Genomic DNA, 442,397 nt, shown 5'->3' with positions numbered 1-442,397 from the left:
CCCCAAAACCCGCAGCGGCAAAATCATGCGCCGCCTCCTGCGCGACGTCGCCGAAGGACGCGAACTCGGCGACACCTCCACCCTCGTCGACCCGAGCGTCTTCGAGGCGATCCGGGCGGGCAAGGGCTGACCCGCAGCGCCGGACGCGGCCGGTGACGGGCTCCGTCATCGGCCGCACCCGTTAAGATTGCGTGAGGTGTGCCGGGAAGTCTGGTCGGCGCGCGGCCGTGTACCCGTTGAGCCGGCTCCGGTGGGTGTGCCGCCGCAGTGCCCGCACGCCGCCCGAAAGGTTTCCCGTGATCACGCAAGTGCGCTCGGAACTGTCCCGCTACCTCCGCACGGAAACCGTCGGCGGCGCATTGCTTCTGATCGCGGCGGCGATCGCGTTGCTCTGGGTGAACTCGCCGTGGGGCGCGAGCTATCTGACGATGACCGAGACGGTCGTCGCCATCCCGCCGCTGCACCTGGAACTGACCCTGGCGGACTGGACCGCGGACGGTCTGCTCGCGGTGTTCTTCTTCGTCGCCGGTCTGGAACTCAAACGCGAGCTGGTGGTCGGCGAACTCGCCGATCGCAGACGCGCCACGTTGCCGGTCATCGCTGCGATCGGTGGCGTGGTAACCCCCGCGCTGATCGCGGCGATCGTCGGCTTCGGCCTGCCCGGCATGGAGCGCGGCTGGGCCATCCCCGTCGCCACCGACATCGCGTTCGCGCTCGCCGTGCTCGCCATGACCGGTTCGCGCATCCCCACGGGCGCGCGCGTCTTCCTGCTCAGTCTCGCCGTGGTCGACGACCTCATGGCGATCGTCCTGATCGCGGTGTTGTTCACGGCGGGGGTGTCGCTGCTGTGGTTGCTCGTAGCCGCGGCGTGCTTCGCCGGGTGGGCGCTGGGGCAACGCGCGCGCATCGGCACGCCGTTGCTGTACGTCCCGCTGGCGTTGCTGTCCTGGTACGCGCTGCACGAAGCAGGCATCCATCCCACCCTGGCCGGCGTCGCGCTCGGCCTGCTCACCCGGGTGCGCCCGGATCCCGGTGAGCGAGACGCGCCCGCCACCCGGCTCGAGCACCTTTTCCAGCCGGTCTCCGCCGGATTGTGCGTCCCGCTGTTCGCCCTGTTCGCCGCCGGAGTTCCGTTGAATCTCACAGTGTTCGGCGAGTTGGCCACCGACCGGCTCGCGCTCGCCGTGATTCTCGGCCTCCTGGTGGGCAAACCTCTCGGCATTTTCGGGATGAGCTGGGTGGCAATCCGGTTGGGCGTGGCGACGCGCCCGAGCGAACTCGGCTGGCGGGACATGTTCGCCCTGTCGGTGCTCGGCGCGATCGGCTTCACGGTTAGCCTTCTCGTGGCGGAACTCGCGCTCGCCGATGTCGCGGACGGGTCGGCCGTCGAGTTGGCGAAGGCCGCCGTGTTGGTCACATCAATGGCGGCGTCGCTCGCCGGTTCGGCGCTACTGTTGCGGCGTGGGCGTGTCCACCAGGCTCGGCGGGACGCCCGTGCGCTAGAACGTGAACAACATGGCGGCGCGAGCGATCCGCCCGGAGGCGGTAGCCTGCGTGACCACGGAGGGCACCGGGAGCGCCGCCGATCGAACGGGAGTTGAAGCAGTGCCGGGACAGGGAGAAGGGTCGACCAAGTGAGTTTCAACCACGGCGGTAACGGGAGCGACGCGGAGCGCGGTCGTACGGTCACCTCCATTCCCCTCACGGACGCCGATCCGCTCGGCTCGGCGAGCTTCGGGACCCTGGTCCGCGACGCCGCCGAGCAGATGTCCACCCTGGTCCGCGCCGAGGTCGAACTGGCCAAGGCCGAGGTCACCGGGGAGATCAAGAAGGGCCTGCAGGGCAGCGTCTACTTCATCCTCGCGCTCACCGTGCTGCTGTTCAGCACCTTCTTCTTTTTCTTCTTCCTCGGCGAACTGCTCGACGTGTGGCTGGCCCGCTGGGCCGCCTTCCTGATCGTCTTCCTGCTGATGGTCGTGGCCACCGCGGTGCTGGCGTTCCTCGGCTACCGGCGAGTGAAGAAACTGCGCGCGCCGGAGAAGACGATCGACTCGCTCAAGCAGGCGCGCACGGTACTGCCGCACGGCTTGGGCCCGGCCGCGCACGAGGACCGTCCCGCGCTGCAGAAGCCGGCTTCCTAGGCGCGCCTGCGCGCGCCGGTACGGCGGCTACTAGGCTCGATCGGCGTGTCGGCGAACTTGCTTCCGGATCCGTCCAGCGTCCGTTACGACGGACCGTGGACACATCGGGACGTGCACGCCAACGGCATTCGATTCCACGTCGTGGACGCGGCGCCGGAGCGGTCCGATGCGCCGCTGGTCGTGCTGCTGCACGGCTTCGCGGACTTCTGGTGGTCCTGGCGGCACCAACTGACCGGCCTGGCCGAACTCGGCTACCGCGCCGTGGCTGTCGACCTGCGCGGCTACGGCGACAGCGACAAGCCGCCGCGCGGTTACGACGGCTGGACGCTCGCCGGTGACGTCGCCGGGCTCATCCGGGCGCTCGGCTACACCGAGGCGACGCTGGCGGGGCACGCCGAAGGCGGACTGGTCTGCTGGACCACCGCGGTGCTGCATCCACGACTGGTTCGTTCCATCGCCCTGGTCGGCTCGCCGCATCCGTCGGCGCTGAAGAGTTCCGTGCTGCGCAACCGCCGCCAGCGCGCGGCCTGGCTGCCGAACTTCCTCCGCTACCAGCCCCCCTGGTACGGCGAGCACTTGCTGACTACCGCCGACGGCTTCGAAGTCGAACGGCTGTTGCGCCGGCGGGTGAGCGCGGGATGGGCGGGCACCGCCGAATTCGTCGACACCGCACAGCGGATGCGTTCGGCGATCCGGATCCCCGGCGCCGCGCATTGTGCGCTGGAGTACCAGCGCTGGGCCTTCCGCAGTCAGTGGCGCCCGGACGGTCGCCGGTTCATGGCGACCATGCGCGAACCCGTGCACATCCCGGTACTGGCCATGCGCGGCGAACTGGACCCCTACGTGCTGCCGGGGACCTTTCGCCGCGACCCGCATCTGTCGCCGGAACGGCGGCTGGCCGGCATCCCGGCGGCCGGGCACTTCGCACACCAGGAGAACCCGGACGCCGTGACGAAGGAACTGTCCAAGCTGCTCGCCTGAGTGCCCCGGCCACGCAGTCGCGTGACCGGGGCGTCGCGCTGTTCCCGACAAGCACGCGCCGGATCAGCTGAGTACGCACGCTCCTGTGGCCACCGGAGCGTCGGAACGCTGCGAGGCGGCGAGTTCGGAACGGACTTCGTTGAGCGTGAGGACATAACCGGTGTCGTTGTCGGTCACCGCCGCACCGAAGACCACTCCGAGTACCTGCCCCTGGGTATCCACCAGTGGCCCACCGGAATTGCCCGCTTGGACGAGCCCGCGCACCGTGTACACCTCACGCTTCACCGTGCCGTCACGATAGATGTTGGGTCCGGTCAGATCCAGGGTCTCGCGTATGCGAGCCGCGCTCGCGGTGTACCGGCCGCCCCCCGGGTAGCCGAGCACGATGGCGCTCTCACCGGTACGGGCAGGCGCCGGCGCCTGCGGAACGACCGGAGCGGTGAGTCCGGGCACCGCGAGCACCGCGACATCCGTGAACGGGTCGAAGAGCACCACCGAGGCAGGCAGCGAACCGCTGGCCGTGTCCACATCGACGCTCGTTGTGCCCGCTACGACGTGGGCGTTGGTCATCACGCGCTCCGGCGCGATCACGAAACCCGAGCCCTCCAGCGCACGCTGGCAACTCGGCGCGACACCGCGGATGCGCAGCACACTCTGTTGCAACGAGGCGGCGACCGGGCTGGCCAGCACGCTCGCATCCGGAGGCTCCACGGCCGCGATCGGCGCCCGCCCGAACGGCCCGATCACGTCCGGCAGGCCGGAGGTGTTCAGCAGTTTGGAGAACTCGTTGGGCAGCTTGCGTAGCCAGTTCGGCGCGACGTCGTTGACGTCGGCGAGCACCCGTGAGCCGTTGATCGCGGTCGCGATGGCCGGCTGCGAGGAGGTGGCCAGCGGCAGCGCCAGCAGCCACGCGGTGACCAGCACGGCGACCGCCTGCAACACCGCGCCCACCGCACTGTCCACACTCCGCGTGAACGGATGACGCATGCCGCTGCGGGCGGCGCGCCCCAGCACCATGCCCGCGACTTCGCCGACGATCACCAGCATCACGATGAGCAGCACGCCGGTGAGCACCCGGGTGCGGCCCTCGTCGACGTGCACCAGGATGTGCGGCGCGATCAGGATGCCCGCGACCGCGCCGAGCACCACGCCGAGGAAGGCCAGCGCGGAGGCCACCGCGCCCTGCCGCCACCCGGAGGAGGCGGCCAGCAGCGCCAGTAGCACGACGGCGATGTCGAGCCAGGCCGACGAGCTCATAACGTCATCCCCACGGCGGCGAGCGCGGTCTCCAGGTCACGGACGTCTTCGTGATCCCACTCGCGATCCCAGCCGGAGGCCTTGCTGATCCCGGCGAGAATGCCTGCGGTGAGGCCCCAGACCAACATCCCGTCCACTTGGAACGCCGGGCTCTGATACCCCAGGTGACTGCGGACCACGAAGCGGTTGGCCGGATCCAGCAGCTGCGCGAGCGGTACGCGCACGACCCGCTCGGTCTCGCTCTCGTCGACTACCCGCACCGCGCCGGGCGTGCGCCAGTACGCGAGAACCGGCGTCACGTCGAAACGGGACACCGGCACGAACATTTCCGGCAGCACCGCGAACGGTTCCACGCCGGAACGATCGAGGCCGGTCTCTTCGCACGCCTCCCGCAGCGCGGTATCGATCGGACCGGCGTCGCCCGGATCCATCGCGCCGCCGGGGAAAGCCACTTGGCCACGATGCTGGCGCATGGTGGAGGCACGCTGGGTCAGCAGCACCTCCGCGTCGGCGGGCAGTCCGCCGGGCGCAGCCGGATCCGGCTGAGGTGAGCCGCCGAACAGCACGAGCACCGCCGCTTGCCGCGGCTTGGAGGTCACGGTCATGGCGCGCCGCAACGCACGCGCCCTGGTCAGGGTGTCGGCGCTGTCGGTGGCCGGTTCGGCCGAGCGGGTCAGCCAACCCGGGATGTCGGGCGGCATCTCGATGGTCATCGCGCACCTCCCCCGCGCATTCGCCCACCGACCCGCGTGCACGCCCGCACCGTCACCTCCACCATCGAATCATCCACCCGCATTGTCACTCGGCCACTCCGAGCTTGCCCGCGACGGTATCCGCGATGTCATCCACCCCGTCGAATGCTCGCACCACGACATCGGCGATCGAGCCGTCGGCGCGCACCAGCACCGAGATCGGCAGCACCGCCGGGGCGCCGACCGCCGCGCGCACTCGCGCGTCGGCGTCGAGCACGCCGGGCAACCGCACATCCAGTCCACGCAGCCGGGACAGTGCTTTGGCTTCATCAGGGTCGCTGTGCACGGTCAGCACGGTAATCGCGTTCCCGGCGCGTTGGGCGTATTGCTGCAAATACGGCAACTCCTGGGCGCACGGTGCGCACCAGTAGGCCCACAGGTTCAGCAGGGCGGGTTTGCCCGCCAGCGCGGCGGCCAGATCCACCGAACGGCCGTTCGCCAGGCATTCCACGGTTATCCCGGCCAGCGGGCCGTTCCCGTTCGCGGCGCCGGCCGGGCAATCCGGCAAACGTGCGGCAGCGCGCAGGTCATCGGAAACACCGGAGGCGATGGGAGAAGACCGCGGCGCCTGCGGCTCGTCCTCCCCGCGCGGCCACACCGCGACGGCCAGCGCCACCACCACGATCAGACCGGCAAGCGCCCAGCGCCACGCATTTCCCGCACTCCTTCGGCCCGAGGGCTCCGAACTCACCGGCCCACCAGCTCGAGCAGGTGGTCCCGCTCCGGCCCCTTCACCAGCTTGGCCGCCGCCTCCGGATCGGTGGGCCCGATCCCGAACGACGGGCAGTCTTTGACCAGGACGCACGCGCCGCACGCGGGCTTGCGGGAATGGCAGACGCGCCGTCCGTGGAAGATCACCCGGTGCGAGAGCATCGTCCATTCCTTGCGCTCGATCAGCGCGCCGACGATGTGCTCGACCTTGACCGGGTCTTCCTCGTCGGTCCAGCCCCAGCGGCGCACCAGACGGCCGAAATGGGTGTCGACCGTGATGCCGGGCACGCCGAACGCGTTGCCGAGGATGACGTTGGCGGTCTTGCGCCCGATGCCGGGCAATTGCACGAGTTCGGTCAGGGTGTGAGGCAACTCACCGTCGTGACGTTCCAGCAACGCCTGGCCGAGCCCGATCAGCGAGGATGCTTTGTTCCGGAAGAAGCCGGTCGGCCGGATGTATTCCTCCAGCTCCGCGCGGTTTGCCTCGGCATAGGCGCGGGCGTCCGGGTACCGGGCGAACAGAGCAGGCGTGGTGAGATTCACCCGCTCGTCGGTGCACTGCGCCGAAAGTATTGTCGCCACCGCCAATTCGAGCGGTGTGGTGAAATCCAGCTCACAGTGCGCGTCGGGGAAGGCGGTCGCCAGTTCCCGGTTCATCCGGCGCGCACGGCGGACCAGCCCGAGCCGGGTTTCCGCCTGTCGCGCCCTGGTTTTCCGTTGCGGAGCCGCGGCGGCGGTCTGCGGCGTTTCAGAGGGCTCGGAGCCGGGCGGAAGCCCGTTCCCGGAGGCGGTGGAGGGGGAGACGCGCACGCGTCCACCATACGGAACCGGCAGACAACGTTGCCCTTCCAGTTCAGTTGCCGTGTTCCATCTGAGACCTCGACGGTGTTTACTGCTCGTCATGCAAGGACTCGCTGTGGTGCTCTTCCCAGTGGTGCTGATGCTGTTCGCACTGGGCATGGAGCGGGTCGAGAATCGGCTCCGCAAGCTTCTCGAACCCGACGAAGAGGTTCAGCAGTACCTGGACAAGGCAAGTAACGCCGAGGTGAAAGAGCTGACGAAGCTCGGTCTGCCCGCTGCCGTGGCCCGGATGCGCAGGCGCCGCTCTCGCGGCGAGGAGATGGACGTGGCCCGCGCGAGCTGACCCGGCGCGAGCGCCGCGCAATCCACCCGTTACGTGGTGTCCGTCACTACGCTGTAGTGACGCCGCGTAGACTGCGCTGTTGGCCGAGTCGCTTCGGTCCGGTACAGAGCCATTTCCCATAAGGAGCACATTCGTGGACGAGGCCCTCGCCAGAGCAGGCATCTTCCAGGGCGTCGAGCCCACTGCGGTGGCCGCCCTCGCCAAACAACTTCAGCCGGTGGATTTCCCGCGCGGTCACGTCATCTTCAACGAGGGTGAGCCGGGCGACCGGCTGTACATCATCACGTCCGGCAAGGTGAAGATCGGACGCCGCTCGCCCGACGGCCGCGAGAATCTGCTGACCATCATGGGCCCGTCCGACATGTTCGGCGAGCTGTCGATCTTCGACCCGGGTCCGCGCACCTCCACCGCTACCACGGTGACCGAGGTGCGTGCGGTGACGATGGACCGCGACGCCCTCAAGACCTGGATCGACCAGCGGCCGGAGATCGCCGAGCAGTTGCTGCGCGTTCTCGCCCGCCGCTTGCGCCGGACCAACAACAACCTGGCCGACCTGATCTTCACCGACGTCCCCGGCCGGGTCGCCAAGGCGCTGCTGCAACTCGCCCAGCGCTTCGGCACCCAGGAGGCGGGCGCGCTGCGGGTCACCCACGACCTGACCCAGGAGGAGATCGCCCAGCTGGTCGGCGCCTCCCGCGAGACCGTGAACAAGGCCCTCGCCGACTTCGCGCATCGCGGCTGGCTGCGGCTGGAGGGCAAGAGCGTGCTCATCTCCGACTCCGAGCGCCTGGCCCGCCGCGCCCGGTAACCTCTCATACGGCAGAACGCCGGGTTCAGCGCTCCACTGAACCCGGCGTTCCGGCTAACCGTGCACGCGCAGATAGTCCAGCTGCGCCTGCACCGAACTGCGCGCCGCGGGCCACAGCCGCTTGTCCACATCGGCGTACACGCGGCGCACGACCGACATCGCGCCCGCGTCCGGGCCGAGCGCCCGCAACGCCTCGCGCACCTGATCGAGGCGCTCGTGCCGATGCGCGATGTAGTAACGGGCGACCGGCTCCAGATCCGGGTGATCCGGGCCGTGCGCGGGCAGCAGCGCCTTTCCCTTGCCGACCTCCACCAGCCGGTCCAGCGAGGAGAGGTAGTCGGCCAGCGTGCCGTCGCTGGAATCCAGCACAGTGGTGCCCGCACCGAGGATGGTGTCGCCGGTCAGCACCGCGTCGTCGAGGACGAAACTCAGCGAGTCACCGGTATGACCCGGCGTGTCCAGCACGGTGATCCGCAGGCCCGCAGCCTCGATCACCTCGCCGTCGGCCAGCGGGGCGTCCGCACCGCGCAGGAAGCCGGCCTCCTTGGCGCGCACCGGCGTCCCGGTCTGCTCGACCAGCCGATCGATGCCCCCGGTGTGATCGTGATGGCGGTGGGTGATCAAGGTGAGAGCGATCCGGCCGCCGGTGGCCTCGGCGATCGCGGCCGTATGCGCCTTGTCCTTCGGCCCCGGGTCCACCACCACACAGTCCGCTGCTCCCGGCGCGCGCAGGATCCAAGTGTTGGTTCCCTCCAAGGTCATCTGTCCCGGATTGTCGGCGAGCAGCACCGCCGCCGTCTCGGTGACCTGCCGGAGCTGCCCGTAGGCGGGGTGTGTCAACGTCATCGCAAACCTCGGATAGAAACGGAGCCGACAGTTCCGGTCTAGCGCACCTCGGCGATCAGTTCGACTTCGACGGGCGTATTCCGGGGAAGTTCGGAGACGCCGACAGCCGAGCGCGCGTGCTTGCCCGCGTCACCGAAGACCCGGCCGAGGAACTCCGACGCGCCGTTGATCACCACCGGCTGATCACCGAATCCCGGTGCCGAGGCGACGAACCCGACCACCTTCACGATCCGCACCACCGCGTCGAGCCCGACCAGATCGTGCACCGCGGCCAGCGCGTTCAGCGCACACAGCCGGGCAGCCTCCTTGGCCTCCTCGACGGAGACCTCCGCGCCGACCTTGCCGACCGCGGACAACTCACCGTCCACGAACGGCAGCTGACCGGAGGTGTAGACGAACGACCCGGTGCGGATCGCGGGAACGTAGGCCGCGACCGGGGGCACGACCGGGGGCAGTGTGATTCCGAGCTCGGCGAGGTTCTTCTCCCACTGGGTCACTACGTCGCCCTCCTTCTACTTGCGCCGCTTGAGATAGGCGACGTGCTGCTCGCCGGTCGGGCCGGGCAGCACGGAGACCAGCTCCCAGCCGTCGGCTCCCCACTGGTCGAGAATCTGCTTCGTCGCGTGCGTCAGCAGCGGCACGGTGGCGTACTCCCACACGGTCGTATCACTCGTCTCACTCATGTGCGAGAGCGTAGCTGTGTTTAATTGCCGCGACTTCGTCGCGGCGTGTTCGCGGCTGTGTTGGTTTTCCAGCGCCTGCGGCGCTGGGTGTTCGCGGCCCCCTTGTGGCTCGGGCCGCGAACGGCGGATGCTCGGTCTCGCTTCGCTCGAAACTGGGGGTCGAGGTGCGCTGGGCGCGTGAGGTGCGTAGTCGCATCGGACGGGGTGCGCCGTTGTTGCGGGCACGGCCGGAAAGGGCGCTCGCCTCGAACGCGACAGCCCGCACATTCGAACCACGTCGCCAACGGCGCAAGACAGCCTCCTCCCTCCAAAACCCGAGTTCAGATGCGCTCAGCACGCCGAGGGCGCAACCGCATCGGGTGGGGTGCGCCGTGGTTTCGCGCGGTGTGACGCGCATCCGTCTGGTACGGCCGGTGCCCCGGGATCGCGGACCAGTTATAGGCTCGCGAGCGTGGGAGTACCAACAGCAGTGCCGCTTTCGGCGGAGCCGGGATCGGACACAAGGTGGCCGAAGCGCGCTGAACAGGCCCGCTTGCACTATGTCTCCGGCAAGGGAGGCACCGGCAAGTCGACGGTCGCCGCGGCGCTGGCCCTCGCGCTCGCCGCGGGCGGGCGCCGGGTGCTGCTGGTCGAGGTGGAGAGCAGGCAATCGATCGCGCAGCTGTTCGACCTGCCGCCGCTGCCGCCGACCGAGACACGGATCGCCACGGCCGACGGCGGCGGCGAGGTGGTCGCGCTGGCGTTGGACATCGAGCACGCCTTCCTCGAATACCTCGACATGTTCTACAACCTCGGCTTCGCCGGCCGCGCGATGCGCAGGATGGGCGCCATCGAGTTCGTCACCACGATCGCGCCCGGTCTGCGCGACGTCATCCTCACCGGCAAGATCAAGGAATGCGCGGTTCGCGTGGACAAGTCCGGCAAGCGGGTCTATGACGAGATCGTGGTCGACGCACCGCCCACCGGCCGGATCGCCGGCTTCCTCGACGTCACCAAAGCGATGGCGGAGGTGGCCAAGGGCGGGCCGATCGCCTCGCAGGCCGAGGGTGTATCCCAGCTGCTGCACTCGGACCAGACCATGATCCATCTGGTCACGCTGCTGGAGGCGCTGCCGGTGCAGGAAACCGCCGACGCCGTCGCCGAGCTCACCGCCGCGGACCTGCGCATCGGCACCGTGATCGTGAACCGGGCGGCCGAAGGCCAGCTCCCGCCCGAACTGCGCGCCCGGGCCGCCACCGGTGATCTGGACGCCGACGCCATCCGCGCGGGCCTGGACTCCGCCGGGATCACGCTCCCCGACAGCGACTTCCAGGGCCTGCTCACCGAAACGATCGAACACTCGGCCACGCTGCAAGCACAGGACGACAGCGCCGAGGAATTGGCCAAGGTCGATATCTCGCGGCTCTACCTGCCCGCCCTCGCCGACGGAATGGACCTGGGCGGACTGTACGAACTAGCCGAACACCTCACCGCCCAGGGAGTCCGATGAGCACGCCGACCCACCCCGCGGCTGCCCCGCTGGACATATCGCGGATCATCGCCGACCAGTCCGCCCGCGTAGTGGTCTGCTGCGGCTCCGGCGGCGTCGGCAAGACGACCACCGCCGCCGCCATCGCGCTGCGCGCCGCCGAGCAGGGCCGCAAGGTCGTGGTGCTGACCATCGACCCCGCGCGCAGGCTGGCTCAGTCACTCGGCGTCGCCGACCTCGGCAACAATCCGCAGCGGGTGGCGCTGGGTCCCGAGGCCAAGGGCGAGCTGTACGCGATGATGCTCAATATGCGTCGCACGTTCGACGACATGGTGCTCGAGCACACCAGCGCGGAGAAAGCGCAGCAGATCTTCGCCAACCCCTTCTATCAGACGGTCGCCTCTTCCTTCGGCGGGACGCAGGAGTACATGGCGATGGAGAAGCTGGGCCAGCTGGCCCACCGGGGCGAGTGGGACCTCATCGTGGTCGATACCCCGCCTTCGCGCAATGCCCTCGACTTCCTCGACGCACCCAAGCGGCTGGGCAACTTCCTCAACGGCCGCATGATCCGCGTCATCATGGCGCCCGGCCGCGGCGTGACCCGGCTCGTGACCGGCGCGATGAGCCTGGCGGTACGCGGGGTGTCCACCGTCGTCGGAGGGCAGATGCTCAAGGACGCGTCGAATTTCCTGCAGTCCTTGGAGTCGCTGTTCGGCGGCTTCCAGGAGCGCGCCGAGCGAACCTTCGCGATGCTGTCCAAGCCGGGCACACACTTCCTGGTGGTGGCGGCGCCGGAACCGGACGCGCTGCGGGAAGCCTCGTTCTTCGTCGACCGCCTCTCCACCGAGCGCATGCCGCTGGCGGGGCTGGTGCTCAACCGCACCCATCCGGTGCTGAGCTCGCTGTCGGCCGATCACGCCCTCACCGCCGCCGACCAGGTGGCGGACTCCGATCCGCTGACCGCGGCGGTGTTGCGGGTGCACGCCCGCCGAGTCGCCACCGACAAACGGGAACAGCACCTGCTGCATCGGTTCACGGGCGCGCATCCGCGAGTGCCGATCGTCTCGGTCACCGCGCTGCCGTTCGAGGTGTCCGACCTCGACGCGCTGCGTGTCGTCGGCGATCAGCTCGCGGGCACGGTGCGCGCCACCGCCTGATACTTAGGCGTATCCGCTATCGCTCCGGACGGAAATATCCGTCCTGAAACGAAACTGAGCCCGCTTGCGCGGGCTCCGTTTCGATTTGGCGGGACTACATAGCCACTTGATGCTGACGCTGGGCCTGGAAGAAATCGGCCCACGAGGTCACTTCCGGATGCTGCTTCAACAAGGCGCGGCGCTGCCGTTCGGTCATGCCGCCCCACACACCGAACTCCACCCGGTTGTCGAGCGCGTCGGCGCCGCACTGCATGAGCACGGGACAGTGCCTGCAGATCGTCGCGGCTTTGCGCTGGGCCGCGCCGCGCACGAACAACTGATCGGGGTCCACTTCCTTGCATCGGGCCTGGGCTACCCAGGCGATCCTTGCTTCGGCCTGCTCCACGTCCAATCGAGCGATGGGGGTTGTCATGTGCATTTGGTGTGCCCCTTTGCAGTCCGAACACCGGTCAACGGCGCTCCAGAATCGCGTTGTCACCACGCAGCACCCAAACCCCGCTGCGAAGTGCACCACATTCCACTTTGAGTGTTAGCTCTATCACACTGGGTTCTCAATCTAGGTAAAGGTATGGCGCTTGCGCAAGACCACCTCGAGATTTTTTGGTACGTCCGTCCCTGCAAGTCCGGGCGCGCACTGGACGGGCAGGCAGATTGCGTGCGCGCCCTCCGGCGACACGCCGGGTGCGATCGCGCGACACGCCCATTCCGGTTCGCGAACAACCAGTTCCGGGCTCCGGACAAATGCCGCCAAGAAGGCTCGGATGGCACCCCGTAGTCTTGATTCGTGCCGATCACACATACGCTCGCGCGGCTGGCCGGCAGCTGCGTGCTGGCCTCCGTGCTCGTCGCCGGGTTGTTGTTCCCGCTCGCCGGCGGCTTCGGGTTCGTCTCCAACCGTGCCGCCGACGCCGTCGACAACGTCTCCGCGGAGCTGGTCGAGGGAACGGTCCCCGCGGTCTCGACCATGGTCGACGCGGCGGGCAATCCGATCGCCTGGCTGTACGAGCAGCGCCGATTCGAGGTGCCCAGCGACCGGATCTCCAACGACATGAAACTGGCGATCGTGTCCATCGAGGACCGTCGCTTCGCCGAGCACGAGGGCGTCGACTGGCAGGGCACGCTACGCGCGTTCCTCACCAACAGCGCCAGCGGCGAGGTCCAGCAGGGCGCGTCGACGCTGGATCAGCAGTACGTGAAGAACTTCCAGCTGCTGGTGGTCGCCAAGACCGACGCCGAGCGCCGCGCCGCCATCGAGACCACTCCCGCCCGCAAGATCCGGGAGATCCGGATGGCGCTGACGCTGGACCGGGAGCTCACCAAGGACGAGATCCTCACCAGATACCTCAACCTCGTCCCGTTCGGTAACTCCTCCTACGGCATCCAGGACGCCGCGAAGACCTACTTCGGCGTCGACGCGGCCGAACTGAACGTCTCGCAGGCCGCGATGCTCGCGGGCATGGTGCAGAGCTCGTCCAAGCTGAACCCCTACACCAACCCCGACGGCGTGCTGGCCAGGCGCAACACGGTGCTGGACACCATGATCCAGAACATCCCCAGCCGCGCCGAGGAGTTCCGGGAGGCGAAGACCAAGCCGCTGGGCGTGCTGCCGGAACCCAAGGGCCTGCCGCGCGGCTGCATCGCCGCCAACGACCGCGGCTTCTTCTGCGACTACGCGCTGCAGTACCTGGCCAACGCGGGCATCAGCCGCGAACAGATCGAGAAGGGCGGCTACCTGATCCGGACCACCCTGGATCCGGCCGTGCAGGACTCGGTGAAACGCGCGGTGACCGAAGCGGCGAACCCGAACCTGGACAACATCGCGGAGGTCATGTCCGTCGTCGCGCCGGGGCAGGACACGCATCCGGTGCTCGCGATGGCCAGCAGCCGCACCTACGGCCTGAACCGGGACGCGAGCGAGACCGTGCAGCCGCAGCCGTACTCGATGGTCGGCGACGGCGCGGGCTCCATCTTCAAGGTCTTCACCACGGCCGCGGCCATGGAGAAAGGTCTCGGCATCAACGCCCAGCTCGACGTGCCAGGGCGGTTCGAGGCCAAAGGCATGGGTAACGGTGGCGCCCGCGGGTGCCCGGCCGCCACCTATTGCGTCGAGAACGCGGGCCGGTACAAATCACCCATGTCGGTGACGGAGGCGCTGGCCACCTCCCCGAACACCGCGTTCGTGAAGCTGATCCAGGCCGTCGGGGTCACCCCGACCGTCGACATGGCGGTTCGGCTCGGCATGCGCTCGTTCACCGAAGCGGGCACTTCGGGCCACGGCAACCAGAGCCTGGCCGACATGATCAAGGGGCAGAACCTCGGCTCGTTCACGCTGGGACCGGTGGCGATCAACCCGTTGGAGCTGTCCAACGTCGCGGCGACGCTGGCTTCGGGCGGCCGGTGGTGCCCGCCGAACCCGATCAAAGAGGTCATCGACCGCCAGGGCAAGCAGGTCCCGCTGACCCAGCAGGCTTGCGAGCAGGTCGTCGAGCCGGGCCTGGCCAACACCTTGGCCAACGCGATGAGCAAGGACGACACGGCGGGCACGGCGGCGGGCGCGGCCCAGTCGGCGGGCTGGAACCTCCCGATGTCGGGCAAGACCGGCACCACCGAGAGTCACCGCTCCTCGGCCTTCCTCGGCTTCACCAATGCGCTGGCCGCCGCGGTCTACGTCTACGGCGACAGCCCGACGCCCGGCGAGATCTGCTCGTTCCCGCTCCGCAACTGCGGCGACGGCAATCTGTTCGGTGGTAACGAGCCCGCGCGGACCTGGTTCAACGCGATCAAACCCGTGATACCGCTGTTCCCGCCGCCGGGCCTGCCCCCGCTGGACGACAAGTATGTGCGCGGCGCGAACAACGCCCAGGTACCCGACGTGGTCGGCATGCCCCAGGGCGAGGCGACCGCCAAGCTGGTAGCGGCGGGCTTCCAGGTGTCGCCGGTCACGGGCGCGGGCGATCGCCCCAAAGGCACCGTGATGGGCACAGCGCCGAACGGGTCGGCCATCCCCGGCTCAGTGATCACGCTGTACATCAGCGACGGCACCGTCCGGGCTGCGCCGCCGCCCGGCCCGGCCGCGCCGCCGCCGGGCATCCCGGGACTGCCGCCACCGCCGCTGCTGCCACCGATCCCTATCCCGATCCCGATCCCGCGCTGACAAGAGAAAGGGGCCGCGAACCATATGGTTCGCGGCCCCTTTCTCGTCGCTGCCCTACAACCGCGCCTTCACGGCCGCCGAGATGCGCGAGCCGTCGGCCTTGCCCGCGGCGAGTCCGGTGGCGATCTTCATGACCTGTCCCATCTGGCGCATCCCGGGACGCTCGCCGATGTCCTCGGCGACCTGCGCGATGGCGGTGTCGGCGAGATCGGCGACCTCGGCGTCGGTCAGCTGGGTCGGCAGGTACTCCTCGATGATGCGCGCCTCGGCGTGCTCGTTCGCCGCCAGTTCGCCGCGCCCGGCCTGCGTGTAGACCTCGGCGGATTCGTTGCGCTTCTTCGCTTCCTTCTGCAACACGGAGACGACCTCGGCGTCGGTGAGCTCACGGGCCTCCGAGCCGGCGACCTCCGCGGTCTGGATCGCCGACAGCAGCATCCGCACTGTGGAAAGGCGCAGCGTGTCCTTGGCTTTCATCGCGGCGGTGAGATCCGCGCGCAGCTGCGATTTGAGTTCCGACATGCCGCTCACGGTAGCCGCTGCGGCGCGGCGGTCCCACTACATTTGCCGCGCGGCCCGATTTCCCGCCGGAAAAACGGGCGCTTGTGCGGAAACACACTCGGCGCTCCTGCGCGAGGTCACCTATGCTGGGCAAATGCCCGTGATCTCGACCTCTGCTGTACGCACGACCGCGCTGGGAGCCGCCGGGGCCGCGGTGGCCGGAATCGGCTACGCCTCGCTGGTCGAACGCAACGCCTTCGTCCTACGGGAGGCGACCATGCCCGTGCTGGCGCCGGGGTCGTCGTCGCTGCGGGTGCTCCACCTCAGTGACCTGCACATGACGCCGGGGCAGAAGCTCAAGCAGCAGTGGCTGCGGGAACTGGACCGGCTGGAGCCCGACCTGGTGATCAACACCGGCGACAACCTCTCGCACCAGAAGTCGGTGCCCGCGGTGGTTCAGGCCCTCGGCGGATTGCTCTCCCGCCCGGGCCTTTTCGTTTTCGGCAGCAACGATTACTTCGCGCCGGTGGCGAAGAACCCGCTGAAGTACTTCAAGAAGGACCACCGCCGCACCTTCGGCGCTCCGCTGCCGTGGAAGGACCTGCGCGCGGCCTTCACCGAGCGCGGCTGGCTCGACCTGACGCACGTGCGCCGTGACCTCGAGGTCGCCGGGATCCGCATCGCCACCGCCGGTGTCGACGATCCGCACCTGCAACGCGACCGGTACGACACGGTCGCCGGCGCCCCGAACCCGCTGGCCGACCTGCGGCTCGGCCTCACCCACTCCCCCGAGCCCCGCGTGCTGGACCGCTTCGCCGAGGACGGGTACGACCTGGTGCTCGCCGGGCACACCCACGGCGGCCAGTTGTGCCTGCCCGGCTACGGCGCCCTGGTCACCAACTGCGGGATCGACCGGTCCCGGGTCAAGGGTCCGTCGAAGTGGGGTGAGCACACCCGCTTGCACGTCTCCGCGGGGGTCGGCACCTCTCCGTGGGCGCCGTACCGATTCTGCTGCCGTCCGGAGGCGACGCTGTTGACGCTGGTCGCCGCGCCGCCGAAGCGGCCCGCAGCCGACACGGGCCACGGAGTGTCGGCATCGGAGGCGATCGCCCGCTAAGGTCCCCTGCCGAGACGTGTGTCAGGTAGGGGACAACTGTGAGTGGATTCGACGACCGGCGCGACGACCCGACGATTCTGGGACGGCCCGCCGGGCCGCCGGTTCCTCGGCAACAGCCCACCCCCGCACCGCGTTCCGCGTTCCCTCCGGCAAGAGACGACTTCGCCGCTCGCCCGCCGGACGACGGAGCGCATCCGCCGCAATCCGGCGCACCGCAACAGCCGTCGCAGGGGCAGTCCGGCGGGTACGACCAACCAGTCCAGCCCGGTATCACGCCATGGCAGCGCGGCCGAGAACAATCCTCGGGTCATCCGGAGCAGTGGCAACCCAGCTCACAAGAACACGCCCCCACGTCTCCGTGGCAACCGGGAGCCGCACCGACCGACGGTGGCGGACCGCCGCACCCGTGGCCGGCCGACCCCGCCACCCATTGGCAGCCGGGTCAAGAGCCCGCACCCACACTCCAGTGGCAACCCGCCTGGCCGGGCGATCCCGCCTTGTCATGGGCGCCGGACACACCCGCGCAGGCCGATCCGACCATGCCCGCCCAGTCGCCGGGTGGCCCGCAGCCAGGAGGACAGGACCGAAACGATCCGACGATCCTGGCTCGACCCGCCGGGCAATGGCCGCCGCAGTCCGACCCGGATCCCGCCCACGGGCGCAACGATCCAACCATGCTCGGGCAACCACTCGGGGCGCTCGACCAGTCCGGCCCGGTCCGCAACCGAAGGCTCGCCGCCGTGCCCGACCTTGCCGACTCGACGCCGACCCAGCTCGGCTATCCGGTCGAGGTCGGCCACCCGGCACAAGGTGGGCATTGGCAACCCGCGGGCGGCCCCAGACCATACGGCACAACGCCCGATGGCCCGTATCAACCCGGCTACGGTCCGCAGGGCGGCTTCGGGGGACCGCCACCGAACGGTCCGAATGCCCGCGACCGGGGAATGCTCGTCCTGACGATCGGCTTGGCGGTGCTGCTCGTGGGCGGTCTGGTAGCCGGGGCAGTGGCCCTGACGAAGACCGACAAGGACGACGCCGCGCAGGATGCGACGCCGTCGATGGTGGACGCGCTCACCACGACCACCGAGCCCGCGCCCGCGCGGACCACCGCCACATCCGCCCCCACGACAACCGCCCGGGGTTCCGGCGACAAGAACCCCGTCATCCCCGGGTTCCAAGTCGTCAGAGCGCCCGACAGCGGCGCGGCCTACGACGTACCCGCCGACTGGACGATCGCGCCGCAAGGCACCATCGGCGGCTTCGGCGAGCCACCGAACGCCGTCGCGGGTAAAGGCTTGGCCAGCGAGGGCAAGGGCTACTGCCCCGGTTCCACCCGGACCGTCGCTTTCCTCACCGGCTCGAACACCTCCGATCCGGGAAAGGCGGCCACCGAACTCGGCACGAGAACCGCCACGCTCGCCTACAAGGCGACGCCCGGCGGCACGCCCGGACTGCCCATGCCGTTGGCGTCGCTCGACGGTTCCCAGCACGGCATGTTCGTGGAGACCAAAGGCACCGTCGCCGACGCCAAGCCCGGCTGCGCGAAGGCGTACTCCGTCTACACCGCCGCGTTCCCCAACGACGAGGGAAACTTCGTCATGGTGATCGCCGCCGACACGGGCGTCCCGCACGCCCTCGACGCCGAGACCGCCAAGCGCATCTTCACCAGCATCCGCCCCCTCGCAGGGTGACTGACCTGCCGGTTTAACGTCTCGCGCCACCCTGTTGTAAGCTACTCCAGGTTCGCTTCACGGGGTGTGGCGCAGCTTGGTAGCGCGCTTCGTTCGGGACGAAGAGGTCGCAGGTTCAAATCCTGTCACCCCGACTCGTGGTTGAGACGACGGGAAGGCCCCTGACCGGTATACGGTCAGGGGCCTTCTCCGTTGCCCGGGACAGCCGGAGCGACGCCGATGCCGGTAAGCAGCATCAGCCCGGAATCAGCTCCCAATCCCCACCCGCCGGGAACAGCGGCAACGAATGCAGCCGCGCCGCTCCAGGCAGGATCAATGACGATCTCGTACTCAGTGCTGTCGAACGCGTCCAGCTGTACCACGGTGGTACCGCTCTCGTCGGTCGCGACGATCCGGCCGTCGATCATCTGATCCACACCGTCGGCGAACTGTTGGATTCCGTTCCAATCGAATGCCACTGCCCCAGTGGCCACCCTCTCCCGGAACTGGGCCCAGGTGATGCCAGTGGGTGATCGTCCGAAAACCCCGTCGAAGTCCTCCACCGTCCACCGCCAGTTGTTCGGCGGGAACAACTGAAGCACATCGCGTAGGGACACCAGCGTTCGCTGGGAGGTCCACATGGGAATCATTTCGGTGATCATTCGAGGTGTCCTCAGCGGTAAGTGCTGGTAGGCCTGTCGCATGGTGTCGGATCGGGCTGTGGCCGTGTGTCAGATCTCGATCCGCCGTTTCCACCATGGGAGATCGGGCGGGGCGAACGGATCGTTGACCGTCCGGGCGATGATGCGATCGTCGAGCGGTCCGAGCTCTCTCCGCAGTTCTCGTCGGGCCCGGGGCCGGAGAGACCAGGCGGTCCGCTCCAGCAGCGTCCTGACGTGGTAATCGCCGCTGCGCAGGTCCGAGTCGTCAGGTCCGTAGACGGGTGACGGGTCTCGAGGTGAACGTCGGCCCGTATAGGCCCATCGCCGGAAGGCGTGGGCGACGGACCCGGGGCGCAGGCCGTGGGCGCGTTCGAAATCAGCGATCTGGCGATTCGCACCGGCCGAGAGCCGTCGTATGACAGGAGGTCGCCGGTAGATAGCTGGAGGTCTGGCGCGTGCGGTGCGTAGCGGTAGCCGTGACCTGATCTCGCCCGGTGATCGACGAGGCATGGGAACTTCCAGGGGACAGGTACTGATGGGTTCCCCGCTGAACCTAGCAGCACGTAGCTGCTGGCCTCAATGGCACGCGGTCGCCGGATGAATGCCCCGTTTGGAGGGGTGGCAGCCCGTTCGAGCCGGGCCGAGTCCGAGGGGAGTCCACTCGATGTGGGCTCCCTTATGCCTCAGGGTTTACGACCATCTCGCCCGCTACGACAGGGAAGCCGCAGTGATGCGATGGGTAGCGACAAGGTAGCGACCGGAAGCGGGCGCGAATCCTCGCGGCGGTGGCGCCCGAACCGCCCCCGGTTCCACCGAACGCCGGTTAGCCTCGGAACAAGATCGACCGAATCCGAAGGGCAGCACCGGCTATGCACGGACCCACTTCCCCATCCGCGCCGAACGAGGGTCTGCTCGCGGGCAAGACCGCGGTGATCACCGGAGCCAGCCGTGGCATCGGCCTGGCGATCGCGATCAGGTTCGCGGCGGAGGGCGCGAACGTCGCCATGATCGCCCGCACCCAGGAGCCGCATCCCAAACTGCCCGGCACCATCCACACCGCGGCCGCTCGCGCCGAAGCCGCGGGCGGGGCGGTGCTGCCGCTGGTGGCGGACGTCCGCGACGACAGGGCGCTGGCCGACGCCGTCGAGCGGATCGTCGAGCGTTTCGGCGGCATCGACATCCTGGTCAACAATGCCGGATCGGTCGATCTCACCGGCGCGGAGCAGATCGGCATGCAGCGCTACGACCACATGCAGGCGGTCAACCTCCGCGCCCCGTTCCTGCTGTCCAAGCTGACGCTCCCGTACCTGCGCACCTCGGCCCGAGCCGGGCGCAATCCGCACATCCTCACGCTCTCCCCACCCCTCAACATGAACCCCGGGCAGGTCGGCAACGGCGTCGCCTACACCGTCTCCAAATACGGTGTCAGCATCGCCACGGTCGGTCTGGCGCACGAATTCCGGTCCTACGGCATCGCCGTGAATTCGCTGTGGCCGCGGACGAAGATCGACACCGCCGCGGTCCGCAACCTGCTCGGCGGTGCGGAAGCCGTCGCCGCGTCCCGCACCGCCGACATCTGCGCCGACGCCGCCCTGCTCGTGGTGACCAGCCCTGCCGCGACAAACACCGGTCGGCTGCTGCTCGACGAAGAAGTGCTCGCCGCCAACGGAATCACCGACCTGGACCGCTATCGCGTCGTTCCCGGTGACGGCGCGCTGGCCAACGACCTGTTCATCGACGCGTAATGAGACCGCTCGCGCACCGCGCGAATTCGCGGGTCTCCCAGGCCCTTTCACGACCCAGGCCGATCATGGTACGTGGCCTCGGCATGTGCTTGCCCGTTACAGTGTGGCGATCGGGGTCGTCACCGGCTCGACGCGAGAGACCGCTTCTACGCGTGCGCGCGACCGGACTCGGGCATTTGTTCCACGCTGCCGGTTCCGCGGCCGCTGCGAACACTCGCCATCGCCGGTACACCCGACACGGGGCGGACGGCCGATTCTTCGTAGGTTGTTCCGGCCGGATGCGGGAATATCATCGCTGGAACCTTATTTCCGCAATCGACGAAAGGTCGGCAGATGAGCAAGCCCGTCGATAGCGTGCCCGCGGACAAACCGCTGTCCGGGAAGACCGCGCTGGTCACGGCGGCCTACACCGGGATCGGCAGGTCGATCGCGAAAACGCTTGGCACGCATGGTGCACGGGTCGTGGTGCACCATCCGCACTTCCCCGAGCCCGCCGCCGACGTGGTAAAGGAGATCACCGAGGCCGGCGGCGCCGCGCTGGCGCTCGCGGCCGATATCGCCGATCGCGGCGAGTACGAGGAGCTGGTGCAGGCGCTGCTGGAGGAATGCGGCGGGTGGCATCTGCTGGTCAACACCGCGGCGGTGCCGGAATCCGAGCCGTTCCCGAAGCTCAGCTCCGAGGCGTTCGACAGCGCGTTCGCGGCGACGGTGAAGGGCGTCTTCCACGGCCTGCAACTGGCTTTGCAGCACTTGGCCGACGAGGGCCGGATCATCTCCGTCTGCGATCCCGCCGCCCCGGGCAGCGCGGTGCACGACGCGACGCGCGGCGCGGTCGAGCAGCTCGGCCAGGCCGTGGCGCCGGATTTCGTAGCGCGGCGGATCACGGTCAACACGGTCAGCTATGGCGTCGGCACGACGGACAACGCGGAACTCGAGACCGCCCTCGCCGCGATGCGGCCGACCGAGCCGAGCGCGGTGGTCGCCTATCTCGCCGGTGACGCCGCGAGCACGGTCAACGCACAGGTCATCCGGCTCAACGGCACAAGCGGCCGGTAACGGTGCGATTCCCGACCGGCGCGCCCGTCCCGCAACGGGCGCGCCGCCGGACGATCACGCGACGACCGTGCCGCCGTAGGAAGTGAATCCCCGGCCCAGCGCCTGACAGGTGAAGCTGCCGTGGAAGCCGACCTGGCACGACGCGCCCGCGTGCTCGACGATGGGACCCCACTGCCCCGAACCGGTCCGCACGTCGTAGATGCTGGGATTGCCGCCCGGCAGGGTGTAGGGCGTGGCCGGGTCGAAGGTGGGATGCGCGGGCAACCACGGCTGGTCGATCGCGATCTCGTCGACCGGCACCGGCACCGGGACGTAGGTGTCGCCGACGTAGTAGCTCAACCGCAGTGGAGCGGCGAAATCACATCCGAGCGAGCCGTCCGCGAAGATGGCGCAGTTCATGCTGCCCACCGAGAAGTAGACCGTGCCCGGGTCGGCCTGGGCGGAACCAGCCGCTAGGATCGGCGCCACCGCTACGGCGGCGACTGCTCCGGCGAACTTCGTGCTGCGCTTCATACCGTCTCCTTGATGCTCACTGATGGACAACCGACTCGATGAGTCTGTCGGCCCGGCGCGGGATTCCGTTTCGTCCCCGCTGTCGGACCGGTCGGCGGGGCACAGCGTCGCGACCGGCGCGGTGAGCAGACGCTAACGCGGCGATAACTTACGGACACTCCACCGAAATGGGAGGTCAATAGCGTATACAGGCATGTCGACACGGATAGCGACCCTGGCGGACGCGGCGGGCAAACCGCTGCGCGACGTGGTGTACGCGGCGCTGCGCAGCGAGCTCATGAACGGAGACATCAAGTTCGGCGAACGGCTGACCGAACCGAAACTCTCCGCGCGCTTCGGCATCTCGCGCACGCCGATCCGCGAAGCGCTGACCGTCCTGTGCTCGGATGGATTGCTGCAACGCGAAGAATACGGCTTCAGCCCGGTACGGCCGAGCATCCCACTGATCCGTGACCTGTACGAGCTGCGAATCACGCTGGAGCTGGGCGGTTTACAGCGCGCGATGACCAATCCCGCCGTCACGCACGACCGGGAACTCCTCGAATGCGAGCGCGCCGCCTGGCTGGAGCTGCGCGCCGACCCGCCGGAACAAGAACCCGGTTTCGTGGTGCGCGACGAGGAATTCCACGTCACCCTGCTCACCGCGGCGGGCAACACGGAGATGGTGCGGGCACTGAAGGCGGTGAATTCTCGCATCCGCCACGTACGGATGTACGACTTCATGGTCAACAACCGGATCGAGACCACCATCGCCGAGCATCTCGGAATTCTCGACGCCGTGCTGGCCGACGACCTCCCGCTCGCGTATCGGCTGCTGCACACGCACATCGGTGAATCGCTGGACGTGGTGCTCGAACGAGTCACCCGCGCGATCGCGGCGATGTCGCTGGCTACGGATTAGCAGGGAGCGGTAGTGAGTCTGGAATTCGATACGGTGCTCGTCGCCAATCGCGGCGAGATCGCCTGCCGCATCGTGCGGACGGCCCGGGCACTGGGGCTGAAGACGGTCGCCGTGTACTCCGATGCCGATGTGAGCGCCGCGCACGTCGAGATGGCGGACGTCGCCGTGCGGCTGGGACCGGGCCCGGCGGCGGAGTCGTATCTGCGGGCCGACCTGGTGGTCGAGGCGGCGCTGACCGCCGGAGCCGGAGCCATTCATCCCGGCTACGGCTTTCTCTCGGAGAACGCCGATTTCGCCACCGCGGTCGAGCAGGCGGGCATCGCGTTCGTCGGGCCGACCCCCGAGCAGCTGCGCGTCTTCGGGGACAAGCACACCGCGCGCACAGCGGCGCGCGCGGTGGGCGTACCGCTCATCCCGGGCAGCGACCTGCTCGAATCGGCCGATCACGCGGTCGCGGAGGCGGAGCGGATCGGTTTTCCCGTGATGCTGAAGGCGGTCGGCGGCGGTGGCGGCATCGGCATGCAGGCCTGCTTCGGCCCGGACAAGGTGCGCGCGGCCTACGAGCGTGTGCAGCGCATCGCGGCGGCGAACTTCGGGTCGGCGGGCGTCTTCCTGGAACGTTTCGTCGCGCGCGCCAGGCACGTCGAGGTGCAACTGTTCGGCGACGGCCACGGCCGCGTGGTCAGCCTCGGCACCAGAGACTGCTCGCTGCAACGCCGCAATCAGAAGGTGATCGAGGAGGCGCCCGCCCCGGGTCTCGGCGCGGAGCTGTCGGAGCGTCTGCTCGCCGCGTCCCGGGAACTCGCCCGTTCGGTCGGATACCGCTCGGCCGGGACGGTGGAGTTCGTCTACGACGCCGACAGCGGCGCCGCGTCATTCCTGGAGATGAACACCCGGCTGCAGGTCGAGCATCCGGTCACCGAGGCGGTCACCGGCGTCGACCTGGTGGAATGGATGCTGCGCCTCGCCGGCGGCGACACCTCGATGGTCGATGAGCAGCCCGAGCGGGGGCCGGCGATCACCGGTCACGCGGTGGAGGCGCGGGTCTACGCGGAAGATCCCGGCCACGACTACCGCCCGAGCGCGGGTCTGATCACGGCCGCGCACTTCCCGGACGACGTCCGGGTGGACACGTGGGTCGCCACCGGCTCGGAGGTCAGCCCGTATTACGACCCGCTGCTGGCCAAGGTGATCAGCACCGGGGAGAGCCGAACGGACGCCTTCGCCGCACTGCGCACCGCACTCGCCGAGACCCGGATCTACGGCGTCCAGACGAATCTGCCGCAAGTGCGCCGAGCCGCGGCGGACGGCCGGGTGCTGCGCACCGAGCACACCACCACCACGCTGGCCGAGATCCGCCCGGTCGGCCGCCGCATCGACGTGCTGCGCGGCGGCACCATGACCACCGTGCAGGACTACCCCGGCCGGATCGGCCTGTGGGAGGTCGGCATTCCGCCGTCCGGCCCGATGGACGACCTCTCCTTCACCCTGGCCAACACCGCGGTCGGCAACCCGGTCGGCGTCCCCGCGCTCGAATGCACCTTGCAGGGCCCGCAATTGCGCTTCTCCGACACCACCGTCGTGTGCGTGACCGGTGCGCCCGCGCCGGTGACGGTGGACGGCCGCCCGGTGGCGATGTGGGAGCCGGTCACCGTGGCCGCGGGCGCGTTGCTGGACATCGGCGCACCCGCCGACACCGGCCTGCGCACCTATCTGGCGGTGCGCGGCGGCATCGATGCGCCGCTCTACCACGGCAGCGCGGCCACCTTCACCCTCGGCGGATTCGGCGGTGTGACCGGAAAGGCGGTGGCGACCGGCGACGTGCTCGGCATCGCCTCGGTGGACGCAGGCGCACTCGGCGCACCCGCCGCGGTGCCGGCGGGAGACCGGCCGACGTTCACCCACGACTGGCAGCTCGCGGTCGGCGTCGGTCCGCAGACCGCGCCCGCGTACTTCACCGACGCCGACATGACCCAGTTCTGCACACACCCGTGGCGGGTCGGCAGCCACGCCAACCGCACCGGCATCCGGCTGGAGGGCCCGAAACCGGCTTGGTCGCGCAGCGACGGCGGCGAGGCCGGGCTGCACCCGTCCAACCTGCACGACAACCCCTACAGCGTGGGCGCGTTGAACGTCTCCGGTGACACGCCCATCCTGCTCGGGCCCGACGGCCCCAGCCTCGGCGGCTTCGCCTGCCCGCTCACCGTGGTGTCCGCGCATCGCTGGCGGATGGGTCAGTTGCGTCCCGGCGACACCGTGCGGTTCGTGCCGGTCGACGACGACAAGGCGGCCGCGCTGCGCGCGTCCAACGGCAGCCGCGTGCCGGATCTGCCCACCGGTTCTCCCGCCGCGCTGCGGGATCGCGGCGTCCTCGGCGGAATCGAGGCGTCACCGGACCGGCCGCGGGTGCGATACCTGCGCGGCGGCGACGACAACGTCCTGGTCGAGTACGGCGAGATGGTGCTGGACCTCGGGCTGCGCATGCGGGTGCACGCGCTGTCCGAAGCCCTCGCGGGCGTCCGGCTGCCCGGCATCCTCGACGTCACCCCTGGCGTCCGCTCCCTGCACATCCACTTCGATCCCGAAGTGCTGCCGCACTATCGACTGCTCGGCACGTTGGCCGAACTCGAAGCCGAGCTGCCCGCCACGACCGATCTGGTGGTGCCGAGCCGCACCATCCGGTTGCCGCTGTCGTTCGACGACCCGTCCATCGCCGAAGCGATCGACCGTTACCGCAGCGGTGTGCGCGACACCGCGCCGTGGCTGCCGTCGAACACCGAGTTCATCCGCCGCATCAACGGGCTCGACAGCGTCGACGACGTGCGCGCCACGGTCTTCGACGCCGAGTATCTGGTACTGGGGCTCGGTGACGTGTATCTCGGTGCGCCGCTGGCGGTTCCGCTCGATCCGCGGCACCGCCTGGTCACCACCAAATACAACCCGGCGCGTACCTGGACCCCGTCGGATGCCGTCGGCATCGGAGGCAAGTACCTGTGCGTCTACGGGATGGCCTCGCCAGGCGGTTACCAGCTGATCGGCCGAACGGTGCCGATCTGGTCCAGCTATCGGCAGTCCGCGCCGTTCGAGGCGGGCACGCCCTGGCTGTTCCGGTTCTTCGATCGCATCGTCTGGGAACCGGTCGGCGCGGAGCAGTTGCTCGAATACCGCGCCGCGGCCGCTGCGGGCAGGTTCGACGCGGAGGTGAGCGAGGGCAGTTTCGCGCTCGCCGACCATCTGCGGTTGCTGCGCACCGAGGCAGGCGCGATCGCCGAGTTCGAGGCCAGGCAGGCCGCCGCGTTCGAGGCGGAGAAGGACGCGTGGCGGGCGGCGGGCGAGTTCGAACGCGGCGCCGTCGCGCCCGCCGCCGCACCCATCCACGACCCGCTGGCAGGGCTGCCCGCCGACGCGACCGTCGTCACCGCGCCGATGATCGGCAATGTCTGGCGGGTGGAAGTCGAGCCCGGGCAGCGGGTCACGGCGGGTGCGGCGGTGGCCGTCCTGGAGGCGATGAAGCTCGAACTACCTGTGCACAGCCCGGCCGCGGGCACCGTGCTGAAGGTCCTGACCACGTCCGGCGCCAAGGTGGAGCCGGGAACGCCCCTAGTAGTGATCGGAGCCGACTGAATGCCCCCAGGCGTCCTAGGCAACACCGCAGTCGACCCCATCGCACGCGTCGCGGCCGCCTATCGGCGAATCGCCGAAGTCGATCGGCCGGAGGTGTGGATCACCCTGCGACCCGAATCCGAGGTCGCCGCTGAAGCGGCCGCGCTCGCACGGCGGCTCGCCGCCGGAGAGGCCCTGCCGCTGGCCGGAGTGCTGGTGGCGGTGAAGGACAACATCGACGTGGCGGGCCTGCCGACCACCGCGGCCTGCCCGGAATTCGCCTATCAACCGGAGGCGACCGCGGCGGCGGTCGAGCGATTGCTCGCGGCGGGCGCGCTGGTGCTGGGCAAGACGAACCTCGACCAGTTCGCCACCGGGCTGGTCGGGACGCGCAGCCCGTACGGCGCGGTGCGCAACGCCCTCGATCCGGAGTTGGTGTCGGGCGGGTCGAGTTCCGGTTCCGCCGCGGCGGTGGCGCTCGGCATCGCGGATATCGGAATCGGCACCGACACAGCGGGTTCCGGCCGCGTGCCCGCGGCATTGCACGGGATCGTCGGCCTCAAAGCCACCTTGGGTGTGATCCCGGCGCACGGAACCGTGCCCGCCTGTGTGGATTACGACGCCGTGACGGTCTTCGCCGCCGACCTCGACTCGGCGGTCGCCGCGGCCGCGGTGATGGCGGGCCCGGAGCCGCGCGACCCGCGTAGCCGGACTTGGCCCGCCGACGTCCGGCTGGCCGCAGCGCTCACGCCGCGCATCGCCGTGCCGCGTTCCGAGGATCTGGCCCCGCTCAGCGAGCCATATCGAGAGTCGTTCGCGCGCACCGTCGCCGCTGTCGCCGACACCGGCGCGAAAACCGAGGAAATCGACGTCTCCGTCCTCCTCGACGCCGCACTGCTGCTCTACGACGGCGCGATCGTCGCCGAACGCTATGCCGCGGTGGGCGCGTTCCTGGACACCGCTCCAGCGGGCGCCGACCCGACGGTCGCCGCCATCATCGGGGCGGCGCGGGAGAAGTCCGGCCCGGCGTTCGCCGCCGATCTCGACACGCTGACCCGCGCGAAGGCAGCGGCCGCCGACCTGCTGCGCGGTTTCGACGCACTGCTGCTGCCGACCACCACCGAACATCCGAGCATCGCCGCCGTACAAGCCGATCCGATCGGCATCAACCGGCGGATGGGCACCTACACCAACTTCTGCAACCTGCTGGACATGGCCGCCGTCGCCGTCCCGGGCGCACCCACCACCGATGGCGCTCCGTTCGGGGTCATGCTGGTCACCCCCGCCTTCGCCGATCAGGTGGCCGTCGACATCGCCGCCCGCCTGCTCGGCCTGGCGAGTGCGCCGCTGCTCGTCGACCAGGGTGTCGACCTGGCGGTCTTCGGAGCGCATCTGCGCGGGCAGCCGTTGCACTGGCAGCTGGAAAACCTCGGCGCCCGCTTCCTGGGCCCGGTGCGGACCACCGACGCCTACCGCTTGACCGCGCTCGACACCACTCCGCCCAAGCCGGGACTGGTGCGGCACGGACCGGGCCGCGGCGCTCCGATCGAGGGTGAGCTGTTCCGGGTCTCCGCGGCCGGATTGGGCGCCTTCCTCGCCGAGCTTCCCGCTCCTATGGCCCTGACCAGCATCGAACTCGCCGACGGGCGCGATGTCGTCGGATTCACCTGCACCCACGATGCCGCGGCGGCCGCCACCGACATCACCCATCACGCCAGCTGGCGGACGTACCTGCGGCATCGTTCCTAGCTCCTGCTTCGCACCGGTGGCCCATGGCCGCGAGTGTTCCTCGCCGCCATGGGCCATTTCTCATGCCAGCGCATTAGACATTTGTGCTAGACATCCGTGCCAGACTCGTGTTAGACATATGTCTAAGACATTTGGTCAACCCAGCGGGAGTCGAGGAAAGTCATGAACCCCAAGTCCGCAAGCAGCCAGCTCCGCGTGCTCGTCGCCGGCGGCGGCATCGGCGGCAATGCCGTTGCGCTGCAACTGCTCCGGTCCGGCATCCGGGCCACCGTGGTGGAGCGCGCGGCGGCGCCGCGACCCGGCGGGCAGGCCGTCGACCTGCGCGGACCCAGCCGCGAGGTGGCCGAGCGGATGGGCATGATGCCGGGTATCCGGCAATACCAGCTCGACGAGCGCGGCATGAAGTACGTCGACGACGCGGGCCGCGAAATCCTCCGCATGCCCGCCGAGCTCTTCGACGGCAAGGGCGCGGTCGCCGAAATCGAGATCACCCGGGGCGATCTCAACCAGGTGCTACTCGACCTGCTCGCCGCCGAGGGCGGCGTCGATTACCGGTACGGGGAATGGATCACCGACATTCGTCAGGACGACGCCGGCGTCGAGGTCACCTTCGCCTCCGGCGCGGCAGAGCGATTCGACCTGGTGATCGGCGCGGATGGTCTGCATTCCGCCACGCGCCGGATGGCGTTCGGCCCGGAGGAGCAGTTCGCGACGTATCTGGGCGGCTACATGTCGTTCTTCACGCTGGAGCGACCGGAAGACCTGGAGCCGCACTGGTTCACGATGCACTCGCTGGTCGGAGCGACCGGGCTGGGCATGCGTCCGGACGCGGACCCGGCCACCTGCAAGGCGCTCGTGGTGATCCGCGCGGCGGCGGATCCCGCGCTGCGCCGGGATGTCTCGGCGCAGCAGCAGTTCATCCGCGACCGGCTGGCCGGCGGCGGCTGGGAATCCGCCCGCATCGCGGCGGCGATGTCCGAGGCGCCGGACTTCTATTTCGACGAGCTGGCCCGGATCGACATGCCGAGCTGGGTCCAGGGCCGGGTGGTCCTGCTCGGCGACGCGGGGTACTGCGGTTCACCGCTCACCGGGCAGGGAACCGCGATGGCACTGGTGGGCGCGTACGTCCTCGCCGGTGAACTCGCCGCGCACGCCGACAACCCCGCAGCGGCCCTGGCTCGTTACGAAGAGGTGCTGCGCCCCTTCGTGAAGACGGCCCAGCAGTTGCAGCCCGGCGGCCTGAGCGCCATGACGCCGAAGTCCCGCTTCGGCATTCGCGCGGGCCACGCCGTCAGCAAGGTGATGATGTCGAAGGCGATGCGACCGGTGATGATGCGGATGTTGAGCAAGACCGAGACCTATGACCTGCCCGACTACTCGACGGCGACCGTCTGAGCCGTGCGCCGTCGGCTCGCGCCTCGACCGGAGTTCCGCGCGGCTCCGGTCGACGGCGTGCCGTTGTCAGCCGATCACGGTTCGGTCGTCGAGCAGGAACGGAAGCACGAAGTCTCGCAGCATCGCTCGTTCCTCGTCTTCGCCGGCGCCGGGCAACGTCAGCAACGACACCATCGCCCGCACCACCCACCGACCGACGCGCTCGGCCGCGCGGGCGGGCAGTCCGGGGCGGAACCCGGCGACGAAGTCCGTGGCGAGCGCATCGACCACACCCGCCGAATTCGCCAGTTCGGCGACGATGCCCGCGTTGGACGGTTCGAACCAGACCGCCAGATGCGGCGTTTTCCGCACTTCCGCCAGCAGCGCGGTCAGCGTGTCGAGCAGCTGCTCCCCCGGCTCCGCGCTCGCGGGCGCCCCCCGATCCCGCCAGACGCGCTCGACCAGCTGCCTCGCCTCCCGTCCCGCGAAGGCCACGTAGAGCGCCTGCCGATTCTCGAAGTAGCGATACAGCGTCGCCCTGGAACAGCCCGCGGCGTCGGCGACTTCGGCCATGCCGACTCCGATGACGCCCTTGTCGATGAACAGCGCGCGCACCGCGTCGAGGATGCGCTCACCGGCCAGCTCGGCGCGACCGTCGGCCAGCCAATCGCCACTCATGCCCTGTCCTTTCCTACCGTGCCCCGCACCGCCCGACCCGGCCGCTCAGCCCCTGCACCGGAACGGCACAGTAGTCGGCCTGCGAACATACGGCCCGTTCGCGTACTCGACCGCGTCGATGTCGACCACATACTCGGGAAACCGATCGAGCAACTCCTCGAGCGCGACCCGGGCCTGCATCCGCGCGGCCGCCGCACCGAGACAGTGGTGCGGCCCGTGCCCGAAGGTCAGGATCCGCTGCGGATTTCGATCGATGTCCAGCTCGGCGGCGTCGGCGCCGAAAACCCGTTCGTCCCGATTGGCGGATCCGAACACCAGCAGCACCTTCCGCCCGGCGGGCACGGTCTTCCCGGCCAGTTCGACGTCGCGCGTCGCGGTCCGCGCCAATCCCTGCACCGGCGAGGTGAGGCGGGCGAACTCCTCCACCGCGACGCGGATCCGGTCCGGTTCCGCGGCGAGCGCGGCGCGCTGGTCCGGGTGCTGTTGCAGTAGTTGCACCGCGCCGCCCAGCAAGCCCGTCGTGGTGTCGTTGCCACCGGCGACCATGGTCCAGGTGTAGGCGAGAATCTGGATCAGCCCGCGCACGTCCGTGTCGTCGGCCGCCATGCCGGCCTGGACCAGCAGGGACACCGTGTCGTCGCCGGGATCGACGCGCCTGCGTTTGATCAAGTCCGCGAAGTACCCCATCATCTCCGCCGACGCCGCGTGCGCCTTGGCGTTCGTCCGATCGATGCTGCCCGCGACGACGGCGTCGGTCCAGCCGTCGAACCGAGCCCGGTCCTGCTCCGGAACCCCGAGGTAGTACGCCACCACCATGCTCGGCAGTGGTTTGAACAGCTGCTCGACGATGTCACCGCCGCCCTGGGCGGCGATGCCGTCGAGCCGGTCGCGCACGAACCGGCGGACCACCGGCTCCACGTCCTCGACTTGGCGCGGGGTGAACCCGCGCGCGACCAGCCTGCGAAAGTCGGTGTGCTGCGGGGGATCCTGCATCACCAGCGGGGGATTGTCGGTCAAGCCGAGTTCGTCGAGTTCGCCGTATTCCACCGTCAGCCCGTCGCGCGAGGAATACGTTTCACTGTCCCGCGCCGCGGCGTAGACGTGCTCGTGCCGGGTGAGCACCCAGTAGTCGTTCTCCGGACGGGCGTCCGGCACGACGTGCGCCACCGGATCGTGCTCGCGCAACGCCGCGTACATCTGCCACGGCGACGCCCAGGTGGGGCCGGAACGGAGTTGGAACACCGGAGCCGCCCGATACGCAACGTTCACCATGTATCGACGGTAAGACAAAACCATCCAACTGTCTAGAACACGTTTCAGATAGATAGGTGGGCCGATCACCCACACGACCGGCCCAGCCGCACCCATCCTCTCGAACCCGGAGCCGCACCTGTCGGTTACCTTCGGCAGCGGCAACAACAACTGGTTGCCGGTCAGCGCCAGGAAGAGCCTGCGCGAGCGACCGCTCCGCGTTCCGCGTCCGCCGGGCCGGCCACCCCTCGTAGACCGGCCCGGCGGACACCACCCCCGAGGTCCGACCTGTCACCCCTCGAGACAGGTCGGTCCCCGGTTCGCACCTTCGGTGCTGGGCTTGTCCCTCCCTTGCGACAAACAATGCAGGCCCGGGCTTGGCGCGGACTTAAGAACACCTTGCAAGATCAAAAACGCAGGTGAGCGCGGCGTTACCGAGTGGTGCCCGGCGAGCTCCTACCGCCCGGCCGCGGATCGCGGGATGATGGTGGTGAGTGCGCCAACGAGATCGGGAGCGACGATGGAAACCGTGGTGGTCTGGATTCTGGCCAGCCTGCTCTATTGGTGGGGCCTGCTGTAGGTGTCCGAACCTGGCCGACCAACCGGCCAGGTCTACTACAGTTCGTCGTTCAGCCTTCGCGATCCCACGTATACGAACTGCGAACGGACCGCGCAACCATGAGCGCACGAGAATTCGCACGTGCCGATGGGCGCGTCCGGCTGCACTCAACTCGCCCCCTACGCGGTGCGCACCCGACTATCGCGGTGACGGAATCCGTCGTATCCACCGCATCGCGTGTCGGATCCCGGCGTATCCCCCGGCAGCGCGGGCCATGCCCCGCCACGACGCTCGATACTCGATCCCGGTTGGTTCCGAGAAGGAGTGCAGATGCTTACTGTCCTGCCCATCAGGTACGTCGCCGATGTGGAAGCGTGCCGGACGTTCTATGCCGGGCTCGGGCTGGCGCTCGATCCGAACGCGAGTCTCGATGTGTGGGCGCAACTTTCGGCAGACGCGGGCGCGGTCGGGTTGCACGATTTCCGGGTGTCGAAGGGGCGCCCGGCCGGAGCGGTCGAACTCGGGTTCGCGACCGACGAGAAGCTGGAAGTGGTCGCGGACCGGCTGCGCAAGCGCGGCTACGACTACGAGATCCATGACGAGGACTTCGGTCGCAGCTTGCGGGTCGTCGATCCGGACGGCGTGACACTCCAGATCCAGGAGATCGACATGACTATCGCCAAGGCGTCCGAGTCCGCCTTGGGGTCACCGTAGACCGTTTACCGCCACCTTCGTCACTTCCGCCAGCAGGTCGTTGTTCGCCTCGGCGTCCGCGTCGGACTTGCGGGTCAGGATCGCGATCACCACCGGCGCCCGGCCGCCCTCCGGCCAGACGATCGCGACGTCGTTGGCGCAACCGTAGGAGCCGGTGCCCGTCTTGTCGCCGGTGACCCACTTCGCGGGCAATCCCGCGCGAATGCGTTTGTCACCGGTGGTATTGGCCTTCAGCCAGGCGACCAGCTGGTCGCGCTCGCGTGCGCCGAGCGCGTCGCCCAGCGCCGCGGCACGGTAGTCCGCGGCCAGCGCGGCCGCGGTGGTGGTGTCCCGTTCGTCACCGGGAATCGCGGTGTTGAGTTCCGTTTCCCAGCGGTCGAGCCTGCTGGTCGGATCGCCGAGCGTGCGCAGGAACGCCGTGAGTCCCTCGGGGCCGCCGATCTCGCGCAGCAACAGGTTGCCCGCGGTGTTGTCGCTTCGGGTGATCGCGGCCTCGGCCACTTGCGCCAGCGTCATCCCCTCGGCCACCGCGGCGCTGGTCACCGGGGAGTTCGCCACCAGATCCGCCTCGTGGAAGCGAACCACCCGATCGAAGTATCCCGTGTCGAGCGGACGCGAACGCAGCAGCGCGGCCGCCGCCAGGGTCTTGAAGGTGGACAGGAACGGGAAACGCTCGTCGGCGCGATGGGTGACCGTCCGGCCGGTGCCGGTATCCACGGCGAACAACCCGACCTGGGCACCGTAGCGGACCTCCAGATCCACCACGCCCGCGGTCGCGGCGGGGCCCGCCTGCACGCTCGATGTGATCGAACCCGGCTGGGCCACCTCGGTTTCGGCACCGCAACCGGCCAGCAGCGCCAAGGCGGCGGCCAGCGCCACCCGATAGTCACGTGTCAGCCGAGGCATGCCAACACTCTGACACCCCCGGCACCTACCGGGCAAACAGGATCGGCCGGACACGCCGGAGGCAGCCGCGCGTCCTCGAACGCGCAGTTGCCTCCGGCGTGGATGTCAGCTCCGCGCGCCGCCGTCCAGCCCGGCGCGCACGCCCTCCTCGACCCGCTTGCCGAGGTCGGCGTCCACGTTCTTCCAGTACTCGAAGACCCTGCTCAGCACCGGTTCCCGCACACCGCCGAGCACGTGGCCGACGATGTTGCGCACCAAACGCTCGCGCTGCGCGTCGTCGAGCACCTCGCGCACCAGCGTGCCCGCCTGGGTGAAGTCACCGTCCTCGGCGTGCTGGATGTAGCCGGCCCGCACGATGGTCGGGTCGAAATCCCAGATGCCGCCGTCGGGGGCCTGCCGGGGGTCGGCGTGCGGGCCGCCGAACGAATTCGGCGCGTACACCGGCACATTCGGCTCGTTGTAGTGGTACCGCATGGCGCCCTCCTTGGAGTAGGAGTTCACCTCCGCGGCCCTCGCCTGGTTCGGCGGCAGCTGCGCGTAGTTGGTGCCGATGCGATAGCGGTGCGCGTCCGCGTAGGCGAAGACGCGGCCGAGCAGCATCTTGTCCGGCGAGAAACCGATGCCTGGAACGACATTCGACGGCTCGAACGCGGCCTGCTCGATGTCGACGAAGTAGTTGCGCGGGTTGCGGTTCAGCGTCCACTTGCCGACCTCGATCAGCGGGTAGTCCTTGTGCGACCACACTTTGGTCAGGTCGAACGGGTTGAATCGGTAACCCTCGGCCTCCGCGACCGGCATCACCTGCACATAGACCGTCCAGCTCGGGAACTCGCCGCGCTCGATCGCCTCCCACAGGTCCTTGCGGTGGTAGTCGGCGTCCTCGCCCGCGATCCGGTCGGCGTCGGCCTGGGTCAGGTATTCGATGCCCTGGTCGGTCTTGAAGTGGTACTTGACCCAGAAGCGCTCGCCCGCGGCGTTGATCCACTGGTAGGTGTGCGAACCGTAGCCGTTCATGTGCCGGTAGGTCTTCGGGATACCGCGATCGCCCATCAGCCAGGTCACCTGGTGCGCGGTCTCCGGACGCAGCGTCCAGAAATCCCACTGCATGTTGTGGTCGCGAAGACCGTTGCCGGGCAGGCGCTTCTGCGACCGGATGAAGTCCGGGAACTTGATCGGGTCCTTGATGAAGAAGATCGGCGTGTTGTTGCCGACCAGGTCGTAGTTGCCGTCCTCGGTGTAGAACTTCACCGCGAATCCGCGCGGGTCACGCCAGGTGTCCGGGCTGCCCTGCTCGCCGGCCACGGTGGAGAACCGCGCCAGCGACTCCGTGCGCGCACCGGGCTGGAACAGCTTCGCCTTGGTGTACTTGCTGACGTCGTGGGTCACGACCAGCTCACCGTAAGCGCCCGCGCCCTTGGCGTGCACGATGCGTTCCGGCACCCGTTCGCGGTTGAACTGGGCCAGCTTCTCGATGAGGTAGTGATCGTGCAGCAGGATCGGGCCCTGCGTGCCCGCGGTGAGCGATTCGTTGTCGCTTTCGACCGGGATACCGGTGTTCGTCGTTGTCGGCTTGGTCATAGGTGACTCCTCGGCTGGTGAACATCAGTCCCGGGAGGGGCTGCCCCGGGCGGCAAGGTGTGGACCGCTACTCGGAACGGCAGGACGAGCACATTCCCCAGAAGACGACCTCGGCTTCATCGACCACGAATCCGTGCGCATCCGAAGGGTCCAGACAGGGGGCATGGCCCACGGCGCAGTCGACGTCCGCGACCGCACCGCAGCTTCGGCACACCAGATGGTGGTGGTTGTCACCGATCCGGGTCTCGTACCGCGCGGACGAGCCGGCGGGCTCGATCCGCCGCAGGATCCCGGCGCGCACGCAGGCGTGCAGCACGTCGTAGACGGCCTGGGTGGACACCGAGCCCAGCGTTTCGCGGACCGCGGCGGCCACCGCGTCGGCATCCGAGTGCGGCCGCGCGGACACCGCGTCGAGCACCGCGAGCCGCGGGGCGGTGATCCGCAAACCCGCTGCTCGTAGCCACTCTCGTGGGGTGGTGCCGTTGGTGTGCATGCTTCGATTCTGACCGTTTTCTGGAATAAGTCAAGAAAATGATCTGGAATCAGTCAAGAAAACATGCGCGGCTGGCGCGTGCCGACCAGTCGCGACGCAAGGTTCTCGACCACCGGAGGGGGCCTGCGATAGACGTGGCGAGCGTCACGAATTCGTGGCGGAATAGCTTCCGAGGACACGTGGTTGAAACCCCTGTCGGCGTCCGGACAGCCCCGGGCCGCACCCTTCGTCGCTACGAGCGACCACCCGCCGAGAGGCGCTTGTGGGACGTCGACACCCACCGTCGGCGTCCGGACAGCCCCGGGCCGCACCCTTCGTCGCTACGAGCGACCACCCGCCGAGAGGCGCTTGTGGGACGTCGACCACGGTCGGGACACCGCATGGTGTCCGAGCTCGCGGCGCCGCCGGGTTCCCCTCGAACCCGGCGGCGCTGTCGTTTGATATCGGACGTCCAGTTTCTCGCCACACGCCCGGTCTGTTGGGGCTCTGAACCGGCAGGGGGACGCTAGCCTTTTGCGTATGGGGCGTTTCGGTGGTTTTCTGGCGGGAATCGCGGCACTTTCCCTGGTGGCGGGCCATCTCTTCGCCGGGAGCGCGGCCGCCGCGCCAGGCGATCAGATGCGGTGCGCGGTCACCTCGGGGCGCGATCTGGAACGGGCGGCACCGGAACAGGTCGGATTGGACTCCGCGAAGCTGCGCGAAGCGCTGGCCTTCGCGGCCGGTCGGAACCGATTCAACGTGCAGGTGTTCCGGCACAACTGCCTCATCGGCGAGGGCCCGACGAACGAGCAGACCGGCAACGTGGCGTGGAACATCTGGAGCTCCACCAAGAGCGTCGTCTCCTTGCTCGCCGGAATCGCATGGGACCAGGGGAAATTGGACCTCGACGCGCCGATCGACCGCTACCTGCCCGCAGGGCTCGGTGATGCGGCGCACCGATCGATCACCGTGGAGAATCTGCTCACCGAGACCTCGGGCATGCGGGTGGGTGTGCTGACCGAGGGCGTCACCGGGGTGATCCCGGTCGATCCGGACAGCGCGGTGCAGGCGCTGGGTGTGCCGCTGGACAACCCGCCGGGCACCGTCTTCACCTACAGCCAGCGCAATGTCGACCTGCTGGCCTACGTGCTGGAGCTGGCCGTCGGCGAACCTCTGCAACGGTTCGCCCAGCGCGAGTTGTTCGATCCGCTCGGGATCCTGCGCAGCGACTACTACTGGGCTCGGGACCGCTCCGGGCACACGTACGGCTACGCGCACCTGATGATCCCGCCGAACGACTTCGCGAAGCTCGGACTGCTGGTGAGCAATGACGGGCGCTGGGGCGAACAGCAGCTGGTCTCCCTCGGCTACCTGCGCAAGGCGCGCACGCCCTCGCCGACGAACGCCTGCTACGGCTACTTGTTCTGGCTCGGGAGCGGGTGCGCCGAGATCGCCGACTTCCTGCCCGACGACGTGTACGCGATGGCGGGACTCGGGTTGCAGAACGTCTTCGTCATCCCGAGCCTCGACCTCACGGTGGTGTGGACCGGCGTCTTCGGCAACGTGAGCAGCCAGGGTGTGTCCGGGGTCGTGCAGAACACCCAGGAGTTGCCCTACGAGTTCTTCCGCAGAGTGTTCGATGCGTTCGACACCCGGCCGGTGCCCGACCCGGGCCCATACGTCGAGCCGCCGCTGCGACTGGACCCCCGCCGCTTCGTCGACACGGACATCCTGATCGCGGTGTTCGGGCTCGGCCCGGCCGCCTATCCGGGGTGCAACGTCTTCGCCTGCTTGAACCGCCCGCTGGACCCGCCGTTCGCGGACACCGCGCCGGGTTGCGCCATCCTGGCCTGCCTCGGACCCGACCCGCGCACCCCGGGCATCCGCTGAACGACCTCGCGACGCTATCCGGCCGCGGACAGATCCGTGACCCAGCCGTGCACCTCATCGGTGCGCAAGGCCGCGTGGTGACGTTTGCGCAGGGCATGGGAGATCGGGCCGGGAACGCCGTCGGCGACCAGGCGGCCGTCGACCTCCACGACCGGCGCTGCCCCGGACGACGTTCCGGTGACGAACACTTCGTCGGCGATGTACAGCTCGGTGAGATCGACGGTGCGTTCCACCACCGGGATGCCGTCTTCGGCCGCCAAGGTCAGCACGGTCCTGCGGTTGATGCCGTCGAGGATGTCGCAGGAGACGTCGGGCGTGATCAGGGTGCCGTTGCGGACCAGGAAGACATTCGCCGCGCTGAGTTCGCAGACGTGTCCGTTGCCGTCGAGGAAGACGCAGTCGTCGTACCCGCTGTCGATGGCGTCCTGCTTGGCCAGCACCGAATTCACATAGGCTCCGTTGACTTTCGCGCGAGACGGAATCGCGTTGTCCGGAATGCGCCGCCACGGGCTGGACTTCAGGCGCATGCCGTCCTGCGGGACGATCGGCACCGCGTCGTAGACGAACATGCTGACCTGAATCGCGCAGCCGCGCACCCTGGTGCCCGGAATCGACTCGACCACGTGCACTGTCGCGCGGACGAAAACATCTTCGCGCGGAGCGTTCGCGGCGATCAATTCCACGACGGTCGCCCGGAAACGCGCGAAATCCCATTCCGCCGCGAATCGATCGATGCCGATGATCTTGCAGGATTCCTCGAGCCGGCGGAAATGGTCGTCCAACCGGAATGCCGTCCGCGCTGCCCCATCCACGTGCACCGGGAACACGGTGTAGACGCTGAGTCCGTACAACACCGCCGACGACGCGACGCCCACCGTGGCAGCGTCAGCCGCAACGATCCGGTCGCCGAGATACACATGAGGATGAGGATTCGCCATCGGCGCAGGCTAACAGCCGCGCCCGGCGACGAGCGAGACCTTTTCGGCACTCAGCCCGCGGCCAGGCGGGCGAAGCGGGCGGTGTCCATATAGTCGCGGAACAGCACCACTCGGCCGTCGCGCACGTGGACGACGTTGACGGAAGTGCGCACTCGGGCGCGGCCGGATCCGGGGACGGTCATGTCGACTTCGTTCTCCACGAGCAGCACTTCGGGATCATCGGTTTCGTAGACCTGGGGATGAATCGCGTGCACTTCGATTCCGGAAAGTCCCGACCAGCGCTGTGCCAGATGCTCACGGATGGCCTCCCGGCCTTCCAAGCGGGTCGGGAACCCGGGAACCGTGAAAGGGATTTCGAAGATCGCGTCAGGGGCGAGCAGCGCGACGAACGCGTCGGCGTCGCGCGCGGGCAAGCCGCCGAACAACCGCTCGACCAATTCGCGCGGATCTCGCACGGACGAACCAGCAGCCATCACATACCTCCCATTAAGCGGAACGCAAGACCCGCTTATGATCCGGAACGTACGCCCCGCTTGTCAACAGTAGACTCGGTCCCCGTGACCGAAGCCGAGCGCCGACCGCTGCGCGCCGACGCCCGCCGCAACCGCGAGCGGGTCCTGGCAGCCGCGCAGGAAGCGTTCGCCGCGGAAGGGCTCGCGGTGCCGCTGGACGAGATCGCCCGGCGGGCCGGTGTCGGCGCGGGTACCGTCTACCGGCACTTTCCCACCAAAGAAGCGCTGTTCGAGGCGGCGATCGTGGATCGGGTGGACCGCATCATCGCGCTGGCGAGGGAACTGGCCGACGCCGCGCAACCGGTGACCGCGTTCTTCGATTTCCTGGCCCGGCTCGTGGCGGAGGGCAGCGTCAAGCGCGATCTCGCCGACGCCGTGGGCGGCCCGGACGCGCCGGAGTATCTTCGGCCGGTGCACGAGCTCAACGCGGCCATCGGCACGCTGCTCACCCGCGCGCAGCAGGCGGGTGGCGTGCGCACCGACATCGAGGTCGAGGACCTGATGCGTGTCATCAAGGGCGCCTTCCTGGCCACCCACGGCACCGCCGCCACTCCCGAACAGCGCGAGCGCACCTTCGCCATCGTCTTCGACGGACTGCGTGCCCGCTGATCCGTTCCAAAGTGCCCGCCATCAGCGGCGGCCCGGTCGGCAACCAGGGCAACACAGTAACGCGGATGCGGGAAACGACGAACGGGCCGCGGAAAACCCCACGGCCCGTTCGATCGAGAAACGACTCAGCGGTGGCCGATCAGCACCTCGGCGATCTGGATGGTGTTGAGTGCGGCGCCTTTTCGCAGATTGTCGCCGGAGATGAACAGCGCGAGCCCGCGCCCGTCCGGCACACCCGGGTCCTGGCGGATGCGGCCGACGAGCGAATCGTCGATGCCCGCCGCGGCGAGCGGAGTGGGCACGTCGACCAGCTTCACGCCGGGGGCCTTGGCCAGGATCTCCTTGGCGTGCTCCACCGAGAGCGGCTCGGCGAACTCGGCGTTCACCGAGAGCGAGTGACCGGTGAAGACCGGCACGCGCACACAGGTGCCGCTCACGGCCAGATCCGGGATGCCGAGGATCTTGCGGCTCTCGTTGCGCAGCTTCTGGTCCTCGTCCGTCTCGCCGGAGCCGTCGTCGACCAGCGAACCGGCCAGGGGAAGCACGTTGAACGCGATCGGCGCGACGTACTTGTTCGGCGCGGGGAAGTCGACGGCGCGGCCGTCGTGCGTGAGCTGCTCGGCTTCGCCGATCACCGCGCGGGCCTGGCTCGCCAGCTCTTCCACGCCGGCCAGGCCGCTACCGGAGACCGCCTGGTAGCTGGACACGATCAGGCGGCGCAGACCGGCGATGTCGTGCAGCGGCTTGAGCACCGGCATGGCCGCCATCGTGGTGCAGTTCGGGTTGGCGATGATGCCCTTGACCAGGTTGCGGGTCTGCTCCGGGTTGACCTCGCTGACCACCAGCGGGACTTCGGGGTCCTTGCGCCACGCCGAGGAATTGTCGATCACCGTGACACCCGCCGCGGCGAAGCGCGGCGCCTGCACCCGCGACATGGTGGCGCCCGCCGAGAACAACGCGATGTCCAAGCCGGACGGATCCGCGGTCTCGGTGTCCTCGACGACGATCTCGCGACCGCGCCAGGGCAGTGTCTTGCCCGCCGACCGGGCGGAGGCGAAGAATCGCACCTCGTCGGCCGGGAAGTTGCGCTCGTCCAGCAGCTTGCGCATGACGGCGCCGACCTGCCCGGTCGCGCCGACGACTCCTACGCGTACTCCCATGATCTATCGCCCCGTTCCCGCGTGAACCACCGCGACCTCGTCGCCACCCAGGTCGAACGCCTTGTGCAGCACCTTGACCGCCTCGTCCAGCTCGGTGTCCTTGACCAGCACGGAGATCCGGATCTCGGAGGTGGAGATGAGATCGATGTTCACGCCCGCCTTGGCCAGCGCCTCACAGAAGGTGGCGGTGACGCCCGGGTGGCTCTTCATGCCCGCGCCCACGAGCGAGACCTTGCCGATGTGGTCGTCGTAGAGCACCTGCGAGAAGCCGATGTCGGACTGGCGCTTGGTGAGCATCTCGACCGCGCGGGCGCCCTCGGACTTCGGCAGCGTGAAGGTGATGTCGGTCTTGCCGGTCTCGATCTTCGAGATGTTCTGCAGGACCATGTCGATGTTGATCTCGGCGTCGGCGACGGCACGGAACACCTTGGCGGCGTAGCCCGGCTCGTCCGGCAGCCCGACCACGGTCACCTTGGCCTCGCTGCGGTCGTGCGCGACGCCGGTGAGGATTGCTTGCTCCAAGGGGATGTCCTCCATCGATCCGTAAACGTAGGTGCCCTGCTTGTCGGTGTAGGACGAGCGCACATGCACGGGCACGTTGTAGCGGCGGGCGTATTCGACGCAGCGCAGCATCAGCACCTTGGCCCCGCAGGCCGCCAGCTCTAGCATCTCCTCGTAGGAGACCTGCTCGAGCCGCTGCGCGTCGGGCACGATCCGCGGGTCGGCGGTGAAGACGCCGTCCACGTCGGTGTAGATCTCGCAGACGTCGGCCTGTAGCGCGGCCGCCAGCGCGACGGCGGTGGTGTCCGAGCCGCCGCGGCCCAGCGTGGTGACGTCCCTGCTGTCCTGGCTCACGCCCTGGAAACCGGCGACCAGCACGACGAGGCCCTCGTCGAGCGCGTCGCGGACGCGACCGGGGGTCACGTCGATGATCTTCGCGTTGCCGTGCGCGCCGGTGGTGATCACACCCGCCTGCGAGCCGGTGAACGAGCGGGCCTCCGCGCCGAGGGAGTGGATGGCCATGGCGACCAGCGCGTTGGAGATGCGCTCCCCCGAGGTGAGCAGCATGTCCATCTCGCGGGCGGGCGGCGACGGGGCCACCTGCTGCGCGAGGTCCAGCAGCTCGTCGGTGGTGTCACCCATGGCGGAGCAGACGACCACCACATCGTGGCCCTGCTTCTTGGTCTCCACGATCCGTTCAGCGACGCGCCGGATACGCTCGGCGGTCGCTACCGAGGATCCTCCGTACTTCTGAACCACGAGAGCCACGACAGGGTCCTCCAAGATCGACAACAAACTGGTAACAGTCATTCAGGGTACCGGCCGGGGCCAGCGGTTTTGCCGCTACCTACCCGGCTTGTGGAAAAACCCACAACAGCATCACATCCCGATCACCCGGCGCGGCCCCGCGCGCATGAGGGACGATGTGCGCATGAAGAGCACGCTGCTCGAGGTGCAGACCGGCCACACCGAGGTGGTACAGGACATCACGCCGCAGTGCGCGGCCTTCGTGCGCTCGGCGGGCGGCGACGGGCTGCTGCACGTCTTCGTGCCGCACGCCACCGCGGGCATCGCGATCATGGAACTCGGTGCGCGCAGCGACGACGATCTGCTGGCCGCGCTGCGCGATCTGCTCCCCGCCGACGACCGGTGGCGGCACGCGCACGGCTCGCGCGGGCACGGGCGCTCGCACGTCATGCCCGCCCTGATCGCGCCGTACGCGACCGTCCCGGTGCTCGGCGGGGAGCTCGCCCTGGGCACCTGGCAGTCGATCGCGCTGGTCGATCTCAATGTCGACAACCCGGACCGCCAGGTGCGGCTGTCCTTCCTCACCGACGCGGGCTGAGCCGGGCCGTGCCGGGGTGACCTTCCCCCGAAGACCGGCCGTGCCGGTCAGGCCCGGGTGAACCAGCTGACCTGTACGCCGTTGCCGAAGGCCAGGCGCTCGGTCGGCTGGAACAACGTCGGGCGGAAGTCACCCGTGAAGCTCGCCACCCCGGCTCCCGCCACGACCGGATAGCTCTTGATCACGAGTTCATCGATCTCCTCCAGCAGCGCGGCCGCGAACTTGCCGCCGCCCGCGAGCCAGATGTCCAAGCCGTCCCGCCGCTTCAGTTCGCGGACCAGTTCCACCGGATCGTGTTCGACCAATTCGACCGTGGGGTCATCGATATGACCGAGCGTGCGGGATGCCACGTACTGCTTCATGTGGGCGTACGGGCTGGTCACACCGATGGCCAGGGCCGGTTCGTAGGTGCCGCGGCCCATGATCAGCGTGTCGAACTTCTGATTGGGCGCGTCCACAGCGAGGCCGAAGTGCGGCCGTGCGTGCGTGGGCAGCGTCTCGGGGTACTCCGAGCGCAGCCAATCCGCCATGTCCTCGGCCACGGGATAGAAGTCGATCTCCCCATTCGGCCCGGCGATATAGCCGTCGAGGGAAACGCCGACGAAATAGACAAGCTTCCGCATACCGCCCCAATCAATTCACTCCAACTGTAGCGGTTTGAACGTAGTACTACATTCGGAGTGGTGTCAAGGCGCGCGAATCGGAACGGCAACAGGATCGTGCCGATGCCGGAGCGGGAGTCCGACCAGCGCGGATGGGCGACACGGATGCCGCACACGTTCCGAAGCGGTTGTGACGCGCACCACTGACGTTCGATAATGGGGCGATGATCGCACATGTAGGAGATCGACTCTGCGTGCACGGACACGTGGTGGGAGAAGTGGATCACCTGGCCGAGATCATCGAGGTCCGCGGACCGGACGGGACGCCGCCCTACGTGGTGCGCTTCTCCGACGGTCACGAGTCGCTGGTGTATCCAGGGCCCGACGCGATCGTCGAGCCCGCTACGTCGGAATGAACGTCGCGCCGGGCCGGGCGCTGGACGGCCTCGCCTCCGCTCGGCCCGGCGCGCGCCGATGAAGAACTCCGTCCACCGCGCCGGTCAGGCGCGTCGCTCGATGCAGCGGGTCAGCGCGAAGGCCAGGATTCCCGCGATCAGCACCTTGCCCGCCGTCTCGATGATCGCGTTGACGTCCACGGCCGGGTGCCAGGTCAGCCGACCGTCGCGAAGCACGTAAGCGCCGACCGGCTTGGCGCCTACGCCGAACGCCACGCCTTCACCGGAGCCCTCCCCGTCGGCGCCGTTCCCGGCACCACCACCTCCGCCACCGCCGCCCCCGACCGAGGCGGCGGGAATGACAATCGCTCCCCCGGATTCGTACGGGTCGCCGTACACCCGGCGCACCGTGATCGCGTCCCGCGCCTGCGCCAGCAGTTCAGCGTATTTCATGACATCCTCCCGCCCGTACCGACGGCGCCGGATACCGGCGCCCATTCGGATCCGATGGTAGGCGCGCGGACCGCGGCCGAGCCCATCCTTCCGGACGGAAGTTGTTCCCGCGGTTGCCGATCGCCGATCTCGAGCAGATAACGGCACGTTGTCCGGGTAACCGAGATATGGTCTGGCACAGTCAGGTTGACGAATCGGACAAAACGCGGAGACAATCGGCCGACTTGTCCATCCGGGGGTCGGAGGTATGCCATGCGCACCAAAACGGATATCCGATTCTTCGTCGATACCGATCCCGATCAGGTCATGGACGCTCTGACGGACGTCGAATCGCTTCCGGAATGGTCGTCCTCCTACAGCGACGTCCGGGTCGCGACCCGCGACGCACGGCGCAGGCCGCGACGGGTGTTCCTCAAGGCGGAGCTGCTCGGCAGTTCGGATTTGCAAGTGCTGGAATACGATTGGACCGACGACCGATCTTCCTGGACCGTCGCCGACAGCACCAGGGGCGTGCGGGGCGGCGGGTTCTTCGAGGTGTCCGACAGCGTCGACGGCACGCACGTCTGGTACCACGTCGAGCTCTATCTGCCCCTCCCGGTTCCCGGATTTCTGCTCAAACGCACTTTCCGCAAGGCCAACGAGGTGGTCGTGGAGTGCTTCATAGATTTCGCCGAGCGGTTCCCCGAAACGGAGACCTATCAACCCGTATAGCCGGACGGCTGCGCTCTGCGCGAAATCGGCCGCCGGGCGAAGCAGCGAACCGGCGCGGTATCGATCGGGGTGCGACGATGGGCGCATGATCGGTTCCAAACGGGTGCGGTTCCAGCCGATGGCCGAGGGCGCGTCGGTGACCCAGCTCGAGCTGTTCTTCGACCTGGTGCTCGTCTTCGCGTTCACCATGGTCGCCGGCTTGGCGGCAGGGGAAACCAGCGCCAAGAACATGCTGCGCGCGCTGCTGGTGCTCGCGGTGATGTGGTGGTTGTGGATCGCCTATTCGTGGCTGGGCAACGTGGTCCGCGCCGACGAAGGCATCGCGCGGGTGGGGATGTTCGCCGCCATGGGCGGCGCTTTCCTCGCCGCGCTGACCATCCCGGAGGCATTCGAGGACGGACCGGGCGGATGGTTCGGCCCGCTGGTGTTCGCCATCGCCTACCTGATCGTGCGATTGGTGCACCTGGGGATGTTCTGGCTGGCCAGTTCCGAGGATCCGCAATTGCGCGGCCAGCTGCTGCGCTGGGCGCTCGGTTCGATCACCCTCGGCACCTCGCTGCTGGTGGTCGCCGCGCTGACCACCGGTCGGGTGCAGATCGCGCTGTGGATCGCGGCGATCGCGGGCGACTATCTCTGGACGCTGTTCGCGGGCACGGATTGGCGATTGAACTCGGCCACCCATTTCGTCGAGCGATACGGGCTGATCATCATCGTCGCGCTCGGTGAGTCGATCGTCTCGATCGGGATCGGGGTGGCCGGCCTGCCGATCTCCTGGCCGATCGCGCTCGGCTCGCTGCTCGGCCTCGCCATTTCCGGCCTGCTGTGGTGGGCGTATTTCGACGTCGCCGCCCTGGCGGTGGAGCACGAACTCGTCCACGCCGAGGGCAAGCGGCAGATCAAGATCGCGCAGGCTTGCTACACGTTCTGGCATTTCCCGATGATCGTCGGGATCATCGCGCTGTCGCTGGGGCTGAAGAAGGTGCTCTACTACGTCGGGGACTCCTCCCACCACACCCTGAAGGACGCGTTGTACGGGATTCCGCTCTACGCCCTCTACGGCGGCGTCGTGCTGTATCTGATCGCCCTGGTGGGGTTCAAGCACTACGCCACGCGCACCGTCACGGTGCCCCGCGTGGTCGCCGTGGCGGTGCTGCTGGCGCTGATCCCGGTGGCCTGCGCCCTGCCCGCACTCGCCTCGCTGGCCCTGCTGTGCGGCGTCTTGATCGCGCTGATCGCTTGGGAGACCGTGCGTTTGGCGCAGCCGCGGGACGCCATCAGGCACGCGGTTCCCGAGTGATGCGATGCCGCACGCAGTCCTCGTCGGCGGTGGGCCCGTACGCCGACGGCGGCACCCGGACGCCGTCGCGGACCGCGTCGCGGATCTGATCGATGTTCTCCCGCAGCACGTCGGCGACGAGCTCGTCGGTGCGCGGATCCTCCAGCACCTGGAACACGATGCGGAACGTGGTGTCGGCGATCAGCCGGATGATCTCGTCGTGGAACGGGATGTAGCGCACCCGGCCCGCCTGCGGGTCCTTCTTGATCAGCTCCAGGATCATCTCGTCCAGCTCGGCGCGGTTCTCCTCCAGGGCGGCCGCGATGTTGCGGGTGTAGTGCCCGGTGCGCAGCACCTCCGCCACCTCGTCCATCACCGCGATGGTCATCGGGCGGCGGATGGTGTCCACGATGGTCGCCACGAACCGGTTCACCACCGCGGCCGTCACCCGGTCGCCGAATACGCGATCGGCCACCCGGGCGAGCCGGACGCCGATCACCACGATCCGCAGTAACCGGAAACCGCGGAAGAACGGGCTGGTCACCGGGATCATGCCGAGGACCTCGTACCAGTAGACGAACGGGAACGTCCACGGCCAGCCCGCGCGGCGCCAGCGCCACAGGAACTCGACCGCGAACACTCCGCACAACGTCCAGTCGACGACCACGACCACGTGATAGGTGTGCCCGGACACCGGGAAGAAGGTGATCCACGCGACCAGCGCAACAGAGACGACGGCCAGCGCCAGCATCACGAAATCGGTCCACAGCATCGGCGGCTTGCGCGGATAATCCTGTTGCTCCGGCGTTTCCCGCAGGCCGTAGCGCTCGACGGCGGAATTCTCGATGCCCGAGTGGGGAGTGGGAGCGGACACTGCGGATCCCTTCGACGCCGAACGGTGCCGCCGACATTAGTACGCGGAAAGCACGCTCGGCACAGTTGGCGATACCCCCGGAACCGCACCGGACGGACGAACGCTCCGTCCGGCGCGGGCGTGCTCAGCGACCGCCGCGAACGATCGCCTCGATATTGCGTTCGGCCAGCGCGGCGATGGTCAGCGAGGGATTCACCGTTCCGGTGCTGCCCGGTATCGCCGCGCCGTCCATCACGTAGAGGCCGGGGTGACCGTGCACCCGGCCGTAGCCGTCGGTCGCCCGCCCCAGCACCGCTCCACCCAGCGGATGCGCGGTGAACAGCGCGTTCGCGTCGTAGCCGAGGGCGCCGTACTCGACCAGCGCGTCCGCTCGTTCGGCGATCCGGTGGTCGACCGCGCGGGCCGCCGCCACCGTGTCATCCCGGTTCTTGACCGACCAGGTAAGCCCGACCTGGTTGGTCGCCCGGTCGTAGCCGAACCGGGTGCGGGTCGGGTCGAGCACCATGCCGAGCGAGGCGAGCGCGCCGGTCTCGAACGGGATGCCCGGGATGTACCAGCTCTCCAGGGTCAGCGGCACGTCGGACTCGTGGAAGATCCGGCTCGCGCTCGGCACGCCTTGGCCGTGACCGGCCAGCGCGCTGGCGCCGCGGGCGAGCACCACGTCGCCGTTGGTGCCCCAGCCGTCGCCGACGTGTTCGTTCAGGTTCGGCAGCGCACCGGTGGCCTGCGCCCGGACCAGCAGTTCAGAGGTGCCGATCGACCCCGCGCCGAGGAAGAGCCGATCACAGGTGAGGGTGCGGGTGGCCAGCGCGTCACCGGTCGGCGAAAGCTTCGTCACGGCGACCGCGTAGCGGCCGCCGGATTCCTGCGCGATGGCCTCGACCCGGTGACCGGGGAAGATCCCGCACCGGCCGGTGCCCTGCGCGTACGCCAGGTAATTCTGGTTCAGGTCGAACTTGGCGCCGTTCGAGTTGCCCAGATTGCTGCGGGCCGCCGTGGCGGAAGCCCTGCTGGCGCCCGCGAGTTCGGCGCGCAGGATGTCCCAGTTGAAGATCGAGTCGTTCGCCTGGGGCTCGTAGCCGGCTTTGCGCACCTGATCGTCCCAGGCGCGCGAGTGCGCGAACGGCGAGGAGTTGTAGATGTCCGCGGGCATCGGGCTCAACCGCAGCATCTCCCGCACGCGCGGGTAGTAGACGCGCTCCATCTCGCCGTAGTCGACGGTGCCGCCGAAGACGTGATCGAAGAAGCGGCGCTGCGGGGCGATCATGGTTCCGCTGAAGATCACCGAGCCGCCGCCGACCGCGGCCGCGCGCCAGACGTCGATGCCCGGATATTCGGTGCAGTCCAGCACGCCGCCGAAACTGGCGAAACGCATGGGCACCTTGGTGACGCCGGTGAAATGCGTGCGGTGCCAGAAGCCGCGGCCGTCGGGCAGGTCGTCGCCGGTGAAGATCTCCCGCCACGGGTCGTTCGGCCAGCGGGAGCCGCGTTCCAGCACGGTGGTGGGGATTCCGGCTTCCGCCAAGCGCAATGCGGACACCGCGGCGCCGAAGCCGGAGCCGACGACGATCGCGGGCGAATGCTCCGGCGGGTCGGGAATGGGGGCGAAGATCTCCGGCACCCAAGCGCGGAACAGGGCCTCCCACATCGGGTCGGCGGACGCCACACTCGTCCCCGCCATCGTCCCCGCAGCACCGAGCAGGGCGGCCGTGCCCGCCGCCTTGAACAAGGCACGTCTACGCACCGGTCACCTTCCATCATCAGGCTTAGCGTGCGCAGATTACCGGTATTCCCGATTTGTGAACAGATATCCGTTTTCGCTATCGACCGAACGGCAGCTCGTCGAGGCGGCACGTCGCCCCGGGGGCCGGTAGCTGCAGGTCGACGAGATAACGCTCGCGCAGCTTCCGGGTGCATTCACCGAGCGGGGTGTGCCCGTACCCGTCCTCGACGACGACCAGCCGGGCGTTCACCAGTTCCTGCTGCGCCCGGCGCGCGGCGCCGAGCGGGGTGACCGGGTCGAATCGGTTGTTCACCAACAGAGCCGGGGTATCCGACCGCAGGATCCACGGCCCGGTGTACCGCTGCGCATACCCCTCGGGCGGTGCGGGCCAGAAGGCGCACGGTTGGTGCAGCGCCAACCAGAACGCGCCGTAAGTGGGGCTGATGCCCGCGAGATCCTTTGCCATGGCGGCCCATTGACCGGGATCGCGTGGAAAGGCGTTGTCGGCACAGGAGATCGCTGTATAGGAGTCGAGAAAGTCGTCCGGTTGCGCGGTGGCCGAGAAGATCTCACCCACCGCGTCAGGGTTGCCCGCCGGTCCGCGCTCCAGTTCGGCCAGCAGTTGGGCCAGGGCGGGCCAGCCCCGTTCGGGGTCGTACAGCAACAGCGCATGCGACGACAGCACCTCGGCGTAGGTGGCCGTCCGCGTCCGGTCCCCGGACCCCACCACCAGGGGCGCCTCGCGAAGACGTTGCAGCACAGCGTCATTGCGCGCGCGGAGATCGGCGGGGCGGGCGGGTTCGCCCGCGCCTGCGCCCAGGACGGCGTCGCTCCGCGCCGCGAAGGCGCAGCGTTCCGGGCCGGCGTCCGCGCACAGCCGCAGGAATTCACCGAGTACCTCCTCGGTGCCCGCCGCGGTGTCCGCGACGGCGCTTCGCGTGTCGTTGGTGTACGCGTCCGGGTCGATCATCGACGCCAAATGCAACGCGCGCACCCGGTCGCCGAACAGCGCGCCGTACACCTGACCCAGGTAGCTCGCGTAGGAACCGCCTTCGTAGGTGAGCTGCGCATCGCCGACAGCTCGGCGCAGCAGGTCCAGGTCGCGCGCCGCGTCGACGGTAGTCAGGTGTCCGAGCAGCGCGCCGCCGTGCGCCGCGCAACCCGCGGCGAGCTCGCGACTCGCCGCGTCGGCCGCGCGCTCCTGTTCAGGATTCGCCGGTGCCAGCCACGTGCCGGACCAGAACCGGCGCTGCTGCTCGGTGTCCGCGAAGCACCGCACCTGCCCGCTGCGGCCGACGCCGCGCTGGTCGAAGGTGATCACGTCGAAGCGGCGTGCCAGTTCGCCGCCGAGCAGTTCTCCCTCCGCCGCCCAGCGCAGTCCCGACCCGCCGGGACCACCGACGGCGGAGAAGAGGGTGCCGATTCTCCGTTGCGCGTCGGTGGCCTGCTGACGCACCACCGCCAGCCCGAGGGTCGGCCCGTCGGGGCGCGCGTAGTCCACGGGGACCTGCGCGGTGGCGCACTGGAATCGGCTCAGCCCCGGGTCCGCGCACGGGGCCCAGTCCAGCCGCGGTGTCGGCGCGGCGTCGGCCTGTGCGACCAGCTCCGCGACCGCGGACTCGTGTCGGCTCGGCGGTCCGCCGCAGCCGCTCAGCACGGGCAGCAACGCAACGGCGATGACGATCTTCCAGCTGGGCACGGCACTCATCCTGCGGCCCGCGCGGGGCCGCCGTCGTCACCCTGAGGATTGACATCCGACCCTGAGATCGCCCGCAGCACTACCCCGGCACCCGGTGCGGGCGCGCCGTCGATTCCCCGCCGCGGTTCGGGCAGACGCCGCGCGACTCGGCGTCGCACCGAGCGCGGAAGGCGCACTCGTGGCCGCGGATCCGAGCCGGGCCGTCGGCGGCGCCACAGCGCTCGCGCCTCATGCGCATCTCCAGGGCCACTCGCCGGCTATCTAGGACGTCACCAAGCGGATCACCGCGATCAGGCCGACAACGACGATGACCGCGCGCAACAGGGTGGGCGGCATCCGCCTGCCCAACCGTGCGCCGAGCTGCCCGCCGATGATCGAGCCGAGCGCGATCAGCACGACGGCGCGCCAGTCCACGTCCGCCACGACGATGAAGATCACCGCGGACACCGCGTTCACGATCAGGGCGAGCGCGTTCTTCGCCCCATTGAGGCGCTGGATGTCGTCGTGCACGAAAACGCCGAGCAACCCGATCAGCAGCACGCCTTGCGCGGCGCCGAAGTACCCGCCGTAGACGCCGGCGGCGTACACCGCGGCGAACAGGATGGGTCCGCCGTGCGCGGGCGCCGGGGCGCCGTCGTTCTCCCGGCGGCGTTTGACCCAGCTCGCCAGCCTCGGCTGCACGACGACCAGCACCAAGGCCACGAGAATCAACACCGGCACGATCGCCTTGAACGCACCGGCGGGCAACACGAGCAGCAGCACCGCCCCGGTGATGCCGCCGAGCAGCGACGCCGTGCCCAGGCGGAGCAGCCGGTCGCGCTGGCCCGCGAGTTCGCGGCGATACCCGTGCACGCCGCTGATCGAGCCCGGGACCAGGCCGATGGTGTTGGACACATTCGCCGTCACCGGCGGGAGGCCGAACGCGAGGAGAACGGGGAAGGTGATGAGCGTGCCGGAGCCGACGATCGTGTTGATGCCGCCCGCCGCGATGCCCGCACCGAAGACGGCCAGTTGCTCCAGCCAGGTCATAGCGAATCCTTCGACGTGTCCACTGCCGGACCGAACGGTAGCGTTGTCGTCGGATGACCCGACGAAGGGACCTCCCTTTCCGGCCTACTCGCGGCACGGTAAACTCGCGGACATCATGCAGCGGGCACTTCTTCTCGACCGCCGCGACGGGGTCTGATCGGACCGGCTCCCGTCGCGGGGTATTGCCGCGCCGGTCGACCCAGCCCATTGGGAAAAACGACATCCTCGGGAGAACCGCCCATGTCCCCTGCTGACGCATTCGTATCCGGCGCGCGCACGATCACCGCGCCGAGCAAACCCGCCCCCGCCGACCAGCCCGGCTGGAACAGGCAGAAGAACTCCTCGATGCCGACCTTCCGTTACCGGCCGTTCGCCGAGGAGGTCGAGCCGATCACGCTGCCCGACCGCACCTGGCCGGACAAAGTCATCGACCGGGCCCCCGGCTGGTGCGCGGTGGACCTGCGCGACGGCAACCAAGCGCTGATCGATCCGATGAGCCCGGCTCGCAAGCGCCGCATGTTCGACCTGCTGGTGCGGATGGGTTACAAGGAGATCGAGGTCGGCTTCCCGTCCGCGAGCCAGACCGATTACGACTTCGTCCGCGAGATCATCGAGGACGGCGCGATCCCCGACGACGTGACCATCCAGGTGCTGACCCAGTGCCGCCCGGAGTTGATCGAACGCACATTCGAAGCTTGTGCCGGCGCGCAGAACGTCATCGTGCACTTCTACAACTCGACCTCCATCCTGCAGCGGAAGGTGGTGTTCCGCGCCGACCGCGAAGCGGTGAAGAAGATCGCCACCGACGCCGCCGCGCTGTGCCTGGAGATCGAGCAGCGTTACCCGGACACCAACTGGCGTTACGAGTACAGCCCGGAGTCCTACACCGGCACCGAGCTGGAATACGCCAAGGACGTGTGCGACGCGGTGTCGGCGATCATCGCCCCGACGCCGGAGAAGCCGCTGATCATCAACTTGCCCGCCACCGTGGAGATGGCCACCCCGAACGTCTACGCCGATTCGATCGAGTGGATGAGCCGCAACCTGGCTCGCCGGGAGTCGATCGTGCTGTCATTGCACCCGCACAACGACCGCGGCACCGCCGTGGCCGCCGCGGAGCTGGGCTACCAGGCCGGCGCCGACCGCATCGAGGGCTGTCTGTTCGGCAACGGCGAGCGCACCGGCAACGTCTGCCTGGTGACGCTGGGGATGAACCTGTTCTCCCGCGGCATCGATCCGCAGATCAACTTCTCCGACATCGATGAGGTCCGCCGCACCGTCGAGTACTGCAACCAGTTGCCGGTGCACGAGCGGCACCCGTACGGCGGCGACCTGGTCTACACCGCGTTCTCCGGCAGCCACCAGGACGCCATCAACAAGGGCCTGGACGCGATGAAGACCGCGGCCGACGCCGCCGGGGCGGACGTCGACGACATCGTCTGGGAGGTGCCCTACCTGCCGATCGATCCGAAGGACGTCGGTCGCACCTACGAGGCGGTCATCCGGGTCAACTCGCAGTCCGGCAAGGGCGGCGTCGCCTACATCATGAAGACCGACCACGGACTGGCGTTGCCGCGGCGGTTGCAGATCGAGTTCTCCCAGGCGATCCAGAAGATCACCGACGGCGAGGGCGGCGAGGTGACGCCCAAGGAGATGTGGGACGTCTTCCACGAGGAGTACCTGAGCCCGATCCGTCCGCTGGAGCGGATGCGCCAGAAGGTCACCGCGTCGGAGACCGACGGCGGAGTCGACTCCATCGTGGCGGTGGTGAAGGTCGACGGCGTGGAGCAGGAGATCACCGGCAAGGGCAACGGCCCGCTCGCGGCGTTCGTCGACGCGATCGCCGCGGTCGGCTTCGACGTCGAGGTGCTGGACTACTCCGAGCACGCCATGTCCGCGGGCGACGACGCGCAGGCCGCCGCCTACGTGGAGTGCGCGATCGGCGACCGAGTGGTGTGGGGCGTCGGCATCGCCACCTCGATCACGACCGCGTCGCTGCGCGCGGTGGTGTCGGCGGTGAACCGGGCGCACTGACCGGGCATTCCGGCAGGATTCGATCGGGCGTCGCGACGGTTCCACCGCGCGGCGCCCGATCTCGCTGGGGCAGACGGGTTGTGGCGGCGTACCGCTCCCAGGTGCGGCATGCCTACCGCGACACGGCGTAGCGAACCCCGTGCTAGCGTGGGATTCGCACTCCAAGCGCCGAGCTCTCTGCTCGAACTCCCGAGCAGATGGGGGAACCGTGACAACTAACGACCACAATCCGACCTCTCCGCCCTGGCTGCAGAGTCATTCCGTGGATACGGCCGAAGTCAGCGACGCGGAGTCAGCGGCCATCGACCCGTCGGCCGAGCCGATCGGCGGCGCGGAAGCGAAGGAAACCGACGTGACGGATGGGCCTGCCCAGCCCGACGCACAGCCCGAACAGCCGGAGCCGCAAGGTTCGTCGGAGCAGACCACGGCCTACCCCCAAGCCGCCGCACCGGCACAGGCTTGGGCGCCCCCGCAGGCCGGACCGGCCGAGCCCTACGGCTCGTACGCCCCGCCGAGTCCGGGTGCGTATCCCCCGCCCTCGCCTTTTCCGGGTGAGCCGTTCCCTACCGGCGCATTTCAGCCGCCGTCGAGTCACAGCGGTAGCCATCCCATAGCCACACCGCCGGACGGACCCCATCCCGGTTACGGGGAGTACCGCCAGGAGATCGGCGGCGACGGCTTGGTCCGGCGAGTGCCCGTGGATTCCGCGCAGTCCGAAGCCGCTGCGCCGCAACCTGATCAGCCCAGCGGACCCATCTACAGCTGGGCGCCGCCACCCCCGCCGGTGACCCATCAGCCTCCGCCTCCCCCTTACCAACCGCCGCCTCCGCCGCCGATCGGGCAACCGCAGGTGCCGAGCTGGCAGGGCGGTCCGCCGCATCAGTCCGCGCCGCCGTTCCAACCGCAGCATGTGCCGCAGCCCGGCCAGCCGGGGCATTCGGTCAACGACCTGAATCTGCTCCGGCGGGCTCGCAGGGCGCCGCGCAGCGGTTGGCGCCGTGCGGTGCACAAGGCGTCCGGCGGCATGATCAACCCGGGCGAGTCGGCGGCCGACATCGTCTACCAGGACCTCGTCGACCGGGTGAACCAGCCGGTGCGCGGGGATTACCGGATCGCGATCCTCTCGCTCAAGGGCGGCGTCGGGAAGACCACCACCACGGTCGGTCTCGGCTCCACCTTCGCCTCGCAGCGCGGCGACCGGGTCATCGCGATCGATGCCAATCCCGACCTCGGCACGCTCGCCCACCGGGTGCCGCGGCAGACCCGCTCCACGGTGCGCAACCTGCTCGAGGATCAGCACATCACCAGGTACTCCGACGTGCGGGCGCACACCTCGCAGGCGCCGAGCCGCTTGGAAGTGCTTGCCAGTGAGCAGGACCCGGCGGTCTCCGAGGCGTTCAGCGAAGCGGACTACCGCAAGGCGATCGGCATCCTGCAGTCGTTCTACAACATCATCCTGACCGACTGCGGCACCGGCCTGATGCACTCCGCGATGGCGGGCGTGCTGGATATGGCCAGCTCACTGGTGCTGGTCACCTCGCCCGCGATCGACGGCGCACGCAGCGCCTCGGCCACGCTGGACTGGCTCGACCACCACGGCTACGGCAAGCTCGTGGAGCGAACGGTCGTGGTGGTGAACGCTTCCCGGCGCGGCGCGTCCACCGTCGACCTCGACCAGCTGCGCAAACTGTTTCTCGATCGCACCCGCGCGGTGCAGGTGGTGCCGTTCGACGACCACCTCGCCGAGGGCGCGGAGATCGATCTGGAACTGGTGAGCAAGCCGACGCGGCGGGCGCTGCTCGAACTGGCGGCCATGGTCGCCGACGACTTCGGCTACGTCAGCTCGCAGGCTCAGCATCCCTACCGGCATCAGCCGCCGCCGGGATTCTGATCGGTCCTCGATTCGGTACCGCCGTCCGGAGTTATGCCCGTGCGGCGGTGCCCTTTCCGTGCGCCGTCCCGGAATCGGCTGCCACCAGCGCCGCGGCGGATTCGAACGCCGTGAGCACGGCCGCTATCGCCGGACGGGCATCGGGGCGGGGCCGGGTGGCCAGCTCGTACATCCGGGCGGCCCGCACGCCGGACAACCGCAGCACCGCCAGGTCTGGGTGGGCCACCGCGTAACGCGGCATGAGCGCGACGCCGTAGCCGGTGGCGACCAACGTCTCGATGACGCGGAAATCGTTGAGGCGCTGGGCTATCCGCGGCTGCACGCCGGTCACGGTGGCGATCGAGCGCAGCACGTCGTCGACGGGAAAACCGCCCCGCACGCTCAGCCAGGTCTCGTCGGCCAATTCCTCCGGGGCGACGGCCGAGCGGCCGGCCAGCCGGTGCGTCGGCGCCGCGACGACGTCGATAGGCTCCCGCATGAGCACCCGGGTGGCGACGCGCGGGTCGGTGATCGGCGCGGCGCGCTCGTCGCGATGAGTGAGGACCACATCGTAATCGGCGAGTAGTCGCGCCACTTCCGACGGAGGCACGTCCTCGTCCCGTGCGACCACGTCGACTCCGCTGTCCACCATGCCCGGCAGCACATGCGGCAGCAATAGCGCGCCGCCCGAGGGGAACACCGCGACGCGGACCCGCCCGCGCGGCGAGCCGCGATAGTGCGCCATCTCGGCGACCGCGCGATCCATGGCGGCGAGCACTTCGTCGGCGCGCACCACCAAGGCGCGTCCCGCGTCGGTGAGCCGGACCCGCCTGCCGTCCGGTTCCAGCAGGGCCACGCCCGCCTCCCTGGCCAACACCTTGAGCTGCTGGGAGACGGCGGAAGGCGTCATCGACAGCGCCGCGGCGACGGCGGCCACAGTGCCGCGATCGGCCAGTTCACGCAGCACGCGCAGCCGCTCCAACGCCATCGGGGAGCCGGGGGCGACGGGGACGAAATCCATTAAGCAAATCTACATTGTTGATCCACAATTATTCGATTGTTCTGATGGTTAGCAAGCCGCACGATGAATGACGTGACCAACCGCGACCGCCTGCTCGGCCTCACCGTCGTCCTGCTCTGGGGCTTGAACTTCCTTGCCATCCGGATCGGGCTCGACCACTTCCCCCCGTTCTTCTTCGCGGCGCTGCGATTCGCGGTGCTCGCGGTGCCCGCGCTGCTGTTCGTCCCGCGTCCTGCGGTACGGATGCGCTGGATCCTGCTGTACGGCACCGGTTTCGGCATCTTGCAGTTCGCGTTCCTGTTCACCGCGATGCGGGTGGGCATGCCGACCGGGCTCGCCTCGCTGGTGTTGCAGTCCTCCGCGCCGTTCACCGTGCTGCTCGGCACGCTGCTGCTGGGTGAGCGGATGCGTCCGGTCCAGGTCGGGGGCCTTGCCGTCGCGGTGGCGGGCATGGCGGTGATCGGATGGGACCGGCTGGCCCACGCCGCCCTGTTGCCGGTGCTGCTGACCCTGGCGGGCGGCCTCGGCTGGGCGTTCGGCAACATCGGCGCGCGGCTGGCCGGCACCGAGACTCCCGGCGTCAATCCGCTGCACCTGATGCTGTGGACCACCGCTATTCCGCCGGTGCCGCTGTTCGCGTTGTCCGTGGTCGCCGAGGGGCCGACGACGGGCGCTCGCGCCTTGGCCGAGTCGTTCACAACCGAGGGTTTGCCCGCACTGCTGGCCCTCGCCTATATCGCCGTCCTTGCCACCGTGGTCGGCACGGGACTGTGGACCTATCTGCTCGGACGCTATCCCGCGGGATCGGTCGCCCCGTTCTCGTTGCTCGTTCCGGTCGTCGGAATCGCCGCCGCCTGGGCCGTCCTCGACGAGACACCGACCCCGATGTCCCTGGTCGGTGGCCTCGTGGTGCTGGCGGGCGCGTTCGCCGCCACGTCGAGCAGGCCACGTGCGGTGACGGCGGACATTCGCACCGGGACACCGAGCGCCCCCGCACTGGCCGACGCCGGCCGCCCGGCCTGACCAGGCGGTCATGCCCGGATCCGGCCACCGCCGACGGCGAGGATGCCGCTCTGCGCAACCAGATGGGGCCGACCGACCGGACGCCGAAGCGCTCGCCCGCGCGTGTGCTCGCCCGCACGGATTCCGCACGACGCCCCGATGGCTTTGCGGGGTGGGTGCGAGATCCCCGAATTGCCGCCTTACAGTAGTGCCCGGCGTGGAAGTTGGTCCCGGTTCTAGGCGGCAGAGCGGCGCATGGCAGAAAATCGATGGACCGTATCGCGAAGAGCACTGCTTCGTAACACGGTCGCGGCGGGGGTGGCAGCGGGGGCGCTGACGGCAGGTGCGTTGCGACCGACGCGGGCCGCGGCGAATCCCGGCGGAAGACGGGTCGCGGTACTGGGCGGCGGTGTCGCCGGTCTCACCGCCGCGCACGAGCTCGCGGAACGCGGATTCCAGGTCACCGTCTACGAAAAGCGCGCGTGGGGCGGCAAAGCGCGCAGCGTCGGCGTGCCCGGCACCGGAACGGGAGGACGACCGGACCTGCCCGGCGAACACGGCTTCCGCTTCTTCCCCGGCTTCTACCAGCACGTGCCGGACACCATGCGCCGAATCCCGTTCCCCGGCAATGCGAACGGCGTATGGGACAACCTGGTCGCGGTGCCGGAAGCGCGCTTCGCCCGGCGCGGCGGCGACGACTTCCGCGTTCCGCTCGGTCCGCGCTCCCGCGCCGAATTCTCCGCAGCCAGTTTCCGCGAGACGCTCGGCGCGGCGCTGTCCACCGCGCTGAAGATGCCCCCGAACGAGGGGATCTACTTCGCCGAGCGCCTGCTGGTCTTCAACACCAGCTGCGACGCCCGCCGCCTCGGCCAGTGGGAGCGCACCTCCTGGCACGAGTTCGTCGGCGGTCACGCGCGCTCGCATGAGTTCCGCGCCCTGCTCTCGCGCACGCTGACCAGCATCATGGTCGCCGCGAAGGAGAACGTGGCGAGCGTGCGCACCATCGGCACGATGGGCGAGCAGTTCCTCGGCAACCCGATGGGGATCGGCAACGACGGCGGCCTGGACCGCGTGCTGAACGGCCCCACCAACGCGGTCTGGATCGAGCCGTGGTTGCGGCGGATCCGCGAACTCGGGGCGGACTTCGTGCTGGGCGCCGAAGTGCGCGAACTGGAGGTGCGCGACCGCAGGATCGTCGCGGCGCGCGTGGTGGACGAGACCGGCGCGCAGCGCACCGTCGAGGCGGACTATTTCGTCGTCGCGCTGCCCGCCGAACGGGCGCGTGCCCTGTGGTCGCCGCAGGTGCTCGACGTCCAGCCCGAATTGGCGGGGATGGACCACCTCGTCACCGACTGGATGAACGGCATTCAGTTCTATCTGCGCAGGCAGGCCGACATCTCACGCGGCCATACCGCCTATATCGACGCGCCGTGGTCGCTCACTTCGATCAGCCAGAACCAGTTGTGGCGGCGCAAGCTGCCCGAGTTCGGCGACGGCGGTGTGCAGGACTGCCTGTCGGTGGACATCTCCGACTGGAACACCCCGGGCATCCTGTTCGGCAAGCCGGCCAAGGAGTGCACCCACGAGGAGATCGCACGCGAAGCGTGGGCGCAGATCCGGGCGCACCTGGACGATCGCGGCGAGGTGCTGGGTGACGCCGACCTGCACTCCTGGTTCCTCGACCCGGGCATCACCTGGCAGGAGGGCCGGCGGCGCAACGCCAACGCCGACCCGCTGCTGATCAACACCGCGGGGTCGTGGGACTACCGCCCGCAGGCGCACGGCGCGCTGGAGAACCTCTTCCTGGCGGGCGATTACGTGCGCACGAACGTCGATCTGGCCACCATGGAGGGCGCCAACGAGTCCGCGCGCGCCGCGGTGAACGCACTGCTGGACGTAGCCGGCTCGAACGCGGAGCGCTGCCGGATGTACACCCTGTACCGCGCGCCCGAGCTGGAACCGCTGCGCCAGGCCGACGCCGACCGCTACGCGGCCGGGCAGCCGAATATGTTCGACGTCCCGGCCTGAATCGCGATCAGTAGACGCCGACCGGTGAGAGGTCTATCGACACGGGGCTCCGATATTTGTTGCGCCGCCATCATCGAGGCGATAGTCTCTGCCTATGCGCGGGGAAGAGGGGGAATTGATAACGCGGGGGAAAATCTGGCGATGGAACAGCAAACGCGCGACAGGGATCGTCGAGTCGGCCACTGGAGATCACATCTGGTTCGGGTTGGACTCGTTACGCGGGCGGGATTTCGACGCCATCTCGATAGGCGACAACGTCGAGGTCGAGTATGAATTCGCCCAACAAGACACCCATACTCTACGCGCGGTAAGAATAGACTGGTTGTAAATTACGCCATTCCTGGGGGGGATAATGAAATATCTGCTCGCGGCCACATTCGTCGCTATTGCAGTTCTATGCATGCCGAACTCAGCCGCTGCGGAACCCAATCCAGCCGACCTAGAGTTCACAGCGAGTTCCGCATATCGCGAATACCAGAACAACATCGCAAAATTCACGGGCCAGGTGAGCTACAGTTCGAACATGTTCGCATGGTCGTTGAAGCTACTGCCTGCGACTCAGAGCGTTGTGTACGGCGACATGAATTGCCGTACAACCATAGGCGGTATAGCTGGCTACTCCGACGATCATCCGAACATTCCGCGCGACTACCTCCTCCATTCGAGCGTCAAGATCGATCGAGGAAGATGGTACAAGCTGCGTAGTCGATGTGATTTCAAAGTGCTGACCGATGCTGGAATGCAGCCGGGAAATGTGGAAACGGCCGTGGACTTCATCGCGAGGTAACCGAAACTCCTGCCATCATCGGAGGTCTGCAACGGAGCGACGAACAGGACCACCTGTTCGACGCCCCTGTCTGAACGCATGTGACCGATCTCCCATCGCCAGAACAGAATTCGATCGCTATCCCCGGCGAACGGTGCTTGAATCGAACTATGCGCGAGAGCACCGCCTCCGATGAGATCACCGACCCGGCGGATCTGCGAGCGTTGCTCGGCGAGGTGGCGCCCCGCGTCGCCACCAAGGAGCGCCCCGCGCTGCACGCCCGGGACCGGGAGTGGATCGCGACCTCACCGTTCCTGGTGATGAGCACCAGCGACGCGCACGGCAACTGCGACGCCTCCCCGAAGGGTGATCCGGCGGGTTTCGTGCGGGTGCTCGACGACACCACCCTCGCCATCCCGGAGCGCCCCGGTAACCGGCGCGCCGACGGCTACCTCAACATCCTGGCCAATCCGCACGTCGGCCTGTTGTTCGTGATCCCGGGCCGCCGCGAGACACTGCGGATCAACGGCCGCGCCCGGCTGGTGCGCGACGCGCCGTACTTCGACGACATGGTGGTGCGCGGGCATCGCCCGATCCTCGCCGTCGAGGTGGACATCGACCAGATCTTCTTCCACTGCGCCAAGGCGTTCATGCGCAGTCACCTCTGGGAGCCCGACCAGTGGCCGGAGGACACCTTGCCGAGCGCTGCCCGCCTGGTCAAAGAGGTGCAGACGAACGTCACCGAGACGGTGGAGGAACTCGAGCGCTACTACGCGCCGGAGAACTACGCGGCCAAGCTCTACCAGGGGTGAGCCGCGTGGCCCACGCCACCCGACCGCGACGCGCCGCCATCGCGGCGCGAACATAGACTCGCGACGTGGCAGACATATCGGTGCGCGGACGGCTCGCGCTGGCGGCGGCGGCCGCGGCGTCCTGGGCCTCGCAGAAGGCGGGCCGCGGCAAGGGCTCGATGATCGGCGGCCTGATCGCGTTGAAGATCGATCCGACCGTCATGGATCAGCTGGGACGGCAGCGGCGCACCGTGCTGGTGACCGGTACGAACGGCAAGTCCACCACCACGCGGATGACCACCGCGGCGCTCAGCACACTGGGCACGGTCGCGACCCAGGCCGACGGCGCGAACATGGACGCGGGCATCGTCGCCGCGCTCAACGCGCACCGGCGCGCGCCGCTGGCCGCGATCGAGGTCGACGAATTGCACCTGCCGCACGTCACCGATTCGCTGAACCCCTCGGCGGTGGTGCTGCTGAACCTCAGCCGCGACCAGCTCGACCGGGTCGGCGAGATCAACATGATCGAGCGCAAGCTGCGCGCGGGCCTGGCGAAGCACCCGGCCACCGTCGTGGTCGCCAACTGCGACGACGTACTGGTCACCTCGATCGCCTACGACCACCCCAACGTGGTGTGGGTGGCCGCGGGCAGCGGCTGGGCGATGGACGCGACCAGCTGCCCGCGCAGCGGTGAGCCGATCGTCTGGGAGGGCGCGCACTGGCGCAGCACCGGTGCGGACTTCCAGCGTCCGGAACCGGACTGGTGGCTCGACGGCGACGATCTGGTCGGCCCGGAGGGCAAGCGTTTCCCGCTGCGGCTCGCGCTGCCGGGCCGGGCCAATCGCGGCAATGCCGCACAAGCGGTGGCCGCCGCCGTCGCGCTCGGCGCCGACGCGCAGCAGGCCGTCGCGGCCGCGGGGACGGTCCGCGAGATCGCGGGTCGCTACCGCACCGTGCAGGTCGGGGAGCACGACGCGCGGCTGCTGCTGGCGAAGAATCCGGCCGGATGGCAGGAGGCGCTGTCGATGATCGAGCCGACCTCCGCGGGGCTGGTGATCGCCGTGAACGGCCAAGTGCCCGACGGCGAGGACCTGTCCTGGCTGTGGGACGTGCGGTTCGAGCACTTCGAAGGCGTGCAGGTGGTGGCCGCGGGTGAGCGCGCCACCGACCTGGCCGTGCGGCTGACCTACGCGGGCGTGGAACACACATTGGTGCCCGATCCGGTGCGCGCCATCGCGTCGTGCCCCGCGGGCCACGTGGAAGTGCTGGCGAACTACACCGCGTTCCGTGATCTCAACCGTGACCTGGAGGAACGGGCATCATGAGCGAGTCGACCTTCCGCATCGGCCTGGTGCTGCCGGACGTGATGGGCACCTACGGCGACGGCGGCAACGCCCTCGTGCTGCGCCAGCGGCTGCGCATGCGCGGTTACGACGCCGAGATCGTCGAGATCACCCTGTCCGAGCCGGTGCCGGACTCCCTGGACGTCTACACCCTCGGCGGCGCCGAGGACTCCGCCCAGCGTCTGGCCACCCGGCACCTGCAGCGCTACCCCGGCTTGCAACGCGCCGCGGGCAGAGGCGCCCCGGTGCTGGCGATCTGCGCGGCCATCCAGGTGCTCGGCCAGTGGTACGAGACCTCGGCGGGCGAGCGGGTCGACGGCGTCGGCCTGCTCGACGTCACCACGTCGCCGCAGCAGAAACGCGCCATCGGCGAGGTGACCACCACACCCCTGCTCGACGGGCTCACCGCGGCGCTCACCGGCTTCGAAAATCACCGGGGCGGAACGAAACTCGGTGGCGAGGCACACGGCCTTGCCCGCGTCACCCGTGGCGTCGGCAACGGCGTCGGCGACGGATTGGAAGGCGTCGTCCAGGGTTCGGTGATCGGCACCTACATGCACGGCCCGGCGCTGGCCCGCAACCCCGAACTCGCCGACTTGCTGCTGATGCGCGCCCTCGGCGTCACCGAGCTGGCCCCTCTCGACCTTCCCGAGGTCGACCAACTCCGACGGGAGCGGCTGCGCGCCTGATCCCGGCCGAGCGCATCTCCTCCGAGCCCGGCTGTGCGCACGCGGTGGGCGCGCGCGACGGCGACGATCTACGTCGCGGCGCCCTCCTTCGTCCGCACGCGCGAAAACGACTGCTCCGGCAGGTCTTTGATCTGCTTCCAGCCCCCGCACTCCCGGAGAGCCTCCACCTGCATGCCATCCAACGGTTCGCACCCCCATGACATCCGAGCGGTCGTCTTCGATTGGCGCGGCACACTCGTCTCGGAACTCTCCCCGCAGCAGTGGGCTCGGGAAGCGCTGCGGCGGACAGGCCGCAGACATGACGACGATTCCGCCCGCGCGCTCCTGTGGAAGATCCGGACAGCCGCCGGCGAACCGAACCGGCTGCAATCACCGCAGGGCAACACCAGCGCCGCCCGGCACAGGGAAACGTTCTACGCGGTGTTCGCGGATGCCGGACTCGACACCGACCTCGCCGACGAACTTTTCGCAGTGGATTCCGATCCGGCCTACAACCATTTCGCCGCCGATGCGGCGGCCACTCTCACCGCCCTGCGCGAAAGCGGTTACCAGATCGGCGTTCTCAGCAACATTCACTTCGACATCCGCCCCTGTTTCGCCGAAGCGCGGCTGTTGCCTCTGATCGACGCCTTCGTCCTGTCCAACGAGCACGGCATCCAGAAACCCGACCCCGCCATATTCCGACTGGCGCTCGCGGAACTCGGCACCCGCGCTGAGCAAACCCTCATGGTCGGAGACCGGCCCGCACGCGACGGGGCGGCCGTAGCGGTCGGAATGCCGACCCTGCTCGTTCCTTCGCTGACCGATCCCCGGCACTGCCAACTGCACCTCGTCACGAACGCCGTCGGCGCGGGTTCGCGACCGCCGGCCCGAAAGCGGAGCGCTGCGGTATCGGGCTTCGTCGAATCGGTTATACCTCGGTGACGTCGACCGAGACGGTGATCGTGCTGTCCTTGGCGTCGGTGTAGATGATGCCGCGCAGCGGGGGGACGTCGGCGTAGTCCCGGCCCCAGGCGGCGGTGATGTATCGCTCGTCGCCGAGCTGGTCGTTGGTGGGGTCGAGGTCGATCCACCGGCCGGTGCGGTCGTGTCCGTCCGCGCCGGGCACCCACACGGCCGCCCAGGCATGGGTGGCGTCGGCGCCGACCATCCGCTCCTTGCCCGGCGGCGGATCGGTGGCCAGGTAACCGGACACGTACCTGGCCGCCAGGCCGTGCGACCGCAGGCAGGCGACGGCCAGGCGGGCGAAATCCTGACAGACGCCCGCGCGAGCCGCGAACACGTCGGCCACCCGGGTGGACACCGTCGTGGCTCCGGACCGGTAGGCGAAATCGTTGTGGACGCGCGTGTTCAGCTCACCCACCGCATCCAGCAGCGGTCGGCCCGGCAGGAGGGATTCGGCCGTGTAGGCGACGATCGCCGGCGTGATCTCCGGTGGATGCAGGTCGAGGGCGAACTCCCCGGCCAACGGTCCGTTCGCGCTGGTCGGGCGCGCTTTCTCCCACGGCTCGGCGGCCGCTGCGCAGCGGCCGCGATTCGGAGCGTCGACCTCGACCAGCGATTCGCCGACGACGGTCAGCGCGCGGTGCTCGGTGGTGACGTGGAAATAGGAGGTGATGTTGCCGTACACGTCCGCGCCGACCGATCGATCCGACGGCGCTGGGTCGATCCGGATGTCGTGGGCGAGCAGTCGCTGGCCGGGTAAGTCGCGCGGCGTCAAATAGGCGCGCCCGTAGGAATTGGTGACCTCGCTCGAGTACGAGTACGTGGTGCGGTGCGCTACCCGATAGCGCCGCACCGCGGGGCCGGTCATCCGACGACCTGCGCGCTACCCCACAGCGGTTGGATGCCGACCGGCACCGACAGCGTGGTGTTCTCGAAGGATTCGGACATCTTGCGCAGGCGCGCGTGCACACCCTCCAGCAACTCCGCCAGTTCGGTGCGCCGGTCGTCCGCGTCGGTGACCGCCAAGTCGTCGGGATCCAGGCGACGCAGCATGCGGCGCGCGTCGGCGAGCAACCGCTGCGGACGCGAGGATCCGGACGCGCCGGGCAGCGCGTGGAAAGCGGTGTGCAACCGGTCCAGCTGATAGGCCAGCGAGCGCGGATTGGCGGTGTCGAACAGGAGGAGTTCGGCGACGTCCGCTATCCGGACCGATTCCTGATGCCGCCGCCGGTAACTCACCGAGGACTCGGTGGCGCGCAGCACCCATCCGGTGACCTCCCGCTCGGTCTGCTCCGGATACCGCTGGGTCAGCGCGGCCGACAGCAACGCGGTCAGAGCGAGACCGCGCTCGATCCGCTTGCCGATGTCCCTGACGTGCCACCCGGTGTCCCGGATCAGCGACTCCCCGTCGATGCCGGACAGCGCGAGCAGCCCGGCCAGACTGCGCGCGTGCACCTCCGAGAGCTCCGCCTCCTGGTTGTCCGCCGCCTCCGGATAGCTCGCCAGCGCACGGTCGACCGCGCCCAGGATCATCCAGGTGTCCACCGACAACTGGTCACGCACGGCGCGCGCGGCGTTGCCGTAGCGGTCGATCGCGAAGGCCAGCGAACCGGGCAACTCGCGGTCGATCGTCAGCGCGACGAGATAGTCGTGGCCCGAACGGGAACCGCCGGGCACCCGGTACGCCTCGGAGGTGGTGATCGGTGCCGCTGCCGTGTCGGCGCCGTCCGGTGGTTCCGCGACGGCCTCCACACCGGCCGTGATCGGTTGTTCCGCACCGGCGTGGGCCACGGCTTCGTTCCGGGACCCTGCGGTGGAGTGCTCCGACTGCCGCGAATCGTGCCCTCGCCATGAAGATTTCGGGAAGCGCGGCCCGGACGACTCGGCGGAAGGCACGTGTGTGGCGGTACCCCTGCCGGATTGCCGCCGCAGGTCCGGCGCTGGAGTCTCGGGCACAGACTCGCCCGGCCCCGGCCGCGCCGCACTCGGCCCGTCATCGGATTCCGCGATCGTTCCGGCCGGGGAGTGCGCTCGCTCGTCGCTGGACTGCGTGACGCCCCCGTCGACCTCGACGCCGTCCGGCGGCGCGAGCAGGCCGCGATCGGCCGCACTCTGTTGTGGTGCGAGGGCGCGCGCTTCGACACCCGACAGCCCCTCGGTCGGAGCGGCGGTGGCGGTGGTCCGGCCGAGAGCGGCCAGCAGGATCGGCAGCGCCTCGGCGCCTTCCAGCCAAGGGCGATAGCGGAACTCCTGGTAACGCTCGTGGGTGGCGATCAGGAGACGGGCCGTGTCCTCCGCGCGCTCCCCGTAGCGACCCATCCAGAACAGGTCGTTGAGCACACGGGGGGAGCTGATCGGCTCCACGATCGGCGCGGTGCGCCGTTCGCGGGACGGCTCGGTGCTGATCGCGGCGGCGGTCGTCGGCGCGGCCCGCACCCAGACGTCTTTGGCGGCCACTGTGCGCGCGGCGCGGTCGGCAGTGCGCTGACGCAGTTGACCGAGGCCGCCGGACAGCACGGTATAGCCGCCCCGGTGGGCGAGGGAGAACAAGCGCATGCCGACCGGAGCCGCGCCGAGGTTCTCGTGATCGCGGATCGCGGGCGCCACGGAGAATTGGGCCGGTTCCCGGCCCACCCACTGCCACCCATGCGCCTCGATCCTCGCCTTCGTCTCCGCGCGCTGCTCCCGGCTCAGCTCGGGGCCGACCAGCGTGGTGCCGTCGATCGCGGAGCGCAGGATCAGCTTGTCCAAGTGCGCGATCAGATGCTTGCGCTCCCGCTCGCGACCGCCCCAGTACGACGGCGCGTTCTCCAGCAGCAGATCCTCGCCCAGCAGCGCGCGTGCGAGAGCGGGCAGGAAACCGGCCAGCGCGGGATTCTCCAGCAGACCGCTGCCCAACGTGTTCACCACCGTCACCGCGCCGCGCCGGAGCACCTCGACCAGGCCGGCCACACCCAGGCGCGAATCCGGCCGCAGGTCGAGTGGATCGGACAACTCGGCGTCCACCCGGCGCAGCACCACGTCGACCCGTTTCAGCGTGCCGAGCGACCGCATCCACAGCGCGCCGTCGCGCACCACCAGATCCGCGCTCTCCACCAACGGAAAGCCGAGCGTGGAGGCGAGATAGGCCTGATCGAACGCGGTCTCGGAATGCACGCCTGGGCTGAGCACCACGACGACCGGCTCGTCGTCGTCGGTCGGCGCCGATTCGATCAGCATCAGGCGCATCGCCCTGGCGAAGGGCGTCAGCGGACGTGGATTGGCATGCTCGAACGACTCCGGGATCGCGGTCGCCACGACCCTGCGATCGGCCAGCGCGTATCCCGCGCCGGAAGGCGCTTGCGTCCAGTCCGCGAGCACCCGGAACCGCCCGTCGGCCCAACGGCTCAGATCGCAGGCGTGCAGGAAGAGCTGATGCCGCCCCGGCACGGTGATGCCGTGCGCTGCCCGGACGTAGCCACGGTTACCGAAGACGACTTCGGGCGCCAGCAGCCCCGAGACGATCGTCCTGCGCGGCCCGTAGACATCGGTGAGCACCTCGTCGAATACCCGGGAGCGCTGTTCCAACCCGGCCTCCAGCCGGGTCCAGTCGTCCGCGGCGACCAGCAAAGGAATCGGATCGAGGCGCCAGGGCGCCGTGGCGTCGGCCGAGGCGCCGACCTCGTGGTAGGCGATCCCGTCGTCATCGATCAGCCTGCGCACCCGGCTGTCCAGCCTGCGCAGCCCGTCCCCGCCGAGTCGGCCGAAGTCGGCCGACAGCTCCGACCAGGTCCGGCGCACCGTGCCGTCCACGTCGGCCAGTTCGTCGTAGTAGCCCGCCACGGGCGCGCCACATTCGTCGTAGGCGGCCGTTTCGGCGCCCTCCGCGCGGTAGCGCGTGAACTGTTCGCGCACAACGACGCCGGTGACGGTCTCCCGCCGCTCCTCACGCAACGTCACCGCGCCGACCTCACTTCCGCCGCCATCCTCGACCAATGGTCGCCGAACGTTCTCTGAACGGTCACGACCCGAACCGTTCTACCGTGTCGAACACAACGCACCGTTCGGATTCGTGGCCATTTTCGCATGTCGCAGCGTCGATATCGGACGAACCAACAGGATGCCCCGCAGTCGTCATGCTCAGTTGCCACGCAGTTGCCTTCACATCGAACAGGCGACACGCGGGCCAGGTCCCACCGCGACGGCCGGGCCGGTGGTATCACCGAACCACGACAACGATCTCGCCAGGAGGTCATATGCGTACAACCGATTGCTCATCGTGCGAGTCCGCGTTCGACCACTGCCACGGAACCCTGATCGTGCACGCGAGCCGGATCGCCGAATGCACCGACGAGCACTGCCTGGAACTCAGCCACGCCCGGCACGCCTTCGTCCTCGATTGCCGAGACCTCGCGGGCGGCTGCCGGTGCACCGACGAAGACACGGTTCGCCGCCGCGCCTGAACGGTTCCGTACCCTGGCCCGGGTGAGCTATGACCACGTGTTGCTGCCGTCCGGTGTCGCGTCGTCGATCCCGGAGGTCGACGCCTACCTGAGCACCCAGCAGGGCGTCCCCGAGGCCGGGGCGGTCGCGCAGATCGCGGCCGAACTGAACAGACGCAACGCGGAACTGCCCGAGGAGGACAGCTTTCTCAGTACCGCCCCGGTCGGCGGGGCCGCCACCGGCGCGGTGCTGCACGTGCCGTGTCCCTACGACGCGATCGGCTTCGTCCGCCACTTGCTGTTCGAACTGGCCACACCACTGAACTACGCCATTTACGACCCGCAGCTGGCCTGGCTGATCGATCCCGCCGGGCGCGTCGAGGCCATCGTCACCCACGGCGGCGCGGGCGAGTTCCCCTACCTGACCGAAACGCTCGTCCATCAGTGGGTTCCGGAGCTGAGTGCGCCGAACCCGTATCTCGTCGTCGAACGCGGCGAGGAGTTCTACATCCAGACCTATCGCGGGAACACCGGCGCGTACACCGTCGAATACCGGGACGGCTCATCCGACAAGCATTTCGGCACCACCGTCTCCGACCCCGCCACGGTGGCCGCTCTCATCTGGGGCTGGGCCAACGACGACCGCAGCCGCTTTCCCGGCCTCCCCTGGACCCGCGTCGACCTCTGAACCCGGTCACTGGTTCTGGGCGGCCAACCGGCCGGCCAGCGCCAGGAACGAGGCGCCGAAGACCCGGCGCGTCCAGGTCACCACGGCGGGCCGGGACACGACCTGGTCGCGCACAGCGGCGGCGCACGCGCCGTACACCGCGAACACCACCAAGGTGGCGAGCATGAAGATGCCGCTCAATGCGAGCATGCGCGTCAGCGCATTCGGCGCCGCGCTGGGGACGAACTGCGGCAGGAACGCGAAGAAGAAGATGGTCAGCTTGGGGTTGAGGAGGTTGAGCAGCACCGCCGAGGTGATCACTTTCCGCGCCGAGGGCGCGCTGTGCCCGATGTGCTCCGGCACGGCGAGCGCGCCTTTGTCCCGGAACGTGGTCCAGGCCATGTACACCAGATAGGCGACGCCCAGGTACTTCAGCGTCTGGAACGCGACCGCGCTGGCATTCAGCAGCGCGGCCAGACCAGTGATCGCCGCGATCAGGTGCGGGACGGTGCCGAGCGTACAGCCGAAGGCCGCGATCACCGCGGCTCGCGCTCCCCGGGACAGTCCGGCCGCCAGCGTGAACAGCACCCCGGTGCCGGGGGTGGCGACGATGACGAGCGTCGTCAGCACGAATTCGATGCTCATCCCCGACACGGTAACCCACGCGCGGCGGGCGCGATCGTGCTCGTGGAAAACGATTTCGCCGCTTACAGCGCGCGCCGCCCCGACAGCGCGCGGCCGAGGGTCAGCTCGTCGGCGAACTCCAGGTCGCCACCCATCGGCAGGCCCGAGGCCAGCCTGGTCACGCTCAGGCCGGGGAAGTCGCGCAGCATCCGGACCAGGTAGGTGGCGGTGGCCTCGCCCTCGGTGTTCGGGTCGGTCGCGATGATCACCTCGCTGACGTCGACGCCGTCCTCCTGATTCCCGATGCGCGCCAGCAGTTCCCGGATCCGCAGCTGATCGGGACCGATCCCGCTGAGCGGGTCCAGCGCGCCGCCGAGCACGTGGTAGCGACCGCGGAACTCCCGGGTGCGCTCGATCGCCTGCACGTCCTTGGGTTCCTCGACCACGCAGATCATGGTCCGGTCCCGGCGCGGATCGGCGCAGATGCGGCACATCTCGCCGTCGGAGACCGTCCCGCACGTGACGCAGAACTGCACACCGTCGCGCACCTTCTGCAGCGCGGCCTGCAACCGATCGATCTCCGGCGGCTCCACCTGCAACAAGTGGAAGGCGATGCGCTGCGCGCTCTTCGGACCGACGCCGGGCAGCTTGCCCAACTCGTCGATCAGATCCTGGACCGGACCCTCGTACACCCGCTGCCTCGGCTCAGAAACCGGGCAGCGAACCGCCGCCGAGGCCGCCGGACAGCGGTCCGAGCCGTTCGGCGGCGACGCGCTGCGCGTTGGCCATCGCGTCGTTGACCGCGCCGATGACCAGGTCCTGCAAGGTCTCGACGTCGTCGGGATCCACGGCCTTGGGATCGATGGTCAGCGACAGCACCTCACCGCTGGCCTTGATGGTGACCTTGACCAGGCCACCGCCCGCCGCGCCCTCCACCTCGGTCGCCGCGATCTCGGCCTGGGCTTCCATCACCGCCTGCTGCATCTGCTGCGCCTGGGCGAGCAACTGTTGCATGTCGAACTGGCCACCTGGCTGCACGGGAGGGTCCTCTCTGGAGAAGGTGTCACCGGCCAGCCTAGTCCTGCCGCACCATGTCGCTGGCGCGGCCCGACGGTCGGCGATCACCGCGGCGCATGGTGGATAACAGGTTGGGTAGTTCCGGTGGAGACCGACCGAGCTCCCCTTACCATCGACACCGGGTCGGCGACCGGTGTGCAAATCTGGAGACAAAGATGATCGCAGTTCGTGCACGTTTTCTGAGCAGTCTGGTGCTCACGATTGGTGTTCCCAGCATCTTTCTCGGCGCGGCGGGTCCCGCGGCGTCGGCGGACACGGAGATCATCGATGCGTCCCAGGTGATCGATGTCCAAGAGGGCATCGAGGTCGAACCCACCCCGGCGGTAGCCGACTACGGCGGCGGCTGCGTCCTCTACCCCGGCGACAAGGCCGCGACGCTCGATTCGCTGCGCTTCCGGTGTTCGGCGGAACAACAGGACGCCATCTTCCGCGCCGCGCCGCTCGGCGCCGTTCCGACCGGTGTGACGTCGGGCTGGGTCACTCGCCCGCCGGTCATGCAGGCCGTCGCGCCTCCGCTGTGGATCGGCAAGACCTTCTACACCGGCCCGGACGGCGGCTACCTGATGAACCGCCTCACCGGCGCGGGCGTCGAGGGCTGGCGCGCCGACGTCTACGCGGCGCCTGCCCTGACCGACGGGCAGCCGGCCTGGGCGCTCGATTACGCGCCTTCGCCGACGCCGCCGGTCTACGACGAGATCCGAGAGGTCACTCCCGGCGTGTGGTTCGGCTACTCCTGGTGGCGCGGCGCCTTCCAGACCACCCTGCTGTTGACCTTCGCACTCGCCTGACCGACGAGTGTCGTTTGACCCTCCCGTCACTGGAGGGTGTTGGCTGATGCCATGACGGCAACCGTCCCCATCGGGGAATTCTCCAGGCTGAGCAATCTCAGCGTGAAGACGTTGCGCTACTACCACGAGATCGGCCTGCTCGCTCCGGTCGGCATAGACGCGAGTTCGGGCTATCGGCGGTACGCGACGGCGCAGGTCTCGCAGGCGCAGTTGATCCGCCGGTTGCGCGAGCTGGACATGCCGGTCCCGGAGATCCGCGCGGTGCTCGCCGCGCCGGACGAGAACGCCCGCGACGCCACGCTGCGTGCGCATCTGGAGCGCATGGAGGCCGAGTTGGCCCGTACCCGCGCGGTTGTGGCCTCGTTACGCGCGCTGCTGACGCCCTCGGCTCCGATCACCGTGGAGTACCGCACTGTCGCGGCGTTCCCGGCGGCGGCGATCGGCGCGACGGTGGCGCGCGAACGCATCGGCGAGTGGTGCGCTTCGACGTTCCAGGCGTTGTACGAGGCGCTGGCCGCCGCGGACATCACGCCCGCGGGCGTCGGCGGCGCCACCTACGGCACCGATTTCTTCGAACAGGACGAGGGCGCGGTCGTCGCGTTCGTCCCGCTCACCGACGCCGATGTCGCACTGCCCGCGGGGCTTTCGGCGATCGAGCTACCTCCACGCCGTTTCGCCGTCGCCGTGCACGAGGGCCCGTTCGAGGATTTCGACCGAACCTACGGCGCGCTGGGCAGTCATGTCGCCGAACACGACGTCGCGCTATCGGAGCCGATCCGCGAGATGTACCTGGTCGGACCGGACGTGTCCGACGATCCCACCACTTACCGGACCGAAGTGTGCTGGCCCATCGCCCAGCCTTGAAAAGGAGATATCCATGACGCTCTCGATCGCCCACGTCACCATCGATTGCGAGAATGCGGGCGCCCTGGCCGAATTCTGGTCACGGTTGCTGGAGACGCCCGTCGATCCCGACCCCACCCCGGAATTCGCCACCGTCGGCCGGACCGCGGGTGCGGCGACCGTGCTGATGTTCACTCGGGTGCCCGACAAGAACCCTGGCAAGAACGTGATCCACCTGGACCTGCAAGCATCGGACCGGGACGAGGTCGCACGCGCGATCGATCTCGGCGCGAAGCACGTCGGCGACTTCGACGAGTGGGGCCTGAAGTGGACGACACTGGCCGATCCGGAGGGGAACCTCTTCGACATCGCGCCCGAGTAGACCCCGCGTAGACGCGACGGCGGCCCGAACGGACCGTCGTCGCGTCCGCTGGATCAGGCCAGCTCGCGCTGCAGATTCCCGAGCACCTCGGCCTGGATCTTCTTCAGGCCCAGCGGTGCGAAGATGCCCTCGAAGATGCCCGCGATGCCGCCCGCGCCCTTCCAGGTGGTGCGCAGCGTGACCCGCGCGCCCGCGCCCTCGGGAGTGACGGTCCAGGTGTTCACCAGCGTCGAATTCGAGTCGCGCTCGGTGACAATCGAATCGGACACCGAGACGACCGCGTGCACGTTCCGCGAGCGCTTCTCGGTGGCCTGCAACGTCCATTCCGCGACGGTGCCCGCGCCTTTGCCGCCTTCGACCACCTTGTAGTCGCGGTAGTGCGACGAGAGAATGCGCGGACGTACCGTGTCGTAGTCGGCGATGGCCTCCAGCGCGCGCTGCGGATCCGCCGCCACGTCGATCGAACTACTGGCGCTGACCTGTCCCACAATGAGCTCCTTGTCCGGATGCGGTGTCTCGACCGGTCTCCATCCTGCCCTGCCTGCGCCGGAGCGGAGCGCCGGGGTTCGGCGAACCACTCCAGACAATTCGGTATTCCACTTCGCAACATGTGCGTGACATTTCTCCGCCACCGTGGCCGTGCGGTAGCCGAGCCGTGGGGTCCGTACTAGCGTCGAGGGGTGGCAGTGAGTCTGTTGGGGAAGGCCGGACACGCACCGGCCGCACGCGAATCAGGATTTGCCGCGCATCGAGCGGGCGTGGAGCGCCTATTGGCGAGCTACCGCGCGATACCCGAGCACGCCAACGTCCGGTTGGCGAAGAAGACCTCGAACCTTTTCCGAGCCAGGGCCAAGAACACCGCACCCGGACTCGACGTCTCCGGGCTGACCCGGGTCATCGCGGTGGACCCGGCCGCCAAGACCGCCGACGTCGCCGGCATGACCACCTACGAGGAGCTGGTCGCCGCCACCCTCCCGTACGGCCTCGCGCCGCTGGTCGTGCCGCAGCTCAAGACGATCACGCTGGGCGGCGCGGTCACCGGCCTCGGCATCGAGTCCACGTCCTTCCGCAACGGTCTGCCGCACGAGTCGGTGCTGGAGATGGACGTGCTGACCGGTGCGGGCGAGATCCTCACCGCCACGCCGGACAACGAACACGCCGATCTGTTCCGCGGCTTCCCGAACTCCTACGGCACGCTGGGCTATACGGTCCGGCTGAAGATCGAGCTGGAGGAAGTGCAGCCGTACGTGGCGCTGCGGCACGTGCGTTTCCGTGACGTGCGCGAGCTGGAGACCACCCTCGCCGCGATCGTCACCGACCGGGTCTATCAGGGCGAAACCGTCGACTACCTCGACGGCGTCGTGTTCTCCGCCGAGGAGAGCTACCTGACGCTGGGCCGGCGGACCGGCGAGCCGGGCCCGGTGAGCGACTACACCGGCATGGATGTCTACTACCGGTCCCTGCAGCACGAGGGCGCCACGCCCAAGCGCGACCGCCTGACCATCCACGACTACCTGTGGCGCTGGGACACCGACTGGTTCTGGTGCTCGCGCGCGTTCGGCACGCAGAACCCGAGGATCCGCCGCTTCTGGCCGAAACGCTACCGGCGCAGCAGCTTCTACTGGAAGCTCGTCGCGCTGGACCACAAGTACGCCATCGGCGACAAGCTGGAGGCCCGCAAGGGCAATCCCCCGCGCGAGCGGGTCGTGCAGGACATCGAGGTGCCTGTGGAACGCACCGCCGACTTCGTGGAATGGTTCCTGCGCGAGATCCCGATCGAGCCGATCTGGCTGTGCCCGCTGCGCTTGCGCGAGACCGGCGGCCAGGATCGGCCGGGCGAACGCGCCTGGCCGCTGTATCCCCTGGAGCCGGACCGGACCTACGTCAATGTCGGGTTCTGGTCGGCCGTGCCCACCACCCCTGGGCAGCAAGAGGGCGCGGCCAACCGCGCCATCGAGCGCACGGTGACCGAGTTCGACGGTCATAAGTCGCTGTACTCGGATTCCTTCTACGACAAGGATGAATTCGCCGCGCTCTACGGCGGAAACACTTATACCGAACTCAAGAAACGCTACGACCCGGACCAGCGCCTGCTGGATCTGTATTCGAAGGCGGTGCAACGTAAGTGACGACATTCAAGGACCGTTCCGATGTCTTCAACGATCTCGGAACCAAACTCAGCATTGCCGAAATCTTCGAGACCCTCGTCGAGGGGGAAGTCCCGATCCGGCTGACGGCCTACGACGGCAGCGCGACCGGACCGCAGGATTCGGAGTTCGCGCTGGACATCCGGACCCCGCGCGGCATCAATTATCTGGCGACGGCCCCCGGGGACCTGGGCATGGCCCGCGCCTACATCGCCGGCGACATGACCGCCAGCGGCGTGCACCCCGGTGATCCGTACGCGATCCTGAAGGCGATGGACCGGTTGAAGTTCCGCCGCCCGTCCGCGCTGGCCCTGGTGACCATCGCGCGCTCACTGGGCTGGGAGCGGCTCAAGCCGGTCGCCCCGCCGCCGCAGGAGACCTTGCCGCGCTGGCGGCGGATCGCCTTCGAGGGCCTGCGCCACTCCAAGACCCGCGACGCCGAAGCCATCCACCACCACTACGACGTCTCGAACACGTTCTACGAGTACGTGCTCGGCCCGTCGATGACCTACACCTGCGCGGCCTACGGCGACGAGAGCTGGACGCTGGAGCAGGCGCAGGAGAACAAATATCGCCTGGTATTCGAGAAGCTGCGGTTGAAGGAGGGCGACCGGCTGCTCGACATCGGCTGCGGATGGGGCGGCATGGTGCGCTACGCGGCCAAGCGCGGCGTCAAGGTGATCGGCGCGACGCTCTCGGCCGAGCAGGCGGACTGGGCGCAGCAGAAGATCGCCGAGGAAGGCCTCTCCGATCTCGCCGAAGTGCGCCATTCCGACTACCGCGACGTGCCGGAGGGCGAGTTCGACGCGGTCTCCTCGATCGGGCTCACCGAGCACATCGGGGTGCACAACTACCCGTTCTACTTCGAGTACATCAAGAACAAGCTGCGCGACGGCGGCCTGTTCCTGAATCACTGCATCACCCGCCCGGACAACACCCGCACCACCAAGGCGGGCGATTTCATCGACCGCTACGTGTTCCCCGACGGTGAGCTGATCGGCTCCGGCCGGATCATCTCCGAGATCCAGAACATCGGCCTCGAAGTGCTGCACGAGGAGAACCTGCGCGAGCACTACGCGCTGACCTTGCACGAGTGGTGCAAGAACCTGGTCGCCAACTGGGACGCCTGCGTCGCGGAGGTCGGCGAGGGCACCGCGAAGGTGTGGGGCCTCTACATGGCGGGCTGTCGGCTGGGCTTCCAGCGCAACGTGGTTCAGCTGCACCAGGTGCTCGGGGTCAAGCTGCCCCCGGACGGCGCCTGGACCGTGCCGCTGCGCCCGTGGTGGCAGCCCTGACCCGGTTCGTCAGTAGGCCCTGCTGCCCGCCCCGTTCAGAAGTTCGTCGAGGAACAGGGCGGGCAGTTCGATGTCGCCGACCTGCGCCGAGGCGGGCAGGTCGGTCCGCAGGACGCGGAGGATCCCGACCACGCCGGGACCCGCGTCCAGCAGCGGCCTGGTCCAGCCCAGACCGGCGCAGGTCGCGACGGCGGGCAGCAGCAGATTGGTGGCCTCGCCCACCCAGCCCGACGCGGCCAGGCATTCCGCGAGCAGTACCGCGGCGTCCAATTGGGCGCGCGGACGGTGCTTCTGCAGGGTGTGGTCGTACAGCGCGCGGGCGCGGCGCACCGCTCGGTCATCGGAGCCGGGCCGGTGTTCGGCCAGCAGCGCGCGGATCGCGGCGAGTTCCTCGGCCTCGGCGGTGAGCAAGGCGCCGCCGGTCAGCCGATGCGCCGCCTGCAACGGCGTGGATTCGCTGAGATCGGTGTACCGGCGTTCCCCCGGCTCCAGCGGCAGGCCCAGGCGGAGCCGTTCGGCTCGGATGTGCGCGGCCAACCGGGCCAGGCGGTTGTCGGCGGCGATGCGCGCGCCCTCGTCCAGCCGCGTGGCCGCGGTGAGCAGGTCTCCGCCGACCGCCTTGACCCGGGCGCCGACGACGAAAGTGGAGATCAGGAAGTCCACCGGCCCGACCCTGGTGACCAGCTCGTGACTCTCGTCGAGCAGCCGGTCGGCGGTTTCCAGATCGCCCCGGCGATAGCTCATCTCGCCGAGCAGCGCGGCGGCGACGCGCACCGCGTGCGAGCGTGGTCCGGAGCGCTCGCGCGCGGAGTCCCACGCCTGCTGGAAGCAACGCGTGGCGGTGGCGACGTCGAGTTGCTCGTAGGCGGCCGCGCCCTGGCCGCAGCGGCCGAACACCAGGCCGAGCGGATCCTTCGAGCGCTGGTGGTACTCCTCGGCCCACTCCTGCATATTCCTCGCGCCCTCGAAGTCGAACCCGCACAGGCGCACGAAGGTGGTCAGGTTCGCCGCGGTCGAGACGGTCCACGCCGGGAGGTCATCCGGCTCCCGCAGGCAGTCGGCGACCCGGTCCAGCACGCCTTCGGTGCGGTCGCGCGCGATCTGGTCCGAAGCGGCCAGCACCGCCGCCTGGCAGCGCTGCACGCGCACGTCGGCGTCGCTCGTGGAACCGCGGGCGAGGATGTTGGACAGCCTGCCGAGGGCGTTGCGCGCCGCGCCGGACTGCTGCAGGTTGACGTTCGCCCTGGCCACCGCCATCAGCAATTTGGAGCGCGACGCCACCTGCTGCATCGGCAGTTTCGACACGCTGCCCAGCAGGGTGGCCAGCCGGGAACCGTCGATGAGGTCCATGCCGCCGCCCTCGAGCAGGTCCAGCGCCATCTTCAGGTCGGTCGCGGCCAGTGCGTGGTCGACCGATTTGCGCAGCAGCTGGTGTTCGGCGTACCAGCGCGAAGCCTTGCGGTGCAGCGACTTCACCTTGCCCGGGTGGACGCGCTCGAGCCGGGTCCGCAGATGTTCGGCGAACAGCGGCTGCATCCGGAACCACTCCGGGTCGTGCTCGATGCGCCGCAGGAACAACTCGCGCTGCTCGGCCTGTTCGAGCAGCTGTTCGGCGTCCGACTCCTCGGACAGTGCAGCGGCGAGCGAGCCGCACACCCGCTCGGTCACCGCGATCGACATCAGGAACTCGAGCATCCTCGGTTCCAAGGTGTCGAGCACGTTCTCGGCGAGGTATTCGCGGATACCGTGGTTGCCCTCGGAGAGGGTGGCGATCAGCTGGGCCGGGTCGGCATTGCCACGCAGCGACAGTCCGACCAGCTGGATGGCCGCGGGCCAGCCGTCGGTGGCGGTGTGGATTTCGGTGACCTGCTCGGGAGTGAGGTCGAATCCGTTGCGCTCCACCAGGATCTGCCTGGTCTCCGCTTCGGTGAGGCGCAACGCGGCCGAGCCGATCTCGACCAGCTCGTCGTACACGCGCATGCGGCTGGTCGGCAGACCGGACTGCTCTCGGCTGGTCACGACGAAACGCAGGTGGTGGCAGCCGTTGTCGAGCAGGGCTTCCATCGCCCGATGCGCCCCCGCGTCGGTGATCCGCTGCCAGTCCTCGACGATCACCACGACCGTCTTGCCCGCCGTGTGGATCTCATCGATGAGGGTGGGGATCACGAACGCGGCGGCGTCGGCCGGCCGCTCCTCCAGCACCTGTTCCAGGCCCGCGCCGACGTCCGGGTGCACCCGGCGAATGGCCTGGATGAGGTGGGCCAGCAGCCAGATCTCGTTGTCGTCGTCGCGGTCGATCCCGATCCAGGCGACGGCGGCATCGCCTTCGGTGAGTGCGGCGCGCCACTGCGCGGCCAGCGTGCTCTTGCCGAATCCGGCGGGCGCGTGGATCACCGCGAGCCTGCGCCGACCGCCCCCGCGCAGGATGTCCAGCAGACGCGGCCGGGGTATCGGGTCCCGGGTGGGCGTGGGGGGACGGAATTTGGTCACGGCGGTCGGCGGTGTCGTCGTCGCGGACGCGGGATGCTGCGAGACGGCGGGGCGCAGCGTCAACGGCCAGCTGCGCCGGGCGGTGACCGCGGGACGCGAGCCGGTCCAGGCGACGGTCGGTTCGCCGATCGCGGTCGGCGCCGCCGCTTCCACCTCCGGCGTGGTGTCCAGCAGCGCCATCTCGTCCGGCAGCTGGTCATGGCTGCGCTGCACCGCGCGCAGCATCTCGCCGAACTCGTAGGCACTGGCCGGGCGATCCCGCGGACTGGGCGCCATCGCGTGTTCGATGACGGTGGCCACGTCCGGTGGAATGTCCTGTTCCCGTAGGTCGGGTATCGGCTGGGTGGTGATCCGCAGGAACTGCGCGACCACCCGCTCGCCCGCCTGCCGCTCGAAGGCCGCGTGCCCGGTGAGCAGGGCGAACAGCGTCGAGCCGAGGCCGTAGACGTCGGAGCGGATGGTCGGCTCGTCGCCTTTGAGCACCTCCGGCGCGGTGAACGCGGGCGAACCGGTGATCATGCTGCTCGAGGTGCGGAACCCGCCGGGAATGCGGGCGATGCCGAAATCCGTCAGCTGCGGCTCGCCGTAGCCGCTGAGCAGGACGTTGGCCGGTTTCACGTCGCGGTGCAGGATGCGGGCGCGGTGCGCGCTCTCGATGGCGCCCGCCAGCTTGACACCGGCGCGCAGCGAGTCCGCCCAAGTCAACGGGCCTTGATCGCGGATCAGCTTCTCCAGCGACCCATGGGTGCAGTACGGCATGACGATCAGCGGCATGCCGGTCGCCGTCACGTCCACCTGGAGGATGTCGACGATGTTCGGGTGACCGGACAGCCTGCCCATCGCCTGTTCCTCGCGTAGGAACCGCTCTCGGCTCTCCTCATCGATCTCCGAGGGCAGCACCTTCACCGCGACCACGCGATCCAAGGCGGTCTGGACGCAGCGGTAGACCACGCCGAACCCGCCGCGACCGATCTCCACCGCTCCGGACAGGCCCATCGCCTCCAGTTCGTCGGCGATGTCGATGGGCGTCTGCCGTTGCGTCTTCGTCTCGGCCGCAGTCGATTCGGGGCGCACCCGGCCCGAACGCGTCTGTGGATTCATGTGATCACCTCGAACTCACATCGAATCGGCGACATCGGCGACCAACTCCGCGCCGACACCCGGACGCCGTGTCCGATATGTCTGCGCATATTCCAACGTAGCGCGGTGCGGTATCACGCGGGTGACGTTTCCGGACAGGACAGGTGTGTCTCCAATCCGCGTGTTTCGCGCCGCGCAGCAGTGGGGATCGAGGGTCTGCACAGACGTCGCCTCGGCTCATGACCACACCGCCACATCGGGTCCACCACAACGGTTACCCCACGAGAATCGGGTCAAGCAGGCGTCGTGATAAGTTGCTTCTGCACGGAGTTTTCTTCTTTCGAGAAGCCTGTTTACATCGGCAGAAGTTGGACGTGGAGGAATTCGGTGTCAACGCCTGATCCCGACGAGGATTCCGCGGCACGCGGCCTACGACCGGACGCGGGTTCGGTCTATCGGCGCTACCTGAGCGCGGTCATGCTGCACGGACAAGCCGGCGCGCGGGCGGTCGACCTGGGCGCCACCGACCTCTACGCGCTCAACATCCTCGAACTGGCCGGACCGATGACGCCGGGCGAGCTCGGCGCACGCAGCGGACTGACGACCGGCCCGACCACGCGGCTGATCGATCGTCTGGAGGACGCCGGTTACGTCCGCCGCGCGCCGGTCCCGGGCGACCGGCGCAAGGTGATCGTCGAATTGATCGGCAAACCCGCCGATCTCGACGAGGTCCTCGCCCCCGCGCGGCAGCGCATCGGCGAGATCATCCGCGGCTACCCACCCGAACAGCGCGAGGTGCTGTTCGACTACTTCACCAGGGCGGCCGCCGCGTACCAGGCGGCCGCCGAGGAGTTGCGTCCCGCGGACTAGGCGATGGCCAGGGCGATGACCTGGGTGACCTGACGGCTGTCGAAATTGTCGTCGCTGACCAGGACGAGGGTCCGTTCGCCGGAAGGCAGGCGAGGACCCCAGGTCATGCCCTCCACGTTGTCGACGGCCGAGAGCACGACGTCGTCGAGGTCGATCAGCAGCCGCTTGCTCGCGGGGCGCGCGGCGCCGATCGGGGCGTCGAGGATGTTGGTCGCCGCACTCAGGTCCGCCTCGTAGACGCGGATCTTGTTGGGCGTGCCCGGCGAGTAGGACCGTTCCAGCACAAGGAGTTTCGTGGGATCCAGCGGATCGGCGGCGAGGATGGACGCGATCCCGGTCTCACCGCGGCCGGGCTCGGGCCGCGATTCGGCGAAGACCGGTTCCACCGGATACGCGTACTGGGCCAGCAGCGGACCCGATCGAGCCTGGATGGTGATGCGCGTGAGCGCTCCGCTGGTCGTGGTCGCCGCGGGGCCGTCGGGCAGGAGCGGCCCCTCCATCGAGGTCGCGAACAACGCGCCGGCGGCGAGGAAGGTCGCCCCCTCCAGCGTCGCGTTCCGCCGGGGGCCGGTGTCGGGGCGCATCCGTTCGTTGTCCGGGATCGGCAGCTCGCCGGCGTAGGAGCCGTCCGGGTGCGTGATCCGCACGGACGGGTCGTCCAGCACCATGCCGGTCCGCTCACCTTCTTGCGTCCAGTAGTAGTCGCCGGTCCACGGGTCCACCCGGATCTCTTCCGGGTCCACCGACATCGGTGGGTAGACAGCGCCCGTCGCGGTCGGCAACGGTCGCGTCCCGGTGAGCGTCACCGGTCCGACACCGCCTTCGCCGACCTCGATGCGCGCGGTGTAGTACCGCGCCGGGTTCTTGCTCGACCGGTCGTCGCTGATCAGCACGTATTCACCGGTGCGCGGCGAGTAGTCGATTCCGGAGAGGCCACCGACGACGGTGCCCTCGAAATCCGAGTTCGACGCGATCGTCTGCTCGCCGAGCAAGCGCACCGAGGGCACCGTCACCGGGTCGGCGGCCGCGACCGGGCCCGAAGCGAGCGCGAGGGCGCAACCGGCGATCAGAACATGGCGACTATGTCTCGGCACGGCTGCCAACCTATCCGGCCGAACGGACGCGAAGGTGAACGGGCCGGAAAACGGCGGAAGCCCGCCACCACGAAACGTGGTGGCGGGCTTCGCCGTTGCCTTCCGGCGCGAGACTACTTACGCAGCGAGGCCGGGACCTCGAAGCGCTCGCCGTAGGTCTTGGCGAGGTAGTCGGCACGCTCCACGAAAGCCTCCTGGCCACCCGGGTAACCGACGATGAACTGGTGCACACCACCGGTCCACGCCGGGAAGCCGATGCCGAAGATCGAGCCGATGTTGGCGTCGGCGGTGGAGGTGAGCACGCCCTCGTCGAAGCACTTCTGGGTCTCGATCGCCTCCGCGAACAGCATGCGGTCGATCAGATCCTGCAGCGGCACACCGAAGTCCGCCGTGGTCTTGAAGTGCTCACGCAGGCCCGGCCACAGACCGGTGCGCTTGCCGTTCTCGTCGTACTCGTAGAAGCCCGCCTTCTCCAGGCGGCCCGGACGACCCTCCGACACCATGTAGTCGATGACGTCCTGCGCCGGGTGCCGCTTGACGCCCAGGGTGGTGTCGCCCGCCTCGGCGGCTTCCAGGGTTTCCTTGGCGATCTTCTGCATGAGCTTCATGTTCAGCTCGTCCGACAGCTGCAGCGGCGCGGCCGGGTAGCCCGCCTGCAGACCGGCCTGCTCGATGGTGGCGGGCTCGATGCCCTCCTTGAGCATGGCGATCGCCTCGTTGACGAAGGTGCCGATCACGCGGGAGGTGAAGAAGCCGCGGCTGTCGTTGACGACGATCGGGGTCTTCTTGATCGCGAGGGTGTAGTCGAACACCCGGGCCAGCGCCTCGTCCGAGGTCTTCTCACCCTTGATGATCTCCACCAGCGGCATCTTGTCGACCGGCGAGAAGAAGTGGATGCCGATGAAGTCCTCCTGGCGCTTCACGCCGGTCGCCAGACCGGTGATCGGCAGCGTGGAGGTGTTCGAGCCGAGCAGCGCGTCGGGGGTGACGATGTCCTCGATCTCCTGGAACACCTTGTGCTTCAGCTCGGTGTTCTCGAAGACGGCCTCGATGACGAAGTCGACGCCGGCGAAGTCGGCCGCGTCCGCGGTCGGCTTGATCCGGTCCAGCAGCGCCTTGGACTTCTCCTCGGTGGTCTTGCCCCGGGACAGTGCCTTGGCCTCGATCTTCTCGGAGTAGTTCTTGCCGCGCTCGGCCGCCTCGATGGAGACGTCCTTCAGCACGACCTCGTAGCCCGCCTTGGCCGAGACGTAGGCGATGCCCGCGCCCATCATGCCCGCGCCGAGCACGCCGACCTTCTTGATCTCCTTCTTCGGCACGTCCTTCGGACGCGAACCGCCGTTGTTGATCGTCTGCAGGTCGAAGAAGAACGCCTGGATCATGTTCTTCGCGACCGGGCCGGTGAGCAGGTGCACGAAGTAGCGGGACTCGATCAGCGACGCGTTGTCGATGTCGACCTGCGACCCCTCGACCGCGGCGGACATGATCGCGCGCGGCGCGGGCATGTTCGCACCCTTGATCTGCTTGCGCAGGTTCGCCGGGAACGCGGGCAGGTTCGCCGCGAAGGCGGGCGAGGACGGGGTGCCGCCGGGGATCTTGAAGCCCTTCTTGTCCCAGGGCTGCACACCGGCTTCGGGGTTGGCCTTGATCCACGCCTTGGCGGCGGGGACCAGTTCCTCGATCGAACCGACGAGCTCGTCGATCAGGCCGATCTCCTTGGCCTTGGCCGGCTTGTTGCGCTGGCCCTGCAGCAGCACCTGCATCAGGGCGTTCTGCAGGCCCAGCATGCGCACGGTGCGGATGATGCCGCCGCCCGCAGGCAGCAGGCCGAGGGTGGCCTCCGGCAGACCGATCTGCGAACCCGGCACGTCCGCGGCGATGCGGTGGTGGGTGGCCAGCGCGATCTCCAGGCCGCCGCCGAGCGCGGCGCCGTTGATGGCCGCGACGACCGGCTTGCCCAGCTGCTCCAGGCGACGCAGGGCGCTCTTGATCTCGGTGAGCTCCTCCATCAGCGCCTGGGCGTCGTCCGGGCCGACCTTCATCATGTTCTTCAGGTCGCCGCCCGCGAAGAAGGTCTTCTTCGCGGAGGTCAGCACGACACCGGTGATGGTGTCCTTCTCCGCCTCGAGCCGGTCGACGGTGGCGGTCATCGACTTCTTGTACAGCTCGTTCATCGTGTTGGCGCCCTGGTTCGGGTCGTCCATCGTCAGCACGACGATGCCGTCCGAATCCTGCTCCCAACCGATCATGTTGGTTTCGCTCACAGCTCTGTGTCTCCTAAGTGAATTGGCGGCGTTCGCGGCCCTACGTGGTTACGCAGGCTGCCGCCTCCGGGCCTGACGCTCACGCCGCGTGAATTCTCAGCTGTCGGTTGGGGCTCAGACCCGCTCGATGATGGTGGCCACGCCCATGCCGCCGCCGATGCACAGCGTGATCAGCGCGTAGCGGCCGTTGCGACGCTCCAGCTCGTCGACCATGGTGCCGGTGATCATCGCGCCGGTCGCGCCCAGCGGGTGGCCCATCGCGATCGCGCCGCCGTTGACGTTCAGCTTCTCGTCCGGGACGTTCAGGTCCTTCTGGAACTTCAGCACCACGGAGGCGAACGCCTCGTTGATCTCGACCAGGTCGATGTCGTCGAGGGTCAGCCCCGCCTTGGCCAGCACCTTCTTGGCGGCCGGGGTGGGACCGGTGAGCATGATGGTGGAGTCGGCACCGCTGGTGGCGGTCGCGACGACGCGCGCACGCGGGGTCAGGCCGGAAGCCTTGCCCGCCTCTTCCGAGCCCACGAGCACGAGCGCCGCGCCGTCGACGATGCCCGAGCTGTTGCCGCCGTGGTGCACGTGGTTGATCTTCTCCACGAAGTGGAACTTCTGCAGCGCCACCGCGTCGAAGCCACCCATCTCACCGATCACGGCGAAGGACGGCTGCAGCTTGGCCAGGTCCTCGGCGGTGGTGCCGGGGCGCATGTGCTCGTCCTTGTCCAGCACGACGATGCCGTTCTGGTCCTTGACCGGGACGATCGACTTGGCGAAGTACCCGCCGGTGGTGGCCTTGGCGGCCAGCTCCTGCGAGCGCACCGCGTAGGCGTCGACATCGTCGCGGCTGAAGCCCTCGATGGTGGCGATCAGGTCGGCGGAGACGCCCTGCGGGACGAAGTAGGTGTCGTAGTTGGTGGCCGGGTCGAGCGCCCAAGCGCCGCCGTCGGAGCCCATTGGCACGCGCGACATGGACTCGACGCCACCGGCGATGACCAGGTCGTCGAAGCCGGAACGGACCTTCTGGGCCGCGAGGTTGACCGCCTCGAGGCCGGAGGCGCAGAAGCGGTTGAGCTGGAAGCCGCCGACGGTGTCGGGCAGGCCGGCCACGGTGACCGCGGTACGGGCGATATCCGCGCCCTGGTCGCCGACCGGCGCGACCACGCCGAGGATCAGGTCGGAGATCCGGTCCTCGTCGAGGTTCGGGAAGCGGCCGCGCAGCTCCTGGATCAGACCAACAGTCAGGTCGATCGGCTTGACCGAGTGCAGCGAGCCGTTCTTCTTGCCACGGCCGCGCGGAGTGCGGATGGCCTCGTAAATGTAGGCCTCTGTGGTCATGGAGTGTTCCTTCCTCAATGTGCTGCGGCCGGACGTATGTCCGTCCGAGCGCGGGTGTGCGGCGACACCGCGGGTGCGGCGTGGCTGCGGCTGACCTCGCCGACCGGCCTTGCGGCCGACCGTTCCTAACGCTGTACAAAACCAGGCAGGCGACAGCGGACGCACGACCCGGTCGCCCGTACGCCTGGGCATACCATAGAACGTCGGCGTACCGAAGCTCCCGGCTACCCGTCCATACTACCGTGGAGTGCGAACTCCGGTTAACTTAACGTCGTGAGAACGGTGGTTGTCAACCATCCAACCGTGTGGCACCCAGCTCACTCTTCAGCAATTCGATGGCGACCTCGTCCGGGTCGCGCCGGTCGCCGGGAGCCACCGGATCGGCAGCGGCGGCCATCATCTCCTGCTCCTCCTCCGGTGTCGAGGCCGGGACGACCCCGTCCCGGTCCCAGCCGCGCTCGGCCGGGGCGTCGTTCGCGCTCGGCCCGGCGTCGTGCGAGGGATAGTCCGCGGGGCCCGGGTCGTCGGGCAGGTCCGGGTAGTCGGGCGGCGGGATGTCGTCGTCCGCGGGATACGGACGCGGGTCCGCGCCGCCCGCGCGTGGACGTCCCGCGCTGCCCGCCTTGTCGGCGCTCGCGTTCCTCGCCTGGCTCGGGCGGGAGAACCGCGGCGGGGCAGTGGCGCCCGAAGCGCGTCCTGCCGCGTTGCCGGATTCACGTCCCGGCTGATTGCCCGCCTGCCCGCGGGTGCGGTTGCCCGCTCCGCCCGCCCGTGGCGCCGCCGCGGGCCGTGGCGCCGCGCCGCCGGCTTCCCAGCGCACCTCGTGGTCGCGTCCGAGCACCGCCCGCACCGCCGACCGCACCGCTTCCAGATTCCGCGGATCGGACAGGCGCTGGGCCAACGGCGCGTGCTGATGCGCGAAGACGATGACCTCGCCCTCCACCCGGGCGACCGACGCGCCGGCGAGCATCGCCTGCACGGCCGCGCCGAACTCCCGCACCTTGGCACGAATGTCCGTCCAAGCGGCTTCCACTTCGCGCAGCAGATCGTCGTTCGATACCGAGGAAGAACCGGCGGCGGGCTCCGGCGAGGATGTCTGCGCGTCCCGCGCCTCCTGACCGACGGCAGGACGTCGCGCGGCAGCAGAATCGGCGGCGCCCCGATCCTGGCCGACGGCGGATTCCCGCGCGGCACTCGATTCCCCGACCCCGCGCTCACGTCCGACAGCAGAATCTCGCGCGGCACCCGAGTCCGCAGCCGCGCGGCCGACAGCAGAGTCCCGGTTATCGCCCGAGTCCCCGACCCGGCGCTCACGTCCGACAGCAGAATCTCGCGCGGCACCCGAGTCCGCAGCCGCGCGGCCGACAGCAGAGTCCCGGTTATCGCCCGAGTCCCCGGCCCCGCGATCGGGCTCGACAGCAGAACCCCGCGCGACAGCCGACTCCGCAGCCCCGGGAGCGGGTCCGACAGCAGGACCCCGAGCAACAGCCGAAGTCGCAGCCCCGCGATCCTGGCCCGCAGCCGAGTCCCGCGCATCGCTCGAACCCCCGGCCCCACGCTCACGGCCGACAGCAGACTCCCGCGCAGTAGCCGGGTCCGTACCCCCCTGCTCGGGTCCCACAGCAGATTGCCGCGCGCCACTCGAGTCCGCGACTCCACGACCGCGATCGACGGCCGGATCGGCGCCGGGCAACACCGCGTGCGCGCCCGAAGGCCGAGAATTCGCCGCCTGCTCGGCCGGAACACGCCCGGGCGCTGACGCGACATCGTAAATACTTTGTGCGGCAGCGGGTTCGGAAGAAACGCGTCCCGCTCCGACGCCTCCACCCCGCACGGCGTCGCCAGCCGACCCGGATACGCCGGGCGTGGACCCGGACGCGTCGTCCGTCCCGATGTTCGGAGCACTCGTCGCTACGCTCGCGCTCGGCCCTCCCCCCGGCATCGTCCCCACAGAGCGACTGCCGGGCACAGCGGCGGAATCCGGTTCGGCTACCGGCGCAGACGGATCCGTGCCGCGTCCCGCAGGCGAAGCCATCGAGTCCCGGGACGACGCACCACCGGCGGGCCACGGCCGACGCTCCCCACTCGCGGATTCCCCACCGCCACGCGGCCCAGCGGTGGAGCCTGCCGCACCGGAAGACGGATCCGCTCCCGCACCGCTGCCTGCCTGCGGGCGCTCAACGATTCCGGCGTCATCGGACGCGCCTCGGGCGGGCGCCGCCCCCTCCCCGCCACCGGTCTGCGCCGAATCTCCTGCGGAAGCACCACCACCTGCGTCGGCAGCCGAGCGACCACCTCCGCGATTCTCCCGCATCGCGGCCAGCGCCTCGGCACCTCGGCGACGGGGCGGCCCGGCCGCGGCCGCGGGGGTGGAAGCAGGCGGCGCGGACGCGGCGGGAGCGGAACCGAGGGACCCACCGGCCAGGCCGCGCTCCAGCCGTTCCAACCGCTGCAACGTGGCGGATTCCGCGTCGGACACCGAAGGCAGCAGCATGCGCGCGCAGACCACTTCGAGCAGCAGCCGCGGCGCCGTGGCGCCGCGCATCTCCCCCAGCCCCTCGTGCAGCAGCTCGGCGTAACGGGTGAGGGTGGCCGAGCCCAAACGCGCCGCCTGGTCGCGCATCCGATCGAGCACGTCACCGGGGCCGGTGACCAGACCGCGTTCGGTGGCGTCGGGCACCGCCCGCAAAAGGATCAGGTCGCGGAAACGATCGAGCAGGTCGACGGCGAAACGCCGTGGGTCGTGGCCCGCCTCCATCACCCGGTCGACGGTGCCGAACAGCGCGGCGCCGTCGTCGGCGGCCAGCGCCTCGACCGCGTCATCGATCAGCGCCACGTCGGTGACGCCGAGCAGCGAGACCGCGCGGGCGTAGGTGACGCCCTCGGGGCCCGCGCCCGCCAGCAGCTGGTCGAGCACGCTGAGGCTGTCGCGCGGCGAACCGCCGCCCGCGCGAATCACCAAGGGGTACACCGCTTCTTCGACCTGCACATGCTCCTGCTCGCAGATCCGCCCGAGCAGTCCGCGCATCGTGGCGGGAGGCAGCAGCCGGAAGGGGTAGTGATGCGTACGCGACCGGATGGTGGGCAGCACCTTGTCCGGCTCCGTGGTCGCGAAGATGAAGATCAGGTGCGCGGGCGGCTCCTCGACGATCTTGAGCAGCGCGTTGAACCCGGCGGTGGTCACCATGTGCGCCTCGTCGACGATGAAGACCCGGTACCTGGACTCGGCGGGCGCGTAGAAGGCGCGGTCACGCAGTTCCCTGGTGTCGTCGACGCCGCCGTGGCTCGCGGCGTCGAGTTCGATGACGTCCAGATTGCCCGGACCGCCGGGCCCCAGCGCCACACAGGACGGGCAGGTGCCGCAGGGCGTCGAGGTGGGCCCCTCCACGCAGTTCAGCGAGCGGGCGAGGATGCGCGCGGACGACGTCTTCCCGCAGCCGCGCGGACCGGAGAACAGATAGGCATGACTGATCCGCCCCGTGTCGAGCGCGGTACTCAGCGGGTCGGTGACGTGCTCCTGACCCACCACCTCAGCGAACGTTGCCGGTCGGTACTTCCGGTACAGAGCCACGGCCAGAGGTTACCGGCGACCGCCGACAAAGGACATTCCCGCCTGCGGCCCCGGGAGGTGACCCAGACGAGCAGAATGATGTGATTCACATCACAACATGCGTACCGCCTTCTTCGGAGGCCGACCGGTACGTACGCGATAGCAACCTCAGAGCTATCGCTCATGCTGCACGAGCGAAGTCCGACTTGCCCACCGAAGCGTCCCGTCCGCGCCCGGAAAATATGGACTCCCACCCCGATTTACCACGACTTTTTGGAAATAACGAAACCGTCACCATGGGTGACAGCGACGCAATCCGCTGGCTAACGTGGCACTCGGCAACTTCGGTAGCCAAACCTTCATCAGGTTGGTGACCCCGGCCGGTCCCTCATCCCGACCGGGGCACAACCTACCGAACTGAGCCCACGGGTGACCAGCGCCAATCCCCACTTCCACCGGAGGACCGTCCACCGTGTCGTGTGACGACATCGCCGCCGCCTGGCTGTCCAGCACCGATTTCGCAGGCGACCGCTCCGCCGTCGCCCTCTTGAGCCGCGCCATCAGCCCCCAGGAGTTCGCGATCAAGCGCGACTCGCTGCCGGTGACCGCGGCCGCCGATCCGACCACCGCGGCGGCCATCCTCGAACTCCTCGAACGCGGCCAGGTGCCCACCATGGCCGCGATCCGCACCCTCACCGCGCAGAACGAGATGCGCCGCGAGGCCGAGCGCATCGAACGGCTCGGCCGCCGCGCCCAGCGCAGCATCGACGACTTCGGCCGGGTGCTCGCCAAACTGGCGGACGCGCACTGGACCGCGCACGGCTACGGCCCCACCCGCCGCGACGTGCTGTGCACCGAGCAGATCATGACGTTGATCCGCACTCGCGTCGGCAATATCGCGCCGTCGGCGGTCAAACACCTCTGGCTGATCGAGCGGGCCCAGCGCGCGGGGTGGATCGCCTCCAACGCCAATCCCCGTTCCTTGTGCGCCGCCCGGCGTTTCTACGCCGCCCAGTACGGCAACCGGGTCTCGTTGCGCCCCGTGAACACCATCGGCACCGCGATCGCGACCTATCTGGCGGATTACCAGGCCGAGCACGGCCGCCCGCCGCGCTGGTCGGTGGTCGCGCAAGAACTGCGCGACGACCGCGGGCGCAGGATCTTCCACAACACCGCCGATGCCCGCGCCCAGCAGCTCTGGTTGACCACCGCGGAGTGGGTGGAGATGCGCGACGACCTCCCCGTGCCCGGGCGACGCGGGTTGCGCGCCATGCGTAGATCTCGCGGCTGAAACGGAGTGGACCGTGCGGGCTCGACACCATAGGTTAACAGCGTTACTCTAACGCCGTTAACCAAGCGAGCGGAGCCGCGATGCTGACCCGGATAGCCCGATTCATCACCCGATCTCCGCGCGCGGTGCTGGCCGCGGCCCTGGTCATCGCCATTTTGTGCGGCGTTTTCGGCGCCACCGCGCCCGCGCACCTGAAGTCCGGCGGGTTCACGTCGAACGAGGCCGAGTCCGCCCGCGTCGCCGAGCTGATCGCCGACAACTTCGCCGGCGCAGCGCCCAATTTTGTCCTGCTGGTCGGCTCGGCCGCGGGGGCGGACGACCCGGCCACCAAGGCGGCGGGCATCGAGCTGGCCGATGCGCTGAAGAATCGCGGTGACGTGCAGGGCGTCCAGTCCTACTGGACCACCCCGCAGCCGCTGGCGAACGCGTTGCGCAGCACCGATGGCAAGAGCGCCCTTGTCGTCGCCTACATCGACGGCGACGAGACGCAGGTCCAGAAGACCGCGAGCGAATTGGAGCGGCAGTTCGCGGGCGTCTCCAACGGCATCACGGTCCGCCAAGGCGGCATCGCCGCGATCTACCACGACGTCACCGAGCAGACCACCCGCGACCTCACCCTGGCCGAGGGCGTCGCGGTGCCGTTGTCGATGATCGTGCTGGTTCTGGTGTTCGGCAGCCTGGTGGCCGCGGCCCTCCCGCTGACCATCGGCGTGTTCGCCATCCTGGCGACGCTGGCGCTGCTGCGCCTGTGCACGCTGTTCACCGACGTCTCGATCTACGCGCTGAACATGACGACGGCGATGGGTCTGGCGCTGGCCATCGACTCCAGTTTGTTCATCGTCAGCCGCTTCCGGGAGGAACTGGCGCGCGGCCTGGATCCGGCCGCCGCCACCATCCGGTCCGTGCAGACCGCGGGGCGCACCGTGTTGTTCTCCGCGCTCACCGTCGCGCTGTCGCTGGCCGTGCTCAGCGTGTTCGACCTGTACTTCCTGAAAAGTTTCGCCTACGCGGGTGTCGCGGTCGTCGCCGCTGCGGCGGCCGCGTCGATCGTGGTGCTGCCCGCCGCGCTGGTCCTGCTCGGGCACCGGGTGAACTCCCTCGACCTGCGAGCTCCGTTGCGCCGCCTGTTCCGGCGCGACGCGCCCGCACCGGGCCCGCACGCGCCCGAGGACAGCGGTTGGTACCGGTTGGCCGGCGTGGTGATGCGGCACGCGGCTCCGGTCGCGATCGTGATCATCGCGCTGCTGCTGGCGCTCGGCGCACCGTTCCTGTCGGTGAAATTCGGTTATCCCGACGACCGGGTGCTGCCCGAGACCGCGTCCAGCCGCCAGGTAGGCGACGCCATGCGCACCCAGTTCCCCCAGGCCGACCCGGTCGCCAGCACCACCATCGTGCTGGACGGCTATCACGGCGACACCGCGGCGCTCGGCGGATACGCCGCCGAACTGTCCAAGGTGGAGGGCGTGCCCGCCGTCCTCTCCGCCGCCGGGATCTACGTGACGGGCGCGCGAGTCGCACCGGCGCCGCCCGGGATGAGCAACGACACCGGCACCTACCTGAGTGTCGCGACGAAGCTCGATCCGTTCTCACCCGCCGGTGACCGTCAGCTGAACGCGATCCGGGCGATCCCGGCGCCGGGCGAGGCGCTCTTCGGTGGCGCGGCGGCGGCCAACGCCGACTCGCTGCACGCGCTGGCCGCCCGGCTTCCGCTCGCGGCCGCCCTGATCGCCCTCACCACGTTCATCGTGTTGTTCCTGTTCACCGGCAGCGTCGTACTGCCGATCAAAGCGCTCGTGCTGAACACGCTGTCGCTGGCCGCCGCCTTCGGCGCGATGGTCTGGGTGTTCCAGGAAGGTCACCTGTCCGGGCTGCTCGGTTTCACCCCGGTCGGCTACTTGGTGCCGACCATGCCGATCCTGATGTTCTGCCTGGCCTTCGGCCTGTCCATGGACTACGAGGTGTTCTTGCTGTCGCGGGTGCGCGAGGAGTGGCTGGCCACCCACGACAACACCCGCGCGGTGGCGGTCGGCCTGGCACGCACGGGCCGGATCTTCACCGCGGCCGCCGTGCTGATGGCCATCGTGCTCGGCGCGCTGGTGACCGCGAAGGTGTCGTTCATGCAGCTGCTCGGGCTCGGCCTCACGCTGACCGTGCTCGCCGACGCCACGATCATCCGCGGCCTGCTCGCGCCCGCGCTCATGCGCCTGCTCGGTCCGCTCAACTGGTGGGCGCCCGCGCCGCTGGCCCGCCTGCACGCCAAGATCGGGCTGACCGAGGGCGAGGAGGACGCCGCCGCCCGCCCGCTGGAAACCGCAGGGCGGGCATGATCGGTGGCAGACGCCCTCGCTCGCCGCGCGGCTCGGGAGCTCAGCTGCGCGAGGAGATCCTGCGGGCCACGGCCGACCTGCTCACCAGGACCGGGCACGCGGACGCCGTCTCGATCCGGGCGGTGAGCAAGCTGGTGGGCGTGAGCGCGCCGTCGATCTACCGGCACTTCGCCGACAAGGACGAACTCATCGAGGCCGTGGTCGCCCAGGTCTTCGAAGACCTGGCCGACGCGATGCGGGCGGCCACCGACCCCGCGGCCTCCCCGGTGACGCAGTTGCACGAGCAAGGCATGGCCTACGTCCGCTTCGCCCTCGCGCATCCCGAGCAGTACCGGCTGGCGACCGCGCCCACCGAGACCGAAGGCGCGGTGGACCAGGTCCTCACCAGCGGGGCCTTCCAGCATTTCGCGGCCACGGTGCGCAAGTGCATGGACGACGGGACGATGGCACCGCGCGACCCGCGGCCGATCGTGCTGGAACTGTGGTCGGTCGCCCACGGCATCGCCTCCTTGCTGCTGGCCAAACCCTTCCTGCCCTGGGGCGACGCGGAAGCCGTCGCCTCGCGCGTGATGGGCGCGGCGTGCCTCGGCTACAGCGTGCTCGACCTGGTCGGCGCGGACCCGCCGACGCCGGACACGGTCACCACGTGGCTGCGCCGGGTCAGGAAGGGCTCGTCCCCGGCCTGACCGCGCTCGAGCCGATCGGCTGTCGACCCGCTAGCGACCGTTCGGTAACTTCCTTCCAGCGCACGCGCGCGGAAGGAGTGCACCGTGTCCCCAACCATCGATCCCGCGGCCACCGCCTGGCTGCTCGTCAGCACGGCCCTCGTCCTGCTCATGACCCCGGGCCTGGCCATTTTCTACGGCGGGATGGTGCGCTCGACCGGCGTGCTCAACATGTTGATGATGAACTTCATCGCGATCCCACTGGTAACCGTCACCTGGCTACTTCTCGGCTACAGTCTGGCGTTCGGCGCCGACGCGGGCGGCGGCCTGATCGGCGGCCTCGGTCACCTCGGCATGGCGGGCATCGACCCCGGCTCGGTGCGCGGCTCGGTACCCGAGTTGTTGTACGCGACGTTCCAGCTCACCTTCGCCGTCCTGACCGCCGCGCTGGTCAGCGGCGCCATCGCCGACCGCGCCAAGTTCTCCGCGTGGATGATCTTCGTGCCGCTGTGGGCGCTGGCGGTGTACGCGCCGATCGCCCACTGGGTGTGGGGCCCGGACGGTTGGCTCGCCTCGTTCGGCGCGCTGGATTACGCCGGCGGCCTGGTGGTGGAGATCGCCTCCGGCGCGTCCGCCCTGGCCCTCGCGCTGGTGCTCGGCCCGCGCATCGGGTTCCGCACCGACGCGATGCGACCGCACAATCTGCCCTTCGTGCTGCTCGGCGCGGGCCTGCTGTGGTTCGGCTGGTTCGGCTTCAACGCCGGTTCGGCGCTGGCGGCCAACGGCCTCGCCGCGGCCGTCTTCCTGAACACCCTGGTGGCAGGCTGCCTCGGCATGCTCGGCTGGCTCGCGGTGGAGCAGATCCGCGACGGCAGGCCCACCACCTTCGGCGCGGCGTCCGGCGTGGTGGCCGGACTGGTCGCCATCACTCCTTCCTGCGGGTCGGTCAACACCTTGGGCGCGCTGCTGGTCGGGCTCGCGGCGGGCGTGCTGTGCTCGTTCGCGGTGGGCTGGAAGTTCAAGGCGGGCTACGACGACTCCCTCGACGTGGTCGGCGTGCACTTCGTCGGCGGCATCGTCGGCACCGTGCTGATCGGTCTGCTCGCCACCGAGGTGATGACCGGCGGGGTCGAGGGCCTGCTGTTCGGCGGTGGGTTCACTCAGCTCGGCAAACAGCTGGTGGCGGTGCTCGTCGTCGCCGCCTACGCGTTCGGCGTCTCGTTCGCGCTCGGCAAGGGCATCGACCGGCTCATCGGATTCCGGGTCAGCAAGGAGGACGAGACCGCGGGTATCGACTTCGCCTTGCACGCCGAGACGGCGTACGCCGAAGGGGTGCACGGCCATACGCCGCGCCGCCTAGGCGAGGGTCACCTCGGGCGTCCGCACACCGATCGCCTGCTCGATGAGGATCGGGGCTGATCACCGCGACGGCGTCGGGGACAGTGCGCAAGCCGATTCCGGTCGCTGTGACCAGCCAGGGGCGAGCTCAGCGAGACAAATCCGTCCTGCGGCGGCGTTTCAGCTCACCGAGCTCGCCGACGCGGTGAACGTATTGCATTGGGCCGCACGATTGTTGTCCAAACCCGTCTCGAACCACTGCCCGCCGTTCTCCGCCGAGCCGTGGTCGCGCATGTCCCCGGCCTGGTCGCCGCGCCCGTAGGCGTCCTTGCGGGCCAGAGTGAGCTGCGGATCGGTCAGCGAACCGCCCCTCGACGACGAGGACAGGTACATGCCGTCGAAGCAGTTGGCCTGCAACTCGACTCGCCGCGACAGTTCCAGTCCCTTGGAGCTGCGCGGTCCCACGTCGGCGCGCTCGCTGTTGGCCTTGCGCAGGATGCCGGACATGGCCTGCACGTGGTGGCCGTACTCATGCGCGAAGACCGACAGATAGACGACCCAGTTGTCCTTGAAGTAGTCGGTCTGCAACTGGCTGATCGGCATGTAGATGGTCTTGTTCGCCGGGCAGTAGAACGCGGCGAAATTGCTGGTCGAGCCGGTACACGGGGTGGTGATACCCGTCGTGGTCGCGCTGACGTTCAGCGACGGCGGCTGAAACGGCAGATTCGCCTTGCGCAGCACGGGTTTCCACGCCGTCTCCAGGCACGACGCGGCGCTCTCGAAGAACTTGCGGGCGGCGTCCACCTGAGTGCCCCACGGCGAGTAATCGCACCGCGCCGGAATCAGCGTCGCGCTCGGATCCGTGAGCAGCGGGTTGTTGGCGGTTTCCGACGGCCCGGACGCACCGTCGGGCTGGGCGTCGAACGTGAAGCTCGGCTGCGGACCGGACGCGTCGTTGTCGCCACGCCCGACCGAGATCGCGTTGCGCACCAGCCCCGCCGCGACCACGAACACGACGACGACCAGCAGCACCACCCATCCGCCGCCACCCCGTTTGCGGGGCGGCGGGTACGGCGGCCGCCCGGGCGGACCATAGGGCATGGGCGGTGGCACCGGCGGGCCGTAACCCGGTGGCGGGCCGTAGGCAGGCGGGGCATATCCCGGCGCGGGCCGGTACCCCGGAGGGGGACCATAACCGGGGGGCGGGCCATAACCCGGTCGCGGGCCGTAGGGCGCACCGTAGCCGGGCGGCGGGATTGGACGCCCTCCATGCGGGACCGGTCCGTGTCCGTACGGTGGTTGTGTCACGCCCCCGTACCCCCTCGTCTCAGTGATCGCCGACAGCCGCTGACGCAGAATAGCAAGCTGTCTAGAGTAGGCGACCATGCTGACTTTTCGGGGGGCCGCCCTAGGCGCGCTGCTTCTCGCCATCGCGGGAATGTTCGCGACGGCCCCGGTCACCCAGGCCCAGCCCGAGCCGGGCGGCGTGGCCATCACCGCCGATCTGAAGCTGAACCGCGAGGGCATCCTCGAAGTGGTCGAGCAGGTTTCGGTGCCGCCGGAGGGCTCCTTCCGGATGGTGCTTCCGCTGCGGCTGAAGGTGAGCGACGACGCCGAACGCGTCTTCCGGGTCTCCGATGTGGACACCGAGGGCGCGGGCACCGCGACGGTCGCCAACGACCAGTTCACCATCGAGGCCCGACCCGGCGTCTCCACCTTCCGGTACTCGGTGCAGAACACCGTGAGCGACGCGCCGGGCACCCAGGTGTTCCATTGGCTCGGGGTGCTCAACACCGACATCGCGTCCATCAGCGCCTCGCTGATCAGTCCGAGTTTCGAAATGGGCATCGTCGACTGCAAACTCGGTCCGCCCGGCAACACCCGGCCCTGCGCCGACGTCAAGATCGAAAGCGACGGCGTCCTGTTCCTGGAGCAGACCGACCTGCACAAGGGAGACGCGATCGACCTGACGCTGCAGTTGCCGCCCGGCACCGTGCCGAGCAACGCCGACGTGCGCGGCAGCGGTGACGCGGGCCCCTTCGCGATCACCGCCCCGGTGCTCGTCGCGTTCGGCGTCCTGCTGCTCGCACTGGCGGCGCTGGTCGCCTTCGTGCTGCGCGCCCGCCGCCAGGACGCGGCGGTGGGCGGCGGTTCGGAGACGATCGACCCGCTGCTGCGCGAGGGGGACCGCGTGCAGTTCACCTCACCCGACGGCGCACTGCCCGGCGAGGCCGGGCTGCTGCTGGACGGGCATGTCGATCCGGTCGACGTCGCCGCCACGGTGGTGGACCTCGCGGTGCGCCGGTATCTCCGGATCACGCCGCTCAGCGACAGCGACTGGCGGATCAGCCGGGTGAACACGCCGGACGATCAGCTGCGCGCCTACGAGACGGCCGTCTACGAGGCGCTGCTGCCGGACGGCGCCGACGCGGTGACACTGGGCGAGTTGCGCAGGCCGGGGCGCGTGGCCTCCGGTCCGGTGCGCGCCGCCATGGTGGCCGATGCCGTCGCGCGGGGGAACTTCCTCGATCGCCGTCGCCCCGGCCTGGCGATGTGGCTCGGCGGGGCGCTGGTGCTCGCGGGCATCGTGGCGACCGTAGCCCTCGCGCTCACTTCCGGGCATGCCTTGGTCGGTGTCGCCATCGCGCTCGGTGGCGTGGCCTGCCTGCTCGCGCCACAGTATCTGCCGGCCCGGACGTCGCGCGGGCTGGAACTCGCCCGGCAGATCCGCGCGCTCCAGCGCGGCCTGGAAAACACTCGGCGCGAACAGATCCCGCCGATCGATCAGGAGACCGTGTTCTCCCGCGCGCTGCCGTTCATGGTGCTCGGCGCACGCGCCGACAACTGGATCCGCGCCTTCCGCGACCTCGATCCGTCGGCCGACGCGCAACCCGGCCTCTATTGGTTCGGCGGCTTCGAACGCGACCGCAACCTGCAGCGCTTCGCCGGGCACTTCCCGTTCTTCATCACCGCGCTGGAAGGGCTTTTCGCCGTCGCAGGAGATCCGCATCGCTAGCGTCACAGACGAAAGGACGACCGGCCAGTGCGGCCGGTCGTCCTTTTCGTCGTAGTGCTCAGTCGATCGACGCGGTTCGCCGGACCGCCGCCAGCGGGTCGGCGTAGAGGACGCTCAGCGAGGTCACCACCGCGGCGTATTCCTGGACCTTGCCGCCGAATCCGCTGATCCGGATATCGGTGGGCGGCAGCGTCGAACCCTGGTTGAACGCGCGCGCCACATGCGCGACCGCGGGCCGGTAGCCGGTGAATGCCTGCCCCCCGAGGATCACCCGATCGGGGTTGAGCATGTCGCGCACCATCGCCACGGTGTGGCCGAGGATGGTGGCCCGTTCGGCGAGCAGCTCCCGCGCGGACTCCGAACCGGCTTCCGCGGCCCGGTGCAGGTCGGCGATGGTCGACCCCGCGGTGCCGTTGTGCGCCGGGATGATGCCGCGGCCGACGGCCCTGGAGTGCAGCGACCGATCGCCGACGGTCACCTCCAAGCAGCCACGCCGTCCGCAGGGGCATTCGACGTCCGAGCCGGTGGGTAGATGCGCGATCGATCCGGGGCCGTTGCTCGGCGTGTGCACCCGTCCGTCCAGAGTCACTGCCACACCGGCGGTTTCACGCACGTAGAAGTACAGGCTGCTGCCCCGCTCGACGCGGGCTTGGTCCTTGGGCTCGCCCGTGGGCAGCAACAGCTCGGAACCGGCCATCGCCTCCACGTGCGGCGCGACCGAGACGGGCAGCTCCAGCACCTCGGCGAGAACCGAACCCACCTGCGCGCCACGCCATTCCAACTTCGGGTGGTCGACGACGCCGGTGAGCGGGTCGACCCGGCCGCCGATCGCGACACCGGCCCACAGCGCCTTGCGCCGGTGCCACCGCTGCAGGAACGCCTTCGCGCTGCGGGCCACGGTGGTGGTGGCGAATTCCTGGCCGGTCTGCGGGGTGGCGATGGCCAAACCGCCGAGGATGCGGCCGCGCAGGTCGGCGGCGACGATCTTGGTGACCGCGGCGCCGATGTGGATGCCGATGGTCAGGTAGGCCTCGTGATCGATCTCGAACGGGACCCGGGGGCGTCCGACCGCACCCGAGGCCGTCAGGTCGGGGCGCTCCCGCAGCAGGCCGGCCGCGAGCAGAGCGGAGACCTGGCGATTGACCGTGGCGATGCTCAAACCCGTTGTGCGCGCGGCATTGTCACGGGAAACGGGACCACCGGTGGCGGCCCGCAGGACCGCGGCCGCCGGGTTGTCGGCGATGCGCAGTTCGGGAGCGACAACCGGACGCTGGACGCGGGCACGGCCGGTAACCCTGGAGACGGAACGTTCAAGGGTGGGAAGGGACATTGTGCAGATCCTTGCTGAAGTCCCGCAAATCAACGGGACGTGCCTACATGGGCGGCGAGGCAGCAAACGAGCCGGAAAACCGGCTCAGCTGCAGCAAGAGAGGCGACACAGTTCGCGCGTCAACGGCAGCCGAAGACCCAGCGCGGCGGTCACGTAAGTGACGCGCAGGAGGTTCGATCGGCCGGCAGACATGTCATTTAAATTAACACCGATATCCATGACACACCAACCCTCGACGCGCCGTTGTGCGCACCCGCACATTGTTTCCCCAGGTCGCAAGCACACGAAAAGACCCCGTCCCGGCGGAGGTCCGCAGGGGCGGGGTCTTTTCACGCGGAAGCATTACTTCGGCGCGGCGAACGGCTGATTGACCGTCGTGAAGTACTGGATCGCCGCGCCGATCGCGACCGGAGCGGTGATCAGGATCTGCCCCGCGACAGTGCCGAGCGCGCCGACCGCCGCGATGCCGACGAGGCAGCCGACACCCGCCGCCGGGATGAACGGACCGAACAGGCCCGCGATGGTCCCCGCGGCGATGGTCGCGCCCGCGATGCCACCGAGCACGCAGCCGACCGCCGCGCCGCCGATGCCGCCGACGAGGGTGCCGATCGCGGCGCCCATGGTGATGGTGCTGGTCAGGCGCGTCCAGGCGGCGACTTCACGGTCGTATTCGCTCTTCCACGGCGCCTTGTCCTCGAACGGGAGCGCGACCGGCTTGTAGACCGCGTGCTCGCGGTCGAGCAGCGGCGTCAGCGTCGCGCTGCGGCCGGAGATCTGTGCGGCGATCGGGAATTCGAAGTCGTCCAGCTGAAACCGCAGCGGATGACCCGCGAGCACGGTACCGTTGGACGCCTTCACCTTGAACACGCCGTCCTCGACGACCAGCGATCCCGCGTCGGTTTCGATGATCGACTGGGTATCGGTCGCGTACGCGGTGAAATTGACCGCGTTTTCCACGCTTTCTTCCGCCGGTGCGGCGCCGGACGTACCCGCGGCCACTCCGGTCGCAATGGTGACCAGCGCCGCCACCACGGCGAGCTTCCTCATCCTCATGTCCTGCAATCCCTCATCTCAGGTGGAGCCTTCGAGGCAAAGCATCCGGGAGGAACTCCGGTGAAACGAGGAAAAAAAGCATGCAGATTTCAAATAGGCAACCGGCGAGTTACAGCTGCTGGACTACTTCGCTTTGGCCGCCGCTTTCGCCTGCTTCTTGAATTCCCTTACCTGCGCGAGGGATTCGGCGTCGGTGACGTCCGCGACCGAGCGGCGCGAGCCCTCGTCGCCGTAGGCGCCCGCCGCGGCCCGCCAGCCTTCCGGCCGGACGCCCCGCTGCTTGCCGAGCAGGGCCAGGAAGATCTTCGCCTTCTGCTCGCCATAGCCGGGCAGGTCCTTCAGGCGCCGCAGCACTTCGTTGCCGTCCGGGTCCCCCATGGTCCAGATGTTCTCCGCCTTGCCGTCGTAGTGCTCGATGACGTAGCGCGCCAGTTCCTGGGCACGCCGGGCCATGGACCGGCCGTAGCGGTGGATCGCGGGCGGCGTCGCGGCGAGTTCCTCGAACTCCTGCGGATCGGCCTCGGCGATGCGCTGGATGTCGAACCCGCCCATCCGGTCGGCGATCTTCTTCGGGCCGCGGAAGGCGTGCTCCATCGGGTACTGCTGGTCCAGGAGCATGCCGAGCAGCGTGGCGAAGTGGTCCTCGGTCAGTAGCCTGTCCGCCTCGGCGTCCTGCGCCAGGCACAGCGTGCGCGTCACTGTCCCGCCTCTCCGTAGATTCAGGCCGTACTGGTAGGTGCCGTGAGATCCGCGCTCCGGTCCTGCGTCGGTGCCACTTCTGTTCGAGCGTGCCCGACGAGTTACCCATGTACTCACGACAGCGCCCCGTTCATCAACCATAGTGACCCGCCTCACAGTGCCTACGCGCGGGTAGATGACCTGCCGCGTAGGCTCCAGGCCATGCCTCAGATGACGGCGACACCGACCAAGACGACGGCAACGGCCAGGGATGGACACGGGCCCATGAACACCTACGCATTGCGCCCCGATCGGTTCGACCGAGCAGGTCAAGACCAGCTGGTGGACGTGCGCGACCTCCAGGCCGCGCTGCCCGGCATCCGCCGCTTGCGCACCTGGGCGCACGAAGCGCTCGCGGTGCGGCCCGGTGAACACGCCGTGGACATCGGCTCCGGCACCGGCTCGGAGGTCATCACCTTCGCCGAGGCGGTGGGCCCGGACGGCAGCGCGTTCGGCGTCGAGCCGGACCCGCACCTGCTCGCCTCCGCCGAGCGCCGCGCCGCCCAGGCCGGCTCGACCGCCAAATTCCACTCCGGCGACGCCTACGGCGTGCCGTTCGGCGCGGACAGCTTCGACGCCGTCCTGTGCGAGCGCGTCTTCCAGCATCTGACCGCCCCCGCCCGCGCGGCCAACGAGATCGCGCGCGTGCTCCGCCCGGGCGGACGAGTCGTCGTGGTGGACAGCGATTGGGGCACCGCGATCATGCACCCCGGTGACCGGCAGGTCGTCCGCGAGGTGATCGACACCCTCGTGTCGGCGACCACCAATCCGCTGTCGGGTCGCAGGCTCCCCGGTCTGCTCACCAAGGCGGGGCTGGTGGTCGACGACATCGGCTCGCAGGCCCTGGTGCAGGATCGCAGCGTGGGCGCGGGCTCGCTGGTGACCAGGATCTCGGCGATGGCGGTAGCACGCGGCGCGATCACCGAGGCGCAACGTGAGCGACTGCTCGACGATCTGGAGCGGGCCGCGGCCACCGGCGACATCCATCTGTCGGTGACCATGTTCGCCGTCCTCGCGCACAAGCCGCACTGACCCGGCCGATGGCCGTCGACGTGCTGACCGACATCACGATCGACCGCTCCCGCGAGCTGGTCGCGGCGTACGCGGCCGATCCGGCGCACGCCCCGGCCTGGTACGCGCGCATCCACAGCGTCACCTGGGAGACCGAGCCGCCACTGCGCGCCGGTTCGCGGATGACCTTCGTCGCCCATTTCCTCGGCAACCGGCTGACCTACACCTACGAGGTGGTCGACTACGAGCCCGCCAGACGGTTGGTGATGCGCACCGCGCAGGGGCCGTTTCCGATGGAGACGACCTATACCTGGGCGGACACGCCGGAGGGCGGCACCCGCATGACGCTGCGCAACCGCGGCGAGCCGAGCGGCTTCGGGAAATTCGCCGCACCGCTGCTGGAGGCGGCGATCCGGCGGGCCAACCGCGGGGACCTGGCGCGGCTGAAGGAGCTGTTGGAAACCGGGTAGAGCCCGCCTTTCCCGGCCGGGCCCACTGCCCAGTACAGAGCTGATCGCCCGGCACGAGATTCGTGCCGGGCGATCATTCGTTTCCGGGTCCGCGTCTACTTGCCGAGCAGCTTCTCGGTGGCCGCCAGCAGCACGCAAGTGGCCAGGCCGTCCATCGCCTTCTCCAGCTCGGGCAGCTTGGGGAAGCTCGGCGCGATGCGAATGTTCTTGTCTTCCGGGTCGTTCCGGTAGGGGAAGGCCGAACCGGCCGCGGTGAGCGCGATGCCCGCTTCCTTCGCCAGCGCGATCACCCGCGCCGCGGTGCCTTCCAGCACGTCCAGGCTGATGAAGTAGCCGCCCTTGGGCTCGGTCCAGGACGCCACCTTGGACGCCCCGAGACGGTCCTCCAGGATCTTCAGCACCAGAGCGAACTTCGGCTCCAGGATCGCGCGATGCTTCTGCATGTGCGCACGCACGCCGTCGGCATCGCGGAAGAAACGCAAGTGGCGCAGCTGGTTGATCTTGTCCGGGCCGATGCTCTTCTTCGAGGCGTGGCTCAGGTACCACTCCAGGTTCGCGGTCGAACCGCCGATGAAGCTGACGCCCGCGCCCGCGAAGGTGATCTTCGAGGTCGAGGCGAATACCAACGGGCGGTTCGGGTTCCCGGCTGCCGCGGCGAGGCCGAGCACATCGATCACCGGGGCGGCGGTGTCGGTGAGCGGGTGCACCGCGTACGCGTTGTCCCAGAACAGCCGGAAGTCGGGCGCCGCGGCCGGCATCGAGACCAACTCCCGGACAACGTCTTCGGAGAAGACGACACCGGTCGGGTTGGAGTAGTTCGGCACGGCCCACAGACCCTTGATCTGCGGATCGTTCGCCAGCAGCTCGGCGATGGCGTGGGTGTCCGGGCCGTCGTGGCGCATCGGGATCGGGATCATCTCGAAGCCGAGCGCCTCGGTGATCGCGAAGTGCCGGTCGTAACCGGGCGCCGGACACAGGAACTCGAGGGTGTCCTCGGCGGCCCAGCGCCGCTCGGAATCATTGGTGCCGTACAGCATCGCGTAGCTGATCACGTCGTGCATCAGTTCCAGGCTGGCGTTGTTGCCCGCGAGCAGGTTGTCCACCGGGATGCCGAGCAGTTCGCCGAAGATCGCGCGCAGTTCCGGGAGACCGTGCAGGCCACCGTAGTTACGGCAGTCGGTGCCGGTGCCGTCGCGGAAATCGCCGTCGCCGGGCAGGTGCAGCAGCGCGGCGGACAGGTCGAGTTGCTCCGGCGAAGGTTTCCCCCGGGTCAGGTCCAGCGTGAGCTTCTCGGTCTTGAGCGTCGCGTAATTCGCGGACTGGGTCTCGTGCTCGAGCACGAGCTCCTCATGGCTCATCAAACCGATCTGCGTTTGCCGGGGCATCCTGGGCAGCCTTTCAAGCAGCGAGGGGACGGTGGTCTGGCCGGACCGATGGGCGGCGGCCGAACAGTTGTCCGTACAGACGCACGTGCATCCGCGGACGGTGTTCACGTTACCCGTGCGGTGGCCGGAATTGGAGGCGTTATCCGAGGGCGGGATGGGTGCCGACCGGACCCAGCCCATCCGCACCCCGCACCGGCCCGGCGGAGACGAGGCACCCGCGCGAGACCTTGAAAAAAGGGGACCCCGCGCACCCGGCAGAGCCCGTTGACCCTTGCTGCCTTCCGGCCCTGGGGGAGTTCACAGGATGCGCGCCGCGCGGGATCCGTCGGCCAGTGTAGCGTCTCCCGCCCGCAATCCCATCCTCCGGGGTCCATAAGAGTCCTCGACCAGGCACTTCATCCCTCCGGACGGCCCTATTTGGCGACGGGCCGGGGACTACCGGTATGCTGCTCCACGGAGGATTCGCCTAGTGGCCTATGGCGCTCGCCTGGAACGCGGGTTGGGTTAACGCCCTCAGGGGTTCAAATCCCCTATCCTCCGCCAGGGCAAACGCCTCTGACCGGACATTCGTGGCTGGTCAGAGGCGTTTGCTTCAAGTCCCCCCGGCCACACTCCTGGATCAAGTTCACCCCTTCAGCCCATCCAGGATGATGCGCAGGCCGGTGCGGAATTCTTCTTCGGGGTCGCTATCTGCTGCGGCGCGTGCGATCTCGATCAATTTGGCGAAGCGGTCGGGCGGCAGAGCCGCGACCCGGTCGGTGATCGCCGCGGGATCCGGGTCGCGGGCTACGGAGAGCGGTCCGGCGAGTTCAGCTTGCGCGAAGCCGGTGATGAATCCGGTGACCACACGGAAAGCGATCAGCAGGTCGGCCCCCGATCTACCGCTACGCGCAAGCGCCCGCAGCAGCGCTTCGGCGGTCACGAGAGTCGGCAAGTCGAGCGTGCGGCGGGTGAGGAGCAGGGGAATGGCGTGCGGATGGGAGCGGATGGCGCGCCACATGCCCTCGGCCACTGCGCGAGTTTCATCGGCCCAGTCGCCGGACGGTTCGACCGCCCACCGCGCCTCGGCCAGGACAGCTCCGGTGACAAGCCGCTCGAGCCCCTCTTTCCCGTCGACGTAGTTGTAGATCGTCATCGCCCCGGTGCCCAGCGCGGCCGCGAGATTGCGCATCGTCAACCCGGCCAGGCCCTGCTCGTCGACCAAGGCCAACGCTGCGATCTGGAGTTGATCGGTAGTGAATTTCTTCGGCGCGGGCATGAACCTCCCTTGTTTAAGTACGGCGTACGTGTTTAACTGACGGCGTTCACGTACAACGTACCTAAACGGAGGTGTCATGACTATTCGAACAAGTTTTCCGTCCGGTGACGACGAGTGCGCCGCATGGCTCACCCTGCCGGCCGGCCCGGCGCCGCATCCGGTCGTGGTGCTGGTGCACGGCGGCGGCGCGACCCACGAGATGATGCTGGGCCAGTACGAGAAGTGGTTCTCGGACGCGGGCTTCGCCGTGCTGGCTTTCGACTTCCGCCACCTCGGAGAATCCGGCGGCCAACCGCGCCAACTGGTGAGCCGGCGCCGTTACGCCGCCGATGTCGACGCCGCCCTGGCATTCGTCCACTCGCGTCCAGAACTCGACTCCGAACGGGTGGCGTTGTGGGGAACCTCGTTCGGAGCCAGCCACGTAGTCGCGGCGGCGGCTCGCCACCCGGAGATCAGCGCGGCGATCGTGCAGTGTCCGGTACTGAGCGGACGGGCGGTTGTCGCCCGGGCCGGGTTCCGGCATCTGCTGCGGTTCACCGGGCCGATCATCTCCGATCTGGTGCGCGCGACGTTGGGCTTGCCTCGCCGGTATGTCCAACTCGTCGGCCGCCCGGGTGAACTCGCCTTCGTCAATCAGCCCGGCGCGCTCGAAGGCTGGCTTTCGGTCTGCCCGGACGGGTATGAATTCGACAACCGCATCACCGCGGCCTCGGGTCTGGGCATGCTGTTCTACAACGCTGCGGCGCGCGCGTCACGGGTGCGGTGCCCGTTGCTGATCTGCGCCTGCGACTTCGAAAATCTCATCGCTCCCACCATCGTGGAGAAGGTCGAGGCCGATGCGCCGCGCGCCATCGTGGAGCACTACGACGCCGACCATTTCACGGTCTACCATCCGCCGATCGTGGAACGAGTCGTCGCCGATCAGATCGACTTCCTGACCGAACACCTCGCACCGACCGCGGCTCGAGGGAGAACTCGGTGACTCGCATCCACGACTGCCTGCGGAGGGCGGCTCAAGACGCGGGGCACCGAGTCGGCTGGACCAGCGACGGCGACGACATCGGTTTCGCCGCGATGGACGAACGTTCGGATCGGATAGCGGGAGGACTGCTGCGTGGCATGGCAAGATCGTCATGCGCGCCACCGGGACACCGGGACGAGCGAGGGCCGCAAGGAAACCGTGCCCGCCATCCTCCAATTGCTAAGTTCGCTTCGATGAAGCTGCTCGTTGTAAGTAGCGGCCCTACCACATGGTCGAGGCGCTGGTTCTTGTTGCGCTGCCACGTGTACTCCTGGTTCCGGTGTGTCTCCCGCGAGCCCGGCTATACCGGTGAGGGCCAGTGGCGTCCTCACCGTGAATACGGCGGTTGGGTCATCCGTCCGGCCAGCGGGTGGCGCCAGTTCCGCTGGATAACCCCGCCCCTGCACTACACGCGCGCCATCCCTGCCGACGACATGTACGCCCTCGGCACTTGGATGCTGGCGAAGCTGGAGATATAGACCAGAACACCGGATTACAGCGAATCTCGCCCCACCTCCGAACCAACGGAGGCGAGGCGCGTTACTCATAAGACAGGCTGAGCGACGCAGGTCACGACGTCGGCGTAACCCCGAGGCGGCGATGGCGATCACGGAAAACGCTCTCGCTTCCGCCGAAAAGGTAGCGTCAGTCCGGCCGCTGGCTCGCGTACAGCAGGTGGCACAACGTGTCGCCGGGATACCTGGCGGCGCCGAGCTCTGGTCACGCGCTCGAGCAGCCAGGGTGCCTATTCCGACGCGTTTGTAGAGCGGGCCACCCAGCGCCCGTATTCTTCTGGGTACCACTCGATCGGTTGGCCCACCAACTCCGGGTTGTCCCATGGATGCAGTTCTTTGATTCGTTCCGCGAGTTTGTCTCGCGTAGCGTCAGAGGTACGGAGTTCGACACGCCACTCATGTCCGTCGCCGAGTTCGCCGAGATGCCAGAACACCGACTTGATCGGGCCAGTGATGAACGCCCCTGCCGCCAACCGCTCGGACACCGTGGCGCGGGCGATCTCTTGGGCTGCTTCCTCGGTCGGGGTGGTCGTTGTCACGGACCACACACTCGGGATTGCCATCAAGCCAGCCTAGCGAGGGGCACGCGATGGGGCTTCATTATTCGATGCAAGTTCGACGCAGAGGACGAAATGGCAGGTACCAGCGCCGAGCCTCTACGCGGCTCGGCATCTGCGCCGGACCGTGTAACGAAGAAATCGGCGAAGGTGTACAACCGCACCGTAGGTTCGGCGCGGTCGTCGAATTGCGGGAGCGGATGCGGCCGCTGGTTGCCGCGACAGCATAGGAGCACATCTGCATGGTGCGGATCGGCGTCACCGGGCACATGAACATCACCGAGGCCACCGCGCCGTTGGTGTACGACGCGGTGCGTGCGCTGCTGGGCGAGCACGATCCGAGCGAATTGGTCGGAGTGAGTTGTATTGCGCGCGGTTCCGATTCGGTGTTCGCGCGGGCGGTGCTCGATGCGGGTGGGCGGCTCGAGGTGGTGTTGCCGTCCCGGAACTACCGCGAGCGGAAGGTGAAACCGGATCACGCCGAGCTGTTCGACGAGCTCGTGAAGAACGCGGCGGAGGTGCGGGTGATGGATTTCGACGACGCGGGCCGTGCAGCGTACGAAGCAGCCAACGATGCCGTGGTGGAGTCGGTCGATCGACTGATCGCCGTGTGGGATGGCGATGCCGGGCAGAAGGCGGGCACCGGGACGGTGGTCGAACTCGCGCGTGCACGTGGTGTGCCGGTCGATGTCGTGTGGCCGGAAGGCGCCGCACGGGACTGACCCCGGTCCGCCGTTCGGATTTCCTCCCGAGTAGCCGGACGAGCCGGATTCGCCCGATCTAGGCTGTGCGACTTCCCATTCCGATGGAATGATCGTCCCCGTGACTCAGTGGCTCCCGCTTTTCGGTTCTCTCGTCGTCGGCATTGCGGTCTTGGTCGGCGTGCTGGTCAACAACCGCGCCAACCGGGCGGCGGTCACCGCAGCGGACGAGCGGAACCGGGCCACCTTGGACGCGGCGCAGCGCAACGTGGAGCTGACGAACGCGGCGGCCGAGCGGCGCGAGCTCGACAAGTGGCGGCGGGAGTCGGTGCTGGCGGCGGTCTCGTCCGTGCTGGCCATCTCGAGCGACGTCCGCCAGCAGTTGTTGCACTGCGATCGCTGGGATGCGGAGGAACTGGATGAGCTCGACGCGGAGGTCCGGCAGGTGATCACCGGCTCGCGGGATTTCATCAGCACCTTGCGCGTGGTGGCGCACCGCAAGATCCCCAATCGCTGCGAGGACCTGATGCGGACGCTCACCGCGGCGCTGAACATCAGCTTGCAACGCCGCCGGATCGAGCTCGACGGCGAGGCCACCGCCGAAGAGATCACCGAGATCCAGGCGCTGTGGTCGCGGGCGATCGAGAACACCGTCGAGGAGGAGCGCTCGGTCATCAACGTCACCCGGCTGGAACTGGAGATCAAGATCTCCGCCGAGGTCCACCAGGCCACGCCCCAGCCCGCCCTCGCCCGTTCCTGATCGGCGGGCGAACGAGTGTCACGCCGGAGCGGAGCCGACCAGGGCGCGGTGCGCTTCCAGCAGCGCGGCGCGGAGGTGAGCGGCGTAGGCGTCGAGATCCGGTAGGACCTTCGGGTCGGCGTGCAGGGAGATGGTGACGGTGTCGCCGAGTCCGTGCACGCCGTGGGTGAGGTGCATGACGGAGCCGAGCGCCGGGAATCCGGCCGTGAACCGCACCCGCCCGCCACCGAAGGACAGATCGGCCGGCCCGCGGTCGACACTGGAGACGACAGTGTGTCCAGCTATCGAACCGGGAACGGTATCGAGGGGATAGCGGTCGACGTCCCGCCGCAACATGGGGGCGGGAATCGTCGCGGTGACCCGGTCCTGCGCCGACAGCAGCGGGTGCCGGGCGCGGGCGCGCCGGTCGGCGAGCGCCGCGGCGATCTTGTCGGCGCGCAGACTCGGATCGGGTTCATCGACGAAGAGGTCGACGCCGAGACTGCGATAGTTGTTGCGTGGACCGGTGTCCTCGGCCAGGGCCATCGGGACCTGCGCACCGAGCCGCTCCACCGGCTCACCCCGGTCGGCCAGGTAGCGGGCGAGCGCCAGCGACACCGCGGTCAGGACGACGACCGTGACCGTACGACCGGGCACCCGCAACTCTCCGGCCGGAAACACCAGCATCCGAGCTTCGTGTCGCGAGATCCCCTCCGCCGACGCATGGTTCAGCACAGTCGGCGGGAAACCCGGCCCCGGCGGCGGCAATTCGCCCGCCTCGGTCGACGCCGCGAGCCGCTGCTGAGCTCGGAACGCCTGGTAGCCGCGCACCGCGGTCGCGGCCAGCCGGGCCGGAACGCGCAGCAGACCGACAGCCGAAGCGACCAGCACTCTTGCCGGGAGCGCGCTCCCCCACATCGCATCCGCGAGGGTCCGCACACGCACTACCGTCGAGCCGACCCGCACTCGCACCGACGACCCGCTCGCCGACACCGAGTGCACCGCGGTCCGCTCACGGGCAACCGCGGTCCAGCCAACCGCGCATTCCTCTGGTACGGACAGTCCCGGAACCGATCGATCCGCGACCGGAGTCCTGTCACCCCAACTCTCGGTACCTGCGGCATCAGTGGCACTGTCGCCGGCCGGTCCCCCACCGGGGCCGGACGCTCCAGTACGGCTTTCGGGCTCGCCGGAATGGTTCCCCGCACCGCCGAACAGCGCACGCGCGATCGCCGACGCCCGCCGGCCGTCGGCCAGCGCGTGGGACATCTGGAGCACCACCACCAGCGCGGGCTCGCCCGTTTGCCCTGGCGCGTCGGCGATCGCACGGAACAGATGCAGCCGCCACGGGTGCACCGCGGCGTCGACACCGGTACCCAGCAACTCGCCGAGGGCCTCCAGCAGGCACGACCAATTACGTTCCCGCAGTTCGTGTTCCACGATTTGCTCGGCGGCGAATTCAGATCGTGTCCAGAACGGATAATCGATGTCCCCGGGCAGTTCGCGCAACCGGACCCGCAGGTCCGCGATCCGCGCACTGCGTTCGGCGACGGCGGCGCGCAGTTCCTCGGTGGGCAGTCCGCGATCGGCGAAGCAATACAGCAGAAAAAGGTCGTTGCGCGTGCGTTTGGACAGCCAATACATCGTCGCGTCCTGCGGTGCCATCGCGCTCACAGTAAAACGATATCGACTCGGATTCGATGGCGTCCGACGAGCCCGGGGCAATGTGAATGATCTTGTTCCACATATCGCCCGGAAAACGCCATCGATTCCGGCACCCAGCTCTGCTACCGTCTGTAGTAGAACGGATACCACTCACCCAGGCGGGGTGTCGGCCATGGCTATAGATCTAGCTCGCACAATTGCCAACCAAGCCGATGAGGCGGACGAACGGTACAAGGCCGCGGCGTTCGTGAAGCGGTCGATCAACAAGGTCTTCCCGACGCACTGGTCGTTCCTGCTCGGCGAGATCGCGCTCTACAGCTTCATCATCCTGCTGCTGTCGGGCGTGTACCTGACCCTTTTCTTCGACCCCTCCATGACGGAGGTCGTCTACAACGGCGCCTACCAGCCGCTGCGCGGCGTGACCATGTCACGGGCGTACGAGACGGCGCTGGATCTCTCCTTCGAAGTGCGCGGCGGCCTGTTCGTGCGGCAGGTGCACCACTGGGCGGCGCTGCTGTTCGCGGCGTCGATCATCGTGCACTTGTTCCGGATCTTCTTCACCGGTGCGTTCCGCAAGCCGCGGGAGGCGAACTGGGTGATCGGTTCGCTGCTGCTGATCCTGGCGATGTTCGAAGGGTTCTTCGGGTACTCGCTGCCCGACGACCTGCTCTCCGGCACCGGCCTGCGGGCGGCGTTCTCGGGTATCACGATCTCCATCCCGATCATCGGCACCTGGCTGCACTGGCTGATGTTCGGCGGCGACTTCCCGGGCGAGATCATCATTCCCCGCTTGTACGTGGCTCACGTCCTGCTGTTCCCCGGCATCATCCTGGCGCTGATCGCCGCGCACGTGGCCCTGGTGTGGTACCAGAAGCACACCCAGTTCCCCGGTCCGGGCCGCACGGAAAACAACGTGGTGGGCGCGCGGATCGTGCCGGTGTTCGCCGCCGATCAGGGCGCGTTCTTCGCCTTCACCCTCGGCATCGTGGGCATCATGGGCGGTCTCTTCCAGATCAACCCGATCTGGAACCTCGGTCCGTACAACCCCTCGCAGGTGTCGGCCGGTTCGCAGCCCGACATGTACATGATGTGGACCGACGGCATGGCCCGCCTGATGCCGCCGTGGGAGCTGTACCTGGGCCGCTACACCGTCCCCGCCGTATTCTGGGTCGCCATGCTGATGGGGCTGGTCTTCGTCGTCCTCATCGCCTACCCCTGGATCGAGAAGCGGCTGACCGGCGACCGAAGCGCGCACCACAACCTGCTGCAACGCCCCCGCGACGTGCCCGTTCGCACCGCGATCGGCGCGATGGCGATCGCGTTCTACGTCGTGCTGACGCTGTCGTGCGTCAACGACATCATCGCGTACAAGTTCGACATCTCACTGAACGCGACCACCTGGGCGGGCCGCATCGGCATCCTGCTCGCGCCCCCGCTCGCGTACTTCCTGGCCTACCGCATCTGCCTCGGACTGCAGCGCAGCGATCGCGCGGTGCTCGAGCACGGCGTGGAGACCGGCGTGATCAAGCGTCTGCCACACGGCGAGTACATCGAGGTGCACCAGCCGCTCGGCCCGGTGGACGCGCACGGTCACCCGCTTCCGCTGGAATACCAAGGCGCACCCGTGCCGAAGAAGATGAGCAAGCTGGGTGCGGCGGGCAAGCCGGGCACCGGCAGCTTCCTGCGCGCGGATCCGCGCGAGGAGAGTGTGCGGCACTTCGAGCTCGAGCACGAAGAAGAACGCAGGCAACTCACCGTGTTGCGCAGAATCCAGGAACGAGCGAACGGCCGCGGAAACGGCTCCGCCCATTGAGGATTCGCCGGCACACCCGTCCGGAGAACCGCGAAGGCCCCGAGTCCATACGACCCGGGGCCCGCTTTGCCTTGTTCAGGCCATTCCGGAGCGGTTCAGCCGCGCCGGAACTCTCCCGTCGAGACCCCCACTAGGAATGCATCCCACTCGCCCGGCGCAAACCCCAAGACCGGGCCACTTCCACTGTCCTTGGTGTCACGAACCGCGACATTGCCGTCGACGAGGAAAGCGACTTCCACGCAGTTCCCATCCGGACCGCTGTATGTGCTCTTGCGCCACACAGCGCCCGCCCAATCAACCTCCACGGCACTAGCTCCTTTGCTGCGTCGAGAGCGAGATTTCTCCTGACATCGTTCCAGCTAGCATCGGTACCCGACTGGAAAGCCGAATCCCGTGGTGCACCCCGCGCCGGAGCGCACTTTCCCGGTGCGTCGATATCGCACATCGAGAGTTCGAGAGGAAATTAACCTCGCGCGGGGCCTCTCCCCGCGCGGTAACCCTAGCAGGTCCTTCGAAAGTTTGCCCGGCTCTTGCCTATTCAATCATCGCAACCACACACGTTTGCGAAGCATGGAAGTTGCGGGAACATTGCCAGCTCCTGGCATTCATTCCACACACCGATGATCCACAATGTTTTTAACGGATGTGATTGCTCTGTTATCGGCCGACAATTCGCGCGCCCCCACGGCCCGCGTCGACGCGCGCGCAGGGACCGTGCATGATGGATCCTATGGTCGAACGCGCTCGCGACGACGCAGGTCGCGCCCGTAATGCCCGTCCGCGCGACCGCCTCGGGCGACCGCTGCCGCCCGGCAGCACCGGAGTTGCCCGAATTCCGGACGATCTCGAACTTCCACCCCAGCAAACCTTGACCTTCGCCCAGCAACTGCTGGACGATGGACTTGCATTCAATGCACACGAGGTTTTAGAGGCCGCGTGGAAGAACGGACCGTTCGCCGAGCGGATGCTGTGGCAGGCGCTGGCGCAGTTCGCTGTCGGACTAACCCACATACAACGAGGAAATCCCAAGGGGGCGCGTACACTGCTCGCCCGCGCGGTGTCGCGGTTGACGGCATACCGGCCGGAGGGCGGCCGGGCGCCCTACGGTATCGACCTCCCCGGATTGGTCGCCCATGCCGAAGCACTGCTCGCCACGCTGGAGGTCGGCGCCGAGCCGGCGGACGCCGACCTGCGGCCACGTCTGCGCGGCTGAGCGCGCCGCTCCTACCATGGCCGACGTGCGCACCTCATCGTCTACCAGCAGAGCCCGTGACTGAGCCGGGCGCGGGCCGGTACGCGCCGAGCCCGTCCGGGGACCTGCACTTGGGCAATCTCCGCACGGCACTGCTGGCGTGGGCGTTCGCTCGTTCCACCGGTCGGCGCTTCCTGCTGCGGATCGATGACCTGGACAGAGTGCGTCCCGGTGCGGAGCAGCGGCAAGTGGACGACCTCGCCGCGATCGGCGTGAACTGGGACGGGCCGGTGGTACGCCAGTCGGAACGGTTGCCGCAGTACGCAGCGGCCATCGAACGCCTCACCGCCGCCGGGCTGACCTATGAATGCTTCTGCACCCGAAGGGAAATACAGAAAGCCGCGACAGCACCGCACGGACCGATGGGCGCCTACCCCGGCACCTGCCGCGCGCTGAGCGCCGCCCAGCGCGACCGGCTGCGCGCCGAGGGGCGCCCGGCCGCCTTGCGCCTGCGCGCCATGGCCACCGAATTCGAGGTGCGCGACGAGCTGCACGGTCGCTACCGGGGCCCGGTCGATGACGTGGTGCTGCGACGCGGCGACGGCATCCCCGCCTACAACCTGGCCGTCGTGGTGGACGACGCGGACCAGGGCGTCGACCAAGTGGTGCGCGGCGACGACCTGCTGCCGTCGACGCCGCGGCAGGCATACCTGGCGACGCTGCTCGATCTGCCGGTGCCGCACTACGCCCACGTGCCGCTGGTGCTCAACACGCAGCGACGCCGACTGGCGAAACGGGATGGGGCGGTGACACTCCGCGAACGATTGGCGCTCGGCAACACGCCGGAGGACGTAGTCTCGGCACTGGCCGCTTCGCTCGGCTTCACCGCGACATCGTCGTCCGAGCTACTCGCGCGTTTCGACATCCGGCGGCTGCCCCGCGAACCGTGGATACTCGACGTTCATGGGTTGTTGCGAAGCAGCCCATGTCCGTAACGTACGCATCGTCCAACTACTGATCAATCGACGAGGACAAATAACTATGACAAGCGGTGGGTACGACCCCAACCAGTATCCGCAGGGCGGGCAGCCGTACGGGCAGCAGCCGTACCCGCAGGGGGGTGACCAGTACGGGCAGCAGCCTCAGTACGGCCAGCAGCAGCCCCAATACGGGCAGCAGCCGCAATACGGCCAGCAGCCCCAGTACGGGCAGCAGCCGCAATACGGCCAGCAGCAGCCCCAGTACGGGCAGGATCCCTACGGTCAGTACCCGCAGCAGCCCGGGTTCAACAACTACGGCGGCCAGCCGGGTGACCTCGGCACCCGCATCGGCGCCCGCGTCATCGACGCGATCATCCTGTACATCCCGTACTTCATCCTGTACGTCCTGGTCGACAACTCGCTGGGCCTGACCATCGGTCTCGGCCTGGTGTGGACCTTGGTCCAGCTCGGCTACTTCGTCGGCATGGAGACCTCGCAGGGCACCACGCTCGGCAAGAAGATCCTCGGCCTGAAGGTGCTCGCCCCGGGCGGCGCCGCCAAGATCGACCCGGTCACCTCGCTGAAGCGCAACATCTTCATCGCGGCGAGCATCATCCCCTGCGTCGGTGGCCTCATCTCGCTGATCCTGGCGATCTACATCATGGTCACCATCTCGCAGGACCCGAACAAGCAGGGCTGGCACGACAAGTTCGCCGGCGGCACCCAGGTCGTCAAGGCCTGATCGCCACCGCGGCACAAAACGCACAGGGGGCGCACCCGATTCGGGTGCGCCCCCTGTTGGTTCCCGGCCGTGCCGCTACGCGCTGGTCGCCCCCGCGATGATCACGACGACGAACCACAGGATGCCGAGCACGATCGCGCCGACACCGATCCAGATGCCCGCGAGCGCCATACCGCGCCCTTCCTGGCCACTCTGCTTGATCTGGTTGAGGGCGACCACGCCGAGGATGATGCCGACGATCGAGCCGAGCCCGCAGGTGACGAACCCGACCAGCGACGAGATCAGCGCACCGATCGCCATGCCGTTGGTGCCCTGCGCCGGGACTCCGTAGGGCTGGTAGGGAGTCTGATAGCCGTAGCTCGGCTGGGGATACGGCTGCTGTTGATAGGACGGGTACTGCGGCTGCGGAGGCGGCGTCATCGGCTGCGAGGGCGGCTGGACCGGGTATTGCGGCGCCGACGGGTAGCCCGACGGCTGCTGCTCCGGGCTCGGATACTGCGGAACCGAACTCTGGCCACCGGACTCCGGCGACACGCCTTGGCCGCCGTACTGCTTCCACCACTCGTCGGAATCGCCGGGATTCGTCATTGCTACAGCGTATTCCACAACCTGGTTGGATGATGCGGGTGAGTGAGTCGAAAACCACGCAAGAGCACGGCGGGCCTGGACGCCCCGCGGACCATGCGGCATTCGCCCAGGTCGCGCGGGGGTACTACGCACCGATCGTGGCCCTGTTCACTGCGACACTGATCATTTCCAACATCTGCGCCACCAAGGGGGTGGAGTTCTTCGGCGACCGGTCGGTGTCGCTGGGACCACTGCAAATCCTGCCGATCGCCACCGATGGCGCCTTCTTCCTGTTCCCGCTGGCCTACATCCTCGGCGACGTACTGAGCGAGGTGTACGGCTTCCGCGCCACCCGCCGCGCCATCTACTACGGCTTCGCCGCACTGCTGCTGACGGTGGTGTGCTTCGCCATCGCGATCCGGCTGCCCGCCGCGAGCTTCTACGAGAACCAGGAGGCGTTCCGCACCGTCCTCGGGACGACGCCGCGGCTCGTCATCGCGGGCCTGGCCGGCTACTTCGTCGGCCAGCTGCTGAATTCCGCGACGCTGGTGCTGATCAAGGAGCGGACGAAGGAAAAGTACCTGTGGGCCAGGCTCATCGGATCGACCATCGTCGGCGAGTTCGCCGACACGCTGATCTTCTGCTCGATCGCCGCGGGCGCCATCGGCATCGACACCTGGCAGCAGTTCGTCAACTACGTGATCGTCGGTTTCCTCTGGAAGACCCTCTGCGAGGTGATCGTGCTCCCGATCACCTACCGGGTGATCGCGTTGCTCAAGAAGCACGAACCCAGCTACGCGCCGACCGGAGCGGATCCGCTGCGCACCTGACGAATCCCAGCCGGCACCCCTGGAGGGCGCGAGCCACGCGAGACGACCGCGGAAGCAGTACAGCCACCGGTCATCCGCCCGGCCCGCGCCTTCCGTTGTGTCAGGCACCACTCCAGCGGCCCAATGTCTCGGCCTTGTGCTCGTCGAAGTAGCCGCCTTCGATGCTGTCCCGGATGCGATCGACCAGGCGGACCGTGAACCGCTCGTTGTGAATCGTGCACAGCGTGGCGGCGAGCATCTCCTTGGCCTTGAACAGGTGATGCAGGTAGGCGCGCGTGTAGTTGGCGCAGGTGTAGCAGTCGCAGTTCTCGTCGATCGGGGTGAAGTCGCGACGGAAGCGGCTGGTGTTGATGTTGAACCGGCCGGTGTCGACGTAGATGGCGGCGTTGCGCGCGACCCGGGACGGGTTCACGCAGTCGAAGGTGTCCGCGCCGTTCTCGATGGCGTTGAAGACGTCCTCCGGTTCGCTGATGCCGAGCATGTGCCGCGGCTTGTCCTCGGGCAGCTCGTCACAGCACCAGCCGACGATGGCGCCCAGGTTGTGCTTCTCCAGCGCGCCGCCGATGCCGTAGCCGTCGAATCCCGTTCCCGCGCTACCGCGAATCGATTCGAGCCCGCGACATGCCTTTCGGCGCAGGTCCTCGTACTGCGCGCCCTGGATGACGGCGAACAGCGCCTGGTACGGACGGTGCGTGCGGGCGGTGGTCAGCCGCTCGTGCTCGTCGATGCAGCGCTGCGCCCACTCATGCGTGCGCTGGACCGATCGCTCCTGGTAGGCGCGGGTATTGAGGAGCGTGGTGAGCTCGTCGAAGGCGAACATGATGTCGGCGCCGAGCTGGTGCTGGATGCCCATCGACACCTCGGGCGTGAACCGGTGCGTGGACCCGTCGAGGTGGGAGCGGAACGTGACGCCGTCGTCGTCCACGGTGGCCAGCCGCTCCTTACCGGGCGCGATCACGTCGTCGCTGCGCACGTCGACCGCCTCCATCGCCAGCACCTTCTTGAAGCCGACACCCAGTGACATCACCTGGAATCCGCCGCTGTCGGTGAAGGTCGGCCCGCGCCAGTTCATGAACGCGCCGAGCCCGCCAGCCTCGTCCACGATGTCCGCGCCGGGCTGCAGGTAGAGGTGGTAGGCGTTGGCCAGCAGCGCCTGGGCGCCGAGTTCCCGCATGGTCTCCGGCAGCACCGCCTTGACCGTCGCCTTGGTGCCCACCGGGATGAACGCGGGCGTGGCGATCGGCCCGTGCGGCGTGGCGATCACACCGGACCGGCCGTGCCGCCCGTCCAGGCGAGTACCGACGGTGAAGGAGAACGATTCGGGACCGGACACCCCGCTATCCTCGCAGTTCGGCAGCCACCGCCCGAACCAGGCCACCGCCTGCCGGCCCGTCAGCGCGGTCAGCCGGGTTTCCCGGCGCGCGACACCCGCTCGGTTTCCGCTTGGTGCACCGCCAGCGCGGTGCGCAAGAAGTCGAGCGCGATGCGCAGTTCGCCGGTATCGAAACGCAGGAGAGCCTGGGCCCCGGCCACCCCCACCGGCTCGAAGATCTCTCGCGCGACCTCCCTGGCCCGCGTAGTGCCTTCGATCAGTATCCGCCGCCGATTGCCGGGATCTTGCGCCCGGGTGACGAAACCGGCCCGCACCAGCCGGTCGACGACGGTGGTGGTGGCGGCGGGACTCAGTCGCAACGCGGCGCTGAGCTCCCCCGCCGCCAGCGGCCCACGCGCCAGCACGATGTCCAGGCATCGCAGGTCGGTGCGATTCAACCCCAAGCGCACGGCGGCGGCCTCGTCGAACGCGTCGAAACTTCGCTGCAGCAGCCGCAACTCCTGCGCGATCTCGGCGATCAATTCATCTTTCGACATTCGAAACTTTCTGATATCGTACATTTCGACGATCGAATCTTAGCATCGGAAGGTACCCGTCCATGAACGTGACACTCGATCAGCACCGCACCGACGAGAGCGCCCTGCGCAGCCTGTTCGACGACTTCATGCGGACCTGGACCGCCAACGACGCCACCGCCTACGCGGCCCTGTTCACCGAGGACTCCGACTACGTCTCCTACGACGGCACCCGGGCCACCGGGCGCGCCGAGCATCAGGACAACCACGACAAGCTCTTCCGCGGCGTCCTGGCCGGTTCCGCGCTGGTCGGCGAGCTCGAGTCGATCCGCTTCGTCGCCCCGGACGTCGCGCTCCTGCACGGCACCGCCTCGGTCCTGATGCCGTGGCGTTCCCACCTGCCCGAGCGCCGCCGATCCCGCCAGACCCTGGTGACCGTTCGCACCGACCAGGGCTGGAAGATCACCGCACTGCACAACGGCCGCGTCCGGCCGGTGCGAATCCCCGAGCCGGACTCCTTCCCTTCGAGGATGTCCCAGCTCATGGCCCGCCTGGCCCGCCGCCTCGGCTTCGGCCGCAGACGGGCCTGAGCGCTGCCGGGCTTCGTTTGGGAAGTCACTCCCGGCCGCGCACCGACAGTTCGCGGATGAAGCGAGCTATCTCTTCGGGTTTCTCCTCTGCCATGAAGTGACCGGCGTCGATCGGCTCGTAGGTCAGGTCGGGCGCCCATACTCGCCAGAGCGCCGCGGCGTCGAAGCCCAGCCGCGCACCCCAGTCCTGCGAGATCACGCCCACCGGCATCCGCAATTGCCGTCCGGCGTCTCGATCTTCGCGGTCCATGCTCAGGTCGATGCCCGCGGTGGCGCGGTAATCGGCGACGATGGAGTGCACGGCCCCGACCGAGCTATCGATGTAGTGCCGTCGCACTTCCGGGGTGAAGGTCGCGCCGTCGGTGTCCCACGCGTCGAGGAACGAGGCGAAGAACTCGTCCGCCACCGCTGCGATCATCTTCTCCGGCAGCCCGACCGGCTGGGCCATCAGAAAGAGGTGCCAGGCGACTTTCGCCTCCACGCCGCGCAATACGCCCCATGTGTCGAGGGTGGGCAGCACGTCGAGGATTCCGAGGTACCGCACCACGCCCGGGTGGTCGAGACCGGCGCGGACACCGACGAGAGCGCCCCGATCGTGGCCCACCAGACCGAACCTGTGATGACCGAGAGCACCGGCTATCTGCACGATGTCGTTGGCCATGGTCCGCTTGGAGTACGTATGCGAACTGTTCTCCGGCGGCTTCCCGCTTTCGCCATAGCCGCGCAGGTCCGGAACGATGACCGTGCACTCCTCGACAAGCCGCTGAGCTACTTCGCGCCACATGTAATGCGTCTGCGGAAAGCCGTGGAGCAGGACGACTGCCGGGCCAGTCCCTCCCACTGCGACGTTCAGCTCGACGCCTTGCTCGCCAGGTAGCGTCCGATAGTCGAATCCATCGATCATGGGCATGGTCGCGGTTTCCTTCGCTGGTCAGAGGTTCGATTCGGGGGTCGGCCTGCCGGAGAAGATGCCGGCGGGGAGCGAGCGTGGCCGGGCGGAGGTCGCCCGCAGGGCGGGGATGAGGACGGCGTCGACGAGCGACCCGAGGTAGTCGTCGCCGGTGTCGAGCCCATTCAGCCGCCGCAGCAGGAGCACCGCCCCGGCCACCTCCTCGAACGGAAAGGGATCGACATCGGCGGGCAGCTCGTCGCGGAGGACGGCGGACTCGATCACAGAGGCGGGCAATCGCGCGCCGGTCGGACCGACGGCCTCCTCGATCGCGTCGCAGAGCTCGGGGTCCTCGAGGCCCGATTGCAGCAGCAACAGCGCGGTCCGGCCGTCCGTCGAGCGCATCGTCGTGATCAGTCGTCGGCACAGCGCGATCAGGTCACCGCGCAGACTCCCCGTGTCGATGTCATCGGGGCCCTCGCGCCGAGCCGGGCCCGCCTTCAAAGCGGCGACCACCATCTCCCGCTTCGATTTCCATCGCCGGTAGAGAGTGGCCTTCGACGCGCTCGCCCGACGGGCGACCTCTTCGAAGGTGACGCCTTCATAGCCCCGCTCGACCAGGAGCGCGTTCACCACCTGGAGGATCTCGCCTTCGCGTGCGTCATCGCGAGGGCGACCTCCGCGATGCGCCCCTCGGTCCGAGTTAAGATACGGCACGTTTCGTATCCTAACTCGTCGCTGCGGCTGATGTGACTCCAGCCCGAGCAGGGTTCGGGCGCTGCCCCTGGCGACGACGAAACCCTCCGCAGTGCCGCGGTCACAACTCGACGCGCCCCGGCCGACGCCGGCATCCTTCGAACGAAGCGCGCCGTCGGCGCTGCGAGACCTACACAGCGCCGGCGAACTGCGCGTTGTACAGGCGGTAGTACGCGCCCCGCTCCTCGAGCAGGCGTTCGTGCGAGCCGTGTTCCACGATCCGCCCCGCCTCCATGACGACGATCAGGTCGGCGTCGCGGATGGTGGACAGGCGGTGGGCGATGACGAAACTGGTCCGGTCACGGCGCAGGGCGGCGGTGGCGTGCTGCACCAGCAGTTCGGTGCGAGTGTCCACCGAACTGGTGGCCTCGTCCAGGATGAGGATGGACGGCTTGGCGAGGAACGCGCGCGCGATGGTGATCAGCTGTTTCTCGCCGGCGCTGACACCGGAGCCCTCCTCGTCGATGACCGTGTCGTAGCCGTCGGGCAGCGCGTGCACGAAACGGTCCACGTAGGCGGCGCGCGCTGCGGCGAGGATCTCCTCTTCGCTCGCGTTCGGGTTGCCGTAGGCGATGTTCTCCCGGATCGAGCCGCGGAACAGCCAGGTGTCCTGCAAGACCATACCGATGCGCGAACGCAGGTGGTCGCGGGTGATCTCGGTGATGTCGACCCCGTCGATGGTGATCGTGCCCGCGTCCAGTTCGTAGAACCGCATGAGCAGGTTCACCAGCGTGGTCTTGCCCGCGCCGGTGGGGCCGACGATGGCGACCACGTGCCCCGGCTCGGCGACCAGGGACAGCCGCTCGATCACCGGCTTGTCCGGTTCGTAGCGGAACGAGACGGCCTCGAACTCCACCCGGCCGCGGTCGACCGGGCGCGCGTCGGCCATCACCGGGTCCGGGCTCTGCTCGTCGGCGTCGAGGATCTCGAAGATCCGCTCGGCCGAAGCGACACCGGACTGCAACAGGTTGGCCATCGCGCCGAGCTGCGTCAGCGGCTGGCTGAACTGACGGGAGTACTGGATGAACGCCTGCACCTCGCCGAGCGAGAGACTGCCGGTGGCCACTTTGAGGCCGCCGACGAGCGCGACCAGCACGAAGTTCACGTTCCCGAGGAACATGATCGCGGGCATGATCAGGCCGGAGATGAACTGCGCTTTGAAGCTGGCCTGGTAGAGCTCCTCGTTGCGCTGGTCGAACTCCTTGCCGACCTCGCGGTTGCGCCCGAACGCGGTGACCACCTCGTGGCCGGTGTAGGCCTCCTCGACCTGGGCGTTCACCAGGCCGGTGTACTTCCACTGGTTGACGAAGTGCGGCTTGGACCTTTTGGCGATCTGCGCGGTGACCACGATGGCGGCCGGCACGGTGAGCAACGCGATCACCGCCAGCTGCCAGGAGATCCAGAACATCATGACCAGGATGCCGAGCACCGAGAACACCGAGATGAGCAGCTGGCTCATGGTCTGCTGCAGGCTCTGGGAAACGTTGTCGACGTCGTTGGTCACCCGGCTGAGCACGTCGCCGCGCGGAGCGGAATCGAAGTAGCGCAACGGAAGCCGATGGATCTTGTCCTCGACCTCACTGCGCAGCCGCTTGACCGTCCGGTTGATCACGACGTTGAGCAGGTAGCCCTGCAACCAGCCGAAGACGGCCGCGCCGATGTACAGCAGCAGCACCAAGGTGAGCACCCGGCCGACCGCGCCGAAGTCCACCCCGACGCCGGGCACCACGTCCATGGCGCTGAGCATGTCGGCGAATGTGTTGTCGCCCTTGGCCCGCAGCGCTTCGATCGCCTGGTCCTTGGACACGCCGGGCGGCAGCTGTTTGCCGACCACACCGTCGAAGACCAGATTGGTCGCCTTGCCGAGGATGTACGGGCCGATGGTGTTCAGCACCACCGAGACGATCACCAGCGCGACGATCAGCCCGACCTGGACCCGCTCCGGCGCGAGCCTGCGCAGCAGCCGTTTCAGCGAGGGTCCGAACGATTTCGCCTTGGTGCCCGGCGCACCGGGAGTGGGCATTCCGGGCCTCATCGCGCCTCCTCGGCACTCAGTTGCGACTCGACGATCTCCCGGTACTCCGAGCAATCCCGCAGCAGCTGCTCGTGGGTGCCGATGCCCGCCACCGCGCCGTCTTCGAGCACCACGATCTGGTCCGCGTCCCGAATGGTGGCGATGCGCTGCGCGACGATGAGCACCGACGCGTCCGCGGTCTCCGGCTTCAGCGCCGCGCGCAGCCGGGCGTCGGTCGCGACGTCGAGCGCGGAGAACGAATCGTCGAACAGGTACACCCTCGGTCTTTTCACCAGCGCTCGCGCGATGGCCAACCGCTGGCGCTGCCCGCCGGAGACGGTGGTGCCACCCTGGGCTACGGGTGTTTGCAGCCCCTCCGGCATCTCCCGGACGAAATCGGCGGCCTGCGCGATCTCCAGTGCGCGCCAGAGTTCCTCGTCGGTGGCGTGCGGATTGCCGTAGCGCAGATTGCTGGCGATCGTGCCGGAGAAGAGGTACGCCTTCTGCGGGACGAGGCCGATCTGCGAACGTAAGATCTCCAGGTCGATGTGGCGAACGTCGGTGCCGCCGACGTAGACCGCGCCGTCGGTGACGTCCATCAGCCGGGGGATGAGATTGATCAGCGTGGTCTTCCCCGCGCCGGTGGAGCCGACGATCGCGGTGGTGGTGCCGGGCCGCACTTGGAACCGGATCGCTTTCAGCACCGGCTTCTCGGCGCCGGGAAAGGCGAACTCGGCGAACTGGATGTCCACGACGGCCGGGTCGTCGGTGAACGGCTGTGGCAGGCGCGGAGGGTGGACCGAGGACTCGGTGTCGAGCACCTCGCCGACCCGGTCGGCGGAGACCGCGGCGCGCGGCGCCATCATGGCCAGGAACGAGGCCATCATCACGGCCATCAGGATCTGCATGATGTAGGACAGCATCGCGGTGAGCGAACCGATCTGCATGTGCCCCGCGTCGATCGCGTGTCCGCCGAACCAGATCACCGCCACGGCGGTGACATTGCTGATCAGCATGACCGTGGGGAACATCAGCGCCATCAACCGGCCGACCCGCAGCGCGGTGTCGGTGAGTTCGGTATTGGCCAGGCCGAACCGCCAGGTCTCCTGCCGCTCCCGCACGAAAGCGCGCACCACGCGGATACCGGTGATCTGCTCGCGCAGTACCCGATTCACCTCGTCGATCCTGGCCTGCATGTCGCGGAAGCCGGGCACCATCTTGGAGATCAGCACGCCCATCGACAGCCCCAGCGCGGGGACCGCGATCAGCAGCAGCCAGGACAGGCCGAGATCCTCGCGCAACGCCATGATGATGCCGCCCACGCACATGATCGGCGCCATCACCAGGATGGTCGCCGACATCACGATGAGCAGCTGCACCTGCTGAATGTCGTTGGTGTTGCGGGTGATCAGCGACGGTGCGCCGAACATGCCCACTTCGCGCGCGGAGAACGTGCCGACCTTGTGCAGCAGCGCGCCGCGCAGGTCGCGGCCCGCGCCCATGGCCGCCTGCGCGCCGAGATAGACCGAAGCGGCCGAGGCGCCGATCTGCACGCCCGTGACGGCGAGCATCCACAAGCCGGTGGTCCAGATATAACCGAGGTCACCTTTGGTGACGCCGTCGTCGATCAGGTCCGCGTTCAGGCTCGGCAGATACAGCATCGCGATGACGGAAATCAGCTGAAGCACAACAACCCCCGCCAGCTGGGCGCGGTAAGGGTACAGATGCGTGCGGAGGAGTCTGATCAGCATGATGAATCGCAGGCTACCGGCTGTCGGCGCGACGCGTCGTGGACATTTCTGACCTGCATGGATGGGCTCCCGTGGGGGTCGACGGTGTCAGCGGCGCGCCCACGCGCCCGGGTCTTCGGTGAGCGCCTCGACGAATCCGGGCAACCGATCGCTCGCGATGTCGGCGATGGTGACGTTCTCCAGCACCGCGCGGATGTTGACCCGCAGTGCGATCCACACCCGCTGCAACGGCTCCGCCACGCCGGAGTAGCGGACGTCCTCCGGGCGCGCACCGCGCACGGACGCGAGGGGACCCTCGATCGCGCGGATCACATCGGCGATGGAGATGTCGGCGGCGGGCCTGGCCAGCCGATAGCCACCGTCCGGTCCTCGCCTGCTGATCACCAGTTCGGCCCGGCGCAGCTCGCCGAGCACGGATTCGAGCACCTTGGGCGGGATCCGCTGGGCGGTGGCGATCGCTTCGGCCTTGACCACCGGCGCGGCCTGCACGAGAGGTGCGCCGAGCCCGGCCACGGACTGTTCCAGCCGCGGCGCGCCTGCTATCTCGAGCAGCGTCCGCACCGCGTAATCGACCTTCGCGGTGATGTGCACAGCGGCGACTCCTGGCGTCGAGGGGATACGTCGAATCTACGCGCCGCCACCTGCCAGCACGCAGGTCGCGGCATCCAACAGTGACGATTCCACCAGCGAATCGTCCGCGCCAGGCACGAGTTCCTTGGACACCAGCGCCACACCGATCACCTCGAGCGCGGCGCAGGCGCGCAACTGCGCCTCCTCGGTGGCGTCCGGCCCGGCCAGCCACTCACGCAGCGCCTGGCTGGCGTCCATCAGATCCGGGTAACGGTCGGCCATGGCGTTGATGATCGCGACGGTATCGCGCACGACCAGGGCTCCGGCGTCACGATGATGGATAAGGCCGCGTAGATACGTCCGCAGGACCTGGCGGATGCTTTCGGCATCGTGCGGCACCTGGTCGAGATCGTCCACGACCGAACGCATGTGATCGACGATCGGGTCGATGATCGCCAATAGCAGATCGAGCTTCGACGCGTAGTGATAGTAGAGCGACGCCTTTGTGATTCCTACCGCATCCGCGACCTCGCGCAGGCTGGTCTGCTCGAATCCTTTGGCTCCGAAGAGCTTCACCGCAGCGTCCCGAATCGCGCTTTTAGTGCCTCCACCTGCGGCGACAGCGCCGGGTGTGTCACGCACAGCCATTCGATGATCCTCTCATCACCTTCGCATCGAGCGAATGTCGCCCGCAGAATAGAGGTTGTACCTCCGCTTAGCTCCTGGGTAGTCTACCTACCGCACGGTAGGCAGAAAGCGTCAGTGGAGGCGGAGGCAGGCAGGGCACCTCCGCGAGTGCTGTCTACACGCAGACCCAGCACGATCCCAGTCATCGCTAGGAGTAAGCACTCGTGTCCGTTTATCTGTACAGATGGGGGAAGTTCGCTTTCCGCCGGAAATGGATAGTCCTTCCCGTCTGGCTCGTCTTGTTCGTGCTCCTCGGTGGTTTGGGAGCACAGCTCAGCAAGCCGATGAGCAACGACTTCAGCATGCCGGACCTGCCTTCCGAACGCGCCAACGAAATCCTCGACAAGCACTTCCCCGGCGCCTCGGCCGCGTTCAAGTTCGACGCGGTCACCGGCACCTACGTCGCCGCCGCGCCGGAGGGACAGAAGCTGACCGATCCGGCCAACCGTGCGGCGCTGGAAGCGTTCATCGCCAAGCTCGGCCAGCTCGACATCGTCGATCACAGCAAGCCCATCACCAATCCGGTCGACGCGACCGAGAAGATGGGTTGCCTGACCGCCCCCGACCCCGCGCAGTGCAGTGGCGCCCCGCTGAACGTGCTCAGCAAGACCGCGCCCGCGACCGTGGCGGTGATCAACGTCCCGTTCACGATCGCGAAGTTCACCGACGTCACCGACGCGCACCGGGAAGCGGCGTACGACGTCGCCGCCGACGCGCGCAACGCCGGGCTCACGGTCGAGATGAGCGGTTCGATCGCGCAGAAGCAGGAAGCGCCCAGCGGTAAGTCCGAGATGATCGGCATGGCCGTCGCACTGGTCGTGATGATCGTCGCGTTCGGCGCCATCGTCGCCGCGTTCGTGCCGATCGTCACCGCGATCGTCGGCCTCGGCGCGGCCACCTCGCTGATCATGCTCGGCACGTCGGTGATCGAGGTCCCCAGCTTCACCACCTTCCTCGCCTCGATGATCGGCATCGCGCTGTCCATCGACTACGCGCTGTTCATCGTGTCCAGATACAAGCACGAACTCGCGGTCCAGGACGCGCCGGAAGAGGCGGCGGGCACCGCGCTCGGCACGGCCGGTTCCGCCGTCGTGTTCGCCGGCCTGACCGTCATCATCGCGCTGGCGGGCCTGAGCATCGTCGGCGTCGAGTTCATGACCTTCATGGGCCTCGGTGGCGCGATCGCCGCCGGTTTCGCGGTGCTCACCGCGATCACGCTGATGCCCGCGCTGCTCGGCGCGTTCGGCCGCTTCCTGTTCAAGCCGAAGCTGCCCGTCGTCGCCCAGCACGATCCCGAGGACGACAGCTCGGTGACCAACGGCATGCGCTTCGGCCGGCTGATCGGCCGTATGCCGTGGGTCGCACTGGTGCTGAGCGTCGTAGTGCTCGGCGCGCTCGCCGCTCCCGCGGCCGGTCTGAACCTGGGCCTGCCGGGTGACGACAGCATGCCGAAGACCTCCACCATCCGGAAGGCCTACGAGCTGCGTACCGAGGGCTTCGGCGAGGGCAGCAACGGCGTGCTGAACGTGGCCGTCGACCTGAGCGCCGTGCCCGCCGAGAACCGGGATGCCGCGGTCAAGGCGCTGCGCGACAAGCTCGCGTCCTACCCGGGCATGGACTACGTGACCGAGCCGCAGTGGAGCCAGGACCAGCAGGGCGCGCTGCTGGACGGCGTGCCGAAGTCCGGGCCGAACAACCAGGCCACCAAGGACCTGGTGCAGGACGCCAGGGAGGCCGAAGGCCAGCTGAAGGCCGAGTACGGCATCGAGTACGGCATCACCGGTACCACGGCGATCTACGCCGACGTGGACCACGTGCTGCTCAGCAAGATCGTGCCCTACCTGGCGATCGTGGCGGGCGCGGCGTTCGTGCTGCTGATCCTGGTGTTCCGGTCGATCCTGGTGCCGCTCACCGCCGCCCTCGGATTCCTGCTGTCGATGGCCGCGACCTTCGGCGCGACCGTGCTGATCTTCCAGGAGGGCAAGCTGGGCCTGATCGAGGATCCGCATCCGCTGGTCAGCTTCATGCCGATCATGCTGATCGGCCTGGTGTTCGGCCTCGCGATGGACTACCAGGTCTTCCTGGTGACCCGGATGCGCGAGGAGTTCGTGCACGGCAAGTCGGCCAAGGAGGCGGTGGTCGCCGGTTACCACCACGGCGCGCGCGTGGTGACCTCGGCGGCGATCATCATGATCTCGGTGTTCGGTTCGTTCCTGCTGGAGACCGACGTGACGGCGAAGTCGTTCGGCTTCGCCCTGGCGGCGGGCGTGCTGCTGGACGCGTTCGTGGTCCGCATGGTGCTGATCCCGTCGCTGCTGGTGCTGATGGGCAAGTGGTCGTGGTGGATGCCGAAGTGGCTCGACCGCATCCTGCCCGACATCGACGTCGAGGGCTCGAAGCTGCGTGAGCTGCAGCAGCGTTCGGCCGAGACGGCGAAGGTGCCGGTCGGCGTCAACTGATCCGGCGGCCTCGGCCCCGCATCCGGAGTCCGGATGCGGGGCCGAGTGCGTTTCACCGGCTGGGTTGCGGGAGTTCGCAGTCGCCGACCCGCGGATTCACCCCGATGTAGTTGAGTGGGCCGGCGAGGGCGGTGAGACCGATCGTGCCCCAACCGGCACAGTTCAGCGGGGGGCCGCTGTCGAAATAGTGCCGCTGACCGGCCGCGAGCAACCCGACCGCCAGCCAGGCCAGCAGCAGGAACCCGAGCAGCCGGGAGCCTACGCCGGGGCCACGCCCGGCACGCGCACGACGTTCGTAATCACGCCCACGACGTTCGTAATCGCGCATCTCATCGGTTCCTTCCGTGGCCCCCGTCGAGGGGGAATACCCGGCCATACCGACAGTTACCCAACGAACCCGAGGTAGCAGCGATTGCATCGCGGAGTAGCAAACACTTGGTTCACATTCCGGCAGACGAAAAGCGACGGCCGGGTGGCCTGCCACCCGGCCGTCCTCGTTCACTCGATCGGACTACGGACTCGGTTGCGGGACATTGCAATCCGCGATCTTCGGATTCACGCCCATGTAGTTGAGCGGTCCCGCGATGACAGTGACGGCGATAGTGCCGAAACCGGCGCAGTTGACCGGTCCACTGTCGAAATAGTGGCGTTGTGCCGCGGCGATCACGCCGATCAGCAACCAGATCAAGACGATTACACTTCCGATTCTCATGTTTCTCTCGCGCATCGTTCCCGCGCGGATTGTCCGACGGCGCATCTGGCATCGCGTCCTTCCCGCACTTCCGTATCGGGCGTATACCCGCGATCGCGCCGATTACCCGTCGCGGAACGGGCCAGTTTTCGTGCCGTTCGGCGGGGGCGGCGGGGGCCGTCGGCTGGTAGCTTCGGCAGGTATGGCGGCGGTGTTGCAGTGGTGGATTCCCGGGTGGGTCATCCTGCTCGTGCTGGTGGCGGTCTTCGAGCTCACCGTGAACAAACGCCGCCGACGCCGCCGCACACCGATCTCCGGCACCTTCACCGACGAGTTCACCGCGCTGTTGTACGCCACCAAGCGCATGGAGCTGGATCATCGCGAATCGGTGTCGATGCTGCGCGACGAGCAGGACGAGGGCGCGCCGCCGTTGGTCGGTGTCGACCTCGACGGACACAAGGTGGTGCTGCGCCGGGAAGCGGGAGAGTGAACCGCTGCGCCCCTGAGATTTCCAGCGAAGGCGGCGGTCGTCGGCCAGAATGAGGCCATGCGCGCCTCGATGGATGAGAAATGGCGGCGGTTCGGCGAGCACCTCGCGTCCGCGCCGGGACAGCTGCCCAGCGAGGTCCGCCGCGTCCTGCGCGACGGGGCTGCCGGGACCGCCGACTCCGGCCAGGACGTCGCGCCGGAACTCGCCGCCTTCGGCGACCTGGTGGCCGAGCGGTCCTACCGGGTCACCGAGCAGGAGATCGCGGCACTGAAAGCGGCCGGGCACACCGACGACGAGATCTTCGAGGCGACCGCGGTGGCCGCCTACGGTGCGGCCGACCGGCGCCTGCGCGCGGCTCGCCTGGCGTGGGAGGGGTACTGAGATGTGGCTGGAAGCGGTGCGATCCGGCCACGACCGGCCGACCCGGCTCGTGTTGTGGACCATGCGGCGGTTCAGCCGCGTGGAAGTCCCCGCGGTGCTGAAGGTGCTGTTCTACCGGCACAGATTCTTCGGATCCCCGCTGTCGGAGCTGATTCAGGACGTCATGCGCGGCCCCTCCTACTGGACCGTCGCCGAACGCGAGATCTTCGCGACGCACACCTCCCAGGCCAACGAGTGCCCGTTCTGCGCCACCTCGCACGAAGCGATCGCGGGCGCGTACGCCGACGCCGACGTGGTGACCCGCGCCTTGGCCGGCGGCAAGGACTCCCCGCTGCGCCCCGACGCCCGGGTCATGCTCGATTTCCTCGCGAAGATGGCTCGTGACCCCGACGCGTTGACCGCCGAGGACGCCGCGCTGGTCCGGCTGGCGGGCGTTTCCCGCGAAGCGTTCGACGAGGCCGTCTGGGTGGGCACCTGCTTCAACGTGATCAACCGCATGATGAACACCGTCGGAGCGGGACCATTGGAGGACAGGCAGCGCGGCGTGAGCGCGCGATTCATCAAACTCGCCGGCTACCGTATGCCGCCACCGGTGACATTGTTCTCGCGCGGCGTCTGATCTCATTTCACGCGATCCGCTCGCGTCCCGGATCGATGTGTGTTCTCCTCGAATGGTGAGCCAAGTCCACTTGGGGCACATTTTTCACATCGCCGGAAGTCCCGCTGCCGGCGCTGTGTCCGACGCGCTGGTCGACGTCCCGGACGGCGCGCTGATAATCGACGACAGTGGCCGTGTCGCATTCTGCGGACCGCGCTCCGATATTCCGGCCGAGTACCGCGCCGAAAAGGTGTTCGATCATCGCCCCGGATTCCTGCTTCCCGGATTCGTCGACACCCACATTCATTTCCCGCAGACCTTCGCGGGGGACGCCTACGGCGGCGGGCAGCTGCTGGAGTGGCTCGAATTGTGCATCTATCCGGCGGAATCCCGGTACGCCGACCCCGAATTCGCCCGGCGCGCGGCCGCCGAATTCTGCGCGCGCCGCATCGCCGCGGGCACCACGGCGGCGATGGTCTTCGGCTCGGCCTTCCCGCACGCGCAAGACGCCCTGTTCGCCGAAACCCGGCGGCGCGGGCTCCGGATGGTCGGTGGCCGCGGCATCCAGACGACGGGAGAACCCGCGGCGGCGCCCTTGATCACCTCCGAAGACGATGCCATTCGCCTGACCGGCGAGGAGATCGGCAAGTGGCACGCGGCCGACACCGGTGAGGTGGGCACCGCGCTACTGCACGTGGCGATCGTCCCGCGGTTCTCCTTGGCGGTCACTCGGACGACGTTGAAGAACCTGGGCGAACTCTACGATTCGGTGCGCGGGCGCGGCGTCTACTTCCACACCCACCTCAACGAGAACAACCGCCCGGGCACCGGTGAAGTCGACAGCACCAAGCAGGCATACGGCGTGACGACCTACCTGGACACCTACGACGGGAAGTTCCTGCCCGGATCGGCCACGGGGGGCAAAAGCCTGCTCGGCAGGCGCAGCATCCTCGCCCATTGCGTGCACTGTCAGGACGCCGAGCTGCGGAGGATGGCCGAGACCGGCACGTCGGTCGCGCACTGCCCGGTATCGCAGCAGTTCCTCGGCTCCGGCACCATGCCGTGGAAGCGGACGCTCGCCTCGGGCGTCACGGTGGCCGCGGGCACCGATTACGGCGGCGGCGACGAATGGCTGATCCCGCAGGTGCTGTCGGCCGCGTTCAAGGTGCACATCTCCGAGCCGGGCGAGCTCGGCGTGTCGATGCATCCGGCGGAAATGCTGTTCACCGGCACGCTGGCCGGCGCACGCGCCTTGGATATGGAAGACCGGTTCGGGAACTTCGACATCGGCAAGGAGGCCGATTTCCTCGTGATCGAACCGGGGCGCGTTCCGGCGCTGGAAAGCAGCCTGGCATTCGGCATTCGTTCCGACGACCCTGCATTGGCGCGGGATCAGACGCTGTTCGCGCTGCTGATGGGTATTCGCGAGCCCGCGATCACCGAGGTCTACGTGCGGGGCCGTCGGGTCGACGCCGCATAGTTCCCGATGGACGCCGCCGCCACCGCCGTAACGGTCTTCCACCGACCAGCGCACGACGCGGCTTTCCGGGAATGGCTGGCGCGGATGACCGAATTAGCCCGCGAGAAGGACGGATTCGTGAATGCGTCCGTGGCGGTGACCGAAAATCCGCTGCTGGATCCGGGATGCAGCGTCACATTCCGATCCGAACCGGCGCTGCACGCATTCCTCGACTCGGCCGAACGGGCGGGCGCATTGTCCGACGGCGCAGCGCTCGGCTTCCATCGCAAGAGTTCGGATCTGGTCTTCGTGGAAGGCGAGTCGCCGCCGCCGGGCATCGGCGTTTTCCGGCACAGCGTCGCACGCGAGAAGGAAGCCGAATTCGAGGCGACCGAGGCGCGACTGGTCGCCGTGAGCTCGAAGTTCCCCGGATTCGAAGGCGCTGCCCTGTTCCCGTCGGACGGCGGGCGCTGGTTCTCGGTGCTTCGATTCCGCACGGAACGGCAATTGTCGGAATGGCTGCGCTCCGACGAACGCGCCGCCGCCTTACCGGAACTGCGGGAGAAACTGACCGAGGACTTCACCGTGGACGCGCACACCACGCCGTTCGGCTCGACCGTGCGAACGGTCGGCGGTGAGACCAGGATGACGCCGACCTGGAAGACCGCCATGATGGTGCTGCTGGTGTTGTATCCGACGGTAATGGTGCTGTCGCGCTTCCTCGGGCCGGTGCTCGACCGGCTCGCCGCGCCACCGTGGCTGGCCCTGTGGCTCAGCCAGATCATCAGCGTGGGCCTGATGAGCTACTTCCTCTCGCCCGCGGTCGCGAGCTGGTTCCGCCGCTGGCTCGATCCGATCGACGGCGCGAGCCCGCGCGTCAGCGTCATGGGCGCGGCGGTGGTCGTCGCGCTCTACGCGCTGACGCTGCTGCTGTTCGCGTCGGTGCGCTGGTTGCAGTACTGGGATTACGACTGAGCCCGCTCAGGACAGATCGAGGTGCCGGTTCATCGACATCGCGGCCTCGGCCAGGTCGGGAAGCTCCACCACCGTCACACCCGCCTGCCGCAACCTCTCCACGCCCACGCAATTCACCACGAACGTCGACGGCTCCCGCCACGCGATGACCACCATCGGGATACCGGCCCGCAGCACCCGATCCGTGCACGGCAGCCGGTCCTTCGTCCCGCGTTCCGAGCACGGTTCCAGCGTGCTGTACAGCGTGGCCCGCGCCAGCCGCGGATCCGCCGGGTCCAGCTTGCCCAGCGCGGCTTCCTCGGCGTGCTCCTTCGGGTCCGACTCGCGGGAGTAGCCGGTCGCGATCTCCACGCCGTCGGCGACGATCACCGCCCCCACCGAGAACGCGCCCGCCGCCACCGGGCACAGGCGCGCGAGCTCGATGGCCCGGTTCATCCAGTAGCGGTGGTCGGGCTCGGTCACCGTATCGCCCTCCTTCGGCTGCTGACGCACTCGTCCTTCGACCGATCGAAAAAGCCCCTCACCTGCGCGAACAGATGAGGGGCTGGAGCGGTGGCGGAGGGATTTGAACCCTCGGAGGGGGGTTACCCCTCACACGCTTTCGAGGCGTGCTCCTTAGGCCGCTCGGACACGCCACCGCCGACAACCATACCGGACCGTCGCCGGATCACTAAATCGCCTGCTGACCTGCGGGCTCAGCGCTGGGCGCGGAAGAAATCGTCGAGCAGCGCCGCGCACTCGTCCTCGAGCACGCCGCCACGCACCTGGGGCCGGTGGTTGAGACGACGGTCGCGCACCACGTCCCACAGCGACCCGACGGCGCCCGTCTTCGGCTCCCAGGCGCCGAAGACCAGGCGGCCGACCCGCGCGAGCACCAGCGCGCCCGCGCACATGGTGCACGGCTCCAGCGTGACGGCGAGGGTGGCGCCCTCCAGTCGCCAGCCGTCGCCGTGGACCGCGGCGGCCCGGCGCAGCGCCAGGATCTCCGCGTGCGCGGTCGGATCGCCGAGCGCCTCCCTGGCGTTCGCGGCTCGCGCGAGTTCTCTTCCGGCGGCGTCGAATACCACCGCACCGACCGGCACGTCACGAGCCCCGGCGGCCGCCGCGGCTGCGATGGCGGCGCGCACCATGTCGGCGTCCGACGGGATCGGGTCGTCCGAGGGAACGCCCACGTCAGCGCGGCAGCTTGTCCAGTACCGCGGCGAATTCTCCGGCGAAGCCGAGGCGCTGGGCGATCATGCCGAGTTGCTCGTCCGGATAGAGATCGGTCTCGGCGAGGATGACGCTCAGCACCGGTTCGGGCAGGCCCAGATCGGCGAGCACCCCCAGGTCGCCCTCCTCCCACGGCTCCACGTCGTCCAGTTCGTCCGGATCGATATCGGGGATTTCCACGTTCAGGGCTTCCAGGACATCCGCGGCGATGTCGTAATCGATCGCGGCCGTGGCGTCCGAGACGAGCATCCGGGTTCCGCTCGGCGCGGGCCGGAGCACGATGAAGAACTCGTCGTCGATGTCGAGCAACCCGAACACCGCTCCGGAGCTGCGCAAAGCCTTCAGTTCGCTCTCCGCGGCGGACAAATCGGTGAGGGCGTCCCGGCTCAGCGGACTGCACCGCCATTTGCCTTCTTCGCGGACAACCGCCACTGCGAACCCTTCCACGTCGTCGTAATCGTCCGACGCCGCCCTGTTCGTGCCCGAGCGCTGTGCTGCCATGGCCGCAACGGTAGTCGGCTCGAGGGGAAATGTTGAAGTCGTATGCGAATCTGTTCCGGTGACTTCGGCGAAGAAAGCTCCCGTATGCGTCCTCGGGACCGGTTTGATCGGTGGGTCGCTATTGCGCGCGGCCGTCGCCGCGGACTACGACGGCTGGGGCTACAACCGGTCGGCGGCGGGCGCGCGGGCCGCGCGCGCGGACGGATTCGACGTCACCGAAGACCTGCCCGCCGCGTTGCGCCGCGCGGACGCGGCCGATGCGCTGATCGTCGTCGCGGTGCCGATGCCCGCGGTCGACCACATGCTCTCCGCCATCGCGACCTACGCGCCGCAGTGCGCGCTCACCGACGTGGTGAGCGTGAAGGCGCCGGTCGCGGCGGCCGTGCGCGCCCACGGACTCGCCGAACGGTACGTGGGCGGTCACCCGATGGCGGGCACGTCCGAATCGGGCTGGGCGGCCACCGATGCCAAGTTGTTCGGCGACGCGGTATGGGCGGTCGGCGTGGACGAAGGCACCAGGGCCGACCCGTGGACCCGCGTGGTGCGGCTCGCGCTGGACTGCGGCTCGGTGGTGGTTCCGGTGGTGGCCGCCGAGCACGATCGCGCCGTCGCGCGCATCTCCCATCTCCCGCACGTACTTGCCGAGGCGCTGGCGCTGGCGGGCGCCGGTGGCGGTGATCTGGCGCTGGGACTCGCGGCCGGGTCGTTCCGGGACGGTACGCGGGTCGCGGGCACGGCGCCCGACCTGGTTCGCGCCATCTGCGAACCGAATTCGACCGCGCTGCTGGAGGTTCTGGACGAAACGCTCACGGTGCTGGCCACGGCCCGCGACAGCCTGCGCGACGCGACGTCCCTCGCGGATCTGGTCGAGGCCGGGCACGACGCGCGGCGACGCTACGAATCCGCGCGGCGCTGGGAGATCACGGATATCCGCGCGGGTGACCGCGATTGGCTGGAGCACCTGCGCGCGGCAGGCGAGCGCGGCGGGGTCATCACCCGGCTGGACTGACCGTGCGAGAGCCGTCCACTCCCCCGACCTGCCGGAGTCGGCCCGGCCGCTGCTGATCGTGAGTGAATACCTCGCGACTGCCACGTTTCCCTTCGGCCGCAGGTCCGTAGGCGTCGAACTGTGCGAGGACGAGCCGGGCAGCTCCGGCGACACTCCCTCGTCGAGTAGCTGCCGAACAACGAGTTCGTCCGGGGTGTCGGCTCGGCGCTGCCGTCGGCGGCCCCGGCTGAGCGTCGGCGAGATTACTCGAACCTCGGGACTCGATGGCCCTCCTCGGCGCAAAAGCTCGACTCGCGTACCGCGGTGTCGCCTCAGATGCGTTCGGCCAGGCCCGGGTAGTCCAGCACGAATCCGTCGGCGTCCACCGTGACGGTCGCGCTGGACACCGGCGACAGCACGCTGATGCCGTCGGCGGCGCTGCTGTAGATCAGCGTGGCCTCTTGGACGAGCAGGTCGGGCAGGCGGACGTAGACCACCGGGACCTGCCGGTCCTCGACCGCGTGCTGCAGGTCGTAGCGGCGGATCGGCAGGGTGTTGAAGAACGGGCTGAGCACCACGTCCACGTCGAGCGCCCCGGCGAAGGTCGAGCGCACATGGTTGCCGCCGGCGTCGACGAGCCAGTAGTCCTCCTCGTCGCGGGCGATCGAGGCGTGCCGCTCACCGGCGGCCGTCGTGGTGCGCACCGACAGCCGCTTCGTCACCCCGTTCTCGTCGGTGACCAGGTCGTACGACGCGCTGAACGCGGGGTGGTCCGCGCTCGCGCCGCCGATCATGCGCCCGGCGGCGCGGATGCGGTTGCCGTTGAGTTGCACCCGCACCGACTCCATGCGCGTCGCGTCGTGGGCGCGCCAGGTGAGGATCGCCGGCCACCGGGATTCCTGCGGGCTCGCGGCGGCGCTCTCGGGGTCGGAGGCTGGGGTCGTCACGTATCTACCGTAAGCGACACCCGGCCCCGGCCCGTACAACCGCCGCTCATCACACCAGCGACTCCCGCCACGCCGCGTGCAGGCCGGCGAACCGGCCGGTCCCCGCGATCAGGGCCTCCGGCGTGCCGTCCTCGACGATCCGGCCGGACTCCAGCACCAGCACCCGGTCCGCGATCGCCACCGTGGACAGCCGGTGCGCGATGATCACCGCCGTACGCCCGCGCAGCACGGTCTCCAGCGCCCGCTGCACCAGCCGTTCGCTCGGAATGTCCAGGCTCGACGTGGCCTCGTCCAGCACGATCACGGCGGGATCGGCCAGGAACACCCGAGCGAACGCGACCAGCTGCCGCTGCCCCGCCGAGAGCCTGCCGCCGCGCTTGCGCACGTCGGTGGCGAAGCCCTCCGGCAGCGCCCGCACGAAGTCGTACAGACCAACGGCGCGCGCCGCCGCGAACACCTCGGCGTCGGTGGCCTCGGGCCTGCCCAACCGGATGTTGTCGGCCACCGACCCGGAGAACAGGTACGACTCCTGCGTGACCATCACCACGTTGCGGCGCAGGTCGACGTCGGCGAGGTCGCGCAGGTCGATGCCGTCCAGGGTGACGGTGCCGCCGGACGGGTCGTAGAACCGCGTCAGCAGCTTCGCCAGCGTCGACTTGCCCGCGCCGGTCGCACCCACCAGCGCGATCACCTGCCCCGCCGGGATGTCCAGGGTGAACTCCGGCAGCACCGGCCGCGTCCGCCGATCGGGCTTGCCCGGCTCGGTGGACGACCCTGTCGAGGCATCGGCTCTCGGCGAGTGGCCGGCGTCCGCCGCAGGTGCGCTCGAATAGCCGAACCACACCTTCTCCATCCGCACCGCGCCGGACGCCTTGTCCAGCGCCACCGGACGCGCAGGCTCGGGCACCGACGGCTCCTCCTCCAGCACGCCCGAGATCTTCTCCAGCGCGGCCGCCGCGGACTGGTAGGCGTTGAACACCTGCGCCAGCTCGTCCAGCGGCCCGTAGAACTCGTTGAGGTACAGCAGGTAGGCCGCGAGCACGCCGACCGCGAGATCACCCTCGATCACCCGCCGGGCGCCGACCACGATGATGATCACGGTGGTCAGATTGCCGAGCAGTTTGGTCAGGCCGGCGTAGTCACCCATGCCGCGCATGGCCGCGGTGGTCGCCCGGCGGTATTCGGAGTCCTCGATCGCAAGCACCGACTCGTTGCGCTGCTCCCGGCGAAACGCCTGCACCGCCCGCATGCCGCCCATCGACTCGACGAACTGCACGACCACCTTGGCGATCGCGGCGCGCGTGCGCCGGTAGCCCGCGCGCTGCCTGCGCTGCGCCCAGCGGGTGACCAGCACCAGCGGGACGAATCCGGTCAGCACGATCGCGGCGAGCGTCTGATCCAGGTAGATCAGCAGCGCCGCGATGGTGACCACCGACAGGATCGCGCTCAGCGCCTGGTTGAGCGCGCTCTCCAGCAGTTCCTGCAGCGTCTCGATGTCGCCGGTGAGCCGCGCCACCACCTTGCCCGAGGTGTACTTCTCGTGGAAGGCGACGCTGAGCCGCTGTGTGTGCGCGAACGCGCGGACGCGCAGGTCGAACAGCACGCTCTGGCTCAGCCTGCCGGACACCCGCAGGAAGGAGTACGTACTGATCACGCTGATCAGGACCGAGCCGAGGTAACCGGCCACGGTCCACGCCAGCGGCGTCCAGTTCCCCTCGACACCGCGCGCGATGCCGGTGTCCAGGCCGTGCGCGACGAACAGCGGCGCCGACACCTTGGCGACGTTGTCCAGCACGATGAGCACCAGCGCGAGCGCGGTGAGTTTGCGGTAGGGCTTGACCAGGTCGAGCAGTAGCCGCCGGGAGCGTCCGGCCAGCACCAGATTCCCGGTCTCGGTGACCTCCTTGTCCTCGCCCGCGATGCCGCGCCAGTCGGCCGCCCGCTCCTCGGGTTCCGGAAGCTCCTCCGGCGCCTCGTCTTTCGATTCGGTGGTCGTGATGCTCACAGCTGCTCACCTCCCATCAGTTCGCGGTAGCTTCTGCTGGTACGCAGCAATTGGTCGTGGGTTCCCTCCGCGACGATCCGGCCGTCGGCGAGCACCGCCACCCGGTCGGCCAGCGCCGCCGTGGACGGACGGTGCGCGACGAGCAGCGTCGTCGCGTCGGCCAGCACGGTGCGCAGACGGGCCTGCACCCGCTCCTCGGTCTCCACGTCGAGCGCGGACAGCGGGTCGTCGAGCACCATGATCCGGCTGCCCTCGCCCCCGCCCGCGCCGGTGAGCACCGCACGGGCCAGCGCGAGTCGCTGCCGCTGGCCACCGGACAGGCTCAGGCCCTGTTCGCCGATCCTGGTGTCCAAGCCCCAGGGCAGGTCGTCGACGAACTCGGTGGCCTGCGCGACCTCCAGCGCCCGGCGCACATCGGCGTCCGTGGCGGCCGGGTCGCCGAGCGCGACGTTCTCCCGCACACTCGCGGAGAACAACACCGGGTCCTCGAACGCCACCGAGACCAGCGACCGCAGGTCGGCGACGCGCATCGTCGCGATATCGATGCCGTCGATGGTGATCGCGCCGCCGGACACGTCGTACAAGCGCGGAATCAAGTTCAGCAGTGCTGTCTTACCGCTTCCCGTCGCGCCGACCAGCGCCACCGTCTCGCCTGGTCGAACTCGCAGCGACACCTCCCGCAGCACGTCTTTCTCGGCGTCGGGGAAGGCGAATCGCACCGCGTCCAACCGCAGTTCGCCGCGGATGCGCTCGGGCAGGTCCACCGGATCGGCCGGGTCGGTGATGTCGACGGGGGTGTCGATGATCTCCCAGTACCGGTCGGCCGCGGTGCGCGCGTCGTTCAGCTCGGCGAGCAGGAAGCCGGTCCAGATGATCGGCCACTGCAGGAAAGTCGCCAGCGTGATGCCCGCGATCAAGGTGCCGAGCGTCATCGTGCCGTGCGCCACCGCGTACCCGCCGTAGCCGAGCGCGAACGCGATGGCCAGCTGCGGCAGGCTCACCATGCTCGACCACAATGTCGCGTCCAGGCGCGCCTTCAGCAACTCGGTCTGCCGCAGCTCCTGCGCCTGGGCGGTGAAACGGCGTCCGAAGAAAACGCCCCGTCCGAACGCCTTGAGCACCCGTACGCCCTGCGCGGACTCCTCGGCGGTGGTGGCCAGGTCACCGGACTGGTCCTGGGACCGCCGCGAGGCCACCGCGTACCGGCGCTCGAAACGGATGCAGCCGATGACCAGCGGGATCGAGATCACCGCGAAGATGGCGCCGATCTGCGGGCTCAGCGCGATCAGCACGAGCAGGCCGACCGGAATGATCACACCGTGGATGAGCAGGAACGGTCCCGCGAAGGAGACGAACCGGCGCATGGTGGCCAGGTCGTCGATCGCCCGCGAGAGCAGCTGACCCGACTCCCACGCGTCGTGCCTGCCGATCGACAGCGCTTGCAGTTTCCGGAATATCTTGGCGCGCAACGTGATCTCGAACCGGGTCGCGGGCGCGGCGATCAGCCAGCGGCGTCCCCACACGCCACCGGCTTCCAGCAGGCCGAGCGCCAGCACCGCGGCCACCGGCCACAGCGCGCCCCCGAGATCGCGGTGGGCGACCGGGCCATCGATGATCCGGGCGATCATCAGCGGAATGACGACGGCCGTCAGGCCGGACAGCAGCGCGAGGCCGCTGGCGGCGAGCAGCATCCCGATGTGCGGACGCAGGTACGGCCAGAATCGGCGCAGCGAATGCAGCCGGCCCGTGGCGGCGGGCCGCTCCGTTCTGTCGGCCTCCGGTTCGGCCGGCGAAACGTCCAGTGCGACAGACAAGACTCCCCCTCGAGGTATGCGACTGGCGGCGGAGAACGGGACCCACGGTGATGTTCGCAGCGGGGTCCGACATTCCAGGGTCGCACCGGAACGTGCGTCGACCAACCGATTTTCCGGCCGCCGCCGGACATCCGCGCTCGTCGCGGCGACGGGTTCCACGCTCATTCGCCAAGTCGACAACCTCGAGCGAACTCGAGGTCAAGCCGCGCGGATCTAAGATTCCCCCATGCTGATCGTCGCCGGATGTCTACGGGTCACCGATCGCGAGCGCTACCTCGACAGCTGCCGGGAAGTCGTCGCCCTCGCCCGCGCCGCCGAAGGCTGCCTCGACTTCAGCCTCGGCGCGGACCTGATCGAATCCGATCGGGTGAACGTCTACGAGCGCTGGGCGACCCGTGCCGCGGTGGAACGCTTCCGCGGCACGGGCACCTCGGGCGACCTCGACGCCCAGATCGTGAGCGCCGACGTCCGGGAATTCGAGTACGAGACCGAGACCCGGCTCTAGCCGACGACCGCGGTCTCGGACTCCCACTCCTGCGGCGCGTCCGGGAAAGCCTGCTGCTGGTGGCCGCCGCGCAGCGTGCCCTCCAGATAGGCCGCCCGGCAGGCGCGGCGGGCGATCTTGCCGCTGGACGTGCGCGGAATCGAACCCGCGGGCACCAGCAGCACGTCACGGACCATGACGCCGTGCCGCTGCGCGATCGCGGCGCGCACCGTGTCGGCCACCGACTCCGACTCGACCTTGCCTCCGCCGGTATTGCGCTCGGCGACGATGACCAGCTGCTCCGAGACGTCCTCGGCGTCGCGGGTCAGGCCGGAGCGGCTGCCCCCTTCCAAGACCAGCGCGGGCAATTCGTTGGCGGGCACCGAGAACGCCGCGACGAATCCGGGACGCAGGGCCGTACTGGATTCCTGGGCCGAGAACTCCAGGTCTTGCGGATAGTGGTTACGGCCGTCGACGATGACCAAGTCCTTGACGCGGCCGGTGATGTACAGCTCGCCGTCGAGGTAGGCCCCGAAATCGCCGGTGCGCATCCAGTTGGCGTCCGGCGGGGCGCCCTCCGCGTGACTGCCCTCGGGCAGCCGCTCGGCCAACTGGGCGCGGAAGGTGGCCTCGGTCTCCTCCGGGCGGCCCCAGTATCCGATGCCCATGTTCTCGCCGTGCAGCCAGATTTCCCCGACCTCGCCGTCACATCGCTCGGTGCCGTGTTCCGGATCGACGATCACCGCCCACTGCGACCGCGCGACGTATCCGCAGGACACCTGCGCGATGGCGTTGTCGGCATCCGCGGCGACCTCGACCATCCGCCCGGCGTTCAACTCGGTCCGGTCGACATGGACGACCTTCGCCTTGTCCTTCGCCCGGGTAGCGGAGACGAACACCGTCGCCTCGGCCATGCCGTAGCAGGGCTTGATCGCCGTCTCCGGCAACCCGTACGGCACGAACGCCTCGTTGAACTTCTTCATCGACGACACCGACACCGGCTCGCTGCCGTTGATCAACCCGATCACATTGGACAGGTCCAATTCCTCGCCCGGCTTCGGCTTGCCACGCGCCGCGGCGTGCTCGAACGCGAAATTGGGCGCGGCGGCGAAAGTCCCGGCGCCGTCGGAAGCGGCGGCCAGTTCCTTTATCCAGCGGTACGGGCGGCGTACGAACGCGCTCGGCGACATGATGGTGATGAACCCGCCGCCGACCGTCGGCAGGATCACGGCCAGTAGACCCATGTCGTGGAACAGCGGCAGCCAGGTGACCCCCCGCGAATTCTCGGTGACGCCGATGGCGTCGATCATCTGCAGCAGGTTGGTGCCCACCGCGCGGTGGGTGATCTCCACGCCCGCGGGCGTCCGGGTGGAGCCCGAGGTGTACTGCAGATAGGCCACGCTGTCGATGTTGATGTCCGGGCGCACCCAGGAGGCGCCGACAGTGTCCGGGATCGCCTCCACCGCGATGATGCGCGGACGCTGCGGCGGCGGCAGGTGCCGGAAGAATTTCCGAACGCCGCTCGCCGCGGAACCCACCGTGAGGATCGCGGCGGGCGTGCAGTCACCGAGCACCGCGTGCAGGCGGTCGGTGTGCCCCTGTTCCTCCGGATCGAACAGCGGAACGGCGATATTGCCCGCGTACACGGCGGCGAACAGCGCGACGACGTAGTCGAGCCCTTGCGGGGCGAGGATCGCCACTCGGTCGCCCGGCTGCGTGACCTGTTGCAGCCGCGCCGCCACCGCGCGCAGGCGCACACCGAACTGCCGCCAGGTGAGCTCCAGGTATTCGCCGTCCCTTTCCCGCGAGTAGTCGATAAAGCGGTAGGCGAGGTCGTCGCCGTTCTCCCTGCTGTGCTTGTCGACGAAGTCGATCAGAGTCTTGTCCCCCCGAATTCTGATATTGCCCTGATCGTCCAAATAGTCGTCGAAGGTTTCGTCGATCATCGCCTTATCCTTTTCCAGCGCACAGACACTCGGGCCGTGCAATGACACCGAACACAGGTCGATAACGAAGCGTCGGGAAGGCTAGCAGGTGTCCCGGCCACCTGGCGGTCAGTACCGGCCGAAGGCGAGCGCGACGTTGTGGCCGCCGAATCCGAACGAGTTGTTCAGGGCGTAATCGATCCGGCCGGGCCGGGAGCTGCCGTGCACCACGTCGAGATCGATTTCCGGGTCCTGATTGTCCAAATTCAACGTGGGCGGGACTATTTCGTCGCGCACGGTGAGCACGGTCAGCACGGATTCGAGCGCGCCAACCGCGCCGATGGAATGGCCGAGGGCCGATTTGGGCGCGTAGACCGACGCGTGGCTGCCCACCGCCTGGCCGATCGCGCGCGCCTCCGCCGTGTCCCCGATCGGAGTGGCGGTCGCGTGCGCGTTGACGTGCGTGACGTCGGCCTTGGCCAAACCGGCCGTCCGCATCGCCCGCGTCATCGCGCGCGCCGCGCCGGTGCCCTCGGGGTCCGGCGCCACCAGGTGGAAGCCGTCCGAAGTGATGCCCGCGCCCATCAGCCGGGCGTGGATGGTCGCGCCGCGCGCTTTCGCGTGCTCCTCGGTCTCCAGCACCAGCAGCGCGCCCGCCTCACCGAAGACGAAACCGTCGCGGTCGGCGTCGAACGGGCGCGAGGCGCTCTTCGGCGCGTCGTTGCGGGTGCTCATCGCGCGCATCATGGAGAACGCCGCGATCGCGAGTGCCTGGATCGAGCCCTCCACCCCGCCGGTGACCACCATGTCGGCATCGCCCATGACGATCGTCCGCCACGCGTTGGCGATCGCCTCCGCGCCGGAGGAGCAGGCCGACACCGGTGTCGTCACCCCGGCCCGGGCGCCGAGTTCCACTGCGACGCAGGCCGCTGCGCCGTTCGGCATCACCGCCTGGACGGTGTACGGCGACACCTTGCGGTAGCCCCCGTTGTGCAGTTTGTCCCGAGCGTGGATCATCGCCTCCGCGCCACCGAGCCCGGTTCCGATGGACACCGCCAGACGGTGCTTGTCCACCTCCGGGCTGCCCGCGTTGCGCCAGACCTCGCGCCCGAGCACGACGGCCAGCTGCTCGACGTAGGCGAGCCTGCGGGACTCCGCCGCGTCCAGATACGCCGTGGGCGGAACTTTCAGATGCCCGCCGATGCGGACCGGCAGCTCGAAATCGTCGATGAAATCGTCTTCCAGGACGTCGATACCGCTGTCGCCGTTGAGCAAGCCCTTCCACGTGGAATCCACGTCACCCGCGAGGGACGTGGTGGCCGCGAGGCTTGTGACCACAACGGAGGGAAATCGTCCGTTTTTCGTGGAAGGCATCTGCATGTTTCGCTCACTTTCCCTAGCGTCGCTCTGGAACTTCGTCGAGCAAAAGCAGTGCGCGAGCACGCCACCAGAATCGTGGGCGGCCCGCACGGATGGCACTGGAGCGCAGGCGGAACGGCCGGTCATCACGTCCGTGTGCGACCACCCTTGTGCATTATTGGAAATGCGCACCGATCGCACGGCGTGACACGCGGACCGTACCAGGTGCAGGTGGCGATGGTCGCGTGTTGGGGGATCGCCCCCGACGACTCGAGTAACCTGCTCCCCGGGCGCGCGGGCGGCGTCCGGTGTGGACGCGAGAAAGGGAAGGTCGTTGACGGGCGCGCGGATGGTCGGGCTGTTCGCCGGGATCGGCGGGCTCGAGCTCGGCCTCGGCAGGCACGGCTGGCATACCGAACTGCTGTGCGAAATCGAGCCCGGGGCCCAAGGCGTGCTCGCCGCTCGTTTCCCGGACGTGCCGCTGCATTCCGACATCACCCGGCTGCGGGCAATCCCGGCGGGAACGGAACTGGTCGCGGCGGGATTTCCGTGCCAGGACCTCTCTCAGGCAGGCCGCACCGCGGGCATCACCGGCACCCGTTCCGGTCTGGTCGACGAAGTGTTCCGGCTGGTGCGTCGCAAACGCGGCCCGCGCTGGCTGGTGATCGAGAACGTGCCGTTCATGCTGCAACTGGGCCGTGGCGCGGCCATGCGGCACATCACCGGCGCGCTCGACGAACTCGGCTACACCTGGGCCTACCGCGTGGTGGACGCCCGCGCCTTCGGGCTGCCGCAACGCAGGCAGCGGGTGGTGATGCTGGCCTCGCGCACCGAGGACCCGCGCGGGGTGCTGTTCGGCGAGGACGCCGGTCCCCGCACGATCGGCGATCCCGCGATCGATCCGTGCGGCTTCTACTGGACCGAGGGGGTGCGCGGCCTCGGCTGGGCGGTGAACGCGGTGCCGACGCTGAAGGGCGGCTCCGCGCTCGGCATCGCGAGCCCGCCCGCGGTGCGGCTGCCGTCCGGGGAGATCGTCACGCCCGGCATCGCCGACGCCGAACGCCTCCAGGGCTTCGACGCCGGCTGGACAGCGCCCGCGACCGAACTGCCGGGCATCAGGAAGGGCCACCGCTGGAAGCTGGTCGGCAACGCGGTGAGCGTGCGGATGGCGTCCTGGGTGGGGTCGCGGCTGGCCGCTCCGCTCGAGCCGATCTCCGGAGATCAACCGCTGGCGCCGGGCACGCCGTGGCCGGTCGCCGCGTGGGGGCACGCCGGTGTGGCCTATCGCGTGCCGGTCTCGACGTGGCCGGTGCACGAGCCGTACGAGGATCTGGCCGGCTTCCTCACCGACGCGCAGCTGCTCTCCGCGCGCGCGACGGCCGGGTTCCTCCGCCGCACCACCATGGGCAGTCTGCGTTTCCCGCCCGGCTTCCTGGCCGATGTGGAAAGTCATCTGGACCGGATGGGCGGTTGGGCGGCATGAACCGGCCGACTACCGACGCGGCCACCAGCGCGCGGATGGCGCGCCAACGTCGCACCGGAACCGACCCCGAACTCGCGCTGCGCCGGGAACTACATCGCCGCGGGCTGCGCTACTTCGTCGACCGCGCACCCATCCGCGGCCAGCGCAGGCGCGCCGACCTGGTCTTCCCGCGCCGCCGCGTCGCGGTCTACGTCGACGGCTGTTTCTGGCACCGGTGCCCGCAGCACGCCACCGATCCGAAGAACAACGCCGAATGGTGGGCGGCCAAACTGGCGGGCAACGTGGCCCGCGACCGCGCCACCGACGCGGCGCTCGCCGCGGCGGGATGGCGCGTGGTCCGCGTCTGGGAGCACGAGGATCCCGTCAGCGCGGCCGACCGAGTCCAGTCGACGTTGTCAGCGGTGCCGGACCCGCACCAGTGAACGCGGAGCGTGTGCGGCCAGATAACCGGACATCACCATCACGGTGATGACCGCGATTCCGGCGGCGGCAGTCGCGAAACCGAGCATGGGAACCTCCTCGAGTTGCAGCTGTCGTCCAGCGTGCCGGGCGTAGCTGACAAGACCCTGTGTGCCGGATGGTAGTGACGTGTGCGGCCTGCCGCTGTCCGGCGCGCTCTAGCAAACAGCACAATGGGGACGTGACGGGTGGCTCGGAGAACGCCGTTCGGCGCGTACGACCGGTATCGGTGCTGGTCGCCGCGGCGATCGCCATCGCGGGGCTGTGCTATTCGTCCTGGCTGCTGCAGTTCGTGCTGCCCATCGATCTCGACCCGGTCGACACCTTCCTCAGCGAACTGGACGCCGAGGGCAAGCCGTACCGTGAAGTTTTCGCGACCGCGGACCTGATCGTCGGGGCCGTGCTCATGCCCGCGGCGATCGCGGGGCTGCTGTCGTTCCCGCGCCGCCGACCGACCGACGTCGGCTGGATCGCGCTGTTCTGCTTCGGCGCGGCGACCATCGCCGACGTCCTGCTGCCGCTGCGTGACTGCACGCCGGGGGAGAGCGGATGCGGCGGCCCGAGCGAGCTGTTCCCGCAGCTGCACCAGCCGCACGCGCTGACGAGCACGCTGGCGGTCACCGCGATCGCGGTCGCCGCCTTCGCCTTCAGCCTCGCCGCGTTCCGCTATCGACGCTGGCGGGTACTACGTGAATTCGGCTCGGTCGTGCTGGTGGCCGGTGCGCTGGCAACGGTGTGGATGCTGGTGGCCGACAATCTGCCGGGGAATTACGCCCTCGGCATCGCCCAGCGAATCCAGGTGGGCGCGATGTCGCTGTGGTTGATCGCGCTGGCCGCCGCGGTGATCGTGGAGGGACGGGAGCCCGGCTGACGCGCCTCCGCGCTGTCGGGGGCTCCGGCCGGATGGTCGTCCTGACGATCGGCGGCGCGAAGTTCCGCTCGCTGACAGCGCACACACGTCGTGCCGCGGCTACCGGGCCGGGTGCCGTCGGCGCTGCGCTGTCCGCCGAACGACCGCGCCCGAGTGCCGTGCGATGCTGTCGCGCATGAGTGATCGCGTGAACATCGCCTCGGGTTCGGAGTTCGAAGACATCGTCGGCTACTCGCGGGCGGTCCGGCTCGGCGATGTCATCGCGGTCAGCGGCACCACAGCGTCGGCTCCCGGCGGCACGGCGGTCGGCGGCGACGATATCGGCGAGCAGACGAGGGAAACCCTGCGACGCATCGCCTCCGCGCTGGAGGAGGCGGGCGCGAGCCTGGCCGACGTGGTGCGCACCCGTATCTTCGTCACCGACATCGCCCGCTGGCCGGAGGTCGCCAAGGCGCACGCCGAGGTCTTCGGCGACATCCGTCCCGCGACGGCGATGTACGAGATCAAGGCGCTGATCACCCCGGCTCTGCTGGTCGAGATCGAAGCCGACGCGATCGTCGGGGGGTAGGAATTCCGGCTGCCGTGGGTTCGTCCAGATTCAGCTCGACCGGGAAGCCGGTAGTGCCGCCGAACCGGACGGATCGTCGCGCGAACGGAGCGGTGCTGGCCCGGCTCAGGTCCCCGAGCTTGCGGTTTGTCGCCCTCGAAGGGCACGCCGGATGGTTCGCCGGAACGCCTGTGCGGCGATTCCCTGCCGCCGAGTAGGGCTAAGGGAGTTGCGGCCGGAATCCCGCCTGATGCCGGTATGACAGCCCTCGCCGGAACCACGGCTCGTCGCCCTCGACAGACCCACCGGACGGTTCGCCGCACCGCGCCGGACCGCCTCTGCGGCGAAATCCCACCGCCGCGTGGAAGCACGGTATTGCTGCCGGAATCCGCCTTGTGTCCCTGCGGCACGAAGCCCTTCCGAGGCGATGCCATCACGCGGCCGGAGCCCGAACCCATATCCAGCGGCGGCCAGACCGGGTGAACGACTGATGGCACGCCCTCGCGGGCCCACAACAGTTCCATCGGCCTTCGAAGCGGCCGAGCGCGCGGCCCGTCGTTCGCGGCGGACCGGGCCTTGGCTCGCTAGGGTCGGAACCGTGACCACCGCCTCGCAGACCTCCGTGCAACTCGACACCGTCGCCGAGGCGACCGCCCGCCTGCTCGACACCATCCGCGGCCTCGACGAGCACGCCGTCACCGAACCCTCCCTGCTGCCCGGCTGGACTCGCGGCCACGTCTTGGCCCACCTCGCCCGCAACGCAGACAGCTTGGTGAATCTCCTGCTGTGGGCCCATACCGGCGTCGAAATCCCGCAATACGCCAGCGCTTTCCTGCGCGACGCCGACATCGAGGCGGGCGCGCCCCGACCGCTCGCCGAGCAACTCGCCGACAACGAGGCCGCCGCGACCCGTTTCCTCGGCCTGGCCCGCTCACTCACCGACGACGCTTGGCGAGCACAGGTCCGCACCCGCCAGGGCCGCCCCATCCCCGCGACCGAAGTCCTGTGGATGCGCTTGCAAGAGGTCGAGATTCACCACGTAGACCTGAACGCGGGCTACACCCCCACCAACTGGCCCGCCGCATTCGTCTCCCGCATCCTCCCCCAAGCCACCGCCGACCTCACCCGCCTCACAGCCGAATCGCCTCTCCCCTTCACCCTCCAGGCCACCGACACCGACTTCACCACCCCCCTCGGCCCCTCCCCGACCCAAACCATCTCCGGCCCAGCCCCCTCCCTAGCCGCCTGGCTCCTCGGCCGCAGCCCCGGCACCGACCTCACCGGCCCCCTCCCCACCCTCCCCGCCTGGAAATAACCACGAGTGGCACACCACTGCGGCATCGGCCGAGAAGCCCTCTCGCCGGTGTGCCACTCGCGAGCGCCGGTGCGCGGTACGTTGGGCTGGTGGGTCTTGGAAAGTTGGAGACACTCGCAAGCGCGCTGTACGAGTCCTGGGCTGAAGATACGAGCAGTGCCCGAGACTGGACGGAAGGCGACCGTGCGAAGGGACAATGCGCCGTCACAGCGTGCGTCGTCCAAGACTATCTCGGTGGCGATATTTTGAACACCGTTGCGTTATTGCCCAATAATAAGACGGTGTCGCACTATTTCAATATCGTGGATGGTCGGGCAATCGACCTCACACGCGGGCAGTTTCCCGAGGGGACGACATTTACCAAACCGACGGCAAAGCCAGGTCGATACGACTCCACGCGTGCGTATTGCCTCTCGTACGAATGTACCCGATTTCGATACGAAAAATTACGCAGCCGGGTTGCCGAATATATTTCTGTAAACGAAAAGCCCACACGTTGGGGGGTGTAGCCGAGCGGCGGCAGCAGCGCTGTCGCAGCATCAGTGCGCCATCCACTTTTCCAGGAATGTTCGTGCCTCCGGAACCGACGAGTACGACCGCAACTTGTCGACGATCTCGCCCAGGGCGGTTTGAAGCCGGGTTGATGCGACGGCTCGAAGGCCATCGAAGTTGGCGGTCAACGTGTCGCAGCCCTCGGCGATGGCTCCGGATCGAATCGAGTTCTGCGCTTGGCGAATCTGCCAGGCAGCCCGTTCGCGCGGATAACCCGCAGTGCCGTTGACGGCGCATTGCAAGTAGGTGCCGGCTGTCTGGTGATCGCCCAGGCGCATAAATGCCAGTCCGGTCAAGCCACTGAGCTGAGCTTCAGGCAAGTGGGCGAGGTAGTCCGGGTCGTGTCCCCGTGTCGACTCATAGGCTCGATGCGAGCGACTCACAGCTGCCACCATGGCGGTCCGGTCACCGATCACGCTGCGCGCTTCCGCTTCACGAATCGCCGCCAGCGCTCGCAGCATCGGCCCTCCATTGCGCCGCGCGGCGAGTTGGGCGGCTTCGGCCAGCGGACACCTTCCTTCGGCCGCGAACCCTCGCGGTGCGACAGCAAGCAAGCGTTGACCCAGGCATGGGCAGCGGCGATGCCATCACTTGCCGCCGTGGCCGCCTGCGCGGCATCGGCATAGTAGCGACGCGCTTCGGCCCAACGACCCGCGTCATAGTGGACCCACCCTGCGACAGTCATCATCTCAGCACCAGCGCTGGTCAGCGCCTTGCCGATTTGGTCGGTGTAGCTACCGGAGTCCAACAACTGCTCGGCATGCCGCACCCCGTTGGCAGCGATGGAGCACAACCAGATGTCGAGCGAATCGTATCAACTGCAACTCATGAATCTGATTGACACTGTCATGATGCGCCCGCTTCCAACCGCACCACGAGTCAGCCCTCGGCCTGCTGCCATCGCTCCATCAGCACCTACCGCCCCCGTCTTGAAGAACTGACGTCGATTCACGTCCGCCTCCTGGTCGGACTCCACCGCAAGTATGGAAAGTGGAACCTGCAGCGCTTTTGCCACGCGGCGGAGAACACGGACATCGTAAACGGCCGGGCCGTCGTGCTCTAGGTTGGAGACGGCTGGCTGTGTGAAGTGAATGAGCGCACCGAGTTCCGCCTGTGTCATACCGGCGGATTTGCGTATTCGGCGAATGGTCTCGCCGGTCGTCATGAACACCATCACGTACCCCCTGTTGCCCGCGATGCTTATACCGGACAGAACTCTGTCTACCAGTGAGCGCCCGAAGATCGGCACAATATGCCAATTTCCATATATTTCAGCTGAATGGAAGACACCACTGTCCTAGGCGGACCACACGGACCTATGCGGGTTGTCGAACCTCCACGCCCGCAGCGCCGTTTGAAGTGAACCAATCCAGCAATTCCGGTCCATCCAGGAGGATCGGGGTGTCGGTACCGATGTCGACGGGCCCGATCACCAATCCGCTGGCCCCCTCGACGGTGCAGCCTGCCACCCGCGCCCCCGAGAGTCTGGTTCGGCCGAATACGCAGTCTCGAAGGTCGGCGTCACGCAGGTCCGATCCCGAGAACGAGGCTCGTTGCAGTCGTGCTCCGCGAAGATTCGCGCCGAGAAAATCGGACTGGCTGAAGTCCGCTCCCTGCAAGTCAGCGCCGCACAGCTTCGCGTGGCGAGCTTGGCAGCCACGGCCCTGAACCTTCCGAAGATCAGCGTCACTGAAGTCGGCTTCCGAGAGCTGAGCCCCCACAAGCCAAGCGGTATACAGATCGGCTCCAACGAGCAGCGCGCGACTCATCGTTGATTCACTGAACTCTGCTCCGAGCAGGTCCAGACCGGAAAGGTCCGACCCTGCGAAATCGAGCCCGTGGCCGTTGAGAAGTGATGACGTCGTCTGCTCCGCCGATGGACTGGCGGGAAGACCCTCCAGATAGTCCGCCAACGCTCGGTGAGCCGCCGGGTCATCGGGCCAGCGACGAACGCTATTCAATGAACGACCGTGCGCAGTGGTCATCGTTACCAGAGCACCTTTCCTTGCCATTGCGGATTATTCTCCACCAGCTCCTTCAGATGAGCTCTACGAGCGGGTGTCATCCCACTTTCATCGATCATGACACCCTCACCGTCGGCCAGCGAGTCCTCGATCATGTCAATGAATTCCTGATCGGTTTGCGGGTTGGGTATCGGCTTTCCCGCGACTTCCGCCGGTCGGTAGTCCGGAATAACATCCGGCGAACTTTTCACATCCCAACGGGTATTCGTCGTCCTGTCTATGAACTCTCCCTGATCTTCCCCATTCGGACCCAGCGGAGCTCGCTCTAGAGGTCCGACCTTCCCTGCGTTCTCGTTGGCCAGCCCGACCTCGGCCTCTCGTCTCGATTGTGGACTGACCTTTCCATTCTTCGCCGGATCGCGGGCCAGCTCCTCCACACGCTTTTGATACTCAGCGGATCCGGGTGTATTACTCGGATTGGAAGGGCCAGCGGGCGCATCCTCGTCACCGATAATTTTGACGGTCATCGCCGCAATGCTTGCCAGGGCGGCGTTGATGCCGTTTTGGGTGAGGTCAGGGATAGCGGTGAAGACGCCGGTAGCGGTCCCGGTGGCAACTACTGCGCCGAAGATGACCAGGACACGACTGATGGAGACCGTGTTGCGGATGATTCCGGCGGTGGTGGTAATGATTTCCGCGGTAACAGCGGCGCCACCTGCAGCCGCGGGAGCGGCCGCGGTACCCGCTGATAGGACCGCAAGTACTCCGACGATCGCCACTGTGATGACAATCGCGCCAGCGATTTCTTTGGCAGCGTCCGCAACGGCCGCTTCGACATCGTGGCGCATCGTACTAAGGGCCTCGTGATGGTCCTTGACAGGCCCGGCCAGCGCTGTGGCTGCCTGTGACAGCAGTTCTGCCGCGCGCTGCAGAGTGCCGAGCTTCTCTTCGATGTCTCGTATGTTGGGGTCCGTGCTGCCAGCAAATTTGGCGTTGACACCCCTGATACGGTCGGCAGCCCCGGTAACGGTGGTGTGATCAGCAAAGGTTCTCCAAGCATCCTTTGCGATACCGAGCTTGGTCAGGTCTCCGTTGGGGATTTTTCCAACTTGTTCCAATAGCCCGGTGATCGAACTTTCGATTCCGGAGCCGTTGTCGCCCTTGGCTGTAGCGGGCAGAGCCATGCCCGAGTCGTAGAATGGTTCGGATTCGGTAGGGCGAGCAGGTTCAGGGCCGCTGGCGATAGATCGGTTCGACTGCCACCAGTTGTAGCCGTTGGCAGCCAACACATCGCCGAAACGTTGCAGCGCATTGCACAGGGTCGCGGCGAGCGTGACGATGTCATGAGCGTGCTGGTCATAGCTGCTGGTCCATGCCTCGGACTTCTCGTGATCACCGGCCATACCGCCACACTCGTTGACGAGTGCACGATGCAAGGGCCCCAGCGCGAGCGAGATGTCACCGGCCAGTAGTTGGCATTTCTTCGACGCGTCGAAGTACATGCCGGAGTCGATGACCCACGTGTCGCCCACGTCTCACCCGCCTTGGAGCATCTGCTTATTGATGTCGGCGGCGGTGCTGTACCGGGTGTGCGCTTTGCGTGCAGCGTCGCTCATTTCGCGGACACCGTCGGCGAACTCGCGTGCTCCGATCATCCATTGCCGATGGGCGTCGGAATATGCCCTAGCGGCGACACTTTCCCAACCAGTTCCGACCAGTGTGGTGACCTTGTCATCGATGTCGTCCAGATGTTCGTTGATGAACCCGGCGAGCCCGGACAACCGGGTCACGATCTGATCGATATCATCAAGGTTGACGGAGAACTCGCTCATGGCAAGGTAAGACTCGAGGTACTCAGCGCCGAGGCGTTGTTCTCATCGCGGACACGATAGGTTTCGGCCGTGACGCCAAGTTTCTGCGCCATCTCGACAAGGGCAGTGATGATCTGACCACCGCCATCACGAACGTCGGTCCAGCCGCTCGCGAACTCCGTCGCCAAGCCTCCGGTCCAGCTGCTGTTGACCACCGCATCCACATCTCTCGCGGCGGAATCCAGCGCCGCGCGTAGCGCGTCAGCCAATTCGTAGACATGCCGCCCGACATCACGAACCTGCTCGGGCACCACCGAGATGTCCTGGCCGGAGGCCGGCGTCCCCCCATCGCTCACGCCGACGATGCTACGGATCCCAGCGGCCGGGCCGCAAGATTCCGACGCCACTCTGCGTCCTTCTACACCCGTCAGTCGTTATACGTAGCCCCGGTCCCGACCGCTACTCGGATGTCTCACTGCCCCACAGCCGTGGCGCGCCCGAACCCAGATCACCCGCTCTACTGAAAGCCTTGGCCTCGAGTGTCATCGGACACCGCAAAAGGCCTGGCCGCCGATACCAGAAGCCCATCATCCACTTGTGCGCCCGCGAGCCTTGAAGTCCAGACACTCTGATCCGTAGGCACAGGCTGCCACCGAGACTTGGCGGGCCGCAGATGGATTCCTCTGTTGACGATGTGGTTCTAGGCCGTGGCTGTCGTCGTCGTCAGCCCTGTCGTCAGCAGCGGTGTCGGCGACCTCTTCGTCCCGAACGTTGCTCCTGTGTGTCGAGGGGAGCCGGACAGTGCCGCTGAGCTGCTGGTTGGTGACGATCCGTGTCACTGCGGGACCTCTGGTAGCAAGCCTGTCGCTGCCTTTCTGCTTCCTACTGAGGCCAGATGCGAAGTGGATTAGTGGCCGGTATCGTAGTTGTCCGCGAAGGCCAGCACACGCGGCGCAAGAGTCATGTAGGGAGGAATCCACAACCGGCGCGTGAAGCCTGGGCCGGTCTGCAACGCGTACAACCCTTGCCTGCCGTTGAACCGGCTGATCAGTTCCTTCACTGTGGCCGCATCATCGGCCATGTTCGGGTACAGGATCGCATCGAGCTTCTCTTGCAGCTCGCTCATTAGTGGCTGGATGGCGTTGATCATATCCAGCACGCTGGGATCGGAAGTCAGCTGTTCCAGCTCGCTACGCTTAAGCCACGGCTTGTTCCGAGCCTCCCTAGTGAAGTGGAGCATGTAGTCCCGGTCCATGTACACGTTCACCGCTGGCTCCCCGCGCAGACGTGCCGTGAAGTCGTACTTGAATGCGTTGATATCGCCGTGCAGCAACGCATCGCGCATCTCCACCAACCATCGATACTCGAACGACCTGGTCAGCAAGTCGTTGAACAGGTCCAGGACTGCTTGTTCTTGGGGGTTCTTGCGACCGAAGACGTCACGTACGGCACGGATCGACTGATCCTTGTGGCTGTGTAGTGCACTCGTGAACGAGATCAGCGCCGAACGCAACCTCCGCCGGCGCTCGTCGATGGCATCCTCATCCACCAAAGAGATTCGGCGCTCTCGTAAATCGGTGAGCACCCCAATCAGCACATCGCAGAATCTGTCGCTTTCATCTGAGATGTGCCTCAACAGCTCACTGTCCAACATCCGCCGAAGCCTGTCGTACGCATCGCGGTAGCGCTTATTCTCATCTTCTGTGAAGGAACACACCTTTGTGAAGATGATTGCGGCATCCACATCGGGATCGCGGTAGCCCAGTATCGCACCGTATGGGTCAGTGGCGGCAGCTGCGTCGGCGGCGGAGTCCTCATCCATTTGCTGTTGAGCAGCCTCTTGAGCTGCTCGGATGCCAGCGCCAGCAGATGCGATGCGCTGCTGAATCTCATCATTTGGAGGCAGTCCCTCCGACAGCCAGCGGTGACTGTCACGCACGATGCCGTCCAGCGCGTCTTGAAGAGAATTCTGTGCAGCGGCGCGTGTCATCCGGTCCCTGGCATCAGAGGTGTTCGCGTAATCCATCATCACGGCAGTCGTCACCTGGACCAATGCCCGGAGGGTCTCGGCAATGACGACCATCGCCGGACTGGTCGGAGGTGGTGCGGTGTCCGGCGAAACCCAGTCCTTCCACACGTCCATAGCGCTCTCGCAGAAGTCGACCGGCGTGTCTCCCTCAAGGCCGCCAAGGCTGGCGACAAACTGATCCAGCTGTCCGACCCAATTCCGTACCTGCGCTACGTCTTCCTGCGCCTCTTCCACGTACTTTCCTTTCTAGGACTGTCACGTTTGTGTGGGCCCCTCTATGTGGGCAGCCGAACAGCTTCGCACGGAGGTCTGACAAAGCGCACGGCAATTCGCCGCCGTACCTTTCATCCACCCTGACTGCTCCACCCCCCTCTTCCTCATACCTGCCGCCCTCAGCGGAAGGCGGTCGTGTCAAGGATGCGCAGCACCGCAGTGCGGACACCGAAGGTGGTCCTTGACTCGGCTGGCTGGAGCGAGACGATTGCGGCTTGAGGAGGTAGCCTCCCAAGCCCCTTCGGTCGCCCGGACCACCACCGGGCCGATCGCTGGTACCGCTAGATTCGCGCGAAAGCCGCCGAGCTTGGTCGTTTCTGGAGCTTCAAGGACGGGACCACAGCCGGTGGACCGGGCACAGTGCCGGGCCGATTCGTGGACAGCTGCGGGAGGTGAGTCGGGTACGGCTCCCGGCGTGCCTAGCACTGCTCGGTTATTGAAGAAGTGAGCAAAGGTGTCCTGGAGCGACATTCCGGAGCGCAAGCGTGCTGCCGACGCGCTCGACGCACCGGTGTTCGAGGAGCCTGCGACGAGAACGCCGCAGTGCGGCGTAGCGCGGCGGCGGCGAGCATGCGCCGCCGCAGGCGCTCCTTGATCCTGTATGGCGAGATTCGGCAACAATTCGCACAAGCATAGGCAAAGCTGGCTAGAGGGGGAACCGCAGCGACCTGAAGCGTCGCGTCGGAACTCCGTTCCTCTGCCCGAAAAGCTGGTGAGGATACTTCGGCAACCGCCGGACCAGCTTCACGATCACCGGATGTAGACAAGCTCGGCTTGGTGTTCACCTCGACCCGCCGCACCCCGCACGAGCCGCGGAACGTGAATCGGGCTTTCGCTCAGCTGGTAAAGAAGGCCGGCGTCCGGCCGATCCGGTTGCACGATCTGCGGCACTCGTGCGCGACGTTGTTGTTCACGATGGGCGTGGAGGCAGCGACCGCGCAGCGCATCCTGCGTCACAGCTCGATCACCATGACGACGGGCATTTACATGGACGTGATCGACGCCGTACAGCGCGACGCGGTGACCGGGATGGACGCGCTGTTCGAGTGACATTGTCGTCAAACGGTGTCGTCAGAGATGAGAGAAGGCCCCTCCGCTGCTACCGGAGGGGCCTTCTACCTGCGTGCGCCCGAAGGGATTCGAACCCCTAACCTTCTGATCCGTAGTCAGATGCTCTATCCGTTGAGCTACGGGCGCATGTGTTCTTCAGTTGTACCCGGTTTCCCGGGTGTGGCGGAGGCGAGAGGATTTGAACCTCCGGTCCCCGTGAAGGGACAACTCATTAGCAGTGAGTCCCATTCGGCCGCTCTGGCACGCCTCCTGGAGCCTTCTCTTCGAGGGCACCGGTCCTTTCGAACCGCCGAGCAGAAAGGTTACAGGAGCTACCGTCCAGATCACAAAACGGCTGGTCAGCGCAGGTTACTGTCGAACCAATCGAAGATTCTGGTCTGCGAATCGACCGCGTCCCCGTCGTCGGCCTCGGAGGTGTCGGCACGGTGGTGCAGGCCGGGGTAGGTGACCACCAGGCTGGCGACCGCGGCGCGGGCGGTCGCGTCACGTAGCTCGTCGACCTGGGCAGGCGGGGTGGCCGGGTCGTCCGCGCCGAACAGGCCGAGCCACGGCGCCTGCAGGTGGGGAGCGGCGCGCACGAGGGCGTCGGCCTGATCGGTCAGCGGCTCGGTGATGCCGTGCGCCGCGACGCTCACCGCGGCGCCGATCGGACGATTGGTCGCGACCAGGAACGCGGCGGTGCCCGCGGAATCGAAGCCGAGCACGCCGATGGTGTCGGGGAACACCCCGCGCCGGGTGAGCCAGTCGAAGCAGGCGTCGAAGTCTTCGAACAGCTCGTCACCGAAGACCCCGACACCGGGGTCCTCGTCCTCCCGATGGAAGAGTTTGGGCGCGATGACGGTCCACCCTTCGCCGGCCAGCGCGTTCATCAGGTCGCGTAACGCGCCGGTGAACTCGCGCGACTCGTGCAGCACCACGATCCCGCCGCGGGCGTTTCCTTCCGGCTCCACCACTGTGATGGGCACCTGCCCACCGCTGGCCGGCCGCCCGTCTTCCTGGTCGCTACCCCGCAGCGGGGCCATATCGTCGTAGGTGCCCGACATGAAACCAGCGTAGGGCGAGTTGCTGATCTGCGGTAGAAATTGCACGTGAGGGCCTATAACCCAGAGAATTTCCGGTACGCCGATCGGGTCCGCGACGGCGCGGATTAGGGTTGGAGTGTGACAGCGCAGATCCGGCCGGACCTCGAATCGATCCCGGCGTACACCCCCGGCCGCAGCAATCCAGGCGCGGTCAAACTGGCCAGCAACGAGACGACCGTCGGGCCGCTGCCCGCCGCCGCCAAGGCCATCGCCGAGGCGGCCGAACTGGCGAACCGGTATCCGGACAACCAGGTCACCGAGCTGCGGACGGCGCTGGCCGAGTTCCTCGGCGTCGGCTACGACAATGTCGCGGTGGGCTGCGGCAGCGTCGCGCTCTGCCAGGAACTGGTGCAGATCACCTGCTCGTCCCCGTCCGACGAGGTGCTGTTCGCGTGGCGCTCGTTCGAGGCCTACCCGATCGTCACCAGGGTGGGCAACGCCACCGCCGTGCAGGTCCCGCTCACGCCCGGGCAGGTGCACGATCTGGACGCGCTGGCCGCCGCCGTCACGGAGCGGACCAAGTTGGTCTTCGTCTGCAACCCGAACAACCCGACCGGGACCGCCGTCGGCAAAACCGAGCTGGTCCGGTTCCTGGACGCGGTGCCGTCGCACGTGCTGGTGGTGCTGGACGAGGCGTACTACGAGTACGTGCGGCTGGCCGACCATCCCGACGGCGTCGAGATCGGCCGCACCAGGCCCAATGTGGTTGTGTTGCGCACCTTCTCCAAGGCATACGGCCTGGCCGGCCTGCGGGTGGGCTACGCGGTGGGCGCCCCGGCCGTGATCACGGCGCTGCTGAAGGTGCACATCCCGTTCAGCGTGAACCGGCTCGCGCAGGCGGCGGCGATCGCGTCGCTGGAGTCGCGCCACGAATTGCTGGATCGCACCGACTTTCTGGTCACCGAACGCGAACGGGTGCGCGACGCGCTGGTAGCGCTGGGGTACCCGGTGCCCCCGAGTGAGGCGAACTTCGTCTGGCTGCCGCTGGGTGCGCGCAGCGCCGAGTTCGGCGAGGCCAGCGCCGCCGCCGGGGTGCTGGTGCGCCCGTACGGAACCGACGGGGTGCGCGTCACCATCGGCGACCCGCACGAGAACGATCTTTTCCTGAGCTTCGCCGGTGCGCCGGAGGTGCTCGCCCGGTTCCTGCCTTAGCGGACCCCGATCGCGGGCGCGATCGTCGGCCAGGAGAGGGCGAGTTCGTCTTCCCAGTACGGCCAGGAGTGCGTGCCGGTGGCCCGGAAGTGAGCGGTGATCGGAATGCCGAGCGACCGCAGCCGGTCGGTGAGCCGCCGGGTGCAGGCGTTGGTGGCGGCCTCCAGCGGCCCGCCGAACGTGATGGCGCTGGGCAGGTCGACGTTCGGCGTTCCGGGCACGTCGTGCACGCCGGGCAGGCCGCTGCCCACCGACAGATAGATGGTCTTGCCGCGCAACGCGTCCGCGTGCAGGGTGACGTCGTGCGCCAGCCAGGCCGGGTCGTCCTGCTTGCCGAACATGTTGTCCGGCTCGCCCATGTAGGTGGCCACCACGGCGCGCGCCTGCGCCTGGCCGATGTCGGTGCCCATCGAGAAGCAGCCACTGTGCGCCGCGATCGCCTTGTAGAGCGTCGGCTGCCGGAACGCGAGCATCATCGCGGCCTCCGCGCCCATGGAGACGCCCATGACCGCGTTGGTGCCGTTGCCGTCGAACTTCGCGTCGATCAGCGGGGGCAGCTCCTTGGTCAGGAACGTCTCCCACTTGTTGGTCCCGAGCACCGGGTCGGGCTGCTGCCAGTCGGTGTAGAAGCTGGCCGGACCGCCGACGGTGAGCACGACGTTGACGTCCTTGTCCGCGTAGAAGCGGTCGGCGTGCCCGAGTTCGGTCCAGTTATTGCTGTCGGGGCTCGCGCTGCGGCCGTCGAGCATGTACACGGTGGGCCGGGGCCGCGACTGATCGCGCGGCAGCAGCACCTGCACCTCGACCACCCGGCTCATCGCGGGCGAGGCGACGTACACGCGCAGCCACCGATCGTTGATCGGTTCGATGCGCTCTATCCGTGGAGTGGAAGGTTGCTTGCTGGTCGGCTCGGCCGGGCCGGGGCCGTCGGCCGATCCGGTATTCACCGGCGGCGTTTTGCCGGGCGCCGCCGTGACCTGCGGGGCACCGAAGGACACCGCACCGGAGACGAGTGCGGCACTGATCAAGGCGCTGGAAAGCCAACGCCGCACCCCGCGGCGACACAGCATGCGAACCATCCTGCCAGAGACGTCGAGGGTGGACCGAAGCCCGTTGTCTTGTCGAGGAGTACGACCGCGCTCACCGTACGGCCAGACCGTCCTGCCAGCGCCGCTCCATACCGGCGAAACGCCACACCGCGATGGCGACCGCCCAGGTGAGCACGAACAGCCCGACGATGATGAAGCCGAGATCGCCCAAATCGAGATTCCCGATCCAGGCGAGGACGCCCGATTCCACCTCGAGCCGCTCGGCGAAGATCGAGATGATCTCCTGCCCGCCGATCAGCAGGGCCACCGCGACCGACAGTCCCGTGATCACCAGGTTGTAGTAGATCTTGCGCACCGGCCTGGCGAAGGCCCAGTCGTAGGCGAAGCTCATGAAGGAGCCGTCCAGCGAGTCGAACAGCGCCATGCCCGCCGAGAACAGCACGGGCAGCACGAGGATGGAATACCAGGGCAGCCCGGTGGCCGCCGCGCCGCCCGCGATCACCAGCAGCCCGACCTCGGTGACGGTGTCGAAGCCGAGGCCGAACAGCACGCCCACCGGATACATGTGCACGGGCCTGCGAACGAGGCCGATCACCGGCCGCAGCACCCGGTTGAGCAGGCCCCGGCTGTCCAGCTGCCTTTCCAGCTGCGCCTCGTCGTACTCGCCGCGGCGCATCTGCCGGAACACCCGCCAGATCCCCGCCAAGGACGCCAGATTGAGCAGGCCGATCAGGATCAGGAACGCGCCGGAGACGCTGGTGCCCCACAGGCCGGTCCAGCGTTGCAGAGCCGAATCCTCGTCTTCCAAGCCGGCCGCCAGGGCTCGGACGCCGAACGCGAGCGACGCCACGAGCACGAACACCACCGTGGAGTGGCCCAGCGCGAACCAGAAGCCGACCGTCTGAACCCTCTTCTTCCCGCTCTCCGCCACCAGTTTCCGCGTGGTGTTGTCGATCGCGGCGATATGGTCGGCGTCGAACGCGTGCCGCATACCGAGCGTGTACGCCGTCACTCCGAGGCCCACGCCGAACACCGAACCCTCGATCACATAGTGATTCGGCGCGACGAACAGCAGGAGCGTCCCCCAGCCGAGGACGTGCAGGGCGACGACGGTGACGGCCATACCGATGACACTGCGCACGAGCGAACCCCTCACCCCCCGAAAAGCAGACGCGTCAACGATACTCGACACCACTTGTCCCGGTTCGCGTCTCCGGCCGATCCAGCAAATCCAGCAAATCGTGGCACACCATCAGCACACCGGTCGTACGCTGAGCGCCGGGCCTTTTCCGGGTATCGAACTAGGACGGGCATGATCGGGCATTCGCACCGCTGGCGTCGAGGTCACCGCGTTGCGCTGCGGCGCGCGATGCGGACCGGCCGCCCGGTTCGCAGCCGCGACAGCCCTTCCGTCATCCCGGCGAGGCGTGCGGGGAGGCTATTTCGTGGCATCGGCCTCGTGCGCCTTCGCGAACCCCGCGACGCCGGCGGTACCGGCGCGAATTCGCTGCTTGATTCTTCTGTTCCGTCGCAGGATCCATGCCCGACCGGAGAAAACCGTGAATCCAGTGCCACCCGCCTACTCGCTCGAGCACGAATCGAACACAACCGCTTGCCTTCCCGATCTGGAACGCCGAATGCGGGAGTGCGACGAGTTCTTCCGGCTGCCGGAACTGGCGCACCTGAGCCGCCAGCGCAGGCGCAGCGCGCTGGAGCAGCTCGAAATGACCGGCACCTATCTCCAGACCGCCGAGGAGATCCTGATCGGAGCCAAACTCGCGTGGCGTAATCACGCCCGCTGCGTGGGCCGTAAGCACTGGCGCTCGCTGAGATTGCTCGACGCCCGGCGGGTTCGCACGGCGCGTGATCTCGCCGAGGTCTGCTGGCAGCACCTGCACATGGCCACCAATGGCGGCGCGATCCAGTCGATGATCACCGTGGGACCGCCGCGGCAGCCGGACGGGCGCGAGTTCCGCATTGTCAGCCCGCAGATCATCCGCTACGCGGGCTATCGCAACGGAGACGGCACGGTCACCGGCGACGCCGCCAACGTCGAGCTCACCGAATTCGCCATGAAACTCGGGTGGCGCGGCGCCGGAACGCCTTTCGACATCCTTCCGCTGCTGATCAGCACACCGGACGAGCCGATCCGCTGGTTCGACATCCCGCCCGAGCTCGCGCGCGAGGTGGAACTCGAGCACCCGGAGTTCGAGTGGTTCGCCGGTCTGGGCCTGCGCTGGCACGCACTGCCCGCCGTGTCCGACATGAATCTCGAGGTCGGCGGCATGACCTACCCGTTCGCGCCGTTCAACGGCTGGTACCTGGGCGCGGAAATCGGCGCGCGCAATCTCAGCGACGCCAACCGCTACAACATCCTTCCGCTGATCGCGGAGATGATGTGCCTGGACACCAGGGCCGAACGCAACCTCTGGCGTGATCAGGCGCTGGTGGAACTCAACCGCGCGGTGCTCTACAGCTTCCGCAAGTCCGGCGTGTACATCGTCGACCACCACACGGTGGCCAAACAGTTCTGCGATCACGTCAAGCGGGAGGAAGCCGCGGGCCGCGCCTGCCCCACCGACTGGTCCTGGATCAACCCACCGATCTCCTCCGGGCTGACTCCCACCTTCCACCGCTACTACGACCCGCCCGACATGGACATCCGCCCGAACTTCGTCCGCAGGGACTTCGCGGCGGACCTGGGGTTGTAACAATTGCGGAACGAGCCGCCGCGAATGCTCTCCATGAGCATGGGTCGCCCAGCGAGTGGAGCGGAGACGGAGGGATTTGAACCCCCGGTCGCTCTCGCGACGCTCGCTTTCAAGGCGAGTGCATTCGGCCGCTCTGCCACGTCTCCAGGGACCCGATCGTAGCGGACGGATCAGCCGGAGTGCTTGCCGATTTCCTCGTCGACGCGTTCGAAGACTTCGCCGATCACCTCGAGCTGGGCCGGGGCGAGCAGATCGATGAAGTGACGGCGGACGGCTTCCACGTGGCCGGGCGCGGCGGCTTGCAGGCGGCGCAAGCCCTCGTCGGTGAGTTCGGCCAGCACGCCGCGGCCGTCCTCCAGGCAGGTGTTGCGGCGCACCATCTGCTGCGCCTCCAGCCGCCGGATCTGATGGGTCAGCTTGCTGCGCGAGGACAGCACGCCGTCGGCCAGCTCGCTCATCCGCAGCGAGCGATCGGGCGCCTCGGAGAGCAGGACCAGGATGCGGTATTCGGCGACGGTCAGGTCGCTGTCCCGTTGCAATTGACGATTCAGCGCCGTCATCAAACGCTGGTGGCCGTCCATGTAGGCGCGCCACGCGCGCTGCTGTGCCGGGGTGAGCCAGCGTGGCTCGGCCAGGACGCGACCGCTCGGTTCGGGATGCACGGTGGCCATTCTATGCGTGGCGAACTGGGGAAATGGGCAACTCTCGCAGGTCAGCGCACCGTGGACAGCAGTGCGCGGTTCACCTCGGCCGGACTGGTGCACCCGGAGAGGCCGAGCGCGGACTCGAAGTCGGCCAGCAGCGCCCGCAGCGCGTGCCGGACGCCCGCGGCTCCCGCCAAGCCGAGGCCGTACGCCCACGGCCGCCCGTACAGCACCGCCTTCGCGCCCAAGGCCAGCGCGACGAGCACGTCCGAACCGGTGCGCAGCCCGGAGTCGAACAGCACGTCGGCGCGGTCGCCGACGGTGGCGACCACCGCCGGGAGCGCGTCCAGCGCCGCGATCGAGCCGTCCACCTGGCGGCCGCCGTGATTGCTCACCACCACCGCGTCCGCGCCTGCGTCCACCACCTGGCGCGCGTCGTCGGGATGCAGGATGCCCTTCACCGCGATCGGGAGGTCGGTCCATTCGCGCAGCCGGGCGAGATCGGCAGGCCGCAACGTGTGATTGCCGAACAGCCCCACCCAGGTGAGGATCGCCGTCCGCATCGCTTCCTCGCTCTCCTCCGGCGCGGCGGGCAGCTTGGCCCGGAACACCGGGTCGGACAGATAGTTGGCGATGCCCTTGCCGTGCAGGAACGGCAGGTGGGCCTGTTCCAGGTCGCGCGGCCGCCAGCCGAGGGTGGGGGTGTCCACGGTGACCACGATCGCCGAGGCCCCGGCCCGCTCGGCACGCCGGACGAAGGAGCAGGCCAGTTCGTCGTCGGCGGGCCAGTACAGCTGGTACCACCACGCACCGGCCGCCGCGCCGACGTCTTCTATGGTCGAGGAGGCCGCGGTGGACAGCACGGTGCCGATGCCGAGTTCCGCGGTCACTTCGGCCGCGATCACCTCGCCGCCCTCGTGCAGCAGTTCGAGGACGCCGATCGGCGCGGTGAGCACGGGCGCGGCCAGTTTCGTGCCGAGCACTTCGACGGACAGATCGCGGGCGCCGGGCCCGGTGGAGCCGCGCAGCATCCGCGGCAGGATGCGGTATCGGTCGAAGGCGGACCGGTTGGCCGCGGCGGTGCGCTCGGCGGACGCGCTACCCGCGACATACGCGAAAGCGGCCGGATCCAGCCTCTGCTGTGCGAGCGACTCCAAACCCGCGGCGGTCATGGGCAACTCGGGCGTGGAACCACCCAGCCCAGCCAAGTAGATCTCGTTCTGGAAATCGATGAAGCCGCCACTCACCACCGGAACGGTAGTCCGTGACGCCGGTCACCGCAGGCCGCTTGCCGGATTGCGTTTGCGCAGAGTGTTTCCGTCCGGGCTCCGGGTGCGGCGCGCCGACGCGGGGGGCAGCGCGCAGCCGTCGGTGCGCGCGGAGCAGTATGGCACGGTGCGCGCTATAGATCTGAAAGGTTCCGGCGGCCCCGAAGTCATGTCTCTTGCCGAGGTGCCGGATCCGACGCCCGGCCACGGCGAAGTGCTGATCGAGGTGGCCGCGGCGGGCGTCAACCGGGCCGATCTGTTGCAGCGTCAGGGCTACTACCCGCCCCCGCCGGGAGCCAGCCCGCTCCTGGGTCTCGAATGCTCCGGTGTGATCGCCGAGATCGGCGACGGAGTGCGCGAGTGGGCGGTCGGCGATCGTGTCTGCGCGTTGCTGTCCGGCGGCGGTTACGCCGAGCGTGTCGTCGTGCCCGCGACCCAGGTGCTTCCCGTCCCGGACGACCTCGATCTCGGCGCGGCGGCGGGGCTGCCCGAGGCGGCGGCGACCGTGTGGTCGAACCTGGTGATGACCGCCCAGCTGCGGTCCGGCCAGCTGCTGTTGATCCACGGCGGCGGCAGCGGCATCGGCACGCACGCCATCCAGGTCGCCAAGGCGCTCGGCGCGCGCGTCGCGGTGACCGCCGGGTCGGCGGAGAAGCTGGCGCGCTGCGCGGAGCTCGGCGCGGACGTGCTGATCAACTACAAGGAGGACGACTTCGTCGCCGCCGTGCGCGCCGAGCGATCGGGCGCGGGCGGCCCCGGCGCGGACGTCATCCTCGACAATATGGGCGCGGTCTACCTGGGACGCAACGTCGACGCGCTGGCCGAGCACGGCCGCCTCGTGGTGATCGGCATGCAGGGTGGCGTGACCGCCGAACTGAATCTGGGTGTGCTGTTGCGCAAGTGGGGCACCGTCCACGCCACCAACGTGCGCGCGCGGCCCGCGACCGGGGTCGGCAGCAAAGCGGAAATCGTGGCGGAGGTGCACCGGCAGCTGTGGCCGCTGATCGCCGACGGCACGGTCGCGTCCGTCATCGCGGCCGAAGTGCCGATCGAGGAGGCCGCCGAAGCGCACCGGCTGCTGGACTCCGGCGAGGTGTTCGGCAAGGTGGTGCTGCGGGTGGCGGGGCTGTGAGCGCCGCTCACTCCAGCGCGAGCAGTGCCCTGCCGAGCTGATCGATCTCGAACTTGGTGGTGTAGGGCGCGAGACCGATGGTCACCGCGCCGCCCTCGTCGTTGACGCCGAGCGCGTCCAGCAGCCTGCTGCCGCCGTGCACGCCGCTCACCGTGCCGATCCGGTTGTCCGCGAGCTTGGCCGCGACCTTCTCCGCCTGCATGCCCGCGAGCGTGAAGCTGACCGTGGGGATGCGGGTGGAGGCGCGGCCGATCACGGTGAGCCCGGGAATCGAGTCCAGCACGCTCATCAAGTGCTCGAACAGCTGGTCGTGGTAGTCCTGCAGCGAGGTGATCGACATCTCCAGGCGCTCGCGCCGGGTGCCGTGCGCCCGCTCGTCCAGTCCGGCCAGGAAGTCGATGGAGGTGGTCAAACCCGCGAGCAGCGCGTATTGGTGCCCACCGACCTCCAGCCGTTCGGCGCCCTTCGCATAGGGGTTCAACGACATGGACGGGATCCGGTCCAGGAACGCCGGGTCACGGAAGACCAGCGCGCCGATCTGCGGACCGCCCCATGCCGGCGCGCTCAGCGCGACGACGTCGGCGTTCAGTTCGTCGATGTCGATCAGCGCGTAGGGCGCGGCGCCGAACGCGTCGGCCACCAGCAGGCCACCCACCTCGTGCACCCGGTCCGCGGCCACCCGCACGGCGGGCGCCGAACCGACGATCGGCGAAGCCGCGGTCAGCGCGACCAGTCGCGCGGTGGGGCCGATAAGCTCCTCGAACTGCCAGGACGGCATCTCGCAGGTCTCGATCTCCACCTCGGCCCAGCGCACGTGCGCGCCGTAGCGGTTGGCGATGCGCAGCCACGGCGCGACGTTCGCTTCGTCGTCCAGCCGGGAGAGCACGATGCCGGTGCCGAGGCCCAGCCGCGAACTCAGCGATTCGGCGAGCCAGGCCAGCAGGACCGCGCGGTCGGGGCCGAGGACGACGCCCGCCGGGTCACCGCCGACGAGGTCGGCGACGGCCTCGCGCGCCGCGTCCAGAATCGCCGCGCTGCGCACCGCCGCGCCGTTGCGGCCGATATGCGAGAAGGAGGAAGTCCGGAAACCCGTCGAAACAGCGCGGGACACCGCGTCCGGAACCAACATGCCCGATTGCGGGTCCAGATGGATCCAGCCGTCGCCCAGGGACGGTATCAGGCCCCGAACCCTCGCGACGTCGTAAGTCATGCTGGCCACTCTAAGGGCAGCGGGCGAGCCTGTGTAACCGCGTTCCCCTCCACATCGTGGCGGGAGCACAGCGACCTGCGACTCAGCATGGCGACCGACTTTCGAGAAATCCGAACCACACGACCCGAACAGAATAGAACGCCAGGCCCGAGCGGCGGAGCGGACCGGCGGCGCGCGCCGGAGCGTGCCGCGACGCCCGGCCTCGGAGCACCGGCTTAGCGCGTTCGGGCCGGACACGACATGATAGGGACCATGACGCACTCGGACGAGGCACCGGACCACATCGTCGTTGTCGGACCCGACGGCAGGCCGTTGGCCATCCCCGCGGCGGCCGGATCGGAGGCGCCCTTCACCGCGCAGGTGGTGACCGACGATGACAAGGACAAGTCGGACGACCGGGACGACTCCGGCGAATCGCTCGCCGACATGGTCGAGCAGCCCGCGAAGGTCATGCGGATCGGCACGATGATCAAGCAGCTGCTCGAGGAGGTGCGCGCGGCTCCGCTGGACGAGGCCAGCCGCAATCGCCTCAAGGAGATCCACACGTCCTCGGTGCGGGAGCTGGAGCAAGGGCTCGCCCCCGAACTGCGGGAGGAACTCGAACGGCTCACCCTCCCGTTCACCGACGAAGGCGTGCCGTCCGACGCCGAGCTGCGGATCGCGCAGGCGCAGCTGGTCGGCTGGCTGGAGGGCCTGTTCCACGGCATCCAGACCGCGCTGTTCGCCCAGCAGATGGCCGCGCGCGCCCAGCTCGAACAGATGCGCCAGGGCGCGTTGCCGCCCGGCATCCACGCCGCCGACCCGCGCGGCGGCCAGCCGAGTCACGTCACCGGCGGTTCCGGCCAATACCTGTGAGCGTGTGCCACGCGGTGGCGCGAAGCCGCAAGGGTAGTCTCGTGCACCGTGCCCGCCGCTGCCGCTCGCTCCGACTCGGTCAACGACCCGAGTGCGGTGCGTCCTGAAGAGAGCTCAGTTGGTTCCGATGACCAAGCGCGTTCAGATGACAGCTCGCCGTCCGAATCGGCCGAGCACACGGCGCCGTCCGGCGACGACTCCCAGGAGCGTCCGGTGAGCGCGACCACGCCCGAGGCGCAGACTCTGCACGCCGGGGCCACCGTCGCGAAGATCGTGCCGGACTCCCAGACGTTCCGCCGTGCGTTCCAGGACTTCGCCGGTGGCTTCGCGCAGCGTGAACTGTGGCTGTCGCTGGGCTGGCAGGACATCAAGCAGCGCTACCGCCGCTCGGTGCTCGGCCCGTTCTGGATCACCATCGCCACCGGCTTGCAGGCCGTGGCGATGGGCGTGCTGTACGCGGCGCTGCTCGGCCAGCCGCTGCGCGAGTATCTGCCCTACGTCACGGTGGGGCTGATCATCTGGAACGTGATCAGCGCAAGCATCCTGGAGGGCTCGGAGGTCTTCATCGCCAACGAGGGCCTGATCAAGCAGCTTCCCTCGGCGCTGAGCGTGCACGTCTACCGGCTGGTGTGGCGGCAGCTGCTGTTCTTCGCCCACAACATGGTGATCTACCTGGTGATGCTCGCCGCGTTCGGCGTGTGGCGCCATCTCGGGGTGGCCAGCCTGATGGCGATCCCGGCCATCGCGCTGATCTTCCTCAACTCCATGTGGGTATCGATCGTGTTCGGCATCTTCAGCACGCGCTACCGCGATATCGCGCCGATTCTCGGCAGCACCACGCTGATGCTGTTCGTGCTGACGCCGGTCATGTGGACGACGAAGACCCTGCAATCGCAGATCACCGGCGACCGCGCGAAACTGGCCGAACTCGTGCCGACATTCCACTATCTCGAAATCGTCCGGGCGCCGTTGCTCGGCGAACCGCAGGAGCTGCGGCACTGGCTGGTCGTCGGCGCGATCACCCTGGTGGGTTGGATCGTCGCGATCCTGGCCATGAAGCAGTACCGTTCGCGCGTACCGTACTGGGTATAGGAGCGCCCCCGATGAGTCGTGTGAGTATCGAGACCCAGGAAGCCTGGGTCGAATTCCCGATCTTCGACGCCAAATCGCGGTCGCTGAAGAAGGCGTTCCTCGGCAAGGCGGGCGGCGCGATCGGACGCAATCAGTCCGACGTCGTGGTGGTCGAGGCCCTGCGGGACATCAACCTGTCGCTGAAAGAGGGCGACCGGGTCGGCCTGGTCGGGCACAACGGCGCGGGCAAATCGACGCTGCTGCGCCTGCTTTCGGGCATCTACGAGCCCTCGCGGGGCAGTGCGCGCATCCGTGGGCGGGTGGCGCCGGTGTTCGATCTCGGCGTCGGCATGGATCCGGAGATCTCCGGCTACGAGAACATCATCATTCGCGGCCTGTTCCTCGGGCAGACGCGCAAACAGATGCTGTCGAAGATCGATGAGATCGCGGATTTCACCGAACTCGGCGAATACCTGTCCATGCCGCTGCGCACTTATTCCACCGGTATGCGCGTGCGCCTGGCGATGGGCGTGGTCACCTCGATCGATCCCGAAATCCTGCTGCTCGACGAGGGGATCGGCGCCGTCGACGCGGAATTCATGAAGAAGGCCCGGCTGCGGTTGCAGTCCTTGGTCGCACGGTCCGGCATCCTGGTTTTCGCCAGCCATTCCAACGAATTCCTCGCGCAGCTGTGCGATACCGCCCTGTGGATCGACCACGGCCAGATCCGGTTGCGCGGGGGCATCGAAGAAGTGGTGCGAGCCTACGAGGGGCCGGAGGCGGGGAATCACGTCGCGACCGTGCTGCGCGAAATGGAAGCCGAACGGGCCGGGACAGACCAGCGAGAATTGGAGCGGAATCAAGCATGAGCGGTCAGGCCCGGAGGCGGCGGCGAAGCGTGACCACGGAGGGTCCCGCTCGTGCAGGAAAGGCCGCAGCATGAGTGAGCCGACCGGGACCGAATCCGCTGGAACGAACTCCGGTGCGCAGCAGCGGATCGTGGCCGTCGTCGTCACGCACAAGCGCCGCGAGCTGCTCGCGGAGTCGCTGAAGGTCGTCACGTCCCAGTCCCGGCCGGTGGATCACCTGATCGTGGTCGACAACGGCAACGAGCCGGAGGTCGCCGATCTGGTGCGCGATCAGCCGGTGGAGTCCACCTACCTGGGTTCGGCGCACAACCTCGGCGGCGCGGGCGGGTTCGCGCTCGGCATGCTGCACGCGTTGAGCATCGGCGCGGATTGGGTGTGGCTCGCCGACGACGACGGCAGGCCCGAGGGCCCCGACGTGCTGTCCACGCTGCTGGACTGCGCGAACCGGCACGGCTTGGTCGAGGTATCGCCCGTGGTCTGCGACATCGATGAACCCGACCGCCTCGCCTTCCCCCTGCGCCGCGGCGTGGTCTGGCGCCGGCTGCGCTCGGAACTCGGCGACGACGACTTCCTGCCCGGCATCGCCTCACTGTTCAACGGCGCGCTGATCTCCGCGCGCGCGGTCGACGTGATCGGGGTGCCGGACCTGCGCCTGTTCGTGCGCGGCGACGAGGTCGAGGTGCATCGCAGGCTGGTGCGCTCCGGGCTGCCGTTCGGCACCTGCCTGCAGACGGCGTACCTGCATCCCAACGGGGCGGCCGAGTTCAAGCCGATCCTCGGCGGCCGGATGCACACGCAGTACCCGGACGATCCGGTGAAGCGCTACTTCACCTACCGCAACCGCGGCTACCTGATGTCCCAGCCGGGCATGCGGAAACTGCTTCCCCAGGAATGGGTCCGCTTCTCCTGGTTCTTCCTCGTCACCCGCCGCGATCCGGCCGGCCTGCGCGAATGGTTCCACCTACGCTCCCTCGGCCGCCACGAGCAGTTCGGCAAACCCGACTGAGTCCGGCGGGCCGGCGTGTCGAGTCGGGGATGCGCGAGGCGCTTTCCGATCGAATCGGAAATTCGGTTGCGCGGAGCAGGGACCGGGTGCGAAGGTGAGCGGAGCTGCGAGAGAGGTAAGGAGGTGTGGACCGTGACGAGGAACGTTCGGGTTGTCGTGTCTTGGCGAGCTGACCTCCGTCGTGCCGCCACACGAAATTCCCCCTCAATCTCCGCTCGCTGAACCCCTTCTCGGGTTCGGCGCCCGACGAAGGACTCCTTCCACAATGGTCGACTACGACCTTCTCGTCCCTTACGGCTGGACCGAAGCCGTTTCCACCAGCTACGCCGCGCTGATCGAGGAAGACTGCGTGCCCGCGCGCGTGATTCGCATGGATCGCAGTGAATGCGACGCGATTACGCCGAACGGGCTCGCCCGCGTCCGCTGCCCGCGCCCGGATTCCGAGGTCAGCGGGTTGTGCACCGGCGACTGGGTGACCGTCGACGCCACCTCGGCCGTGCGGCGGCTGCTTCCCCGCCGGTCCGCGATCGTGCGCTCGTCGGTATCCGGCCGGTCGCAGGGCCAGGTGCTCGCCGCCAATGTCGACACCGTATTGATCTGCACCGCCGCCGACGGCGATGTGGATCTCGGCCGCATCGAACGCATGCTCGCGCTGGCCTGGGAGAGCAACGCCCAGCCGATCGTGCTGCTCACCAAGGCCGACGCGGCCGACGACGTCCCGCTCGACGAGGTGCGCGCCGTCGCGCCGGGCGCTGCCGTGCTCGAGGTGAGCGCGAATACCGGCCTGGGGCTGGACGTGCTCACGGCGATGCTCGACGGCACCGTCGCGCTGCTCGGACCCTCCGGTGCTGGGAAGTCGACCCTCGCCAACGCACTGCTCGGCGCGGAGGTCTTCGCCACCAACTCCGTGCGCGACACGGACAAGAAAGGCAGGCACACCACGGTGCACCGGGAACTGCGCCCGTTGCCCGGCGGCGGCACCCTGATCGATACGCCGGGGCTGCGCGGCGTCGGATTGTGGGATGCGGGCGAAGGAATCGAGAAGACCTTCAGCGACATCGAATCCCTTGCCGCGCAGTGCCGTTTCGGCGATTGCGCGCACCACGGCGAGCCGGGGTGCGCGGTGCGGGAGGCGATCGACAGCGGCGAGCTGACCCAGCGCAGGCTCGACAGCTACAACAAGCTGGCCCGGGAGAACGAATGGATGCGGGCGCGCACCGACAAACGATTGCAGGCCGAGCGCCAGCGGGCGTGGCGGGGCATCGTCAAACAGCAGCGCCGGATGTACCAGGAGCGGAACTCGGGACGCTGATCGAGCGAGGGGCACGGTAGGGTGCCCCTCGCATCGTTCGCTATCTGGGAGGGATAGATGAGTCAACCCGGCGGGTACCCGCCACCCGGTCAGCAGCCCGGCCCCTGGCCCGGGCAGCCGACGTTCGGTCAGCAGCCGCCGGTCGGCCAGTACCCGCCTCCGCAGGCGCCCGCGCAGTACGCGCCGCCCGCGGGGCAGCATCCGAGCCAACCGCACCTCGCCCAACCGCAGGCGGGCCAGCCGCCGTACGGGCAGCCTGCGCCGCAATTCGCCCAGCCCGCACCGCAATACGGTCAGCCGCAGCCGTACGGCCAGCCACAGCAGTTCGGGCAGCCGCAACCGTATGGGCAACCGCAGCAATTCGGTCAGCCCGGCTACGGTCAGCCTGCCGATCCGCCGGGCATCACCATCGATGCCTCGTACTCGCTGTGGACGTTCATGCTCGCGCTGACCAAGCCGAAGATCCTGGTCAACGGCCAGCGGGTGCCCAACACCCGCTGGGGCGCGAACCACATCCCGGTCGGACCCGGCCAGTACCACGTCCGGGTCACCACCCCGTGGTTGTTCGACATGGGTCAGGCGAACGTCACCGTGCCGATCGCCGAGGGACAGGCGACCCGGTTCTACTACAAGCCGCCGGTGGTGATCTTCCTCAACGGCGCGATCGGACCTGTTCCGCAGAAGGCGCCGGGCATGGTGTTCCTGTACATCGTCTGGGCCCTGGTCGCAGTGATGTTCCTGCTGAACATCGTCCTGATCGCCTCGGTCTGAATCGAGAGGGCACCGGCGACCGGTGCCCTCTCTTCGCCCCTCCTATGCAACTAGTTGCATAGCACGCGGGTTTACGCTTAGTCTGCAAGCGCGCGTACAGCTGCGGGCCGCTGCCTGCGGCGGAAACGAAGGAGCAGGTCAGATGACGGAACCCGGATCCAAGCCGCTAGCGGGACGAACGATGATCATGTCCGGTGGCAGCCGCGGCATCGGGCTGGAAATCGCCAAGCGGGCCGCGGCCGACGGCGCCAACATCACGCTGATCGCGAAGACCGACCAGCCGCATCCCAAGCTGCCGGGCACCATCCACACCGCCGCCGCGGAGCTCGAGCAGGCGGGCGGGCAGGTGCTGCCGTTCGTGGGCGACGTCCGCATCGACGAGTCGGTGGCCGAGGCGGTGCGTCAGACGGTCGAGCGCTTCGGCGGCATCGACATCGTGGTGAACAACGCCTCCGCGATCGACCTGTCCCCCACGGACGCACTGCCGATGAAGAAGTACGACCTGATGCAGGACATCAACTGCCGGGGCAGCTTCTTGTTGTCCAAGCTGAGCATCCCGCATCTGCGCGAATCGGCGAGGGCCGGGCGCAACCCGCACATCCTCACCCTGTCCCCGCCGCTGAATCTGGACCCGAAGTGGGCGGGCATGGCGCTGGGCTACACCATCGCCAAGTACGGCATGTCGCTGACCACGCTCGGGCTGGCCGAGGAACTCGAGAGCGACGGCATCGGCGTCAACTCGCTGTGGCCGCGCACCACCATCGCCACGGCGGCGGTGAAGAACCTGCTCGGCGGCGAGGAGATGGTCTCCACCTCGCGCACCCCCGACATCTACGCCGACGCCGCCTACCTGGTGCTCACCTCGCCCGGTAAGGAGACCAGCGGCAACTTCTTCATCGATGACGAGGTCCTCGCTGCCCACGGCATCACCGACCTCGACAAGTACCGCGTCACCCCGGGCGACGGCGAACTCACCACCGACCTGTTCTTGTGACGCTCACTTCTGCGCGGAGATGTCCTAGAACACTTTTCGCGTAAGACACCAGCGCCCCCGAACCAGGGTCGGGTGTCCGACCCTGGTTCGGGGGCGCTTCGGCCACGGTTCAGGAGCGCGGAGCGGCGGACCCTTCGATCCCGTACAACCGCTCCCAGTTCTCGCGGCTGGTCAGCTCCGGCATGGCGGCGCGGTACTGCGCCTGCACCGCGGGCAGTTCCCGGCGCAAGCGCCGCAGCACGCGCACCATCCGGCGCAGCAGTTGCAGCGCGCGAGCCTTGTCGCGCCTGCGCACCCGGACGCCGGACTGCGAGGCATCGGTGACCACCACGTGGTCGAACAGCGAAACATGCCACCAGTAGGCGTCTTCCCTGGTGATGCCGATGATGCCGTGCTGGGTGCGGCCCAGCCACTGATTGATCGCGCGCTTGATCAGCACCAGCTTCGCGCGGCTGGGTTCGCCACCGGCACGGCGCAAGGTGATGTCCGCGGAACGGACCGGCGGCGTCGCGGCCGGGTGCTTGATCGTCTCGGGGTAGTCGGCGCGGCTGGTGCGCGCGGCGGCCAATGCTTCGATACCGCCGTCCCGCAGCACCTTCGGGCCCTTCAGGAAGTCCTCGATGCCCTGCAGGGTGGTGTGCACCAGGCCGTACTGCATCGCGACCAGCTGCTCGGACATCTCCCGGAACAGCCTGCCCGCGATCTCCTTACCGTTCAGCTCCGTGTGCAGCGAGCCGACGATCAGCGAGTTGCGGGTGCTGAAGTAGCGCGCCCAGTCGTCGTAGTCCTTCCAGTAGAAGTCCGCGTGCCAGACCGCGGCGTTGGGCAGCGTGACGGTGACGAACCCGTGCTCACGCGCCCGGATGCCGTATTCGACGTCGTCCCACTGGAAGAAGATCGGGATCGGCAGGCCGATCTTCGCGACCACCTCGGCCGGGATCAGGCAGGTCCACCAGGCGTTGTAGCCGGCATCCACGCGGCGCTCCTGGTTCTTCTTCAGCATGCTGGTGTTGCGCAGCGCCTTCGCCACCTTCTGGCCGTGCCGCAGCCGGTTCAGATGCACTTCCTCGGCGCCGACGTTGAGGTAGTCGGGGTTGAGCAGGAACAGCATCTGGGCGCCGACCAGGGTCGGCTCGACCGTCAGGTTGGCGAATGCGTTGAGCCGCAATACCGTCTCCGGTTCGCACAGGATGTCGTCGTCCATCAGGATGACGTCGGCGTGCTCGTTCACCGCGGACACCTCGTAGAGCCCCCGGGTGAAGCCGCCCGCGCCGCCGAGGTTCGGCTGGCGCAGGTAGCGCAGCTTCTCGCCGAAGACCGGCGCGACCTCCTGGTAGCGCGGCCGGTTCTCCACCAGATCGGTGCCCTGGTCGACGACGTACACCGCGTCGATCGCGGCGAGTACGGTGGGATCGGAGGACAGTGCGGCGACCGTCTCGGCGCAGTCCTCGGCACGGTTGAAGGTGCAGATCGCGATGGCGACCGGACGAACGCGTTCCGGCGCGACGGCGGTCCAGCTCAGTTCCGCGATGCCCAGCGCGCCGCCGATGGCGTCGAACTCCAGCCACAGCGCGCCGCCGTCGACGTACTGGTCGAGCGGGGCGCTCAGCGTGACCGAACCGCTCGCGTCGACCCGCGCGGTGTCGATGATCCTGCGGTGACCCGCGATGTCCGAGGCCACCAGCCGGATCCTCGCCTTGGCGACCACCTCCAGCACCATGGTGGCGCGTACCTCGGTGACCGTGGTCCAGCGCTGCCAGTAGCTGGCGGCGAACCGGCCGAAGTAGGTGTTGGTGTGCGCGGTCGCGCCCTTGTCCAGGCGCAGGGTCTGGCGTTCCCGGTGCGCGCCGCCTTTCACGACGGCGTACAGCTCGTCGCTCACCTTGGCCGACGGACCGGTGAAGATACCGCGCTGGAGCACTAACCGGTCCGGCGCCCGATGGTCGGCGCGCAGCGCGGCAGGCGCCTCAGCGGCCGTCGAGCGATCGTTTGTTTCGGTAACGGCCTCGATAGCCGACTGATCCATGAAATCCTCGAAATTCTCATTGTGCCGGACGGGACAGACACGCCCCTCGATGCCTGAACGGCGGGGGTGAGGATATCAACCGCCGTGTGCGGTTGCCCGCCGTACAGCCATGCCGACGTGTGCCCGAACCATTGCTAAACGTTCGCCGATTCGTTGTCGGTAGCACTGTCCTTGCCCGCTCGCGCCCCGGTGAAGACGAATTTGTCGTAAGCCCAGTACCGGAACACCACGGCCACGATCTGCCCGATCAACGTACCGGAGAGGTTGTCCGAGAGGGGGCTGGACAGCTCGAGCACGTAGCGGGAAAAGCCGAGACAGCCCAGTTGCAGGCCGATCGCCACCACATTGAACACGGCGTACAGGAGGTACTCGCGGCCGGGATTGTCGGTCCGCTTGTGCGCGAATGTCCACCATTTGTTGCCGAAATAGGTCACCACCGTCGCCACCGCGATCGCGATGATCTTGGCCGGTAATGGGTAGTGATACAGCACGCCCTCGCCACCCCAGAAGACCAGGAGGTTGTACGTGCCCGCGTCGACCAGGAAGCCGATCGCGCCGACCACCAGGAAAGCCCCGCCTCTGCGCAGGGCGGTGAGCACCTTGCTGACGACCGTTCCGGTCTCCTGCGTCACTGGCTCGCCCGCGGGCGCGGTGGACTCACTGGATGGCACGGCCCGACGGTACCGCAGGCTCGCGGAACCGTCCGCGACGGGAAATTCCACTCCCGCAGGCGGTGAGGTCGGCCACGCACCAGCTGTGAGTTCCCTGTACCCTCCCCGTGTTCCCACATTCACCGATCGCGAGGATTGACCCGGGTGGACTCCACCGAGCTCCGTATTGCCGCCGTCGTTCCGTGTCACAACGAAGAGGCTTCGGTCGCCAAGGTCGTGGCCGACCTGCAGGCCGCCGTGCCGGGAATCGTCGTCTACGTCTACGACAATCTGAGCACGGACAAGACCGCCGAGCGCGCCCGCGAAGCCGGAGCGATCGTCCGGCACGAGCACACCAAGGGCAAGGGCAACGTGGTGCGCCGCGCCTTCGCCGACATCGAGGCCGACGTGTATCTGATGATCGACGGCGACGACACCTACGAGGCGTCGGCCGCGCCGCTGATGATCAAGACCCTGCTGGACGGCCCCTACGACCACGTGCTCGGCGTGCGCAAGCAGGACGAGGGCGCCTCGGCCTACCGCGCGGGACACGAGACCGGCAACAAGGTGCTCAACGGCGTGGTCGGGAAGGTCTTCGGCGAGAACGTCGAGGACATGCTCTCCGGTTTCCGGGTGTTCTCCCGCCGCTTCGTGAAGAGCTTCCCCGCGGTGTCGCGTGAGTTCGAGATCGAGACCGAGCTCACCGTGCATTCCCTGCACCTGCGGGTGCCGCAGACCGCGGTGCCGGTCGGCTTCCGCGACCGTCCGGCGGGCAGCGAGAGCAAGCTGCGCACCTACCACGACGGATTCAAGATCCTCGCCCTGATCGTCGGCTTGGCCCGGCACGAACGGCCGGTCGCGTTCTACGGCCTGTTCGGCACGCTGGCCTGGCTGGTCTCGATCATCCTGACGATTCCGATCGTCGTCGAGTTCTACAACACCCACGCGGTGCCGCGGTTCCCGACGCTGTTCCTCGGCTTCACCTTGCTGCTGCTCGGCAGCCTCGCGTGGACCGCGGGCCTGATCCTCGACGGCATCCGGCGCTCTCGGCACGAAGCCTCGCGTCTGGTCTACCTGCGGTACACCGCGGTGGGCGCGGACGACCGGCGGACCGCGGGCAACGGCGGAGCCCCGCGTTGACGACCTCGACGGATCCGACCGCCACGCCCGACAAGGATGTGGCAGAGCGCGCGGACACCGCCCCCCTGCCCGCGACCGACACCGCGCCGCTACCGGCGGTGGACGCCGAGGTGACCACCGGCGCGGACCGGTCAGCGAAAGGCTTCGCGGGCCGACTGGCGACCCGGCTGGGCGGGGCGACCATCGCCTTCACCCTGCTGGCCACGATCTTCGGCGCGCTGTTCACCGTCCTCACCCCGCCGTTCTGGGGTCATGACGAGATCACCCAGTTCGGTCGCGCCTACCAGGTCGCACACGGGGGCTTCCTGCCGCAGAAGATCCACGACGATCGCGGCATCGCCTACGGCGGCGACGTCCCGTCCAGCATCACCGAGCTGATGGGCTACGCGCTGCGGGACTACACCACCAACCCGGACGAGCCCGACCCCATGGTGGCCGATCCGGGCCGCTACGACCAGCTGACGAGCACCGCGGTCTCGGACGCCACCGAACCGGTCTGGTTCACCAACACCGCCGCGTACTCGCCGGTCCCGTACATCCCGGCCGCGATCGGCATCCGGCTCGGGGAACTCTTCGGGCTCGACGTGGGTGGCCTGCTGCTGCTCACCCGGCTCACCGGGCTGGTGGCCTACCTCGCGGTGGTCGGGTTCGGCCTGTACGCCTTGCGCGCGCACCGGGTGCAGTGGCTGGCGTTCACCGTCGCCGTGCTGCCGATCGCGGTGTTCCAGGCGGGCACGGTCACCGCCGACACGATGACCAACGCGCTGGCCATCCTGGTCTCCGCGCTGCTGGTGAAGGCCGTGTTCCTCGGCGAGCGCCTGGGCCGGGCGGAGATCTCCGCTCTGCTGGCCGCGACGATCCTGCTCCCGGTGAGCAAGCCCACCTATGTGCTGCTCGCACTCCTGGTGGCCCTGGTGCCCGCGGACCGGTTCGGGTTCAGCGGCTGGCGGCGCGCAATCCCATGGGCCTTCGCCGCTGCCGGTGGGCTCGCCTTCGCGGTGTGGATGAAGATCGCCGCGCCGACCGGCGACGGGATGGGCTTGATGCGGCCGCCGCACCAGTGGCACTCGGTGCGTCCCGGCGATCAGCTCAGCGGCATCCTGCGCGATCCGCCGGAGTTCGCGCACGTGTTCGGCGAGAGCATCGCGCTGCGCGACCAGCGCTGGTTCAGCCAGTTCTTCGGCGAGCTCGGCTTCGCCTACGTCGATGTGCCCGCGCTGTCGATGCTGGCCTGTCTGCTGGCGTTCGCCGTGAGCCTCGGCGTGGCCGAACGGATGACCGCCCCGGCCTTCCGCCGCACCCTGATCATCGCGCTCACCATGGCCGCCAGCGTCGCCATGATCTACGTGACGCTCTACATGTCGTTCACGCCGGTCGGCTACTACATCATCGACGGCGTGCAGGGCCGCTACTTCGTGCCGCTGGCGATCGTGACGCTCGCGGTGCTGCTGCGCTGGATGCCGCTGCGGCTCACCGACTCCGCCGGGAAGACCCCGACGGTCGGCCCGGCCGTCACCGTGCTGGTGGCGGCGAGTGTGGCCCTGATCGCGGCGGCGGCGAAGTACTACACCATCGTCTGGGGCTGAGCGGCAGAGGATTCCGTCGCGGCGCTCCGGGGCTGTCCCCGGGGCGCCGTTGCCGTTTCAGTCGCCCGCCGCGCTGAGCGTCCGCTCCCCGGCCGCGAGGTAGGCGCGCTCGGTGACGTCTTTGTAGGGACGCCACCAGGATTCGTTGTCCCGGTACCACTGGATGGTGGCGGCCAGTCCGGCGCGGAAGTCCGCGTAGCGGGGCCGCCAGCCGAGTTCGGAACGCAGCAACGTCGCGTCGATCGCGTACCGCTGGTCGTGACCGGGGCGGTCGGTCACGTGGTCGAAATCGTCGGGATCGCGGCCGAACTCCGCGAGGATCATCCGCACCACGGACTTGTTGTCGAGCTGGCCGTCGGCGCCGATCAGATAGGTCTGCCCGATCCGGCCGCGGCGCAGGATCTCCCACACGGCGCGATTGTGATCGTCGACGTGGATCCAGTCGCGCACCTGATGCCCCGCCCCGTACAGCCGGGGACGCACGCCATCGATCAGGTTGGTGATCTGGCGCGGGATGAATTTCTCCACGTGCTGGTACGGGCCGTAATTGTTACTGCAATTGGAGATGGTGGCGCGCACGCCGAACGAGCGGGTCCAAGCCCGCACCAGCAGGTCGCTAGAGGCTTTGGTGGCCGAGTACGGGCTGGACGGGTTGTACGGCGTGGCTTCGGTGAACGCCGGATCGTCCGGGGACAGATCGCCGTAGACCTCGTCGGTCGACACGTGGTGGTAGCGCACGTCGTGCCTGCGCACGGCCTGCAACAGGGAATAGGTGCCGACGATATTGGTCTGCACGAACGGCCACGGCTCGGCGAGGGAGTTGTCGTTGTGCGACTCGGCGGCGAAGTGCACCACCGCGTCCACGCCGCTGACCAGTTGGTCGACCAGATCGAGGTCGGCGATGTCGCCGTGCACGAAGTCGATGCGGTCGGCCACCGGGTCGAGCGAGGCCCGGTTCCCGGCATAGGTCAGGGCATCGAGAACGACGACGGTCGCATCCGGATGGTCGGACACGGTCTGCAGGACGAAGTTCGCGCCGATGAACCCGGCGCCGCCGGTGACGAGCAATCGCACCCCCTGACTGTACGTGGGGCCGCGGCGCACCGGCGACGGACTCGAATCCGGTGCGGCTGAGGGCCACTCCGTGATTTCGATCTGTGACCTTCGTCTCATTGACTTCTCAGTGCAAAGAACTTCCGGATTGGTTTCTCTCGGAAAAGCCCGGTCAGCGCCCACATTTCCGCGACCCCACCGAGCCGTGGGTCGCAGCGGTGAACAAAATTTGAATAAACAGTCACAACGGGTTCACCACGCGTTAGCTGGTCTAGATTTTGCTCGTCTAGTCCCCTCCGAACGTTCCAATCGAGGTTCGAAACAAAATGCTGATGAGGAAATTCGCCGCGACGTCGGCACTGCTGATCGCCGCTCTCGGCGTCACCGCCGGCACCGTGAACGCGGCTCCGGCCTCCGAGGCCGATGGCGCGGTGAACTTCACCGCCCACGCGACCGACACCCAGTCCATCATCACGACCGATGCCGGTTCCATGGTCGTCGAGGATGGCACGTTCAAGGTCAAGGCCGCCAACGGTGACGTGCTCACCGGCATGCCGCTGACCTTCCGGGTGGACGACTTCGAGTTCCCGATCGCTGCCGAGATCGCGGACCGCACCGCCACCCTGACCCCGCAGTTCGACATGGCGCACGCGACCTACAAGCCGGTCGCCCTCCCCTTCGAGGACAAGGCGCCGTGGAAGAGCGAGTACGACCGTGAGCAGGCCGCCTTCAACCGCATGAAGGACACCATCTCGACCGGCGCCACCATCGGCACCCTGGTCGGCGGCATCGGCGGCGGCGCCGTCGGCTGCGTGCTCGGCGGCATCGCCGGCGCCACCGTCGCCTCGGCGGCCATCATCGGCCTGTTCGGCGGGTTCATCCCGGCCGCCGCCATCGGCTGCCTCGGCGGCATCATCGCCGTCGGCGCGCTGGGCACCCTCGCGGGCCAGCTGCTGATCACCGCCCCGGTCGCGATCGGTGCCGCGATCCAGTACTTCACCACCATCAACCAGCCGTTCAACGCCCCGAAGTAATCCGCGGCCGAACGCATAATCGAACAACACAGAAGCCCCGCCCGCGCGGACAGCCCGGGCGGGGCTTCAGTTGTTCCGGCAGCAAACGGAAAGGTGAACCATTATTGAACAATATGCAAAAAATCAAAATCGCGGACTTGTGACCTGGGCTATCAAGGACAGATAACTTCGAATCGGAAATAGTCCGCGGCGGGCGCAGGGTACCGCCGAGGTGCGAACTTGCCCCACGCAGACGCGAGCCCCGTCCCGTCCGGTGCGGGGCGGGGCTCGCCTGGGCAGGGCCCGACCGGTTACGCCGTCCGAGCCCGCTGGTCCTCTTCGATGCATGCCCGCACGAACCGCGAGACCCGCGCCAGCGCCGCCCTGCTCTCCGGCAGGTTCGGCGCGATGCTCATGAAGGCGTGGACCTGGCCGCGCCACAGCTCCAGCGCGTTCGGCACGCCCGCCGCCGTGAGCCGCTGCGCCATCAGTTCGGAGTCGAAGCGCAGCACCTCGTCCTCGGCGGCGATCAACAGCACGGGCGGCAGCGCGGACAGCACCGCGTTGACCGGCGACAGCGCCGGATCGAGCACTCCGTCGACCTCCGCGCCGATGCGCACCACCGCTTCCAGCGCCGACAATGGGATATACGGATCCCGCGCGACGTTCACGTAGTCCCGCTTCGCCCCGTAGTCCAGGTCCAGCAGCGGGCTCAAGCCGACCAACCCGGCCGGCACCGGCAACCCCGACTCCACGGCCAGCAGCGCGGTCGCGAAAGTCAGATAGCCGCCCGCCGAGTCACCCGCGAAGATGATCCGCGCCGGATCGGCACCGTGGCGCAACAGCCAGCGGTAGGCGGCCAGGCAGTCCCGCACCGAGTCGGCGATCCGCGTGCCGGGCAATTGGCGGTACTCGACGTTGATCACGGGCAGGCCGGTGCGGCGAGCCAGGCTCGCCGCGATCGGACGATGACTGCGGGTGCTGCAGATCGCGAAGCCGCCGCCGTGCATGTAGAGCACCGCGCCGTGGCGCAGCGCACGCGCCGCACCGGCCGGGCGGATGATCTCCAGGCGGAGACGATGCAACGACACCTGCTCCCGATCGATGCCGTACGGGCGGGGACGCAATCGCGCCAGCCCGTCCACGGTGGCGGCGCCGACCGGGATGGTCGCCTTGGTCACGGGGAAGGTTCGCAGCACCGGCCGGACCACGCCCATACAGGTGGCAAGCAGCAGGCGCGATTGCGCGCTGGGGCCCTTCGGATTCATCACCACGCCGGGCTCGCCGTCTCTGGTCGCCATCGCGCACCTACCTCACAACTGGTGCGCCGAATCACGACCGGACCGAGGTCGCCCAGGCGAGCTGTCGGCGCTGACATCTCACGCAGTGTCTTTTCAGAAGACCATGCGCATCGTGACCTACGCAACAGAATCGCTCCAACCCCGCCGCGGCGAAACGGCCGTGACCGAATCGAGGACTACTCGGAACCTCATCGAATCCCGGAGCCGTGAGACTGGCAGACTCCAGGCATGCGCGGAATCATTCTGGCGGGCGGCACCGGCTCCCGGTTGCACCCGATCACGCGCGGGGTGAGCAAGCAGCTGGTCCCGGTCTACGACAAACCCATGGTCTACTACCCCCTTTCCACGCTGATGCTCGCGGGGATCAGGGACATCCTGGTGATCACGACGCCCGAGGACGCCGCGGCGTTCCGGCGGCTGCTCGGCGACGGCACGCAGTTCGGGCTGTCCCTCGACTACGTGGTCCAGCCCGAGCCGGACGGCCTGGCCAGGGCCTTCGTCCTGGGCGCCGATCACATCGGCGGCGATTGCGCCGCACTGGTGCTCGGCGACAACATCTTTCACGGCCCCGGTCTCGGCACCAGCCTCAATCGCTTCCACGGGATCGACGGTGGTGCGGTGTTCGCGTACTGGGTCTCCGACCCGACCGCCTACGGCGTGGTGGAGTTCACCGAAGGACGCGCGGTGTCCATCGAGGAGAAACCCAAGGTCCCCCGGTCGAACTACGCCATTCCGGGGCTGTACTTCTACGACAACGACGTGGTGGAGATCGCCCGGTCGCTGCGACCGTCCGCACGTGGCGAATACGAGATCACCGACATCAATCGCGCCTACCTGGAACAGGATCGCCTGAGCGTGGACGTGCTCGCCCGCGGCACCGCGTGGCTGGACACCGGTACCTTCGATTCCCTGCTCGACGCGGCCAATTACGTCCGCACCATCGAGGAGCGGCAGGGCCTCAAGATCGGCGTCCCCGAAGAGGTGGCCTGGCGGATGGGCTTCATCGACGACGAGCAGCTGCGCCGGCTCGCCGAACCGATGGTCCGCTCCGGGTACGGCCGCTATCTGCTCGATCTGCTCGACCGCGGACGGGACTGGTGAGCATGGAGTTCCGGGAACTCGCGGTGCCGGGCGCGTGGGTGATCACGCCGCGCCAGCACGGAGACGATCGCGGCATGTTCCTCGAGGGGTTCAAGGCCTCGGAGTTCGAGAAGGCGACCGGGCGGCCGTTCGACCTGCGGCAGGTCAACTGCTCGGTGTCGGCCGCCGGGGTGCTGCGCGGCATCCACTACACCGAGGACCCGCCGGGCCAGGCCAAATACGTGACCTGTGTGCGCGGAGCGTTCCTCGACGTGGTGGTCGACCTGCGTCCCGGCTCACCGACCTACGGGCGCTGGGACAGTGTGCTGCTCGACGACGTCGACCGGCGCTCGGTGTTTCTGTCCGAAGGTCTCGGCCACGCGATCCTCTCCCTGGAGGACGGATCGACGGTCACCTACCTGTGCTCCCTGGAGTACCAGCCGGAGTTCGACCACGACATCGATGCGTTCGATCCCACGCTGGGCATCGAGTGGCCGCGGGTCGGTCGCGACGGCAGGGAACTCACTTTCATCCGCTCCGCGAAAGATTCCGTGGCCCCGCCGTTTTCGTGACCCGGACGTGGTGTCGTTTCGAAGAGGGGCCGCGCGAACACCGGCCCGGCGCATCCGTCCGAAAACCTGAGTCCCACCGAAAGCAGCCGCGTACGCCGAGCGCCACCAACCAGTGCTTGGTGGCGGCGCTCGGCGTCGGCTACTTCGATCAGCCGACGAGTTGCAGTTCCTTCTCTTCCTCCGCTGCCCGCTCCTGACCACGGAAGCGCGGCACGAAGGCGAGCAGGGCGACCAGCGCGCCGACGATGGACACGCCCGCGGCGAATTCCAGACCCGGACGGTAGGTGTCGAGCATCCCGGCGGCCGAGATGTCGGCATGCGCGCCGGAGGAGATGATCGCCGTGGTCACCGCGAGCACGATGGCCGCGCCGACCTGCATGGACGTTTGCAGGACTCCGGCGGCGAGACCCTGTTCCTCGTCATCGATGCCGTTGGTGGCCTGGATGTTGATGGCCGGGAAGCCGACCCATCCGATGCCGATGAGCAGCACTGCTGGCAGCAGCATCGTCAGGTAGGAGGGCGCGGTGTCCAGCCGCAGGAAAAGCAGGTAGCCGACGGCCATCACGGTCATGGTCACGCCGATCACCGGCCCCGTACCGAAGCGATCGACGAGCTTGTCGGAGAAGAAGGCCGACAGCACGACCAGCAGACCGACCGGCAGCAGCGCCATGGCCAGCTTCAGCGGCGACCAGCCGAGCGTGTCCTGCAAGTACAGCGTCACGATGAACTGCCAGCTGAAGTAGGAACCGGCCACCGCGACGATCGCGAGACTGGCCCGGACCAGCGAGGACTTGCGCAGGATCCCGAGGCGCACCAGCGGGTAGCGCACCCGCTTCTCCACCGCGACGAACCCGGCGAACAACGCGGCGACCGCGACGAACGAGCCGATGGTGCGCACCGAGGCCCAGCCGGCTTCCGGCGCGGCGACCACGGTGTAGACCAGCAGCAACATGGCCGAGGTCGACAGCAGCGCGCCCAGCAGGTCGTGTCCGCCCTCCTCGGCGGGCTTGTCCTTGGGCACCAGCACGAAGGCCGCGGCCAGCGCGGCGAGCGCGATCGGCACCGGGAGCAGGAACGTCCAACGCCAGCCGACACCGGTCATCAGGCCGCCGAACAGCAGGCCCATGGAATAGCCGCCCGCGCCGAACACCGTGTAGATGGACAGCGCCTTGTTCCTGGCCGGGCCCTCGGCGAAGTTGGTGGTGATGATGGACAGGCCGGTCGGCGCGGTGAACGCGGCGGCGAGGCCCTTCACGAAGCGGGTGAGGATCAACAGCGGGCCCGAGCTGACCAGGCCACCGGCCAGCGAGGCGACCGCGAAGACCGCGAGCGCGATCAGGAAGACCTTGCGCCGCCCGAGCAGGTCGGCGGTGCGGCCGCCGAGCAGCAGCAGACCGCCGTAGCCGAGCACGTAGCCGCTGACCAGCCATTGCAGGGTGGAGGTGGACAGGTCGAGTTCCGCGCCGATGGACGGCAACGCGACACCGATCATCGAAACGTCGAGACCGTCGAGGAACAACACGATGCAGAGCGTGATCAGCATGCCCCAAAGCCGGGCTGACCATCTGGCCGGATCGGTCGCCTGAGCGGCCGAGAGCGTTGCTGGTGAAGTCATGCGGGGAACATTACATGCGTGTGCATTAAATGCCAACACATTTAATGCTGTTGCATGGATTCGGCGGGGCCACTAAGATGGGGCCATGTCGAAGCCGACCACCGTCAGCACACCGCGGCGCGCCCTCGCGCCGACCGGGCTGGTCGGCGAGTGGCGCGAGCTGCTCGACCGGCATGCGGCGGTGAGTTGCGCACTCGAGAAGGCGCTACAGAACGGTCACCGGATCGGGCTCAGCGAATTCGAGACGCTGGACCGGCTGGTCGACGCGAACTGCGGCGACTACCGCATGAGCGACCTGGCCAACGACATCTACCTCAGCCAGAGCGCGCTCTCGCGAGCCGTGGCCCGGCTGGAGCGCGACGGCCTGGTCCAGCGCACCATGTGCGCGGAAGACCGCCGCGCCGTGTTCGTCTGCCTCACCGAGAAGGGCCGTTCGGTCTACGAGCAGGCCCTGCCCACCCACCGCGCGGTTTTGAGCGACACCTGGGACCTGCCCGGGCCGCCGAGGTGCTGATCAGCGCCGGATAGGCGTGCGCGTCAAAGCGATTTCCGGACTTCCTCGATGCGTGCGCGCGGATCGACCGCCGCCGCATCGATGCTCGCGAATGCCGATCGGAAGCGCGCGATCTCGTGTTCCTTGTCCACGTAGACCGGTCCGGTGAAGGCCTCCAGATAGACCACCGGCGGTTCGGGCGGCTCACCGGAATCGGGGAACTCCAGCAGCACGAACCGGCCCGAGGCCATGCCGTCGTGATAGCCGCAATCCCCGGGCACCAGCCGGATCCGGACGTTGGGCAACTCGGCCATCCGCAGCAGGTGATCGAGTTGCCCGGCGGTCACCTCCGGACCACCGATGCGCCGGCGCAGCACCGCCTCGTCGATCAGCGCGTCCAACTCCAGCGGCGCGTCCGGGCGGGTGACCAGCGCCTGCCTGGCCTGACGCAGGCGCACCCTGCGGTCGATCTCGTCGGCGGACAGCTCCGGGTGCGCCGCCGTACACACCGCCCGGGTGTAGCCCTCGGTTTGCAGCAGCCCCGGGACCAGCTCGTTCTCGTAGGTGAACAGCCGGCCGGCCGCCTCTTCCAGCCCGATGTAGACGTCGAAGCCCTCCGGGATCACGTCGCCGTAGGCGGTCCACCAGCCTTTGGCCTTCGTGTCGCGCGCCAACGCGCGCAGCGGTTCGAGCAGGTCGGGCGGCGCGCCGTAGACCTTGCACATCGCTTCGACATCGAGACCGCGCAGCGAGGTCTGACCGGTCTCGATCCGCCAGATCTTCGCTTCCGACCACTCCAGCTGCTGCGCGGCCACCCGGGTGGTCATCCCGGCCCGGTTGCGCAGGTCACGCAAGTGTCTGCCGAGCTGCCGCCGCGGCATGGTCGATCCGGTCGTTCCTTGCGGTAAAGCCATGCTTCCCCCCTGTTTCACCGTGCGCCGCCCCGCGAATCATGTCCGTCAGCGGTCCGGGGCGCCCTTCCCGGACACCCGAGGTGGATGTGCCGGGTATCCGAACAGCATTGTTCACAGCGAAACTCGCAGCGGTCACGGCGCGTGTCTCAGCCAGGCCGATGGCTACCGCGAGTCAAACCACTTCCGCACGGTGCGATTTCGCCCCTACCTGCGTGGGCTGCGCTTGCGGAAACGCCAGAACTGGACCGCGCGAACGTCTTCGGACAGCTGGTTGACCGGCTCCGCCACGTCCGACAACGCCTGGAACAGGTCGTCGGCCAGCTCGCTGATGTGTTCCACCCTGGTCGCCAGACGCGAGGCGTTGACCAGGAACTCGAGCATGAGGCGCACGGCGGCCGCGATGGTCAGGCCGAGCGGGACGCCCAGCATCGCGGCGAGCACCCCGAGCACCGCGGACACCCGCCATGCCGAGACCGTCAGCGTGATGGGCACGGCGACGGCGAACACCAACCCCAGGATGTAGGCGAGCGGCAAGAGCGTGCGGGTGGCCGGGCGGTGGAACTGCACGTCGACCAGGGCGCGCGCGGCCGCGGCGCTCCACTGCGCGAAGGCACGCGGACTGCGGAACGGCTCGGCGGGCTGTTCTTCGTCGGAGGCGGCTCCGGCGAAGCGCTTGGCCGCCGACTCCGTCCACGCGAGCCGGCGCTCGGCCTCGGACTCCTCGGAGTCCGCGACCGGGCGGTCCGCGGGCGCGCCGGTGTCGTGGGATTCGTCACTCATGCCAGGTCCTCCTCCACATGCGCGGGCCCTCTGTGGTCACGCCGACCGCCGCCGCGCCCGACGCTCATGCTGTGTGCGTGGTCACGCTGCGCTGCCGCCTCCGGGCCTGACCGCTCATGCTGTGTCTGTTGTCGGCATGAGCGGGGCCCTGCGTGGTTACGCTGCGCTGCCGCCTCCGGGCCTGACCGCTCATGCCGAGAATCCTTCCTGCTCGCGGCGAGCGGATCCAGCCGGAAACGCACGCCACCGGTATGTTTTCGCACCCGCGACCCCTTAGGGGCCATCCACAGCGACCTCACAGCTCCGGCGCAGCGAGTGGCCAGGTCCAGGGCCGAAAGTGGCTGCGTGGCAACCACCGCGAGCCACCTCGGGATGCCCGGCGATACGCGAACGAACCTCTCGGAAATGAGACGTAGGCGACACTCCGGAAATTTTCTCGGATAACGCGTAACACCCAAGGCGGCCCCCGCCGATACGACCCATGAATGCAGGACCCAGAGATCTACCGGGGAATGGAGAAGACAGTGCGCACCACGTTTCCGACTTCCGTCCAGGCGGCCGAGCTGACCGCCGCTGCGCAGGACTACGACCAGCGCGGGTGGACGGTCGCCGAAACGGCCAATGGTCTGAGCCTGATCACCGACGACAACGTGTCCGGCATCGAGGTCACCGGCGAACTGGCCGGCGAGGTCCGCCGCTTCCTGCGCGCGAACAACCTGTCCGGTGCGGTGATCGAGATTCCCGGCCCGGAGCGTCGCGAGATCCACCTGGTCACCGGCGTCCGCAAGGCCGCGATGGCGCTGGAGGCGCTGCGCGAGGCCGGGGCCACCGTGTACACCGACGGAGCGGGCATCCCGCTGCCGCCCACCCAGCTCTCGGCCGGTTCGGCCTGCTGGGGTGTCGCTCCCGCCGAGGCCCGCTGGGTGCCGCCGGTCGTCGCGATCGCCGCGGCCGTGCGCGCCGCCACCTCGTCGCGCCGCGCCAAGCTGACCATCGCCTGCTGAACACCCTGATCCAGTTCACCTGCTGATCGCGGGCCGGGGCCGCGCTACCCGGCCTGTTTGCGACCGGTATCCGTCCCGGCGCTCCGGATCCCCACCCCGGAGCGCCACCGGGTACCGGTCGTTTGGCATCGCGGATATCGAGCGCACGGATGTCGAGCGTTCTCTTTTCAGTTTCACGACCGGACGCCAAGATGGGGTATGGCCCCGATCACGCAATCGCGCAATCTGCTGCGGACCTGCCCGCTCTGTGAGGCGGTCTGCGGCCTGGACATCACCCTGGATCCCGACGACCACGTGACCTCGGTCCGCGGCGACCGCAGCGACCCCTTCAGCAAGGGCTTCATCTGCCCTAAAGGAGCCAGCTTCGGCCACCTCGACGAGGATCCGGACCGGGTGACCGAACCGCTGATCCGCGATCGCGCGACCGGCACTTGGCGCACCGTGAGCTGGGACGAAGCCTTCGATTACATCGCCGAACGGTTTCCCGCCGTCGTGGCCGAGCATGGGAATCAATCGGCCGCCGCCTATTTGGGCAACCCCAACGCGCACACCGTGGCGGGCACCTTGTACGTGCCGATGCTGCTGCGGGCGCTGGGCACCAAGAACATCTACTCGGCCAGCACCGCGGATCAGATGCCCAAGCAGGTGGCCAGTGGGCTGATGTTCGGTGATCCGCTGACCGTGCCGGTGCCCGACCTGGACCGCACCGATTATCTGCTGATGCTGGGGGCCAATCCGCTGGAATCGAACGGCTCGCTGTGCACCGCACCGGATTTCCCGGGCAGGCTGAAGGCGCTGCGCGGCAGGGGCGGTCGCTTCGTGGTGGTCGATCCGCGGGTGACCCGCACCGCGAAACTCGCCGACGAGCACTTGTTCATCCGGCCGGGCAGCGACGCGTATCTGCTGTTCGGCATCGTGCACACGCTCTTCGCCGAGCAATTGACCGACCTGCGCGTCGAGGTCACCGGGCTGGAGGAATTGCGTTCCGCCGCCGCCCCGTTCGATCCGGACACGGTCGCGGCACGCACTGGAGTACCCGCATCGACGATCGTGCGGCTCGCCCGTGAGCTCGCGGGGGCGCCGACCGCCGCGGTGTACGCCCGCATCGGCACCTGCACCGCGGAATTCGGCACGATCACCCAGTGGCTGGTCGAGGCGATCAACGCGCTGACCGGCAACCTCGACTCCCCCGGCGGCGCGATGTTCGCCACCGCCGCGGCCGGCGGCATCCCCCGGACCAGGCCGTTCCGCGCCGGACGCTGGACCAGCCGGGTCCGCGAATTGCCCGAGGCGATGGGCGAGCTGCCCGTCGCGACGCTCGCCGACGAGATCACCACGCCGGGCGAGGGACAGATCCGCGCCCTGGTGACGGTCGCGGGCAACCCGGTGCTGTCCGCGCCGAGCGGCGCCCGCCTGGACGAGGCGTTCGCCGAGCTCGACTTCATGGTGAGCGTGGACCGCTACGTGAACGAGACCACCAAGCACGCCGATGTGATCCTGCCTCCCCCGCGCCCCACCCAGTCCCCGCACTACGATTTCGCGCTCCTGCAGTTCGCCGTGCGCAACTACACCCGCTACTCGCGTCCGCTGGTGCCGCTGGGTGACCGGCCCTCCGAGCCCGCTGTCCTGGCTCGTCTCGCGGCCGCGCTGAACGGCAGGCCGCACGACGGCTCCGACGGGGTCGACCCGCTCACCGCCATGGACGAACTCGTCATCGCGGGTCTGCTGCACAAGGCCGGGCTGGCGGAGCGGCGGGGTGATCTGATCGGGGAGAACAGCACCGAGCAGCGCATCGACCTGATGTTGCGCCTCGGGCCGTACGGCGAATGGAACGGCGGCACGCTCAATCTGCAGGTGCTGCTGGACAATCCGCACGGCATCGACCTCGGCCCGTTGCGGCCGCGGCTGCCCGGCGTGCTGCGCACGGCGAGCGGGCGGGTGGATCTGGCCCCGCAGCCGCTGCTGGACGATGTGGCGCGCATGCGGGCGCGGCTGTCCGACGCCGCACCGGAGATCGTGCTGATCGGGCGGCGGCAGCTGCGGTCCAACAACAGCTGGATGCATAACATCGCGCCGTTGGTGAGCGGATCGAATCGCTGCACCTTGCATATCAATCCGGCCGATGTGGAGCGGCTCGGGCTCGGCGATCAGGCGGTGGTGAAATCGGCCGCCGGGACGCTGACCGTCCCGCTGGAGCCGACCGAGGCCATCATGCCCGGCGTGGTGAGCCTGCCGCATGGCTGGGGCCACGGCGACAGCGGGCAGACCGTGGCCCGCGCGCACGCGGGCGTCAATGCCAATGTGCTCACCGACGATTCGGTGGTCGACGCGCCGTCCGGAAACGCCGTGTTCAATGGGGTTCCGGTCACGCTGACCCCGGCCTGACATCCCTCGAATCGCTCCCGCAAATCCCGACCGGCCGGAAACAGTTCCGGCCGGTCGGCTTTTAGCTAATCGTCCGAAATGCTTGGTACGCACGAAAATCGGAGATATTCCAGGCCGGGATTCCGACGTTTAACCGTGCCGTTATCATCTAAAATAGATGCATCTCGGTACGACCGCGGTTCAACGTCGAGCCTGGTGGACCCCGGATTCCGGCGACCAGAGGGGCGGCGATGCCCGGCACACACAACGGCAGCCACGGTGAGCGTGAGCTGCAGGAACGGTACGGCACAGAGGATCGGGCACAGCGGTTCTACGACGACCAGGTGCTCGACCGGCTCAATCCGACGATGATCGAATTCATCGGACGGATGGATATGGCGTTCATCGCCACAGCCGACAAACGCGGCGAATGCGACGCGAGTTTCCGTGCCGGACTGCCCGGTTTCCTGCACGTGATAGACGACCGTACGATCGCCTATCCGGAATATCGTGGCAACGGCGTCATGGCCAGCCTCGGCAATATCCTGGAGAACCCGCACGTCGGGATATTGCTCATCGATTTCGTGCGCGACCTCATCGGACTGCACATCAACGGTTCGGCCCGCATCGTCGACGACCCCGCTCTCCGCGCCACCGTCACCGACCTGCCCGTCAACCACAAGGGCCGCGCCGCCCAGCAGTGGGTGGTGGTCGACGTGGAGGAAGCCTACATCCACTGCCGCAAGCACATCCCGCATCTCGTCCCCGCCCCGCGCGAACTTCGCGAGTGGGGCACCGACAACGTCCGCGCCAAGGGCGGCGACTATTTCGGGGCCAAGGCGGAAAAGAGCGAGCTCGCCGACACACCCGAGTGGCTCGGCCTCTTCGCCAGCGAATCCTCCACAACCTGAGCACCGGCCCGCCGCACGAGCGGCACACCATGGGACCTCTTCTCGGCAAATGCCGCAACCATGTACCACTCGCGGTCAGGTACGGCTGCGTACGCGACCGAATGACGCACGGCGAATTCAACCGTCACTGACCGCATCGGCCGGCACGGCCCGGCTCACCGACTCGTACGTCCGGGGAGCCGGGCTGTCTCGTCTCGCGGCGGCTACCATCCACCCATTCACGACAGCTGATCGAACTGTCGATCGCCGCGTTCCGCTACCTCGGCGAACTCGCCGTCACCGGATGAGATCGGTCAATGCCACCGATGCACGGCTGCCAGTCGCCTGACCTCGGCTTCGATCGAGTCCCTGGACATGACGTCGTGCAACCAGCGATCAACGAGCCTCGGCAACTGGCGCATCGTTGCGGCAGCGGGCGAGTCCTCGTCGTACTCCGCCATCGGGGTGGGCCAGCGTTCGGCTCCCACAATCGGGTGCACGAGATCCTCTGATATGCGGCTGGCGAAGATTGCGGCACGAACCGTGAGAGCAGCCTCTCTCGGGATCGGATTGTCGGCGATACGGACCATGAATTCGGTCGCCTGCGCGGGAAGAACCGACTGGTCTGGAGCCAACGATGAGGCCAGCCGCTCCAATTCACCGCTTACCGATTTCGGGAGAAATCGTTCTCCCGCCCAGCAGCCCTCCCGAATGAATCGGCTGTAGAGCATGACAGGAACAGTAAAGCTGTCGAACGTTCCGTCATCGAGATGGGCTCCGCTCAACCGAAGCAGCAACCCATCCACGAAGTCGCGTTCGATCGGCGACTGTCTGCGAAAATCATCCACGGCGGTGAGCGGTATATGGCCCGCCATCGCCCACCGCCACACGATCTCTCGATCGGTACCGATCACCGCCCACAGCCGATCGATGACCGCCGCTCATCCTTGACCAAGTGCACAACCTCCCCAGTCGTTCCCACGATTACCGACATCCACTCCGGCCCAGCCCTATCTCGTCGTCACCGCCTGCCACGACTCGCCCCCTCCTGCCCACGAGTGGCACACCGTGGAGATCTCTTCTCGGGCAGATGCCGCAACCATGCGCCACTCGCGGTCAGTCTTGGGTGGTGGAGGTTGCGATTTCTGGCGGGGTGGAGTGGGAGCCCGCTGGGTGGAGGAGCAGTCCGGCTATCAGTCCGGCGAGCACGACAACCGGCACCGCGACGACCTTCCAGGACCACCTGCGCTCTCGGCCGACCAGATACAGCGTTTTGATCGCCCACACCGGCAGGGACACACTCAGCAGAATCCCGCCGATCACCAGGCCGACGAGCTGATCGGGGACGGTCGCATCACCGACGAACGGCGACCATTCGAGATGAACACACAAGAGCACCGCAACACCGAGGACAGTCCCCGTCAGCGCCGCGCCACCCGGCGCGGTGGCGGTGTGCCGGGATGTATCGATCGGAACCTTCCTCCTATCCAGGACAATGGGCGTGAGCGATGACCTTATCCGGAGCCAGGTGGTTCGAGAGCGGTCGCAGCGGTACCCGACAGGATTCGCGTCGACGTCGCGTTCCTCGATTCGGCCACACCAGCGGCGTGATTCGACCGCTGATCAGCAGGAAGCGGGCCATGGCGCGGGGATGGACCTCTCTCGGAATCGGATTGTCGATGAGGCAGGGTCGCGCGCGGCCGCACGGGCTCGGGCGATCGTCAGCAGGTCTGGAAGATCGCCGAGCGCCGAACGGCGTCAGCGCCGTCGTGCTTCCTGCGGAGTCACCCCGAACCGGGCTTTGAACGCGGAGCCGAAGGCGCTGAGGGAACGGAAGCCGCTGGCGTAGGCGATGTCGGCGACGGTGCGGGCGGGCGGGGCTTCGCGGAGGCGGCGGTGCGCGCGGTCGAGGCGCTCGGCGCGGATCAACTCCGACGGTGTGGTGCCGGTGTGGTGCAAGGCCAATTGGATCTGCCGCAGGGACCAGCCCAGGCTTCGAGCGATTGCGGCCGGTGTCAGGTTCGGGTTGTCGGCGTGCCTGCGGACGTGATCCCGAACCGCGGTGTCCACCGTCGCCAGCACGGTGGGCATCGCGTTGCGGCGGCGTAGGCAAAGGGCGAGCAGATCGACGATCGTGTCACAGGCGGAGGCGAACTCGGGACCGTCGACATTCGCGCGCTGCCTGCCGAGTTCGCCGACCATGCCGGCGACGACCGAGCCCAAGCCCGATCGAAGGTCGATCAACGCAGGTCCCGCACCGACCTGGAGCGGTAGCGTGCCCGCGGGGATGTTCATCACCCACCCACGCGCAGTCAGCGGCTGGTCGAAATCCACCGGGCGTGTCTTGGTGACCACCGCGCCGTGCCCCGGTGACACCTCGGCGGTGGCGTCGTCTTGTCGAAGACGCAATATTCCGTCGGCCGGGATCATCACCCGCAGACTCTCGTCGCCGTCACGCCGGATATCCGCCCGGGTTCTGGAGTAGACGATGCTGTCCGACCAGAAGTCGATCAGCTGATAGCCCGCGTATCGCTGCACGGCCGTCGCTCCGCGGAACGAGGCCGGACTGGCGAAACGGCACTGCAAGGTGCCCTGGTTACGGCAGACGTGCTCAGCCCAGAAGTCGGCCGACTCGTGGGGCAGCACCGCGCCGGTATCGACCCGCTCCACGAGATACGGCTCGGCGATCGTCACGAGCAACCTCCCAGACCGATGTGCGCGTTTCCGTCAGAGCCGTGCACGGATCAGGTCGAGCGCGCAACGGTCCACGCCTAACGTGAGTCCGATCGTACCGATCACCGCCCCGGACGCCGGTGCGTCGTAGCCGGGCGGAACCCGTCACCGTGTGCGGGAACCTACGGCGCGAACTCGCGCGGACCCGCCGCTCACCGCAAGGAATGCTCATGGACCGCAGGCATATTCACATACCCACCCGGCTGGGGCTGCTGCACGTCGTCCTGACCGGCAGCGGGCATCCGATCGTGATGTGGCCGAGCCTTCTCATGGACGCTGCCCTTTGGGATGCCCAAGTCGACTATTTCGCAGGGGATTTCCTGACCATCGCGGTCGACCCGCCCGGACACGGGCGGTCCAGCCGCCTCGGACGGCCCTTCACGTTCGACGAGTGCGCCGCGTGCGTCGTCGACATCCTCGATCAGCTGGGACTACCGCGGACCCATTTCCTCGGGAACTCCTGGGGCGCCATGATCGGCGGCACCTTCGCCGCCGAATTCCCCGACCGCATCGAATCCGCGATCCTGATGAACGGCACGGCGTCATCGGCCCCGCTCGCGCAGCGGACGCAGTATCGGATGCTCTTGATGACGATCCGCATTCTCGGCGGGATTCGGCCGCCGCTCACCGGATCGGTGGTCCGGGCATTCCTCGGTCCGACGACCGAACGAACGCGCCCGCAGGTCATCCGGCAGGTCCTCGACGTCGCCCGCCGCAATGATCCGGCGTCGCTCGTGCACGCTGTCCGATCCGTGGTGATCGACCGCCCGGACCAGCGCGACCTCTTCTCCTCGATTACCTGTCCCACGCTGGTCGTCGGAGGTCGCGAGGACCGTACCTTTCCCGTACCCGAACTCCAGGTGATGGCGGACGCCATCCCCGGCTCGCAGCTCCTGGTCCTCGACGGAGCCGCACACCTCGCGGCCGCCGAGGTCCCCGACGAAGTGAATCGCCTGGTCGGAGCCTTCCTGGCCGACCGAGCCGCGACGAGCGGATAGCTCAGCGGATCTTGAAGATCACCAAGCGCTGGACGACGAAGTTGATGACGGTGGCGGTGCCCTGGGCGATGACGAAGGCCAGGGGCTGGCGCCACCACTCGCCGGGGAGGGTGAAGTAGAGCAGGTTGTTGATGCCGACCTGCACCGCGAAGGTCACCGCGTAGAGCGCGACGACCGCCAGGAAGCGGATGCGGCTGGGCGCGGCCTGGAAGGTCCAGCGGCGATTGATCAGATAGGCGGTCGTGGTGCCCGCCACGAAGCCGATGGACTTGGCGACGCCGACCGGGAGACCGACCAGGTTGAGCAGCAGGCTGTAGAGCCCGTAGTCGACGACGGCAGAGAACCCGCCGGTGAGGGTGAACCGGACGATCTGCGTCTTGAGGTCGACATCACTGCCGGCAGGCTCGTCGACCAGCGGCAACTCCGCCGGAAGCGGCAGGTGGGGTTCGGCTTGCACGCCGACGAGCGTAGCGTCGAACCGGCGAAGGCAGTGATTCGGTTCTAAACCGATGAGTTCGTCACTACCCATGGGTAGAGCGACCCCGCTCCCATCTGCCGTCATACCTGTAGCCTCTATGCCGATGTCCACGAAAGCTCCGACCGCCACCAAGACAACCGGGAACGACAAAGGCGCCGGCGTCGCGAACGACGGCCCGGCCGCGGGCACCGCGTTCACTCTTCCGACGCGCACCCGTACGTTGACCGGGTGGGGTCGCACCGCACCCACCTCTTCCGAAGTGCTCTCGACCAGCGATCCCGAACTGATCGCCAAGGCAGTCGCCATGGTCGCCGAGGACAACGACGGCAAGCCCGCCCACCTGCGGCGCGGCGTGATCGCCCGCGGCCTCGGCCGCTCCTACGGCGACCACGCGCAGAACGCGGGCGGCCTGGTCGTCGACATGACCGCGCTGAACAACATCCACCGCATCGACCGCGACACCCGCATCGTGGACGTGGACGGCGGCGTCAGCCTGGACCAGCTCATGAAGGCCGCGCTGCCGTTCGGGCTCTGGGTTCCGGTGCTGCCCGGCACCCGCCAGGTGACCATCGGCGGCGCGATCGCCTCCGACATCCACGGCAAGAACCATCACAGCGAGGGCAGCTTCGGCAACCACGTGCGCTCGATCGATCTGCTCACCGCCGACGGGCAGGTGCAGCACATCACCCCCAAGCGCAACGCCAAGCTGTTCTGGGCGACCGTCGGCGGCAACGGGCTCACCGGCATCATCCTGCGCGCCACCATCGAGATGGTGCCCACGGAGACCGCCTACTTCCTCAACGACGGCGTGAAGACCACGACGCTCGACGAGACCATCGCCGCGCACAGCGACGGCAGCGAGGCGAACTACACCTACTCGAGCGCCTGGTTCGACGTGATCAGCCCGCTGCCCAAGCTGGGCCGGGCCACGATCACCCGGGGCAGGCTGGCCAAGCTCGACGAGCTGCCCAAGCGGCTGCGCAGCAAACCGCTGAAGTTCGACGCGCCGCAGCTGATGACCGTCCCGGACATCTTCCCGAACTGGACGATGAACAAGCTCACGCTGATGTCCATCGGCGAGGCGTACTACCGGATGGGCGGCAACTACACCGGCAAGGTGCAGAACCTGACGCAGTTCTATCACCCGCTGGACATGATCGCGGAGTGGAACCGCGGCTACGGCTCCAACGGCTTCCTCCAGTACCAGTTCGTGGTGCCCACCGAGGCCGTCGAGGAGTTCAAGCGGATCATCGTCGACATCCAGGCCTCGGGGCACTACTCGGCGCTGAACGTGTTCAAGCTGTTCGGCCCGGGCAACCAGGCCCCGCTGAGCTTCCCCATGCCGGGCTGGAACATCTGCGTCGACTTCCCGATCAAGCCGGGCCTCAACGAGCTGGTCGGCGAGCTGGACCGGCGGGTGCTCGAGTTCGGCGGGCGGCTGTACACCGCGAAGGACTCGCGGACCACCGCCGAGACCTTCCACAAGATGTATCCCCGGATCGACGAGTGGATCAAGGTCCGTCGTAGCGTCGACCCCACAGGCGTATTCATGTCCGATATGGCGAGAAGGCTGGAGCTGCAGTGATCAATGCCGTTGGCAACCCCCAGTCGATTCTGCTGCTGGGTGGCACCTCGGAGATCGGCTTGGCGATCTGCGCGGAGTACCTGAAGAAGGGCCCCGCGCGCGTCACCCTCGCGGCACTGCCCGGTGACCCGCTGCGCGAGGACGCGGTCGCCCAGATGAAGGCGGCGGGCGCGAGCCAGGTCGACGTCATCGACTTCGACGCGCTCGACACCGAAAGCCACCCGAAGGTGATCGACGCCGCCTGGGACGCGGGCGACGTGGACGTCGCGATCGTCGCCTTCGCCCTCGACGGCGATCCCGAGGAGCTGTGGCAGAACCAGGGCAAGGCGGTGCGGGTCGCCCAGATCAACTACACCGCGGCGGTCTCCGTCGGCGTGCTGGTGGGCGAGAAGATGAAGGCGCAGGGCTTCGGGCGGATCATCGCGATGTCCTCGGTCGCCGGTGAGCGGGTGCGGCGCTCGAACTTCGTCTACGGGTCGACCAAGGCCGGTCTGGACGGGTTCTACCTCGGGCTCGGCGAAGCGCTGCGGCCGCACGGCCCGCGCGTGCTGGTGATCCGGCCCGGCATGGTGCGCACCAAGTTCTCGGCGCACGTCAAAGAGGCTCCGCTCACCGTCGACAAGGAAGACGTCGCCGCGCTGGCGGTCGCGGCCTCGCAGCGGGGTAAGGAGCTGGTCTGGGCGCCGGGAGCCTTCCGCTACGTGATGATGGTGCTGCGGCACGTCCCGCGCGCGATCTTCCGCAGACTGCCGATCTGACTTCGGCGAACGAGCTCGGTGCCCGCGTGATCGGTGATCGCGCGGGCACCTATCGTCTGACGGAGTGGACCCTGTGAACCCCGGAGGCGCCATGCGAGTAATCCAGTGCGACGAGCGCGGAGCGGTCCGTTGAGCACGGCGACGGCGACGGACGAAGCGCCGCCGCGGCCCGCCGATCCGGCCCCGGCGCCGGGGCGGAAGTCGCTGGCGGTGCGGCAGATCGTCGCGGGCGCCGGCGAGGCCGCGCTCGCGGCGCTCGTCGCCGCGCTGGTGGCCGCCGTCGGGCTCGTCGCGTTCTCGCTGGTGCAGTGGCCCGCCTTCAACTCCTCGAACGTGACGCGCGCGCTCACCACCGTGGGGCAGGTGGGCGCGGCGGTCCTGCTCGCCGTCGCCATCGCGCTGCTGCGGCTGCACAAGTGGCCCTGGGTCGCGAAACTACTGTCCTGGGTCGGTCTTTCGACGTTCGTCACGTTCACGCTCGGCATGCCGCTGGCGGCGACGAAGCTGTATCTGTTCGGCGTCTCGGTGGATCAGGAGTTCCGCACCGAGTTCCTCACCCGGCTCACCGATTCCGCCGCGCTGCGCGATATGACGTACGCGGATCTGCCGTCGTTCTATCCCGCCGGCTGGTTCTGGATCGGCGGGCGAGTGGGGAATCTGCTCGGGCTGGACGGCTGGGAAGTGTTCAAGCCGTACGCTATCGGCTTCCTCGCGGTGGCCGCGGTCGTCGCGCTGGTGCTGTGGTCGCAGCTGATCCGCGCGGACTGGGCGGTGGGCGTCGCGGCGGCGAGCACGGCGGTCACCCTGGCCTACGCCGCGCCCGAGGCGTACAGCGCCGTCATCGTGCTGCTGCTACCGCCCGCGCTGGTGCTCGCCTGGGGGGCGCTCTACCGGCCCCTGGAGGACGTGCGGCAGGCCGCGGGCACCGAGCAGCGCACCGCTGGTGGGTGGGGCGCGGTCGTCGGGGCCGGACTGTTCCTCGGCTGGGCGGCCACGTTCTACACCCTCTACTTCCTCGTGGCTGCCTTCGCGGTCGCCTTGATGGGTCTGCTGGCGGCCTTCCTGGCGGTGCGTGCGCAGCGCGCCGCCGATCATCCGCGGCGCGCTCGCACGACAACGAACGCGAGCCGCCCGGCCTGGCGCGCGGCGGTGGCGCCGCTGGTCCGGCTCATGGTGATCGCGGTGATCGCCGGGCTGGTCGCGCTCGTCGTGTGGGCGCCATACCTGGCGAAGGCGCTGCGCGGCGCGACCGCGAGCTCCGGAACCGCCTTGCACTACCTGCCGGAGTCAGGAGCGGAACTGCCCCTGCCGATGTTCCAGTTCTCCCTGCTCGGTGCCTTGTGCCTGCTCGGCACGATCTGGCTGGTACTGCGTGGCGCGTCGTCGCGGCGGGCGCAGGCGCTGGGCATCGGGGTGGCGGCGATCTACCTGTGGACGCTGCTGTCCATGGTGGCGACCGCCGCGGGCACCACGCTGCTGTCGTTCCGGCTGGAGCCGGTGCTGCTGGTGCTGTTGTCGGTCGCGGGAGCGTTCGGGTTCGTCGAGGGGGCGCGCGCGATCTACCAGGCGTTGAACGAGCCCGCCCGGTTCCGGCTCGTGGCGATCGTCGTCGCGACAGTCGGCGCGCTGGCGTTCGCGCAGGACATCCCGCATGTCCTGACTCCGGAGATCACCACCGCGTACACAGACACCGACGGTGACGGAAATCGGGCCGACAAACGGGCCGCCTCGGCGGTGTCGCACTACCGCGAGGTGGACGAGGCGCTCATCGCGCAGACCGGGCGGCCGCGCTCGGAGACGGTGGTGCTCACCGCCGACACCAGCTTCCTTTCCTTCTACCCCTACTTCGGCTTCCAGGCGCTCACCTCGCACTACGCCAACCCGCTCGCCGATTTCGCGGGCCGCGCGGAGACCATCAAGAGCTGGAGCGACCTGAAGACGTCGCAGGAGTTGCTCGACGCGCTGGCGGCGAGCCCGTGGCGCGCGCCGGACGCGTTCCTGTTCCGGCGCAACGGCGACGCCTACACCTTGCGGCTGGCCGAGGACGTCTATCCGAACGATCCGAATGTCCGGCGTTATTCGGTGAGCTTTCCCAAGGAACTGTTCGCCGACCCGCGTTTCACCACCACGAACATCGGTCCGTTCACGCTGGTCACCCTCCACCGCTGACATCACGGCGGTTGAACTCGCGCGGAGTGGATACCCCTCTCGTTTGTCGGTCCACGCACAGCGTGGTGGGTACGCCAGGACGCTGTGGAGGAGTGATGCGCGGGTGACACGGGCACAGGACGTCGAGACCGGCTCGGTGACGGAATCGACGTCGGTCGCGGTCGCGACGGAAGAAGCGACGGCGGCCGGGGTGCTCACCGGTCCCGCGCGTACCCGGTGGCTCCCCCGGTTTCGGGACCGTGGCGCCGATCTGCTCGTCGGCGTCGGTTACCTGACGCTGGCCGCGGTGGTGCTGTCGGGTCAGTGGCGCGACACCGACAGCGGCTACCTGGTCAAGAGCGGTCAGGACCAGACGATGTGGGAATGGTTCTTCGCCGTCACCGCGCACTCGGTGGAGACGATGCGCAACCCGCTCGGCACCGACCTGCAGAACTTCCCCGCCGGCGTGAACATGATGGCCAACACGGCCATGTTCGGCGTCGGCGTGCCGCTGACGCCGGTCACCTTGCTGTTCGGGCCCACCGTCACGTTCGTGCTCGTGCTCACCGCAGGTCTGGGCGGGACGGCGTTCGCCTGGTACCGGTTGTTCGCCCGCGAGCTCGTCCGGTCCCGGGTCGCGGCGGTGCTCGGCGGGCTGTTCTGCGGTTTCGCGCCCGGGATGATCTCGCACGCCAACGCGCACCCGAACTTCGTCGTGCTGCTGTTGCTTCCGATCATCGCGGGACGGCTGATCCGGATGGCGCGGCGAGCGGGCGGGGCGGAACCGGAACGGCCGCGCGGGCGGGTGCGCGACGCGGTCGTCCTCGGCCTGCTGGTCGCCATGCAGATCGCGCTCGGCGAGGAACCGCTGTTGATCTTCGCCCTCGCGTTCGGGCTGTTCGCCTTCGTCTACTACCTGCACACTCCGCGCGTCGCGCTGCACGTGACGCGTGCGCTCGCCCCTACCCTCGTGCTGGCCGCGGTGATCACGCTGGCGCTGGCGGAGATCCCGCTGTGGTGGCAGTTCTTCGGTCCGCAGAGCTACCGGTCGATCGACCACGGGCCGATGGGCAACGATCTGGAAGCGCTGGTGCAATTCCCGTCCGAATCGCTGGGCGGCGTGTTCGCTCCCGGGCAGAACGTGGCGATCAACCCGACCGAGCAGAACGCGTACTTCGGCTGGCCGCTGCTGCTCCTGGCGGTATTCACCGTGGGACTGCTGTGGCGCGAGCGGGTGGTGCGGGCCGCTAGCGCGGTGATCGCGGTCTTCGGGGTGCTGTCCCTGGGCGCGGTCGCCACGATCGGCAAGCGGCCGACCGGCGTCGAACTGCCGTGGCGCTGGGCCGAGCACGTTCCGCTGCTGAACACGGTGCTGGAGAGCAGACTCAGCATGGCCGCGATCCCGGCCATCGCGGTCGTGCTCGCTTCGGCCACCGAACGCGCGGTGACGACCTGGACGCAGTCGGCGGTGGACTGGAAGCCGCTCGCGTGGTTCGGCGCGGTCACGTGTGCCCTGCTGCCGTTGATCCCGACCATCCTGCCGGTGGTCGAGCGGACGCCCACACCGGATTTCTTCGCCGACGGCGCCGTCCGCCGCTACGTCGGCGACGGCTCGGTGGTGCTGGTGCCGCCACCCCGGCCGCCCGACGCACGGGCGCTGCGCTGGCAGGCCGACGCCGAGTTCTCCTTCCCGCTGGCGGGTGGCTACTTCGTCGGGCCGACCGGTACGACGAAGAAAGGGATCTACGGCCCCGAGGCCCGCCCGACCGCCACGCTGCTGGTGCAAGCGCAGGACACGGGAGTGGTTCCGCCGATCGACGCGGGCGCGCGCGCTCGGGCGCTGGACGACCTGCGATTCTGGCGCGCCGACGTCCTGGTGCTGCCCGCGACGAAGAACGGCGAGGTGCTGCGGGAGACCGTCACGCAGCTGTTCGGATTCACGCCGACGCGGGTGTCGGACGTCTGGTTGTGGGACGTCCATACGCTGCGCTCGTCGGGGGCAGTCGGGATCACACCGGACGGTAGCTAGCATCAACCACCGTGCGACCGGACCGATCTTCTCGAGCGTTCACCCGTATCCGCTTGATCGCCCTCCTCTCCGGGCTTCTCGGATTCCTGCTGGCATTGCTGACCCCGATCCTGCCGGTGCGGCAAGACCGAGCGAGTCTGGACTGGCCCGAGTCCGGCGCCGCGAGTGTGGCCGCGCCGCTGGTGTCCTACGAGCCGCTACGGTTGCGCGCGACGCTGCCCTGCTCGCTGGCCGGCGAACTCGGCACCGGGGGCACGATGCTGTCCACCGTCCCGGTCGCGTCGGGCCAGGCGGCGACCAAGGGACTGGTGGTCTCGGTCGCCGACGGCGCACTCTCGGTGGTACTGCGCGACATTCCGCTGCTGTCCGCGCCACTGGCCGAGGTCGGGTCCTGCGCGACGATCGGCATCGAGTCCGACGCCGCCGCGACGACCGTGGAACTCACCGGCGTGAACCGCCAGGACGGCACGCCGTTCCGGACCACGATCGGCCGGGACATCCGGCCGCAGTTGGTCGGTGTGTTCACCGACCTGGCCGCCGATCGGCTCGCCGGAGCGCGGGTGCACGCGGATATCGACTCGCGTTTCTCCTCCTCGCCCACGCCGCTGAAGCTGGCCGCCATGATCGCCGCCGCCGTGTTCACGCTGATCGCACTCGTCGCACTGCATCTGCTGGACACCGCAGACGGGCGCAAAGCGCGGCGGTTCCTGCCCGCGCACTGGTGGCGGGTCACCCCCGCGGACGGCGTCGTGCTCGGCACGCTGGCGCTGTGGCATGTCATCGGGGCGAACACCTCCGACGACGGCTACATCCTGAACATGGCGCGCGCCTCCGAGCACGCGGGCTACATGGCGAACTACTACCGCTGGTTCGCGGTCCCGGAGGCTCCGTTCGGGTGGTCCTACGAGGTGCTGGCGTGGATGGCCAGGATCTCCGACGCCAGCCTGTGGATGCGCCTGCCCACACTGCTGGCCGGGGTCGTCTGCTGGCTGGTGATCAGCCGGGAGGTGTTGCCGCGCCTCGGCGCACGGGTGCGGCGCAACAAGGTGGCGCTGTGGACGGCGGGGCTGGTGTTCCTCGCGTTCTGGCTGCCCTACGACAACGGTCTGCGGCCCGAGCCGCTGATCGCGGCGGGCGCGCTGCTCACCTGGTGCTCGATCGAACGCGCCATCGCGACCGGACGGCTGCTGCCCGCCGCGGCGGCCGTGCTCATCGCCGCCTTCTCGCTCGCGGCGGGCCCCACCGGCCTGATCTGCATCGCGGCGCTGATCGCCGGGTCCCGGCCGGTGCTGCTGATCATCGTCAAACGGGCGCGCGGGGCGGTCCCGGTCCGGACCGGGCCCGACGCGGACGCGGCCGCCGCCGGTTCCGCCGAAGCCGCGGCCGCGGTGAACGCTCCCGCGAAGGTGCGCGAGCCGTCCCGGGCGGGCGCGGTGTTCCGGTTCGCCGCGCTGCTGGCCCCCGGCCTGGCCGCGGGCACGCTGGTGCTCGTGGTGATCTTCGCCGACCAGACCCTCGCGACGGTGCTGGAAGCGACCCGGGTCCGCACGATCGTGGGCCCGAACGTCGCGTGGTTCGACGAGCGCACCCGCTGGGACTCGCTGCTCATGCTCTCGCCGGACGGATCGCTGGCGCGGCGGTTCGGCGTCCTGGTGATGCTGCTGTGCCTGCTGGTCTGCGTGCTGCAGGTGCTGCGTAAAGGCCGGATTCCCGGCACCTCGCGCGGACCGTCGGTGCGCATTCTCGGCATCGTGTTCGCGTCGCTGTTCCTGATGATGTTCACCCCCACCAAGTGGACGCACCACTTCGGCGTGTACGCCGGACTGGCCGGATCGCTGGCCGCGCTCGCGGCGGTCGCGGTGGGCACCACCGGCATCCGCTCGCCACGCAATCGCGCGCTGTTCGCCGCCGCCGTGCTGTTCCTGCTCGCCGTGACCTTCACCGGCTCCAACGGGTGGTGGTACGTGTCCAGTTACGGTGTCCCGTGGTGGGACAAGGCGCCGCTGATCGCGGGCAAGGGACTGTCCACGCTGTTCCTCGGGCTCAGCGGCGTGGCGCTGCTGGTGGCCATCTGGCAGCACTACCGGGAACCGTACCGGCGCGAAAGCGTTGCCGCGCCGCGCCGTTTCGATCGGTGGGCGTCGGCGCCGCTGACCGTGGCGGCCGCCCTGCTGGTGATCTTCGAGGTCGCCTCGCTCGCCAAGGCCGCGGCCACGCAGTACCCCGCGTACTCGATCACCAAGTCGAACGTGGAATCCGTCGGCGGGGACGCCTGCGCGCTGGCGAACGAGGTGCTGGTGGAGACCGACACCGCCGATTCGCTGCTGCGACCCTTCACCGGGTCGCCCGCGGACGGATTGGCCGCGCAGAACAAGGGATTCACGCCGAACGGCGTGGCGCGCGACCTGACCGCCGACGCCGAGGAGACGGTCACCGGCGGCGCGAACTCGGTCGACAAGGACTCCGAGAACAAGACCACCAAGACGACCGGCGCGGGCACCGGAGGCGGCACCACCGAACAGGCGGGCGTCAACGGCAGCACCGTCGCGCTGCCGTTCGGCCTCGACCCGGCGAAGACCCCGGTGCTGGGCAGCTACCAGGAGGGCGAGCAGCAGCAGGCCGAGCTCACCACCCAGTGGTACCGGCTGGACCTGACCGACAGCATGCGCCACGATCCCTCCTACCAGGTGCTCGCGATCACCGCGGCGGGCCGGATCCGGTCGGTGGACGACGACGGGGTGCTCACCTACGGACAGGAACTGCACCTGGAGTACGGCGTCCGCGGCCCGGACGGCGAGGTACGCACCCTCGGCTCGATCGATCCGCTGGACATCGGCCCCGCGCCGTCCTGGCGCAACCTGCGGGTGCCGCTGGACCGGCTGCCCGGGGAAGTGAACGCCGTGCGACTGGTCGCGGTGGACAACGACATCACGCCCAAGCAGTGGCTGGCCGTCACCCCACCCCGGCTGCCGAAGCTCGCCACGCTGAATTCCGTGGTCGGTTCCACGGATCCGGTGCTGCTCGACTGGCACGTCGGCCTGGCTTTCCCGTGCCAGCGGCCGTTCGACCACAAGGACGGCGTCGGCGAGATCCCGCGCTGGCGCATCCTGCCCGACCGGGTCGGCTCCGACGCCTCCAACGCCTGGCAGGACGACATCGGCGGTGGTCCCCTCGGCTGGACCGGCCTGCTGCTGAAGTCCCAGACCGTCCCCGCCTACCTCGACCACGACTGGTCCCGCGACTGGGGCTCCCTCGAGCGCTTCACCCCCTACGACCCGAAGGCCACTCCTGCCACCATCCACGTCACTCCTCAAAACCGCACCGGCCTGGACACCGACGATCCCATCCGTGTCCGTTGACCGCGCCGTGGGACGCACCCATGCCGCGCCCCACGCGAGAATGGGTGCGCAGACACCCGGAACAAACCTGTCCGCGACTGCAACGCGTCTTGGCTTACGTTCCTGGCGGGCGAACCGCAGTCGCGGACGTCGGAACGTTCCACCACTCGATGTCCACGAGCGGCAGACGGTGAAGAGGGCCGCTCGCGCTTCTCGGCAGCGGTGTGTCCCTCGCGGGCTACGGGGTGAGGACGAGGCGGCCGCGTAGGCCACCTGCGGCCAGGCGTTTGTGGGCGGCTTCGACGGAGGTGAGGGGGAGGGTTTCGGCCACGCGGAGGGTGAGTTCACCCGCGTCGACGTGGGCCACCAGCCGGTCGAGTTGTCGCCGGTCGGCGCGGACCAGGACCGTGTGTACGGTGGTGCCGCGCAATGGGATCGGCGTGTTCGGGACGCTGATCGACACGAACCGCCCGCCGCCGCGCACCGCCGCCAGCGTCGCGGGGCCGAGCGCGGCCGCGTCCAAGGCGGCGTCGACTCCGCCGGGGACGAGGGCGCGGACGGCATCCGGCAGGGACGCCTGCCGCGGAACGAAATCGGTGGCGCCCAAAGCGCGGACCGTGTCCTCGTCAGCGGGCGAGGCCGACGCGATCACCCGGATACCGCGCGCCGCAGCGAGTTCGACGGCGAAGCCGCCGACCGCGCCCGCCGCGCCGGTCACCAGCAGGGTGTCGGTGGACGCTAGGTCCAGCGCGTCGAGGGCCTGTATCGCGGTGAGGCCGTTGAGCGGGATGGTGGCCGCTCGCACCGGGGACACCGAAAGCGGAGCGGGCGCGACATTTCCGGTTTCCAGGACCACGTAATCGGCCTGCGCGCCGAAGGACACGTCGAGCCGGTCGCTGATGCCGATCACCGCCTGCCCCACCGTGAACTCCGTGACGCCCGCGCCGAGCGCGTCCACCGTGCCGGCGACGTCCCAGCCGACGCCCCACTGGTCGCGCGGCGCGGCGAACGGCGTGCCGCCGACGCCCGCCCGCACCATCAGGTCGACCGGATTCACCGTCGCCGCCGCGACCGCGATGCGTATCGCGCCCGGACCGGGTTGCGGCGTCGGCGCTTCCACGATCTCCGCCACGGCTTTCGGTCCCGGCCGGCGGACAACTACTGCTCGCATGACATTCCTCCCTTTCGGCTACGCCCAACGTACGAAGAACTACTATCTGTTGGGTAGTAGTTACCCGAAGGTGCGTTAGAGGTGGCGAGGTACCCAGATGGCGACGAAAACCGCGGCGCAACACCGTGAGCTGGCCAAACAGCATTACGACGCGTATATCGCCGAGTGCCCGACCCGGCAGCTGCTGGACCGGATCAGCGACAAATGGGTGAGCCTGATCCTGGCCGCGCTCGCCGATGGCCCACGCCGCTACGCCGAACTGAACCGGATCATCGCGGGCGTGAGCCCCAAGATGCTCACCCAGACGCTGCGCGGACTGGAACGCGACGGCTTGCTGGAGCGGCGTGTCACGGCGGAAGTGCCGGTCCGAGTCGACTACGAACTCACCCCGCTCGGCCACAGCCTCCAGCCGGTCATGAGCGCCGTCAAAGCGTGGGCGGAGGCACGCATGGACGATGTCCTCGCCGCGCGGGCGCACTACGACAGTAACCGGCAGTAAACCGGTTGTACGGTATGGAAATGTGCTCCCACCTGTGGCTAAACATCGGAGGACGAATCAGTTCCGTGGCCTTAATCTGATTGCCATGACAACGGCATTCGATGAAATGGATCTGCGCGATCTTGTCGGACTGCTCAGCGAAGAGGAACAACGGGAGCTGCGGCCTGCGGTGCTGCGCGTGCTCGGCCGCCTCCCTTCGCAAGAGGTGCTCCGGCGCGAGCTCGGTCTTCGGCTGAAGGTCTGAGCGCCCGGTTTCGCACCGGCGAAAATACGGCAGGGCCGCCGCGCAGGATTCGCCTGCGCGGCGGCCCTGTGTCTGGGTGGCTATCCCGTGGCCGATTCGCTGACAGCAAGACGGCAGGGCCGCCGCGCGGGGTCAGCTCCTACGCGGCGGCCCGGGCTACCGGGTTGACCCTGATCAGAACACCCGCATGCTGCCTGGGGACCAGAAGCCGGAGCGAGTGGCGGTGCCGGTGTCCAGCTTTGCCGGGACGGCGTTGCGGTCGTACTGGTCGTAGCGCTCCAGCGAGCCCCAGTCGCGCGCCCAGTCGTCCTTCAGGTAGGTCGGCACGGTCGTCGACTTCGCCAGCATCTGCGCGAAGCCGAGGGGACCGCCGAACTCCTCGGCCTGCCAGGTGTTCGTCGAGCTGATGGCCAGCGGGCGGTCCGGCAGGATGCGGTAGCCGGGCACCTCGGCCACGCCGTTGCGGTGGTCGAACGGACGCTGGCAAGGGAACTGCAGGCCCACGGCCCAGTCCAACAGGATCGGTTGCTGGGAGCCGAGCAGGCTGTTGAGCGTCTGCAACTTCGGCATCCGCGGCGGCGTGAACGCCAGCCACTGGTCCCCGATCAGGATCGGGTCGTTGGCGACGATGCGCACCGCGTCGGCGTCGGGCGCGATCTCGTCCAGCGGCACCCGCAGATTGCGCCAGGACGGGAACGGGCCGATGTCGCGCGGCAGGTAGGTGCCGAGCTTCTGCACGCTGCCGTCGGGCTGCCGCTTGCCGTAGTCGACGGTCAGCGACTGGCCGTACTTCATCGCGCCGGTGTCGTCGAAGGAGAGGATGCGACCGGCGGCCGAGATCACCACCAGCGGCTTGTCCGCCGAACGGGCCGGTAGCTGGTACCAGCTCGAGGTGACGTTCGCCGGCTGCTGCACACCGTTCTGGTAGCTGCCGAGGATCGGCGTGGTCGCCGGGTCCAGGCCGAACGGAAGGGCGACCGTGGAGCCGTTGACGCCGCGCGCGCCCTGACCGCCGCCGGTGCCCGCGCTCTGTCCCTCCGCGAACGCCGCGCCGACCGACTGGGTGGAGGTGTTACCGGTGCCCGGCTTCACCTCGACGCTGTCGGCGGACAGGTCGTTGGGCACGCCGTTCGGATCGAAACCGACCGGGTCGACGCCGGCCAGGGGGTCGGACGGATCGGTCGGCGGGTGCGCCGGGTCCACGATCGGCTCCAGCCTGCCGCCGTTCGGGTCCGGCTCCACGAGCACGTCGTTGGCCAGGCCGCAGGTGCTGCCGCCGAGCGCGTCGACGTTCGACCGGGCCAGCGAGTACGCCGGGTACTGCGAGACCGCGCCCTTCACCAGCGAGAGCACCTCGAGCGCGACCATCAGCGCGGCGACCACGGTCAGCGGGATCGCGGCGAACCGGCGGATCCGCCTGCCGCGCGCCGTCTTCGCCGACGGCTGCGGCTTGGTGTAGTCCTCCCGCAGCGCGTACCAGCCGACCAGCGCCAGCGCCAGTCCGAACAGGACGAGCATGAGGGTGTTCGACTGGTAGCCGTGCAGCGAGATCCGCTTGTCGAACCACGGCACGCCGAAGCTGGACACGTACCAGTAGCCGTTGATGCCCGAGAACGCGACCGCGAGCACGAACAGCAAGCCGGCCAGGAAGATCGCCCGATTCTTGCGGGCCCGCAGGGCGCTCGCCGAGACCGCGACGGCCGTGACCGCCGCCAGCGAACCCGCGATGCCCGCGTACGCGCCGAAGTGGTGGGTCCACTTCGTCGGGTTGAACATCATGAAGAAGATCGTCCCGAAGACCACGCCCATCAGCCGCCAGGTCGGCCCGCTGGCGATGCCGGGCACCTGCCTGCGCCGCAGCAGCACGAGCATGGTGGTGAACAGGCACAGCAGCATCACCAGGAAGGCGAAGCGGCGCGAGAGCGAGCCGTCGACGGTCTCCACGAACAGGTAGTAGTAGCGCAGGTAATCCTCGTACCAGGCCAGGTTCGGCCCGGTCACCTGACGCACCCGGTTGGCCTCCTGGATGCCCGCGAAGGTCTGGTCGGTGTAGACGGCCGTCAGCACGAGCACGCCCGCCGCGGCGATCGGCGCGAGCAGCGGCAGCGTCGAACCCCACCGCCCGGCGCCGAGCGCGGCGAACTGCCGGTGCTTGCGCACCACGATCCGCACCATCGGCCGGATACCGGCCAGCAGCGCCGCCACACACATCAGGCCGGTGGGCGCCGCCGCCAAGGTGAACGCCGCGACCAGGACGGACACCGCGGCGGGCAGCAGCCGTCCGGTCGCGATGGCCCGCTCGATCGACACCCAGGTCAGCAACGCGCCGAGCGCGACGATCGGCTCGGAACGCAGCCCGTTGTCGAACGGCAGCCAGAACGCCAGGAACACCAGTCCGCCGGTCCACAGCGCCACCTTGCTGGTGCGCACCCCCCGGCCGAGGCGGGGCACCACCTCGCGGCTGATCACCAGCCAGCACAGGATCGCGCAGGCCAGCGCGGGCAACCGGACCCAGGGACTGGCGGTGGAGATCTCCGAGAAGATCTGGATCACGTAGTAGTACCAGCCGAACGGCGCCTCCGGCACGCCGTACCAGCGGAAATAGTTGGCCATGTACCCCGCGTGCGGAGCGACCCGGACCATGCTGAGGATGTAGCCGTCGTCGGAGGTGTTCGCGCCCGCGAAGTGCCATAGCAGCAGCGTGCCGACCACCGCGCCGTCCGCCCAGGTCGGCTTCAGCCAATTCGCGGGCAGGAACCGGCGGTGCCCGCGCCCGTCACTGCTGTCGAGCCGGGCCAGCGCCGCGAGGGCGATCAACGTGCACAGCACCGCCGCGACCATCGCGATCAGCTTGATCGCGGTCGGGCTGGAGGAGAAGCGGGTGTCCACCGTCATGTCGAACGACAACCCCGCGGGCGCCGCGCCCTTGAGGTCGGAGAACACGCCGACCACCTGGGGCCGCAGATCACCGCTCAGTTGCCCCTCCACCGGCACGGTGGCCGACTCGGTCGTCCCGGGCGCCGCGCCCTCGACCGGCCGCTCCACCTGCCTGGTGAGGCCGTTGAAAACGGCGTAGGTGCGTTCGCTGTCGGAGCTGATGCTCAGCGACGTGCACTCGCCCATGCGGCTTCGGTCGGCCGAGACCACCACCGCGTTGCGGTCGATGACGTCCACCGAGGTGTCCGACACCCGCACGAACATGGCCTCCAGCGCGGCCCGATCGCCCTGCGGCGGCGCGGTGGCCAGCAGCATGCCGCCGCGCTCGGGCAGCTGGGCGATCGTCTCGCACGGGATCGTCGCCGTCAGATCGATCGGGACCTGGGACAGCAGCGGCGCCTGGACATTGCCGAGCGTCCCGCTCTGCGGCCACTTCAGTACCGCGGTGGTCTGTGCGACCGGCAGAAAGGGAGTCGCCAGCGCGAACAGCGCGCCGAGCAACCCGGCGACCAGCGCGATGAGCCGGGCGGTCCGGAAATCGCTCGGGGCCACCACCGGGGCGGCGGGGGGTTTCGTCAGAACAGCGGTTGCGGCGTCGGGCACGGTTGGCAATGCTAGCTGCCCGTCTGTCCGCGCGGGCGTCGCGCCGCCGGGAGAAATCGCGGGTCCTCAGTATGTTCGGAGCCGACTGCCAGAATGGTGTGCCGACGAGCCGGAAAATTCGCGTCGGCCGCCCCGCGGACGGCCAATCGACCCCGTCCTGCTGACCGGCGCCGACCACAATGGAAAGGTGGGCGTATGACCAAGGTGAATCTCTCGACGAACTACGGATCGATCGTGCTCGAACTGGACGATCAGAAAGCGCCGAACACGGTGCGCAACTTCGTGGATTACGTGAACGCGGGCCACTACAACGGCACGATCTTCCACCGCGTCATTCCCGGCTTCATGATCCAGGGCGGCGGCTTCGAGCCCGGGCTGCGCCAGAAGGGCACGAAAGACCCGATTCAGAACGAAGCGAACAACGGCCTGAAGAACGACAAGTACACCGTCGCGATGGCCCGTACCAACGACCCGCACTCGGCCACCGCGCAGTTCTTCATCAACGTCGCCGACAACGCCTTCCTCAACCACTCCGCGCCCAACCCGGCGGGCTGGGGTTACGCCGTCTTCGGCAAGGTGACCGAAGGCACCGACGTGGTCGACAAGATCGCGGGCGTCGCCACTTCCTCGGCCGGCATGCACCAGGACGTTCCGGTCGACGACGTCGTTATCGAATCCGCCGGCATCAGCTGACGATTCGGCGCACACGACGCGAATCGGGCCGCGCCCCACAAGGGTGCGGCCCGATCGTGTTCGGGGTGCTACAACGGCAGCAGGTGATGCTTGCGCGGACTGCGGGGAAGATCCTTGTCCCGCAACAACTGCAGCGCGCGACGGATCTCCAGCCGGGTCGCCGCCGGCTCGATGACCGCGTCGACGTAGCCACGCTCGGCGGCCACCCACGGCGTCGCCACGGTGGCGTTGTAGAAGTCGATCATCTGCTGGCGAATCGCCGCGCGCTGGTCCTCGGGCGCGGCGTCGATCTGCTTGGCTCCGATCAAGCTGACCGCGCTCTCGGCGCCCATGACGGCGATGCGCGCGGTGGGCCAGGCCAGGTTCACGTCGGCACCCAGCTGCTTGGAGCCCATCACGGCGTAACCGCCGCCGTAGGACTTGCGGATCACCACCGTGACCTTCGGCACCGACGCCTCCACGTAGGAGAACAGGAACCGTCCACCGCGCTTGATGACGCCGATCTTCTCCTGCTCCACACCGGGCAGGAAGCCGGGCGTGTCGACGACGAACACCAGCGGGATCTCGAACGCGTCGCACAGGCGCACGAAATGCGCTGCCTTGTCCGAGGCGCGGGCGTCCAACGCGCCCGCGTACACCATCGGCTGGTTGGCGACCACGCCGACGCTGCGCCCGTCCACCCGGGCGAACCCGGTGATGACGTTGCGGCCCGCCGACGCGCCGAACTCGTGGAAAGCGCCGTCGTCGAAGATGCGCACCAGGATCTCGTGCATGTCGTACCCGGAGTTGTCGGCGTCCGGGACGATCGAATTCAGCTCCAGGTCGCTGTCGGTGATCTCCGGCTCCAGACCCGGGTTCACGATCGGCGCCTGCTCCTGGCAACTGGTCGGCAGGTAGCTCAGGTATTCGCGCACCCACTCGAACGCGGCCGTCTCGTCCTTGGCCACGTGGTGGATGTTGCCGTATTCCGCCTGGCTGCGCGCCCCGCCGAGTTCCTCGAGGCTCACGTCCTCGCCGGTGACCTCGCGGATCACCTTCGGACCGGTGACGAACATGTACGCCTCTTCGGTCGCCACCACCACATCGGTGTTGATCGGCGCGTAGACGGCGCCACCGGCGCACTTGCCGAGGATCATCGAGATCTGCGGCACCAGGCCGGACAGCGGCTCCTGGCGCCGGCCCAGCTCGGCGTACCAGGCCAGCGAGGTCACCGCCTCCTGCACGCGCGCGCCGCCGGAGTCGTTGATGCCGACCACCGGGCAGCCGACCTTGGCCGCGTACTCCAGGATCCCGGCCACCTTGCGGCCGAACATCTCGCCGACCGAACCGCCGTAGACCGTCTGGTCGTGCGAGAACACCGCCACGGGCCTGCCTTCGACCAGGCCGTGCCCGGTGACGACGCCGTCGCCGTAGAGCGCGGCGGAATCGCCCGGCTTGCGGACCAGCGCACCGATCTCCACGAAGGTTCCCGGATCCAGCAGCATGTTGATCCGGTCGCGGGCGCTGGGAATGCCTTTCTTCGCCCGCTTGGCCACCCCCGCTTCACCCGCCGGCTCCTGCGCCAGTTCCAGGCGCTTACGCAGGTCGGCGAGTTTTTCGGCAGTCGTGCTCACTTGGCCCCTTTCGCCTCGATCGCGGCGAGCTTCGCGGCCAGGTCGGCTCCGATCTTCCCGATCCGCGGTTCGTCGATGATCTGCAGGTGGTCGCCGGCGATGTGGACGACCTCCAGATTCGGAATGTATTCGTCCCAGCCCCCGTTCGGCACCCGATCGGCGAAACGTGGCTCGAGCTCGATCATCCCGTCGTGATAGCGATCGGCGAGGTAGAGCACGACGTTGCCGTCGTAGTGCGAGGGGCGGGTCCGGGCGAGGTGCCGGCTGTCGATCCACGAGGTGCGCTGGTGTTCGAGCACACCACCGGGAATCTTGGTGCCGCTGATCTTGATCAGGTCACTGATCATCTTGAACTGCTCGTCGTCGGAGGCCGCGGCGAGCGTCTCCAGCTGTTCGCGATCCAGTTCCCCGTCGACGCCATAGGTCTTCTTGGCGAAGGCCTGATAACGCTCGATCCGGCGCACCCGCTCCTCGGGGCTGTTGTCCTCGCCCTGCGTCGGGATGGCCAGGTCGATCAGGCCGACCGTGCGCACGTCCGCGCCCTCGGCGCGCAGCAGCTGCGCGGTCTGCATGGCCAGCACCGCGCCCAGCGACCAGCCGTACAGCACGAACGGACCGTCGCCCTGGATCTTGCGCAGCTCGGGCAGGTACTGGCGAGCCCGCTCCTCGATCGAGCCGTCGACCCGTTCGAAGCCGTACATCGGCGTCTCGGCGGGCAGCCGCTTCAACAGTGGCTCGTACACCAGCGTGTTGCCACCCGACGGATGGAACACGAACACCGGCACGGCGTTCGAGCCCTCGGCCCGGGGCCGCAGCGGACGGACGAAACCGTCCACGTCCGCGCCGCTGTCCTGCAGGGTGCGGACGATGTCGGCGAGCTGCTCGATGGTCTCGCAGTCGAGCACGTCGTCCACGGTGACCTCGGCCTTGACCCGCTCGGTCAGGCGCGCGGCCAGCTTCTCCGCGGTGTCCTCGTCGAGGATCGGCAGCGTGTTGAAGATGCCTCCGGCCGACTTACCGGTGACCACCGCCCAGGTGGCGAAGGTCAGGCGCTCGGCGGCGTCACGCGGCGGGACGTCGTCCTCGTCGGCGGACGGCTGCGCGCCGCCGAAGACGGCGGCGGGCGTGGCCGGTGCCGGTGCGGTGTGGGCGACCGGTTGCGCGACGGGAGCCGTATCGGGCCGGGCAGCAGTGGTTTCCGGCGCGGCGTCCGGCGTTGTGGGCGCAACGCCCGCGACAGCGGCGACCGGATCGCCTCCCGTGGCGAGGGCCTGGCGAGCGGTGGCGATGAAATCGGCGTCGACGGCCAGCTCCCCCGTGCCGCCCGCCGCCTTGTCGGCGGCCTGCTGATCGGCCATCGCCTGCACCTCGTCGCGGTGCTCGATCGCGTACCGCAGCACCTTGCCGACCTCGTGCAGGCTGGCGTCCCGCACGGCCTGCACCTGCAGCTGCGGGATGTCGAACTCGTATTCGACCCGGTTCTTGATGCGCATCGCCATCAGCGAGTCCAAGCCGAGTTCCATCAGCGGGATCTCCATCGGAAGATCCTCGACCGCGTAACCCATGGATTCCGCGACGATCAGCGCGAGCCGCTCCTCGACGGTCTGCGTGCCGTTGGGATCCCACCGGTCACCGAAGGTCTCCACGACCTCGAGGTCGGCCTCGCTCTGCGGCTGCGCGGCCGCCGCCGGGACCGGCTCGGCCACAACGGGTTCGGGCAGCGGGGCGCCGGAGGTCACCACCGCGTCGAACACCAGGCGGAAGACATTGCCTTCCTTGGCATGGACCTGCACCGAAGCGCCGCCGGGATGCGGGGTGAGCGTGGTGGTGAGCGTGCCCGCCGCCGGGATCGGCGCGTGCGGGATCGCCGCGCCCAGCGACACGTCGCTGAGCACCTGCGCCGCCGCGGCGCGCACCAGTCCGGCGAGATCGGTCACCGAGGACGCCTGCACCTCCCAGACGTGCCTGCCGTCCGGCAGCGCGACGTGCGCCCCGGGAACCCGGCCGTTGCCGCCCGCGGACAGCCGCACCTTCGGCCAGTACTCCTTGCGCACGAACGTGGTGCGCGGAACGTCGGCGTAGTCGCCCGGGCCGAGCAGCGAGAACAGATCGACCTTGTGCCCGTGCACGTAGAGCTGGGCGAGCGCGGCGATCACGCCCGCGGACTCGTCCTCCTTGCGCTTGAGCGTGGGGATGAGCTGCGCGTCGTGCACGCCCGCGGCGAAGGTGGTGCCCAGCACCTGCATCAACGCGACGGAATTCGGCGCCAGCTCCAGGAATGTGGTGTGGCCCGCGTCCACCGCGAGCTTCACCGCGTTGGTGAAGTACACGCTGTGGCGCATGTTCTTGACCCAGTAGTCCTCGTCGTGGATCGGGTCGCTGCCCGCGCGGAAGAACTCTTCCTTGTGCACCGTCGAGTACAGGCCGGTCTTCAGCTTGGTGGGCTCGATACCGGCCAGTTCCGCGGCCAGCTCGCCGAGCAGCGGATCCATCTGCGAGGTGTGGCCCGCGCCGCGGGTTTGCAGCACGCGAGCGAACTTGCCCGCCGCCTCCACCTGCGCGACGATCGCCGCCACCTGATCCTGCGGACCGCCGATCACCGTGTTCGTCGGCGCCGCGTACACCGCGACCTCCACGTCCGGGTAGTCCGGCAGCAGGTTCGCGACATCCTCGGCGCTGTACTCGATGAGCGCCATGTTGCGCACGTCGTCGTCGCTGATCATCTGCTCGCCCTCGCCCATCAGGCGAGAACGGGCGCAGATCACGCGCACCGCGTCCTCGAGCGAGAGACCACCGGCGATGTACGCGCCCGCGACCTCACCCATCGAGTGCCCCACCACCGCATCGGGTTCCGCACCGTGCGCGCGCAGCAGCGCGGCCAGGCCGATCTGGATGGTGAAGATGCCGACCTGCGAGGTGCCGACGTTGTAGTCCTGGCTGTCGTCCAGGAACAGCTCGCGCACCGAGTATCCGGCCTCGTCCTGCACCAGCTCGTCGACCTCGTCGACGGCGTTGGCGAAGATCGAGTTCTCCAGGTAGAGCTGCTTGCCCATCTTGCGGTGCTGCGCGCCGAAACCGGCGAGCACCCACATCGGGCCCATGGCCGCGGGTGCGTCCGCGGTGAAGACGCCCGGACCGGGCTTGCCCGCCGCGATGGCGCGCAGCCCGGCGATCGCCTCCTCGTGCGTCTTGGCCAGCACCACACCGCGCGAACGCCAATGGCTGCGCTTGGCCAGTGACCGCGCCACATCGGCGAGCGGCGTCCGCGCGCCCGCCTCGGACTCCAGCCAGTCGGCCAGTTCGGCGGCGGCCCGGCGGCGCCGGGAGGGCAGGTAACCCGACACGGGCAGGATCTGGGGCAGCGGCTCGGTGCGCTCGGCGGTCCATTCGACGGCGGGCGCGGCGGCTTCGGCCGCCACCTCGGCCGCGGCGGCGAGGGCATCGGAGGCCGCGGCGGCATCGGCGGTCTCGTCCAGCGCGTCCTCGTCGAACTGGGTCTCCAGCTCGGAGAACGGGGCCTGGTTCTCGGCCGCGTCGGCGGCAGGCGTGTACTCCTGCACGACGACGTGCGCGTTCGTGCCGCCGAAACCGAAGCCGGAGATGCCGATGGTGGCCTTACCGCTGTAGCGGGGGAACTCCGTGGGCTCGTCGACGATCTTCAGGTGCGCCTGGTCCCACGGGATGTACGGGTTCGGCCCGGCGTAGTTGATGTTCGGCGGAATGACGTTGTGCTGCAACGACATGATCACCTTCGCCAGGCTCGCCGCACCCGCGCCGGACTCCAGATGACCGAAGTTGGTCTTGGCCGAACCGAGCAGCGCCGGCTTGTCGGCTTCGCGGCCCCGGCCGACCACCCGGCCGAGCGCGTCCGCCTCGATGGGGTCGCCGATCAGGGTGCCGGTGCCGTGCGCCTCGATGTAGTCGACGGTGGAAGGCGCGATGCCCGCGTCCCGGTAGGCGCGGCGCAGCACCTCGGCCTGCGCGTCGGGGTTCGGGGCGAGCAGGCCGTTGGACCGTCCGTCGTTGTTGACCGCCGTCCCCTTGATCACGGCGTAGATCGTGTCGCCGTCGCGCTCGGCGTCCGCGAGGCGCTTGAGCACCACCAGACCGCCGCCCTCGGAACGGACCATGCCGTCGGCGTCGCTGGAGAAAGCCTTGATGTGCCCGTCCTTCGCGACGCCGCCGTTGGCGTCGAAACCGAGCGTGGCCATCGGCGCGAGCAGCATGTTCACGCCACCGGCCAGCGCCAGATCCGCGTCACCGTTGCGCAGCGCCTGCACCGCCTCGTGCACCGCCACCAGCGTCGAGGAGCACGCGGTGTCGACGGACACCGAGGGACCGCGGAAGTCGAAGAAGTAGGAGACCCGGTTCGGGATGATGGAGCTGACGCTGCCCATGATCGCGTAGGCCTCGGCCGACACCGGCACGTTCGGGTCGCGCTCGCTGCCCAGCCCGAGCGCCGCGAGCAGCATGAAATCGTTGCCCGACGAGCCGATGAACACGCCGACCGGCTCGCCCTTGAGTTCGCTGGCCGGAATCCTGGCGTGTTCCAACGCCTCCCAGGTCAGCTCCATCATCAGGCGCTGCTGCGGATCGACCCGCTCGACCTCGACCGGCGACATGGCGAAGAACTCGGCGTCGAAGCCCTTGACGACGTCCTGATCGAGGTAGCCGCCCTTGGTGTTGGCGTTCTCGATCGCCTCGGCCAGCTGCGGCTCCTCCAGGAACTCCGACCATCGTCCTTCGGGCCGTTCCCGGATGCCGTCACCGCGGCCGATGAGGAACTCCCACGTCGACTCCGGGGTGTCGCCCGCGCCGGGCAGCCGGGTCGACAGACCCACGATCGCGATGTCGTGCGCCTCGCCCGGGCGGTAGCCCGCGGTGTAGAACGCGTCGTCGGAGGATTCCTCCGGCAGGTCCGGCTCGCCGTTGATGATCCGCTCGGCCAGCGAGGCGATGGTCGGATGCTGGTACACGATCGTCGCGTTCAGCATCACGCCGGTCAGTTCCTCGATGTCCCCGCCGAGGGCGATGGCGTCACGCGAGGCGAGCCCGAACTCCTCCATCGGCCGGTCCACGGTGATCTGCTCGATCGGTTGCCCGGTCGCCTCGGAGACCCAGCGCCGCAGCCACTCGCGCAGCTCCGCCACCGACATGTCGGTCTGCGGGCCGCCCTTCGCGGACTCGGCCGGGGCCGCCGCGTCGGCGACGGTCTCCACGGGCGGGGTGTCGGTCGTCTGGGTGGGCGTGCCCTCGTTGTCAGCCATCAATTCCTCAAGCTACCTGTCTGCGTACCGGGCGTACCGTGAAATGACGCCCGGCGCGTGGGAAGGTCGGCGCCGAGCGTCGATGGTCGGTCCGAGGCCGCCCCTGAGCAATTACTCTTCCGGTGCATCGGGGAAAGCCTGCTGGGTGTAACCACCCCGCAGCGTTCCCTCCAGATAGGCCGCCCGGCAGGCGCGGCGGGCGATCTTGCCGCTGGAGGTGCGCGGGATCGACCCGGCGGGCACCAGCAGCACGTCTCGAACGGTCACGCCGTGGCGCTGCGAGATCGCCGCGCGCACCGCGTCGGCGATGGGCAGCGGATCGGCCTTGCCCGCACCCGGACCCCGCTCACCCACGATGACCAGCTGCTCGGACGCGTCGTCGGCGTCGAACTGCAAGCCGGAATGGCTGCCCTGCTCGAACACCTCGGCCGGGAGCTGGTTGGCGGGCACCGAGAACGCCGCCACGAAGCCGGGCCGCAGCGCGGTGCTGGCTTCCTGCGCGGAGAACTCCAGGTCCTGCGGGTAGTGGTTGCGGCCGTCCACGATCACCAGGTCCTTGACCCGGCCGGTGATGTACAGCTCGCCCTCGAAGTAGACGCCGTAGTCGCCGGTGCGCATCCAGTTCGCGTCCGGCGCGGTGCCCTCGGCGTGGCTGCCCTCGGGGAGGCGCTCGGTGACCTTGTTCTGGAACGTCGCCGCGGTCTCGTCGGGACGACCCCAGTAGCCGATGCCCATGTTGTTGCCGTGCAGCCAGATCTCGCCGACGTGCCCGTCGGGCACCTCGCGGCCACCGCCGGATTCCACGGACTCCGGATCGATGATCGTCGCCCACTGCGACAGCGCGACGTAACCGCAGGACACCTGGGCGATCGCGTCCTCGTGGCTCTGGTCGACCTTCACCATCCGTCCCGCGTTGAGCTCCTTGCGGTCGACGTAGGTGACCTTCGCCTCGTCCTCGGCCTTGGTGGCGGAGACGAACAGCGTCGCCTCGGCCATGCCGTAGCACGGCTTGATGGCGGTCTTGGGCAGGCCGTAGGGCGCGAACGCCTCGTTGAACTTCTTCATCGACGAGGTGGTCACCGGCTCGCTGCCGTTGATCAGGCCGATGACGTTCGACAGGTCCAGCGACTCGCCGTTCTTCGGCAAACCGCGCGCGGCGGCGTGCTCGAACGCGAAGTTCGGTGCCGCGGCGAAGGTTCCGGCGCCGTCGGAGACCGCGGCCAGCTCCTTGATCCAGCGGTACGGACGGCGCACGAACGCGCTCGGCGACATGATGGTGATGTACTTGCCGCCCACCGCGGGCAGGATCACCGTCAGCAGCCCCATGTCGTGGAACAGCGGCAGCCAGGTGACGCCGCGCGAGTTCCAGTCCAGGTTGATCGCGTCGACCATCTGCAGCAGGTTGGTGCCCACCGCGCGGTGCGTGATCTCCACACCGGCGGGCACCCGGGTGGAGCCCGAGGTGTACTGCAGGTAGGCGATGTCGTCGATCGCGATGTCCGGGCGCACCCAGCTCTCGCCGACGCTGTCGGGAATCGCGTCCACGGCGATGATGCGCGGACGCTGGGCGGCGGGCAGCGAGCGGAAGAACTGCCGGACCCCGGCCGCGGAGGAGCTCGCGGTCAGGATGGCCGAGGGCTCACAGTCGCCGAGCACCGCGTGCAGGCGATCGGTGTGGCCGGGCTCGTCCGGGTCGAACAGCGGCACCGAGATGGTGCCCGCGTAGATCGCGGCGAAGAAGGAGATCACGTAGTCCAAGCCCTGCGGCGCGAGGATCGCGACCCGGTCGCCCGGGTTGGTCACCTGCTGCAGTCGAGCGGCCACCGCGCGCAGCCGAATACCGAACTCACGCCACGTCAGCTCCTGTGCCTCGCCGTCGCGCTCGCGCGAGTAGTCGATGTAGCGATACGCCAGGGTGTTCGCGTCGTTCCGGGTGTGCTTCTCGACGTGATCAACCAGGGTGTGATCCTCGGGAATGCGGATGTTCCCGGTTTCGTCCAGGTAGTCGTCGAAAGTCTCTTCCATTCCTTCTTCTCCTCCGAGGCACACGCAGCAAGACGGCGAGATCGCCGCTTTTACCTGTGAGGCCCCGACTCGCTTTCGCCCGCGGGTGCTCCAAGTGCAGAGCCAGCCTGCAGATTTTGTGCGGTCTGCGCGGTGACCGCTTATCGGCTAGATGTACTCAAACCAGAGTCATGTTACAGAGAAGACCGGCTCACTCGTCCCGCAGCAGGGGAATAACGGGGGCGAACGCGTCCATCTGGGTGGGGAACACGCCGACATAGGACATCGAGGTGAGTTCCCGCACACGGCGGATCTGCTCGGCGATCTCCTCGAATGTCCCGATCGCCACGTAGGGCGAGTTCAGGATGTCCTCGACGGACAGCTGAACGTCGACCTCCAGGTTCGGGTGCAGTCCCCGGTCCAACGCCGACAACGCCATCTCCGCGGTCTTCTCGCGATCGTCGGTGATCACGACGGCCGTGATGGCCCAGTTCAACTCGATGTCGGCGAACCGGTCTCCGGCGGCCTCCTTGATCAGATTCACCTTTTCCACGGCCTTCTCGATGGTGATGCCGGAGAGGAGGCCCTTGCCGTTCTTGGTGGTCACCGGAACGACGGAGATGATGTCGGCGTGCTTGGCGGCCAGGCGCAGCATCTTCGGACCGCCACCGCCGGTACAGATCGGCGGGCGCGGGCCCTGCCGCGGCCGCGGGGTGCCTTTGATGCCGCGGACCTGGTAGTGCTTGCCTTCGAAGGTGCACTCCTGGCCGCGCAGCAGCACGTCGAGAATGGTCAGCGCTTCGTCCAGCTTCTCCAGCCGGACACCGGGCGACTCGTAGGCGATGCCCGCGTTGTCGAACTCCTCCTTGATCCAGCCCGCGCCGAGACCGACCTCGAGCCTGCCCTTGGACAGCACGTCGATGGTCGCCAGGTCCTTGGCCAGGACGACGGGGTGGCGGAAACCGTTCGCCAGCACCGAGGTGCCGAGCCGGATCCGCTCGGTGGCCTGGGTCAGCGCGCCGAGCGCGGCGATCGGCCCGATCTGCTCGCCGAGGTGATCGGGCACCACGAAGGTGTCGAAGCCGTACTCTTCGGCCTGCTGAGCGGTCTGCACGAACTTGCGCGCGCCGCCCTCCTGCTTGTTTCCCTCGCCGGCCGCCGCGAAGCGGAACGGGCGCAACGGAGTGCCCAGCGCGGACAACGCAGCATCCGCGTCACGGCTCGCCGTGGTGGCCGGTGCGGCGGCTTCTGTCATGAACTCATGCTCCTGGCTGTAAGGGGAGTACGGGCGCGACGCCCGCCCTCGGGCTGCGCTGCGGTGGTGTCCGGCGTCGCGATCACCAGCGCACTTTACAGCGTGGTACCCACCTCGAGTTGCGCTTGTCACGCCAAGGGGGTGCGGGGTATCTCACGGACTGTGAATTTTCACGAATGGGCCGGATGCGGCGCTGCCTCGATCAGGCCCGCCGCCCAGTTGGCCGTCCACTGCGTGGCGGTGGTGCCGTCGCCGTCCACGACGAAACTGTTGTAAAGGGTGTGCACGGGGTTCCCCGCCGCCCGGACCAGCGTGTTCACACTGCCCACGATGTTCCAGGGACTCAAGGCCTCCCGTGGTGCGTCGCAGATCAGATCGCCGGGCGCGCACATGGTGTAGGTGCGGTCGGCCAGTGCGCCGAACCCCCCTTGACGGGGACCGGTCATCGTGATGCCGGGCACGTTCAACCCCTTCAGCGCGACTTCGGCACCCACACCGGGCGGCGGTGTGCCGATCTGGATCGCCTGCCCCGGGCCGTTCTCGCCGGTACGGCGTCCGTCGGCGATCAACGTCACGCCCAGCACCAGATCGGCGGGCACGGGACCCTTGCCCGCGCCGATCTGCGCCGCGACGTCCCCCACGATCACCGCGCCCTGGGAGAACCCGGCCAGCACGTAGGTGGTCAGCGGGCACTCCTGGTGCCGTGCTGCCATGGTCTCGACCATCCGCGCCGTGCCCTCGGACCGGCTGTTGTTGTAGGACTGCTGGCCGTCCGGCGGGATCGCGATCGGATTGGAGAACTGCGCGACGTACGGAACGGTGTACACGTCCACGCGCTCGCTCGGGAACCGCTGGGCGATCGGCCCGGAGACGTTCAGCATCAGCGACACCGGGTTCGCGGTGGGATTGTGCGGGTCGTCGAAACTGTTCGACTCCCACGTTCCGGGCACGGAGATCATCTGCACGTCCGGGCAACTGGCCGGCTGGGAAGTCGGCCGCTCCGGCGGTTTCGGTCCCGGCCCGGGCGGACGCAGACGTCCCGCGAGCAGGTACCACAACAGCAGGACCACCAGGACGATCAGCAGGACCACGCCGATCACGACCAGACATCCCGCCGGCTTGGACCGGCGGGAGGTCGAACGAACGCGCGAACTCACTGGCAGTACGTGGCGCGAGCGGTGGAGATGTAGATCTGCCCGGCCTTCTCCACCGGCATCTTCGCCGGATCGAAGGACGGATCGGAACCCGCCATCGCGTTGACGAACGTCATCAGATCCTGATCGGACGCACCCGCGGCGGTGCCCTGGCAGACATACGCGCCGATGCTCAGCGCGATGTCCGGGCTGGACGGGGTGACGCCCTGCTTGGCCAGCTCGTCCAGGAACTTCTTGTCCTTGTCGGTGAGCTTCGAGGTGTCCGCGGGCGGGACGGCTTCGGTCGGCACCGGCTGCGGACGCTCTGGCGCCACCGTCGTCGTGGGCTGCTCCGGCGCGGGAGCGGGCTGACCGGTGTCGGCGGGCGTCGATGCGGCCGGCGACGTCGTCGTCGCCGTCGTGGTGCGGTTGGGCGTCGTCGGCGTGCTCGTCGCGGTCGAATCATTGTCGCCGCACGCGGCGAGCAGGCCGGTCGCGGCTATCGCCACAACCACGCCGAATACCTTTCCACGGGTCCGATGCATGAATTCTTGTCCTCGATCTGTCGCTGAGCGGGGTCGGGTCGCCCCCCAGGCTAGCTGGGTCTAATTTGCCGCGCCCGCGGCCGGTGCCGTCAAGAGTTCGGCGATCCGACTCTTCGTCACAAGCTGTGCACCTCCGGTTTGCCGTCGCGGAGGGTGATGAAGCCGCCCTGGAAGTTCTGCTGGACGCCGTCGGAGATGGGGAACTCGTCGCCGGTGGGGTAGCCGAGTTTGCCGTTCTCATAGCCGGTCTCGCGCCAGGCGTCCAGTATCGGGCCGTTGCGCACGGCCCAGGCGCCCGAGACCGGGCTCCAATAGATGTTGCCGCCTTCGAATCGGCTGTACCGGCCCAGGTCCTTCAGCGGCTGCTCCTCCGCGACGGGGAAGCCGAGCGGGCTGTTCTCGAAGCCCAGCTGGGCGTACTTGCCCAGGATCAGTCCCTGGACGCGGTGCACGCCGGTGGACTGGCTGTAGTAGAACGGACCGTTCTCGAAGCCTTGCACGGCGCCGTCGCGGCTCGGCGTCTTGACCTCCGGTCCGATCGGGTAACCGGCGGGGCCGCGTTCGAACCCCTGCTTACCCCACTCGTCCAGGATCGCGCCGCGCACCACGTGCACGCCGGTCTGCGGCGTCCAATACAGCGAGCCGTTCTGGAAGGACTGGAACCTGCCGCGGCCGTCCTCCAGCGCCCGCTCCTCCCCCGTCGGCAGCCCCAGCGGACCGGTGGGACCGGCCGCGGCTTGATAGCCCGCGCCGAAGAAGCCGACCGGGTACGCCCCGCTGTCCGGCGCGTAGAACACCCGGCCGCCCTTGAAATCCTGCGCGGTTCCTCCGGCCACCGCGTATTCCCCGGTCAGGCATTCGCCGAGCCAGCTCGCGGCGGCCGCCACCGGACCGATCGCGCCGCCCGGCTGGCAGGCGGGCTTGCCCTGGTCGACGCCCAGCGCGGAGGCGGCCTGATTCCAGGACTGGCGCATCTCGAAATCCCAGTACGGCCAGGAATGGGTGCCGGACGGGCGATAGTTCACCTGCGCCGGAATGGCCAGCTTGGCCAGCTTGGTCACGAAGTTCTGCGAGGTGAGCCGGGACAGGATCTCCAGCCCCATGCCCGCGACGTTCGTGCTCACTCCGGGTATGCCGAGAGCTTGGTCGTAGGGTCCGATCGCGCCGCTGCCGCTGGAGATGTAGAGGCTGACGCCTCGCAGCTTGTCGGCCAGCATGTAAGGGTCGTGCGCCTCCCACTCCGGGCCGGTCTGCGGGCCCCACATGGCGGCGGCGTCGTAACCGCCCGCGTCGCGCATGGCGAACTCGATGGCTTGCGGCATGCCCAGCGTCGTCGTGGTCAGGAAGCCGGAGTACGAGGCGGCATGCCGCACGAAGCCGGGGTTGCGGGCGGCGAGGAGCATCGCGGCCGTGCCGCCCATCGAGAGCCCTTCCATGCCGCGCACCGGCGTCGCCCGCCAATGGCTCTCCAGCAGCGGCGGCAGCTCCTTGGTGAGAAAGGTCTCCCACTTGTAGGTGCGGCCGTTGTCCGGCTCGAGCCAATCGGTGTAGAAGCTGGACTGCCCGCCGACCGGCAGCACGACGGTGACGTTCTTGTCGGCGAAGAAATCGACCGCGCCCGCTTCCTTCGTCCAGCCGTTCTCGTCGTCGGTCGCGCGCAGGCCGTCGAGCAGGAAGAGAACGGGGAACCGGGCTTCCGGGCGGGCGTTCCAGTCCCGGGCCAGCAGCAACTGGACCTGGATCGGCACGCCCATGGACGGCGAGGTCACCCAGAGGGCGACGCGGCGGTCGCTGAGCCACTGCACCTTCTCCAGCGCGGGCGCGGCCGCGGCCATCGCGGGCTCCGCGCCCGCGGGCGCCTCGACGGACGTACTCGCGGCTAGGGGGATCACCAGTGCGGTGGCGAGCAGCATGAGCCGCTCGCGTGCCGAACGAGCGACGAGGCGCCCGCGTATGCCACAGCTACCGCGCGTAATCCCTGTCACAAAAGCTTTGTACTCCCGTTATAGCGACGTTTACGGGAGACACGCGCTGTCCAGCAAACTATGTTCGCCGGCACGCGATCGCGCCTGGCCCCGAACGCAATTCAGGCCGCACCGAAGCGGTGCGGCCTGAATGCGAAGGGGGAATCAGATCACCAGGCGCCGGTGGCGTCCAGGATCATGTTGCGCGAGGCGAACAGCTGGCCCTCCCAGTACTTCCAGGAGTGCGTACCGGCGGCCGGGAAGTCGAACCGGGCCGGGATACCCAGCGAGTTCAAGCGGGCCTGGAACGCGCGGGTGTTCACCAGCGAGAGGGCCTCCAGCGCCATCGCGTTGCCGGTGTTGAACACGCCGACCGCCGAGTTCGGCTGGTCGAACTGACCCGGCAGACCGCTGGCGGCCGAGATGTACATCGGCAGGCCGCGCAGCTGCGGCGCGAACACGAACGGGTCCATCCGCAGCCACTGCGGGCTCCACGGCGCGGCCATGGAGTCCACGTTGTAGCGGCCGGCGTCCAGCATCGCGATGCGGATCGCCTCGCGCATGCCCGGCGCGGAGATGTTCAGGTAGCCCGAGTAGGAGGCGGCGAACTTGAACTGGTCGCGGTGGTAGGCCGCGAGAGCCAGCGCCGCGCTACCGCCCATGGACAAGCCGACGACCGCGTTGTTGGTGCGCGAGACGCCGTAGCCCTCCAGGAAGGCCGGCAGCTCCTTGGTGAGGAACGTCTCCCACTTGTAGGTGGTCTTCTGGCCGTTCAGGTTCGACGGTGCGTACCAGTCGGTGTAGAAGCTGGACTGGCCGCCGACCGGCATCACCAGGGTGATGTTGTCGTTCCCGAACTGCTGCAGCGCGTTGGTCTCGAACGACCAGGCGTTGCGGTCGTCGCGGGCGCGCAGACCGTCGAGCAGGTACAGCGCCGCGTTGCCACCGCGCGCGGCCCACTGCACCTGCACCTTGATCGGGCCCATGCTGGAGGGGACCATCAGGTCCTCGAAGCCACCCGCGGGCGCTCGCAACACCGGCGCGTGCGCCGACGGCGCCGCGGTGGCGAGCGTCGGGGTCGCCAGACCTGCGGCGATCGGAAGCGCCGTAACGGCGGCACCGACAGCCAGAATTCGACTACGCCAACCGCGAGCCGCGCCTCGCCGTCCCGACTGTGTTCTCTTCGGCGCGGCCGCCCTGCCGAAACGCATGAATCCTGCTCTCTTTCTGCTGTTGTGGTGCCACTCGCCGCCCTAGGGGCGAAGCGGCACCCGTGTTGCCAACGAGACGCGCGTCACGGACATGGTCCCGACAATCCGACACCCATGACGGCGCTACAACGATCTGGTCACACTTGCGCTCGCTGGACGATATTCGACGGCCCTCGCTTTAGCAAGATCCGTGGTCTTTCCACTGGCGAAATCCGTCCGTTCGCGCAAGGTAATGATGCGGTGACCTTATCGCGTTCTCCCGGTGATGTCGTGTTGGAACGCAAGATATTTGCTCTCCTGGCGAGAACTGTCACCGCTCCGAGATCTTCGCAATCCCGGCATCCGCCACGCCCCGGATGTCGACCCTGGGACCAGCCCCTGTGGTCGAAGCGACTCCCGCTACCCCAGTGACCGCACCGTGATCACATCCGATATCTGCCGTGATAGCCACCGAGAATACGTCTGGCAAATGCCTTCGAGCACCATCTACCGCTCTGTAGCGATCATTCAGCAAACATCGCGCGGTTCGCACGGCACGGTCCCCGAAGTCGCCCCACGTGCCCCCTAAGGCACGCGCCCACTCCCCCTAGCTCGTTGCCTCAACCCCCTACCCTGCTCAAAGGCCCACCCCGAACCCCCACTAACTACACAAAACCCGAACAAATGCCCCCGACCAAGTGCACACCACAAAGCGCAAGACCCCCGCACTGCCCCCGGGGCGGGAGTCTTACGAGTGACGTTCGCGGCCCGGCTGGTGTCAGAGCGGACGAAGCGTATGCGCCACAAGCGCGAGTCTCGTCCGCCCTGACACGAGCCGTGAAGGGGCCGCGAACTCCCAGCGCCGCAGGCGCTGGAAAACAATCACAGCCGCAAATCAACTCAGCCGATGTTCGCCGACATATCGGGGATCATTCGCATGGCCTCGTCCGCCCAGTTGTTCCAGGCGTGAATGCCGAACGGCGGGAACGAGTAGACGGCGTTACCGCCGCCCAGGGTCGCCATCCGGACCTGGAACGCGCGGGTGTTCGCCAGCGCCAGAGTCTCCAGACCCATGCCGTTGAGGGTGTTGAAGCTCGGCGGGTCGGAGGCCGAGGGCAGGCCGCTGGCCGCGGCGATCCACAGCCGGGTGCCGTTGCGGATCAGGTTGGGCGCGAAGACGAAGGGGTCCATCCGCAGCCACTGCGGGCTCCAGGGTGGCGCCATCGAGTCGACGTTGTAGCCGCCCGCGTCCAGCATGGCGGCGCGGATCGCCTCGCGCATGCCCGGCGCCGAGTTGTTCAGATACCCGGAGAACGAGCCCGCGAAGCTGAACTGATCCGGGTGGTAGGCCGCCATGGTGAGCGCCGCGCTGCCGCCCATGGACAGACCGAAGGCGCCGTTGCGGTAGGGATTGAACCCCAGCCGGTCGCGCAGCGCCCAGCGCAGGTTGTTGGTCAGGAAGGTCTCCCACTGGTACCGGTAGCTCTTGCCCGGACCGCCCGCGAACCCGTCGAGCCCGCCGGAGCCGGTACTGGAGCCCGAGCCGGCCGGAACTCCGAAGAACTCGCTCGGCGCGATCCAGTCGGCGTAGAAGCTCGACATGCCGCCGACCGGCATCACCACGTTGATGTTCTGGCTCGCCAGGACTTGCGGGATGTTCGTCTCGATCTCCCAGCCGTTCAGCGTCTCCGGCGCCCGCATGCCGTCCAGCACGTAGACGACGCGATTGGTGTTGCCGTCCGCGGCGCGCAGAATCCGGGTCTTGATCGGGCCCATCCCGGAATCGACCCAGAAATCGAAGGCCGCGGGGTCGAACGCCGCCGATGCCGTGGCGCCGGAGCCGCCGATGGCCGTGCCGAGCGGCAACAGCATCGCGACGGCGACGCCAAGCACAGACCGTCGCAACCACGAACCGGATGTTCCAGACCTTCCGGGCCCGCGCTTCCCGCGCGCACTACGCATCACAGTGGACCTTTCCCTCGGGCGGCCGATTCGGCAAACTCCTAGCGATCTCTACCGATCCACACCGAGTGGCGAGTACGCAGCGTCTATCGAGAACCGGGACGAATCGAACTCGGTGCATGGTGAACAGGTATCAATCGACAACGAATGCCTTCATGTTGCTGGATGGTGATCCAGACCACAACTACCGAAGCCGTTTTCTCTTCTTATTCGTTGCCTAAGTACCCACGGACGCCCGCGTAAACGCCGAAAGACCGCCCTGCGCCGGTGACGCGGAGCGGTCTTTCGTCGCTGCTGCCGGGTTACTACCCGATGTTCGCGGACAGATCCGGAATCATCCGGTAGACCTCGTCGGCCCAATAGTTCCAGTTGTGCACACCCACGGCCGGGAAGTCGTAGGTGACGTTGTTCGCGCCGAGGGTGAGCATGCGAACCTGGAACGCGCGGGTGTTGGCCAGCGCGAGCGCTTCCAGACCCATCGCGTTGAGCGTGTTGAAGCTGATGCCGTCCGCCCCACTCGGCAGACCGCTGCCCGCGGAGACCCACAGGCGGGTGTTGTTCGCCTTCAGTCGCGGCGCGAAGACGAACGGGTCCATCCGCAGCCACTGCGGGCCCCACGGCGGTGCCATCGCGTCGATGTTGTAGCCACCCGCGTCCAGCATGGCCACGCGCAGCGCCTCACGCATGCCAGGCGCGGAGATGTTCAGGTAGCCGGAGTACGAACCGGCGTAACGGAACTGGTCGGGGTGGTAGGCCGCCAGGGTGAGCGCCGCGCTGCCGCCCATGGACAGACCGAACACGCCGTTGCCGTTGGGGTTGAACCCGAGCCGGTCGCGCAGCGCCCAGCGCAAGTTGTTGGTGAGGAACGTTTCCCACTTGTAGGTGCTGGTCTTGCCGGGGCCGCCCGCGGAACCGGTCAGCAGGCCGGAGCCCGAGTTCGCCGAACCGGTGGAGGACGAGCCCGCGCTGCCCAGGCCGAAGAAGTCGCTGGGGCCGTTCCAGTCGGCGTAGAAGCTGGACTGGCCGCCGACCGGCATGACAACGTTGATGTTCCACTTGGTCAGCTCGCGCGCGACCTCGGTGTCGATCTCCCAGCCGCTCAAGTCGGTGCGCGCCCGCATGCCGTCCAGCGCGTAGACCACGCGCCCGGTATTGCCGTCCGCGGCGCGGAAGATGCGCGACTTGATCGGCCCCATTTCGGAATCGACCCAGAAGTCGAAGCCATCCGGATTGAACGCGGCGGAGGCCGGGGCGGCAGGGCCTGCCACCGACACCCCGAGCGGTAGCAGAACAGCCAGCGAAACCAGCATGGATCGCTTGAGCCAGGAACCTGCTCTTCGAGTTTTAAGACGACGCCCGATCACGCCTCGCATCAGTTTCAACCTTTCGTTTCACAAGCGACAGCGGCAAGCCGTCCACACGGTAACCCGCCGATGCCCACGACCGGTGGACGCCAGGCCGGGCATACGGTCGTAGCGTATATCGGTATCGACACGGTGGCGTTACCAAAAAGAGATAAAGCGAGGTACGCCACTTTACCTACCTCGCACAATGGGGCCACTGGGCCCACCGTGTCCGATGGGCCCAGTGTGATTCCAGGGGTCAGCGTGGCGCGACCGGTTGTGGGAACGGATCGACCAGTCCGCAACGCTGGATCTCGTACTTCGGCACCCGATCGATGCGGTACTTCGCGAACCGCAGCGCGTTGCGCAGGTTGTGCCGGAAACGCTCGAAGGTGAGCGGATCGCGGTAGGAGATCATCAGCGCCTGGGTCTCGGGGCAGGACATCGCGGTGCGCGCCTGGGTGACCCACTTCTCGTCCAGATACCAGGGCATCCACGGCTTCTTGTCCACCATGCCGGTGTCCACGACGACCCAGTCCGGGTACAGGCTCTTGTCGTGTCCGATCCGGCCGTCGGTGAGCCGATCGGTGTGCGCGGCCAGCGGGTAGGCCAGGCCCATCGGATCGATCACGGGCACGTCCAGCGGGACGTTCATGCTCGTCATCCCGAGATTCAGGAAGTAGACCGTGTGCCCGGCGCCGCCGTCCGGAATCGGCTGGGGCGGTGGAGCGATGTACCAGAACATGAACGACGGCGAGTTGAGCAGCAGCCCACCGTTCGGACTGTTGGCGATGTCGTCGACCATCGCGCGAATACGCGGATAGTCCAGGTAGTCCTCGGCCAGGATCGGGTGGTCGTGCCCGGTGTTGAGCACGTAGTAGACGCGCTCGTCGACGATGCCGGTGGAGGTGATCTTGGTGCCGGTCTTGATCGCCGTGGTGTCGGCCGCGAACAGCGCCCAGCCCGCGACCGCGACGAACGCCACCGCGATCGCCGCGAGGGACCAGTCGGCGGTGGTCGCCGCACGCACCCCGCCCTGCGGCGCCCGGATCGGAAGCACCGCGACCGGCAGCAACAGCAGGAACAACTGCGGCAGCAGCATCCGGCCGTGCATGAAGTCGCCGCCGACCCGCAGCGCGTACACGGTCAGCAGAAACCCGCTGAGCAGGACCGTGGTGACCACCGCGCCCGGGGAGCGCAGCCACTCCCGAAACCGGTGCACCGACCAGCCGCGCGTCTCGTCACCGGTGTTCCGGCCCGGCCGCGTGCGTGCGGCGAGCACACCGGCGACCAGCAGCACCAGCAGCGGCGCCCACAAGAAGTACGGACCGACCAGGTCCCAGAGGTAAGTGAAGCCCTGCCCCCATTTGGCGCCGCCCGCGTCCTTCGCGACGGCGGTGTTGGGGTAGGGCAGCCCGTAGTAGCCCATTCGCCAGATCTGGTACCCCAGCGGAACCAGCCCGGCCACCGCGACGATCACCGAGCGCAGCACGATCGGCCGCAGCCTGCTCTCCGGCATCGGGGCGAAGAAGATCATCAGCAGCGCCAACGCGCCGACCAGCGTCATCTCGGGACGGATCAGCGGCGCGAGCCCGGCAAGGAAGACCAACCCGAGCAGGCCGGGCAGACGCACCGACTTCGCCTGGCTCCAGCGCATCAGCTGCCACCACAGCAGGCCGATCCAGCAGATCACCAGGCCGCTTTCCAGGCCCGAGGTGACGTAGTCGCGTGCCGGGGGCAGCGCGATGTAGACCAGCACGCCCGCGGGCAGCAGCAGGCCGGCGCCCGTCCCGCCCCACAGCCGCGCCGAACCGAGCATGGCGAAGACGATCGCCGCCAGCGACACCGTGATGGCGACGCCGAGCACCACGTACTCGAGCCGCGCCTGGGTCAGCCAGCTGAAGAACCAGACCAGGTAGGTCCACGCGGTGCTGGTGTTGGTTTCGACCCGCTCGCCCGCGTTGAAGACGGGACCGTTGCCCGCCAGCAGATTGCGCACGGTGCGCAACACGATGAGACCGTCGTCCGCGATCCACCGTCGCTGCCAGCCTCCGACCGCGAAAAGGACAACGGTGAGAGCGATCCCACCGACGAACGTGGCTTTGGATAGACGCGCGAACCGCGACGCGGAGCGGGCCTGCGCATCGGCAGGCCGCTCCGCCGCGTATTCCGTTTGCTCCGCTACCAGCATCTCGTCAGGTGAGATAGACAGCGACACCTACCGCTCCGATCCAGGCAATTGCGAGGAACTGCAGGACGCGGTCCCCCAGCGCGATCTCTTCCGGCTCCCCGGCCTCGCCGCCGTCGACGTCGACCGCGTAACGCAGGATCGCGATCGTGAACGGGATCATCGAGATCCCGAACCAGTTGGTGTCCTTGATGCCGTCCTGCTGGAACGCCCAGAGACCGTAGAACACCACGACCGCCGTCGCGGCCAGCGTCCAGATGAAACGCAGGTAGGTGGGGGTGTAGTACTCCAGCGACTTGCGGATCTTGGCGCCGGTGCCCAACGCGATCTGAAGTTCCGCGTAGCGCTTGCCCGCCGCCATGAACAGCGAGCCGAAGGCCATGATCAGCAGGAACCACTGCGACAGATCGATGTCCGCCGCCGCGCCCCCGGCCACCGCGCGCAGCAGGAAGCCGGAGGACACGATGCAGATGTCCAGCACGGCCTGATGCTTGAGCCCGAAGCAGTAGGCCAGCTGGATACCGATGTAGACCGCCATCACCACGGCCAGCTGCCACGAGGCGAGGAACGATCCCGCGATCGACCCCGACAGCAGCAGCGCCGACAGCAGGTAGGCCAGGTTCACCGGGACGACGCCCGCGGCGATCGGCCGGAACCGCTTGGTCGGGTGCGCCCGGTCGGCTTCCACATCGAGCGCGTCGTTCACCAGGTAGATGCCCGAGGCCGCCATGCAGAACACCACGAAGGCGATGCCGACGTGCGCCAGCACGTCCACGTCGGTGACCGTCCCCGCTGCCAGCGGCGCGGCGAGCACCAGGACGTTCTTGACCCACTGCCGTGGACGGACTGCCTTGAACAGACCGCCGGCCAGCGTCTTGGGCGGGCCCTTGACAACCGCCTCGGCCAGGTCGGCGCCGGTCGGCTCTTCACTCATGTCAACCAAGGCTCTTTCTTGTGCGGTCACTGTCGAGTCTCTTTTCGGCGGCGAGCAGGGCGGCGGCCGACGCGGCGCCGAGCGCGGAACCGGCGAGCACGTCGGTGGGGTAGTGCACCCCGAGGACCACCCGGGAAAGCAGCATCGGGGGGACGAGCACCGCAGGCAAGGGTAGCCCGGTCAGTCTGCCGAGCAACACGGCCGCTGCCGTCGTCGAGGTCGCGTGCGAGGACGGGAAGCTGAGTTTGCTCGGCGTTCCCACGTTGACCTGCACCGACGGATCGTTCGGACGGGGACGGCGGACGATGCGCTTGATGACGATCGAGGCCGCGTGGGCGCCGACCGCGCCGACCGCGACCCCGGCCCACTGTCTGCGCCGCGGCTTGTCCACCAGCCAGCCCGCGGCGGCGATGCCGACCCAGCCGAGCGCGTGCTCACCGAAGTGCGACAGGCCGCGCGCCGCGGATACCACGGCGGGTTTGCTGCCGAGGGCGGCCTGCACGGCGTTGATGACGGCGACCTCAGCCGGCGCCTGCCGCCCCGCCGCCGCCGGTTGCGCGGACACCGGGCCGCCGTGCCCGTTGGCGCTGTGCAACGGCGGCTGCGCCACCGCGTCGTCGGCGGCGCTCGCTCCCAGACTCACTGCTGTCCATCCTTCGTGTCGATGCCGAAGACCTTCTCCCACGCCGCGGTGCTGGTCAGCTGCGGATGGGCGGCGCGGTAGCGCTGCTGCATCTCCGGGAAGCGGGCGGCCAGCTCCTTGCGCAGGCGCATGGCCTCCTTGAACAGGCCGAGCGCCTGGCGCGGGTCGCGCTTGCGGTAGACCACGCCGCGCCCGTCGGCCGTCGTGACGGTGACGCCGTCGACCTGCGAGAGCAGGAACCAGCGCGCGTCCAGGGTCGGCACGTTCAACTGCGGGGTCTCGTGATGCTCGGGGTGCGCGGGGCGGAAGTTGTGCACCACGCCCTTGGCCAGCCGGACCACCTTGGCGATCGGATTGGCAGGCTCGCCGACCGCGCCGACGCCGATGTGGCTGGCCAGCGGCAGTTCCGTGGACGAGGGCAGGATCACCGCGTCGGGGTACTGCCTGCGCAGTTCGTGCACCGCGCCCAGCGCACTGGGCAGCAGCTGGAACAACCGTTCGGGGCCCGCGAGGAAGTCGCGAATGGCGAGGTTCTGGATCGCGACCGTCGAGTACTCGAGGCACAGCAGGTGTTTCAGCGTGGCCTTGATCGTGTTGACCACCATGCCGCGCCCGTTGCCCGGCAGATGCAGCGAGGCCACGACCAGGCGATTGCGCAGGTGGAAGTACGCCTGCCAGTCGATGGCGTCGTCCTTGTCGCTCCAGGCCATGTGCCACACCGCCGCGCCGGGCAGGGTGACCGTCGGGTACCCGGCCGCGCGGGCGCGCAGGCCGTACTCCGCGTCGTCCCACTTCAGGAAAAGCGGCAGCGGCTGACCCAGCTCCTCGGCGACGCGGCGCGGGATGACGCAGGTCCACCAGCCGTTGAAGTCGACGTCGATGCGCCGGTGCAGCAGCTTCGAGTTGTCCCGGTCCTTGAGCGGGTACTTGGCGAAATCGTGGTCGTACTCGACGTTCGGCGCCGCGGTCCACATGAAGATTCCGCGATCGACGACCTCGCCCATGACGTGCAGGTGCGAGCGCTCCTGCAGGTTGAGCATCTGGCCGCCGACCAGCACCGGCGACTTGGCGAAGCGAGCGAAGGCCAGCGCGCGCAGGATCGAGTCCGGCTCGATCTCGATGTCGTCGTCCATGTAGACGATGTACTCGGCGTCGGTGGTCTTCAGCGCCTCGTACATCACCCGGCTGTAGCCGCCGGACCCGCCGAGATTGGGCTGGTCGTGGATGGACAGGCGGTCGCCGAGCGCCGCCGACGATTCCGCGAAGCCCGGCTCGTCGACGACCTTCTTGGTGCCCTGGTCCGGGATGATGACGGCCTTGATCTTCTCCAGCACCAGCGGGTCCGAACCGAGGGCGGCGAGCGTCTTCACCGCGTCGGTGGGCCGGTTGAAGGTGGGCATGCCGACCGCGATGCTGCCCTCGCCGGGCGCCTCGACCGGCGCGTACCAGCCCCCGGACAGCAGCGTGACCGCCGTGTCGCTGGTGATGTCGAACCAGATCCAGCCGCCGTCCTCGAACGGGCTCAGATCGGTCTCGAATTCCACGACGACCGAGTCGGCGCCGGTCGCGACCGCGAACTCCTTGCCCTGCACGTGGATTCGCGAACCATCGGCCTTCGAGCGGTACACGTCCACCCGGCCGTGGCCGGCCAGTTCCAAGCGCAGCACCACCGACGACAGGACGCTCCAGCGCCGCCAGTAGCTCGCGGGCAGCGCGTTGAAGTAGGTGCAGAACGAGACCTCGGACTCCGCGCCGATCGACAGGGAGGTGCGGGTGGTCGCGTGCGCACGCCTTGCGTTGGTCTCCGACTCCTCGACATAGAGCGTGCGCACGTCCAGCGGCTCACCCGGCCGGGGCAGGATGATGCGCTGCAACAGCGACTTCGCGCGGGTCTCGGTGGTCATGTCTTCCAGAATGGATTGGGAGGTCATCGCGCTCCTACGCCTCCTGGTCGACCAGCGGAGCGCCGTCCGCGAGATGCGGGCGCAGCACGTTGTCGAACATGCTCAGCGCGCTGCCGATCGCCATGTGCATATCGAGATACTGATAGGTGCCGAGGCGGCCGCCGAAGACGACCTTCGCGGTGGCGGTCTCCTGCTTGGCCAGCTCGCGGTAGGCCAGCAGTTTCGCCCGGTCCTCGGGGGTGTTGATCGGGTAGTACGGCTCGTCGCCGGTCTGCGCGAACCGGGAGTACTCCCGCATGATCACGGTCTTGTCGGTGGGGTAGTCGCGCTCGGGGTGGAAGTGGCGCGGCTCGATGATGCGGGTGTAGGGCACGTCCGCGTCGTTGTAGTTCATCACCGAGGTGCCCTGGTAGTCGCCGACCGGCAGCACTTCGGTCTCGAAATCGATGGTGCGCCAGCCCAGCTCGCCCTCGCTGTAGTCGAAGTAGCGGTCCAGCGGGCCGGTGTAGACCACCGGCGCGTCCGGGTTCTCGGCGCGCAGCTGCTCGCGCACCTCGAACCAGTCGGTGTTCAGGCGCACCTCGATCAGGTCGGAGGCGGCCATGTTCTCCAGCCACTTCGTGTAACCCTCGCGGGGCAGGCCCTCGTAGGTGTCGTTGAAGTAGCGGTTGTCGAAGGTGTAGCGGACCGGGAGACGGGTGATGTTGCCCGCGGGCAGTTCCTTCGGGTCGGTCTGCCACTGCTTGGCGGTGTAGTCGCGCACGAACGCCTCGTACAGCGGACGGCCGATCAGCGAGATGGCCTTCTCCTCGAGGTTCTGCGCGTCCTTGGTCTCGATCTCCGAGGCCTGCTCCGCGATCAGCGCGCGCGCCTCTTCCGGCGAGAAGTAGCGGCCGAAGAATTGGGAGACCAGACCGAGGCCCATCGGGAACTGATAGGCCTGCCCTTTGTGCATCGCGAAGACGCGGTGCTGGTAGCCGGTGAACTCGGTGAACTGGGTGACGTAGTCCCACACCCGCTTGTTCGACGTGTGAAACAGGTGCGCGCCGTACTTGTGGATCTCGATCCCGGTTTCCGGGTCCGGCTCGGAATAGGCGTTGCCACCGAGGTGGTGGCGCCGTTCGATCACCAGAACCCGTTTACCCAGCACGGTGGCGGCGCGTTCGGCAACGGTCAGCCCGAAGAATCCGGAGCCGACGACGATCAGATCGAACTGTGAGGCGGAATGGACGGAGTTACCCGGGGACGATGCGACGGTCACGGGAGCCCAGAGTATCGGAAGTCCCCGCCACGTCCGGGTGGAGTCGGAACTGTGCGCACCGGCACCGCTCGGCGTACCCGTTTTCACGTCCTCGACCTCAGCATTTCGCCGGAAGTTTGCCGTAATGGACTTCTCTGGCAACCGACCGGTTGTTTACTCCGGCGGCCGCAGGATCGCGCCCGGTTTCGCGGTGTGCTCCGCGTCCGGCCGGGCGCGATAACCGTCCTTCCGCGTCTGCTCAGGCCGGGAAACCGACGTCGAGCTCGACCTTGTCCCTGTCGGTGTACAGCCGCCAATAGTGCTCGCCGAGCTCGTCGCCGCTGATGCGGACGATCTCCAGGCCCTCCGGCACCACTTCCGGATGCTCGTCGACGATCCGCGCGGCCTTGCTGCCGTCGATCAGCGCGCCGATATTGAGCAGTCCGACGTAGACGCCGGTGCCGCGCAGTTCCACCTCGAGCTGGCGCAGGTAGCCGCGCTGCGCGGCCAGCGCGATGCCGAAGTTGGCCAGGTAGGGCGCCACGAAACGCTCGGACGAGCCCGACGAGAACAGCAACGCGCCGTCGCCTCGCTCCACCATCTTCGGCGCGAGCGCCCTCGTCACCAGGATCGGCGAGTGCAACTTCAACGCGACCGGCGCGTCCAGCGAAGGGATGTCCACCGCCAGGGTCGATGGCAGCCGGTCGCTCATGTTGCCCGCCGCGCCGTGCATGGCGACGTCGATCGGCCCGAAGGTCGCCTCGATCTCCGCGATCACGCCGGTGACCTGCGCGTCGACGGTCACGTCGGCGGGGAAGGCGGCGGATTCGACGCCTTCGGCCGTCAGCTCGCCGGCATGCCGCCGTGCCTTCTCGGGGTCGCGCCCGATGACGGCCACCCGGAACCCTTCACGCCCGAATCGGCGTCCCGTGCCGACGCCGAGACCGGGTCCATACCCGAAGATCGCGATGGTCTTGGACATTGCCACTCCTGAATAAGTTGAGACATGGTTCAAGTTCACCGCCGACGGTACACCTAAGTTGAATCTATGCTCAACATATCCGGGTGCGTGCGATTTGTAGGATCGGGCCGTGGACAAGCCGTTACGCAGCGATGCCCAGCGCAACCGGGACGCGCTCGTGACCGCCGCCCGCGCCGTCTTCTCCGAACGCGGCCTCGACGCGCCGCTCAAGGAGATCGCCGCCCGCGCGGGAGTCGCCATCGGCACGCTCTACAACCGCTTCCCCACCCGTGACGACCTCATCGCCGCTGCGGTCGAGGACCGAATCGAAGCGGGCAGCCGCATCGCCGAGGACGCGCTGGACATCGATGACCCTTGGGACTCGTTCGTCTACCTGGTGGAGCAGGTCTGCGCGCTGCAAGCCGCCGATCGGCTGCTCAGCGAACTGGCCGTGCGGGCCGCGCCCAGCCGCGCCATCGCGCGCGCCCAGGAGTACGGCCACGGCCTGATGCGCCGGATCATCACCCGCGCGCAGGAGGCGGGGGCCCTGCGCGCCGATTGGGTACTCGAGGACATCGCCTTCATCACCTGGTCACACACCAGAATCGTCGAGGCGACCAGTCACATCGCCCCCGAGGCCTGGCGTCGCCATCTGGGCCTGATACTCGACGGCCTGCGCGCGGAAGCGGCCCATCCGCTGCCGGTGCCGCCGATCACCGAAGATCAACTGATGCACGCGCTCGGGCGCGACGACCAGACCTAGTGGGCCGTGCCGTGGCCTCGCGTCGCACCCAGCGAGCTCCTGACAGCGCGTCAGTGTGGCGGTCGCGACTGCGGGGCGGGTGGGTGTTGACCGAACTGCGGTTCCAATGGCTGACGCCCGGATGGGGACACCGCAGACGCAGCACCGGACTGGGGCACCGGTGACGCGGCACCGAACTGCGGCATCGGCGACTCGGCACCGAACTGCGGCGCTGGTGGCTGGGTACCGAACTGCGGCACAGGCGACCGGTGGCCGGCCTGCGGCGGCAGGGGCGCAAGTGAAACAGCGGGGCGGCCGGGCGGACCGGTCGCGATCGCGCCGAACGCGACCGAGCAGAGAGCCGCCCCGAGGATCAGGTAGAACGGCGAGGCCGCCGACTGCGCCGCCACACCGTACTCGCCGCCATAGGTCGCCGTTATCAGGCCGCCGAAGAATCCCCATGCGGAGCCAATCAGCACCGCGGGCCGCCCGGCCGACTTGCCGAGCAGCAGCAGGACCGCACCGGCGATCAGGACCAGCGCCTGCAACGCGGATACCGTGAGCAGGATTTCCTGCACGCTACGAATACGGGTCGCAGCCCACCAGGCGTCGAAATCCTTGGTCGCGTCGGGAAGTCCGCTGGTTGAGCTGTTGAGTTCCCTGATGCCGAACAGCGCACCGACACAGATTCCACCGCCACCGAGACAGGCCCCGATCACCGCCAACGCGGCGTGCCCGGTCGACGGTGCTTTGTTGCCAGCCGGCACCCCGCGCTGTATGTACGAATTGTTCATCGAACCCCCTCGGCACCGAACCCTACCGCTCCGTACCGACAGAAATCGACCCGAGAGTGACAGTTGCCCAAGGGAACGGGAGCTCTCGACGACCGAAAGACCGGTGGCCGGTACGCGCGCATGCGTACCGGCCACCAGATGGTTTGCGCTACAGCCGCTGTTCGGCGTAGACCTTCATCGCGTCCCGCACGAACTCGGCGGTACCCGCGCCGTGCACGTCGTAGTTCTGCGCGAAACGCGGGTCGGCCACGTACATCTCGCCCAGGTTGACGAACGCCTCCCGCACCACCGGACGACCCTGCCAGCCGACGCCGATCCAGTCGTAGTGGCGCTGGACGATGGCCTGCACCTGCTCGGCGTCGGGCGTGAGCCCGGCGGCGCGGGCCCGGCCGTAGTCGGCGGCGATGTCGAGATGGGTCTGCTGGAAGGCTTTCTTGTCCGCGTCGGACATCGAGCGCCACCAGCGGTCACCGCTCTCGTAGGCGTCCTTACCCCAGCGTTCGATCACCTCGTCCTTGTACTTCGTGTGGTCGAAGCCGTCGAAAACTTCCGCAGCCACGAGTTGTTCACCTCTTTCCGTCTTGTGCAGCGTGGTTTGCACCGACTCGATCTGCCGCCGGATCCGATCCTGTTCCTGCCGCAGCAGACCCAGGTGCGTGCGCAGCGCGGCGGCGGTGTCCTGTTCTCCCGCAAGGACTTCGGCGATGACCGGAAGGCCGAGGCCGAGTTCGCGCAGCAGCAGGATGCGTTGCAACCGCACAAGGGCGGCCTGGTCGTAGTAGCGGTAGCCGTTGGCCCCGATCCGGCTGGGCGGCAACAGCCCCAGCTGCCCGTAGTGGCGCAGCGTGCGACTGGTGGTACCAGCCGCCTTCGCCAGATCCTGAATGGACCATTCCCCGGTCCGCATGACCTGCCCCTCGTTCCTTGATCTCGTCGGTGTAACCAGCTTGCAAGTTGACGCTACGTCAAGGTCAACCGCTTTCGCGGGGCAATTTCACCCTGACCGAAATACCGGTGCGGGCGCGGCCCGGACGGGCGTCTGCCGGGACGAGCAGGGGCATTCGGTGCGCGGACCACCCATGGACCGGGCGTCACTCAAAGTGGTCGCGGTACCGAGCATTGCGGCGCGGTGAGCGCCGGCCAGAGAGTTGCCGCAGTTCGGTCGAGTTACGAGCTCGTACCACCGAGCGTGCCCGCCTGATCAGTCGCGGGAACGCCACCGACCTCAGGCGCCACGATCCCCCTGGGTGCAGCAGCGCTGGACGTAGCCGGGCCGGGTGCCGTGCTGGGGGAAACGGCCTGCGATCCAGCGGATTCCGGGACCTCTTGCAGCATGCGGGAGTAGTCCACGACCTGCGCGCCCAATGTGGGCGTCACGATGATGACGCCGTTGGTGTACATCCGGTAGGTGCCCGCGCGCTGCGGCAGGATCATCTCTGGTCCGAGCGGCGTCCCGATACCGCTCGCGGCGCCGCCGATGCGGCGATACTCGGCATCGACTGCCGATTCGGCGACCGCCGCTTGCGCACGGGGATCCACAGGCGAACCGGGCGTGACCGCCACCTGCGTGCGGGGATCTTCAGCGGGCGCGGTGGTGACCAACTCCTCCGGCGCGGGTCCGACATCCAAGGTGTGGATGTCGGTGGGCTCCGCTCCGCCGGGTGCGGCGGAGTACTCCGTTCGCAGGATCCGGCCCTCGCGCAGCAGGACCGCACCCGTCGTGGCCGCGACGGCAGCCGCGGTGCGCGAATCTTCCTGCGCGGTACCGGGATACCTCTGGCAGGCGGTCGTATCGCAGGTCTGCGCGTACGGGTAGCGCTGTTCGGCGAGGGCGTAGGAGCGCGCCGCGATCGCCTGGGCCCGCAGTGCCTCGGCCGCGCCCTTGTCCGCCCAGTTGGGCTGCACCTCGGCCGGGACCACGCCGAGCAGATAGTCCTCGACGTCCACCTGGTTGACCACGCGGGCCGCGCCGTCCTCGAGGGCGACGCCCAGTGCGCCGCGATACGCCGGACCACCGCACAATGTGAGATGTTCCGCCGCCGGGCGGTTCGGCTTGGGATCGACCGGATGAATCCAAGGGTCGTCGGTCGCCGCCTGCCATAGCACCGCACCGTCGCAGCCGACCGTCACGACCACGCTCGCGCCGCCGCCCGGCAGCGCCGTCAGGTGCGCAACCTGGCCGGGCGCCACCTCCCGGCCCGCAACCCGCAGACCGGCAGCCGCGAAGACACCCAGCGAGGAGTCGTCCCGCGCCATGAGGCGAACCCGCACGGCCGTGGGCGCGATGGTGGCGAGCGTCGCGCCACGGTAGTAGTGCGCGAGTATGTGTTCGGCTCTCCACCCCGCTCGCGCGTGGTCGAAGGCGCCGACTTGGCTCATGCCCCGCCCGTGCCCCGGTCCGGCCAGGGGGCGATACGGCGTATCGACCGGCCCACCCGAGACCGCGAAGAGGGCGCCGGCGATCATGCCGACTCCGATCAGCATGACGGGCGCCGATCCGGTGCCGCCCGGGCGCGTGCCGCATTTTCCCGTCCCCCGCATGCGTGCTTGACGAGGCATCCGTTCACTCCCACGGTTTCCAGGGCCGGTAGTTATCCACCTTTTACATTGGTTTCCGAGACGCGCCAGCAATCAACCAGCTACATTCAGGCAATCACATAATCCTCAACCAGAGGTTTAGCCCTGTGACAAATGTGGCTATTGTGACCATTGATACATCAGGAAGTAACTCGGAATCACCCGTGATCACTGGTTCGACCTGATTGGAGACGCTCGTGCGGTACCGCAAACCGAAACGTTCCTACGTCCTCCCGGTGGTCACCACCCTCGCGGTAGCCGCCCCGCTCGGCACTCTCACCCTCGGCGATTCGTCCGACTACCGCACCGCCACCAACAGCGAACCGGCCGCCGTTCCGGCCGAACTGGCCGAGGTCGCGCTCACGCACGCTCCCGATATCGTGTTGCCGCTGCGCGAACTCGCCGGACTGACCCTGCCTGATCTGCATCTTTCCGATCTGCGCATGCTGCAGGGCGCCGCGTCCATTCCGATTCCCGACGCACCTCTGCCACCGGACGCGCGGCCACCGGAAGGAATACGACTACCCAGCTCGAATCCCGGCCAAACCTCCGAACCGGAATTCGATCCGAATCGACGACCTGAGCACCCGAATTCCGCTGCTCAGCCGATTTCCGGACACGCCACCGGCAGTGTGCGCTTCATCGCGGATCCCACTCGGCTGCAGCCCGGCACCACGCCCGACACTCCCGCGCTGTCTCCCGGCGCCGTGAGCCCCGACCTGCTGAGTCGAGTGGGGGCCCAGGTGAAGGAACTCTCCAGCGACACCCCGTTCAGCATGGTCGCCCTCACCGCCCGCGAGCTGACGGACACCAAGGCCACGATCCGAGCACGGCAGCCCGACGGCACCTGGGGGCCGTGGTACGACACCGAGCCGGTCGACACCCACCGCACCGACCGATCCGGCCCCGGCGCGACCGACGGCACCGAGCCGATCTACGTCGGCGACACGACGGCCGTCCAAGTCCTGGTCACCCGCAAGCAGACGGCAGCGGGCGCGATCCAGCCGGTGGCGCAGCCGGCACCCGTCGCGGCCGACCCGGCGCAACCGGCCCCGCATGACCCGGCTCGGCAACCGGCCGCGCGCTCCGACGACTCGGCCCAGCAAGTCGCGGACCTGACCGCCGTCCTCATCGATCCCGGCCGCGGCGCCACCGACGGCGAACTGCGCAACGTCGCCGCGGCGCTGCCCGGCGGCGGGCCCACCGTGATCACGCGCGCCCAATGGGGCGCAGACGAATCCATCCGCTGCGACGAGCCGACCTACGACGACGGTCTCGGCGGCGTCACGGTGCACCACACCGCGGGCCGCAACGATTACAGCAAGTCCGAGTCGGCGGGCATCGTCCGCGCGATCTACACCTATCACGCGAAGACGTTGGGCTGGTGCGACATCGGCTACAACGCGCTGGTCGACAAGTACGGCCAGATCTTCGAGGGACGTTTCGGCGGTCTCGACCGCCCGGTGCAGGGCGCGCACGCGGGCGGGTTCAACGAGAACACCTCCGGCGTCGCCCTGATGGGCAACTACGAGTCCGAGCAACCGACGGAGGCGGCGATCGAGGCCATCGGCGCGTTCGTGGGCTGGCGCACCAAGGTGGCCGGACTCGACCCCAAGGGCTCCACCACGATGGTCTCCGAGGGGACTTCCTACACCCCCTACGCCCAAGGCGAGTCGGTGCGGTTGCCGGTCGTCTTCGCGCACCGCGACGTCGGCAACACCACGTGTCCCGGCGACGCCGCGTACGCGCTGATGGATCGAATCCGCGATATCGCCGCAGGCGCTCCTGGCGCGCCCGGCGCGCCCAGCGGCGCCGACAGCCCGCCCCCGGCAACCGGCGAGGTCGACGTGTCAGCCCTCGCGGCATTGACCACCAAGCTGCTGAACATGGTGCAGGACAACATCATCGCCAAGCACTGGTCGCAGTCCGGCGGACCGAATGGCCCGCTCGGCGCCGTCCGGTCGGACGTGCTGCCCGCCGCGCAGGGCCAACAGTTCGCCAAGTTCTCCAACGGCTACGTCTACACCGCGCCGGACGGACAGGTCGTCGAGGTGCTCGGCACGATCCTGGACCGCTTCCTGCAGCTCGGCGCCGACACGGGTGTGCTCGGCCTCCCGCTACACAACGCCTACCCGGTCCCGGACGGCCTGCGCGCCGACTTCGAGCACGGCTCACTGATACTCAACCAGCTGACGGGCCTCGTCACGACGGTGTGGAAGACCTACAACGACACTTACCGAGAGGAGATGGGCCGGAACCCGGTCGCGGCGCAGGTAAGCGCCCTGATTCCGGCCGATGCCCCGGCTCCGGCCGCAACGGCGAACGGGGCTCCGGCCGCCACAGCTCCAAACGCCCCGGCCAACGGCGCCCCGGCCGCCACCGCTCCGGGCCTCCCGACCAACGGCGCACCGGCCAACGGCGCCCCGGCTGATGCCCCCGCTCCGGCCGCAACGGCTCCGGCTCTCCCGGCCAACCGCGCTCCGGCCGCCACAGCTCCAAACGCCCCGGCCAACGGCGCTCCGGCCGCCCCGGCTCCGGCTGACGCGCAGAACGCGAACGGCGCACCGGCCTCAGCCACCCCCGCACCGTCCGTCGGCACGACACCCGAGCCGAGAACCCCACTCGCCCAGACACCGGCACGGCCAGGCGCACCGGCCTTCACCGGACCGTCGCAACCGGACCCGCAGCACCCGGCCGCCGTGCACCCACCACACGATCCGGCCCCGGCCCAAGCCGCGTTCGCCGCTCCATCGCCATCACCTGAAGGCTGATCCAGGAAAGTGACTGTCGCCCGGAGCCCGCGCCCCACGCGCGGGCTCCGAGTCGTTCCGGCACCTCCACGCGCTCGTGGAGCCCTCCCGGGCCGGAAGCGGTTCGATACAGCTCACACCCACCAGCGCTCGAGGACGCGCGCGACTCCGTCGTCGGTGTTGGCCTCGGCGATCTCGTCGGCGGCGGCCAGCGCCTCGGGATGGGCGTTGCGCATCGCGACGCCGTGACCGGCCATGGTGAGCATGGGGACGTCGTTGGGCATGTCGCCGAACGCGACGATGGTGGACTCGTCCACGCCGAGCCGCTGGGCGACCACCGCCAGCCCGGCGGCCTTGGTGATGCCGGGCGCGGACAGTTCGATGAGCCCGTGCTCGGTCGAATAGGTGATGTCGGCACGCTCGCCGATCAGCGGAGCGAGCACCGCGCGCATGTCCGAGCTGCGCGCGCCGGGCAACCGGATCAGCATCTTGATGGCGGGCGCGTCGATGACCTCCTCGCGGGCGACCGAGGTGTCGTCCGGGTTGAGCCAGGCGTGCTCGTACTGGGGCGAGCTGACGAATTGCGGCGTCACCGCGTCGTGCGCGCTCTCCCCGACGCGTTCGGCCGCGAGACCGCAGCCGGGCAACGCCCGCTCGGCGACGTCGGCGAGCCAGGCGAGCGTCGGCACGTCCAACGTCATACTCACCAGCACCCGGTCGGCGGCGCTGTCGTAGATCACCGCGCCGTTGCCGCACACACACAGCGGCGCGTACCCCAGACCTTGCACCACCGGATCGATCCAGCGCGGCGGACGCCCCGTGGCCAGCACGAACGGCACGCCGTCGGCGATCAGGGCGCCGACCGCCGCCTTGGTCCGCGCGGTGACCCGCTCGTCGTGATCGATGAGCGTGCCGTCCACATCGGTGGCGACCATCTTCGGCTTGGGCAAGTGCAGGGGCGTCACCCATTCCATCCTGCCGGACAACGCCGGTCTCGCGCCCGGACCGGTGCCCGCTCGAGCCCCGGACATGCCCGGATGTCGGGTGGCACGCGCGCCGCCGACCACGTCCTTATGATCGGGGGCTAATACCGACGCTGGCTCGTCCAGCCGAAAGACCAGAGGACTGATGACCGGCTTCCTGCTACGACGCGCGCTCAACTATGTCGTGCTGTTGCTGCTGGCTTCGTTCCTGACGTTCAGTTTGGCGTCCCTGACGTTCCGTCCGCTGGACAGTCTCGAACAACGCAATCCGCGCCCGCCACAGGCAGTGATCGACGCCAAGGCCGAGGAGCTGCACCTCAACGACCCGATCCCGGAGCGCTATCTCACCTGGCTCGCCGGCATCCCGCACGGCGACTTCGGCACCACGCTGGCCGGGCAGCCGGTGAGCGAGGAGCTGCCGCGGCGGGTCGCGGTGAGCCTGCGGTTGCTGGTCGTCGGTTCGCTGGTCGGCACGGTGCTCGGCGTGCTGATCGGCGCGGCGGGCGCGATCCGGCAGTACAAGTTCAGCGACTATTTCACCACGGTGGTGTCGTTGCTGATCTTGAGCACGCCGGTGTTCCTGCTCGCGACGCTGCTCAAATACGGTGCGCTGGAGATCAATTCGCTCGCCGGATCGCAGATCTTCCTCTATACCGGCGAGACGTCGGCGAACAAGATCGAAGGGTTCGGGCCGCAGCTGCTCGATCGCATCCAGCACCTGATCCTGCCCACCACCGCACTGGCCCTCGGCGCCATGGCCGGCTACAGCCGCTACCAGCGCAACGCCATGCTCGACGTGCTGCAGAGCGATTTCATCCGCACCGCCCGCGCCAAGGGACTCACGCGCAGCAAGGCGCTGTACAAGCACGGCCTGCGCACGGCGCTGATCCCGATGGCCACGCTGTTCGCCTACAGCCTCGGCGCTCTGATCACCGGTGCGACGTTCACCGAGAAGATCTTCGGCTGGCACGGTGTCGGTGAGTGGCTGGTCGACTCGATCAACGCCCAGGACCTGTACGTCGTGGTGACGGTGACCGCGTTCGCCGGCCTGGTGGTGCTGGTGTCGGGTCTGCTGTCCGACATCGTGTACGCGATTCTCGACCCAAGGGTGCGTGTGGGATGACGGAAGCCGAGATCATCGTCCAAGGCGCGCCGGAAGTCACCGCGACGGGGCGGCGCAGGCTGGTGCTGCGGCGTTTCCTGCGCAACAAGCCCGCCGTCGCGGGCGGCCTGATCCTGATCGCGCTGTTCGTCGCGAGCTTCGCCCTGCCGCCCTTGCTGCCCTACGACTACCAGCAGCTGGACTACACCGCCCTGCTGAAACCGCCGAGCCCGGAACATCCGTTCGGCACCACGCAGATCGGCCAGGACGTGCTCGCGCAAACCCTGCGCGGACTGCAGAAATCGCTGGTCATCGGCCTGTGTGTCGCGTTGTTGTCCACCACGATCGCGGCCACCGCCGGTTCACTGGCCGGCCTGCTCGGCGGCTGGACCGACCGCGCGATCATGTGGCTGGTGGACCTGCTGCTGGTGGTCCCGAGTTTCATCGTCATCGCGCTGTTCGCGCCGCGCACCAAGGGCAGCGGTTCCATCCTGCTGCTGATCCTCCTGCTGTCCTGCTTCGGCTGGATGATCTCCGCGCGGATCGTGCGCGGCCTGACCCTGAGCCTGCGTGATCGCGAATTCGTCCGCGCCGCGCGGTACATGGGAGCGCCCACCCGCACGGTGATCCTCAGCCATGTCATCCCGAACATCGCCTCGATCCTGATCATCGACACCACCCTCACCGTCGGCTCGGCGATCATGGCCGAGACGGGCCTGAGCTTCCTCGGTTTCGGCGTGCAGCCGCCGGACGTGTCGCTCGGATCGCTGATCGCCGCGGGGACGAAATCAGCGTTGACTTATCCCTGGCTGTTCCTGTTCGCGGGTGGTCTGCTGATCATCACCGTGCTGTGCGCCAACCTCGTCGGTGACGGGCTGCGCGACGCGTTCGACCCCGGCGCCAAACGGGCACGGTCGAAGAAGAAGGCGAAAGCATGACGAGCGCGGGAACAACCGAGCAGACGGTCGAGACGACCTCGACCGCGCCCCTGCTGGAGATCACCGATCTGCGGGTGTCCTTCCCCAGCGAGGAGGGCCGGATCGACGCGGTGCGCGGCGTCACCTACACGGTGTCCGATGGCGAAGTGCTCGCCATCGTCGGTGAATCCGGGTCGGGCAAGTCGGTGTCCTCGCTGGCGGTGATGGGACTGCTGCCGGAGCAGGCGCGGATCACCGGCTCCATCCGGTTCCGCGGCCGTGAACTGCTCGGCCTCGGCGATCGCGACCTGTCCAAGCTGCGCGGCAGTTCCATCAGCATGGTGTTCCAGGACCCGCTCTCGGCGCTCACGCCGGTGTACCGGGTGGGCGATCAGATCGCCGAAGCCCTGCTGGCGCACGGCAAGATGGGCCGCGGCGAAGCCGCGAAACGCGCGGTGGAGCTGCTCGACCTGGTCGGCATCCCGGACCCGCAGACGCGGGCCAAGGCGTTTCCGCACGAGTTCTCCGGCGGCCAGCGCCAGCGCGTGGTCATCGCGATGGCGATCGCGAACGATCCGGCGTTGATCATCTGCGACGAGCCGACCACCGCGCTGGACGTGACGGTGCAGAAGCAGATCCTCAACCTGCTGCGCAAGGCGCGCGACATCACCGGCGCGGGCGTCATCATGATCACCCACGACATGGGCATCGCCGCGACGCTGGCCGATCGCGTGGCCGTCATGTACGCGGGCCGGATCGTCGAAACCGCCACCGCCGCGGAGCTGTTCAACACCCCGCGGATGCCCTACACCGTCGGTCTGCTCGGCTCGATTCCGCGGATGGACGGTCCGCCGCGGCGGCCGCTGATCCCGATCGTCGGCGCGCCGCCCGCCATGCACGCGCTGCCGCCGGGCTGCTCGTTCGCACCGCGCTGCCCGGTGTCGATCGACGAGTGCCGGGCGGCGGAACCGCCGCTGGAGGGCGTGGAACCCGGGCATACGGCCGCCTGCATCCGCACCGCCGAGGTCGGCACCGACGAGTTGTTCGAGGCCTATCGCCGCGAGATCGCCGAGCCGGACGCCGAGGCCGAGCCGGATTCGGACGTGGTCTTGCGGGTCTCGGATCTGGTGAAGGTCTTCCCCCTCACGTCGGGCGTGGTGCTGCGCCGTCGCAAGGGCGAGATCAGGGCGGTCGACGGCATCAGTTTCGAGGTGCGCCGCGGGCGCACGTTGGCACTGGTCGGCGAGTCCGGCTCCGGCAAGTCCACCACGCTCACCCAGATCCTCGATCTGGTCTCTCCGCAGGAGGGCACGATCGAGATCATGGGCAGCGACGTCGCGTCGCTGAGCAAGGCGCGCAAGCGGGAGATCCGCCGGAAGATGCAGATCGTCTTCCAGGACCCCACCGCCTCGCTGGATCCGCGCCTGCCGATCTTCGACGCGCTCGCCGAGCCGTTGCGCATCGACGGGCGTTCGCCGACCGAGATCGCCCGTCGCGTACCGGAGCTGCTCGAGCAGGTCGGGCTGCGCCCCGAGCACGCCGACCGCTACCCCGCCGACTTCTCCGGCGGACAGAAGCAGCGCATCAGCATCGCCCGCGCTCTCGCGCTGGACCCGGAGCTGCTGGTGCTCGACGAGCCGGTCTCCTCGCTGGACGTCTCGATCCAGGCGGGCGTGCTGAATCTGTTGCGTGACCTGCAGACCGAGCGCGGACTCTCGTATCTGTTCGTCTCGCACGACCTGTCCGTGGTGCGGAACCTGGCTCACGACATCGCCGTCATGTATCGCGGCAAGATCGTGGAATACGGTTCGGCGGAGCAGATATTCGCCGAGCCGCGACACGAGTACACCAGGGCGCTGATCGACGCGGTGCCGGTTCCAGCAGTCAGCCGATAGTCAGGAGAGCGCGATGCGGATCCGTTTCGACCGATGGCGGTGGACCGCGGGCTTGGCGGCGGTCGCGCTGATCGCCGCGGGCTGCGCGACCGGCCCCGACGAGTCGGCCGCGGGACTGTCCGACGCGCTCGGCACCACCAGCGACATCAATCCCAAGAACCGCGACGAGGTGCGCGACGGCGGCAACCTGCGCTTGGCGGTCACCAGCTTCCCGGCGAACTGGAACACCCTGTCCAATGACGGGAACGACGGCGAGATCGGCGACATCGAGCGTCCGCTCATGCCGCGCGCGTTCGACGTCGACGCGGCGGGCAACCTGACCGTGAACCGGGACTTCTTCACCGATGTGGCGCTGACCGGCACCAACCCGCAGCAGGTCACCTACACCATCAATCCCGCGGCGGTCTGGTCCGACGGCACGCCGATCACCTGGGAGGACATCGCCGCGCAAGCACACGCGCTCAACGGGCGGGACAAGCGCTTCTTGATCGCGATCACCAACGGCTTCGAGTTCGTCGACAAGGTCGAGCGCGGTGTGGACGACCGGCAGGCGGTCCTCACCTTCAACCATCCCTACGGCGAATGGCGCGGACAGTTCGCGGGAAACTCCTCGCTTTTCCCGAAATCCGTGACAGCGACCCCGGAATCGTTCAACAAGGGACTCGTGGACCGGCTCGGCCCCAGCGCGGGCCCGTTCGTCGTCCAGTCCACCGACCGTGTCCAGGGCCGGATCGTGCTCAGCCGTAATCCGAGATGGTGGGGCGAGACGCCGAAACTGGACACCATCACCTACAGTGTGCTGGATCAGGCGGCGTGGGTGGGCGCCCTGCAGAACAACGAACTGGATCTGGCCCGGCTGGCCTCGATCGACGAGGTCAAGACGGTCCGCACTACCAACGGGCTGGTGATCCGCCGTGCGCCTGGTAACCGCTGGCGGCACATCACCTTCAACGGCGCGCCCGGTTCCATTCTCGCGGATGCGCGCGTGCGGGTGGCGATCGCGAAGGCCATCGACCGGCAGGGTATCGCGACCGCGACCCAGAACGGCCTGGTCGAGAATCCGAAGCCGTTGAACAACCACATCTTCCTGCAGGGGCAAGACGGTTACCAGGACAATTCGGCGCCGGTGGCCTACGACCCCGACCAGGCGGCACGGGAACTCGACGCGCTCGGCTGGAAGCTCAACGGCGACGTCCGCGAGAAGGACGGACGCAAGCTGGAAATCCGCGACGTGATGTACAACGACCCGCTGTGGGTGCAGATCGCGCAGATCATCCAGCAGAATCTGGCCCGGATCGGCGTGCGGCTCACCATCGACACCAAGCCGGGGGCCGGTTATTTCACCGACGTCATCATCCCCGGTGATTTCGACGCCGCACAGTTCATCTTCTCCGGGGACGCCTTCGCGATGAGTTCGATCCGGCAGATCTACTACTACGACCCGAACGATCTGCAGGGCAACTACGGTCGTATCGGCTCGCCCGAGCTCAATGCCCTGATCGAGCGCACGCTGACCGAACTCGACCCGAAGAAGGCGATCGAACTGGCCAACGAGGTCGACCGCAAGGTGTTCGAGGAAGGGCATTCCCTGCCGCTGACCCAGTCCGACGGCAGTTTCGGCGCCCGCGCGGACCTCGCCAATATCGGTTCCCCCGGGCTGGCGTCCTACGACTACACCAAGATCGGATTCGCGAAATGAGACCAGCACAGAACCGCCGGTGGCGGACACGCAAGGTGATGGTCCGAGCTCTTACCGTTGGCACGGCGCTCGCGCTGTTGGTCGGCTGTGGCGCCGGCGGCAACGAAGTCGAGTCGGGTTCCAGCGCGATCGGATCGACCAACGACATCAATCCCCGAGACCCGAGCGACGTGCGCGACGGCGGCAACCTGCGTCTCGCGATCACGAACTTCCCCGCGACGTTCAATTCGCACCACGTCGACGCCGACGGTGACCTCGCCGAAGTAGTCGACTGGACATTGCCAGGGCCGATCACCGCCAACGCCGCGGGCGAACTGTCGATCGATCACAACTTCTTCACCGATATCGCACTGACCGAGACCAATCCGCAGCGGGTGGTCTACACCATCAATCCCAAGGCGGTCTGGTCCGACGGCAGCCCGATCACCTGGGAGGACCTGCGCTCCCAAGCCGAGGCGCTGAGCGGCCGCAACACGGAATACCGGGTCGCCGCGACGCAGGGCTACAACCGGCTGGCCAAGGTCGAGCGCGGCGTCGACGACCGCCAGGCGATCGTCACCTTCGCGCAGCACTACGCGGAGTGGCGGGGCCTGTTCAGTCAGCTGATGCCGAAGGAATCGACCGAGACGCCGCAGGCGTTCAACGAGCGCGACCGCAACGGGCTGGCCAAGTCGGCCGGACCGTTCGTGATCACCTCCGTCGACCGGGCGCAGCAGCGAATCGTGCTCAGCCGCAACCCGAAATGGTGGGGCGAGACGCCGAAGCTGGACACCGTCACCTACAGCGTGCTCGACTATTCGGCCCGCCTCAACGCCTTGCAGAACAATGAACTCGACGCCATCGATATCTCCGGCATCGAAGAGGTCAAGTCCGCGACCAACTCGCCGGGCATCATCGTGCGTCGCGCCTCGCGCCCGTACAACTCGCACATCACGTTCAACGGCGCGCCGGGATCGATTCTCGCGGATGCGCGCTTGCGCGTCGCGATCGCGAAGGCGATCGATCGCCAGGGCATCGTCACCGCGCTGCAGAACGGGATCGTGGAGAATCCCAAGCCGCTGAACAACCACATCTATCTCGACGGGCAGAAGGGCTATCAGGACAACTCCGCGGTGATCGCCTACAACCCCGACGAGGCGGCCCGCATGCTGGACGAACTCGGCTGGAAGCTCAACGGCGACGTCCGCGAGAAGGACGGACGGCAGCTGGTGATCCGGGACGTGATGTTCCAGCAGGACACCTGGGTGCAGATGGCGCAGATCATGCAGCAGAATCTGGCGCGGGTCGGGGTGAAACTGGTGATCCAGACCTTCCCCGGCAACGGTCTGTTCACCGATGTGATCGACCCTGGCAACTTCGACATCGCCCAGTTCAGCTGGTCCAGAAGCATTTTCCCGCTCGGCGCGCTGCCGCAGATCTACGCCTACGACCCGGCGAACCCGCTGAGCAACAAGGGACGGATCGGGTCACCCGAACTGAACGAGTTGATCGAGCAGACCATTTCCGAACTCGACCCCGAGCGGGCGATCGAGCTGGCGAACAAGGCCGACCGGATGATCTTCGAGCTGGGCCACTCGGTGCCCATCGCGCAATCGCCGGGCAATGTGGCCGTTCGAGCGGGGCTGGCCAACTTCGGCGCCTTCGGGCTGGCTTCCCCGGACTACCTCCGGGTGGGCTTCGAGAAGTGAGGCCGTTCCGCAGGACCTAACGAGCAGGAAGGATCACCATGCGGATTACCTCTGCGTGTGCCCGGCTGGCGTTGTCGCTGGTCGTGATCGGGCTGACCGTCACGGGTTGTGGCGGGGACAACGCCGCGGCGCCTGGCACCAGCACGGTCGGCAGCACCAACGACATCAATCCGAGGGACCCCGGCGAACTGCGCGACGGCGGCAATCTGCGGTTGGCGCTCACCAACTTCCCGGAGACCTTCAACTACCTGCATGTGGACGGCGGCACCGAGAGCGTCTTCTCCATCATCGAAGCGACGATGCCCACCGCCTTCGTCAGCGACGCGGCGGGACAGCTGAGCATCGACCACGACTTCTTCACCGATATCAAGCTGACCGGGACCAACCCCCAGCAGGTGGAGTACACCATCAATCCGAAAGCCATGTGGTCCGACGGCTCACCGATCACCTGGGAAGACCTGCGGTCGCAGGCGAATGCCCTGAGCGGGAAGGACAACGCGTTCCTCGTCTCGGGCACCGGCGGTTTCGAACGGGTCGGCAAGGTCGAGCGCGGCGCCGACGACCGGCAAGCCGTGGTGACCTTCGACCAGCCCTACAGCGAATGGCAAGGACTGTTCAACCCGCTGTACCCGAAATCGGTCACCGCGACGCCCGACACCTTCACCAACGCGGCCAAGAACGGGTTGCCGGTCAGCGCGGGCCCCTTCGCGGTCACCTCCATCGATCGCAGCCAGAATCGCATCGTGCTCGGGCGCAATCCCCGGTGGTGGGGCGATACGCCGAAACTGGATTCGGTCACCTTCAGCGTGCTCGACCACTCGGCCTGGCTGCCCGCGATCCAGAACAACGAGCTCGACATCGCCTACATGTCCGGCATCGAGAACGTCAGCGCGGCGCGCAACGCGGCGAATGTGGTCATCCGGCGCACGCCGGAGCCGACCTGGTCGCACATCACGTTCAACGGGGCGCCCGGTTCGCTGCTGGCCGACCCGCAACTGCGGATCGCCATCTCCAAGGCGATCGACCGGCAGGGCGTGGTCACCGCCTCGCAGCACGGCGTCGTCGACGATCCGAAGCCATTGAACAATCACGTCTTCGTGTCGGGGCAGAAGGGCTACCAGGACAACGCCGCGCCCATCGCCTACGACCCGGACGAGGCGGCCCGGATGCTGGACGCGCTCGGCTGGAAGCTCAACGGCGACGTCCGCGAGAAGGACGGCCGCAAGCTCGAACTCCGCGACGTGATGTACCAGCAGGACCAGTGGGTGCAGACCGCGCAGATCGTGCAGCAGAATCTCGCGAAAGTCGGCGTGAAACTGACCATTCAGACGGTGCCGGGCACGGGACTGTTCACCAACGTCATCGACCCCGGCAATTTCGATCTGGCCCAATTCAGCTGGAACGGTAGCGTTCTCCCGCTGAGCGGACTGCGGCAGATCTACTACTACGACCCTGCCAACCTGCAGGGCAACAAGGCGCGGATCGGCACCCCGGAACTCAACGCGCTGATCGACCGGACCCTGTCCGAACTCGACCCCGACAAGGCCATTCAGTTGGCCAACGAATGCGATCGGATGATCTTCGAAGAGGGGTACTCCATCCCGCTGCACCAGGCCGCGGGCACCTACGCCGTCCGGACCGATCTGGCGAACTACGGTGCGTTCGGCCTCGCCTCGCGCGACTACACCAAGGTCGGCTTCCTGAAGTGAGCGCCGGACCGGGCCACCCGCTGGCCTATCCGCTCACCGTGACGATCGGCGCTCTCGCGGTCTGTGCCGCTTGGGCGCCGTTCGGCACGTTGGACCAAGTGGCGGCCCTGGTCGCCGTTGCCCTCGGCATCGTCGGGTATACGGGGTACCGGCTCGCCGTCGCCTTCGGCTGGATTCCGTTCCGGCGTTCGGGCGCGGCCCGCACCGTGCGGGTCACCCGCATCCGCCAGCAGCATCGCCTGGACAGCCGGTCGTGGTTGCAAGTCGCGGGCACCGGGCGGCCGCGGTGGCTTCCGGTGTACTTCGACCCGGCGCTGATCGTCCTGACCGAAACCGACGCGGAACTCACCGACCGCACGATCCACGTCGCCGGACGACGGCTCTACCCCTCCGGCCGCATCCGCGACGCCGAACCGCCCGGCCGTCTCGTCGACAATCCCAGCCGCCCCGACCCGGACGCGCCCACCCAGACCGCGAAGGCCACCCGGCTGCGCCGTCGCCTTCTGCTCGACGCGCAATCCACCGTCGCCGCCCCCGTCGCCGCACTCCTGTGGGTGTATCTCGACGGCGGTGGCTTCCCGGTCTTCCTCGCCGCCACCACGGTCGCCGCAGCGTGTTCGATCTGGCTGTCCGCCATCCGGGGCTCCGACCCCAGCTGACCTCCCGCCGACCCGACGGTGGGGCGGATTCGGCTCCGCCCCACCGTCGGTACTGTCACGCCGACGGTGCTAGTCGATGCCGAATGGGGCGGCGTAGCGGACCGTGCCGCGCGGCAGCGGCTGAGCAGGGTCGAGGGTCAGCGCCATCAACGCCTCATCCGGAACGTCGATGGTGAGGCCGATTCCGTGCTCGGACGCCCGGCCGAACCCGAAGCGCGGGTAATACGCCGGATGACCGAGCACGATGACGAAACGCTCGCCCATCCGCGCCGCCGCCGCGAGCGCGGCCCTGATCGCGGCGGAACCCGCACCGGTCTTCTGGTAGCCGGGCAGCACCGCGCACGGGCCGAGGCACAGCGCGGGCGTCGTGTGCACGTGGCAGCGAGTCAGCAGTGCGAAGCCGACGGGGGTGTCGTCCGGCAGCGTGCTGACGATCGACAAGCCGTCGATCCATGCGGGGTCGTCGCGCAGTGCGTCTACCAGCTCGGCCTCGTCGGCCCGCTCGAAGGCCGCGACGTTGATCTCGTGGATCGCGGGAATGTCGGCAGCGGTTTCGGCGCGCACACGCCAATCGATGGTGGAACTCAACTCGGATTCTCCGTGTTCATGATGGTCGGGCCCGGTCACGGACACAGCACCACCGTCACGCGAGCCGAAAGCCCGCAACACGAACGCCGGACGAAGAGGGATCAGACCGGGACCCGGGACGTTGGGACAGTCCGGGCGTCGCGTGTGACGGCGGTCTTCGGCGCGGTCATCCCGCCCCACCTCCTCGGCAATGCTTTCCACCTCGAATACGGACGAGCGGATGTTAACTCCCCGACGGCAAGCGGGCCACCGAATTAGGGCTGCGGACCGGCACCTGTCGGCGCAGCGTTCCGAACGGGTCCGATCGATCGCCGCTCCGGTCAGAACCGGCGCTCGGCGGGGCGGAAGATATCGCTCAGCCTGTAGTAGGCGTCGTGCACGTTCTCCGGAATGTGCTGGACGCTATGGCCGTCGAGGGATAGCTATGCAGCCGCAACTGGTCTGACCACTTGACCTCCTGACCAAATCGGCGCACAGTAGACGCATGGCGTTGCAACCTGTGGTCAAGCGGTCGGTGTCGGCGGATGTGTTCGAGCAGATCGCCGCGGATGTGCTCAGCGGCGAGCTGGCGCCCGGGGCGACCTTGCCGAGCGAACGGCAGTTGGCGGAGGCGCTCGGGGTGTCCCGGCCCGCGGTGCGGGAGGCGCTGCAGCGACTGGCCGCGGCCGGGCTGGTGTCGGTGCGGCAGGGAGACGCCACCACCGTGCTGGACTATCGCCGCGGCGCGGGGCTCGAGGTGCTGCCCAGGTTGCTGGTGCAGGCCGGGGAATTGGACCCAGCGGTCGCCCGCAGCATTCTGGAGGCTCGCCTGCACAACGGACCGAAGGTGGCGGAGCTGGCCGCGCGCCGGGTAGGCGCGATCGGCGCCGACGGGGTTCGTCCCCTGCTGACGGCATCCGTCGAAGCGCTTGCCGCCGAGCAGGACCCGATCGCGCGGCAGCGGCACGCGATGGAGTTCTGGGATCACATCGTGGACGCGGCCGACTCGATCGTGTTCCGGCTGATGTTCAACATGTTGCGCGCCGCCTATGAACCGGCGCTCGCGGCGCTGGCCCCGATCATGTCCGCCGAGGTGGGCAACGTCGAGGCATACCGCGAACTGGCCGCCGCCATCGCGGCGGGCCGGCCGCAGAAGGCCGCCACCACCGCTCGGGCGCTGCTCGAGCCGGCGACCACCGCCCTGATCGAGGTCCTCGGCGGACCGCCGGTCACGCACAGCTAGGAACGAACATGACGAAATCCAAAGCATCCGAACGGGCCTCGGTCGAGGCGGACGCGCGGGCGCGAGTGCGCAGGGACGAGCGGGCGTTGCGTCGCGGGCTCACCCTTAGCCAGGCATTCGCAGAATTCGTCCGGCATCCCTCGCCGTGGATGATCGGAACCACGCTGGCAGGCGCGCTGATCGCCCGTGTCGTCGTCGGCGACTGGCAGCCGACCGACCTGCTGGTCCCCGCCGCGATGCTGGCGGTCTTCCCGGTCTTCGAGTGGATCGTGCACGTCACCGTGCTGCATTGGAAACCACGGCGGGTGGGCCCGCTCGCGCTGGACAGCGAACTGGCCCGCAAGCACCGCGAGCATCACGTCGATCCGCGCGACATCCCGCTGATCTTCATCCCGACGAGAACTCTGGCGGTGCTGGTCGTGGTGTTGATCGCGCTGGCGGGCTTCGCCTTTCCCCGCCCGGGCCTCGGCCTCACCTTCCTGATCACCATCACGCTGCTCGGCCTCGGCTACGAGTGGACGCACTACCTGATCCACACCGACTACAAGCCGAAAGGCTCGCTCTACCGCGCGGTTTGGCGCAATCACCGCCATCACCACTACAAGAACGAGCACTACTGGTTCACGGTCACCAGCTCCGGCACCGCCGACCGCCTCTTCGGCACCTACCCCGACCCGGCCACGACCGAGACCTCACCTACCGCACGCAACCTGCATTCGGCCTGATCCGAGCAGGTGCCGCCCCGCGACGTCAGCGGGGCGGCACCGGTGCGCATGACCACCTCCGCACCGCCCCTACCGGGCAATTCCGATCGCTCCGGCCGTCCCCCGGCGACTCCACCGGGCGGTCGACGCGGCCAAGGTTCCGGAGTCGGCCTGCCACGATGCCCACAACAGCGGGTTCCGGCGATGGCCGCCCCGGCGCGGCGGTTCGTGGCAATGCTCCCGCCTCGACCACATTCGACGCCGACATCGGTCCCTCTCGGCAAGCTCCGGCAAGTCCCAGCGGACGGGTCCGCAACACTGAGCGGAGTAGGCGCGATCGCCACGGGTCGAATTGCTAGGCGGTCGGTAGCCGCCGGTCGCGTCGCGAGCCCGAATCGGCCCGTGGACGCGCGGTTCCCGGCTTCGCGTCCGGCTGTGACAGCGAGACGAGTCGGGCGAATCCCGCGAGCGAGTACACGATGACGCATCGCCGCATACCGACCGGCGGTAGCAGCTCGGCTCTCATGGCGTTGCGAGCAGTCGCTCCGCGATGGTGCGGGCACGAGACGCCGCGTCCGGCGTCCCCTCGCGCACGGCGGTGACGATCGCGCCGTCGACCAGCAGCGCGAGTTCGGCGGCCAGTTCCGCGGCGTCGGACCTCCCCGCCTCGGTGAGCAGTTCGCTCAAGTACTCGATCACGCGGCGCTTGTGCCGATCGGCGACCTGATGCGCCGCGCTGCCTCGATCGGCGACCTCGACCATGGTGTTGATGAACGCGCAGCCGCGAAAATCCTTGCGGGCGAACCGGTCGGCCAGGGCGTCGAAGACCGCGAGCGGCCGGGCGGCCGGGTCCCCGGTCTTCACCTCGACCGATTCCCGCAGCCAGCTCAGCCAGCGGCGGTCCCGATCCTCCAGCACCGCGACGACCAGGTCGTCCTTGCTCGCGAAGTGGCGATAGAAGGAGGCGCGACCCACGCCGGATTCCTGGAGCAGGCGATCGATGCCGACGGCGCGAATCCCTTCGGCGTAGAACAGCTCTTCGGCGGTGGTGAGCAAACGCTGCTTGGCCTGGGTTGGCATGACGCCACGATAGCAGAACGGAACCGATCAGTACCATCACGCTTGACCAAGACGGAACCACTCAGTACCGTCTTGCCTCGGAACCGATCGGTACCGTCTGTTCGAGCTGGAGGCTTCGATGTCCCGCCTGCCCCTTGTATCTCCCGACTCCGCCGATGCCGAGCAGGCCGACCTGCTCGGCGAGGTACAGCGCCAGCTGGGCCGGGTCCCGAATCTCTACGCCGCCATGGCCAACAGCCCCGTCACCCTGCGGGGATACCTGAACCTGCGCGACGCGCTCACCAAAGGAAAGCTTTCGGCCCGCGTGCGCGAACAGCTCGCCCTGCTGGTCGCCGGCGAAAACGGTTGCGACTACTGCACCGCCGCACACAGCATGCGCGCCGAGCGCATGGGCTTCACCGAGCAGGCGATCACCGACACCCTCGCGGCACGCGCCGACGACCCGCACGCCGACGCGATCCTGCACGTCGCCCGGGACATACTCCGCTCCCGCGGCCGGATCGACGACGCCGCACTCGACTCGGCGCGCTCTCGCGGGGTGAGCGACGCCGAACTCGGCGAGATCGTGGGCCATGTCGCGCTGAACGTCCTGTCCAACTACTTCAACCACGTCGCCGAGCCGGAACTCGACTTCCCGCCGGTGGCGCCGACGAAAGGCGCCGGAATGGAAGCGAAATGGCGGCCCGCGAGCAAGGTCGTCCTGGTCGAGGGCTACTCACTGCTGGACCGGGACGGGCGGACCACACGCACCGTCGATGACGTCCGGATCGCGATCGAGGGCGGGTTCCTGCACGTCAAGGTGTCCGATTCCGCCGATGTGCAGGTGGTCTCGGCGCCCGCCGTCGCGCTGGTGACCTACCGCTGATCCCGTTTCATCAAGCCCGGTCCGCGAATCATGGCGCGGGCCGGGCTTTCGTCTGCTCGGGAACTTGACATCCACATACCCTAGGGGGGTAGGGTAGAGTTGTATTCGAGAACAACCGCAGAAGGACCCGACCATGAGCACAATCACCGTGACCGTCACCGGCATGACCTGCGGCGGCTGCGCCGCCTCGGTCCGCACCGAGATCGGCCGCCTCGACGGCGTGGGTTCCGTCGCCGTCGATCTCGCCGACGGACTGGTGACCGTCGAGAGCGCGAGACCGATCGAGCGCGCGGAACTCACCGCCGCCGTGGCCCGCGCCGGCTATGCCGTCGCCGACTGACGGACGGAGCACTTCGATGAACGCATCCACCAAATTCGGCGGCTTCGCCCTCGGCCTCGCCGCTGTCTTCGGGGTCGCCCTCGCGGCCGGTGCGGTGATCGGGCCGGAGCCCGCCGAACCCGCCGCCCACGACGCGAAAACTCACGACGCGGACTCGGTCGGGGCCGACGCACTACCAGCAGGACTGATGGCCACCGACCGCGGCTACACCCTGCGGCTGGACACCGCCCAGACCACCGCCGCGGCGAACGTACCGCTGCGCTTCACGATCCTCGACCGCGACGGGAAGCCCGTCACCCGGTACGTGCGCAGCCACGACAAGGACTTGCACTTGATCGTCGTGCGCCGCGATATGGCCGCCTTCCAGCACGTGCACCCGGTGCTCGACGGCAACGGAACGTGGAGCGTCCCGCTGGATCTCACCCGCGCCGGTGACTACCGGGTATTCGCCGACTTCACCCCGGAGGGCGGCGCCGGCCTGACACTCGGCGCGGACCTGCGGGTGGCGGGCCGCTACGACCCCCAGCAACTGCCTGCGGCGACCTCCACCGCGAACGTCGGCGACTACACCGTCACGCTGGACGGCGCGGTGGTCCCGGGCCGGGCCTCGCAGGTGACCCTGTCGGTCAGCCGGGCAGGCAAGCCGGTCACGGATCTACAGCCCTACCTGGGGGCCTACGGCCACCTGGTGGCCCTGCGCGCCGCCGACTTGGGCTATCTGCACGTCCACCCGGAAGGCCACCCCGGCGACGGCGTGACCGCGGCCGGACCGGGCATCACCTTCGCCGTCACGGCGCCGAGCGCGGGCGACTACCGCCTGTTCCTCGACTTCCAGCACGAGGGCGTGGTCCGCACCGCCGAATTCACCCTGACCGTCGCGCCGGGCACCCCCGCCGTAGACGCCTCTAACCACGAAGAACACACTGGTCAGCAGCCGGACGGCCACGCGCACTGACCCGACGACCGTCCGCGCACAGAACGGAGCACCCACGATGACCACCGCGACACAACCGCCGCCCTCCGGGCAGGTCGAACTCGTGATCGGTGGAATGACCTGCGCGTCTTGCGCCGCCCGCATCGAGAAGAAGCTCAACAGGCTCGACGGCGTCACCGCGACCGTGAACTACGCCACCGAGAAGGCCCGGGTCGAGGTCACCGGCGACGTCTCGCCGGACGACCTGATCGCCACCGTCGAACAGGCGGGTTACACCGCGGCCCTGCCCGCTCCGCCGAAGCCGCAGGAGAACGCCGTCGAGGAGGATCCCGCCGCCGCCCTGCGCACCCGCCTGCTGGTCTCGCTGGTGCTGTCGGTGCCGGTGATCGCCATGGCGATGATCCCGGCCTTGCAGTTCACCAACTGGCAGTGGCTGTCGCTGACGCTCGCCGCGCCGGTGGTGGTGTGGGGCGCGCTGCCGTTCCACCGCGCGGCATGGACCAACCTGCGCCACGGCGCGTCGACCATGGACACCCTGGTGTCGATGGGGACGCTGGCCGCCCTGGGCTGGTCGCTGTACGCGCTGTTCTGGGGCACCGCGGGCACGCCGGGCATGACGCATCCGTTCGAGTTCACCATCTCGCGGATGGACGGCACCGGCAGCATCTACCTCGAGGCCGCGGCGGGCGTCACCACGTTCATCCTGGCCGGGCGCTTCTTCGAGGCGCGGGCCAAACGGCGCGCGGGTGCGGCGCTGCGGGCACTGCTCGAGCTGGGGGCCAAAGAGGTCTCCGTCCTGCGCGACGGAACCGAGCAGCGCATCCCGGTGGAGCAGCTGAGGGTCGGCGACCGGTTCGTGGTGCGGCCCGGCGAGAAGATCGCCACCGACGGCGTCGTGACGGAAGGTTCCTCCGCCGTCGACGCCTCCATGCTCACCGGTGAATCGGTGCCGGTGGAGGTCGGCCCGGACGACGCGGTGGTCGGCGCCACCGTCAACGTCGGCGGACGGATCGTGGTGCGTGCCACCAGGATCGGTTCCGACACCCAGCTGGCGCAGATGGCGAAGCTGGTCGAGGACGCGCAGACCGGCAAGGCGCAGGCCCAGCGGCTGGCCGACCGGATCTCCGGGTTCTTCGTGCCGATCGTGATCGCGCTGTCGGTCGCGACGCTAGGGTTCTGGCTCGGCACCGGCGGATCGGTGGCCGCGGCGTTCACCGCGGCGGTGGCGGTGCTGATCATCGCCTGCCCGTGCGCACTCGGACTGGCCACGCCGACCGCGCTGATGGTCGGCACGGGACGCGGCGCGCAGTTGGGCATCCTGATCAAGGGCCCGGAAGTGCTGGAGTCCACCCGGCGGGTGGACACGATCGTGCTGGACAAGACCGGCACCGTCACCGCGGGCAAGATGAGCTTGCTCGACGTGATCCCCGCCGAGGGCGAGCAGGTCGAGCGGATTCTGGCGCTGGCCGGAGCCCTGGAGGATTCCTCCGAGCACCCGATCGCCCAAGCCATCGCCAAAGGCGCCCGCGAGCGGGTGGGCGAGTTGAAGCCGGTCGAGGATTTCGCGAATGTCGAAGGCCTGGGCGTGCAGGGCATGGTGGACGGCCACGCGGTGGTCGTCGGTCGCGCCCGGTTGCTCGCCGACTGGTCACAGCACCTCGACGAAGCCTTGACCGAGGCGATGCGCGCGGCCGAAGCCGAGGGCAAGACCGCCGTCGCGGTGGGCTGGGACGGCGCGGCGCGCGGCGTGCTCGTGGTGGCCGACGCGGTGAAACCGACCTCCGCCGAGGCGATTTCCCAGCTGCGGGCCCTCGGACTCGCCCCGATCATGCTGACCGGTGACAACCGGGCCGCCGCCGAGGCGATCGCCGCGCAGGTCGGCATCGACGAGGTGATCGCGGAAGTGCTGCCGCAGGACAAGGTCGACACGGTGAAGCGGCTGCAAGCCGACGGCAAAGTGGTGGCGATGGTGGGCGACGGCGTGAACGACGCCGCGGCGCTGGCCCAGGCCGACCTGGGCCTGGCCATGGGCACCGGCACCGACGTGGCGATCGAGGCGGGCGATCTCACCTTGGTGCGCGGCGATCTGCGGGCGGCCGCGGACGCGATCCGGCTGTCCCGCCGAACCCTCGCGACCATCAAGGGCAACCTGTTCTGGGCCTTCGCCTACAACGTGGCCGCGATCCCGCTGGCCATGGCGGGACTGCTGAACCCGATGCTCGCGGGCGCCGCGATGGCCTTCTCCTCGGTCTTCGTGGTGAGCAACAGCCTGCGGCTGCGCGGTTTCCGCTCGACCGCGAACTGAACACCGCCGCGGGACGACACACGTGGTGTCGTCCCGCGGCGGTCCTGGGTTCGAGGGGGTTACCGTCGCGGCGCCCGTTGCGCCGTGGGGTGCGCTTCTACCTCGTCGATGGCCACGGCCTCACCGCAATCTCGGCAGACGGTTCGTTGGTGCACCGCGCCGCCACAGTGGGCGTGTCTGAGGACGACGGGAGGATCGCCCGGAGCTGCCCAGCGGTCACCCCAGTGCGTGAGGGCCACGATCACTGGTTGCAGTTCGCGCCCCTTCTCGGTGAGAACGTACTCGTGGTAGGCCGACCCGGCCGCGTCGGGCTGACGCCGCATGACCCCGTCTTCGACGAATCGGTCGAGCCGCGCCGCGAGGATATTGCGGGAGATCCCGAGACTGCGCTGAAAATCGCCGAATCGGGTGATACCCCGGAAGAGCGCGTGCCGAATGATCACCAGGCTCCAGCGCTCGCCGACGATCTCGAGCGCCCGCGCCGCGGAGCAATCCTGGGTTTCGTAGGTACGGCCGAGCATCTGTGCAGCATATCCGAAGTGGTTGCATGACAAAACCACCTCCTGCTATGTTCCACCCAGTTTCATCATGAAACTAGTTGGCGGTTGGCGGCGTCGAACTCGACGTCCACGCCGAATCGGCGCACAGCCCGGAACGAGGAGTCATCAGTGCTGCTTGAGAAGAAGAACGCGATCGTCTACGGAGCGAGCGGAGCCGTTGGAAAAGTCGTTGCGCAGGTTTTCGCCGCGGAGGGGGCGCGAGTCTTCCTCGCTGGGCGCACCCGCTCCACGCTGGAGGTGGTGGCCGATGAGATCAGGGCAACCGGCGGGGTCGCCGACGTCGCCACGGTAGATGTCCTGGATGAAGACGCGGTGGACGCGCACGTCGATGCGGTGGTCCGCGACGCCGGGTCCCTCGATATCTCGTTCAACGCGATCAGCCTGCCGCAGACCGGGATACAGGGCACTGCCATCGTCGACCTCCCGGTGGACAATTTCGATCTGCCGATGGCCACCTACCCCAAGGCCAATTTCCTGACCGCCAGAGCTGCCGCCCGGCGCATGACCGACCAGGGGTCGGGCGTGATCCTGACGATCACCGCGTCTCCGTCGCGGACGGCCGTCCCGCTCATGGGCGGCATGGCGCCGGCATGGGCGGCGATCGAAGCGTTGTCACGCGGCCTCGCCGCCGAACTCGGACCGCGCGGTGTGCGAGTCGTGTGCCTGAACGCCGCGGGAATGCCGGAATCGCCGCAGCTTTCCGAGGTGTACGGGTTGCATGCCGACGCCTACGGCATCAGCCGCGACGCATTCGAGGCTCGCATGGCGGACCGGACGCTGCGAAAGCAGTTGCCCACCATCGCCGAGGTCGCCGACGTGGCCGCCTTCGTCGCCTCCGACCGCGCCGGCGCCATCACCGGGGCGGTCGCCAACCTCACCGGCGGCCTGTTCGTCGACTGACGCAGCCCATCCGAAATGGCTTGATTTTTACGATATGGGGCATTCCTGCCACTGTTGGACGAGTTGCGCCGACAGCCATGATCGGAGGGAGTTCGCAGAAACACTCAGCGCCGGGACCCCGCTCGATCCACCCCGGCCGAGCACGAACAAAGGAAACCCATGATCGTCCGTTCCTTGGAGGAGACCATCGGCACCGAGCGCGAAGTGCGGGGCCCCACGTGGACCAGCCGTCGCCTGGTTCTCGCCCGGGAGAAGGCCGGCTTCTCCTTGAACGACACCGTGGTCGACGCGGGCGCCGAGCTCGAGATGTGGTACGCCAACCACATCGAAGCCGTCTACGTGATCGAGGGTGAGGGTGAAGTGGTCGACGAGGAGACCGGGGAGACGCATCGCTTGGCGCCCGGTGTGCTGTATCTGGTCGACGCGCACCAACGTCACACCCTGCGCGCCCACACGCGGTTCCGGGCGGTCTGCGTGTTCGACCCGCCCCTCACCGGCCGCGAGGTCCACGACGAGAACGGCGCCTTTCCGCTGCTGACCGAGGGGGACCGGTGAGCGACAGCTCTCCCGAGCTCGGCGACCACGGGGGCGAACCACCGCGCGGATTCGCCAGCGACAACAACGCCCCGGTTCACCCGGACATCATGGCGGCGCTGGCCGCCGCCAACGTGGGCCACCAGCCGGCCTACGGCGCGGACGTCCACACCGCCCGGCTGCGCGAGCTGATCAAACGCCATTTCGGCGAGCGCGCCGAGGTCTATCCGGTCTTCAACGGCAGCGGCGCGAACGTGGTGGGGCTACAGGCCATGTGCGACCGGTGGAGCGCCGTGATCTGCCCGGAGTCCGCGCACATCAACCTGGACGAGTGCGGCGCGCCCGAGAAGGTGGCCGGGCTGAAACTGATCCCGGTCCCCACCTCGGACGGCAAGCTGACCCCGGAACTACTCGACCAATACGCGTGGGGCTTCGGCGATGAGCACCATGCCCAGCCGAAGGTCGTCTCCCTCACCCAGAGCACCGAACTCGGCACCCTCTACACGCCCGAGGAGATCGCGGCGATCGGCGCGCTGGCGCGCGAGCGGGGCATGCTGCTGCACGTCGACGGCGCCCGGCTGGCCAACGCGGCCGCCGCCCTCGACTTGCCGCCGCGCGCGTTCACCACCGACGCCGGGGTGGACGTGCTGTCGTTCGGCGGCACCAAGAACGGCCTCATGTTCGGCGAGGCGATCGTCGTGCTCGACCCGGACGCGGTGCGCGGCGTGCCGTACCTGCGCAAGGCCGGGCTGCAGCTCGCCTCCAAGATGCGGTACGTGTCGGCGCAATTCGTCGCGCTACTGGAGGGCGACCTGTGGCTGCGCAACGCCCGGCACGCCAACGCGATGGCGGCCCGGCTGGCCACGGCCGTCGCCGGGGTACCCGGCGTCGAGATCGTCCGGCCGGTCCAGGCCAATGCCGTCTTCGCCACGCTGCCCAGGGAAGTCACCGAGCGACTGCAGAAGCGGTTCCGCTTTCATATCTGGGATGAGCGCACCGGCGAGGTCCGCTGGATGTGCTCGTTCGACACCACCGAGGCCGATGTGGACGCCTTCGCGGCGGCAATCGACCAGGAAATGGCTGCCTAGGAGAAACACCGGACGGGACGGCACACGTAGTGTCGTCCCGTCCGGGCATCCGCCAGGAGGTCTCCAGGTCGGTAAGCACCGAAGGCGCGGCAGCCGGATGTCTGGCCGCGCGCTTGCTCGCCGCCGCTGCCCGAACCCTACGCTCGAGCACAGCGGATTCGGGCAATGCATGCGCATAACGCCATGGGCGAGCATACCCCTGGCACACCGAATCACAAACGGAAATAGCTCAGCCGCGCAGGGTGGTGACCGTGACCAGCGAGGGCTGGAGGAACGACCCGTAGACCTCGATCGACACTCCGCCGGTCGGGGATTCGCCTGCCCACCGGGCGTGCTCGGTGATCCCCTCGCCGAGCATCGCTTTCGCGCCCGGCGACCAAGCGACGGCCACTTGACTCAACGCCGGGCCGAGATTCAGGTTCGCGATCGCCGCGGATTCATTGTTGTCGAAGTAGACCTCCGTGCCGCCGGGGAAAGGGTTCACCGCCACGGCGGACGCGCTCGCCCCGCCGAACGCGGCGGCGGACCCGCCTGCCACAAGCGCTACCAAGACCGTCATGACCCGTTGACGCATCCGAATTTCCTTTTCGTGTAAGCACACCGGCCGCACGGCCGGTCATGTCACCTTTGCCGAGTGTGCATCGTTCGGCAATTCGATGTGGCACTGATCACAAGCAGCCTACGGTGTGTTGCCGACAGCCGTGAAGGCATTCACGTTATCGGCGGCCCATTCGGCGAAACTCCTTGCACGGCCGAGTATTTCGGTTACATCGGCGGTCACGATCGCGTTGTGCCCGGCACGCACATATGCCTGCCCCGCCAGTGCGCCGTCGACGAATTCGGCGGACATTCCGGACGCGAGCATATGTGCTCGCGCTTCGGTTTCGGGAATATCGGTCACATCCACCGGGTGGCCGGTGACTGTCGCCAAAGTCGCGGCCAGATCATGCGTGGTGAGCAATTCCGGTCCCGTCAGGTGGTAGATCCGGCCCGCGTGATCGGCGGAAATCAATGCCTCGACGGCGGCTCCGGCGACATCTCGGGGATCGACGACGCCCTGAGCCGCGTCGCCGGTCATATTCGGCACCGGATGTCCGGCACGGATCGCTGCGGCCCAGCTCAGGGTGTTCGAGGCGAAGGAGCTGGGGCGCAGAATGGTCCAGTCGACGCCACTCTCTCGCGCGGCCTGCTCACCGGGCAGATGCCAGGTGCCGACGCGGCCGAGACCGGTGTCGCCGGTGCCGATGGCGGACAGTTTGACGATGCGGCCGACTCCCGCGTCCCGCGCCGTGGTGATGAGCGCACGGTCGAGCTCCACGTACTCCGGGCCCAGCACGCCGACGATGAACGCGGCCTCCGCACCGGCCATCGCCTTCGCCATGGACGCCAGGTCGGTGTAGTCGCCGCGCACCACTTCGACGCCCGCGGGGACGGCGGCCCGGCCGGGGTCGCGGGTGACGGCGCGGATTGCGGTCCCGCGCTCGCTCAGCTGCCGGACGATTTCACTGCCGATGGTGCCGGTCGCACCGGTGATCACGATCATGCGAATCACCGTGCCGGGCGTTCGCGCAGGTCTCTAGGAAATTCCGGCACACCCGGGCAGCGCGCGGCTGCCTACAGTGGATGCGGTGACCACCCTGTTGCGCCCGGCCGTCGTGACCGCCGAGTCGGTCGAGACGTCCGAGGCCGCGCCGGAGTCGCTGCGGCCGTGGCTGGCCGAACTCGGCCGCATACCGACCGTGCTCGACCTGTCCGAGCCGTTCGCGCACGTGCCGCAGACCGCCACCACGATCGTGCTGCGCACCGAGCACGCCGAGATCGGTGACCACCGTGTCGCGCTCGTCGTCGGGCCGCAGACCAAGGCGAGCTACTCACGCGCGAGCAAACCCGCGGGCTGTATCCGCTTGCGGCTGGCCCCGGGTACGGTCCCCGCGCTGCTCGGCGTTCCGGCGGCCGACCTCACCGATCGCGTACTGCGACTGGACGATCTACCCGGCCCCGTCGCGCACCTGGCCGCCGAGCTGATCGAACTCGACCACGACGAGGTCGTGCCGTACCTGGAGAACGAACTGCCGCGCCGCATCCCCGACGATCCGGCCCGGCGCGCCAACCGCCGACTCCTCACCACCGCCGTAGCCGCCATCGCCGCCGACCACCCGCTCTCCGTCACCGAGTTGGCCGCGCGCCTCTCGGTCAGCGAACGCCAACTCCGCAATCTGTTCGCCAATGGAATCGGCGTCTCCCCCAAACACTTCGCACGCATCGACCGAGTCCGCCGGGTGCTGTCCCGAACCGACGGCACACCGTTGGCCGATATCGCCACCGGCACGGGCTATTACGACCAGTCCCACATGACAGCCGATTTCCGCACCCTGATGGGCGTCCCGCCCACCTCATACCTCCGAGGCGAGGTCCCGGCCCCTTCCCCATGCCGCGCACTCACCCGTCGCCGCTGATCGGGTCGCCATCGGTTTCGTTTCCGTCGAAATGATTCGCAACGTCAGCTGACCGACCACCCCCTCCCGGGGCGTGCGCTTACCCGCTACCGCTGACTCGGTGTGCGGCACGCTCGCAATACAGCCGTTCGCAAGGGAGGCGGGGGAAGCCCTCTGCGCCGTCCGGGAGGATTTCGACCGCGTCGGGGTAATGGGCGTGCCGCCATTCGCGCGCGAATGTCATAGCCGCCGTGACGCATGCGGCGAAATCCATTCGAAGACCGTGCAGGAATACGCTCACGTGGACGTCGTCCGATGGATTCGTGCAGGAACCGCCGCACATCAGGCACCTGATCCCGGTGTGGGCGTCTTGGGGCCAGCTACCTTTTCAGCGGTGTTCGTTTCGGCGCGGCGAAAGTATCGGTAGTCCTCGCGGCTGACGATCACCGCCGCGACGCGCGTCGCGCACGATGAATAGTCGCAGTCGTAGTGCAGCTCGAGCGCATTCCTGGCATTCGCGGGACTTGATACCGCCCACTGCGGATTGTCATGCGCCAGCCGCGACCGCAACTCCTCGACGCGGAGGAACCGCCGAGCGCGAGAGACGTCATCCGACATGGGATTTTCCCGGCCTGCGCCGAGTACGCGGCATCTGATCCGCCCATGCCCGAACGGCCTCGACCACCAAGTGGCCCGATGGACGAAAGGCATTGCGCGGAGGCACGATCCAATGCCGGATCGCTCCCACGGCAGCGGTGGGCGAAGGCAGCGCGATCGTCGCTCCGGACCGCGCGACCGCCACGTCCAGTCGGAACAACTCGGCGAACAACCGCACGTCATCGGGTAGATCAGGCTGCGTGAGAAAGGTCCAGCGCCCCGAACGCGGATGCCCCACGATCGGCCCGAGTGCGACGCCTCCGCTCTGCAGGTGCGCCTTCACCGCCTGCCCGAGACGAGTGGGCATCGTCATCGCCCACACCGATCCCGCGCGCATGACTATTCGCCCGAGTTCCGGCGGATCGACCACAGCGGGGAGGTCGCACTCCCGCCGGTAGAACAGGCACCGCGACAACGGTGTATCTCCATGCGTTTCCATCTGTTCCCCTCTCGCAACAGAAAGACGGTTGACGAGCGCCCGGTTCTGCCGACCCACGAAAGCAGCCGACCCTCCAGAGCACGCGCGCAGCACAGCAGTCCCCCGCCACGCATGGGTGATCCAATGAGTGATTCGCGAAAACCGTCTCGTTTTCCCAGGTGACCACCCATACTTGCTGTTCGGTGGCACCCGTGGCGCCGCAGCAGCGTCATCCACAGCTCGGGGGTGGGGCCACCCACCAATGCAGTGCTTGCCATCTACCAGAAGGGGACAGCAGCGTGGTCAAGCCGCTCACCAGGGGGAATTCGCAGCGCAACACCGTTTCGTCGTCATCCAAGGCCCGAACTCCGGGCGTACCACATCGGCAACTGGGCCGCGTCCTACGTGCGATGCGCCTGGAGTCCGGCCTGTCGATCCTGATGGCCGCGAAGGCGATCAGTCGGGGGTCCGGCACATTGCAACGGCTCGAGACGGGCAACGCGAACAAGATCGCCGATTCCGACATCGACAACCTGTGTCGGCTCTATCGACAGCCTGAACGGGCAAGTGAGCTGAAAGCGCTCGCTGCTCAGCGAATGGAGCCGAGTTGGTGGGACGAGTACACCGACCAGGTTGCACCTAGTTTCGGGGTGTATCTCGGCTTGGAGTCTGCGGCCGAATCGGTAACCATCTACCGGCCGGATATCGTGTCCGGCTTGTTCCAGACACGCGAGTACGCCGAGGCATTGGACCGGGTGTACTTCGTTGATGATTTGCCCGAAGAGCGCGAGCGGCGTCTTCGCGTACGACGGGAACGCCAGAACCTCATACTGCGCACAGTCTCTCCCCTCCACGTCGACCTCGTCATCGATCAAGGAGTTCTGCGGCGGGTAGTCCACGGTCCCAGAGTGATGGCGAGACAGTGCCGCCACCTCGCAGACTTGCCGCCGAACGTATCGGTGAGGGTGCTGCCCGACACGGCAGGTTACCCAGTGGGTACGACGGCCGGGCCGTTCACGATCCTTGATTTCGGTACCAGCAGCGATGGCAAGGCGCTCGAGCCGCCTGTCGTGTACATCGAGAGTTACGCGGGCAGTATTCATCTCGAAAGGCCGGACAGCGTGCGCCGTTATCGCAACGCCTTCCAGAAGATTCAGCGAGTAGCGTTGGGGCGGACCGAAAGCAAGCGCCTGCTACGGCAGGTGGCAAAGGAGTACGCGCCATGAGCATGGACCTATCCGGGACACGCTGGTTCAAGAGCAGCCACAGCGGCGGCAAGGATGATTGCGTCGAAGTCGCGTACCTGGAAGGCGGCATGGTCGGCGTGCGGGACTCCAAGAACCCGGCCGACGCAGCGCTAGTGTTCACACCTGGCGCGTGGGACGCATTCACCGCGCACGTTATCCACGGCGGTCCTAAGCGGTCGTGATCTGAAGCCCGGCACGGTGGCGTGCAGCGTCTGCGGACATGGCGTGATCATGTGGGACACCGCTCGAGCGGTCGGATCAGGCGGTAATTCGATACGAGGCCGATCACCCGTCGACGCATGCGGCCATTCGTGCCCGGAATGCGGGGGGTGCGAACGTTTCCGCATGGGCGCGGATGACGCGGGGGTCGTAGTGGGCGGTGTCGAAGTTCGCCATTGCCGCGGCCAGGCGGGTGACAACGTCCGGATCGGCGCCCGGAGCGACGTGTTCGCCTGTCGTGCCGGGGCGTACCGTGTCGAGCGCGCCGCCCGCGCCGATGGCGATCACCGGGGTACCGCAGGCCATGGCTTCGACCGGGACGATGCCGAAGTCTTCCACGCCGGGCATGAGCAGGGCTCGGCAGCGTCGGTACATGTCCCGCAGAGTGTCGGTAGAGGTGGCGCCCAGAAAAGTCGTCTCGGGTCCGGCGAGAGCTTCGAGCTGGGACCGGAACCGTCCGTCGCCCAGCACGACCAGCCGTTTCCCGGCGAGTTGGGCGGCTCGGATGGCGAGATCGGCGCGTTTGTAGGGAACGAGGCGACCGGCGTAGAGAAAGAAGTCCTCCCGGGCGCGTGCGGGATCGAGGGTGAAGCGGTCGACATCGACGGGGGGATTGATCACGGTGGCGGGCACGCCCCACCAGTCGCGGATCCGGTCGGCGACGGCGGTCGAGTTGGCGATCACCCTGGCCAAGCGAGGCGCGGCTCGCAGCTCGGCGTGACGGGCCAGTGCGCCCAGGGCGCCGAGCGCGACCTGGCCGGCCCGTCCGCCGGCTTCGCGGATGCGGAACTCTCGATCCCAGGCCCACCGGGCAGGGCTGTGCACATAGGCGATCACGGGCGCGTCGGTGGCCAGTGCGGCCTGAGTGGCGAATGAGTGGTGGCTGACGACCACGGCGTCATAGCCCCGCAACGGCATACGTCGCAGGGAACGGGGGACGAGCGGCAGCAGCGGGGCGTGCCGACCGCGGGTCAGCATGTGGGCGCGGGACAGCCAGCTGTCGTGGACGTGCTGGACGGGCGGGCGGATTCCGTTCGGCATGACGATCGGCGCGTAGATGTCCGCGCCGGGCCAGGTGCGGGCGAACTCGCCCACCACGGCTTCGGACCCGCCGAATTCGGTGAATCGTTCGTGGACGATGGCGATGCGGGGTGCGGTCATCGGGATGTGCTCGTTTCGATCTGTCGCGGTGCTGCGGTGCGGCGAAGCGCGGGAGCGACCGATCGTCCGCGCAGCAGTCCGTCGACGGTGCCGCGTTCGAGGGCGATGCGGTACACCTGGGCCGCGTCAGCGCAAGCCGACAAGGTGGCGGCGATCGCGTCGTGGTCGTGTGCCGCCGAGGTGACGAAGGATTGCCCGAGTACTCCGCGTTGGAGCAGTTCTTGCAGGAACAAGGTGCGGAATGCCTGGCTGGGTTTTCCGTGGGAATCGAGGGTTTCGAAGATGAGGCAGGAGGAGCGACCGCGGACCCGGAGGTGGTCACCGATGCCCAGTTCGTCTGCTAGCGAGGCGAATCCGGTCGCCAGTGCGGCGCCGGCCGATTCCATACGAGAGATCGGTTCGCCGGTCCGGTAGGCCGCGGCGACCGCGCGGAAGGCCGCGAGCCCGCTGGTTTCCGGGCCGTGCGTGGTGGACAGCAGGAATACGCGGTCGGCGCCGGTGCGCAGGCCGCCTCGCTCGAGGTATTCGCGCCGTCCGGCGAGGGCCGAGATGGGGAATCCGTTACCCATGGCCTTGCCCCAGCAAGACAGGTCGGGAGTCACGCCGTAGACGGACTGCGCGCCGCCGGCGGCCCAGCGGAATCCGGTGATCATCTCGTCGAACACCAGCAAGGTGCCGTGCCGATCGCACAGCGCGCGTACCGCTTGGAGGTAGCCGGGCTCGGGTTCCGCCGTGGCGGTGGCCGCCTCCATGACGACCGCGGCCACGCTGTCGCCCACCAGGACCGCGGCGAGAGCGTCGACGTCGTTGTAGCGGAACCGGACGATTTCGGCGCCGACATGATCGGGGATGCCCGCCGACATCGGTGTCGTCGCGATGAACCAGTCGTCGACCGAGAAGAACGGCTGCTCGCAGACGGCGATCCGCCGGCGACCGGACACGGCCCGGGCCAGCCGGACGGCGGCTGTTGTGGCATCGGAGCCGTTCTTGGCGAACTTGACCATGTCCGCACCGGGAACGAGGTCCAGGAAGTCCTCGGCCGCGAGCAATTCCAGCTCGGTCGGCCTGCTGAAGTTCACTCCGTCGGCGATCGTGGTCGTCACGGCGTCGAGAACCGGTGCGTAGGCATGGCCGAGGGTGACCGAACGCAGTCCCATCCCGTATTCGACGTACTGGTTGCCGTCGGCATCCCAGACTCGGCATCCCTTGCCGCGCACCAATATCGGCGCCATCTGCTCGGGGTACTGGTCGGCTCCGCGAGCGTAGGTGTGCGCGCCGCCTGGAACCAGTTCGTGCAGCCGACGCTGCAGCGCATTGCTGCGGGCGAACCCGTGGTGCGGTGGGACGTCGGGGTGCAGGTTCATCTGATGCTCCGTGTGCGGTGCGGGCGGATACCGGCGGGAAGCCGGGATAGCAGAGCGGAAGTGTCGGACCGGGCTACGCTCCGGCGTCGAGCCGGTCGCGTGACCGACCGGAGGCGTTGTGGTCGTGCGGCGGGGTGCACGCGGTCGCCGAACTCACGGACTCGGCCGTCGACGGGTCGGCACGTCATCCGGGGGCAGTCGTGGCAGCCGGATGACTGTACGCCCAGAGGTCGTGATCGCCTCGGGGGCCGAAGACATCGAGGTGCCCGCGCATCCGCCCCTCCTCGGCGAACCCGGCCGCGGCCGCCGCAGCCGCGGCGGCCAGGTCGGATACCGGGATCGCGGTGGCGATGCGGAGGATCCCGAGCCGTTCGGTCGCATGGTGCACCAGCAGGCGGAGCACGCGTGCGCGGAGTTCCGGGCGAGCCGAGGCATCGGTCCAGATACTGAGCCGGATGTTGCGATCGAACATGTCCAGCCCGTGCAGCCGGACTTCACCGACGAAGCGGCCGTCGTCCAGGATCGTCAGCGTCAGCCCTGGCCGGGAACGCAGGCCCGTTCTGGCTTCGGCGAGTTCGGCCAGCCAGTGGCGCAGGGAATGCCGGCGCAGCCAGGCGGCGGGTGACATGTGCGGATCACGTGCCAGCGTCGCACGATTGCGGATACGGGCCGCGCGGCGCTGCCGGAAGTCGGCGACACGGCGTGATCGCACCAGCACCCGCCCGCGGTCGTCGGAGTCGGTGAGTGCGATGGCGGCGCTGCCCCGCAGCCACCGGAACACCCGCCGCAATCGGGATAGCTGGTACCGCAGATGCGCGGCCGCGATGCTCATGGGGGGCGGCCCGTGCGGGGCGGCAGAGGCGGCGGGCAACTGCGGCGTCATCGGGTTGAGGCGTTGCCGCGCCGGATAGACGGCGGTGAACCCGCGGTCGGGCCGATCGGCGCGGGTCACCGCCCACAGTTCGTGGTCGCGGCGTGCGCCACCGGCATCGAAATAGGCGCGCATCCGGGCTTCGTACCGCAGGCCCGCCGCGGCCGCGATCTTGGCCGCGGCGATGTTGCCGGGCGAGATCGGTGCGCTGATTCGCATGAGGCCGAGGCTGTCGAATCCGAAGGCCGTCATCATGGTCAGGACGAGAGCGCCGATACCGCCGCCCGCGACGGCGGAGCCGATCCAGATGCCGAGCTCGGCGCTGCCTGTCGCCGCGTCGATCGAGGCCAGTTCGACCTGCCCGGCGAACCGACCGGCCACCTCGATGACCATGCTCATCCGTCGCCCGGCGCGTGCGTCGGCCCGGTTGTCGAGGCATTCCCGCACCCAGTGGCGGGCGGTGTGGCGGGCGGGCCAGTCCTGTTCCGAGCTGACCCAGTAGGGCTCGATGATCGCGCGGTCACGGAGCCGGATCCGCCGCCACTCCGCGAAATCGTCGAAGCGCGGCGGCCGCAACCGCACCGCCGTACCGATGGGACCGGTGATGGCAGGCTGCGCTTCGATGCGGCGGTGCTGTCGTCGAGTCATCCGCCGGGACGCTTCCTGCCGAGCGCTACCGTGCTCAGCTTCCCGTCGTCGGAGACGGTGAGCCGCCAGTATCCGCCGTCGGGCGCCTTGAGCACGGGACCGTTGTCGGCGTGCTCGCAGACCCAGGTTCCGTCGGCGGTCACCGCGGCGCGGACGGCGCCGTCGCCGCTCTGTGCCTGGAACACGTCCGCGCCGTGCGGCCCCGCTTGGGACACCACGGTGCCGGTGAAGCGCGGCGTGCGCATGCCCCTGCGGCCGAGGATGTTCCAGCCGGTCGGAAACGTCTCGACGGGAATGTCGTCGGTGATCCCGGAGATCAAGCCGACCGCGGTGCCTTCCGGACAGCCGACGGGATCCACGCGCACCGGGATGCCCGGCGGCCGCGACTCCGCGTCGAAGATCACGTTCGCCAGATACGGCTGTCGGCAGTAGTTCAGTTCGAGCCCGACCGAACGGGCCGCGACCTTCGCGTTGACCATGCCGAACTGCGCGGGTCCACCGCGCCCGTTCTCACCGACCGACAGGGCGACCTCGGCTCCTTCGAACCACACGTTGGTCAGCCACCAGTCGTTGGCGGCGCCGTCGACCCGCAGGTGGCGGTCGGTGGTGAGCGGGTTCTGATCGGAGACGAATTCGACGTTGGTGAGTGCCAGCCCGGCGTTGTGGTCGTTGCCGGTGCCGAGGACGCCGGTGTGATTGCTGGTGAACTTCGAGGAGGTGACGTAGTTCTGGATACAGGATGTGGTCAGTCCGATCCCGAAGTTGTTGATATCGCAGTTGATGAAGGCGGTGCCGCCGGTGTTGTCGCGCAACACGACGCCGCGCTGGGTGAGGTACTGCGGATGGTTGTCGCTGAGGTGGTTGCCGCGCAGTACCACCGCGTCGAAGGAGCAGCGGAAGCATTCCGACAGCTCGACCGCGGTCGAGCCGGGACCTGTGGTGAAGATCCCCAGCCTGGCGAAACGGACCCGGCTGCGCTTGCGCAGCCGCACCAGAGTGCCGCTGCCCGCGTAGACGATCGTGGTGACGTCGGCGCCGTCGCCGAGAATCGTGGCGTAGTCCGGCAGATCGGGCATCGACTCGACCCGGTAGTGCCCGGCGGGCAGGTAGAGCACCAGCGGCCCGTTCGGGTCCGCGGCCACGGCTGCGGCCAATGCCTTGGTGTCGTCGGCGATTCCGTCTCCGACGGCTCCGAAATCCCGGACGTTGCGCGCTCCGGGCGCATCGGTGGTGGGCGACCGGAACTGCGGGTCGTCCGGCTCGGCTGTGCCGCAGGCGGCGGTGAGCGGAATCGCGGCCGCCGCACCCAGAGTCGCGGCGAGCAAGCGGCGCCGCCGGAGAAAGTCGTCGCTCATACCTTCAACCTTTCCATCAGCCGGTCCACCGCCGAACCGGGTGTGCGGTGGCTGACCACACCGGTCAGCCCGGCCGTGCCGAACGCGGTCAGGGCGGCACGCAACTGCGGTTCGGTGAGTCTGCCGAGATCGGCGATGCCGAGGACGGCATCGGATAAGGGCGCCACGGCGACCGCGTCGGCGGCGGAGCTGACCGGCGCGGTCTCGATGACCACGCGGTAGTAACGCTCGCGCAGATCGGCGACGAGATGAGCGAAGTGCTCCGAGGCGATCAGGTCGGAGGTGTCCGGCTCGATGTGCCCGATCGGCAGCACCGCGACCCCGGTCCCGCCCCAGTCGGCGGTGATCGCCCGGTCCAGTGGTACGCCGCCGCGCAGCAGTGTCGTCAGGCCCGGACCTGGCATGGCACCGGAGCTTCCGCCGCCGGAGGTGTCGGCGTCGACGAGGATCACCGGATGACCGGCATCCGCGAAGGCCAGCGCCAGAGTGTGCGCCACCTTGGACCGCGATCGGTCGGTGAGGCTGGTGCATTCGATGGTCTGCGCGCCCCGCAGGTGATTGCGCAGCCGCCGGGCCGACTCCGCGGCGGATTCACCGTTGCCGAAGTCGGCGAACACCGGAACCGGCGCGACATCGGCGAGGTTGCCGCTGGTGCGAACGCGCCGGTCGGTGCGTTCACGCAGGAATGCGGCGGCGAAGCCGAGTAACAGTCCACCGAACAGGCCGATCGCGACGAACCGGCTCGTGCCGGGACCGGCCGGAGCGGCCGGTAGCCGGGCACGGTCGACGACCGAGACGCGGGCGGCGGGGGCGGCGCCGGTCTCGATGGACTCGAGACTATCGACCAAGGCTCGGAACTGGGCGACTGTGGCGTCGGTGAGATCACGCGCCCGCTGTGCGGTGGGCGCGGCGACCGCGATCTCCAGGATGGTGGTGGCGGGCGGCGACGAGGCGGTGATCCGGCCGCGGAACTCATCGGGGGATTCCGTCAGCCCTTGATCGTGGACGACCCGCTCCGCGACCGCGGCGCTGGTGGCCAGTTCGAGATAGGACCGCACGCGCTGCTGGGCAGCCAGGCCGCCCTGGTAGGAGTCGTTGACCGAGGTACCGGTGGCCATCGAGACGTACATGGTGCTGCTGGCCACGTACGTCACCGCCCGCGACGAGGCGTACCAGACGCCGGCCCCCGTCACGGTCAGCGCGATCACGGCGATCAGTACCCACCGCCGCCGAACGATGTGCCAGATATCGATCAAACCCATGGACTGCGACCTCATGTCTTCGTAATTGCTGAAGCGTGCGCCGGTGCCGGGAGCGGCGTCGGGCGGCGGCGGAATTCCGTGACGATCAGATGGACGAACCAGGCGAGCACGGCCGACTGCGCGAATTTGCCGAGATTCTCGAAGCTGCCGAGGATGCCGCGTTCGAACAGGGTGGATGCGCCGGTGATCGCGAGGCCCAGCACCAGGACGGGGAAGTACCGCGAGTACAGCGATCGCTCCCAGGCGAGCAGCAGCGCGAAGGTGAACACGACGGCGACGACCACGCCCGCCGCGCCGCCGAGCAGATAGCCTTCGTTCACGTTGCCCTCCGCCAGGGACACCGACACGGTGCTCATATCCACCGACGCGCCACGCACGTCGTTCGCCCAAGCCGTGCCGGATTGGAGTTTCTCGGCGCCGAGCACCTGCGCCGGGATCAGGCTGAGGCTCGCATGGTGCAGCACTTCGCCGGGGGACAACCAGCCGCGTGGGCCGACGAAGTAGGCATCGGTGGCGGCTTCGAGCAGGTCGAAGCGCCGCAGGATACTCAGGAACGGCCGCACGTCCGCCGGGTAGCGGGAGTCGACGAGGGTGGCGTCGAGCGCGGCGGTGCCGGAGTTCTTGAACGACTGCAGCCAGCCGAATCCGGCGACGCCGAGCACGCCGATCAGTGCCACACCGATCGTGGTGCGCCGGTTCCAGCCGAGCATCGAGAACCGTACGGCGAGAGCGAGTGCGGCGGCGAGGATCGGCGTCTTGGACTGCACGGCCGACGACCAGTACAGTTCGCCCGCGAAGAGCGCGCCGAGCACCAGCGCCGTGGTCTGCGGCCGGGCGGGCCGGAGGAAGACGATCATCCCGAGCGCCGCGATCCCGGCGAACGTGGCGACAAAACTGAGCAGGGGGTTGCCGCTGCTGACCTCACCGGCGGCGCCCAGCGATCCGGTGGCCACCGAGGCCGCCCGCCCCAACAGCCCGAGCGCGTAGAGCGCCAGCAGAGTCGGCATCACGCCGGGGTCCGCGACCGCGGCCGGGACGGGGCGAGGCGGGTGCCGACGCCGCCAGAGCGCGTAACCGATCACCAGCAGCGCGTAACACCACAAGCCGAACACGACGTGGTCGAGCACCAGACCGATGCCGCGGTCGTACCCCAGACCAGCCAGCCGGGGGTCGGAGATGTTGTCGCCGTAATGCGGGTCCGGCTGCACCGCGAGCAGCACCAGCGGCCGCGCCACGTAGGACAGCGACCAGAAAAGGGCCTGCGCGATGAAGAACACGCGGGCGATGCCCGGAACCCACAGTGCGGCAGCGGCGACCGTGATCAGTGCGGCCGCGACGGCGGCTACATCGGTGTAGGCGTTCAGTTCCCGACCTCCGCGGCGAGGCCGACGATCTGCCGGGCGCGATCCACGTAACGATGCCCTTCGGCGGTGATCCGCCGGTGCCCGGCCGCCGCGACCTCGGCCGCCCGCTCGGGATGGGCGGCAACCCAATCGAGAATCGAGACCAGTTCGTCGGTGCCGTCGAACAGGAAGCACTCGACGGTGTCGCGCAGCAGGTCGGCGTGTTCGCCGGTGCGTTCACCGACGAACAATCCACCGGCCGCGGGCACCTCGAAGGTGCGGCAGGTGTGGGTGTCGCGGTTGCCGGAGTTGAGCAGCACCAGATTGGCTGCCACCTCGGCGATCGCGGCCGAATACCCCGGACCGTACACCGCGCCGCCGACGACGGCGCGGGTGGCGCGCAACTCCGGAACGCGGCGCCAGCCGGGGCCGCGGACCAGCAGGCGCGGTCCGTAGCGGCGTGCCAGGGACACCAGTTCGGCGCGGCGGTCGGGCCGGCACACTCCGATGAAACCGACCAGATAGTCATCGGCGCCGCGGCGCGCCGCCGGATGATGCCAGGCCGGGTCGTAAGCGCTGAGCACGAAACCGGCGGCCCGGGCGCCACGCGCCCGCAACTCCGGCACGTTGTGCTGTTTGGTGGTGACGATCAGGTCCCAGCCGGATTCCGCCGCCATGTACGCATCGGTGAGGTTCTCGGGGTTGGACACGTCGTCCGGGCTGTAGTGCACGTGCAGTGCCGCGGGCACGTCGAGCAGTCGCTGCTGGTCCAGATGGATCCCCTTGAACACGAACAGCATGTCGGGCCGGAATGTGGCGGCGCTGCGTTCGATCCGGGTGTGCACTCGTTCGACCGTGCGCCGGTCGCGCCGACCGGTCGCCTTCGCGTACACCCACGGTGGCGAGAACCTGGCCGGGAGAGTCACCGGTGTCGAGTCGACCACGAGCACGTCGTGGCCGGCTTGACGGAAGCCGTCGGCCAGCGAACGTGCGTTGCTGCCGAGCCAGTCGTCGCCGACGAACAGAATTCTCATGGTCGGGTTTCCTTCCGGGGCACGACAGGCAGCGGCACGGTGTCGGCTTCGGCGTGGTCGCGGCGGGCCAGGAACCGCATCCGCAGCAGATGCCAGGTGGCGACGGTGATTTCGGCAAGCAGCAGACCGTAGACCAAGGTGTGCACCGAGCGGGTCCAGACGGTCAGCAGCAATGCGCCGATGGCGACTAGAGTTCCGAGCAGCGCGCCGATCAGGACCCCGGTGGTGTCCTGGCGCACCGGCAGGATGGCCGTGGTGATGAACGAGGTGACCGTCGTGGCGGGCAGGATCAGCACCTCGATCCGCAACAGACCGGTGGACGCGGCGAATTCGGTACCGAAGACCAGCCGGATCAGCTGGGGCGCGGCCAGCCAGAGGCTCGCCGAAGCGAGTGCGGCGACGGCGACGGTCACGGCCAGCGCCTGCGTGCTGTACCGCCAGAACCCGAGATGGTCGCCGCGTCGAGCCATGCGTGGCAGCAGTGCGAAGCCGATGGCGTCGAGCAGTGATTGGACCGCGCGCACCAGGCGGTCGCCGGCCGAGTACAAGCCCAGCGAGACGGCGTCGAGCACGGCCGAGTACAGCGTCGCCGCACCCTGCCCGTAGCCGGTGACCAGCAACCGGGAGACGAACACCGGCACGCTGCGGCGCAGCACGACGCCGTAGTAGCGGGGACGGGCCGGCGCCCCGTACCGGCGCCAGGCATCCCACCAGGTCAGTGCCACCGTCGGCACGGAGGACAGCAGTAGGCACAGCAAGGCGACGTGCGGGTTCGGCAGTTGCGGAAGCAGGCCCACCAGCAGCCCGAGATAGCACAGCCGCCCGACGCTCTGATAGGCGGTGGAGGTGCCGAACCGACCCTCCCCGATCAGCAGCCAGTCCTCCGACAGGGACCAGAAGCCACCGACGAACAGGCCGAGCAGCACCATCTGCGCGGCTTCGGGCACGCGCACGGCAAAGGCTACGGCGAGCGCGACACCGAACAGCGTCGCCGTGGCGAGACGGATGGCCAGATAGTCGCCACGCAGCTGGTTCATCTCCCGGAGCCGGGTGCCCTTGCGCGCGTTGATCTCCGGCACGCGGGCGGACAGGAACTGCGTGACTCCCAGATCCACGACGAGCGAGCCGATGAAGTAGGCCGACATGCCGATGGCCAGCAGGCCGAGGCCGTGGGCGCCGAGTACCCGGGCGATCAGCGGCACGGTGACGACCGTGACGATGTACTGACCGTATCTGCCGAAACTCACCAGGGCGATATCGCCGAGTACCTCGAACCGGCTCGGCTTGCTGTGCGCGCCACCACCGCCCGGCCCGCGAGCCCCGTCGGCGCGACGGTGCACCCCGCCGGGACGCCGGGGCAGTTCGACCCGAGGGAAGACGTCGGTGGTCAGCGTGGCGAGGTAGTCGGGTTCGGTCACGGCGGCGCCACCTCGTCGAGGAAGCGGGTGACCACGCGTGCCGTGGTGCCGATGTCGAAGTCGCGGGCGCGGGCGGCGCCTGCGGCGGCGATCCGGGCGCGCGCGGCCGGATCACCGAGCAGTTCGGTGAGAGCCGCGGTGAGCGCGGCTTCGTCACCGGCGGGCACCAGGCGGCCGGTTCGCCCGTCGGCGATGATCTCGGCCGGGCCGCCGGGCACCGTCGCGATCACCGCGCAACCCGCGGCCATGCCTTCCACAACCACCTGCCCGAACGGCTCGGGCAGCACCGAGCAGTGCACGAGCACGTCGGCCTCGGCGAGATACCGGTGGGGGTCGTCGACGTGACCGGTGAACGTCACGGCCAGGCCGAGTTCGTCAGCGAGTTGTTCCAGGTACTGCCGGAAGGGTTGTTCATCGAAGAACGTCCCGCCGACGAGGTACACCGCCGCGGGCCGGGTCGGCACCGCCGCCAGGGCGCGCAGAAACACGTCCTGGCCTTTCCAGGGGCTCAGCCGTCCCACGACGACCACGACCGCGTCGGCGGCCGCGCGGGTGCGGGGCGGCGGCGGTGTTGCGGGCAGGGCGACGCCCGGGTAAGCGACGACCGCCGGGATGCGCGCGGGCAGTGTCTCCCGGGTGCCGTGACTGTTGGCCAGCAGTCCCCGGCAGAACAGTGCGGCCAGCAGCCGGATAGTGGTGGCAGGGAGCAGGCCGAAGTAGTCCCGGGATACTCGGTCGTGGACCTGCCAGACGAGCGGCACCCGGGCGCGGCGGGCCGCGACCGCTCCCAGCACCAGCGCCTTGGTGCTCTCGGCGACCAGCACCCGGGCGCGCAAGTCGCGGACCGCACCCCCGACCGCCCAGCCCAGCCGCAGCAACGCGAGAAACCCGCTGATCAGCCGCAACGGGCCCGATCCGATGGTCATCGCCCGGCTGTCGAATCGGCCGGTCACGACACGGGTGTCGATCCCCGCGTCGCGGGCACGAGCCATCACCGGGCCGTCTTCGGTGCACACCAGCGCCACTTCGGCGCCATGCGCGCGCAGCGTGCGCAGCAGCCGCAGGGTGGCCAATTCGGCCCCGGACGGCGCGGCGGTGTGGCCGAGGAAGACCGCGGGCCCGTTCATCCGAGTTCCCGATACAGCGCGGCGTGCCGCTGTGCGGCCGCATGCCAGCTGAAGGTCTCCGCGTGGGCGCGGCACTGCTCCGGCGTCGGCCGGCAGCCGGAGATCGCCGCGCTGATCCGAGCCGCCAGCGCGGCGGGGTCGCCGGGCGGCACGATCAACGAGGGATCCAGGCCCCGCACGGCGTCGGGCAGACCACCACACCGGGTGACCACCGGCGCCCGGCCCGCGGCGAGCGACTCGAGGGCGATCAGGCCGAATCCCTCCAGGGCCACCGTCGGCACCACGGTGAGCGCGGCGGAGGTGTAGCGGGCGGCGAGTTCCTGGTCGGGAATCCGGCCGGTGAACTCGACGCTGCCGTCGAGCCCGCCCTCGATGGCTCCGCGCCGGAGATCCGCCTCGGCGCTGCCGGTTCCGACGATGACGAGACGAGCCTCCGGGTGCTCGGCGAGCACCCCGGGCCACGCGCGCAGCAACACATCGATGCCCATCCGGCGCTCCAGCCGCCGCACACACAGGACGACCGGCGGGGACGCGGGGACCGGGGCGGCTCGGAACCGGGTGAGATCGACTCCGGGCGCGATCACCTCGACACGATCGGACGCGATGCGGTAGTCCTCGCACAACACCGTGCGGAAGTGATCGGAAAGCACGACGAAACGATCCGCGCAAACGTATCGCAAACGTTCGATGAGGTATTTGGCGAAGGCTGCGGCGGGATGCTGTCCGTGCATTCTGCTTTCCGCTGCCCACGGACCGTGGAAATGCACGACCAGTGGTAGCCTGCGACCGCGCCGGTCTCGGGCGACCGGGCCGTAGAGGCAGAAGTGGCGATCCACGACGGTGCCGGGGTCCAACGCGTCGCGAGCGCAGAACGCGGTGCGGGCGCGGCGCAGTGTCGAACCGCCGACCGGCCCCCAGGACCGCGTACCGGCAACCGTCCGGTCGGGCGGGCCGAAGGCGGCGGCTGACAACGAAATCCCAGGAACGTCCAGCAATGCGCCGTGCAGATCCGTGAAGTATCGGCCGAGGCCGCCGGGCGCTGCGCCGAACCATTCCGATCCGGTCATGTGCACCTGCACCGCGCCGGAAGCGCTGATCATGATCCGCCCCCCTCATCCCGCATGCCGCACCGTGGAGTCGTCGGCCGAACTCGGCCGGGAAGGATAGGGCTGACCACCGGTTTCGGCTTTCTCACGCCGATGCGCGGTATCCGATATTCGGCACCGGTCCGCACGAGTCCGGATGCCGACCCGGCGCGAAATATGGCATAGTTCGGGCAATTACGAGGCAATGTCCGATTGCGGTTCTGACAAAAAGGCGGCTGGCGATGCGGAAACTGTCGGTGTGCGTGCCGGCCTACAACGCGGAACGAACGCTCTCCGCGACCCTGGATTCGGTACTGGCCCAAGACCTCGATTTCGAAGTCGTGATCCTCGACAACGCGAGCACCGACCGCACCGGTGACATCGCGCGGGAGCGGCGCGATCCGCGGGTGCGGGTCCTGCGCAACGATCGCGTACTGCCGATCGGCGCGAATTGGGACCGGGCGATCCGGGAATCCACCGGGGACCTCGTGAAGGTGGTCTGTGCCGACGACCTCCTGCGTCCCGGCACCCTCGCCGCGCAGTCGGCGGTGTTCGACGAGGACGCGATCGCGTTGTGCGCGGGCAGGTTCGACGTGATCGACGAGTCCGGCGACCTCCTCGAGACCGGGCTGGGGCTGCCGCAGCTGATCGGCAGGCACGACAGCCGCCAGCTGGCCCGGGTGATCGTGCGTCGCGGGGCGGCGGACTTCGGCCCCACCGCGGCCGCCATGTTCCGGCGCGCCGACTACGACGCCGTCGGCGGACTGCGCGGCGACCTCGTATTCCCGATGGATGTGGACCTGTTCGCCCGCGTCGGCAGCCGCGGCGCTTTCTTCGGGCTCGGCGACATCGTGGCCGCCTGGCGGAACTCCTCGTTCAACCTGTGCAGCCGCACGTCGACCCGCAGCAAGCTCACCGAGCAGCTGCGATTCCATCATCGGCTGGGCGCCGATCACCCGGAGCTCGTCGGTCCGGCCGACGTGCTGGCCGGTGACCTGCGCCTGGTCCGGGCATTGGGGACGCGGCTGCGGGTGCGCGCGCGGGCCGCGGTCGGCCGCTGAACAAGACCGCGGTTGCTGCTGTCCGGTAGTGGCCACCGCCGATCACACCGTCGAGGCCGGGAAGTCGACATCGCCGCTGGGCGACATGGGTTCGGCGCGGCGGCGTCCACGCACCGGTCCGATCGCCGCGATGCCTGCGGCGCGCACGAGACCGCCGGACCGGTCGGCCACGACCGTCGGCGCCATGGCCGGTGCGACCGCGTCGGCCGGCGAATGCGGCTGTCGGCGCATCCGAGAGGTGGTGTTCATCGGTACGGCTGTCCTCGCTCGGGAACTGCTGGCCGGGTGCGGCCCGGGAATCGTGGTCGGCGGGATGGAGTCACACGGTCGGGGGTCGGTCATCCACTCGCCCTTCTGGGTCCGCGCGGATCGTCCACGAACCAGCGACCGTCGAGTTCTGGAAGTTCGGTCGACACTTCGTCCAGTAGGTCGGGCAGCGTCAACAACACCCGGTCGGGTGCTGCCGCGATCAGATCCTGCGGGCTGATGATCGGGATGTCGGTGCCGGGCATCCGGCGTCCCCGTTTGGCGGGCGCGGCGTCGGCGACTCCGGCGACAAGTCCCTGGTGCGCACCGGCCAGCGACAGCAGAGCAACCGCCCGGGACGCGGCGCCGTAGGCGTAGACGCGCTGCCCGGCCGCGGCCGCATCGATCAGCCAGTTCCGCAGCGCGCGCACATGGTCGTCCACGAACCGCTGGAGCCGATGCAGCGATGCCGGGGTGACGATTTCGCGTTCGCGGGCCAGGATCTCGCGCACGGCGCGGTCCGGCTCGGTAGGGCCGCGCCGAGCTGCTACCAGCACCGTCCCGCCGTAGAGGTCGAACTCCCACGCGGTGGTCACGCCCATGCCCGCGGCGGTGAGCGCCAGGCTCAGCGCATGCAGGGAGTAGTACGCGAAATGCCCGTGCCGCAACGCGTTCCACTGCCGTTGTGCCACGATGGCGGCCAGCGAGTGGAACTGCAGCAGGAGCAGCCCGTCCGGCGCGGTGGCCGCGGCGCGTGCGGCGAACGCGGCCCGCTGGTCGGGTTCGTGCATGATGCCGAAACAGTCCACGACCAGGTCCGCTCGCGCCGCGTCGGCTGCGGTGCAGCCACGCTCGGCCAGCGACGGCAGCCAGGAACCACCGTGCGGACTACCGAACTCGATGACCGTGCGCCCGCGCAGCAGACCGGCCGCGTCGACCCGGGCAATCGCATCGGCCGCTTGATCGCGCAGGGCCCGCGGCTCCACGCCACGGGGTTCGGCGGCCACGGTGTCGTCTTCGGCGAGCTGCGCCAGCTCGCAGCGCGGGCACCGCACCATCCGCAGCGGGTGCGTGGTCTCCGCCGGTGTCACCGGCCGGCCCGCGGGCGGGAAATCATCGGCTGCGGGCACCGTCCCGAGATCGAGGACGGTGTGCAGAACGGCGCCGGAGCAGGCGCGACAGCGGCCGGTCATGACACGATGTCGGTGTGCGTATCGAGCAGACCGACCTGGTCGGCGTGGTGGTGCTGGTCCCAGCGCCCGTCCGGGACGACCGTGGCCTGTTCACCCGGACCTTCGATGCCGCGGAATTCGACTCCCATCTGGGAATTCCGGGGTTCTCGGCCGGTTTCGTGCAGGACTCGCAGTCCCGGTCGCACCGCGGGGTGGTGCGCGGCATGCACGGCCGGTCCGGGCGCGGGGAGGCCAAACTGGTCCGCTGCGCGCACGGCGCGGTGCATGACGTGCTGGTCGACATCCGGCCGTCGTCGCCGACGTTCGGCCGGACGCAGGCGTTCCGGCTCGACGACGAGGAGTTCCGGCACCTGTACGTGCCACCGGGCTTTCTGCACGGATTCCAAGCACTCACCGACACCGCCGATGTGTGCTACCGCATCGATCGGCCGCACGATCCCGCCGAGGATCTCAGCGTCGCCTTCGACGATCCGGACCTGGCGATCGCCTGGCCGCTGCCGGTGACGGCGGTGTCGGATCGCGACGCGAACGCCGGACGATGGAGCCATCTGCGGGCTATCCTGTCACCGGCGCGGTGACCGCACGCAGTCGCGGGTCCAGAGCGCCGGACGCACGCAGCCGCTGCAGCCACGCGAGCCGCGTGAATCGCTGGGAGAACGCCTCTTCGGTGAGGCCACGCTCGGTGTACTCGCGGTAGAGCTCGGCGGCGCCGTCAGGCACCGACCACTGCGCCTCGAAACCGAGCACTGCGCGGGCGGCGGAGAAGTCGACCCGGTAGGAGCGGGGGTCGGCGCCGGTCTCCCCGGTGATCAGCAGTCGCGACCCCGGCACGGTGGCCACCACCGACTCGGCGATCTCAGCCACGGTGAGATTGTTTCGCTCCGTGCCGATGTTGAACGCCCGGCCCGCGACGGCCGACGCCGGTGCGGTGAGGCAGCGTTCGAAGGCCGCCGCGATGTCGCGGGCGTGGACCAGCGGCCGCCAGGGCGTGCCGTCGGAGAGCACCTTGACCGCACCGGTGAGGACGGCGTGTCCGACGAGGTTGTTGAGCACGATGTCAGCGCGAGGACGAGGGGAGAATCCGAACGCGGTGGCGTTGCGCAGGAAGACAGGAACGAAGTCGTCGTCGGCCAGCTCCGCGACATCGTCTTCGACGCGCACCTTCGACTCGGCGTAGGGGGTGATCGGCCGCAGCGGCGCCGACTCGGTCACCAGTGCGTCTCCGGCGGCACCGTACACCGAGCAGGTGGAGGCGTACAGGAACCGGGACACACCGGCTTCTTTCGCGAGCCGAGCCAGACGCACCGAGGCGCGATGGTTGATTTCGTGGGTGACTTCCGGCGCGAGCGCGCCCAGGGGATCATTGGACAGCGCGGCGAGATGGACGACCGCGTCGAAGCCGCGAAGGGCGTCGATCCGCACCGATCGCAGGTCGAGGCGCAGGCCCTCCGGGTCGCCGGCGAACGCACCGAGCAGGCAGTCGGCGAACCAGCCGGTGTCGAGCCCGATGACCTCGTGCCCGGCGGCTTGCAGTATCGGGACCATGACGGTGCCCAGATATCCCTGATGCCCGGTGACCAGGACCCGCATCGTTGTCACTCCTTTTCCCATGAGATCACGGCCTTGTTCACCACGAAGGCTTCGGCGTACTCGGTGCGGCACTGCACGCCGCGGATCCGCGCGGTGGCCAGGAACGCGGTTTCGTCGAACCAGTCGCGCCCGGTCTGCGACGGGTAATACCGGTGCAGCAGGCGGGATTTCCGCTGGACCAGTGCCGCGTCGACCGGGTGGAACACGGTCGGCGCCGGTGTGTCCACCTCAGCCTTGAGGATCTCGTAGCCGAGGATCAGGTGGTCGCGGAACTCGGTCGGCACCAACTCCGCGAGCGTGCGGTGATCCTGGTGCGCGTCGCCCGGTTGCGGGGCGAACACCAGGTCCGGTTCACCCGCACGGCGAAACTCCGCTACGGCCGTCTTGATCCGATCCCAGTGCGCCGGTGCGCGTCCGTCCGGGACGTCGAGCACCGTCAATTCCGGTGCCCGTCCCGAGCAGAAGGCGGTGAGCGCCGCCCGTTCTTCCCGCTCGCGCTCGGTGCCTGCGCCGGAAAGGACCAGAGCGCGCACCCGCATACCCGGATGGGCACTGGTCAGCGACAGCAGCGTGGCTCCCATGCCGATCGGGATGTCATCGCAATGCGCGCCGAGCAGGGCGATCTCGGCCGGCCGCGGGGAAAGCAGAGCGATCACTGCTCCCACACCATCCATGGCCGGTGTCCGCGGCGGTAGGCCGCATCGAGTTCGGCGCGCTCCTTGAAAGTATCTGCCGGTTTCCAGAATCCATCGTGGCGGTAGCCGAACAACCGGCCCTGGCCCGCGAGCGTCCCACAGGCGTCTTCCACCAGATCGCCACCTGGTGGCAGCAGGTCGAATATCTCCCGGCCGAGCACGAAATAGCCGCCGTTTTCCCACAGTGGCATATTCGCCACGGGAACGATTTCCTTGACCTCGCCGGTGGGGCTGAGGTCCACACAGTGGAACGACGATTGCGGTGGCACCACCATGAGAGATGCCACCGCCCCTGAAGCGTGGAACTGAGCGATCATCTCGTCCAGGGGAGCGTCGGTGAGGACGTCGGCGTAGTTGGCCAGGAAGTACTGGTCGTCGCCGAGGTGCTCGCGCACCCGGCGCAATCGCTCTCCGATGGCCGACTCCACGCCGGTATCGACAAAGGTGATCGTCCAGTCGTCGATATCGCTGCCGAGCAATTCGACCCGGCCGTTGCGGATCACGAAGTCGTTGGACGCCGACTCCCGATAGCTGAGGAAAAAATTCTTGATGTGCTCGGCGCCGTATCCGAGGCACAGGATGAATTCGTTGTGACCGTAGTGCGCGTAGTACCGCATCACGTGCCAGAGCAGCGGGCGGGGGCCGACGAGTTGCATCGGCTTGGGCACCATGTCATCGGTGCCGCCGCGCATGCGCATGCCGTAGCCACCGCAGAACAGGACGACTTTCATCGGCGCCGGTTTCCTTTCGACTCGGCTCCGGCCGGCCGGGTCGGCGCCGGTGACGCCGGGTCGACCACGTGCAGCTCGGGCAAGGGATAAGCGAGCTGGCCGCCCCACTCGGCGACATGCCGGAGCTGTGCGGTGATCTCGTGCTCGAGATTCCAGGGCAGCACCACGACCACGTCCGGACGATCGGCGTCGAGCCGGGACGGCGGGTGGATCGGGATTCGCGTTCCCGGCGTGAATCTGCCGTGTTTGTAGGGATTGCGGTCGACGGTGTACTCGATCAGGTCGGGCCGGATCCCGCAATAGTTGAGCAGTGTGTTGCCCTTGCCCGGCGCACCGTATCCGACGACGCGTCGGCGCCGGCGTCGGCAGTCGAGCAGGAACCCGAGCAGCTCATGCCGCACCGACTCGGCACGCCGCCGCAGCGATGTGTAGCCGTCCGCCGAGTGCAGTCCGGCGGACCGCTCGAGTTCGAGCACTTCCCGCACCCGGTCGCTCACCGCCGCCACGGCGGCATCGGGGCGCGCCCACAGCCGGATCGATCCGCCGTGCGTCGGCAGCTGATCGACGTCGACCACGGTCAATCCCGCGACAGCGAGCGCACGTTGTGCCGAAAGCACGGTGTAGTACTGGAAATGCTCGTGGTAGATGGTGTCGAACTGGCCGAGCCCGACCAAGTTGAGCGCATGGTGCACCTCGATGGTCAGCATGCCGTCGTCCGCCAGCAGGACGCGTAGCGCACGGGTGAATCCGCGCAGATCCGGGATATGGGCATAGACGTTGTTGGCGACCACAAGATCCGCGGGGCCGTGTTCGGCACGGATCCGGCGAGCCGAATCCTCGTCGAGGAAGGCGGTTTCGGTAGGTACGCCCGACTCGCGAGCCGCTGTTCCGACGTTGACCGAGGGCTCGATGCCCAGGCATCGGATGTCGCGGTCGACGACGTGGCGGAGCAGGTAGCCGTCGTTGCTGGCGACCTCCACCACGAAGGAGTCCCTGCCCAGCCCCAGCCGGTCGGCCGCGGTGTCGACGAACTCACCCGCGTGGCGGACCCAGCTGTCGGAGTAGGAGGAGAAGTAGGCGTATTCGGTGAAGGTCTCTTCCGGTGTGATCAGCGCCGGAATCTGCAGCAGCAGGCAGTCGACGCACACCCGCAAATGCAACGGGTAGGTCGGCTCGGGCAGGTCGAGCTGGGCGGCGGTGAGGAAGGATTCGCACGGCGGTGTGGCGCCGAGATCCAGAACGCTGGACAGTCTGCCGGAGTCACAGAGTCGACAGCGCACAGATCCGATCCTTTGCTCGAAACGTCCCGGCCCCGTCGGAACGCCTGTCGCGGCGCACGGAAGCGGTAGCTGCCCGGCGTATCACGAGATGCGCGCGACGAGAACGTCATTCGTGGTACGGGCCGCACTGTCGCGACCGTCAGCGTACCGACGGCAATATCGGCTGGATTACAGATAAGCGTTACAAACTGTGATATAGAGCACATTCCATATTCACCTTCATGGTGTTATTCCCGATGCGTATCGAGATCGGTCGCCGAGGAGATCTGGATCAGTTAACATCCCGATCGCGCTGCTTCGCGCATACGTTCTGATCGGCGAGAGACGTTGTGACACTTGCCGATCAAGTGCCGATGAAGCGCTCGGTAGAGGCGGTCGGGACGCTGCCGGGAAAGACGATCTCCGGATCAGGTAGCAATTCCACCGTTGCCCCAGGAGGGGTGTTCTCTTGATGAAATCCAAGGCTGTCCCGGAATGGAATGGGACCGCCGAATCCCCACGATCCTTCGTGGCTCCACCGATTACCGTCTCGACCCGTAAGGCCTGGCGATCGGAGTACGTACGTCGTCTCGCCATCACCGATTTCGCCGCCGTTTCCCTCGCCGTGGGGAGTGCGCAGCTGATCCGCTTCAATGGGAGTGGCGCTCCGCCGCTGGCCTGGGATCAGCCGTACCGAATCGGTTACACGGTGGTATCGGGCGCGCTCGCCATGGGCTGGTTCGCGATCCTCGGCAGCGCGGGTAGCCGCGCGCCGCAACTGGTCGGCAGCGGTGTCGAGGAATTCCGGCGGCTGATGTCGGCGACCATGCACCTGTTCGGCGTACTGGCACTCATGTCACTGGCACTCGAAATCAAATTCGCCCGAGGTTATCTCGCGATCGCCTTTCCGGCCGGCGTCCTCGCGGTGATCGGTGGACGACTGTGGTGGCGTCATCAGCTTGCCAGGGAACGCCGCCGGGGACGCCATCGTTCGGCCGTACTCGTGGTCGGCACTGCCGATGCGGCCGCGGCGATGACCGCGGCGTTCGCCGCGGACCCGGGCGCCGGCTACGACGTCGTGGGCGCCTGCGTGCCGGGTGGGCAATCAGGCGATGCGCCGCTGGCTTTCGCCGGCGGTACGGTGGCGGTCGTAGGTGACGACAGCGCTGTGCTGCGAGCGGTCCTGCACACCCACGCCGACACCGTCGCCATCGGTCCCACCCGGCATCTCGGGCCGACCGAGCTGCGCAGGCTCGCTTGGGAACTCGACGCGCTCGGCGTCGAGTTCATGCTGGCGCCAGGGGCAATCGACATCGCCATATCCCGGCTCACCAATCGGCAGGTCGCGGGGATGCCGATGATGCACATCGCCGAACCGCAGTACGAGCGGGCTCGATCGGTCAGCAAGACGGCCTTCGACATCGGCTTCGCGACAGTGTGCCTACTGCTGCTCCTGCCGGTGCTCCTGGTGATCGCGATCGCGGTGAAGACCACCAGCCGCGGCCCGGTCTTCTACCTGTCGGAACGCATCGGCCGATACGGCCTGCCCTTCCGCATGATCAAGTTCCGCAGTATGTACGACGACGCCGACCGGTATGCCGAAGCCTTGATCGCACAGCAGGGTGGAAATCCGGTCTTCTTCAAGATGAAGGTCGACCCCCGGGTCACGCCGGTCGGGCGGTTCCTGCGCAAGTACAGTCTCGACGAGCTGCCGCAGTTCCTCAACGTCCTGCGTGGCGACATGAGCGTGGTCGGGCCGCGACCGCAGGTGCGGCGGGAAGTCGACACCTACGACCACATGATGCGCCGACGCCTGCTCGTGAAGCCGGGGCTGACCGGCTTGTGGCAAGTCAGTGGCAGGTCGGACCTTCCGCTCGAGGACGCGGTGCGACTCGATCTGTCCTACGTGGAGAACGTGTCCATGAGGATGGACCTGCGGCTGATCGCGCGCACGGTCGGTGTCGTGGCGCGAGGTGAGGGAGCGTACTGACGCCTGCGGGGCGGTGGTCGCGAAGTGCCGACCATCGCCCGCGCTGGGGCGGGCTGCCGAGCTTCGCCGCCGTGAAATCCCTTCGTAAGCCGGATATCAACCGATCGGGCCGATCATGCAGGGAACGCACGGTGTCAGTGGCCGTATCAGGCGAGTGTCAGCGTGGTGTCAGGCCGGACGCCGACAGTGGTTCTCATGACGAACAACAGCACCTCCTCCACCGCTTCGAAGTGGACCGGCATGGTGCCGGTCGACGATACGGCCCTGGCCGTCACCGACACCGGCGGGCGCGGCATCCCCGTGGTCTACTGCAATGGCCAGTTCGCCACTCAGGGGTACTGGCGGCGGGTCATCGCCGAGCTCGGCCCGGAATACCGGCACATCACCTTCGACGAGCGAGCTCGCGGCAAATCGCGGCGTTCGGCGGACTATTCCTTCGAGGCCGCGGTCCGGGATGTCGATGCCGTCCTGGCCGCGCGTGACGTGGACCGGGCGTTGCTGGTCGGCTGGTCCTACGGGGCGGTCGTCGCGGCGCACTGGGCCGCCCGGAACCCGGACCGTGCCATCGGTGCGGTGCTGGTCGACGGCGCGTTCCCGTACGACTGGCTCGACCATGCCATGGAGCAGCGGATCCGCAAGCTGTTCAAGCGGCTGAGCTGGGTCATGCCGCTGCTGCGCCCGACCGGCCTGACCCCGCGGATGACCGCCGAACAGATGGCCGAAAGCAATATCGAACTCGGCAGGCTCTCCCGCGAACGGGAGCTGGGTCCCGTGCTGGACGAGATCAGCGTGCCGGTGCGGTATGTGGTCGCTTCCGGGACATCGTTCGGAAGCCGCGGTGACGAGCAGGAACGGATCCGCGCCGGCCTCGACGCGGTATGCGACCGCAACCCTGATATCCGCATCAGCGCGAAGGTTGCCAGCAACCACGGAGCGCTCCTGCGCAAGGATTTCCGCGCCATCGCCCAGGCCGTCCGCGAGACCGCATCGGCCCACGAGCAGCAGGGATCGCCGAGCCGCTGACCGACCGGCCGACCACCGGCCTGGGCGGCCCCGTTCGCCCACAACCAACCCCCGGCGCATTCGACCACGGATCGCATTTCCACACATTCCGAAGGAGAACCACCATGTCCGTCACCCTGACCGACCAGGACAAGGCCACCATCCGGACCGCCGCCTACGGCGCTGTCTCGCTGCTGGCCGCCGCTGACGCCACCGGCTCGCCCCACAAGGCCGCCACCCACGGCTCCATCGCCCTGTCGTCCGCGACCGGCCTGGTCGGGCACGTACTCGCCGCGAAGTCGAAGGACATCACCCTGAACGGCAAGAACGTCGCCGAACTCGCCGACCACGTGCTGCCCGCCCTCACCGCGGCGATGAACCTGCTGCAGAAGCAGGATCCGGCCGAGGCCGACAACTTCCGCAGCACCGTCCTCGTCGCCATCGACGCAGCCATCGGAACCCGCAAAGGCGCGCCCAGCCCCGTCCTGGCCGACATGACCCGCAAGATCACCGCAGCGCTCGACGCCGCCTGATCGGATGCCGGCCCGCACTGCCACAGCCTGTCACGGGGTCCGCACCGGGCCTCGTGACACGGCAGGGTGTGCAGCGGCGTCAGCTCAGCCGATCGCGTCGAGCAGTAGTTTCGCGGCCACCGTTGCTCCGTCCGAACGGATCATGCCGGCCACTTCGTTCGCGCGCGCTCGGGTGGTAGGCGCCAACGCCACGTCCAGAGCGGTAGACAAGGCCGCCGAGCTGGGATCCGCGTCGGCACATACCGCGCCGATGCCGAGATCGGCCACCCGGCGCGCCCAGTACGACTGGTCCATCATCTGGGGTACCACCACTTGCGGCGCAGCGGCTCGGGCGGCGGCCGTCGTCGTGCCCGCACCCCCGTGGTGGATGACGGCGGCGACCCGGGCGAACAGCGCCTGATGGTTGACCTCGCCGATGGCCATGCAGTCGGGAAGGTCGTCGATCAGCGCCAACTCGGCCCAGCCACGCGAAAGGAGCACACGGCGGCTGTGGGCGCGGATCGCTTCGATCGCCACCCGGGCGATGCCGGGACGCATCGGCATACTGCCGAACCCCACGTACACCGGTGGTGCGCCCGCGTCCAAGAACGCCGACAGTTCGGCAGGCAATGGGCGTTCGTCGGGCACGATCCAGGCGCCGGTCTGCACGACATCCAGACCCGGCGCTTGCGGCCATGGCCCCAGCACCGGGTCCGCGGCCAGCCATGGGGTCCCGGTGATGACGTGGTCGCGGACATCGGCTACCGGCGGCAGCCCGAGCGCTGCGCGGCCGGTGTCGAGCGCATGGCCGAACTGGGCGTTCCAACCGTGGGCGTCGATTTCCCACAGCAGCTGGTTGTCGATCGCGGCCGGTGCGGGCCGATCGCCCGGCAGCGGCATCGGCGGATGATGCGGCGAGGGCAGCGTGGTCGGCTGGTAGCTCACGTATTGGTAGTGGACGCCGAGCCTCTCGGCGACGGACCTGGCCGCAACCTGTGTCACGCCGGAGGCCACTACCGCGTCACATCCCGCGGCCGCTGTGGAGATCGTGTCGAACTGGATCGCGGGCCAGTCGGTTACGTACTGCGACAGCTCGTCGCGCGACGGCCTTCCGGCTCCCGAACCGGTCTTCAGCGGCCCCAGTGGCACCAGCGGCACGCCGAGGCCGGCGCATCGCGGCGCGCAGTCTGGTGGCGCGCACACTCGCACGTCGGCTCCGGATTCCCGCAACCACAGCGCGAGCCCCAACATCGGCTCGACGTCCCCCCGCGACCCGCTCGCCGTCAACAGCACTCGCACGTCTTCACCGACTTCCGTTGGCTGGATCCGCGCCTGCCCACCCGGTTCGAACGAGCTCATCGATTGCGCTCATACCGGCCATCATCGAGCCGAAGCGCCTACGGCGACGCCATAGTCGTTCCCACACAGGGGAATCGCCCTGTGCCGCAATTCGACGGGTTCACCGCGTCTTCGCGCGCCGCCGCCGCTCCATTTCCTCGCGTTCCAGCACAGCCGCCTCCGCGAGGGTCGGGGCGGTCCCGCCGAGCCGGGCGGGCACCCAGCGGGCGCCTTCCACCATCGGGTAGTCGCGTTGCGCGCGTTCCAGCAGTTCACTCATCCGAGTGCGCAGGGTGGCGGTGAGTTTCTCGGCCGGTTCGCCGGGCGGGATCGGTGCGCCGATACGGATATTGATCGGGAAGCGGTGGCGGCCGAGTTGCTTCGGGATGTCCTTGGTCCAGATCCGGTGCGCGCCCCAGATGATCATGGGGACGATCGGGACATCGGCTTCCACCGCCATCCGCGCCGCGCCGGATTTGAATTCCTTCAGTTCGAAGCTGCGGCTGATCGTCGCTTCGGGATAGACCACCACCACCTCGCCCTCGCGCAACGCGGTCACCGCGCGGGCATACGACTCGGCCCCGGCTGTGCGATCCACGCCGATCGCCTTGCAATGCTTCATGAGAAAGCCGACGATCCCGTGCTCGAGTTCGGCCTTCATCATGTACCGGACGTTGCGCCCCGACTTCCGCCCGACCAACCCGACCTCCATGAAATCGAGGTAGGCCGTGTGGTTCACGGCGAGCACCGCGCCCCCGGAACGCGGAAAATGCTCTTGCCCTTGGATATCGATGCGCAAGCCCTGCGCGAAGAAGATGGCGCGGGCCAAGCCGGTCAGGATGTCGTAAACCGGTTCCCGCGCCATCACAGCTCCCGTTACCCCGCCGCGTTCTTCCGCGCGGCCTTGGCCTCCGCTTCGGCGGCATCCATCGCGTCCGCCTCTTCCAGGGTAGGAGCGCTGCCGCCCAGCCGCGCCGGAACCCAGTACGCGCCGGGCTCGTGCACGTAATCCTTCTGCAGGTCCAACAGCATTTCCTGCATGGTCGAACGCAGCTCGGCGGTGAGCTCGGCGGCGGGCTCGAACGGCTGGATCGGCTCGCCGACCGCGATCGAGATGGGCGTGTTGGTGCGGCCGAGCCGCTTCGGGAAGCCCTTCGTCCAGACCCGCTGCGCGCCCCAGATGACGATCGGGATGATCGGCACCTCCGCCTCGATGGCCATGCGCGCCGCGCCGGACTTGAATTCCTTGATCTCGAAACTGCGGCTGATCGTCGCCTCGGGATACACGCCGACCAACTCGCCACGGCGCAAGTACTCCACGGCGGCCTGATAGGAATCCGCGCCCGCCGAACGGTCCACCGGGATGTGCTTGAGCGCGCGCATGATCGGGCCGGAGATCTTGTTGTCGAAGACGTCCTTCTTGGCCATGAACCGGATGTAGCGCTTCGGCGTGCGCACCGGCAGGCCCGCGTAGGTGAAGTCCATGTAGCCCGTGTGGTTCACCGCGAGCACGGCGCCACCTCGGGCGGGGATGTGTTCATCGCCCTTGACGGTGAACTTCAGACCTTCGATGAAGAAGACGGTACGGGCGAGGCCGATGATCGTCCGGTAGACGGGTTCCACAAGTCCGCTAGCGTAGTCGCTGCTCGTCCCCACCGGCAGTGCGCCGCCACCGCGCGCCGCGCCGCGACGAGGACGCACGAGCAGCCCCGACCGCACGCCTTGAGAGAAGAGGATCGTCGAAGTGGAACGCGCCCGATCGGTACCGCGCGAGTACGACCCCGGTGCAGCACACGAGCGGAACCGGACCTCGGGCGGGCGAGCGGCCCGCGGTGCGCTGGCCGGCGGAGTCCTGATCGCGGCGCTCGCCCTCACCGGTTGTGACTCCGTCGTCGGCATCCCGGACGAGAGCGCCCCGCAGGCGGCGGGACGCACGACACCACCGGCCGCCATTCCCGCCGCGCCCCCGCCGAGCACCTCGGCGTTGCCGCCGGTCCCCCCCGACGCGCCGCCGGTCGGCGCGGTCGACGGACTACCCGCCGCCGCCCCCGTGTTGCAGCGCTGGGCCGCCGACCTGCGCTCGCACACCCTCGCCGAGATGCAGGACAAGTGCTGGACCGTCGCGCCGAAGAACGTGGCCGACATGTACGCCGACCAGCAGGCCGTCCTCACCGCCTTGGCCCAGCCCGGCGCTGCGACCGAGGACGCCGTGGTGTGGAAGGGCGCCGACGCCACGGTCGCCGTCCGGCGCGCCGAGCTCGCGACCGGCTACGCCTGCCCGCGCGTCGCCACGGCGGGCTCGGAGATCGCCTACGACGACGCCGACGCCCGCCACACCGTGCGCCGGTACCTGTCCCGGTTCGTCGGCACTCCGCTCGACCCCGCCGACAAGGAAGGCGACTACCCTCTGATCTGTAAGGCGTCCCCGGCGACCTGGGACCCCAAAGGCACCGGGCGTCCGAGCCCCGCGCCGCTGGCGAACAACCAGGGCGCGCTCACCGGGGCCACCGAGTTCGCCGACCAGCAGATCCGGTCGGAGCAGGTGAACACCGACTACATCGCGGTGCTCGTGCCGGTGACCAACTCCTCCGGTGTGACGCAGACCCGCACCTTCACCTTGCGCTCCGGACCGGACGGCTACTGCATCGGCGACATCTCGCCGTAACTACTACCCTGGTTGGCTGGTAAACAGCAGGAGGAGCAGCTAGTGCAGATCACCAGCGTCGGACACGCCGGATTCCACATCCGCACCGCGGCCGGGTCGATCCTTTGCGATCCCTGGGTGAACCCCGCGTATTTCGGTTCGTGGTTCCCGTTCCCCGACAACACCCAGCTGGACTGGGACGAGCTGGGCGCGTGCGACTTCCTGTACGTCTCGCACCTGCACCGCGACCACTTCGACGCGAAGACGCTGACCGAGCACGTGAACAAGGACGCCACCGTCCTGCTGCCCGACTATCCCGTGCCGGACCTGCGCCGCGAGCTCGAGCAGCTGGGCTTTCACAAGTTCTTCGAGACCGAGGACTCGGTCAAGCACACGGTGACCGGCCCCGGCGGGGACCTGGACGTCATGATCATCGCGCTGCGCGCCCCGGCCGACGGCCCGATCGGCGACTCCGGGCTGGTCGTCTCCGACGGCGAGACCACCTGCTTCAACATGAACGACGCCCGGCCGGTCGACATGGACGTGCTGCACGACGCGTTCGGCCACGTCGACATCCACTTGCTGCAGTACTCGGGCGCGATCTGGTACCCGATGGTCTACGACATTCCCGCGCGCACGAAGTCGAATTTCGGCAAGCAGAAGCGTCAGCGCGGCATGGACCGCGCGCGCAGCTACATCGAGCAGGTCGGCGCGACGTGGGTGGTGCCGTCGGCGGGCCCGCCGGTGTTCCTGGACGACGAGCTGCGCTACCTCAACGACGACCGCGGCGACGAGGGCAACATCTTCCCGGACCAGAAGGTGTTCCTCGAGCAGATGGAGATCCACGGCAATGCCGGCGGAATCCTGATGATCCCCGGTTCGGTCGCCGACGTGCGCGGCGCCGAGCTGACGCTGACCCATCCCAGCGACCCGGCCGAGATCTACGACAACAAGGCCGAGTACATCGAGCGGATGGCCCAGCGTCTCGCGCCGGTGCTGGAAGCCGAGAAGGCGACCTGGGAGCGCGGCGACGGCTCCCTGCTGGAACCGCTGCAGAAGCTGTTCGAGCCGATCATGGCGCAGAGCGATGTGATCTGCGACGGCATCGGCTACCCGGTCGGCCTGGTGATCGGGGAGGAAACCATCGTGCTGGACTTCCCCAAGCGCACGGTACGCGAGCCGATCGAGGGCGAGGGCCGCTACCGCTACGGCTTCCGCATCGCGCCGGAACTGGTGCGCACGGTGCTGCGCGACCGGGAGCCGGACTGGGTGAACACCATCTTCCTGTCCACCCGCTTCCAGGCGTGGCGCATCGGCGGGTACAACGAATTCCTCTACACGTTCTTCAAGTGCCTCACCGACGAGCGGATCGCCTACGCCGACGGCTGGTTCGCCGAGGCGCACGACGATTCCGCCTCCACCGAGCTCAGCGGCTGGGAGGTGCAGCGCCGCTGCCCGCACCTGAAGGCGGACCTGTCGAAATTCGGTGTGGTGGAGGGCAACACGCTCACCTGCAACTTGCACGGCTGGCAGTGGGACCTGGAGTCGGGACGGTGCAAGACGTCCAAGGGGCACGAACTGCGCTCGCGCAAGCTGGACTGACCCCAGACTTCCGGCCGGCGATTCCGCCGGCCGGAAGCATTTGCCAGGAGATTACCTGTCCGCAACCTCACGAGTCATCTTCGACGACCACGGACACCAGAAGCAGCCCGGCAGGAACGCGCCGCACGCTTCGTCCAGGTGATCCTCGACGTACATGATGCTGGCGTCACAGACCTCGATCGCCATGGTGAAGAAGGTGATGGTGTCCGGGTCCAGATGGAAGCTCCAGCCGGGGTTGTAGGGAGCCGGAACCTTCCTGATCCGTCCCATGACGTGTACCGACATCTGCTCGTCACCCGACAGGATGCGGCGGGCTTCGGCGATCCGCTGTTCGTTGGTCAGCTGGATGATGAACTCTTTGCCGGAGTAGTCGGTGAATGCGAAGAGCGCCATGTCTTTCCCCTCTGTCGATGGGTCTGGTCGATGGATGGCGAATTCCGCACCGGTGCGACTCGATCCTATCGGCGCACCGCCAGAAATTAGCTAGAAATTAGCCAACCGATGGATAACCGAACCGCGGTCGGTCTCGACGGCAGGAAAAGAGGTACGCCCCGAAACTAGCGGGCCGCGCCGGCCGGGATCCTGTCGCGCGCGGGCTCGCGCGACGCCGGTCGCACCGTGCCGATCAACTCGCGGATCGCGATCCCGCCCCTGGCCACCGGCGCGGCGACGCGCCCGTCGGGATCGATCAGCACGGCGGAAGGCGTACCGCGCACCCGGTAACGCAAGGCCGCCTCGTTGCCCTGCTGCACCAGCGAGGGAATATCGCCCAACCCGTGCTCGATGCCCCACGCCGCCTGTTCGGCGGCATCACCGTTGCCGACCGCCACGATCGCCAGGGCGTCACCGGTTCGCGCGCGCCAGCGGGGCAGTTCGCGGGCCAGCGCCGCGCACAGTTCGCACCCGGGGTGCACGAAGACCAGCAGCACCGACTTCGCCGCGCTCAGCAGATCCTCGAGCGTGGTCTTCGCTCCATCCGGGCCGAGCAGTTCGAACTCCGGCGCCACCGCGCCGACCGGCAGGCCCTCCGCGCCCAACGTGGACAGCGCCTGCTCGTCCACCCGGCGGCGCAGGATCCGAAGCTGTCCGGCGAGCCTGATCAAAACCGCGACCAGCACCGCGACTACGGCACAGCCGATCGCGTCATCGGCGGGCAGGTCCATCGGCACCCGTGGATGGGTCTGCGAGCCGATGCCGACCAGCACGGCGAGCACTGCGAAAAGACCGTTGCGCACCAAGATCTTCGGCCCGATCGGCGTGGCGCTCGCGGCGCCGAAGCAGGAACAGGAAGGGTGCTCGCCGCGCCGCAGCAGGCGCGCGATCACCGCCGTGAACACAGCGAGCAAAACCAGCACCGACAGCGCGGCCACGCCGGAAACCCCGGGAATCAGCACCGCTACCGCGATGATCGCCTCCGCGATGGACAACGCCCATGCCACCGCGGGCACCCAGCGCAGCGGCACCCCGAAGTCCCCCACCGCCTGCCGCGTCGCGCTCCGATCCGCCAGCTTGCCCCACGCCGACAACCCGAACACGACAGCCAGACCCAGCCGCGCAACCCACACCCCGTATTCGATCAGCATGAGCGCACCATTCCACACTTATGCGGTTTACGTATGAATGCGCGGCGAGTGTCCTCAGGACTGCGACCGAGCGGCGACGGCGACCGCGACCAGAGTCAGCGCACAGCCGACGACGGCGGTGATCGACAGTCCCGCGCTGGTCGGGGCGAGTACGTCGAGAATCAGAGACGCCAGCAGCTGCCCTGCCACCGAGGTGAGCCCGAGCAGCAGGACGCCGATCCAGCGGACGGTCAGCGCGGCGAGGGCGATGAACGCGACGCCGATGAATCCGCCGAGATACAGCCACGGCTCGGCCGGAAATTCGGCCGGGCCGCCGGAAGACACGATGACCAGCCCCTCGATGACGAGCAGGGCGGCCAAGCCGACGCCGAAATTCACCAGCGCCGCCGTCAGCGCTCCGCCGACGGCGCCCACCTTGCCGTTCACCGCCTGCTGCCAGGCCAGCCCGATGCCGGCCAGCGCGGGCAACGCGATCAGCAGCACGGTCGGCGTGCCGCGCAGCGCCTCGGGCACGGACAGACCACCGGCGGCGCGGGTGTGCCCGACTCCGGCGATCAGCACGGCGACCACGCCGAGTGTCGCCCCGACGAGGCGCACCGCGGTGACCGGCGTGCGTCCGCTCGGGCCGAGGCCGAGCCGGTCGACCGCCAGGCTGCTGAGCAACTGCCCGGCGACGGTCGCAACGGTGAACGCGGTAACGCCGATGGCGGCGACGGTGAGCCCCTGGCACGCGACGAAGAACGCTCCGCACAGACCCCCGAGCAACTGCCAGGGCCGCAGCGCGCCCGCGGACAACGCCCGCCGCACTCGTCGCCCGCCCTCCCGCAACCGCCCACTGACCGCGAACGCCGCCGCGAGCACAACCAGCCCCACCCCGAAACTGATCGTCGCCGCGGCGATCCCATCCGCCAGCCGCGCCCCCAGCGCACCGTTGATCCGCCCCTGCACCGCCACCCCGGCACCGATCCCGAACCCGAACACCAGCCCCAACCGCACTCCCGCACGCTACCCAACCGTCGCGAGCGGCACATGGTTGCGCGTCAGGCGGCGCGGGATGGGAGCCAGCGGGGGGTGCGGGTGGCGATGGCGAGGAGGGACGCGCCCAGGAGGGCCAGGAGGGTGGAGATGGAGGCGTGGAGGGCGACCAGCGCGGCGAAGCCGAAGACCGCCAGGGCGAACACCTCGCCGAGCAGTCCGGAGACCGAGGTCACGGTGGCTCGGGCGGGGCCTTCGATGGCGTCCTGGAGGCGGGCGGCCGCGACGATTCCCGCGTTGTAGACGATGCCGTAGGAGACGCCGATCGAACCGAAACCGAGGCCGGTGAGCAGGTAGACCGCGTCCGGACGGCCGGTCGCGAGACCGGCGATCAGCGCGCCGCCGAGAAACAGCACGCCGGCGGCGGCCACCGCGATCGACATCGTCCGGCCCGACATCCCCTCGGTGCGCCCCGCCAGCACCGAACCGGTCAGTGAACCGAGCACGGTCAGACCGACCAGCAGTGGCACCACGGCTGTCGAGACCCCCGATTCCTCCGCGAGCAGGGCGAAATACTCGTCGAACGCCGTGATCCCGAACAGCAGCGCCTCCAGCAGCACGCCGTAGCGCACGACCGGTACCCGAACCGCTTCGCCCACACCGGCCTTCAACATGGCGAGGTAGCGCGCGAACGGGCCGGGATGTCGCGCAATCTGTTCGACCCCGGTTCGCTCGGGCATGCGATCCACAGAAGCCTCCCCGGCAACGTGGGCACGGGCAGCGGCGAAATCAGCGGTAGGCGGTGCCCCGACGGCGCGCGGCATCCGACCGCCGTCGTCGTGATCGCTCGTGAGCGCCGGATCGTTCGGCCGTATCCCGTCCCACCCGTTGGATACCGCCACGGAACCACGTCCGTCCGCCTCCGCGCCGGGAGCCCACGCCCCGACCGGGCCGGAGTTGCCCACGTCATCGGCCGACATCGACACGCGCGCGGGAACGACCGACTCTTCCTCTTCCAGGTCGTCCACATGCACTGCGGACACCGCCTTGGGCGCGGTGGGCAGCGCCAGCGCGATCAGTGTGTGCACGGCCGCGACTGCGACGCTGGCCCAACCGACCAGGGCGTAGCCGCCGTAGAGATACAGGGGCGTCGCCGCGACGATCGCGATGACGACGGCGACTTCCGCGCCGGCCCGGGTGTAACCGAGGATGCGCGGGTAGGCCGACGATTCGCCCCGGGCGGCGAGGTCGTCGTACAGCAGCGCCTCGAAGGTGCCGGAAGCCAGCGCCCCCGAGGTTCCCCACAGCACGAATCCGGCGGCGAAACCCGCGAACGAGGGCGCCGCCGTCCACAGTGCGAAGCCTGCCGTCAGCAACGCACCGCTGAGGACGAGCAGCCCGCGCCGCGAGACCGTGTCGGCCCAAGCACCGGAGGGCACCTCGAGCAGGAACGACGTCGCCGACCAGAGCGCGAACAGCGAAGAGATCTGCCCCGTGCTCAGGCCATGGTCGGCGAACAGCAGGGCGTACAGCGCGTACAGCGGAATCAGTTCACCGATGCTCTTGAAGAGCACCGCCCGAACCGTCAGCGAGCGCAGGCCGATGGTACGTGTGCTATCCGCCCGGGAAGGGCGCAGCGATTCGGCGAATCAATAGGCGTAGACGAGCAACCGCATGTCGATCAGCATGCGCACCGTGGGCCCGCGCGGTCAAGCGAATTACGGCAGCGGTACCCAGCCGTTGGCGGCCACCGAGTCTCCGTCACCCAGTTCCCCGTCGGCGACGCCGGATCCGATCCGGCCCTTGTTCTCGTTGAGGTCACTGATCAGCTCCGACACCGGGTGCGAGTCGCTGTAGTGATAACCCTGCGCGAGCGCGAAGCCGAGTTCGGTGAGCACGGCGGCTTGGTACTCGGTCTCCACACCCTCGGCGATGACCTGCAGGTCCAGCGCGTTGGACAGGGCGGCGATCACGCCGAGCAAGGGCGGCGCGGGCGAGTCGGAGCGGATCGCGGCGACGAACGACTGATCGACCTTGAGGATGTCACTGGGCAGGGTGGCGAGTCGGCTGAGCGAGGAGTAGCCGGTGCCGAAATCGTCGATGGCGATGCGCACGCCCCGGTCGCGCAGGAGGTGCAGATTCTCGATCGCGGTCTGCGATTCGGCGGCCAGCTCGCTCTCGGTCACCTCGAGCACCAGCTGATCGGCGGGCCATCCGGTGGAGGCGAGGATGCCCGCCACCCGGTCGGCGTAGCCGGCCTCGGCCAGCTCCAACCCGCTGACGTTCACGTTCAGCGTCAGATCCAATTGCGCGAAGGTCTCCTGCAACCGCGCGGCGTCGGCGCAAGCCCGGCGCAGCACCAGCTCGTCCAGATCGGCGATGAGGTCGTACTCCTCGGCGACGCGGATCAAGCCCTCGGTGGTGACGTCCGGCTGCGCGCTGGACGACCAGCGCAGCAACGCCTCCACGCCGACTGCCTTGCCGCCGCCTTCGGTCAGGCTGACGATCGGCTGGTAGTGCACGTCCAGGGCGCCGCGGTCGATCGCCTCGCGCAGTTCCACCGCCAGCGGCAGCTGCCGGGAAGACTCCAGCACCGTCCGGTTGCGCCCGGCCTGCTTGGCCCGGTACAGACCGACGTCGGCGCGGCTGACCAGCAGCGACCCGGACTCGCCCGGCTGCCAGGAGGTCACACCGGCCGAACAGCCGGTGGTCACCGCCGCGCGCAGCTGTTCGGTGAGCAGGATCGCGGCCTGTTCGGTGGTGTTCGGCAGCAGCAAGGCGAACGCGTCGCCGCCGTAGCGGGCCAGGCGCTGCTCGGGAGTCAGCAGTTTCGACCAGGTGTCGGCCACCCGCTGGAGGACGGCATCACCGGCGCGGTGCCCGAGATGGTCGTTGATCTTCTGGAAGCGGTCGAGGTCGACCAAGACCAGCGCGAGGCCGTGCCCGGACCTGGTGGCCTGCTGGATCGCGGTGTTCAATGCCCGGTCGAACCCGCGCCGGTTGAGCAGACCGGTGAGCACGTCGATGTCGGCTTCGGACGCCATCCTGGTCAGGATCCCGACCACCACGCCCACGCCGAAGGTCACCCCGGCCGGGATCAGGCCGGACCACCACGGCAGCCCGGGACTCACCGGCCGCGCCGGCAGCACCCATAGGCACAGCGCCAAAGCGAAGGCGATATGGGCGGCGGCCTGCGACCAGGCGAAGAACAGCGCCGCGTCGCAGGCGATGAACACGTAGAACGCCGCGAGACTGATCGCGCCCACCGTGTTGGGGAACGAGTGCACCGCGATCGTCACCAGCACCGTCGCGATCGCGACGTAGACGTGGTGGATCGAATGCGGCAGTCGCGGCCCCCAGGCGAGCAGCGTCAGGCCGAGCACCAGCGCTACCGCTGCCGCCCCACCTACCAGCGGGCGATTACCCTCCTCACCAGGGGCGATGGCGGTGATCAGCAGACCGAGCACCCCGCCCATGACGTAGAACGCCCCGGTAGTCCGAGCCATGACCATTGCCGTCGCCAGCGCAGACGCGGCCCGCACCCGGGTTCGGGTATCGCCGCGAGACCCGATTCCTCGCACGACGAATAGCCTAGACACAAGGAATCCCGCCGGTTGCCACATCCCGGGAATCCGGCATGGCGAACCAGTAGCTATTCATCTGGATGTCATTCGCGCGTTGTCAGTTGGCTGGTCGCAGCACGTCCGTGCCGACGAAGGGAACCAGGGCGGGCGGAACCCGGACCGACCCGTCGGCTTGCTGATGGTTCTCCAGGATCGCCACGATCCAGCGGGTGGTCGCGAGCGTGCCGTTCAAAGTGGCGGCGATCTGCGGCCTTCCGTTCTCGTCCCGATAGCGGACGGCCAGCCGCCGCGCCTGGTAGGTGGTGCAGTTGGACGTCGAGGTGAGCTCCCGGTAGGTCTGCTGCGTGGGCACCCACGCCTCGCAGTCGAACTTGCGCGCGGCGGAGCTGCCGAGATCCCCGGCCGCGACATCGATCACCCGGTAGGGCACCTCGATCGCCGCGAGCATCTCCTGTTCCCACGCGAGCAGGCGCTGATGTTCGGCGTCCGCCTGGTCGGGCGTGGTGAAGACGAACATCTCCACCTTGTCGAACTGATGCACCCGGATGATGCCGCGGGTGTCCTTGCCGTAGCTGCCCGCCTCCCGGCGGAAACACGAGGACCAGCCCGCATACCGCTTCGGGCCGCCGCTCAGGTCGAGGATCTCGTCCGAGTGGTAACCCGCCAGCGGCACCTCCGAGGTGCCGACCAGGTAGAGGTCGTCGTCGGCGAGGTGGTAGACCTCGGCCGAGTGCTGGCCGAGGAACCCCGTGCCCGCCATGACCTCGGGGCGCACCAGCACCGGCGGGATCATCATGGTGAAGCCGTTGGCCACGGCCTTCTGCGCGGCCAACTGCAGCAGGCCGAGCTGCAGCAGCGCGCCGTAGCCGGTCAGGAAGTAGAACCGGGCGCCGGAGACCTTGGCGCCGCGCTCCATGTCGATCAGACCGAGCGACTCGCCGAGCTCGAGGTGGTCCTTCGGCTCGAAGTCGAACTCGGTCGGCGTGCCGATGGTCTGCAGCACGACGTAATCGTCCTCGCCGCCCGCGGGCGCGCCCTCCTGCACCACGTTCGAGATGGCGCGGTGCGCGGCGTCCAGGTCCGAGTCGGCGGCGTGCTGCGCGGCCTCGGCCTCTTTGACCTTGACCGACATCTCCGACGCCTGCGCCAGCAGCGCGGACCGCTCCTCCTTGCTCGCCTTGCCGATCAGCTTGCCCATCGCCTTGTGCTCGGCGCGCAGGTTGTCCGCGGTGGCCACCGCGGCACGCCGCGCCGCGTCCGCCTCGAGCAGCGCGTCGACGAGGGCGGGGTCTTCGCCGCGGGCGCGCTGCGAGGCGCGGACCGCGTCGGGGTCGTCCCGCAGGAATCGGAGGTCGATCATGGGCCATCAGCCTAGTAGTCGATGTGTTGCCGTTTCACGCCGATATCCCAGGATGCGGTCCATACCCGCCGGATCGCGCGCATAGTGGGCTTGTGGGCACGCCTTTCGACGAGACAGCCATCGACAACGCGCTGGCCGACCTCACCGCCGGCGAGAAAACGTGGGCCGCGACCTCGCTGCGCCGACGCCGTGAGCTGCTCGACGAGATCCACGCCCGGACCGGCCGCTTCGCCGAGGACTGGGTGCGGGCCGCGTGCGTCGTCAAAGACCTGGACGCGCACTCCCCGCTGGTCGGCGAGGAATGGATGTCGGGCCCGCTGGCCCTGCTGCAAGCCACGGACGCGCTGTCGGTCACCCTCGCCGCACTGGAGTCCGGGCGCAGCCCGCTCACCGGCGTCACCCTGCGCGAGGCGCCGGGCGGACGAGTCGCGGTGCCGATCTTTCCGTTCGGCGTCTACGACCGGTTACTGCTCAACGGCTTTCGCGGGGAGGTGTGGCTGCGGCCCGGCGTAGACGCCGACACCGCGCGCAGGCGAGCCGGACTGGCCCAGCTGGATCCCACCGCCACCGGCGGGATCGGCGCCGTGCTCGGCGCGGGCAACATCACCTCGATACCGCCGCTGGACGCGCTGTACGAGCTGTACGCGCACAACCGCGTGGTGGCGCTGAAGCTCAACCCGATCACCGACCCGTTGTTCACCGTGTTCGAGATGGTGTTCGAACCGCTACTGGAACTCGGCGTGCTGCGGATCCTCACCGGCGGCGCGGAGCAGGGCGGTTATCTGGTGCGTCATCCCGACGTCGCGCATGTGCACATGACCGGCAGCGCCAACACCCACGACGCCATCGTGTGGGGCCCCGGTGCGGAGGGCTCGCAGCGCAAGCAGGACAGCCGTCCCCTGCTGGACAAGCCGATCACCAGCGAGCTGGGCGGCGTCTCGCCGACCATCGTGGTGCCCGGCGACTGGTCCGACACCGATCTGCGCTACCAGGCCGAGCACGTGGCCACCCAGCGGCTGCACAACGGCGGCTACAACTGTGTGGCCGCGCAGGCGGTGGTGATCGCCTCCGAGTGGGACCGCAGAGATGAATTCCTCGCCGAGCTGCGCCTGGCCATGGAGCGGGCGCCGCAGCGCACGGCGTACTACCCGGGCAGCGACGCCCGCGTCGCCGACGCGCTGGCCTCGTATCCGGAGGCCGAGCGGCTCGGCGCGGGACGGCTGCTGGTCGACGGATTGCCGCGGACCGGCACGCCCCTGCTGCGCACGGAGTACTTCTCCCCCGTGCTCGGCGTGGTGGAGCTGCCCTACGCGGGCGGCGATTTCCTGCAACGGGCGGTGGACTTCGCGAATGCCGAGCTCACCGGGACGCTCGGCGCGAACGTGATCGCCCATCCCACGACCATCCGCAGGCTCGGCGTCGCCTTCGACCGCGCGATCGAGCGGCTGCGCTACGGCGCTATCGCGGTGAACACCTGGACGGGGCTGGCCTTCCTCGCACCGCGCGCGTCCTGGGGAGCCTTCCCCGGGCACACCCTCGACGACGTGCAGAGCGGAATCGGCGTAGTGCACAACGCCCTGCTGCTCGACGACGTGGAACGCACGGTGGTGCGCGGCCCGTTCCGGCCCGCGCCGCGCTCACTGCTGGGCGGCGAACTCGCGCTCTCCCCGAAACCGCCGTGGTTCGTCGGCAACGCCACCGCCGCGACCACCGGCCGCAAGCTCACCGAGTTCTACGCCGACACCAACCCCGCCCGGCTGCCCGGCGTCTTCCTGTCGGCTATGCGCGGCTGAACCATCCGTGCCGCGCCGATCGGGGCAGGTCGTGGCACCACGGCACGGACGCTGCCATGATGGACCGCGATGTCCTCCGAACCTAGGTCCCGGTCCCCGCAGGCGCCCAAGCGCGGCGCATCGTCGCGTGCCGACTCGGTACGCCGCTCGTTCGACTCGGCCAAGGCCGCCCTCGCCGACCGCGATCTGCGCGATGTCCACCTGTCGGCGCCCACGTTGCGCCGGGGCCTGCTCGCCGTTGCCGTCGGCGCCGTGGTCGCGGCCTTGGTGACGCTGTTCATCACCGGCTTCGACAACGAGAAGGGCCTGGAGGCGCACAATCCCGCCGCCCCGGCACAGCCCCTGCTGGACAAGGAGTTCGGCACCGCTTCCAAGGGCGACTGCCTGAGCTGGACCAAGCCCGACCGGGCCGATCTGGTCAAGGTGAACTGCTCGAGCAAGCACATGTTCGAGGTCGCGGCCGACATCGACATGAGCAGGTATCCGGGCAAGGAGTTCGGTCCCGGCTCGCGGTTCCCGGACTCGCTGCGGCTCACCGAGCTGAAGGAAGAGCACTGCGTGCCCGCGGTGCAGAAGTACATGGGCGGGCGCTTCGACCCGCGCGGCAAGTACATCGTCGGCCTGATGTACCCGAGTCCGGACGGCTGGCAGCACGGTGACCGCACCCTGCGCTGCGGCCTGCAGGTCGCGGCCAGCGCGGGCACCCCGCCGTCGGTCGGCAGCGCCACCGAGCACGACCAATCCAGGGTGTACGAGCCGGGCGTGTGCCTCGGCATCAATCAGAATCTGCCCACCGATCCGGTGGACTGCGCCCAGCCGCACGCCGTGGAGATCGTCTCCACCGTCGATCTGTCCGCCCACTTCACCGGCGGCCCGCCCGCGAAGGAAGAGCAGGACAAATTCGTCGAGGAGGAGTGCACCCGCACCTCGACCGAATACCTGGGCGCGCCGGACGTCATCCGCAACAAGACGCTCACGCTGTTCTTCGACTACATCGATGCCCGCAGCTGGATGGCGGGCAGCCGCAAGCTGGACTGCATGATCGGCAAGGGAGCCGACCGGGAGGGTTTCGCGCCGATCACCGGCTCGGCCAGGGGCGACATCCTGATCAACGGCCAGGCTCCGGTGCCGCCGCCCAACAGCGGACGTTCCACGCCTGCACCGCTGCCCGGCGCCGCGCCGCTGCCGCCGCAGCCCCAGCCGAGGTAGCCGCACGCCGATGCCCGTATCGATGTCCGCCGACCGCTTCGAGGAATTGGTCGGCGACGCACTGGATCTCATTCCGCCCGAGCTGGCTCGCGCGATCGACAATGTGGTCGTGCTGATCGAGCCGCGCAATCCGGAGGATCCGCATCTGCTCGGTCTGTATCACGGCATCGCCCTCACCGAACGTGACAGTCATTACGGCGGAGCGCTTCCCGACACCGTGACCATCTACCGGGACGCCATTCTCGAGCACTGCGCCGACGAGTCGGAAGTGGTGGAAGAGGTGGCCATCACCGTGATCCATGAGATCGCACACTATTTCGGCATTGACGAAGACCGCCTGCATCAGCTGGGATGGGGATAGTCTGATCCGAGCTGTATTGCGCGCCCCGACCGGTGGGTGTGTAATCGGCACGGAGATCGAAAAGTTGGGGATTCGATGGAACCGATCGCGTTGCTGTCGCGTCCTATCACTCGAAGGGGGAATTCTCGTGGTTCCGCCCCACAGCCACTAGAAGGAGTCGAGTCATGGTTGGACATGTACTGATCGCACCCGAAGCCATTCTCGCCGCCGCGGCCGAACTCGACCTCGTCGCCGAACGTCTGGCCGCCGCCGCGGCGATCACCGCGCCCGCGACACACGTGCTGCCCTCCGGCGCCGAGGAGGTCTCCTTCCTCAGCGCGAGCCACTTCAACCAGGGGGCCATGTCGCACGACCGCGCGATCGCGCAGGCGATTCTGGAATGCCACCACGCCGCGGCCACATTGCGCATGCAGCTGGCGCAGCACGTCGCCGGTGACGTGGTGCGCGCCGCGGGCATCAGCGCCATTCAGGTGTAGTTCCGGAACCGGATCCATCAGCAACGCCAAGCAGGGGAGAAGTCAAACATGGTTGCAGGAGTCACCGGGGTGATCTGGGCGGCGCGCCCGTCGGAGATCAATTCGGCCACGCTTCACGCGGGCGCGCACGCGATTCCGATCTCGGCCGCCGCCACCGCCTGGGGCGGCCTCACCGCCGCCTGGATCGACGCGACGACCACCGTCGCCAGGGTGATGGCCGAACTCGGCGTCGGGATGCAGGGCATCAACGGTATCGCCGCGCTGAGCAAGCTCACCGGTTTCCTCGGTTGGTCCGAGCAGCAGGGCGTGCAAGCGGCCGCGATGGGTGCGAAGGCCGCGGCGAACGCCACCGCCTACACCGTCGCATCTTTGGCGATGCCGAGCCCGCCGGAGATCGCGGCCGTCAACGCCGCCTTGGCCGCGTCGGCGAACCCGCCCGGTGTGCTCAGCGGCGCATTCGAGGTCGCGGAAGTCGCCAGGAACGCCATGGACATCCGTGCGGCTCTGGTCATGGAGACCTACGAGGCCGCCACCAGCGCCATGGTCGCCACGCCCGCCGAGTTCCTGCTGCCGCCGCCGATCGCCAAGGGCGCCGGAACGGCCAGCCCCGAGCAGGCGGCGGACACGACCACCGAGGTTCCGGCGGATCCGATCCAGGCCGCCGTCGCCGCCACCCAGGCGTTCTTGAGCAACCCCGGCGTGGCGAGCGCTGCCACCCAGGCCGCGCAGGCGGTCGGTTCGATCGCCACCACCGGTGTCTCCACCGTCGGAAACGTCGCGGGCAGCGCGATCGCGGCGGCGACCACCACCTCCGCGCCGACCTTCTCCGGCATGGCTCCGATGGTCATGGGAGCCGGTGCGGCGGCCACCGGCGCCGCGACTCGCGCGGTGTCGTTCTCCGGCCTCGGGTCGGCGGCCGGCATCAGCAATGGCTCGCTGAAGCTTCCGGAAGGCTGGGGCTCCAGCGGCACGATCGGTGGCGCCGCCCCGGTGCAGGAGACGGTCGGGGTCAAGCCCGTCGAAGCGGCGCCGGTCCGGTCGGCGACCAACGGCAACGGCAACCCCCTGCTCGGCAACCAGGCGCGCAGCGACGAGGACGACGAGGCCGAGCACAACGGCCGGGACTACCTGCGGTCGACCGAGCACTTCAACGACGGCCGTTTCACCGCCGATGGAGTCATCGGCGGTGACCTCAGCGGGACGGTTAGGTGACCGTACTCGGTGCGGGCCGCGATCCGTCCACGCTGGATGCGGTCGTCCTGTCGCTCGACGAAATGCAGTTTCTCGTAGAGAAACTGCAAATCGAAGTCCCCGTCGTCTTGAACGCTCGGGCGCGTTACGACAACCTGACCGATCACAAAGCGGCGATGGACGCGGCCGCCGAGTCGCTCGCCCAGCGGGAACTCCTCTTCGACGATGTGCTGCATCGCGATCTGGAGAATCGGCTGCGCGCGCTGAACCGGCCACACTGGATCATCGCGCTGCGATTGATCGTCGATGGTTGGGTGAGTCGTTTCTGCCTGGCGAAGGGCGTCGACCTCGAGGTCGTCGCCCTTCGAGGGCAGGACTCCTACGTCATCGACGAGGCGGGCAACGATCTGCCCGGCACGGTTCTCGCGGCACTCGGTTACGCCGAGCCGCTGGAGCTGTACGGGATGAACGCCCCGACCGAAGAACTCGCCACGATCTTCGGCGACACCGGTGACGCCGCGGCCACCGCGGAGCGGCTCACGAAAGTGGGCAACCCTGCCCAGGATGCGAAGACCTTGGCGGCGGCATTGGTCGAGATCCACTCGTTCGCCGAGATCGTCGGCGTGGTCTATGGCGACGGCACGAGAGACATGGCCGACAATCACATCGCCGTCTTCAACACGCGGGCAGGACGATTCATCGCGACCGCGAGCAAGTCCGACGACGGCGTGAAGTGGACATCGCTCAGCAGCGGAACCCCCGCTCGACTGCGCACGGCGGTGCAGGATCTGATCCATTCGCTGCCGGAGCGCGAAGAGTTCCCGCGGAATCCGAAACTGTCCTGAACAGGCGCTAACCCATGGGATCGTCGGAGGTCGGCGCGACGTCGTAGCCGAACGGCGGCGTGAACCGGCCCCACCGAATGCACTCCCACCCGCCATCCGGCATCGGCACGAGCTCGATGGTCTCGGTGTTGTCCAGGTGGTTGTTCGTGGTGAACGGCGGCCGCACATCCGCCAGCGTGCGGCCGACGAGCCGCATGGCCGCGCCGTGACTGACCACCATCACGTCGCCGTGCTCGTCGTCATCCGACGTCAGATACGTGTTCCGCAATTCCGCGATCGCAGGCAGGAACCGATCCAGGACGTCCTGGGCGGATTCGCCGCCGGGCACTCGCAGCGTGAGATCGCCTTCGTGCCAGGCACGGTAGATCTCCTGGAAGGTGTGGTGCGCTTCCTCGCTGTGTTGTCCCTCCAGGTCACCCGCCTGCACCTCGTGCAGCCCGTCGAGCACCATGGCGGCGACACCGGTCGCCGCCTCGATGTAACTGGCGGTCTGGCGCGCACGCAGCGCCGCCGAGGAGAACAACACCTTCGGGGGTCGGAGCAGGTTCTCCCCGAACGTCTTCGCTTGTGCCGCACCGCGTTCGGTCAGCGGCAGTCCTGGGATCCTGGTGTCCAGCAGCTTGGCGACGTTGCCTTCGGTCTCCCCGTGCCGGACCAGGATCAACCTCCCGGTCATAGGTCCGCCATCCCCTTTCTCAACTGGATCAACCACTCCGCCGAGGCTTCGTCCGACGGTGGTGGCGTGCCGGTCGCGGAAGTCGCCGGCCACGACCCGAGAAAGCGGATCCGCGCGGTGCGATGCAATGCCTTGAGCGCTTCCGCCACGGCGGTGTCGTCGATGTGTCCGACGCAGTCGAGATAGAAACGATAGGTGCCCATGCCGGTCCGGGTGGGCCGGGACTCGATCCTGGTCAGATCGATGCCGCGCGTGGCGAACTCGGCGAAGGCGCGCATCAGCGAGCCCGGGACGTTCGGCAGCTCGAGCACGATCGAGGTGCGATCGGCTCCCGTGGGGGGTGGCGCCACCGTGGGCCGGGTGCACAGTACGAACCGCGTGATCGCCTGCTCATGGTCCGCGACCCCGGAGGCCAGTGCCATCAACCCCAGCCGTTCACCGGCGAGGGCGGTCGACACGGCGGCATCCGCGTGGCCCGCCACCACGTCTTCCGCGGCCGCGGCGTTGGACGTCGAGGTGTAGGGCTGCGCCTGGGGCAGATGCCGCGCCACCCACAGCCGCACCTGCGCGGCGGCCACGGGGTATGCGGCGAGGGTGCGCACGTCGGGCAGCGCCGTGCCCGGCTTGCCGAGGATCGTGAAGCTCACCTCGAGTTCGGTCTCGGCGACGATCTGCAGCCGCGGGCCGATTGCCAGCGAGTCGAGCGTCGCCGAGATCGACCCCTCCACGGAGCTCTCGATCGGCACCACCGCGCCCTCCACGTCGCCGGAGCGGATCAGCTCGAGCGCAGCCCCTTGGCTGGGCGCGGCGACCCGCTCGACGGGTCCGTCGAAGGTTCCCGAGGATTCCAGTTGAGCGAGGGCCATCTCGGTGAAGGTTCCGGACGGCCCGAAGTACGCGATTCGCGGCACGGTTACGAGATTACTTGCGCGTTCGCCCGGCTCCCCACCAATTGCGGAGGCACGGCCACCGCGCGGCATCTGTTCGACGGCCGCACGAGCGGCGTTCAACCTCTCCCGAACACCCGCAATGCGGCGTTCACCTGGTCAACGGCTTCGGTTTCGATGGCGAGCAGGACGGACCGGACCGCGTCGATCGCCGGGGGTTTCAGAGAAGTGAGGAAGGCGATATCGGGGTTGCGCAAGGCGGTGCCGATGTCTTCGCCGCACAGGGCGGCGGCCGTGGCGGCGACGACGGCCACCGCGCGGTCGCCGGAAGAGGTACGCGCGACGAAGCCGGTATCGGAGTGGGCGACGTGCGCGAGGAAGGCGGCGATCTCCGCGTCCGGGGCGTCCAGCTCGAGCGTCGGAGCGGCGGGGCTTGCGCCGATGTTGCGGACCAACCCATCCGAGAGACTGCGCCGCGGAGGCGCCGACAACGACACCAGCACCGGTTCGCCCGGTTCCATTCCTTCCGACACGCCCCAACCGTAACAACCCGCGTCGAACGAAATCGACGCACTTCGCTCAGTCCGATCGGAACGCTTGCGGAACCGAGCATCGTCACTTAGCTTAGGGTAACCTAATCCTCAGCTTGCTGCGTCGCCCGCTCCCCGGAGGTTTGAATGCCGCGTCCATCTCCGACCGTCGCACCGTCCACCGCCGAGCGGGTGCGTAGCGCGTGCGCCCACGCGGAGCAGGCGGTGCTGGCCATGCCGGGCATCGACCCGACGCCCGCGTCCGTGCACCACGTACGGCAGTGCGGCGACGCCGTGATCGCGGTGCCGACCGCCTCGGTCGCCGCGATCCTGGCAGGCAATTCCGGGGAGCACGGCGCACCCGCGGTGCTGGAACTCACCGATCACGCGCCGCTGCCGCTGCGCGAGCCGGTGCGCGCGCTGGTCTGGCTGCGCGGCTGGGTGCGCGCGGTGCCCACCCAGGCGCAGCGCGCGCTGGCCGGCGAGGTGGCCAAAGAGCTCCCCCATCCCGGACTGCTCGACGTCGGCTTCGGCGCCACGCTGCTGCGGTTGGTGATCAACTCGGCGGTGGTGGCCGACTCGACCGGCGCGGAATCGGTGTCCAGCGACGAGCTGCGCCTGGCGCAACCGGATCCGTTCTGCGCCATGGAATCCGCGTGGCTGCAGCACATGCAGGCCGACCACGCCGATATCGTCGCCCAGCTGGCCAGGCACCTGCCCGCGCACCTGCAGCGCGGCATCGTGCACCCGCTGGCCATCGACCGGTACGGGCTCACTCTGCGGGTGGAAGGACACGATGGCGATCACGACGTCCGCTTGCCGTTCAACGCCCCGGCCGACGACATCGAGGGCCTCAGCCGTGCCGTACGCACCCTGGCCGGGTGCCCGTTCCTCAACGGCCTGCGCCGCATCTGACCGCCCGCTGTAAGGGGATCAGGCGCGAGCATCGGGCGCACGCGACCGACGGCGGCCGTAAAGACCGTGGTCCGGCCGGTCGCACTTTTCCACGGCGACGCGCCGCGCGCCGGACAGGGGGAGCGCAATAGATTCGACTCATGCGCGCGGAGTCCGATGCCCAGTGGGACGAGACCGAGCCGACCGATCGGGAGCGGCTGGCGATCAAACTCGAGATCGCGGTGGTGCTGCTCGTCACGTTCGGGCTCAGCGGGCTCAGCGCCGCGCTCTCGCTGGTGGAGAGCGCGCTCGCGCCGGGCGGGATCGGTGGGCGGACCGTCGCGCTGAACCCGTCGCGGTCCACGCAATCCACCATCGACCTGCTGTTCCAGCTGCTCAGCGTGCTACGGCTGCTCGGGTGGGCGGCACTGGGCCTGTATCTGCTGTGGCGCGGCGGCATCGGACCGCGACTGATCGGGCTGGCGAACCGAATCCGGTGGCGCGCGGACGTGCTACCCGGCTTGACCCTCGCCGCGATCATCGGCCTGCCCGGCTTGGGGCTCTACCTCGTGGCCCATGCGCTGGGTTTCAGCGTGACGATCGTGCCCGCCTCGCTCGGCGACTACTGGTGGCGGCTGCCCGCGCTCGTCCTGTCGGCCTGCGCGAACGCCCTGGCCGAGGAGGTCATCGTGGTGGCGTTCCTCCTCACCCGGCTGCGCAGGCTCGGCTGGTCGGAGAACTCGGCTCTGCTGACTTCGGCCCTCCTGCGTGGCAGTTATCACTTGTATCAGGGACTGGGCGGCGGGCTCGGAAACTGTGTGATGGGCGTCATATTCGGGCGCTATTGGCAGCGCACGAACCGGCTGTGGCCGCTGGTCCTCGCCCATGCGACCATCGACGCGGTCGCCTACATCGGCTACACCGTTCTGCGCGGCCATGTTTCGTGGCTCCCGTGACGCAACCGTGCCCTCCGGAACGCTAACAACCTGATGCCGCCCGCGAATTAGGAAACAGCGCCGCTTCGCGTGCGCCAGTGTCCACATGCGGCACCGCACAACCGCCCGATAAGTAGAGTTTCAGTGATGAACGGCGACGACCCCCAGCGCAACGCGCGTACGCGCCGGATGCCGCCGCCCGGCAGACCCGGTGAACCTCCGATGCGCCGGCGCATGCCTCCTCCGGGTCCCGGCGCGCCGCCACCGATCGAGCCCACCCAGGTGGTGCGCCGCGACGGAACGGGCGACCCGCACGCGCAGCCGTTGGCGTATTCGCAGGTCCCGCCGGAACAGGCCCGGCGAATGCCACCGCCTCCCCCGGCCCGCAGGCACGCCCCCACACAGCGCCCGGTGCCGCATCACGAAGGTCAACCACACGCCCCGACACAGCGGCCGGTGCCGCATCACGACGGGCCGACGCACGCGCCCACACAGCGCCCGATGCCCTACCACGAAGGTCCACCTCCCGCACCGCCCCGGAAACCACGACGGTTCCGCGAGGGACCACCCCCGGTGCCGCCGCGCGGCCAACGCCCGCCGCGACCGCGCCGCAAGCGCCACCCGTTCCGCTGGTTCCTGGTGATCCTCCTGGTGCTGGTACTGGCCGCCGTCGGCGCCGTCATCCAGTTGGACAACTCCCTCAACCGCATCCCCGCGCTGGCGAACTACGCCAAGCGAGTCGGCGACACACCCGGCACGAACTGGCTGCTGGTCGGCTCCGACGGCCGCGGCGGGTTGACCCCTGAACAGGAGCAGGAACTCGCCACCGGCGGCGAGGTCGGTCCGGAGCGCACCGACACGATCATGCTCGTGCACGTGCCGAAATCGGGCAAAACCACCCTGGTCAGCCTTCCGCGCGACTCGTACGTCAGCATCCCGGGCCAGGGCAAGGACAAGCTCAACGCGGCGTTCGCCGTCGGCGGCCCCGCGCTGCTGGTGCAGACGGTGGAGATCGCCACCGGCCTGCGCATCGACCACTACGCGCAGATCGGTTTCAGCGGCTTCGCGAGTGTGGTCGATACGCTCGGCGGTATCGACGTGTGCGTCCCCAAAGCGATCGACGACCCCCTCGCCGGCATTGATTTGCCCGCCGGCTGTCAACGCTTGAACGGACCGCAGGCGTTGGGCTTCGTCCGCAGCCGCGCGACCGCGCTGGCCGACCTGGACCGGATGAACAACCAGCGGATCTTCATGGCCGCCCTGCTGAAGAAGGCGACCAGCGGCGCCACGCTGGCCAACCCGTTCAAACTTTGGCCGCTGGCCTCCGACACCGCCAAGTCGCTGAAGGTCGACAACGGCGATCACATCTGGAACCTCGGCGGGCTGGGCTGGGCGCTGCGCGGCGAGACCGTCGCCACGACGGTGCCGGTCGGTGGATTCGACGACACGGACAGCGGCAACGTCCTGCTCTGGGACAAGGAGAAGGCCGGGCGGTTCTTCGACGCGCTGGCCGCCGACCGCCCTATCCCCGAGGACCTGCTGACGCGGTAGCGTCATTGCCATGCCGGACATCGACGAGGCCGACGAGTCCTTCCCCGACTTGCTGCGCACGCAGATCCGACACGGATTCACCAGCGCCCAGCAGTATCTCGCCGCCGCCGTGTACTTCGACGCGCATCGGCTGCCGCAGTTGGCCGGACATGCCTACGGCCGGTCGCGCGAGCACTACGGCAACGCGCTGCGCATGGTGCAGTACCTGCTGGACCGGGATCTCCCGGTGCAGATCGGCGGCCTGGAGGCGATCACGTCAACGTTCGAAAGCCCGCGCGGCGCAATCGCTTTGCTGCTGGAGCTGGAGCAGGACCGCAGCACCCGGATCAGCGGTCTGGCTCGCGCGGCCCGCAACTCCGGGGACTATCTGGGTGAGCAATTCGTCCGATGGTTCCTCGAGGAACAGGTGAAGAGCGTCGCCCGGATGACCACGCTACTGTCTGTGCTCGACCGCGCCGACGGGCAGTTGTTCGATGTGGAGGAGTTCGTCGCCCGCGAGATGCGGACGCGGCCGCACACCGAAATCCCGGCGCCGAAAATGGCTGGAGCGGCGCAGAATTAATTAGGCAACACTAGCCTCATTAAGGTTGTACTTGGATGACACGCGACCGCACCGGCGCTAATGTCGATGCCATGTCAAGCCATCCGGAATCCCCACGCAGCAAATTTCACAGCCTGTTGCACGATCAGATCCGGCACGAATTCAATGCCGAGCATCAGTACATCGCGATTGCGGTGTGGTTCGACAATGCCGACCTGCCGCAGCTGGCGAAGCGGTTCTACAAGCAGGCCGTCGAAGAACGCAATCACGCGATGATGATCGTGCGGTACTTCCTGGACCGGGATATCAGCATCGAACTCTCCGGCATCGACGCCGCGAAATCACGGTTCGAGAATGCCAGGGAACCGATCGCGCTCGCGCTCGCGCAGGAGAAGACGGTCACCGAGCAGATCATCCAACTGGCGAGCACCGCCCGCGAAGAGGGCGATTACCTCGGCGAACAGTTCATGCAGTGGTTCCTGAAGGAACAGGTCGAGGAAGTCGCGAACATGACCACACTGCTCACCATCGCCGATCGCGCCGGGTCGAACCTGTTCGACTTGGAGGAATTCGTCGCCCGGGAAATGAGCGGCCCGAGCGACGCCTCCGGTGCGCCTTCGGTGGCCGGCGGCTCCGTCTGACGGAGCTTGCCGGAAAGGTGCACAGGCCCGGTTCCCCAGGAACCGGGCTTGTCGCTGCCCGGGCCCATTGCCTGTCGAAATCCGAAATTCCGGGAGAAGGATTCTCCCGCATTCGCGGCAGTTCGGTCAGACTTACCTATCCCCAGCGATATCGGCGGCAAACAGTAAACCTTGTTCGCCGCTCGACAGTCGCGGGACATCTCGCAGGATTCCGGTACTCAGCGCAAAGTGACCTGACGTGACCGCAAGCCGTCGCGGGAGCGCCGCTCGTCGGCATTCAGCGGGGCGTCGATGGCCAGCGCCTCGGAAAGGCGCGCACCGAACTCGACCGCCGGCTTCACCCATTCGTCGGGGTGCCGCTCCCGATCCAGATCGAACACCGGGACCAACAGGCCGTGCGTGCGGAACGACCCCGCGAACCGAGAACCCTCGCCGAGGTGCAGACCGCCGGACGCGTGTACCCGCGCCAGCGCCAGCATCAGCGCGTCCTCGTCCTCCGGACGCACCCAGCGGATATGCGCCTTCTCGCCGGCGTCCACCCACCAGGCCGCGCCGATCGCGTCCGCGTCCAGCCCGAGCCGCGCCGAAGGCATGATCGCCTGCTTGGCCTGCTCGATGGTGGCGGCAACCTGCGGATCGGGCTCGACACCCGCCGGCACCCACCAATCGAAGTCCTGGTGCACGGTCAGGTCCAGGCTCGCGCCGGGATCGATGACGTCGGCCAGCCGCGGCCCACCGGCGACGCTCTCCACGGAGGTCAGCGAGTCACCGGGCTCGGCGGACTGGGTCCACAAGATCGCCGCGGCCAGATCGGCGGCCGGGTCCGCACCCTGGAACTGCACCTGCGCGCCGACATACCCGCTCGGCTCGTCACCGGCGCGCACCAACGCGGCCACCGCGCCGGGCAGCACCGTGGCGAGCACCACCGGGCGCTCCGCCGCGACCGAAGCCGCCAGCGTCAACTCCGCGGTGGCCGACGGCACGAATTCGCGCAGCGCGACCAGATCGCACTCCGCGGCCAGACCTTCGAACGGACGCGTGACGGCCTGTGCCGCCTGCTCCTGCGCTGCCCGCCGCTCGGCGAGACGCTGCGCCCGGTTACCGCCGGGCTTAGGACTATTGCGCTTGCTCTTACCCACGAGGGGTCAACCTACACAGTGTTTGATTTGCCGCGCCCGCGGCGCGGCGTGTCGCGTATGACCGGTCGGTGAAACGATCCGGTCCGCCCGATCTGACCGGATCAGGCGGCAGGCAGCAGCGACTTGGTGCGGCCGGGGTGGTTGGTGGCGATCCAGCTGACGCCGAGGTCGGCGCACAGTTGGACGTCGTCGGGGTCGTCGACGGTCCAGCAGTAGGTGGCGCGGCCCGCGGCGGCGGCCTTGTCGACCAGATCGGGGTGCTCGCGCAACGTCTTCACCGAGGGGCCGACGGCCGTGGCGCCGACCGTCGTGGCGGCGGATCCGCCCAGGTAGCGCGACGATTCGCCGAGCAGGACGGTGGGCAGCAGCGGCGCGGCGCGGCGAATGCGCCAGACCGCGGTGGCCGCGAACGACATCACGACGGCTCGGGAATGGTCGGCCGAGGCCGGGGTGGCGATGCCGAAGCGCTGGAGTTCGGCGAGCAACTTGTTCTCCACCAGCGCGCCGTAGCGAACCGGGTGCTTGGTTTCGATGAACAGCTTGGTCGGCCTGCTACGCCAGTCCAGCACGAGGCCGATCAGCTCGCTGAGGGTCAGCACCGAGGCGGGCGAGCCGTCCGCGCCGAAATCCAGGGCCCGCAGCTCCTCCAGCGTCATCTCGCTGACCAGCCCGCTGCCCGAGGACGTCCGGTCGACGGTGCGGTCGTGCACGCATACCAGATGCCCGTCCCTGGTCAGCCGGACATCGCATTCGACCCCGTCGGCGCCCTCCTGCAGCGCCAGCTCGTAGGCGGCGAGCGTGTGCTCGGGGCGCGCCGCCGAGGCGCCTCGATGCGCGACGACGAATGGCGCGCGACTGCCCTGGCTCACTTGGCCATAACCTCCTCCTGCTCACGGTCCTCAGCACCGTTTTCCTCGTGCGCCGGTCCGGCGTCCACCGGTTCCGCCGCGGTTCGCCGTCCGCCGGGATGCACCGGTTCGATCACCGGCACGGCGGGGTCGACCGCGATCAGCCAGCGGCGCGCGGTCCGGTGGCGTCCGAGCAGATCACGCCCCTCGATGGTGCGCAGCAGCCAGAGGGTCAACAGCGCGACCGCCGCGCCGACCGCGTCGGCGAACGCGGTGAACAGCACCCCGTCCGCCTGGGCCTGCAACGAATCCGCGGTCCGCCACAGTAGCGCGGCCGCCGCGACGAGGCCGCCGAAGACCCAGGCTGCCCACCAGATCCGGACCGCCCGGCCGATCCGGGGATCACCTCGCAGCGCGGCCACTTCGCTCAGGAAAACCCCGGGCCACAGCAAGTTGACCACCGGGACCAGAGACCCGAGCGCGAGCGCTCGCGGCGACCGCGGGTCGCGCCTGCCCTCGGCCGCGTAGGCCGACCGCCTGACCTCGATCAGCCTTCCGGTCGCGGCCGCGGCCGCCAGCAGAGCGAGCACGATGGCGAGCACGCCCGCGCCGATCACCAGGGCATCGGAAGCGAAGAGGACGGCGGGGTGGATCAGGCGCGTCCGGTTGCGCAGCAAGACCCCGTACCGCGCCAGCTCGGCGCCGGCCGCGAGCCCGAACACGCTCGCGGTCGCGACGAGCAACTTGGTCACCGAGTCGGTCAGTTTCTCGAACGGGCGGCGTGCGGCAGCACCGGCCTGCGGTGGCGGGTCGATCAGCCCCCAGCGCGGGATCTGCGTGTACCGGGGCGTGCGACTCTGCGTGACCGGCCGGGCGGGCGGCTGCGCTCGGCGACCGCGCTGGTCTGGTCTGCGTGCCACCCAGCGATAGTTGCGGCGGTCGGCGGGCGCGTCGATCGGCGCGGGCGAGAGCAGAACGCCGCGGCAGCGCGGGCACCAGTGCATCGGCGTCCCTTGCACGGCCCAGCGCGCCCCGCAGCGCGCACAAGGTTGCACCACCGTACTCACCCGCGCACCTCGTTCTTTCGTCAGTAGATCTTCGCCTCGTGGTCGCCTTCCGCGACCAGCGGTCGACCGGCCTGCTGCCACGCCACCATGCCCCCGTGGACCTGAACGGCCTCATAGCCGATGTGCGTGAGGTATTCGACCACCTGCAGGGACCGGCCGCCCTGCCGGCAGATGACATAGAGCTCCGCGTCGTACTCCAGCTCGTCGATCCGGGCGGGGACGTCGACCATCGGGATGTGGATCGCTCCCGGGGCGTGTCCGAGCCGCCACTCGTCGTCCTCGCGGACGTCGAGCAGGATCGGTCGCGGCGTGTCGGCCGGCGCGGGGACGCTGTCGAATTCGGCAGGCACGTCCTCCACCGTCACCGACGGAACGTGGGGGCTCGTCACAGATTCGATCCTGCCATGGGCGGCGGGCCGCCGTGCAGTTCCATGCCCGGGGAGCGGCCTCGACAGCGCGCGACGACTTCAGGTATGTTCTCTGCTCCGGAACTCGACCGCGCCCCCGCTCGATGCGGGTTGTGCATAACTCGGGCGAAGTTATCCACATAATCCACAGCCTGATCCACAAGGCGTGCTGCCGACCAGCGTCCACCCAGCTCGCGGCACTCATTAGCTACTGTTCAGTTACCTACTGCGGGGATTTTCCATACTTCTGGTCCGCAATCGAGTGGTGTGCCCATACCTGATGACTGGATTCGGCCCCAACGGGCAGCGATGCGAATGGCCGATCCGGGACTCCCCTCCTGTCCATCCCGGAGCGGCCATTCGTCGCCGACCTCGGAACCTGCGGCCGAAGAGGTTCCGATAACTACTTGGACGGGCCCGGCCCGCGATCGGTTCCATCGAATCGTGAACACCGCCGAAATACCGCGATCCGGCAGTGGCGATCGGTAGCCTGGGGCTATGAACGCGAGCAGGGGGCTACGCCACGGACTGGATACCGCAGGGCTGAACATCGCGTTGTCCGAGGCCACGTGCCTCGGTCTCGCGGTCGACGAGCCCGCGGGCGAATTGCGGCTCGACCTCGAGGTGCTGACTCTCCCCGAGCAGGGGACGGCGAACGAGGACTATCGGGTGCAGGTGACGTTGACCGGCGTGAGCCGGGTCGCCGCGTCCCTGCGCACACAGCACTGGGACGACCTCGAGCCGCAGGTGCTGCCGCTGCAAATGGATGGCCTGGACGAGGCCATCCGGAGTTTCGGCGGCGGTCGGCTGCACGGCTGGGAGTTCGTCGACCTCGACGACAGCAGCTGGGCGTTGTGGAGGGAACTGCTCAGCTTCGACACCCGGATCCGCGATCACGAGTCCACGCACGTGCTGGAGTTCTCCCAGGAGGAGGGCATCGATCCGCGCGAACTGGACATCCGGGTGTGGTTCGACGACATCGTCGTGCACGACGCGCGCGGCAAAGAGATCCCCTTGGCGGACTTCATCGCGGGCGGCGCGCGGTGGTGGCAGGCGCATGACGCGGGTGATCCCCGGGCGACCCGTCCCGGCATCGCTCCCCCGCTGTGAGCGCTGCCTCCGCGATCATCACGAGCGAACCGCGCATCCGTCGACGGAGGTGCGGTTCCTGTGTTCAGGCGCCCGTGCCCACCGGGCAGCTCACTCCGGTGGCATGCACCGGGCAGTATCCGCCGGGGTTCTTCGCCAGGTACTGCTGGTGATAGCCCTCGGCATAGTAGAAGGCCGCCAGGCCGGGCAGCGGCGAGATCTCCGTGGTGATCTGCCCGTATCCCGCCGCGGCGAGGCGCTTGCCGTATGCCTCGGCCGTCGACCGGACCAGATCGGCCTGCTCGGCGCCGAAGGTGAAGACGGCCGAACGATATTGGGTGCCGCGATCGTTGCCCTGACGCATGCCCTGGGTGGGGTCGTGGTTCTCCCAGAAGTGCCTGAGGATGCCTGCGTAGCCGATCACGGCGGGATCGAATACGACGAGCACCGCTTCGGTGTGCCCGGTCCGCCCGCTGCAGACCTCTTCGTAGGTTGGATTCGGCGTGTACCCGCCGACATAACCGGCTGCCGTGGTGTAGACGCCGTCGAGTTCCCAGAAACTCTTCTCCGCACCCCAGAAACACCCCATCGCGACGACCGCGAGCTGGAGCCCCTCGGGGAACGGCGGATGGATCGGGTGACCGTTGACGTAGTGGGTATGCGGCACGTCGAGCGGCTCCGCCCGGCCCGGCAGTGCTCGCTCCGGCGCGACCATGGCGGGTTCGGGGAGGCTCAGACGCCCCACTAGTTCGTCGTACCACGACATGGTTCGATGCTACGCGTGCGTTTCCACTGGGGCCGATGTGCGGGATGTGACGGTGCGCGACCCGATGTGTGTGAGCGGCGTCACCGGAATGTGCGGGCGTGGGCCCGAGTTGGAATCGACCGGGTGTACGAATGATGGTTGGCTGTGCTCGGAACAACGGGCACAACCGGCCCGACATAGGAAGGGACATCGTGGCTGAGTACACGCTGCCAGATCTGGATTACGACTACAGCGCCCTGGAGCCCCACATCTCCGGGCAGATCAACGAGCTTCATCATTCCAAGCACCACGCCGCGTACGTCGCCGGCGCGAACACCGCGTTGGAGAAGCTGGAAGCCGCTCGCGAGTCGGGCGATCACAGCGCCATCTTCCTGCACGAGAAGAACCTCGCGTTCCACCTGGGTGGGCACGTCAACCACTCGATCTGGTGGAAGAACCTCTCCCCCAACGGCGGCGACAAGCCGGTCGGCGAGCTCGCCGCGGCGATCGACGACCAGTTCGGTTCGTTCGACAAGTTCCGCGCGCAGTTCACCGCGGCGGCCAACGGCCTGCAGGGCTCCGGCTGGGCGGTGCTCGGCTTCGACACCCTCGGCCAGAAGCTGCTGACCTTCCAGCTCTACGACCAGCAGGCCAACGTCCCGCTGGGCATCATCCCGCTGCTGCAGGTCGATATGTGGGAGCACGCCTTCTACCTGCAGTACAAGAACGTCAAGGCGGACTACGTCACCGCTTTCTGGAACGTCGTCAACTGGGCCGACGTGCAGGAGCGCTTCGCCAAGGCGACCTCGCAGGCCAAGGGCCTCATCTTCGGCTGAGCCGGCTCAGCACCCGAACCGGGTCCGCGAATCCGTCCGCCCCGCGCGGCCGGGATCGCGGGCCCGTTCTGTTTTCCGGCGACGCGGACGCTTTGCCGAGCACGCCGCCCCGCGCCGCGTATGCGGGCTCGGCGAGGTGAGGCCCTATCCGCCGCGTACGCAGCACGATTGCCCGCCGACCGGTCCTCCGGCTGTCCGATTGGCACTCTTTGGTACTTGTGTGCCAGGTGACTCGTGGTTCATATTCGGAAATCCACACAAATAGCACGGGCAAGGTCGCCCCCGGGTTCGACAACGGGAGGCAGGAATGCGCACGAACGAACCGATCGGCATCACGCCGTTTCACTCGCGCGGGTCGCTACGCGGCTTCGTGATCTCCGGCCGCTGGCCGGACACGACCAAAGAGTGGGCCCAGGTACTGGTACTAGCGGTGCGTGTGGCCACGCTACCGGGCTTGCTGACGACCTCGACGGTGTTCGGAGTCCGCGAGGACCTGCCCGACGATCCCGCCCCCGGCACGGTCGGCTTGGTGATCGCCGAAGGCCCCGTTCTCGGCGACGAAGCGGTCGAGCCGGGTCATTTCGCCGAGCACGTGCCACCGGCGCTGCTGATGTTGCATCCGCCCTGCGAGACGCGCCCCTCGCTGCCCGAATGCGCGGGCGCGGCATCCGGCTGCGTCTTGCTGCCCGGTGTGCCCCATCTGGGGCTGGAACACCGCGCCGCCTGGGTGGAGGCGGAGTCGGACGGAACGGTTACCTCCCTGGTCAGCCGGGTCGGGCTCGATCCGATCAGCGATCCCGACACCGCGGTTCTGGCCATGCTGCTGGCCGCGTGAGGGTAACCGAATTTCCGGACGTGGATCGCCAAACTTATTGTGCGCATTGCGATTTCGATTACAGCGGGTTGGCAGGAGCGGCTCGCGCCGGTAGAGTCGGCTGCAGCGAAGGGGAGTAGCCCCCAATTGCGCAGTCGACATACTGACCCGCCGGTCCATTCGGGCCCGGGTCCGGCTGTGTGAACCGGCATCCGTCCGGTGGGCGAGACCTTCGGCCTGGACAACCATTTCGTTGTCGGCCGGAGTCCACCCGTATCTCCGGCCGGCAGGCCGGAGACCTGGGAGCCGCCAACACATGATCGCCACGGTATTGCTGAGTATCGGCATCGTCTTCCTCGCCGAACTGGGCGACAAGTCCCAGCTGATGGCGCTGACGTTCGCGCTGCGCTATCGCTGGTGGGTGGTGCTCGGCGGCATCGCGACCGCCTCCGCCGCGGTACACCTGATCTCGGTCGGCGTCGGCCACTTCCTCGGTGCCGCCCTGCCGACCACGGCGATCGCGCTGATCGCCGCCGTCACCTTCCTCGCCGTCGGCCTGTGGACCCTGCGCGAGCACTTCGGTCCCGGCGACGACGACCCCGAGCCGAAGACGCCGAAGGCCGCCGGTGCGCCGTTCTTCGTGGTGCTGTCCGCGTTCCTGCTCGCCGAGCTGGGCGACCGCACCATGTTCGCGACCGCGGCGCTGGCCACCGACTACGACTGGGTAGGCGTCTGGCTGGGCTCGACCATCGGCATGGTCGCCGCCGACGCGCTCGCCATCGCGCTGGGCATCCTGGTCGGCAAGCATCTGCCGGAGCACGCCATCGGCATCGGCTCGGGCCTGCTGTTCCTCTACTTCGGTGCGGCGACGCTGTTCGGCGCGGCCGCACCCGGCCTCGGCGGCGTCGCGGTGGCCGGGCTCGCGGCGCTCGCCCCCGCGCTGGCCGGTGCGGCGCTGCTGCTCACGCGGATGGCTCGCCGCGCACGTCCAGCGCGGCCCCGTACAGTCCGCCGCCCCGGCGCAACAGATCCAGCAGCGGTTCCCGCAGCGCCAGCAGGCCGGCCGAGTCCCCGGCCGCGATCCGAGCGGTGACCATCGCACCGACCGCCGCGGCCAGGGCCTGACAGGCGAAACGCTGCTGCTCGGTCCGCGCGTCGAGCACGGCGGCGATCAACTCGACGAACCGCTCTTGCAACTGGGCCCGGCGCGCGATGGCCGCCGACCCCACCGCGAAGACTTCGACCAAGAACAGCCGCGCGCTCGCCGGGTCGTCCACCAGATAGTGGAGATAGGCGCGCAGGATCCGATCCATCCGAGCCACGGCGTCGCTGTCGCCTTGCCCAGGCGCGGCCTCCTCCTGTTCGGTGGCCTCGGCGATCCGGTCCAGCAACAACTGCACCGCGCGCTGATAGGCCGCCTCGAAACAGTCTTCTTTGGAACGGAACTGCTCGTAGAACGTCTCCCGCGACACGCCCGCCCGCTTGAGGATCGCCGCGACAGACGTTCCGATGTAACCGTTCTCAGCCATGGCCTCCGCCGTCGCGACGAGGATCCGCTCACGCTGCGAGGCGATCACCTGCTCCCGCGGCAGGCCGTGCCTCCCGCGTGGCAGACGTGCGCTGAGGGCCGATTCGGTCATACGGAGACTCCGGTGTTCGGTCGAGCTGACTGGGCTGTTCCATTCTGCGCGGTCGGTTCTATCGTCCGGCCGGACAGGGGGCGCGCCGGGAACACCGATCGGTAACGAGTCGCGGGAGCCATGCGGGGCCGCGCGCCGAGCACCGGTTAGGGTGCAATTGACGAAAGGCCAACTGGCTGTCACAAACGAGAGGACCATCGTGGAGATTTCGGGTTCCGCCGCCATTGTCACCGGAGGCGCATCGGGCCTCGGCGCCGCCACCGCCAAGCGCTTCGCCGAGCTCGGCGCTACCGTCTTCGGACTCGATGTACCGCAGTCGATCGAGCGCGCCGGCGACAATGTACCCGCCGGGGTCACCCTCATTCCCGCCGATGTCACCAGCAATGACGAGGTCAGCGCGGCCGTCGCGCAGGTCGCCGAGTCCGGCGCGCCGTTGCGCATCGTGGTCAACTGCGCCGGTGTCGGCTGGGCGGGCCGCATCCTGTCCAAGAACGGCCCGCACGACCTGGAGCTGTTCCGCACGGTCATCACGGTTAACCTGCTCGGCACCTTCAACGTCATGCGGCTGGCCGCCGACGCGATCGCCAAGACCGACGCCGTGGACGAGTACGGCCAGCGCGGCGTCATCATCAACACCGCCTCGGTCGCCGCCTTCGAGGGCCAGATCGGTCAGATCGCCTACTCCGCGTCCAAGGGCGGCGTGCACGGCATGACCGTCCCGGCCGCGCGTGACCTGGCTCAGTTCGGCATCCGGGTGAACACCATCGCCCCCGGCATCATCGACACCCCGATGCTGGCCGGCGTCACCGAGGAGTACCGCAAGGGCCTCGAGGCGGGCGTGCCCTTCCCGTCCCGGCTGGGCCGTCCGGACGAGTACGCGCAGCTGTCGCAGTACATCGTCGAGCACGACTACCTGAACGGCGAGACGATCCGCATGGACGGCGCACTGCGCATGGCGCCGCGGTAATTCCGTTCCGCTCTCCCGGCAGCGCGCGGCTCTTCCTCGGAAGAGTCGCGCGCTGTCGTCTGTCACGCCTGCGGCTTGTGACCGATGCCGAGGTACGCCGTGGTGGACAACGGGGAGTTCGGCCGGTATTTCTCGGCCAGGAACCTTTTCATGACGGCGGCGCGCCGAGCCCACTCCTCCGCGCTCACGCTGTGGCGCATGAGTTCCAGCGGGGCGCTGCTGCGCACCATGGTTTCCCACATCTCCTCGGGATCGCCGAAGGTCAGCGCGATCGAATGCCGCTGGATGGACACGGCTTCGAAGCCCGCGCCGCGCATCTCCGATTCGAAGACCTCGGGATTCTCCAGGCTCAGGAAGTTCGGTTGCGGCTCTTGGATGTTCGGGTCGGCCGCGGCCAAGGCGCCGAACATCATCCGCATCAGCGGCGAGTCCGCGATCGGCGCCCAGCTCGACACCACCGCGGTGCCACCCGGCCGCAGCACGCGGAACAGTTCGGCGAACCCGCGGGCGCGATCCGGGAAGAACATCAGGCCGAACATGGAGAACCCCGCGTCGAAGCGGTCGGATTCGTACGGCAGATCCTGGCCGTCGCCCACCCTCGCGCGAATGTTCGTCAGCCCGGCGGCGGCGGCGACCTTCGCCAGACGCGCGATCATCGACTCCGCGAAATCCAGCGCCTCGACCTGCGCCACCTGGCCCGCGGCCGGCAAGCTGAGCGTGCCCGGCCCCGCCGCCACATCCACGATGTGCGATGTGGGCAACAACGACGCGAACTCGAGCGCCCGCACCGCGAACGGCTGCATGATGGCGGGTGCGAACTCTGCGTATCCGTCGGCGACCAGATCCCACGGCTCGGACACGGCAAGCGGGTTTGCGGACATGTTGTGACAATCCTTTCAGACATCCACATCTAACCGCGCCACCCGGGGGCGAACTCCCCAGTCCTGCGAATATGCCATCTCGGCGGTCACCGTAGCCGAGAAATGGCCGAAATACCGCCGACCGCACCGGCCGCGACCGGAGGACAACGGCGTGGTCCTCCGGTCGCGGGCGATGTCACAAGGTGCGGGTGAGCCGATCGGTGAGGATATGGGCGAAGTGCGCCGGATCCTTCAGTTCACCGCCCTCGGCGAGCACCGCCGTGCCGAACAGCAGTTCGGCGGTTTCCGACAGCTCGGTCGCCGTACCCGCGTCGGCCTCGTCCTTCTTCGCCGCGTACGCATCGCGCAGGCCGGTGACCAGCGGGTGGGTCGGGTTGAGCTCCAGAATGCGCTTGCTCTCCGGCAACGCCTGGCCCGACGCGCGGTACATCCGCTCCAGCATCGGCGTGAAGTCGAAGACGTCGCCGACCAGGCAGGCCGGGGAGGTGGTGAGCCGGTTGGTCAGACGCACCTCCTTGACGTTCTGCTCCAGCGTCTTGCCCAGCCAGGTCAGGACATCGGCGAAGTCCTTGTCCTGCTGCTCGCGCAGCGCCTCGGAGGCCTTCTTCTCCTCCTCGGTCTCCAGATCGACCTCGCCCTTGGCGATGGACTGGAACGCCTTGCCGTCGAACTCCGGCACCGAACCGACCCACATCTCATCGACCGGATCGGTCAGGATCAGCACCTCGCGGCCCTTGGCCTTGAACGCCTCCAAGTGCGGGGAGCTCTCGACCTGCTGACGGGTCTCGCCGGTCATGTAGTAGATCGTGTCCTGCCCCTCGGGCATCCGCTCCACATACTGCGCCAGCGTGGTCAGTTCGGTATCGGAGTGCGTCGAGGCGAACGAGGAGACCTGCAGGATCGTCTCGCGGTTGTCGAAATCCGAGAGCAGACCCTCCTTCAGGACGCGGCCGAACTCCTTCCAGAAGGTCTGGTAGCTGGTCTGGTCCTCGGCGCCCTGCAGATCCTTGACCGTGGACAGCACCTTCTTCACCAGGCGCTTGCGGATCATCTGGATCTGCCGGTCCTGCTGCAGGATCTCGCGGGAGACGTTGAGCGACAGGTCCTGCGCGTCCACCACGCCCTTGACGAAGCGCAGATACTCCGGCATGAGCTCTTCGCAGTTGTCCATGATGAACACGCGCTTCACGTAGAGCTGCACGCCGCGCTTGTGCTCGCGGGTGAACAGGTCGAACGGCGCGTGCGAGGGGATGAACAGCAACGCCTGGTACTCGAAGGTGCCCTCGGCCTTCAACGGGATGATCTCCAGCGGATCGTCCCAGCCGTGGCTGACGTGCTTGTAGAACTCCTTGTACTCCTCGTCGGAGACCTCGCTCTTCGGGCGCGTCCACAGCGCTTTCATCGAGTTGAGCGTCTGGTCCTCGAGGACGGTCGTCTCCTTGGCGTCCGCACCCTCGCCCTCGGTGACGGTCCGCTCCACCTGCATGCGGATCGGCCACGCGATGAAGTCGGAGTACTTCTTGACGATCTCCCGCAGCTTCCATTCCAGCGTGTAGTCGAAGAGGTGATCCTCCTCGTCCACCGGCTTGAGGTGCAGCGCGACCGACGTGCCCTGCGGGGCTTCGTCGAGTTCTTCGATCGTGTAGGTGGAGCTGCCCGCACTCGACTCCCACCGGGTGCCGGTGGTCTCCCCCGCACGGCGGGTGGTGAGCGTGACCTTGTCGGCCACCATGAAAGTCGAGTAGAAACCGATGCCGAACTGGCCGATCAGCTCCTCGGCCGCCGCCTCGGACTTGGCCTCGTTCAGCTTCTTGCGCAGCTCGGCGGTACCGGACTTGGCGAGGGTGCCGATCAGGTCGACGACCTCGGCGCGCGACATGCCGATGCCGTTGTCCCGCACGGTCAGGATCCGGTTGTCCTTGTCGACCTCCAGCTCGATGTGCAAGTCGGAGGTGTCGACGTGCAGATCCTTGTCCCGGAAGGACTCCAGCCGCAGCTTGTCCAGCGCGTCGGAGGAATTCGAGATCAGCTCCCGCAGGAAGGTGTCCTTGTTGGAGTAGACGGAATGGATCATCAGCTCGAGCAGCTGATGGGTCTCTGCCTGGAACTCGAGTTGTTCGACGTGCTCTGTCACGTCGCGATGGTACCGCTGCGCGCCGGCTAGGGAGTCGAAGGAGGCACCACCGCGTAACCCGCGACGGCCTCGGGCGACCGCGGATCGGAAAGCGGCGGGAAGTCGGCGAGACCGGGGACCTCGGCGTCGGCGCGGTTCGTCATCCACTCGCGCAGCACCTGGGTGGCGCGGACGTCGTCCTCGTTGTACTCCAGCAACCGGGTGCGCTGGGTCGCATCCGGCGCGGCGCCGTCGTAGCCGACCGCGAGCCGATACCAGCTCATCGACGCCTCGCCGCCCGCCTCGGGGTCGCGCCACGAGAACCCGGCGACCGGCGCGATCTTCTTCAGCCCCTTGCCGTTCGGGCAGATGAACTGGTCGGAGACGGCCTGGAACATGTCCACCCACTGCGGCCCGTCCACGAACGCGCGCACCTGCTCCACCGTCGGCACGCCCGGTCGGCCCGCGAACCGGCGCGCCGATTCGTACAGCCACTTGTCCTCGGCGGTGCGCGAATAGCAGTACGCCGCAAATGTCTTGCCCGCCGCGGCCGCCTCGGCGCGCACCGTCATCAGCCAGGTCCAGAACTCGCCGAAGGAGCGGCCCTCGTCCTCGGTGGGCAGCGGATCCCAGGTGACGAATGGGCGGTAGACACCGTTCAGCAGCGTCCCCCAGAGGTAGGCGCCGTATTCCTGGAAACTCTCCAGGTCGACGTCGACCTCCACGTCCGCCCGCCGCACCCGCACGCGCTCGACTCGCCGCACCACCGGCGCGCCCGCGATCCACGCCCGCGCCGTGACCACGGCCTCGTCGAACGGGCCGTGCTGCCAATCCTCGGGATCCTCCCCCACCCAGGCGGCGAGCTCGTCGATCGTCTCGACGTTGTGCCTGCGCAGCACGTCCGCCCGCGAGCCGGGCGCCACCAGGCTGACGTCGCGGTGCTCGATCAGCCAGTCCTCACAGCTCGGGCCCTCGATGCCGCGCGTCCACCACGGGCACTGCCTGCACTCCGGCACCTTGGAGGGGACGGTCGGCAGCTCCCCGCGCACCACCGCGATCCGGTCGGCGTAACGACGGTCGTAATCGGCCAGCAGCGGGGCCAGATCGTGGACCAGGATGCGATCGAAGTCGAAGCCGATGACACCGCCGAGCAGCGCGGGACTGGCCAGACCGTGACGTTGCAGCATCCGGTGCAGATGGGCGAGCCGCTGTTGGTCGCGGGGCTGCTGCCGCAGCTTGCGGTGCGGGTCCGGTCGCGGATTCCAGTGGTAAGGGTCGGAGGTGGTGGGGTGGAAGTCGGCCGGTTCGGGCTGACGCGGGTCGGTCACCTTGTGGTTCACCACGATGACCGGGATGTACCCGCCGCGGTCGGCGTCGCGCAACAGGATCTCCGAGCCGCCGCGCCTGCCGGTGTCCGGCTCCTGCGGTAGCAGTCCGCCCCAGATGTGCCGCGTGCCGGCTTCGCACGCGCGCATAGTCGCTTCGGCGCGCTCGGTGGCGCGTAGACCGGGATCGATCACCACCCAGGCGTCGGGATCGGCGCCGACCAGCGCGTCGCGCACCCGGGCGCGGTGCGCGGCGGCGGCGTCCCGCCGCTGGCGTACGCCCGCGTCCTCCACGACGCCCGCCAGCGCGCCGGGGTGCGCGGCGTCCAGATGCAGCCGATGGCGGCAGCCGATCAGCGCCCTGGCATCGATGAAGGCGGTCGGCACGTCGGTGGCCCGATCCACGGCCGTTCCGTTGCGCTTGCGACCATCCCGGTCACCGATGTCCGAATCCACGCTAAGCAGTATGGTCCCTACCCCCGACAGTATTAAATTTCCAGCGCCTGCGGCGCTGGGTGTTCGCGGCCCCCTCATGGCTCGCGTTCGAGCGACCGCCGCTGGCGACTTCGTCGCGGACGCGGCGGCCGCTCGAACGCGAGCCGGGCCGCGAACGGCGCATGCTCGGTCTCGCTCCGCTCGAAACCGGGAGTTCAGGTGGGTGGTTGCGTCAGGTGGTAATCGCCGCATCCAGCGCAGGCAGCAGGGACGCGAGATATCTGGCCGGCTCGCTCGGGGCCGAAAGTTCGGTCGACCGAGGTGATGCCGCTTCGGCAGGTGCGGAGTGCGGGGGCCGCACTACCCTCGCAGCTGAGACCGGGGACCCGATAGGGTAGCGGCAAAGCGTGTGACATGGGCGGACGGGCTTCCCCGGCGTCGTACTGCCATGGCGAACCAGCATGACGGAGGGCCTTCGATGGGGTTGTTCACGAAGCGCAAGCGGCGGCCGAGCCGCAGGGCCGAGGCGAAAGCCCTCAAGCACAAGGCCGCGATCGAGGCCAAGCTCGCCGCGAAGAACGACCGCAAGGCACGCCGCGCCGAGGCCCGCACCCAGCGCAAGGTGGCCAAAGCGCAGATCGCGGCGTTCCAGGCGGAGGAGAAGGCCGCGCTGAAGGTGGCCGCCAAGGCCGAACGCGATCCGTTCAGCGCCGGCCAGGTGAAGAAGTATCTCGGCGTGGCGCGGGTGCTCATCCCGGTGCTCGCCCCGCTCGCCTACCGCGGCGCCACCTTCCTGCGCGGGCAGTTGGACACCCGCCGCGCCCAGCAACTCGGCGTGGGCATCGACCAGCTCGGCGACTTCAGCGGACACGGCGCCAAACTGCAGGCGCGCATCACGAATGCCGAAGCGGCCCTGGCGAAGATCGGCGCGCAGGACGGCAAGGACAAAGGCGAGACGCAGAAGTTCGTCACCGCCACCAAGGACCGTCTCGGCAGTCTGACGGCGGCGGTGCACACCTCCGACCAGATGCCTGCCAACCGCCGCCGTTCGGTGCACGCGTCCATCTCCCACGAACTGTCCGGGATCGAGTCCGACATCCTGGCCCGGCTCGGCGTGCGCTGAGCGTCCCCGTCCCGATGTCCCCGCACCCGATCACCGGCCACCTGCGTGGTGGCCTGGTCGGCGTGCTCGTCGGCGTCTTGGCCGTGGCGGCGCACGGGGCGGCGGGCGGAGGTGCGCCGCGCACCACCGAACTGACGTTGCTGCTGCTGATCGCCGCCGGATTCGGTTCGGCCGCGGGAACCCTGCGGGCGCACCCGTGCGTCGTGGCCGGGTCGCTCGGCGCCGGTCAGCTGCTGAGCCACGTCGCGCTGTCGGTTCTGCTCGGCCACGACCACACCGAAAGCGGCTCCAGCGCAACGTCATCCCCATTGCCGACCGGAGGGATGCTGCTCGCGCACATCGTCGCGACTGCCGCCTGCGCGGCGCTGATCGTGCTCACCGAGCGGCTCTACGCCGCCGCCTCCGGCGCACTTCGCGCGATACTCGCGCCGCCGCGGAGGGCACGGATCGTCGGCGCGCCGCTCTGGCCGGATTCCGGCCTTCCGCCCTATCGCTGTGCTCCGCTCGGTGCGCTCGGCCCGCGCGCGCCGCCGGTGTCGGCCTGACCGCCCGACACCCATGTACCTTCGCACAGGAAGCTTCAGCATGCACAGCTCTCTTTCGCGCGCCGTCGGAACGACCGTCACGACAACGGCACTCGTCCTCCTCGCGGGCGGCACCGCCGCCGCCCACGTCACGGTGGACGCTCCCGGCGCGACACAAGGCGGATACGCCGTCGCCACCTTCCGGGTGCCCACCGAATCGGATACCGCGGGCACTACAGCGCTCACCGTCACCCTGCCCAATCTCAAATCGGCGCGGACCGAGCCGATTCCGGGATGGTCGGCCAAGGTCGAACGCAACGACAAGAAGGAGATCACCGCGATCACCTGGACCGCCGATCCCGGCGCGCCGGGTATCCCGCCCGGTCAGTTCCAGCGCTTCGCGGTGTCCCTCGGCCCCCTGCCCGCGCAGGATTCGGTGAGCTTCCCCGCCAAGCAGACCTATTCCGACGGCAAGGTGGTCAGCTGGGACCAACCGGTCGAGAAGGACGGCGACGAACCCGAACATCCGGCCCCGTCGGTCACCTTGGCCCCCGGGAAAGAGGATGGGGACGGGCACAAAGTGAGCAGCGAAGCCGCGGACGAGGACTCCGAGCACGAGGACGAGACGGCCCGCTGGCTCGGCGGGATCGGCCTCGCGCTCGGCCTGCTCGGTGTCGCGCTCGGCCTCGGCAATGTCGTTCGCGGACGTCGCTCATGAACCGCCGACTCCTCGCCGCCCTTGTCACGGGCCTGTTCCTGCTCGGATTCGGTATCGCCGCAACCGGGGTCGCCGCCGCGCACTCCGCGGCCACCGGAAGCGTCCCGGACGACAACGCGACAGTGGACGCCGGGCCCGAGCGCGCCAGCGTGGCGTTCAACGAGGCACTGCAGCCCAGCTTCCCGTCGCTCACCGTCGTCGGACCGGACGGCAACCTCTGGTCCAAGGGCGACCCCGTGGTCGAAGGCAATACGGTGAGCGTCGTCCTGGGCGAGTTGGGGCCGGTCGGCGAATACACCATCGCCTACCGGGTGACCTCGGCCGACGGACACCCCGTCAGCGGCAAACGGCACTTCACGCTCAGCAAGCCGGGCAACGGCACGCCGGGACCGAAACCGAACGCGAAGGCGCACGACAGCTCCGACGGCTCGGACGGAATTCCGCTGTGGGTGTTCGTCGCCGGGGCGGTGGTCCTGTTCGGTGGCGGACTCGCGTTCGCGTTGTTCGGCGGCAGGAGCCGCGACCAGAAGCGGTGAGCGACGTGAAGACCGGCGGCCGAGGCGGCGCGCGGCGCGCTCCCGGCCGAACGCCCTGGCCCGCGCTGCTCCTGGCCTTCCCGGCCGGATTGCTCGGCGTCGCACTCGCCTGGGTGCTGATCCTGCCGAGTCCGCTGCCCGGTGAGGCCGTGGTCCGGGTGGTGGCCGACGGTGTCGGGGCGACCGCACTGGGATTGGCGGCCCTGCCCCGCGTGACGCCGCGGTTGACGACACCGTGGCGGCTGCTGGCGGTGCTCGCCGGAATCTGGGCGGTCGCGGAATTCGCCGTGCTGATCTTCGAGGCAGCCGAGGTGGTCGGCGTTCCGGTACGCGAACTCGGCGCCGAGGAGTTCGGCACCTATCTGGTCGACGTCAGCGGCGGGCAGATCGGGATCGCGATCCTGGCCGGCGTCGCGACGGTGGCCTGCGGGTCGGCGCTCGCCTTCCGGCGACCCGGGTCCGCCTCCGCGGATCTGGTGCTGGTGTTCGCCGCGGTCGCGCTGGCGTTGCGGCCGATCACCGGACACATGTCGCAGCAGGCGTTCGGGTCGGTGCTCGCCGCGGTGCACGCGCTGGCGGCGGGCGCCTGGTTCGGGTTGCTGATCGCGCTGGCACTGGTCGTGCGGACCCGCGGCGAGTGGGCGGTGGTGCTGCCGAGGTATTCGGCGGTGGCGCTGCCCCTGGTGGCGATCGTGGCGGTGACGGGGCTGCTCAACGGGCTGATCCGGGTCGGAGGGGTAGCTCCGTTCGTCGGCACCGGCTACGGCCGGATCCTGCTCGCCAAGACCGTGGTGCTGCTCGGCTTGCTCGCTCTCGGCTGGTGGTGGCGGCGCAGTTGGGTGCCGAAGGCGGCCGACCACCGGATGGACGCCGACGACTCGCTGCGCCGCGCGATAGCCGAGGTGATCGTGATGGCGCTCGCCTTCGGCCTCGCCGCCACCTTGGCGGTGACAGCCTGAGCCGGATCGGCCCGCCCCGGTTAGGGTCTGCGCATGACCGAAGTGAAGATCGTCGAGGATTGCGTGGCCTCGGCCGAGTCAGCGTTCGCCTATGTGAACGATTACCGGAACCTGTCGCGATTCCTGCACGGCATCCAGTCCTTCACTCCGGTCGGCGAGCAGACCGAAGGGGTCGGCGCCACGTTCGATGGGCACATGAAGCTGGGTCCCGCCGCACTGAAATCGCGGATCCGGGTGATTCGGTGGGAGGAGAACTTCGCGATCGGCGTCGAGTCGATCAAGGGTTTCGACGTCGAATCCACGTTCCTGTTCCACGCCAAGGGCGACGACTTGTGCACCGTCGACGCGATCGTGGACTTCCGAGTGCCCGGCGGCCTGGCGGGGCGAGCCCTCGGTAAGACCATCGAACCGTTCGTGAAGATCGCCGTGCAGCACACGACGCACAACCTGGTTACGCAGATCGCCGCGTTCCATGCGGGACGTGTTTGATCGGCCGCGACTGTGTTGGGTTTTCAGCGCCTGCGGCGCTGAGTGTTCGCGGTCAGTGACTGGTACCGCGCCATCGGCCGGCAGGGCGAGCAGTTACGTCAGGAGATGTCGTATGCCCGGCCGCGCTATCGATCCAGAGTCCACCGGCGGTGGCCATGAGGCGGGACGATGGCCGCAATCTTGGTCCGGTCGCGTTCCGCGAAGCGGGTGGGGCGTAGTTGCGCGGGTGATTGCGGAGTCGGGATGCTGGAGGCGTGCGCGCTTCCCCCTCGTTCGGCCAACGGGTCGGCTATATCTTCGGCCGTACCCTGCCGGAATCGATGTCCGACTGGGTGCGAGACGACCTGGTCGGGCCCGGGGCCACGCGGCGCTATCTGGTGCGATTCCTGGTGCCCGTGCTTCCGGTGCTCATGCTCTTCCTGCTGCTGCCCGGCCCGTTGTGGATGGGTCTGGCGATGATGGCGCTGTTGTACATCCCGTTGATCTACTTCACGGTGGCGCTGCTGTACGTCTACCGGCGCCATCGGCTGATCAAGCACGGTCTCGACCCCGCGCTCGCCGACGCCGACGCCCGTCGCCGCGACGAGCGCGAACGGCTCGACTACGAGCGCAGGCACGGACGCGGGTGAGCCGCGCCGGGAACTAGCGGTGACTTATACCACAGGCATAGCCTTGTGATATGCAAACCCCCACGTTCAGGCAGCGGGTCGCCTACGATCTGGGCCGCGAGCTCCCCGAGGAGCTGCACGAGTGGGTCACCCACGACCTCGTCGGGCACGGGGCCATGGAACGCTATCTCGTCCGTTTCCTCGGGCCGATCATCCCGTTCTTCGCCCTGGTGCTGCTGTTCCCCGGGCCGATGCCCCTGAAGATCGGCTTGATCGTGATGATGATCGTCCCGATGGTGGTCTTCACGGTCGCCCTCAGCTACGTATGGCGCCGCTTCCGCTTGGTCCAGCACGGCCTCAACCCAGACCTGGTCGACCACGGCAAGTGCACCGAACACGACCGCGACCTGTACGAACTGCGCTACGGCCACCGATAACGCCGCCCACCGCCTCGCGCGCTGACAACCACGCGCGCCGCCTGTGCACGCCTACGGAACGAAGCCGATCCACCGGGTAGCGCCACCCCATCCCCCTCCGACCACCCGGCAATCCGAACCCGGCCGGTCACCCCCAAGGAGCACACCCGAACGACCTGCTCCGCAACAAATGAGCAAGCGACGACCCTGCGCCACCGCAATCACACCTGCCCACGTCTTCCGAGCAAGCGAGGTCGAGCCCTCACCGCTCACGGCCAAGCTCCCGTTCGCGTTACTGCCGTCTAGACGAGGGAGTCTCGTGCCACCAGCCACGCTGAACCGCGTGCCGGGGGCCGACCTTCGAACCCCACGCACCCAGCGCACCTCGACTCCCGGTTTCGAGCGAAGCGAGACCCGAGCATCCGCCGTTCGCGACCCGGCTCGCGTTTGCGCGGCCGCCGCGCACGCGACGAAGGAGCAAGCGGCGGTCGCGCAAACGCGAGCCATGAGGGGGCCGCGAACACCCAGCGCCGCAGGCGCTGGAGAATAAACACCGTGACCGAATCGCAGAATGTAATCGCCACCGCCGACCTGGCCGACGAGATCGGCCCGGAGATCCGCAGCTGCGATACGCAGTTCATCCAGTTCGGCGGGCGGGCGGCGTTCTCCGGACGCATCACCACCATCCGCTGTTTCCAGGACAATCTCCTGGTGAAGCAGACGCTCGGTGAGCCGGGCGAGGGCAAGGTGCTGGTGGTCGACGGCGGCGCGAGCGTGCATACGGCATTGGTCGGCGACATCATCGCCGGGCGCGGCGTCGAGAACGGCTGGGCGGGCGTCGTCGTCAACGGCGCGGTTCGCGACTCCGCCATCTTGCGGACCCTGGACATCGGTATCAAGGCGCTGGGCACCAACCCGCGCAAGAGCACGCAGACCGGGAGCGGTGACCGCGATGTGCCGGTGGAGTTCGGCGGGGTGACGTTCGTGCCCGGCGACATGCTCTACAGCGACCACGACGGCATCGTGGTGCGCGCCGAGGACTGAGCCGGTTCGGCGGCGCGGCCGGACCGCTCCGGCCGTCAGGCGGACACGATCGCCTTGTGACCGGCGAGAGCCACCACGTCGCCGATGTGCAGTTGCCGCCCGCGCCGCAGTTCGACCTCGTCGTTCACCCGCACCAATCCGGCGGCGATGACCGTCTTCGCCTCCGAACCCGAGTCGATCAGGTTGGCCAGCTTCAGAAACTGGCCGAGCCGAATAACGTCGTCATCGATCGGTACTTCGACTGGTTCCGACATGGGGTAAATACTTACTCCCTCACCCCAACTCGCCGGACACCGCCCCACACGCCCAGCGATCTCGGAGCAACTCGAACCCTCGCCGGGCATCGACCGAAATCCGATCGCTGCTATCGCACGTATCGAAATTCACTCCGATTCGCTCGGCCCTGTCGTGCAGGGCGCCGCGGAATCAGGAAAGTTCGTGTTCGGCTCCGACCTGCGGCATACTCATCGCGACGAAGTACCGCCCGCACAAACACCGCACAAACACGCGCCCCGCAGGCTTGGCAAATCCGACACACTCACGTACACACTGGTTCCGTGACCTCCACGCAAGCCCAGCAACACCTCGATACCGCACCACGCGCGGATAAACCGACTCCGCCGGTTCCCCACCGGGGTCACGGACGACTTTCGGAAGTGCCGCATATCGCGGGATTGACGCTCGGGGTATTCGCGGTGCTGTGCTTCCTCTGGAGCCTCTCACCCGGCCTGCGTTTCCTGACCCAGGTGCCGCGCCGCTATATCGATACGTATTACTTCGACGCGCCCGACACGAACCTGATGTGGGCGTTGGTCGTCGGGCTGACGGCAGGCGCGATCGCCAGCCGCAAACGGATCGCCTGGTGGTTGCTGGTCGGCTATCTCGCGATCTACGCCGTGGTCAACGCCGTCACCTTCGCCGATCGGGGCAGTATTCACGCGCTGGTGGCGATGGTGCTGCACCTGGCCACGATCGGTGTGCTCGTCGCGGCCTGGCCGGAGTTCTACACCAAGGTGCGCCGCGGCGCCGGGTGGAAGGCGCTCGGCGTGCTGGCCGGCGGCCTGGCCATCGGCGCGCTGCTCGGGTGGGGCTTGGTGGAATTGTTCCCCGGCAGCCTCCCGCAGGGCGTGCAGCGACCGGGGTGGGCGGTCTATCGCGTGACCGCTGCCGTGCTGGCGGACAACGAGCACTTCGACGGACATCCGCCGCCGTTCGTCAACTTCCTGCTCGGCCTGTTCGGCGCGGTCGCGCTGCTGGCCGCGGTGGTCATCCTGCTGCGCTCGCAGCGGGCGGCGAACGCGATGACCGGTACCGACGAGTCGGCCATCCGGGGTTTGCTGGACCGCTCGGACGTGGAGGATTCCCTCGGCTACTTCGCCACCCGCCGGGACAAGGCGGTGGTGTTCGCCCCCAGCGGCAAAGCGGCGGTGACCTATCGGGTGGAGCTCGGCGTGTGCCTGGCCAGTGGCGACCCGGTCGGCATCCGCGAGGCGTGGCCGCAGGCGATCGATGCCTGGCTGCGCTTGGCCGATCGTTTCGGGTGGGCTCCCGCGGTGATGGGCGCGAGCGAACTCGGTGCGACGGCCTACCGCCGCGCGGGCCTGTCCGCGCTGCGCCTCGGCGACGAGGCCATTCTGGACACCAGGAACTTCTCGCTGGCGGGGCCGGAGATGAAACCGGTGCGCCAGGCCGCGAACCGGCTGCGCAAACACGGCGTCATCGTCCGTATCCGCAGGCACCGCGACATCCCCGCGGAGGAGTTCGCCCGGATCATCGCCCGCGCCGACGCTTGGCGCGACACCGAGACCGAGCGCGGGTTCTCCATGGCGCTCGGCCGCTTGGGCGATGCGCTGGACGGCGACTGTTTGCTGGTCGAGGCCGTCAACCCGCAGGATCGGGTGCTCGGCATGTTGTCGCTGGTGCCGTGGGGCCGCACGGGCGCCTCGCTGGAGTTGATGCGCCGCGACCCCGGCGGGCCCAACGGCGTGATGGAGCTGATGATCTCGCAGCTCGCGCTGAACTCCGAGCAGTACGGCATCACCAAGGTGTCGCTCAATTTCGCGGTATTCCGCTCGGTGTTCGAGGAAGGCGGGCGGATCGGAGCCGGTCCCGTGCTGCGCTTGTGGCGCGGCGTGCTGCTGTTCTTCTCCCGCTGGTGGCAGCTGGAGGCGCTGTATCGATCGAACGTGAAGTACCAGCCGTACTGGGCGCCGCGCTTCTTCCTGTTCGAAGAGCGCAGGCAGCTGCCGCGCGTCGCGGTGGCCAGCGCGCTGGCCGAGGGATTCCTGCCCCGGTTCGGCAAGGAACCCGACGCCGCCGCCCACACCGGTGAGCATGTCGCGGTGCCTGCCACCGTGACCGGGCTGCACACCGACGGCAGCCCGCCGGACATCACCGAGGCGGAGGCCGAGGAGCAACTGCCGCGCAGGCCCGAACAGGTCCGCGTGCGCATGGACAAACTGGCGCGCTTGGCCGATGCCGGTATCGATCCCTATCCGGTCGCCTATCCCCCGACGCACACCGTCGCCGACGCGCGGCGTTCGCCCCGGGGCACCACGGTGCGGGTCTGCGGCAGACTGCTGCGCATCCGCGACTACGGCGGCGTGATCTTCGCCGTGGTCCGCGACTGGACCGACGACATCCAGCTGGTCATCGACCGCGACCGGGTCGGCGCCGCGCGCAGCGCCGAGTTCGGCGAGTTCTTCGATCTCGGCGATCTGATCGAGGTGAGCGGGCAGATCGGGGCGAGCAGGCGCGGTGAGCTCTCGCTGCTCGCGGCCGACTGGCGAATGCTGGGCAAGTGCCTGCACCCGTTGCCGGACAAGTGGAAAGGGCTGGCCGATCCCGAGGCCAGGGTGCGGCAGCGCTATGTCGACATGGCGATCAACACCGAGATCCGCGAGGTGCTGGCCAAGCGCAGCGCGGTGGTGCGCTCGCTGCGGGACTCGCTGAACTCGCTCGGTTTCCTGGAAGTGGAGACGCCGATCCTCCAGCAGGTGCACGGCGGCGCCAACGCCACGCCGTTCATCACCCACATCAACGCCTACGACCTCGACCTCTACCTGCGGATCGCGCCCGAGCTGTATCTGAAGCGGCTGTGCGTCGGCGGCATGGAGAAGGTGTTCGAGATCGGGCGGACGTTCCGCAACGAAGGCGTCGACTTCAGCCACAACCCCGAGTTCACCATCCTGGAGGCCTACGAGGCGCACAGCGACTACGAGCGCATGATGCACACCTGCCGGAGGCTGATCCAGAATGCCGCGATCGCGGCCAACGGAGCCATGGTGGCCCTGCGGCCCAACGGCGACGGCAGCTTCGAGGAGGTGGACATCTCCGGCGACTGGCGGGTGCAGACAGTGCACGGCGCTGTGTCGGAGGCGATCGGCAGCCAGATCACTCCCGAGACCGGTGTCGCGGAGCTGCGCGAACTGTGCGAAAAGGCCGACGTGCCTTATCAGCACGGGTGGGACGCCGGCCAGGTGGTGCTCGAGATGTACGAGCACCTCGTCGAATCCCGCACCGAGGAGCCGACGTTCTACATCGACTTCCCGACTTCGGTCTCCCCGCTGACCAGACAGCACCGCAGCATCCCCGGCGTCACCGAGCGCTGGGACCTGGTGGCCTGGGGCGTGGAACTGGGCACCGCCTACAGCGAACTCACCGACCCGGTGGAGCAGCGCCGCAGGCTCACCGAGCAGTCACTGCTCGCGGCCAACGGCGACCCGGAGGCGATGGAACTCGACGAGGACTTCCTGCAGGCGCTCGAGCACGCGATGCCGCCCACCGGCGGACTGGGCATGGGCGTGGACCGGATCGTCATGCTGATCACCGGCCGCAGCATTCGCGAGACCTTGCCTTTCCCTTTGGTGAAACCCCGCTGACCGCCCCTTCGTCCGGAAGAGTTCTCATCGAGCGAATCGGGCCGCTACCCTTGGAGATTCGGCTCCGGGAGGAGGCCGCTACACCAAAGGGGTTCGAATATGTACCTTGACCTGCTGACGAACGCGAGTCTGCTGGACCACACCGTATGGGCCAGCCCCGACACGTGGAACTCCGCGCTCGAGTTGGCCGCCAAAAAGAAGAAGAGCAGGGGCGGAGGCGGCCTGATCATCGGCGCGATCTGCTGCCTGCTGGTGGTCGCACTGATCATCGGCGGCATCTACCTGCTGACCAAGCGCAAGAAGAACACCTAGCGGCAGACATCCGACGGCCCGAATGACGCGACGCGACCCGGGCCGTCGTTTCTCGTCGTCCACGGCACCGTGCACCCGATGTCGGCTCGGCAAGCAGCTGCGCGGTCGTGTGCTCGCTGAGACCCGGCCTCACCTGACCAGGCCCGCGCGACCGGCTTCAGATCCGGTCGATCTCGGTGAGGTCGACGTCGATATCGAACGGCACGGTCAGCTTCAGCCGATCGTGATGAATACCGGTGAGCGCGTAATCTTTCGTCGCCGGATCCAGCTCGTAGACATACGCCACCGGTCGGCCGTCGACGTTCTCGACCCGCCAGAAATGCGCAATGCCCGCCCGGGCATACAGCTGTGGTTTGCGCTCTCGATCGCGTGTCCGCGATTCGGCGGATACGACCTCGACTGCCAGTACGACATCGTCGGCCTGATACGAGGTCAGCTCGGGACCACCGTCGCGATCGGCGTGAATCACTATCAGGTCCGGCTCCGGGCGCTGGTCCCGTCCCAGTGTCACGGTCATCTCCCGGCGTACCCGCAGGTGTTCCGGGGCGAGCCGACGAAGCACGGAATCGAGCAACGTTATGGCCAGCATGTGGAACTTCGCCTGCGGACTCACGAAGACGAGACTCCCGTCGATCAACTCGGTGTGTGGAGGAAGGTCTGGCAGGCGATCGAGATCCTCGGCTACGAACCCGCCGGGCGGCGGACGCAGCCACTGGGGAAACGGCTCGACGGGCATGGCATCGAGTATCTCACCGCAGGTGGCCATGCACAGCGGTCGCACCGGGGCGAGAGGAGACCGGGCAGGCGAATGCGGCAGAGTGGGGTGGGTGCAGTTGATTCTCGTTCGCCATGCCCAGCCGGTCCGGATGCTGAGCTCCGGTGGGCCCGCCGACCCGGAATTGGCCCCGGTGGGAGTGGAGCAGGCCGAGCGGGTGCCTGCGGCGCTCGGCCATCATCGGGTGTCCCGGGTGGTGAGCAGCCCGCAGCGCCGGGCCAGGGAAACGGCGGCGCCGACCGCGGCGAAGCTGGGTCTCGGCGTCGATGTCGTCGACGACCTCGCCGAATACGATCGCGATCTGCCTGCCTACATCCCCATCGAGGATGCCAAGGTCGAATTCCGCGACGCCTATGACCGGATCAAGGCCGGTCACCTGCCGGTGCAGGTGGACGGTGCCGCGTTCAAGGCCAGGGTGCACGCTGCCGTCTCCGATATCGTCGCGGCCGCCGACCCGGCGGACACGGTGGTCGCGTTCGCGCACGGCGGAGTGATCAACGTGCTGCTGCAAGAGGTCCTCGGGCTGGAAAGACCGCTGACCTTCCCCATCGACTACTGCTCGATCACCAGGATCCTGTTCTCCCGCACCGGGCGGCGCACGGCCGCCACCGTGAACGAGAACGGCCACGTGTGGGATCTGTTGCCTCGCAATATCGTCCCGCACTGAGCCTTCCCAGCCGATTGCCAGGCCGGTCGCATCGATGTGCCAGTGACGCGAGCTGAGATAGGACACGTGAGCCGCTCCGACCGGCGGCCCACGATCCGAACGAAAGGATTCTCGTGTCGCTCTCCACAACCGCTACACCGCTGCGGCGTCTGGCCCAGGTGGCCCTAGCCGGCGCGCTGATCGCCGTCCCGCTGGCGGCCCTCTCGGCGACCGCATCCGCAGAAACCCCGTCCGACCAGAGCGTTGTACAGCTGGTGGACACACCGCAGCAGATCGCGGACCACGATCGCCAGTTCGACCGTGACGGACGGCATGACGATCAGGGCCGTGGACCGGACGACGGCCCCGGCCACGGACCCGACAACGGACCAGGTCAGGGACCGGACAACGGCCCGGGCCGTGGCCCGAACGACGCCCCGCGGCAGGATGGCCCGCAGCAGTTCCTGCCGCCGACCGGGTCGAGCTAGCCAGTCGACCACATCGAACAGTGCCCGCCTCCGAATTCGGAGGCGGGCTCTGTTGTGCAACGAGACGGTGCCGGCCACCGTCGATGAGAACGGGCACGTCCGGGAGTTGTTGCCCCGCAGCATCGCTCCGTGCTGAGCATTCACAGTCGATTGCCAGGTCTGTCGCACCGGTGTCCCAGTGACGGAATCTTCGATAGGACCGGTGGGCCGCTTCCGACAGTGGTTCACGGTTCGAGAGAAAGGAATTCCGTGTCGCTCTCCAAAACCGCTACGCCGCTGCGGCGTCTGGCCCGGGTCGCCGTGGCCGGGTCGCTGATCGCCGTCCCGCTCGCCGCCCTCGCCGCGAACGCTTCCGCCGAAACCGCGGCCGCCCGGGGCCAGGTACAGCTGGTGGACGCACCGCAGCAGGGCGCCGACATCGACGGCAGGCCCCGCCATTTCGAGCACCATGAACGGCACGACGGTCCGCGCCGTGGACCGGACGACCGGCCGGGTGACGGCCCGTGGCGTGGGGGCCCGCCGCACCAGTTCCACCAGTTCCAGCAGTTCCTGCCGCCGACCGGCTCGAGCTAGCCGCCCGGCCACATCGAAAAGGGCCCACCTCCGAATCCGGAGGTGGGCCCGTGGTTTCGCTGCGGCTCAGGCCATGCCCGCGATCCAGTTGTGCATCCAGGAGATGGCGGTCTGACCGCCACCCACCGGGTAACTGCCGTACAGGGTGTGCGCCTGCGACTTGTAGAAGCGCTCCAGGTCCTTGGCCCGCTGCTGGTTGGCCGAGTCGGTCAGCTGCGCCTGCAGAGTCGGGACGCCACCCGAGCTCATCAGGTCGCCGATGATGTTGCCGGCCTCGATCTGGTAGCGCCACATGTTGGCGGGGTTGGCGTCCGACGCCTGGGCCAGGAACCCGGCGAACCGGGTGACGAAGTCCTCGGTCGCGGTCGCGCAGTAGAGGTCGTCGAGCGCGCAGATGGTGCGGGTGCGATCGCTGACCCAGCCGAAGCCGCCGACCCGGGGGCCGCCCGCGCCGGCACCAGGAGCGACCGGGCCGACCTGGATGTCGGTGGGCGAACGACGCGGATCGGAGATCAGGCCGACGCCGGCGACGCGGTCGGCAGGCACGACACCGAGGCCGGTGCCGAGCTCGGCGGCGAGATCGCCTGCGGCGTCCGCGCCCTGGCTGTAGCCGATTAGGGCGATCTTGGTCGCGCCGCACTGCTGCGCCATGTTCGCGATCAGACCCCGGGCGTTGTCGACCGCCTCCTTCTTGGAGTTGCCGTAAACCTCACCCTCCCAGGGGAAGGCGGTCGCGGCATAGGTCACATAGTCGACCTCCGTGTTGGACGGGAGGCCGCGGGTGACGCCGGCCAGCATGCCGGGCTGCGGGGTCTTGTCCCGTCCGGTCTCCCAGGTACCCGGGATCGCCACCACGTACAGGCTCGGGCAACCGGGCGCGGCGCTCGCCGTCGCACCACCGAAAACCAAGCCGGACATCACGGTCGCGGACGCGCCCAGAGCCGCGACGACCTTCTTCCACTGCATACCGCTCCAAACCTCGCCCTCGTCGAACTTCCCGCCGAGTTGCCGCGTCAATGCTGAACTCACCGGATGTCGTTCCAGTGCACGCCGGGTGAACACAAGTCACCCGACCGGATGACGTGCACCCAAAACCGCATCCCAAGATCAGCAGCACGCCGAAGATCACAATAAAGCCACGAACGCCGCAATGCCATTCGAACTCCGCAGTGTGTCGGATTTCCGTTCCCCGTGCGCTACGAAGCCCGGAGATCGAGGTGGCGGAACGCCCCGGACATGCGGAAAGGCGCCTGTGGACGAGTTGTCCACAGGCGCCTTCGTTTCCGCTCCGGTAAGAGAGGGGACCTAGCGCTGAGCCACCATGGTGGGGGTGATCGGCGCCGGGAGGGCGGTCTCGCCTTCCAGGTACCGGTCCACGCCCGCGGCCGCGGCGCGGCCCTCGGCGATGGCCCAGACGATGAGCGACTGGCCGCGGCCCATGTCACCGGCGACGAAGACGCCGGGAACGTTGGTCGCCCAGTTCTTGTCGCGCTGCACGTTGCCGCGCTGGTCGTAGCCGACGCCCAGATCGGTGAGCAGGCCCGGCTTCTCGGGACCGACGAAGCCCATGGCCAGCAGCACCAAGTCGGCCTCGAGGGTGAAGTCGGTGCCCTCCACCTTCTCGAACCGGCCGTTGACCATCTTGACCTCGTGCGCGTCCAGACCGGTCACCTTGCCGTCCGCGCCGACGAAGCGCTCGGTGTTCACCGAGAACACCCGCTCGCCGCCCTCCTCGTGCGCCGAGGAGACCCGGTACATCAGCGGGTAGGTCGGCCACGGGGTGGACGCGGCCCGCTCCTCCGGCGGACGCGGCATGATCTCGAACTGGTGCACGCTGGCCGCGCCCTGGCGGTGCGAGGTGCCGAGGCAGTCGGCGCCGGTGTCGCCACCGCCGATGATGACGACCTTCTTGCCCTTCGCGTGGATGGGCGGCAGGCCCTCGTCGTCGGTGACGTCGTCGCCGAGCTGGACCCGGTTGGCCCACGGCAGGAACTCCATGGCCTGGTGGATGCCGTCCAGATCGCGGCCGGGGATCGGCAGGTCACGCGCCAGGGTGGCGCCACCGGCCAGCACGATCGCGTCGAACTTCTCGCGCAGCTGCTCGGCGGTGATGTCGACGCCCACGTTCACACCGGTCTTGAAGATGGTGCCTTCGGCCTCCATCTGCGCGAGACGGCGGTCGATGAAGCGCTTCTCCATCTTGAATTCCGGGATGCCGTAGCGCAGCAGACCACCGATGCGGTCGGCCCGCTCGAACACGGTCACGGTGTGCCCGGCGCGGGTCAGCTGCTGCGCAGCGGCCAGACCGGCCGGACCGGAACCGACGACGGCGACCTTCTTGCCGGTGAGGCGGGTCGGGTAGACCGGGGTCACCCAGCCCTCGTCGAAGGCGTTCTCGATGATCTCGACCTCGACCTGCTTGATCGTGACCGGATCCTGGTTGATGCCGAGCACGCAGGACGCCTCACACGGCGCGGGGCACAACCGCCCGGTGAACTCCGGGAAGTTGTTCGTCGCGTGCAGCCGGTCGATACCTTCGCGCCACCGGTCCTTGTAGACCAGGTCGTTCCACTCGGGGATCAGGTTCCCCAGCGGACAACCGTTGTGGCAGAACGGGATACCGCAGTCCATGCAGCGGCTGGCCTGGGTCCGCAAGGTCTGGTGGGAGAAGTTCTCCTCGTAGACCTCTTTCCAGTCCATCAGGCGCAGCGGCACCGGCCGCCGCTTGGGCAGTTCGCGTGCGGTGTGCTTCAGGAACCCTTGGGGGTCAGCCACGTGCGGCCTCCATAATCGCTTCGTCCACGTCCTTGCCGCTCTTCTCAGCTTCGGAGATGGCGAGCAAAACCTTCTTGTATTCGCGCGGCATGACCTTCACGAAGTGGTTCACCTGCTGCGACCAATCGCTCAGGATGCGCTCGGCGACAGCGGAACCGGTCTGGTCACGGTGCTGGGTGATGATGTCGTGCAGCCAGGTGAAATCGTCACCGGCCAGCTGCTCGACGGCGTCGGCCTGCTCGGGGTTGAGCCGAGCGGCGAAGGTGCCGTTCGGGTCGAAGACGAACGCCACGCCGCCGGACATACCGGCGCCGAAGTTGCGGCCGGTCTCGCCCAGGATGACCACCCGGCCACCCGTCATGTACTCGCAGCCGTGGTCGCCCACGCCCTCGACCACCGCGGTGGCGCCGGAGTTGCGCACGGCGAACCGCTCGCCGACCACACCGCTGAGGAACACCTGGCCGCTGGTCGCGCCGAACAGGATGACGTTGCCCGCGATGATGTTGCGCTCCGGGACGAACTCGCCGGGCGCGTTCAGCGATGGGCGCACCACCAGCCGGCCGCCGGACAGGCCCTTGCCGACATAGTCGTTCGCGTCACCCTGCACGCGCAGCGTGATGCCCGCGGGCACGAAGGCGCCGAAGCTGTTGCCCGCCGACCCGGTGAAGGTGATGTCGATGGTGTCGTCGGGCAGGCCCGCGCCGCCGTAGAGCTTGGTCACCTCGTGGCCGAGCATGGTGCCGACGGTGCGGTTCACGTTCGTGATCTTGGTCTCGAACTTCACCGCCTGACCCCGTTCCAGCGCGTCGCGGCTCTGCACGATCAGCTGCTGGTCCAGCGCCTTGTCCAGGCCGTGGTCCTGGGACTTGGTGCAGCGGCGGTCCTGGAACATGAACGCCGTCTCGACGTCGTCCAGGATCGGCGACAGGTCCAGCTTGCTGGCCTTCCAGTGCTGCTTGGCCCGCGAGGTGTCGAGCAGGTCGACCCGGCCGATGGCCTCGTCCAGCGTGCGGAAGCCGAGCTGCGCCAGCAGCTCCCTGACCTCCTCGGCGATGAACAGGAAGAAGTTCTCGACGAATTCCGGCTTGCCGGTGAACCGCTCGCGCAGCACCGGGTTCTGCGTCGCGACGCCGACCGGGCAGGTGTCCAGGTGGCATACCCGCATCATGATGCAGCCCGAGACCACCAGCGGCGCGGTGGCGAAGCCGTACTCCTCGGCGCCGAGCAGCGCGGCGATCATCACGTCGCGGCCGGTCTTCATCTGGCCGTCGACCTGCACGACGATGCGGTCGCGCAAGCCGTTGAGCAGCAGCGTCTGCTGGGTCTCGGCCAGGCCGAGCTCCCAGGGACCGCCCGCGTGCTTGAGCGAGGTGAGCGGCGAGGCGCCGGTGCCGCCGTCGTGACCGGAGATCAGCACGACGTCGGCGTGCGCCTTGGAGACGCCCGCCGCGACGGTGCCGACGCCGGGCTCCGCGACCAGCTTCACGTGGATGCGCGCCTGCGGGTTGGCGTTCTTCAGGTCGTGGATCAGCTGCGCCAGATCCTCGATCGAGTAGATGTCGTGGTGCGGCGGCGGCGAGATGAGGCCGACGCCCGGCGTCGAGTGCCGCACCTCGGCGACCCACGGGTACACCTTGTGCGCCGGAAGCTGGCCGCCCTCACCGGGCTTGGCGCCCTGCGCCATCTTGATCTGGATGTCGGTGCAGTTGGTCAGGTAGTGCGCGGTCACGCCGAAGCGGCCGGAGGCCACCTGCTTGATGGCGCTGCGCCGCCAGTCACCGTTCTCCTCCGGCTCGAAGCGCGACGGCGACTCGCCGCCCTCGCCCGAGTTCGACCGGCCGCCGAGGCGGTTCATCGCGATCGCCAGGGTCTCGTGCGCCTCGGCCGAAATGGAGCCGTAGCTCATCGCGCCGGTGGAGAACCGCTTCACGATCGCCGAGGCCGGCTCGACCTCCTCGATCGGAATCGGGTTGCGCGCCTTGTGCTTGAACTTGAACAGACCGCGCAGCGACGCCAGCCGCTCGGACTGGTCGTCGACCAGCTTGGTGTACTCCTTGAAGATCGAGTACTGGCCGGAGCGGGTGGCATGCTGCAGCTTGAACACCGTGTCCGGGTTGAACAGGTGGTATTCGCCCTCGCGCCGCCACTGGTACTCACCGCCGACCTCGAGTTCGCGGTGCGCGCGCTCGTTGCGGTTCTCCAGGAACGCGACCCGGTGCCGCTGCGCGACATCCTCGGCGATCTCGTCCAGGCCGATGCCGTCCAGGTGCGAGCGCAGGCCGGTGAAGTACTCGTTCACCAGCTCCTGCGACAGGCCGATCACCTGGAACAGCTGGGCGCCGTTGTAGGAGGCCAGCGTGGAGATGCCCATCTTGGACATCACCTTGAGCACGCCCTTGCCCGCGGCCTTGTTGTAGTTGGCGACCGCCTTGCGGTAGTCGGCGGCCAGGTCGCCGGTGCTGCCCGGCATCTCCAGCGCGCCGCGCTCGAGCATGTCCTCGATGGTCTCGAAGGCCATGTAAGGGTTGATCGCGGCGGCGCCGAAACCGACCAGGGTGGCCATGTGGTGCACCTCGCGGGCGTCACCGGCCTCCACGACCAGGCCGACCATGGTGCGGGTGCGCTCACGCACCAGGTGGTGGTGCACCGAGGAGGTCAGCAGCAGCGACGGGATCGGCGCCAGCTTCTCGTTGGACTCGCGGTCGGACAGCACGATGATCCGCGCTCCGCCGTCGATGGCGGCCGACACCTGGGTGTTGATCGCCTCCAGCGCCTTGCGCAGGCCCTTGCCGCCCTTCTTCACCGGGTACAGGCCGCGCACCACCACCGAGCGCAACTCGGGGTGCGATCCGTCGTCGTTGATGTGCACGAGCTTGGCCAGCTCGTCGTTGTCCAGGATCGGCTGCTCCAGCGCGATCATGTTGCAGGACTCCGGTCCCGGGTGCAGCAGGTCGGCCTCCGGGCCGATGTTGCGCTTGAGGCTGGTGACCACCTCTTCCCGGATCGCGTCCAGCGGCGGGTTGGTGACCTGCGCGAACAGCTGGGAGAAGTAGTCGAACAGCAGGCGCGGGCGGGCCGAAAGCACCGCGATCGGAGTGTCGGTGCCCATCGAGCCGAGCGCTTCGCCGCCGGTCTTGGCCATCGGCGAGATCAGCAGGTTGAGCTCCTCGGTGGTGTATCCGAAGATCTGCTGGCGGATCAGCACGCGGTCGTGCGACATGTGCACGTGCGGGCGGTCGGGCAGGTCGGCCAGGCGGGAGACGCCCGCGTCCAGCCACTGCTGGTACGGGTGCTCCGCGGCGAGCTGGGACTTGATCTCCTCGTCGCCGACGATGCGGCCCTGGGCGGTGTCGACCAGGAACATGCGGCCCGGCTGCAGACGCGCCTTCTGGACCACCTTGGACGGGTCGATGTCCAGCACGCCGACCTCGGAGGCCATCACGACCAGGCCGTCGTCGGTCACCCAGATACGGCTCGGCCGCAGGCCGTTGCGGTCGAGCACGGCGCCGACGACGGTGCCGTCGGTGAAGCACACCGACGCGGGGCCGTCCCACGGCTCCATCAGCATCGAGTGGTACTCGTAGAAGGCCCGCCGCTGCGGGTCCATGGTCTCGTTGCGTTCCCAGGCCTCGGGAATCATCATCAGCACGGCGTGGGGCAAGCTGCGGCCGCCGAGGTGCAGCAGTTCCAGCACCTCGTCGAACCGGGCGGTGTCGCTCGCCCCCGGGGTACAGACGGGGAAGATCTTCTCCAGCCGGTTCTTGCCCGCGGAGTCGACGCCGAAGACGTCGCTGCGCAGCAGCGCCTCGCGGGCGCGCATCCAGTTCTCGTTGCCGGTGACGGTGTTGATCTCACCGTTGTGCGCCACCCGGCGGAACGGGTGCGCCAGCGGCCAGGACGGGAAGGTGTTGGTGGAGAACCGGGAGTGCACGATGCCCAGGGCGCTCTCCACGCGGGAGTCCTGCAGGTCCAGGTAGAACGCGCGCAGCTGCGGCGTGGTGAACATGCCCTTGTAGACGAAGGTCTGCCCGGACAGGCTCGGGAAGTAGACCGACTCCCTGCCGACCGCGCCCTCACCCGCACCGGCCGACCCCAGCTCGCGCTCGACCCGCTTGCGCACCACGTAGGCGCGACGCTCCAGATCCATCTCCGACAGCGGATCGGAAGCGTTCTTCGGCGAGGCGATGAAGATCTGCCGGAAGCTCGGCATTGCGTCGCGCGCCAGCGCACCGAGCGACGACTCGTCGATCGGCACCTCGCGCCAGCCGAGGACCTCGAGGCCCTCTTCCTTGACGATCTTCTCCACGCCGTAGGCGGCGCGCGCGGCTTCGCGGCGGGCCTGCGGCAGGAAGGCGATGCCGGTGGCGTAGGAGCCCTCCGGCGGCAACTCGAAGTCCACGATGGCGCGGAAGAAGCGGTCCGGGACCTGGATCAGGATGCCCGCGCCGTCACCGCTGTTGGGCTCGGCGCCCGCGGCGCCACGGTGCTCCAGGTTCAACAGAGCCGTAATAGCCTTGTCGACGATGTCGCGGCTGCGTCGGCCGTGCATGTCGACGACGAATGCGACGCCGCAGGCGTCGTGCTCATTCGCCGGGTCGTAGAGCCCGATGGGTCCAGGTGACCGGTGGCCAGGAAGTTGCGTCATGCCTCTGCCTTCAAGAAAGTCGGCCTTCGAAGAAAAACGGCCTTTCGTCGAACGCCTCCGTACAAGACTGCGCCCGTACGTTCCGAAGCCAGCCGCGCTGATGGTCTTCGGCGTGCAGTCAGGTCTGCAGTTGTCTCCACCCGCTTCTGTGACGTAGTGGGTGCCCTTCGGTAACGGATCCCTAACAAGATCCTTACCTCCGAGCGGGTGCTCGCCCGCTACGCTGAGCACCTGGCTAGGGCTGCCCGAGCGGGCGAGGTAGCCGAACGTTCTGTGTTCGGCGTAAGAGCAAACGATAAGTCAGGTCCAGGGCCCAACCAACTTAGGTAGTACTAATAACCAGGTTTAGCTGGGCTTCTGCATTCGGTCCTCCACGTGTGCGCGTTGTCCAGTGTAAAGCAGCGAGTACCGTGCGATCGATCCCCATGGCACCCGGTGCCACCTGGGGAAACCGGCGCGCGACACCCACCCGAGACTTTCCTCACAAAGCCCGGAAACCGCCCTCACCTGCATCGAAGTGGATTTCCCCGGTTCGCTACGCGGCAAACCAAGTGGCAGCGGCTAACTCGGCGATCGGGCCGTTGAGATATTTCCGACACGGGCGTGACAAGCCATGAATGTGATCCGACCGTCCGGCCTCTTTTGCCCGCTGTGTCGTTCAGCACATAATCAGCAAATATCGTGGAGTGGTGTTGGACACAGTGTTCCGCCGCAGTCCGCCGGGCGGTCGGGGAGCACTGCCTAGGCCGGGCAGAGGGATACGGCGGCGCGCACCAGCGCCGCTCGATGCAGGGCGTCGCCGCGGCCGGCGCTGAACACGCCGAAGACGCTGCGTGCCAACCGTTCCGCGCAATCCGGCGCGGTCAGCTCGGCTCGGCGCAGGTCGAGCTGGTCGAGGATCTCGACGTTCACCCGGTCGATGACCGGGCGCACGGACGCGAGCCCCTCGGGTGCGGTGGGCGCCGCGGCCGGGTCGAAGCGCCACTGCAGCATCAGTCCGCGCTGCACCGTCTTGTTCGCCTCGATCTGCCCGAAGAACACCTGACGCACCCAGTTCTCCGGCAGGTCACGGCCGTTGCCCAGGCGGGCCATCGCGTCGTAGACGTTCGCTTCCCGCACCGGATCGTCGATGGCGGGCTCCGTGCCGAGTTCGCCCGCCGCCACCCACTTCGCCGCGGCGACGGCGTCCGCGGTGTCCAGCCGCTCGAGCACCAGGGCGACCAGCCGGTCCAGCGACCGGTCGTCCGGTGCGGCGCCCGCGCTAGCCGGCCACATCAGCAGCGCCACGGCCAGCAGCGTCAACCCGATTCTGCGCACGCCGCGACCTCCTCGGATCCCTCGCACGGAAACGAATCACCGCGTCAGCGTAGGCACACGCGCCCCCGCAGCCGCAGACGACGTTCGAACGACCTGTGAGCCTGGCCACATCCGGCCTTCCCTGCTCGCTGCGCGCCCCGGGAGCCTGTCACGCTGTCACAACGAATCCGTGACAGTTTCGTCGCGCCCGTGTCAGCGCCTGGGACGTAGAGGATGTGCCTTCCGATGACCGTCACCAGCTTGTTCACCTGGCTCGGCGGGGGCAACAGCGCGATCACCGATCGTCATGAGCGTGCGGGATACGCCGTCACAGGGGCGGTCGTGCTGTTGTTCGGGACGATCTCCGGTGTGGTCGCCGCGCTGGCCGCGGGCTCCGCGTGGCCATGGTGGGCGGCGTCGGCGGCGGGCGTCGTGATCGCCGCGCTGACCGGCGCGCTCGCCCGGGCGCTGGCTACGGCCCGGCCCGGTGGCGGGCCCGATCGGCTCGGCCTGATCGCGCGTCTCGTGGTCGCGGTGCTGGTGGGCGGATTGCTCGCCGAGCTCGCCGCGATCGTGCTGTTCAGCGGATCCGTCGACCGGCTGCTGGACGAGAAGGCGCAGCGGTCGCTCGATTCGGCGCCGCGGGTCGTCGCCGCGCAGGCGGAACTCGACCGGGCGAAAGCCGACCGGGCCGCGCTCGAACAGGCGATCGGCATGGCGCAGAACGATATCGATCACGCCTTGGTGATCGCCCGCTGCGAGCTCAACCCGGCTCCGGAGTGTCCGCGCACCAGGATCACCGGCGTGCCAGGCCGCGGGCCGGAGGCGCAGACGGCCAACGACATGCTCGACGACGCCCGCAAGCAGCTCGCCACCGCGCAAGGCCGGGTCGATGCCGCGGACCGCCGGATCGACGCGGGCCAGGCCGCCCTGTCGACCGCACGGACCGCCGCCTTCGACGACGCCGACCGCGGGCTCGGCGCGCGCTGGCAGGCGATGAACGACTACACGGTGCGCGACGCGCTGCCGCTGCGCGTGCTCACCATCGTGGCGTTCGTCGCGCTGGCCCTGCTGCCGCTGGTCCTGCGCTGGTGGCGTGGCGAGACATCGTTCGACCGGCACAACGCGGCCCGCACGGTGCACGACCGCGCCGAGCGGGAAGCCGACGCGGTGATCGCGGTCAAGCAGGCCGAAGTGCGCGCCGAGGCGGAAACCCTACGCGCCGAGCGGGAACTCACCGCCGCCCGCCTCGCCGTCGAGGCGGACACGGCCATCGACCGGGAGCGCCAGCGCACCCGCATCATCGCGGCCATCGGCGGCATCGAGATCGGCATCACCGAGCCGCCGCGCCGCCCCGAACTTCCCGCCGTCGCGGCGGACGACCGAAAGGACAGCGCCGTGCCCGACGAGGCGACGAACCTACCCGCTCCCGCTGCCGTGCATCCGCCGGTGCCGGCCGTCGCACCCGCACCGACGGCGCCGAGCGGCGGCGGCCTCGAGCTGCCATTGATCGGCACGGTCCCGTTCACCGACACCGCCGCGCGTTTCCTCCGGCCGCTGGTTCCGTCGTTCGTCGCCAACGCGATCGACACGGCGACGCATCCGTTGCGCACCGCGCGACAGGCGTTCGAAGAGGTCGAGGAGATCACCTTCACGCTGCGGCGCACCCGCAAGGTCACCGTCGACGGCCAGACCTCGCATCCGCAGGCCGTCGGCTACCAGCTGCAGCCGGGCACGCCCGACATCGCACACGCCCAGCACATTGCCTCCACCGTCGTGGACGCCGACTACTCGGCGCCGCACGCCCCCCGTTACTCCTCGCTTCCCCCCACCGGCGCCGCCGGCTACGGCCTTCCCACCGGAGCCCGCCGGGACGAGCTGCCGGGCCACCACCGCCCCGAACTTCCCGAGTCCAGCCGCCGCGAGCTCCCGCCGGGGCGCTGACCGCCCCACTGAGGCAAGCGATTCAGCTACACCGGGAGCGGCCGCAGCGGCAATTTCGCACACTTGCCCCGATGCGGGCGGCTGTCCCGAGGATCGTCGCGCAGCGCCGAGCGCCCGGCACGGTCACCCGGCCGAGCCGCGACGGAGCACCACCGGCAGCGAGTTCTGGTTCCGACGGCGCGCCCCGCATGCGGGCTGCCGACGGCGGTCACCGTCGGCAGCCCAGTCACCGCTGTTTTCCGACCACTCGATCACCCGCCGAGCTACCGTCCGGCGCGGGCGCACGGACTGCGTCGGCGACGTACTCGCGGGATCACATCCGGCCCCGACCGCACGTCGACCGCGCACCGATGCGTCGCCACCGCCTGCCCAGCACGACTCGACCCGTGAACCAGCGAGACGTGCGGAGCATCGTCCGGGTCGGAGCGCTGCCGCCGAACTCACTTGCTCGGCTCGGAGCCCGTGGTTCGGGCTCACGGTGCGACTCGCCTCCGCTTACGCTGCACCCATGCAACACAGGGAGGTGACGCTCGCCGCGGCGCCGTGGGGATCACGATTGCTCGGGTCCGCCGAGGAGTCGTCGGGGCTGCGACGCATCCGCATCCAGCTGTTGCTCACTGTGCCCACCCTGCTGGGCAACCTGACGGGCATGGTGGTGTCGATCGCGCTGGTGGGCTTCGTCTTGCCGGGGCCGTCGGTCTTCACCCGGGATCTCTTGCTGCTCGACGTGCTCGCCGCACCGCTGTACGCGACCTGTGCGCTGCTGCTGGGGCTGTGGTGGGGCACGACTCGCGGGCTGCGGGCGCTGCGGTGGGCCACCGACCCGCTGCACGTGCCCACCGAGGAGGAGCAGGCCGCGGCCATCGCGACACCGCGCAGGCTGGTGCGCAATCAAGCGCTGCTGTGGTTCGGCGGACTCGTCGTGCTGACCACGCTGTACGGCCTGGCCGAACCGCGGCTGATTCCGAAGGTGGCCTTCGGCATCGCGCTCAGCGCCATCGTGGTGTGCGCGAACAGCTACCTGATCATCGAGTTCGCGCTGCGACCCGTCACCGCGCGGGTGCTGGAAGCCGCGGCTTCCGGTCGACGTCGCGGCATCGGCGTCTTCGGGCGCTCGCTGGTGGTCTGGTTGGTCGGATCGGGCGTTCCGGTGGCCGGGATGATGGTGCTCGCGGTGTCGGCGCTCGCCATGGACGACGTCACCAAGGCTCGGCTGGCGGTCTGCGTGCTGTCCCTCGGTGGGGCCACGTTGATCTTCGGTCTGCTGCTGATGACGCAGACCCTGGCCGCCACGGTCGCCCCGATCCTCGGCGTGCGCCGCGCGATGCGTCAGGTCGAGGACGGTGATCTCGATGTGGCGCTGGCCGTGTACGACGGCACCGAATTGGGTGAGCTGCAGAGCGGTTTCAACCACATGGTCGAGGGACTGCGCGAGCGGGAGCAGATCCGGGATCTGTTCGGCAGACATGTCGGGCGCGAGGTAGCCGCCGCGGCTCTGGCGGGTGATCCGACGCTCGGCGGCGTGGAGACCGACGCCGCGGCCCTGTTCATCGACATCGTCGGCTCGACGACGATGGCCGCGACCATCCCGGCGCCGGAGATGGTCGCCCTGCTCAACCGGTTCTTCGGGATCGTCGTGGACGAGGTGGAGCGCCACGGCGGGCTGGTCAACAAGTTCGAGGGCGACGCCGCCCTCGCCGTTTTCGGCACACCCGCTCCGCTGGGCGACGCCGCGGGCGCGGCGCTGGCCACGGCGCGCGCGATCCGGGTCAGGCTCGACGCCACCGCGACCGATTTCGTCGCGGCCATCGGCGTGGCCGCGGGCCGGGTGGTCGCGGGCAATGTCGGGGCGCATCAACGCTACGAGTTCACCGTCATCGGCGACGCGGTCAACGAGGCCGCCCGCCTGTGCGAGCTGGCCAAGCAGGAGGGTCTGTTGCTCGCGTCCGGCGCCACCGTCGCAGCGGCTGCCGATACCGAGGTGCGACATTGGCGGCTCGGCGAATCCGTCACCCTCCGCGGCCGCCTCACACCGACCCGGCTGGCCCGTCCCACATAGAACTTGTCCCGGCGGTGTCGCGATGCAGTACGCGCAACGCCCGCTACCGCCGCCCGCGCTCGCGCTGCCGCCGCCGCGGCTGACCGGTTGGAGCGGTGGCTGCCTCGGCGACCGCAGCCAGCCCGAACGCGCCCACATGTCTCGCCTCCACGGCGACGACCACTGCCCGTGACCATGCCGCCACCGAGTGCGAGGTGGTTCCGGTGCGCCGAGAACGGGCGACCGAGAATCACGGCAGTCGCGAGCACCGCCACCGATCGCATGGCACCGGATGAATGAGAGGTCGGCCCATTCTGTGCCGGGCGCACGAGCGGCGCGCCCGGCAGGGGACTCGGGTCCGGTCCGCTAGGCCGCGAGAACGGGGCGACCGGCAGCCGCGAGTGCCCTCACCGACCATCGGGGCACCGGCGCGGAACGGCATGGTCGCCCCGCCAGGCGGACGGTCCCTGCCCGCGCCGTCGCAACTACTACCTGGTGCGGAGGCTTTCGGAACCGGCGATCACGCACGGGCACCGCGCAACCGGAACGCCACCAGCGCGGCCATCAACAGGATCGAGGTGGTGCCGATCGCCGCGAAGTGGATGCCGGAGACGAACGATTCGTGCACGGAGGCGAGGAACGCGCTTCCGGCGGCCTCCGGCAGCTCACCGGCGAACGCCGTGGCCGCGCCAAGGGATTCCGAGGCGGCGTCCACCTGATCGGACGGCACGTGGCTCAGGTCGAGACCGTTGCGGAAGATCGCCATGACCACGCTGCCGAGTACCGCGACGCCCAGCGCGATCCCGGTCTCGTACGCGGTCTCCGACACCGCGGCGGCCGCACCCGCGCGCTCCGGCGGCGCCGAACCGACCACCAGGTCCGACGACACGGTCAGCGCGATGCCGACGCCTGCCCCCACGAAAAGGAAGCCGAGCACGAACGGCGTCGTGCTGGTGGCCGCGTCCGGGCCCAGACTGCCGAACAGCGCAGCGCCCACCGCCGCCGTGCTCAGCGCACCGCCCAGCACCGTGCCCGGCCGCAACCGCCGCACCAACCAGGCCGCGGCGAGCGAGGCGACCATGCCGGTCAGCAGACCCGGCAGGAGCAGCAAGCCCGCCTGCATCGGCGAGCGGCCGAGCACCAACTGAAGGTACTGCGAGCCGAAGAACAGCACGCCGGCCAGCGCGAACACCGCGAGCAGGTTGGTCACCACCGCCGTACGGAACTTGGGCAGCGCGAACAGCGCCAGATCCAGCATCGGCTGCGCGAGCCGTCCCTGCCTGTGCACGAACCCCACGCCCGCCAGCACGCCGAGCGCGCCGACCAGGACCGGTCGCAGAGCGGGACCGTGTGCCGCGAACTCCTTCACCGCGTACACGACGGGTACCAGCGCGAGCATCGACAGCAACGCACTGGGCAGGTCGAAGCGACCGGGCTTCGGATCACGCGATTCCGGGATCAGCACCGGACCCAGCCCGAGCAGCACCAGCATGACCGGCAGGTTCACCAGGAACACCGAACCCCACCAGTAGTGCTCGAGCAGCCAGCCGCCCAGCAGCGGTCCCGCCGCGGCGCCACCGCCCGCCATCGCGCTCCATACCGCGATCGCGACGGTGCGCTGCCGAGGATCGAGGAACATCGACCTGATCAGCGCGAGCGTCGCGGGCATCAGCGTCGCGCCGGCGACACCTTGCAGCACGCGGGCCGCGATGAGCATTTCCGGCGTCACGGACCAGGCCGCCAGCACGGATGCGACACCGAATCCGGCCGCGCCGAGCAGCAGCAGCCTGCGTCGCCCGATCCGGTCGCCCAGGTTGCCCATGACGACGAGCAACCCGGCCAGCACGAACGAGTAGACGTCGATGATCCACAGCAATTGCGGCGTGGTGGGCGCGAGATCGGCGCTGATCGCGGGCACGGCCAGATCCAGCACCGTCGCGTCGACGGCGAGCAGTAGCAGAGCGAGCGCGAGCACCGACAACCCCGCCCACTCGCGCGCTCCGGCGCGGTGGGTGGTGGCCGCTCGTCCGATGGGCTGGGGGGTCATGACTTTCTCGACTTCCGTCGTTAGTTTTACCGTCCAGACGGTATAGTACTCACATAACCGTCCGGACGGTATAGTCGACCGGGTGACGGCTGACACCCGCGACCGCATCCTGGACGCGCTCGAGACCTTGCTGCTGGAGAAGGGCATGTCGCACGTGACCCTGGAAAACGTCGCGGCCACCGCGGGCGTCTCCAAGGGCGGCTTGCTCTATCACTTCAAGAGCAAGGACGCGCTGCTCGCGGGCTTGGTCCGCAGGCTGGCCGACCGTGCGGGCAGGCAACTGGACACGGCCGTCGCCAAGGGCGGTTCGGTAGCCGAGTGGTATCTGCAGACGCCGAACCCGGACAACGCGGCGGAAGCGGTCGAACTCGAGCTCTACCGGTCCATGCTCGCGACCATGCGCACCATAGACGCCACCCCGGAACCCGACGAGGTGCAGCGCGCGCTCGCCGAGATGATGAACTCCTGGTCGGACGGTTTGGACGAGGAGGTCGCCGATCCGGTTCAGGCCGACCTCATCCGGTTGGTCGGTGACGGTGTGTACCTGCGCGCGCTGCTCGGCCTCCCACCCATCGATCCGGTTCGCTACCGGCACGTGGTGGACCGCTTACTACAGCGCTGACGGCTAGACTCGGCCCGTGCTGCCAGCCGCCGAACCGGCCGGCGCCGTCGGGGCGGGAACAGATCCGGTACCGGGGTCTCCTGGAACGACGGTGCCGATCCGACCGCTGAGTTTTCGCGAACTGCTCGATGTGCCGTTCGCGCTGATCCAGGCGAACGTGCGCGCCTTGGCCGGGCTGAGCGTGACGGGCCTGGTCCTCGCCGAGGCCGTGGTCGTCTCGGTGACCGCGGGCGTCTCCGAGCTGACCGACGGCTCCGACCCGGGCACCGCCTGGGCGGCGATCCTGTCCACCGCGGCTTGCGCGTGGTTGCTGCGCTTCGTGTTACGCGGCACCACGGTGGCCCTGGGGCTCGCGACCGTCGGCGGCGCGCCGATCGGCCGCCGGGCCGCGCTCCGCCGATTCGGTGCGACGCTCGGCCCGTTGCTGGTGTTCCAGCTGTTGTTCACCGTGGTGGGCGTCGCCGTGCTGACGGTGGGCAGTGTGCTGATCGTGACGTTGCCGCTCGCGGCGATCTGGCTGGGCCGGCTGCGCGCCGGCCGCTGGGTCGCGGTGCCGGTGCTGTTCGTCGAGCGCACCTCGCACCGGGACGGTATCGCGCGGGCCAAGCTGCTCGCGGAGGGCGCGGAGTGGCCGACCACCGGGCTGTGGATCGTCCAGCGCGCCCTGTTCGCGCTGCTGGCGGTCCCGCTGCTGGCCATTCCGCTGTTCGTCTCCGACTTCTCCGGCACCCACCGGTGGCCGGTGATCGTGCTGACCACGTCGGCGGTGCTGCTGCTGACGGCGTTCGGCGAAGTGGTCGAGGGTTCCTCGCGGGTGGTGTGCTACGTCGACCGCCGTTGCCGCAGGGAGGGATTGGACATCCGCATCCGCAGGCAGGAGGCGCGGTGAGCGGTCCCGTTCCGCCGGAAAGCCCGTCGGCGCAGCAATCGGGCGAGGTCACGCTGACCAAAGGCGCGACCGACGACACGGCGCCCGGCACACCACGGCTCGGCGCGGCCGCCGATCATCGCGCCGCCGCCGAAACGGCCGCCCAGCACCGGGATTTCGATCGCGCCCTGCGCGAACGCTTCCGTGCCGTGCTGCGTGGTCTGGAACAGGGTGGTGTGCTCGAGGTGCGGCGCTCACGAACCGCGCGGGAAACCGCCGACGACGTGACCACCGCCTTACCGCTCGAGACCGCCACCGAGATCCAGCCCGCCGCACTCAGTTTCGACGAGGTGGTCTACGGCGGACGCCGCGCCACCGAGGACGAATACCGCAGGCTGGAATACGCCGACCGGTTCTCCGCTTCCGCGCCGCCGCCGGCTCCGGAACCGGTGGAGATAGAGGCGGTGGAGAAGGCGCCGCGCAGCAAGCGCAGGCTGCCACCGCTGCCGAGTCTGCTGCGCGACCCCCGCTTCTGGGCGGCGCTCGCCGCCGCGGCCACGTTGCTGCTGCTGGTCTACGGCGCCCTGCAATCCTGCGGCGCGCCGACCGCTCCTCCGGCGCCGCCGCCGCAAACGCCTCCGGATCTGCCCGACGTCCCGCCGCCGGACGCCCCCGGCTTCGGAGCGGGGGACGACCCGATCTGGGACCGGCTGCCCGCGCCGGTCTTCTACGGCGGCGTGCAGTTCCTGATCGCCGCCGCACTGGTGGTGTGGTGGCGTGCCCGCAGGCGGGGCGCGCTGGTGCGCGAGCCCCGGCCCGTCGAGGTGGCGGCGAACGAACTGCTCGCCGGGCAGGCCGCCCTGTACCGCCGCTCGAAAGATCACGATCACGTCGCCGGGAAACTGCGGGCGGCCACGCTGCGCCGCATTCGCACCCCGCTCGGCATCACGGCCGACACCCCGCCGGACCGCATCGTCGCCGTGCTCGCCGCGCGCATCGGAGCCGACACCGCCCAGATCGGCGCGGCCTTGTTCGGTCCCGTGCCCGATCCGTGGACGCTGCAGGTGGTGGCCGCCCAACTCGAATGGATCGAATCGGAGGTCGGATGAGACGCCTTTGCCCAATCCTCCCCCGGCCCACGGCATGCGGGAACACCCGCGAACCACAGGAGATCGAATGACCAGCACCGAGACCACCCCGACGGCCGAGCAGGCGGGCGCCGCGTTCCACGCCCTGCGCGCCGAGATCGGCAAGGCGGTGGTCGGCAACGACAACGCGGTCATGTACTTGGTGCTCGCACTGCTGTGCCGCGGCCACGTGCTGCTCGAAGGCGTGCCGGGCGTCGCGAAGACGCTGCTCGTACGGGCGCTGGCCACGGCGCTCGACCTCGACCACGCCCGGGTGCAGTTCACGCCGGACCTGATGCCCGGTGACGTCACCGGCTCGCAGATCTACGACCCGCACTCCGCGGAGTTCACCTTCCGGCAGGGTCCGGTGTTCACCAACCTGCTGCTCGCCGACGAGATCAACCGCACGCCGCCGAAAACTCAGTCGGCGCTGCTGGAATCGATGGAGGAGCGGCAGGTCTCGGTGGACGGGAAACCGCAGCCGCTGCCCGATCCGTTCGTCGTCGTCGCCACCCAGAACCCGATCGAGCAGGAGGGCACCTACCCGCTGCCGGAGGCGCAGCTGGACCGGTTCCTGTTCAAGGTGGACATCCACCTGCCCGGCCGCGACGACGAGTTCCGCATCCTGCAACGCCACGCCGCGGGCTTCGATCCGCGCGACCTGGCCGCAGCGGGCCTGCGTCCCGTCGCGGGCGCGGCGCACATCACCGCCGCCCGCGCCGCGATCGCCCGGACGACGATCACGCCCGAGGTGCTCGCCTACACCGTCGACGTGTGCCGGGCCACCCGCACCTCGCCCGCCGTGCAGCACGGCGCCTCGACCCGCGGCGCGACGGCGCTGATGGCTGCCGCCCGCGCGTACGCCTGGCTCAACGGGCGCGGGTTCGTCACGCCGGACGACGTGAAGGCCGTCGCCGTCGCGGTGCTGCGGCACCGCCTGCATCTGCGCCCGGAGGCCGAGCTGGACGGCGTGACCACCGAGGGTGTGCTGTCGTCGCTGTTGCTGTCGGTTCCGGTCCCGGTGTAGCGCATGGTCGTCACCGGTCGGCTGGCCGCCGCGGCAGGCGTGGCGGCTCTGTTCGTCACCCTGGTCCTGCCTTCCGTGGCCGGCGTGGTGGTGGTGACCTGTGTCCTGGCGGCGGGGCTGCTCGTCGACCTGGGCGCGGTGGGACGGGCACGCGATCTCACGCTGTCCCGCGAGGCGCTCACCACGGTGCGACTCGGGCGCTCGGCCGAGGTGGAACTCGTCGCGGTCAACACCGGAGCCCGGGTGCTGCGCGGCACGGTCTGGGACGACTGGCCCGACAGTGCGCGTCCCGAACACCGCACGCACCGGCTCGACCTCGCCCCGGGCACCAAGGTCCGTTTCCGCACCACGCTCACGCCCACCTACCGTGGCGATCGGGTCGCGGGCCAGGTCACGGTGCGGCTGCTCGGCCCGCTCGGACTGGCTGGGCGCCAGACCAGGCGCGACGTGCCCGCCCGAATCCGCGCGCTGCCCGCGTTCCGCGCCGAACGGCTGTTGCGCTCCAAAGTGAAGAGGCTGCAACACCTGGAGGGCAGCAACGTGGCCGATCTGCGCGGACCGGGCACCGAATTCGATTCGTTCCGCGAGTACGTCGCCGGAGACGACGTGCGCGCCATCGATTGGCGCGCCACCGCCCGCGCCACCGATGTCCTGGTCCGCACCTGGCGTCCGGAGCGCAACCGGCACATGCTGATGTTGCTGGACACCGGCCGGATCAGCGCGGGCCGGGTGGGTGACGGTACGCGCCTGGACGCGAGCATCGAGGCGGCCCTGCTGCTCGGCGGTCTGGCCGCCGCCGCGGGGGACACCGTCGATCTGCTCGCCTTCGACCGCCGACCGCGCGCCGAGGTCCGCGGGGTCGGTGGAAAAGGATTGCAGCTGAAGCTGATGCACGCGATGGCGGGCATCACCCCCGCTCTCGTCGACACCGACAGCGCCGGACTCGTGCGGGCGGCCGTACAGCGCACCCGCCGCCGCAGCCTGGTCGTCTGGTTCACCAGCCTCGACGGCGCCGCGGTCGAGGAGAATCTGCTGCCCGTGCTGCCGGTGCTGGCGCAGCGGCACCGGGTGCTGATCGTCTCGGTGACCGACCCCGAGATCGCCGCGGCCGCCACCCGGCGCGACCGCCTCCCCGACCTCTACGCCGCGGCGGCGGCCGAATCCGTGCTCGCCGAGCGCGCGCTGGTCCAGGAGTCGCTGCGCCGCACCGGTATCGCGGTCGTCGCCGCGTCCCCGGAACGGTTGCCCGAGGCGCTCGCGGACGAGTACCTGGAGCTGAAACAGTCCGGGGCCCTCTGAGTTCCGGCCGTGGTCTGGTCGAAGGACGTCCTCGCGGGGCCGCCGAGGAGGATCATGACCCCATGGCCTCAGATCTCGCCGCCTTTGTCCGTGGACTGCCCAAAGCCGAGCTGCACCTGCATCTGGAAGGGACGCTGGAGCCGGAGCTGAAGTTCCGCCTCGCGCGGCGCAACGGCATCGAGCTGCCGGAGAAAAGCGTGGACGAGGTCAAGCAGACCTATCGCTTCCACGACCTGACGTCGTTCCTGCAGGTGTATTACCCCGCGATGCGCGTGCTGCGGCGTCCGGAGGACTTCCACGACCTCGCCTACGACTATCTGCGCCGCGCGCACGGCCAAGGCGTGCGTCATGTCGAGCTGTTCTTCGATCCGCAGGCGCACACCGGGCGCGGGGTTCCGTTCACCACGGTGATCAGCGGATACCGCTCGGCGATCGCGCGGGCGCGGCGGGAGCTGGGGATATCCGCCGAGCTGATCCTGTGCTTCCTGCGCGATCATTCCGCGGAGTACGCCATGGCGACGTTGCTGGAAGCGTTGCCGTACAAGAGCTGGATCCTCGGCGTCGGCCTGGATTCCGACGAGCGCGGCAACCCGCCCAGCAAGTTCGCCGCCGTCTTCGAGCGCGCCCGCGCGGAAGGATTCCTGCTGACCATGCACTGCGACATCGACCAGCCGGATTCGGTCGAGCACATCCGCCAGGCGCTGGAGGACATCGCCGTGGACCGCCTCGACCACGGGACGAACATCGTGGCGGACGACCGTCTGGTCGAGCTGGCCAAGTCGAAGGGCATCGCGCTCACCTGCTGTCCGGTGTCGAACTCGTTCGTCACCGCCGAGATGAAGTCCGCGGAGATCGTCGGCTTGCTCGACCGCGGGCTGACGGTGACCGTCAACAGTGACGATCCCGCCTACTTCGGGGCATACGTGGCGGACAACTACCTCGCCCTCGCCGAGCAGGCGGGGCTCGGCATCGATCGACTGGCCGAGCTGGCCCGCAACTCGTTCCGCGCTTCTTGGCTGACGCCGGCCCGGCAGGATGCCTTCCTCCGCGAGGTGGACGACTACGTCGCGGCGAACGGCTGACCGGGGCGCAGCGGCATCGGCGGGAACACCGGCTGCGGCAGCACCCGGCGCTGTCGTTCGGCGATCACCGCACCGAGAATCTGCGGCGGGGGGTAACCGGCCGGCGGCGCGACGCGCAGCCGCCCGCACACCTCCGCCACGAGCTCGGCGCCCAGCTGGTGTTGCGCGGCGGGAGTCAGGGTGCGCAAGCGCGTCAGGTACTGCCGCACGGACAGCGCGAGATCCTCCGGCAGTCCGGACAGATCGAGCTGCGCGCTCCAACCGGTCAGCCACGGCGGCGCGAGCGCGAGCGCGGGCGGCGGCAGGGAGCGTTGCGCGTGCACGACCACGGTGCCCGCGAGCACGTCACCGATCCGCCGCGCATGCGGCGAGCACATCGAGGTGAGCACCGCGATGGCCCCGAACCCGCCGAGCATCCAGAAATCGACGATCGCGCCCGCCAGGCCGCGGGTGAGCGCGTGCCGGAAGTCGATCGGCCCGCCGTCCGCGCGCACCACGCGCAGCCCGAGCATCAGCTTGCCCAGGGTGCGTCCGCGCCAGGCGGTCTCACAGGTCACCGGATAGCCGACCAGCACGGTCACGATGGTGACCAGCATCACCACGTCGAGCCACGCCGAGTCCACGCCCGCGGGCAGCAGCAGCGTGACGACGGCGAACAGCAGCACGAACCCGAGCGTGCACTGCGCCAGCACGTCGATCAGGAACGCGGTGGCCCTCGTGGGGATCCGGGCGATCGGCAGTTCCAGGGCCACTGCTTCGCCGGTGGTGAACTCAGCCATGTCGATAGCATTCTTGCGACCGGCGGGAGTGGGAGGCAACCGAATGGACGTGGACGCATACAGCCTGGCGCACCGCAGGGCGTGGGACCGGCTCGACTACTTGTCCAAGCGGAGCAAGCTGACCGGCGCGGAGGTCGACGAACTGGTTTTGCTCTACCGCCGCACCTCCCAGCAGCTGGCACGGCTGCAGGCGCACAGCCCGGACCCGGAACTGATCGCCGGACTGAGCGCGCTGCTGGCGCGTGCGCGCGGCCGGGTGCTCGGGACGCGCGCCGACACCTGGCAGGAGATCGGCCGGTTCTTCAGCCACCGCTTCCCGGCGGCGCTCTACCGGTCGTGGCCGTGGTGGGTCGGCGTCGCCGCGGTGTTCCTGTGCGTATCGGCCGGCTTGGCCGTCTGGGTGGAGCGGTTCGACTCGGCCCGCGACGTTCTCGGAATCCCGGCGGACACCAGGAGTCTCACCGCACCGGGCGGTGCGTTCGAGACGTACTACTCGGAGCATCCGCAAGGGGCCTTCGCCGCGCAGGTGTGGACGAACAACGCGTGGGTCACCGCGATCGCCCTGTTCACCGGCGTATTAATCCTGCCAGCGGCCTACCTGCTGTTCATGAACGCACTCAATCTTGGTGTCACGGCGGGTCTGATGTCCGAGGCGGGGCGGCTGGATTCGTTTTTCGGCTTCATCCTTCCGCACGGCACGCTGGAGCTGACGGCGGTGTTCGTGGCGGGCGGCGTCGGCCTGAAACTCGGGTGGACGCTGATCGATCCGGGACGGCTCAGCCGGGTGGAGGCCGTGGCCAGGCAAGGGCGAGCGACCGCGACGGTCGCCCTCGGGCTGGTCGGAGTGTTGCTGGTGTGTGGCTTCATCGAAGGATTCGTGACGCCGAGCCCGCTGCCCACCCCGATTCGCCTCGCGATCGGGTTCACTGCCGAGACGTTGTTCCTGGTCTACGTGTTCGTCGTGGGCCGCCGCGCGGTCACGGAGCGGGTCGACTCGGGTGCTGAGGCGGCGAGCTATCAGCCGGACGGTGTGACTCAGACAACATTCAGCACACGCAGAGCGGCGTGATCGGGATAATCGACAGCTAAGCGGCGCCAGATCGGTTCGGAACTCCCCCCTTTGAGTTCCGCTGGCCGCAGCGAGTCGCTGCTCTAGCTGCGGCCAGCGTTACCGTCAACTCTACACAATCGTTATCCCTACGCAACCCTCCCCGCCGAGGTCAAGCGTATAAAGCAGCGGGCCAGCAAACCCCTACGGCACCCTCCGGGCACCCACATCCAGCTAACCGCATGCGACTCGCGCGACCGGAGTTTCGGGAACCCGGCAGTACTCCGGTGACGCCGCCGGAATACTCTCCCGGAGCCTCCTCCGGCAATGGATCGGAACGCTCCGGAGGCGTTAGCCGAGCTATTGCATAGACCCCTCCATGGTTTGCTGAGACCGCCTCCCACCTGCACGTTCATTTGCACAAAAGATCAGTTGCTGACCACCCACCGATAGAAAGAGACCACAAGTTTGTTTACGCGGTAATAAACCGGGTAAAGACATAGCGGCACGCGAGGAAGACCGGCCAGTTCCCCGACAGGCTCCGCATTAACCGGGGAGCGAAAAGCCTCCGGTTCACCTGCTCGGACCACTCGATTCAGCACCTGGGCCGCAACCATAACGAGGCATGTGATCTTCGCCTCACCTGCCGTTACCGTGCCCCGGAGCCGTGCGAAAACGGCGCCGCCACATGCCACTTGGAGAGACACACGTCACATACGAGGGCGCTGCGCAACGGCTGAGGAGATCGCTCGATGGGCCCCGGCAGTTCGGGGCCTATGCCGGGTAGACCTCGGTGATCTTCGAGGTGACAAGAGCGCTCAACCGACGCGCAATATCCCGGTGACCGTGCCTTGTAGCAGACGACTGTCATGGGTGATCAGCGGCGCGGTTTGCAAAGGGTCGTCGATGATGGTGCCGGGGAGGGGGTGGGAGGCGGTGACCACACCGGTTTCGGGATCGATGACGGTGAAGGCGTACCCGTCCAGGGGGGTGGTCTGGTCGAGACCGACTCGCGCGACCGTGTAGAGCGCGCCGTCGGCGGTGGACAGACGTGGTACGGCCGCGCTGCGAACCCTGTTCTCCCACACCACATGACATCCGTCGTCGGCGACATCGACGCGCGTCATCCCGCCGGTGAACGGCGCGCTCGGCGGTACCGCCGGTCCCGCCCCCTCGGGTAGCGCCGGATACGGGTAGCCGTAGGTGCTCGCCACGAAGACCGAGCGGCCGATGCCGACCGGCGAATTCTCGCTTCCTGAGCCGCCTTCGCCGAGCACCGGAACCGCGCACATCAATTCTCCTGTGCCCGTCCGGTACACCAGGGCGTGCACCTGTTCGTCGGCGTTGTCGACGATGGTCACATAGTCCGCGCCGGTCGCCGGGCCGAAGTAGGTCGGTGTCGAGCCCGTACCCCAGCTGAGCTGGCCGGGCTTACGGGCTGATCCCCGGTCGTAGGCCGCGCGCCACGCGATCTCCGGGACACCGGACGCGCCGACGCGCAGTTCGTACAGCGCATGCGTCGTCGCCACCGCGACCTGTCCGCCCGGGGCCGACGAGATGCTGTTCGCCACCTGCTCCCCCGGAGGCAACGTCGACTCGGCCACCCGTCCGGCAGCGGTGACGAACCCGACCACTCCCCGGCCGGTCGCGAACCACACATTGCCCGACCAGTCCGGCACGAGTCCCGTCACGTTGTCCCCGGTCGGGATCACGGGCCTCAGATCGGCGGCCTCTTCGCTGATCAGCCGCCAGGTTCCCGCCGCGCCACGCTCGTGCCGCACTCGGAGCAAGCGGTCCGAACCGTCGACGACCACCAGACGGTCGTCCTGGTCGAGGTAGGCGTAGACGCCACCGAGCAAACTGCCTTTGGTCAACGGCAAGGCGGCGAGCGATCGCGCCAACGGACCCGGCGCCGCCGGATCGAGCAGATGCACCGTCGGCGTCTGCCCCGCGATCGCGGTGCACAACGCGACCACGAGACGGTCCGATCCTTCCAGCAGGGTCGGGCACGCCGAAGCCAGCGGGTACGCGGCGACCGCCGCGGCACCGGCGCCCGGCCCGGCGAGCGGCGTCACGTCCGACGACCCCGCGTCGCCGTGCATGGTGGCGGTGCCGGTCGGTCCGAGGAAGGGATTCGGCGACCCGAGGGGCCCCCACGGCCCGGCTGCCGAGGCGGGCAGAGCGGGCAGCAATGCCAGCGCGCAGGCGGCGAGGAGAGTCATCGGTCGGCGCATCGCGGATGGTCCTTCGCTAGACAACGCGGTATCCGAACGGACACCGGGGAAACAGTATTCGGACAATCGCCGCCCCACCCGGAAGGCCAGGCTCGATACGATGACGCCCATGAACTCCGTCCGAGCCCGCCTGTTGTCCACTCTCGCCGGTCAGCTCGGAAATCCGCACGGCACGCTCGGCAAAGGCGTCGCCTTCGTGCTCAATCGCGGCAACAAGGCCGCCATCGCCGGGGCGGTGGAGGCGGCCGGCCTCGCGCCGGGGGGCACCGCGGCCGACGTCGGCTTCGGTGGTGGAGCGGGGCTGTCTCTGCTGCTCGAGCGCGTGGGTGCGGGCGGGGTCGTGCACGGCGTGGAGATTTCCGCCGACATGCTGGCGCGCGCCCGCGCGAGTCACCGCGGCGCCATCGATGCCGGAAGACTCCGGCTGCTCGAGGGGTCGCTCACCGCGCTGCCGTTGCCGGACGACGGCCTCGACGCCGCGATCACCGTCAACACCGTCTACTTCGTGCCGGACCTGGCGGCTGCCTGCGCCGAACTCGCGCGGGTGGTCCGGCCGGGCGGCCGCCTGGTGATCGGCATCGGCGATCCCGACGCGATGGCGAAGCTTCCGTTCACCTCGTACGGCTTCACCCTGCGCCCGGTGCCGGACGTGATCGCGGCGCTGGAGCGGGCGGGCTGCGCGGTCGAGCATCGGCGGCCGGCCGGCACGCCGATCCCGCACCATCTGCTGGTGGCCACGCCGCGCTGACTACATCAGCGCGCCGCCGTCGACCCTGATCTCGGTGCCGGTCATGTACTTGCCGTCATCGGAGGCGACCATGGCGACCACCCCGGCGATGTCCTCGGGAGAACCGAGCGCGCCTTTGTTGAGCCAGCCGGTCATCCGGGAGAACAGCTGCGGGTCGAAGCCCTCGGGCTGGTCCAGGATGGATTTCGTCGTGATGCCGCTGGTGATGCCGGCCGGGACGATGTTCACCGCGCGCAGACCCTGCTTGGCGTACTCCAGCGCGATGGCGTGCGTGAAGGCGTTCACGCCGCCTTTGGACGCCGCGTAGGAGGCGAGGTAGGGCGCCGCGCTGAAGGCCGCGGTGGAGGAGAGGTTGACCACCACCCCGCGCCCGGTATCCAGCAAGGCGGGCAGCGCGGCCTGGGTCATCAGGAAGGTGCCGGTGAGATTCACCCGGATCACCCGGTCCCACACCTCGAGCGGCATCTCGTGGGTGCGCGCGGGCCGCAGGATGCCCGCCGCGTTGACCAGCACGTCCAGCCCGCCGAGGAATTCGAGCGCCGTCGCGATCGCGGTGCGCACCGATTCCGGATCGGCGATGTCGACCTCGACCGTTCGCAGTCGTTCGGCGCCGTCGCCCGCCTTTTCCGCGGTGGCCGCCAGGCCCGCCACGTCGATGTCGGCGGCGACCAGCTGTGCCCCTTCGTCCAGCAGCCGCAGGGCGATGCCCTGACCGATGCCGGATCCCGCTCCTGTCACCACCACGCGGCGGCCGTCAAATCTGCGCATGCCAAAAATTAGAACACGTTCTCATCGAGCGGCAAAGGACTTCGCCGCTTCCCGGCGATCCGCAGCACCATGGCCGCCGCCGCCGCGCCGTACGCCCGGCTGGCCGACGCCGGACGACCCGCCGGGTAGTTGGAGCGATGCGTGACGACGACGCCGTTCGGTAGCGTGACGGTCCGGTCCGGCACGGTCGCGACGCAATTGCCGCCCGCCTTCGCCACCAAGTCCACGATCACGGTTCCCGGGCCCAGCAGGTCCAGCTCCGCCTGCCCGAGCAGGCGGGGCGCGGGCGATCCGCGATGCACGGCGGTGCAGACGACGAGGTCGGGCGGCGTGGCGGCGAGCGTCTCCAGCACCGCCGCGTTGTCGTCCTGATTCGGCACGAATCGCCCGGCGCCCGCCGCGACCGCGGCCGCCCGCTGTTCGAGGCGGTTGCCGATCGCCACCGGCTGCTCGTCGCCGAACGCACGCGCGGCCGAGATCGCGGCGAGCCCGGCCGCGCCGCACCCCAGCACGAGAGCACGGACCGGGCGCGTGCGTCGCTCGGAGGCGAGCAGTCGCCTACCTTCGGCGTAACCCTCCGCGCCCGCGATCCGGCTCATGGTCGACAGCGCATCGATCTCGGTGGTCGTGTCGTCACGCGGCACCTCGTCGAAGGCGACCGATTCGACGCCGCGGCGGCGCAACCGGTCGATCTCCTCGCGACGGTAGTGCGGATCCTGGAAGCCGAGCAGCGTCGTTCCCGCGCGCAGCGGCATCGAATCCAGCTCGAAGGCAGGCGGTTTCACCCAGACGACGATGTCCGCGCGCTCGAAGACCGTCGCCCGGTCTGCGACGACGACCGCCCCGGAAGCGCTGTACGCGGCATCGGCGTAACCCGCACCGCGCCCGGCGCCTTCGTCCACCAGGACTCGAAGTCCCTCCGTCGAAAGTGTGCGCACGTCGTCGGGAGTGAGTGCCACACGAGTCTCCCGCGGCGCGGTTTCGCGCAGCACCCCGACGATCACCGCGTGGCCCTGCGCTCGGCCACCAGAGCGGTCAGGCCGCGATCGGCGAGCGCGTCGCGATAGGTCAGTCCGCCGACGATGTCGCGGATCAATTGCTCGAGCCGGTCGAAGAGTTCCTCGATCAAAGCGGGCGATTCCTGGCGGGGAGCTTTGCGCGGAGCGAGGACGTTCAGACGGACGCCGGGACGCAGCGAACCGGTCCGGTCCAGCGCGACGCTGTCGACGCCGGCCACGGCGAGCAACAGGTCCTCCACCTGCGCACTCGTGCGGACTCCCGCCCCGTCGAGCAGCGCGCGATCGAACACCACGGAGACGAACATCCCTTCGGGGTTGCCCAACGGTCGCAGCACGCCGGTCCCGAGCCGGGCGTTGATCGCGGCGATATGCGCACAAGCCCGCTCGATCTGCGCGCGCATCAGCGCGTGGTTGCGATCGAAGTAGTCGTCGGGGGTGTGCTCGAGGATCGCGCGAGCCAGATGGGTGGTCTCGCGCTGGAACGAGATGGTGAGCCGTTCCCGGATCCGCTCCAGCCACGCGCTGTCGCCGGTGCACGCCGCACCCATCTTGCAGGGACCGAAGGCGTTGTAGCCCTTGGAGTTACCTGTGACGGTCAGCATCACGTCGTACAGCCGCCGGATGCCGCGCTCGGTCTCCACGTGCAGCGCGGCGATCGGGATGTGTGAGGCCACCAGCCGGTCGAAGGCCATGTCGCAGATGACGGGAACACCGCAGTCGAGCAGCACCCGCCCGATCTCCGCGAGCTCGGTCGCGGTGTAGTCCGCCACCACCGGATTACCCGGCAGCGTGAGCAGCACGCCGCACAGTTCGCCGGTCGCACGCAGCCCGTCGAGGCAGCGGGCCAGCCGGGCGGGATCGATCTTGAACGCGTCGTCCGAGCCCACCGGGCACGACACGATCCGCAGACCGAATTTCTCCACATGAATGCTGGAGCTCTTGTAGAAGCCCTCCGGGCAGACGATCACCCCGCCCGGCCTGGCCAGCGTGGCCACGGCCTCCTCGAGCAGCATCGTGCTCGAGTACGGGCAGACGATCACCTCCTCCGCGCGCACCCGGACGCCGGGCACCCCTTCCACCGGATGCGACAGGCGCTCGAACAGCTTGCGTGCTGCCAGCTCGCGCAGGATCAGCGGCTGCCGCTTGTCGTAGAGCCGGCCGTCGAGGTACTCCGCGGAGGGCGCGATGTGCAGACTCTCCCGCCACGCGCGGTCCAGCGCCGCGACGGCGTGCGCGTCCGGGGCCCGGCCGGTTTCCCCGTGGTAGGCGTCGATGACGCCCGAGTAGCGGCGGCCGCCGGTCCCGGCGAACCACGCGTCCCGCGAAACCCGCCCGCGTACTTCCCGTTTCCTGGCCTCGGAGCGGTTGGTCAGCGTCGCCAGGTCGGCGAGCGGAAGGGTGAGCACCTGGCTCTGAGTCACGGAACCTCGCCTTCTGAAGAGTCTCCCGGTGCGGGCATGGTGTTCCATTTCTCCTGCAGTGCGGCGCGGAACAGGCTGCGGCAGTTGGCCTCGGTGAGTCGTTCGAACTCCGCCAGGGGCGGCTCGGCGACGATCTGGTCGACCACGATGGCCGTTCCGGCGCGTCGGAGATCGTAGAGTTTCTCGAACCGCCGGACCGCGAACGCGACATCGTGCTTCAACACGGAGAAGCGCGTCGCGACCCGCGCCTGGCGTGAGTAGTCGTACTCGCCCACCGCGACGTAGCGGTCGTCGACCACGAGCATGCTCTGCGCGTTGCGCGCGTATTCGCGCTTGACCAGCACGCTCTCCACGCCCGAGCGGGCCTGTTTCCACAGTTTGTCGTCATAGGGCCAGACATCCGAGATGTCGTCCAGCACATACATCCGCCGCACATCGATCTTCGGCGGATGAGTCTTGTCGGCCAGGCGCAGAATCGCCGCGTGATAGTCGTCGCCGACGTCGCCGCCGATCGTGCCCAGGTCGGCGGTATGGATCGCGCGCACCGACGTGGTGGCCTGTTCCAGGATCGTCAGCCAGTCGGTGACGGTGTTCCATTCCCATACCGTGGCGCTGCGCGACGGAATCTGCGCGAGGATCTCCTCGGCGCGCTCCAATTGCCGATCGGCGACCAGGCGCAGCGGCTCGATTTCCGCTCGCGCGCCGGAGGCGTCGATCAGGCTCTGCGCGATACCCAATGCGCGCGAGACCAATTCGGGGTCCTTGCCCAGCAGGACGTTGAATCGCATCCGCAGGTCGTAGTAGGCGCTGCTGGTCGGGTCGGTCGCGGGGTCGGCGCTGCCGTCGGTGGGCAGTTCCGCGCCGAGGGCCAGGCTCAGGCGTTCCCGTAGCGCGAGCGGCGGAATCCGGCTGCCGTTCTCGATCTGCTGAATCAGACTGCGGGAGCAGCCCGCCCTGGTGGCCAGCGCGGCCTGGGTGTAGCCGCGTTCTAGTCGTAGCCTGCGGACCAGGTTGCCGACCTGCTCATCCGAGCCCGAGTCAGCCATCCCGTGCCTCCCATCCTGCGCAGTGCATACTCATGCTCACGGAGTATCACGATGCGCCATTCTAATCATCAAATGTCAAGAGGCGTGCGATGAATCGCGTTCACACGATTTCGTTGCGAACCGGAGATCCGCCTGCTCGATCACTCTTGCGAAGAAAAGACTGCCACATAGGCTCAGAAACGGGCTTCACGAGTTCCATCCCGCAGTGGGAACGGATAGTCGTGCAAAACTTCGATGAATTTTGGGCGCTCTGATTATTTTCGAGCATGGAGGCTCACCGCATATCATCACAAAGCGTTAAAGCTTCGTTGACAGCATGCAGTGGCCGTACCTAGCCTGGTTCTCGAAGCCACCGCAATTCGGTGTCGGCGCAAAGGGTTTCCTCCTTCCCGACCTCGGTGGCCCGATAACTCTAGGAGGTGCCGGATACGGATACCTCGTCATGGCGCGGTCCGGGCCCCAACGCCTGCGGCCGGGTGTGACCATCCCACCCCAACGCCATCGCGCCCGACCTCCCGACGATTCGGGCACCGAACCATCCAGGCACGGACGACTCCACCGCGTTCGGGCCGTGACCGAGCACGGTCATCACACCCGGCGGCGGGTCCGCGTCATCCAGAACAGAGTGAATGAGAGCGGATCATGGCACTCGACATCACCGATTCGATCATCACCAGCGACATCACCCCGGAAACCGCACGGCTGCTTCCTTCTTCCTCCGGCGCGGCATGGGAGCTCAGTTGGCTACCCACCGTCATCCTGACCCGCGAGCAGGCGGTGAGCGGGATGGTGCTCGACGAAATGCTCAGCGATCCGGGCACCATCACCAGCGATCTCGCCCTCGAACTGGCCGCCATCCGTGCGGCGGAACTGGGCGTCACCCTGCGGGACGTGCTGATCCGGCTGTACGTCCGCATCACCGAACGCGACAACGAAGCCGCCTGCTGCACCCATACGCCCCTGCCCGCCTGACCCGGCGTAGACCGGCTCGCCACAGTGGCGCCGGACGCGCCACCCAACCGTCGCGGTCCCGCGCTTTCCTCGACTGATCGCTCGACTCCCGATATGACCGCGTCCGGCCTTGCATGCCGCAACCGGTCGGCGAACGATTGACTTGCGCCGGCCGCGCTCGCGGGCCGTGCGGTGTCCCGCGCTCGGTGGACCACGAGGTGACGGCCCGGCGACAAGCGGAGCGATCACTCCGTTCGAGGAGGAACCGATGTTCATCCAAGTAATACAGGGCAAGGCCGCCGACCCGGCCCGGCTGCGGCGATGCATGGATCGGTGGAACGAGGAACTGCAGCCGGGAGCCATCGGCTATCTCGGCACTACGAGCGGGCTGTGCGACGACGGCACGTTCATCGCGCTGGCCCGATTCGAATCCGCGGAAGCGGCGCGCCGCAACAGCGAGCGCCCGGAACAGGGCGAATGGTGGCGGGAGACCGAGCAATGCTTCGAGGGTCCGGTCACGTTCATGGACTGCGCCGAGGTCACCGAGTGGATGGGTGGCGGCTCCGACCGCGCCGGTTTCGTGCAGGTCATGGAGGGCCACACGCGAGACGCGGGCCGGATGCGCGAGCTACTGACCCAGACCGGCGATCGAGTGCACCAGTTGCGCCCGGAAATCCTCGGCGGCACGCTGGCGACCTACGGGGACGACGGATTCGTGGAGACGTTGTATTTCACCTCCGAATCCGAGGCTCGCGAACACGAGAATATGGAGGTACCGGACGATCTGCGGTCGCTGTTCGAGGAGGAGAACGCGCTCATGGGTGACGTCGCCTACTTCGACCTGCACCAGCCGATGCTGAGTTCGCCCCGAGGTTGAGCGGTGCGACCGCGCGCCCTGCGGTCGCATGGCGTATCCAGATACTTCGCGGCAACTACATACACAACTGAGCTCATCCCGCCTCCGATAATTCTCAACACCGAGAAGAAGTGAAACGGACCTCGGGATGAGCCGAGAGGACAATGTCTTCTCTCGGTGTCGTTGACGCGGGGAGAAGGGTTTGCCGGGATATGGGTCGAGTGTTGCGGGTGGACACGGACCTGCTGCGAGCCCTGACCCCGGAACTGGCCGCCATCGCCGACGCGGCGCAGGGGGAACTCGCGCGCCTGAAGCACAGGCTCGCCGCGGAGGGCGAATGCTGGGGTGACGACGAACCGGGCCGGGTCTTCGGTGACAGCTACGAGCCCGCGGCCGAGAAGGGAGTCACCGGCTTCGAGAACCTGGTTCACAATCTGCGGGGTATGAGCAGCAGCGTCGCGGACAGCGGCGAAGCCCTGCAGGACCGAGACCAGAACCTCGGCTCCCAACTCCGTAACCAGGACCCGTTCCGCTCCGATCCGGTCGGCAGCGGCCCGTTCGACCAGCCGCGATGGCAGAGCGCGGCACCGTATCGACCCGTCTCCACACCGGAGGCCGCCGATCCGGATCCTGCCCGGGACGCAGCCACGCCCACCTCGGCGGACGACCCGGCCGGTGCGGCGAACAATCCCACCGCCGCGGCGGACGACCCGGCGGCTGCGCTGGGAAACGAGCAGACCGGCTACCAACCCGCGTCCAACCCGGCCGCGCCCGGTCGAACGAATCCCGGCGACTACAGTCCGACCGACGGTCCCGGGTCCACCGGGCAGCAGCCGTACCCCAACTCCAACCCGACGCCGTCGGTTCCGGACCGGGCGACGCCGATCGCGCGAGGCTCCGCGCCCGCCGCGCGAACCCCGGCGTCTCCCGCTCCTACCACCCCTTCGACCGCCGATCCAGCCCCATCGGCGGCACCCAAACCCGGCGCGCCCCAGCCCTCGGCCAGTCGGGGCACACCGGAAACCCGGTGGACGAGGCCACCTACCGAGTCACCGTGGATGCGAAACGCTCCCGGCACGCCGTGGTCGCGAGGTGCCGGTGGTCCGTCCCAGGGCCAGGCCTTTCCGCCGCGCCGCAAGGGTCCCCAGCCGAGCGAGGCGAAATCGGGGAAGCCGGGCAAGGACGCGAAACCGCGCAAGAAGCCGATACCGACGGAGGCGAAGCGCTCCTGGGTACGCACCGACCCGAGCGCAGTCGCCGCCGCACAGGAACTCGCCGCCCGCCACGGTCTCCGGATCACCGGATTCGACACCTCCGGCGTGCTGCGGCCAACTGTCGACCAGATCGCGGCGGCCATCGACGGCATCCTCGGCAAATATCCCTTCATCGAGCTGGCCGGGATCGAGATCACCGATCTGCGGGACGGCGGGGTGTCTCGCGTGGTGCTGGATCGCGCGGACGACGAGGAAAACGAAGAGATCACCGGCGGACGGATCCTGCTCGACCGAATGACGCTGGCGAATCCGGCGCTGCTGGCCGAAAAGGTCGAGACGGCGGTTCGATCGGGCGAGCGGGTAGCCGGATCGGCGGAACAGCCGATGTATTCGACCATCGTGCGCGACCTCGGCCGGATACTCGCAGCGGGAACCGCTCCTGGTGTCCGGCAGTCGGCGCACCGCTCGCTGCTGATGGAGTACCAGCGCATCAGCGGGCCGTGGGACCGCGAGGTCACGCTCGCCACGATCGTCCGCGGCTACCGGAAGTGGCGTGCCCAGCTGATCCGCGCCTGCTTCCGAGGCGACCGGTTCGACCCTCGGGCGGCGGTGGCAGAAGCTTTCGCCGAAGTCGAATTGCGTGGTGAGGGAGCCTGCGGGCCCGCGAAAGTACTGCATCGCCTGGTCGTCGAGCATGCCCGCGGGCGGTCGAGCGCCTGATGGTGGCCATTCCGGACTATTTCCCCGACTGGCTGACCACCATGGTGCTGGGGCACTTTCCGGAGGGGGATCCGGAGGCGATGCGACGCACCGCCGACGCGTGGTCGGACGCGGCGAACGCGCTCGTGCCGGTACTGCATCGGCTCGAAGCGGCGTTGGAGCAGTTGGACAAGGCGGTCGAGGGCGAGACCGGTACGGCGATGCGGGAGCAGTACCGCAAGATCATCGACCAGATCCAGGCGCAGATCGATTTCAACAACGCCATGGCCCGGCAGTTGTACGACAACGCGACGGCCATCGAGTACCAGCAGTACGTCATCATCGGCATCGCCGGAGCGCTGCTGGCTCAGGTGATCATCGACATGGCGATGCCCCCGCCCGGCAGCATCGTGAAGGCCGTCGCCGACCGCGCCGAGGCCAGGGCGGGGATGGAACTGGCCAAGCGCGACTTGGTGCTGTCCATGCTGGGCAAGGCGGCGCGGTTCGTCGCGGAGCACCCACGACTGATGCTGGCCACGAAGGGCGTGTTCTTCGGCACCGCGATCGGCGGCGGTGTCCCGTATGTCGCGCAGCGTGTGCAGATCGCGCAAGGCCACCGGGAGAAGGTGGATTGGCAGCAGGTCGGGATCGGAGCGGCGGCAGGCGCTGTCGGCGGTCTTATCGGTGTCGAGGTCGGGCGGCGCGTCGCACCCGGGGCGATCCGGGCGGGTGGGCGGGTGCTCGGCACCGTGGCCGCGGGCGGTGTGGGCGGTATGGCCGGTGGCCTGGCGGGTGGGCTGACCGCGTTCGGTTTGACGGGCGGCGAACTGCGCGGCAAAGACCTGGCCACCATGGTGTGGACGGGATTCGGCTCCGGTCTGGTCGGGTCGGTCGGGGCATCGGTGCGAGGCGTGCGGGCCGGGGCGTACACCGGTGCACCCGAACCGGTGTCGTCCGCGGATCCGGGTCGACCGCCCGACGCCGCGCCACCGGCCAGGGTTTCCGCGCCCGGGGACGGTCGGCCGCCCCAGACGCAGGCAGCGACTACCGAACCTGTTTCCACCACCAGTCAGGTGGACGCGCCGGGATCGAGACGTTCCGCAGGCGGCTTCGGCGACGGTTCCGCGGATTGGGACATGCCGGACGCGATCAGGGCGGAGGGCGATCAGATCCTCCGCGACCTTTTCAACGATCTTCCGGAGGGGCCGGAGCGCGACGCCCTCGTCGCGTTCCTGAGAGGTGACGGCCCGGGGCAGCTGCCGGACGGAAGCGGCGGAATCACATCATCCGGGAATGCGCCCGACCACCCATCGGGAGGACCATCGCACCCCTCGGCACCGTCTTCTCCTGGCCGCGGCGGCTCATGGCCTGCCTGGGGCAACACACCGGCCGCGCGCGCGGGCAGCTCGGTCGCGGTGGCCGCGCCTCCCGAATCCGGTCCGGCCACAACGATTCCGGCCCGTCAGTTCCAGATCAGCGATCCTCAGGTGCGTCCGGACCAGCAGGGCACCGATGTGCTCACCGAAGGGACCATCACACAGCCGGACATCCCCACCTTCGGCGCTGAAGTCCTCGATGGCAGCAGTACTTACACCGATCCTTTGATGATCGAGTACGGACCGGCCGGCGAGATGTACTTGGTGACACCGGAGCAGACCACCGGAAACGCCACAGCATCGCCTTCGGCTCACATCGGAACGGACAACGTCCTAGGGGACGTACAGTCGGCTCCGGATACCCCGCCCGCAGTGTCTGCCGGGACCGATACGCCCGACCTCAGCGCACAGGCCGGTGCGGCGATACCGAAAGCCGACTCCGCGCCGACGGGGCACACCGCCACCACACCCGAAGCGCACAGCCCCGTCGTCGCATCGAACGCAGTGAACTCGGCCGGCCCGGCAACGGCAACACCCGCAGCGGCCACGGCAACCCCGGTGGTCGCGGCAACACCCGCAGCGGCCACGGCAACCCCGGCGACCGCCACGGCACCGCCGGCGGCCACGGCAACCCCGGCGGCGACAAGCGGCACCTCGCACACCAGCGGACCGAAACCACCCACCGGCCCCACCCCGCCCAGCGGTTCGCAAAACACCGGCCCGCTCGCGGGCCCCACACCGAATGCCCACGGCCCTATCGCCCCCACGAGTGCGCAGGCAACATCGGCTTCGCCCGCCTCCCAGGTCTTCACCACACCATCGGCCCCCACCGCCGCAACCGGCCGACCGGGCGACGAACCCGACACCAGCCCAGAAGAATTCCCCACACCCCCGGGAACCGTCGTAGACCACCCCCGCGAGCACAACGTTCAAAAAGACCCCCGCGAGCACAGCGTCCAGCAAGACCCGCGCGACCACAGCGTCCAAAAGAAACCGGCTTCGGACTACGTCACCGTCCCTGGCGTCTCCTACCCGCTGGAGGACGAACCACCCGCCGACGCCATCCCCGTCATCCCGCGCCCACGCGCTTCGACTCCCCTACCCAACGATTCCGTCGGCTTGGGCCGCGCCTTCGAGAACCCGGACGACCCCGAGGGCACCCCGGACCCCACATCGCCACGCCAGCCGGACATCGCCAACCCCCTGTCGGATCGCCATCTCGCCGCGCCGGAAACTGATCTGGACGCCGGGCTGGGCGAAACACCCGACTCGGCGGCGATGGCGTCCCGGTACGCGACCGAACCGAACGCCGAAACACCGGGTGCTCCGCAGAAACCGGCTACCCCACGACTGAACCCGTATTCGCTCGAATACAACGAGGACCCCAGCCGTCTGCCCGCTATAGGCGGAGTACCGAGCCTCTCACCCGCCCCGCTATCGAAGAAGAGGGACGGAAAGCGCCTGGTCGCCCGAATGGGTGGCGAGCCGGACGACAAACCCGAACGCCGCAAAAAACAACCGCCACCGCCGCCTCCGCCACCGCCGGTAGAGGCGGCCGAGAGACCTGTCCCGACGCCGCCGCCGGACGTGCGTTCCGATGTGCAGAATTCCGCTGATCGTTCCGGTCACACACAGAAGCTGGGCCGGCCGGCGCAGGCCAAGGGCCGCGAGAGTCTCGGTCCAGCACACGATTTCACCAGGATAAAGGACGGGATCACCACCGCCTATCGGCAAACCGAGGGTGCAGGGGAGCTTCACCCGGTGAGCCAGGCGCTGGCGCGGATGAAACCGCTCGATCTTGTCCTTCTCAGCGAGCTGAGCCCGCTGGTGCGCAGACGCATCATCGACGTCGTATCCGCCGTGGAGAACGGTCAGGAACTCTCGCCCTTGCAGAGTGACGCGGTCAAGGCATTCATCCGGCTGTTGCCGATGGAGCCGCTCGATAGCACCGGGACGCTGACCGATATCGAGTTCACCGAGCTCCGATTGGTCGCGGAGGACAAATCACTCCGTGAGATCGGCGTATTGATCGGGTTGAAGGAGACTACGGTCCGGGCCCACCTGGTGCGCATCGAACGCAAGCTCGGCGCCGAGGATCGAGTGACAGCGGTGGTGGCGGCGATCCGCAGCGGCATCTTGCCGCGAACGCTCGAGGACGGCGCGGCTCGCGCCCGTTCGCCCCTTCCCGGGCTGACCCAGCGCGAGATCCAGGCTCTCGCTCTGGTCGCGGACGGCAGATCGAGCCCTGAGATCGCGGCGCAGCTCGACATCTCGGTGGCCGCGGTGAATTCTCTCGTGGAGCGCGCCGGTGAAATGCTCGGCTCCACCACCCGGGCCGGAATGGTTGCCGTGGCCGTCAGTACGGACGTCCTCTCTCGCAGCACACAAGAAGCTGATTCCGGCCGGGATCTTCCTGAACTGACTCCACGCGAGATCGACGTACTCTCTCTCGTCGCCGAAGGGAAGACCAGCGCCGAGATAGCCGACGACCTCGGACTGACACCGCAGACTGTGGAGTCCTATGCCTCCAGGATCAACCGAAAACTAGGCGTCGGCACCAGAGCCGGCTCGGTGGCAATCGCCATCCGCACCGGCGTCATTCCTCCGATCGAAGCGCGTGCGGCAGGCGGCACCGCCCGGCCCGAGCTGACGCCTCGGGAAAGAGAAGTGCTCGAGCTGGTCGCGAAAGGCGCGAACGACAACGAGATAGCCGCCGCTGTGGGCCTGACCCGACAGAGCGCGAAGACGTACGTCTCCAACATCAACCAGAAGTTCGGTACCCATCACCGCGCGGGGATGGTGGCTTTCGCACTGCGCACAGGCAATCTCCCGCTGGCGGATCCCGCCCCGGTCACCCGTGCCGAGCTGTCAACGGGTGGCGGTGCCCAGGGTGGACGACAGTCGACCCGACCGCACGGCGCAGTCGACAGCTACTACGACGCCGATCCGGCGGCCGCACTCGGGCTCTCTCCCAGAGATCATCCAGGCCCGATCGCGGCGCACGTACCCCGCGATGTGCCGCTCTGGGCGATGGGCTTCAACCGCGACCCCGACACCGGCGAGGAATGGGGCGACGCCTCGGACCAGAGCGGCCCCAGGCAGTCCCCGAGCGACGCCCACCGAGGTTCTGCGGTGCATTCTCGACCGGATCCGGACAATTCATCAGCGCGGAAGCCGCCTACCGATCGGTCGAACGCGTCGGCCGACCATACGGAGTCGGCGGCACAGCCGCGTCCGACTACTCCATGGAGCGGTCATCCCGACGCGGCGACTACGCCGCCGACCACCGAGGCCGCGCGAACCACACCGTGGAATCGTGCTGGAGAGAGCGAGCCAACCGAGGGCGGGTTCGCCCGCGGCAAACAACCCGATGCGAAAGATGCTGGGAGAGGCGGGGAGCGGGGACAGCCCGACGACCACGAGCCGCCCGGCAAGCCCGAGACGCCGAATCATGAATCGGCCGAGAACGAGACCTCGACTCCGAAACCGTCCTCGGCTCCCGACTTCCGCAACGCCGACTACGCCGATCTGCGCGCCTGGGCCGCCGGACTTTCCGACGCGGACGCGCGCCACCTGCTCGACCGTCTGCATGCCGATGCGACCGCCCACCTGGACGCGCTCGAGCGCGGCGCACCTCCGCCGGGAACGGAAGTGGTGGCAACCGCTCGGGCCTTGAGCGTCGTCATGTGGGAGCAGAGCCACCGGCTCAGCACGGAAACGCACGCCGGCCCGATCCACGATTACGCGACCCTGTTCGCCGTCAGCCGACAGCTGGCCGCTCAGCTCCCGACTGTCCGAAAGTTGTACGCGGCGGCCGACACCGTGTTCACCGTGGCCGGAGCGTTGGCGCTCGACACGCCCGGCTCGGCTGGCGCGCGCGGGTCCATCATGGTCGACGATTTCAACGTCATGCACAGCGTGCCAGAACATCTCGGCCGCTCGGTGGACAAGATCGAACGATCCTTCGGTTCCGTCCCGTGGTCGGCGGAGTCGTCACTTTCGCCACGGAGCGCGGCGGATCCGGAACACCGCGGACTCACCGCCGCCGCGGTTCAGCAGGTGCAAGGTTTGCGGCTGCATTTCGAAACGGTACGGGAGACCAGCGGAACGGACTGGTCGGAGTTCGTCGACGAGTATCTGACCTCGAGGTCCGAGCTCGGATTCGATTCCGAACTCGCCCGCGCCATGGCATCCCTGACGGAGGAAGCGGAAGCCTTCGCTAGTGCGCGAACCGGCTCGGAGCAGGAGTTCGCCGTCGCCGCGGCACCCTATCTGTCCGATCTGACCGCAGTGACGACCCATTATCTGACTCGATCCCGCGATACCGGACTGGCCTTCGACCTGCTTCACCAGGCCCGTCGCGCCTTCACCCGCGTCGCTGAGCGTCTGCCCCACTGGCAACCGGCGCAGCACGCCGCCCGAACGATGACATTGCTGTACGAAACCGTCACCGCTGCCCATCCGGAGCTGCCGATTCACGAATACGCGCGCATGATGCGTAGTTACGCGCTGATCTGGCTCGCCGAGCCGACTGGATTCCCCCGATCGCTCGACCAGACCTTGCGAGAGCTTCGCCGTCTGGGCACTCCGAGCACCACGGCGAACGCTCCGGATCTTGCCGTCGATGACAATGTGCCTCGTCGCATGATGTCCGCCTCGGAATTCGCCGCACGACTGGCCGAGGCCGAACGTTCCGGTCCACCTGTTCGCACCGCGCCCGCGCACATGTTCACGCAGAACAGCGTGACCGAACTGCTCACCTACCCCGACGGTTTCCTTGTGGTCGAGAAGAGCGCGCTGACGCGAAGCGCCCGCGCCGCAGAAATCCTGGCTTCCGCGGTCGGACATGCGATGGAGGCGCCGGTCCCGCCGGTGCTTCCGGTCGATGGCGACGACAGCGCCGTACGGATGCCGTGGCTGCCCGGTATCACCGTGCGGGGAACGATGGATGACCCTGGGGCCATCTCCGCTATGGAAGCCCTGCTCGGCCATCCGGACGCAGATCAGCTGGGTCTCCTCGATGTGGCGATCAACAACTGGGACCGGCAGATGAACTGGATGCGCGACCGGAATCGCTTGTACGGCTATGACCATGCGTTCGCGTTTCGCGCGCCGGTGGATCCCAGCTCGAGCCCCTTCTCACAGCCCTACGTCAGCGATGTGGTCGCTGAGAACTCCGAAGACCCGTACGTGTGGTTGCCCCACAACCGCAGCCGGTCGCAGATCGACAGATATCTGCGCGCCGTCGAGGGGCTGCTCCCGCTGTTCGAGGAGTACCAGTTCCCCGAATGGCATCCTGGCGTGGTCGCACGACTGCGCTGTGTCAGAGACCACGCCCGCGATTCTGCGTCCGCCGATCCGGGGCTCGCGGGAGCGGCACAGGCATCGACAACCGGCACGCCGACGACCGTTGAGTCCCCGGCTCCTGCGTTCGTGGGATCCGAAGCAGCCCGGACCGAAGCACTCTCCGAGGAGTTTGTGAATCCACCCTGTGTGGTAGGAGCATTCGCGGATGCCGAGGAACTCGGGTTCGACGTGCAGCAGCCGGTGGACGCGGATGGACCGGTTCCGGCGGCGGCGGTGTCCTGGCTGGCCGGAGCGCACCACGAGCGGTTCGATGGCGGTCTCGGTGAAGTCGCGCACTTCCTGGCCGATCTGGGGCCCGGGGCAGGGATGCTGGTGAATGCCCGCCCGGTCGGTGCGACGATCGGGCATCTCTTCCTGCTGTACAACGACGGTGAACAGATCTGGATACACGATCGGCAGGCAGTGGAGCCGAAGGCGGTGTTCGATCCGGAGAATCCCCCCTTCACAGCGCAAACCACCCATGCGCTGAGGTTGACCCGCCGGGGTGGTCGCAGCACGTTGGCGTCTCGACAGTGGCAACTGGGCGAAGACATCGTTCCCGGCGATCCGGATATGACCCGCGGGCGGGCCCTACGACCCGTCGATGCCGGTGCGCTACCGCCCGACGACGACGTCGACGAACCGTCGGCCGTCGCGCCGCCGATCCCGCGCACGACTACAGAACCTCCGGGCACGACCAACCCACCGGCTTCTGAGAACCACCAGAGCCGGCCTCCGATGTCCGAGCACGAGCCGACCGACTCACCCGAGCGGCCTGGAACACAACGCGCTACGAAGCACGTCGGCCTGATCGGGCAGGCAAGCGTCCCTTCCTGGGACGACATCGACGGCGCCGGCGCACTCGCGGACGGTGGCCCCTCGGACCTCGCGAAACGGCAACAGATGCGCGGGCGGCGACAGGAACTCGGTGAACTCCACATCGATGGTGGTGGTTGGGTTTCCGGGGGATGGCAACAGCGCGGACTCGATCCGGACGAGGCTGCCGTTGCCGCGGTACGAGAGCTGCCTGCGACTGCGGGACATTCGAATCCGGATCTGACGCTGGAATTCTTTCCGCTCTACGCATCCGACGGTCTGCGCACCGAGGAGGACTTGGAGGCGGTCGCGACGGCGGTCGCTGACATGATGCGCGAGTGCGGCTGGCGAGATCGGGATCAGATCGAAGCCGCATCCGAGTTGGTGCGCGGTGCGGGGCGCAACGCCATGACGTACATGGAGCGGTACACCCGCGCACTGCAACGGTCTGGCGTCGAATGGTACGAGGAACAGACGGCCGTGCAGGACATGAAGGCTCGGCTCATGCTGCGGATGTCCACGCAGGCCGATGCCCGATCGCTCTGCGTGTCGTTCGACGTGGACCAATACCGTCCTGAGCGATCTCCCGACATCCGAATGTTCACGTGGCACGCGCCGCTGTTCAGCCATGCGGAGGTGGGAGCCGAGGTGCGGGGGCTGCTCGACTCTGCCACCGTGTCGGGTGTCGAGCAGTGGGGCGAGGTCTGGGCCCGATTCGACGAGCCGCGACCGGAATCGAGCGGCGACAGCTTCATCGAGCCGCCGCCCCGAGGAGATCTCGACACGAAGACTCGTATCGTTCGGAAACTGTTCGACGATCACCGCATCCGTTTCTCGGGCTGGGAGGATCCGGTTGTCACAGTGCAAGCCGTCGAATCCGTCGACCGTGCGCTGCGCGATCGGATCGCGGAACACGGCAGCCGCTTCGCTCTGCGGTACTTCGTGTTCGACGACGAGATCGAGGGCTTCGGCCTGACCCAGAGTTTCGGTACCACGACTCCCGACACCAAGGATTACTACGTAACTGTCACGCTCAACAAGAAGATCTTCACCGATCCGGAGTTCGCACAGGCGTGGGCGGATCAGGTCGCCGACCACCGCTGGGCGCAGTCGGCCGAGGACATGATCTACCAGGTGACACACCATGAGTTCATCCACGTCGTAGCGGACGAGGGTAATTGGGCGCTCCACGACCTCGCGCCGGCGATGTTGCGAGCGGCCCATGAGCTCTACCGACAACTCGATCTGATACCGGCCGATGTCGGGTACACCGAGTGGCTTGCGCTGCTCCCCCACTACTCGCTGCTGTCGTTCTCGCACCCCGTGACGGATACCTTCGACCCGATCGAGGGTGTGGCGGAAGGGGCGAGGGCCGGCGCGGTCGAGTCATGCTTGCCGTTGACCGATCCGGCGCGAGTGCTGCATTGGCTGACAGTGACACGTGACGGATCGTCGCCGGCAGAGTTCTTGGCGCGATGGGCACAGCGACAAGCATCCGGCGATCCGGATATATCGCTGCTCGTGCAGGACTTCTGTGACGTCACCGGCCGCAATGACATCGCGATACCGTCCAGTCCCCGTCCGGGGGATACGACAGTCGATGTCCTGGCGGCCGCGACCGGCGGGCAGCCGCAGCACTTCGCCCATGCCGGTGAGATCGAGGCACGGTTACGGGCGTGGGACGAGTCGCCGGACAATCGAGACGGTGTCTCGGCACTGGTCGTCCCGCCGGAAGGAGATCCCTACCTGCTGGTGCGCCGCCTCTCCTCGGACGGGACCACGCGGATCGAGCTGCGAAACCCGGTCGAGGGTGTGCTGCGTGCCAATCACGTCCGGTCCACGCGATCGCCGGCACCGCTCGGCGCGCAGGCGATGTTCTTCGATGAGACCGGCGCGCCGATCCCGGGTCCCCTCAGCCCAGTTGGCCGCTCCGCGCCGCACACCTACGCGGTCGAGGTCGAAAGTGGACATGTCGACCCGCACGTCGACCCCGCTGTAGCAGCCGGTCTCGCCCCCGAGCGCTTCCGGCACGTCGCAGGGGTGCGCAGGTCTGGGATCATTCCCAAGGACGCCCATCTCGCGTTCCACCACAACCCCGAAAACGGCCAGGAGTGGGGTGAACACGAACCGGCTCCACGCCCCGGACAGCCAAGTGCCCGCGAGAGCACCGGCGGCGGCATTCGCATAACTCCCGCCGGCCTGATCGTGCCCGCCGACCCGACCAACCGCTTGATCGTGCCTGCCGCGCATGTGCTGCCCGCCGATCCCTCTCTGGAAGAACTCATGGAGCGGCTGCGCCCGTGGAAGGAGATCTTTTCCTACTTCTGGGAATTCCCGCTGCCCCGGGAAGGTGAGCCGTCCGGCCGCGAATGGATCGAAAGCAGCGAGCGAAAAGCTTGGATGAGGAGGCGGGCGATTCGACGGACCCCGCTCTATGCGGGGGTCGACGCGGCCGTACGGTTGACTCTCGGAGCCGAGAGACTGCTGAAGGCGCCCAATGCGACTCCTGGACCCGCGACGATCCAGCAACGACGGGTGATTCCGGGTCGTGGGGAAACAGATGCCGAGAAGAAGCGGACGATGCACCCCGACGCGAAGGTACGCGAGGCGAATCGCGCCGACGTCGAGGAGATGACGGCCTTCGAGAAGTTCTGGAGGAAAGTGTCCGGGGACGAGCTGCCCCAGACCAAGCAGATTCGCCGGGGAGAAATGGCCTACGTCGGAGGTCGTCTGCTCCGCGCAGAGGGGCACAACCTCATGGTGGCGGGTCGTTATGCCGAGGGCTACCACCTCATGGTGGCGGGACGTGATCCCGTCCTCACTCCCGAGGAGTACGCGTTGTGGCTGATGTTCAGCCACGACGCACTGTGGACCGTGCACTATCCCGGCTGCCGAGAGCTGGAACCGCAATCGCCCGACTTCCTGCTCACGCGCTACCTGACGGTTGCCATCTTCGACAAGATCGCCTCCAAGCCGCTCGAGGTCCAGTACTTGGATGATGTCGTCCGTCCGTACTTGCGCCGTCAGGGTGTCGCAGCCGGCCGGGTATTGCTCCACGAACTATCCCATCACCTGCCGAATTCATGCCGCTCCACGATGGAGCAGCTCGGGGTGTGGGCACTCAGAGGCCTGGGCCGAAAGGTAGGGGCCGAAATCGAGGAGCACCTGGACAACTGTGCGGCCTGCCGGAACTCCGCTGCGACTCTTCCCGCAGTGGACAGCAGCCTGGGCGGCCGCAAGCTGCTCGTTCCGCCGGGCCCCGCCGGAGACGGCGCCACTCGGTTCCCCCCTACCGCACCAGCGCAGACCGCACCTACGACTGGCGCCCGCACGCCCGCACCACGGGCTGGGACGTCAACGGACCACGCCCAAGCCGCCCCCGCGCAGCAACTCGACGAGCGCGCGGCTCGAGACGACGAGGTCGGTGACGGTGACGCCAGGCGCGGCGGCACTCCCGCACGACCACCCGAGGGCGTACTCCGGGGCGGTAGCCGTCCCGCGCCCACGGTCGATCCGCGAGAAGGGGTGCACGGCCCGAGCACCGTCGGGCGAGCGCAAGCAGTCCGTCCGGGCGCCTATCCGCAGGCCGCGTTCGATCCGGCTGTCGCGCTGGATGTTCCGCCGCACCGTGCCCGTGGTCTCGATGGACTCGGCTTCGATCCGCCACAGGCGGTGGCGAATCACCTCGGCGGCGTGCCGCGGGGATTGCCCGAGGGCGTGGTGGCCCATGCCGCGAATGCGGACGACACGCACGGCGCCCTCGGCGGTGGACGAAGAGAAGCCGAGCGAATCGCCAGCGCTGCGCTGTCGACCTTTCGGGTCGAGGCCACATTCGACAACCTGTGGAATTGGGCCGCACGCCTCTCCGATGACTCCCTCCACCACCTGCTGACCGGCTTCACCGACCGGGTCGCCGGACAGCTGTCGGCCATTCATCGCGGCAAACCGCCATCGGTGACCGACCGCGTGACCAACCCGGCACGCTTACTGGGCGCGATCGTGGCGGAAGCGGCCCGCCGCTTCGGCGACAGCGTTCCTACCAACACGCCGACCACCTACCGGGATTTGCTCGCGCTCGGGTCCTGGCTGCGGGCGAACCGAAGCACCGTCGCCGACCTGCACGCCGGCATGACCGCCGTGCTCGACGCCGCGTTCGCGGTAAGCCGTACGGCCGCAGGGCACCGCTGGTCGGTGGATGCCATGCATCACACGGTCCCGGCGCATGTCCAGGAGGTAGCACGCCATATCGAAGAAGCCGGGCGGCACCGCATCTGGTCTGAGGAGGATGCATTCCCGCCGGATGGCGCCCTCGATGCGGAACATGTGCGGCTTGTGCAGTCCGTCGTGCTGGACGACGTGCGCACCCCGACGATGGCTCAGATGGTCGCGCGGTGGGCCGATGTCATGGACACGCTGCTACGGTTGCGATCCAGCGAGGACTTCTCGCCGAGGTACGCCACGATCTTCGAGTCGCTGCCCATCCACGCCCTTGCGCTCGATCGGGCGCGAACCGGCTCCGACCGGCTGTTCGCCGCGACGGCAGCGACTGCTCTGCCGCATCTGCTCGATGCGGCGTTCTACCTGCTCCCCACCAGCAACTCCGCCTTGGGACTGGACTACCTGCGTCAGATCGACGACCTGCTGAACGAGGCCACCACTCGCTTCGCGAACCACATTGCCATCTACTCGCTCCAGGAAGCCGCCGACGACATACACAGGCTCTACGAAGAAATCATCGCCGCGGACTCCCGCCGATCGCACGAGGTGCGGGCGCGGCGCATTCACGACGCGCTATCGGACTTCTTCGGCATCGGATCGGAGCCGCACCTACACCGGACATTTCATTGGGCAGTGCGGGCGCTGTGGGGACTGGGTAGTCAGCATCCGGGGATCGAATACGCGACTCGGGAGCACCGGCTGGACCCCGTCCTGCCGTGGGACTGGGATATCACCGATGACGAGCGTGCCCTCGCCGCAACCGCAGCGGACTTGCTGCACAGCCTCTGGGGACCGGAAGTCGGCATCTCGTCATTGCTACGCCACAGCGATTCCCCGGATCTGTTCGAGGACACCTTCGACAGCGTCTCGAAGAACATGCGTTGGTGGATGAAGCTGGGAAGGTGGATGAAGCTGGGAAGATGGACCGGCGGGCACACAACGATCGGTTCCCTGCTGGCGGGAGCCACGGACTTCTCGGTGTCGCAGATGCAGTTGGCGGTGCTGAGACAGTATCCCCACATCATCGGAGCCGCCGCAGGCATCGAATACCGGGCGCGGGATCTGGCGAATCGGCTATCGCTCGCCCGCGATCTCGAATCCCCCGGGCTCGCCCCCGAAATCCGGCATCAGCTCGCCGCGCTGCGCGAGCAACTGGCAGAGGTCAGACACCGCGCCTTCGGGCTCCGCAGCCCCGGCTCCGGTCCGGCACCAGTGCTGCTGATCTCCTACGATCCCATCGCCGAAGGCGGCACCGGCAGAGCTGTCATCTCGATCGGCGAAGCCGACAGCGCATCCTTCATGGCGTTCAACGTCACCGGAACCGACACGCTCATCACCGGTCCGTCGAACTGGTCGGATATCGCCTGCCGGCAGTACGAGGAAGCGCAGCGGCATGCGCCCCCCGACGCCCGCGTAGCGATCATGTTCACCGTCGGCTTACCGGGTGGGAGCGGTGCACCTACGCACGCCGCAGGGCCGGACACCATGCCGATGGACAACGTCATCGAAGCCCGAGACGTAGCCGGGGAGATCGTGGCGAGAGAACTCATGACCTACGACGCAACCCGCGAATTGGCCCTCGACAGCCGCGACGAGAGTTGGTCGCGAATGGTACGGCTATCCACCGCGATCGGGCACGGCGACGGTATCGGTGTGCTGCGCGCGGCCGCTAATACCTTGTGGCTCGATCGAGCTGTGGACCAGATCGTTCTCGCTCCTGGTTCGGCCGACGACCGGCTACCCACCGCCAGTCAGCTCGATATCGGCACCGAGCATGTGTACACGCTCAATCCCCACCGCGACCGGAACGGCGATCCGAACACCATCGGACTGATCATGGTCGGACGCGGCGCCGATATCGAATCCGCACCCGACGCCGAAAGCCGCTCAGCCGCTCCGCTGATCGAGACGCCCACGACCGTCCGCGATCTCGCTCAGCTGCTCTCCGCGCACGAATACCGCCCCCTCGAGGGCAGCCGGGGATACGCCATGACTCACGACGAGGGCCTGACGGTGTACCGAGCAGCACAACCACTGCTCCAGGACGCCCTGACGGGAACCTACAACACGACCGTCCTCCTCGAAGACCTCGGTTTAGTCCTGCGCATCGGTCGACCTGATACCGACAGCTACGATCCACGTTTCGGACCTGAGCACAGAACCCTCCCGGTCATCTCCCGATACGTGCGGAACGCACCTCAACTACTGAAAGTCCTCACCGGCCGCATGCCGGACGGGCGCGTCATCGACGAATCGGCGCCGATTCTGATCGAAAGGCTCGCGCGGGGACAGAATCTCGCCGAGACGTTCCGGCGAGCCGACCGGCGAACGATCCGGTCCCATCAGGGTCTGATACTGCGGACCTTCGCGAGCATCCACGAGCAGCTGCGCGCGATGCCGGAGGACCATCCGCTGCTGGATCAACTGACCCCACCAGGCGTCGCCAAGGGCGACACCGGCGGGTGGTACCTGAATCATATCGATTGGTACACCGAGAATTTCTATCGACGGCACCTCGATCGCTTCGGTCACCTGTTCGAGGAGTTCGGCCTGCTCCGCGGCAATCCTTTCGAACCGCTGATCGATGAGGCTCGATCGATGCGGGAGTCCCGCCACCACATCCTGCATGCCGACCCGAACGAGGGAAACTTCCTCATCAGTAACGAGCTACGCGTGACCCTGCTCGACTGGGAACTCGCCGTCAACGGTCCGAGCGCCTACGACTGGGCCCGGCTGGGCCATCTCATTCCAGGGATCGAGGTGCCTCGTGAACTCGGCGGCCCCGACATGGTCAAATTTGCCCGGCTCGAGAAGTTCAAGCGGGTCATGAACGACACCGTCAAGCTGGCGCCGCTGGCTGCCGCCGGACAACTCACCCCGCAACTGATCGAATTCATCGACACCGAATTCAGCGAGGCCGTGATCCAGGTGCGTCAGCTATCCGGTCACACCGATCTGCTGCCGCCACGGGCGGAACTCGAAATTCTCCGGTCATGGCGACCGTGAAAGACCGCAGCCGGCACTGCTCACTCCGCGGTGTGCGGCGAGATCAGTGACTGGATATCGATACGGAGGACGACGTGGTAGACGCCCCCGGTGGGCTGACCAGAGAACACCCACTCGCTCGTGCGCTGGCGACGCACGCGCCGACCGGGTGGGAGCGGGTGGACGCGGTGTTCGCGGTCACGGTGGTGGGTGAGATCGCCCAACTCGTGTATTCCGTCGGCCGGCAGGCGGTGTCGGTAGACCCGCCGGAGCCGGTGCTCGCCATCGTCCGGGAGCACCGTGCGATCGCGGCCTGCTCCGGGGCGGACCCGTGGTGGCGGATGATGATCGCGATGACGAGTTCCGGCCGGATCGAGGTCGCCTACGACTACGGCGACGAACCCTTCCCGGACGGTCAGCTGTTCGTGCCCGAGGCGTATCGCGCCGATCTCGAGGCGTATCCGCGCGAAAAGGTGCCGGTGTGGCTGGCCGCCTACATCGGGCATGGCGACCGGCAGGGGCGCACTCCACAGCAGGCCGCCGCCCAGGCCCGTGCCGACCGGGCGCAACAGGTGTGGGCGGTACTCGCGGAGAACGAGTTCCCCCCATTCCCGCAGATGTGGGCCCGATGGACCACGATCGCCGCGGCTTTTGTGGCGGCGAAGTCGGAATGGGGTCCGCGCATGCTGCCCTGGGTCGGGGTGTTCGAAGGCACTGCGCGCGGCGGCTCCACGTTGCACGCGCTTCCGGCCGGACGCGCCGTGTTGTCCGGTGGCGTCTGGAACGCGCCGACCCTCGACGCTGTGTACAACGCCGGCGCACCGATGCCCGAGCTGTACGGCGGCGCGCCGGACTGGGTGGCCGACCCCGTCTTGAATCCGCGGGCCGCTTCCGGCCTGCTGTCGTTCTGCTACTGGTGGGAAGCGGGGCGGTGGTACCGCGGGCAGTCGCCGTCGGCCCAGGAGTGCGCGCCCGCGGTGCCGGGCGTCTGGACGCGCGAAACGGCGATGAAGGTCGTGGCCGGGGTGCTCGGAGACCGTCCGGGCGCGGACGCGATGGAGGCGATAGGAGCGTTGTTGTCCGCCGCCGAGGCGGGGAGGGTGACACGAGCCACGCTGGCCGCCGTCTTCGGCGACGACGGCCGCTTCGACATCGATGGCGCGCTCTATCAGTTCTCGGTGGCCGGGCTGCAGTCCACGGTGCCCGAGCCGATGCCCGCCGAAGCGGCGATCAGCCGGGTCCGGGACTACGTCACCGGACGGCAGCTGGACACCACCGGGTATCCGCTGTCGCGGCTGACCGCCGAGCGCTTCCGCTTCGGCTGGATGGTGCACGTGCCCGCGCGCGAGAACCCGCGGTCGGACCGGGCGATCTTCTATATCGCCGACGACGGCGAGTTCGCGCACTCGTCCTCGGCCGTCGATCAGGCGCGCTTCATCGCCGCGTTCGAACAGCGCTTCCTCGACCGCCACGGCCCGGTGAACTGATGGTTCGCTACCAAGCTGTATCCGATTTCTGAGCAGTGTTGTCGGAGGTTGCCGCACGCGCGGTGCGACACTCGGGTGAATGGCCGCTCGCCGCCCGGCACCCCGAGGAGGAAGGTCGATCATGTCGCTGGAAGCCAACAAGGCGCTGGTCCGCCGGTTCTATCAGGAAATCGACGCGGGGAACGTCGACGCCATGGACGAAATCGTCGCGGAGGATTACATCGATCACTCGCCGCCGCCCTTTCCCGGCCTCGCCCCGGGTCGGGAGGGCCTCAAACAGGCGTTCCGCATGTTCTGGGACGCCACTCCAGGACGGCACGTGATCGAGGATCAGCTCGCGGAAGGCGACCGGGTCGTCACCCGGCTCACCGCGTACGGCCGGCATACCGGCGACCTGCCGGGGATACCGGCGACCGGGAACGAATTGACGATGACCGGCACGGCGATCCACCGGATCGCGGACGGCAAGATCGCGGAGAAGTGGTCCGACAAGGACGTGCTCGGATTTTTGCAGCAACTGGGCGTACTGCCCGCTGTGGGAGGACACTGACGCGCCCGGACATGGGTCACCAGCGATTCGAAACACAGAAATAGGGAAAGCCGCGTATCAGAATGAACCTGAAACACGGCTTCCCGTCTGTGGGCGAAGGGGGACTTGAACCCCCACGTCCCGAAGGACACTGGCACCTGAAGCCAGCGCGTCTGCCATTCCGCCACTCGCCCGAGCGACTGGGAGACAGTATCACGGCCCCGCGCCGGATACGAAATCGCCATTTCAGAGGCCTGACTGGGGGGCTGAACGGGCCCGGGAACCTGGGGCCGTCGCCAAGAGTTACAGGTGTGGACGATCGTGGATATCATGCAATGAACGTGGTCGATTAGCGACACGCCATACACGCGTGTCGTTGTTACGAATCAGGAAGAGACGCGCACCGAAGGGAGGCCGAGATGGGCATCGTTTCGCGATTCGAGCGTCGCCTGCAAGGCGCCGTCGGTGACGTGTTCGCCCGAGTGTTCGGCGGCAGTGTCGTACCCCAGGAGGTGGAGGCGGCGCTGCAACGCGAGGCCGCCGACCACGTCCAGGACCTGGGCGGCGGGCATCTGCTTGCGCCCAACAGCTATGTGATCACGATCAACTCCTCCGATCACCAGCAGTTGGATGCCGACCACGACCTCACCACCCGCGCGTTCGCCAAACACCTCCAGGACTACATCCGCGACCAAGGCTGGCAGACCTACGGCGAAGTACACGTGGCGTTCGAGGCATCACCTACGCTGCACACCGGACAGTTCAGGGCGAGTGGCCGCGTCGATCCCGACGTCGGACACAGAGCCAGCGCGGCTCGCGGCCCCGAATCACCGCCACAACGACCTGCAAACCCGCAACCAGGAGCTGGCCCCATGACGCAGAACTCAGGCTACGACCCGAGCCGTGAGCCCGCGGAGTCCGATCCACGCAACCGCGGGTACGCTCCACCGCCTGCCGGTCGCGGCGGTCCGCAGAACGGCGCGTACCGCGACGACTACGGCCGCGGCGGCGCGTACGGGGCGGATTACCAGGCTCCGGACGCGCAGCAGGGTTACGGCGACTACCAGAACGGCTACGACTACCCGCAGGGTGGCCAGGGCTACGGCCAGCAGGGCGGCTACGGCGAGTCCGGCTACGGCCAGCAGGGCGGCTACGCCGACCGCGGCTACGGCCAGCAAGGCTACGGCGAGCCGGGTTACGGCCAGCCAGGCTACGGCGAGCCGGGTTACGGCCAGCAGGGCTATGCCGACCAAGGCTACGGCCAGCCGGGCTACAGCGAATCCGGCTACGGCCAGCAGGGCTACGCCGACCAGGGTTACGGCCAGCAGGGCTACGGTCAGCCCGGGTACGGCCAGTCCGGATACACCGACCCGGGCTACGGCGATCAGAACTACGCCGACCAGGGCGGCTACGGCCAGGAAGAGCAGGGCGGCTACGGCCAGGCATACTCCCAGCAACCGGGGTACGGCGCGCCGCAGGGCTACGCGGGCGGAGCAGGCTACGGCGCCGCGCCGCAGGCAGGTTCGGGCTATTCGGCGACCCTCCAGCTGGACGACGGCAGCGGCCGGACTTACCAGCTGCGGGAAGGCAGCAACATCATCGGCCGCGGCCAGGACGCGCACTTCCGCCTGCCCGACACGGGCGTCTCGCGCAGGCACATCGAGGTGCGCTGGGACGGCCAGACCGCGATGTTGTCCGACCTCGGCTCCACCAACGGCACCCTGGTGAACGGTTCCCCCGTGCAGGATTGGCAGCTCGCCGACGGCGACGTCATCCGTGCCGGGCACTCCGAGATCCTGATCCGCATCGTCTGATCCCGTAAGCTCGCGGTGCAGGTCACGAGATGGCTCTCGAGGGATTCGTCGGTCGTATCGTGATCGAAATCGACCGACGGCCCTATGATGCTGCCAACACACGCGCGGCGCCGACACCGGGGCCGGCAAGACCAGCAGGCTGGTGGGGGTGGTCGAACCGCACCTACGGCACCGACGTACACGGTCGAACAGGAGGTGGAGCGCCGTGCAGGGACTGATCCTGCAACTGACCCGTGCGGGGTTCCTGCTGCTGTTGTGGTTGTTCGTGTGGGCTGTGCTGCGCACGTTGCGCAGCGACATCTACGCGGCATCCGGCATTCGGATCCAGCCCAAGGCCCCACGCGGTGCCGCGGTGCTGCCGTCTTTCAGCCGGGGCCAGAAGGGCGCCAAATTTCTTGTGGTGACTCAGGGTTCACTCGCCGGCACCCGCATCTCGCTCGGCACCCAACCGGTGCTGATCGGGCGTGCGGACGATTCCACGCTGGTGCTCACCGATGATTACGCCTCGACCAGGCATGCGCGACTGTCTCCGCGTGGTGACGACTGGTACGTGGAAGACCTCGGCTCGACGAACGGCACCTACCTCGATCGCGCGAAAGTCACCACCGCCGTCCGTGTTCCACTCGGCACGCCCGTCCGTGTCGGCAAGACAGTGATCGAGCTGCGATCGTGACACTTGTTCTCCGCTACGCAGCGCGCAGCGACCGCGGTCTCGTCCGAGGCAACAACGAAGACTCCGTGTACGCGGGCGCCCGGCTGCTCGCACTCGCCGACGGCATGGGCGGCCATGCCGCGGGAGAAGTCGCGTCCCAGTTGATGATCGCCGCGCTCGCCCATCTCGATGACGACGAACCCGGCGACGATCTGCTCGGCAAGCTCGACGCGGCGACCCGGGAAGGTAACGCGGCCATCGCCGATCAGGTCGAGGAGGAGCCCGAGCTCGACGGCATGGGCACCACGCTCACCGCAATCCTCTTCGCGGGCAGGAAACTCGGCCTCGTGCACATCGGCGACTCGCGCGCCTACCTGTTGCGCGGCGGCGAGCTCACCCAGATCACCCGCGACGACACGTTCGTGCAGTCGCTGGTCGACGAGGGCAGGATCACACCGGAGCAGGCGCACACACACCCGCAGCGTTCGCTGATCATGCGCGCGCTCACCGGCAACGAGATCGAGCCGACGCTGATCATGCGCGAATCGCGTGCCGGTGACCGCTACCTGCTGTGTTCCGACGGCCTCTCCGACGTGGTCAGCGACGAGACCATCGCGAACACGATGCGCGAGGGCAGCACCGACGAGTGCGCCGACCGGCTCATCGAGCTGGCGTTGCGCAGCGGAGGCCCGGACAACGTCACCGTCGTCGTGGCCGACGTCATCGATCTGGACTACGGCCAGAGCCACCCGATCGTGGCGGGCGCCGCGTCCGGCGTCGACGAGGACACTCCTCCGCCGAACACCGCCGCGGGCCGGGCCTCCGCCTTGCGCCCGCCGCGCGCCGCTCCGCGCCGGGCCGCCGCCGCGCCCGAGCCGCCCGCGAAGAAGTCGCACCGGCTGCGCTGGATCGTGCTCGCGCTGGCGCTCGTCGTCGCCGTCTGCGTGGGGCTCGTGGTCGGCTACAAGATGATCCGCAGCAACTACTACGTGGGCGCCGACGACGGCTCGGTGGTGATCCTGCGCGGGCTGCCGGGGTCGATCCTCGGCTACTCGATCCACGACGTGAACCTGGTCGGGTGCGTCACCCGCAACGGCGAGCTCACCCTGACCGAGCCCGGCGCGGACGTCCCTTCCGCGTGCAAGCCGCTGAAGGTCAGCGATCTGAAGCAGACCGGCCGCGATCAGGTGGACAAGGGATTGCCGCCGGGTTCGCTGGACAAGGCCAGGGACTCGATGACCTACCTCGCCCAGCGAGAACTGCTGCCGCCGTGCCCGGTCAAGGAAGCGGCGCCGCAGCCGGGAGTCGTCCCGCCGGTCGAGACCGCACCGCCCGCACCGAACGGCGCTCCGCCCGCACCTGCCACCGCCGCGCCGGCTCCGGCGCCGGAACAGGGTGACGCCAGGGGCACCGAAATCAAGACACCGACGAAGTCGGAGGCTCCGGCCGCGCCGTCGAGCACGTCACCCAATCCCCAGACCGCGGGGGAGAACTGCCGGGTGACGGACTGATGTCCGCGCCGGCACCGCCGTCGGCTGGAGCTTTTCCCAGTCCCCCGGGCGGCTTCGCTCCCGCGCCACCGCCGAGCACCAGACGAAACGTCGAACTGTTGCTGCTCGCGGCGGCGGCGGTGATCACCACTGTGTCCCTCTTCCTGGTCGAGGCCAGTCAAGAACAGTCGCTCACCTGGGATATCGCCAAGTACGGCCTGGCCTACCTGGCGCTGTTCGCGGTCGCGCACCTGGCGGTGCGGCGGTTCGCTCCCTTCGCCGATCCGCTGCTGCTGCCGATCGTCGCGTTGCTCAACGGACTCGGTCTCGTGCTGATCCATCGGCTCGATCTGGCCGACCAGCAGACCGCCGCATACAACTCGTGGGCGACCCCGTCACCCGACGCCACGCAGCAGATCCTGTGGACCGCGCTGGGCACGCTCGTGTTCATCACCCTCCTGATCGCGCTGCGCGACTACCGCACCCTGGCGCGCTACAGCTACACGCTGGGCCTGGTCGGTCTGGTCGCCCTCGCCATCCCGGCACTGCTGCCCAGCAAGTTCTCCGAGACCAACGGCGCGAAGATCTGGATCCGGCTGCCCGGGTTCAGCGTCCAGCCGGGCGAGTTCGCGAAGATCCTGCTGATCATCTTCTTCGCCTCGGTGCTGGTCGCCAAGCGCGAACTCTTCACCGCCGCCGGGCGCCACGTGCTGGGCATGGAGTTCCCGCGCGGCCGCGACCTCGGTCCGATCCTGGCCGTCTGGATCGTCTGCATCGGCGTGCTGGTGTTCGAGAAGGACCTCGGCACCTCGTTGCTGATCTTCAGCACGGTGCTCGTCATGCTCTACATCGCCACCGAGCGGGTCGGCTGGCTGGTCATCGGCGGCGGGCTGCTTGCCCTCGGTTTCGTTTTCGCCTACCAGCTGTTCGGCCACGTGCGGGTCCGGGTGGAGACCTGGCTGCACCCGTTCGACGATTACAACAACACCGGCTACCAGATCTCCCAGTCGCTGTTCGGTCTGGCCACCGGCGGACTCGCCGGAACCGGCTTGGGCAGCGGCAGACCCAGCCAGGTGCCCTTCGCCAAGACCGACTTCATCGTCACCACCATCGGCGAGGAGCTCGGGTTGATCGGGCTCGCCGCGGTACTGGTGCTGTTCCTCGTCTTCGTGGTGCGCGGCCTGCGCACCGCCCTCGCGGTGCGCGACAGCTTCGGCAAGCTGCTCGCCGCCGGACTCGCGTTCACCATCGCGGTTCAGCTGTTCGTCGTGGTCGGGGGTGTGACCAAGCTGATTCCGCTGACCGGTCTCACCACCCCCTTCATGTCCTACGGCGGCTCTTCGCTGCTGGCCAATTACGCATTGCTGGCGTTGCTGATCAAGGTCTCCGATGCCGCCCGCGCACCCGCCCCGGTACGCAAGAAAGAACCGGCGCCGATCGCCGAGGCGCAGACGGAGCTGCTGCGGCGCGACGGCGGACGACCGGAGGCGGGGCAGCTGACATGAACACTCCACTACGCCGAGTCGCGATCGCGGTGATGGTGATGGTCGTCGCGCTGCTGGCCAACGCCACCTACGTACAGGTGATCAAGGCCGACGACCTGCGCTCCGATCCGCGCAACTCCCGGGTGCTGCTGGACGAGTACGCCCGCCAGCGCGGGCAGATCTCGGCGGGCGGCACCGTGCTGGCCAGTTCCATCGCCACCGACGACCGCTACAAGTACCTGCGCGCCTACCCGACCGAGCCGGAGGCGTATGCCCCCGCCACCGGTTTCTACTCGATGCAGTACGGCAGCACCGGATTGGAACGATCCGAGGACTCGGTACTCAACGGCTCCGACAGTCAGCTGTTCGGCAGCCGCCTCGTCGACCTCATCTCCGGCCGGGACCCGCGCGGCGGCAACGTGCTCACCACGCTCAATCCGCTGATGCAGCAGGTCGCCTACGACCAGATGACCCGCAAGGGCTACACCGGCTCGGTGGTGGCGATCGAGCCGAGCACCGGCAAGATCCTCACCATGGTGTCCACGCCGAGCTACGACCCGAACCTGCTGTCCGGGCACGACGGCGCGCGCGGCACCCAGGCGTGGGAAACGCTGAGCGCGGATCCGAACCATCCCATGTTGAATCGCGCCATCTCGCAGACCTATCCGCCCGGGTCCACATTCAAGGTCGTGGTCACCGCCGCTGCGCTGGCCAACGGCGTCGCGACTCCCGACGACCAGTTCACCGCCGCGCCGACCTTCACCCCGCCCGGCACCAGCACCCCGATGGAGAACTACAACGGCACCACGTGCGGTCCGAACCCGACCGCTTCGCTGCTCGAGGCGTTCCGGCGCTCGTGCAACACCGCTTTCGCCGAACTCGGCATCAAGGTGGGCGCTTCGACCCTCAAGGACGAAGCGGCCGCGTTCGGTGTCGGCCCGCACCGGGGTATCCCGATGCCGGTGGCGGAGAGCACCGTCGGCCCGATCTCCGACGACGCCGCCCTGGCCCAGAGCAGCATCGGGCAGCGCGATGTGGCCTTGACCCCGCTGCAGAACGCCGTCGTCGCGGCGACCATCGCCAACGGCGGTGTCCGGATGGAGCCCTACCTGGTCGATCAGCTGCAGGGCCCGGATCTGAGCGAGCTGTCGAAGACCAAGCCGGTCTCGGTCGGCCAAGCCGTCAGCGCCGATGTAGCGTCGACCGTGACCAACCTGATGATCGCGTCGGAGGGCAACACGGCTGGAGGTAACCAGACCCCTTATCAGATCGCGTCCAAGACCGGCACCGCGGAGCACGGGACCAACCCGCGCAATACGCCGCCGCATGCTTGGTACATCGCGTTCGCCCCCGCGCAGAACCCGAAGATCGCCATCGCGGTGATCGTGGAGAACGGTGGGGACCGGGCGCTTGCCGCGACCGGTGGGTCGGTCGCCGCGCCGGTGGCTCGCGCGGTTCTCGACGCCGGTCTTCGAGGGGGCTGAACGATATGGATGTGCGAGTGAAGGTACGGGGACCTCGATGCTGAACAACGGTGCGATGATCGCCGACCGGTACCGGCTGCAGCGACTGATCGCGACCGGCGGCATGGGTCAGGTCTGGGAAGCGCTGGACACCAGGTTGGACCGCAGGGTCGCGGTCAAGGTGCTGAAATCGGAGTTCTCGGCCGACCCGACGTTCCGGCATCGATTCCGCACCGAGGCGAAGACCACCGCCCAGCTGAATCACCCCGGTATCGCGGGAATCTACGACTACGGCGAGACGATCGACCCGCAGGGCAGCGAGATCGCGTACCTGGTCATGGAATTCGTCCAGGGCGAACCACTGAACACGGTGCTCAACCGCCTGGGCAGGCTGTCGGTCGCCCAGGGCCTCGACCTGCTCGAGCAAACCGGACGCGCGCTGGAGGTGGCGCACCGCGCGGGCGTGGTGCATCGCGACGTGAAGCCGGGCAACATCCTGGTCACCCCGACCGGACAGGCGAAGATCACCGACTTCGGCATCGCCAAGGCGGTGGACGCGTCCCCGGTGACCAAGACCGGCATGGTGATGGGCACCGCGCAGTACATCGCACCGGAACAGGCGGTCGGCGAGGACGCCTCCGCGGCCAGCGACGTGTATTCGCTCGCCGTGGTCGGCTACGAGGCGCTGTCCGGACAGCGGCCGTTCACCGGCGACGGCGCGCTCACCGTCGCGATGAAGCACGTGCGCGAGACGCCGCCGCCGATGCCGGCCGATCTGCCCGGCAACGTGCGCGAGCTGATCGAGATCACGATGGAGAAGGATCCGGGGCGCCGCTACGCCAGTGGCGGTGAGTTCGCCGACGCGGTCGCCGCGGTGCGCGCGGGCCGACGTCCGCCGCCGCCGAGCGGCGCCCACCCGGCCGCTCCCCTGACCGGCGCCACGCGAGTTCTCCCGCCCGGCCCGACCGCCGTGATCCCCTCCAGCCCCGCCGACTTCGACGGTGCGACGGTGCGCTACTCGACGCCCGCGGCAGGCGCGGTGAACGCGGCGAATCGCGCGGGCACGGTCGCCGCCCCGGCCACCGTGCTCAGCCGTGGCGCGGCGGGCGGTCCGCCGCCCGGCGACGACAAGCGGTTCACCTCGACCCAGAAATGGTTGGCGGGTCTGGGCATCGGCGCCGTGCTGCTCGGCGCGCTCACGACCTTCTTGCTGTTCGGCGGCGACACCAACCCGGATTCCACACCGTCGCCCACCACCACGTTCGCGCCGAACCCCAAGCCCGCGCCGCCGGTGGCCACCACGACCATCCCCAAGCCCGCGCCCGCGCCGGTGGACACCGAGACCTACGAGCCGACCACCACCGAGCCGAAGACCACGACACCGGAGCCGACGACGACCACCCCGCCGACCACCACCACGGCACCGAGCACCACCAAGCCGACCACCACCGCGCCGACCACCACGATCACCCGGCCGCGCGTCCCCACCCTCGACCTACCATTCCCCGAGATTCCCGGTGCCCGGGGGCCATCGGCCACCCGTAACGGAACCGCTACTCCTCCGCAAGGACTGCCATGACGACCCCGAAGAATCTCTCGTCTCGCTACGAGCTGGGCGAGATCATCGGGTTCGGCGGTATGTCCGAGGTGCACAAGGCGCGCGACGTCCGGCTGAGCCGGGACGTGGCGATCAAGGTGCTGCGGGCGGACCTGGCCCGCGACCCCACGTTCTACCTGCGGTTCAAGCGCGAAGCGCAGAACGCCGCCGCGCTCAACCATCCGGCCATCGTGGCGGTCTACGACACCGGCGAGGCCGAGGTGGACGGCGGCCCGCTGCCCTACATCGTGATGGAGTACGTCGACGGCGACACGCTGCGCGACATCGTGCGCGGCAAAGGACCGCTCCCGCCGCGCCGCGCGATGGAGATCATCGCGGACGTCTGCGCCGCCTTGGATTTCAGCCACAAGGCCGGGATCGTGCACCGCGACATGAAACCCGCGAACATCATGATCAACCGAGCCGGCGCGGTGAAGGTGATGGACTTCGGCATCGCGCGCGCGATCGCCGACAGCTCCAACCCGATGACCCAGACCGCGGCGGTGATCGGCACCGCGCAGTACCTCTCGCCGGAACAGGCCCGCGGCGAAACGGTGGACGCGCGCTCGGACGTCTACTCCGTCGGCTGTGTGCTGTTCGAGATCCTCACCGGCGAGCCGCCTTTCACGGGTGACTCACCGGTCGCGGTCGCCTACCAGCACGTCCGGGAGGATCCGCGGCTACCCTCGCACGTGTACTCGGGCGTCCCGCGCGAGCTGGACTCGGTCGTGCTCAAGGCGATGAGCAAGAACCCGGCCAACCGGTACCAGACCGCCGCCGAGATGCGCGCCGACCTGATCCGGGTGCTCGGCGGCCAGAAGCCCAGCGCTCCCATGGTGATGACCGACGAGGATCGCACCACCATCATGGGCCAGGACGAGCCCGCGCCGCGCACCTACCGCACGGTCGAGCGGCACGACGACACCGCCGAACAGGATCCGGCCGAGCCGAATGGCCGGCGTCGGAGCACCTATATCGCGCTCGGCGTCGCCGCGGCTGTCGCCGTGGCGTTCGCGCTGTTCTGGGTGCTGCTCGGCCCGGGTAGCCGCCCGGATCAAGTAGCCGTTCCCGATCTGTCGAACAAGTCCTCCCAGCAAGCGCAGGACGCGTTGCAGAAGCTCGGCTTCTCGGTGGCGGTCCAGCAGAAGCCCGACAGCAAAGTCGCGACGGGCAACGTCATCGCGACCCAGCCCCTCGGCGGCTCGCGGATCGACGAGGGCAGCACGGTCACCGTCCAGGTGTCCTCCGGTCCCGCGCAGGTCCAGGTGCCGAAGCTGACGGGGCTGACCCAGGAGCAGGCCGAGCAGGTGCTGAACTCCAAGGGGCTGCGGATCAACCCGAACATCGAGCGCAAACCGTCGAGCACCGCCGAGAAGGACCAGGTGATCGAGCAGAACCCGTCGCCGGGTTCGAAGGTGGACGTCGACTGGGAAGTCGTCGTCACGGTCGGCACCGGTCCGGAATCCGTGCGGGTGCCCTACGTCGTCGGCCAATCGATCGACGTGGCCCAGCCGAACATCGAGGGCAACGGCTTCAAGGTCGTCGTCCAAGAGGTGCAGTCGTCCAAGCCCAAGGGCGAGGTGGTCGCCTCCAGTCCGGCCGGCGGCAGCAACGCGGAGAAGGGCTCCACGGTCACCGTCCAGGTGTCCGCGGGTGACCTCAGGATGCCGTCACTGATCGGCCTCACCGTCTCGCAGGCGGTGGAGAAGTTGCGCGCGGAAGGCTGGTCGGGCAGCACCAGCCAGATCAGCCAGTCGCCGCAGGGCACCTTCGACGCGGGCAACGTCGGGCGCATCCTCAGCCAGCAACCGTCGGCGGGCAGTTCCATCCAGAAGAACAGCGCCATCCTGGTCGGTGTGGGGGTGCTCGGCCCGCCGTGATCGACGGCGCCGCTGGTATCCAGAAAACGAGACCATCCGGTGTGAATTGCGGGAGAATGATGCTGCTCCATCCCAATCAGCGCAGCTGAGCACGAGGAGGTAGCTCATGACCACTGCCAGGGACATCATGAAACCGGGCGTTCAGTGGATTTCGAAGGACACGACCATCCAGCAGGCCGCGCGCACCATGGCCGAGCTCAACGTCGGGTCCTTGATCATCTCGGACGAGAACGAGCGGATGTGCGGCATCGTGACCGACCGCGACATCGTGGTGAAGTGCATCGCCCAGGGCAAGGCACCGGCGGATTGCCGCGTCGACGAACTGTGCGAAGCGACGCCGCGGTGGGTCGACGCCAACGCCGACATCGAGGAGGTTCTCGATGAGATGGAGAGCAACCGGGTCAAGCGCATGCCGGTGATCGAGAACAAGCGGCTGGTCGGCATGATCAGCGAGGCGGATCTGGCCAGGCACCTGGACGACAATCAGCTCGGCGAGTTCGTAACCGCCGTCTACGGGCGTCCCTAGGCCCCGGAAGCGCACCGAGTTGCCGTGCCGCCTTGGGGCTGAATTCCGCTCGGTCCCGGGATCCGGCGGTCGGTCGAATGGCGATTCAGGCGCGAACCGCGGACGGCCTGCCCGTCGTCCGCGGTTTCACGCGCCCGCGTGGCGTACGAAGATCGACGCGCGGCAGCGGCGTCAGATCGGCTCGGCCTTCGGTAGATAACGCAAGACGGCGACATCGCCGACTTGCGTCACGCCCGCCAAGCGCATCCTTCGGTGTGGCGCCCCCGGAAAGTCGGCTGGATCGACGAAACGCGGCGCGGCGGCGTCGCCGACCAGAATGGGGGCGATCGCCAGGTGCAGTTCGTCGGCCAAGTCGGCAGCGAGAAACGCGGTGTGGATGCGGGTGCCGCCCTCCACCATGAGGCGGTCGACACCGCGTCGGCCGAGGTCGTCCAACAGCGCACCGAAGTCGAGGTCGGCACCCAGATCCACGACCTCGGCCAGTCCCGCCAGCCGGGCGGTGAGTTTCGGCGCGCCCGCCGTGGTGGTGTAGACGAGCTTGTCGCCGCCGTGGTGCCAGAATCGCAGACCGGGATCCAGTTCGCCGCTCGCCGAGAGCGTGACCTTCAACGGGTACTCCGATTTGCCCGCCGCGACGCGTGCCGCCCTGCGGTCGGCGCTGTCGACGAGCAACCGCGGATTGTCGCTGCGCAAGGTCTGCGCGCCGACCAGGATCGCGTCGGAGTCCGCGCGGACCTGGTCGACCCGGTCGAAGTCCGCGCCGCCGGACAGGCGCAGCCGCTCGGGGCTCGCGTCGTCGATATACCCGTCGACGCTCACCGCGACCGACAGCAGCACATGTGGACGCGTCACTGCAATACCAGCGCGGCGACCTCCGCCTCCAGCGCCTGCACCAAGCCCTCCGCGGGACGTTTCCCACACACACCGAGCCAGTTCGCCAGCATCCGATGCCCACCCTGGGTCAGCACCGACTCCGGATGGAACTGCACACCGTGGATAGGCAGGGTCCGATGGCGCATGGCCATCACGATCCCGCTCTCGGTGCGTCCGAGCACCTCGACCTCCTCCGGGAGGGTCTCCTCGAGCACGGTGAGCGAGTGGTACCGGGTGGCGGTGAACGGGTCGGGCAGACCGGCCAGCACGCCTGCGCCGATGTGGAAGACCTCGCTGGTCTTCCCGTGCAACAACTCGGGAGCCCTGGTGACGGTGGCGCCGAACGCCTCGCCGATCGCCTGGTGCCCGAGGCACACGCCGAGCAGGGGGACGCTCTGCTCCGCGCAGGCGCGCACGAGCGGGATGCTGGCGCCCGCACGGTCCGGGGTGCCGGGGCCGGGGCTGATCAGAATGCCGTCGAAGTCGCGGACGACCGCGCCGACGTCGGCCAGATTCGGATCGTCGTTACGCCACACGACAGCGTCGACACCGAGCTGGCCGAGGTATTGCACCAGGTTGAAGACGAAGCTGTCGTAGTTGTCGACGACCAGAACACGCATGGCATCGAGATTACGTCCCCGCACGGCACCGCGTCGCATCCATTACCTGTTGGGATAGCCTAGAGACCACGACCTGCCGCCGAATACGAGGACGTCATGCCCAAGTCGAAGGTCCGTAAGAAGACCGACTACACGATCAACCCCGCCAGCCGGACCCCGGTGAAGGTGAAGGCCGGCCCCTCTCCGGTCTGGTATGTCGCCATCATGCTCGGGTTCATGCTCGCCGGGCTGGTGTGGCTGCTCGTCTACTACTTGGCGGCCGAGCAGATCAGCTGGATGAACGACCTCAACGCCTGGAACTTCCTGATCGGCTTCGGCCTGATGGTGGTGGGCTTGATCATGACGATGCGCTGGCGCTGAGCTGGCGACATCGGCCCGGATTACAGACGTGTCATTCATGCACACCTGTGGATGAGCCTGTGGACAACTCGAGGAGCGATTGGGGAGTGTCGTGAGTCCGGAGCGCTCCGTCCCCGGCCCACCGGACCGTGACGAGCCGAACCTGACCTGGAGCACGCCGACGCCCGCGCTCGTCGCGGTCGCCGTCGGCGGCATCGCCTTGGCCGTTGCCGCAGTGGTGACCACCGAGGCGGCGAGCCGTCTGCTCGTCGGGCTCGCAGCCGTCGGCCTGCTCGGGCTCGCCGGGCTCGGATTCCGGCAACGCCCCCGGCTGTCCGTGGTAACCGGCGAGCGACCACGCATGGTGGTCCGCACGCTGACGGGACCGGACGAGTACGCCCCGGACCAGATCGTTCGCGCCCGGGTGGTGAGCTATCGGCGTCTCGGGCGCAAGATGCCGATGCTGGAACTCGACGTCCTGCACGATGGCGCGGAGCGGCTGCTGATCTTCGGCCGCTGGGATCTGGGCGCCAACCCGGAGTTCGTCTACCAAGACCTGGTGGGAGCGCTGCGGCTCACCGAGGACAAGACCCGCTGACGAGACATTCGCTCCGCTGCCGACGGAATGTTTCACGTGAAGCGAATCCCGCTGTCAGACAGCCGAAGTGATCGCGCTCACAGTCACCGCGGCCAGAGCCGCGAATGCGACCAGAGCCACCGCCACCCAGCCGACAGTCCGCGCCGCTTGCGGAGTCCGCACGCGCAGCCAGCCGGGCAGGAACAGGATGCCGAGGGTCGCGAGCGTGCCCGCGGCCAGTCCGCCCAGATGACCCCAGAGCGAGATGCCGGGCAGCGACAGGCTGATGAACACATTGATGCCGATGATGATGAGCATCTGATTCGGATTCTGCCGCAGCCGGATCAGGATGACCGTGATCGCACCGAACATGCCGTACACCGCTCCGGACGCACCCGCTGTGAGGCTGTGCTGCGCGAACAGCATGACCCCGGCGGACCCGCCGAGCAGCGAGACCAGGTACACCGCCAGATAGCGCGACCGGCCGAGCACCAGCTCGGCATCCCGGCCCACCACGTACAGGGCGAACATGTTGAGCAGCAGATGGATCGGGCCGTAGTGCAGGAAACCCGAACCGAGCACCCGCCACCATTCGCCGTCCGCGACCGCCGGTGCGTACAAGACCCAGTCGATGAACAGCGCGGAGCCCAGCTGGTTGTCCATCAAGCTCTTGGCCTGGGCGGCGGTGATCGCGTAGATCACGACGTTGATCGCGATCAGCGCGTAGGTCACATAGGGAGCGGACGTTCGAGCCGCTGCGCCCGAGACCGTCCGCACCGGCGCGGCGCTACGCTGATCCGCGCGCAGACAGTCGACACAGTGCTGGCCGACGGCTGCTGGGCGCAGGCACTCCGCACAGGACGGCCGCCCGCACCGGGTGCAGGCCAGGCCGGTAGGGCGATTCGGATGGCGGACGCACGTGGGTGCGGGCGGCTGGGGGTTCATAGTCTCATTCGATCGTGATCTTGGTGATGACGACGGGCTCCAGCGGCCGGTCGTTGCGATCGGTCCTGGTGGCCGCGATCGTGTCGACGACCTTCCGGGAATCCGGGTCCACCACTTCGCCGAAGATCGTGTGCTTGCGGTTGAGATGGGGCTGCGGGCCGACGGTGATGAAGAACTGCGAGCCGTTGGTGCCCGGCCCCGCGTTCGCCATCGCCAGCAGGTAGCCCCGATCGAACCGCAGCTCGGGGTGGAACTCGTCGCCGAATTCATAGCCGGGGCCGCCGCGCCCGGTGCCGGTGGGATCGCCGCCCTGGATCATGAAGCCGGCCATCACGCGATGGAACAGGGCGCCGTCGTAGAACGGGCCGGTGCTGCCTCCACTCGCGTTCGCGGTGGTGTACGGCGCCGAGCCGTCGGCGAGACCTAGGAAATTGCGGACCGTCTTGGGCGCGTGGTTACCGAAGAGCGAAAGCTTGATATCGCCGTGATTCGTGTGCAGCGTTGCCACGGATGTCTGATTCGGTGAGGTCACGCCGCCCATCGTGCCACGGTCGGCGACAAGGCCGCGGAACTGGGCCGGACCGGCTTGTGAGCTGGGCCTCCTGCGCGAATCGCCGGGCTGTGCATACAGTGGTCCCATGACCTCGGGGCGCCTGCATGTCTCTTCGCGTTCACGTAACCGGCTCATCCTCGCGGCCGCCGTCGCGCTGGCGGGTGGCGTGGCCTATCTGGTCCGCACCAGGCGGCCGCAGCAGCCGGAACCCGCACCCGCGCCGCCGCGCATCGGATACTCCCGCAACGGCTCCGCACCGACCCCTGTTGCGGGAGCCGGCGCGGAGCACTGACACGCGCGCCGCGGGTCAGCGACTGACGGTCTTCTTGTACTGACGCAGGGCCAGCGGCACGAATACCACCAGGATCACCACCACCCAGGCCAGGGAGGTGATCACCGGATGCCGCAGCGACCAGGCGTCCGACGTCGGCGCGAGCGGACTGGTGTTGCCGAACAGGTCACGCGTCGCCTGAGTGAGCGCGGAGACGGGGTTCCATTCCGCGATCACGCGCAGAGCGGTGGGCAGCTTGTCACTGGGGACGAAGGTATTGGCGATGAAGGTGAGCGGGAAGATCACCATGAAGCTCGCGTTGTTGAACACCTCCGGCGCCCGCACCAGCAAGCCCACCACGGCCATGATCCAGGACACCGCGTAGGCGAACAGCAGCAACAGGATGTAGGCCAGCACCGCGTCCAGGAACGAGCCGCGAATCCGCCAGCCGACGAGCAGACCGGTCAGCGACATGACCGTCAGGCTGACCACGTTGATCACCACATCGCTGACCGTGCGGCCGACCAATACCGCCGAGGAGGCCATCGGAAGGGAACGGAATCGGTCGATGATGCCCTTCTGCATGTCCTCGGCCAGCCCCGCACCGGTGAAGGTCGCGCCGAACACCACGGTCTGCGCGAAGATGCCCGCGATGAGGAACTCGCGGTAACCACCGGACAGACCGGGCACATCGATGGCCGCGCCGAAGACGTAGGCGAACAGCAACACGAACATGATCGGCGACAACGTGGAGAAGATCAGCACGTCGGGCACCCGTTTGATCTTGATGACGTTGCGTTTCGCGATGGTCACGCTGTCGCTGACCACTATGGACAGTCGCGCGCCCAGCGAGGGCCGTGCCGGGACCGAAGCCGTCGCGGTCATCGGGTCGTTCCTTCCGTAGCTTCCAACTGGGCGTGCGTCGTCGTGCCGCCGTCGGCGATCGTCTCCGCTTCGTGGCCGGTGAGGGTGAGGAAGACATCGTCCAGGGACGGGCGGCGCAGACCGACATCGTGGATCTGCACGCTGTGCTCGGCCAGCCGCCCGACCGCCTCCACCAATGCCTGCGATCCGTCGGCGACCGGAACGATGATCCGGCGCAACCCCGGTTCGAGGTGGATCTCGCCATCGGCCAGGCTCTTCAGCGCGGCTTCGGCCGTCGCGAGATTGTCGGCGCGGTCGACGGTCAACTCGATGCGATCACCGCCGACCATGGTCTTGAGTTCGTCCGCGGTGCCCTTGGCGATCACCTTGCCGCGGTCGATCACCGCGATCGAATCGGCGAGCCGATCCGCCTCCTCCATGTACTGCGTGGTCAGCAGCAACGTGGTCCCGCTCGCGACCAGTTCCTCGATGACGTCCCAGAGGTCGAGGCGGGCACGGGGATCCAGCCCGGTGGTCGGCTCGTCGAGGAACAGGACGGGTGGATTGGCGACCAGCGCACCCGCCAGGTCGAGGCGACGGCGCATACCGCCGGAGTAGCCCTTGACCGGCCGGTCCGCGGCTTCGGTGAGCCGGAATCGGTCGAGCAATTCGCGCGCGCGTTCCTTACTCCGCTGCACGCCCATGTGATAAAGACGTCCCACCATTTCCAGATTCTCGAAACCGGTGAGATATTCGTCGACCGCGGCATATTGCCCCGACGCCCCGATGCGGGACCGCAGTGTCTGCGGATCGCGCAGCACGTCGATTCCCGCGACCGTCGCGTGCCCGGCATCCGGTACGAGCAGGGTGGTGAGCACCCGGACGGTGGTGGTCTTACCTGCGCCGTTGGGTCCGAGCAGGGCGGTGACGGTGCCTTCCGGGACTCGCAGGTCGAGTCCGTCGAGGGCCACCAGCTGGCCGTATCTTTTGACCAGCCCCTCGGCGACTATTGCGTCGGGCATGATTCTCCTGAGGTTGCTGAGTTCGATGCGCTTCCGTGCGCCGCCGAGCGCCGATCGATGCGCTGGATCGGGTGACCGGCCGATACCGAGTCAGTATTGTCCGGGTCGCCGACAAATTCATCCGAATTGTCTCCGCCACGACCGGGCGGCCCGAGCCACGCGAGAAGGCCGCATTCCGATCCAGTGGTGCTCGGGGGTACCGGATCGGAATGCGACCGGTTCGATGATCTCGTGGGCCGGGCATCGGAGCGCGGGTAGCGCACTACCTGAATCGAGCAGAGCCCGTACTCGGATCGCGACGATTCGAACGCGGGCTCTCGCGACGCGCGGATGCGCTTCGTGCGGACGATCGAGTCGGTGGACACGAACGCATGTTCGCATCGGGGTACGACACAGTTCGGGCGTCGCACGGAGACGGGCGACACGTGGTGCAACCGTGACCGGCGTGCCGACACGCCCGGACGCATTGCCGATTGGTGGCACGGCGACTGGTCGGCATGTTCCACGCCGCCCCGCACTTCGGCAGGTCAAAGCGACAGTGCTACACGGAAGAGCTTGTTCGACAAGACTTTTGGCTAACAACAGGCCAACGGTCCGCCGCAGCGCGGACCACCGATCGGCTCACCGCGACCGTCGGGGGTCGGCCATAAGTAAGCCAACCCGAAAAAACTTGGAACGTGGCGGTCCCCACGCACACACAATCGCAGATCATCGAGTAGCATCGTTCTCGTCGGCCCCTCCCCCCCGGGCCGACCCTACGCGGGCCTCGGCTAACTCCCCCCCTTCGCCGAGGCCCGCTCCCCATTTCCGGGACAGGTCGAGCGCCTATTCCGCCCGGTCCTCTCCTGCTTCCACCGCTCGCCACGCCGCGACGAGCCGCTGCTCGCGCACCCGCCCGGCGGTGGCGAGCAACGGACGGTCCCGCTCCCACCGCTGCCGGGTCGCCGGGTCCGCGGTCTGCCACAACGGCTCCAGCTCGGTCGCCAACGCGGCGAAGGACGCGAAGACGCCGCCGAGGGCGACGTGCACGCCCGGCGAAGTCGGCGCATCGATGTCCAGGCCGCGCACGGCCGCCACCAAGGTCAGCAGCCGTTGCAGGCTCTCGCGCGGCCAGGCCGACGCCCGCGCCACCCGCACCAGCCAGCCGAGCGTGGCGGCCAGCACGTGAATGTCCTCGATCGTCCGGAACGGCTTCAGGTAGTCCAGATATCCGTCACCCGGGAGCACCAGCGCGGGCACATCGGTCAGCACGACCGAGGCGTGTGGAACCTCGGGCGCGAACACGAGCGGGGGATGATCGGTCAGGCGGACCCCGGCATCGCCGGCCTCGACCAGGCAGGCGCGCAGTCGATTCCGTCCGTCCGCGGCCGTGCCTGCGCTGGCGATCACGACCAGTTGCCGCGCGAAGGAGCCCATGGTCGCGAACGACTTGACACCGTCGACCCGCCAGACCCCCTCTCGTTCGGTGAGCCCGGTGCGGATCGCGGAGGGGTGACCGCCGCCCTCCTCGGTGGCGCACATCGCGACCAACTCGTCGTCCGGCAGATCCGGAATCAGCGTCCGCAGCGCCTCCTGATAACCGGACAGGAAGGCGAACCCCAGCCGGTCGGCGCCGAAGCCGCCTGCGATCGCGATCTCGACCGGTTGGTCGAATCGGTTCGCCGCCACCCGGTGTCGCGTCCACGCCGCGGCGACATCGTCCAGCGGCGCGGCCGCCACCGGTTCGGTCAGCAGGAAGTCGAGCAGAGTATCCACCTCAGCACGGTAACCGAGCGGCGACTCGCGGACGGCTCGCTACGCCCTGCGGGGGCCTGCCGGTTCCGACGACGCGAATCCATGCCTCGGGTCCCCTGGAAGCGCCACCGATCCAAAGCGCAGGAACCAAGCGCTCCTTGCAGCGCTGGCGATCTAATGGCAATCGTCGGTGCTGCGTGGGCGAAATCCACTGAGAAGCCTGCTTCACTGGAGTGTCGCCTCGTACCGGAAGGAGTTCGGTCAGTGCCGGAGCTGGAAGAAAGTCGCAAGAAGGCGCTTTTCGACAGCGAGGCCAGATTGTCCTGGGTGCTGGCCGCGCTCGCCGGGCTTATCGGCGCGGCGGCGTTCATGCATACGGCCGGCTATTTCGTCACATTCATGACGGGCAATACCGAACGAGCCGTCCTCGGTTACTTCCACGACGAGCCGGACATGGGTTTGGCCGCCGCCGGATTGCTCGCGTCGTTCCTGTCGGGGGTGGTCGTGGCCTCGTGGTGCCGCAGGCGCTACTGGTCCGGACATCCGCACGGACCCACCCTGCTCACCACCGTCTGCCTGGCCGTGGCCTCGGCCGTCGACGTCCTCGAGTACCAAGCCTCCGACGAGCCGATCGGCCTGCTGCCGATCATGTTCGTCGCCTTCGGCGTCGGCGCGTTGAACACGTCGTTCGTGCAGAACGGCGAGGTGTCGGTGCCGCTCAGCTACGTCACCGGGACGCTGGTCAAGATGGGTCAGGGTATCGAGCGCCATCTCAGCGGCGGCGATTACGCCGACTGGCTCGGATATTTCCTGCTCTACGTTGGTTTCGGGCTCGGCGCGCTGCTCGGCGGACTGCTGAGTCTGCTGATCGCGGGCTGGGCGATGCTGATCACCGCGACCGTGGTGTGCCTGCTCGTCACCGGATTCACCTACCTGCATCTGGACCGGCACGGTCCCCTCAGCGAGTAAGCCGCCGCCGGACGTCGGCCGGCGATCACGACTACGGTGACCGCGTGCAGAACATCGAAGACGAAGCCGCCGCGTTCGCCGCGCTCGTGATGCGACAGCTGTCCACGCTGGGCGAGACCGACGTCGAATACCAGCCCGACGAGTTCGCGATACGCACCGGGGATCTGGTTCTCGATCTGCACAACATCTTTCACGAAACCCGTGACCTCGATCCGGCGGAACGCGAGGACCGCGTGGCACAACACTGCGATGCCCTGCGCGAGCTACGTGCTCCGGCCCCGGATTGGCCGTCGGTTCGGTCGATGCTGCGACCTGTGTTGCGTCCCAACAGCTTCGGCGTAGGGGTCGAACCCGAGTCGCGACCGGTCGCGCGCCCCGCCTTTCCGTTCGTGGACGAGATGGTCGCCATCGACATGCCCCATACCCGATCGATCGTCACCTACGCGTCGTTGCGGGAGTGGGGCGTGAGCGCGGACGACGTCTTCACCGTCGCGCGCGAGAATCTCGGCGAGATCATGGGTTTCACCGGTATCGAAGAAGACGGAATCCTGCATTTCGTCGACGACGGCAACGGCTACTGCTCCTCCTGGCCGCTGCTCCCCGGCCGGCTCGCCGGTTCCGGGACATCATCCGTCGCGTTCATGCCCGACGTCGACACACTGATCGTCGCCTCCGGCGTCACCGATCTCGACCCCATTTTCGAGGCCGTGGAAGAGCAGTACCGTGACGCGCCTCGCCCGATCTCGCCGCAGGGTTACCTCGTGGACGACAGCGGAGCGGTGATACCGCTCGATCGTTCGCCCGCGCACCGCCACCTGCCCGCCGTGCAGCGCGCCCGATGTGGTCTGGCGGTCACCGAATACGAGGCGCAGGCGCAGATTCTCAACGAGATCGTCGAGAGCGATATGGAGTTCACGCCCTACGCCATCGAGCCCGCCTACGTCGGTTCGGTCATGTACGGCCATGGCGACAACGGTCCCTACACGATCACCGTCTGGGGCGAGGGTGTCGACTATCTCTTGCCGGAGGCCGACTACGTCGCCTTCTGCCGTGACGACCGAGGTGAGCTGGAGCGTCTGTTCGAGGTTCCGTTCGAGGCTGTCGTCGCGCTGACCGGCATCGACCCGGTCGCTGATCTCGCACCTCGCCGCTACGAGATTCGCCACTGGCCGGATACCGAGACGCTGGCGAGGTTGGAAGCGGCGGCGGTCTCGCTCTGACCGGAAACGGTCGGCGCGGATTTCGCGGCGGGAGTCAGAAGCGGCGGGCGCCGGTCACCGGCATCGAAGAGAGCGGGGACGTGGTGACTCCCGTGCCGTATGTCGAGGCATGGATGACTTTGCCATCGCCCGCGTAGAGGGCGGAGTGACTTCCGCCGTAGAACGACACCATGTCGCCTGGGCGCAGATCGTCGAGCGGTATCGGCGTTCCGGCGGCGAGCTGGTCGTAGCTGGTGCGCGGCAGTTCGATGCCGGCCTGCTCGTAGGACCACTGCACCAGTCCGGAGCAATCGAAGGTGTCGGGGCCGACCGCGCCGTAGCTGTAATCGGATCCGATCTTGGTCCGGGCCGCGTCGACCGCCATTTCGCCTGCGGTCTTCTGCGGTATCACCGCCGCGGGCGGGGTGGGCGCCCGCGGCATGATCTGCGGGATGTCGCCGAGGAAGGGGAGCTCGATCTCGGGAAGCAGGCCGAGCAGCGGGATGTCGATGGCCGGAACGATCGTCGGCACCGGCAGCTCGATCACGGGGACGGCCACCGAAATCGGGAACTCGATCGCCGGGCCGAGCGTGGCCGGCGCGATTTCGATTTGCGGCACCGAGGCTCCCGCGATGTCCTCGATTTCCGCGAATTCACCGGCGACGGGTGTCTCGGTGACGGGAAGTATGGCGTTGTTCCGGAAAAGCTTCTCCGGCGAGTCGGGAAGCGGAATATCGTCGGAGATCTCGAACGTTCCCACGCCCGGGATGGTCACCGGCTGGGCCGATGCCTCCCCGGCGTTGCACCACGTGCCCAGGAGGGCGGCCGCTCCGGCGGCGAACGCCCACAGCAGCGCACGTCGCAGGTAGCGGATATATCGGACGTCGGTCGATGATGCCATGATGCGGTCCTCCGATGCTCATATCGCCGGCCTTCGGTGGGCCATCCGCCGTAGTTCATGGCGCGAGGGACCTCACCTGAGACCTCGAATTGATTCGAAAACCATCACGGTGCTTCGTCAGTCCAGCGGATCCGATCCGAGCGTTCACCTTTCGGCATAGCGTGCACGAGGTAAAGCACAACACGCGTTTATTTACGTAACAAAACAATAACTCGTTCTGTGCTGGGGGCGGCAATGTATATTTCGCGCCACGAAATGCAATCTGCCAGGACACAAAGCACCCCGCAGGGAAAATTTTCCACTGCGGGGCGCGATGCCGGGGCCTTGCTTCACGCGGTGATCTGTTCTTCGATCTGTTTCGCGATCGTCCGGAGCTTCGCCGCGAATTCGCGGGCCGCGCGCGGGTCGTCGTTCGAACCCTTGACCACGCGTTTCGTCAGCGCGGCGAGCCGGGACTCCATGGCGGTGAAGATGTCGGCGGCGCGATCGTTCGGGTCGTCCGGCAGTTCTCCGCGCAGCCACGCCTGCAGACGCTCGACCACCACTTCCTCGTCATAGCGTTCGGGCAGCAGCGCCACCGCTTGCCGGAGTTTCCCCGCGGTCACCTTCACTCCCGCGCCCGCCGCCACGGTGGTGTACACGGTGATCGCGGCGTCTTCGCCGTATTCGGCCACCACCGGCAGCAGTTCACGCACCTGGCCCTCGTTGATCGCGGGGGCCATCGGGTGCAGCCGCGCGGCGAGCGGCCACGCCCGAATGAGCTTGTGCGCGTAGGACCGTTGCATGTCCCACCGCTGCTCCACGTACTCGTCGAAGGTCTCATGGCTGTCGCGGTAGAGCCGGCCGTCCCGGACGATCTGCAGGGCGCGCCCGGCCGCCCAGAACGCGATGCGCAGCGTGTCGATCGACGACTCGCACGCGGTCAACTGCGCCCGTTCCCGATCGCTCAGCGGGCCGTCGCCGGCATCCGGCACCGGCATGGTCAAGACATTCGGGCTCACGGCCGGCTTCGGCCGCCGCCACTCGGCATCGCGCAGCGGTGACACCGGCGGTGTGTGTTCGGCGCCGTCGGATAGCGGATTGCCGCCACCGATGGAACCCTTCCTGCGTTGCGGAGGCATCAGGCGGGCACCTCCATCAGGGCCCGGTACGAGTTCACCAGTTCGTCGCCTACCCGGCGGTACTCCCCCAAATCCTCGATCGGGTTCTCGGCGCCCTCCCCGACCTCCCCGTCGGCCGCCTCTCGGTACCATTTCCAGGCACTCAGATAGGAATCGAATACGTCGTAGCCCGCGCTTTCCAAATGGCCGCGCTGCGCACGGTATTCGGTCGAGATGTTCACGCCTTTCTTCATGATCACCGGCACTTTGGTCATCAGCACCCGCACCCGGATTTCCCGGTCGGTGTCGGCCGCCGCCTCCTCGGCGGCTTTGAAGGTACTCGGCACGCGCTTGACTTCCGACGGACTCACACTGGTCAACAGCAGGAGCTCGTCGCTCTCGGGAACAGCGGCCTTGAAGATGTCGGCCGACTCGCCCCCGGCGTCCACGATGATGACGTCGAAATCGGCGGAATTGTCGGTGATGCAGTCACCGACATGCCGCGACGGGAAAGCGACCAGCTCGAACGGCACGTCGATGCCCCCCTTGACCAGCCGCCGGTACCAGGAGTATCCGGTCTGGCTGAGCGGGTCGGCGTCGATCACCAGCACCCGCAGTTCGTGAACCGAAGCGAAGTAGCTCGCCAAGAAGAACGCCGATGTCGTCTTGCCGACACCGCCCTTGAGATTCCCCAGCGTGATGACCAGAGGTTCGGGCAATTCGAGTGGCGCAACAGAATTCGTCATAGACGGTCCTCCGAGGATGAGGAGTGCATTACTGTGCGTGGCCAGTCTGGCACAGTACGCGCGAATACCGTCTGATTGCGACGCCTGGTTCCGGCTGTGCCGCTACCGCCGCTGTGTCCAATTGGACACAGCACGACGGTGTACGAGGTGCTTATTTTGTGGAGCCTAGGGGAATCGAACCCCTAACCCCTGCCTTGCAAAGGCAGTGCTCTGCCAATTGAGCTAAGGCCCCCGGAGATCAGCGGCTGGTGACCTCGTGCCACATGTCCGACTCGCTGCGCCGGCGCAGCTTGGAGATGCCGAAGAGAACCAGGACGACGACACCGGCGGTGCAGAGGAGTTTCATGGCTTCCACCCTACTGCGCCGCCGGGACGCCGCCCAGGACTACCCGAGTCCGGTGAACCGGCATGACCTGCCTCCTGACCGGCCAGGAACCGGGGCATCGCCGCGCACAGCCGCGGCAGGTCCCGCGCGGTGCACTGGACGACGCCATCGGGCCGGACCAGGGCGGCGCGGGCGCCGCGCCGGACCAGCCAGCGCCGCAGTTCGCTCCCGGGAGCTGCCGTCACGAGCACTGCCCCGCGCTCGCGGATCCGGGTGTGCTCCGCGGCGGCGGGCTCGATCGTGGTGACGATGGCGTACCGGCCCGCGACGACGTCGTCGTAACGACGGCCCTCGTCCAGGAGGACGTTGGGAACCAGACGACCCGCGCGACCGCCACCGAGGCGCGACCGCATGACCAGCTCGGACCGACGCAAGGGCGGTGTCTCGCCACTGGTGACCAGCGCGTGGAAGCCGGGCAGCCGACCCAGGTGGGGAGCGAGCCGGCCGCGCAACAGATCGCCAAGCTCACCGCCCTCGGTCATCGCCATCCCGGTGAGCTTCGCCAGCCGAATCATGGTCCGCGCGTGTGGCTTTCGCTCGACCTCGTAGGAGTCCAGGACCCGCTCGGGCAGGTCTCCGGCGAGCACGCCGGCCAGCTTCCAGGTGAGGTTGGCCGCATCGCGCAGGCCGGCGCCCATACCCTGACCGATGAACGGCGGCGTGAGATGCGCCGCGTCGCCCAGCAGGAAGACCCGGCCCGCCCGCCAGCGGTCGGCGAGCTGGGCGCGGAAAGTGTATTCGGCCACCCGCAGCAACCGGATGTCCTCGACCGCGACGTCGCCGGTCCACGGGCTGATCAGTCGATACACCCGGCTGATGTCGTCGTAGTCGGCTGCTGCCTCACCGGGATCGAGCCGGAATTCCCATCGGTGCCGTGATTTCCCGATGCGCATGTAGGTCGCGGCGCGGACGGGGTCGCAAACCTGATGCACGCCCTCCCACTCCCCTAGTTCCGCCGTCGTATCCACGTCGACGACCAGCCAACGCTGCTCGAAGTTCAGCTCACGCATCCTGGCGCCGATGGCGGTGCGAACCACGCTGTTCGCGCCGTCGCAGCCGAGCACGTACGGCGCACGGACCGACTCGGTGGCGCCGGAGGTCCGATCGGTGAAGTCGACCCTGGCGCCACCGGCTTCCTGGACCACCGCGGTGACTTCGGCGTCCCCGCGCAGCGTCACTCGCGCCTGGCGTCGCACCGCGGCACGCAGGATCCCTTCCAACTCCGGCTGGTCGAACATATTCGCGTCCGGGTGCCCGTTGCGGCCGCCCGCCGGGTCGCGCTGGAATTCGGCGAGTGTCCGCAGATCCCGGTCGAGCAAGCGCAGGCCGAGCGCGGGGCGGGAGATGGCGTCGAATTCGTCGCCGATGCCCAGCCTCGCCACGATCCGGCGGATCTCACCGTCCATGTGCACCGCGCGCGGTTGCGGGTAGACGCCTTCCCATCGCTCCAGGACCAGCGACTGGACACCGTAGCGGGCCAGCAGCAACGCCGCGGTGAGACCGGTCGGACCCGCGCCGACGATCACCACCGGGGCATTCATCGGCGCGCCTCGATCTTCCATTCGATCGCGTACCGGCCCAGGATCGCCGCGACCACGCTCTCGTCACCGGTGTGGTCGAGTTCGACGGTGGCCACGATCGCACCGTCCTGGACAGCGGCGGCGATATCGCGCACTCCCTCGGTCCCGGCGAGCGCGTCGAGCAGTTCGCGACGTGTGGCGTCGGCGCGCAGCCCGAGTTTGTACGGCTTGCCCACGTCGGTGACCGGCAGCGCGTCGAGCACGGTGACCGTCTTCGGGACGGCGGCTCGCTCGGGAACCCGGCTGCCCGCCCATTCGAGCAGTGCGGCCGTGCCGACGTCGGCGCCGGGCGCGAGGGTGACGTAGGCGACCGGCACCTCGCCCGCATGGACGTCGGGGCGGCCGACCGCGCCCGCCGCCGTCACCTGCGGGTGTGCCAGCAGCGCGTCCTCGATGAGCGCGGGGTCGATGTTGTGCCCGCCGCGAATGATCAAATCCTTGGCGCGACCGTGCAGATGGATGAAACCGTCGGCGTCGAGGTGGGCGAGGTCGCCGGTGTCGAGCCAGCCGTCGGCCAGTTTGCCCATGCCGTCGAGCGCGAACCCGTGCGCATCGCGGGTGGTCACGTACCCGGCGAAGACCGTGGGACCGCCGATGCTCAGCACGCCGGTCTCCCCGGCGGGCAGTTCCGTCCACGTACCGTCGGCGCCGATGCGCACCACCCGCACCCGCTGATAGGGCATGCGCTGCCCGACCGCGCCCGGTCGCGGCCGCTCCGGGAAGCTGCGTGCGCTGGCGCAAGTCGCCTCGGTGAGTCCGTAGCCCTCGACCAAGGTGATGCCGGTGTGCTTCTCGAAATTCTCCCGCACCACGGGAGGCAACGGCGACGCGCCGACCATCGCGTAGCGCAGACTGCTGATGTCGGCGTCGACCGGGCACTGCGCGAGTACCGCGTACACGGTCGGTACGGCGCTCATCGCGGCGATCCGATAGTGCTCGACTATCTTCCAGAACTCGCCGTAGATCGCGAGGTCCCGGTAACCGAGCGGTCCGGCCCACACCACCGGCTGTCCCTTGAACAAGGGCGCGAGCAGCGTCACGACCAGCGCGTTGACATGGAACAACGGCAAGGCCGCGAAGACCACGGCGTCGTCGGTGAGCAGCGAGTTCGCGGCGATCATCCACGCGTTCGCGACCTCGTTGGCATGGGTGTGCGCCGCCAGTTTCGGCACGCCGGTGGTGCCACCGGTGTGGAACAACGCGGCGAGGTCCTCCGCGTTCGGCGGCACGCCCGCGAAGGCGCCCGCGTCGTGCGCTGCGGCCGCCTGGTCGAGGTAATCGACGCGCACGCCGTCGATGGGCGGCAGCGGCGCCGGCTCGCCCGCCGCGGCGGTCGGCCGCAGCACGAGCACCGCGTCCACCATGCCGTCGGCGGCCAATGCCCGGGTGGATTCCCAGATGGCCGCTGACAACTCGGGTCCGGCCGTGACGAGCACGCGTGCTCCGGTGCGCCGCAGCAGTTCGGCGATGTGCCGCTCGGACAACCCGCCGTTGATCGGGGCGGCGACCCCGGCGAGCTGGGCGGCCATGGTCACCGGGATGAGCTCGGCGCAGTTGGGGGCGAGCAACGCCACCGCGTCGTCCCGGCGCACGCCGATGTCGTACAGCAGGTTCGCGTAGCGGTGTACGTCCGCGAGCAGCTCACTGCTGTTGCGCCGCAACGGTTCCCGCCAACGCGCCGCTTCCGGCAGCACGGTCACCGCGGTGCGTTCCGGCCACGATCGCGCCGCCCGCGTCAGCAGGGCGTAGGTCGATTCCGGCAGGCCACGCTCGGCCAGTGGCACGGATTCGATGTCGAGTAGATCGGCCGGGTCCGCGTAGCGCGGCCAGAGCAGGTCCTCGGTCACCGGTACCTCACCGTGGTGCGCTGGCGGCCCAGGTCGATGGCGCCGTCGTCGGTGGCGACCGCCGCCTCGACGACGTCACCGTCGCGCAGGTACTTCGGGTTCTTGGCCTGGCCTTTGAAGAACAGTTTCCACTTCACCGCGGGCGGGAGCAGCGAGCCGATGATCTCGACCGGCTTGGGCGGGGCGCTGATCGCGGTGCCGACCGGAGTTCCGGTGAGCAGCAGGTCACCGGCGTCCATGCGCTGGAAACCGGTCAATGCACGCAGGGTCTCCGCCGGCTGGTAGATCATGTCCGCGACGGTCATGTCCTGGCGCGGTTCGCCGTTGACCCACAACCGCAGCCGCAGGTCGGTGAACCGTTTCAGCTCGTCGTCCTCCAGCAGCACCAGCACGGGCCCGACCGGGGTGAAGGTCGGATAGGACTTCGCTTCGTAGAACTGAGTTTTCGGCAATTGGATGTCGCGGGCGGAGATGTCGTTGGTGGCGACCAGACCGGCGATGTAGTCGGCGAGGTTGTCGCTCGTGATCTCCGATCCGACCGGCATATCGCGACCGAACACCAGGCCGATCTCCACCTCGTAATCCAGCAACCGCACGTGCGGGGGCCGGACGACGTCGTCGTGCGGGCCGCTGATCGACCCCGATGCCTTGCGGAAGAACGTCAGCGGCACCGTCGCCGGATCACCGCCGGAATCCTTCACGTGCGAGGCGAAGTTCGTCATCTGGGCGACCACCCGGCACGGCGCGGTCACCGGGGAGACCGGCGACAGGCTCTCGACCGGCACGACTGCACTGCTCGCCGACGCCGCGCGGATGGCCTGCCGATCCCCCAGCAATTGCCCGGTGGTGGTCGCGGCGGTATCGACTCTGGCCGCGCCCGCGGGTGTGATCACCCACCAAGCGTCGGCGGTACGGAGCACGGAAACACTCATGAAGCAGCTACTTTCAACAGGCCGCGCAGGCGACGGAGATCGAATTCGTTGTCCTCGCGCAGCGCGTCGGCCATCGCGCGCAGCTCGCGGAGGGATTCCCGGCCCGGTTTGAGGCCGAGGAAGTCTTTGCTGGCAGGCGGCCCCCACTGCGCCAGCCCGGAGGCGGTGAACGGCGCCCAGCCGGGTTCGAGCGTGCAGTCGAACATGTCGCCGTCGCTGAAGTGTTCGACGAGGAATCCGTCCGGGTCGCGCCAGTAGTCGAAGATCTGGCTGCCCTGGACATGCCTGCCGATCCCCCACGACCGGTGATAACCGTGATCGCGCAGGTACTCTCCGCCCGCGGCCAGGGCATCCAGGTCGGCGACTTGGTAGGCAGAGTGCACGTAGCGGTTGGCCGGGCCGAGCACCAGCGCCAGCGTGTGATGGTCCGCGGGTGTCCGGCCGCGATCACAGCGGATGAAGCTCATCACCGGACCGCGTTCGCGTTGCCCCGGGTAGTAGAGGAAGTCGCTGACGATCAGCCCCAAGTTCCGGAGATACCAATCGAGCGTGCGACGGTACTTGGTGGTCTGCACCACCACATGCCCCAGCCGCTGAACCAGCGCAGGCGAGCGAGGCGGCCGCTGCGTCCGGTTCACGCGCGCGACTTCGTGCCCGAAGTTGAGCGTGTGCGGCGGCTGCGCCGGCAGAGCCGGGAGTTGGTCGGTGTCGGCTACCACCCGCACCCGTAATCCACTGGGGTCGGTCAGATCGACGGTGGATCCGCCCAAAGTGTCGGGCAGGGCAGCCACCGTGCTTCCTGCGGCGTCGGCCAGCCGGAGCAAGTCCGCAGTGTCCGCCGCGCGGAAGGCCGGTCCGGCGAATCGCGAACGCATGCCTCGACGGATCAGCACGCAGGGCGACTGCGGGTCGGTGCCCCGCAAGTGCAGCTCGTCGGCCGTGCGCAACGCGGTGGCGAAGCCGAAGGCGTGCGCGAAGACCTCGGCGCGCTCGAGGTCCGGCTTCTCGAACTCCAGCCACGCCAGATCGTGCACCTTCACGATCGGATCGCGCGCCCGTCCCGGATGCTCGCCCGCCTGCGCGCCGTACTCGCTGTGCAGTCCGGTGTGCGGGTCGTGCTGGTCGGACATCGGCCACTCCCTCCATTTGCTGACGATATCGTCACATACGACGCAATATTCAGTCAAGACTCTCCTGATGAATTCGTCATAACTGAGCGCTGGCGGCTACGATGGTCGATGCACCGACAGGGAGAGGAGCGGGCATGACCGATCGAACCGGGACGGCGGAGCCCAACCGCTTGGAGCGCCGCAAGGCCCGTACCCGCGCCGCCCTGATAGCCGCGGCCCAGGCGTTCATCGCGACCGGCAGATCGAACGCACCGATCCTGGAGATCACCCAGGCCGCCGACGTGGGCATGGGGTCGTTCTACAACCACTTCCAGAGCCGGGAGGACCTACTCCGGGCGGCAGTGGAAGAAGCGCTCGAGATGCACGGCGCCGTGCTCGACACCTTGTCCGAAGGCATCGAGGACCCCGCCGAAGTCTTCGCGCAGAGTTTCCGATTGACCGGCCGTCTGCACCGGAGAATCCCCACCTCCAGCAAGGTGCTGCTGAACAACGGGCTGATCTTGACCGGATCCGAGAAAGGACTCGCCCCGCGCGCTCGTCGCGATATCGAGGCCGCCGCTCGCGCGGGCCGGTTCCGGACGAGCGATGCGGAACTCTCCATGACCATCGTGGCCGGCGCCGCCCTGTGCCTGGGCCAGCTGCTGCACGATCACCCCGACCGCGACGACGCGGCCGCCACCGATCAGATCACCGAGGATCTGCTGCGGATGTTCGGACTTCCCGCCGACGAGGCGCGCGACATCTGCTCGCGCCCCCTGCCGTCCCTCGACGACGTGCTCGAGCGCGGCGACGCCGCCTGATCGCGCCGGTCCGACGGCGTCACCCGCTCGCGCTGCCGACGGCGCTCGGATTTCTCGACGACAACCTGCCGTTTTGACCGCGTCAACGGCGAGAAGGTACCGTTTTCCAGGCGTCTGTACGCGCACGACGGGGCCTTAGCTCAATTGGCAGAGCACTGCCTTTGCAAGGCAGGGGTTAGGGGTTCGATTCCCCTAGGCTCCACTCCTCGGAGGCTCATGCTCATAGGGAGCATGAGCCTTTGTCGTTTCGCGGGTTCTGCGGCATGCGAGCCCACCCGGCGGGCTTCGCCCCGGACCTCGTGCTCGGAGTTGGGTGGGCATTGCCCAGGTAGGTGCCGCGGCAGATCCACGAGGTCAGTGTTCGCGCAGCGCACGTCCCGCAACGAACCGAGAGTTCTGCTTTCCGCCGAGAACAATCGCGACCGCTGGATCAGCAGTGCCAGGGATTCGAATGGTCGGCGACCGAATGAGGTGAAGAGAGTGGGCCTAGGAGGACTTGAACCTCGTCCGCACACCCGTCGTTTTACCAGGTCAGCGAGCTGATCCTTGCGTAACACTGCCGCTCAACTGCTGTTTCACGACGCGTCACTACATTTCACGACAGACCATACCAGCTTTGGTGATGACGCGGTCATCACCAAAATCAGCGCGGGATAGACCCCCGGCGATGACGGCGTCATCACCGATGTCCGCCCCGTGGAGACACTCGATATATGCCCCTGGTCTCCGATGACATGGTCCCCGCTCACGGATGGCACTACCCCAGCTGCCGCGCGATCAGGTGCCAGACCGCTTTTGGATCGATCAGTCGAGCGGGCTCGAGCGCTGTCGCGGTCAGCTCGCGCTTGATGACGTGCTCGGGCATAAGCAGTTCCACCCGCCAACTTGTCCGCTTGTTTTCCATGCCTGCCCCGCAAACGATCGTGTCGTGTTTCCGATCTTTCCCGCCGGGTACCGCCGTGGGGTCATCGAGCGAAAGGGAGTGATGCACTATGCGCAAGACCATCGCGATCCCCTTGACAGCCCTGATCCTCACATTCGGCGGAGTCGGAACAGTCGAAGCGACCCCTGCTGCTGCGACCACACAGACAGCCCAAGAAACCCGCGTCGACGACGACCACAGTGACAAGACCGGCCTGTGGGGCCTCCTCGGCCTCCTCGGCCTCGCCGGCCTCGCTGGACTCGCTCGCCGCAGAGATAACCGCACAAGCCCCACCACCGCAACCCGCCCCCGCCAGCCCTGAGGCAATAAGCAGCCAAGGGCCCCTGTCACGCGTAGGGGTCCTTGGCCGGATCACCTGCCAGCGCAATGAGCCAGCGGACTTTCGAGTCCGTCTCTGCGGCTCCGCACGGATGCACGCTCTGCACGGATGCACGCTCCCACCTACGCTTCATGACCCATTCGGTTACACGCCCTGGGCAGCGCTGCTCTTAGGAGACCTTGTGGGGCCGGAACCGTGCACACGACTGCGTCGCGCCCGTTTGCCCTATGCGGGTGATGGCCGTGCGCTCGTGGGCGCGGGAGGCGACGCAGGACTGCCAAAGGACACGCGCACTCGCCGACCGACAATAGCGACTCGGCCGCATGGAGCAGCCCACCGGAGATCGATCATTCGCCGGAGGTTGGTTCCGGGTCAGCGGCGGCTTGGTCATCTGCTGCGACCAGAGCGTGGGCGACGTGGGTGGTGCGGCCTGCGTGGGCTTCGGTGCGCATGCGTTCGGACATGTGCGGGTAGTGCAGTTCGAACGCGGGCCGCTCCGAGCGGATGCGGGGCAGTTCGTAGAAGTTGTGCCGCGGTGGTGGTGAGGTGGTCGCCCATTCCAGGGAGTTGCCTTGGCCCCATGGGTCGTCGACGGTCACGACCTCGCCGTATCGCCAGCTTTTGAACACGTTCCATACGAAGGTGAGCATGGAGACGCCGAGCAGGAAGGACCCGATCGTCGAGATCGTGTTCAGCAGCGTGAAATTGTCGGTCGGCAGATAGTCGGCGTAGCGGCGGGGCATTCCCATGTTGCCGAGCCAGTGCTGGATCAGGAACGTGAGGTGGAATCCGATCAGGGTGGTCCAGAAGTGGATCTTGCCGAGCCTCTCGTCGAGGAAGCGGCCGGTGAGTTTGGGGAACCAGAAGTAGATGCCCGCGAAGGTGGCGAACACGATGGTGCCGAACAGCACGTAGTGGAAGTGGGCGACGACGAAATAGGTGTCGTGTACGTGGAAGTCCAGTGGCGGGCTGGCCAGGATGACGCCGGACAGGCCGCCGAGCAGGAATGTCACGATGAACCCGACCGAGAACAGCATCGGTGTCTCGAAGGTCAACTGGCCCCGCCACATGGTGCCGATCCAGTTGAAGAATTTCACCCCGGTTGGTACGGCGATCAAGAAGGTCATCAGCGAGAAGTACGGCAACAGGACCGCGCCGGTGGCGTACATGTGGTGCGCCCACACCGCCACCGACAAAGCGCCGATGGCCAGGGTGGCGTAGACCAGGGCGGTATAGCCGAAGATAGGTTTGCGGCTGAACACCGGGATCACCTCGGTGACGATGCCGAAGAACGGCAACGCGATGATGTACACCTCGGGATGGCCGAAGAACCAGAACAGGTGCTGCCACAGGATCGTGCCGCCGGTAGCCGGGTCGTAGATGTGGCCACCCAGATGCCGGTCATAGGCCAGCGCCATCAACGCCGCGGTGAGGATCGGGAAGGCCAGCAGCACCAGGATGCTGGTGACCAGGATGTTCCAGGTGAAAATGGGCATCCGGAACATCGTCATCCCCGGCGCACGCAGGCAGATCACCGTGGTGGTCATGTTGACCGCGCCCAGGATGGTGCCGAGACCGGAGACGGCCAAGCCCATGATCCATAGGTCGGGGCCGGGGCCGGGCGAGTGCTCGGCCAGACTGAGCGGGGTGTAGCCGGTCCAACCGAAATCGGCGGCCCCGCCCGGAGTGAGGAACCCGGCGGTGGCGATGGTGGCCCCGAACAGATACAGCCAGTAACTGAAGGCGTTGAGCCGAGGAAAGGCGACGTCCGGCGCTCCGATCTGCAACGGCAGTATCGCGTTGGCGAAACCGAATACCACGGGCGTCGCGTAGAACAGCAGCATGATGGTGCCGTGCATGGTGAACAACTGGTTGTACTGCTCCGGCGAAAGGAACTGCAGACCCGGCCTGGCGAGCTCACCGCGCATCAGCAATGCCATCAGGCCGCCGATGAGGAAGAATCCCGTCGCGGAGGTCAAATAGAGGATCCCGAGCACTTTGGGGTCGGTGGTGGTGACCATTTTCCACAGGAACGAGCCTTTCGGCCCGACTCGCGCTGGATACGGCCGCGTCGCCTCGACAGGTGGAATTTCACGCGCCATCGCAGCCATCGTGCACCTTCTTCCTCGTCCGAACGTCCCCGCAGCACCCGAGCAGTGAGAGCCGAAACCGAATGATGACGGGTTATCCGACAGTGCCCGATAGGCCGGGAATGGAGGCTCAACCCGGCATACGAGCTCGCAGGTTCGGACGTGTCCACGCCATTAGCCAGCCTACTTCCATCGCGGCGTCGAGCAGGTAGGTCTTCGGTATGTCGCCCTCCGGTACATACTTCAGATCGATCGCCAGCAGCCATGCCGCGGTAATGATTCCAACGCGGCGCGCGTGGACGACACCTGCGGGGGAAAATGTGGCCAGAATCTGCGCGACGCCGTTACCGGCAAGCAGCCCCGCGACGGTGTATTGCAGCCAATGATCGTTCTTGGGCCCGAAGACTGCCTCGAAACTCCGTCGATGCAACAAGGGCCACAACCCGCCGACGACATTGAACACACCGTGGGCGCGCGCCAAGCCAACGCCAGGCGAGAGCCGGGCGGGACTGCGGTCGGTAACCTCCACCGCTGCCGGTGGTTCGATGCGATACGCCATGGCGATCGGCTCCCTTCTGGATGGACGAGCAGCCGGTCGGAACACCGTCGGTGCGCGCTCAGGCTGCACCGGTTGTTCGCGTCCGGATTGCTCGGGCGGTCAGCATCGGGTGAGGGCGTCGCGGACCATCATCAGGTGGTGTTCGATGATCGGCTCGGCGTCGCGAGCCAGGGTCGTCACCTGTTCGGAGCTACCGGCCGCTTGTTGCAGTGCGCCGGCCTGCAGTGCCTGGATGTGGAAGTTCTCCTGCATGGTCAGCCAGGCGAGGTCGAAGTCTCGGCCCATTTTCATTCCGGTGCTCAGCAGCTGCTGGGTTTGATCAGGATCCGGGGTCAGCGGCAGCATCACCCCGTTCGGCAGGGCGATCGCCGCCCCCATCGCGTCCAGCCGCGTGTGATCGGACACCAGCATCGCGCCGATCTCCCGCACCTGGGGACATACCCCCATCGGTGCAGCGCGCGCACCGGAGAGGATTTCCGCCATATGCGACTGATGCGACACCATCAGATATGTGCTGTCCTGTCCGGCCAGCGCGACCGGCGCCGCATATCCGCTCCCGGGAGCACCGCACAATCCCAACCCGGTAGCCAAAGCCGCAAACACCAGCAGACGTCGTAGTGATCGCATTTCCGTCTCCTACGGTCGGTGGTCATTCACCGCCCGGGTGCCCAATCGCGCACGCAGTACGCCACCCAGGTGCGATCGGTCGAAGGTGCGCACACGATGACCACGACGGCAGCCGCCTTCACGTAAGGCGGTGGCGAGCAGCTGATACGGCCCGCCACCGCCGGAATAGTTCCCGTCCGCCGCGTGTGCCACTCGAGCGATGTAGCGACGTGTGCGCTCAGGTGGGCGGTGGGTCCGGTGGCTGATGTGACCTCCTGCCGGTGAGCAGGTCACGCGCTTTGTCGGTCAGTGCTGCTACCAAGCCGCCGGTCTTTTGCGCACCTGGAGTCGACGGCGTATCCGGATGTGGTCGGGTCGGGGCCACCTTCTTCGCCGTGGCCATCTTCTGCCCGAGTTCCTCCATCGTGTCCCGGTCGGACGCCTGCCGGAACAGGGGCCACACCTGATCCTGCTCGAACTCGATGTGCTCGCGGACCACGACGATGAACTCGCTGAGTGCCTGCTCGAACTCGCTTGATCCGGCTTCGGAAGCCTCGATCTGCTGTAGCAGACGCTTGGCGCGGTCTTCCTGCTGTAGAGCCCGATCGGCCAGCTCGTCACCGTCGGGAAGCGCCTGCCGCACCGCCGGCCAGAAGAATTGCTCTTCCACCGCTTCGTGCTGCGATGCGGCGATCACCAGGCTCGTCGCGAGATCCGAACGCGCCCGAGTCTCGGCCGCACCATCACCGCGCCCGCGTTCGAACTGTTCGATCATTCCCAGCACGCTCTCGTGATCGTTGCGCAGCAAGGTCAAGGCATCCATCGGTACACCTCCGGTGTGAGTTGCCTGGAAGACACCGGCGATGGTCAGCCGGGCATGTGCTGTTCGTGGGTGAACGGCTTGGTGCCCTGCACCGCGGGTTCGCCCTGCGGATTCTCCTCGGCGCCGTGGTTGGCTCGCTCGTCGGAGCCGAGCCAATCGGTGACCGGGTTGTCGACATAACGCCACTGCATGCCCTCCGGCCAAGGCCCTTGCCCTTCGTTCCAGGGGCCGCGGGCGCTGGCCGCACCATTGGACATGTTGAACGCGACGTTCTGGAACCGATCGTCACCGGGCAGCGTTCCGGGCGGGAAGTTGACCGGCAGCTCGTTGAGCGCCGCGGTGAACTGCTGGAAATGCGCGACCTCGCGAGTCATCAAGAACGACAGTGTGTCCTGCACGCCCGGGTCGTCGGTGAACTGCTTGAGGTATTCGTAGACGATCTTCGCTCGCGACTCCGCCGCGAGATTACTGCGCAGATCCACCGAGGGCTCACCGTTGGCATTGACGAACGAGCCCTGCCACGGCACGCCCGCCGAATCCTTGACGTCCGGGCCGCCGCCGGTCAGGGCGAAATACAACGGGTTCACCGCGACTTGGTGGATGACCTGCTCGCGGCCGGCCGAGTTGCCGACCAGCGGCATCCAGTCACACCGCTGGTTGGCCTGCTTCAGATCGTCGTTGAGCCCGTCCAGCAGCATCGTGATCATGGAGCCGACGATCTCGAGGTGACTGAGCTCCTCGGTGGCGATGTCCATGAACAAGTCGTACATCTTCGGATTCTTGCGGCGCAGCACGAACGCCTGAGTGAAGTACTGCATCGCGGCCTTGAGCTCGCCGTTGGCTCCGCCGAACTGCTCTTGCAGCAGGGTCGCGAACCGCGGATCCGGCCGGTCCACCCGTACCTCGAACTGCAGGTCCTTGTTGTGAATGAACATCCCACTCCTCGATGGTCGTCGTCGCACTCCGATTGGTGGCGGCTACCCGGGTTCATCGACTGGAAACATCACTGAGAGAACGCGCGCCCTGCCGGTGCTGCGACAGCACCCCAGCCTCCCGGCGAACACACGGCAAATTCCGATAGGTGCACTATGATCGAGATGCCGGATAGGAGACCGATCGGCATGAACACGAGCGCCGGTGGCGATCGAAGCGTTGTCATAGATGCTGTGCTGGCGACAATTCGGACCTGGTCACCATCAGTCGATGATGGTCGACTAGTTGTCGCACACGTTGCAGTGCCTTCGGATCGGACTCAGGTTGCCGCAATGGTGAGGCTGACTCGAAACAGCGACAACGGTTGCCGCACGTCGAATCATCGCGTGATCCAGTGATGTCGAAGCGGTGCGGCGCGCTGGGGCTGATGCGGAGGGGTAGGAGGTGTCGACGAATGTCGTCTGATGTTCCCTCGTCTGCTGATGCCTCGTCCGTCGAGGACGTTGTGGACCCGGATGTCGCCGCGGATCGGATCGTTGCAGCGTTCGCGCGTATGTCGGGTCTGTTCTTGTCTGCGGAGACGGTGAGCACGGCACTGGAGATGGTTACTTCTCTGTCGGTGGAGATGGTTCCCCATACCGTGGGTGCCGGGATCACCTTGTTGAACAGCGAAGGTCATCGCACCACCACGGCGGCTACCGACGCGGTGGTCGAGCGGGCCGACGATATCCAGTACCAGCTGGGCGCGGGACCTTGTCTGACCGCGTGGGCGGATCGAGTGGTGGTGCGCGTCGACGATCTGGCGTCCGACGAGCGTTGGCCCATGTGGTCGGGGCCAGCGACGGAGTTGGGGTTGCTCTCGTCGTTGAGTGCGCCTCTGGTCGCGGGCACGAGGGCGCTGGGCGCGATCAAGGTTTACGCCGCGCAACCCGGCGCCTATACCGAGCGGGAGGAGCATCTGCTCTCGATGTTCTCGTCCCAGGCGGCGATGCTGCTGGCCGGAATGCGAGCCGCGGAGGACGCGGAGCGGGTCACCGGGCGGATCGCGGACAGCCTGCGTGGCCGTGAGGTGACTACGCTGGCCAAGGGCATCATCATGGCCCGTGACGGGGTCGATGAGCGGGCGGCGTTCCTGATCCTCGCGCACACCGCTCGTCGGCAAGGCAGCACCGTGCGGCGCGTCGCCGAACGCCTGGCCATGTCCACCGTCCGTCATCGGCGCTGATCGGCAACCGCTGTGCCGACAGCTGACACCGTCTCCCAGACATGGTGGTCGCTATGAACGACGAGTCCGCCACCCAACAAGGCACAGAACACGGCAGTGACCGCTCCCACGAACAGCAGCGCAGCCTGGTCCTCGCCTTGAAGGGCGCCGAGCTGAACCTCGAAGAACTGTGGATGAGCTACTTCACCATGGGCGGAGACGCCGGCTGCCTCGAGATCGACGCCTATGTGCACGGGCTCGGCGAACTTCCCACACGCGACCGCGACATCCTCGCCCATGCCGTCAACGAACGCCTCGACCAACTCGCCTGGACCAAACGCGCCACCTACAGCCGCACCATCCGGGACACCGAAGCCAGCAGCGCTCCCTTGGCGGGACTGGTGGCCCTTCTCGACGGCGCCCACAATGCGGCGCCCGAGCGGCTACCTGCCATCGCGGCAGCCGCCGGCGACGCCCTCGGCGTGCGTATCGCCATGTACCTGGTCGACTACGAGGAGAGTTATCTGCATCCCATCCGTTCGCCGTCCCGTGTGTGGGAGCACGCAGCCCCGGACGAGGCCCTGGATGTCGATACGACTCTGCCGGGCCGCGCATTCCGCCTCGTGCAGACACTACCTTCGCACGTAGCCGACCGGCCCCGGTTGTGGGTGCCGTTGCTCGATGGAAGCGAACGCCTCGGCGTCCTCGACGTCCAGGTCGATGACCCCGAGGACCTGTATGACCCCGGACTTCGGGTGCAATGCCGCTGGATGTCACGGCTGCTCGGTCACTTGGTCACGGCGATGACCGGGTTCGGGGACGCTCTGGACCGAGTCCGGTTGACCACGCCCCGCACCCCCAACGCCGAGTTGATCTGGTCGATGCTGCCTCCGTTGACCGCCGGCGTGGACAACTTCGTGATCAGCGGCGTCGTGGAGCCACGTCACGACCTCAACGGCGACGCCTTCGACTACGCGCTGTCCGACACCACCGCGCAACTCATCGTTCTCGACGCGGTCGGCCACGACCCGGCCAGCGGCCTCATCGCGGCGACGGCGCTGGCCGCCTACCGCAGCGCGCGCCACGCCGGCCACGGATTGTTCGAACAAGCCCGCGTGATCGACCAGACCATCGCCGACCAATTCGGACACGGGAAGTTCGCCACCGCGGTCCTTGCCGAACTGCACATGCCCACCGGCCGACTACGCTACATCAACGCCGGCCACCCCGAACCGATGATCATGCGCGGCGGCAGAATCGTCAAACCCCTCACCGGCGGACACCGACTACCGCTGGGCCTCGGCGACGGTGAGCTCACCGTCGCCGAAGAAGTACTGCAACCAGAGGACTGGCTCGTCCTCTACACCGACGGCATCACCGAGGCCCGCGACTCCGAAGGCGCGTTCTTCGGCGAAGAACGCCTCACCGACTTCCTGCGCCGCGAAGCCGCAGCCGGTTACCCACCACCCGAGACCGCACGCCGACTGATCAACGCCGTCCTCACCCATCAACACGGAACCCTGCAGGACGACGCCACCGTCCTCCTCGCCCGCTGGACCAGCCCCGGCAAGCTCACCCCGTGAGGATCCGGCATCGACGCGTGTCTGACGCCCAGTGACGGCTCCGGCTTCGGTGTCGAGCACGTGCACCGGCGCGACCCCTTATGCGATCACATCGGATACAGCATCGGGCGAGCACGGAAGCGCATCCTGTCGAGCTGATCGCCCTGACTCGGCACGTCTGATGTCTGGTCAGGAAACGGAGGCCGGGGAGACTTCGAGCGGTGCGGGCTCATCCTGCCATCGGTGGACCCCGGCACCGAGCGCGTAGGACAGGTGACCGCCGAGCGCACCACCGGCACCCATCGCCGCCAGGCCCGCCGCGCCGAAGACAGTGGCCGTGAACTCGCCCCTGGTCAAATAGGCGGCGGAGAACAACAGGGCCGCAACACCATTCGCCGCAGCATGCACGAGGCCGACGCGCCGCTGGTAGATGTCGAGGTCGCGGAAGTCCGCCAGTCCGGCGGCGACTGTCGCAGGGGTGGCCAGCAGGCCGATCAACACGAGTCTGCGCGCCGCGTCGTTCTGTCCGGCGATGCGCAGCGCGGCGGCGCTGGACCAAGCGCCGATCGGCAGGGTGACCAGGATCGGGTGAACAGGGTGGCCCAGCTGGGAGCCGCGTACCCAGTCGGCGACACGGCCTTGTCCGAAAACCCGGCGTATCGACGTGGCGAGCCTCTCGGCGGGTTGGTCGAGCCGGTCGGCCGCCTCGACCGTCCGCAGCATCCGAGGAATATTCATGACGTCGCGATACCCGCCGCGCTGTGGGGTGAACCCGGCATCCGCGGTGATCGGGTGGGCGGACCGACCAAGCGCGATAAAGCCTCACCGGCCGCCGTCACAGCCGCTCGCGCTACAGCACCACGGTGTGACCGCGGGGAAGCTCGACGACGCGGTCGCCCCAGCCGCGCCGCCGCATGTGGGCGTGGAACTCGCTGAGCGGCGAGGCGAAGACGGTGTAGTCGTCGTAGTGCACCGGAATCGCGCGGGGCAGGTCGAGTAGGTCGACCAGCCCGGTGCCTTGCCGGCCGTCCATGGTGACAGTCAGCCCGAAAGGAAGTCGCGGGCCCGCCGGCAGTCTGGTGCCGCCGAGGTGCAGTATGCCTGCGTCGATCGTGTCGAATCGTGCCGGGATCTGATGCAGTTCCTGCACGAGCAATGTGTCGCCGGAGACGTAGAGCCGCCGCTGCGGCGGGCCGTCGGCAGGCCCGAATTCCAGCATGGTGCCCATGACAGGCGGCAGGAAGCGCCAGGTGAACGCTGGTGCGTGCCGGCCAGGCAGCGAGGTCACGCGTACCTTCGCGGAGCCTTTGACGATCTCCCTATCCTCCCAGGTGCGCAGTGGTGTGGCCGCGGAAAAACCGCGCCGGTGCAGACGCGTGGCGGCGTGCGGTGTGGTGAGGATCGGCAGGGCGTGATCGAGGTCGCGTTGCGCGGTGCGGTCCCAGTGATCGCCGTGCATGTGCGAGAGCACGATGGCGTCCAGGGCTGGCAATTCATCGATGCGCAGGGCCGGTTCGCGCAGGCGCTTGGAGACCAGGCCGTATCCGAGGTACGCGTGCTGGCCTCGGTGCAGAAAGTTCGGATCGGTCATCAGCATCAGCTCACCGAAGCCGATCAGTGTCGTCGCGTTCCCGATGAATGTGACGGACAGATCCATTCCTGCCTCCGTTCCGGACCGGACGGTCCTCCTCGGACTGCCCCACCTGCCGCAGGGTATGCAATCGACCACTACCGCCCCTTGTGGGGTGGTCGACGTCCGCTATCCGGGTGAGCTCAGGCGCCGGTCGTGGACGGGGTGGTTTCGTTTTGCCCGCTCGAGTGGGGGTAGGACGACAGGACCCGGAGAGAGGAGACGGTATGCGAGCGATGGTCTATCGCGGGCCGTACAAAGTGCGCGTCGAAGAAAAGGACATCCCTTCGATCGAGCATCCGAATGACGCCATCGTCCGGGTTCAGCGCGCGGCGATCTGTGGTTCGGATCTGCATCTCTATCACGGGCTCATGCCCGACACCCGGGTGGGAATGACGTTCGGGCACGAGTTCGTCGGCGTGGTGGAGCAGGTCGGCGGATCCGTAGAGAACCTGCGGCTAGGTGACCGGGTCATGGTGCCGTTCAATATCTACTGCGGCTCGTGCTACTTCTGCGCTCGCGGACTTTATTCCAACTGTCACAACGTGAACCCGAACGCCACCGCTGTGGGCGGCATCTACGGCTACTCACACACCTGCGGTGGCTACGACGGAGGCCAAGCCGAGTACGTTCGAGTGCCGTTCGCCGACGTGGGTCCCGCCAAGATCCCGGACGGGCTCGATGACGAAGACGCGCTGATGTGCACCGATGCCCTGGCCACCGGGTATTTCGGTGCGCAATTGGGTGACATCACCGAGGGTGATGTGGTCGTCGTGTTCGGCGCGGGGCCGGTTGGTCTGTTCGCCGCGAAGTCGGCGTGGCTGATGGGGGCGGCGCGAGTCATCGTGATCGACCATCTGGAGTACCGGCTGGAGAAGGCCCGCAGCTTCGCCCACGCCGAAACGATCAACATGGCCGACTGCGCCGACATCGTCGTCGAAATGAAACGAGCCACCGACTACCTCGGCGCCGACGTCGCCATCGATGCGGTCGGCGCCGAGGCCGACGGCAACCTGATCCAGCACGTCACCGCGGCCAAGTTCAAACTCCAAGGCGGCTCACCGATCGCGCTCAACTGGGCTATCGACTCCGTCCGGAAAGGGGGCACGGTGTCGGTCGTCGGCGCCTACGGACCCTTGTTCAGCGCGGTGAAATTCGGCGACGCGATGAACAAGGGCCTGACACTCAACATGAATCAGTGCCCCGTGAAACGCCAATGGCCGCGCCTGCTGTCGCATATCGAGAACGGCTATCTGAAGCCGAGTGACATTGTCACCCATCGTATTCCGTTGGAGCACATCGCCGAGGGCTATCACATCTTCTCCGGCAAACTCGACGAGTGCATCAAGCCGGTGATCGTCCTTCCTCAGAACGCGTGACAGGAGTTCGGATGCCTTACACCAAACAACACCCGCCGGTTCCCGCTGCCGACGAGCTGCGAGCCCGGATCCCCGGATGGGGTGTCGATCTGGATCCGAAGGATCGGCCGTCGGTTCCCAAACTCGTCTACGATCCCGGTGCCACCGGCGCTCACTGGGAGTTTCCGGACCGGCAACTGGAGAACGTGCCGCGCGAACGCTCGATCGAGCACAAGTTCCTGACCCCGGTGTTCGGTACGTCGACGCCGCTGCAAGGTCTGTCCGGAGTGATCCGCCGCTTCGCCTACAAAAAATACAGCGAAGCCGGCACCGCCCACTGGTTGCTGTTGATCGTCGGCGACCGGGTCGATGTAGCAGAGAACCGCGTCCGGTCACTACTGGCCGGAAAGCCGGACAACCTGATCACCGAAACCGGTATCAAAGCCGAATTCACCCACCACGGACTGCGAAGCCGCATCACCGGCAGCCGCGTCGATCGCACCCACATGTGGATGGACCCGCTCCTCGTCGCCGCCCCCTGGATAGCGTCGGGAATAGCCGGTGCCGCGGCATGGAGGGCGCTGCAGCGCCGCCGAACTCGGTAGACGCGCCGCGCGCCGGGGCGTGCGGCTTACCACTGGGTACTCATGCTGACCAACCCGAGGGGCTCATCGCGATCGCCTGCACATGCCCCTTAGGGCGAGTGGGTTCACCGGTCGGCCTGCTCGCTCGACGAGGGTGATGCCGAGGCTGGATGTCGGCCGGTGGTCAGACTTGGGTGCGCTGGGCGATGTGCACGGTGTGTCGGCCCAAACGTTTGTAGTAGCGGCCCGCCAGGACAAGCTCCACCGCGGTTGCGATGGATTACCGCCGGTTTCTTCGAGCACGGCGGCCGGCAGGGTGCGGTGCAGTTCGTTCATGGTGTCGTCTTGGCCGGCCAGGCGGGCGGCATCGGCGGGATTACGGGTGGCCAGCACCGCAGCGGCGTTGGTGGCCCGCCGCGATCGCGGCCGAGCCTTGTTTAAGCCACCCACACCAGCGCAGTGGCGAATGGGCACGCGAAGAAGGGGCTGGCCATCAAGGCGACCTCGCCGTCAGCGGTGGAGTAACGGCACAACAGGCGGCGGCGCACTGGGTCTCCGGATCGAAGCGATTCCGATGCCTGAGGGCCCGTACCCCGCTAATCCGAGTGCGGATGCGCTGCCGCGACCGGGGGTCGGAGGATCGAATCCTCATAGCGCACACAATAAAAGCCAAGGCCAGCGCCGGTACGTGGAGTGGCAAGCGCCCTCATGTCATCAATGGGCGATGACTGTGTCATCACCAAAAGCGGACTAAAGGGACATCAAATAGGCGAAGACAGCCTCTCACCTGGCGTTATAGCAGATCGAAATGGTGGGCCTAGGAGGACTTGAACCTCCGACCTCTTCGTTATCAGCGAAGCGCTCTAACCGCCTGAGCTATAGGCCCGTAGTCGTGTTGTTCGCGGTAACAACAACGTGTAGAGACTACACAACACTCATCTACTGAACCAAAACGGCTGGTAGAGGCGCTATGGAGCCTCATTCACGACGAGAGCGACATCCGTACCGACAGCGTGACCCGCCCTCCAAGCCCGGTAGCACCAACGAAAACGGCCGGTACCCCACCCTGCGGTGCGAGTACCGGCCGTTCGGAACGCTGGATGACTAGTCGGGGTCGGCCAGGGTGACCTGGATGCCGCCGACGAGGTCGCAGCACTGGTTGTAGATGAACGTGCCGACCGTGCCGAGCGCGGTGAACAGCACGACGTTGATCAGGCCGATCACGCCCGCGTAGCCGAACACGGTGCCCGCGTCGATCAAGCCCACCGAGCCGCTGTCCTGCGACACCATGTCGGTGAACGTGTTGTTCAACCGCTCCCACACACCCATGCCCTCGAGCACGATGTACAGCAGACCGACCGCGAGCATCCACACGAAGAACATCGCCACGCTGATCA

382 protein-coding genes, 10 tRNA genes, 1 other RNA gene and 2 pseudogenes (1 of these 395 running past the window's edge) are annotated in these 442,397 nt (G+C 68.3%); 195 read left to right on the top strand and 200 right to left on the bottom strand.

What is annotated here, in order from left to right; all coding sequences use genetic code 11:
- Positions 1-299 precede the first annotated feature (299 nt).
- The 3 genes from nhaA to ABZ552_RS04310 are packed head-to-tail and all read left to right on the top strand — an operon-like array spanning position 300 to position 3,122.
- A complete protein-coding gene (gene nhaA, locus ABZ552_RS04320; RefSeq protein ID WP_281881273.1) occupies positions 300-1,601 on the top strand; it encodes a Na+/H+ antiporter NhaA in 1,302 nt (433 codons plus the stop codon).
- Between the two features lie 33 nt (positions 1,602-1,634).
- Entirely contained in the window at positions 1,635-2,141 is a 507-nt protein-coding gene (locus ABZ552_RS04315) for a phage holin family protein (RefSeq protein ID WP_281919188.1), read from the top strand.
- 45 nt (positions 2,142-2,186) lie between these two features.
- Positions 2,187-3,122, top strand: coding sequence for an alpha/beta hydrolase (locus ABZ552_RS04310; protein WP_195084874.1), 936 nt, complete (start codon positions 2,187-2,189; stop codon positions 3,120-3,122).
- 63 nt (positions 3,123-3,185) lie between these two features.
- Here the strand turns inward: ABZ552_RS04310 and ABZ552_RS04305 are convergent, their stop codons facing one another.
- From ABZ552_RS04305 to nth, 4 genes are all read right to left on the bottom strand, one after another.
- Complete coding sequence (locus ABZ552_RS04305) at positions 3,186-4,379, bottom strand: MarP family serine protease (RefSeq protein WP_281876906.1); 1,194 nt, start codon at positions 4,377-4,379, stop codon at positions 3,186-3,188.
- The gene (locus tag ABZ552_RS04300; RefSeq protein ID WP_281876905.1) at positions 4,376-5,092 is read right to left on the bottom strand and encodes a CoA pyrophosphatase; all 717 of its coding nucleotides are present in this window, start codon (positions 5,090-5,092) and stop codon (positions 4,376-4,378) included. Before ABZ552_RS04300 ends, ABZ552_RS04305 begins: the two co-directional genes overlap by 4 nt.
- Positions 5,093-5,177: 85 nt before the next feature.
- Positions 5,178-5,822 (bottom strand): TlpA disulfide reductase family protein, encoded by a 645-nt coding sequence (locus ABZ552_RS04295; protein WP_281876903.1) that lies wholly within the window; start codon positions 5,820-5,822, stop codon positions 5,178-5,180.
- Entirely contained in the window at positions 5,819-6,520 is a 702-nt protein-coding gene (nth, locus tag ABZ552_RS04290; protein WP_281881271.1) for an endonuclease III, read from the bottom strand. The genes ABZ552_RS04295 and nth overlap by 4 nt, the downstream gene beginning before the upstream one ends.
- Positions 6,521-6,743: 223 nt before the next feature.
- On the opposite strand from nth, the gene ABZ552_RS04285 reads away from it, so the two are divergent.
- Both ABZ552_RS04285 and ABZ552_RS04280 read left to right on the top strand, forming a co-directional pair.
- On the top strand, positions 6,744-6,986 hold the full coding sequence (locus tag ABZ552_RS04285) for a hypothetical protein (protein WP_228829512.1): 243 nt from the start codon (positions 6,744-6,746) through the stop codon (positions 6,984-6,986).
- Positions 6,987-7,119: 133 nt separating this feature from the next.
- A complete protein-coding gene (locus ABZ552_RS04280; protein ID WP_039794544.1) occupies positions 7,120-7,794 on the top strand; it encodes a Crp/Fnr family transcriptional regulator in 675 nt (224 codons plus the stop codon).
- Between the two features lie 54 nt (positions 7,795-7,848).
- Here ABZ552_RS04280 and ABZ552_RS04275 read toward each other — a convergent pair whose 3' ends face one another.
- The 3 genes from ABZ552_RS04275 to ABZ552_RS04265 are packed head-to-tail and all read right to left on the bottom strand — an operon-like array spanning position 7,849 to position 9,323.
- Positions 7,849-8,640, bottom strand: coding sequence for an MBL fold metallo-hydrolase (locus ABZ552_RS04275; protein WP_281876902.1), 792 nt, complete (start codon positions 8,638-8,640; stop codon positions 7,849-7,851).
- Positions 8,641-8,678: 38 nt separating this feature from the next.
- The gene (locus tag ABZ552_RS04270) at positions 8,679-9,137 is read right to left on the bottom strand and encodes a RidA family protein (protein WP_281876900.1); all 459 of its coding nucleotides are present in this window, start codon (positions 9,135-9,137) and stop codon (positions 8,679-8,681) included.
- A 15-nt stretch (positions 9,138-9,152) separates the two neighbouring features.
- Entirely contained in the window at positions 9,153-9,323 is a 171-nt protein-coding gene (locus ABZ552_RS04265) for a DUF4177 domain-containing protein (protein WP_281876898.1), read from the bottom strand.
- Positions 9,324-9,792: 469 nt separating this feature from the next.
- Here ABZ552_RS04265 and ABZ552_RS04260 point away from each other — a divergent pair, with 469 nt between their 5' ends.
- Both ABZ552_RS04260 and ABZ552_RS04255 read left to right on the top strand, forming a co-directional pair.
- Positions 9,793-10,812 carry an ArsA-related P-loop ATPase gene (locus tag ABZ552_RS04260; RefSeq protein ID WP_281881270.1) on the top strand — a complete coding sequence of 340 codons (1,020 nt, stop codon included), beginning with the start codon at positions 9,793-9,795 and terminating at the stop codon, positions 10,810-10,812.
- Positions 10,809-11,948, top strand: coding sequence for an ArsA family ATPase (locus tag ABZ552_RS04255; protein WP_281876896.1), 1,140 nt, complete (start codon positions 10,809-10,811; stop codon positions 11,946-11,948). Before ABZ552_RS04260 ends, ABZ552_RS04255 begins: the two co-directional genes overlap by 4 nt.
- Positions 11,949-12,042: 94 nt before the next feature.
- On the opposite strand, the gene ABZ552_RS04250 is transcribed toward ABZ552_RS04255, so the two are convergent.
- Entirely contained in the window at positions 12,043-12,366 is a 324-nt protein-coding gene (locus ABZ552_RS04250) for a WhiB family transcriptional regulator (RefSeq protein WP_014981178.1), read from the bottom strand.
- Between the two features lie 366 nt (positions 12,367-12,732).
- Between ABZ552_RS04250 and ABZ552_RS04245 the strand changes: the two genes are divergently transcribed.
- Positions 12,733-15,102 carry a transglycosylase domain-containing protein gene (locus ABZ552_RS04245; RefSeq protein WP_159844392.1) on the top strand — a complete coding sequence of 790 codons (2,370 nt, stop codon included), beginning with the start codon at positions 12,733-12,735 and terminating at the stop codon, positions 15,100-15,102.
- Positions 15,103-15,156: 54 nt separating this feature from the next.
- Here ABZ552_RS04245 and ABZ552_RS04240 read toward each other — a convergent pair whose 3' ends face one another.
- Positions 15,157-15,621, bottom strand: a complete 465-nt coding sequence (locus ABZ552_RS04240; RefSeq protein WP_357435515.1) for a GatB/YqeY domain-containing protein — start codon at positions 15,619-15,621, stop codon at positions 15,157-15,159.
- A gap of 133 nt (positions 15,622-15,754) precedes the next feature.
- Between ABZ552_RS04240 and ABZ552_RS04235 the strand changes: the two genes are divergently transcribed.
- The 3 genes from ABZ552_RS04235 (at position 15,755) to ABZ552_RS04225 (ending at position 18,542) form a co-directional block, all read left to right on the top strand.
- Positions 15,755-16,717 (top strand): metallophosphoesterase, encoded by a 963-nt coding sequence (locus tag ABZ552_RS04235; RefSeq protein ID WP_281876894.1) that lies wholly within the window; start codon positions 15,755-15,757, stop codon positions 16,715-16,717.
- 674 nt (positions 16,718-17,391) lie between these two features.
- Positions 17,392-18,408 carry a hypothetical protein gene (locus tag ABZ552_RS04230; RefSeq protein WP_357435513.1) on the top strand — a complete coding sequence of 339 codons (1,017 nt, stop codon included), beginning with the start codon at positions 17,392-17,394 and terminating at the stop codon, positions 18,406-18,408.
- Positions 18,409-18,468: 60 nt separating this feature from the next.
- Positions 18,469-18,542 (top strand) — tRNA-Pro (locus ABZ552_RS04225).
- A gap of 42 nt (positions 18,543-18,584) precedes the next feature.
- Here ABZ552_RS04225 and ABZ552_RS04220 read toward each other — a convergent pair.
- Positions 18,585-19,049: a hypothetical protein gene (locus ABZ552_RS04220; protein ID WP_281876891.1), complete on the bottom strand. Its 465-nt coding sequence runs from the start codon at positions 19,047-19,049 to the stop codon at positions 18,585-18,587.
- A gap of 869 nt (positions 19,050-19,918) precedes the next feature.
- On the opposite strand from ABZ552_RS04220, the gene ABZ552_RS04215 reads away from it, so the two are divergent.
- Both ABZ552_RS04215 and ABZ552_RS04210 read left to right on the top strand, forming a co-directional pair.
- The gene (locus tag ABZ552_RS04215) at positions 19,919-20,794 is read left to right on the top strand and encodes an SDR family oxidoreductase (protein WP_281876890.1); all 876 of its coding nucleotides are present in this window, start codon (positions 19,919-19,921) and stop codon (positions 20,792-20,794) included.
- Positions 20,795-21,127: 333 nt separating this feature from the next.
- Positions 21,128-21,850 carry an SDR family NAD(P)-dependent oxidoreductase gene (locus ABZ552_RS04210; RefSeq protein ID WP_357435511.1) on the top strand — a complete coding sequence of 241 codons (723 nt, stop codon included), beginning with the start codon at positions 21,128-21,130 and terminating at the stop codon, positions 21,848-21,850.
- Positions 21,851-21,904: 54 nt separating this feature from the next.
- On the opposite strand, the gene ABZ552_RS04205 is transcribed toward ABZ552_RS04210, so the two are convergent.
- A complete protein-coding gene (locus ABZ552_RS04205; RefSeq protein ID WP_357435509.1) occupies positions 21,905-22,363 on the bottom strand; it encodes a hypothetical protein in 459 nt (152 codons plus the stop codon).
- A 193-nt stretch (positions 22,364-22,556) separates the two neighbouring features.
- On the opposite strand from ABZ552_RS04205, the gene ABZ552_RS04200 reads away from it, so the two are divergent.
- The 4 genes from ABZ552_RS04200 to ABZ552_RS04185 all read left to right on the top strand — a co-directional run bounded on the left by ABZ552_RS04200 (position 22,557) and on the right by ABZ552_RS04185 (position 30,011).
- Positions 22,557-23,264, top strand: a complete 708-nt coding sequence (locus tag ABZ552_RS04200; RefSeq protein ID WP_357435507.1) for a GntR family transcriptional regulator — start codon at positions 22,557-22,559, stop codon at positions 23,262-23,264.
- Positions 23,265-23,276: 12 nt separating this feature from the next.
- Positions 23,277-26,888, top strand: a complete 3,612-nt coding sequence (uca, locus tag ABZ552_RS04195; protein WP_357435505.1) for an urea carboxylase — start codon at positions 23,277-23,279, stop codon at positions 26,886-26,888.
- Positions 26,889-28,616, top strand: coding sequence for an allophanate hydrolase (gene atzF, locus ABZ552_RS04190; protein WP_357435503.1), 1,728 nt, complete (start codon positions 26,889-26,891; stop codon positions 28,614-28,616).
- Between the two features lie 162 nt (positions 28,617-28,778).
- Positions 28,779-30,011: an FAD-dependent monooxygenase gene (locus tag ABZ552_RS04185; protein ID WP_357435501.1), complete on the top strand. Its 1,233-nt coding sequence runs from the start codon at positions 28,779-28,781 to the stop codon at positions 30,009-30,011.
- 66 nt (positions 30,012-30,077) lie between these two features.
- Here ABZ552_RS04185 and ABZ552_RS04180 read toward each other — a convergent pair whose 3' ends face one another.
- A complete protein-coding gene (locus ABZ552_RS04180; RefSeq protein WP_281876881.1) occupies positions 30,078-30,668 on the bottom strand; it encodes a TetR/AcrR family transcriptional regulator in 591 nt (196 codons plus the stop codon).
- A gap of 45 nt (positions 30,669-30,713) precedes the next feature.
- Positions 30,714-31,940: a cytochrome P450 gene (locus ABZ552_RS04175; protein WP_281876880.1), complete on the bottom strand. Its 1,227-nt coding sequence runs from the start codon at positions 31,938-31,940 to the stop codon at positions 30,714-30,716.
- A gap of 868 nt (positions 31,941-32,808) precedes the next feature.
- Between ABZ552_RS04175 and ABZ552_RS04170 the strand changes: the two genes are divergently transcribed.
- Positions 32,809-33,192 carry a VOC family protein gene (locus tag ABZ552_RS04170; RefSeq protein ID WP_357435498.1) on the top strand — a complete coding sequence of 128 codons (384 nt, stop codon included), beginning with the start codon at positions 32,809-32,811 and terminating at the stop codon, positions 33,190-33,192.
- On the opposite strand, the gene bla is transcribed toward ABZ552_RS04170, so the two are convergent.
- From bla to ABZ552_RS04155, 3 genes are all read right to left on the bottom strand, one after another.
- The gene (bla, locus tag ABZ552_RS04165) at positions 33,184-34,098 is read right to left on the bottom strand and encodes a class A beta-lactamase (protein WP_357435496.1); all 915 of its coding nucleotides are present in this window, start codon (positions 34,096-34,098) and stop codon (positions 33,184-33,186) included. The genes ABZ552_RS04170 and bla overlap by 9 nt on opposite strands.
- A gap of 105 nt (positions 34,099-34,203) precedes the next feature.
- Positions 34,204-35,676: a catalase gene (locus tag ABZ552_RS04160; protein WP_281919192.1), complete on the bottom strand. Its 1,473-nt coding sequence runs from the start codon at positions 35,674-35,676 to the stop codon at positions 34,204-34,206.
- Positions 35,677-35,743: 67 nt separating this feature from the next.
- Positions 35,744-36,169, bottom strand: a complete 426-nt coding sequence (locus tag ABZ552_RS04155) for a Fur family transcriptional regulator (RefSeq protein ID WP_357435494.1) — start codon at positions 36,167-36,169, stop codon at positions 35,744-35,746.
- A 519-nt stretch (positions 36,170-36,688) separates the two neighbouring features.
- On the opposite strand from ABZ552_RS04155, the gene ABZ552_RS04150 reads away from it, so the two are divergent.
- On the top strand, positions 36,689-38,038 hold the full coding sequence (locus tag ABZ552_RS04150) for a serine hydrolase (protein WP_357435492.1): 1,350 nt from the start codon (positions 36,689-36,691) through the stop codon (positions 38,036-38,038).
- A 14-nt stretch (positions 38,039-38,052) separates the two neighbouring features.
- Here ABZ552_RS04150 and ABZ552_RS04145 read toward each other — a convergent pair whose 3' ends face one another.
- Both ABZ552_RS04145 and ABZ552_RS04140 read right to left on the bottom strand, forming a co-directional pair.
- Entirely contained in the window at positions 38,053-38,976 is a 924-nt protein-coding gene (locus ABZ552_RS04145; RefSeq protein WP_357435490.1) for an aminotransferase class IV, read from the bottom strand.
- A 50-nt stretch (positions 38,977-39,026) separates the two neighbouring features.
- Positions 39,027-39,449 carry an SgcJ/EcaC family oxidoreductase gene (locus ABZ552_RS04140; protein WP_281876871.1) on the bottom strand — a complete coding sequence of 141 codons (423 nt, stop codon included), beginning with the start codon at positions 39,447-39,449 and terminating at the stop codon, positions 39,027-39,029.
- Positions 39,450-39,533: 84 nt separating this feature from the next.
- On the opposite strand from ABZ552_RS04140, the gene ABZ552_RS04135 reads away from it, so the two are divergent.
- Positions 39,534-40,097 carry a helix-turn-helix domain-containing protein gene (locus ABZ552_RS04135; RefSeq protein ID WP_357435488.1) on the top strand — a complete coding sequence of 188 codons (564 nt, stop codon included), beginning with the start codon at positions 39,534-39,536 and terminating at the stop codon, positions 40,095-40,097.
- Positions 40,098-40,222: 125 nt separating this feature from the next.
- Here the strand turns inward: ABZ552_RS04135 and ABZ552_RS04130 are convergent, their stop codons facing one another.
- Entirely contained in the window at positions 40,223-41,257 is a 1,035-nt protein-coding gene (locus ABZ552_RS04130) for an aspartate-semialdehyde dehydrogenase (protein WP_281876868.1), read from the bottom strand.
- A gap of 3 nt (positions 41,258-41,260) precedes the next feature.
- A complete protein-coding gene (locus ABZ552_RS04125) occupies positions 41,261-42,526 on the bottom strand; it encodes an aspartate kinase (RefSeq protein WP_159844434.1) in 1,266 nt (421 codons plus the stop codon).
- Positions 42,527-42,689: 163 nt separating this feature from the next.
- Between ABZ552_RS04125 and ABZ552_RS04120 the strand changes: the two genes are divergently transcribed.
- Complete coding sequence (locus ABZ552_RS04120) at positions 42,690-43,103, top strand: secondary thiamine-phosphate synthase enzyme YjbQ (protein WP_357435486.1); 414 nt, start codon at positions 42,690-42,692, stop codon at positions 43,101-43,103.
- Between the two features lie 47 nt (positions 43,104-43,150).
- Here the strand turns inward: ABZ552_RS04120 and ABZ552_RS04115 are convergent, their stop codons facing one another.
- Positions 43,151-43,726 carry a dihydrofolate reductase family protein gene (locus tag ABZ552_RS04115; protein ID WP_281876866.1) on the bottom strand — a complete coding sequence of 192 codons (576 nt, stop codon included), beginning with the start codon at positions 43,724-43,726 and terminating at the stop codon, positions 43,151-43,153.
- Positions 43,727-43,929: 203 nt separating this feature from the next.
- Here ABZ552_RS04115 and ABZ552_RS04110 point away from each other — a divergent pair, with 203 nt between their 5' ends.
- Positions 43,930-44,121, top strand: a complete 192-nt coding sequence (locus ABZ552_RS04110; RefSeq protein WP_039794508.1) for a DUF1918 domain-containing protein — start codon at positions 43,930-43,932, stop codon at positions 44,119-44,121.
- Between the two features lie 84 nt (positions 44,122-44,205).
- On the opposite strand, the gene ABZ552_RS04105 is transcribed toward ABZ552_RS04110, so the two are convergent.
- Positions 44,206-44,553 carry a sporulation protein gene (locus ABZ552_RS04105; RefSeq protein ID WP_281876865.1) on the bottom strand — a complete coding sequence of 116 codons (348 nt, stop codon included), beginning with the start codon at positions 44,551-44,553 and terminating at the stop codon, positions 44,206-44,208.
- 252 nt (positions 44,554-44,805) lie between these two features.
- Between ABZ552_RS04105 and ABZ552_RS04100 the strand changes: the two genes are divergently transcribed.
- Both ABZ552_RS04100 and ABZ552_RS04095 read left to right on the top strand, forming a co-directional pair.
- On the top strand, positions 44,806-45,264 hold the full coding sequence (locus ABZ552_RS04100) for an SRPBCC family protein (RefSeq protein ID WP_281876864.1): 459 nt from the start codon (positions 44,806-44,808) through the stop codon (positions 45,262-45,264).
- Between the two features lie 85 nt (positions 45,265-45,349).
- Positions 45,350-46,561 carry a low temperature requirement protein A gene (locus ABZ552_RS04095; protein ID WP_281919197.1) on the top strand — a complete coding sequence of 404 codons (1,212 nt, stop codon included), beginning with the start codon at positions 45,350-45,352 and terminating at the stop codon, positions 46,559-46,561.
- On the opposite strand, the gene ABZ552_RS04090 is transcribed toward ABZ552_RS04095, so the two are convergent.
- From ABZ552_RS04090 to ABZ552_RS04070, 5 genes are all read right to left on the bottom strand, one after another.
- Positions 46,539-47,312, bottom strand: a complete 774-nt coding sequence (locus tag ABZ552_RS04090) for an ion transporter (protein WP_281881269.1) — start codon at positions 47,310-47,312, stop codon at positions 46,539-46,541. The two genes, ABZ552_RS04095 and ABZ552_RS04090, sit on opposite strands and share 23 nt — an antisense overlap.
- A 226-nt stretch (positions 47,313-47,538) precedes the next feature.
- Entirely contained in the window at positions 47,539-49,158 is a 1,620-nt protein-coding gene (locus ABZ552_RS04085; protein WP_357435483.1) for a GMC oxidoreductase, read from the bottom strand.
- 76 nt (positions 49,159-49,234) lie between these two features.
- Positions 49,235-50,845: an alpha/beta hydrolase gene (locus tag ABZ552_RS04080; RefSeq protein WP_357435481.1), complete on the bottom strand. Its 1,611-nt coding sequence runs from the start codon at positions 50,843-50,845 to the stop codon at positions 49,235-49,237.
- A 70-nt stretch (positions 50,846-50,915) separates the two neighbouring features.
- A complete protein-coding gene (locus tag ABZ552_RS04075; protein WP_357435480.1) occupies positions 50,916-51,074 on the bottom strand; it encodes a DUF1272 domain-containing protein in 159 nt (52 codons plus the stop codon).
- Positions 51,075-51,097: 23 nt separating this feature from the next.
- Positions 51,098-51,865 carry a sulfite exporter TauE/SafE family protein gene (locus ABZ552_RS04070; RefSeq protein WP_281876859.1) on the bottom strand — a complete coding sequence of 256 codons (768 nt, stop codon included), beginning with the start codon at positions 51,863-51,865 and terminating at the stop codon, positions 51,098-51,100.
- A 240-nt stretch (positions 51,866-52,105) separates the two neighbouring features.
- Here ABZ552_RS04070 and leuA point away from each other — a divergent pair, with 240 nt between their 5' ends.
- Together leuA and ABZ552_RS04060 are read left to right on the top strand one after the other, a co-directional pair.
- Positions 52,106-53,899, top strand: a complete 1,794-nt coding sequence (leuA, locus tag ABZ552_RS04065) for a 2-isopropylmalate synthase (protein ID WP_281876858.1) — start codon at positions 52,106-52,108, stop codon at positions 53,897-53,899.
- 262 nt (positions 53,900-54,161) lie between these two features.
- Positions 54,162-55,790 carry a MinD/ParA family protein gene (locus ABZ552_RS04060; protein ID WP_357435477.1) on the top strand — a complete coding sequence of 543 codons (1,629 nt, stop codon included), beginning with the start codon at positions 54,162-54,164 and terminating at the stop codon, positions 55,788-55,790.
- A gap of 31 nt (positions 55,791-55,821) precedes the next feature.
- On the opposite strand, the gene ABZ552_RS04055 is transcribed toward ABZ552_RS04060, so the two are convergent.
- The gene (locus tag ABZ552_RS04055) at positions 55,822-56,757 is read right to left on the bottom strand and encodes a LysR family transcriptional regulator (RefSeq protein WP_357435569.1); all 936 of its coding nucleotides are present in this window, start codon (positions 56,755-56,757) and stop codon (positions 55,822-55,824) included.
- Between the two features lie 105 nt (positions 56,758-56,862).
- Between ABZ552_RS04055 and ABZ552_RS04050 the strand changes: the two genes are divergently transcribed.
- The 7 genes from ABZ552_RS04050 to ABZ552_RS04020 all read left to right on the top strand — a co-directional run bounded on the left by ABZ552_RS04050 (position 56,863) and on the right by ABZ552_RS04020 (position 64,333).
- Entirely contained in the window at positions 56,863-57,813 is a 951-nt protein-coding gene (locus tag ABZ552_RS04050; RefSeq protein ID WP_281919201.1) for an EamA family transporter, read from the top strand.
- Between the two features lie 234 nt (positions 57,814-58,047).
- Positions 58,048-59,820, top strand: a complete 1,773-nt coding sequence (locus ABZ552_RS04045) for an FAD-dependent oxidoreductase (RefSeq protein WP_357435475.1) — start codon at positions 58,048-58,050, stop codon at positions 59,818-59,820.
- Positions 59,821-60,172: 352 nt separating this feature from the next.
- Positions 60,173-60,607 carry a hypothetical protein gene (locus ABZ552_RS04040; protein WP_281876853.1) on the top strand — a complete coding sequence of 145 codons (435 nt, stop codon included), beginning with the start codon at positions 60,173-60,175 and terminating at the stop codon, positions 60,605-60,607.
- Between the two features lie 149 nt (positions 60,608-60,756).
- Positions 60,757-61,398, top strand: a complete 642-nt coding sequence (locus ABZ552_RS04035; protein ID WP_281876852.1) for a pyridoxamine 5'-phosphate oxidase family protein — start codon at positions 60,757-60,759, stop codon at positions 61,396-61,398.
- A gap of 65 nt (positions 61,399-61,463) precedes the next feature.
- The gene (locus tag ABZ552_RS04030; RefSeq protein ID WP_159844462.1) at positions 61,464-62,702 is read left to right on the top strand and encodes a MurT ligase domain-containing protein; all 1,239 of its coding nucleotides are present in this window, start codon (positions 61,464-61,466) and stop codon (positions 62,700-62,702) included.
- On the top strand, positions 62,699-63,409 hold the full coding sequence (locus tag ABZ552_RS04025) for a glutamine amidotransferase (protein ID WP_281876850.1): 711 nt from the start codon (positions 62,699-62,701) through the stop codon (positions 63,407-63,409). Before ABZ552_RS04030 ends, ABZ552_RS04025 begins: the two co-directional genes overlap by 4 nt.
- A 171-nt stretch (positions 63,410-63,580) precedes the next feature.
- Complete coding sequence (locus ABZ552_RS04020) at positions 63,581-64,333, top strand: HAD family hydrolase (RefSeq protein ID WP_281919204.1); 753 nt, start codon at positions 63,581-63,583, stop codon at positions 64,331-64,333.
- On the opposite strand, the gene ABZ552_RS04015 is transcribed toward ABZ552_RS04020, so the two are convergent.
- Entirely contained in the window at positions 64,320-65,222 is a 903-nt protein-coding gene (locus ABZ552_RS04015) for a transglutaminase family protein (RefSeq protein WP_281876848.1), read from the bottom strand. The genes ABZ552_RS04020 and ABZ552_RS04015 overlap by 14 nt on opposite strands.
- Positions 65,219-68,287 (bottom strand): circularly permuted type 2 ATP-grasp protein, encoded by a 3,069-nt coding sequence (locus tag ABZ552_RS04010; protein WP_357435567.1) that lies wholly within the window; start codon positions 68,285-68,287, stop codon positions 65,219-65,221. The genes ABZ552_RS04015 and ABZ552_RS04010 overlap by 4 nt, the downstream gene beginning before the upstream one ends.
- A 302-nt stretch (positions 68,288-68,589) precedes the next feature.
- Here ABZ552_RS04010 and ABZ552_RS04005 point away from each other — a divergent pair, with 302 nt between their 5' ends.
- Together ABZ552_RS04005 and ABZ552_RS04000 are read left to right on the top strand one after the other, a co-directional pair.
- A complete protein-coding gene (locus ABZ552_RS04005) occupies positions 68,590-68,796 on the top strand; it encodes a hypothetical protein (protein WP_281876847.1) in 207 nt (68 codons plus the stop codon).
- Positions 68,797-68,818: 22 nt separating this feature from the next.
- Positions 68,819-69,463 (top strand): hypothetical protein, encoded by a 645-nt coding sequence (locus ABZ552_RS04000; RefSeq protein ID WP_281876846.1) that lies wholly within the window; start codon positions 68,819-68,821, stop codon positions 69,461-69,463.
- A gap of 6 nt (positions 69,464-69,469) precedes the next feature.
- Here ABZ552_RS04000 and ABZ552_RS03995 read toward each other — a convergent pair whose 3' ends face one another.
- The 3 genes from ABZ552_RS03995 to ABZ552_RS03985 form a co-directional block, all read right to left on the bottom strand.
- Positions 69,470-70,087: a LysE family translocator gene (locus ABZ552_RS03995; RefSeq protein WP_281876844.1), complete on the bottom strand. Its 618-nt coding sequence runs from the start codon at positions 70,085-70,087 to the stop codon at positions 69,470-69,472.
- A gap of 62 nt (positions 70,088-70,149) precedes the next feature.
- On the bottom strand, positions 70,150-70,758 hold the full coding sequence (gene recR / locus ABZ552_RS03990; protein ID WP_281919207.1) for a recombination mediator RecR: 609 nt from the start codon (positions 70,756-70,758) through the stop codon (positions 70,150-70,152).
- A 13-nt stretch (positions 70,759-70,771) separates the two neighbouring features.
- Positions 70,772-71,104 carry a YbaB/EbfC family nucleoid-associated protein gene (locus ABZ552_RS03985; RefSeq protein ID WP_195084915.1) on the bottom strand — a complete coding sequence of 111 codons (333 nt, stop codon included), beginning with the start codon at positions 71,102-71,104 and terminating at the stop codon, positions 70,772-70,774.
- A gap of 194 nt (positions 71,105-71,298) precedes the next feature.
- Between ABZ552_RS03985 and ABZ552_RS03980 the strand changes: the two genes are divergently transcribed.
- From ABZ552_RS03980 to ABZ552_RS03970, 3 genes are read left to right on the top strand one after another with little or no spacing between them, the layout of a single operon-like run.
- Positions 71,299-71,931: a hypothetical protein gene (locus tag ABZ552_RS03980; protein WP_281919208.1), complete on the top strand. Its 633-nt coding sequence runs from the start codon at positions 71,299-71,301 to the stop codon at positions 71,929-71,931.
- Positions 71,932-71,982: 51 nt separating this feature from the next.
- Positions 71,983-72,795 (top strand): MerR family transcriptional regulator, encoded by an 813-nt coding sequence (locus ABZ552_RS03975; protein ID WP_357435471.1) that lies wholly within the window; start codon positions 71,983-71,985, stop codon positions 72,793-72,795.
- A 13-nt stretch (positions 72,796-72,808) separates the two neighbouring features.
- Positions 72,809-73,156, top strand: a complete 348-nt coding sequence (locus ABZ552_RS03970; RefSeq protein WP_281876841.1) for a VOC family protein — start codon at positions 72,809-72,811, stop codon at positions 73,154-73,156.
- Between the two features lie 53 nt (positions 73,157-73,209).
- Here ABZ552_RS03970 and ABZ552_RS03965 read toward each other — a convergent pair whose 3' ends face one another.
- A complete protein-coding gene (locus ABZ552_RS03965) occupies positions 73,210-73,644 on the bottom strand; it encodes an SRPBCC family protein (RefSeq protein ID WP_195084919.1) in 435 nt (144 codons plus the stop codon).
- 198 nt (positions 73,645-73,842) lie between these two features.
- Between ABZ552_RS03965 and ABZ552_RS03960 the strand changes: the two genes are divergently transcribed.
- Both ABZ552_RS03960 and ABZ552_RS03955 read left to right on the top strand, forming a co-directional pair.
- Positions 73,843-75,285 (top strand): FAD-binding oxidoreductase, encoded by a 1,443-nt coding sequence (locus tag ABZ552_RS03960; protein ID WP_281881266.1) that lies wholly within the window; start codon positions 73,843-73,845, stop codon positions 75,283-75,285.
- On the top strand, positions 75,282-76,598 hold the full coding sequence (locus ABZ552_RS03955; protein WP_281919210.1) for a class I SAM-dependent methyltransferase: 1,317 nt from the start codon (positions 75,282-75,284) through the stop codon (positions 76,596-76,598). The genes ABZ552_RS03960 and ABZ552_RS03955 overlap by 4 nt, the downstream gene beginning before the upstream one ends.
- A gap of 9 nt (positions 76,599-76,607) precedes the next feature.
- On the opposite strand, the gene ABZ552_RS03950 is transcribed toward ABZ552_RS03955, so the two are convergent.
- Complete coding sequence (locus tag ABZ552_RS03950) at positions 76,608-80,189, bottom strand: serine/threonine-protein kinase (RefSeq protein WP_281876838.1); 3,582 nt, start codon at positions 80,187-80,189, stop codon at positions 76,608-76,610.
- A 366-nt stretch (positions 80,190-80,555) separates the two neighbouring features.
- Here ABZ552_RS03950 and ABZ552_RS03945 point away from each other — a divergent pair, with 366 nt between their 5' ends.
- A complete protein-coding gene (locus ABZ552_RS03945) occupies positions 80,556-81,038 on the top strand; it encodes a MarR family transcriptional regulator (RefSeq protein ID WP_281876837.1) in 483 nt (160 codons plus the stop codon).
- Here the strand turns inward: ABZ552_RS03945 and ABZ552_RS03940 are convergent.
- From ABZ552_RS03940 to ABZ552_RS03925, 4 genes and pseudogenes are all read right to left on the bottom strand, one after another.
- A complete protein-coding gene (locus ABZ552_RS03940) occupies positions 81,035-82,132 on the bottom strand; it encodes an esterase-like activity of phytase family protein (protein WP_357435467.1) in 1,098 nt (365 codons plus the stop codon). The two genes, ABZ552_RS03945 and ABZ552_RS03940, sit on opposite strands and share 4 nt — an antisense overlap.
- A gap of 113 nt (positions 82,133-82,245) precedes the next feature.
- Entirely contained in the window at positions 82,246-84,396 is a 2,151-nt protein-coding gene (locus tag ABZ552_RS03935) for a 3-hydroxyacyl-CoA dehydrogenase NAD-binding domain-containing protein (protein WP_281876835.1), read from the bottom strand.
- 114 nt (positions 84,397-84,510) lie between these two features.
- Entirely contained in the window at positions 84,511-85,725 is a 1,215-nt protein-coding gene (locus tag ABZ552_RS03930) for an acetyl-CoA C-acetyltransferase (RefSeq protein ID WP_281876834.1), read from the bottom strand.
- A 2,020-nt stretch (positions 85,726-87,745) separates the two neighbouring features.
- Positions 87,746-89,296 (bottom strand): annotated as a pseudogene (locus ABZ552_RS03925) (DNA polymerase III subunit gamma and tau); the annotation flags it as partial.
- Between the two features lie 451 nt (positions 89,297-89,747).
- Between ABZ552_RS03925 and ABZ552_RS03920 the strand changes: the two are divergent.
- From ABZ552_RS03920 to ABZ552_RS03905, 4 genes are all read left to right on the top strand, one after another.
- Complete coding sequence (locus ABZ552_RS03920) at positions 89,748-90,566, top strand: hypothetical protein (protein WP_281876833.1); 819 nt, start codon at positions 89,748-89,750, stop codon at positions 90,564-90,566.
- A gap of 80 nt (positions 90,567-90,646) precedes the next feature.
- Complete coding sequence (locus ABZ552_RS03915; RefSeq protein ID WP_281876832.1) at positions 90,647-92,893, top strand: MMPL family transporter; 2,247 nt, start codon at positions 90,647-90,649, stop codon at positions 92,891-92,893.
- Complete coding sequence (locus tag ABZ552_RS03910) at positions 92,890-93,579, top strand: TetR/AcrR family transcriptional regulator (protein WP_357435465.1); 690 nt, start codon at positions 92,890-92,892, stop codon at positions 93,577-93,579. Before ABZ552_RS03915 ends, ABZ552_RS03910 begins: the two co-directional genes overlap by 4 nt.
- Before the next feature lie 84 nt (positions 93,580-93,663).
- Positions 93,664-94,977: an ammonium transporter gene (locus ABZ552_RS03905; protein ID WP_357435463.1), complete on the top strand. Its 1,314-nt coding sequence runs from the start codon at positions 93,664-93,666 to the stop codon at positions 94,975-94,977.
- A 99-nt stretch (positions 94,978-95,076) separates the two neighbouring features.
- Here ABZ552_RS03905 and ABZ552_RS03900 read toward each other — a convergent pair whose 3' ends face one another.
- Complete coding sequence (locus tag ABZ552_RS03900; protein WP_281876830.1) at positions 95,077-95,997, bottom strand: neutral zinc metallopeptidase; 921 nt, start codon at positions 95,995-95,997, stop codon at positions 95,077-95,079.
- Between the two features lie 283 nt (positions 95,998-96,280).
- On the opposite strand from ABZ552_RS03900, the gene ABZ552_RS03895 reads away from it, so the two are divergent.
- Positions 96,281-97,912 carry a DUF2207 domain-containing protein gene (locus ABZ552_RS03895; protein ID WP_281876828.1) on the top strand — a complete coding sequence of 544 codons (1,632 nt, stop codon included), beginning with the start codon at positions 96,281-96,283 and terminating at the stop codon, positions 97,910-97,912.
- 58 nt (positions 97,913-97,970) lie between these two features.
- Here the strand turns inward: ABZ552_RS03895 and ABZ552_RS03890 are convergent, their stop codons facing one another.
- From ABZ552_RS03890 to ABZ552_RS03880, 3 genes are all read right to left on the bottom strand, one after another.
- A complete protein-coding gene (locus ABZ552_RS03890) occupies positions 97,971-99,242 on the bottom strand; it encodes an ROK family protein (protein WP_281876826.1) in 1,272 nt (423 codons plus the stop codon).
- Positions 99,243-99,584: 342 nt separating this feature from the next.
- Positions 99,585-100,295: a hypothetical protein gene (locus ABZ552_RS03885; protein ID WP_281876824.1), complete on the bottom strand. Its 711-nt coding sequence runs from the start codon at positions 100,293-100,295 to the stop codon at positions 99,585-99,587.
- Positions 100,296-100,418: 123 nt separating this feature from the next.
- Positions 100,419-100,994, bottom strand: coding sequence for an HhH-GPD-type base excision DNA repair protein (locus ABZ552_RS03880; RefSeq protein ID WP_281876823.1), 576 nt, complete (start codon positions 100,992-100,994; stop codon positions 100,419-100,421).
- A gap of 264 nt (positions 100,995-101,258) precedes the next feature.
- Here ABZ552_RS03880 and ABZ552_RS03875 point away from each other — a divergent pair, with 264 nt between their 5' ends.
- Together ABZ552_RS03875 and ABZ552_RS03870 are read left to right on the top strand one after the other, a co-directional pair.
- Positions 101,259-102,065, top strand: a complete 807-nt coding sequence (locus ABZ552_RS03875; RefSeq protein WP_357435565.1) for a methyltransferase domain-containing protein — start codon at positions 101,259-101,261, stop codon at positions 102,063-102,065.
- 8 nt (positions 102,066-102,073) lie between these two features.
- Entirely contained in the window at positions 102,074-102,514 is a 441-nt protein-coding gene (locus tag ABZ552_RS03870) for an SRPBCC family protein (RefSeq protein WP_281876822.1), read from the top strand.
- Between the two features lie 95 nt (positions 102,515-102,609).
- Here ABZ552_RS03870 and ABZ552_RS03865 read toward each other — a convergent pair whose 3' ends face one another.
- Both ABZ552_RS03865 and ffs read right to left on the bottom strand, forming a co-directional pair.
- Entirely contained in the window at positions 102,610-103,899 is a 1,290-nt protein-coding gene (locus tag ABZ552_RS03865) for an aminotransferase class I/II-fold pyridoxal phosphate-dependent enzyme (RefSeq protein WP_357435460.1), read from the bottom strand.
- A 232-nt stretch (positions 103,900-104,131) separates the two neighbouring features.
- An RNA gene (gene ffs, locus ABZ552_RS03860) (signal recognition particle sRNA small type) lies at positions 104,132-104,226 on the bottom strand.
- A 128-nt stretch (positions 104,227-104,354) separates the two neighbouring features.
- Here ffs and ABZ552_RS03855 point away from each other — a divergent pair.
- A tRNA-Ser gene (locus tag ABZ552_RS03855) sits at positions 104,355-104,442 on the top strand.
- An 82-nt stretch (positions 104,443-104,524) separates the two neighbouring features.
- Here ABZ552_RS03855 and ABZ552_RS03850 read toward each other — a convergent pair.
- Positions 104,525-105,157: a TetR/AcrR family transcriptional regulator gene (locus tag ABZ552_RS03850; protein ID WP_357435458.1), complete on the bottom strand. Its 633-nt coding sequence runs from the start codon at positions 105,155-105,157 to the stop codon at positions 104,525-104,527.
- A 76-nt stretch (positions 105,158-105,233) separates the two neighbouring features.
- Here ABZ552_RS03850 and ABZ552_RS03845 point away from each other — a divergent pair, with 76 nt between their 5' ends.
- Positions 105,234-106,139 carry an alpha/beta fold hydrolase gene (locus ABZ552_RS03845; RefSeq protein ID WP_357435456.1) on the top strand — a complete coding sequence of 302 codons (906 nt, stop codon included), beginning with the start codon at positions 105,234-105,236 and terminating at the stop codon, positions 106,137-106,139.
- Between the two features lie 784 nt (positions 106,140-106,923).
- On the opposite strand, the gene cutA is transcribed toward ABZ552_RS03845, so the two are convergent.
- Entirely contained in the window at positions 106,924-107,232 is a 309-nt protein-coding gene (gene cutA, locus ABZ552_RS03840) for a divalent cation tolerance protein CutA (protein WP_357435454.1), read from the bottom strand.
- Positions 107,233-107,492: 260 nt separating this feature from the next.
- Here cutA and ABZ552_RS03835 point away from each other — a divergent pair, with 260 nt between their 5' ends.
- Both ABZ552_RS03835 and ABZ552_RS03830 read left to right on the top strand, forming a co-directional pair.
- Complete coding sequence (locus ABZ552_RS03835; protein ID WP_281876805.1) at positions 107,493-107,972, top strand: hypothetical protein; 480 nt, start codon at positions 107,493-107,495, stop codon at positions 107,970-107,972.
- Between the two features lie 100 nt (positions 107,973-108,072).
- Positions 108,073-108,711 carry a hypothetical protein gene (locus tag ABZ552_RS03830; protein ID WP_281876803.1) on the top strand — a complete coding sequence of 213 codons (639 nt, stop codon included), beginning with the start codon at positions 108,073-108,075 and terminating at the stop codon, positions 108,709-108,711.
- 18 nt (positions 108,712-108,729) lie between these two features.
- Here ABZ552_RS03830 and ABZ552_RS03825 read toward each other — a convergent pair whose 3' ends face one another.
- Entirely contained in the window at positions 108,730-110,355 is a 1,626-nt protein-coding gene (locus tag ABZ552_RS03825) for a WS/DGAT domain-containing protein (RefSeq protein WP_357435563.1), read from the bottom strand.
- Positions 110,356-110,527: 172 nt separating this feature from the next.
- Here ABZ552_RS03825 and ABZ552_RS03820 point away from each other — a divergent pair, with 172 nt between their 5' ends.
- Positions 110,528-112,168, top strand: coding sequence for a cytochrome bc complex cytochrome b subunit (locus ABZ552_RS03820; RefSeq protein ID WP_281876801.1), 1,641 nt, complete (start codon positions 110,528-110,530; stop codon positions 112,166-112,168).
- Positions 112,169-112,263: 95 nt separating this feature from the next.
- Here the strand turns inward: ABZ552_RS03820 and ABZ552_RS03815 are convergent, their stop codons facing one another.
- Positions 112,264-112,449, bottom strand: a complete 186-nt coding sequence (locus ABZ552_RS03815; RefSeq protein WP_357435561.1) for a DUF397 domain-containing protein — start codon at positions 112,447-112,449, stop codon at positions 112,264-112,266.
- Positions 112,450-112,898: 449 nt separating this feature from the next.
- On the opposite strand from ABZ552_RS03815, the gene ABZ552_RS03810 reads away from it, so the two are divergent.
- From ABZ552_RS03810 to ABZ552_RS03800, 3 genes are read left to right on the top strand one after another with little or no spacing between them, the layout of a single operon-like run.
- A complete protein-coding gene (locus tag ABZ552_RS03810; protein WP_357435452.1) occupies positions 112,899-113,381 on the top strand; it encodes a DUF309 domain-containing protein in 483 nt (160 codons plus the stop codon).
- A gap of 56 nt (positions 113,382-113,437) precedes the next feature.
- Positions 113,438-114,355 carry a tRNA glutamyl-Q(34) synthetase GluQRS gene (gene gluQRS, locus ABZ552_RS03805; RefSeq protein WP_281919223.1) on the top strand — a complete coding sequence of 306 codons (918 nt, stop codon included), beginning with the start codon at positions 113,438-113,440 and terminating at the stop codon, positions 114,353-114,355.
- A 46-nt stretch (positions 114,356-114,401) separates the two neighbouring features.
- Positions 114,402-115,082: an RDD family protein gene (locus ABZ552_RS03800; protein WP_281876797.1), complete on the top strand. Its 681-nt coding sequence runs from the start codon at positions 114,402-114,404 to the stop codon at positions 115,080-115,082.
- Between the two features lie 75 nt (positions 115,083-115,157).
- On the opposite strand, the gene ABZ552_RS03795 is transcribed toward ABZ552_RS03800, so the two are convergent.
- Positions 115,158-115,670 carry a DUF4190 domain-containing protein gene (locus tag ABZ552_RS03795; protein WP_281876796.1) on the bottom strand — a complete coding sequence of 171 codons (513 nt, stop codon included), beginning with the start codon at positions 115,668-115,670 and terminating at the stop codon, positions 115,158-115,160.
- A 29-nt stretch (positions 115,671-115,699) separates the two neighbouring features.
- Here ABZ552_RS03795 and ABZ552_RS03790 point away from each other — a divergent pair, with 29 nt between their 5' ends.
- Entirely contained in the window at positions 115,700-116,479 is a 780-nt protein-coding gene (locus ABZ552_RS03790) for a queuosine precursor transporter (RefSeq protein WP_281876795.1), read from the top strand.
- A gap of 100 nt (positions 116,480-116,579) precedes the next feature.
- Here ABZ552_RS03790 and tgt read toward each other — a convergent pair whose 3' ends face one another.
- Both tgt and ABZ552_RS03780 read right to left on the bottom strand, forming a co-directional pair.
- Positions 116,580-117,812: a tRNA guanosine(34) transglycosylase Tgt gene (gene tgt, locus ABZ552_RS03785; protein WP_281919224.1), complete on the bottom strand. Its 1,233-nt coding sequence runs from the start codon at positions 117,810-117,812 to the stop codon at positions 116,580-116,582.
- A 68-nt stretch (positions 117,813-117,880) separates the two neighbouring features.
- Complete coding sequence (locus ABZ552_RS03780; protein ID WP_281876792.1) at positions 117,881-118,348, bottom strand: MarR family transcriptional regulator; 468 nt, start codon at positions 118,346-118,348, stop codon at positions 117,881-117,883.
- 62 nt (positions 118,349-118,410) lie between these two features.
- Between ABZ552_RS03780 and ABZ552_RS03775 the strand changes: the two genes are divergently transcribed.
- Positions 118,411-118,917 (top strand): SgcJ/EcaC family oxidoreductase, encoded by a 507-nt coding sequence (locus ABZ552_RS03775; protein WP_357435449.1) that lies wholly within the window; start codon positions 118,411-118,413, stop codon positions 118,915-118,917.
- Between the two features lie 25 nt (positions 118,918-118,942).
- Here ABZ552_RS03775 and ABZ552_RS03770 read toward each other — a convergent pair whose 3' ends face one another.
- The 6 genes from ABZ552_RS03770 to ABZ552_RS03745 form a co-directional block, all read right to left on the bottom strand.
- Positions 118,943-119,827 carry an alpha/beta hydrolase gene (locus ABZ552_RS03770; protein WP_357435447.1) on the bottom strand — a complete coding sequence of 295 codons (885 nt, stop codon included), beginning with the start codon at positions 119,825-119,827 and terminating at the stop codon, positions 118,943-118,945.
- A gap of 21 nt (positions 119,828-119,848) precedes the next feature.
- On the bottom strand, positions 119,849-120,439 hold the full coding sequence (locus ABZ552_RS03765) for a TetR/AcrR family transcriptional regulator (protein ID WP_281876788.1): 591 nt from the start codon (positions 120,437-120,439) through the stop codon (positions 119,849-119,851).
- Between the two features lie 253 nt (positions 120,440-120,692).
- The gene (locus ABZ552_RS03760; protein ID WP_357435445.1) at positions 120,693-122,597 is read right to left on the bottom strand and encodes an ABC transporter ATP-binding protein; all 1,905 of its coding nucleotides are present in this window, start codon (positions 122,595-122,597) and stop codon (positions 120,693-120,695) included.
- Positions 122,594-124,327, bottom strand: coding sequence for an ABC transporter ATP-binding protein (locus ABZ552_RS03755; RefSeq protein WP_357435443.1), 1,734 nt, complete (start codon positions 124,325-124,327; stop codon positions 122,594-122,596). Before ABZ552_RS03755 ends, ABZ552_RS03760 begins: the two co-directional genes overlap by 4 nt.
- 87 nt (positions 124,328-124,414) lie before the next feature.
- Complete coding sequence (locus ABZ552_RS03750) at positions 124,415-124,918, bottom strand: Rrf2 family transcriptional regulator (RefSeq protein WP_357435441.1); 504 nt, start codon at positions 124,916-124,918, stop codon at positions 124,415-124,417.
- A 36-nt stretch (positions 124,919-124,954) separates the two neighbouring features.
- Positions 124,955-125,545, bottom strand: a complete 591-nt coding sequence (locus ABZ552_RS03745) for a TetR/AcrR family transcriptional regulator (RefSeq protein WP_063019000.1) — start codon at positions 125,543-125,545, stop codon at positions 124,955-124,957.
- A 203-nt stretch (positions 125,546-125,748) separates the two neighbouring features.
- On the opposite strand from ABZ552_RS03745, the gene ABZ552_RS03740 reads away from it, so the two are divergent.
- Positions 125,749-128,043: an MMPL family transporter gene (locus ABZ552_RS03740; RefSeq protein WP_281876781.1), complete on the top strand. Its 2,295-nt coding sequence runs from the start codon at positions 125,749-125,751 to the stop codon at positions 128,041-128,043.
- A 52-nt stretch (positions 128,044-128,095) separates the two neighbouring features.
- On the opposite strand, the gene ABZ552_RS03735 is transcribed toward ABZ552_RS03740, so the two are convergent.
- Both ABZ552_RS03735 and ABZ552_RS03730 read right to left on the bottom strand, forming a co-directional pair.
- A complete protein-coding gene (locus ABZ552_RS03735; RefSeq protein WP_350356358.1) occupies positions 128,096-128,371 on the bottom strand; it encodes a hypothetical protein in 276 nt (91 codons plus the stop codon).
- A gap of 183 nt (positions 128,372-128,554) precedes the next feature.
- The gene (locus ABZ552_RS03730) at positions 128,555-128,755 is read right to left on the bottom strand and encodes a hypothetical protein (protein WP_281876777.1); all 201 of its coding nucleotides are present in this window, start codon (positions 128,753-128,755) and stop codon (positions 128,555-128,557) included.
- A 181-nt stretch (positions 128,756-128,936) separates the two neighbouring features.
- On the opposite strand from ABZ552_RS03730, the gene ABZ552_RS03725 reads away from it, so the two are divergent.
- From ABZ552_RS03725 to ABZ552_RS03705, 5 genes are read left to right on the top strand one after another with little or no spacing between them, the layout of a single operon-like run.
- On the top strand, positions 128,937-129,224 hold the full coding sequence (locus tag ABZ552_RS03725; RefSeq protein ID WP_281876776.1) for a DUF6191 domain-containing protein: 288 nt from the start codon (positions 128,937-128,939) through the stop codon (positions 129,222-129,224).
- 57 nt (positions 129,225-129,281) lie between these two features.
- Positions 129,282-129,605 carry a hypothetical protein gene (locus ABZ552_RS03720; protein WP_281876775.1) on the top strand — a complete coding sequence of 108 codons (324 nt, stop codon included), beginning with the start codon at positions 129,282-129,284 and terminating at the stop codon, positions 129,603-129,605.
- Position 129,606: 1 nt separating this feature from the next.
- Entirely contained in the window at positions 129,607-130,224 is a 618-nt protein-coding gene (locus ABZ552_RS03715; protein ID WP_357435438.1) for a hypothetical protein, read from the top strand.
- Between the two features lie 52 nt (positions 130,225-130,276).
- Positions 130,277-131,683 carry an amidohydrolase family protein gene (locus tag ABZ552_RS03710; protein ID WP_281876773.1) on the top strand — a complete coding sequence of 469 codons (1,407 nt, stop codon included), beginning with the start codon at positions 130,277-130,279 and terminating at the stop codon, positions 131,681-131,683.
- Between the two features lie 6 nt (positions 131,684-131,689).
- Complete coding sequence (locus tag ABZ552_RS03705; protein ID WP_281876772.1) at positions 131,690-132,637, top strand: antibiotic biosynthesis monooxygenase; 948 nt, start codon at positions 131,690-131,692, stop codon at positions 132,635-132,637.
- A gap of 6 nt (positions 132,638-132,643) precedes the next feature.
- On the opposite strand, the gene ABZ552_RS03700 is transcribed toward ABZ552_RS03705, so the two are convergent.
- The 4 genes from ABZ552_RS03700 to ABZ552_RS03685 form a co-directional block, all read right to left on the bottom strand.
- The gene (locus ABZ552_RS03700) at positions 132,644-133,099 is read right to left on the bottom strand and encodes a deaminase (protein WP_281876771.1); all 456 of its coding nucleotides are present in this window, start codon (positions 133,097-133,099) and stop codon (positions 132,644-132,646) included.
- An 88-nt stretch (positions 133,100-133,187) separates the two neighbouring features.
- Positions 133,188-133,275, bottom strand: a tRNA-Ser gene (locus ABZ552_RS03695).
- A 57-nt stretch (positions 133,276-133,332) separates the two neighbouring features.
- A complete protein-coding gene (locus ABZ552_RS03690) occupies positions 133,333-133,767 on the bottom strand; it encodes a nucleoside deaminase (protein ID WP_281881260.1) in 435 nt (144 codons plus the stop codon).
- A gap of 43 nt (positions 133,768-133,810) precedes the next feature.
- Positions 133,811-134,350, bottom strand: coding sequence for a tRNA adenosine deaminase-associated protein (locus ABZ552_RS03685; protein ID WP_063019013.1), 540 nt, complete (start codon positions 134,348-134,350; stop codon positions 133,811-133,813).
- Between ABZ552_RS03685 and ABZ552_RS03680 the strand changes: the two genes are divergently transcribed.
- The gene (locus ABZ552_RS03680) at positions 134,349-135,359 is read left to right on the top strand and encodes a prephenate dehydrogenase (RefSeq protein ID WP_357435436.1); all 1,011 of its coding nucleotides are present in this window, start codon (positions 134,349-134,351) and stop codon (positions 135,357-135,359) included. The genes ABZ552_RS03685 and ABZ552_RS03680 overlap by 2 nt on opposite strands.
- Positions 135,360-135,670: 311 nt before the next feature.
- Here ABZ552_RS03680 and ABZ552_RS03675 read toward each other — a convergent pair whose 3' ends face one another.
- The 3 genes from ABZ552_RS03675 to ABZ552_RS03665 are packed head-to-tail and all read right to left on the bottom strand — an operon-like array spanning position 135,671 to position 139,981.
- Positions 135,671-136,285, bottom strand: a complete 615-nt coding sequence (locus tag ABZ552_RS03675) for a putative glycolipid-binding domain-containing protein (RefSeq protein WP_195084967.1) — start codon at positions 136,283-136,285, stop codon at positions 135,671-135,673.
- A 49-nt stretch (positions 136,286-136,334) separates the two neighbouring features.
- On the bottom strand, positions 136,335-138,284 hold the full coding sequence (locus tag ABZ552_RS03670; protein ID WP_357435559.1) for an ABC transporter ATP-binding protein: 1,950 nt from the start codon (positions 138,282-138,284) through the stop codon (positions 136,335-136,337).
- 2 nt (positions 138,285-138,286) lie between these two features.
- Positions 138,287-139,981, bottom strand: coding sequence for an ABC transporter ATP-binding protein (locus ABZ552_RS03665; protein WP_281881258.1), 1,695 nt, complete (start codon positions 139,979-139,981; stop codon positions 138,287-138,289).
- A 349-nt stretch (positions 139,982-140,330) separates the two neighbouring features.
- Between ABZ552_RS03665 and ABZ552_RS03660 the strand changes: the two genes are divergently transcribed.
- Positions 140,331-140,609 carry an antibiotic biosynthesis monooxygenase family protein gene (locus ABZ552_RS03660; RefSeq protein ID WP_281876769.1) on the top strand — a complete coding sequence of 93 codons (279 nt, stop codon included), beginning with the start codon at positions 140,331-140,333 and terminating at the stop codon, positions 140,607-140,609.
- Here the strand turns inward: ABZ552_RS03660 and fadD32 (ABZ552_RS03655) are convergent.
- On the bottom strand, positions 140,606-142,531 hold the full coding sequence (fadD32, locus tag ABZ552_RS03655) for a long-chain-fatty-acid--AMP ligase FadD32 (protein ID WP_281881256.1): 1,926 nt from the start codon (positions 142,529-142,531) through the stop codon (positions 140,606-140,608). The two genes, ABZ552_RS03660 and fadD32 (ABZ552_RS03655), sit on opposite strands and share 4 nt — an antisense overlap.
- 111 nt (positions 142,532-142,642) lie before the next feature.
- Positions 142,643-143,893 carry a KasA/KasB family beta-ketoacyl-ACP synthase gene (locus ABZ552_RS03650; protein WP_281876767.1) on the bottom strand — a complete coding sequence of 417 codons (1,251 nt, stop codon included), beginning with the start codon at positions 143,891-143,893 and terminating at the stop codon, positions 142,643-142,645.
- A 328-nt stretch (positions 143,894-144,221) separates the two neighbouring features.
- On the opposite strand from ABZ552_RS03650, the gene dcm reads away from it, so the two are divergent.
- The 5 genes from dcm to ABZ552_RS03625 all read left to right on the top strand — a co-directional run bounded on the left by dcm (position 144,222) and on the right by ABZ552_RS03625 (position 148,547).
- The gene (gene dcm / locus ABZ552_RS03645; RefSeq protein WP_281881253.1) at positions 144,222-145,355 is read left to right on the top strand and encodes a DNA (cytosine-5-)-methyltransferase; all 1,134 of its coding nucleotides are present in this window, start codon (positions 144,222-144,224) and stop codon (positions 145,353-145,355) included.
- Entirely contained in the window at positions 145,352-145,777 is a 426-nt protein-coding gene (locus ABZ552_RS03640) for a very short patch repair endonuclease (protein ID WP_281876766.1), read from the top strand. The genes dcm and ABZ552_RS03640 overlap by 4 nt, the downstream gene beginning before the upstream one ends.
- A gap of 218 nt (positions 145,778-145,995) precedes the next feature.
- On the top strand, positions 145,996-146,685 hold the full coding sequence (locus ABZ552_RS03635) for a DUF998 domain-containing protein (RefSeq protein ID WP_357435432.1): 690 nt from the start codon (positions 145,996-145,998) through the stop codon (positions 146,683-146,685).
- A gap of 175 nt (positions 146,686-146,860) precedes the next feature.
- Complete coding sequence (locus tag ABZ552_RS03630; protein ID WP_174553183.1) at positions 146,861-147,253, top strand: RidA family protein; 393 nt, start codon at positions 146,861-146,863, stop codon at positions 147,251-147,253.
- A 577-nt stretch (positions 147,254-147,830) separates the two neighbouring features.
- Positions 147,831-148,547, top strand: coding sequence for a maleylpyruvate isomerase family mycothiol-dependent enzyme (locus ABZ552_RS03625; protein ID WP_281919234.1), 717 nt, complete (start codon positions 147,831-147,833; stop codon positions 148,545-148,547).
- Between the two features lie 539 nt (positions 148,548-149,086).
- Here the strand turns inward: ABZ552_RS03625 and ABZ552_RS03620 are convergent.
- The 7 genes from ABZ552_RS03620 to ABZ552_RS03590 all read right to left on the bottom strand — a co-directional run bounded on the left by ABZ552_RS03620 (position 149,087) and on the right by ABZ552_RS03590 (position 155,137).
- Entirely contained in the window at positions 149,087-149,560 is a 474-nt protein-coding gene (locus tag ABZ552_RS03620) for a hypothetical protein (protein ID WP_281919235.1), read from the bottom strand.
- Positions 149,561-149,913: 353 nt separating this feature from the next.
- The gene (locus tag ABZ552_RS03615) at positions 149,914-150,273 is read right to left on the bottom strand and encodes a helix-turn-helix transcriptional regulator (RefSeq protein ID WP_281919236.1); all 360 of its coding nucleotides are present in this window, start codon (positions 150,271-150,273) and stop codon (positions 149,914-149,916) included.
- Positions 150,274-150,415: 142 nt separating this feature from the next.
- Positions 150,416-151,084, bottom strand: a complete 669-nt coding sequence (locus ABZ552_RS03610) for a pentapeptide repeat-containing protein (protein WP_281919237.1) — start codon at positions 151,082-151,084, stop codon at positions 150,416-150,418.
- A 2-nt stretch (positions 151,085-151,086) separates the two neighbouring features.
- Positions 151,087-152,595: a hypothetical protein gene (locus ABZ552_RS03605; RefSeq protein ID WP_281919238.1), complete on the bottom strand. Its 1,509-nt coding sequence runs from the start codon at positions 152,593-152,595 to the stop codon at positions 151,087-151,089.
- 3 nt (positions 152,596-152,598) lie between these two features.
- Positions 152,599-152,895, bottom strand: a complete 297-nt coding sequence (locus ABZ552_RS03600) for a WXG100 family type VII secretion target (RefSeq protein ID WP_281919239.1) — start codon at positions 152,893-152,895, stop codon at positions 152,599-152,601.
- The gene (locus ABZ552_RS03595; RefSeq protein ID WP_281919240.1) at positions 152,892-153,230 is read right to left on the bottom strand and encodes a type VII secretion target; all 339 of its coding nucleotides are present in this window, start codon (positions 153,228-153,230) and stop codon (positions 152,892-152,894) included. Before ABZ552_RS03595 ends, ABZ552_RS03600 begins: the two co-directional genes overlap by 4 nt.
- Before the next feature lie 551 nt (positions 153,231-153,781).
- Positions 153,782-155,137 (bottom strand): hypothetical protein, encoded by a 1,356-nt coding sequence (locus tag ABZ552_RS03590; protein ID WP_281919241.1) that lies wholly within the window; start codon positions 155,135-155,137, stop codon positions 153,782-153,784.
- A gap of 816 nt (positions 155,138-155,953) precedes the next feature.
- On the opposite strand from ABZ552_RS03590, the gene ABZ552_RS03585 reads away from it, so the two are divergent.
- Entirely contained in the window at positions 155,954-156,226 is a 273-nt protein-coding gene (locus ABZ552_RS03585) for a tyrosine-type recombinase/integrase (protein WP_281919242.1), read from the top strand.
- Between the two features lie 74 nt (positions 156,227-156,300).
- On the opposite strand, the gene ABZ552_RS03580 is transcribed toward ABZ552_RS03585, so the two are convergent.
- From ABZ552_RS03580 to ABZ552_RS03570, 3 genes are all read right to left on the bottom strand, one after another.
- Positions 156,301-156,373 (bottom strand) — tRNA-Arg (locus ABZ552_RS03580).
- A 34-nt stretch (positions 156,374-156,407) separates the two neighbouring features.
- Positions 156,408-156,497 (bottom strand) — tRNA-Ser (locus tag ABZ552_RS03575).
- Positions 156,498-156,585: 88 nt separating this feature from the next.
- The gene (locus tag ABZ552_RS03570; protein WP_357435428.1) at positions 156,586-157,290 is read right to left on the bottom strand and encodes a dienelactone hydrolase family protein; all 705 of its coding nucleotides are present in this window, start codon (positions 157,288-157,290) and stop codon (positions 156,586-156,588) included.
- Positions 157,291-157,407: 117 nt separating this feature from the next.
- Between ABZ552_RS03570 and hisC the strand changes: the two genes are divergently transcribed.
- On the top strand, positions 157,408-158,481 hold the full coding sequence (gene hisC, locus ABZ552_RS03565; RefSeq protein WP_281876759.1) for a histidinol-phosphate transaminase: 1,074 nt from the start codon (positions 157,408-157,410) through the stop codon (positions 158,479-158,481).
- Here the strand turns inward: hisC and ABZ552_RS03560 are convergent.
- Positions 158,478-159,551: an alpha/beta hydrolase family protein gene (locus ABZ552_RS03560; RefSeq protein WP_281919243.1), complete on the bottom strand. Its 1,074-nt coding sequence runs from the start codon at positions 159,549-159,551 to the stop codon at positions 158,478-158,480. The two genes, hisC and ABZ552_RS03560, sit on opposite strands and share 4 nt — an antisense overlap.
- Positions 159,552-159,621: 70 nt before the next feature.
- Entirely contained in the window at positions 159,622-160,653 is a 1,032-nt protein-coding gene (locus ABZ552_RS03555; protein WP_357435557.1) for a HoxN/HupN/NixA family nickel/cobalt transporter, read from the bottom strand.
- Between the two features lie 514 nt (positions 160,654-161,167).
- Between ABZ552_RS03555 and ABZ552_RS03550 the strand changes: the two genes are divergently transcribed.
- Positions 161,168-162,241, top strand: coding sequence for a nitric oxide synthase oxygenase (locus tag ABZ552_RS03550; RefSeq protein WP_281881249.1), 1,074 nt, complete (start codon positions 161,168-161,170; stop codon positions 162,239-162,241).
- Between the two features lie 61 nt (positions 162,242-162,302).
- Here ABZ552_RS03550 and ABZ552_RS03545 read toward each other — a convergent pair.
- The 3 genes from ABZ552_RS03545 to ABZ552_RS03535 all read right to left on the bottom strand — a co-directional run bounded on the left by ABZ552_RS03545 (position 162,303) and on the right by ABZ552_RS03535 (position 164,132).
- Positions 162,303-162,387, bottom strand: a tRNA-Ser gene (locus tag ABZ552_RS03545).
- Positions 162,388-162,411: 24 nt separating this feature from the next.
- Positions 162,412-162,822, bottom strand: a complete 411-nt coding sequence (locus tag ABZ552_RS03540; protein WP_350356422.1) for a MarR family transcriptional regulator — start codon at positions 162,820-162,822, stop codon at positions 162,412-162,414.
- A 131-nt stretch (positions 162,823-162,953) separates the two neighbouring features.
- The gene (locus tag ABZ552_RS03535) at positions 162,954-164,132 is read right to left on the bottom strand and encodes a lactate 2-monooxygenase (protein ID WP_357435425.1); all 1,179 of its coding nucleotides are present in this window, start codon (positions 164,130-164,132) and stop codon (positions 162,954-162,956) included.
- A gap of 148 nt (positions 164,133-164,280) precedes the next feature.
- Here ABZ552_RS03535 and ABZ552_RS03530 point away from each other — a divergent pair, with 148 nt between their 5' ends.
- Complete coding sequence (locus tag ABZ552_RS03530; protein WP_357435554.1) at positions 164,281-165,285, top strand: NAD(P)H-quinone oxidoreductase; 1,005 nt, start codon at positions 164,281-164,283, stop codon at positions 165,283-165,285.
- A 7-nt stretch (positions 165,286-165,292) separates the two neighbouring features.
- On the opposite strand, the gene ABZ552_RS03525 is transcribed toward ABZ552_RS03530, so the two are convergent.
- On the bottom strand, positions 165,293-166,495 hold the full coding sequence (locus ABZ552_RS03525) for a cysteine desulfurase-like protein (RefSeq protein WP_281876754.1): 1,203 nt from the start codon (positions 166,493-166,495) through the stop codon (positions 165,293-165,295).
- Positions 166,496-166,747: 252 nt separating this feature from the next.
- Here ABZ552_RS03525 and ABZ552_RS03520 point away from each other — a divergent pair, with 252 nt between their 5' ends.
- From ABZ552_RS03520 to ABZ552_RS03490, 7 genes are all read left to right on the top strand, one after another.
- Positions 166,748-167,350 (top strand): bacterial proteasome activator family protein, encoded by a 603-nt coding sequence (locus tag ABZ552_RS03520; protein WP_281876753.1) that lies wholly within the window; start codon positions 166,748-166,750, stop codon positions 167,348-167,350.
- 270 nt (positions 167,351-167,620) lie between these two features.
- Positions 167,621-168,442 carry an ABC transporter permease gene (locus ABZ552_RS03515; RefSeq protein ID WP_159844856.1) on the top strand — a complete coding sequence of 274 codons (822 nt, stop codon included), beginning with the start codon at positions 167,621-167,623 and terminating at the stop codon, positions 168,440-168,442.
- A gap of 11 nt (positions 168,443-168,453) precedes the next feature.
- Complete coding sequence (locus tag ABZ552_RS03510; protein ID WP_063019080.1) at positions 168,454-169,290, top strand: ABC transporter ATP-binding protein; 837 nt, start codon at positions 168,454-168,456, stop codon at positions 169,288-169,290.
- Between the two features lie 70 nt (positions 169,291-169,360).
- Complete coding sequence (locus ABZ552_RS03505; protein WP_281876751.1) at positions 169,361-170,296, top strand: glycosyltransferase family 2 protein; 936 nt, start codon at positions 169,361-169,363, stop codon at positions 170,294-170,296.
- A 265-nt stretch (positions 170,297-170,561) separates the two neighbouring features.
- Positions 170,562-171,608, top strand: coding sequence for a ribosome small subunit-dependent GTPase A (gene rsgA, locus ABZ552_RS03500; RefSeq protein WP_281876749.1), 1,047 nt, complete (start codon positions 170,562-170,564; stop codon positions 171,606-171,608).
- Between the two features lie 57 nt (positions 171,609-171,665).
- Positions 171,666-172,379, top strand: coding sequence for a hypothetical protein (locus ABZ552_RS03495; RefSeq protein ID WP_236567058.1), 714 nt, complete (start codon positions 171,666-171,668; stop codon positions 172,377-172,379).
- A gap of 142 nt (positions 172,380-172,521) precedes the next feature.
- Entirely contained in the window at positions 172,522-173,373 is an 852-nt protein-coding gene (locus ABZ552_RS03490; protein ID WP_357435422.1) for an NAD(P)-dependent oxidoreductase, read from the top strand.
- Between the two features lie 109 nt (positions 173,374-173,482).
- On the opposite strand, the gene ABZ552_RS03485 is transcribed toward ABZ552_RS03490, so the two are convergent.
- Positions 173,483-175,399 (bottom strand): glycosyltransferase, encoded by a 1,917-nt coding sequence (locus tag ABZ552_RS03485; protein ID WP_281919248.1) that lies wholly within the window; start codon positions 175,397-175,399, stop codon positions 173,483-173,485.
- A 134-nt stretch (positions 175,400-175,533) separates the two neighbouring features.
- On the bottom strand, positions 175,534-176,070 hold the full coding sequence (locus ABZ552_RS03480) for a GtrA family protein (protein WP_281876746.1): 537 nt from the start codon (positions 176,068-176,070) through the stop codon (positions 175,534-175,536).
- Positions 176,071-176,214: 144 nt separating this feature from the next.
- On the opposite strand from ABZ552_RS03480, the gene ABZ552_RS03475 reads away from it, so the two are divergent.
- Complete coding sequence (locus ABZ552_RS03475; protein ID WP_357435420.1) at positions 176,215-177,189, top strand: glycosyltransferase; 975 nt, start codon at positions 176,215-176,217, stop codon at positions 177,187-177,189.
- On the top strand, positions 177,186-178,775 hold the full coding sequence (locus ABZ552_RS03470) for a DUF2142 domain-containing protein (RefSeq protein WP_357435418.1): 1,590 nt from the start codon (positions 177,186-177,188) through the stop codon (positions 178,773-178,775). The genes ABZ552_RS03475 and ABZ552_RS03470 overlap by 4 nt, the downstream gene beginning before the upstream one ends.
- 57 nt (positions 178,776-178,832) lie before the next feature.
- Here the strand turns inward: ABZ552_RS03470 and rfbB are convergent, their stop codons facing one another.
- Positions 178,833-179,849, bottom strand: coding sequence for a dTDP-glucose 4,6-dehydratase (rfbB, locus tag ABZ552_RS03465; protein WP_281876742.1), 1,017 nt, complete (start codon positions 179,847-179,849; stop codon positions 178,833-178,835).
- A gap of 305 nt (positions 179,850-180,154) precedes the next feature.
- Here rfbB and ABZ552_RS03460 point away from each other — a divergent pair, with 305 nt between their 5' ends.
- Positions 180,155-180,862, top strand: a complete 708-nt coding sequence (locus ABZ552_RS03460) for a hypothetical protein (protein ID WP_281876741.1) — start codon at positions 180,155-180,157, stop codon at positions 180,860-180,862.
- Between the two features lie 290 nt (positions 180,863-181,152).
- Here the strand turns inward: ABZ552_RS03460 and ABZ552_RS03455 are convergent, their stop codons facing one another.
- Positions 181,153-182,142 (bottom strand): alpha/beta hydrolase, encoded by a 990-nt coding sequence (locus ABZ552_RS03455; RefSeq protein WP_281876740.1) that lies wholly within the window; start codon positions 182,140-182,142, stop codon positions 181,153-181,155.
- Positions 182,143-182,370: 228 nt separating this feature from the next.
- Here ABZ552_RS03455 and rfbA point away from each other — a divergent pair, with 228 nt between their 5' ends.
- Positions 182,371-183,243, top strand: a complete 873-nt coding sequence (gene rfbA, locus ABZ552_RS03450) for a glucose-1-phosphate thymidylyltransferase RfbA (protein WP_159844696.1) — start codon at positions 182,371-182,373, stop codon at positions 183,241-183,243.
- A 2-nt stretch (positions 183,244-183,245) separates the two neighbouring features.
- A complete protein-coding gene (gene rfbC / locus ABZ552_RS03445; RefSeq protein WP_281881248.1) occupies positions 183,246-183,794 on the top strand; it encodes a dTDP-4-dehydrorhamnose 3,5-epimerase in 549 nt (182 codons plus the stop codon).
- A 148-nt stretch (positions 183,795-183,942) separates the two neighbouring features.
- Here rfbC (ABZ552_RS03445) and ABZ552_RS03440 read toward each other — a convergent pair whose 3' ends face one another.
- Entirely contained in the window at positions 183,943-185,409 is a 1,467-nt protein-coding gene (locus ABZ552_RS03440; RefSeq protein ID WP_281876739.1) for an MFS transporter, read from the bottom strand.
- 85 nt (positions 185,410-185,494) lie between these two features.
- On the opposite strand from ABZ552_RS03440, the gene ABZ552_RS03435 reads away from it, so the two are divergent.
- Positions 185,495-185,923 carry a MarR family transcriptional regulator gene (locus tag ABZ552_RS03435; protein WP_281876738.1) on the top strand — a complete coding sequence of 143 codons (429 nt, stop codon included), beginning with the start codon at positions 185,495-185,497 and terminating at the stop codon, positions 185,921-185,923.
- A gap of 23 nt (positions 185,924-185,946) precedes the next feature.
- Here the strand turns inward: ABZ552_RS03435 and ABZ552_RS03430 are convergent, their stop codons facing one another.
- Together ABZ552_RS03430 and ABZ552_RS03425 are read right to left on the bottom strand one after the other, a co-directional pair.
- The gene (locus ABZ552_RS03430) at positions 185,947-186,816 is read right to left on the bottom strand and encodes a helix-turn-helix transcriptional regulator (RefSeq protein ID WP_357435414.1); all 870 of its coding nucleotides are present in this window, start codon (positions 186,814-186,816) and stop codon (positions 185,947-185,949) included.
- Positions 186,817-187,020: 204 nt separating this feature from the next.
- The gene (locus ABZ552_RS03425) at positions 187,021-187,596 is read right to left on the bottom strand and encodes a DUF4282 domain-containing protein (protein WP_357435412.1); all 576 of its coding nucleotides are present in this window, start codon (positions 187,594-187,596) and stop codon (positions 187,021-187,023) included.
- A 485-nt stretch (positions 187,597-188,081) separates the two neighbouring features.
- On the opposite strand from ABZ552_RS03425, the gene ABZ552_RS03420 reads away from it, so the two are divergent.
- From ABZ552_RS03420 to ABZ552_RS03410, 3 genes are all read left to right on the top strand, one after another.
- Positions 188,082-188,600, top strand: a complete 519-nt coding sequence (locus ABZ552_RS03420; RefSeq protein WP_281876734.1) for a hypothetical protein — start codon at positions 188,082-188,084, stop codon at positions 188,598-188,600.
- Positions 188,601-188,798: 198 nt separating this feature from the next.
- Positions 188,799-190,985 (top strand): molybdopterin-dependent oxidoreductase, encoded by a 2,187-nt coding sequence (locus ABZ552_RS03415; protein ID WP_357435410.1) that lies wholly within the window; start codon positions 188,799-188,801, stop codon positions 190,983-190,985.
- Positions 190,986-191,215: 230 nt separating this feature from the next.
- On the top strand, positions 191,216-191,875 hold the full coding sequence (locus ABZ552_RS03410) for a pyridoxamine 5'-phosphate oxidase family protein (protein WP_281876732.1): 660 nt from the start codon (positions 191,216-191,218) through the stop codon (positions 191,873-191,875).
- Between the two features lie 293 nt (positions 191,876-192,168).
- On the opposite strand, the gene ABZ552_RS03405 is transcribed toward ABZ552_RS03410, so the two are convergent.
- The 3 genes from ABZ552_RS03405 to ABZ552_RS03395 all read right to left on the bottom strand — a co-directional run bounded on the left by ABZ552_RS03405 (position 192,169) and on the right by ABZ552_RS03395 (position 194,548).
- Positions 192,169-192,768: a hypothetical protein gene (locus ABZ552_RS03405; protein ID WP_281876730.1), complete on the bottom strand. Its 600-nt coding sequence runs from the start codon at positions 192,766-192,768 to the stop codon at positions 192,169-192,171.
- 202 nt (positions 192,769-192,970) lie between these two features.
- A complete protein-coding gene (locus ABZ552_RS03400) occupies positions 192,971-193,252 on the bottom strand; it encodes a hypothetical protein (protein ID WP_357435408.1) in 282 nt (93 codons plus the stop codon).
- A 360-nt stretch (positions 193,253-193,612) separates the two neighbouring features.
- Positions 193,613-194,548, bottom strand: a complete 936-nt coding sequence (locus ABZ552_RS03395; protein WP_357435406.1) for an AraC family transcriptional regulator — start codon at positions 194,546-194,548, stop codon at positions 193,613-193,615.
- Between the two features lie 209 nt (positions 194,549-194,757).
- Between ABZ552_RS03395 and ABZ552_RS03390 the strand changes: the two genes are divergently transcribed.
- Positions 194,758-195,585: an alpha/beta fold hydrolase gene (locus ABZ552_RS03390; RefSeq protein ID WP_357435404.1), complete on the top strand. Its 828-nt coding sequence runs from the start codon at positions 194,758-194,760 to the stop codon at positions 195,583-195,585.
- Between the two features lies 1 nt (position 195,586).
- Here the strand turns inward: ABZ552_RS03390 and ABZ552_RS03385 are convergent, their stop codons facing one another.
- Positions 195,587-196,042, bottom strand: coding sequence for a GtrA family protein (locus ABZ552_RS03385; RefSeq protein ID WP_281876726.1), 456 nt, complete (start codon positions 196,040-196,042; stop codon positions 195,587-195,589).
- A 118-nt stretch (positions 196,043-196,160) separates the two neighbouring features.
- Between ABZ552_RS03385 and ABZ552_RS03380 the strand changes: the two genes are divergently transcribed.
- The 5 genes from ABZ552_RS03380 (at position 196,161) to ABZ552_RS03360 (ending at position 205,942) form a co-directional block, all read left to right on the top strand.
- The gene (locus tag ABZ552_RS03380; RefSeq protein WP_281876725.1) at positions 196,161-197,648 is read left to right on the top strand and encodes an FAD-binding oxidoreductase; all 1,488 of its coding nucleotides are present in this window, start codon (positions 196,161-196,163) and stop codon (positions 197,646-197,648) included.
- Positions 197,645-198,406 (top strand): decaprenylphospho-beta-D-erythro-pentofuranosid-2-ulose 2-reductase, encoded by a 762-nt coding sequence (locus tag ABZ552_RS03375; RefSeq protein WP_281876723.1) that lies wholly within the window; start codon positions 197,645-197,647, stop codon positions 198,404-198,406. Before ABZ552_RS03380 ends, ABZ552_RS03375 begins: the two co-directional genes overlap by 4 nt.
- Before the next feature lie 210 nt (positions 198,407-198,616).
- Entirely contained in the window at positions 198,617-200,575 is a 1,959-nt protein-coding gene (locus ABZ552_RS03370) for a galactan 5-O-arabinofuranosyltransferase (protein ID WP_281881246.1), read from the top strand.
- Positions 200,576-200,678: 103 nt separating this feature from the next.
- Complete coding sequence (locus ABZ552_RS03365; protein WP_357435402.1) at positions 200,679-202,583, top strand: glycosyl transferase; 1,905 nt, start codon at positions 200,679-200,681, stop codon at positions 202,581-202,583.
- An 11-nt stretch (positions 202,584-202,594) separates the two neighbouring features.
- Positions 202,595-205,942 (top strand): arabinosyltransferase domain-containing protein, encoded by a 3,348-nt coding sequence (locus ABZ552_RS03360; protein ID WP_357435400.1) that lies wholly within the window; start codon positions 202,595-202,597, stop codon positions 205,940-205,942.
- A gap of 217 nt (positions 205,943-206,159) precedes the next feature.
- On the opposite strand, the gene ABZ552_RS03355 is transcribed toward ABZ552_RS03360, so the two are convergent.
- Positions 206,160-207,092 carry an NADP-dependent oxidoreductase gene (locus tag ABZ552_RS03355; RefSeq protein ID WP_357435398.1) on the bottom strand — a complete coding sequence of 311 codons (933 nt, stop codon included), beginning with the start codon at positions 207,090-207,092 and terminating at the stop codon, positions 206,160-206,162.
- A gap of 97 nt (positions 207,093-207,189) precedes the next feature.
- Here ABZ552_RS03355 and ABZ552_RS03350 point away from each other — a divergent pair, with 97 nt between their 5' ends.
- Positions 207,190-207,591 (top strand): helix-turn-helix domain-containing protein, encoded by a 402-nt coding sequence (locus tag ABZ552_RS03350; RefSeq protein ID WP_281876718.1) that lies wholly within the window; start codon positions 207,190-207,192, stop codon positions 207,589-207,591.
- Positions 207,592-207,676: 85 nt separating this feature from the next.
- Positions 207,677-207,835: a hypothetical protein gene (locus ABZ552_RS03345; RefSeq protein WP_168434190.1), complete on the top strand. Its 159-nt coding sequence runs from the start codon at positions 207,677-207,679 to the stop codon at positions 207,833-207,835.
- A gap of 174 nt (positions 207,836-208,009) precedes the next feature.
- On the opposite strand, the gene ABZ552_RS03340 is transcribed toward ABZ552_RS03345, so the two are convergent.
- The gene (locus ABZ552_RS03340; protein WP_281881245.1) at positions 208,010-211,351 is read right to left on the bottom strand and encodes an arabinosyltransferase domain-containing protein; all 3,342 of its coding nucleotides are present in this window, start codon (positions 211,349-211,351) and stop codon (positions 208,010-208,012) included.
- A gap of 219 nt (positions 211,352-211,570) precedes the next feature.
- Here ABZ552_RS03340 and ABZ552_RS03335 point away from each other — a divergent pair, with 219 nt between their 5' ends.
- Positions 211,571-212,068, top strand: a complete 498-nt coding sequence (locus ABZ552_RS03335) for a peptidylprolyl isomerase (protein ID WP_281876716.1) — start codon at positions 211,571-211,573, stop codon at positions 212,066-212,068.
- Positions 212,069-212,136: 68 nt separating this feature from the next.
- On the opposite strand, the gene ABZ552_RS03330 is transcribed toward ABZ552_RS03335, so the two are convergent.
- From ABZ552_RS03330 to ABZ552_RS03255, 16 genes are all read right to left on the bottom strand, one after another.
- On the bottom strand, positions 212,137-213,681 hold the full coding sequence (locus ABZ552_RS03330) for an acyl-CoA carboxylase subunit beta (protein ID WP_281876714.1): 1,545 nt from the start codon (positions 213,679-213,681) through the stop codon (positions 212,137-212,139).
- Positions 213,678-218,948 (bottom strand): polyketide synthase Pks13, encoded by a 5,271-nt coding sequence (gene pks13, locus ABZ552_RS03325; protein WP_357435396.1) that lies wholly within the window; start codon positions 218,946-218,948, stop codon positions 213,678-213,680. The genes ABZ552_RS03330 and pks13 overlap by 4 nt, the downstream gene beginning before the upstream one ends.
- Before the next feature lie 111 nt (positions 218,949-219,059).
- Positions 219,060-220,973 carry a long-chain-fatty-acid--AMP ligase FadD32 gene (gene fadD32, locus ABZ552_RS03320; RefSeq protein ID WP_195085007.1) on the bottom strand — a complete coding sequence of 638 codons (1,914 nt, stop codon included), beginning with the start codon at positions 220,971-220,973 and terminating at the stop codon, positions 219,060-219,062.
- A 190-nt stretch (positions 220,974-221,163) separates the two neighbouring features.
- The gene (locus ABZ552_RS03315; protein WP_159844753.1) at positions 221,164-222,207 is read right to left on the bottom strand and encodes an LLM class F420-dependent oxidoreductase; all 1,044 of its coding nucleotides are present in this window, start codon (positions 222,205-222,207) and stop codon (positions 221,164-221,166) included.
- Between the two features lie 170 nt (positions 222,208-222,377).
- Positions 222,378-223,364 (bottom strand): cutinase family protein, encoded by a 987-nt coding sequence (locus ABZ552_RS03310; RefSeq protein ID WP_281876709.1) that lies wholly within the window; start codon positions 223,362-223,364, stop codon positions 222,378-222,380.
- Positions 223,361-223,855 (bottom strand): DUF732 domain-containing protein, encoded by a 495-nt coding sequence (locus tag ABZ552_RS03305; protein ID WP_281876708.1) that lies wholly within the window; start codon positions 223,853-223,855, stop codon positions 223,361-223,363. Before ABZ552_RS03305 ends, ABZ552_RS03310 begins: the two co-directional genes overlap by 4 nt.
- Positions 223,856-224,001: 146 nt before the next feature.
- A complete protein-coding gene (locus tag ABZ552_RS03300; protein WP_281876707.1) occupies positions 224,002-225,798 on the bottom strand; it encodes an alpha/beta hydrolase-fold protein in 1,797 nt (598 codons plus the stop codon).
- Between the two features lie 221 nt (positions 225,799-226,019).
- Positions 226,020-227,060, bottom strand: coding sequence for an alpha/beta hydrolase family protein (locus tag ABZ552_RS03295; protein WP_281876706.1), 1,041 nt, complete (start codon positions 227,058-227,060; stop codon positions 226,020-226,022).
- 879 nt (positions 227,061-227,939) lie between these two features.
- A complete protein-coding gene (locus ABZ552_RS03290) occupies positions 227,940-229,001 on the bottom strand; it encodes an alpha/beta hydrolase family protein (protein ID WP_357435392.1) in 1,062 nt (353 codons plus the stop codon).
- 305 nt (positions 229,002-229,306) lie between these two features.
- Complete coding sequence (locus ABZ552_RS03285; RefSeq protein WP_281876704.1) at positions 229,307-230,374, bottom strand: alpha/beta hydrolase family protein; 1,068 nt, start codon at positions 230,372-230,374, stop codon at positions 229,307-229,309.
- Positions 230,375-230,603: 229 nt separating this feature from the next.
- Complete coding sequence (gene zomB, locus ABZ552_RS03280; protein ID WP_357435551.1) at positions 230,604-232,535, bottom strand: flagellar motor control protein ZomB; 1,932 nt, start codon at positions 232,533-232,535, stop codon at positions 230,604-230,606.
- 4 nt (positions 232,536-232,539) lie between these two features.
- Positions 232,540-233,466, bottom strand: coding sequence for a decaprenyl-phosphate phosphoribosyltransferase (locus ABZ552_RS03275; protein WP_281876702.1), 927 nt, complete (start codon positions 233,464-233,466; stop codon positions 232,540-232,542).
- 1 nt (position 233,467) lies between these two features.
- On the bottom strand, positions 233,468-234,031 hold the full coding sequence (locus tag ABZ552_RS03270) for a phosphatase PAP2 family protein (RefSeq protein WP_281881243.1): 564 nt from the start codon (positions 234,029-234,031) through the stop codon (positions 233,468-233,470).
- Positions 234,032-234,105: 74 nt separating this feature from the next.
- Positions 234,106-236,040, bottom strand: coding sequence for a glycosyltransferase (locus ABZ552_RS03265; protein ID WP_357435390.1), 1,935 nt, complete (start codon positions 236,038-236,040; stop codon positions 234,106-234,108).
- Positions 236,041-236,047: 7 nt separating this feature from the next.
- Positions 236,048-237,274: a UDP-galactopyranose mutase gene (glf, locus tag ABZ552_RS03260; RefSeq protein ID WP_357435388.1), complete on the bottom strand. Its 1,227-nt coding sequence runs from the start codon at positions 237,272-237,274 to the stop codon at positions 236,048-236,050.
- 238 nt (positions 237,275-237,512) lie between these two features.
- Complete coding sequence (locus tag ABZ552_RS03255; RefSeq protein WP_357435386.1) at positions 237,513-238,235, bottom strand: SDR family oxidoreductase; 723 nt, start codon at positions 238,233-238,235, stop codon at positions 237,513-237,515.
- Between the two features lie 109 nt (positions 238,236-238,344).
- On the opposite strand from ABZ552_RS03255, the gene ABZ552_RS03250 reads away from it, so the two are divergent.
- On the top strand, positions 238,345-238,977 hold the full coding sequence (locus tag ABZ552_RS03250; protein ID WP_357435384.1) for a helix-turn-helix domain-containing protein: 633 nt from the start codon (positions 238,345-238,347) through the stop codon (positions 238,975-238,977).
- 50 nt (positions 238,978-239,027) lie between these two features.
- Here ABZ552_RS03250 and ABZ552_RS03245 read toward each other — a convergent pair whose 3' ends face one another.
- From ABZ552_RS03245 to ABZ552_RS03235, 3 genes are all read right to left on the bottom strand, one after another.
- Positions 239,028-239,681: a hypothetical protein gene (locus ABZ552_RS03245; protein ID WP_357435382.1), complete on the bottom strand. Its 654-nt coding sequence runs from the start codon at positions 239,679-239,681 to the stop codon at positions 239,028-239,030.
- Between the two features lie 217 nt (positions 239,682-239,898).
- Positions 239,899-240,657 (bottom strand): MerR family transcriptional regulator, encoded by a 759-nt coding sequence (locus ABZ552_RS03240; protein ID WP_357435380.1) that lies wholly within the window; start codon positions 240,655-240,657, stop codon positions 239,899-239,901.
- Between the two features lie 260 nt (positions 240,658-240,917).
- Complete coding sequence (locus ABZ552_RS03235; protein ID WP_357435378.1) at positions 240,918-242,234, bottom strand: SpoIID/LytB domain-containing protein; 1,317 nt, start codon at positions 242,232-242,234, stop codon at positions 240,918-240,920.
- Between the two features lie 290 nt (positions 242,235-242,524).
- On the opposite strand from ABZ552_RS03235, the gene ABZ552_RS03230 reads away from it, so the two are divergent.
- Complete coding sequence (locus ABZ552_RS03230; RefSeq protein ID WP_357435376.1) at positions 242,525-245,098, top strand: N-acetylmuramoyl-L-alanine amidase; 2,574 nt, start codon at positions 242,525-242,527, stop codon at positions 245,096-245,098.
- A 113-nt stretch (positions 245,099-245,211) separates the two neighbouring features.
- Here ABZ552_RS03230 and ABZ552_RS03225 read toward each other — a convergent pair whose 3' ends face one another.
- On the bottom strand, positions 245,212-246,051 hold the full coding sequence (locus ABZ552_RS03225; protein WP_159849150.1) for an HAD family hydrolase: 840 nt from the start codon (positions 246,049-246,051) through the stop codon (positions 245,212-245,214).
- A 154-nt stretch (positions 246,052-246,205) separates the two neighbouring features.
- Between ABZ552_RS03225 and ABZ552_RS03220 the strand changes: the two genes are divergently transcribed.
- From ABZ552_RS03220 to ABZ552_RS03190, 7 genes are read left to right on the top strand one after another with little or no spacing between them, the layout of a single operon-like run.
- The gene (locus tag ABZ552_RS03220; RefSeq protein WP_281876691.1) at positions 246,206-247,183 is read left to right on the top strand and encodes an ABC transporter permease; all 978 of its coding nucleotides are present in this window, start codon (positions 246,206-246,208) and stop codon (positions 247,181-247,183) included.
- The gene (locus ABZ552_RS03215) at positions 247,180-248,100 is read left to right on the top strand and encodes an ABC transporter permease (RefSeq protein WP_281919258.1); all 921 of its coding nucleotides are present in this window, start codon (positions 247,180-247,182) and stop codon (positions 248,098-248,100) included. The genes ABZ552_RS03220 and ABZ552_RS03215 overlap by 4 nt, the downstream gene beginning before the upstream one ends.
- Complete coding sequence (locus ABZ552_RS03210) at positions 248,097-249,974, top strand: ABC transporter ATP-binding protein (protein ID WP_357435373.1); 1,878 nt, start codon at positions 248,097-248,099, stop codon at positions 249,972-249,974. Before ABZ552_RS03215 ends, ABZ552_RS03210 begins: the two co-directional genes overlap by 4 nt.
- Positions 249,975-249,987: 13 nt before the next feature.
- Positions 249,988-251,673: an ABC transporter family substrate-binding protein gene (locus ABZ552_RS03205; RefSeq protein WP_357435371.1), complete on the top strand. Its 1,686-nt coding sequence runs from the start codon at positions 249,988-249,990 to the stop codon at positions 251,671-251,673.
- 38 nt (positions 251,674-251,711) lie between these two features.
- Positions 251,712-253,361: an ABC transporter family substrate-binding protein gene (locus tag ABZ552_RS03200; RefSeq protein WP_281876686.1), complete on the top strand. Its 1,650-nt coding sequence runs from the start codon at positions 251,712-251,714 to the stop codon at positions 253,359-253,361.
- A 38-nt stretch (positions 253,362-253,399) separates the two neighbouring features.
- Positions 253,400-255,070, top strand: coding sequence for an ABC transporter family substrate-binding protein (locus ABZ552_RS03195; RefSeq protein WP_357435369.1), 1,671 nt, complete (start codon positions 253,400-253,402; stop codon positions 255,068-255,070).
- Positions 255,067-255,729, top strand: a complete 663-nt coding sequence (locus ABZ552_RS03190; RefSeq protein ID WP_357435367.1) for a hypothetical protein — start codon at positions 255,067-255,069, stop codon at positions 255,727-255,729. The genes ABZ552_RS03195 and ABZ552_RS03190 overlap by 4 nt, the downstream gene beginning before the upstream one ends.
- A 69-nt stretch (positions 255,730-255,798) precedes the next feature.
- Here ABZ552_RS03190 and ABZ552_RS03185 read toward each other — a convergent pair whose 3' ends face one another.
- Complete coding sequence (locus tag ABZ552_RS03185) at positions 255,799-256,317, bottom strand: N-acetyltransferase (protein ID WP_281876682.1); 519 nt, start codon at positions 256,315-256,317, stop codon at positions 255,799-255,801.
- 484 nt (positions 256,318-256,801) lie between these two features.
- On the opposite strand from ABZ552_RS03185, the gene ABZ552_RS03180 reads away from it, so the two are divergent.
- Both ABZ552_RS03180 and ABZ552_RS03175 read left to right on the top strand, forming a co-directional pair.
- The gene (locus ABZ552_RS03180) at positions 256,802-257,539 is read left to right on the top strand and encodes a FadR/GntR family transcriptional regulator (protein ID WP_281876681.1); all 738 of its coding nucleotides are present in this window, start codon (positions 256,802-256,804) and stop codon (positions 257,537-257,539) included.
- Between the two features lie 149 nt (positions 257,540-257,688).
- On the top strand, positions 257,689-258,264 hold the full coding sequence (locus ABZ552_RS03175) for a sterol desaturase family protein (RefSeq protein WP_281881241.1): 576 nt from the start codon (positions 257,689-257,691) through the stop codon (positions 258,262-258,264).
- Positions 258,265-258,765: 501 nt separating this feature from the next.
- Here the strand turns inward: ABZ552_RS03175 and ABZ552_RS03170 are convergent.
- A complete protein-coding gene (locus tag ABZ552_RS03170) occupies positions 258,766-259,323 on the bottom strand; it encodes a TetR/AcrR family transcriptional regulator (protein ID WP_281876680.1) in 558 nt (185 codons plus the stop codon).
- Positions 259,324-259,441: 118 nt separating this feature from the next.
- Here ABZ552_RS03170 and ABZ552_RS03165 point away from each other — a divergent pair, with 118 nt between their 5' ends.
- The 4 genes from ABZ552_RS03165 (at position 259,442) to ABZ552_RS03150 (ending at position 263,767) form a co-directional block, all read left to right on the top strand.
- On the top strand, positions 259,442-260,188 hold the full coding sequence (locus tag ABZ552_RS03165) for a carboxymuconolactone decarboxylase family protein (RefSeq protein WP_357435364.1): 747 nt from the start codon (positions 259,442-259,444) through the stop codon (positions 260,186-260,188).
- Positions 260,189-260,321: 133 nt separating this feature from the next.
- Positions 260,322-260,528: a heavy metal-associated domain-containing protein gene (locus ABZ552_RS03160; RefSeq protein WP_357435362.1), complete on the top strand. Its 207-nt coding sequence runs from the start codon at positions 260,322-260,324 to the stop codon at positions 260,526-260,528.
- A gap of 16 nt (positions 260,529-260,544) precedes the next feature.
- Positions 260,545-261,483, top strand: coding sequence for a hypothetical protein (locus ABZ552_RS03155; protein WP_281876678.1), 939 nt, complete (start codon positions 260,545-260,547; stop codon positions 261,481-261,483).
- A 37-nt stretch (positions 261,484-261,520) separates the two neighbouring features.
- Positions 261,521-263,767, top strand: a complete 2,247-nt coding sequence (locus tag ABZ552_RS03150) for a heavy metal translocating P-type ATPase (protein WP_357435360.1) — start codon at positions 261,521-261,523, stop codon at positions 263,765-263,767.
- Positions 263,768-263,826: 59 nt separating this feature from the next.
- Here ABZ552_RS03150 and ABZ552_RS03145 read toward each other — a convergent pair whose 3' ends face one another.
- Positions 263,827-264,288: a helix-turn-helix domain-containing protein gene (locus ABZ552_RS03145; RefSeq protein WP_281876676.1), complete on the bottom strand. Its 462-nt coding sequence runs from the start codon at positions 264,286-264,288 to the stop codon at positions 263,827-263,829.
- 147 nt (positions 264,289-264,435) lie between these two features.
- Between ABZ552_RS03145 and ABZ552_RS03140 the strand changes: the two genes are divergently transcribed.
- The 3 genes from ABZ552_RS03140 to ABZ552_RS03130 all read left to right on the top strand — a co-directional run bounded on the left by ABZ552_RS03140 (position 264,436) and on the right by ABZ552_RS03130 (position 266,849).
- A complete protein-coding gene (locus tag ABZ552_RS03140; RefSeq protein WP_281876675.1) occupies positions 264,436-265,227 on the top strand; it encodes an SDR family oxidoreductase in 792 nt (263 codons plus the stop codon).
- Positions 265,228-265,386: 159 nt separating this feature from the next.
- The gene (locus tag ABZ552_RS03135; protein ID WP_281876674.1) at positions 265,387-265,782 is read left to right on the top strand and encodes an ectoine synthase; all 396 of its coding nucleotides are present in this window, start codon (positions 265,387-265,389) and stop codon (positions 265,780-265,782) included.
- Entirely contained in the window at positions 265,779-266,849 is a 1,071-nt protein-coding gene (locus ABZ552_RS03130; RefSeq protein ID WP_357435357.1) for a low specificity L-threonine aldolase, read from the top strand. The genes ABZ552_RS03135 and ABZ552_RS03130 overlap by 4 nt, the downstream gene beginning before the upstream one ends.
- Positions 266,850-267,078: 229 nt before the next feature.
- On the opposite strand, the gene ABZ552_RS03125 is transcribed toward ABZ552_RS03130, so the two are convergent.
- A complete protein-coding gene (locus ABZ552_RS03125; protein WP_159849012.1) occupies positions 267,079-267,423 on the bottom strand; it encodes a hypothetical protein in 345 nt (114 codons plus the stop codon).
- Positions 267,424-267,528: 105 nt separating this feature from the next.
- Positions 267,529-268,392, bottom strand: coding sequence for an NAD(P)H-binding protein (locus tag ABZ552_RS03120; protein WP_281876672.1), 864 nt, complete (start codon positions 268,390-268,392; stop codon positions 267,529-267,531).
- A gap of 85 nt (positions 268,393-268,477) precedes the next feature.
- Between ABZ552_RS03120 and ABZ552_RS03115 the strand changes: the two genes are divergently transcribed.
- The gene (locus tag ABZ552_RS03115; protein WP_357435355.1) at positions 268,478-269,305 is read left to right on the top strand and encodes a helix-turn-helix domain-containing protein; all 828 of its coding nucleotides are present in this window, start codon (positions 268,478-268,480) and stop codon (positions 269,303-269,305) included.
- 321 nt (positions 269,306-269,626) lie between these two features.
- Here the strand turns inward: ABZ552_RS03115 and ABZ552_RS03110 are convergent, their stop codons facing one another.
- Both ABZ552_RS03110 and ABZ552_RS03105 read right to left on the bottom strand, forming a co-directional pair.
- The gene (locus ABZ552_RS03110) at positions 269,627-269,902 is read right to left on the bottom strand and encodes a hypothetical protein (protein ID WP_357435353.1); all 276 of its coding nucleotides are present in this window, start codon (positions 269,900-269,902) and stop codon (positions 269,627-269,629) included.
- Entirely contained in the window at positions 269,892-270,380 is a 489-nt protein-coding gene (locus ABZ552_RS03105; protein ID WP_357435351.1) for a DNA-directed RNA polymerase subunit beta, read from the bottom strand. The genes ABZ552_RS03110 and ABZ552_RS03105 overlap by 11 nt, the downstream gene beginning before the upstream one ends.
- A 278-nt stretch (positions 270,381-270,658) precedes the next feature.
- Between ABZ552_RS03105 and ABZ552_RS03100 the strand changes: the two genes are divergently transcribed.
- Positions 270,659-271,585 (top strand): helix-turn-helix transcriptional regulator, encoded by a 927-nt coding sequence (locus tag ABZ552_RS03100; RefSeq protein WP_357435350.1) that lies wholly within the window; start codon positions 270,659-270,661, stop codon positions 271,583-271,585.
- On the top strand, positions 271,582-271,788 hold the full coding sequence (locus ABZ552_RS03095; protein WP_357435348.1) for a DUF397 domain-containing protein: 207 nt from the start codon (positions 271,582-271,584) through the stop codon (positions 271,786-271,788). The genes ABZ552_RS03100 and ABZ552_RS03095 overlap by 4 nt, the downstream gene beginning before the upstream one ends.
- 103 nt (positions 271,789-271,891) lie before the next feature.
- On the opposite strand, the gene ABZ552_RS03090 is transcribed toward ABZ552_RS03095, so the two are convergent.
- The 10 genes from ABZ552_RS03090 to ABZ552_RS03045 all read right to left on the bottom strand — a co-directional run bounded on the left by ABZ552_RS03090 (position 271,892) and on the right by ABZ552_RS03045 (position 284,481).
- Complete coding sequence (locus tag ABZ552_RS03090) at positions 271,892-272,986, bottom strand: glycosyltransferase (protein WP_357435346.1); 1,095 nt, start codon at positions 272,984-272,986, stop codon at positions 271,892-271,894.
- A complete protein-coding gene (locus ABZ552_RS03085; RefSeq protein WP_281876663.1) occupies positions 272,983-274,350 on the bottom strand; it encodes a glutamate-1-semialdehyde 2,1-aminomutase in 1,368 nt (455 codons plus the stop codon). The genes ABZ552_RS03090 and ABZ552_RS03085 overlap by 4 nt, the downstream gene beginning before the upstream one ends.
- A 184-nt stretch (positions 274,351-274,534) precedes the next feature.
- Positions 274,535-275,869 (bottom strand): GNAT family protein, encoded by a 1,335-nt coding sequence (locus ABZ552_RS03080; RefSeq protein ID WP_357435344.1) that lies wholly within the window; start codon positions 275,867-275,869, stop codon positions 274,535-274,537.
- A complete protein-coding gene (locus ABZ552_RS03075) occupies positions 275,866-277,224 on the bottom strand; it encodes a glycosyl hydrolase family 28-related protein (protein ID WP_357435342.1) in 1,359 nt (452 codons plus the stop codon). The genes ABZ552_RS03080 and ABZ552_RS03075 overlap by 4 nt, the downstream gene beginning before the upstream one ends.
- Entirely contained in the window at positions 277,221-278,486 is a 1,266-nt protein-coding gene (locus ABZ552_RS03070; protein ID WP_281876658.1) for a Wzz/FepE/Etk N-terminal domain-containing protein, read from the bottom strand. Before ABZ552_RS03070 ends, ABZ552_RS03075 begins: the two co-directional genes overlap by 4 nt.
- An 11-nt stretch (positions 278,487-278,497) precedes the next feature.
- On the bottom strand, positions 278,498-279,763 hold the full coding sequence (locus tag ABZ552_RS03065; protein WP_357435340.1) for a hypothetical protein: 1,266 nt from the start codon (positions 279,761-279,763) through the stop codon (positions 278,498-278,500).
- 83 nt (positions 279,764-279,846) lie between these two features.
- Positions 279,847-280,863: a glycosyltransferase gene (locus tag ABZ552_RS03060; RefSeq protein ID WP_357435338.1), complete on the bottom strand. Its 1,017-nt coding sequence runs from the start codon at positions 280,861-280,863 to the stop codon at positions 279,847-279,849.
- Positions 280,860-282,119 carry an oligosaccharide flippase family protein gene (locus ABZ552_RS03055; RefSeq protein ID WP_357435548.1) on the bottom strand — a complete coding sequence of 420 codons (1,260 nt, stop codon included), beginning with the start codon at positions 282,117-282,119 and terminating at the stop codon, positions 280,860-280,862. Before ABZ552_RS03055 ends, ABZ552_RS03060 begins: the two co-directional genes overlap by 4 nt.
- Positions 282,120-282,277: 158 nt before the next feature.
- A complete protein-coding gene (locus ABZ552_RS03050; RefSeq protein ID WP_357435337.1) occupies positions 282,278-283,408 on the bottom strand; it encodes a glycosyltransferase family 4 protein in 1,131 nt (376 codons plus the stop codon).
- Positions 283,405-284,481, bottom strand: a complete 1,077-nt coding sequence (locus ABZ552_RS03045) for a glycosyltransferase family 4 protein (RefSeq protein ID WP_281919423.1) — start codon at positions 284,479-284,481, stop codon at positions 283,405-283,407. Before ABZ552_RS03045 ends, ABZ552_RS03050 begins: the two co-directional genes overlap by 4 nt.
- 254 nt (positions 284,482-284,735) lie before the next feature.
- Between ABZ552_RS03045 and ABZ552_RS03040 the strand changes: the two genes are divergently transcribed.
- Positions 284,736-285,554 (top strand): glycosyltransferase family 2 protein, encoded by an 819-nt coding sequence (locus ABZ552_RS03040; protein ID WP_357435335.1) that lies wholly within the window; start codon positions 284,736-284,738, stop codon positions 285,552-285,554.
- Positions 285,555-285,596: 42 nt separating this feature from the next.
- On the opposite strand, the gene ABZ552_RS03035 is transcribed toward ABZ552_RS03040, so the two are convergent.
- Complete coding sequence (locus tag ABZ552_RS03035; RefSeq protein ID WP_281876653.1) at positions 285,597-285,803, bottom strand: hypothetical protein; 207 nt, start codon at positions 285,801-285,803, stop codon at positions 285,597-285,599.
- Positions 285,804-285,892: 89 nt separating this feature from the next.
- Positions 285,893-286,993, bottom strand: coding sequence for a class I SAM-dependent methyltransferase (locus ABZ552_RS03030; protein ID WP_281876652.1), 1,101 nt, complete (start codon positions 286,991-286,993; stop codon positions 285,893-285,895).
- Between the two features lie 14 nt (positions 286,994-287,007).
- On the opposite strand from ABZ552_RS03030, the gene rfbC (ABZ552_RS03025) reads away from it, so the two are divergent.
- Complete coding sequence (gene rfbC, locus ABZ552_RS03025; RefSeq protein WP_281876651.1) at positions 287,008-287,571, top strand: dTDP-4-dehydrorhamnose 3,5-epimerase; 564 nt, start codon at positions 287,008-287,010, stop codon at positions 287,569-287,571.
- On the opposite strand, the gene ABZ552_RS03020 is transcribed toward rfbC (ABZ552_RS03025), so the two are convergent.
- Genes ABZ552_RS03020 through ABZ552_RS03005 form a run of 4 tightly spaced genes read right to left on the bottom strand, consistent with a single transcriptional unit; the run spans position 287,549 to position 291,289 of the window.
- Positions 287,549-288,583, bottom strand: coding sequence for an SDR family oxidoreductase (locus tag ABZ552_RS03020; protein WP_357435332.1), 1,035 nt, complete (start codon positions 288,581-288,583; stop codon positions 287,549-287,551). The two genes, rfbC (ABZ552_RS03025) and ABZ552_RS03020, sit on opposite strands and share 23 nt — an antisense overlap.
- A 5-nt stretch (positions 288,584-288,588) precedes the next feature.
- A complete protein-coding gene (locus ABZ552_RS03015) occupies positions 288,589-289,239 on the bottom strand; it encodes a PIG-L family deacetylase (protein ID WP_281876649.1) in 651 nt (216 codons plus the stop codon).
- Positions 289,236-290,009, bottom strand: coding sequence for a hypothetical protein (locus ABZ552_RS03010; protein WP_063019232.1), 774 nt, complete (start codon positions 290,007-290,009; stop codon positions 289,236-289,238). The genes ABZ552_RS03015 and ABZ552_RS03010 overlap by 4 nt, the downstream gene beginning before the upstream one ends.
- On the bottom strand, positions 290,006-291,289 hold the full coding sequence (locus ABZ552_RS03005; protein WP_281876646.1) for a class I SAM-dependent methyltransferase: 1,284 nt from the start codon (positions 291,287-291,289) through the stop codon (positions 290,006-290,008). The genes ABZ552_RS03010 and ABZ552_RS03005 overlap by 4 nt, the downstream gene beginning before the upstream one ends.
- 508 nt (positions 291,290-291,797) lie before the next feature.
- On the opposite strand from ABZ552_RS03005, the gene ABZ552_RS03000 reads away from it, so the two are divergent.
- The 3 genes from ABZ552_RS03000 (at position 291,798) to ABZ552_RS02990 (ending at position 294,793) form a co-directional block, all read left to right on the top strand.
- A complete protein-coding gene (locus ABZ552_RS03000; protein WP_281876644.1) occupies positions 291,798-293,258 on the top strand; it encodes a sugar transferase in 1,461 nt (486 codons plus the stop codon).
- 195 nt (positions 293,259-293,453) lie between these two features.
- Positions 293,454-294,281 carry an alpha/beta hydrolase gene (locus ABZ552_RS02995; protein ID WP_281876643.1) on the top strand — a complete coding sequence of 276 codons (828 nt, stop codon included), beginning with the start codon at positions 293,454-293,456 and terminating at the stop codon, positions 294,279-294,281.
- Positions 294,282-294,385: 104 nt separating this feature from the next.
- Positions 294,386-294,793: a hypothetical protein gene (locus ABZ552_RS02990; protein WP_281876642.1), complete on the top strand. Its 408-nt coding sequence runs from the start codon at positions 294,386-294,388 to the stop codon at positions 294,791-294,793.
- An 84-nt stretch (positions 294,794-294,877) separates the two neighbouring features.
- Here ABZ552_RS02990 and ABZ552_RS02985 read toward each other — a convergent pair whose 3' ends face one another.
- From ABZ552_RS02985 to ABZ552_RS02975, 3 genes are all read right to left on the bottom strand, one after another.
- Positions 294,878-296,071 carry a glycosyltransferase gene (locus ABZ552_RS02985; protein ID WP_281881235.1) on the bottom strand — a complete coding sequence of 398 codons (1,194 nt, stop codon included), beginning with the start codon at positions 296,069-296,071 and terminating at the stop codon, positions 294,878-294,880.
- Between the two features lie 160 nt (positions 296,072-296,231).
- The gene (locus ABZ552_RS02980; RefSeq protein WP_281876640.1) at positions 296,232-296,975 is read right to left on the bottom strand and encodes a lysophospholipid acyltransferase family protein; all 744 of its coding nucleotides are present in this window, start codon (positions 296,973-296,975) and stop codon (positions 296,232-296,234) included.
- A gap of 11 nt (positions 296,976-296,986) precedes the next feature.
- Positions 296,987-297,733, bottom strand: coding sequence for a lysophospholipid acyltransferase family protein (locus ABZ552_RS02975; RefSeq protein ID WP_281919279.1), 747 nt, complete (start codon positions 297,731-297,733; stop codon positions 296,987-296,989).
- A gap of 121 nt (positions 297,734-297,854) precedes the next feature.
- On the opposite strand from ABZ552_RS02975, the gene ABZ552_RS02970 reads away from it, so the two are divergent.
- Together ABZ552_RS02970 and ABZ552_RS02965 are read left to right on the top strand one after the other, a co-directional pair.
- Entirely contained in the window at positions 297,855-298,775 is a 921-nt protein-coding gene (locus ABZ552_RS02970; RefSeq protein ID WP_281876638.1) for a hypothetical protein, read from the top strand.
- Positions 298,776-298,817: 42 nt separating this feature from the next.
- Positions 298,818-300,356, top strand: coding sequence for a Rieske 2Fe-2S domain-containing protein (locus ABZ552_RS02965; protein WP_357435329.1), 1,539 nt, complete (start codon positions 298,818-298,820; stop codon positions 300,354-300,356).
- A 51-nt stretch (positions 300,357-300,407) separates the two neighbouring features.
- On the opposite strand, the gene ABZ552_RS02960 is transcribed toward ABZ552_RS02965, so the two are convergent.
- The 6 genes from ABZ552_RS02960 to serS all read right to left on the bottom strand — a co-directional run bounded on the left by ABZ552_RS02960 (position 300,408) and on the right by serS (position 307,858).
- Positions 300,408-300,749, bottom strand: a complete 342-nt coding sequence (locus ABZ552_RS02960) for a calmodulin (RefSeq protein ID WP_159849085.1) — start codon at positions 300,747-300,749, stop codon at positions 300,408-300,410.
- Between the two features lie 164 nt (positions 300,750-300,913).
- Complete coding sequence (locus ABZ552_RS02955; RefSeq protein ID WP_281876636.1) at positions 300,914-301,939, bottom strand: MauE/DoxX family redox-associated membrane protein; 1,026 nt, start codon at positions 301,937-301,939, stop codon at positions 300,914-300,916.
- Between the two features lie 54 nt (positions 301,940-301,993).
- Positions 301,994-302,935 (bottom strand): DMT family transporter, encoded by a 942-nt coding sequence (locus tag ABZ552_RS02950; RefSeq protein WP_281876635.1) that lies wholly within the window; start codon positions 302,933-302,935, stop codon positions 301,994-301,996.
- A 44-nt stretch (positions 302,936-302,979) separates the two neighbouring features.
- On the bottom strand, positions 302,980-304,512 hold the full coding sequence (locus tag ABZ552_RS02945; RefSeq protein ID WP_357435546.1) for an MFS transporter: 1,533 nt from the start codon (positions 304,510-304,512) through the stop codon (positions 302,980-302,982).
- Positions 304,513-304,632: 120 nt separating this feature from the next.
- Complete coding sequence (locus ABZ552_RS02940) at positions 304,633-306,420, bottom strand: bifunctional diguanylate cyclase/phosphodiesterase (protein ID WP_281919282.1); 1,788 nt, start codon at positions 306,418-306,420, stop codon at positions 304,633-304,635.
- Positions 306,421-306,595: 175 nt separating this feature from the next.
- Entirely contained in the window at positions 306,596-307,858 is a 1,263-nt protein-coding gene (serS, locus tag ABZ552_RS02935; RefSeq protein WP_195085061.1) for a serine--tRNA ligase, read from the bottom strand.
- Positions 307,859-307,950: 92 nt separating this feature from the next.
- On the opposite strand from serS, the gene ABZ552_RS02930 reads away from it, so the two are divergent.
- The 6 genes from ABZ552_RS02930 (at position 307,951) to ABZ552_RS02905 (ending at position 313,733) form a co-directional block, all read left to right on the top strand.
- A complete protein-coding gene (locus ABZ552_RS02930; RefSeq protein ID WP_357435328.1) occupies positions 307,951-309,651 on the top strand; it encodes an aldehyde dehydrogenase family protein in 1,701 nt (566 codons plus the stop codon).
- Between the two features lie 69 nt (positions 309,652-309,720).
- Positions 309,721-310,860 carry a septum formation family protein gene (locus ABZ552_RS02925; protein WP_281876630.1) on the top strand — a complete coding sequence of 380 codons (1,140 nt, stop codon included), beginning with the start codon at positions 309,721-309,723 and terminating at the stop codon, positions 310,858-310,860.
- 10 nt (positions 310,861-310,870) lie between these two features.
- The gene (locus ABZ552_RS02920; protein WP_281876629.1) at positions 310,871-311,221 is read left to right on the top strand and encodes a metallopeptidase family protein; all 351 of its coding nucleotides are present in this window, start codon (positions 310,871-310,873) and stop codon (positions 311,219-311,221) included.
- Between the two features lie 164 nt (positions 311,222-311,385).
- The gene (locus tag ABZ552_RS02915) at positions 311,386-311,697 is read left to right on the top strand and encodes a PE domain-containing protein (protein ID WP_159849106.1); all 312 of its coding nucleotides are present in this window, start codon (positions 311,386-311,388) and stop codon (positions 311,695-311,697) included.
- 48 nt (positions 311,698-311,745) lie between these two features.
- Complete coding sequence (locus ABZ552_RS02910; protein ID WP_281876627.1) at positions 311,746-312,909, top strand: PPE domain-containing protein; 1,164 nt, start codon at positions 311,746-311,748, stop codon at positions 312,907-312,909.
- Entirely contained in the window at positions 312,906-313,733 is an 828-nt protein-coding gene (locus ABZ552_RS02905; RefSeq protein WP_281876625.1) for an ESX secretion-associated protein EspG, read from the top strand. Before ABZ552_RS02910 ends, ABZ552_RS02905 begins: the two co-directional genes overlap by 4 nt.
- Before the next feature lie 7 nt (positions 313,734-313,740).
- On the opposite strand, the gene ABZ552_RS02900 is transcribed toward ABZ552_RS02905, so the two are convergent.
- The 3 genes from ABZ552_RS02900 to ABZ552_RS02890 form a co-directional block, all read right to left on the bottom strand.
- A complete protein-coding gene (locus tag ABZ552_RS02900; protein WP_281919283.1) occupies positions 313,741-314,409 on the bottom strand; it encodes a histidine phosphatase family protein in 669 nt (222 codons plus the stop codon).
- Entirely contained in the window at positions 314,406-315,320 is a 915-nt protein-coding gene (gene pheA / locus ABZ552_RS02895) for a prephenate dehydratase (RefSeq protein WP_281876623.1), read from the bottom strand. Before pheA ends, ABZ552_RS02900 begins: the two co-directional genes overlap by 4 nt.
- 95 nt (positions 315,321-315,415) lie before the next feature.
- On the bottom strand, positions 315,416-315,829 hold the full coding sequence (locus tag ABZ552_RS02890) for a hypothetical protein (protein ID WP_281876622.1): 414 nt from the start codon (positions 315,827-315,829) through the stop codon (positions 315,416-315,418).
- Positions 315,830-315,973: 144 nt separating this feature from the next.
- On the opposite strand from ABZ552_RS02890, the gene ABZ552_RS02885 reads away from it, so the two are divergent.
- From ABZ552_RS02885 to ABZ552_RS02865, 5 genes are all read left to right on the top strand, one after another.
- Positions 315,974-316,741, top strand: a complete 768-nt coding sequence (locus tag ABZ552_RS02885; RefSeq protein WP_281876621.1) for a DUF2470 domain-containing protein — start codon at positions 315,974-315,976, stop codon at positions 316,739-316,741.
- A gap of 140 nt (positions 316,742-316,881) precedes the next feature.
- Positions 316,882-317,676 carry a CPBP family intramembrane glutamic endopeptidase gene (locus tag ABZ552_RS02880; protein ID WP_281876620.1) on the top strand — a complete coding sequence of 265 codons (795 nt, stop codon included), beginning with the start codon at positions 316,882-316,884 and terminating at the stop codon, positions 317,674-317,676.
- 126 nt (positions 317,677-317,802) lie between these two features.
- Positions 317,803-319,206 (top strand): LCP family protein, encoded by a 1,404-nt coding sequence (locus ABZ552_RS02875; protein WP_281876619.1) that lies wholly within the window; start codon positions 317,803-317,805, stop codon positions 319,204-319,206.
- A 10-nt stretch (positions 319,207-319,216) separates the two neighbouring features.
- The gene (locus ABZ552_RS02870; protein WP_281876618.1) at positions 319,217-319,768 is read left to right on the top strand and encodes a ferritin-like domain-containing protein; all 552 of its coding nucleotides are present in this window, start codon (positions 319,217-319,219) and stop codon (positions 319,766-319,768) included.
- A 71-nt stretch (positions 319,769-319,839) separates the two neighbouring features.
- Positions 319,840-320,388: a ferritin gene (locus ABZ552_RS02865; protein WP_281876617.1), complete on the top strand. Its 549-nt coding sequence runs from the start codon at positions 319,840-319,842 to the stop codon at positions 320,386-320,388.
- Positions 320,389-320,606: 218 nt separating this feature from the next.
- On the opposite strand, the gene ABZ552_RS02860 is transcribed toward ABZ552_RS02865, so the two are convergent.
- From ABZ552_RS02860 to ABZ552_RS02845, 4 genes are all read right to left on the bottom strand, one after another.
- Complete coding sequence (locus ABZ552_RS02860) at positions 320,607-321,527, bottom strand: DUF5926 family protein (protein WP_281919286.1); 921 nt, start codon at positions 321,525-321,527, stop codon at positions 320,607-320,609.
- A gap of 101 nt (positions 321,528-321,628) precedes the next feature.
- The gene (locus tag ABZ552_RS02855) at positions 321,629-322,396 is read right to left on the bottom strand and encodes a glycerophosphodiester phosphodiesterase (RefSeq protein WP_281876615.1); all 768 of its coding nucleotides are present in this window, start codon (positions 322,394-322,396) and stop codon (positions 321,629-321,631) included.
- Positions 322,393-323,442, bottom strand: a complete 1,050-nt coding sequence (locus tag ABZ552_RS02850; protein WP_281876614.1) for a DUF4328 domain-containing protein — start codon at positions 323,440-323,442, stop codon at positions 322,393-322,395. The genes ABZ552_RS02855 and ABZ552_RS02850 overlap by 4 nt, the downstream gene beginning before the upstream one ends.
- A 20-nt stretch (positions 323,443-323,462) precedes the next feature.
- A complete protein-coding gene (locus ABZ552_RS02845; protein WP_357435544.1) occupies positions 323,463-323,801 on the bottom strand; it encodes a rhodanese-like domain-containing protein in 339 nt (112 codons plus the stop codon).
- Positions 323,802-324,347: 546 nt separating this feature from the next.
- Between ABZ552_RS02845 and ABZ552_RS02840 the strand changes: the two genes are divergently transcribed.
- A complete protein-coding gene (locus ABZ552_RS02840) occupies positions 324,348-324,959 on the top strand; it encodes a hypothetical protein (RefSeq protein WP_281876613.1) in 612 nt (203 codons plus the stop codon).
- 64 nt (positions 324,960-325,023) lie between these two features.
- Here ABZ552_RS02840 and msrA read toward each other — a convergent pair whose 3' ends face one another.
- Complete coding sequence (gene msrA / locus ABZ552_RS02835; protein ID WP_357435325.1) at positions 325,024-325,704, bottom strand: peptide-methionine (S)-S-oxide reductase MsrA; 681 nt, start codon at positions 325,702-325,704, stop codon at positions 325,024-325,026.
- A 191-nt stretch (positions 325,705-325,895) separates the two neighbouring features.
- On the opposite strand from msrA, the gene ABZ552_RS02830 reads away from it, so the two are divergent.
- The 3 genes from ABZ552_RS02830 to ABZ552_RS02820 all read left to right on the top strand — a co-directional run bounded on the left by ABZ552_RS02830 (position 325,896) and on the right by ABZ552_RS02820 (position 328,426).
- Entirely contained in the window at positions 325,896-326,519 is a 624-nt protein-coding gene (locus ABZ552_RS02830) for a superoxide dismutase (protein ID WP_039794275.1), read from the top strand.
- Between the two features lie 307 nt (positions 326,520-326,826).
- Positions 326,827-327,354, top strand: coding sequence for a peptidase (locus ABZ552_RS02825; RefSeq protein WP_159849138.1), 528 nt, complete (start codon positions 326,827-326,829; stop codon positions 327,352-327,354).
- Positions 327,355-327,649: 295 nt separating this feature from the next.
- On the top strand, positions 327,650-328,426 hold the full coding sequence (locus ABZ552_RS02820; protein WP_281876610.1) for a TMEM165/GDT1 family protein: 777 nt from the start codon (positions 327,650-327,652) through the stop codon (positions 328,424-328,426).
- Between the two features lie 331 nt (positions 328,427-328,757).
- Here the strand turns inward: ABZ552_RS02820 and ABZ552_RS02815 are convergent.
- Positions 328,758-328,973 (bottom strand): annotated as a pseudogene (locus tag ABZ552_RS02815) (helix-turn-helix domain-containing protein); the annotation flags it as partial.
- A 199-nt stretch (positions 328,974-329,172) separates the two neighbouring features.
- On the opposite strand from ABZ552_RS02815, the gene ABZ552_RS02810 reads away from it, so the two are divergent.
- Positions 329,173-329,940, top strand: a complete 768-nt coding sequence (locus ABZ552_RS02810; protein WP_063019304.1) for an SDR family NAD(P)-dependent oxidoreductase — start codon at positions 329,173-329,175, stop codon at positions 329,938-329,940.
- Between the two features lie 62 nt (positions 329,941-330,002).
- Here ABZ552_RS02810 and ABZ552_RS02805 read toward each other — a convergent pair whose 3' ends face one another.
- The 3 genes from ABZ552_RS02805 to ABZ552_RS02795 form a co-directional block, all read right to left on the bottom strand.
- The gene (locus ABZ552_RS02805) at positions 330,003-330,821 is read right to left on the bottom strand and encodes a methyltransferase domain-containing protein (RefSeq protein WP_357435323.1); all 819 of its coding nucleotides are present in this window, start codon (positions 330,819-330,821) and stop codon (positions 330,003-330,005) included.
- Between the two features lie 175 nt (positions 330,822-330,996).
- Positions 330,997-332,955 carry a molecular chaperone HtpG gene (gene htpG / locus ABZ552_RS02800; RefSeq protein ID WP_281876605.1) on the bottom strand — a complete coding sequence of 653 codons (1,959 nt, stop codon included), beginning with the start codon at positions 332,953-332,955 and terminating at the stop codon, positions 330,997-330,999.
- Positions 332,956-332,981: 26 nt separating this feature from the next.
- A complete protein-coding gene (locus tag ABZ552_RS02795) occupies positions 332,982-334,793 on the bottom strand; it encodes a TM0106 family RecB-like putative nuclease (RefSeq protein WP_281876604.1) in 1,812 nt (603 codons plus the stop codon).
- A gap of 379 nt (positions 334,794-335,172) precedes the next feature.
- Here ABZ552_RS02795 and ABZ552_RS02790 point away from each other — a divergent pair, with 379 nt between their 5' ends.
- The 9 genes from ABZ552_RS02790 to rraA all read left to right on the top strand — a co-directional run bounded on the left by ABZ552_RS02790 (position 335,173) and on the right by rraA (position 341,111).
- Positions 335,173-335,817: a DUF6474 family protein gene (locus ABZ552_RS02790; RefSeq protein WP_281876603.1), complete on the top strand. Its 645-nt coding sequence runs from the start codon at positions 335,173-335,175 to the stop codon at positions 335,815-335,817.
- 14 nt (positions 335,818-335,831) lie between these two features.
- Positions 335,832-336,362: a hypothetical protein gene (locus ABZ552_RS02785; protein ID WP_281876602.1), complete on the top strand. Its 531-nt coding sequence runs from the start codon at positions 335,832-335,834 to the stop codon at positions 336,360-336,362.
- A 40-nt stretch (positions 336,363-336,402) separates the two neighbouring features.
- A complete protein-coding gene (locus tag ABZ552_RS02780; RefSeq protein ID WP_281876601.1) occupies positions 336,403-337,059 on the top strand; it encodes a YcnI family protein in 657 nt (218 codons plus the stop codon).
- On the top strand, positions 337,056-337,595 hold the full coding sequence (locus ABZ552_RS02775; protein ID WP_281876600.1) for a copper resistance CopC family protein: 540 nt from the start codon (positions 337,056-337,058) through the stop codon (positions 337,593-337,595). The genes ABZ552_RS02780 and ABZ552_RS02775 overlap by 4 nt, the downstream gene beginning before the upstream one ends.
- Positions 337,592-338,554: a CopD family protein gene (locus ABZ552_RS02770; protein ID WP_350356357.1), complete on the top strand. Its 963-nt coding sequence runs from the start codon at positions 337,592-337,594 to the stop codon at positions 338,552-338,554. The genes ABZ552_RS02775 and ABZ552_RS02770 overlap by 4 nt, the downstream gene beginning before the upstream one ends.
- A gap of 33 nt (positions 338,555-338,587) precedes the next feature.
- On the top strand, positions 338,588-339,043 hold the full coding sequence (locus tag ABZ552_RS02765) for an SRPBCC family protein (RefSeq protein WP_281876598.1): 456 nt from the start codon (positions 338,588-338,590) through the stop codon (positions 339,041-339,043).
- Between the two features lie 254 nt (positions 339,044-339,297).
- Complete coding sequence (locus tag ABZ552_RS02760; protein ID WP_357435319.1) at positions 339,298-339,672, top strand: DUF5313 family protein; 375 nt, start codon at positions 339,298-339,300, stop codon at positions 339,670-339,672.
- Between the two features lie 50 nt (positions 339,673-339,722).
- Positions 339,723-340,088: a DUF5313 family protein gene (locus ABZ552_RS02755; RefSeq protein WP_195085088.1), complete on the top strand. Its 366-nt coding sequence runs from the start codon at positions 339,723-339,725 to the stop codon at positions 340,086-340,088.
- Between the two features lie 534 nt (positions 340,089-340,622).
- Positions 340,623-341,111 (top strand): ribonuclease E activity regulator RraA, encoded by a 489-nt coding sequence (gene rraA / locus ABZ552_RS02750; RefSeq protein ID WP_281876597.1) that lies wholly within the window; start codon positions 340,623-340,625, stop codon positions 341,109-341,111.
- A 35-nt stretch (positions 341,112-341,146) separates the two neighbouring features.
- Here the strand turns inward: rraA and ABZ552_RS02745 are convergent, their stop codons facing one another.
- Positions 341,147-341,365, bottom strand: coding sequence for an RNA-binding S4 domain-containing protein (locus ABZ552_RS02745; RefSeq protein ID WP_039794186.1), 219 nt, complete (start codon positions 341,363-341,365; stop codon positions 341,147-341,149).
- A gap of 303 nt (positions 341,366-341,668) precedes the next feature.
- On the opposite strand from ABZ552_RS02745, the gene lysX reads away from it, so the two are divergent.
- Both lysX and ABZ552_RS02735 read left to right on the top strand, forming a co-directional pair.
- Entirely contained in the window at positions 341,669-344,992 is a 3,324-nt protein-coding gene (gene lysX / locus ABZ552_RS02740; RefSeq protein WP_357435317.1) for a bifunctional lysylphosphatidylglycerol synthetase/lysine--tRNA ligase LysX, read from the top strand.
- 99 nt (positions 344,993-345,091) lie between these two features.
- Complete coding sequence (locus tag ABZ552_RS02735) at positions 345,092-345,304, top strand: hypothetical protein (protein WP_062967019.1); 213 nt, start codon at positions 345,092-345,094, stop codon at positions 345,302-345,304.
- A 157-nt stretch (positions 345,305-345,461) separates the two neighbouring features.
- Here ABZ552_RS02735 and ABZ552_RS02730 read toward each other — a convergent pair whose 3' ends face one another.
- A complete protein-coding gene (locus ABZ552_RS02730; protein WP_281876596.1) occupies positions 345,462-346,040 on the bottom strand; it encodes a Uma2 family endonuclease in 579 nt (192 codons plus the stop codon).
- Between the two features lie 91 nt (positions 346,041-346,131).
- Here ABZ552_RS02730 and ABZ552_RS02725 point away from each other — a divergent pair, with 91 nt between their 5' ends.
- The 3 genes from ABZ552_RS02725 (at position 346,132) to ABZ552_RS02715 (ending at position 347,786) form a co-directional block, all read left to right on the top strand.
- On the top strand, positions 346,132-346,746 hold the full coding sequence (locus ABZ552_RS02725) for a histidine phosphatase family protein (protein WP_357435315.1): 615 nt from the start codon (positions 346,132-346,134) through the stop codon (positions 346,744-346,746).
- 113 nt (positions 346,747-346,859) lie between these two features.
- Positions 346,860-347,213, top strand: a complete 354-nt coding sequence (locus ABZ552_RS02720; protein ID WP_357435313.1) for a hypothetical protein — start codon at positions 346,860-346,862, stop codon at positions 347,211-347,213.
- A gap of 249 nt (positions 347,214-347,462) precedes the next feature.
- Positions 347,463-347,786, top strand: coding sequence for a hypothetical protein (locus ABZ552_RS02715; protein ID WP_357435311.1), 324 nt, complete (start codon positions 347,463-347,465; stop codon positions 347,784-347,786).
- A gap of 66 nt (positions 347,787-347,852) precedes the next feature.
- Here the strand turns inward: ABZ552_RS02715 and ABZ552_RS02710 are convergent, their stop codons facing one another.
- From ABZ552_RS02710 to ABZ552_RS02695, 4 genes are all read right to left on the bottom strand, one after another.
- On the bottom strand, positions 347,853-348,752 hold the full coding sequence (locus ABZ552_RS02710; protein WP_281881226.1) for a cutinase family protein: 900 nt from the start codon (positions 348,750-348,752) through the stop codon (positions 347,853-347,855).
- Between the two features lie 339 nt (positions 348,753-349,091).
- The gene (locus ABZ552_RS02705; RefSeq protein WP_281876591.1) at positions 349,092-350,561 is read right to left on the bottom strand and encodes a glutamate synthase subunit beta; all 1,470 of its coding nucleotides are present in this window, start codon (positions 350,559-350,561) and stop codon (positions 349,092-349,094) included.
- A complete protein-coding gene (gene gltB / locus ABZ552_RS02700) occupies positions 350,554-355,206 on the bottom strand; it encodes a glutamate synthase large subunit (protein ID WP_281876590.1) in 4,653 nt (1,550 codons plus the stop codon). The genes ABZ552_RS02705 and gltB overlap by 8 nt, the downstream gene beginning before the upstream one ends.
- A gap of 741 nt (positions 355,207-355,947) precedes the next feature.
- Complete coding sequence (locus ABZ552_RS02695; protein ID WP_281876589.1) at positions 355,948-356,523, bottom strand: chorismate mutase; 576 nt, start codon at positions 356,521-356,523, stop codon at positions 355,948-355,950.
- Positions 356,524-356,748: 225 nt separating this feature from the next.
- Between ABZ552_RS02695 and ABZ552_RS02690 the strand changes: the two genes are divergently transcribed.
- The 3 genes from ABZ552_RS02690 (at position 356,749) to ABZ552_RS02680 (ending at position 360,677) form a co-directional block, all read left to right on the top strand.
- Positions 356,749-358,446, top strand: a complete 1,698-nt coding sequence (locus tag ABZ552_RS02690) for a DUF4407 domain-containing protein (protein WP_357435308.1) — start codon at positions 356,749-356,751, stop codon at positions 358,444-358,446.
- Between the two features lie 508 nt (positions 358,447-358,954).
- Complete coding sequence (locus tag ABZ552_RS02685; RefSeq protein WP_281876587.1) at positions 358,955-360,505, top strand: adenylate/guanylate cyclase domain-containing protein; 1,551 nt, start codon at positions 358,955-358,957, stop codon at positions 360,503-360,505.
- Positions 360,506-360,527: 22 nt separating this feature from the next.
- Entirely contained in the window at positions 360,528-360,677 is a 150-nt protein-coding gene (locus ABZ552_RS02680; RefSeq protein WP_357435306.1) for a hypothetical protein, read from the top strand.
- Between the two features lie 327 nt (positions 360,678-361,004).
- Here ABZ552_RS02680 and ABZ552_RS02675 read toward each other — a convergent pair whose 3' ends face one another.
- Positions 361,005-362,531, bottom strand: coding sequence for an MFS transporter (locus ABZ552_RS02675; protein ID WP_281876585.1), 1,527 nt, complete (start codon positions 362,529-362,531; stop codon positions 361,005-361,007).
- Positions 362,532-362,613: 82 nt separating this feature from the next.
- Between ABZ552_RS02675 and ABZ552_RS02670 the strand changes: the two genes are divergently transcribed.
- The 6 genes from ABZ552_RS02670 (at position 362,614) to add (ending at position 368,556) form a co-directional block, all read left to right on the top strand.
- A complete protein-coding gene (locus ABZ552_RS02670) occupies positions 362,614-363,153 on the top strand; it encodes a TetR/AcrR family transcriptional regulator (protein WP_281919299.1) in 540 nt (179 codons plus the stop codon).
- A gap of 91 nt (positions 363,154-363,244) precedes the next feature.
- Positions 363,245-364,042, top strand: a complete 798-nt coding sequence (locus tag ABZ552_RS02665) for a hypothetical protein (RefSeq protein ID WP_357435304.1) — start codon at positions 363,245-363,247, stop codon at positions 364,040-364,042.
- On the top strand, positions 364,039-365,130 hold the full coding sequence (locus ABZ552_RS02660) for a DUF4129 domain-containing protein (RefSeq protein ID WP_281919301.1): 1,092 nt from the start codon (positions 364,039-364,041) through the stop codon (positions 365,128-365,130). The genes ABZ552_RS02665 and ABZ552_RS02660 overlap by 4 nt, the downstream gene beginning before the upstream one ends.
- A 67-nt stretch (positions 365,131-365,197) precedes the next feature.
- Positions 365,198-366,175: a MoxR family ATPase gene (locus ABZ552_RS02655; RefSeq protein ID WP_357435302.1), complete on the top strand. Its 978-nt coding sequence runs from the start codon at positions 365,198-365,200 to the stop codon at positions 366,173-366,175.
- Positions 366,176-366,178: 3 nt separating this feature from the next.
- Positions 366,179-367,474, top strand: a complete 1,296-nt coding sequence (locus tag ABZ552_RS02650; RefSeq protein WP_281876580.1) for a DUF58 domain-containing protein — start codon at positions 366,179-366,181, stop codon at positions 367,472-367,474.
- Between the two features lie 62 nt (positions 367,475-367,536).
- The gene (gene add, locus ABZ552_RS02645) at positions 367,537-368,556 is read left to right on the top strand and encodes an adenosine deaminase (protein WP_281876579.1); all 1,020 of its coding nucleotides are present in this window, start codon (positions 367,537-367,539) and stop codon (positions 368,554-368,556) included.
- Here add and ABZ552_RS02640 read toward each other — a convergent pair.
- Positions 368,535-369,335, bottom strand: a complete 801-nt coding sequence (locus ABZ552_RS02640) for an RDD family protein (RefSeq protein WP_281876577.1) — start codon at positions 369,333-369,335, stop codon at positions 368,535-368,537. The two genes, add and ABZ552_RS02640, sit on opposite strands and share 22 nt — an antisense overlap.
- A gap of 43 nt (positions 369,336-369,378) precedes the next feature.
- Here ABZ552_RS02640 and ABZ552_RS02635 point away from each other — a divergent pair, with 43 nt between their 5' ends.
- Complete coding sequence (locus ABZ552_RS02635) at positions 369,379-370,404, top strand: stage II sporulation protein M (protein WP_281876576.1); 1,026 nt, start codon at positions 369,379-369,381, stop codon at positions 370,402-370,404.
- 797 nt (positions 370,405-371,201) lie between these two features.
- Here ABZ552_RS02635 and ABZ552_RS02630 read toward each other — a convergent pair.
- Positions 371,202-372,617, bottom strand: a complete 1,416-nt coding sequence (locus ABZ552_RS02630; protein WP_357435299.1) for a hypothetical protein — start codon at positions 372,615-372,617, stop codon at positions 371,202-371,204.
- 109 nt (positions 372,618-372,726) lie between these two features.
- On the opposite strand from ABZ552_RS02630, the gene ABZ552_RS02625 reads away from it, so the two are divergent.
- The gene (locus ABZ552_RS02625) at positions 372,727-373,365 is read left to right on the top strand and encodes a methyltransferase domain-containing protein (RefSeq protein ID WP_357435297.1); all 639 of its coding nucleotides are present in this window, start codon (positions 372,727-372,729) and stop codon (positions 373,363-373,365) included.
- Here ABZ552_RS02625 and ABZ552_RS02620 read toward each other — a convergent pair whose 3' ends face one another.
- From ABZ552_RS02620 to ABZ552_RS02605, 4 genes are read right to left on the bottom strand one after another with little or no spacing between them, the layout of a single operon-like run.
- Positions 373,366-374,133, bottom strand: coding sequence for an SDR family NAD(P)-dependent oxidoreductase (locus ABZ552_RS02620; RefSeq protein ID WP_281876573.1), 768 nt, complete (start codon positions 374,131-374,133; stop codon positions 373,366-373,368).
- An 8-nt stretch (positions 374,134-374,141) separates the two neighbouring features.
- Positions 374,142-375,125, bottom strand: a complete 984-nt coding sequence (locus ABZ552_RS02615; RefSeq protein WP_357435542.1) for a hypothetical protein — start codon at positions 375,123-375,125, stop codon at positions 374,142-374,144.
- 8 nt (positions 375,126-375,133) lie between these two features.
- Positions 375,134-376,573, bottom strand: a complete 1,440-nt coding sequence (locus ABZ552_RS02610) for a pyridoxal phosphate-dependent aminotransferase (RefSeq protein ID WP_357435295.1) — start codon at positions 376,571-376,573, stop codon at positions 375,134-375,136.
- Positions 376,570-377,619 (bottom strand): helix-turn-helix transcriptional regulator, encoded by a 1,050-nt coding sequence (locus ABZ552_RS02605; protein ID WP_281876569.1) that lies wholly within the window; start codon positions 377,617-377,619, stop codon positions 376,570-376,572. The genes ABZ552_RS02610 and ABZ552_RS02605 overlap by 4 nt, the downstream gene beginning before the upstream one ends.
- 642 nt (positions 377,620-378,261) lie before the next feature.
- On the opposite strand from ABZ552_RS02605, the gene ABZ552_RS02600 reads away from it, so the two are divergent.
- The 6 genes from ABZ552_RS02600 (at position 378,262) to ABZ552_RS02575 (ending at position 398,117) form a co-directional block, all read left to right on the top strand.
- Entirely contained in the window at positions 378,262-378,591 is a 330-nt protein-coding gene (locus ABZ552_RS02600; protein WP_281876568.1) for a hypothetical protein, read from the top strand.
- Positions 378,592-378,838: 247 nt separating this feature from the next.
- Positions 378,839-379,447, top strand: a complete 609-nt coding sequence (locus ABZ552_RS02595; protein ID WP_281876567.1) for a hypothetical protein — start codon at positions 378,839-378,841, stop codon at positions 379,445-379,447.
- Between the two features lie 191 nt (positions 379,448-379,638).
- Entirely contained in the window at positions 379,639-381,360 is a 1,722-nt protein-coding gene (locus tag ABZ552_RS02590; RefSeq protein WP_357435293.1) for a hypothetical protein, read from the top strand.
- The gene (locus ABZ552_RS02585; protein WP_357435291.1) at positions 381,360-396,101 is read left to right on the top strand and encodes a LuxR C-terminal-related transcriptional regulator; all 14,742 of its coding nucleotides are present in this window, start codon (positions 381,360-381,362) and stop codon (positions 396,099-396,101) included. Before ABZ552_RS02590 ends, ABZ552_RS02585 begins: the two co-directional genes overlap by 1 nt.
- A 74-nt stretch (positions 396,102-396,175) precedes the next feature.
- A complete protein-coding gene (locus ABZ552_RS02580) occupies positions 396,176-397,567 on the top strand; it encodes a hypothetical protein (RefSeq protein ID WP_357435289.1) in 1,392 nt (463 codons plus the stop codon).
- Positions 397,568-397,688: 121 nt separating this feature from the next.
- Positions 397,689-398,117: an ester cyclase gene (locus ABZ552_RS02575; RefSeq protein WP_281876561.1), complete on the top strand. Its 429-nt coding sequence runs from the start codon at positions 397,689-397,691 to the stop codon at positions 398,115-398,117.
- Positions 398,118-398,207: 90 nt separating this feature from the next.
- Here the strand turns inward: ABZ552_RS02575 and ABZ552_RS02570 are convergent.
- Positions 398,208-398,290, bottom strand: a tRNA-Leu gene (locus ABZ552_RS02570).
- Between the two features lie 225 nt (positions 398,291-398,515).
- Between ABZ552_RS02570 and ABZ552_RS02565 the strand changes: the two genes are divergently transcribed.
- The 8 genes from ABZ552_RS02565 to ABZ552_RS02530 all read left to right on the top strand — a co-directional run bounded on the left by ABZ552_RS02565 (position 398,516) and on the right by ABZ552_RS02530 (position 409,002).
- On the top strand, positions 398,516-399,910 hold the full coding sequence (locus ABZ552_RS02565; RefSeq protein WP_357435287.1) for an FhaA domain-containing protein: 1,395 nt from the start codon (positions 398,516-398,518) through the stop codon (positions 399,908-399,910).
- A gap of 205 nt (positions 399,911-400,115) precedes the next feature.
- Positions 400,116-400,583, top strand: coding sequence for an FHA domain-containing protein (locus ABZ552_RS02560; RefSeq protein ID WP_063017079.1), 468 nt, complete (start codon positions 400,116-400,118; stop codon positions 400,581-400,583).
- The gene (locus tag ABZ552_RS02555) at positions 400,580-402,073 is read left to right on the top strand and encodes a PP2C family serine/threonine-protein phosphatase (RefSeq protein ID WP_281876557.1); all 1,494 of its coding nucleotides are present in this window, start codon (positions 400,580-400,582) and stop codon (positions 402,071-402,073) included. Before ABZ552_RS02560 ends, ABZ552_RS02555 begins: the two co-directional genes overlap by 4 nt.
- Positions 402,073-403,557 (top strand): FtsW/RodA/SpoVE family cell cycle protein, encoded by a 1,485-nt coding sequence (locus ABZ552_RS02550; protein ID WP_357435284.1) that lies wholly within the window; start codon positions 402,073-402,075, stop codon positions 403,555-403,557. The genes ABZ552_RS02555 and ABZ552_RS02550 overlap by 1 nt, the downstream gene beginning before the upstream one ends.
- On the top strand, positions 403,554-405,020 hold the full coding sequence (locus ABZ552_RS02545; RefSeq protein WP_159840922.1) for a penicillin-binding protein 2: 1,467 nt from the start codon (positions 403,554-403,556) through the stop codon (positions 405,018-405,020). Before ABZ552_RS02550 ends, ABZ552_RS02545 begins: the two co-directional genes overlap by 4 nt.
- 37 nt (positions 405,021-405,057) lie before the next feature.
- Complete coding sequence (locus tag ABZ552_RS02540) at positions 405,058-406,578, top strand: protein kinase (protein ID WP_281919307.1); 1,521 nt, start codon at positions 405,058-405,060, stop codon at positions 406,576-406,578.
- Positions 406,575-408,476: a Stk1 family PASTA domain-containing Ser/Thr kinase gene (gene pknB, locus ABZ552_RS02535; RefSeq protein WP_281876555.1), complete on the top strand. Its 1,902-nt coding sequence runs from the start codon at positions 406,575-406,577 to the stop codon at positions 408,474-408,476. Before ABZ552_RS02540 ends, pknB begins: the two co-directional genes overlap by 4 nt.
- A gap of 106 nt (positions 408,477-408,582) precedes the next feature.
- On the top strand, positions 408,583-409,002 hold the full coding sequence (locus ABZ552_RS02530; protein WP_195085121.1) for a CBS domain-containing protein: 420 nt from the start codon (positions 408,583-408,585) through the stop codon (positions 409,000-409,002).
- 171 nt (positions 409,003-409,173) lie between these two features.
- On the opposite strand, the gene ABZ552_RS02525 is transcribed toward ABZ552_RS02530, so the two are convergent.
- Together ABZ552_RS02525 and ABZ552_RS02520 are read right to left on the bottom strand one after the other, a co-directional pair.
- The gene (locus tag ABZ552_RS02525; RefSeq protein ID WP_281919308.1) at positions 409,174-409,854 is read right to left on the bottom strand and encodes a dihydrofolate reductase family protein; all 681 of its coding nucleotides are present in this window, start codon (positions 409,852-409,854) and stop codon (positions 409,174-409,176) included.
- Positions 409,851-410,495 (bottom strand): aminodeoxychorismate/anthranilate synthase component II, encoded by a 645-nt coding sequence (locus ABZ552_RS02520; protein WP_281876551.1) that lies wholly within the window; start codon positions 410,493-410,495, stop codon positions 409,851-409,853. Before ABZ552_RS02520 ends, ABZ552_RS02525 begins: the two co-directional genes overlap by 4 nt.
- 96 nt (positions 410,496-410,591) lie before the next feature.
- Here ABZ552_RS02520 and crgA point away from each other — a divergent pair, with 96 nt between their 5' ends.
- Both crgA and ABZ552_RS02510 read left to right on the top strand, forming a co-directional pair.
- On the top strand, positions 410,592-410,855 hold the full coding sequence (crgA, locus tag ABZ552_RS02515; protein ID WP_040871406.1) for a cell division protein CrgA: 264 nt from the start codon (positions 410,592-410,594) through the stop codon (positions 410,853-410,855).
- A 91-nt stretch (positions 410,856-410,946) separates the two neighbouring features.
- Positions 410,947-411,432 carry a PH domain-containing protein gene (locus ABZ552_RS02510; protein ID WP_281876549.1) on the top strand — a complete coding sequence of 162 codons (486 nt, stop codon included), beginning with the start codon at positions 410,947-410,949 and terminating at the stop codon, positions 411,430-411,432.
- Positions 411,433-411,486: 54 nt separating this feature from the next.
- On the opposite strand, the gene ABZ552_RS02505 is transcribed toward ABZ552_RS02510, so the two are convergent.
- The gene (locus ABZ552_RS02505) at positions 411,487-412,356 is read right to left on the bottom strand and encodes a rhomboid family intramembrane serine protease (RefSeq protein ID WP_281919310.1); all 870 of its coding nucleotides are present in this window, start codon (positions 412,354-412,356) and stop codon (positions 411,487-411,489) included.
- A gap of 4 nt (positions 412,357-412,360) precedes the next feature.
- Positions 412,361-412,888, bottom strand: a complete 528-nt coding sequence (locus ABZ552_RS02500) for a peptidylprolyl isomerase (RefSeq protein WP_281876547.1) — start codon at positions 412,886-412,888, stop codon at positions 412,361-412,363.
- 106 nt (positions 412,889-412,994) lie between these two features.
- On the opposite strand from ABZ552_RS02500, the gene ABZ552_RS02495 reads away from it, so the two are divergent.
- Positions 412,995-413,201 (top strand): hypothetical protein, encoded by a 207-nt coding sequence (locus tag ABZ552_RS02495; protein ID WP_281876546.1) that lies wholly within the window; start codon positions 412,995-412,997, stop codon positions 413,199-413,201.
- 15 nt (positions 413,202-413,216) lie between these two features.
- Here the strand turns inward: ABZ552_RS02495 and ABZ552_RS02490 are convergent, their stop codons facing one another.
- The 3 genes from ABZ552_RS02490 to ABZ552_RS02480 all read right to left on the bottom strand — a co-directional run bounded on the left by ABZ552_RS02490 (position 413,217) and on the right by ABZ552_RS02480 (position 416,821).
- Positions 413,217-414,065 carry an ABC transporter permease gene (locus tag ABZ552_RS02490; protein WP_159840942.1) on the bottom strand — a complete coding sequence of 283 codons (849 nt, stop codon included), beginning with the start codon at positions 414,063-414,065 and terminating at the stop codon, positions 413,217-413,219.
- Complete coding sequence (locus tag ABZ552_RS02485; RefSeq protein WP_281876544.1) at positions 414,062-415,066, bottom strand: ATP-binding cassette domain-containing protein; 1,005 nt, start codon at positions 415,064-415,066, stop codon at positions 414,062-414,064. The genes ABZ552_RS02490 and ABZ552_RS02485 overlap by 4 nt, the downstream gene beginning before the upstream one ends.
- A gap of 825 nt (positions 415,067-415,891) precedes the next feature.
- Positions 415,892-416,821: an acyl-CoA dehydrogenase family protein gene (locus ABZ552_RS02480; RefSeq protein ID WP_281876543.1), complete on the bottom strand. Its 930-nt coding sequence runs from the start codon at positions 416,819-416,821 to the stop codon at positions 415,892-415,894.
- Between the two features lie 243 nt (positions 416,822-417,064).
- Between ABZ552_RS02480 and ABZ552_RS02475 the strand changes: the two genes are divergently transcribed.
- Together ABZ552_RS02475 and ABZ552_RS02470 are read left to right on the top strand one after the other, a co-directional pair.
- Complete coding sequence (locus ABZ552_RS02475; protein WP_357435278.1) at positions 417,065-417,769, top strand: YoaK family protein; 705 nt, start codon at positions 417,065-417,067, stop codon at positions 417,767-417,769.
- Positions 417,770-417,813: 44 nt separating this feature from the next.
- Positions 417,814-418,989, top strand: coding sequence for a hypothetical protein (locus ABZ552_RS02470; protein WP_357435276.1), 1,176 nt, complete (start codon positions 417,814-417,816; stop codon positions 418,987-418,989).
- A 34-nt stretch (positions 418,990-419,023) separates the two neighbouring features.
- On the opposite strand, the gene ABZ552_RS02465 is transcribed toward ABZ552_RS02470, so the two are convergent.
- The 8 genes from ABZ552_RS02465 to ABZ552_RS02430 form a co-directional block, all read right to left on the bottom strand.
- Positions 419,024-419,500: a C40 family peptidase gene (locus tag ABZ552_RS02465; protein ID WP_281881225.1), complete on the bottom strand. Its 477-nt coding sequence runs from the start codon at positions 419,498-419,500 to the stop codon at positions 419,024-419,026.
- A gap of 698 nt (positions 419,501-420,198) precedes the next feature.
- On the bottom strand, positions 420,199-420,990 hold the full coding sequence (locus ABZ552_RS02460) for a hypothetical protein (RefSeq protein WP_281876539.1): 792 nt from the start codon (positions 420,988-420,990) through the stop codon (positions 420,199-420,201).
- Positions 420,990-421,715 carry a ParA family protein gene (locus ABZ552_RS02455; protein ID WP_281876538.1) on the bottom strand — a complete coding sequence of 242 codons (726 nt, stop codon included), beginning with the start codon at positions 421,713-421,715 and terminating at the stop codon, positions 420,990-420,992. The genes ABZ552_RS02460 and ABZ552_RS02455 overlap by 1 nt, the downstream gene beginning before the upstream one ends.
- 159 nt (positions 421,716-421,874) lie before the next feature.
- Positions 421,875-421,947 (bottom strand) — tRNA-Ala (locus ABZ552_RS02450).
- A 110-nt stretch (positions 421,948-422,057) separates the two neighbouring features.
- Complete coding sequence (locus ABZ552_RS02445) at positions 422,058-423,641, bottom strand: bifunctional 3-(3-hydroxy-phenyl)propionate/3-hydroxycinnamic acid hydroxylase (RefSeq protein WP_281876537.1); 1,584 nt, start codon at positions 423,639-423,641, stop codon at positions 422,058-422,060.
- Positions 423,638-425,527: an acyl-CoA synthetase gene (locus tag ABZ552_RS02440; RefSeq protein ID WP_281876536.1), complete on the bottom strand. Its 1,890-nt coding sequence runs from the start codon at positions 425,525-425,527 to the stop codon at positions 423,638-423,640. Before ABZ552_RS02440 ends, ABZ552_RS02445 begins: the two co-directional genes overlap by 4 nt.
- Positions 425,524-426,459: a fumarylacetoacetate hydrolase family protein gene (locus ABZ552_RS02435; RefSeq protein WP_281876535.1), complete on the bottom strand. Its 936-nt coding sequence runs from the start codon at positions 426,457-426,459 to the stop codon at positions 425,524-425,526. The genes ABZ552_RS02440 and ABZ552_RS02435 overlap by 4 nt, the downstream gene beginning before the upstream one ends.
- Positions 426,456-427,589, bottom strand: a complete 1,134-nt coding sequence (locus ABZ552_RS02430; RefSeq protein WP_281876534.1) for a VOC family protein — start codon at positions 427,587-427,589, stop codon at positions 426,456-426,458. Before ABZ552_RS02430 ends, ABZ552_RS02435 begins: the two co-directional genes overlap by 4 nt.
- 134 nt (positions 427,590-427,723) lie before the next feature.
- Here ABZ552_RS02430 and ABZ552_RS02425 point away from each other — a divergent pair, with 134 nt between their 5' ends.
- From ABZ552_RS02425 to ABZ552_RS02415, 3 genes are all read left to right on the top strand, one after another.
- Positions 427,724-428,389: a TetR/AcrR family transcriptional regulator gene (locus tag ABZ552_RS02425; RefSeq protein WP_281919318.1), complete on the top strand. Its 666-nt coding sequence runs from the start codon at positions 427,724-427,726 to the stop codon at positions 428,387-428,389.
- A gap of 129 nt (positions 428,390-428,518) precedes the next feature.
- Positions 428,519-428,591: transfer RNA gene (locus tag ABZ552_RS02420), tRNA-Ala, on the top strand.
- A gap of 790 nt (positions 428,592-429,381) precedes the next feature.
- The gene (locus ABZ552_RS02415; protein ID WP_281876531.1) at positions 429,382-429,633 is read left to right on the top strand and encodes a WGxxGxxG family protein; all 252 of its coding nucleotides are present in this window, start codon (positions 429,382-429,384) and stop codon (positions 429,631-429,633) included.
- Between the two features lie 365 nt (positions 429,634-429,998).
- Here the strand turns inward: ABZ552_RS02415 and ctaD are convergent, their stop codons facing one another.
- The 5 genes from ctaD to ABZ552_RS02390 all read right to left on the bottom strand — a co-directional run bounded on the left by ctaD (position 429,999) and on the right by ABZ552_RS02390 (position 434,664).
- Positions 429,999-431,753, bottom strand: coding sequence for a cytochrome c oxidase subunit I (gene ctaD, locus ABZ552_RS02410; RefSeq protein ID WP_281876529.1), 1,755 nt, complete (start codon positions 431,751-431,753; stop codon positions 429,999-430,001).
- Positions 431,754-431,871: 118 nt separating this feature from the next.
- Complete coding sequence (locus ABZ552_RS02405) at positions 431,872-432,300, bottom strand: hypothetical protein (RefSeq protein ID WP_357435272.1); 429 nt, start codon at positions 432,298-432,300, stop codon at positions 431,872-431,874.
- Between the two features lie 99 nt (positions 432,301-432,399).
- The gene (locus ABZ552_RS02400; RefSeq protein ID WP_357435270.1) at positions 432,400-432,927 is read right to left on the bottom strand and encodes a DUF4142 domain-containing protein; all 528 of its coding nucleotides are present in this window, start codon (positions 432,925-432,927) and stop codon (positions 432,400-432,402) included.
- Between the two features lie 217 nt (positions 432,928-433,144).
- Positions 433,145-433,729 carry a hemerythrin domain-containing protein gene (locus tag ABZ552_RS02395; RefSeq protein ID WP_281876527.1) on the bottom strand — a complete coding sequence of 195 codons (585 nt, stop codon included), beginning with the start codon at positions 433,727-433,729 and terminating at the stop codon, positions 433,145-433,147.
- Positions 433,730-433,773: 44 nt separating this feature from the next.
- A complete protein-coding gene (locus ABZ552_RS02390) occupies positions 433,774-434,664 on the bottom strand; it encodes a manganese catalase family protein (RefSeq protein WP_281876526.1) in 891 nt (296 codons plus the stop codon).
- A gap of 452 nt (positions 434,665-435,116) precedes the next feature.
- On the opposite strand from ABZ552_RS02390, the gene ABZ552_RS02385 reads away from it, so the two are divergent.
- Positions 435,117-435,887 carry a GAF and ANTAR domain-containing protein gene (locus tag ABZ552_RS02385; protein WP_281876525.1) on the top strand — a complete coding sequence of 257 codons (771 nt, stop codon included), beginning with the start codon at positions 435,117-435,119 and terminating at the stop codon, positions 435,885-435,887.
- A 53-nt stretch (positions 435,888-435,940) separates the two neighbouring features.
- Positions 435,941-437,449: a PP2C family protein-serine/threonine phosphatase gene (locus ABZ552_RS02380; protein ID WP_357435267.1), complete on the top strand. Its 1,509-nt coding sequence runs from the start codon at positions 435,941-435,943 to the stop codon at positions 437,447-437,449.
- 168 nt (positions 437,450-437,617) lie between these two features.
- On the opposite strand, the gene ABZ552_RS02375 is transcribed toward ABZ552_RS02380, so the two are convergent.
- Both ABZ552_RS02375 and ABZ552_RS02370 read right to left on the bottom strand, forming a co-directional pair.
- Positions 437,618-438,166, bottom strand: a complete 549-nt coding sequence (locus ABZ552_RS02375; RefSeq protein ID WP_281876523.1) for a DUF2231 domain-containing protein — start codon at positions 438,164-438,166, stop codon at positions 437,618-437,620.
- Between the two features lie 112 nt (positions 438,167-438,278).
- The gene (locus tag ABZ552_RS02370) at positions 438,279-439,085 is read right to left on the bottom strand and encodes an MBL fold metallo-hydrolase (RefSeq protein WP_357435265.1); all 807 of its coding nucleotides are present in this window, start codon (positions 439,083-439,085) and stop codon (positions 438,279-438,281) included.
- 200 nt (positions 439,086-439,285) lie between these two features.
- On the opposite strand from ABZ552_RS02370, the gene ABZ552_RS02365 reads away from it, so the two are divergent.
- Positions 439,286-440,437 carry a zinc-dependent alcohol dehydrogenase gene (locus ABZ552_RS02365; RefSeq protein WP_281876521.1) on the top strand — a complete coding sequence of 384 codons (1,152 nt, stop codon included), beginning with the start codon at positions 439,286-439,288 and terminating at the stop codon, positions 440,435-440,437.
- Positions 440,438-440,448: 11 nt separating this feature from the next.
- Positions 440,449-441,021 (top strand): hypothetical protein, encoded by a 573-nt coding sequence (locus tag ABZ552_RS02360; RefSeq protein ID WP_357435263.1) that lies wholly within the window; start codon positions 440,449-440,451, stop codon positions 441,019-441,021.
- A 788-nt stretch (positions 441,022-441,809) separates the two neighbouring features.
- On the opposite strand, the gene ABZ552_RS02355 is transcribed toward ABZ552_RS02360, so the two are convergent.
- Together ABZ552_RS02355 and ABZ552_RS02350 are read right to left on the bottom strand one after the other, a co-directional pair.
- Positions 441,810-441,886, bottom strand: a tRNA-Ile gene (locus ABZ552_RS02355).
- 218 nt (positions 441,887-442,104) lie between these two features.
- Positions 442,105-442,397 carry the final stretch of a DUF3566 domain-containing protein gene (locus tag ABZ552_RS02350; protein WP_281876518.1) on the bottom strand. Its footprint extends 973 nt past the window's final position, so the window shows 293 of its 1,266 coding nt (coding positions 974-1,266); its start codon lies off the right edge, out of view; the stop codon is at positions 442,105-442,107.

The sequence above is a fragment of the Nocardia sp. NPDC019219 genome (assembly GCF_040632645.1).
Classification (GTDB): domain Bacteria; phylum Actinomycetota; class Actinomycetes; order Mycobacteriales; family Mycobacteriaceae; genus Nocardia; species Nocardia sputorum.
This window is presented reverse-complemented; position numbering and strand designations above follow the sequence as displayed.

Coding starts and splice junctions, on each gene's coding strand:
- ABZ552_RS04305 (WP_281876906.1), bottom strand. CDS start 4,379: ATGAGCTCGTCGGCCTGGCTCGACATCGCCGTCGTGCTACTGGCGCTG.
- ABZ552_RS04300 (WP_281876905.1), bottom strand. CDS start 5,092: ATGACCATCGAGATGCCGCCCGACATCCCGGGTTGGCTGACCCGCTCG.
- ABZ552_RS04285 (WP_228829512.1), top strand. CDS start 6,744: ATGCAAGGACTCGCTGTGGTGCTCTTCCCAGTGGTGCTGATGCTGTTC.
- ABZ552_RS04275 (WP_281876902.1), bottom strand. CDS start 8,640: ATGACGTTGACACACCCCGCCTACGGGCAGCTCCGGCAGGTCACCGAG.
- ABZ552_RS04265 (WP_281876898.1), bottom strand. CDS start 9,323: ATGAGTGAGACGAGTGATACGACCGTGTGGGAGTACGCCACCGTGCCG.
- ABZ552_RS04255 (WP_281876896.1), top strand. CDS start 10,809: ATGAGCACGCCGACCCACCCCGCGGCTGCCCCGCTGGACATATCGCGG.
- ABZ552_RS04250 (WP_014981178.1), bottom strand. CDS start 12,366: ATGCACATGACAACCCCCATCGCTCGATTGGACGTGGAGCAGGCCGAA.
- ABZ552_RS04240 (WP_357435515.1), bottom strand. CDS start 15,621: ATGTCGGAACTCAAATCGCAGCTGCGCGCGGATCTCACCGCCGCGATG.
- ABZ552_RS04235 (WP_281876894.1), top strand. CDS start 15,755: ATGCCCGTGATCTCGACCTCTGCTGTACGCACGACCGCGCTGGGAGCC.
- ABZ552_RS04230 (WP_357435513.1), top strand. CDS start 17,392: ATGCTCGGGCAACCACTCGGGGCGCTCGACCAGTCCGGCCCGGTCCGC.
- ABZ552_RS04220 (WP_281876891.1), bottom strand. CDS start 19,049: ATGATCACCGAAATGATTCCCATGTGGACCTCCCAGCGAACGCTGGTG.
- ABZ552_RS04215 (WP_281876890.1), top strand. CDS start 19,919: ATGCACGGACCCACTTCCCCATCCGCGCCGAACGAGGGTCTGCTCGCG.
- ABZ552_RS04210 (WP_357435511.1), top strand. CDS start 21,128: ATGAGCAAGCCCGTCGATAGCGTGCCCGCGGACAAACCGCTGTCCGGG.
- ABZ552_RS04205 (WP_357435509.1), bottom strand. CDS start 22,363: ATGAAGCGCAGCACGAAGTTCGCCGGAGCAGTCGCCGCCGTAGCGGTG.
- ABZ552_RS04200 (WP_357435507.1), top strand. CDS start 22,557: ATGTCGACACGGATAGCGACCCTGGCGGACGCGGCGGGCAAACCGCTG.
- atzF (WP_357435503.1), top strand. CDS start 26,889: ATGCCCCCAGGCGTCCTAGGCAACACCGCAGTCGACCCCATCGCACGC.
- ABZ552_RS04185 (WP_357435501.1), top strand. CDS start 28,779: ATGAACCCCAAGTCCGCAAGCAGCCAGCTCCGCGTGCTCGTCGCCGGC.
- ABZ552_RS04180 (WP_281876881.1), bottom strand. CDS start 30,668: ATGAGTGGCGATTGGCTGGCCGACGGTCGCGCCGAGCTGGCCGGTGAG.
- ABZ552_RS04175 (WP_281876880.1), bottom strand. CDS start 31,940: ATGGTGAACGTTGCGTATCGGGCGGCTCCGGTGTTCCAACTCCGTTCC.
- ABZ552_RS04170 (WP_357435498.1), top strand. CDS start 32,809: ATGCTTACTGTCCTGCCCATCAGGTACGTCGCCGATGTGGAAGCGTGC.
- bla (WP_357435496.1), bottom strand. CDS start 34,098: ATGCCTCGGCTGACACGTGACTATCGGGTGGCGCTGGCCGCCGCCTTG.
- ABZ552_RS04160 (WP_281919192.1), bottom strand. CDS start 35,676: ATGACCAAGCCGACAACGACGAACACCGGTATCCCGGTCGAAAGCGAC.
- ABZ552_RS04155 (WP_357435494.1), bottom strand. CDS start 36,169: ATGCACACCAACGGCACCACCCCACGAGAGTGGCTACGAGCAGCGGGT.
- ABZ552_RS04150 (WP_357435492.1), top strand. CDS start 36,689: ATGGGGCGTTTCGGTGGTTTTCTGGCGGGAATCGCGGCACTTTCCCTG.
- ABZ552_RS04145 (WP_357435490.1), bottom strand. CDS start 38,976: ATGGCGAATCCTCATCCTCATGTGTATCTCGGCGACCGGATCGTTGCG.
- ABZ552_RS04140 (WP_281876871.1), bottom strand. CDS start 39,449: ATGGCTGCTGGTTCGTCCGTGCGAGATCCGCGCGAATTGGTCGAGCGG.
- ABZ552_RS04130 (WP_281876868.1), bottom strand. CDS start 41,257: ATGGGAGTACGCGTAGGAGTCGTCGGCGCGACCGGGCAGGTCGGCGCC.
- ABZ552_RS04120 (WP_357435486.1), top strand. CDS start 42,690: ATGAAGAGCACGCTGCTCGAGGTGCAGACCGGCCACACCGAGGTGGTA.
- ABZ552_RS04115 (WP_281876866.1), bottom strand. CDS start 43,726: ATGCGGAAGCTTGTCTATTTCGTCGGCGTTTCCCTCGACGGCTATATC.
- ABZ552_RS04110 (WP_039794508.1), top strand. CDS start 43,930: ATGATCGCACATGTAGGAGATCGACTCTGCGTGCACGGACACGTGGTG.
- ABZ552_RS04105 (WP_281876865.1), bottom strand. CDS start 44,553: ATGAAATACGCTGAACTGCTGGCGCAGGCGCGGGACGCGATCACGGTG.
- ABZ552_RS04100 (WP_281876864.1), top strand. CDS start 44,806: ATGCGCACCAAAACGGATATCCGATTCTTCGTCGATACCGATCCCGAT.
- ABZ552_RS04095 (WP_281919197.1), top strand. CDS start 45,350: ATGATCGGTTCCAAACGGGTGCGGTTCCAGCCGATGGCCGAGGGCGCG.
- ABZ552_RS04090 (WP_281881269.1), bottom strand. CDS start 47,312: ATGCTGTGGACCGATTTCGTGATGCTGGCGCTGGCCGTCGTCTCTGTT.
- ABZ552_RS04080 (WP_357435481.1), bottom strand. CDS start 50,845: ATGAGTGCCGTGCCCAGCTGGAAGATCGTCATCGCCGTTGCGTTGCTG.
- ABZ552_RS04075 (WP_357435480.1), bottom strand. CDS start 51,074: ATGCGCATGAGGCGCGAGCGCTGTGGCGCCGCCGACGGCCCGGCTCGG.
- ABZ552_RS04070 (WP_281876859.1), bottom strand. CDS start 51,865: ATGACCTGGCTGGAGCAACTGGCCGTCTTCGGTGCGGGCATCGCGGCG.
- leuA (WP_281876858.1), top strand. CDS start 52,106: ATGTCCCCTGCTGACGCATTCGTATCCGGCGCGCGCACGATCACCGCG.
- ABZ552_RS04055 (WP_357435569.1), bottom strand. CDS start 56,757: ATGGCGTTGGAGCGGCTGCGCGTGCTGCGTGAACTGGCCGATCGCGGC.
- ABZ552_RS04045 (WP_357435475.1), top strand. CDS start 58,048: ATGGCAGAAAATCGATGGACCGTATCGCGAAGAGCACTGCTTCGTAAC.
- ABZ552_RS04040 (WP_281876853.1), top strand. CDS start 60,173: ATGAAATATCTGCTCGCGGCCACATTCGTCGCTATTGCAGTTCTATGC.
- ABZ552_RS04035 (WP_281876852.1), top strand. CDS start 60,757: ATGCGCGAGAGCACCGCCTCCGATGAGATCACCGACCCGGCGGATCTG.
- ABZ552_RS04025 (WP_281876850.1), top strand. CDS start 62,699: ATGAGCGAGTCGACCTTCCGCATCGGCCTGGTGCTGCCGGACGTGATG.
- ABZ552_RS04020 (WP_281919204.1), top strand. CDS start 63,581: ATGCCATCCAACGGTTCGCACCCCCATGACATCCGAGCGGTCGTCTTC.
- ABZ552_RS04015 (WP_281876848.1), bottom strand. CDS start 65,222: ATGACCGGCCCCGCGGTGCGGCGCTATCGGGTAGCGCACCGCACCACG.
- ABZ552_RS04005 (WP_281876847.1), top strand. CDS start 68,590: ATGCGTACAACCGATTGCTCATCGTGCGAGTCCGCGTTCGACCACTGC.
- ABZ552_RS03995 (WP_281876844.1), bottom strand. CDS start 70,087: ATGAGCATCGAATTCGTGCTGACGACGCTCGTCATCGTCGCCACCCCC.
- ABZ552_RS03980 (WP_281919208.1), top strand. CDS start 71,299: ATGATCGCAGTTCGTGCACGTTTTCTGAGCAGTCTGGTGCTCACGATT.
- ABZ552_RS03975 (WP_357435471.1), top strand. CDS start 71,983: ATGACGGCAACCGTCCCCATCGGGGAATTCTCCAGGCTGAGCAATCTC.
- ABZ552_RS03970 (WP_281876841.1), top strand. CDS start 72,809: ATGACGCTCTCGATCGCCCACGTCACCATCGATTGCGAGAATGCGGGC.
- ABZ552_RS03950 (WP_281876838.1), bottom strand. CDS start 80,189: ATGAATCCACAGACGCGTTCGGGCCGGGTGCGCCCCGAATCGACTGCG.
- ABZ552_RS03930 (WP_281876834.1), bottom strand. CDS start 85,725: ATGACCACAGAGGCCTACATTTACGAGGCCATCCGCACTCCGCGCGGC.
- ABZ552_RS03915 (WP_281876832.1), top strand. CDS start 90,647: ATGCTGACCCGGATAGCCCGATTCATCACCCGATCTCCGCGCGCGGTG.
- ABZ552_RS03910 (WP_357435465.1), top strand. CDS start 92,890: ATGATCGGTGGCAGACGCCCTCGCTCGCCGCGCGGCTCGGGAGCTCAG.
- ABZ552_RS03900 (WP_281876830.1), bottom strand. CDS start 95,997: ATGCCCTATGGTCCGCCCGGGCGGCCGCCGTACCCGCCGCCCCGCAAA.
- ABZ552_RS03895 (WP_281876828.1), top strand. CDS start 96,281: ATGCTGACTTTTCGGGGGGCCGCCCTAGGCGCGCTGCTTCTCGCCATC.
- ABZ552_RS03890 (WP_281876826.1), bottom strand. CDS start 99,242: ATGTCCCTTCCCACCCTTGAACGTTCCGTCTCCAGGGTTACCGGCCGT.
- ABZ552_RS03885 (WP_281876824.1), bottom strand. CDS start 100,295: ATGAGGATGAGGAAGCTCGCCGTGGTGGCGGCGCTGGTCACCATTGCG.
- ABZ552_RS03875 (WP_357435565.1), top strand. CDS start 101,259: ATGAACACCTACGCATTGCGCCCCGATCGGTTCGACCGAGCAGGTCAA.
- ABZ552_RS03870 (WP_281876822.1), top strand. CDS start 102,074: ATGGCCGTCGACGTGCTGACCGACATCACGATCGACCGCTCCCGCGAG.
- ABZ552_RS03865 (WP_357435460.1), bottom strand. CDS start 103,899: ATGCCCCGGCAAACGCAGATCGGTTTGATGAGCCATGAGGAGCTCGTG.
- ABZ552_RS03850 (WP_357435458.1), bottom strand. CDS start 105,157: ATGCCCGCGCCGAAGAAATTCACTACCGATCAACTCCAGATCGCAGCG.
- ABZ552_RS03845 (WP_357435456.1), top strand. CDS start 105,234: ATGACTATTCGAACAAGTTTTCCGTCCGGTGACGACGAGTGCGCCGCA.
- ABZ552_RS03835 (WP_281876805.1), top strand. CDS start 107,493: ATGGTGCGGATCGGCGTCACCGGGCACATGAACATCACCGAGGCCACC.
- ABZ552_RS03825 (WP_357435563.1), bottom strand. CDS start 110,355: ATGGCACCGCAGGACGCGACGATGTATTGGCTGTCCAAACGCACGCGC.
- ABZ552_RS03820 (WP_281876801.1), top strand. CDS start 110,528: ATGGCTATAGATCTAGCTCGCACAATTGCCAACCAAGCCGATGAGGCG.
- ABZ552_RS03810 (WP_357435452.1), top strand. CDS start 112,899: ATGGTCGAACGCGCTCGCGACGACGCAGGTCGCGCCCGTAATGCCCGT.
- ABZ552_RS03800 (WP_281876797.1), top strand. CDS start 114,402: ATGACAAGCGGTGGGTACGACCCCAACCAGTATCCGCAGGGCGGGCAG.
- ABZ552_RS03795 (WP_281876796.1), bottom strand. CDS start 115,670: ATGACGAATCCCGGCGATTCCGACGAGTGGTGGAAGCAGTACGGCGGC.
- ABZ552_RS03790 (WP_281876795.1), top strand. CDS start 115,700: ATGATGCGGGTGAGTGAGTCGAAAACCACGCAAGAGCACGGCGGGCCT.
- ABZ552_RS03780 (WP_281876792.1), bottom strand. CDS start 118,348: ATGTCGAAAGATGAATTGATCGCCGAGATCGCGCAGGAGTTGCGGCTG.
- ABZ552_RS03775 (WP_357435449.1), top strand. CDS start 118,411: ATGAACGTGACACTCGATCAGCACCGCACCGACGAGAGCGCCCTGCGC.
- ABZ552_RS03770 (WP_357435447.1), bottom strand. CDS start 119,827: ATGCCCATGATCGATGGATTCGACTATCGGACGCTACCTGGCGAGCAA.
- ABZ552_RS03760 (WP_357435445.1), bottom strand. CDS start 122,597: ATGAGGCCCGGAATGCCCACTCCCGGTGCGCCGGGCACCAAGGCGAAA.
- ABZ552_RS03755 (WP_357435443.1), bottom strand. CDS start 124,327: ATGCTGATCAGACTCCTCCGCACGCATCTGTACCCTTACCGCGCCCAG.
- ABZ552_RS03745 (WP_063019000.1), bottom strand. CDS start 125,545: ATGGCTGTGCGTGACACACCCGGCGCTGTCGCCGCAGGTGGAGGCACT.
- ABZ552_RS03735 (WP_350356358.1), bottom strand. CDS start 128,371: ATGCGCGATTACGAACGTCGTGGGCGTGATTACGAACGTCGTGCGCGT.
- ABZ552_RS03730 (WP_281876777.1), bottom strand. CDS start 128,755: ATGAGAATCGGAAGTGTAATCGTCTTGATCTGGTTGCTGATCGGCGTG.
- ABZ552_RS03725 (WP_281876776.1), top strand. CDS start 128,937: ATGGCGGCGGTGTTGCAGTGGTGGATTCCCGGGTGGGTCATCCTGCTC.
- ABZ552_RS03720 (WP_281876775.1), top strand. CDS start 129,282: ATGCGCGCCTCGATGGATGAGAAATGGCGGCGGTTCGGCGAGCACCTC.
- ABZ552_RS03715 (WP_357435438.1), top strand. CDS start 129,607: ATGTGGCTGGAAGCGGTGCGATCCGGCCACGACCGGCCGACCCGGCTC.
- ABZ552_RS03710 (WP_281876773.1), top strand. CDS start 130,277: ATGGTGAGCCAAGTCCACTTGGGGCACATTTTTCACATCGCCGGAAGT.
- ABZ552_RS03705 (WP_281876772.1), top strand. CDS start 131,690: ATGGACGCCGCCGCCACCGCCGTAACGGTCTTCCACCGACCAGCGCAC.
- ABZ552_RS03690 (WP_281881260.1), bottom strand. CDS start 133,767: ATGGTGCGCGCCGCCATCGCAGCCGCGGCGGCCGCCGGGGCTCGTGAC.
- ABZ552_RS03680 (WP_357435436.1), top strand. CDS start 134,349: ATGGCCGCAACGGTAGTCGGCTCGAGGGGAAATGTTGAAGTCGTATGC.
- ABZ552_RS03685 (WP_063019013.1), bottom strand. CDS start 134,350: ATGGCAGCACAGCGCTCGGGCACGAACAGGGCGGCGTCGGACGATTAC.
- ABZ552_RS03665 (WP_281881258.1), bottom strand. CDS start 139,981: ATGCTGCTCGCCGCCAGCGGCCTCGCGCTGCTGTCCGGCCTGACGGCC.
- ABZ552_RS03660 (WP_281876769.1), top strand. CDS start 140,331: ATGCTGATCGTCGCCGGATGTCTACGGGTCACCGATCGCGAGCGCTAC.
- ABZ552_RS03650 (WP_281876767.1), bottom strand. CDS start 143,893: ATGCAGATGCCTTCCACGAAAAACGGACGATTTCCCTCCGTTGTGGTC.
- dcm (WP_281881253.1), top strand. CDS start 144,222: ATGGTCGGGCTGTTCGCCGGGATCGGCGGGCTCGAGCTCGGCCTCGGC.
- ABZ552_RS03640 (WP_281876766.1), top strand. CDS start 145,352: ATGAACCGGCCGACTACCGACGCGGCCACCAGCGCGCGGATGGCGCGC.
- ABZ552_RS03630 (WP_174553183.1), top strand. CDS start 146,861: ATGAGTGATCGCGTGAACATCGCCTCGGGTTCGGAGTTCGAAGACATC.
- ABZ552_RS03620 (WP_281919235.1), bottom strand. CDS start 149,560: ATGCTGCGAGCGCTGGCGGCGATTCGTGAAGCGGAAGCGCGCAGCGTG.
- ABZ552_RS03615 (WP_281919236.1), bottom strand. CDS start 150,273: ATGGTGTTCATGACGACCGGCGAGACCATTCGCCGAATACGCAAATCC.
- ABZ552_RS03610 (WP_281919237.1), bottom strand. CDS start 151,084: ATGACCACTGCGCACGGTCGTTCATTGAATAGCGTTCGTCGCTGGCCC.
- ABZ552_RS03600 (WP_281919239.1), bottom strand. CDS start 152,895: ATGAGCGAGTTCTCCGTCAACCTTGATGATATCGATCAGATCGTGACC.
- ABZ552_RS03570 (WP_357435428.1), bottom strand. CDS start 157,290: ATGTCGGGCACCTACGACGATATGGCCCCGCTGCGGGGTAGCGACCAG.
- ABZ552_RS03560 (WP_281919243.1), bottom strand. CDS start 159,551: ATGCTGTGTCGCCGCGGGGTGCGGCGTTGGCTTTCCAGCGCCTTGATC.
- ABZ552_RS03555 (WP_357435557.1), bottom strand. CDS start 160,653: ATGGCCGTCACCGTCGTCGCCCTGCACGTCCTCGGCTGGGGGACGCTC.
- ABZ552_RS03550 (WP_281881249.1), top strand. CDS start 161,168: ATGCGGGAGTGCGACGAGTTCTTCCGGCTGCCGGAACTGGCGCACCTG.
- ABZ552_RS03540 (WP_350356422.1), bottom strand. CDS start 162,822: ATGGACGGCCACCAGCGTTTGATGACGGCGCTGAATCGTCAATTGCAA.
- ABZ552_RS03525 (WP_281876754.1), bottom strand. CDS start 166,495: ATGACTTACGACGTCGCGAGGGTTCGGGGCCTGATACCGTCCCTGGGC.
- ABZ552_RS03520 (WP_281876753.1), top strand. CDS start 166,748: ATGACGCACTCGGACGAGGCACCGGACCACATCGTCGTTGTCGGACCC.
- ABZ552_RS03510 (WP_063019080.1), top strand. CDS start 168,454: ATGAGTCGTGTGAGTATCGAGACCCAGGAAGCCTGGGTCGAATTCCCG.
- ABZ552_RS03505 (WP_281876751.1), top strand. CDS start 169,361: ATGAGTGAGCCGACCGGGACCGAATCCGCTGGAACGAACTCCGGTGCG.
- rsgA (WP_281876749.1), top strand. CDS start 170,562: ATGGTCGACTACGACCTTCTCGTCCCTTACGGCTGGACCGAAGCCGTT.
- ABZ552_RS03495 (WP_236567058.1), top strand. CDS start 171,666: ATGAGTCAACCCGGCGGGTACCCGCCACCCGGTCAGCAGCCCGGCCCC.
- ABZ552_RS03490 (WP_357435422.1), top strand. CDS start 172,522: ATGACGGAACCCGGATCCAAGCCGCTAGCGGGACGAACGATGATCATG.
- ABZ552_RS03485 (WP_281919248.1), bottom strand. CDS start 175,399: ATGGATCAGTCGGCTATCGAGGCCGTTACCGAAACAAACGATCGCTCG.
- ABZ552_RS03460 (WP_281876741.1), top strand. CDS start 180,155: ATGCTGATGAGGAAATTCGCCGCGACGTCGGCACTGCTGATCGCCGCT.
- ABZ552_RS03455 (WP_281876740.1), bottom strand. CDS start 182,142: ATGGCGACCAGAGACGGCGAGCCCGGCGTGGTGATGAATCCGAAGGGC.
- rfbA (WP_159844696.1), top strand. CDS start 182,371: ATGCGCGGAATCATTCTGGCGGGCGGCACCGGCTCCCGGTTGCACCCG.
- rfbC (WP_281881248.1), top strand. CDS start 183,246: ATGGAGTTCCGGGAACTCGCGGTGCCGGGCGCGTGGGTGATCACGCCG.
- ABZ552_RS03440 (WP_281876739.1), bottom strand. CDS start 185,409: ATGACTTCACCAGCAACGCTCTCGGCCGCTCAGGCGACCGATCCGGCC.
- ABZ552_RS03435 (WP_281876738.1), top strand. CDS start 185,495: ATGTCGAAGCCGACCACCGTCAGCACACCGCGGCGCGCCCTCGCGCCG.
- ABZ552_RS03430 (WP_357435414.1), bottom strand. CDS start 186,816: ATGGCTTTACCGCAAGGAACGACCGGATCGACCATGCCGCGGCGGCAG.
- ABZ552_RS03425 (WP_357435412.1), bottom strand. CDS start 187,596: ATGAGTGACGAATCCCACGACACCGGCGCGCCCGCGGACCGCCCGGTC.
- ABZ552_RS03420 (WP_281876734.1), top strand. CDS start 188,082: ATGCAGGACCCAGAGATCTACCGGGGAATGGAGAAGACAGTGCGCACC.
- ABZ552_RS03415 (WP_357435410.1), top strand. CDS start 188,799: ATGGCCCCGATCACGCAATCGCGCAATCTGCTGCGGACCTGCCCGCTC.
- ABZ552_RS03410 (WP_281876732.1), top strand. CDS start 191,216: ATGCCCGGCACACACAACGGCAGCCACGGTGAGCGTGAGCTGCAGGAA.
- ABZ552_RS03390 (WP_357435404.1), top strand. CDS start 194,758: ATGGACCGCAGGCATATTCACATACCCACCCGGCTGGGGCTGCTGCAC.
- ABZ552_RS03380 (WP_281876725.1), top strand. CDS start 196,161: ATGCCGATGTCCACGAAAGCTCCGACCGCCACCAAGACAACCGGGAAC.
- ABZ552_RS03355 (WP_357435398.1), bottom strand. CDS start 207,092: ATGCGAGCAGTAGTTGTCCGCCGGCCGGGACCGAAAGCCGTGGCGGAG.
- ABZ552_RS03350 (WP_281876718.1), top strand. CDS start 207,190: ATGGCGACGAAAACCGCGGCGCAACACCGTGAGCTGGCCAAACAGCAT.
- ABZ552_RS03345 (WP_168434190.1), top strand. CDS start 207,677: ATGACAACGGCATTCGATGAAATGGATCTGCGCGATCTTGTCGGACTG.
- ABZ552_RS03335 (WP_281876716.1), top strand. CDS start 211,571: ATGACCAAGGTGAATCTCTCGACGAACTACGGATCGATCGTGCTCGAA.
- pks13 (WP_357435396.1), bottom strand. CDS start 218,948: ATGGCTGACAACGAGGGCACGCCCACCCAGACGACCGACACCCCGCCC.
- fadD32 (WP_195085007.1), bottom strand. CDS start 220,973: ATGGAAGAGACTTTCGACGACTACCTGGACGAAACCGGGAACATCCGC.
- ABZ552_RS03315 (WP_159844753.1), bottom strand. CDS start 222,207: ATGACAGAAGCCGCCGCACCGGCCACCACGGCGAGCCGTGACGCGGAT.
- ABZ552_RS03300 (WP_281876707.1), bottom strand. CDS start 225,798: ATGCTGCTCGCCACCGCACTGGTGATCCCCCTAGCCGCGAGTACGTCC.
- ABZ552_RS03295 (WP_281876706.1), bottom strand. CDS start 227,060: ATGCGTTTCGGCAGGGCGGCCGCGCCGAAGAGAACACAGTCGGGACGG.
- ABZ552_RS03290 (WP_357435392.1), bottom strand. CDS start 229,001: ATGCGTAGTGCGCGCGGGAAGCGCGGGCCCGGAAGGTCTGGAACATCC.
- ABZ552_RS03285 (WP_281876704.1), bottom strand. CDS start 230,374: ATGCGAGGCGTGATCGGGCGTCGTCTTAAAACTCGAAGAGCAGGTTCC.
- zomB (WP_357435551.1), bottom strand. CDS start 232,535: ATGCTGGTAGCGGAGCAAACGGAATACGCGGCGGAGCGGCCTGCCGAT.
- ABZ552_RS03275 (WP_281876702.1), bottom strand. CDS start 233,466: ATGAGTGAAGAGCCGACCGGCGCCGACCTGGCCGAGGCGGTTGTCAAG.
- ABZ552_RS03265 (WP_357435390.1), bottom strand. CDS start 236,040: ATGACCTCCCAATCCATTCTGGAAGACATGACCACCGAGACCCGCGCG.
- ABZ552_RS03255 (WP_357435386.1), bottom strand. CDS start 238,235: ATGTCCAAGACCATCGCGATCTTCGGGTATGGACCCGGTCTCGGCGTC.
- ABZ552_RS03240 (WP_357435380.1), bottom strand. CDS start 240,657: ATGCGGACCGGGGAATGGTCCATTCAGGATCTGGCGAAGGCGGCTGGT.
- ABZ552_RS03235 (WP_357435378.1), bottom strand. CDS start 242,234: ATGCTGATCGGAGTCGGCATGATCGCCGGCGCCCTCTTCGCGGTCTCG.
- ABZ552_RS03225 (WP_159849150.1), bottom strand. CDS start 246,051: ATGGAATGGGTGACGCCCCTGCACTTGCCCAAGCCGAAGATGGTCGCC.
- ABZ552_RS03220 (WP_281876691.1), top strand. CDS start 246,206: ATGACCGGCTTCCTGCTACGACGCGCGCTCAACTATGTCGTGCTGTTG.
- ABZ552_RS03215 (WP_281919258.1), top strand. CDS start 247,180: ATGACGGAAGCCGAGATCATCGTCCAAGGCGCGCCGGAAGTCACCGCG.
- ABZ552_RS03210 (WP_357435373.1), top strand. CDS start 248,097: ATGACGAGCGCGGGAACAACCGAGCAGACGGTCGAGACGACCTCGACC.
- ABZ552_RS03205 (WP_357435371.1), top strand. CDS start 249,988: ATGCGGATCCGTTTCGACCGATGGCGGTGGACCGCGGGCTTGGCGGCG.
- ABZ552_RS03200 (WP_281876686.1), top strand. CDS start 251,712: ATGGTCCGAGCTCTTACCGTTGGCACGGCGCTCGCGCTGTTGGTCGGC.
- ABZ552_RS03195 (WP_357435369.1), top strand. CDS start 253,400: ATGCGGATTACCTCTGCGTGTGCCCGGCTGGCGTTGTCGCTGGTCGTG.
- ABZ552_RS03180 (WP_281876681.1), top strand. CDS start 256,802: ATGGCGTTGCAACCTGTGGTCAAGCGGTCGGTGTCGGCGGATGTGTTC.
- ABZ552_RS03175 (WP_281881241.1), top strand. CDS start 257,689: ATGATCGGAACCACGCTGGCAGGCGCGCTGATCGCCCGTGTCGTCGTC.
- ABZ552_RS03170 (WP_281876680.1), bottom strand. CDS start 259,323: ATGCCAACCCAGGCCAAGCAGCGTTTGCTCACCACCGCCGAAGAGCTG.
- ABZ552_RS03165 (WP_357435364.1), top strand. CDS start 259,442: ATGTCCCGCCTGCCCCTTGTATCTCCCGACTCCGCCGATGCCGAGCAG.
- ABZ552_RS03160 (WP_357435362.1), top strand. CDS start 260,322: ATGAGCACAATCACCGTGACCGTCACCGGCATGACCTGCGGCGGCTGC.
- ABZ552_RS03155 (WP_281876678.1), top strand. CDS start 260,545: ATGAACGCATCCACCAAATTCGGCGGCTTCGCCCTCGGCCTCGCCGCT.
- ABZ552_RS03150 (WP_357435360.1), top strand. CDS start 261,521: ATGACCACCGCGACACAACCGCCGCCCTCCGGGCAGGTCGAACTCGTG.
- ABZ552_RS03145 (WP_281876676.1), bottom strand. CDS start 264,288: ATGCTCGGCCGTACCTACGAAACCCAGGATTGCTCCGCGGCGCGGGCG.
- ABZ552_RS03135 (WP_281876674.1), top strand. CDS start 265,387: ATGATCGTCCGTTCCTTGGAGGAGACCATCGGCACCGAGCGCGAAGTG.
- ABZ552_RS03125 (WP_159849012.1), bottom strand. CDS start 267,423: ATGCGTCAACGGGTCATGACGGTCTTGGTAGCGCTTGTGGCAGGCGGG.
- ABZ552_RS03120 (WP_281876672.1), bottom strand. CDS start 268,392: ATGATCGTGATCACCGGTGCGACCGGCACCATCGGCAGTGAAATCGTC.
- ABZ552_RS03110 (WP_357435353.1), bottom strand. CDS start 269,902: ATGTCGGATGACGTCTCTCGCGCTCGGCGGTTCCTCCGCGTCGAGGAG.
- ABZ552_RS03105 (WP_357435351.1), bottom strand. CDS start 270,380: ATGGAAACGCATGGAGATACACCGTTGTCGCGGTGCCTGTTCTACCGG.
- ABZ552_RS03095 (WP_357435348.1), top strand. CDS start 271,582: ATGAGCATGGACCTATCCGGGACACGCTGGTTCAAGAGCAGCCACAGC.
- ABZ552_RS03090 (WP_357435346.1), bottom strand. CDS start 272,986: ATGACCGCACCCCGCATCGCCATCGTCCACGAACGATTCACCGAATTC.
- ABZ552_RS03085 (WP_281876663.1), bottom strand. CDS start 274,350: ATGAACCTGCACCCCGACGTCCCACCGCACCACGGGTTCGCCCGCAGC.
- ABZ552_RS03080 (WP_357435344.1), bottom strand. CDS start 275,869: ATGACTCGACGACAGCACCGCCGCATCGAAGCGCAGCCTGCCATCACC.
- ABZ552_RS03075 (WP_357435342.1), bottom strand. CDS start 277,224: ATGAGCGACGACTTTCTCCGGCGGCGCCGCTTGCTCGCCGCGACTCTG.
- ABZ552_RS03070 (WP_281876658.1), bottom strand. CDS start 278,486: ATGGGTTTGATCGATATCTGGCACATCGTTCGGCGGCGGTGGGTACTG.
- ABZ552_RS03060 (WP_357435338.1), bottom strand. CDS start 280,863: ATGAGAATTCTGTTCGTCGGCGACGACTGGCTCGGCAGCAACGCACGT.
- ABZ552_RS03050 (WP_357435337.1), bottom strand. CDS start 283,408: ATGAACGGGCCCGCGGTCTTCCTCGGCCACACCGCCGCGCCGTCCGGG.
- ABZ552_RS03040 (WP_357435335.1), top strand. CDS start 284,736: ATGCGGAAACTGTCGGTGTGCGTGCCGGCCTACAACGCGGAACGAACG.
- ABZ552_RS03035 (WP_281876653.1), bottom strand. CDS start 285,803: ATGAACACCACCTCTCGGATGCGCCGACAGCCGCATTCGCCGGCCGAC.
- ABZ552_RS03030 (WP_281876652.1), bottom strand. CDS start 286,993: ATGACCGGCCGCTGTCGCGCCTGCTCCGGCGCCGTTCTGCACACCGTC.
- ABZ552_RS03020 (WP_357435332.1), bottom strand. CDS start 288,583: ATGCGGGTCCTGGTCACCGGGCATCAGGGATATCTGGGCACCGTCATG.
- ABZ552_RS03010 (WP_063019232.1), bottom strand. CDS start 290,009: ATGAAAGTCGTCCTGTTCTGCGGTGGCTACGGCATGCGCATGCGCGGC.
- ABZ552_RS02995 (WP_281876643.1), top strand. CDS start 293,454: ATGACGAACAACAGCACCTCCTCCACCGCTTCGAAGTGGACCGGCATG.
- ABZ552_RS02990 (WP_281876642.1), top strand. CDS start 294,386: ATGTCCGTCACCCTGACCGACCAGGACAAGGCCACCATCCGGACCGCC.
- ABZ552_RS02980 (WP_281876640.1), bottom strand. CDS start 296,975: ATGGCGCGGGAACCGGTTTACGACATCCTGACCGGCTTGGCCCGCGCC.
- ABZ552_RS02960 (WP_159849085.1), bottom strand. CDS start 300,749: ATGGCGCTCTTCGCATTCACCGACTACTCCGGCAAAGAGTTCATCATC.
- ABZ552_RS02955 (WP_281876636.1), bottom strand. CDS start 301,939: ATGCTGATCGAATACGGGGTGTGGGTTGCGCGGCTGGGTCTGGCTGTC.
- ABZ552_RS02940 (WP_281919282.1), bottom strand. CDS start 306,420: ATGGCTCGGACTACCGGGGCGTTCTACGTCATGGGCGGGGTGCTCGGT.
- serS (WP_195085061.1), bottom strand. CDS start 307,858: ATGATCGACCTCCGATTCCTGCGGGACGACCCCGACGCGGTCCGCGCC.
- ABZ552_RS02925 (WP_281876630.1), top strand. CDS start 309,721: ATGTCCTCCGAACCTAGGTCCCGGTCCCCGCAGGCGCCCAAGCGCGGC.
- ABZ552_RS02920 (WP_281876629.1), top strand. CDS start 310,871: ATGCCCGTATCGATGTCCGCCGACCGCTTCGAGGAATTGGTCGGCGAC.
- ABZ552_RS02915 (WP_159849106.1), top strand. CDS start 311,386: ATGGTTGGACATGTACTGATCGCACCCGAAGCCATTCTCGCCGCCGCG.
- ABZ552_RS02910 (WP_281876627.1), top strand. CDS start 311,746: ATGGTTGCAGGAGTCACCGGGGTGATCTGGGCGGCGCGCCCGTCGGAG.
- ABZ552_RS02900 (WP_281919283.1), bottom strand. CDS start 314,409: ATGACCGGGAGGTTGATCCTGGTCCGGCACGGGGAGACCGAAGGCAAC.
- ABZ552_RS02885 (WP_281876621.1), top strand. CDS start 315,974: ATGCCGCGTCCATCTCCGACCGTCGCACCGTCCACCGCCGAGCGGGTG.
- ABZ552_RS02880 (WP_281876620.1), top strand. CDS start 316,882: ATGCGCGCGGAGTCCGATGCCCAGTGGGACGAGACCGAGCCGACCGAT.
- ABZ552_RS02875 (WP_281876619.1), top strand. CDS start 317,803: ATGAACGGCGACGACCCCCAGCGCAACGCGCGTACGCGCCGGATGCCG.
- ABZ552_RS02870 (WP_281876618.1), top strand. CDS start 319,217: ATGCCGGACATCGACGAGGCCGACGAGTCCTTCCCCGACTTGCTGCGC.
- ABZ552_RS02865 (WP_281876617.1), top strand. CDS start 319,840: ATGTCAAGCCATCCGGAATCCCCACGCAGCAAATTTCACAGCCTGTTG.
- ABZ552_RS02840 (WP_281876613.1), top strand. CDS start 324,348: ATGAACGCGAGCAGGGGGCTACGCCACGGACTGGATACCGCAGGGCTG.
- msrA (WP_357435325.1), bottom strand. CDS start 325,704: ATGTCGTGGTACGACGAACTAGTGGGGCGTCTGAGCCTCCCCGAACCC.
- ABZ552_RS02825 (WP_159849138.1), top strand. CDS start 326,827: ATGCGCACGAACGAACCGATCGGCATCACGCCGTTTCACTCGCGCGGG.
- ABZ552_RS02820 (WP_281876610.1), top strand. CDS start 327,650: ATGATCGCCACGGTATTGCTGAGTATCGGCATCGTCTTCCTCGCCGAA.
- ABZ552_RS02805 (WP_357435323.1), bottom strand. CDS start 330,821: ATGTCCGCAAACCCGCTTGCCGTGTCCGAGCCGTGGGATCTGGTCGCC.
- ABZ552_RS02795 (WP_281876604.1), bottom strand. CDS start 334,793: ATGAGGGGGCCGCGAACACCCAGCGCCGCAGGCGCTGGAAATTTAATA.
- ABZ552_RS02790 (WP_281876603.1), top strand. CDS start 335,173: ATGGGGTTGTTCACGAAGCGCAAGCGGCGGCCGAGCCGCAGGGCCGAG.
- ABZ552_RS02785 (WP_281876602.1), top strand. CDS start 335,832: ATGTCCCCGCACCCGATCACCGGCCACCTGCGTGGTGGCCTGGTCGGC.
- ABZ552_RS02780 (WP_281876601.1), top strand. CDS start 336,403: ATGCACAGCTCTCTTTCGCGCGCCGTCGGAACGACCGTCACGACAACG.
- ABZ552_RS02775 (WP_281876600.1), top strand. CDS start 337,056: ATGAACCGCCGACTCCTCGCCGCCCTTGTCACGGGCCTGTTCCTGCTC.
- ABZ552_RS02765 (WP_281876598.1), top strand. CDS start 338,588: ATGACCGAAGTGAAGATCGTCGAGGATTGCGTGGCCTCGGCCGAGTCA.
- ABZ552_RS02755 (WP_195085088.1), top strand. CDS start 339,723: ATGCAAACCCCCACGTTCAGGCAGCGGGTCGCCTACGATCTGGGCCGC.
- ABZ552_RS02745 (WP_039794186.1), bottom strand. CDS start 341,365: ATGTCGGAACCAGTCGAAGTACCGATCGATGACGACGTTATTCGGCTC.
- ABZ552_RS02735 (WP_062967019.1), top strand. CDS start 345,092: ATGTACCTTGACCTGCTGACGAACGCGAGTCTGCTGGACCACACCGTA.
- ABZ552_RS02730 (WP_281876596.1), bottom strand. CDS start 346,040: ATGCCCGTCGAGCCGTTTCCCCAGTGGCTGCGTCCGCCGCCCGGCGGG.
- ABZ552_RS02710 (WP_281881226.1), bottom strand. CDS start 348,752: ATGCAGTGGAAGAAGGTCGTCGCGGCTCTGGGCGCGTCCGCGACCGTG.
- gltB (WP_281876590.1), bottom strand. CDS start 355,206: ATGACGCAACTTCCTGGCCACCGGTCACCTGGACCCATCGGGCTCTAC.
- ABZ552_RS02690 (WP_357435308.1), top strand. CDS start 356,749: ATGACCGTCACCAGCTTGTTCACCTGGCTCGGCGGGGGCAACAGCGCG.
- ABZ552_RS02685 (WP_281876587.1), top strand. CDS start 358,955: ATGCAACACAGGGAGGTGACGCTCGCCGCGGCGCCGTGGGGATCACGA.
- ABZ552_RS02680 (WP_357435306.1), top strand. CDS start 360,528: ATGCAGTACGCGCAACGCCCGCTACCGCCGCCCGCGCTCGCGCTGCCG.
- ABZ552_RS02675 (WP_281876585.1), bottom strand. CDS start 362,531: ATGACCCCCCAGCCCATCGGACGAGCGGCCACCACCCACCGCGCCGGA.
- ABZ552_RS02655 (WP_357435302.1), top strand. CDS start 365,198: ATGACCAGCACCGAGACCACCCCGACGGCCGAGCAGGCGGGCGCCGCG.
- ABZ552_RS02650 (WP_281876580.1), top strand. CDS start 366,179: ATGGTCGTCACCGGTCGGCTGGCCGCCGCGGCAGGCGTGGCGGCTCTG.
- add (WP_281876579.1), top strand. CDS start 367,537: ATGGCCTCAGATCTCGCCGCCTTTGTCCGTGGACTGCCCAAAGCCGAG.
- ABZ552_RS02640 (WP_281876577.1), bottom strand. CDS start 369,335: ATGGCTGAGTTCACCACCGGCGAAGCAGTGGCCCTGGAACTGCCGATC.
- ABZ552_RS02635 (WP_281876576.1), top strand. CDS start 369,379: ATGGACGTGGACGCATACAGCCTGGCGCACCGCAGGGCGTGGGACCGG.
- ABZ552_RS02630 (WP_357435299.1), bottom strand. CDS start 372,617: ATGCGCCGACCGATGACTCTCCTCGCCGCCTGCGCGCTGGCATTGCTG.
- ABZ552_RS02625 (WP_357435297.1), top strand. CDS start 372,727: ATGAACTCCGTCCGAGCCCGCCTGTTGTCCACTCTCGCCGGTCAGCTC.
- ABZ552_RS02620 (WP_281876573.1), bottom strand. CDS start 374,133: ATGCGCAGATTTGACGGCCGCCGCGTGGTGGTGACAGGAGCGGGATCC.
- ABZ552_RS02605 (WP_281876569.1), bottom strand. CDS start 377,619: ATGGCTGACTCGGGCTCGGATGAGCAGGTCGGCAACCTGGTCCGCAGG.
- ABZ552_RS02600 (WP_281876568.1), top strand. CDS start 378,262: ATGGCACTCGACATCACCGATTCGATCATCACCAGCGACATCACCCCG.
- ABZ552_RS02595 (WP_281876567.1), top strand. CDS start 378,839: ATGTTCATCCAAGTAATACAGGGCAAGGCCGCCGACCCGGCCCGGCTG.
- ABZ552_RS02590 (WP_357435293.1), top strand. CDS start 379,639: ATGGGTCGAGTGTTGCGGGTGGACACGGACCTGCTGCGAGCCCTGACC.
- ABZ552_RS02585 (WP_357435291.1), top strand. CDS start 381,360: ATGGTGGCCATTCCGGACTATTTCCCCGACTGGCTGACCACCATGGTG.
- ABZ552_RS02575 (WP_281876561.1), top strand. CDS start 397,689: ATGTCGCTGGAAGCCAACAAGGCGCTGGTCCGCCGGTTCTATCAGGAA.
- ABZ552_RS02565 (WP_357435287.1), top strand. CDS start 398,516: ATGGGCATCGTTTCGCGATTCGAGCGTCGCCTGCAAGGCGCCGTCGGT.
- ABZ552_RS02550 (WP_357435284.1), top strand. CDS start 402,073: ATGTCCGCGCCGGCACCGCCGTCGGCTGGAGCTTTTCCCAGTCCCCCG.
- ABZ552_RS02545 (WP_159840922.1), top strand. CDS start 403,554: ATGAACACTCCACTACGCCGAGTCGCGATCGCGGTGATGGTGATGGTC.
- ABZ552_RS02540 (WP_281919307.1), top strand. CDS start 405,058: ATGCTGAACAACGGTGCGATGATCGCCGACCGGTACCGGCTGCAGCGA.
- pknB (WP_281876555.1), top strand. CDS start 406,575: ATGACGACCCCGAAGAATCTCTCGTCTCGCTACGAGCTGGGCGAGATC.
- ABZ552_RS02530 (WP_195085121.1), top strand. CDS start 408,583: ATGACCACTGCCAGGGACATCATGAAACCGGGCGTTCAGTGGATTTCG.
- ABZ552_RS02520 (WP_281876551.1), bottom strand. CDS start 410,495: ATGCGTGTTCTGGTCGTCGACAACTACGACAGCTTCGTCTTCAACCTG.
- crgA (WP_040871406.1), top strand. CDS start 410,592: ATGCCCAAGTCGAAGGTCCGTAAGAAGACCGACTACACGATCAACCCC.
- ABZ552_RS02505 (WP_281919310.1), bottom strand. CDS start 412,356: ATGAACCCCCAGCCGCCCGCACCCACGTGCGTCCGCCATCCGAATCGC.
- ABZ552_RS02495 (WP_281876546.1), top strand. CDS start 412,995: ATGACCTCGGGGCGCCTGCATGTCTCTTCGCGTTCACGTAACCGGCTC.
- ABZ552_RS02490 (WP_159840942.1), bottom strand. CDS start 414,065: ATGACCGCGACGGCTTCGGTCCCGGCACGGCCCTCGCTGGGCGCGCGA.
- ABZ552_RS02485 (WP_281876544.1), bottom strand. CDS start 415,066: ATGCCCGACGCAATAGTCGCCGAGGGGCTGGTCAAAAGATACGGCCAG.
- ABZ552_RS02460 (WP_281876539.1), bottom strand. CDS start 420,990: ATGCCTCCGCAACGCAGGAAGGGTTCCATCGGTGGCGGCAATCCGCTA.
- ABZ552_RS02455 (WP_281876538.1), bottom strand. CDS start 421,715: ATGACGAATTCTGTTGCGCCACTCGAATTGCCCGAACCTCTGGTCATC.
- ABZ552_RS02445 (WP_281876537.1), bottom strand. CDS start 423,641: ATGAATGCCCCGGTGGTGATCGTCGGCGCGGGTCCGACCGGTCTCACC.
- ABZ552_RS02435 (WP_281876535.1), bottom strand. CDS start 426,459: ATGAGTGTTTCCGTGCTCCGTACCGCCGACGCTTGGTGGGTGATCACA.
- ABZ552_RS02430 (WP_281876534.1), bottom strand. CDS start 427,589: ATGTCCGACCAGCACGACCCGCACACCGGACTGCACAGCGAGTACGGC.
- ABZ552_RS02425 (WP_281919318.1), top strand. CDS start 427,724: ATGACCGATCGAACCGGGACGGCGGAGCCCAACCGCTTGGAGCGCCGC.
- ABZ552_RS02415 (WP_281876531.1), top strand. CDS start 429,382: ATGCGCAAGACCATCGCGATCCCCTTGACAGCCCTGATCCTCACATTC.
- ctaD (WP_281876529.1), bottom strand. CDS start 431,753: ATGGCGCGTGAAATTCCACCTGTCGAGGCGACGCGGCCGTATCCAGCG.
- ABZ552_RS02405 (WP_357435272.1), bottom strand. CDS start 432,300: ATGGCGTATCGCATCGAACCACCGGCAGCGGTGGAGGTTACCGACCGC.
- ABZ552_RS02400 (WP_357435270.1), bottom strand. CDS start 432,927: ATGCGATCACTACGACGTCTGCTGGTGTTTGCGGCTTTGGCTACCGGG.
- ABZ552_RS02395 (WP_281876527.1), bottom strand. CDS start 433,729: ATGGATGCCTTGACCTTGCTGCGCAACGATCACGAGAGCGTGCTGGGA.
- ABZ552_RS02390 (WP_281876526.1), bottom strand. CDS start 434,664: ATGTTCATTCACAACAAGGACCTGCAGTTCGAGGTACGGGTGGACCGG.
- ABZ552_RS02385 (WP_281876525.1), top strand. CDS start 435,117: ATGTCGTCTGATGTTCCCTCGTCTGCTGATGCCTCGTCCGTCGAGGAC.
- ABZ552_RS02380 (WP_357435267.1), top strand. CDS start 435,941: ATGAACGACGAGTCCGCCACCCAACAAGGCACAGAACACGGCAGTGAC.
- ABZ552_RS02375 (WP_281876523.1), bottom strand. CDS start 438,166: ATGAATATTCCTCGGATGCTGCGGACGGTCGAGGCGGCCGACCGGCTC.
- ABZ552_RS02370 (WP_357435265.1), bottom strand. CDS start 439,085: ATGGATCTGTCCGTCACATTCATCGGGAACGCGACGACACTGATCGGC.
- ABZ552_RS02365 (WP_281876521.1), top strand. CDS start 439,286: ATGCGAGCGATGGTCTATCGCGGGCCGTACAAAGTGCGCGTCGAAGAA.
- ABZ552_RS02360 (WP_357435263.1), top strand. CDS start 440,449: ATGCCTTACACCAAACAACACCCGCCGGTTCCCGCTGCCGACGAGCTG.